This window comes from Streptomyces sp. SudanB52_2052, assembly GCF_964272415.1.
Taxonomy (GTDB): domain Bacteria; phylum Actinomycetota; class Actinomycetes; order Streptomycetales; family Streptomycetaceae; genus Streptomyces; species Streptomyces olindensis.
In genome coordinates, this window is the sequence record NZ_OZ186796.1 from 1466949 (window position 1) to 1915649 (window position 448701).

Annotated in this window: 397 protein-coding genes and 14 pseudogenes (2 of these 411 running past the window's edge); 182 read left to right on the forward strand and 229 right to left on the reverse strand. The window is 72.3% G+C overall.

Annotated elements, in window-relative coordinates; genetic code table 11:
* Positions 1-856: the 3' portion of an aldo/keto reductase gene (locus ACSUPV_RS06440; RefSeq protein WP_051649412.1), read on the forward strand. It extends 20 nt beyond the left edge of the window; 856 of the gene's 876 nt are visible here — the last part of the coding sequence; its start codon lies beyond the left edge, outside the window; the stop codon is at positions 854-856.
* Between the two features lie 72 nt (positions 857-928).
* On the opposite strand, the gene ACSUPV_RS06445 is transcribed toward ACSUPV_RS06440, so the two are convergent.
* From ACSUPV_RS06445 to ACSUPV_RS06455, 3 genes are all read right to left on the reverse strand, one after another.
* Positions 929-1630, reverse strand: coding sequence for an SDR family oxidoreductase (locus ACSUPV_RS06445; RefSeq protein WP_031120189.1), 702 nt, complete (start codon positions 1628-1630; stop codon positions 929-931).
* An 82-nt stretch (positions 1631-1712) separates the two neighbouring features.
* A complete protein-coding gene (locus ACSUPV_RS06450; protein ID WP_031120190.1) occupies positions 1713-2654 on the reverse strand; it encodes a class I SAM-dependent methyltransferase in 942 nt (313 codons plus the stop codon).
* Positions 2655-2799: 145 nt separating this feature from the next.
* Entirely contained in the window at positions 2800-4518 is a 1719-nt protein-coding gene (locus ACSUPV_RS06455) for a glycoside hydrolase family 6 protein (protein ID WP_031120191.1), read from the reverse strand.
* Between the two features lie 401 nt (positions 4519-4919).
* Here ACSUPV_RS06455 and ACSUPV_RS06460 point away from each other — a divergent pair, with 401 nt between their 5' ends.
* Both ACSUPV_RS06460 and ACSUPV_RS06465 read left to right on the forward strand, forming a co-directional pair.
* On the forward strand, positions 4920-7838 hold the full coding sequence (locus ACSUPV_RS06460; protein ID WP_436947097.1) for a glycoside hydrolase family 48 protein: 2919 nt from the start codon (positions 4920-4922) through the stop codon (positions 7836-7838).
* Positions 7839-8077: 239 nt separating this feature from the next.
* Positions 8078-10720 carry a cellulose binding domain-containing protein gene (locus ACSUPV_RS06465; RefSeq protein ID WP_359792331.1) on the forward strand — a complete coding sequence of 881 codons (2643 nt, stop codon included), beginning with the start codon at positions 8078-8080 and terminating at the stop codon, positions 10718-10720.
* A 45-nt stretch (positions 10721-10765) separates the two neighbouring features.
* On the opposite strand, the gene ACSUPV_RS06470 is transcribed toward ACSUPV_RS06465, so the two are convergent.
* Positions 10766-12640 carry a rhamnogalacturonan lyase gene (locus ACSUPV_RS06470; RefSeq protein WP_436947098.1) on the reverse strand — a complete coding sequence of 625 codons (1875 nt, stop codon included), beginning with the start codon at positions 12638-12640 and terminating at the stop codon, positions 10766-10768.
* A 32-nt stretch (positions 12641-12672) separates the two neighbouring features.
* The gene (locus tag ACSUPV_RS06475) at positions 12673-13635 is read right to left on the reverse strand and encodes a helix-turn-helix transcriptional regulator (RefSeq protein WP_436947099.1); all 963 of its coding nucleotides are present in this window, start codon (positions 13633-13635) and stop codon (positions 12673-12675) included.
* A gap of 39 nt (positions 13636-13674) precedes the next feature.
* Between ACSUPV_RS06475 and ACSUPV_RS06480 the strand changes: the two genes are divergently transcribed.
* Complete coding sequence (locus tag ACSUPV_RS06480) at positions 13675-14154, forward strand: hypothetical protein (RefSeq protein WP_359792338.1); 480 nt, start codon at positions 13675-13677, stop codon at positions 14152-14154.
* 133 nt (positions 14155-14287) lie between these two features.
* Here the strand turns inward: ACSUPV_RS06480 and ACSUPV_RS06485 are convergent, their stop codons facing one another.
* Both ACSUPV_RS06485 and ACSUPV_RS06490 read right to left on the reverse strand, forming a co-directional pair.
* Positions 14288-15031: a class I SAM-dependent methyltransferase gene (locus ACSUPV_RS06485; protein ID WP_037769582.1), complete on the reverse strand. Its 744-nt coding sequence runs from the start codon at positions 15029-15031 to the stop codon at positions 14288-14290.
* A 4-nt stretch (positions 15032-15035) separates the two neighbouring features.
* Positions 15036-15341: a 4a-hydroxytetrahydrobiopterin dehydratase gene (locus tag ACSUPV_RS06490; RefSeq protein ID WP_037769584.1), complete on the reverse strand. Its 306-nt coding sequence runs from the start codon at positions 15339-15341 to the stop codon at positions 15036-15038.
* A 127-nt stretch (positions 15342-15468) separates the two neighbouring features.
* Between ACSUPV_RS06490 and ACSUPV_RS06495 the strand changes: the two genes are divergently transcribed.
* Positions 15469-16275, forward strand: a complete 807-nt coding sequence (locus tag ACSUPV_RS06495) for a helix-turn-helix domain-containing protein (RefSeq protein WP_037769587.1) — start codon at positions 15469-15471, stop codon at positions 16273-16275.
* On the opposite strand, the gene ACSUPV_RS06500 is transcribed toward ACSUPV_RS06495, so the two are convergent.
* Positions 16257-16682 (reverse strand): hypothetical protein, encoded by a 426-nt coding sequence (locus ACSUPV_RS06500; RefSeq protein ID WP_037769589.1) that lies wholly within the window; start codon positions 16680-16682, stop codon positions 16257-16259. The genes ACSUPV_RS06495 and ACSUPV_RS06500 overlap by 19 nt on opposite strands.
* Before the next feature lie 281 nt (positions 16683-16963).
* On the opposite strand from ACSUPV_RS06500, the gene ACSUPV_RS06505 reads away from it, so the two are divergent.
* A complete protein-coding gene (locus ACSUPV_RS06505; protein ID WP_037769592.1) occupies positions 16964-17827 on the forward strand; it encodes a helix-turn-helix domain-containing protein in 864 nt (287 codons plus the stop codon).
* Between the two features lie 130 nt (positions 17828-17957).
* Positions 17958-18424 (forward strand): annotated as a pseudogene (locus ACSUPV_RS06510) (nitrate reductase molybdenum cofactor assembly chaperone).
* Here ACSUPV_RS06510 and dnaK read toward each other — a convergent pair.
* From dnaK to ACSUPV_RS06550, 8 genes are all read right to left on the reverse strand, one after another.
* On the reverse strand, positions 18421-20286 hold the full coding sequence (gene dnaK / locus ACSUPV_RS06515) for a molecular chaperone DnaK (protein ID WP_359792347.1): 1866 nt from the start codon (positions 20284-20286) through the stop codon (positions 18421-18423). The pseudogene ACSUPV_RS06510 and the gene dnaK sit on opposite strands and share 4 nt — an antisense overlap.
* A 63-nt stretch (positions 20287-20349) precedes the next feature.
* On the reverse strand, positions 20350-21090 hold the full coding sequence (locus tag ACSUPV_RS06520; protein WP_031118180.1) for a glycerophosphodiester phosphodiesterase family protein: 741 nt from the start codon (positions 21088-21090) through the stop codon (positions 20350-20352).
* Positions 21087-22472, reverse strand: a complete 1386-nt coding sequence (locus ACSUPV_RS06525; RefSeq protein WP_436947100.1) for a hypothetical protein — start codon at positions 22470-22472, stop codon at positions 21087-21089. The genes ACSUPV_RS06520 and ACSUPV_RS06525 overlap by 4 nt, the downstream gene beginning before the upstream one ends.
* 123 nt (positions 22473-22595) lie before the next feature.
* Entirely contained in the window at positions 22596-23024 is a 429-nt protein-coding gene (locus tag ACSUPV_RS06530; RefSeq protein ID WP_031118182.1) for an OsmC family peroxiredoxin, read from the reverse strand.
* A gap of 94 nt (positions 23025-23118) precedes the next feature.
* Positions 23119-24849, reverse strand: a complete 1731-nt coding sequence (locus ACSUPV_RS06535) for a vWA domain-containing protein (protein ID WP_382618599.1) — start codon at positions 24847-24849, stop codon at positions 23119-23121.
* 68 nt (positions 24850-24917) lie between these two features.
* The gene (locus ACSUPV_RS06540; RefSeq protein ID WP_359795160.1) at positions 24918-25979 is read right to left on the reverse strand and encodes an ATP-binding protein; all 1062 of its coding nucleotides are present in this window, start codon (positions 25977-25979) and stop codon (positions 24918-24920) included.
* 118 nt (positions 25980-26097) lie between these two features.
* Positions 26098-28116, reverse strand: a complete 2019-nt coding sequence (locus ACSUPV_RS06545; protein WP_382618587.1) for a phage holin family protein — start codon at positions 28114-28116, stop codon at positions 26098-26100.
* A gap of 162 nt (positions 28117-28278) precedes the next feature.
* Entirely contained in the window at positions 28279-28680 is a 402-nt protein-coding gene (locus tag ACSUPV_RS06550) for a hypothetical protein (RefSeq protein WP_031118186.1), read from the reverse strand.
* Between the two features lie 82 nt (positions 28681-28762).
* Between ACSUPV_RS06550 and ACSUPV_RS06555 the strand changes: the two genes are divergently transcribed.
* Both ACSUPV_RS06555 and ACSUPV_RS06560 read left to right on the forward strand, forming a co-directional pair.
* Positions 28763-29536, forward strand: a complete 774-nt coding sequence (locus ACSUPV_RS06555; protein ID WP_031118187.1) for an MBL fold metallo-hydrolase — start codon at positions 28763-28765, stop codon at positions 29534-29536.
* A gap of 29 nt (positions 29537-29565) precedes the next feature.
* Entirely contained in the window at positions 29566-30201 is a 636-nt protein-coding gene (locus ACSUPV_RS06560) for a DedA family protein (RefSeq protein ID WP_382618601.1), read from the forward strand.
* On the opposite strand, the gene ACSUPV_RS06565 is transcribed toward ACSUPV_RS06560, so the two are convergent.
* The 4 genes from ACSUPV_RS06565 to ACSUPV_RS06580 all read right to left on the reverse strand — a co-directional run bounded on the left by ACSUPV_RS06565 (position 30198) and on the right by ACSUPV_RS06580 (position 34443).
* Positions 30198-31259, reverse strand: coding sequence for an MBL fold metallo-hydrolase (locus tag ACSUPV_RS06565; RefSeq protein WP_031118189.1), 1062 nt, complete (start codon positions 31257-31259; stop codon positions 30198-30200). The genes ACSUPV_RS06560 and ACSUPV_RS06565 overlap by 4 nt on opposite strands.
* Positions 31256-32503: an aminotransferase class I/II-fold pyridoxal phosphate-dependent enzyme gene (locus ACSUPV_RS06570; protein ID WP_382618592.1), complete on the reverse strand. Its 1248-nt coding sequence runs from the start codon at positions 32501-32503 to the stop codon at positions 31256-31258. Before ACSUPV_RS06570 ends, ACSUPV_RS06565 begins: the two co-directional genes overlap by 4 nt.
* Positions 32504-32721: 218 nt before the next feature.
* Positions 32722-33453: a hypothetical protein gene (locus tag ACSUPV_RS06575; RefSeq protein WP_037759665.1), complete on the reverse strand. Its 732-nt coding sequence runs from the start codon at positions 33451-33453 to the stop codon at positions 32722-32724.
* 195 nt (positions 33454-33648) lie between these two features.
* Positions 33649-34443 carry an RNA polymerase sigma factor SigF gene (locus ACSUPV_RS06580; protein WP_031118193.1) on the reverse strand — a complete coding sequence of 265 codons (795 nt, stop codon included), beginning with the start codon at positions 34441-34443 and terminating at the stop codon, positions 33649-33651.
* 241 nt (positions 34444-34684) lie between these two features.
* Between ACSUPV_RS06580 and ACSUPV_RS06585 the strand changes: the two genes are divergently transcribed.
* On the forward strand, positions 34685-36478 hold the full coding sequence (locus ACSUPV_RS06585; protein WP_031118194.1) for a thiamine pyrophosphate-requiring protein: 1794 nt from the start codon (positions 34685-34687) through the stop codon (positions 36476-36478).
* On the opposite strand, the gene ACSUPV_RS06590 is transcribed toward ACSUPV_RS06585, so the two are convergent.
* Positions 36432-36608 carry a hypothetical protein gene (locus tag ACSUPV_RS06590; RefSeq protein ID WP_382618596.1) on the reverse strand — a complete coding sequence of 59 codons (177 nt, stop codon included), beginning with the start codon at positions 36606-36608 and terminating at the stop codon, positions 36432-36434. The two genes, ACSUPV_RS06585 and ACSUPV_RS06590, sit on opposite strands and share 47 nt — an antisense overlap.
* A 159-nt stretch (positions 36609-36767) precedes the next feature.
* On the opposite strand from ACSUPV_RS06590, the gene ACSUPV_RS06595 reads away from it, so the two are divergent.
* From ACSUPV_RS06595 to ACSUPV_RS06610, 4 genes are all read left to right on the forward strand, one after another.
* Positions 36768-37169, forward strand: a complete 402-nt coding sequence (locus ACSUPV_RS06595; RefSeq protein WP_031118196.1) for a DUF2795 domain-containing protein — start codon at positions 36768-36770, stop codon at positions 37167-37169.
* A gap of 83 nt (positions 37170-37252) precedes the next feature.
* Positions 37253-37681 carry a CBS domain-containing protein gene (locus ACSUPV_RS06600; protein ID WP_031118197.1) on the forward strand — a complete coding sequence of 143 codons (429 nt, stop codon included), beginning with the start codon at positions 37253-37255 and terminating at the stop codon, positions 37679-37681.
* A gap of 139 nt (positions 37682-37820) precedes the next feature.
* Entirely contained in the window at positions 37821-38363 is a 543-nt protein-coding gene (locus ACSUPV_RS06605) for a type 1 glutamine amidotransferase domain-containing protein (RefSeq protein WP_031118198.1), read from the forward strand.
* Positions 38363-40465: a catalase gene (locus tag ACSUPV_RS06610; RefSeq protein WP_436947101.1), complete on the forward strand. Its 2103-nt coding sequence runs from the start codon at positions 38363-38365 to the stop codon at positions 40463-40465. Before ACSUPV_RS06605 ends, ACSUPV_RS06610 begins: the two co-directional genes overlap by 1 nt.
* Positions 40466-40577: 112 nt before the next feature.
* Here ACSUPV_RS06610 and ACSUPV_RS06615 read toward each other — a convergent pair whose 3' ends face one another.
* On the reverse strand, positions 40578-40865 hold the full coding sequence (locus ACSUPV_RS06615; protein WP_031118201.1) for a DUF6158 family protein: 288 nt from the start codon (positions 40863-40865) through the stop codon (positions 40578-40580).
* 65 nt (positions 40866-40930) lie between these two features.
* On the opposite strand from ACSUPV_RS06615, the gene ACSUPV_RS06620 reads away from it, so the two are divergent.
* Positions 40931-42031 (forward strand): Vms1/Ankzf1 family peptidyl-tRNA hydrolase, encoded by a 1101-nt coding sequence (locus ACSUPV_RS06620; protein WP_436947102.1) that lies wholly within the window; start codon positions 40931-40933, stop codon positions 42029-42031.
* 69 nt (positions 42032-42100) lie between these two features.
* Here the strand turns inward: ACSUPV_RS06620 and ACSUPV_RS06625 are convergent, their stop codons facing one another.
* Positions 42101-43720 carry an ABC-F family ATP-binding cassette domain-containing protein gene (locus tag ACSUPV_RS06625; RefSeq protein ID WP_436947103.1) on the reverse strand — a complete coding sequence of 540 codons (1620 nt, stop codon included), beginning with the start codon at positions 43718-43720 and terminating at the stop codon, positions 42101-42103.
* Between the two features lie 100 nt (positions 43721-43820).
* Entirely contained in the window at positions 43821-44699 is an 879-nt protein-coding gene (locus tag ACSUPV_RS06630) for an alpha/beta fold hydrolase (protein ID WP_382615034.1), read from the reverse strand.
* A gap of 167 nt (positions 44700-44866) precedes the next feature.
* Between ACSUPV_RS06630 and ACSUPV_RS06635 the strand changes: the two genes are divergently transcribed.
* Positions 44867-45997, forward strand: coding sequence for a 4Fe-4S binding protein (locus ACSUPV_RS06635; protein WP_436947104.1), 1131 nt, complete (start codon positions 44867-44869; stop codon positions 45995-45997).
* 70 nt (positions 45998-46067) lie between these two features.
* Entirely contained in the window at positions 46068-46637 is a 570-nt protein-coding gene (locus ACSUPV_RS06640; protein ID WP_359794875.1) for a TetR/AcrR family transcriptional regulator, read from the forward strand.
* A gap of 50 nt (positions 46638-46687) precedes the next feature.
* Here the strand turns inward: ACSUPV_RS06640 and ACSUPV_RS06645 are convergent, their stop codons facing one another.
* Positions 46688-47230 (reverse strand): MOSC domain-containing protein, encoded by a 543-nt coding sequence (locus ACSUPV_RS06645; protein WP_382615037.1) that lies wholly within the window; start codon positions 47228-47230, stop codon positions 46688-46690.
* Between the two features lie 94 nt (positions 47231-47324).
* On the opposite strand from ACSUPV_RS06645, the gene ACSUPV_RS06650 reads away from it, so the two are divergent.
* From ACSUPV_RS06650 to ACSUPV_RS06660, 3 genes are all read left to right on the forward strand, one after another.
* The gene (locus ACSUPV_RS06650) at positions 47325-48821 is read left to right on the forward strand and encodes a bifunctional phosphatase PAP2/diacylglycerol kinase family protein (RefSeq protein WP_436947105.1); all 1497 of its coding nucleotides are present in this window, start codon (positions 47325-47327) and stop codon (positions 48819-48821) included.
* 117 nt (positions 48822-48938) lie between these two features.
* A complete protein-coding gene (locus tag ACSUPV_RS06655; RefSeq protein ID WP_031118209.1) occupies positions 48939-49760 on the forward strand; it encodes a class I SAM-dependent methyltransferase in 822 nt (273 codons plus the stop codon).
* A gap of 42 nt (positions 49761-49802) precedes the next feature.
* On the forward strand, positions 49803-49973 hold the full coding sequence (locus tag ACSUPV_RS06660) for a hypothetical protein (RefSeq protein ID WP_020270859.1): 171 nt from the start codon (positions 49803-49805) through the stop codon (positions 49971-49973).
* A gap of 51 nt (positions 49974-50024) precedes the next feature.
* On the opposite strand, the gene ACSUPV_RS06665 is transcribed toward ACSUPV_RS06660, so the two are convergent.
* The 13 genes from ACSUPV_RS06665 to ACSUPV_RS06725 all read right to left on the reverse strand — a co-directional run bounded on the left by ACSUPV_RS06665 (position 50025) and on the right by ACSUPV_RS06725 (position 60037).
* The gene (locus tag ACSUPV_RS06665; protein WP_051648480.1) at positions 50025-50339 is read right to left on the reverse strand and encodes a gas vesicle protein K; all 315 of its coding nucleotides are present in this window, start codon (positions 50337-50339) and stop codon (positions 50025-50027) included.
* Positions 50336-50524: a gas vesicle protein gene (locus ACSUPV_RS06670; RefSeq protein ID WP_003994122.1), complete on the reverse strand. Its 189-nt coding sequence runs from the start codon at positions 50522-50524 to the stop codon at positions 50336-50338. The genes ACSUPV_RS06665 and ACSUPV_RS06670 overlap by 4 nt, the downstream gene beginning before the upstream one ends.
* Positions 50525-50540: 16 nt before the next feature.
* The gene (locus ACSUPV_RS06675; protein WP_031118211.1) at positions 50541-51296 is read right to left on the reverse strand and encodes a GvpL/GvpF family gas vesicle protein; all 756 of its coding nucleotides are present in this window, start codon (positions 51294-51296) and stop codon (positions 50541-50543) included.
* Positions 51293-51631, reverse strand: coding sequence for a gas vesicle protein (locus ACSUPV_RS06680; protein ID WP_031118212.1), 339 nt, complete (start codon positions 51629-51631; stop codon positions 51293-51295). The genes ACSUPV_RS06675 and ACSUPV_RS06680 overlap by 4 nt, the downstream gene beginning before the upstream one ends.
* Positions 51628-52785 (reverse strand): SRPBCC family protein, encoded by a 1158-nt coding sequence (locus ACSUPV_RS06685; protein ID WP_436947106.1) that lies wholly within the window; start codon positions 52783-52785, stop codon positions 51628-51630. The genes ACSUPV_RS06680 and ACSUPV_RS06685 overlap by 4 nt, the downstream gene beginning before the upstream one ends.
* The gene (locus ACSUPV_RS06690; protein ID WP_436947107.1) at positions 52782-53387 is read right to left on the reverse strand and encodes a DNA primase; all 606 of its coding nucleotides are present in this window, start codon (positions 53385-53387) and stop codon (positions 52782-52784) included. The genes ACSUPV_RS06685 and ACSUPV_RS06690 overlap by 4 nt, the downstream gene beginning before the upstream one ends.
* Complete coding sequence (locus tag ACSUPV_RS06695) at positions 53384-53647, reverse strand: gas vesicle protein GvpG (RefSeq protein WP_037759897.1); 264 nt, start codon at positions 53645-53647, stop codon at positions 53384-53386. The genes ACSUPV_RS06690 and ACSUPV_RS06695 overlap by 4 nt, the downstream gene beginning before the upstream one ends.
* 4 nt (positions 53648-53651) lie before the next feature.
* Positions 53652-54425, reverse strand: a complete 774-nt coding sequence (locus ACSUPV_RS06700; protein ID WP_037759685.1) for a GvpL/GvpF family gas vesicle protein — start codon at positions 54423-54425, stop codon at positions 53652-53654.
* Positions 54422-54856 (reverse strand): gas vesicle structural protein GvpA, encoded by a 435-nt coding sequence (locus ACSUPV_RS06705; RefSeq protein WP_031118216.1) that lies wholly within the window; start codon positions 54854-54856, stop codon positions 54422-54424. Before ACSUPV_RS06705 ends, ACSUPV_RS06700 begins: the two co-directional genes overlap by 4 nt.
* Before the next feature lie 46 nt (positions 54857-54902).
* On the reverse strand, positions 54903-55283 hold the full coding sequence (locus tag ACSUPV_RS06710; protein ID WP_436947108.1) for a gas vesicle protein: 381 nt from the start codon (positions 55281-55283) through the stop codon (positions 54903-54905).
* A gap of 93 nt (positions 55284-55376) precedes the next feature.
* The gene (gene ligD, locus ACSUPV_RS06715) at positions 55377-56303 is read right to left on the reverse strand and encodes a non-homologous end-joining DNA ligase (RefSeq protein WP_436947109.1); all 927 of its coding nucleotides are present in this window, start codon (positions 56301-56303) and stop codon (positions 55377-55379) included.
* A complete protein-coding gene (locus tag ACSUPV_RS06720) occupies positions 56300-58147 on the reverse strand; it encodes a transketolase (protein WP_037759691.1) in 1848 nt (615 codons plus the stop codon). Before ACSUPV_RS06720 ends, ligD begins: the two co-directional genes overlap by 4 nt.
* A gap of 21 nt (positions 58148-58168) precedes the next feature.
* Positions 58169-60037 carry an FAD-dependent oxidoreductase gene (locus ACSUPV_RS06725; RefSeq protein ID WP_436947110.1) on the reverse strand — a complete coding sequence of 623 codons (1869 nt, stop codon included), beginning with the start codon at positions 60035-60037 and terminating at the stop codon, positions 58169-58171.
* Between the two features lie 163 nt (positions 60038-60200).
* Here ACSUPV_RS06725 and ACSUPV_RS06730 point away from each other — a divergent pair, with 163 nt between their 5' ends.
* The 3 genes from ACSUPV_RS06730 (at position 60201) to ACSUPV_RS06740 (ending at position 62669) form a co-directional block, all read left to right on the forward strand.
* Positions 60201-61163 (forward strand): LLM class F420-dependent oxidoreductase, encoded by a 963-nt coding sequence (locus ACSUPV_RS06730; RefSeq protein WP_359794869.1) that lies wholly within the window; start codon positions 60201-60203, stop codon positions 61161-61163.
* 16 nt (positions 61164-61179) lie between these two features.
* Entirely contained in the window at positions 61180-62271 is a 1092-nt protein-coding gene (locus tag ACSUPV_RS06735) for an enolase C-terminal domain-like protein (protein ID WP_037759696.1), read from the forward strand.
* A gap of 71 nt (positions 62272-62342) precedes the next feature.
* Positions 62343-62669: a hypothetical protein gene (locus ACSUPV_RS06740; RefSeq protein ID WP_359794880.1), complete on the forward strand. Its 327-nt coding sequence runs from the start codon at positions 62343-62345 to the stop codon at positions 62667-62669.
* Between the two features lie 36 nt (positions 62670-62705).
* Here the strand turns inward: ACSUPV_RS06740 and ACSUPV_RS06745 are convergent, their stop codons facing one another.
* Entirely contained in the window at positions 62706-63731 is a 1026-nt protein-coding gene (locus ACSUPV_RS06745; RefSeq protein WP_436947111.1) for an SDR family oxidoreductase, read from the reverse strand.
* A gap of 6 nt (positions 63732-63737) precedes the next feature.
* Positions 63738-64208, reverse strand: a complete 471-nt coding sequence (locus ACSUPV_RS06750) for a phage holin family protein (protein WP_359789174.1) — start codon at positions 64206-64208, stop codon at positions 63738-63740.
* A gap of 115 nt (positions 64209-64323) precedes the next feature.
* Here ACSUPV_RS06750 and ACSUPV_RS06755 point away from each other — a divergent pair, with 115 nt between their 5' ends.
* Complete coding sequence (locus ACSUPV_RS06755; RefSeq protein WP_031118227.1) at positions 64324-64671, forward strand: VOC family protein; 348 nt, start codon at positions 64324-64326, stop codon at positions 64669-64671.
* 18 nt (positions 64672-64689) lie between these two features.
* Here the strand turns inward: ACSUPV_RS06755 and ACSUPV_RS06760 are convergent, their stop codons facing one another.
* The 11 genes and pseudogenes from ACSUPV_RS06760 to ACSUPV_RS06810 all read right to left on the reverse strand — a co-directional run bounded on the left by ACSUPV_RS06760 (position 64690) and on the right by ACSUPV_RS06810 (position 75873).
* Complete coding sequence (locus tag ACSUPV_RS06760; protein ID WP_031118228.1) at positions 64690-65250, reverse strand: GNAT family N-acetyltransferase; 561 nt, start codon at positions 65248-65250, stop codon at positions 64690-64692.
* A gap of 40 nt (positions 65251-65290) precedes the next feature.
* Positions 65291-65707: pseudogene (locus ACSUPV_RS06765) on the reverse strand (CocE/NonD family hydrolase C-terminal non-catalytic domain-containing protein); the annotation flags it as partial.
* A gap of 65 nt (positions 65708-65772) precedes the next feature.
* Complete coding sequence (locus ACSUPV_RS06770; protein ID WP_436947112.1) at positions 65773-66705, reverse strand: S66 peptidase family protein; 933 nt, start codon at positions 66703-66705, stop codon at positions 65773-65775.
* A gap of 34 nt (positions 66706-66739) precedes the next feature.
* The gene (locus ACSUPV_RS06775; RefSeq protein WP_359789181.1) at positions 66740-68704 is read right to left on the reverse strand and encodes a prolyl oligopeptidase family serine peptidase; all 1965 of its coding nucleotides are present in this window, start codon (positions 68702-68704) and stop codon (positions 66740-66742) included.
* A 4-nt stretch (positions 68705-68708) separates the two neighbouring features.
* Positions 68709-70022, reverse strand: a complete 1314-nt coding sequence (locus ACSUPV_RS06780) for a M20/M25/M40 family metallo-hydrolase (protein WP_037759706.1) — start codon at positions 70020-70022, stop codon at positions 68709-68711.
* The gene (locus tag ACSUPV_RS06785; protein WP_037759708.1) at positions 70015-70848 is read right to left on the reverse strand and encodes a M55 family metallopeptidase; all 834 of its coding nucleotides are present in this window, start codon (positions 70846-70848) and stop codon (positions 70015-70017) included. The genes ACSUPV_RS06780 and ACSUPV_RS06785 overlap by 8 nt, the downstream gene beginning before the upstream one ends.
* 74 nt (positions 70849-70922) lie before the next feature.
* Positions 70923-72017 (reverse strand): SGNH/GDSL hydrolase family protein, encoded by a 1095-nt coding sequence (locus ACSUPV_RS06790; RefSeq protein WP_037759710.1) that lies wholly within the window; start codon positions 72015-72017, stop codon positions 70923-70925.
* Between the two features lie 85 nt (positions 72018-72102).
* Positions 72103-73386 (reverse strand): NAD(P)/FAD-dependent oxidoreductase, encoded by a 1284-nt coding sequence (locus ACSUPV_RS06795; RefSeq protein ID WP_359789187.1) that lies wholly within the window; start codon positions 73384-73386, stop codon positions 72103-72105.
* Entirely contained in the window at positions 73383-74177 is a 795-nt protein-coding gene (locus tag ACSUPV_RS06800; RefSeq protein ID WP_359789190.1) for an amino acid ABC transporter ATP-binding protein, read from the reverse strand. The genes ACSUPV_RS06795 and ACSUPV_RS06800 overlap by 4 nt, the downstream gene beginning before the upstream one ends.
* Positions 74174-74929: an amino acid ABC transporter permease gene (locus ACSUPV_RS06805; protein ID WP_359789193.1), complete on the reverse strand. Its 756-nt coding sequence runs from the start codon at positions 74927-74929 to the stop codon at positions 74174-74176. Before ACSUPV_RS06805 ends, ACSUPV_RS06800 begins: the two co-directional genes overlap by 4 nt.
* Before the next feature lie 11 nt (positions 74930-74940).
* A complete protein-coding gene (locus ACSUPV_RS06810) occupies positions 74941-75873 on the reverse strand; it encodes a substrate-binding periplasmic protein (protein ID WP_436947113.1) in 933 nt (310 codons plus the stop codon).
* A gap of 204 nt (positions 75874-76077) precedes the next feature.
* Between ACSUPV_RS06810 and ACSUPV_RS06815 the strand changes: the two genes are divergently transcribed.
* Positions 76078-77262: a CdaR family transcriptional regulator gene (locus tag ACSUPV_RS06815; protein ID WP_382615047.1), complete on the forward strand. Its 1185-nt coding sequence runs from the start codon at positions 76078-76080 to the stop codon at positions 77260-77262.
* Positions 77263-77271: 9 nt separating this feature from the next.
* Here the strand turns inward: ACSUPV_RS06815 and ACSUPV_RS06820 are convergent, their stop codons facing one another.
* The 4 genes from ACSUPV_RS06820 to ACSUPV_RS06835 all read right to left on the reverse strand — a co-directional run bounded on the left by ACSUPV_RS06820 (position 77272) and on the right by ACSUPV_RS06835 (position 83698).
* Complete coding sequence (locus ACSUPV_RS06820; RefSeq protein WP_031118243.1) at positions 77272-77997, reverse strand: class I SAM-dependent methyltransferase; 726 nt, start codon at positions 77995-77997, stop codon at positions 77272-77274.
* Between the two features lie 124 nt (positions 77998-78121).
* Positions 78122-80563: an ATP-binding SpoIIE family protein phosphatase gene (locus ACSUPV_RS06825; protein ID WP_359789201.1), complete on the reverse strand. Its 2442-nt coding sequence runs from the start codon at positions 80561-80563 to the stop codon at positions 78122-78124.
* Positions 80564-80707: 144 nt separating this feature from the next.
* Positions 80708-83098 carry an MFS transporter gene (locus ACSUPV_RS06830; RefSeq protein WP_436947114.1) on the reverse strand — a complete coding sequence of 797 codons (2391 nt, stop codon included), beginning with the start codon at positions 83096-83098 and terminating at the stop codon, positions 80708-80710.
* 156 nt (positions 83099-83254) lie between these two features.
* On the reverse strand, positions 83255-83698 hold the full coding sequence (locus tag ACSUPV_RS06835; RefSeq protein WP_031118247.1) for an SRPBCC family protein: 444 nt from the start codon (positions 83696-83698) through the stop codon (positions 83255-83257).
* Positions 83699-83868: 170 nt separating this feature from the next.
* On the opposite strand from ACSUPV_RS06835, the gene ACSUPV_RS06840 reads away from it, so the two are divergent.
* From ACSUPV_RS06840 to ACSUPV_RS06850, 3 genes are all read left to right on the forward strand, one after another.
* Positions 83869-84909, forward strand: coding sequence for an Rv2578c family radical SAM protein (locus ACSUPV_RS06840; RefSeq protein ID WP_037759726.1), 1041 nt, complete (start codon positions 83869-83871; stop codon positions 84907-84909).
* Positions 84910-85046: 137 nt separating this feature from the next.
* The gene (locus ACSUPV_RS06845) at positions 85047-86642 is read left to right on the forward strand and encodes an alpha/beta hydrolase (protein ID WP_436947115.1); all 1596 of its coding nucleotides are present in this window, start codon (positions 85047-85049) and stop codon (positions 86640-86642) included.
* Positions 86643-86865: 223 nt separating this feature from the next.
* Positions 86866-87366 (forward strand): GNAT family N-acetyltransferase, encoded by a 501-nt coding sequence (locus ACSUPV_RS06850; RefSeq protein WP_051851446.1) that lies wholly within the window; start codon positions 86866-86868, stop codon positions 87364-87366.
* A gap of 2 nt (positions 87367-87368) precedes the next feature.
* On the opposite strand, the gene ACSUPV_RS06855 is transcribed toward ACSUPV_RS06850, so the two are convergent.
* Positions 87369-87944 carry an adenylosuccinate lyase gene (locus ACSUPV_RS06855; RefSeq protein WP_031118251.1) on the reverse strand — a complete coding sequence of 192 codons (576 nt, stop codon included), beginning with the start codon at positions 87942-87944 and terminating at the stop codon, positions 87369-87371.
* Between the two features lie 398 nt (positions 87945-88342).
* Between ACSUPV_RS06855 and ACSUPV_RS06860 the strand changes: the two genes are divergently transcribed.
* From ACSUPV_RS06860 to pssA, 9 genes are all read left to right on the forward strand, one after another.
* Positions 88343-90148 carry a 3-hydroxyacyl-CoA dehydrogenase family protein gene (locus ACSUPV_RS06860; RefSeq protein ID WP_031118252.1) on the forward strand — a complete coding sequence of 602 codons (1806 nt, stop codon included), beginning with the start codon at positions 88343-88345 and terminating at the stop codon, positions 90146-90148.
* 136 nt (positions 90149-90284) lie between these two features.
* Positions 90285-91094: a TetR family transcriptional regulator gene (locus tag ACSUPV_RS06865; RefSeq protein ID WP_031118253.1), complete on the forward strand. Its 810-nt coding sequence runs from the start codon at positions 90285-90287 to the stop codon at positions 91092-91094.
* Positions 91095-91491: 397 nt separating this feature from the next.
* Positions 91492-92829, forward strand: a complete 1338-nt coding sequence (ccrA, locus tag ACSUPV_RS06870; RefSeq protein WP_031118254.1) for a crotonyl-CoA carboxylase/reductase — start codon at positions 91492-91494, stop codon at positions 92827-92829.
* A gap of 10 nt (positions 92830-92839) precedes the next feature.
* Positions 92840-94888: a protein meaA gene (locus ACSUPV_RS06875; RefSeq protein ID WP_031118255.1), complete on the forward strand. Its 2049-nt coding sequence runs from the start codon at positions 92840-92842 to the stop codon at positions 94886-94888.
* On the forward strand, positions 94885-95847 hold the full coding sequence (locus ACSUPV_RS06880; protein WP_031118256.1) for an HpcH/HpaI aldolase/citrate lyase family protein: 963 nt from the start codon (positions 94885-94887) through the stop codon (positions 95845-95847). Before ACSUPV_RS06875 ends, ACSUPV_RS06880 begins: the two co-directional genes overlap by 4 nt.
* A 5-nt stretch (positions 95848-95852) precedes the next feature.
* Positions 95853-96365 carry a MaoC family dehydratase gene (locus ACSUPV_RS06885; protein WP_033309326.1) on the forward strand — a complete coding sequence of 171 codons (513 nt, stop codon included), beginning with the start codon at positions 95853-95855 and terminating at the stop codon, positions 96363-96365.
* A 2-nt stretch (positions 96366-96367) separates the two neighbouring features.
* Positions 96368-97573, forward strand: coding sequence for an acyl-CoA dehydrogenase family protein (locus tag ACSUPV_RS06890; RefSeq protein ID WP_031118258.1), 1206 nt, complete (start codon positions 96368-96370; stop codon positions 97571-97573).
* Between the two features lie 170 nt (positions 97574-97743).
* Positions 97744-98400, forward strand: a complete 657-nt coding sequence (locus tag ACSUPV_RS06895; RefSeq protein WP_359789216.1) for a phosphatidylserine decarboxylase — start codon at positions 97744-97746, stop codon at positions 98398-98400.
* Between the two features lie 58 nt (positions 98401-98458).
* Positions 98459-99241, forward strand: a complete 783-nt coding sequence (gene pssA / locus ACSUPV_RS06900; RefSeq protein WP_050810223.1) for a CDP-diacylglycerol--serine O-phosphatidyltransferase — start codon at positions 98459-98461, stop codon at positions 99239-99241.
* An 80-nt stretch (positions 99242-99321) separates the two neighbouring features.
* Here pssA and ACSUPV_RS06905 read toward each other — a convergent pair whose 3' ends face one another.
* A complete protein-coding gene (locus tag ACSUPV_RS06905) occupies positions 99322-100440 on the reverse strand; it encodes a glycerate kinase (RefSeq protein WP_436949877.1) in 1119 nt (372 codons plus the stop codon).
* A gap of 274 nt (positions 100441-100714) precedes the next feature.
* Between ACSUPV_RS06905 and ACSUPV_RS06910 the strand changes: the two genes are divergently transcribed.
* From ACSUPV_RS06910 to ACSUPV_RS06925, 4 genes are all read left to right on the forward strand, one after another.
* Positions 100715-101785, forward strand: a complete 1071-nt coding sequence (locus ACSUPV_RS06910; protein WP_031118262.1) for an ADP-ribosylglycohydrolase family protein — start codon at positions 100715-100717, stop codon at positions 101783-101785.
* A 282-nt stretch (positions 101786-102067) separates the two neighbouring features.
* Positions 102068-102523: a hypothetical protein gene (locus ACSUPV_RS06915; RefSeq protein ID WP_037759743.1), complete on the forward strand. Its 456-nt coding sequence runs from the start codon at positions 102068-102070 to the stop codon at positions 102521-102523.
* Positions 102524-102551: 28 nt separating this feature from the next.
* A complete protein-coding gene (locus tag ACSUPV_RS06920; RefSeq protein WP_031118264.1) occupies positions 102552-103046 on the forward strand; it encodes an NUDIX domain-containing protein in 495 nt (164 codons plus the stop codon).
* A 73-nt stretch (positions 103047-103119) separates the two neighbouring features.
* Positions 103120-103845, forward strand: coding sequence for an SIR2 family NAD-dependent protein deacylase (locus ACSUPV_RS06925; protein ID WP_031118265.1), 726 nt, complete (start codon positions 103120-103122; stop codon positions 103843-103845).
* Positions 103846-103875: 30 nt separating this feature from the next.
* Here the strand turns inward: ACSUPV_RS06925 and ACSUPV_RS06930 are convergent, their stop codons facing one another.
* Entirely contained in the window at positions 103876-104361 is a 486-nt protein-coding gene (locus tag ACSUPV_RS06930) for a methylated-DNA--[protein]-cysteine S-methyltransferase (RefSeq protein WP_031118266.1), read from the reverse strand.
* A gap of 9 nt (positions 104362-104370) precedes the next feature.
* Entirely contained in the window at positions 104371-105840 is a 1470-nt protein-coding gene (locus tag ACSUPV_RS06935) for an AlkA N-terminal domain-containing protein (protein WP_436949878.1), read from the reverse strand.
* Positions 105841-105982: 142 nt separating this feature from the next.
* On the opposite strand from ACSUPV_RS06935, the gene ACSUPV_RS06940 reads away from it, so the two are divergent.
* Entirely contained in the window at positions 105983-106345 is a 363-nt protein-coding gene (locus ACSUPV_RS06940; RefSeq protein WP_031118268.1) for an ArsR/SmtB family transcription factor, read from the forward strand.
* 99 nt (positions 106346-106444) lie between these two features.
* Here ACSUPV_RS06940 and ACSUPV_RS06945 read toward each other — a convergent pair whose 3' ends face one another.
* Positions 106445-110335, reverse strand: a complete 3891-nt coding sequence (locus tag ACSUPV_RS06945; protein WP_436947116.1) for a glycoside hydrolase family 2 TIM barrel-domain containing protein — start codon at positions 110333-110335, stop codon at positions 106445-106447.
* 204 nt (positions 110336-110539) lie between these two features.
* Positions 110540-111370 (reverse strand): annotated as a pseudogene (locus ACSUPV_RS06950) (alpha/beta fold hydrolase).
* A 176-nt stretch (positions 111371-111546) separates the two neighbouring features.
* Here ACSUPV_RS06950 and ACSUPV_RS06955 point away from each other — a divergent pair.
* Positions 111547-113591, forward strand: a pseudogene (locus tag ACSUPV_RS06955) (SpoIIE family protein phosphatase).
* A 165-nt stretch (positions 113592-113756) separates the two neighbouring features.
* On the opposite strand, the pseudogene ACSUPV_RS06960 reads toward ACSUPV_RS06955, so the two are convergent.
* Positions 113757-113914 (reverse strand): annotated as a pseudogene (locus ACSUPV_RS06960) (SHOCT domain-containing protein); the annotation flags it as partial.
* 78 nt (positions 113915-113992) lie between these two features.
* Entirely contained in the window at positions 113993-114310 is a 318-nt protein-coding gene (locus ACSUPV_RS06965; protein WP_436947117.1) for a hypothetical protein, read from the reverse strand.
* Positions 114311-114480: 170 nt separating this feature from the next.
* Between ACSUPV_RS06965 and ACSUPV_RS06970 the strand changes: the two genes are divergently transcribed.
* Both ACSUPV_RS06970 and ACSUPV_RS06975 read left to right on the forward strand, forming a co-directional pair.
* Complete coding sequence (locus ACSUPV_RS06970; RefSeq protein ID WP_078650707.1) at positions 114481-115083, forward strand: potassium channel family protein; 603 nt, start codon at positions 114481-114483, stop codon at positions 115081-115083.
* Entirely contained in the window at positions 115080-116489 is a 1410-nt protein-coding gene (locus ACSUPV_RS06975; protein WP_031118283.1) for a DUF2252 domain-containing protein, read from the forward strand. Before ACSUPV_RS06970 ends, ACSUPV_RS06975 begins: the two co-directional genes overlap by 4 nt.
* A gap of 23 nt (positions 116490-116512) precedes the next feature.
* Here ACSUPV_RS06975 and ACSUPV_RS06980 read toward each other — a convergent pair whose 3' ends face one another.
* The 5 genes and pseudogenes from ACSUPV_RS06980 to ACSUPV_RS07000 form a co-directional block, all read right to left on the reverse strand.
* A complete protein-coding gene (locus tag ACSUPV_RS06980) occupies positions 116513-116710 on the reverse strand; it encodes a hypothetical protein (RefSeq protein ID WP_031118284.1) in 198 nt (65 codons plus the stop codon).
* Between the two features lie 137 nt (positions 116711-116847).
* Positions 116848-117366, reverse strand: coding sequence for a hypothetical protein (locus tag ACSUPV_RS06985; RefSeq protein WP_051648482.1), 519 nt, complete (start codon positions 117364-117366; stop codon positions 116848-116850).
* 4 nt (positions 117367-117370) lie between these two features.
* The gene (locus ACSUPV_RS06990) at positions 117371-117556 is read right to left on the reverse strand and encodes a hypothetical protein (RefSeq protein WP_037759748.1); all 186 of its coding nucleotides are present in this window, start codon (positions 117554-117556) and stop codon (positions 117371-117373) included.
* A 16-nt stretch (positions 117557-117572) separates the two neighbouring features.
* Positions 117573-117791 (reverse strand): annotated as a pseudogene (locus tag ACSUPV_RS06995) (MFS transporter); the annotation flags it as partial.
* Between the two features lie 56 nt (positions 117792-117847).
* Positions 117848-120517: a LuxR C-terminal-related transcriptional regulator gene (locus ACSUPV_RS07000; RefSeq protein ID WP_436949879.1), complete on the reverse strand. Its 2670-nt coding sequence runs from the start codon at positions 120515-120517 to the stop codon at positions 117848-117850.
* Between the two features lie 274 nt (positions 120518-120791).
* On the opposite strand from ACSUPV_RS07000, the gene ACSUPV_RS07005 reads away from it, so the two are divergent.
* The gene (locus tag ACSUPV_RS07005) at positions 120792-121625 is read left to right on the forward strand and encodes a class II glutamine amidotransferase (protein WP_382615057.1); all 834 of its coding nucleotides are present in this window, start codon (positions 120792-120794) and stop codon (positions 121623-121625) included.
* Between the two features lie 91 nt (positions 121626-121716).
* Here the strand turns inward: ACSUPV_RS07005 and ACSUPV_RS07010 are convergent, their stop codons facing one another.
* Both ACSUPV_RS07010 and ACSUPV_RS07015 read right to left on the reverse strand, forming a co-directional pair.
* Complete coding sequence (locus ACSUPV_RS07010; RefSeq protein WP_382615058.1) at positions 121717-122505, reverse strand: SDR family oxidoreductase; 789 nt, start codon at positions 122503-122505, stop codon at positions 121717-121719.
* Positions 122506-122701: 196 nt separating this feature from the next.
* The gene (locus ACSUPV_RS07015; protein WP_051648484.1) at positions 122702-123286 is read right to left on the reverse strand and encodes a TetR/AcrR family transcriptional regulator; all 585 of its coding nucleotides are present in this window, start codon (positions 123284-123286) and stop codon (positions 122702-122704) included.
* A 129-nt stretch (positions 123287-123415) separates the two neighbouring features.
* On the opposite strand from ACSUPV_RS07015, the gene ACSUPV_RS07020 reads away from it, so the two are divergent.
* The gene (locus tag ACSUPV_RS07020) at positions 123416-124873 is read left to right on the forward strand and encodes an MFS transporter (RefSeq protein ID WP_382615059.1); all 1458 of its coding nucleotides are present in this window, start codon (positions 123416-123418) and stop codon (positions 124871-124873) included.
* A gap of 47 nt (positions 124874-124920) precedes the next feature.
* Here ACSUPV_RS07020 and ACSUPV_RS07025 read toward each other — a convergent pair whose 3' ends face one another.
* Positions 124921-125430, reverse strand: a complete 510-nt coding sequence (locus ACSUPV_RS07025; protein ID WP_436947118.1) for a nuclear transport factor 2 family protein — start codon at positions 125428-125430, stop codon at positions 124921-124923.
* 56 nt (positions 125431-125486) lie between these two features.
* Between ACSUPV_RS07025 and ACSUPV_RS07030 the strand changes: the two genes are divergently transcribed.
* The gene (locus tag ACSUPV_RS07030; RefSeq protein WP_382615060.1) at positions 125487-126311 is read left to right on the forward strand and encodes an SDR family NAD(P)-dependent oxidoreductase; all 825 of its coding nucleotides are present in this window, start codon (positions 125487-125489) and stop codon (positions 126309-126311) included.
* An 8-nt stretch (positions 126312-126319) separates the two neighbouring features.
* Here ACSUPV_RS07030 and ACSUPV_RS07035 read toward each other — a convergent pair whose 3' ends face one another.
* From ACSUPV_RS07035 to ACSUPV_RS07095, 13 genes are all read right to left on the reverse strand, one after another.
* Positions 126320-127522, reverse strand: a complete 1203-nt coding sequence (locus tag ACSUPV_RS07035; protein ID WP_436947119.1) for an MFS transporter — start codon at positions 127520-127522, stop codon at positions 126320-126322.
* Complete coding sequence (locus ACSUPV_RS07040) at positions 127515-128498, reverse strand: LLM class flavin-dependent oxidoreductase (protein ID WP_436947120.1); 984 nt, start codon at positions 128496-128498, stop codon at positions 127515-127517. The genes ACSUPV_RS07035 and ACSUPV_RS07040 overlap by 8 nt, the downstream gene beginning before the upstream one ends.
* 169 nt (positions 128499-128667) lie before the next feature.
* Positions 128668-130704: an SDR family oxidoreductase gene (locus ACSUPV_RS07045; protein ID WP_436947121.1), complete on the reverse strand. Its 2037-nt coding sequence runs from the start codon at positions 130702-130704 to the stop codon at positions 128668-128670.
* 3 nt (positions 130705-130707) lie between these two features.
* Positions 130708-131646 carry an aromatase/cyclase gene (locus tag ACSUPV_RS07050; RefSeq protein WP_436947122.1) on the reverse strand — a complete coding sequence of 313 codons (939 nt, stop codon included), beginning with the start codon at positions 131644-131646 and terminating at the stop codon, positions 130708-130710.
* A gap of 16 nt (positions 131647-131662) precedes the next feature.
* A complete protein-coding gene (gene fabG / locus ACSUPV_RS07055; RefSeq protein ID WP_436947123.1) occupies positions 131663-132448 on the reverse strand; it encodes a 3-oxoacyl-ACP reductase FabG in 786 nt (261 codons plus the stop codon).
* A gap of 12 nt (positions 132449-132460) precedes the next feature.
* A complete protein-coding gene (locus ACSUPV_RS07060; RefSeq protein WP_436947124.1) occupies positions 132461-132730 on the reverse strand; it encodes an acyl carrier protein in 270 nt (89 codons plus the stop codon).
* Between the two features lie 21 nt (positions 132731-132751).
* Entirely contained in the window at positions 132752-133981 is a 1230-nt protein-coding gene (locus tag ACSUPV_RS07065; protein ID WP_436947125.1) for a ketosynthase chain-length factor, read from the reverse strand.
* A complete protein-coding gene (locus ACSUPV_RS07070) occupies positions 133978-135261 on the reverse strand; it encodes a beta-ketoacyl-[acyl-carrier-protein] synthase family protein (RefSeq protein ID WP_436947126.1) in 1284 nt (427 codons plus the stop codon). Before ACSUPV_RS07070 ends, ACSUPV_RS07065 begins: the two co-directional genes overlap by 4 nt.
* A complete protein-coding gene (locus ACSUPV_RS07075; RefSeq protein ID WP_436947127.1) occupies positions 135258-135584 on the reverse strand; it encodes a TcmI family type II polyketide cyclase in 327 nt (108 codons plus the stop codon). Before ACSUPV_RS07075 ends, ACSUPV_RS07070 begins: the two co-directional genes overlap by 4 nt.
* A 17-nt stretch (positions 135585-135601) precedes the next feature.
* Entirely contained in the window at positions 135602-137071 is a 1470-nt protein-coding gene (locus tag ACSUPV_RS07080) for an FAD-dependent monooxygenase (protein WP_436947128.1), read from the reverse strand.
* A gap of 48 nt (positions 137072-137119) precedes the next feature.
* Positions 137120-137545, reverse strand: a complete 426-nt coding sequence (locus tag ACSUPV_RS07085) for a MarR family winged helix-turn-helix transcriptional regulator (RefSeq protein WP_436947129.1) — start codon at positions 137543-137545, stop codon at positions 137120-137122.
* Positions 137546-137845: 300 nt separating this feature from the next.
* Complete coding sequence (locus ACSUPV_RS07090) at positions 137846-139138, reverse strand: LuxR C-terminal-related transcriptional regulator (RefSeq protein ID WP_436947130.1); 1293 nt, start codon at positions 139136-139138, stop codon at positions 137846-137848.
* A gap of 646 nt (positions 139139-139784) precedes the next feature.
* Positions 139785-140828 (reverse strand): ParB N-terminal domain-containing protein, encoded by a 1044-nt coding sequence (locus tag ACSUPV_RS07095; protein WP_436947131.1) that lies wholly within the window; start codon positions 140826-140828, stop codon positions 139785-139787.
* Between the two features lie 327 nt (positions 140829-141155).
* Between ACSUPV_RS07095 and ACSUPV_RS07100 the strand changes: the two genes are divergently transcribed.
* Genes ACSUPV_RS07100 through ACSUPV_RS07110 form a run of 3 tightly spaced genes read left to right on the forward strand, consistent with a single transcriptional unit; the run spans position 141156 to position 143273 of the window.
* Entirely contained in the window at positions 141156-141599 is a 444-nt protein-coding gene (locus ACSUPV_RS07100; protein ID WP_436947132.1) for a hypothetical protein, read from the forward strand.
* Entirely contained in the window at positions 141580-142107 is a 528-nt protein-coding gene (locus ACSUPV_RS07105; protein WP_436947133.1) for a hypothetical protein, read from the forward strand. Before ACSUPV_RS07100 ends, ACSUPV_RS07105 begins: the two co-directional genes overlap by 20 nt.
* Positions 142092-143273 carry an MAB_1171c family putative transporter gene (locus tag ACSUPV_RS07110; RefSeq protein WP_436947134.1) on the forward strand — a complete coding sequence of 394 codons (1182 nt, stop codon included), beginning with the start codon at positions 142092-142094 and terminating at the stop codon, positions 143271-143273. The genes ACSUPV_RS07105 and ACSUPV_RS07110 overlap by 16 nt, the downstream gene beginning before the upstream one ends.
* A 51-nt stretch (positions 143274-143324) precedes the next feature.
* Here ACSUPV_RS07110 and ACSUPV_RS07115 read toward each other — a convergent pair whose 3' ends face one another.
* From ACSUPV_RS07115 to ACSUPV_RS07130, 4 genes are all read right to left on the reverse strand, one after another.
* Positions 143325-143882, reverse strand: a complete 558-nt coding sequence (locus tag ACSUPV_RS07115) for an O-acetyl-ADP-ribose deacetylase (RefSeq protein WP_051648485.1) — start codon at positions 143880-143882, stop codon at positions 143325-143327.
* Positions 143879-145288, reverse strand: coding sequence for a phytoene desaturase family protein (locus ACSUPV_RS07120; RefSeq protein WP_436947135.1), 1410 nt, complete (start codon positions 145286-145288; stop codon positions 143879-143881). The genes ACSUPV_RS07115 and ACSUPV_RS07120 overlap by 4 nt, the downstream gene beginning before the upstream one ends.
* A 169-nt stretch (positions 145289-145457) precedes the next feature.
* Complete coding sequence (locus ACSUPV_RS07125; protein ID WP_037759755.1) at positions 145458-146303, reverse strand: inositol monophosphatase family protein; 846 nt, start codon at positions 146301-146303, stop codon at positions 145458-145460.
* Between the two features lie 88 nt (positions 146304-146391).
* Positions 146392-148218 (reverse strand): gamma-glutamyltransferase family protein, encoded by a 1827-nt coding sequence (locus tag ACSUPV_RS07130; RefSeq protein WP_436947136.1) that lies wholly within the window; start codon positions 148216-148218, stop codon positions 146392-146394.
* A 227-nt stretch (positions 148219-148445) separates the two neighbouring features.
* Here ACSUPV_RS07130 and ACSUPV_RS07135 point away from each other — a divergent pair, with 227 nt between their 5' ends.
* Positions 148446-149114: a hypothetical protein gene (locus ACSUPV_RS07135; RefSeq protein WP_037759911.1), complete on the forward strand. Its 669-nt coding sequence runs from the start codon at positions 148446-148448 to the stop codon at positions 149112-149114.
* Positions 149115-149137: 23 nt separating this feature from the next.
* On the opposite strand, the gene ACSUPV_RS07140 is transcribed toward ACSUPV_RS07135, so the two are convergent.
* From ACSUPV_RS07140 to ACSUPV_RS07175, 8 genes are all read right to left on the reverse strand, one after another.
* Positions 149138-150658: an NCS1 family nucleobase:cation symporter-1 gene (locus ACSUPV_RS07140; RefSeq protein WP_359789266.1), complete on the reverse strand. Its 1521-nt coding sequence runs from the start codon at positions 150656-150658 to the stop codon at positions 149138-149140.
* 137 nt (positions 150659-150795) lie between these two features.
* Complete coding sequence (locus ACSUPV_RS07145) at positions 150796-151818, reverse strand: TIGR03842 family LLM class F420-dependent oxidoreductase (RefSeq protein ID WP_031118300.1); 1023 nt, start codon at positions 151816-151818, stop codon at positions 150796-150798.
* Between the two features lie 12 nt (positions 151819-151830).
* Positions 151831-153231, reverse strand: a complete 1401-nt coding sequence (gene hydA / locus ACSUPV_RS07150; RefSeq protein ID WP_031118301.1) for a dihydropyrimidinase — start codon at positions 153229-153231, stop codon at positions 151831-151833.
* 91 nt (positions 153232-153322) lie between these two features.
* Positions 153323-154165, reverse strand: a complete 843-nt coding sequence (locus ACSUPV_RS07155) for a nitrilase-related carbon-nitrogen hydrolase (protein WP_031118302.1) — start codon at positions 154163-154165, stop codon at positions 153323-153325.
* 155 nt (positions 154166-154320) lie between these two features.
* A complete protein-coding gene (locus ACSUPV_RS07160; protein ID WP_436947137.1) occupies positions 154321-155883 on the reverse strand; it encodes a PucR family transcriptional regulator in 1563 nt (520 codons plus the stop codon).
* A 27-nt stretch (positions 155884-155910) separates the two neighbouring features.
* Positions 155911-157197, reverse strand: a complete 1287-nt coding sequence (locus ACSUPV_RS07165) for an aspartate aminotransferase family protein (protein WP_037759763.1) — start codon at positions 157195-157197, stop codon at positions 155911-155913.
* Positions 157194-158036, reverse strand: a complete 843-nt coding sequence (locus ACSUPV_RS07170; RefSeq protein WP_037759765.1) for a nitrilase-related carbon-nitrogen hydrolase — start codon at positions 158034-158036, stop codon at positions 157194-157196. Before ACSUPV_RS07170 ends, ACSUPV_RS07165 begins: the two co-directional genes overlap by 4 nt.
* A 170-nt stretch (positions 158037-158206) precedes the next feature.
* Complete coding sequence (locus ACSUPV_RS07175; protein ID WP_436947138.1) at positions 158207-158920, reverse strand: hypothetical protein; 714 nt, start codon at positions 158918-158920, stop codon at positions 158207-158209.
* 921 nt (positions 158921-159841) lie between these two features.
* Between ACSUPV_RS07175 and ACSUPV_RS07180 the strand changes: the two genes are divergently transcribed.
* Entirely contained in the window at positions 159842-160327 is a 486-nt protein-coding gene (locus ACSUPV_RS07180) for a hypothetical protein (protein WP_436947139.1), read from the forward strand.
* 71 nt (positions 160328-160398) lie between these two features.
* On the opposite strand, the gene ACSUPV_RS07185 is transcribed toward ACSUPV_RS07180, so the two are convergent.
* Complete coding sequence (locus tag ACSUPV_RS07185) at positions 160399-160650, reverse strand: helix-turn-helix domain-containing protein (RefSeq protein ID WP_031118308.1); 252 nt, start codon at positions 160648-160650, stop codon at positions 160399-160401.
* A 32-nt stretch (positions 160651-160682) separates the two neighbouring features.
* Here ACSUPV_RS07185 and map point away from each other — a divergent pair, with 32 nt between their 5' ends.
* Positions 160683-161450 (forward strand): type I methionyl aminopeptidase, encoded by a 768-nt coding sequence (gene map, locus ACSUPV_RS07190; protein ID WP_037759767.1) that lies wholly within the window; start codon positions 160683-160685, stop codon positions 161448-161450.
* Between the two features lie 185 nt (positions 161451-161635).
* Positions 161636-164167 carry an ATP-dependent Clp protease ATP-binding subunit gene (locus ACSUPV_RS07195; RefSeq protein ID WP_436947140.1) on the forward strand — a complete coding sequence of 844 codons (2532 nt, stop codon included), beginning with the start codon at positions 161636-161638 and terminating at the stop codon, positions 164165-164167.
* 79 nt (positions 164168-164246) lie between these two features.
* Here the strand turns inward: ACSUPV_RS07195 and ggt are convergent, their stop codons facing one another.
* A complete protein-coding gene (ggt, locus tag ACSUPV_RS07200) occupies positions 164247-166046 on the reverse strand; it encodes a gamma-glutamyltransferase (protein WP_382615067.1) in 1800 nt (599 codons plus the stop codon).
* 104 nt (positions 166047-166150) lie between these two features.
* Here ggt and ACSUPV_RS07205 point away from each other — a divergent pair, with 104 nt between their 5' ends.
* Together ACSUPV_RS07205 and ACSUPV_RS07210 are read left to right on the forward strand one after the other, a co-directional pair.
* Positions 166151-166906: a hypothetical protein gene (locus ACSUPV_RS07205; protein WP_031118313.1), complete on the forward strand. Its 756-nt coding sequence runs from the start codon at positions 166151-166153 to the stop codon at positions 166904-166906.
* Positions 166907-167021: 115 nt separating this feature from the next.
* Positions 167022-168590, forward strand: coding sequence for a CocE/NonD family hydrolase (locus ACSUPV_RS07210; protein WP_436947141.1), 1569 nt, complete (start codon positions 167022-167024; stop codon positions 168588-168590).
* Between the two features lie 224 nt (positions 168591-168814).
* On the opposite strand, the gene ACSUPV_RS07215 is transcribed toward ACSUPV_RS07210, so the two are convergent.
* Both ACSUPV_RS07215 and ACSUPV_RS07220 read right to left on the reverse strand, forming a co-directional pair.
* On the reverse strand, positions 168815-169558 hold the full coding sequence (locus ACSUPV_RS07215; protein ID WP_031118315.1) for an amino acid ABC transporter ATP-binding protein: 744 nt from the start codon (positions 169556-169558) through the stop codon (positions 168815-168817).
* A 140-nt stretch (positions 169559-169698) separates the two neighbouring features.
* Positions 169699-170106 carry a DUF6278 family protein gene (locus ACSUPV_RS07220; RefSeq protein ID WP_359789290.1) on the reverse strand — a complete coding sequence of 136 codons (408 nt, stop codon included), beginning with the start codon at positions 170104-170106 and terminating at the stop codon, positions 169699-169701.
* A gap of 219 nt (positions 170107-170325) precedes the next feature.
* On the opposite strand from ACSUPV_RS07220, the gene ACSUPV_RS07225 reads away from it, so the two are divergent.
* Positions 170326-172092 carry an SGNH/GDSL hydrolase family protein gene (locus ACSUPV_RS07225; RefSeq protein WP_436947142.1) on the forward strand — a complete coding sequence of 589 codons (1767 nt, stop codon included), beginning with the start codon at positions 170326-170328 and terminating at the stop codon, positions 172090-172092.
* Here the strand turns inward: ACSUPV_RS07225 and ACSUPV_RS07230 are convergent.
* Genes ACSUPV_RS07230 through ACSUPV_RS07245 form a run of 4 tightly spaced genes read right to left on the reverse strand, consistent with a single transcriptional unit; the run spans position 172089 to position 175335 of the window.
* Positions 172089-172868 (reverse strand): exodeoxyribonuclease III, encoded by a 780-nt coding sequence (locus tag ACSUPV_RS07230; RefSeq protein WP_037759777.1) that lies wholly within the window; start codon positions 172866-172868, stop codon positions 172089-172091. The two genes, ACSUPV_RS07225 and ACSUPV_RS07230, sit on opposite strands and share 4 nt — an antisense overlap.
* A 43-nt stretch (positions 172869-172911) precedes the next feature.
* On the reverse strand, positions 172912-173547 hold the full coding sequence (locus ACSUPV_RS07235) for an MBL fold metallo-hydrolase (protein ID WP_031118321.1): 636 nt from the start codon (positions 173545-173547) through the stop codon (positions 172912-172914).
* Positions 173548-173580: 33 nt separating this feature from the next.
* Positions 173581-174885, reverse strand: a complete 1305-nt coding sequence (gene pcaDC / locus ACSUPV_RS07240) for a bifunctional 3-oxoadipate enol-lactonase/4-carboxymuconolactone decarboxylase PcaDC (protein WP_436947143.1) — start codon at positions 174883-174885, stop codon at positions 173581-173583.
* A gap of 30 nt (positions 174886-174915) precedes the next feature.
* Positions 174916-175335: an HNH endonuclease signature motif containing protein gene (locus ACSUPV_RS07245; RefSeq protein ID WP_436947144.1), complete on the reverse strand. Its 420-nt coding sequence runs from the start codon at positions 175333-175335 to the stop codon at positions 174916-174918.
* Positions 175336-176454: 1119 nt separating this feature from the next.
* Between ACSUPV_RS07245 and ACSUPV_RS07250 the strand changes: the two genes are divergently transcribed.
* Positions 176455-176679, forward strand: coding sequence for a hypothetical protein (locus ACSUPV_RS07250; protein ID WP_037759779.1), 225 nt, complete (start codon positions 176455-176457; stop codon positions 176677-176679).
* Between the two features lie 499 nt (positions 176680-177178).
* Positions 177179-177412 (forward strand): WhiB family transcriptional regulator, encoded by a 234-nt coding sequence (locus ACSUPV_RS07255; protein ID WP_037759780.1) that lies wholly within the window; start codon positions 177179-177181, stop codon positions 177410-177412.
* A gap of 29 nt (positions 177413-177441) precedes the next feature.
* Here ACSUPV_RS07255 and ACSUPV_RS07260 read toward each other — a convergent pair.
* Together ACSUPV_RS07260 and ACSUPV_RS07265 are read right to left on the reverse strand one after the other, a co-directional pair.
* Positions 177442-177746 (reverse strand): annotated as a pseudogene (locus ACSUPV_RS07260) (cbb3-type cytochrome c oxidase subunit I); the annotation flags it as partial.
* Positions 177747-178593: 847 nt separating this feature from the next.
* Positions 178594-179064: an SPW repeat protein gene (locus ACSUPV_RS07265; protein ID WP_180989512.1), complete on the reverse strand. Its 471-nt coding sequence runs from the start codon at positions 179062-179064 to the stop codon at positions 178594-178596.
* Positions 179065-179735: 671 nt separating this feature from the next.
* Here ACSUPV_RS07265 and ACSUPV_RS07270 point away from each other — a divergent pair.
* The 5 genes and pseudogenes from ACSUPV_RS07270 (at position 179736) to ACSUPV_RS07290 (ending at position 184333) form a co-directional block, all read left to right on the forward strand.
* Positions 179736-180935, forward strand: a complete 1200-nt coding sequence (locus ACSUPV_RS07270; RefSeq protein ID WP_436947145.1) for a hypothetical protein — start codon at positions 179736-179738, stop codon at positions 180933-180935.
* Positions 180936-180946: 11 nt separating this feature from the next.
* Positions 180947-181531: a hemerythrin domain-containing protein gene (locus ACSUPV_RS07275; protein ID WP_436947146.1), complete on the forward strand. Its 585-nt coding sequence runs from the start codon at positions 180947-180949 to the stop codon at positions 181529-181531.
* Between the two features lie 1271 nt (positions 181532-182802).
* Positions 182803-183051, forward strand: a complete 249-nt coding sequence (locus ACSUPV_RS07280) for a hypothetical protein (protein WP_436947147.1) — start codon at positions 182803-182805, stop codon at positions 183049-183051.
* A gap of 262 nt (positions 183052-183313) precedes the next feature.
* Positions 183314-184087 (forward strand): annotated as a pseudogene (locus tag ACSUPV_RS07285) (carboxylate-amine ligase); the annotation flags it as partial.
* 63 nt (positions 184088-184150) lie between these two features.
* The gene (locus ACSUPV_RS07290; RefSeq protein WP_436947148.1) at positions 184151-184333 is read left to right on the forward strand and encodes a hypothetical protein; all 183 of its coding nucleotides are present in this window, start codon (positions 184151-184153) and stop codon (positions 184331-184333) included.
* Positions 184334-184816: 483 nt separating this feature from the next.
* Here ACSUPV_RS07290 and ACSUPV_RS07295 read toward each other — a convergent pair whose 3' ends face one another.
* Complete coding sequence (locus ACSUPV_RS07295; protein WP_436947149.1) at positions 184817-184951, reverse strand: hypothetical protein; 135 nt, start codon at positions 184949-184951, stop codon at positions 184817-184819.
* Between the two features lie 132 nt (positions 184952-185083).
* Here ACSUPV_RS07295 and ACSUPV_RS07300 point away from each other — a divergent pair, with 132 nt between their 5' ends.
* Positions 185084-185329, forward strand: coding sequence for a hypothetical protein (locus tag ACSUPV_RS07300; RefSeq protein ID WP_381038226.1), 246 nt, complete (start codon positions 185084-185086; stop codon positions 185327-185329).
* Between the two features lie 739 nt (positions 185330-186068).
* On the opposite strand, the gene ACSUPV_RS07305 is transcribed toward ACSUPV_RS07300, so the two are convergent.
* The 4 genes from ACSUPV_RS07305 to ACSUPV_RS07320 all read right to left on the reverse strand — a co-directional run bounded on the left by ACSUPV_RS07305 (position 186069) and on the right by ACSUPV_RS07320 (position 188554).
* Positions 186069-186278: a hypothetical protein gene (locus ACSUPV_RS07305; RefSeq protein WP_436947150.1), complete on the reverse strand. Its 210-nt coding sequence runs from the start codon at positions 186276-186278 to the stop codon at positions 186069-186071.
* Positions 186275-187243, reverse strand: coding sequence for an alcohol dehydrogenase catalytic domain-containing protein (locus ACSUPV_RS07310; RefSeq protein ID WP_436947151.1), 969 nt, complete (start codon positions 187241-187243; stop codon positions 186275-186277). The genes ACSUPV_RS07305 and ACSUPV_RS07310 overlap by 4 nt, the downstream gene beginning before the upstream one ends.
* Entirely contained in the window at positions 187240-187707 is a 468-nt protein-coding gene (locus ACSUPV_RS07315) for a hypothetical protein (protein ID WP_037759794.1), read from the reverse strand. The genes ACSUPV_RS07310 and ACSUPV_RS07315 overlap by 4 nt, the downstream gene beginning before the upstream one ends.
* Before the next feature lie 271 nt (positions 187708-187978).
* Entirely contained in the window at positions 187979-188554 is a 576-nt protein-coding gene (locus ACSUPV_RS07320) for a hemerythrin domain-containing protein (protein WP_435850525.1), read from the reverse strand.
* Positions 188555-188807: 253 nt separating this feature from the next.
* Here ACSUPV_RS07320 and ACSUPV_RS07325 point away from each other — a divergent pair, with 253 nt between their 5' ends.
* From ACSUPV_RS07325 to ctaC, 5 genes are all read left to right on the forward strand, one after another.
* Positions 188808-190472, forward strand: coding sequence for a RecQ family ATP-dependent DNA helicase (locus ACSUPV_RS07325; protein ID WP_436947152.1), 1665 nt, complete (start codon positions 188808-188810; stop codon positions 190470-190472).
* Between the two features lie 204 nt (positions 190473-190676).
* Positions 190677-191351, forward strand: a complete 675-nt coding sequence (locus ACSUPV_RS07330; RefSeq protein WP_436947153.1) for a hemerythrin domain-containing protein — start codon at positions 190677-190679, stop codon at positions 191349-191351.
* Between the two features lie 83 nt (positions 191352-191434).
* Positions 191435-191698: a hypothetical protein gene (locus tag ACSUPV_RS07335; protein WP_359789315.1), complete on the forward strand. Its 264-nt coding sequence runs from the start codon at positions 191435-191437 to the stop codon at positions 191696-191698.
* 370 nt (positions 191699-192068) lie between these two features.
* A complete protein-coding gene (locus ACSUPV_RS07340; protein WP_436949880.1) occupies positions 192069-192911 on the forward strand; it encodes a DUF2243 domain-containing protein in 843 nt (280 codons plus the stop codon).
* Between the two features lie 939 nt (positions 192912-193850).
* Positions 193851-194852: an aa3-type cytochrome oxidase subunit II gene (gene ctaC, locus ACSUPV_RS07345; RefSeq protein ID WP_257234026.1), complete on the forward strand. Its 1002-nt coding sequence runs from the start codon at positions 193851-193853 to the stop codon at positions 194850-194852.
* A gap of 211 nt (positions 194853-195063) precedes the next feature.
* Here the strand turns inward: ctaC and ACSUPV_RS07350 are convergent, their stop codons facing one another.
* Positions 195064-195630, reverse strand: coding sequence for a hypothetical protein (locus ACSUPV_RS07350; RefSeq protein ID WP_436947154.1), 567 nt, complete (start codon positions 195628-195630; stop codon positions 195064-195066).
* Between the two features lie 362 nt (positions 195631-195992).
* On the opposite strand from ACSUPV_RS07350, the gene ACSUPV_RS07355 reads away from it, so the two are divergent.
* The gene (locus tag ACSUPV_RS07355) at positions 195993-196751 is read left to right on the forward strand and encodes a succinate dehydrogenase iron-sulfur subunit (RefSeq protein ID WP_436947155.1); all 759 of its coding nucleotides are present in this window, start codon (positions 195993-195995) and stop codon (positions 196749-196751) included.
* Positions 196752-196911: 160 nt separating this feature from the next.
* Here the strand turns inward: ACSUPV_RS07355 and ACSUPV_RS07360 are convergent, their stop codons facing one another.
* On the reverse strand, positions 196912-197958 hold the full coding sequence (locus ACSUPV_RS07360) for a cytochrome d ubiquinol oxidase subunit II (protein WP_359789320.1): 1047 nt from the start codon (positions 197956-197958) through the stop codon (positions 196912-196914).
* A 390-nt stretch (positions 197959-198348) separates the two neighbouring features.
* Here ACSUPV_RS07360 and ACSUPV_RS07365 point away from each other — a divergent pair, with 390 nt between their 5' ends.
* Complete coding sequence (locus tag ACSUPV_RS07365; protein ID WP_359789322.1) at positions 198349-199062, forward strand: GAF and ANTAR domain-containing protein; 714 nt, start codon at positions 198349-198351, stop codon at positions 199060-199062.
* A gap of 201 nt (positions 199063-199263) precedes the next feature.
* Here the strand turns inward: ACSUPV_RS07365 and ACSUPV_RS07370 are convergent, their stop codons facing one another.
* On the reverse strand, positions 199264-199920 hold the full coding sequence (locus ACSUPV_RS07370) for a Rho termination factor N-terminal domain-containing protein (protein WP_102910208.1): 657 nt from the start codon (positions 199918-199920) through the stop codon (positions 199264-199266).
* Positions 199921-200172: 252 nt separating this feature from the next.
* Between ACSUPV_RS07370 and ACSUPV_RS07375 the strand changes: the two genes are divergently transcribed.
* Positions 200173-200706, forward strand: a complete 534-nt coding sequence (locus ACSUPV_RS07375; protein ID WP_037759801.1) for a hypothetical protein — start codon at positions 200173-200175, stop codon at positions 200704-200706.
* A gap of 69 nt (positions 200707-200775) precedes the next feature.
* On the opposite strand, the gene ACSUPV_RS07380 is transcribed toward ACSUPV_RS07375, so the two are convergent.
* From ACSUPV_RS07380 to ACSUPV_RS07395, 4 genes are all read right to left on the reverse strand, one after another.
* A complete protein-coding gene (locus ACSUPV_RS07380) occupies positions 200776-201180 on the reverse strand; it encodes a hypothetical protein (RefSeq protein WP_051648496.1) in 405 nt (134 codons plus the stop codon).
* Positions 201181-201228: 48 nt separating this feature from the next.
* Positions 201229-201801, reverse strand: a complete 573-nt coding sequence (locus ACSUPV_RS07385) for a hypothetical protein (RefSeq protein ID WP_436947156.1) — start codon at positions 201799-201801, stop codon at positions 201229-201231.
* Positions 201802-201871: 70 nt separating this feature from the next.
* Positions 201872-202606 carry a YqjF family protein gene (locus ACSUPV_RS07390; RefSeq protein ID WP_436947157.1) on the reverse strand — a complete coding sequence of 245 codons (735 nt, stop codon included), beginning with the start codon at positions 202604-202606 and terminating at the stop codon, positions 201872-201874.
* Positions 202607-202741: 135 nt separating this feature from the next.
* Positions 202742-202999 carry a hypothetical protein gene (locus ACSUPV_RS07395; RefSeq protein ID WP_037759804.1) on the reverse strand — a complete coding sequence of 86 codons (258 nt, stop codon included), beginning with the start codon at positions 202997-202999 and terminating at the stop codon, positions 202742-202744.
* Positions 203000-203381: 382 nt separating this feature from the next.
* On the opposite strand from ACSUPV_RS07395, the gene ACSUPV_RS07400 reads away from it, so the two are divergent.
* Both ACSUPV_RS07400 and ACSUPV_RS07405 read left to right on the forward strand, forming a co-directional pair.
* A complete protein-coding gene (locus ACSUPV_RS07400; RefSeq protein WP_436947158.1) occupies positions 203382-204362 on the forward strand; it encodes a Rieske 2Fe-2S domain-containing protein in 981 nt (326 codons plus the stop codon).
* On the forward strand, positions 204337-204936 hold the full coding sequence (locus ACSUPV_RS07405) for a DUF1360 domain-containing protein (protein WP_436947159.1): 600 nt from the start codon (positions 204337-204339) through the stop codon (positions 204934-204936). The genes ACSUPV_RS07400 and ACSUPV_RS07405 overlap by 26 nt, the downstream gene beginning before the upstream one ends.
* A 923-nt stretch (positions 204937-205859) precedes the next feature.
* On the opposite strand, the gene ACSUPV_RS07410 is transcribed toward ACSUPV_RS07405, so the two are convergent.
* Positions 205860-207227 (reverse strand): cytochrome P450, encoded by a 1368-nt coding sequence (locus tag ACSUPV_RS07410; RefSeq protein WP_037759805.1) that lies wholly within the window; start codon positions 207225-207227, stop codon positions 205860-205862.
* A 222-nt stretch (positions 207228-207449) separates the two neighbouring features.
* On the opposite strand from ACSUPV_RS07410, the gene ACSUPV_RS07415 reads away from it, so the two are divergent.
* The 7 genes from ACSUPV_RS07415 (at position 207450) to ACSUPV_RS07445 (ending at position 215147) form a co-directional block, all read left to right on the forward strand.
* The gene (locus ACSUPV_RS07415) at positions 207450-208100 is read left to right on the forward strand and encodes a (2Fe-2S)-binding protein (protein ID WP_359793143.1); all 651 of its coding nucleotides are present in this window, start codon (positions 207450-207452) and stop codon (positions 208098-208100) included.
* Between the two features lie 11 nt (positions 208101-208111).
* The gene (locus tag ACSUPV_RS07420) at positions 208112-209092 is read left to right on the forward strand and encodes an FAD binding domain-containing protein (RefSeq protein WP_382614961.1); all 981 of its coding nucleotides are present in this window, start codon (positions 208112-208114) and stop codon (positions 209090-209092) included.
* Positions 209089-211275 carry a xanthine dehydrogenase family protein molybdopterin-binding subunit gene (locus ACSUPV_RS07425; RefSeq protein ID WP_436947160.1) on the forward strand — a complete coding sequence of 729 codons (2187 nt, stop codon included), beginning with the start codon at positions 209089-209091 and terminating at the stop codon, positions 211273-211275. The genes ACSUPV_RS07420 and ACSUPV_RS07425 overlap by 4 nt, the downstream gene beginning before the upstream one ends.
* 80 nt (positions 211276-211355) lie before the next feature.
* Positions 211356-212561 (forward strand): XdhC family protein, encoded by a 1206-nt coding sequence (locus ACSUPV_RS07430; RefSeq protein ID WP_359793138.1) that lies wholly within the window; start codon positions 211356-211358, stop codon positions 212559-212561.
* Complete coding sequence (locus ACSUPV_RS07435; protein WP_037759810.1) at positions 212558-213406, forward strand: helix-turn-helix transcriptional regulator; 849 nt, start codon at positions 212558-212560, stop codon at positions 213404-213406. The genes ACSUPV_RS07430 and ACSUPV_RS07435 overlap by 4 nt, the downstream gene beginning before the upstream one ends.
* 41 nt (positions 213407-213447) lie before the next feature.
* Positions 213448-214473, forward strand: a complete 1026-nt coding sequence (locus ACSUPV_RS07440; RefSeq protein ID WP_382614964.1) for a ScbA/BarX family gamma-butyrolactone biosynthesis protein — start codon at positions 213448-213450, stop codon at positions 214471-214473.
* Between the two features lie 17 nt (positions 214474-214490).
* Positions 214491-215147: an HAD family hydrolase gene (locus tag ACSUPV_RS07445; protein WP_051648505.1), complete on the forward strand. Its 657-nt coding sequence runs from the start codon at positions 214491-214493 to the stop codon at positions 215145-215147.
* A 36-nt stretch (positions 215148-215183) separates the two neighbouring features.
* On the opposite strand, the gene ACSUPV_RS07450 is transcribed toward ACSUPV_RS07445, so the two are convergent.
* From ACSUPV_RS07450 to ACSUPV_RS07475, 6 genes are all read right to left on the reverse strand, one after another.
* A complete protein-coding gene (locus ACSUPV_RS07450) occupies positions 215184-215720 on the reverse strand; it encodes a hypothetical protein (protein ID WP_359793134.1) in 537 nt (178 codons plus the stop codon).
* Positions 215717-217168 (reverse strand): sensor histidine kinase, encoded by a 1452-nt coding sequence (locus ACSUPV_RS07455; RefSeq protein WP_436947161.1) that lies wholly within the window; start codon positions 217166-217168, stop codon positions 215717-215719. The genes ACSUPV_RS07450 and ACSUPV_RS07455 overlap by 4 nt, the downstream gene beginning before the upstream one ends.
* Positions 217165-217863, reverse strand: coding sequence for a response regulator transcription factor (locus ACSUPV_RS07460; protein WP_037759815.1), 699 nt, complete (start codon positions 217861-217863; stop codon positions 217165-217167). The genes ACSUPV_RS07455 and ACSUPV_RS07460 overlap by 4 nt, the downstream gene beginning before the upstream one ends.
* Before the next feature lie 98 nt (positions 217864-217961).
* Positions 217962-219119: an acyltransferase family protein gene (locus tag ACSUPV_RS07465; protein WP_436947162.1), complete on the reverse strand. Its 1158-nt coding sequence runs from the start codon at positions 219117-219119 to the stop codon at positions 217962-217964.
* Between the two features lie 112 nt (positions 219120-219231).
* Positions 219232-220044 (reverse strand): SGNH/GDSL hydrolase family protein, encoded by an 813-nt coding sequence (locus tag ACSUPV_RS07470; RefSeq protein WP_436947163.1) that lies wholly within the window; start codon positions 220042-220044, stop codon positions 219232-219234.
* Between the two features lie 74 nt (positions 220045-220118).
* The gene (locus ACSUPV_RS07475; protein ID WP_031118333.1) at positions 220119-220799 is read right to left on the reverse strand and encodes a helix-turn-helix domain-containing protein; all 681 of its coding nucleotides are present in this window, start codon (positions 220797-220799) and stop codon (positions 220119-220121) included.
* A 136-nt stretch (positions 220800-220935) separates the two neighbouring features.
* Here ACSUPV_RS07475 and ACSUPV_RS07480 point away from each other — a divergent pair, with 136 nt between their 5' ends.
* Positions 220936-221724, forward strand: a complete 789-nt coding sequence (locus tag ACSUPV_RS07480; protein ID WP_037759820.1) for an SDR family NAD(P)-dependent oxidoreductase — start codon at positions 220936-220938, stop codon at positions 221722-221724.
* A 52-nt stretch (positions 221725-221776) separates the two neighbouring features.
* On the opposite strand, the gene ACSUPV_RS07485 is transcribed toward ACSUPV_RS07480, so the two are convergent.
* Positions 221777-222325 (reverse strand): acyl-CoA thioesterase, encoded by a 549-nt coding sequence (locus tag ACSUPV_RS07485; protein ID WP_382614969.1) that lies wholly within the window; start codon positions 222323-222325, stop codon positions 221777-221779.
* A 214-nt stretch (positions 222326-222539) separates the two neighbouring features.
* Here ACSUPV_RS07485 and ACSUPV_RS07490 point away from each other — a divergent pair.
* A pseudogene (locus tag ACSUPV_RS07490) lies at positions 222540-223085 on the forward strand (glycoside hydrolase family 3 N-terminal domain-containing protein); the annotation flags it as partial.
* A gap of 320 nt (positions 223086-223405) precedes the next feature.
* Here ACSUPV_RS07490 and ACSUPV_RS07495 read toward each other — a convergent pair.
* The 8 genes from ACSUPV_RS07495 to ACSUPV_RS07530 form a co-directional block, all read right to left on the reverse strand.
* Positions 223406-224854, reverse strand: coding sequence for an alpha/beta hydrolase family protein (locus ACSUPV_RS07495; RefSeq protein WP_436947164.1), 1449 nt, complete (start codon positions 224852-224854; stop codon positions 223406-223408).
* A gap of 37 nt (positions 224855-224891) precedes the next feature.
* Entirely contained in the window at positions 224892-225245 is a 354-nt protein-coding gene (locus ACSUPV_RS07500) for a DUF4387 domain-containing protein (RefSeq protein WP_382614971.1), read from the reverse strand.
* Positions 225238-226623, reverse strand: a complete 1386-nt coding sequence (locus ACSUPV_RS07505; RefSeq protein WP_037759828.1) for an acyclic terpene utilization AtuA family protein — start codon at positions 226621-226623, stop codon at positions 225238-225240. The genes ACSUPV_RS07500 and ACSUPV_RS07505 overlap by 8 nt, the downstream gene beginning before the upstream one ends.
* Before the next feature lie 42 nt (positions 226624-226665).
* On the reverse strand, positions 226666-227652 hold the full coding sequence (locus tag ACSUPV_RS07510; RefSeq protein WP_436947165.1) for a phosphoglycerate dehydrogenase: 987 nt from the start codon (positions 227650-227652) through the stop codon (positions 226666-226668).
* 63 nt (positions 227653-227715) lie between these two features.
* Entirely contained in the window at positions 227716-228990 is a 1275-nt protein-coding gene (locus tag ACSUPV_RS07515) for an MFS transporter (protein WP_359793108.1), read from the reverse strand.
* Positions 228987-231056, reverse strand: a complete 2070-nt coding sequence (locus ACSUPV_RS07520; RefSeq protein ID WP_436947166.1) for a hydantoinase/oxoprolinase family protein — start codon at positions 231054-231056, stop codon at positions 228987-228989. Before ACSUPV_RS07520 ends, ACSUPV_RS07515 begins: the two co-directional genes overlap by 4 nt.
* Positions 231053-232732, reverse strand: coding sequence for a hydantoinase B/oxoprolinase family protein (locus ACSUPV_RS07525; protein ID WP_436947167.1), 1680 nt, complete (start codon positions 232730-232732; stop codon positions 231053-231055). The genes ACSUPV_RS07520 and ACSUPV_RS07525 overlap by 4 nt, the downstream gene beginning before the upstream one ends.
* A complete protein-coding gene (locus tag ACSUPV_RS07530) occupies positions 232729-233874 on the reverse strand; it encodes a tartrate dehydrogenase (RefSeq protein WP_436947168.1) in 1146 nt (381 codons plus the stop codon). The genes ACSUPV_RS07525 and ACSUPV_RS07530 overlap by 4 nt, the downstream gene beginning before the upstream one ends.
* 210 nt (positions 233875-234084) lie before the next feature.
* On the opposite strand from ACSUPV_RS07530, the gene ACSUPV_RS07535 reads away from it, so the two are divergent.
* The 12 genes and pseudogenes from ACSUPV_RS07535 (at position 234085) to ACSUPV_RS07590 (ending at position 244951) form a co-directional block, all read left to right on the forward strand.
* A complete protein-coding gene (locus ACSUPV_RS07535; RefSeq protein ID WP_436947169.1) occupies positions 234085-235014 on the forward strand; it encodes a LysR family transcriptional regulator in 930 nt (309 codons plus the stop codon).
* 131 nt (positions 235015-235145) lie between these two features.
* Complete coding sequence (locus ACSUPV_RS07540) at positions 235146-237398, forward strand: MMPL family transporter (protein WP_436947170.1); 2253 nt, start codon at positions 235146-235148, stop codon at positions 237396-237398.
* 44 nt (positions 237399-237442) lie between these two features.
* Positions 237443-238162, forward strand: a complete 720-nt coding sequence (locus tag ACSUPV_RS07545) for a response regulator transcription factor (protein WP_436947171.1) — start codon at positions 237443-237445, stop codon at positions 238160-238162.
* The gene (locus tag ACSUPV_RS07550) at positions 238159-239574 is read left to right on the forward strand and encodes an ATP-binding protein (protein WP_436947172.1); all 1416 of its coding nucleotides are present in this window, start codon (positions 238159-238161) and stop codon (positions 239572-239574) included. Before ACSUPV_RS07545 ends, ACSUPV_RS07550 begins: the two co-directional genes overlap by 4 nt.
* A gap of 98 nt (positions 239575-239672) precedes the next feature.
* A complete protein-coding gene (locus ACSUPV_RS07555; RefSeq protein WP_037759841.1) occupies positions 239673-240392 on the forward strand; it encodes a GntR family transcriptional regulator in 720 nt (239 codons plus the stop codon).
* A gap of 291 nt (positions 240393-240683) precedes the next feature.
* Positions 240684-241172: pseudogene (locus tag ACSUPV_RS07560) on the forward strand (acyclic terpene utilization AtuA family protein); the annotation flags it as partial.
* A gap of 166 nt (positions 241173-241338) precedes the next feature.
* Positions 241339-242046, forward strand: coding sequence for a hypothetical protein (locus ACSUPV_RS07565; protein WP_436947173.1), 708 nt, complete (start codon positions 241339-241341; stop codon positions 242044-242046).
* Positions 242047-242049: 3 nt separating this feature from the next.
* The gene (locus ACSUPV_RS07570; RefSeq protein WP_436947174.1) at positions 242050-242247 is read left to right on the forward strand and encodes a DUF4387 family protein; all 198 of its coding nucleotides are present in this window, start codon (positions 242050-242052) and stop codon (positions 242245-242247) included.
* Entirely contained in the window at positions 242244-242444 is a 201-nt protein-coding gene (locus ACSUPV_RS07575; RefSeq protein WP_436949999.1) for a hypothetical protein, read from the forward strand. The genes ACSUPV_RS07570 and ACSUPV_RS07575 overlap by 4 nt, the downstream gene beginning before the upstream one ends.
* A 62-nt stretch (positions 242445-242506) precedes the next feature.
* Positions 242507-243832, forward strand: coding sequence for an MFS transporter (locus ACSUPV_RS07580; RefSeq protein ID WP_436949881.1), 1326 nt, complete (start codon positions 242507-242509; stop codon positions 243830-243832).
* 41 nt (positions 243833-243873) lie between these two features.
* Positions 243874-244278, forward strand: coding sequence for a PaaI family thioesterase (locus ACSUPV_RS07585; RefSeq protein WP_031118335.1), 405 nt, complete (start codon positions 243874-243876; stop codon positions 244276-244278).
* 28 nt (positions 244279-244306) lie between these two features.
* Positions 244307-244951, forward strand: a complete 645-nt coding sequence (locus ACSUPV_RS07590; RefSeq protein WP_031118336.1) for a TetR/AcrR family transcriptional regulator — start codon at positions 244307-244309, stop codon at positions 244949-244951.
* Between the two features lie 12 nt (positions 244952-244963).
* Here the strand turns inward: ACSUPV_RS07590 and ACSUPV_RS07595 are convergent, their stop codons facing one another.
* From ACSUPV_RS07595 to ACSUPV_RS07625, 7 genes are all read right to left on the reverse strand, one after another.
* Positions 244964-245128, reverse strand: coding sequence for a substrate-binding domain-containing protein (locus ACSUPV_RS07595; RefSeq protein WP_436947175.1), 165 nt, complete (start codon positions 245126-245128; stop codon positions 244964-244966).
* Entirely contained in the window at positions 245116-245313 is a 198-nt protein-coding gene (locus tag ACSUPV_RS07600; RefSeq protein ID WP_436947176.1) for a substrate-binding domain-containing protein, read from the reverse strand. The genes ACSUPV_RS07595 and ACSUPV_RS07600 overlap by 13 nt, the downstream gene beginning before the upstream one ends.
* 72 nt (positions 245314-245385) lie before the next feature.
* The gene (locus ACSUPV_RS07605) at positions 245386-247758 is read right to left on the reverse strand and encodes an SWIM zinc finger family protein (protein ID WP_436947177.1); all 2373 of its coding nucleotides are present in this window, start codon (positions 247756-247758) and stop codon (positions 245386-245388) included.
* Positions 247755-250583 carry an SNF2-related protein gene (locus ACSUPV_RS07610; protein WP_436947178.1) on the reverse strand — a complete coding sequence of 943 codons (2829 nt, stop codon included), beginning with the start codon at positions 250581-250583 and terminating at the stop codon, positions 247755-247757. Before ACSUPV_RS07610 ends, ACSUPV_RS07605 begins: the two co-directional genes overlap by 4 nt.
* An 85-nt stretch (positions 250584-250668) precedes the next feature.
* Positions 250669-251250 carry a hypothetical protein gene (locus ACSUPV_RS07615; RefSeq protein ID WP_031120302.1) on the reverse strand — a complete coding sequence of 194 codons (582 nt, stop codon included), beginning with the start codon at positions 251248-251250 and terminating at the stop codon, positions 250669-250671.
* Positions 251247-252395 carry an ROK family glucokinase gene (locus ACSUPV_RS07620; protein ID WP_037759848.1) on the reverse strand — a complete coding sequence of 383 codons (1149 nt, stop codon included), beginning with the start codon at positions 252393-252395 and terminating at the stop codon, positions 251247-251249. Before ACSUPV_RS07620 ends, ACSUPV_RS07615 begins: the two co-directional genes overlap by 4 nt.
* A 64-nt stretch (positions 252396-252459) precedes the next feature.
* The gene (locus ACSUPV_RS07625; protein WP_359795218.1) at positions 252460-253197 is read right to left on the reverse strand and encodes a GntR family transcriptional regulator; all 738 of its coding nucleotides are present in this window, start codon (positions 253195-253197) and stop codon (positions 252460-252462) included.
* Between the two features lie 128 nt (positions 253198-253325).
* Here ACSUPV_RS07625 and ACSUPV_RS07630 point away from each other — a divergent pair, with 128 nt between their 5' ends.
* A complete protein-coding gene (locus tag ACSUPV_RS07630; protein ID WP_037759850.1) occupies positions 253326-254348 on the forward strand; it encodes a Gfo/Idh/MocA family protein in 1023 nt (340 codons plus the stop codon).
* A 10-nt stretch (positions 254349-254358) separates the two neighbouring features.
* Here the strand turns inward: ACSUPV_RS07630 and ACSUPV_RS07635 are convergent, their stop codons facing one another.
* Both ACSUPV_RS07635 and ACSUPV_RS07640 read right to left on the reverse strand, forming a co-directional pair.
* Positions 254359-255033, reverse strand: coding sequence for a response regulator transcription factor (locus ACSUPV_RS07635; protein ID WP_031120297.1), 675 nt, complete (start codon positions 255031-255033; stop codon positions 254359-254361).
* Positions 255034-255131: 98 nt separating this feature from the next.
* Positions 255132-256238: a hypothetical protein gene (locus ACSUPV_RS07640; protein ID WP_359795216.1), complete on the reverse strand. Its 1107-nt coding sequence runs from the start codon at positions 256236-256238 to the stop codon at positions 255132-255134.
* Between the two features lie 171 nt (positions 256239-256409).
* Between ACSUPV_RS07640 and ACSUPV_RS07645 the strand changes: the two genes are divergently transcribed.
* Entirely contained in the window at positions 256410-258281 is a 1872-nt protein-coding gene (locus ACSUPV_RS07645; RefSeq protein WP_436947179.1) for a caspase family protein, read from the forward strand.
* Between the two features lie 32 nt (positions 258282-258313).
* Here ACSUPV_RS07645 and ACSUPV_RS07650 read toward each other — a convergent pair whose 3' ends face one another.
* The 5 genes from ACSUPV_RS07650 to ACSUPV_RS07670 all read right to left on the reverse strand — a co-directional run bounded on the left by ACSUPV_RS07650 (position 258314) and on the right by ACSUPV_RS07670 (position 264954).
* Positions 258314-261169, reverse strand: coding sequence for a CHAT domain-containing protein (locus ACSUPV_RS07650; protein ID WP_037759855.1), 2856 nt, complete (start codon positions 261167-261169; stop codon positions 258314-258316).
* Between the two features lies 1 nt (position 261170).
* The gene (locus ACSUPV_RS07655; protein ID WP_382614989.1) at positions 261171-261845 is read right to left on the reverse strand and encodes an RES family NAD+ phosphorylase; all 675 of its coding nucleotides are present in this window, start codon (positions 261843-261845) and stop codon (positions 261171-261173) included.
* A gap of 3 nt (positions 261846-261848) precedes the next feature.
* Positions 261849-262490 (reverse strand): hypothetical protein, encoded by a 642-nt coding sequence (locus tag ACSUPV_RS07660; protein ID WP_037759959.1) that lies wholly within the window; start codon positions 262488-262490, stop codon positions 261849-261851.
* On the reverse strand, positions 262487-263617 hold the full coding sequence (locus ACSUPV_RS07665; RefSeq protein ID WP_031120289.1) for a hypothetical protein: 1131 nt from the start codon (positions 263615-263617) through the stop codon (positions 262487-262489). The genes ACSUPV_RS07660 and ACSUPV_RS07665 overlap by 4 nt, the downstream gene beginning before the upstream one ends.
* A gap of 119 nt (positions 263618-263736) precedes the next feature.
* The gene (locus ACSUPV_RS07670) at positions 263737-264954 is read right to left on the reverse strand and encodes a sensor histidine kinase (RefSeq protein WP_436949882.1); all 1218 of its coding nucleotides are present in this window, start codon (positions 264952-264954) and stop codon (positions 263737-263739) included.
* Between the two features lie 236 nt (positions 264955-265190).
* Between ACSUPV_RS07670 and ACSUPV_RS07675 the strand changes: the two genes are divergently transcribed.
* On the forward strand, positions 265191-265391 hold the full coding sequence (locus ACSUPV_RS07675) for a hypothetical protein (protein WP_031120287.1): 201 nt from the start codon (positions 265191-265193) through the stop codon (positions 265389-265391).
* A 34-nt stretch (positions 265392-265425) separates the two neighbouring features.
* On the opposite strand, the gene ACSUPV_RS07680 is transcribed toward ACSUPV_RS07675, so the two are convergent.
* The gene (locus tag ACSUPV_RS07680; protein ID WP_031120286.1) at positions 265426-265821 is read right to left on the reverse strand and encodes a ribonuclease domain-containing protein; all 396 of its coding nucleotides are present in this window, start codon (positions 265819-265821) and stop codon (positions 265426-265428) included.
* Between the two features lie 149 nt (positions 265822-265970).
* Positions 265971-266597: a dihydrofolate reductase family protein gene (locus ACSUPV_RS07685; protein ID WP_031120285.1), complete on the reverse strand. Its 627-nt coding sequence runs from the start codon at positions 266595-266597 to the stop codon at positions 265971-265973.
* A 164-nt stretch (positions 266598-266761) separates the two neighbouring features.
* Between ACSUPV_RS07685 and ACSUPV_RS07690 the strand changes: the two genes are divergently transcribed.
* On the forward strand, positions 266762-267517 hold the full coding sequence (locus tag ACSUPV_RS07690; protein ID WP_436947180.1) for an SDR family oxidoreductase: 756 nt from the start codon (positions 266762-266764) through the stop codon (positions 267515-267517).
* Positions 267518-267571: 54 nt separating this feature from the next.
* Here the strand turns inward: ACSUPV_RS07690 and alc are convergent, their stop codons facing one another.
* Both alc and allB read right to left on the reverse strand, forming a co-directional pair.
* Entirely contained in the window at positions 267572-268687 is a 1116-nt protein-coding gene (gene alc, locus ACSUPV_RS07695) for an allantoicase (RefSeq protein WP_436947181.1), read from the reverse strand.
* Between the two features lie 37 nt (positions 268688-268724).
* On the reverse strand, positions 268725-270065 hold the full coding sequence (allB, locus tag ACSUPV_RS07700; RefSeq protein ID WP_436947182.1) for an allantoinase AllB: 1341 nt from the start codon (positions 270063-270065) through the stop codon (positions 268725-268727).
* 164 nt (positions 270066-270229) lie between these two features.
* Between allB and ACSUPV_RS07705 the strand changes: the two genes are divergently transcribed.
* Complete coding sequence (locus ACSUPV_RS07705; protein ID WP_436947183.1) at positions 270230-271027, forward strand: IclR family transcriptional regulator; 798 nt, start codon at positions 270230-270232, stop codon at positions 271025-271027.
* The gene (locus tag ACSUPV_RS07710; protein WP_436947184.1) at positions 271024-271710 is read left to right on the forward strand and encodes a DUF6304 family protein; all 687 of its coding nucleotides are present in this window, start codon (positions 271024-271026) and stop codon (positions 271708-271710) included. The genes ACSUPV_RS07705 and ACSUPV_RS07710 overlap by 4 nt, the downstream gene beginning before the upstream one ends.
* A gap of 17 nt (positions 271711-271727) precedes the next feature.
* Here ACSUPV_RS07710 and ACSUPV_RS07715 read toward each other — a convergent pair whose 3' ends face one another.
* Entirely contained in the window at positions 271728-272057 is a 330-nt protein-coding gene (locus tag ACSUPV_RS07715; RefSeq protein ID WP_436947185.1) for a DUF5955 family protein, read from the reverse strand.
* Between the two features lie 223 nt (positions 272058-272280).
* Between ACSUPV_RS07715 and ACSUPV_RS07720 the strand changes: the two genes are divergently transcribed.
* A complete protein-coding gene (locus ACSUPV_RS07720) occupies positions 272281-272895 on the forward strand; it encodes a nucleotidyltransferase family protein (RefSeq protein WP_037759867.1) in 615 nt (204 codons plus the stop codon).
* A gap of 205 nt (positions 272896-273100) precedes the next feature.
* Positions 273101-274726, forward strand: a complete 1626-nt coding sequence (gene aceB / locus ACSUPV_RS07725) for a malate synthase A (RefSeq protein ID WP_031120275.1) — start codon at positions 273101-273103, stop codon at positions 274724-274726.
* Positions 274727-274733: 7 nt separating this feature from the next.
* Here the strand turns inward: aceB and ACSUPV_RS07730 are convergent, their stop codons facing one another.
* Complete coding sequence (locus ACSUPV_RS07730) at positions 274734-275003, reverse strand: SelT/SelW/SelH family protein (RefSeq protein ID WP_436947186.1); 270 nt, start codon at positions 275001-275003, stop codon at positions 274734-274736.
* Positions 275000-275905 carry a HipA family kinase gene (locus ACSUPV_RS07735; RefSeq protein WP_037759873.1) on the reverse strand — a complete coding sequence of 302 codons (906 nt, stop codon included), beginning with the start codon at positions 275903-275905 and terminating at the stop codon, positions 275000-275002. Before ACSUPV_RS07735 ends, ACSUPV_RS07730 begins: the two co-directional genes overlap by 4 nt.
* Positions 275906-276404: 499 nt before the next feature.
* On the opposite strand from ACSUPV_RS07735, the pseudogene ACSUPV_RS07740 reads away from it, so the two are divergent.
* Positions 276405-277412: pseudogene (locus ACSUPV_RS07740) on the forward strand (phosphatase PAP2 family protein); the annotation flags it as partial.
* 64 nt (positions 277413-277476) lie between these two features.
* On the opposite strand, the gene ACSUPV_RS07745 reads toward ACSUPV_RS07740, so the two are convergent.
* Entirely contained in the window at positions 277477-278316 is an 840-nt protein-coding gene (locus ACSUPV_RS07745; RefSeq protein WP_436947187.1) for a class I SAM-dependent methyltransferase, read from the reverse strand.
* Between the two features lie 620 nt (positions 278317-278936).
* Between ACSUPV_RS07745 and ACSUPV_RS07750 the strand changes: the two are divergent.
* Positions 278937-280140: pseudogene (locus ACSUPV_RS07750) on the forward strand (iron chelate uptake ABC transporter family permease subunit); the annotation flags it as partial.
* Here the strand turns inward: ACSUPV_RS07750 and ACSUPV_RS07755 are convergent.
* Positions 280135-280545 (reverse strand): (2Fe-2S) ferredoxin domain-containing protein, encoded by a 411-nt coding sequence (locus tag ACSUPV_RS07755; RefSeq protein WP_436947188.1) that lies wholly within the window; start codon positions 280543-280545, stop codon positions 280135-280137. The pseudogene ACSUPV_RS07750 and the gene ACSUPV_RS07755 sit on opposite strands and share 6 nt — an antisense overlap.
* Positions 280546-280684: 139 nt before the next feature.
* On the opposite strand from ACSUPV_RS07755, the gene ACSUPV_RS07760 reads away from it, so the two are divergent.
* Positions 280685-281590, forward strand: coding sequence for a GHMP family kinase ATP-binding protein (locus tag ACSUPV_RS07760; protein WP_436947189.1), 906 nt, complete (start codon positions 280685-280687; stop codon positions 281588-281590).
* Here the strand turns inward: ACSUPV_RS07760 and ACSUPV_RS07765 are convergent.
* Positions 281581-283122: an IucA/IucC family protein gene (locus ACSUPV_RS07765; RefSeq protein WP_436947190.1), complete on the reverse strand. Its 1542-nt coding sequence runs from the start codon at positions 283120-283122 to the stop codon at positions 281581-281583. The genes ACSUPV_RS07760 and ACSUPV_RS07765 overlap by 10 nt on opposite strands.
* A 100-nt stretch (positions 283123-283222) precedes the next feature.
* Between ACSUPV_RS07765 and ACSUPV_RS07770 the strand changes: the two genes are divergently transcribed.
* Positions 283223-284716 carry an IucA/IucC family protein gene (locus ACSUPV_RS07770; protein ID WP_037759881.1) on the forward strand — a complete coding sequence of 498 codons (1494 nt, stop codon included), beginning with the start codon at positions 283223-283225 and terminating at the stop codon, positions 284714-284716.
* A gap of 60 nt (positions 284717-284776) precedes the next feature.
* Here the strand turns inward: ACSUPV_RS07770 and ACSUPV_RS07775 are convergent, their stop codons facing one another.
* Positions 284777-285409, reverse strand: a complete 633-nt coding sequence (locus ACSUPV_RS07775; protein ID WP_037759883.1) for a winged helix-turn-helix transcriptional regulator — start codon at positions 285407-285409, stop codon at positions 284777-284779.
* Positions 285410-285497: 88 nt separating this feature from the next.
* Here ACSUPV_RS07775 and ACSUPV_RS07780 point away from each other — a divergent pair, with 88 nt between their 5' ends.
* From ACSUPV_RS07780 to ACSUPV_RS07790, 3 genes are all read left to right on the forward strand, one after another.
* A complete protein-coding gene (locus ACSUPV_RS07780; protein WP_382615001.1) occupies positions 285498-286706 on the forward strand; it encodes a pyridoxal phosphate-dependent aminotransferase in 1209 nt (402 codons plus the stop codon).
* 98 nt (positions 286707-286804) lie between these two features.
* Positions 286805-287434, forward strand: coding sequence for a hypothetical protein (locus tag ACSUPV_RS07785; protein WP_436947191.1), 630 nt, complete (start codon positions 286805-286807; stop codon positions 287432-287434).
* A gap of 65 nt (positions 287435-287499) precedes the next feature.
* Entirely contained in the window at positions 287500-287922 is a 423-nt protein-coding gene (locus tag ACSUPV_RS07790; protein WP_382615003.1) for an acyl-CoA thioesterase, read from the forward strand.
* A 25-nt stretch (positions 287923-287947) separates the two neighbouring features.
* On the opposite strand, the gene ACSUPV_RS07795 is transcribed toward ACSUPV_RS07790, so the two are convergent.
* From ACSUPV_RS07795 to ACSUPV_RS07830, 8 genes are all read right to left on the reverse strand, one after another.
* Positions 287948-289579: a serine/threonine-protein kinase gene (locus ACSUPV_RS07795; protein WP_436947192.1), complete on the reverse strand. Its 1632-nt coding sequence runs from the start codon at positions 289577-289579 to the stop codon at positions 287948-287950.
* 99 nt (positions 289580-289678) lie between these two features.
* Positions 289679-291067 (reverse strand): nucleobase:cation symporter-2 family protein, encoded by a 1389-nt coding sequence (locus tag ACSUPV_RS07800; RefSeq protein ID WP_436949883.1) that lies wholly within the window; start codon positions 291065-291067, stop codon positions 289679-289681.
* 259 nt (positions 291068-291326) lie between these two features.
* The gene (locus tag ACSUPV_RS07805; protein WP_436947193.1) at positions 291327-292706 is read right to left on the reverse strand and encodes an 8-oxoguanine deaminase; all 1380 of its coding nucleotides are present in this window, start codon (positions 292704-292706) and stop codon (positions 291327-291329) included.
* A 107-nt stretch (positions 292707-292813) separates the two neighbouring features.
* A complete protein-coding gene (gene pucL, locus ACSUPV_RS07810; RefSeq protein WP_436947194.1) occupies positions 292814-293761 on the reverse strand; it encodes a factor-independent urate hydroxylase in 948 nt (315 codons plus the stop codon).
* 4 nt (positions 293762-293765) lie between these two features.
* Complete coding sequence (gene uraH, locus ACSUPV_RS07815; protein WP_037759894.1) at positions 293766-294161, reverse strand: hydroxyisourate hydrolase; 396 nt, start codon at positions 294159-294161, stop codon at positions 293766-293768.
* A gap of 2 nt (positions 294162-294163) precedes the next feature.
* Positions 294164-294676 carry a 2-oxo-4-hydroxy-4-carboxy-5-ureidoimidazoline decarboxylase gene (gene uraD / locus ACSUPV_RS07820; RefSeq protein WP_359793592.1) on the reverse strand — a complete coding sequence of 171 codons (513 nt, stop codon included), beginning with the start codon at positions 294674-294676 and terminating at the stop codon, positions 294164-294166.
* 143 nt (positions 294677-294819) lie between these two features.
* Positions 294820-295188, reverse strand: a complete 369-nt coding sequence (locus ACSUPV_RS07825; RefSeq protein WP_037759896.1) for a helix-turn-helix domain-containing protein — start codon at positions 295186-295188, stop codon at positions 294820-294822.
* On the reverse strand, positions 295185-295436 hold the full coding sequence (locus ACSUPV_RS07830; RefSeq protein ID WP_031120251.1) for a hypothetical protein: 252 nt from the start codon (positions 295434-295436) through the stop codon (positions 295185-295187). The genes ACSUPV_RS07825 and ACSUPV_RS07830 overlap by 4 nt, the downstream gene beginning before the upstream one ends.
* A 228-nt stretch (positions 295437-295664) precedes the next feature.
* Between ACSUPV_RS07830 and ACSUPV_RS07835 the strand changes: the two genes are divergently transcribed.
* The 18 genes from ACSUPV_RS07835 (at position 295665) to ACSUPV_RS07920 (ending at position 313922) form a co-directional block, all read left to right on the forward strand.
* Entirely contained in the window at positions 295665-296684 is a 1020-nt protein-coding gene (locus ACSUPV_RS07835; protein ID WP_436949884.1) for a lytic murein transglycosylase, read from the forward strand.
* A 56-nt stretch (positions 296685-296740) separates the two neighbouring features.
* Complete coding sequence (locus tag ACSUPV_RS07840; protein WP_436947195.1) at positions 296741-297820, forward strand: sigma-70 family RNA polymerase sigma factor; 1080 nt, start codon at positions 296741-296743, stop codon at positions 297818-297820.
* A 152-nt stretch (positions 297821-297972) separates the two neighbouring features.
* Positions 297973-298902: an ABC transporter ATP-binding protein gene (locus ACSUPV_RS07845; protein WP_031120249.1), complete on the forward strand. Its 930-nt coding sequence runs from the start codon at positions 297973-297975 to the stop codon at positions 298900-298902.
* On the forward strand, positions 298899-299669 hold the full coding sequence (locus ACSUPV_RS07850) for an MlaE family ABC transporter permease (RefSeq protein ID WP_359762587.1): 771 nt from the start codon (positions 298899-298901) through the stop codon (positions 299667-299669). The genes ACSUPV_RS07845 and ACSUPV_RS07850 overlap by 4 nt, the downstream gene beginning before the upstream one ends.
* 3 nt (positions 299670-299672) lie before the next feature.
* Positions 299673-300476: an MlaE family ABC transporter permease gene (locus ACSUPV_RS07855; RefSeq protein WP_031120248.1), complete on the forward strand. Its 804-nt coding sequence runs from the start codon at positions 299673-299675 to the stop codon at positions 300474-300476.
* A 5-nt stretch (positions 300477-300481) separates the two neighbouring features.
* On the forward strand, positions 300482-301735 hold the full coding sequence (locus tag ACSUPV_RS07860; RefSeq protein ID WP_382615009.1) for an MCE family protein: 1254 nt from the start codon (positions 300482-300484) through the stop codon (positions 301733-301735).
* Complete coding sequence (locus ACSUPV_RS07865) at positions 301732-302769, forward strand: MCE family protein (RefSeq protein ID WP_031120246.1); 1038 nt, start codon at positions 301732-301734, stop codon at positions 302767-302769. Before ACSUPV_RS07860 ends, ACSUPV_RS07865 begins: the two co-directional genes overlap by 4 nt.
* Entirely contained in the window at positions 302766-303860 is a 1095-nt protein-coding gene (locus ACSUPV_RS07870; protein WP_382615010.1) for an MCE family protein, read from the forward strand. Before ACSUPV_RS07865 ends, ACSUPV_RS07870 begins: the two co-directional genes overlap by 4 nt.
* The gene (locus ACSUPV_RS07875; protein WP_037767697.1) at positions 303857-304987 is read left to right on the forward strand and encodes an MCE family protein; all 1131 of its coding nucleotides are present in this window, start codon (positions 303857-303859) and stop codon (positions 304985-304987) included. Before ACSUPV_RS07870 ends, ACSUPV_RS07875 begins: the two co-directional genes overlap by 4 nt.
* Positions 304984-306315: an MCE family protein gene (locus tag ACSUPV_RS07880; RefSeq protein WP_078651049.1), complete on the forward strand. Its 1332-nt coding sequence runs from the start codon at positions 304984-304986 to the stop codon at positions 306313-306315. The genes ACSUPV_RS07875 and ACSUPV_RS07880 overlap by 4 nt, the downstream gene beginning before the upstream one ends.
* Positions 306312-307586, forward strand: a complete 1275-nt coding sequence (locus ACSUPV_RS07885) for an MCE family protein (protein ID WP_436947196.1) — start codon at positions 306312-306314, stop codon at positions 307584-307586. Before ACSUPV_RS07880 ends, ACSUPV_RS07885 begins: the two co-directional genes overlap by 4 nt.
* A complete protein-coding gene (locus ACSUPV_RS07890) occupies positions 307583-308197 on the forward strand; it encodes a hypothetical protein (RefSeq protein WP_436947197.1) in 615 nt (204 codons plus the stop codon). Before ACSUPV_RS07885 ends, ACSUPV_RS07890 begins: the two co-directional genes overlap by 4 nt.
* 37 nt (positions 308198-308234) lie before the next feature.
* Positions 308235-309098: a hypothetical protein gene (locus tag ACSUPV_RS07895; protein WP_436947198.1), complete on the forward strand. Its 864-nt coding sequence runs from the start codon at positions 308235-308237 to the stop codon at positions 309096-309098.
* 173 nt (positions 309099-309271) lie between these two features.
* Positions 309272-310093: a TIM barrel protein gene (locus ACSUPV_RS07900; RefSeq protein ID WP_382615014.1), complete on the forward strand. Its 822-nt coding sequence runs from the start codon at positions 309272-309274 to the stop codon at positions 310091-310093.
* A 29-nt stretch (positions 310094-310122) separates the two neighbouring features.
* Positions 310123-311013 (forward strand): 2-hydroxy-3-oxopropionate reductase, encoded by an 891-nt coding sequence (locus ACSUPV_RS07905; protein ID WP_436947199.1) that lies wholly within the window; start codon positions 310123-310125, stop codon positions 311011-311013.
* Between the two features lie 198 nt (positions 311014-311211).
* Positions 311212-312576 (forward strand): catalase, encoded by a 1365-nt coding sequence (locus ACSUPV_RS07910; protein ID WP_436947200.1) that lies wholly within the window; start codon positions 311212-311214, stop codon positions 312574-312576.
* Positions 312577-312917: 341 nt separating this feature from the next.
* Complete coding sequence (locus ACSUPV_RS07915; protein ID WP_031120236.1) at positions 312918-313154, forward strand: hypothetical protein; 237 nt, start codon at positions 312918-312920, stop codon at positions 313152-313154.
* Between the two features lie 156 nt (positions 313155-313310).
* Positions 313311-313922 carry a TIGR04222 domain-containing membrane protein gene (locus ACSUPV_RS07920; protein WP_382615017.1) on the forward strand — a complete coding sequence of 204 codons (612 nt, stop codon included), beginning with the start codon at positions 313311-313313 and terminating at the stop codon, positions 313920-313922.
* 93 nt (positions 313923-314015) lie between these two features.
* Here ACSUPV_RS07920 and gcl read toward each other — a convergent pair whose 3' ends face one another.
* The gene (gcl, locus tag ACSUPV_RS07925; protein ID WP_031120234.1) at positions 314016-315800 is read right to left on the reverse strand and encodes a glyoxylate carboligase; all 1785 of its coding nucleotides are present in this window, start codon (positions 315798-315800) and stop codon (positions 314016-314018) included.
* Positions 315801-315984: 184 nt separating this feature from the next.
* On the opposite strand from gcl, the gene ACSUPV_RS07930 reads away from it, so the two are divergent.
* Positions 315985-316662 carry a hypothetical protein gene (locus ACSUPV_RS07930; RefSeq protein ID WP_037767173.1) on the forward strand — a complete coding sequence of 226 codons (678 nt, stop codon included), beginning with the start codon at positions 315985-315987 and terminating at the stop codon, positions 316660-316662.
* Between the two features lie 61 nt (positions 316663-316723).
* Here the strand turns inward: ACSUPV_RS07930 and ACSUPV_RS07935 are convergent, their stop codons facing one another.
* The 7 genes from ACSUPV_RS07935 to ACSUPV_RS07965 all read right to left on the reverse strand — a co-directional run bounded on the left by ACSUPV_RS07935 (position 316724) and on the right by ACSUPV_RS07965 (position 328604).
* Complete coding sequence (locus tag ACSUPV_RS07935; RefSeq protein ID WP_436947201.1) at positions 316724-317812, reverse strand: lytic polysaccharide monooxygenase auxiliary activity family 9 protein; 1089 nt, start codon at positions 317810-317812, stop codon at positions 316724-316726.
* 56 nt (positions 317813-317868) lie between these two features.
* On the reverse strand, positions 317869-320085 hold the full coding sequence (locus ACSUPV_RS07940; RefSeq protein ID WP_037767170.1) for a glycoside hydrolase family 6 protein: 2217 nt from the start codon (positions 320083-320085) through the stop codon (positions 317869-317871).
* 101 nt (positions 320086-320186) lie between these two features.
* Entirely contained in the window at positions 320187-322421 is a 2235-nt protein-coding gene (locus tag ACSUPV_RS07945) for a glycoside hydrolase family 3 N-terminal domain-containing protein (RefSeq protein WP_436947202.1), read from the reverse strand.
* 434 nt (positions 322422-322855) lie between these two features.
* Positions 322856-323986, reverse strand: a complete 1131-nt coding sequence (locus ACSUPV_RS07950; protein ID WP_031120227.1) for a GH12 family glycosyl hydrolase domain-containing protein — start codon at positions 323984-323986, stop codon at positions 322856-322858.
* Positions 323987-324250: 264 nt separating this feature from the next.
* Positions 324251-325276, reverse strand: a complete 1026-nt coding sequence (locus ACSUPV_RS07955) for a LacI family DNA-binding transcriptional regulator (RefSeq protein WP_037767168.1) — start codon at positions 325274-325276, stop codon at positions 324251-324253.
* A gap of 68 nt (positions 325277-325344) precedes the next feature.
* Positions 325345-326928, reverse strand: a complete 1584-nt coding sequence (locus tag ACSUPV_RS07960) for an AMP-binding protein (protein WP_436947203.1) — start codon at positions 326926-326928, stop codon at positions 325345-325347.
* Positions 326925-328604, reverse strand: a complete 1680-nt coding sequence (locus ACSUPV_RS07965; protein WP_359795168.1) for an AMP-binding protein — start codon at positions 328602-328604, stop codon at positions 326925-326927. Before ACSUPV_RS07965 ends, ACSUPV_RS07960 begins: the two co-directional genes overlap by 4 nt.
* A 125-nt stretch (positions 328605-328729) precedes the next feature.
* Here ACSUPV_RS07965 and ACSUPV_RS07970 point away from each other — a divergent pair, with 125 nt between their 5' ends.
* The 4 genes from ACSUPV_RS07970 (at position 328730) to ACSUPV_RS07985 (ending at position 334416) form a co-directional block, all read left to right on the forward strand.
* Entirely contained in the window at positions 328730-329548 is an 819-nt protein-coding gene (locus tag ACSUPV_RS07970) for a helix-turn-helix transcriptional regulator (RefSeq protein ID WP_037767162.1), read from the forward strand.
* A gap of 204 nt (positions 329549-329752) precedes the next feature.
* The gene (locus ACSUPV_RS07975) at positions 329753-332629 is read left to right on the forward strand and encodes a helix-turn-helix transcriptional regulator (protein ID WP_037767159.1); all 2877 of its coding nucleotides are present in this window, start codon (positions 329753-329755) and stop codon (positions 332627-332629) included.
* 206 nt (positions 332630-332835) lie between these two features.
* On the forward strand, positions 332836-333627 hold the full coding sequence (locus ACSUPV_RS07980) for a S1 family peptidase (protein WP_031120218.1): 792 nt from the start codon (positions 332836-332838) through the stop codon (positions 333625-333627).
* A 141-nt stretch (positions 333628-333768) separates the two neighbouring features.
* Entirely contained in the window at positions 333769-334416 is a 648-nt protein-coding gene (locus ACSUPV_RS07985) for a LysE family translocator (protein WP_031120217.1), read from the forward strand.
* A gap of 13 nt (positions 334417-334429) precedes the next feature.
* On the opposite strand, the gene ACSUPV_RS07990 is transcribed toward ACSUPV_RS07985, so the two are convergent.
* A complete protein-coding gene (locus ACSUPV_RS07990) occupies positions 334430-335545 on the reverse strand; it encodes a winged helix DNA-binding domain-containing protein (protein WP_382615023.1) in 1116 nt (371 codons plus the stop codon).
* A gap of 132 nt (positions 335546-335677) precedes the next feature.
* Here ACSUPV_RS07990 and ACSUPV_RS07995 point away from each other — a divergent pair, with 132 nt between their 5' ends.
* The 3 genes from ACSUPV_RS07995 (at position 335678) to ACSUPV_RS08005 (ending at position 338548) form a co-directional block, all read left to right on the forward strand.
* Positions 335678-336874 carry a magnesium and cobalt transport protein CorA gene (locus ACSUPV_RS07995; RefSeq protein ID WP_436947204.1) on the forward strand — a complete coding sequence of 399 codons (1197 nt, stop codon included), beginning with the start codon at positions 335678-335680 and terminating at the stop codon, positions 336872-336874.
* Positions 336875-336984: 110 nt separating this feature from the next.
* Positions 336985-337659, forward strand: coding sequence for a hypothetical protein (locus ACSUPV_RS08000; RefSeq protein ID WP_436947205.1), 675 nt, complete (start codon positions 336985-336987; stop codon positions 337657-337659).
* A 220-nt stretch (positions 337660-337879) separates the two neighbouring features.
* Entirely contained in the window at positions 337880-338548 is a 669-nt protein-coding gene (locus ACSUPV_RS08005; RefSeq protein WP_031120211.1) for a thioredoxin domain-containing protein, read from the forward strand.
* A gap of 43 nt (positions 338549-338591) precedes the next feature.
* On the opposite strand, the gene ACSUPV_RS08010 is transcribed toward ACSUPV_RS08005, so the two are convergent.
* Positions 338592-338969: a VOC family protein gene (locus ACSUPV_RS08010; protein WP_037767138.1), complete on the reverse strand. Its 378-nt coding sequence runs from the start codon at positions 338967-338969 to the stop codon at positions 338592-338594.
* Between the two features lie 90 nt (positions 338970-339059).
* Between ACSUPV_RS08010 and ACSUPV_RS08015 the strand changes: the two genes are divergently transcribed.
* Positions 339060-339518, forward strand: a complete 459-nt coding sequence (locus ACSUPV_RS08015) for a PPOX class F420-dependent oxidoreductase (RefSeq protein WP_031120209.1) — start codon at positions 339060-339062, stop codon at positions 339516-339518.
* Between the two features lie 4 nt (positions 339519-339522).
* Here ACSUPV_RS08015 and ACSUPV_RS08020 read toward each other — a convergent pair whose 3' ends face one another.
* The 4 genes from ACSUPV_RS08020 to ACSUPV_RS08035 form a co-directional block, all read right to left on the reverse strand.
* Positions 339523-340089 carry a DM13 domain-containing protein gene (locus ACSUPV_RS08020; protein ID WP_037767134.1) on the reverse strand — a complete coding sequence of 189 codons (567 nt, stop codon included), beginning with the start codon at positions 340087-340089 and terminating at the stop codon, positions 339523-339525.
* A gap of 149 nt (positions 340090-340238) precedes the next feature.
* Positions 340239-341351: a sensor histidine kinase gene (locus ACSUPV_RS08025; RefSeq protein ID WP_037767131.1), complete on the reverse strand. Its 1113-nt coding sequence runs from the start codon at positions 341349-341351 to the stop codon at positions 340239-340241.
* A gap of 2 nt (positions 341352-341353) precedes the next feature.
* Positions 341354-342085, reverse strand: a complete 732-nt coding sequence (locus ACSUPV_RS08030; protein WP_037767129.1) for a response regulator transcription factor — start codon at positions 342083-342085, stop codon at positions 341354-341356.
* Positions 342086-342216: 131 nt separating this feature from the next.
* A complete protein-coding gene (locus tag ACSUPV_RS08035; RefSeq protein WP_031120204.1) occupies positions 342217-342972 on the reverse strand; it encodes a GbsR/MarR family transcriptional regulator in 756 nt (251 codons plus the stop codon).
* 227 nt (positions 342973-343199) lie between these two features.
* Between ACSUPV_RS08035 and ACSUPV_RS08040 the strand changes: the two genes are divergently transcribed.
* The 7 genes from ACSUPV_RS08040 (at position 343200) to argG (ending at position 352298) form a co-directional block, all read left to right on the forward strand.
* Complete coding sequence (locus ACSUPV_RS08040; RefSeq protein WP_037767127.1) at positions 343200-343865, forward strand: DUF4097 family beta strand repeat-containing protein; 666 nt, start codon at positions 343200-343202, stop codon at positions 343863-343865.
* A gap of 12 nt (positions 343866-343877) precedes the next feature.
* Positions 343878-344804: an ATP-binding cassette domain-containing protein gene (locus ACSUPV_RS08045; protein ID WP_436947206.1), complete on the forward strand. Its 927-nt coding sequence runs from the start codon at positions 343878-343880 to the stop codon at positions 344802-344804.
* Positions 344801-345613 (forward strand): ABC transporter permease, encoded by an 813-nt coding sequence (locus ACSUPV_RS08050; protein ID WP_436947207.1) that lies wholly within the window; start codon positions 344801-344803, stop codon positions 345611-345613. The genes ACSUPV_RS08045 and ACSUPV_RS08050 overlap by 4 nt, the downstream gene beginning before the upstream one ends.
* Before the next feature lie 167 nt (positions 345614-345780).
* On the forward strand, positions 345781-347592 hold the full coding sequence (locus ACSUPV_RS08055) for a methylmalonyl-CoA mutase family protein (protein ID WP_436947208.1): 1812 nt from the start codon (positions 345781-345783) through the stop codon (positions 347590-347592).
* A complete protein-coding gene (scpA, locus tag ACSUPV_RS08060; RefSeq protein ID WP_382615526.1) occupies positions 347589-349781 on the forward strand; it encodes a methylmalonyl-CoA mutase in 2193 nt (730 codons plus the stop codon). The genes ACSUPV_RS08055 and scpA overlap by 4 nt, the downstream gene beginning before the upstream one ends.
* On the forward strand, positions 349778-350770 hold the full coding sequence (gene meaB, locus ACSUPV_RS08065; RefSeq protein ID WP_359794554.1) for a methylmalonyl Co-A mutase-associated GTPase MeaB: 993 nt from the start codon (positions 349778-349780) through the stop codon (positions 350768-350770). Before scpA ends, meaB begins: the two co-directional genes overlap by 4 nt.
* Before the next feature lie 73 nt (positions 350771-350843).
* Positions 350844-352298 (forward strand): argininosuccinate synthase, encoded by a 1455-nt coding sequence (gene argG / locus ACSUPV_RS08070; RefSeq protein WP_037767110.1) that lies wholly within the window; start codon positions 350844-350846, stop codon positions 352296-352298.
* Between the two features lie 71 nt (positions 352299-352369).
* Here argG and pntB read toward each other — a convergent pair whose 3' ends face one another.
* From pntB to ACSUPV_RS08090, 4 genes are all read right to left on the reverse strand, one after another.
* On the reverse strand, positions 352370-353803 hold the full coding sequence (pntB, locus tag ACSUPV_RS08075) for a Re/Si-specific NAD(P)(+) transhydrogenase subunit beta (protein ID WP_037767107.1): 1434 nt from the start codon (positions 353801-353803) through the stop codon (positions 352370-352372).
* Between the two features lie 6 nt (positions 353804-353809).
* Positions 353810-355366, reverse strand: a complete 1557-nt coding sequence (locus tag ACSUPV_RS08080; protein WP_037767104.1) for a Re/Si-specific NAD(P)(+) transhydrogenase subunit alpha — start codon at positions 355364-355366, stop codon at positions 353810-353812.
* A gap of 172 nt (positions 355367-355538) precedes the next feature.
* Positions 355539-355994: a VOC family protein gene (locus ACSUPV_RS08085; protein WP_031121599.1), complete on the reverse strand. Its 456-nt coding sequence runs from the start codon at positions 355992-355994 to the stop codon at positions 355539-355541.
* Between the two features lie 64 nt (positions 355995-356058).
* The gene (locus ACSUPV_RS08090; protein ID WP_436947209.1) at positions 356059-356943 is read right to left on the reverse strand and encodes a helix-turn-helix domain-containing protein; all 885 of its coding nucleotides are present in this window, start codon (positions 356941-356943) and stop codon (positions 356059-356061) included.
* 92 nt (positions 356944-357035) lie between these two features.
* Between ACSUPV_RS08090 and ACSUPV_RS08095 the strand changes: the two genes are divergently transcribed.
* Positions 357036-358025 (forward strand): Lrp/AsnC family transcriptional regulator, encoded by a 990-nt coding sequence (locus tag ACSUPV_RS08095; RefSeq protein ID WP_436947210.1) that lies wholly within the window; start codon positions 357036-357038, stop codon positions 358023-358025.
* Here the strand turns inward: ACSUPV_RS08095 and ACSUPV_RS08100 are convergent.
* The 4 genes from ACSUPV_RS08100 to ACSUPV_RS08115 are packed head-to-tail and all read right to left on the reverse strand — an operon-like array spanning position 358022 to position 362923.
* Positions 358022-359698 (reverse strand): glycoside hydrolase family 13 protein, encoded by a 1677-nt coding sequence (locus ACSUPV_RS08100; protein WP_436947211.1) that lies wholly within the window; start codon positions 359696-359698, stop codon positions 358022-358024. The two genes, ACSUPV_RS08095 and ACSUPV_RS08100, sit on opposite strands and share 4 nt — an antisense overlap.
* Positions 359699-359728: 30 nt before the next feature.
* Positions 359729-360562, reverse strand: a complete 834-nt coding sequence (locus tag ACSUPV_RS08105) for a carbohydrate ABC transporter permease (protein ID WP_037767096.1) — start codon at positions 360560-360562, stop codon at positions 359729-359731.
* The gene (locus ACSUPV_RS08110; protein ID WP_436947212.1) at positions 360559-361614 is read right to left on the reverse strand and encodes a carbohydrate ABC transporter permease; all 1056 of its coding nucleotides are present in this window, start codon (positions 361612-361614) and stop codon (positions 360559-360561) included. Before ACSUPV_RS08110 ends, ACSUPV_RS08105 begins: the two co-directional genes overlap by 4 nt.
* Positions 361615-361624: 10 nt before the next feature.
* On the reverse strand, positions 361625-362923 hold the full coding sequence (locus ACSUPV_RS08115; RefSeq protein WP_436947213.1) for an ABC transporter substrate-binding protein: 1299 nt from the start codon (positions 362921-362923) through the stop codon (positions 361625-361627).
* A gap of 285 nt (positions 362924-363208) precedes the next feature.
* On the opposite strand from ACSUPV_RS08115, the gene ACSUPV_RS08120 reads away from it, so the two are divergent.
* Positions 363209-364270 (forward strand): LacI family DNA-binding transcriptional regulator, encoded by a 1062-nt coding sequence (locus ACSUPV_RS08120; protein WP_382615514.1) that lies wholly within the window; start codon positions 363209-363211, stop codon positions 364268-364270.
* Positions 364271-364442: 172 nt separating this feature from the next.
* On the opposite strand, the gene ACSUPV_RS08125 is transcribed toward ACSUPV_RS08120, so the two are convergent.
* On the reverse strand, positions 364443-364985 hold the full coding sequence (locus ACSUPV_RS08125) for a Fur family transcriptional regulator (protein WP_436947214.1): 543 nt from the start codon (positions 364983-364985) through the stop codon (positions 364443-364445).
* 276 nt (positions 364986-365261) lie between these two features.
* Between ACSUPV_RS08125 and ACSUPV_RS08130 the strand changes: the two genes are divergently transcribed.
* The 3 genes from ACSUPV_RS08130 (at position 365262) to ACSUPV_RS08140 (ending at position 368069) form a co-directional block, all read left to right on the forward strand.
* Entirely contained in the window at positions 365262-366677 is a 1416-nt protein-coding gene (locus ACSUPV_RS08130) for a family 43 glycosylhydrolase (RefSeq protein WP_359794567.1), read from the forward strand.
* A 61-nt stretch (positions 366678-366738) separates the two neighbouring features.
* Positions 366739-367665 carry a polysaccharide pyruvyl transferase family protein gene (locus ACSUPV_RS08135; protein ID WP_031121587.1) on the forward strand — a complete coding sequence of 309 codons (927 nt, stop codon included), beginning with the start codon at positions 366739-366741 and terminating at the stop codon, positions 367663-367665.
* Positions 367666-367748: 83 nt separating this feature from the next.
* Positions 367749-368069, forward strand: a complete 321-nt coding sequence (locus tag ACSUPV_RS08140) for a DUF3040 domain-containing protein (RefSeq protein ID WP_031121586.1) — start codon at positions 367749-367751, stop codon at positions 368067-368069.
* A gap of 3 nt (positions 368070-368072) precedes the next feature.
* Here the strand turns inward: ACSUPV_RS08140 and ACSUPV_RS08145 are convergent, their stop codons facing one another.
* The 12 genes from ACSUPV_RS08145 to ACSUPV_RS08200 form a co-directional block, all read right to left on the reverse strand.
* Positions 368073-368969: a glycosyltransferase family 2 protein gene (locus ACSUPV_RS08145; protein WP_382615511.1), complete on the reverse strand. Its 897-nt coding sequence runs from the start codon at positions 368967-368969 to the stop codon at positions 368073-368075.
* A complete protein-coding gene (locus tag ACSUPV_RS08150) occupies positions 368966-369847 on the reverse strand; it encodes a glycosyltransferase family 2 protein (protein ID WP_382615510.1) in 882 nt (293 codons plus the stop codon). Before ACSUPV_RS08150 ends, ACSUPV_RS08145 begins: the two co-directional genes overlap by 4 nt.
* 16 nt (positions 369848-369863) lie before the next feature.
* Positions 369864-370859: a glycosyltransferase family 9 protein gene (locus ACSUPV_RS08155; RefSeq protein ID WP_382615539.1), complete on the reverse strand. Its 996-nt coding sequence runs from the start codon at positions 370857-370859 to the stop codon at positions 369864-369866.
* Positions 370860-370945: 86 nt separating this feature from the next.
* On the reverse strand, positions 370946-372310 hold the full coding sequence (rfaE2, locus tag ACSUPV_RS08160; protein WP_382615508.1) for a D-glycero-beta-D-manno-heptose 1-phosphate adenylyltransferase: 1365 nt from the start codon (positions 372308-372310) through the stop codon (positions 370946-370948).
* Position 372311: 1 nt separating this feature from the next.
* Entirely contained in the window at positions 372312-372914 is a 603-nt protein-coding gene (locus ACSUPV_RS08165) for a D-sedoheptulose-7-phosphate isomerase (protein ID WP_037767077.1), read from the reverse strand.
* Positions 372914-374131, reverse strand: coding sequence for a glycosyltransferase (locus tag ACSUPV_RS08170; protein WP_382615506.1), 1218 nt, complete (start codon positions 374129-374131; stop codon positions 372914-372916). Before ACSUPV_RS08170 ends, ACSUPV_RS08165 begins: the two co-directional genes overlap by 1 nt.
* Complete coding sequence (locus tag ACSUPV_RS08175; RefSeq protein WP_382615504.1) at positions 374128-375078, reverse strand: glycosyltransferase; 951 nt, start codon at positions 375076-375078, stop codon at positions 374128-374130. Before ACSUPV_RS08175 ends, ACSUPV_RS08170 begins: the two co-directional genes overlap by 4 nt.
* The gene (locus ACSUPV_RS08180) at positions 375075-376064 is read right to left on the reverse strand and encodes a glycosyltransferase family 9 protein (protein ID WP_436947215.1); all 990 of its coding nucleotides are present in this window, start codon (positions 376062-376064) and stop codon (positions 375075-375077) included. Before ACSUPV_RS08180 ends, ACSUPV_RS08175 begins: the two co-directional genes overlap by 4 nt.
* Positions 376061-376660 (reverse strand): D-glycero-alpha-D-manno-heptose-1,7-bisphosphate 7-phosphatase, encoded by a 600-nt coding sequence (locus ACSUPV_RS08185; protein WP_436947216.1) that lies wholly within the window; start codon positions 376658-376660, stop codon positions 376061-376063. Before ACSUPV_RS08185 ends, ACSUPV_RS08180 begins: the two co-directional genes overlap by 4 nt.
* On the reverse strand, positions 376657-377655 hold the full coding sequence (locus tag ACSUPV_RS08190) for a glycosyltransferase (RefSeq protein WP_436947217.1): 999 nt from the start codon (positions 377653-377655) through the stop codon (positions 376657-376659). The genes ACSUPV_RS08185 and ACSUPV_RS08190 overlap by 4 nt, the downstream gene beginning before the upstream one ends.
* Entirely contained in the window at positions 377652-379307 is a 1656-nt protein-coding gene (locus ACSUPV_RS08195) for a carbamoyltransferase family protein (protein ID WP_436947218.1), read from the reverse strand. Before ACSUPV_RS08195 ends, ACSUPV_RS08190 begins: the two co-directional genes overlap by 4 nt.
* 150 nt (positions 379308-379457) lie before the next feature.
* Entirely contained in the window at positions 379458-380420 is a 963-nt protein-coding gene (locus ACSUPV_RS08200) for an NAD-dependent epimerase/dehydratase family protein (protein WP_078651020.1), read from the reverse strand.
* Between the two features lie 175 nt (positions 380421-380595).
* Between ACSUPV_RS08200 and ACSUPV_RS08205 the strand changes: the two genes are divergently transcribed.
* The 4 genes from ACSUPV_RS08205 (at position 380596) to ACSUPV_RS08220 (ending at position 383955) form a co-directional block, all read left to right on the forward strand.
* Positions 380596-381483, forward strand: coding sequence for a virginiamycin B lyase family protein (locus ACSUPV_RS08205; protein ID WP_031121159.1), 888 nt, complete (start codon positions 380596-380598; stop codon positions 381481-381483).
* A 38-nt stretch (positions 381484-381521) separates the two neighbouring features.
* A complete protein-coding gene (locus ACSUPV_RS08210) occupies positions 381522-381962 on the forward strand; it encodes an SRPBCC family protein (RefSeq protein ID WP_037767059.1) in 441 nt (146 codons plus the stop codon).
* Between the two features lie 69 nt (positions 381963-382031).
* Complete coding sequence (locus tag ACSUPV_RS08215; RefSeq protein WP_359794175.1) at positions 382032-382838, forward strand: helix-turn-helix domain-containing protein; 807 nt, start codon at positions 382032-382034, stop codon at positions 382836-382838.
* Between the two features lie 97 nt (positions 382839-382935).
* On the forward strand, positions 382936-383955 hold the full coding sequence (locus ACSUPV_RS08220; protein WP_436949885.1) for a methyltransferase: 1020 nt from the start codon (positions 382936-382938) through the stop codon (positions 383953-383955).
* A 27-nt stretch (positions 383956-383982) separates the two neighbouring features.
* Here the strand turns inward: ACSUPV_RS08220 and ACSUPV_RS08225 are convergent, their stop codons facing one another.
* From ACSUPV_RS08225 to ACSUPV_RS08245, 5 genes are all read right to left on the reverse strand, one after another.
* Positions 383983-385134 (reverse strand): XdhC family protein, encoded by a 1152-nt coding sequence (locus tag ACSUPV_RS08225; protein ID WP_436947219.1) that lies wholly within the window; start codon positions 385132-385134, stop codon positions 383983-383985.
* A gap of 37 nt (positions 385135-385171) precedes the next feature.
* Positions 385172-386629 carry an NCS2 family permease gene (locus ACSUPV_RS08230; RefSeq protein WP_436947220.1) on the reverse strand — a complete coding sequence of 486 codons (1458 nt, stop codon included), beginning with the start codon at positions 386627-386629 and terminating at the stop codon, positions 385172-385174.
* A 109-nt stretch (positions 386630-386738) separates the two neighbouring features.
* Positions 386739-389138, reverse strand: coding sequence for a xanthine dehydrogenase family protein molybdopterin-binding subunit (locus ACSUPV_RS08235; RefSeq protein ID WP_436947221.1), 2400 nt, complete (start codon positions 389136-389138; stop codon positions 386739-386741).
* 2 nt (positions 389139-389140) lie between these two features.
* Complete coding sequence (locus ACSUPV_RS08240; protein ID WP_031121168.1) at positions 389141-389722, reverse strand: (2Fe-2S)-binding protein; 582 nt, start codon at positions 389720-389722, stop codon at positions 389141-389143.
* Positions 389722-390612, reverse strand: a complete 891-nt coding sequence (locus tag ACSUPV_RS08245) for an FAD binding domain-containing protein (RefSeq protein ID WP_031121169.1) — start codon at positions 390610-390612, stop codon at positions 389722-389724. The genes ACSUPV_RS08240 and ACSUPV_RS08245 overlap by 1 nt, the downstream gene beginning before the upstream one ends.
* A 377-nt stretch (positions 390613-390989) precedes the next feature.
* Here ACSUPV_RS08245 and ACSUPV_RS08250 point away from each other — a divergent pair, with 377 nt between their 5' ends.
* Positions 390990-392663, forward strand: a complete 1674-nt coding sequence (locus tag ACSUPV_RS08250) for a PucR family transcriptional regulator (RefSeq protein WP_031121170.1) — start codon at positions 390990-390992, stop codon at positions 392661-392663.
* A gap of 164 nt (positions 392664-392827) precedes the next feature.
* Complete coding sequence (locus ACSUPV_RS08255; protein WP_359794186.1) at positions 392828-393601, forward strand: hypothetical protein; 774 nt, start codon at positions 392828-392830, stop codon at positions 393599-393601.
* Positions 393602-393988: 387 nt separating this feature from the next.
* On the opposite strand, the gene ACSUPV_RS08260 is transcribed toward ACSUPV_RS08255, so the two are convergent.
* Complete coding sequence (locus tag ACSUPV_RS08260; protein WP_436947222.1) at positions 393989-394879, reverse strand: GntR family transcriptional regulator; 891 nt, start codon at positions 394877-394879, stop codon at positions 393989-393991.
* A gap of 129 nt (positions 394880-395008) precedes the next feature.
* Here ACSUPV_RS08260 and ACSUPV_RS08265 point away from each other — a divergent pair, with 129 nt between their 5' ends.
* The gene (locus ACSUPV_RS08265) at positions 395009-395860 is read left to right on the forward strand and encodes a (2Fe-2S)-binding protein (protein ID WP_359794191.1); all 852 of its coding nucleotides are present in this window, start codon (positions 395009-395011) and stop codon (positions 395858-395860) included.
* Between the two features lie 304 nt (positions 395861-396164).
* On the forward strand, positions 396165-397205 hold the full coding sequence (locus ACSUPV_RS08270; protein ID WP_031121174.1) for a DUF2637 domain-containing protein: 1041 nt from the start codon (positions 396165-396167) through the stop codon (positions 397203-397205).
* A gap of 57 nt (positions 397206-397262) precedes the next feature.
* On the opposite strand, the gene ACSUPV_RS08275 is transcribed toward ACSUPV_RS08270, so the two are convergent.
* Both ACSUPV_RS08275 and ACSUPV_RS08280 read right to left on the reverse strand, forming a co-directional pair.
* Entirely contained in the window at positions 397263-397754 is a 492-nt protein-coding gene (locus tag ACSUPV_RS08275) for an ATP-binding protein (protein WP_382615490.1), read from the reverse strand.
* A 428-nt stretch (positions 397755-398182) separates the two neighbouring features.
* Complete coding sequence (locus ACSUPV_RS08280) at positions 398183-398809, reverse strand: hypothetical protein (protein WP_037767040.1); 627 nt, start codon at positions 398807-398809, stop codon at positions 398183-398185.
* A 234-nt stretch (positions 398810-399043) separates the two neighbouring features.
* Between ACSUPV_RS08280 and ACSUPV_RS08285 the strand changes: the two genes are divergently transcribed.
* Positions 399044-400405, forward strand: a complete 1362-nt coding sequence (locus ACSUPV_RS08285) for a helix-turn-helix domain-containing protein (protein ID WP_031121177.1) — start codon at positions 399044-399046, stop codon at positions 400403-400405.
* 139 nt (positions 400406-400544) lie between these two features.
* Here the strand turns inward: ACSUPV_RS08285 and ACSUPV_RS08290 are convergent, their stop codons facing one another.
* Both ACSUPV_RS08290 and ACSUPV_RS08295 read right to left on the reverse strand, forming a co-directional pair.
* A complete protein-coding gene (locus ACSUPV_RS08290) occupies positions 400545-402287 on the reverse strand; it encodes a pyruvate dehydrogenase (RefSeq protein WP_382615487.1) in 1743 nt (580 codons plus the stop codon).
* A gap of 66 nt (positions 402288-402353) precedes the next feature.
* Positions 402354-404285: a protein phosphatase 2C domain-containing protein gene (locus ACSUPV_RS08295; protein ID WP_436947223.1), complete on the reverse strand. Its 1932-nt coding sequence runs from the start codon at positions 404283-404285 to the stop codon at positions 402354-402356.
* 211 nt (positions 404286-404496) lie between these two features.
* On the opposite strand from ACSUPV_RS08295, the gene ACSUPV_RS08300 reads away from it, so the two are divergent.
* The gene (locus tag ACSUPV_RS08300) at positions 404497-404979 is read left to right on the forward strand and encodes a DUF456 domain-containing protein (RefSeq protein WP_037759202.1); all 483 of its coding nucleotides are present in this window, start codon (positions 404497-404499) and stop codon (positions 404977-404979) included.
* A 4-nt stretch (positions 404980-404983) separates the two neighbouring features.
* Here ACSUPV_RS08300 and ACSUPV_RS08305 read toward each other — a convergent pair whose 3' ends face one another.
* The 6 genes from ACSUPV_RS08305 to ACSUPV_RS08330 all read right to left on the reverse strand — a co-directional run bounded on the left by ACSUPV_RS08305 (position 404984) and on the right by ACSUPV_RS08330 (position 412786).
* On the reverse strand, positions 404984-405478 hold the full coding sequence (locus ACSUPV_RS08305) for a methylated-DNA--[protein]-cysteine S-methyltransferase (protein ID WP_037759200.1): 495 nt from the start codon (positions 405476-405478) through the stop codon (positions 404984-404986).
* Positions 405475-406890 (reverse strand): DNA-3-methyladenine glycosylase 2 family protein, encoded by a 1416-nt coding sequence (locus tag ACSUPV_RS08310; RefSeq protein ID WP_031119360.1) that lies wholly within the window; start codon positions 406888-406890, stop codon positions 405475-405477. The genes ACSUPV_RS08305 and ACSUPV_RS08310 overlap by 4 nt, the downstream gene beginning before the upstream one ends.
* 72 nt (positions 406891-406962) lie before the next feature.
* Positions 406963-408069 (reverse strand): ribosome small subunit-dependent GTPase A, encoded by a 1107-nt coding sequence (gene rsgA / locus ACSUPV_RS08315; RefSeq protein ID WP_031119361.1) that lies wholly within the window; start codon positions 408067-408069, stop codon positions 406963-406965.
* A 186-nt stretch (positions 408070-408255) separates the two neighbouring features.
* Positions 408256-409749, reverse strand: coding sequence for a cellulose-binding domain-containing protein (locus ACSUPV_RS08320; RefSeq protein WP_037759197.1), 1494 nt, complete (start codon positions 409747-409749; stop codon positions 408256-408258).
* Between the two features lie 231 nt (positions 409750-409980).
* Complete coding sequence (locus ACSUPV_RS08325; RefSeq protein ID WP_037759195.1) at positions 409981-411309, reverse strand: radical SAM protein; 1329 nt, start codon at positions 411307-411309, stop codon at positions 409981-409983.
* A gap of 469 nt (positions 411310-411778) precedes the next feature.
* Positions 411779-412786, reverse strand: coding sequence for a hydroxyacid dehydrogenase (locus ACSUPV_RS08330; RefSeq protein WP_037759193.1), 1008 nt, complete (start codon positions 412784-412786; stop codon positions 411779-411781).
* A 158-nt stretch (positions 412787-412944) separates the two neighbouring features.
* On the opposite strand from ACSUPV_RS08330, the gene ACSUPV_RS08335 reads away from it, so the two are divergent.
* Positions 412945-414201: a D-arabinono-1,4-lactone oxidase gene (locus tag ACSUPV_RS08335; protein ID WP_382615482.1), complete on the forward strand. Its 1257-nt coding sequence runs from the start codon at positions 412945-412947 to the stop codon at positions 414199-414201.
* Between the two features lie 45 nt (positions 414202-414246).
* Here the strand turns inward: ACSUPV_RS08335 and ACSUPV_RS08340 are convergent, their stop codons facing one another.
* Positions 414247-414588 (reverse strand): helix-turn-helix transcriptional regulator, encoded by a 342-nt coding sequence (locus ACSUPV_RS08340; protein ID WP_037759189.1) that lies wholly within the window; start codon positions 414586-414588, stop codon positions 414247-414249.
* A 132-nt stretch (positions 414589-414720) separates the two neighbouring features.
* Here ACSUPV_RS08340 and ACSUPV_RS08345 point away from each other — a divergent pair, with 132 nt between their 5' ends.
* The 9 genes from ACSUPV_RS08345 (at position 414721) to ACSUPV_RS08385 (ending at position 425906) form a co-directional block, all read left to right on the forward strand.
* Positions 414721-415467 (forward strand): ANTAR domain-containing protein, encoded by a 747-nt coding sequence (locus ACSUPV_RS08345; RefSeq protein ID WP_436947224.1) that lies wholly within the window; start codon positions 414721-414723, stop codon positions 415465-415467.
* Between the two features lie 181 nt (positions 415468-415648).
* Positions 415649-416908, forward strand: a complete 1260-nt coding sequence (locus ACSUPV_RS08350) for an ROK family transcriptional regulator (RefSeq protein ID WP_382615478.1) — start codon at positions 415649-415651, stop codon at positions 416906-416908.
* Positions 416909-417129: 221 nt separating this feature from the next.
* Positions 417130-418392, forward strand: coding sequence for an ABC transporter substrate-binding protein (locus ACSUPV_RS08355; protein ID WP_031119372.1), 1263 nt, complete (start codon positions 417130-417132; stop codon positions 418390-418392).
* Positions 418393-418412: 20 nt separating this feature from the next.
* Positions 418413-419381, forward strand: a complete 969-nt coding sequence (locus tag ACSUPV_RS08360; RefSeq protein WP_031119373.1) for a carbohydrate ABC transporter permease — start codon at positions 418413-418415, stop codon at positions 419379-419381.
* Positions 419378-420259, forward strand: a complete 882-nt coding sequence (locus ACSUPV_RS08365; protein WP_031119374.1) for a carbohydrate ABC transporter permease — start codon at positions 419378-419380, stop codon at positions 420257-420259. The genes ACSUPV_RS08360 and ACSUPV_RS08365 overlap by 4 nt, the downstream gene beginning before the upstream one ends.
* 12 nt (positions 420260-420271) lie before the next feature.
* Positions 420272-423145 (forward strand): glycoside hydrolase family 2 TIM barrel-domain containing protein, encoded by a 2874-nt coding sequence (locus ACSUPV_RS08370; protein WP_436947225.1) that lies wholly within the window; start codon positions 420272-420274, stop codon positions 423143-423145.
* A 152-nt stretch (positions 423146-423297) separates the two neighbouring features.
* Positions 423298-424293, forward strand: a complete 996-nt coding sequence (locus ACSUPV_RS08375; RefSeq protein ID WP_031119376.1) for an ABC transporter ATP-binding protein — start codon at positions 423298-423300, stop codon at positions 424291-424293.
* A 1-nt stretch (position 424294) separates the two neighbouring features.
* Positions 424295-425098 (forward strand): ABC-2 family transporter protein, encoded by an 804-nt coding sequence (locus ACSUPV_RS08380; protein WP_031119377.1) that lies wholly within the window; start codon positions 424295-424297, stop codon positions 425096-425098.
* Between the two features lies 1 nt (position 425099).
* Complete coding sequence (locus ACSUPV_RS08385; protein ID WP_031119378.1) at positions 425100-425906, forward strand: ABC transporter permease; 807 nt, start codon at positions 425100-425102, stop codon at positions 425904-425906.
* Here ACSUPV_RS08385 and ACSUPV_RS08390 read toward each other — a convergent pair.
* Complete coding sequence (locus ACSUPV_RS08390) at positions 425896-427188, reverse strand: MFS transporter (protein ID WP_436947226.1); 1293 nt, start codon at positions 427186-427188, stop codon at positions 425896-425898. The two genes, ACSUPV_RS08385 and ACSUPV_RS08390, sit on opposite strands and share 11 nt — an antisense overlap.
* Positions 427189-427374: 186 nt before the next feature.
* Between ACSUPV_RS08390 and ACSUPV_RS08395 the strand changes: the two genes are divergently transcribed.
* Positions 427375-428142, forward strand: coding sequence for a hypothetical protein (locus ACSUPV_RS08395; RefSeq protein WP_436947227.1), 768 nt, complete (start codon positions 427375-427377; stop codon positions 428140-428142).
* Between the two features lie 28 nt (positions 428143-428170).
* Here ACSUPV_RS08395 and ACSUPV_RS08400 read toward each other — a convergent pair whose 3' ends face one another.
* Together ACSUPV_RS08400 and ACSUPV_RS08405 are read right to left on the reverse strand one after the other, a co-directional pair.
* Positions 428171-428698 (reverse strand): hypothetical protein, encoded by a 528-nt coding sequence (locus ACSUPV_RS08400; RefSeq protein WP_359789128.1) that lies wholly within the window; start codon positions 428696-428698, stop codon positions 428171-428173.
* Complete coding sequence (locus ACSUPV_RS08405; RefSeq protein ID WP_436947228.1) at positions 428680-430380, reverse strand: PHP domain-containing protein; 1701 nt, start codon at positions 430378-430380, stop codon at positions 428680-428682. The genes ACSUPV_RS08400 and ACSUPV_RS08405 overlap by 19 nt, the downstream gene beginning before the upstream one ends.
* Before the next feature lie 248 nt (positions 430381-430628).
* On the opposite strand from ACSUPV_RS08405, the pseudogene ACSUPV_RS08410 reads away from it, so the two are divergent.
* Both ACSUPV_RS08410 and ACSUPV_RS08415 read left to right on the forward strand, forming a co-directional pair.
* Positions 430629-431258, forward strand: a pseudogene (locus ACSUPV_RS08410) (jacalin-like lectin); the annotation flags it as partial.
* A gap of 141 nt (positions 431259-431399) precedes the next feature.
* The gene (locus tag ACSUPV_RS08415) at positions 431400-431948 is read left to right on the forward strand and encodes a jacalin-like lectin (protein WP_436949886.1); all 549 of its coding nucleotides are present in this window, start codon (positions 431400-431402) and stop codon (positions 431946-431948) included.
* A gap of 67 nt (positions 431949-432015) precedes the next feature.
* On the opposite strand, the gene ACSUPV_RS08420 is transcribed toward ACSUPV_RS08415, so the two are convergent.
* The gene (locus ACSUPV_RS08420) at positions 432016-432717 is read right to left on the reverse strand and encodes a CPBP family intramembrane glutamic endopeptidase (protein WP_031119385.1); all 702 of its coding nucleotides are present in this window, start codon (positions 432715-432717) and stop codon (positions 432016-432018) included.
* 101 nt (positions 432718-432818) lie between these two features.
* Here ACSUPV_RS08420 and ACSUPV_RS08425 point away from each other — a divergent pair, with 101 nt between their 5' ends.
* From ACSUPV_RS08425 to ACSUPV_RS08435, 3 genes and pseudogenes are all read left to right on the forward strand, one after another.
* A complete protein-coding gene (locus ACSUPV_RS08425) occupies positions 432819-433406 on the forward strand; it encodes a TetR-like C-terminal domain-containing protein (protein ID WP_031119386.1) in 588 nt (195 codons plus the stop codon).
* Positions 433399-434385: a phosphotransferase enzyme family protein gene (locus tag ACSUPV_RS08430; RefSeq protein WP_436947229.1), complete on the forward strand. Its 987-nt coding sequence runs from the start codon at positions 433399-433401 to the stop codon at positions 434383-434385. The genes ACSUPV_RS08425 and ACSUPV_RS08430 overlap by 8 nt, the downstream gene beginning before the upstream one ends.
* Positions 434386-434444: 59 nt before the next feature.
* Positions 434445-434792, forward strand: a pseudogene (locus ACSUPV_RS08435) (undecaprenyl diphosphate synthase family protein); the annotation flags it as partial.
* Between the two features lie 9 nt (positions 434793-434801).
* Here ACSUPV_RS08435 and ACSUPV_RS08440 read toward each other — a convergent pair.
* Positions 434802-436502, reverse strand: a complete 1701-nt coding sequence (locus ACSUPV_RS08440) for a DUF2264 domain-containing protein (RefSeq protein WP_436947230.1) — start codon at positions 436500-436502, stop codon at positions 434802-434804.
* Positions 436503-436571: 69 nt separating this feature from the next.
* The gene (locus ACSUPV_RS08445; protein WP_031119399.1) at positions 436572-437615 is read right to left on the reverse strand and encodes a rhamnogalacturonan acetylesterase; all 1044 of its coding nucleotides are present in this window, start codon (positions 437613-437615) and stop codon (positions 436572-436574) included.
* A gap of 191 nt (positions 437616-437806) precedes the next feature.
* Here ACSUPV_RS08445 and ACSUPV_RS08450 point away from each other — a divergent pair, with 191 nt between their 5' ends.
* Positions 437807-439468: a rhamnogalacturonan lyase B N-terminal domain-containing protein gene (locus ACSUPV_RS08450; RefSeq protein WP_436947231.1), complete on the forward strand. Its 1662-nt coding sequence runs from the start codon at positions 437807-437809 to the stop codon at positions 439466-439468.
* A gap of 5 nt (positions 439469-439473) precedes the next feature.
* Here the strand turns inward: ACSUPV_RS08450 and ACSUPV_RS08455 are convergent, their stop codons facing one another.
* The gene (locus ACSUPV_RS08455) at positions 439474-440886 is read right to left on the reverse strand and encodes an RICIN domain-containing protein (RefSeq protein WP_037759168.1); all 1413 of its coding nucleotides are present in this window, start codon (positions 440884-440886) and stop codon (positions 439474-439476) included.
* A gap of 1 nt (position 440887) precedes the next feature.
* The gene (locus ACSUPV_RS08460) at positions 440888-441985 is read right to left on the reverse strand and encodes a glycoside hydrolase family 43 protein (protein ID WP_436947232.1); all 1098 of its coding nucleotides are present in this window, start codon (positions 441983-441985) and stop codon (positions 440888-440890) included.
* 162 nt (positions 441986-442147) lie between these two features.
* Here ACSUPV_RS08460 and ACSUPV_RS08465 point away from each other — a divergent pair, with 162 nt between their 5' ends.
* On the forward strand, positions 442148-442333 hold the full coding sequence (locus ACSUPV_RS08465; RefSeq protein WP_031119403.1) for a DUF1737 domain-containing protein: 186 nt from the start codon (positions 442148-442150) through the stop codon (positions 442331-442333).
* Between the two features lie 45 nt (positions 442334-442378).
* Positions 442379-444493, forward strand: coding sequence for an autotransporter-associated beta strand repeat-containing protein (locus ACSUPV_RS08470; RefSeq protein ID WP_436947233.1), 2115 nt, complete (start codon positions 442379-442381; stop codon positions 444491-444493).
* A gap of 19 nt (positions 444494-444512) precedes the next feature.
* Here ACSUPV_RS08470 and ACSUPV_RS08475 read toward each other — a convergent pair whose 3' ends face one another.
* Both ACSUPV_RS08475 and ACSUPV_RS08480 read right to left on the reverse strand, forming a co-directional pair.
* Entirely contained in the window at positions 444513-445631 is a 1119-nt protein-coding gene (locus ACSUPV_RS08475) for an aminoglycoside phosphotransferase (protein ID WP_359789105.1), read from the reverse strand.
* 9 nt (positions 445632-445640) lie between these two features.
* Entirely contained in the window at positions 445641-447029 is a 1389-nt protein-coding gene (locus tag ACSUPV_RS08480; RefSeq protein WP_436947234.1) for an amino acid permease, read from the reverse strand.
* A 136-nt stretch (positions 447030-447165) separates the two neighbouring features.
* On the opposite strand from ACSUPV_RS08480, the gene mmuM reads away from it, so the two are divergent.
* Positions 447166-448077 (forward strand): homocysteine S-methyltransferase, encoded by a 912-nt coding sequence (mmuM, locus tag ACSUPV_RS08485; protein ID WP_359789100.1) that lies wholly within the window; start codon positions 447166-447168, stop codon positions 448075-448077.
* A 154-nt stretch (positions 448078-448231) separates the two neighbouring features.
* Positions 448232-448701: the 5' portion of a LacI family DNA-binding transcriptional regulator gene (locus tag ACSUPV_RS08490; protein WP_382615456.1), read on the forward strand. It continues 598 nt past the right edge of the window; 470 of the gene's 1068 nt are visible here — the first part of the coding sequence; the start codon lies at positions 448232-448234; the stop codon falls past the right edge of the window.

Sequence of the window (448701 nt, forward strand, 5' to 3'; positions counted from 1 at the left end):
CAAACCGAAGGATCGAGAGCTCGTGAGCAAGGTCCCCCCGATCATCCTGAACAACGGCGTCGAGATGCCCCAGCTGGGCTTCGGTGTCTGGCAGGTGCCGGACGACGAGGCGGAGTCGGCGGTCGCGACGGCGCTGGAGGCCGGGTACCGCAGCATCGACACCGCGGCGATCTACGGCAACGAGGAGGGCACCGGAAAGGCCATCGCCGCCTCCGGCCTCCCGCGCGAGGAGCTCTTCGTCACCACGAAGCTGTGGAACGCCGACCAGGGGTACGACTCCACGCTGCGCGCCTTCGACACATCGCTGGAGAAGCTCGGCCTGGACTTCGTCGACCTGTACCTGATCCACTGGCCGATGCCCGACAAGGGCACCTACGTGGACACGTACAAGGCGTTCGAGAAGCTGCACGCCGACGGCCGGATCCGGGCCATCGGTGTCTCCAACTTCCTGCCCGAGCACCTGGAGAAGCTGATCGGCGAGACGTCGGTCATCCCGGCGGTGAACCAGATCGAGCTGCACCCCCACCTCCAGCAGCACGCCGCCCGCGAGTACCACGCGGAGCAGGGCATCGCCACGGAGGCCTGGTCGCCGCTCGGCCAGGGCAAGGGCCTGCTGGAGGTCCCGGCGATCGTGGCCATCGCCCAGAAGCACAACCGCACGCCCGCGCAGGTCGTGCTGCGCTGGCACATCCAGCTGGGCAACGTGGTGATCCCGAAGTCCGTGACGCCGGCGCGGATCAAGGAGAACATCGAGGTCTTCGACTTCAGCCTGGACACCGAGGACCTGGCGGCGATCAGCGCCCTGAACGAGGACCGGCGCCTGGGCCCGGACCCGGCGACGTTCAACGGCTCCTGAGCCGCACCGGCAGCGCCCCGGTTCCGACGCCCCCTGAGCGGCCGGAACCGGGGCGCTGTCGTGTCCGCCCTCTCAGACCGGCTGTCCCACCGGCCGTACGACCACCGTGTTGACGTCGACCCCGGCCGGCCGGCGCATCGCCCAGACGACCGAGTCGGCGATCTGACCGGGCGTGAGGAGATGGCCGGGCGGGAGGCTGCCGTAGGAGTCCCAGAAGGGGGTCTCCGTGCGGCCGGGCGCGACCAGGGTGACGCCCACGCCCCACTCGGTGACCTGCCGCCGGGTGTTCTCGGCGAGTCCGGTCACCGCCCACTTCGTGGCTCCGTAGAGGTTGCCGGGCCCGTGCACGAACCCGGCGACGCTCCCGACGAGCACGATCCGGCCGCGTGTCTCCTTCAGGGCGTCGATCGACGCCCTGATGAGCAGGGCCGGGCCGAGGACGTTGGTCAGCACCATGTCGGTCCAGCCGGCCGGGTCGCCCTCCGCGACCGTGTCGTGGGTGGCGGAACCGGCGTTGGCGACGACCGTGTCCAGCCGGCCGAAGGCCTTGAGGGTGGCGTCGACCGCCGACCGGACGTCCTCGTACACGGCGGTGTCGCCGGTGATCGTCAACAGCCCGTCGGGCCGCCCCAGTTCCTCGGCGAAGGCGCGCAGCCGCTCCTCCCCCCGCCCCGTGACGGCGACCCGGTACCCGGCCTCCAGCAACCGCCGTGCGACGGCGGCACCGATGCCGCTGCCGCCGCCGGTGATGAGCGCGACCTGGGACTCGGACATGGCTTCCCCCTATGTGTGCGGTCGGAACTGCGATGCCGGGGAGTCCATCAGTTGAAGCGCTCTCGAAGTCAAGGCCCCGGGGTCAGACCGGCCGGACCGCCGTGTGCACGGTGTGGGCCTCCAGGACGAACACGTCCGGACGGCGGTGCAGGCTCGCCGCGTCGTCGGGGTCGAGGAGTCGGTCCAGGGTCGCCAGATCCTCGGCGTCGAGGCCGTCCGTGATCCTCTCCCGCAGGTGCGACAGGGAGGCGATCACATAGGCGCGCGCCCGCTCCGAGGCGGGTGCGGGCAGGTCCAGGAGGAACGTGTGCGTCCTGGTGTGCTTCAGGCCCGCGGCGGCCAGCAGGGCCGGCCAGTCCTCCGTCACGGCGACATGGCCCGGCAGGCCGGTGCGCATCTGCGTGAACCACTCCGCCTCCACCGCGTCGATGCGCGCCTGGAGGCCGGGCCGGCCGATGCCGATGTCACGCGGCAGGAACCGCGGGGGCAGTCCGCCCTCCATCAGGGCCAGGGTGCCGCCGGGCGCGAGCCGTGCCGCGAAGGCGGCGAGCGCGGCCCGCTGGTCGCCGAGGTGGTGCAGGCTGCGGCTGGCCCAGAGCAGGTCTGCGGGGTAGTCCAATTCGTCGAGTACGTCCGGGAGTTCACCGGTGATCGTGCTGAAGCGGTCGGCCACCCCCTGCCGCTCGGCGCGCGCTCTGGCCCGTTCCAGCAGCGGCTCGGACCCGTCCACCGCCACGATCCGCGCACCGGGGAACGTCTCGGCGAACAGGCACGACACGACGCCCGGTCCGCTGCCCGCGTCGACGATCAGTCCCGGCTCGGTCACCTCCTGCGCCAGCCAGCCCAGGGCCCGCTCGTACAGGGACGAGAACAGTTCCGCCGAGGATTCCAGCATCGGGCCCATCTCGGCCCAGTCGATGTCCGTGTGGTCGTGGTGGTGGCCCTGCCCCTGCCTCTGACCGTGTCCGTGGTCGTGCCCGTGGGCTTCGTGGTCGTGGTTCTGCTCGTGGTGGTCGTGCGCCATGGTGGTCAGCCTCTCGCTCGGATGCCGTCAGCCTGCGCCGACGCACCGCGAGAAGGCCACCGCTGTTGCCGCTCCCGCAAAAAGAGCGCACCGATCCGCCGGGGCCGAGGCCCCGGCGGACCCGTGGGGACGGGACGTCAGCCGGTCACGACAGCGGCGGGTACGCGTTCTGCATCAGCTGTCGGAACTGGGCGGAGAACCATTGCCCGGAGATCGGCGCGTCCGGCAGCGCACCGGACATGTTGTAGTTGTTGCGCGGGTTGCCCGTGTAGGTGGGGTCGCACATGCGGTCGAAGCCCTTGCCCTCGTTGTTCGGGATCTCCTTGCTCGCCCCGTCGGACTCGCCCGGCGGCTTCATCCACACGTAGGCGTCGATCCCGGGCGCCGGGTTGGCCCGCGGGCGCTCGCCGAGGCCGGCTCCGGCCTGGTTGCACCAGTTGCCGGGGTGGATGCGGCGGTCGTAACGGCCGCCGTCGACGTAGGTGTCGACGGAGGTCTGCGCGCCGGGCCCGGTGGGCCGGGCGGCGCCGCCCCAGCCGTTGCGGGAGGTGTCGATCAGCATGCCGATGCCGGACGGGAAGCCGATCGACACGAGCTGGTTGCGCATGGCCTGGGCGAAGGACAGTTCGTCGACGTAGCGGTTCCAGTCGACCCACTTCGACTCGCGGACGGACTTGCCGGCCACGTTGTCGGTGATGGAGAAGTTGTTCTCCTTCAGGGCGCTGTAGTTCGCCGTGTTGGTGATGAAGCCGTGGACGTCGTTGACGGTCGCGCCCTCGGCGGTGGCCGCCTCCTTGAACACGGTCGCGGAGGCACCGAAGTTGTCGTCCCAGCCGATCCAGCCGTGGTGGCCGGCGTCGACGTAGTTGTAGACGTTCGGCACGTCGCCGAGCTTGTTCAGCGCGTAGCCGACGCCCTTGACGTAGTTGCCGTTGGCCTTCATCACGTCGCACTGCGGGACGGCCGTCGGGCGGCTTCCGGTGTTGGTGACGAGGTTCGGCAGGGAGTCGATCTCGACCGTGGTGACAATCCGCAGCGAGGCGTACTTCGGGTCGGCGAGGATGGCCTTGATCGGGTCGATGTACTCGGTCTTGTAGCGGCCGATCTCGTCGGCCTTCAGCTCGCCGTTGGAGGCGAGGGCGGAGCAGTCCCGGCCGGGCAGGTTGTAGATGACGAGCTGGACGACGAGTTCGCCGGAGCCCTTCTGGCGCAGCGCCTCGTCGAGGTGGGCGCGCAGGCCCATCTTGCCGCCGGCCCCGTTGATCGCCGCCGTGCGGTCCAGCCAGACACCGGTCGGCTGGTTGGCGACGCGGCTGCCGCCGGGCTCGGCGGCGGCGTTCGCGGACCACTCCGGGTTCACGTAGACCTTGGCGCCGCTGTAGGGGTTGTCGACCCGGTTGGCGGGGCCGCCGGGGCCCGGCGGATCCGTCGGGCCGGTGCTGCCGTCGTCGACGTTGCAGGTCACGCCGTCGAGGGTGAAGGTGGCCGGGATCGCGTTGCTGCCGCTGTAGCTGCCCTGGAAGCCGAAGCTGACCGAAGCGCCGGTGGCGAGCTGGGCGTTGTAGTTCTCGTTGGCCGCGGTGACGTCGGTGCCGCTCTGGCTGATCCTGGCGTTCCAGCCGCTGGTGACCTTCTGGTTGCCGGCGTAGGACCACTTCAGCGACCAGGAGGACTTGGCGGCGCTGTTGTTGGTGAGGGTCACGGCGGCGGTGAAGCCGGTGCTCCACTGGTTCTGGATCTTGTAGTCGACGGTGCAGGGGACGGCGGCCGTGCCCGCGCCGCCCGGGTCGGCGGCGAACGCCGTGCCGGTGGCGCCGGCGACCAGGGCCATGGCGGCCAGTAACGCTGTTCTCGTACGGCTCATGAGTGCGGGTTTCCCTTTCGGTGGTGGGGGTGTCAGCCGTTCAGGGCGCGCTCCGACAAGGACATGAGGAACCCGGCACCGGCACTCGCGCAGCCGGGGACGACCGCGAGGGCGGCGGCTCAAAGTACTGAACGCGAGGGGTGTCGCATGAGCGACTCCTGGCAGGCCGGGCCCGTCGTGACGGACGCGCCGACTGATGGAATCGCTCCCACTGGTGTCAAGGAAGGTAGCGCCAAGTGTCGGCAAAGAACAGGGGAGTCACTGACTTTCGCTCACCACACGGCGTCGAATCTTTTCGACTCTTCAAGGACCTTGACCGATACCACACCCGTCCTCACTATGGGAGCGCTCCCACTGGTTCAAGCCTTGACTTCTCCGAGCCGCAAGGAGGAACCAGCACCATGCATCCCCCACCCCGGAGACGCGGAGCCGTGCGGCGCCTGTGGACCGCCGCGCTCGCAGCTCTCGCGCTTCCGTTGACGATGCTCTCCTCAGGGACCACTCCCGCGCAGGCGGCGGCACTCCAGTGCAGTGTCGACTACAAGACGAACGACTGGGGTTCAGGTTTCACGGTGGACCTGACCCTCACCAACCGCGGCACGGACGTCATCGACGGCTGGACGCTGACCTACGCCTACTCCGGCAACCAGAGGCTGGGCAACGGCTGGAACGGCACCTGGTCGCAGTCCGGCCAGAACATCACCGTGAAGAACGCCGCGCACAACGCCCGGGTCGCCGCGGGCGCCGCCGTCTCCACCGGCGCCCAGTTCTCCTACAGCGGCAGCAACGCCGCGCCGACGTCCTTCGCGGTCAACGGCACTCCCTGCACCGGCGCGCACCAGCCGCCGATCGCCGTGCTGACCAGCCCGGCCGCCGGCGCCGTCTACACCCAGGGCGAGGCGGTCCCGCTGGCGGCCACCGCGGCCGCCGCGGACAACGCCACGATCAGCAAGGTCGAGTTCTACGACGACACCACGCTGCTCGGCACGGACACCAGCGCGCCCTACGCGCTCTCGGTCTCCAACTTGACCGTGGGCAGCCATTCCCTGGTGGCGAAGGCGTACGACAGCATGGGCGCCTCCGCGAACTCCACCCCGGTCGGCATCACGGTCTCCTCCGGCCCCACCGTCGTGGCCTCGCCGCTTCAACTGGGCGTACAGTCGGGCAAGTCGGGCACCTACGAGGTGAAGCTGTCGAAGCAGCCCGCGTCCAACGTGACGGTGACGTCGGCCCGCGCGAGCGGCAACGCCAACCTGTCGGTCACGGCGGGCGCCTCGCTCACCTTCACCCCGCAGAACTGGAACACCGCGCAGAAGGTGACCGTCACCGCCGCCTCCACCGGCACCGGTTCGGCCGTCTTCGAGTCGACGGCCGCGGGTCACTCCAAGGCCGCGGTCACCGTGACGCAGCTGGCGGCGGCCAAGGCGTACGACGCCCGCTTCCTGGAGCTCTACGGGAAGATCACCAACCCGGCGAACGGCTACTTCTCCCCCGAGGGCATCCCGTACCACTCGGTCGAGACGCTGATCGTCGAGGCGCCGGACCACGGCCACGAGACCACGTCGGAGGCGTACAGCTACCTCCTGTGGCTCCAGGCCATGTACGGCAAGGTGACGGGCGACTGGTCGAAGTTCAACGGCGCGTGGGAACTCATGGAGAAGTACATGATCCCCACCAAGGCCGACCAGCCGACCAACTCCTTCTACAACCCGTCCAAGCCGGCGACCTACGCGCCCGAGCTGGACACGCCGAACGAGTACCCGGCCAAGCTCGACTCCGGAGTCTCGGTCGGCCAGGACCCGATCGCGGCCGAGCTGAAGAGCGCGTACGGCACGGACGACGTCTACGGCATGCACTGGCTCCAGGACGTCGACAACGTGTACGGCTACGGCAACGCGCCCGGCAAGTGCGAGGCGGGCCCGACCGACACCGGCCCGTCGTACATCAACACCTTCCAGCGCGGCGCGCAGGAGTCGGTGTGGGAGACGGTGCCGCAGCCGACCTGTGACGCCTTCAAGTACGGCGGCAAGAACGGCTACCTGGACCTGTTCACCGGTGACGCCTCCTACGCCAAGCAGTGGAAGTTCACCAACGCGCCGGACGCCGACGCGCGGGCGGTGCAGGCGGCCTACTGGGCGGACCTGTGGGCGAAGGAGCAGGGCAAGGGCGGGCAGGTCTCCGCGACGGTCGCCAAGGCGGCCAAGATGGGCGACTACCTGCGCTACTCGATGTTCGACAAGTACTTCAAGAAGGTCGGCAACTGCGTCGGTCCCTCGACCTGCCCGGCGGGCACCGGCAAGGACGCCTCGTTCTACCTGATGTCCTGGTACTACGCCTGGGGCGGCGCCACCGACACCAACGCCGGCTGGGCCTGGCGCATCGGCTCCAGCCACGCCCACGGCGGCTACCAGAACCCGCTGGCCGCGTACGCGCTGGCCAACTACGCCCCGCTGAAGCCGAAGTCGGCGACGGGCGCGGCGGACTGGGCCAAGTCGATGGACCGGCAGCTGGAGTTCTACCGCTGGCTGCAGTCGAACGAGGGTGCCATCGCGGGCGGCGCGACCAACAGCTGGGCGGGCCGGTACGCGACCCCGCCTTCGGGCAAGTCGACGTTCTACGGTATGTACTACGACGAGAAGCCCGTGTACCACGACCCGCCGTCCAACCAGTGGTTCGGCTTCCAGGCGTGGTCCATGGAGCGGGTCGCCGAGCTGTACCAGCAGACAGGGAACGCGCAGGCCAAGGCGGTCCTGGACAAGTGGGTCGACTGGGCGCTGTCCAAGACCACGTTCAACCCGGACGGCACGTTCCGCATCCCGTCGACGCTGCAGTGGTCGGGCCAGCCCGACACCTGGAACGCGTCGAACCCCGGCTCCAACAGCGGGCTGCACGTCACCGTCGCCGACTACACCAACGATGTCGGTGTGGCGGCCGCGTACGCCAAGACACTGACGTACTACGCGGACCGCTCCGGTGACACGGAGGCCGCGGCGGCGGCGAAGAAGCTGCTGGACGGGATGTGGGCGAACCACCAGACCGATCTCGGCATCGCCGTTCCGGAGAACCGGGCCGACTACAACCGGTTCGACGACCCGGTGTACATCCCGAATGGGTGGACGGGCACGATGCCGAACGGCGACGCGATCAACTCGTTGTCGACGTTCGACTCGATCCGGTCCTTCTACGAGGACGATCCCGCGTGGTCGAAGATCGAGAGTTATCTCGCGGGTGGGGCCGTCCCGTCGTTCACGTACCACCGGTTCTGGGCCCAGGCGGACATCGCACTGGCCATGGGCTCGTACGCGGAGCTTCTCGAATAGCCCCCGCCGGGCGCTCCACGGGGGGCGCGGGATTTCGGCTGCGGGTCCGTTGTGGCTGGTCGCGCACACGCGGCGGAGCCGCACATCGATGCAGCCCCGCGCCCCTGAAAGCAAGAGGTGCGTCCGAAGCTCGGCGTACATGGCCCCGCACCTGACGCGGGGCCACGGCCGGGCGGCTCCACCCGCACTGGGGCCGCCCGGCTCTCGCACGTTCCCCCTCCCACGGAAGGAACCCCACCGTGCGAAGAACCCGTGTCCTCACGGCCGTGCTCGCGCTCGCGGCCGGGCTGCTGTCGGGCGCCCCCGGCGCCCTGGCCGCCGACCCGCCGGCGCCGAAGCTCGCCGCCGACACCTACACCTGGAAGAACGCCCGGATCGACGGGGGCGGCTTCGTCCCCGGGATCGTCTTCAACCGCTCCGAGAAGAACCTGGCCTACGCCCGCACCGACATCGGCGGCGCCTACCGCTGGCAGGAGGCGTCGAAGACCTGGACGCCGCTGCTGGACTCGGTCGGCTGGGACGACTGGGGGCACACGGGCGTCGTCAGCATCGCGTCCGACTCCGTCGATCCGAACCGGGTGTACGCGGCGGTCGGGACGTACACCAACAGCTGGGATCCGAAGAACGGTGCGATCATGCGCTCCTCGAACCGGGGCGCGAGCTGGCAGAAGACGAACCTGCCGTTCAAGCTGGGCGGCAACATGCCGGGGCGGGGCATGGGCGAGCGGCTGGCCGTCGACCCGCACCGCAACAGCGTGCTGTACCTGGGCGCGCCCAGCGGCAAGGGGCTGTGGCGGTCGACGGACTCGGGGGTCACCTGGTCGCAGGTGGCGAACTTCCCGAACGTGGGCAACTACGTGCAGGACCCGAGCGACACGTCCGGCTACGCCTCCGACAACCAGGGCATCGTCTGGGTCACCTTCGACGAGTCCACGGGCACGGCCGGGAACGCCACGAAGACGATCTACGTCGGGGTCGCCGACAAGGACAACGCGGTGTACCGGTCGACGGACGCGGGCGCGACCTGGCAGCGGCTGGCCGGACAGCCGACCGGACACCTCGCCCACAAGGGCGTCCTTGACGCGAAGAACGGCTACCTGTACCTGGCGTACAGCGACAAGGGCGGCCCGTACGACGGCGGCAAGGGCCAGCTGTGGCGGTACGCGACCGGCACGGGCACGTGGACGAACATCAGCCCCGTGGCGGAGGCGGACACGTTCTACGGCTTCAGCGGGCTGACCGTGGACCGGCAGAAGCCGGGCACGATCATGGCGACCGCGTACAGCGCCTGGTGGCCGGACACGCAGATCTTCCGCTCCACGGACAGCGGCGCCACCTGGACCAAGGCGTGGGACTACACGTCGTACCCCGACCGCGAGAACCGCTACACGATGGACGTCTCGTCGTCGCCGTGGCTGACCTGGGGCGCGAACCCGCAACCGCCCGAGCAGACGCCGAAGCTCGGGTGGATGACCGAGGCGCTGGAGATCGACCCGTTCAACTCCGACCGCATGATGTACGGGACGGGCGCGACGATCTACGGCACGGAGAACCTCGGGAACTGGGACAGCGGCGGCAAGTTCACCGTCAAGCCGATGGTCCAGGGCCTGGAGGAGACGGCGGTCAACGACCTCGCCTCTCCCCCGTCGGGCGCTCCGCTGCTGAGCGCGCTGGGGGACGTCGGCGGCTTCCGGCACACGGATCTGACGAAGGTCCCGTCGATGATGTTCACGCAGCCGAACTTCACGACGACCACGAGCCTGGACTTCGCCGAGTCGAACCCGAACACGGTCGTCCGGGTGGGCAACCTGGACTCGGGTCCGCACATCGCGTTCTCCACGGACAACGGCGCCAACTGGTTCGCGGGCACCGACCCCTCGGGCGTCAGCGGCGGCGGCACGGTCGCGGCGGCCGCGGACGGCAGCCGGTTCGTGTGGAGCCCCGAGGGCGCCGGCGTGCACCACACGGCGGGCTTCGGCACCTCGTGGCAGGCGTCCGCGGGGATCCCCGCCGGAGCGGTCGTCGAGTCGGACCGCGTCGATCCGAAGACGTTCTACGGCTTCAAGTCCGGGAAGTTCTACGTCAGCACGGACGGCGGGGCCACGTTCAAGGAGTCCCCGGCCACCGGCCTGCCGGGCGGCGACAGCGTCCGCTTCAAGGCCCTGCCCGGCGGGAAGGGCGACATCTGGCTCGCGGGCGGTGCCCCGGACGGCGCGTACGGCCTGTGGCACTCCACGGACGGCGGCACGAGCTTCACGAAGCTCTCGAACGTCGAGCAGGCCGACACCGTCGGCTTCGGCAAGGCGGCGCCCGGCTCCTCCTACCAGACGCTCTACACCAGCGCCAAGATCGGCGGCGTGCGCGGCATCTTCCGCTCCACGGACAAGGGCGCGAGCTGGACCCGCGTCAACGACGACGCCCACCAGTGGGGCTGGACGGGCGCCGCGATCACCGGTGACCCGCGGGTCTACGGCCGTGTCTACGTCTCGACGAACGGCCGTGGCGTGATCTACGGCGACAGCTCCGACGGCGGCACCACGGGCCCCGGGCCCGGCCCCGACCCGGTCGGCGCCTGCAAGGTGACGTACAAGGTCACCGGCCAGTGGTCGGGCGGCTTCCAGGCGGACGTCCAGCTCACCAACACGGGTACCGGCCCCTGGAACGGCTGGTCCCTGAACTGGGCCTTCGCCGACGGCCAGAAGCTCACCCAGGCGTGGAACGCCGAGGCGACGCAGTCGGGAGCGACGGTGACGGCGAAGAACGTCGGATGGAACGGCACGGTGGCGGCGGGTGCGTCGGTGAGCTTCGGCTTCACGGCGAACGCGTCGGGGACGAACACGAAACCGACCGCGTTCAAGCTGGGTGACCGGACCTGTGGCTGACGCGGGGTGGGTGCGCCGTCCTGGAAGGCGGCGCACCCACCGGTGTCACGGGGTGTAGACGGTCGGCCGCGGAGCGGCGGCCATGCCGTTGCCGAGGAAGAAGCTCGGGTGCGGGGGCTGGTTGTAGGCGGTGTTCTGCCAGGCCAGGGCCGTGCGGTACTGGGTGTCGTGGAGCAGCGTGGTGATCTTCGAGGTCGTCTCGTGCGGGGTGGAGTAGATCCGCAGGGCCGTGTTGTTGCTGGTGCGCCAGACGACCTCCTCGCGCCAGTCTCCGAGGATGTCGCCGGAGAGGACCGGGGTGGCTTTGGTGCCGTTGTTGGAGGAGACGCCGGAGCCGGTCAGCAGGCGGGTGTCGCCGGAGGTGCCGTACTTGTCGACGCGGGTGCCGTCGAGGAGTTCGCGGACCGGGTCGCCGTCCCACCAGGACAGGAAGTTGATGCTGGACGGCTCGCGGCCCAGGGAGGCGCCGGTGGCCGAGCGGAGGGTGGTGTCGGCGGCGGACCAGGCCTCGGCGCCGGGGCTGCCGGCGTGGATGTCGGCGGCGACGCCACGGCCGTTGTCGGAGCCCGACGCCGTCTGCCAGAGGATCTGGCCGGTGCGGGCGTCGGCCATCCACGAGCCGGGCTTGCTTGAGTCCTCGGAGACCTTGAAGTACTCCAGGCCCGCGTGGGAGGGGTTGAGGTCGCCGACGTGGCCGGCGTCGCCGTGGCCGAGCCGGGTGGTCCACAGGCCGCTGCCGTTGTCGTCGACGGTCATGGCGCCGTAGACGATCTCGTCCTTGCCGTCGTTGTCGACGTCGGCGACGGACAGGCTGTGGTTGCCCTGGCCGTCGTAGCCCTTGCCGCTGTTGGTGGAGGAGGTGGTGTCGAAGGTCCAGCGGCGGGTGAAGGAGCCGTTCCGCCAGTCCCAGGCGGCGATCACGGTGCGGGTGTAGTAGCCGCGCGCCATGATCAGGGAGGGGCGGGCGCCGTCGAGGTAGGCGGTTCCCGCGAGGAAGCGGTCGACGCGGTTGCCGTAGGAGTCGCCCCAGGAGGAGACGGTGCCGCGGCCGGGGACGTAGTCGACGCTCTGCATCGCCTTGCCCGTCTGGCCGTTGAACATCGTCAGGAACTCGGGCCCGGAGAGCACATAGCCGCCGGAGTTGCGGTGGTCGGCGCTGGAGCTGCCGATGACCGCGCCGGTGCCGTCCCTGGTGCCGTCGGCGGTCTTCATGGCGACCTCGGCCTTGCCGTCGCCGTCGTAGTCGTACACCTGGAACTGCGTGTAGTGCGCGCCCGAGCGGATGTTGCGGCCCAGGTCGATGCGCCACAGCCGGGTGCCGTCGAGCTTGATGCCGTCGACGATCGTGTTGCCGGTGTAGCCGGACTGGGAGTTGTCCTTGGCGTTGGTGGGCTGCCACTTCAGCACCAGGTCCAGGGCGCCGTCGCCGTCGAGGTCGCCGACGGAGGCGTCGTTGGCCTCGTAGGTGTACGCGACCCCGTCGGGGGTCGTGCCGCCGGCCGGGGGCGAGATCGGGACGTCCTTGTAGCCGGTGCGGAACTGGACCGCGTGCCCCGAGTCGCCCTGTTCCGTGCCGTTCACGACCGCGCGGACCGTGTAGTCGGCGTGGGAGGGGGCGCCGGAGTGGAAGTAGTTCGTGGAGCCCGTGATCGGCGTGGAGTTGACCTTCGTGCCGGCCCGGTACACGTTGAACGACACGTCGTTCGGGTCGGTGCCCAGCCAGCGCCAGCTGACCAGGTTGCCGCTGCCGGTGTGGACGCTGACCACGCCCCGGTCGAGCTTCTCGACCTGCCGTGCGGTGGCCGCCCGCGCGGCGTCCTGCGTGGCGAACGTGGTGAGGCCGGCGCCGGTCAGGGCCGCCGCGGTGACGGCCACGGGGAGGATGAGGCGGCGTCTGCGGTGCCTGTGGGGGTGCTTCACTGACGGACCTCCTGGGGAGATGGGGGGTTCCGTCAGAGGTTGCCGCCGGTGACGCTGGGGTTGCCGTACCTCCGCGCCAGTTCGGCCGCGGTCCGGGCCATCCTCTCGCGCAGTGCGGGTGGTTCGAGCACCTCGATGCCGGAGCCCAGGCGCAGGAACTCGGCGTGGGCGTGGTCGAGGGACTCGATGGCCACGGTGACGGTGGTCCAGCCGTCCTCCCCGGGGCGCCCCTCGGTCGCAGCGGCCGTGCCCGTGAGCGCCACGCCCGGCGCCAGCCGGACCACGGCCCGGCCCGGCCGGAGCCGGTGGTGGAAGTCCCGCTGGTACGCGGCCCAGTACCCGGGCAGGTCGAAGTCGTCCGGGCGGGTGAACTCCTCGCCCGCGTCGTCCAGTCGGAGGATCTGGTCGACGCGGTAGGTGCGCGGGCCGGGGCCCGCGACGACGTACCAGCGGCCCGCCTTGAGGACCAGCCCGTACGGCTCCAGACGGCGCTCCACGTCGGTCGGCTCACGCCAGCGCCGGTACAGGACGTGCAGGGCCCGGCTGTTCCAGACGGCGTCGGCGACGGCCGGGAGGTACGGCGTCTCGTCGGCGTCGGCGTACCAGCCGGGGGCGTCGAGGTGGAAGCGGCCGCTGATCCGGTCGGCGTGGGCGCGTAGCTCCGGCGGCAGGGCGGCCCGGACCTTGAGCTGGGCGGCGGCCAGGACGGAGCCGAGCCCGAGCTGGGCGGCGGCGCCGGGCGCGCCGGCGAGGAAGAGTGCCTCGGCCTCGTCCGCGGTGAGGCCGGTGAGCCGGGTGCGGTAGCCGTCGAGGAGGCGGTAGCCCCCGGCGTGCCCCGCGTCGCCGTACAGCGGGACACCGGCCGCGCCGAGCGCCTCGACGTCCCGGTAGACCGTGCGCACCGACACCTCGAGCTCCTCGGCGAGCTGGGCGGCGGTCATCCGGCCGCGGGTCTGGAGCAGCAGGAGGAGGGAGACGAGCCGGCTGGACTTCACTGACACAGGATGTCAGGGAACGCCCTCTAGCGTCCCGGCATGCCCTTCCGCGAGAAACTGCTGACCGTGCCCCCACCGATCGAGGTGGCCGGACGCCGCGTCAAGCGCTACCACGTCACCGCCGACCCCGCGGGCATCGAGCCCGAGGTCGAGAAGGCGGCCTACGCGATCCTGCCCGAGCTGCTGCCCGAACCGGACGGCACGCCCCCGGCGACCTTCGTCGTCCTGCACCGGGGCGGCGACGACGGCGCCTACCTCAACGCGTACAGCTGGGTGTGGGACAACGTCCTGCACTTCCGGGGCGCGGCGGCGGGCCAGCCGGTACTGGGCTGCCCGGACCGCGACCCGACCCGTTTCATCACTCCCGACCTGCCGTGGATCGGCTGCGTCTGGGAGCTGCCGCCGGTCCTGCACGAGCGGGACGCCTGGGTGCGGCACCTGCTCGCCCCCGAAGTGCCGGATCTGGACGCCTACCTGGCCGATTCCCTGCCCGAAGGAACCACAGGAGACCGCCCTTGAGCAGCGCGCACGACTTCGACTTCTTCCACGGCGACTGGGAGGCCCTCCACCGCCGGCGCACCGACTGAACTGGGCGTCCAGCGTCACCGGCACCCTGTTCCCGCCGGTCTTCGGCCGGTTCGCGGCATGGAGTTCACCCGGCCTTCCGGAACGCCCGCAGGCTGAACACCGGGTCGGGGCGCGGCCGGTCCTGGTCGGGGAGGCGGGCGAGCTCCAGGGCGAAGCCCTCCGCGCGCGCGTCGCCGGGCGGGAGGGTGACGAACCAGCCGCGGCGCAGGTCGGCGACGGTGCGGCGCGGACTGCGGCCCTGGCCGTGCCCGGTGAAGCGGGCCTGACCGGCCGGGGCCAGTCCGTGGGCGGCGGCGTGGCGCTCGACGTCCGCCGCCGCGTCCCGGACCGGGCTGGGCGGACGGGAGGACAGGACGACATCGATGTCACTGCCCACGTTGTGGGAGGCGGCCTTGTCGACCGTGGTGACGTAGACGCCGCCGGGCCGCAGCACCCGGGCGCACTCGCCGACGATGGCCCGCACCTCGGCGGGCCCGGCGGCCAGGTGCAGCAGCCACACGCTGCACACGGCGTCGAACTCGCCGTCCCGGAACGGCAGCCTGCGGCTGTCGGCCCGCACGACGGCGCCGGGCAGCCGGGCGGCGGCCTGCCGGACCATCGCGGGGGCGAGATCGACGCCGGTGACGCGCATGCCGTCGCGCGCCGCCGCGAGCCTGCGGGTCACGATGCCGGTGCCGCAGGCGACGTCGAGCAGGCTGCGCGCGTCCGGCGGTACGAGGCCCAGCACCGCTGCCGCGGCGGCGGCCGCCCGGGGCTCGCCGCCGCGCGAGGCGTCGTACCGCTCCGCTTCCTTGTCGTAGTCGAGCACGCGGTCAGTGTGCCCCGTGCCCGGGGGCGAGGTCCTCCACCCTGCGGGCGAGCTCGAAGTCCTTCTCCGTGACGGCGCCGCCCGCGCTGTGCGTGTGCACGGACAGCGCGACGGTGTTGTAGCCGAGCGTGAGGTCGGAGTGGTGGTTCAGTTCCTCCTGGACCTGGGCGATGTGCACGACCATCGCCGTCGCCGCGAAGTGCGAGCCGAGCCGGTAGGAGCGGGCGAGGCGGTCCCCGTCGAGCGACCAGCCCGGCAGCTCGGCCAGCCGGTCCTCGATCTCCTTCTGCGACAGCGGTTCGACGGGCATGGGCTGCGCTCCTTCCCTGGCTCCGGTCTCCTCGGTGTTCTCTCAGCCTGCCACAGCGGGACGCCCGAGACCCTGGTCAGAGGGGTGTGCCTGTCCGGCGCGGCCGGTTCTCGACTACGGTCCTGGCATGACCACTCACCCGTCCACCGTCGACCAGGGCGTGGGCCCGCTGCTGCGGGCCTGGCGGGAGCAGCGGCGGGTCAGCCAGCTGGAGCTGGCCCTGCGCGCCGACTCCTCGGCCCGGCACATCAGCTTCATCGAGACGGGCCGCTCCCGGCCCAGCGAGGAGATGGTGCTGCGGCTGGCCGAGCACCTGGACGTCCCCGTACGGGAGCGCAACGCGCTGCTGCTGGCGGCTGGTTACGCCCCGCGCTACCCGGAGACCCCGCTCGACGACCCGGCGCTGGGCGCCCTGCGCGAGGGCATCGAGCGGCTGATCGGCGGCTACGAGCCGTATCCGGCGCTGGTGGTGGACGCGCTGTACAACGTGGTGGCGGCCAACCGGGGGATCATGACGCTGGTCGACGGTGTCTCCGACGCTCTGCTGGAGCCGCCGCTGAACGCGATGCGGCTGGCCCTGCACCCGCAGGGCCTGGCGCCCCGGATCCGCAACCTGCGCGCCTGGCGCGGTCACCTGCTGGAGCAGATGGAGCGGCAGATCGCCCTGCACCGCTCCGAGCCGCTGCGGGCGCTGTACGAGGAGGTGGCGGCGTACCCGGTGCCCGAGGCGGATCCGGCGGAGGAGCCCGCGGAGCCGGTGCCGTACTTCGCGCTGCCGCTGCGGATCGAGCACGAGGGGCGGACGCTGTCGTTCATCTCGTCGATCTCCACGTTCAACACGCCGATGGACGTGACCGTCGCCGAACTGGCCATCGAGACGCTGCTCCCGGCCGACCCGGCGACGGTCAAGTACCTTCAGTCGCTGCTGTCCTGACGCACCCTCAGGGCCGTGTACTGGAGGGCGGCGAACCCGGCCACGGTCAGCGCCTGGAGCACCGTCCACACCGCGCCCGCGGTGCTCGGCGAGAGCCACAGCGCCAGGGCCGCGAGGCTCAGCACGCTCCAGGCGAGGTTGGCCTCGACGACGGCCCGCACGCCGAGCGCGGGCGGCCGGCGGCGGGTGGCGAGCAGGCCCACGCCGGTCGCGTAGAGCGCGAGGAACGCGCCCAGGGCGAGCAGCAGGGCCGGGTCGACGCCGAGGAAACGCCCGAGCGGTCCGGAGAACGCCAGGTAGGCGAGCGCGTTGCCGCCGGTCACCGCGGCGTCCAGGGCCAGGAAGCGGCGCAGCATCGACTGCGGCTCGGGGGTCCGGGCGAGCGCGGCGAGCTGGATCGCGGACATGGGGCATCACTCTCCGTCGGGTCGTGGTGGCGGCCGGGCCTCAGCGCGGGCCCGCCCGCCGGGTGTGTGCGGCGGTCGGGGCCGGGTCCCGGGCCGGAGTGCGCCGGCCCGGGACCCGGTACGTTCACGATCCCGTTCCGGCCGCGCCCGGTCGATTACCCGCGGGGTAAGGCCAACGGCGCCGCGCCGTTTCCCGTGATCTCCTCACCGTGGGGCCTGTGATACCGGCGACCCGGCGTGACAGACTGATCGCAGGCTTGGGCACGTTGGGGAGGCGTGGCGTGAGTGAACGGCGGGCCGCACCCACCGTGGGCCAGGTGGTGCTGGGCAAGCGGCTGCAGGAGCTGCGCGAGGCGGCCGGGCTCAGCCGGGACGAGGCGGCGCGGGTGCTGCGCGTCGCCCCCGCGACGGTCCGGCGGATGGAGACCGCCGACGTCGCGCTGAAGATCCCGTACGTGCAGATCCTGCTGACCGCGTACGGCGTGCCCGAGCACGAGGTGACCGCGTTCGTCGAACTCGCCGAGGAGGCCAACCGGCCGGGCTGGTGGCAGCGGTTCCACGACGTGCTGCCGGAGTGGTTCAGCCTGTACGTGAGCCTGGAGGGCGCCGCGCGGATCATCCGGTCGTACGAGCCGCACTTCGTGCCGGGGCTGCTGCAGACCGAGGGGTACGCGCGTGCGGTGCTGGAGGCGGGCACGATCGGGAACTCCGGCCCGGAGGCCGTGGAGCGGCACGTCTCGCTGCGCATGGAGCGGCAGCGGCTCCTGGAGGGCCCGAAACCGCCGCATCTGTGGGTCATCATGGACGAGACGGTGCTGCGCCGCCCGGTGAGCGTCGACGGCCGGGTGATGCGCGACCAGCTGGACAAGCTGCTGGAGTACGCCGCGCGTGACCGGGTCACGCTGCAGGTCGCCGAGTTCAAGGACGGACCGCACCCGGGGACCTACGCGCCGTTCTCGCTGTTCCGCTTCGCCGAGCCCGAACTGCCCGACATGGTGTTCACGGAGTACCTGACGGGCGCGCTGTACCTGGACTCCCGCAGGGAGGTCTCCGCGCACCTCGAGGTCCTGGACCACATGACGGCCCGGGCGGGCTCCACACAGCGCACGGAGGAGCTGCTGCGGGAGTACCGGGACCACTACTGAGCCTTCGGGACACCCACCCGGTGGACGGGTACTGACCCGTACGGGCCCCGCCGACAGGTGTGCTCCCCGGCCCGCCCCTAGCGTCGGCATCACGGTGCAGGCCGGCGAGCGCACGCGAAGGAGGTCCGAGATGCCCGGATTCGAAGTGCTGTACCAGGCGGCCGCGCTGTGCCTGATGTACCCCGACGACGACTTCCGCGCCCGGCTGCCGCTGCTGCGCGAAGCCGCCCCGCAGCTACGGGAGTTCGCCGACCACGCGGCCGTCACCCCGCCCGCGAGCTGGCCGCGCACTACGTCGAGGTCTTCGAGTCCGGGCAGGACCACAGCCTGTACCTGAGCGTCTGGCGGGAGGCGGCACCGGCGCCGTCGGAGGAGCTCTACCGGGCCCACGGCCTGGAGACCACCGGCGAGGAACCGCCCGACTTCCTGCCCGCGGTCCTGGAGTTCGCCGCCCGCACCGGCAGCGACGACCTGCTGACCGAGCACCGCGACGGCCTGGACCGCCTCCGCTGCCGCCTCACCGACTTCGGCACGCCGTACGCCACCGTCCTGGACGCGGTGTGCGCGACACTGCCGCCCGGCGGCCCGGGGCGTTAGGCGGCGCCGCCCTTCTCGTCCCGCTGGTCCTTCTCGTCGTCCACGATCTCCGCGTCGACCACGCCCTCCTCGTCCCGCGGGGTGCCGGAGGGTTCCTCGGCCGGGGCCTGCTGGGCCTGGGCGTACATCGCCTGGCCCATCTTCTGGCTGACCGAGGCGAGCTTCTCGACGCCGGTGCGCAGGGCGGCGGTGTCGGCCTGCCGGTCGAGTTGCGCCTTGAGGTCGGCGACGGCCGACTCGACCTCCGACCTGGTGTCGGCCGGGACCTTGTCGGCGTTGTCGCGGAGGAACTTCTCGGTCTGGTAGACGAGTTGCTCGGCCTGGTTGCGGGTCTCGGCGGCCTCGCGGCGTTTGCGGTCCTCCTCGGCGTACTGCTCGGCCTCGCGCATCATGCGGTCGATGTCGTCCTTGGGCAGGGCCGAGCCGCCGGTGACGGTCATCTTCTGCTCGCGGCCGGTCGCCATGTCCTTGGCGGAGACGTGCATGATGCCGTTGGCGTCGATGTCGAAGGCGACCTCGATCTGCGGGACGCCGCGCGGCGCCGGCGGGAGGCCGGTGAGGTCGAAGACGCCGAGCTTCTTGTTGTAGGCGGCGATCTCGCGTTCGCCCTGGTAGACCTGGATGCCGACCGAGGGCTGGTTGTCGGCGGCCGTCGTGAAGATCTCCGAACGCCGCGTCGGGATCGTGGTGTTGCGTTCGATGAGCTTCGTCATGATGCCGCCCTTGGTCTCGATGCCGAGGGACAGCGGGGTGACGTCGAGCAGCAGCACGTCCTTGACGTCGCCGCGGATGACGCCCGCCTGGAGCGCGGCGCCGACGGCCACGACCTCGTCGGGGTTGACGCCCTTGTGCGGGTCCTTGCCGGTGAGTTCCTTCACGAGGTCGGTCACCGCGGGCATCCGGGTCGAGCCGCCGACCAGGATCACGTGGTCGATCGCGGACAGCTTCACCCCGGCGTCCTCGACCGCCTGGTGGAAGGGCGTCTTGCAGCGGTCGAGCAGGTCGGCGGTGAGCTCCTGGAACTGGGCCCGGGTGAGCTTCTCGTCGAGGTGCAGCGGACCTTCCGCGGAGGCCGTGATGTAGGGCAGGTTGATCGTCGTCTCGGTGGAGCTGGACAGCTCGATCTTGGCCTTCTCGGCGCCCTCGCGCAGCCGCTGCACGGCCATCTTGTCCTTGCCCAGGTCGACGCCGTACTGGCCCTTGAAGCGCTTGATCAGGTACTCGACGATCCGCTGGTCCCAGTCGTCGCCGCCGAGGTGCGTGTCGCCGTTGGTGGCCTTGACCTCGATGACGCCCTCGCCCATCTCCAGCAGCGAGACGTCGAAGGTGCCGCCGCCGAGGTCGAAGACGAGGACCGTCTGGTCGTTCTCCTTGTCCAGGCCGTACGCCAGCGCCGCGGCCGTCGGCTCGTTGATGATCCGCAGGACCTTCAGGCCCGCGATCTCCCCGGCCTCCTTGGTCGCCTGCCGCTGGGCGTCGTCGAAGTACGCGGGGACGGTGATCACCGCGTCGGTGACGTCCTCGCCGAGGTAGGACTCGGCGTCCCGCTTCAGCTTCTGCAGCACCCGCGCGGACAGCTCCTGCGCGCGGTAGCGGGTGCCGTCGATGTCGCCGTGCTCGGGGAAGCGCCAGTGCGCGTCACCCATGTACCGCTTGACCGAGCGGGCGGTGCGCTCCACGTTCGTCACGGCCTGCCGCTTGGCGACCTCGCCCACCAGCACCTCGCCGTTCTTGGCGAACGCCACGACCGAGGGCGTGGTCCTGGCGCCCTCCGCGTTGGCGATGACGGTGGGCTCGCCGCCCTCCAGCACCGCGACCACCGAGTTCGTGGTTCCGAGGTCGATCCCGACCGCACGTCCCATCGCCGTCCCCTTCCGTCAGGGCGCTCTCCACACTCTCCAGCACAAAACTTGAGTGCGCTGTTGTCAATGCCGCGAGGGGGTGATCGGTCCGCGGAGCGCCACGGCGCGCCGGGGCCGGTCCGTGACGAGCACGTCGACGCGCGGGTGGGCGAGGAAGGCACGCATGAGGATGTCGTCGTTGACGGTCCACACCATGGTGAACAGGCCGTGCCGGGTCGCCTCGCGCAGCACGTTCGTCCTGGCCAGGCGCTGGTGCACGGCGACGCCGTGGGCCCCGCAGGCGCGGATGCGGCGGGCCGGGAAGAGCTCGCTCAGCCGTGTCCCGGGCAGCCGGGCCAGGGCCAGTTCCCGGCGGTCGCGCCCCAGGGACAGGGCGGTGCGCACCCCGGGGTGGGTTCGGGTGACGGCGGCGACGGAACGGTCCTCCAGCGTCGTCACGACGAGCCCGTCCTCGCCGAGCAGCGCGACCGCCCGGTCGATCACCTCCTGCTCGTAGCCCACCTCCTTCAGGTCCAGGTGGGCCACGAGCTTCCCGGCGATCAGCGCCATGACCTCGTCCACCACCGGCACCGCGTACCCGGCCCGCTCGCACAGCTCGGGGTGCGTGAGCGCCGACAGCGGCGGACCGGCGGGGCCGACCCGGGGGTCGTGGTAGACGACGAAAACACCGTCCTTCGTGCGGCGGATGTCGAACTCGACGTACTCCGCGCCGGACTCCAGCGCGTCCTCGTACGCCTCCCAGGTGGCGGGCCCGGCGCGCTCGGAGCCACCCCGGTGGGCGGAGACGGCGGGGTGTGGCGTCATCGTCGTCGGCTCCCGGAGGGCGAGCGCGGGGGCGGGACGGGCACGAAGTCGTCGTCGGGCGCGGGCAGCAGCGGGCCGGAGCCGGCGCGGACCCGTCTGAGCAGGACCCAGCCGATCAGGACGAGGACGACGAAGGGCAGCCAGGCCAGCGCGTACGCCGTTCCGTAGGCGCGCAGGTCGAGGATGGAGCGGTGCTCGTCGACGTTCGTGCCGTTCACGCCGAAGAAGGCCAGCAGCAGCGTCGGCGGCAGGGCGATCAGGGTGGCGGCGGCGACGAGGCCGGAGACGGTGCGGTCGCGGCGGTCGTCCCGCTCGGCGAGTTCGGCGTCCAGGGCGGCGGAGCGGGCGCTGATCACCGAGGTGAGGCGTTCGACCATGCGCGCCGAGTTCTCCAGGCTGTCGCGGATGCCGAGGGCGTCGCCCAGGGAGGACTGGAAGGCCTCGGTGATCATCTCGGGGATCAGCAGGCTGTCGACGTAGGCCTCGACGCCGAAGGCCAGGTCGAGCTGGAGTTCGTTGACGCCCGCGGAGAGGCGGGAGATCAGGGAGCGGATCTCGGTGGGCGAGTCGGCGTGGGCCTGCTCGTTGGCCTTCATCATGGCGAAGGCCGCGAGGCGGGTGCGCTGGAGCACGGCCAGGGCGGAGACCATGCCGACGGCGACGAGCACCAGGCCGTTCTCGACGTGCGGGGCCCAGCCGGCCTGGACGGAGACGCCGCGGCCGAGGGCGGACACGGTTGCGCCGTGGTTGCGCAGGTGCGGCGCGAGGTTCGGGTCGTGGGGCGTGGCCGGGTTCCAGGGCATCCTGCCGCGGTAGACGATCTCGTTCAGCAGGACGGCCTTGCGGGCCTCGTCGGCGGTGAGCAGCTCCCGTTGCAACCGGCCGCCGGGGAAGACGAGTTGGTGCACGTTCTGGCCCAGGGCGAAGGGCCGGCCGCCGAGCTGTGCGGACAGTGCCGTCAGCAGCGGGCGGTCGTCGAGTTCGATGCGCTCCCGGTCGAAGCAGGTCGTGGCCAGCCAGACGGCGAGGTCGCCGGCCGTGGTCTCGTCGGCGAAGGCGCAGTCCACGACCAGGGTGGCGTCGCCGCGCGGGGTGGTGACGACGAGGATCCGCAGGGACGCGAGACCGAGGCCGTGGTCGCCGTGCGGCAGTCGCAGCCGGCGGGGCGCCACCTGCTCGTCGAGCACCGGGACGGGCAGCACGTCCTGGCTGGTCATCAGGTGGGAGGCGAAGCGGCCGTAGTCGTAGCGGTCGACGAGGGCACCCAGGGCGGTGTCCCGGGGGCGCAGCCGGCCGGAGAGGCTGAACAGCAGCAGGACGCGGGTGCGGTCACGGGTGGCGGAGTCGAGCACCGTCGCGTTCGGGGACGTTCCCGGCAGCATCGCCTTCCTTTCCGCCCATCGGTTCGAAAGCGTCTGGTTCATACCCCGGCCACGGGGCGTGAACCGACGACGTCGCGCGGGCCGCGCCCGGTGGGCGGGCCCGCGCGACGTGGGTGGCGCCGGTCAGGCGAGCTTGGCCGTCAGCGTGATGGGCGTGGCCTTGAGGGCCTGGCTGACCGGGCAGCCGACCTTGGCCTCCTCGGCGGCGGCGAGGAAGGCCTCCTCGTCCATGCCGGGGACGGTGCCCTCGACGGTGAGGTGGATGCCGGTGATGCCCTCACCGGGCTGGAAGGTGACGTCGGCGGAGGTCACCAGCTTGGTCGGCGGGGTGCCGGCCTTGTCGAGGATGTTGGAGAAGGCCATCGAGAAGCAGCTGGAGTGGGCTGCGGCGATCAGCTCCTCCGGGCTGGTCTTCCCACCGGGCTCCTCGGTGCGGGCCGCCCAGCTGACCGGCTGCTCGCTGAGGATGCCGGAGGAGTCGAAGGTGACGACACCGTTGCCCTTGAAGAGGTTGCCTTCCCAGACGGTGTGTGCGGAGCGCGTGGCTGCCATGACGCATCCTTTCGAAAATGTCCGGCTGTATGTGTCTTCAGTGGTCCAAGGGGCCCGTTGCCGGGTCCTTGCCCCCATCCGATCACACTACGGCTCAACTCACGCGGAAGACCGGGCCCCTGGCGGTGAACGGCAGCCGTGCCCCGCGTGGGATCAGGTACGCGTGCTCGCGCCGCACGCGCAGGGTGTCGCACCAGCCGTCGGTGATGACCAGGACGGGCGCGCCGGGCGGGAAGTCCTCGGCGCGGTGCAGCAGGTCGATGCCGGGTTGCAGGACGGTGCCGCCGCGGCCGCGCACCCGTACCCGGCCCGCGATCTCGGTGACGGGCAGGTAGCCGGCGTCGTGCGGGGCCGCGTCGCAGAACACGACCCGGGCGGCGGGCACGTCCCGGGCCTCGGCGTAGGAGGCGATCGCGCCCAGGGCCTTGCCGAGCAGGACGCGGTCCATGGAGCCCGAGGTGTCGAGCACGACGCCGAAGGTGCAGCGGGCGGTCTCCTCGGGCGGGAAGTACCGTCCGGCGCGCGGGATGTCGGGCGTGGCCGCCTGGCGCCGCGCGGGGCGGGCGTAGGAGCGGACGGGTTCGGGGCGGGGCACGAACTCGTCGAACCAGCGGGCCAGGCGTGCGTCCCAGGGCAGCGGCGGGTGGCTCAGCGCCCGGATCTCCTCGACCAGGGCGCCGGGCAGGAAGCCGCGCTCCTGCCGCTGGTGCAGGTCCAGGCCCTGGGCGAGGCCGCGGCGGTAGAACGCGTCGAGGTCGACGTAGTCGCGGGGTGAGCCGAGCGGGCCGCCGAGGATGTCGCCCACGCCCTTGCCGCGCAGGGTGGCCAGACGGCGCTTGCGGCGCAGGTCGCCGGCGATGCGGTCGTAGACCTCCTCGGCGGAGAGTCCGGCGAGCTGCGGGTCGTACAGCAGCCCCTCGGGCATGGTGCCGACCTCCATCTCGGTCAGCCAGCCGTTGATCACGTAGTCGCAGGCGACGTTGAAGAGGTAGGGGTCGCGGGTGCCGCAGCGGTCGCCGTGGCGCAGGGCGGCGTGCAGCATCTCGTGGGCGAGGACGAACCGCCACTCCTCGTCCTCGAAGGAGCGCAGGGGGTTGATGTAGATCTCGGCCGCCTCGGCGTCGACGGCGGCGACGGCGATGCCGTGGGCGCGGGCGAGTTCGGCGTCGGCGACGAGCGTGATGCCGGCCGCGATGCCGCCGAGCAGCGGGTAGGAGGAGATGAACCAGCTCAGCGCGCGCTGCCAGGGGCGCGGCCGGGGTGCCTCGCCGTCCAGGCTGTCGCGGCGGCCGCCGGCCATGTCCATCGCGGCGGACACGGTCCGGGTCAGGGCGGTGGCGAAGGCCAGCTGCCAGTCGGGCGGCCGGGACCAGCCGATCCACGGCACCAGCACCTGGTCGGGTTCGTCGCCCGCCGTGCCGCAGCGCTCGTACACCGGGGGCAGTCCGTCGCGCCGCCAGCGGGCGGCGAGCTGCTCCTCGTCGCCGTCCGGGTAGGAGGCGGGCAGGTGCTCGGGGGTCTCGCCGACGGTGAAGCCGAGCAGGAAGCGGTTGACGACGACGCAGCGGGCGGCGAGGTCGAAGCGGTCGGGCTGGACGCGGTCGCCCTTGACCGCGGGGACGTGCCCGAAGCCGAGGTGGAGGACGGCGTGGGCGAGCGCCCAGGCCCAGGCGGCGGGCTCGGCGAGCCGGTCCGGGTGGGCGTGCAAAGTGCCGTCGGAGTCGACGGCCACCAGCCCGTCGCGGGGGGCGAGGGGGCACTCCTCCTGGCGGCAGACGTCGAACTCCACGGCCGCGAGGGCCGGGTTGGTCTTCATCAGCCGCATGCCCTCGGCGAACGCCTCGCCCGCGAGGTCCCGCTTCTTCCTGCGCCGGTCCTTGCCGGGGCCACGGCTCACCGCCGCGCCTCCACCAGCCGGGGCATGTCCCGGGCCGCCTCGACGAGGAACCAGGAGGGCAGCACGGGGTTGCCGTCGGCGTCGGAGGCGATGACGGTCTGGGCGACCTCGACGGAGATTTCGGCGAGCTGCACCAGCAGCGACTTGGCGCGGTAGGCGGTCTGCCGGCCGTTGGCCGACATGTGCTCCTTGCTGACGGGCAGTTCCTTGACCAGACGGCCGCGGAAGGAGTCGGCGAGGTAGTAGAGCAGATCGCGGTCCTCCGGGCGGTTCGGCCAGCGGGCGTCGCCCTTGATGATCGCCTCGATGCCGTACCGGCTGCGCACGACCTTGACGTAGCCGCAGAACGCCTGGGCGTGCGCGGGCGTCAGCGTGCCGTGCGCGAGCACCCGCAGCGTCTCCTCGTCGAGGTCGCGGCCGAAGGAGTGCAGGGCGTCGGAGAGCATGTGCCAGGAGCGGGGCGTGGAGAACGGCTCCTCCGTCTTGGGCGGCGTGGACCACAGGTGGTCGGGCCGGTCGGTGAGGTGGTCCGTGATCCACGGGTGGATGCCGTTGTTCCCGGCCCAGGTCAGCCAGTCCTTGGGGGAGGCCTCCAGATGCACGTGGGTGAGCCGGTTGACCAGCGCGGAGGCGATGGGCCGGGCGAGGGCGTTGTCGGTGGCGCGGTTGCCTGCGCCGACGACGATGGACCCCTTGGGCAGCTCGTAGGTCCCGATGCGGCGGTCCAGGATCAGCGAGTAGAACGCCTTCTGCACGTCCGGTGTGGCCGCGTTGAGCTCGTCCAGGAACAGGCAGTAGGGCTCGTCCCGGGCGATCGCCTCGGGCGGGCAGAACACCGAGCGGCCGTCGCGGATCTGCGGCACGCCGATGAGGTCCTCGGGGGCGAGCTGGGTGCCCAGCAGGCTCACGCACTCCAGGCCCAGCGACTCGGCGAAGTTCCGCACCAGGGAGGACTTCCCGATGCCGGGGGCGCCCCAGACGAAGACGGGCCGCACGGTGGCGAGGCCGAGCAGCAGGTCGGGGAGGCGGGCGGGCGTGACGGTGACGGCTGCCTGCAAGGCAGGGGCTCCTCGGGAGGTAGGGAGAGGACGAGCCCCACCAGTGTGGGAGGACGGCTGCGCGAACGCAGCCGAATTTCAGGGCGGCGCGCTCCTCGCTCGGGAACGCAGCCGCATGTCAGGCGGCGCGCTCCTCGCTCGGCTCCAGCGGCACCTGCGGTCCGTTCGACTCGCGCAGCCAGCGGTCCAGGACGCGGTGGACGTGCTCGGCGCCGACGAGTTGCTCCCCGTCCGCCACCGGCGCGGACAGGGCGAGCGGCGACAGCAGGAACGGCTTGCCCTGGGCGCCACCGAGCCCGCCGTGGGAGCCGATCTGCTCCTCGAAGGCGAGGACTTCGCCGTCGGCCGGGTCGTGGAAGGAGTTCACCATGATGTCGGCGGTGTGCGGGAAGGTGTGCGTGCGGCGGACCGCTTCGACGGCGCCCGGGCCGAACGGGGCGAGCGGGCCGGGGTCCTCGTCGAGGTCGGCCAGCGGGATCTGCGCCCCGTACGCGCCGAGGACGACACCGCCGTGCCGGTCGCTGCGGACCAGCAGGAAGCCGATGCCGGGGTGGTTGGCGAGGGTCGGCAGCAGGGCGGGGTGGCGGGCGTCGATCTCCTCCTTGCTCATGCGGTGCGTGACGTCCGGGAAGGAGACCAGGCCGAGGTTGCCGGAGGCCAGCACGATCGGCTCCGAGCGGCGCGCGGGGCGGTGCCGCTCGTCGCCCTCCTCGACCGGGATGCGCAGGGCGGCCCGCACGGCCGTGCGGGCCTCCGCGCCACTGCGGGTGCGCTCCGCACGGCGCGGCACGGGCAGGCCGCAGCCGGCCCGCACCAGGTCGCCGAGGGTGAGGCCGTACCGGGAGCGGAAGGTCTCGCCGGGGCTCTGGCCGTGGTCGGACAGCACGACGATCCGGTAGGGGCGCGGGGCGTGCTCGGCGACGTTCTCGATCAGCGCGAGGGAGCGGTCGAGGCGTTCGAGGACCTTCTGCGCGTCGCGGCTCGCCGGGCCGGAGTGGTGGGCGACCTCGTCGTAGGCCACCAGGTCGGCGTAGACGGCGGTGCGGCCGGCGAGCATGTCGCCCATCACGGCGGCGACGACGACGTCCCGCTCGACGACCGTCGCGAAGGCGCGGATGAACGGGTAGAGGCCGCCGCGGGAGACCCGCGGACGCTGCTTGCACAGTCTCGCCCGGGTGGACTGACCGATCTCCCGGCCCACCTCGGCGACGAAGGACAGCGCCGTGCGCACGGCGTTGGCCGGATCGGAGAAGTAGGCGAAGTAGCCCGCCCGGGAGCGGTTCTCACGGCTGCGGCGGCGGGTGGCGATCGACAGCACCAGGGCCTGCTGCTCGGCGCCGCCGCTGAACAGGTTGCCGCGGGAGGCGCCGTCGACGCTGAGGAGACCGTCGTGTCCCGCGTATCCGACGGCGCGCCGCTGGAGTTCGGCGGCGCTGGTCGGGCGGTTGCAGACGACGACCTCGCGGGTGTCCTTCTCGTACCAGCGGAACGCGGGGACGTCGTGGTTGCTGCCGTGCAGGATGCCGAGCTGGCTGGCGCCGGTCTGGCTGGACCAGTCGGTGCGCCAGGGGGTGAGGCGGTGGGTGGGGCGGCCGCCGTCGGCGGTGCCGAGCCAGCGTGCGACGGTGGGCATCAGGCCCTCGCCGACCGCGTCCAGCAGGGTGTCGTGGCCGACGCCGTCGAGTTGCAGGAAGACCGTGCCGGGGCCGGCCGGGCAGGGTGGTCCGGACCGGCGGCGGCGGTCGGAGAGGCGGTACAGCCGGCGGCGGTAGGCGTCGTCGTCGCGCACGGCCAGGGCGGCGCCGGTCGCCGACGCGACGGCCGACATCACGGCGGCGACCACGACGGCGGTCTCCGGGGCGGCGGCACCGCGCTCGGCGGGGTTCAGACGCAGGGCTAGCGTGAGGAGCGCGCCGTTGAGGAAGAACACCAGCAGCCCGAGCACGAGCGCCGGCACGAGGAGCAGGAGCCGGACCAGCAGCGGCCACACCAGGGCCGAGAGCAGTCCGAAGGCGCCGGCGCCGAAGGCCGCCGTGACGGCGATGTCGGTCGCGCTGTCGCCGTCGGCCGACCGGAGCCGGAAGTCCGGGAGGATCCCGGCGAGCACGAGCATGGTGACGGTGGAGACCGCCCACACGGCGACGCTCCGCCCCACCTGACTGGCAACCCGCCGCCACCGCACGCCCCGCCACCTCACGTCCCGGCCCGCCTCGGCCGCGGACCCTCACCCACAGTGTCTCAGCGCCCCGGAGTGGCCCTGCCGCGCCCAGAGTGTCCTTCGCGCCGGGGCCGCCGTCGCTCAGCGGCCGTCGTAGCCCGCCGTCGGCATCGAGAGGCGGCGGTGCACGCACGCCTTCATCGCCGCGTCGTACGCCGGCTCCGCGTGCCCCACCGTCTCGACCCGTACCCCGCGTCGCGCGCACTCCGCGGTGAACTGCTCGACGGACGCGAGGGCGCTCTCCAGCACCCGCCGGCTGGGGGCCACGAACAGGTCGAGGCCGGGGCGGACGCCGTCCCACAGCGCGCCGTGGTCGGGGCGCAGCCCCCGCACCAGCAGCTCCCGGCTGACCACGTAGCCCCGCTCGGCGGCCCAGCGGGCGCACATCGCGTGCTGGCTGCGGGAGTCGACCAGGAACGGATCGTCGTCCAGTTCCTCCAGCGGCGTCAGACTCGCGATCGCCGTGACCCGGACCGGCACCATGGCGTCCCCCTCACCTCCGGTTTCGCCGCCGACCCTACTCCTGCACGTAGGCTTCGGGGAGTCGCGCGAAGGAGGCAAAGAAGTGCCGGTGGAGATCACCTGGTGGGGTCACGCCACTTGCACGGTCGAGGACTCGAACGTACGCGTACTCACCGACCCCTTGTTCGCGCGCCGGCTCGCGCACCTGCGCCGCCGACGCGGAGACCTGCCGCCGCCCGGCGCCCGGCAGGCGGACGTGGTGCTGGTCTCTCATCTGCACGCCGACCACCTGCACGTGCCCTCGCTGATGGGGCTCGCGCCGGGCACGCGCCTGCTCGTGCCCCGGGGCGCGCGCCGGGCGGTGCCCGGTCTGCGCCGGCTCGCGCACCTGCGGGTGAGCGAGGTGGCGCCCGGGGACGAGACACCGGTCGGCGACGTCGTCGTACGGGCGGTGCCCGCGCGGCACGACGGGCGGCGGCTGCCGGTCGGGCCGCACCGCTCCCCCGCTCTCGGCTACGTCATCGACGGTGAGGCGCGGACGTACTTCGCTGGGGATACGGGGCTGTTCGACGAGATGGCCAAGGAGGTCGGGCCGGTCGAGGTGGCGCTGCTGCCGGTGGGCGGCTGGGGGCCGTACCTGGGCGAGGGGCACCTGGACGCGGGCCGGGCGGCGGAAGCGCTGGCGCGGCTGGCGCCGAGCAGTGCGGTGCCGGTGCACTACGGCACGTACTGGCCGATCGGGATGGACGCCGTGCGCCCCCATGAGTTCCATGCGCCGGGGGATGAGTTCGTACGGCTGGCGGCCCGGCGCGCGCCGGGCGTGGCGGTGCACCGGCTGGGGCACGGGGAGAGTGTGCGCCTGGAGGTCGCGCGGTGACCTGGTCCGCGCCCCTGGCGCAGGCCGGCCTGCCCCTGCTGGCGGCGCCGGCCGTCACCCCGGCGTCCGTCGTGCCGGAGACCACGCAGCAGGCGATCGGGTATCCGACGCTCTTTCTGCTCGTGCTCCTCGGGGCGTTGGTGCCGGTCATCCCGACGGGGGCGCTGGTGAGTTCGGCGGCGGTGGTCGCGTTCCACCAGACGGCGCCGTTCTCGCTGGCGATGGTGTTCGTGACGGCGTCGCTGGCGGCGTTCCTGGGCGATGCGGCGCTGTACTGGCTGGGGCGGCGCGGCATGAAGTCGAGGAACGGGTCGCGGTGGCTGGAGGCGATCCGGGCGCGGGCGCCGGAGGACCGGCTGGCGCAGGCGCAGGGGAAACTGGCCGCGCACGGGGTCGCGGTGCTGGTGCTGTCCCGGCTGGTGCCGGCGGGGCGCATTCCGGTGATGCTGGCCTGTCTGCTGGCGAAGTGGCCCATGCGGCGGTTCGCCCGGGGGAACTTCCCGGCCTGTCTGGCCTGGGCCGTGACGTACCAGCTGATCGGGATCCTCGGGGGGTCGCTGTTCGACGAGCCGTGGGAGGGCGTGGTGGCGGCGGTCGTGCTGACCCTGCTGATCAGTGCGGTGCCGGGGCTGGTGCGGCGAGTGCGCAGTTCCCCACGCTCCTAGCCGGCCTCCAGCACCCTCGACGCGCCCACCGGCATGTCCCAGAGGTTCTCCCGGGGCAGGCCCGTCTTCTCCCAGGCCGCGCGGACTCGTGTGAGGGGTTCGAGGACCGGCTCGGCCGAGAGGACGAACGTGGCCCAGTGCATGGGGGCCATGCGGGTCGCTCCCAGGTCCTGGGCCGCTCGGACCGCTTCCTCCGGGTCGCAGTGGACGTCGCTGAGCCACCAGCGGGGGTCGTAGGCGCCGATGGGGAGGAGGGCGAGGTCGATGCCGGGGTAGCGGCGGCCGATGCGGGAGAACCAGTGGCCGTAGCCCGTGTCGCCCGCGAAGTAGACGCGTCGGCCGTCCCGGTCGGTGAGGACCCAGCCGCCCCAGAGGCTGTGGCAGGTGTCGGTGAGGGTGCGCTTGGACCAGTGGTGGGACGGGACGAAGTCGAAGCGGACGCCGTCCAGTTCGGCCGCCTCCCACCAGTCGAGCTCCGTCACGCGCGTGAAGCGGCGGCGGTGGAACCAGCGGGCGAGGCCGGCCGGCGCGAACACCGGGGTGTCGCGCGGGAGGCGGCGCAGGGTGGGGGCGTCCAGGTGGTCGTAGTGGTTGTGGCTGATGACGACGGCGTCGACGCGGGGCAGGTCCTCCCAGGGGACGCCGACGGGCGTGATGCGGGCCGGGGTGCCGAGGATGCGGCGGGACCAGACCGGGTCGGTGAGGACGGTCAGTCCGCCGATCCGCAGCACCCAACTGGCGTGTCCCGCCCAGGTGACGGCGACCGTGCGGGCGTCGACGCGGGGCAGGGGGGCCGGGGCGTAGGGCAGCAGGGGGATGTCGGCGAGGCCTTCCGGGCCGGGTCTGACGGCGCCCTCGCGGGCGAAGCGGGCCATGGCCTTGAGGCCGGGGAGCGGGGCGGTCAGCCGGTCGTGGAAGGTGCGCGGCCACACTCTCCGCTCGGCCAGCGGCCTGGGTTCGGCCAGGGGCGGGTACGGGGGCGCGAGGGGGGACGGGAGGGCGGGACCGTCGGCTTCCCGGGTGGTCGTGCTCGTGGTCGACTCGGACTGCTGCGTCATCGAGGAGGCTCCCATCGCTGAGCGTCGTCGCGGAGATCGTCGAAGACCGACTTCAGGTGGATCAACGCGCGGTGCACGTGCGGCAGTTCCAACGGCGTGGGTGACGTGAGGCATTCCGCGCGTTCCGTGTCGGAGCCGGCCACCAGTGCGCCGGTGGAGAGCCGCACGCGCGGGGTTTCGAGTTCGTCGCCGAAGCGGTGGCCGCCCGGCGCGGGCATGCCGAGCCGGGCGGAGAGGAAGTCCTCCAGTTCCTGTGCGTCGCCGACGCCGTGCGCGCTCAGCGCGGGGCGCAGCGGGGAGAGGTCGACGTACAGATGGCGGCCGGCCCGGGGCGGCCGGGCGAGGGCGCCCGCGCCGACCACGGCGGCGTGCGCCTCGGCCGCCACGCGCGCGTGCAGGCGCACGGCGGCGGCCACGCGTGCGGTCACCGGTTCCGGTTCCGCCAGGGCGTAACCCGCCGCCGCGGCGACGGGGGCGGCGACCCGGGCGTCGAGAGCGGTGAGGACGTCGAGCACGCGTGCGTGGAGGCCGTCGGCGTCCGCGCCGGCCGGGAAGCGGGCCGCGGCGGCGGGCCAGCCGGGCGGGAGCAGGGCACCGGCCAGGTCGGTGACGACGGTGACCCGGTCGGGCAGCATCTCGGCGGGGCTGAGCAGCACGGTGTCGTGCGGGTCGTGCAGGGTGTCGCGCCAGGTCTCGTCGCTGACCAGGTGCAGGCCCTCCCCCTGGGCGGCCTCGACGGTCTCGTGCAGCAGCTCGGGCGGGGCGACGGTCGCGGTGGGGTCGTCGGCGACGGACAGCACGAGCAGGCGCGGGTCGCCGCCCTCGGCGCGGACCCGGCGCACCGTCTCCAGCAGGGCGTACGGGTCCGGGACGCCGCCGCTCTCCGGCGGGGTCGGCACGTGGAAGGAAGGGCGTCCCAGCAGGCGCGCGTACGGCGCCCACCAGGCGGCGCAGGGCCGTGGGACGAGGACGTCGCCGCCGAGGGCGGCGGTCAGCGCGAGCAGCAGGGCGGGCGCGCCGGGGCCGGCGGCCACGCGGTCGGGGTCGCAGTGCAGTCCGCGCCGGTCCCAGTAGCCGCAGGCGGCCTCCCGCAGGGCCAGGCCGCCGCCGACCGGTTCGTGGTCGCCGCGGGAGGCCGCGGCGGCGAGCACCGCGGACAGCTCCGGCAGGACCGGCAGCCCGTCCTCGGGGAGCGGCGGCCCGAAGCGGACGGGGCCGTGACCTACCGGGTCCGTCCGCCGCATCCGTACCTCCGCTGTGCCTGGTGCCGCCGTGTCCTGTCGCCTACGGCGCGTGCGCCGTCCGCTGTCCGGTGCTCCGTACGGTGCAACTCGTGCCCTCGGCCACTGAGTACCCAGGGTGCCGCCGCCCCATGGGCACCCGGCCGGGTCGTGACGGTCACAGCATGAGTGGGCCGGGCCGGGGAAACGGGGGGCGTGCGGGGCGCCGGTGCGCGCCGGGGTCAGCGGTACATGTCGGTCTCCCGGTTGCGCAGCCGGTGCACGGCGGCGCCGAACGCGCCCGCGATCAGCACCCCGCCGGCGACCAGGGCCGGCACGGAGTCGGTGAAGGCACCGCCGTCACCGGCCCGCACCCCGCGCTGGACGACCGCCGCGCCGCAGTCGGTGTGGTGCGGTTCGGGGTGCTGCGGGTCGGAGTGGTGCGGGTCGCTGTGGTGGGGGTCGCTGTGGTGCGGGGGCTCGGGGCAGGGCTTGTCCGGCTTGTGCGGGGGCTTGTGGGTGGGCCCGTGGGACGGCTTGTGGGGGCCGGAACCGTGGGCCACGGTGAACGTCGCGCTCCACTCCTTGCCCTCCCCGCCGGGCGCGGCCGGGCAGGTCCCGTCCACGGTCCACGCGGAGTCCTCGCCCCCGGCGTCGGGATCGCCCTCGAAGTTCTCGGCGGAGGCGATCCTGGCCGTGCCGCGGTAGGCCGGACCGGACACCTCGTCGTCGTTGCCGGTGACCCGGCGCAGCGGGACGGTCCCCTCGTCGAAGGCCTGGGAGGTGGCGTCCATGGTGTCGGGGGGCGGTCCGCCGGTCGGATCACAGCTGACGGAGACGGTGAGCGTGCCGCCGGGCTCGACGGTGGCGGGAGCGACCTCGGCGGCGGGTTCGGCGAGGACGGCCGGTGCGAAGCCCACCAGGGCGGACCCGGTGAGGACGGCCACGGACAGGGCGTGGAGGGTACGGCGCATGGAGGGGACTCCTTCGGTCGTCATGCCCCTCTGCCATGACAGCCCGCCCGCGACGGGCCCGCGCGAGACCGGGCCCCATTAGCGGGACAGCACCCGCCAACCGGGTGAACGCGGGGAAACCCAGGGGCGCGGGGAACTGCGCGACCGGCCACGAACGACCCGCACCCGCGCAACCGCCGGAACCCCCTTACGGCCCTACGCCACGTCCCGCATCACCTGCTCCCGCACCCGCCCGCAGCACCGGCTGATCAGCCGGGACACGTGCATCTGCGAGATCCCCAGTTCCTCGGCGATCCGGCTCTGGGTCATGTCGGAGAAGAACCGCATGTACAGGATCGCCCGCTCGCGCTCCGGCAGCGCCGCCAGCCGCGACTTCACGGCCTCCCGGTCCACCACCGTGTCCAGCGCCGGGTCGGGGGACCCCAGCGCGTCACTGAGCGAGTACCCGTCCTCGCTGCCGGGCAGCTCCGCGTCCAGGGACAGCGCCGTGAAGCTCTCCAGCGCCTCCAGGCCCACCTGGACGTCCTCCTCGCTCATCTTCGCGTGCGCGGCGATCTCGGCCACCGTCGGCCTGCGGCCGGAGATGGTCTGGGACAGGTCCTGGGAGGCGAAGCGCACGCGGTTGCGCAGGTCCTGGACGCGACGGGGTACGTGCAGGGTCCACATGTGGTCGCGGAAGTGCCGCTTGATCTCGCCGGTGATGGTCGGCACGGCGTAGCTCTCGAACGCGTTGCCGCGCGCGGGATCGTACCGGTCGACGGCCTTGACCAGGCCGAGGGCCGCGACCTGCCGCAGGTCCTCGAAGCTCTCGCCGCGGCTGCGGAAGCGTCCGGCGAGGCGGTCCGCCATGGGCAGCCAGGCCTCGACGATCTCGTCGCGGAGCGCGTCGCGCTCCGGGCCGGCGGGCATCGAGGTGAGCCTGCGGAAGGCCTCGGCGGTGTCGGGGGCGTCGTCGTGCGGGTGCTGCTTCGCGCTGGTTCGGGTCGGCATGATGCGTCGCAATTCCCTTGAGGGTGCTCTGGGTTGGACAGTCACCGTGGGAGCGCGTCGACGTGCGGACCAGGGGCGCCGGTGACGGCGCGCTGCGCCGCTCCCACGGGCGTGCCTCCTGTCCGAAGCACTGAGGTGCGCCTGCCCCCGGCCCCCGCCCGCAAACCCGGCCAGGTTTTCCGCCGTCGCGCAGGGTGACTCGTACTGCTGGCTCTGTCCCCATACGTCCGGGAGGTCGTACATGAGCACCAAGGTCGCCGACCACGTCCTGCAGAGGCTGCGCGAGTGGGGGGTGGAGCAGGTCTTCGGCTATCCGGGCGACGGGATCAACGGACTGCTCGCCGCATGGGGCCGGGCCGAGAACGAGCCACGTTTCGTGCAGTCGCGGCACGAGGAGATGTCCGCGTTCCAGGCGGTCGGTTACGCCAAGTTCAGCGGCCGTCTCGGAGTGTGCGCCGCGACGTCGGGGCCGGGCGCGATCCACCTGCTGAACGGCCTGTACGACGCCAAGCTGGACCACGTCCCGGTGCTGGCCATCGTCGGCCAGACCCACCGCACCGCGATGGGCGGCTCCTACCAGCAGGAAGTGGACCTGCACACGCTGTACAAGGACGTCGCCTCCGATTTCGTGGAGACGGTGACGGTGCCGGAGCAGCTGCCGAACGTGCTGGACCGGGCGATCCGCACCGCGTACGCCCGCCGCTGCCCGACCGCGGTCATCATCCCGGGCGACGTGCAGGAGCTGGACTACTCGCCGCCGACGCACGAGTTCAAGATGGTCCCCTCCAGCCTGGACCGCAGTTCGTGGACGGCGGTTCCGTCCGACGACGCGGTGCGGCGGGCCGCGGAGATCCTCAACACCGGTGACAAGGTGGCGATCCTGGTCGGTCAGGGCGCGGCCGGGGCGCGGGCCGAGGTGGAGCGGATCGCCGAGCTGCTCGGCGCGGGCGTCGCCAAGGCGCTGCTCGGCAAGGACGTCCTCAGCGACGAACTGCCGTACGTCACCGGCTCGATCGGCCTGCTGGGCACCCGCCCGTCGTACGAGCTGATGCGGGACTGCGACACGCTGCTCACCATCGGGTCGTCGTTCCCGTACACCCAGTTCCTGCCGGAGTTCGGCAAGGCGCGGGGCGTGCAGATCGACATCGATCCGCACATGGTCGGGATGCGCTACCCGTACGAGGTGAACCTGGTCGGCGACGCGAAGGCCACCCTGGAGCGGCTGATCCCGCTGATCGAGGGGGGCCGCGGGCGCGAGTGGTACGACACGGTGTGCGACAACGTGACGCGCTGGCACCAGGTCATGGAGCGCCGGGCGGGCCTCGACGCCCATCCGATCAACCCGGAGTACGTGGCCCGCGCCCTGGACCCGCTGCTGCCGGACAACGCGATCGTGACGTCCGACTCGGGTTCGACGGCCAACTGGTACGCGCGGCACCTGACCATGCGGCCGGGCATGCGCGGTTCGCTCTCCGGCACGCTGGCGACGATGGGCTGCGGGGTGCCGTACGTGATCGGCGCGAAGTTCGCGCACCCGGACCGGCCGGCGATCGCGCTCGTCGGGGACGGGGCGATGCAGATGAACGGGATGGCGGAGCTGATCACGGCGGCGAAGTACCGCCATCAGTGGGAGGACCCGCGGCTGGTGATCGCCGTGTGGAACAACCACGACCTGAACCAGGTGACGTGGGAGATGCGGGCCATGGAGGGCGCGCCGTCGTTCCTGCCCTCGCAGGAGCTTCCGGACGTGCAGTACGCCGCGTTCGCGCGTTCGCTGGGGCTGACCGGCATCCGGGTGGAGAAGCCGGAGGACGTCGAGCCGGCCTGGCGTGCCGCGCTGGAGGCGGACGGTCCCGCGGTGGTCGAGTTCCTGACCGATCCGGCTGTCCCACCGATCCCGCCGCACGCCACCTGGGACCAGATGGAGGCGGCCGCCGCGTCGATCCTGAAGGGCGACGCGGACCGGGGATCGATGGTCAAGCAGGGCTTCAAGGCGAAGGTGCAGGAGTTCCTGCCGGGGCGTGAGAAGAAGTAGCGGCGGCGGGCGCGCCGGCCGGTTCGGGCCGGTCGGCGTCGTCCTGTGGCAGCAGCAGCTCCTCGTACCGGCCCAGCACCAGCACCACTCCGAGCATGAGCAGCGGGATGAGCACAGCGAGCATCGCCATGGCGTGTCCTTCCCCAGAGATGAGTGGGGGGTGTGATCCGGGTCTCCCGCAGGCCGTGGCGCAAACCAGGGCGTACGACGGTGATCCAGTGGGCCGAACCCGTGTCGGCTTCCGGTGTTCGGGTACGCGGTGCGGACCCCCGAAGGTCTGGAGGGAGACATGCAGCGAGGCAGCGACCGGCTGAGCGTCCACCGGGACGACGAGATGAAGCACGAACTGCAGGGTCTGCTCAGGTCCGGGCACCCCACACGCAGTGAGGAGTGGCACGACCCGGAGCCGGCCGCCGAGGACGACCCCGAGGTCGCGTACGGGCCGGTGACGCCGAGCCGGCGGCCGACGTCCCTGGAGTCGGTGCGGCTGGAGCTGGCCCGGATGCTGGGCCGCAGGGCGTTCCCCGCGACCCCGCGTGAGCTGGCCCGTGAGCTGCGCGGCCACCAGGCGCCCGACGCACTCGTCGAGGCCCTGGAGCGGCTGCCGCGCCAGGAGCGCTACGGCAACGTGCAGGAGCTGGCCCAGGCCCTGGTCCGGGCCCGGGAGACCGGGCCGGAGGAGTACGCGTAGGGACCGCGTCGGGGGCACCGCGGGGCGTCCGCCGGCGCGCCGCGGTGCTCCCACCGGCGTGGCGGCCGAGGAAGGGCCCCGTGATGGCCGAGTTGGTGAAGGACGTGATGACTCCGGGTGTGGTCGCCGTGCGCCCGGACGCCTCGCTCGTGGAGGCGGCGCAGCTGATGCGCACCCAGAACATCGGCGACGTGGTGGTGGCCGACGGGCAGGACGTGATCGGTGTGCTCACCGACCGTGACATCACGGTGCGGGCCGTCGCCGACGGTGCCGACCCGATGGCGGTGAGCGTACGGGCCGTGTGCACGCCGGATCCGGTGACGGTGACGCCGGACGACCCGCTGGCGACCGCGGTCACGCTGATGCGCGAGCACGCGGTGCGCCGGCTGCCGGTGGTGGAGAACGGGCTGCCGGTCGGGATCGTGAGCCTCGGCGACGTGGCCGAGGCCGAGGACCCGGCGTCGGCGCTCGCCGACATCAGCCGTGCCGAGCCGGACACCCGGGGCGGCTGATGCCGCGGCGGCGGCCGCTCTCGGGCGGCCACCTCGCGGGCATCGACAGGAACAGCAAGCGCAGGAAGAACGACAAGCACGTGAGGGGCGACGCGGCGCGCTGGAGCGCCGCCCGCTCCGGGGAAGGACGTTGAGCATCATGCGGATCGCATTTCTGGTGGCACCCGAGGGCGTCGAGCAGGTCGAGCTGACCGATCCGTGGCAGGCGGCGAAGGACGCCGGCCACGAGCCCGTGCTGGTGTCGACGAAGGAGGGTGAGATCCAGGCGTTCCACCACCTCGACAAGGCGGACACCTTCCCCGTGGACGAGGTCGTGGGCGGTACCGAGCCCGGTTCGTTCGGCGGGCTGGTGCTGCCGGGCGGCGTGGCCAACCCGGACTTCCTCCGCATGGACGCCAAGGCCGTGGCGTTCGTCCGGGACTTCTTCGAGCAGGGCCGCCCCGTCGCGGCGATCTGCCACGCGCCGTGGACGCTGGTCGAGGCCGACGTCGTGCGCGGCCGGGTGCTGACCTCGTGGCCGAGCCTCAGGACGGACATCCGCAACGCGGGCGGCACCTGGGTCGACGAGCAGGTGAAGGTGTGCGACCACGGGGCCAACAAGCTGGTCACCAGCCGCAAGCCGGACGATCTGAAGGCGTTCTGCGAGACGTTCCTCGACGTCTTCGCCGAGGAGGCCGCCTGATGGCCTCTCCGGCCGACCGCAAGCAGGCGCAGCGCGAGGCGTTCCGGGCGGACGACCCGGCCGCCGGGCCGCTCACCACCGACCAGGGAGTCGCGGTCGACCACACCGACGACTCCCTGGCGGCGGGGGAACGCGGTCCGACGCTGATGGAGGACTTCCACTTCCGGGAGAAGCTCACCCGCTTCGACCACGAGCGGATCCCGGAGCGGGTGGTGCACGCGCGGGGCGCGGGCGCGTACGGGTATTTCGAACCGTACGAGTCCTGCGCGGAGTTCACCCGCGCGGCCTTCCTCCAGGACCCGTCGGTGCGGACGCCGGTGTTCGTGCGGTTCTCGACCGTGCAGGGCCCGAAGGGCTCGGCGGACACCGTGCGGGACGTGCGCGGCTTCGCGACCAAGTTCTACACGTCGGAGGGGAACTACGACTTAGTCGGGAACAACTTCCCGGTCTTCTTCATCCAGGACGGCATCAAGTTCCCGGACTTCGTGCACGCGGTGAAGCCCGAGCCGCACAACGACATCCCGACCGGCGCGTCCGCGCACGACACCCTGTGGGACTTCGTGTCGCTCCAGCCCGAGACGCTGCACACGATCATGTGGCTGATGTCGGACCGCGCGATCCCGCGCAGCTACCGCATGATGCAGGGCTTCGGCGTGCACACCTTCCGGTTCGTGAACGCCGAGGGGCGCGGCACGTTCGTGAAGTTCCACTGGAAGCCGCGGCTCGGTGTGCACTCGCTGGTGTGGGACGAGGCGCAGGAGTGCCAGGGCCGCGACCCGGACTTCAACCGGCGTGACCTGTGGGACGCGATCGACGCGGGCGAGTACCCCGAGTGGGAGCTGGGCGTGCAACTCGTGCCGGAGGAGGACGAGTTCGCGTTCGACTTCGACCTGCTCGACCCGACGAAGATCATCCCGGAGGAGCAGGTGCCGGTGCGGCCGATCGGCCGGATGGTGCTGGACCGCAACCCGGAGAACTTCTTCGCGGAGACCGAGCAGGTCGCCTTCCACACGGCGAACGTCGTCCCCGGCATCGACTTCACCAACGACCCGCTGCTCCAGGCCCGGAACTTCTCCTACCTGGACACGCAGCTGATCCGGCTCGGCGGGCCCAACTTCTCGCAGCTGCCGGTGAACCGGCCGGTGGCGCCGGTGCGCAACAACCAGCGCGACGGCTACCACCAGAGCGCGATCCACTCCGGCACGAACTACTTCCCGAACTCGCTGGGCGGGGGCTGCCCGGCCCACGCGGGTGCCGGGGCAGGCGCCTACACCCATTACGCCGAACGGGTGGACGGTCACAAGATCCGGCGCCGCAGTCCCAGCTTCCAGGACCACTACAGCCAGCCGGCGATGTTCTGGAACAGCATGGCGGACTGGGAGAAGCAGCACATCGTCGAGGCGTTCCGGTTCGAGCTCGGCAAGGTCGGGGCGATGACCGTGCGGGCCCGTACGGTCGAGCACCTGGCCAGGGTCGACGGGGAACTGGCCGCGCAGGTGGCGCGGGGCGTCGGGGTGCCGCCGCCGGCCGGGGCGGAGACCCCGGGCAAGCAGGTCTCCCCCGCCCTCAGTCTCGAGTCGCTGCGCGGGGACGGTTCGATCCGGACCCGGCAGATCGCGGTGCTCGTCACCGACGGGGTGGACGCCGAGCAGATCACCTCCGTGCGGGAGCGGCTGGCCGCCGAGGGCGCGATCGTCGAGGCGCTGGCCCCGGCGGACGGCACGATCACCGGATCCGACGGCGAGACGTACGCCGTCGACCGGGCGCTGCCGACGGTGGCATCCGTGCTGTACGACGCCGTGCTGCTGCCCGGCGGGCCGGTCGGCACCCCGCCGACGGCGGCCGACCCGGACGCGGTGCGGTTCGTGCGGGACGCCTTCCGGCACGGCAAGCCGGTGGGCGCGCTCGGCTCGGGCGTGGGGGTCCTGTCGGCGCTGGAGCCCGAGGGGCTCCACCTGTCGACGGAGTTCCAGCGGGTCGTCACCGACCAGGGGGTCGTGACCGACACGTCGCCGGGGCCGGCGAGCGCGGAGTTCCTGGACGCGTTCGTGGCCGCGATCGCGGCGCACCGCCACTGGGGACGTCCGCCGGTTCGGCGCTGAGCAGCGGGGCCGGGCCGGGTCTCTCCGGTCCGGTCCGGTCCGCGGGTGCGCCGGGCTGCCCTGACCGCCCTTCGAAGAACTTTCGAGGGGTTCGCGAGGGGTTTCGAGGGGCTCAGGTGCCGGGGGTCGTGGGAGTCGCCGACTCCCCGCTCCCGCGCTCCCGGGCCCCTTCGCGTGTGCGGCCCGCGGCGACCGGGCGGCGCGGGTTGCGGCGCAGGTATTCGCCCTCGAGCTGCGCCATGCGCTCGTTGTGGGCCCGCAGCGCGTCGTTCGAACCGTAGAGCAGCGTGTCGTGGCGCGTGCGGTGGATGGTCTCCAGCTCCTTCATGAGCTGCTGGTCGTCCAGCCGGTCAGGGTCCACTCCGGTCATGGTGTCGCCCCGCTCGTCGTGTTCGTTCATGTGGTCCGGGTACCCGCCCGGGGAGCAACTGAGCACTACCCCCGAGCGGCATCCGGGAGGGAGCCATGGATCTCGCTTTTCTGCACCCACTGTACGAACACCAGGGGCCCTGGGCCTCTGTGTACGTCGACACCTCCCGGCATACGGAGGACACCCCCCACGAGCGGCACCTGACGGCCCAGGCGATGGCCAGGGAGCTGGCCGCGCAGGGCGCGGACGAGGCGACCTGCCGGGCCGTGCAGAACGCGATCGAGGATCTGCGGCACTCGTCCGAACCGCATGGCCGGGCCCTGTTCGCCCGGGCGGGCCAGGTCGTCCTGGACCCGCCGCTGGTCCGTCCCCCGCAGGGCGGTGACTGGGCCGAGTGGGCGCCGCTGCCGCGGGTCACGCCGCTGCTGGAGCTGGCCGGTGAGAACCCGGTGTGCGTGGTGGCGTACGTCGACCGCAAGGGCGCGGACTTCGAGCTGCGCAGCGCTCTGGGCCGGGAGGACGCCGGGGGCGTCACCGGGCGCCAGTGGCCGGTGCACCGGACGAGTTCGGTGGACTGGTCCGAGCGGCATTTCCAGCTGCGGGTGGAGAACACCTGGGAGCACAACGCCGCGGAGATCGCCGACGCGCTCGCCGTGTGCCAGGAGGAGACCCGGGCCGACCTGCTGATTCTCGTCGGTGACGACCGTGAGCGGCGGTCCGTGTACGAGCGGCTGCCCAAGCGGCTGCACGACCTGGTCGTCGAGGCGCCGCACGGCACGGGCAGCCGGCTCCTCGACGAGGACGTCGAGCGGGCCCGCGCCGAGCACATGGCGCGGCAGGCCGAGGCGGAGCTGGAGCGGTTCCGGGCCGCCCGTAACCCGGACGACGAGGGCCGGGCCGGGGCCGTGGAGGGCGTGCCCGCGCTGGTCGAGGCGGCGCGGGAGCATCGCATCGACGAGCTGCTGATCAGGCTGGACGGCCCGGACGCGCACCGCGAGGTGTGGATCGGCGAGGACCCGGACCAGCTGGCGGTGCGGCGCACGGACCTGAAGGTCCTGGGCGAGCAGAACTCCTGGCCGGCCCGGGCGGACGACGCGCTGATCCGGTCGGCGGTGGCGACGGACGCGGCCGCGCTGTCCGTCTCCGAGCACGAGGTGCCGGTGGGCGGCCTCGGGGCGCTGCTGCGCTGGAAGTGAGCGGACGGGCTCCGCCCCCCCGGAGCTCCAGCCCCGGAGGTCCAGCCCCGGAGCTCCAGCCCCGGAGCTCTAGCGCGCTCGTTCCACCCGGCGTTCGTCCCAGACCGGGTCCGGGGTCTCCCGGACCCGTCCGTCGCTGCCGAAGACCAGATAGCGGTCGAAGGAGCGGGCGAACCAGCGGTCGTGGGTGACCGCGAGGACCGTGCCGTCGAAGGCCTCCAGGCCCTCCTGGAGGGCCTCGGCGGACTCCAGGTCCAGGTTGTCGGTGGGCTCGTCGAGCAGCAGGGCCGTCACGCCCTGGAGCTCCAGCAGGAGGATCTGGAAGCGGGCCTGCTGGCCGCCGGACAGGCGTTCGAACGTCTGCTCGGCCTGGTTCGTCAGCTCGTAGCGGCGCAGCCGGGACATGGCGGCGCCGCGGTCCTGGGAGTGCTCGGTCCAGAGGATGTCCAGGAGCGTGCGGCCCTCCAGTTCCGGATGGGCGTGCGTCTGGGCGAAGTGGCCGGGCACGACCCGGGCGCCGAGCTTCCACTCCCCCGTGTGCGCCACGGCGTCCCCGGCGAGCAGCCGCAGGAAGTGCGACTTGCCGGAGCCGTTGGAGCCGAGGACGGCGACGCGTTCGCCGTAGAAGACCTCCAGGTCGAAGGGTTTCATCAGGCCCGTGAGTTCGAGTCCCTGACAGGTGATGGCCCGCACGCCCGTGCGGCCGCCCTTGAGCCGCATCCTGATGTCCTGCTCGCGGGGCGGCTCCGGGGGCGGTCCGGCCTCCTCGAACTTGCGCAGGCGGGTCTGGGCGGCCTGGTAGCGGGAGGACATCTCGTGGCTGATGGTGGCGGCCTGACGCAGGTTCAGCACCAGCTTCTTCAGCTGGGCGTGCTTCTCGTCCCAGCGCCTGCGCAACTCCTCGAAGCGGGCGAAGCGTTCACGGCGGGCCTCGTGGTACGTGGCGAAGCCGCCGCCGTGCACCCAGGCGTCGGCGCCGGTGGGGCTGGGTTCCAAGGAGATGATCCGCTGGGCGGCGCGGGCGAGGAGTTCGCGGTCGTGGGAGACGAACAGGACGGTCTTGCGGGTCTCGGCGAGCCGTTCCTCCAGCCAGCGCTTGCCGGGGACGTCCAGGTAGTTGTCGGGCTCGTCGAGGAGGAGGACCTCGTCGGTGCCGCGCAGGAGGGCCTCCAGGACGAGGCGTTTCTGCTCACCACCGGAGAGGGTGCGGACCTGGCGCCACTGCGCCTTCTCGTAGGGGACGCCCAGCGCGGCCGTGGTGCACATGTCCCACAGCGTCTCGGCCTCGTAGCCGCGGGCCTCGGCCCAGTCGGCCAGCGCCTGGGCGTACTTCAGCTGGGCGGCCTCGTCGTCGACGGTCATGATGGCGTGCTCGGCGGCGTCCACGGCACGGGCCGCGTCGCGGATACGGGGGGTCGCGACGGACACGAGGAGGTCCCGGACGGTCGTCTCGTCGCGTACGGATCCGATGAACTGCCGCATCACGCCCAGGCCGCCGCCGACGGTGACGGATCCGCCGTGCGGCCGGATCTCACCGGCGAGCATGCGGAGCAGGGTGGTCTTCCCGGCGCCGTTGGGCCCCACGAGGGCGACCACGGCGCCCTCCCCCACCCGGAAGGACACATCACCCAGCAACGCCCGTCCGTCGGGCAGGTAGTACTCCAGGTGCGCGGCTTCGAGGTGACCCATGCCCGCGATTCTCCGGGGCGCCTCACACACCGGGCAAACATATTTCCATGGTCGCGCCGGACATCCGCCCGAGGCGTGTGCCCCTGCGGGCCCCGGAGGGTCAGGCCGCCGCGTTCAGCAGGTCGGCCAGTACGTCGGGCCGTTCCAGTGCGATGAAGTGGCCGGCCTGGGGCACCTGCGTGAAGTCGGCGGTCGGCAACAACTCCTTGTTGGCTCGTCTGTCCGAGGGGCGGGACCAGTCCCGCTCGCCGTAGACGAGGTGGATGGGTGCCTTGACCTCGGGGTAGCGCGAGCGGGCGGCGATGAGGCTGGGCAGGGCCTGGTACACCGCCCGGGCGACGGTGGAGTAGCCGGGGCGGCCGCCCACCTGGAGGAGTTCGTCCACGTAGTCCTCGCGCAGCGCGCTCCTGTCGCCGAGGCCGCCCTGAAGGATCTTGCGCAGGGCGGGCTTGGGCTCCACCCCCGCGATCACCGGCCCCACCCCCGGGGTGAGGACACCGCCGACCACCACGCGGGCGAGGAGGGAGGACCGGGCGATCCCGCCGCGGAAGTCGTAGGCGTTGACCGCGACGACGCGCCGGACCCGCTCCGGGAGATCGGCGGCGGTGGTCAGGGCGAGCACCGCCCCCATGGACTCCCCGACCAGCGTCACGTCGTGGAGGTCGAGTTCGGTCAGGAGCCGCTCGACGCCCGCGCGCATGGCCGGCTCGTCGTACGACGCCCCGGGCACGATCTCGGAGTAGCCCATCCCCGGCAGGTCGAGGGCGTGGACGGTGTAGCGGTCCGCGATCAGCGGGACGAGGTGGCGGAAGTGCTCGGCCTGCGTGCGCACGGTGTGCAGCAGGACCAAGGGGGCGCCGGTGCCCGCCCTGAGGTAGCGCAGCGTCCCCTCACGGCCGTCGAGTCCCGCCCGCGGGGCGAGGGTGTGGCTGGTGGTCCCCGGAACGTGGATCGTGGGGCGTGACTCGCGGTCGGACATCTCGCCGACTCCTTGCCTGTGAAGGGGTTTCGGCCACGGTAAACCGATCGGTTTCCGGGCGCAAGCGACACGGCTTGCGGGAGTGAAACCGATCGGTTTACAGTGATGAAACTGATCGGTTTCTCGCTATGGGGCGAGCCGTGACCCCCGAATCCCCAGGAGTACGGATGACTGCCGCGCGCGACGCCGAGGAGCAACCGACGGCCCCGGCCCCCAGGCTTCCGGCGAAGCTGGCCGCCCACCCGTCCGTACAGGCCGTCCTCGCCCGGCGCACGGCGGGCGACGTCGCGAGCCCACCGCCCGTGATCGACGCGGCCTGGCTGCGCGAGCTGTGCCTGGCGACCGGGGCGGACGACGCCGCCGCGGTCAGCCTGGACCACCCGGACCTGGCCGGCGAGCGGGAGCACGCGCGGTCCGCGCTGCCCGGCACCCGCACCCTGATCGCGATGGCGGTCCGGATGAACCGCGACAACTGCCGCTCCCCCGCCCGCAGCGTGGCCAACCAGGAGTTCCACCAGGCCGACGAGCAGGCCAACCACGCCGCGCGCACCGTCACCCGGGCCCTTCAGGACGCCGGCTACCGCGCGCTTCACCCGTCGGTCGGCTTTCCGCAGGAGATGGACCGCTTCCCCAGCGAGCGGATCTGGGTGGTGGCGCACAAGACGGTCGCGGTGGCCGCCGGGCTCGGCGTGATGGGCCTGCACCGCAACGTCATCCACCCGACGTTCGGCAGTTTCGTCCTGCTCGTGACCGTCCTGGTGGACGCGGAGGTGAGCGAGTACGGGCAGCCGCTGGACCACAACCCCTGTATCGACTGCAAGTTGTGCGTCGCGGCCTGCCCGGTCGGCGCCATCGCCAAGGACGGCGCCTTCGACGCCCTGGCCTGCACCACGCACAACTACCGCGAGTTCATGAGCGGCTTCACCGACTGGGCGCAGACCGTGGCCGACAGCGAGGACGCCGCCGACTACCGCTCCCGCGTCAGCGATTCCGAGAGCGCCTCCATGTGGCAGAGCCTGAGCTCGCCGCCCGGCTACAAGTCCGGATACTGCCTGGCCGTCTGCCCCGCCGGCGAGGACGTCCTCGGCCCGTACCTGGACGACCGCAAGACATTCATGGACACCGTGCTGCGACCGCTCCAGGACAAGAAGGAAACCCTGTACGTACTGCCGGGCTCGCACGCGCGGGAGTACGCCCGGCGGCGCTTCCCGCACAAGCCCGTCAAGGAGGTCACCGGTGGCTGGCACCCTCCGGCGAGGCGTTCCGCGCCCTCCGAGCGAGAGAGCCGCACGTCATGAGCGGCAGGCGCGCCGCTCCTCTGGAAACCGATCGGTCTGCATCGTGTCCGCTTCGGGTTAACCTCGCGGCATGACCACCGAAGGGAAACCGAGCCCCAGGGAGCGCCTGCTGGAGGCGGCGGCCACGCTCACCTACCGCGACGGCGTCAACATCGGCGTCGAGGCGCTGTGCAAGGCGGCGGGGGTGTCGAAGCGCTCCATGTACCAGCTGTTCGACAGCAAGGACGAACTCCTGGCGGCGAGCCTGAGGGAGCGCGCCGCCGCCTACGTGGCGACTCTCCTGCCCGCGGCGGACGACGGCCGGTCACCCCGCGAGCGGATCCTGCACGTCTTCGCACAGGTGGAAGCACAGGCCGGCGCCCCCGAGTTCCACGGCTGCCGGTACCTGGCCGTGCAGATCGAGCTCAAGGACCAGAGCCACCCCGCGAGCCGGGTCGCCCATCAGATCAAGGCGAACCTGACCGCCTTCTTCCGCGCCGAGGCCGAACGGGGCGGGGCGGGCGATCCGGATCTGCTGGCCCGGCAGCTCAGCCTGGTCTTCGACGGCGCCAGCGCCCGCGCGGGAATCCAGGCCGACAACCTCACCGGGCTCGTCGCGCCCACGGTGACCACCCTGCTCGACGCGGCAGGCGTGCGCTGACGCATCTCCCGTCCGGAAGCCCCCTGACTTCCCGGCGGTACGGAGAACCGTCAGACCCGCTCCAACGCCCGGTGGGGTCCGGCAGGCAGCTCCGCCTCGATCCGGTCGCCGGGGCGGACCACGCCCCCTTCCCGCACCACGCTCATGATCCCGGCCTTGCGCACGACGTTCCCCGCCTCGTCCCGGCCGACGACCCGCTTCAGCAGTCCGTCCTGGAAGGTGTCGATCTGAAGGCAGGGGTTGCGCAGGCCGGTGACCTCCAGGACCGCGGACTCCCCGATGCGCAGCAGCGTGCCGGCCGGCAGGCCGAGCAGGTCGATGCCCGCCGTGGTGATGTTCTCGCCGAGCTCACCGGGCGCCACCTCGAACCCGTCCGCGGCGACCTCCGCGAAGAGCTCCTCGTGCATGAGGTGGACCTGGCGCAGGTTCAGCTGCGTGGGGTCCTGCGCGACGCGCGAGCGGTGCTTGACCGTCACCCCGGCGTGCACGTCCCCCTCCACCCCGAGGCCGGCGAGCAGGGTGATGCTGTCCCGGTTCGGCTTGGTGAACGAGTACTCCCCGTTGCTGCTGACCGCCGTCACGCGCCCGCTCATGTCGTCGTCTCCCCCGATTCGGTCACCATGATCAACTCAGAGCTTGCCCCGTGGGCGGACGGTGTGTCCACCCCCCACCGGGTACCCGCATCCCATGACGACCCCCGACCTGGACCTCACCACCAGGAAGCCCGGGCACCATCCCCTGCGCGACCGCGCCCTCGCCTGGGACCGCCGTCTCCTCGGGGCCGCCACGTCCGGGCACTGGCCGGGGGCCGACTCCGTGCTGCCGCGTCTGAGCCGCGGCGCGGACCACGGCGTGCTGTGGTGCGCGGCCGCCGCCGCCCTCGCGGCGAGCCGTACCCCCCGCGCCCGCCGTGCGGCGAGCCGCGGACTGGCCTCGCTGGGCCTCGCCTCCCTCGCCGTCCGCACCCTCGGCAAGCGCTCGGTCCGCCGCCCCGGCCCGGCGCTCGCCCCGGTCCCGCTGCTCCGGAGGGTGCCGCGGCGGCCGATCACCACGTCGTTCCCCTCCGGGCACGCCGCGTCGGCCGCCGCCTTCGCCGTCGGCGTCACCCTGGAGTCCCCGGCCTGGGGCGCGGTCGTCACCCCGGTGGCCGCCTCGGTCGCCCTCTCCCGCGTCTCCACCGGCGAGCACTTCCCCAGCGACGTCCTGGCGGGCGCCGCCCTGGGCGTGGGCGCCGCGTTCGCCGTCCGGGGCCTGGTGCCGACGCGGGGGCAGGCCACCCCGCCGGCCCGCCCCCGCGCCGAGGTCCCGGCGCTGCTGGAGGGTGAGGGGCTCGTCCTCGTCGCGAACACCGCCTCGGGATCCGCCGAGCGGGCCCGTGCCCTGCGGGACGCCCTGCCGCGCGCCGAGATCGTCGAATGCCCACCGGAGGACGTCCCGGCCGAGCTGGAGAAGGCGGCCTCCCGGGCCCGGGTCCTCGGGGTGTGCGGCGGCGACGGCACCGTGAACACCGCCGCCCGGGTCGCGCTGCGCTCCGGCCTGCCCCTGGCGGTGCTGCCCGGCGGCACCCTCAACCACTTCGCCTACGACCTGGGCGTGGAGGACGTACGCGATCTCGCCCGCGCCCTGCGCCAGGGCGACGCCGTGCGCGTGGACGTGGGGCGCTACTCCTGCGGCGGCGAGCAGGGCCTCTTCCTCAACACGTGCAGCGTCGGCGTCTATCCGGAGCTGGTGCGCGAGCGGGAGCGCTGGTCGCACCGGATCGGCGGCTGGCCGGCCGGCGTGCTCGCGGCGCTGCGCGTGCTGCGGGCCGACCGGCACCCGCTGGAGTCGGAGTTCCAGGGCCGTACCCGGCCCCTGTGGCTGCTGTTCGCGGGGAACGGCACCTATCACCGCATGGGACTCGCGTCCGGACGGCGGCTGGACCTCGCGGACGGGCAGCTCGACGTGCGGGTCGTGCACGGCGGCCGCCGGCCGGCGGCGCGGCTGCTCGCCGCCGCCCTCGCGGGGCCCCTGACCCGCTCCCCCGCGCACGCGGCCGTCCAGGTGGGCCGGCTGCGCCTGGACCACGTGGCGCCCGGCACGCTCCTCGCCTACGACGGCGAAGTGACCGAGGTGGAGGGCCGCGTGGAGCTGGAGAAGCTGCCCGAGGCGCTGACCGTGTACCGGCCCATCACCGGCTACTGACACACCACCACACACCACCGCCCCATCGGTCCACATACTGGTACGCGGGTCTCATCATTCGGCCGGGCTGCGTACGGTGATCTCATGCCGACCGGAACGGAAGGGGTGGGATCCGCCATGCCGGAACCACGGGAGACCGCCGTCTACACCCACGGGCACCACGAGTCCGTACTGCGCTCGCACACCTGGCGGACCGCCGCCAACTCGGCCGCGTACCTGCTGCCTTCGCTCAAGCCCCACATGAAGGTCCTGGACATCGGCTGCGGGCCGGGCACCATCACCGCCGACCTGGCGGAGCTCGTACCGGACGGGCACGTCACCGGTGTCGACCGGGCGCCGGAGATCCTGGAGCGGGCCCGGGCCACGGCGGCCGGACGGGGTCTGGCCAACGTCGACTTCGCGGTCGCCGACGTGCACGCCCTGGACTACCCGGACGACACGTTCTGCGTCGTCCACGCCCACCAGGTGCTCCAGCACGTGGGGGACCCCGTGCGGGCGCTGCGCGAGATGCGGCGGGTCGTCCGGCCCGGCGGTATCGTCGCCGTACGGGACGCCGACTACGAGGCCATGACCTGGTATCCGGCGTCCGAGGGGCTCGACCGCTGGCTTGACCTGTACCGCCGGGTCGCCCGCGCCAACGGCGGTGAGCCGGACGCCGGGCGCCGGCTGAAGGCGTGGGCGCTGCGGGCCGGTCTCACCGACATCACGGCGACCTCCGCCACCTGGACCTTCGCCGCGCCCGAGGAGCGGGCGTGGTGGAGCGGACTGTGGGCCGACCGCACACTGGCGTCGGCGTACGCGGACCGGGCCCGGCAGGGCGGGCACGCCACGACACGGGAGTTGCGGGACGTGGCCGATGCCTGGCGGGAATGGGGCGCGCGGGAGGACGGCTGGTTCAGCGTGCTGCACGGAGAAATTCTCTGCCGAAAGGAAGCCTGAAACCCGGTTTCCGGGACACTCTGAAAGCAGGAGGTTCGAATTATGGTTCCCATCCTGCTGGTGCTGCTTCTGGCCTTGGTTCTGTTCGGCGCCGGATTTGCAGTAAAGGTACTCTGGTGGATCGCGCTGGCGGTTCTCGTCCTGTGGCTGCTGGGATTCTTCGTCCGTGGCACGTCGGCAGCCGGCGGACGGGGGCGTTGGTACAGGTGGTGAATGGGCCACCGTGAAGGTGGCGAAGTAACCCCCCGCTTCCCCGGGACCGACTCAGTCCCGGGGAAGCAGTGGTCCGAGCGGCCCGAGGTCCAGGTTGAGGTCCTCGGGCCGCAGTCCGTAGCGGTCGCGCAGTTCCGCCATCCGCTCCTCCAGCAGCATCAGGGTGAGCCCGATGCGCTCCTCCTGCTCCTCGCTCAGGTCCCCCACGTCGAACCGGCGCAGCGCCTGGCGCTCCATGAGCTGACGCAGCAGCTCCACCACGGTCAGCACGAGTTTGACCAGGTCGCGCTCGACGGTGTCGGGCTCCAGGTCCAGCCGGTTGCGGTGCGGCCGGGGCTCGGGCCGGCGGTTCTCCGGGGACGTCACAGCAACTCCTCGAACGGGGAGGGCACCTGGGCGTTCACCGAGCTGATGAGCGCGTTGAGGTCGATACGGACGAGGTCGACGTCGGCGATGCGCAGCGTGATGTCCCCCGTGATCACGACACCGCCGGCGAGCAGCCGGTCGAGCAGGTCCACGAGGGCGACCTCACGGCGTTCCACTACGGTCACGGCTTCTCCCCGTCGGTCATGCGTCCTCCCCGGCGAACGAATAGGCGGCCCAGGGCCCGGTGAGTTCCACCCGCATTCCGGGCACCTCACCCTTCGTGCGGTCCACCATTTCCACGAATTCCTCGGAATGCGCGCGCGGCACGAGATAGGCGGCATTCAATACGTTCCGCCCGGTCGCCTTGGACAGCGCGGGATTCTGCGGGGGATGCAGCCGGGAATCCTCTGCGAATGCGGAAAGCTCCTCATGCAGCCGGGTCGCGAAATGCTCGGCCTTCTGCCACATCTCCTCGTGCGACCTGGTCTGCATGCGCCGCTGCCGCAGGTAGTCCCGGCCCGAGGTGGCCTTCTGCGCGGGCCGGGGGCTCTGCTGCGGTTCGGACTCGGCGTACACCTTGACGCCCCACTCGACGCGGCCCTCCAGCCGGTCGAGGGTGCGCCGGAAGTCGTCCTCGCGGGCCTCGATCATCATCCGTACGCCGCTGTCGTCCCGGAACACGGTGCCGAGCCGCAGCGGCAGCGGGGTCGTGACAGTGGTGAGCGCGTCGATCACGCCCTGGTGGGCCCGGGCCGTCTCGGTGAGCCAGTCCAGGTCCTCCAGATGGGCGCGGAGCGGTTCCTCCGCGAAGTCCCGCTCCGGCACGTGGCTGACCACGGCGACGAGGCCGTGGTGGTTGAGCGCTCTGGGCGGATCGCCCGCCACCCCCGTCAGCTGGGACTGGAGCGGTGTGCCGAAGGGGCGGCAGACGGCGTAGACGTACCGCAGTCCGGTCACGGTGCCTCCTTCTTCTCCGCGCGGCCGGGCTCCAGTTCCTCCAGCCGGGCCAGCCTCTCGCGCAACTCGGCGTTCTCACGGGTCAGTTCGTCGCGGCGGGCCCGCGAGGACAGGGCCGGGTCGGTCTCCCACCAGTCGATGCCCATCTCCTTCGCCTTGTCCACCGAGGCGACGATCAGCCGCAGCTTGATGGTGAGCAGTTCGATGTCGAGCAGGTTGATGCGGATGTCGCCCGCGATGACGATGCCCTTGTCGAGCACCCGTTCCAGGATGTCGGCGAGGTTGGCGCCGCTTCCATGGCCGTAGGGCTCGGGCATCCTGCTGGGCGTCGTCATCGCCGGCTCCCGCCTTCGGCGTACTCGTCGTCGTACTCGTCGGCCTCGTCCTCCTCGTACGCGCCCTCAGGCTCCTCCTCGGCCTCCTCTTCGGGCTCCTCTTCGGGCTCCTCCTCGTCGTACTCCGACTCGGCCTCGTCCTCGTACTCGCCCTCGGGTTCCGCCTCGCCTTCCTCGCCCTCGTCCTCTTCCTCGTCCTCTTCCTCGTCCTCGGCGTACTCGTCCTCGGGTTCCTCGCCCTCGGCTTCCTCGCCCTCGGGGCGTTCCTCCTCGGACTCCTCCTCGGCGACCGCGTCCTCGTGGCTGGTGACGACCTCGCCGTCGCGGATCTCGCCGCGCCAGCCGTCCTCCGCCTCGCCCTTGAGGGTGATGAAGCGGGCGAAGTTCTTCAGGTCGAGCCGGGCCCGGCGGCCCTGGGCGCGCCAGATGTTGCCGGTCTTCTCGAAGAAACCGGAGGGGTAGTACTCGATGACCAGCAGGACGCGGGTGAGGTTGTCGGCGAGCCGGTGGAAGGAGACGACGCCCTTCGTGGAGCCCTTGGCGCCCTCGGAGGTCCAGACGATGCGGTCGTCGGGGACCTGCTCGGTCGTCGTCGCCTTCCAGCTGCGGTTGGACCACCAGATCTTGGCCTGCCAGTCGGAGTGGGTGTCGTCGGCGCGGTTCGCGCTCTTGACGCCCTTCGCGAAGGTGCTGAAGTCCTGGTACTGGGTCCACTGGTCGTACGCCGTGCGCAGCGGCACGCCGACGTCGATGTGCTCGATGATGACGGTGGGCTTGTTGCCCGAGCGGCCCTTGCGCTTGCCCTTGCCGCCGCCCAGGTTCTTGAAGGCGCCCGTGACCTTGTCCTTGATGCTCGACCCGCCGGTCTCCAGGGCGGCGCGCAGCGGGCCCTTGCCCTCGGCGAGCTTGCGGCCGCCGTCGAGGGCGAGCTTGGCGAAGCCGGGGCTGTTGCCCTCGGCGATGTCGTTCAGTCTGTTGGTGGTCTCGCCGAGCTTGCGGCCCACGCCGGTCAGCATGCGGGTGGCCTGAGCGGCGAGGTACTCCTGCAGCTCGGCCTTCAGCCGGTCGGCGGCCTCGCTGTGGGCCACGTCGGTGAGCGGGTTCTTGGTCGCTCCGTTTGCGGCGGAGCGCGCGGATCCGAGCGTGTCGGTCATCCCTCACCGCCTCCCTTCGGCAGCCGGTTCCGGGAGCTGCCGCCCCTTTTTCCGGCGGACGTCGCCTTCTTCGCGGCCGTGGTCTTCTTCGCCGCCGTCTTCTTGGCGGGGCCCTTTCCGGCGGGGGCCTTCTTCGCCGCCTTCTTCGCGGGTGCCTTCTTGGCGGGGGCCTTCTTCGCCGCCTCCTTCGGGGCCCGCTCAGGCTCCTCGTCCTCCTCCGGCCCGGAGTCCTCGGGCTCCTCGTCGCCGGACTTCTCGGCGTCGGTGTCACCCGTGCCCGGCACCGCGCCCGCCAGTTGGTCGCGGACCTGGGCGGTACGGCCGTGCAGCCGGTCGGCGAACGCGTCGAGCTGCCGCTCGACCATGGCGCCGGAGGCCGCCTTGCCGACACCGCGCAGGTCCTCGCGCAGCTGGTCCCCGATCTCCTTGAACTGCGGGTTGTTCCGCAGCTGCTGCTGGAGCAGGTCGGCGACCATGCGCGGGCTCAGGTTCAGCTTCTTCCCGGCGACCAGGCCGCCGACGGCCATCGCCATCTTGAGTTTCCTGGTGCGCCCCAGGAGATATCCGGCCCCCAGCGCGAGGCCCAGTCCCGTTCGGTTCATGGTGTCGTCCCGTTGCCCGTTCCCGCGCTCCCGCGCGAAGCGATCTCCAACCGGTCGAGGAGTTCGTCCTCGAGGCGGTCGAACTCCTCCTCCGTGATCTCTCCGGCCTCCAACCGCTCCTCCAGACGGGCCAGTTCCGCCCGGACCGTGGCGGGGTCGTAGTAGATCCGCTCGGCCTCCTGGAGTACCTGTCTGATGGCCCAGGCGCTGCCGCGCACCGGTGCGAACGGCAGCAGCAGCACCTCGGAGATCAGGCCCACGTCGTCACCCCGCTCCGGTGTCCGTGCCACTCGCCGCGGTGCCCGCGGGCTCGGCCGGGCCGGGCTCGACGAAGCTGTAGGGGGGCAGCGGGCCGTTGACCCGCACCTCCAGGTGCGGCAGGTCCTTGCGGGCCTGCTCCACCGCGGCCAGGAAGTTCTCGGCCGAGTCCCGGTCCACCAGGAACGACACGTTGGCCAGCCAGCCGGTGGACTCGGGGCCCACGCTCACCGCCTCGGCCGCGGGCTCCAGGACGCTCCGGAGCGCGGCCGCGTCGTCGGCCTCCTTGGCCTTGACGGCGGCCGCGACCATCTCGCCGAGCCGGATCTTGTCGTCGTAACTGCCGCCGCCGGCCTGCCGGTTGGCCTCCGCGAGGCCGCGGATCTCCGGGCTCTCGGCCATCACCTGGTGCAGGACGGCCTCTTCGACGTGGTTGGCCTTGACGTTGTACTCGACCCGGCCGTCCAGGGCCCGCAGGCGCTCCTTGTAGTGCTCGGCGCGCTCGGCGAGCACCCCGGTGATCGACTTGTCGTCCGGTGCGACGCTGCCGAACCGCATGGGCAGCACGCAGCCGGCCGCGCCCGCCTCGCTGAGCACGTTCTGGTGGGCGAGCAGGTCCTTGCGCTTGGGCCGCAGCCCCTCGGGCGCCTCACTGACGACGGCCGCCAGGTCGCCCTCGCGCAGGATGCGCACCGGGCGGGGCGGGTCGCCGACGCCGCCCATGCCCTCGGGGAGCCCGGGGTGCGAGCTCGCCGCGATGCCGTAGACGTAGGTGCTCACTCCTGCTCCTCCTTCCGGCGGGCCGACGTGCTCTTGCGGGCGCGCGGACGCGACTCGGTCTCACGCTCGGAGCCTTCGCTCCGCGCCTGCTTGAAGGCGTCGGAGATGGTCTCGGCGGCGCCGGACAGCGCCCCCTTGGACTTGCCGCGGGCGCCGGACTCGGTGATCTCCCCGACCAGGTCGGGCAGGCCCGGGTCCTTGCGCGGCCCGGCCTCCAGGTCGAGCCGGTTGCACGCCTCGGCGAAGCGCAGATAGGTGTCGACGCTGGCGACGACGACGCGGACGTCGATCTTGAGGATCTCGATACCGACCAGGGACACTCGAACGAACGCGTCGATCACGAGCCCCCTGTCCAGAACAAGTTCAAGCACGTCGTAGAGACCGCTGCTGCCGCCTCCGCCGCCGGTCTGCTGTGCCGGTACGACAGTCATGCCGGCTGTTCCTCCTCGTGTGTGGGTGTGTTTCCGGTCGGGCGGCCTAGCGGCCGCCGGGCCTGCGCGCGTCGGCCCGCCCGCGCTCGTAGCGCCGGACGCGCCGGTATCCGGTGAGCTGCCCCTGGGGGTCGAGCTCCACCTCGTAGCTCGCCATCAGGCTCATCGTGTCGGGCACGCGCTCGAGTTCGAGGACCTCGACCTCCAGCGACCAGCCCTGCTCCGTCTGCGCGAAGGACGACACGGATTCGGCTTCCATGCCGGTGAGTTCCGCGAGCTGCCCGCGCGCCCGGCGCAGCACCTCCATCGGACTCGGCCGGCGGTCGGCCGTCGGGTCGTCGTTCGACGTGTGCGTCTTCTGGGGATTTTGGGAATCCTGGGGTTTCTGTGAACCCTGTGACTCTTGCGTGTTTTTTGTGTTCGACATGGCCACCTCCCCCTCCGTGTGGCCGCAAGAGTGTTCGCCAAACCTCTACGGGCGCATGCATCTGCCACCCGTCACGACCGGCCCGCGGGTGGTTCAGCCGCGCAGGGCGTTCAGCCGCCGCCGGGCCGGCCCCAGTGCCCGGCCCCGGTTCAGCAGGCCTGACCAGGGGTTGGTGCGGGCCTGCTCGACGGCGTCGGCGATGGTCCAGCGGCGGGCGTTCAGCTCCGGGTCGTCCAGCTGCTCCCGGGTGATGGGGGTGGCCACGGGCGCGCCCGGCCGGGGCCGGACGGTGAAGGGCGCGACGGCGGTCTGGGCGTAGGCGTTGCGCTGGATGTCGAGGTAGAGCCGGTCGCCGCGGTCCTTCTTGCGGGCGGCGGTGGTGAGCCGGTCGGGGTGGGCGTCGGCGAGGGTGTCGGCGACGTCCCGGGCGAAGGCGCGGACCTCGTCGAAGTCGTGCCGGCCGTTCAGCGGGACGATCGCGTGCAGGCCGCGCGATCCGGTGGTCATCAGCGCGGCGGGCAGCACCAGCTCGTCGAGCAGCTCCCCGAGCAGCCGGGCGGCCTCCCGCACGGCCTCGAAGTCGTCACCGGCCGGGTCGAGGTCGAAGACCATCCGGTCGGGGTGATCGGGGCTGTCGGCGCGGGACAGCCAGCGGTGCAGGGTGATGCTCGCCTGGTCGGCCAGGTAGAGGAGGGTGGCGGTGTCGTCGCAGACGGTGTGGCGGACGGTGCCGCCCTCCTTGGCCAGGTCGACGCGCCGGATCCACTCCGGGTAGTGGTCCGGGGTGTTCTTCTGCATGAACCGGGGCCCGTCGACGCCGTCCGGGTGCCGTTCCAGCATCAGGGGCCGGCCACGCAGGTGCGGCAGCATGAAGGGCGCGACGGCCCGGTGGTAGTTCACCAGGTCGCCCTTGGTGTACTCCTTGGCGTCGCCGCCGGGGAAGAGCACCTTGTCCGGCCGGTGCACCTCCACCGTGCGGCGGCCCGCCCGCACCCTGCGCGTGCCGTCGCCGCCGCTCACCGCACGACCGCCTCCTCCACCAGCAGCCGTCCGGCCGCGGCGATGGACTCCGTGTCGATGCCAGCGGCGTGCAGCTGCTCGTCCGGGGACGCCGAGCCGGGCATGGTCCGTACGGCGAGCCGCACCAGGCGCGGCACGGGCCGGCCGTCGGTGAACGCGTCGAGGACCGCGTCGCCGATGCCGCCCTCCGGGTGGTGGTCCTCCACGGTCACCAGGCAGCCGGTCTCCTCGGCGGCCCGGCGCAGGGTGGCGCGGTCGACGGGCTTGACCGAGTACAGGTCGATCACCCGCGCCCGGATGCCCTGCTCCTCCAGCGCGTCGGCGGCGGCCAGCGCCTCGTGCACGGTGACGCCCGCCGCGACGAGGGTCAGCCGGTCCTCACCGGAGGAGCGCAGCACCTTGCTGCCGCCGACCGGGAACTCCTCGTCGGGGCCGTAGATCACCGGGCTCTCGCCGCGCGAGGTGCGCAGGTAGCGGATGCCCTCCAGGCCGGCCATCGTGCCGACGAGCCGCGCGGTCTGGTTGGCGTCGCAGGGGTACAGCACGGTCGAGCCGTGCACCGCCCGCATCATCGCCAGGTCCTCCAGGCCCATCTGGCTGGGCCCGTCCTGCCCGATGGCGACGCCGGCGTGCGAGCCGACGAGGTTGATGCCGGAGCCGCTGATGGACGCCATCCGGATGAAGTCGTGGGCGCGGGTCAGGAAGGCCGCGAAGGTGGCGGCGTACGGCACCCAGCCGCGGGCCGCGAGGCCGACCGCCGAGGCGACCAGCTGCTGCTCGGCGATGTAGCACTCGAAGTAGCGGTCGGGGTGTTCCTTGGCGAAGAACTCGGCGCGGGTGGAGTCGCCGACCTCGCCGTCCAGGGCGACGATGTCACCGCGGCCGGTGCCGAGCGCGGCCAGGGCCTCGCCGAAGGCGTTGCGGGTGGCGACCTCCTCGCCCTTCTCCCAGGTCGGGAGCTCGAAGTCCCCGGTCTGGACGGAGTGCAGCATGCGGGCGGCGGCCGGCTCCCGCACCTGGACGCGGAGGTCGCGGGAGCCGCCGAGTTCGGCGACCGCGTCCTCGGCCTCCGGCAGCGGCTTGCCGTGCAGGCCCTCGCGGTCCTGGACGCCCTCGACGCCCTTGCCCTTGAGGGTGCGGGCGAGGATGGCGGTGGGCTGGCCCTTGGTGGAGGCGGCCTCGCCGTAGGCCCGGTCGACGGCGTCCACGTCGTGGCCGTCGACCTCGATGGTGTGCCAGTCGAAGGCCTGGAAGCGGCGGGCGTAGGCGTCCAGGTCGTGGCCGTGCCGGGTCGGGCCGCGCTGGCCGAGGCGGTTGACGTCGACGATCACGGTGAGGTTGTCCAGGTGCTCGTACCCGGCGTGCTCGGCGGCCTCCCACACGGATCCCTCGGCCAGCTCGCTGTCGCCGCACAGCACCCAGACGCGGTAGCCGGTGCGGTCCAGGCGCTTGCCGGCCAGCGCGATGCCGACGCCGACCGGCAGGCCCTGCCCGAGCGAGCCGGTGGCCGTCTCGACCCATGGCAGGCGCTGCGGGGTGGGGTGCCCTTCGAGGCGGCTGCCCAGCTCGCGGAAGGTGAGCAGTTCCTCGTCGTCGATGGCGCCGGCCGCCTTGTACGCGGCGTACAGCAGTGGCGAGGCGTGCCCCTTGGACAGGACGAAGCGGTCGTTGCCGGGGTGGGCCGGGCGGTCGAAGTCGTAGCGGAAGTGGTGGGCGAGCAGCACCGCCACCAGGTCGGCGGCGGACATCGAGGACGTCGGGTGCCCGGAGCCCGCGGCGGCGGCAGCGCGGACGCTGTCCACGCGCAGCTGCTGTCCGAGGTCGGTGAGTTCACCGGTGTTCATGAGTCTCCCTTCGCGGAGTCGTCACGCGGAGTCGTCCGGGACGTCGGTTCGCTTGACGGGGCCGGGGGCGGCGCCGCTGTCCGGGGGCGGCGGGGTGGGCCCGGGCTGGTTCTTCGCGGGCTCACCACCGGGCTGACTCTTCGCGGGCTCACCACCCGGCTGATTCTTGGCCGGCTCACCACCCGGCTGCCCCTTCGCGGGTTCGCCACCCGGCTGCCGCTCCCCACGCTCGTCACCGGGCCGGTTCCCGGTCGCCCCGTCCTCCGGGCGACCCTTCGCCGTCTCCGACTCGGTGCGGCGCAGGACCGCGGAGCCGGGGCCGGAGCCCGAGCCGGAGCCGGGGCGGTTGCCGGTGGGCCCGTCCTCCGGGCGGCCCTTCGCCGTCTCTGACTCGAAGCGGCGCAGCTGAGCGGGCCCGGATCCGTGCTGCGGACCGGCCGGGCCGGATCCGGGCTGCCCCTTCGCGGGCTCGTCACCGGCCCGGCCTCGCTCGGGACCCGTGCCGGTCCCCCCGCCCTGCGTGTCGGCCTCGATGGCCGCCCCCGGCCCCGACCGGGCGCTCGCCTCCTGCCGCTGCCCGGGCCCGCCCGGCACCCGGGCCAGCTCCGGCGACGACGTGTCCAGCGGCACGGACCAGGACCGCACGAGCCCCAACTGCACGGCCTGGCGCGGCAGTACGGCGTCCAGCAACCAGTCCGCGGCGACCCGGACGCGGTTGCCGGGCATCGCGGCGAGGTGGTAGCCGCGCGTCACCGCACCGGCGGGCACCCCGGACAGGGGCACGCCGAGCGGGTTGGCGGCGGCCTTCGCACCACCCAGGTCCACGACGAAGCCCAGGTCGCGGTGGCGGTAGGGCTTCCGCGTCCCGCCGAGGCCCAGCGAGGCGGCGACGTTCTCGGCCGCGACCTTGCCGTGCCGCCAGGCGTGCTGCGCCGTCATCGGCGTGTAGCTGCCCGGCTTCTCCAGGTCCGGCACCGCGGCCACGTCACCGCAGGCGAACAGCTCGGGCCGCCCCGGCACCTGGAGGTGCGGGTCGACGAGCAGCCGCCCCTTCTCCATCGGCAGCCCGAGGGACTCGACCAGCGGGTCGGGCCGTACGCCCACGCACCACACCAGCGTCCGGGTCTCGACGAACTCGCCGTCGGTCAGCACCACCCCGTCGTGCGTGGCCTCCTTCACGGACGTCCCCATCCGCACGTCCACGCCCCGCTCGCGCAGCACCCGGTCGGCGGTGGCGGACAGTTTCTCGTCCATCTCGGGCAGCACCCGCGGCGCCACGTCCAGCAGCATCCAGCGCGGCCGCATGCCCCGCCTCAGCGGGTGCTTGCGGACCTGCGCGTCGGTGAACATCTGCCCGTGCGCGGCGACCTCGGTGCCGGTGTAGCCGGCGCCGACCACGACGAAGGTGCAGCGCGCGGCGCACGCCTTGGGATCGTCCGCGGCGGCCGCGAGCTCCACCTGCCGGGTCACGTGGTCGCGCAGGTACAGCGCCTCGGGCAGCCCGCGGAAGCCGTGCGCGTGCTCGGCGACGCCCGGGATGGGCAGCAGTTTGTTGACGCTGCCCGCGGCGAGCACCAGCCGGTCGTAGGCGAGCGTGCCGCCCTCGCCCTCGGGACCCGTGTAGTGCAGGGTGCGTTCGTCGAGGTCGATCCGGTCGGCCTCGCCCAGCACCAGCCGTACGTCCGGCAGCGTGTCCGAGAGGGAGACCGTGACCCGGCGCGGCTCCAGCACACCGGCGGCGACCTGGGGCAGCAGGGGCAGATACAGGAAGTAGTCGGTCGGGTTCAGCAGGGTGATGTGGGCCCGGCCCCGGGTCATCCGGGACAGGGCGCGGGCCGTGCGGTATCCGGCGAAACCGGCACCGACGATCACGATGCGGGGTCGACTCACGGTTGACTCGCCTCCGGCGCTGTTCGCGTACCTCGGGAGCCTTCCGCGTCCCCCTGGCCAGGGCACCCAAACGTCCGCCCGCCCCGGCGCCACCGGTTTCCCGCCGCCCGCCCGGGTACCCGGTGCGGGATACGGACCGCCGACGTCGCGGAGGCACTCCCCCATGCCCGAGTACGGATACTTCCTCTCGTGCGAGCAGTACGGACCCGCCGAGCTGATCGAGCAGGCGCGGATGGCCGAACAGGCCGGTTTCCAGGCGCTGTGGATCTCGGACCACTACCACCCGTGGAACGACGCGCAGGGCCAGAGCCCGTTCGTGTGGTCGGTGATCGGCGCGCTGTCCGAGGCGGTGTCCCTGCCGGTCGAGACGGCGGTGACGTGCCCGACGGTGCGGATGCACCCGGCGGTGGTGGCGCAGGCCGCGGCGACCAGCGCGGTGATGACGGAGAACCGCTTCCGGCTCGGCGTCGGCTCAGGCGAGGCGCTCAACGAGCACATCCTGGGTGACCACTGGCCACCGGCCCACGTCCGTCTGGACATGCTGGAGGAGGCCATCCAGGTGATGCGCCGGCTGTTCACCGGCGAGGAGGTCAACCACCACGGCCCGCACTACACGGTGGAGAACGCCCGCCTGTACACGGTCCCGGACGAGCCGATCCCGATCGACATCTCCGGCTTCGGTCCGGCGGCCACGCAGCTCGCGTCCCGCGTCGGCGACGGCTACATCACCATCCAGCCGGACGAGACGATGGTCGAGCAGTACCGCAAGGGCGGGGGCGGCGGAAAGCTCGTCAGCGGCGGCACCAAGGTCTGCTACGGCACCGACAAGGACGAGGCCGTGAAGACCGTCCACCGGCTCTGGGCGAACGAGCAGCTGCCGGGCGAGCTGGGCCAGGTGCTGCCCTCGCCGAAGCACTTCGAGCAGGCGCAGCAGCTGGTCACCGAGGACATGGTGCGTGAGAACCGGGTGTGCGGCGACGACGTGGACGAGCACGTGGCGGAGCTGAAGCAGTTCGCCGACGCGGGCTTCGACCGGGTCTACGTCAACCAGATCGGCCCGGACCTGCGCGGCTTCTTCGACTTCTACCGCACGAAGGTGCTGCCCCAGCTCCAGCAGGCCGTCTGACGGAACGGGAGGCGCCATGCGACTCCACCGGCCGGTCGTCTCCGTGTACACGGTGCCGACCGACGCTCCCGAGGCGGACGGCACGCTGCACTGGGACTCCACGACCGTGGTGGTCTGCGAGGTGGCGGCGGGCGCCGCGACGGGCACGGGCTGGACGTACGGCCCGGCGGCCGTCGGTGACTTCCTCACCGGGCGGCTCGCCCCGCTCGTGGAGGGCATGAGCGCCCTGGACATCCCGGCCGTGCACGAGGCGATGTGCCACTCGGTGCGCAACGCGGGCCGCCCGGGCATCGCCGCCTGCGCGATCTCGGCGCTGGACATCGGCCTGTGGGACCTCAAGGCCCGGCTGCTGGAACTCCCCCTGTCCCGGCTGCTGGGCGTGTGCCAGGAACAGGTGCCGGTGTACGGCAGCGGGGGCTTCACCACGTACCACGACACGCATCTGGCCGCACAGCTCAACGGCTGGGTGCACGGGCAGCACATCCCGCGCGTGAAAATCAAGATCGGCCAGGGGTGGGGCCGCGAGGTGGCCCGGGATCTGCACCGGGTCCGGGCCGCGCGCCATGTCATCGGCGACGACGCCGAGTTGTACGTCGACGCCAACGGCGCCTACACCCGCAAGCAGGCGGTGCGGGTCGGCCGGGTCCTCGCCGAGCACGGCGTGGGCTGGTTCGAGGAGCCGGTCTCCTCCGACGACCTGACGGGCCTCAGGCTGGTCCGGGACGCGGTGGTGTGCGACGTGACGGCCGGGGAGTACGGCTTCGACCTGCCGTACTTCGCCCGGATGATCGCGGCCGGGGCGGTCGACTGCCTCCAGGTCGACGCCACCCGCTGCGGCGGTCTCACCGAGTTCCTGCGCGCGGCCGCCCTGGCCCAGGCTCACGGCCTGGAGGTGTCCGCGCACTGCGCCCCGCACGCCCACGCGGCGGCGTGCGCCGCCATCCCCAACCTCCGCCACGTCGAGTGGTTCCACGACCACGTCCGCATCGAGGACATGTTCTTCGACGGCGCCCTGGACCCCACCGGCGGCACGGTCCGTCCCACCCGGGGGGTGGGCCACGGACTCACCCTGCGCACGCAGGAGGTGGAGGAATATCGCGTCGCCTAGCCGCACCGGTGTCGCCTAGAGTCACCGGCATGTCTCTGCGTCTGCGTCTGCGTGCCGCCCTGCCGGAAGCCATACGGGCCCGGGACAAGGCGGCGGTGAGCGCCCTGCGCGGGACGCTGTCCGCGCTGGACAACGCCGAGGCGGTACCCCTGGACGAGACCGCGCCCCGTGCGGCGGCCCTGGAGGACTCGCCGGTGGGGGCCGGCGCCACCGAGGCGGCGCGGCGCGAACTCGGCGAGCGTGACGTGGTGGACATCGTGCGCGCCGAGGCCGCCGAACGGCTGGAAGCGGCGGCGCGCCTGACCGCGCCCGCCCATGCCGCCCGTTCCGAACGCCTCCGCGCGGAGGCGGCCGTACTGCTCCGGTTCCTCGACGACGCCGAGGCGGACGCCCTCTAGGACGCCCCGCCGCCGAGGCGGACACCCCCCGGGCCCCTAGCGGCGGACCAGTTTGCGTGCCGCGAGGGCCGCTCCGGCTCCCACCGTGAGGGCCGCGCCCATCCAGCCCCGGTTGCGTGACGCCCACTGCTGCGGGCTGTCGTCCGTGGCCTCGTCGTCGAAGCGCCCGTGCGCCCCGAAGTCCTGCCCATGGGGTCCGTCCGCCGGGGCCCACAGGTTGGCGGGGCCGTCGGGCCGGCCCTCGTCCTGCTGCGCGTCGAAGTTCGTCCGCGCCAAGTAGCGGTCCAGCAGCCCGGGGGCGATCGCGTTGGCGAGGAGCGTGGCGGCCGTGGAGCCGCCGACCCAGTACTCCCGGCGCCGCGCGTGCGTGGACGCGTGCACGATCGCCCGGGCCGCGACCTCCGGCTGGTACACGGGGGCGACGGGCCGGGCCCGCCCCGGCATCCGGTTCAGCACCCAGTCGAACTGCGGGGTGTTGAGGCCGGGCAGCTGCACCATCGTCGTCCGCACGCCGCTGCGGGCGTGCAGCAGCTCGCAGCGCAGCGACTCGTTGAACCCCTGGATGGCGTGCTTGGCGCCGCAGTACGCCGACTGCAGCGGAATGCCCCGGTAGGCGAGCGCGGAGCCGACCTGCACGATCGTGCCGCGGTCGTGCGGCAGCATGTGGCGCAGCGCGGCCCGGGTGCCGAACACATAGCCGAGGTACGTCACCTCGGTCACGCGGCGGAACTCGTCCGGGGCGACCGCCGTGAACGGCGCGAACACCCCCGTGAAGGCGTTGTTGACCCAGACGTCGATGCGGCCGTACGCGTCGACGACCTGCTGGGCGGCGTCCTCGACGGCCTCGGCGTCGGAGACGTCGACGGCGATGACGTGCGCCTCGCCACCGGAGCGGCGCACGTCGTCCGCCGCGGCGGCGAGTCCCTCACGCCCGCGGGCGAGCAGGGCGACCGTGTCGCCCCGGGCGGCGAAGGCCCGGGCCGTGGCCCGCCCGACGCCGCCGCTGGCCCCGGTCACCACGACCACCCGGCCGTGCCCGTGCGCAGTCCTGGTCGTGCCCACCCGGCATCACGCCCTGTGGTGGGGTACGTCCGGGTCGTCCGTGGGCCGCGGGGGCACGGTGCCCGGCGCGGTCCCCGCCGGCGGGGCCGGCGGCACGGGCGGGTACGGCATGCCGCCGGCAGCCGCCTGGTCCGCTCCCCCACGGCCCGGGAGCCGCGTACCCGCCGCGTGCTCGCCGCCCGGGCGGGACGGCCGGGCCATGCCGCGCAGCACGAACGCCGCCACGGCCAGGATCACGGCGGTGATCAGCGCCGCGGCCCAGTCGGGCAGGCCGAGGGCGAGGGCCAGGCCCACGGCGAGCGCGAGGGCCGCGCCCGCGTACAGGGCGAGGGCACCGGACGCGGCATACAGCGCGGCCTTGCGGCGCTGCCTGCGGGTCTGCTCGCGCAGTTCGTCCCGTACGGTCTCGCGCGCCACCTGTGCCAGCTCGTCGACCAGGTGCTTGTCCAGATGCTCCAGGTGATCCAACGGCTTCATACCCGGCCGGGTACCCTCGCCCCCCGCCGGGTAACGCCGGTGCGGTGTGCCCGGCGCGGGGGGAGATCGTGTGGAGTGATCTCCCGGCCCGGCCGACGCAACTAGGCTCGTCCGCATGGAGATTCTGGGTGCCACACTGCGCGTCTGCGTCGACGACCTCGAGACCGCGATCCCCTTCTACGAGCGGCTGGCGGGCGGCCCGGCCCAGCGCTTCGAACGGGGCGGTGTCCAGGTGGCGGCGATCGGCTGCTTCCTGCTGATGAGCGGTCCCCCGACCGAGCTGGAGTTGCTGCGCAAGGTCGCCGCGACGATCGCGGTGACGGACGTCGAGGAGACCCACAAGGTCCTCACCGAGCTGGGCGCCCACATCATCGCGGGCCCCATCGCGTCACCGGCGGGCCGCAACCTGATCGCGCTGCACCCGGACGGGTCGGTCTACGAGTACGTGGACCGCCGCCCGTGAGCCCGGCCGGGGCCGGCCTCAGCGCCGCCCCGGCACCCTGACCGACTCGGCGGTGATCGCCCAGCGCTCGTGGTCGCGCCAGGCCCCGTCGACGAAGAGCATCTTCGGCGAGAAGCCCTCCAGGCGGAACCCGCAGCCGCGGGCGAGGGCGATCGACGCGGCGTTCAGGGGCTGGACGTTGATCTCCAGCCGGTGCAGCCGCATGGGGCCGAACGCGTACCGCACGACGAGGTCCAGCCCTTCGCGCATCAGCCCGCGCCCGGCGGCGTGCGCGAAGGCGCCGTAGCCCAGGGCCCCGGACTGGAAGCCGCCCTCGACGATGTTGTTGATGTTGATGAACCCGGCGATGGCCCCGTCGGCCTTCTCGCAGACGAGGAAGCCGGCCTTGGAGGGGTCCTCGATCAGCCGGCCCGCGTAGGCGGTGTAGGCCTGTGCGGTGTGGGGCGGGAAGAGCCACGGGTGGTGCAGGTCCTTGCTCTCCCGGGCGCGGGCGGTGAACTCGGCACCGTCCTCGTAGGTGAAGTGGCGTATGCCCACCCGGGGGCCTTCGGCGAGGTAGCGGGATGCGTTGTGCGGCACCCCGCCACAGTAACCGCGCCGACGGTGTGTCCTCAGGACCCACGAAGCGCAGCCGGTGCCCCTCCGCGTACCGGTGCACGATGCCGGGCAGGGTGACGGTGAAGCTCTTGGTCACGTCGGGGACGCGGACCGGCGCGACCAGGCGGCGCACCAGCGTGCGGGTGCCGTCGGGGGCGACGTCGTAGAGCTTGGCGAAGAGGACGAGCTTGTCGGCGGCGTCGCCGGGGTTCTGGGTGCGTTCGGCCTTCGGGGAGACGACCTTGAGGGTGGCCCGGGGTGCGCCCACGACGTCGAGGGGCCGTTCCAGCGGTGCGCTGGTCCAGTCGAGGTAGGTGCCCTTGGTGTCGCGCGGCGGCGAGTCCGGCATACCGAGGAGGCCGGCCAGCGAGTTCTCCGAGTGGCTCGTGGGGATCGGCCAGTTGGCGTAGCCGCGGCTGCCGCGGGCCACCTTGTCGCGGTGCTCGGCTGCGCGTCAATCACCGAAACGAGGGTTTCTTGACAGGCTTTCAGCAGCGGCCACGGTCAGGCCAGGGCCGGTTCGTCGAGCGTCAACGTGCCTGTTCCCGCGTCCAGTTCGGCCCCGACTCCGAGGGGCATCGTCAGCGCGCCCTCGCCGTGCCCGAACCCGAACTCCTCCACGACCGGGACACCGAGTCCGCCGAGCCGGTCGACGAGGACCGCGCGCACCTCCTCGTACGGTCCGCATCCCGCCCACGACCCGAGCGCGATGCCGGCGACCCCGTCCAGCCAGCCGCCGCGCAGGAGTTGGGTCAGGCAGCGGTCCAGCCGGTACGGGCTCTCGCCGACGTCCTCCATCAGCAGCAGCCCGCCGCGGGCACCGGCGTGGGCGTGCGGGGTGCCGAGGTCGCTCGCGAGCAGGCTCAGGCAGCCGCCCAGGGTGACGCCCCGGGCCCGGCCGGGCACCAGTGCCGCGCCGCCGGGGGGTGCCGGGGCGATGGTCCGCACGGACTCCGGCTCGAAGAGGGTGGCCCGCAGGTGCTCCTGGGCGCGGGCGTTCTTGAGGAAGTCGACACCGGCGGCCGCGGGCCCGTACAGGGTGACCAGGCCGAGGCGGGTGGCGAACGCCTGGTGCAGGACGGTGATGTCGCTGAACCCGGCGAACACCTTCGGGCCCGCCGCCCGCATCGCCGCCCAGTCGAGCAGGTCGACCGTGCGCTGCGCCCCGTACCCGCCCCGGGCGCACAGCACCGCGGCGACGGACGGATCGCACCAGGCGTCCTGCAGATCGGCGGCCCGCTGCGCGTCCGTGCCGGCCAGATAGTCCAACCTGCCGTGCCGGCCGAGCACATGGGGTGCCGGCACGGGGTCGAGGTCCCAGCCGCGCAGGATGTCGAGCCCGGCCTGCAGCCGCTCCTCGGGCACGGGCCCGCTGGGGGCGACGACGGCCACACGGGCGCCGGGGGCGAGCCGGGGCGGCCGGACGAGCGGGTTCATCCGGTGTGCTCCGAGGTGGGCGTTCCGAGCGGGTTCACTTGGTGAGCTCCAGGGTCGGGATGCCGAGCGGGTTCAGGCGGAACACCTGGGCGTACAGGGAGAGTTCGGCCTCCAGGGCGCGCACCATGGTCTCCGCCCTGCGGAAGCCGTGGCCCTCCCCCTCGAAGGCGAGGTAGGCGTGCGGCACCGCGCGGCCTTCGAGACGGGCCAGGAACCGCTCGCACTGGACAGGCGGGCAGATCACGTCGTCCAAGCCCTGGAGCAGCAGGAACGGCACGCGGAGGCGGTCGGCGTGGGTGGCGGGCGAGCGCTCCGCGTACCGCGCGGGCACCTCGGCGAGCGGCCCGATCAGGCTCTCCAGGTACTGGGACTCGAAGTCGTGGGTCTCCCCCGTGCCCCAGCCGGTGAGGTCGAGGATGGGGTACTTGATGGTGCCGCAGGCGTAGACGTCGGTCGTGGTGAGCGAGGCCGCCGCGGTCCAGCCGCCCGCGCTGCCGCCGCGCACGGCGAGCCGGTGGGGGTCGGCGGTGCCCTCGTCGGCGAGGGCCTGGGCGACGGCGGCGCAGTCCTCGACGTCGACCACGCCCCACTGCTCGCGCAGCCGGTCGCGGTACGCGCGGCCGTATCCGGTGGAGCCGCCGTAGTCCACCTTGGCGACGCCGATGCCGCGCGAGGTGAAGTAGGCGATCTCCAGGTCCAGCACGAGCCCCGCGCGGCCGGTGGGCCCGCCGTGCGCCCAGATGACGTACGGCGGCAGCTCGTCGCCGGGGGCGACGCAGGCGGGGTGGTGCGGCGGGTAGATGTGGGCGTGGATGTCGCGGCCGTCCGGGCCGGTGAAGGTGCGGATCTGCGGCTCGGGGTAGTACGCGGGGTCCACGGCGTCGTCGTGCTCGGCGCCGATGACGCGGGCGTGGCCGGTGCGCGTGTCCAGCTCCACGACCTCGTGGGCGCTGCGCGGGCTGGCCCCGACGGCGACGACCCGTTCGCCGTGGGCCGCGAGGGTGGGGGCGAACTCGGTCCAGGGCCCGGCCGCGTCGACGACCTCGCTCGTCTCGGGGTCCAGGACGCCGAGGGCGGTGGCGCCCCGGCCGTGCACGACCGCGATCAGCCCGCTCTCCAGCGGCGCGAACCAGCGCGAACCGAGCTTCCACAGCGCGTCGGCGAACTCCTCCTCGCGGAGGCACAGCGGCTCCCCGTCGAGATAGAGGTTCCACCAGCCGGTGCGGTCGCTCGCGTGCAGCAGGCGGCCGTCGTGGGTCCAGTCGGCCTGCGGGATGGACTCCCCGGGGCCGCCGGCGACGGTCCGGGGGTCGTGCAGGGTGCCGTCGGAGCCGACGTCGGCGAGGACCAGTTCGGTGCCGTCCCACGGCATGCGGGGATGGTCCCAGGCGAGCCAGGCCGCCTTCCGCCCGTCGGGCGAGAGCCTCGGCCCGGTCACGAACCGGTGCCGGTCGTCGGTGAGTTCGCGTACGGCGCCCCGGTCCTGGGCGGCGGAGCCGTCCAGCGGTACGGCGGCCAGGACACGGCGCACGTCGGCGGGCCCGTCACCGGTGAACTCCTCCAGCACACACCACACCTCGCCCCGCTCCGGCCGGAGCAGCGGCTCCGCCCAGCGCAGGCCGGCGCCCACCGGGGACACGGGCGTGAGCGGACGCGGCTCGCCGCCCGGGTCGCAGCGGTAGAGGCGCTGGTCAGCGAAGTTCACGAAGACCAGCAGCGGCCCGTCCTCGCCGGCCAGGGCGGCCCACGGGTGTCCGCCGTACTCGATGACGCGGCTGCGCACGTTCCACGGCGCGGGCAGCACCGCCTCCTCCCGGCCGTCGGCGTGCCGCCGCACCAGGGTGCGCCGGCCGCCCTCGCCGGGGCGCGGCTCGGTCCACCACACCTCGTCGCCGACGAAGCCCACGTACTCCGGGTGCCCGTCGTGCGCGGCGGCCAGGGCCGCGTCGATCGGCGAGGGCCAGGCCCCGTACGCCAGCGTCCGCACCGTCTCCCCCACTCGTTCAGGCGGTCCGCAGGAACCGGTCGAGCACCTGGACCCCGAAGTGCAGCGCCTCGACGGGGACCCGCTCGTCGACCCCGTGGTACAGGGCGCCGTAGTCGTAGCCCTCCGGCAGCCTCAGCGGTGTGAAGCCGTAGCCGGTGATGCCGAGGCGGGAGAACTGCTTGGCGTCCGTGCCGCCGGACATGCAGTACGGCACGACCTGGCCCTCCGGCGCGAACTCCTCGACGGCGGCCCGCATCCGGGCGAACGTCGGCGAGTCCACCGGCGCCTGGAGGGCGACCTCGCGGTGGTGGAACTCCCACTCCACGTCCGGCCCGGTGAGCCGGTCGAGGGTGCCGCGGAACTCGTCCTCGGCGCCGGGCAGATACCGGCCGTCGACGTACGCCACGGCCTCCCCGGGAATGACGTTGATCTTGTAACCGGCGTCCAGCATGGTCGGGTTGGCGCTGTTGCGGAGGGTCGCCTCGACGAGGTGCGCGGCCGGGCCGAGCTTGTCCAGCAGTGCGTCCACGTCGGTCAGGTCGGTCTCGATGCCGTACACGGCCGCGAGTTCGGTGAGGGCGGCGCGTACGGTCGGGGTCAGTCGCAGCGGCCACTCGTGCGCCCCGATCCGCGCGATCGCCCCCGCGAGGCGCGTCACCGCGTTGTCCCGGTTCACCTTGGAACCGTGCCCGGCGCGTCCCCGCGCGGTGAGCTTCAGCCAGGCGGTGCCGCGTTCGCCGGCCGCGATCGGGTAGATCTGCCGCCCGGCCCCGTCGTGGAACGTGAAGCCGCCCGACTCGCTGACGCCCTCGGTGCAGCCCTCGAACAGCGCGGCATGCTCGTCGGCGAGGAATCCGGAACCGTCCTCGGCGCTGGCCTCCTCGTCCGCGGTGAACGCGACGACCACGTCCCGCCGGGGCCGCACGCCCCGGCGGGCCCAGGAGCGCACCACGGCCAGGATCATCGCGTCCATGTCCTTCATGTCGACGGCGCCGCGCCCCCAGACGGTCCCGTCGCGGACCTCCCCGGAGAACGGGTGCACGCTCCAGTCGGCGGCCTCGGCGGGCACGACGTCGAGGTGGCCGTGGAGCAGCAGCGCCCCGGCTCCGGGGTCGGTGCCCTCGACGCGGGCGACGACGTTGGTGCGGCCCCGGGTGCGTTCCAGGAGCGTCGGCTCGATCCCGGCCTCGGCGAGCCGCGCGGCGGCGTACTCGGCGGCCGGCCGCTCCCGGCAGTCGCCGCCGCCCCGGTTGGTGGTGTCGATCCGGATGAGGTCGGACGTGAACGTCACGACCTCGTCCAGCGCCCGCTCGTCCACCCGCTCAGCCATACTGCTCCTCCACCGCGGCCGAGACGATCGTCGTGACCGCCTTGAAGGCGCGGATGCCGTCGTACATGGTCCCGCTCGTGCAAGCCACCTTCCGCTCCGCGATCCGGTCCACACCCGGCACGAGGGTGGCGGCCATCGCGAGGTGCTCCGCGTCGAACTCGACGGCGACGGTGAACGGCCCGCCGACGACCGGTTCGTGACGCACCGCCAGGGCCGCGGCCTCCTTGGCGGCCGCCCGGATGTCGGCGGCGGTGCGCGCGGGCGTGCGGCACACGGCCGCGTACCGGGACACGTGGTCCTTGACGGCGACCTTCAGCGCCTCGGGCGCGTACCCGAGCGCGTCCTCGCAGGCCACGTCGTCCCCGGTGACCAGGACGACCGGCACCCCGAACTCGGCGGCGACGTGCGCGTTGAGCAGGCCCTCGCTGGCCCGGACGTCGTTCAGCCACACCCCGGTGATGGAGTTGGCCAGGTAGGTGTGCGCGAGGACGCCCTCCATGCCGGCGCCCGCGTGGTAGCCGACGAACGCGACGCCGTCGACGTCGCCGTACTGCACGCCCTCCACCATGGACAGCGCCTTGTGCCGCCCGGTGAGCATCTGGGCCCGTTCGTCCAACTGCTCCAGCAGCAGATTGCGCATGGTCGCGTGCGCCTCATTGATGAGCACCTCGTCGGCGCCGCCGTCCAGGAAGCCGAGCACGGCGGCGTTGACGTCGGAGGTGAACAGCGCGCGGCAGCGCTCCCACTGGGACGCGCCGGGCATCACGTCGTCCGGCCAGGTGACGCCGGTGGCGCCCTCCATGTCGGCGCTGATGAGGATTCTCATGACGAGCCGTCCCGGGTGCAGATCTTCATGGTTCGTCACGTTACGCGCTGCGGGCGGAACCGGCTACGAGGTGGTCACCACCGTATCGGCAGGTCGGTGATGAACGCGGTGAGCCGGTCGGCGAGGAGCCGGTGGTCGCGGGCCGAGTAGTGCCAGTGGCAGCCGGTGTGGTCCAGGCCGGTGGCGTCGAGGGACCAGTGGCGGACCCGGTGGTCGCCGGCGGCGGTACGGTCCCGGACGACCTGCTCGACGTGTCCGGCGAACGGGCCGGTGCCGACGGCCAGGAGGGTGGTGCGGGGGCCGTAGCGTGTCCGCAGCTTCTCCAGGAAGCCGCTGTAGGCGCCGCGGTAGGCGGCGGCGAGGGACTCGTCCGTCCACGGCTCGCCCGGACCGACCGGCGTCGAGAAGTCGTTCGTGCCGAGATACACCACGACGAGCTGCGGTCGCCAGGTGCCCGGGTTCTGCCAGACGTCGCCCGGCACGTTCAGCAGCGCGCGGTCGTAGAAGGTGCGGTAGTTCACCTCCGGGGAGCCTCCGCCGTAGTTGCGCACCATGCCCAGGCCGGAGTAGGCGTTGAGCTGGTAGTCGGCCTTCAGCCGCCGGGCGGTGAGGGCGCCGTAGCTCACGTCCGCGTTGGTCGTGCGCCTGAGCTGCTCGCCGTCGCAGTCGCGGGAGTCCGAGAGGTTGCCGTAGCCCGCGGTGAGGGAGTCGCCGACGAACTCGATCTGGCGGGCGCGCGCGGCCGGCCTGCTCAGCACGGCGCCGCCCGGCGCGGCGACGAACCCGCCGAACGCGCTGGTGGACCAGGGCGTGTCGTTGCGCTTGACGAGCCGGACGGTGTGCACGCCGTCGCGCAGTCCCGTGACCCAGTGGGTGGTCCTGCCCGGCGTGACGAGGGTCGCGACGGTGGTTCCGTCGACCTGGACGTCGTAGTCGGCGGCCGGGTCGTCGAGCACGATTCCGACGCCGGTCCCCCGGACCCGGCCCTCGAAGTACACGCCGGGCCAGCTGTACTTCAGGACGTCCCCGGCGTCCTGCACCCGTCCGGCGGTGTGGACGCTCGTCCGCACTCCGTCCCGGTCCGGCGCGGCGGTGGCGACGGCCGGTGTGCCGAGCAGCAGCAGCGACGCCGCCGACGCGACCAGCGTCCGGACCCAGGGCAACGGCATGACGGTCCTCCGGACGGTGCGGCGGGTGCACGGACAGGACGGGGCATCAGTGACCGTACACCGACAAAAACCATGGTCACCAGGGTCAGTTCCGGAGCCGGTCGAAGCGGAAGGGCAGCAGCGCCGCGGGCCGCCGCCCGGTGCGGACGTACTCGGCGAGCCGGTGCCCGGTGACCGGGCCCAGGGTGACGCCGAGCATGCCGTGGCCGGTGGCCGCGAAGGCGTTGTCGTGCCCCGGGACGCGGTCGATCACCGGGAGTCCGTCGGGCAGGAACGGCCGTCCGCCCACCCAAGGGTCGCGGATCAGGCCGACCAGGTCGTCCGGGTCGTCGAACCAGCGGCCCAGGTAGTGCCGGCTGGCGAGGGCGACCGCGACGATGCGACGCCAGTCGAGACGGTTGTTGTTGCCGCTGAGTTCCATCGTGCCGCCGATCCGCGTCGTGCCGCCGATCGGTGAGGCGACGGCCCGGCGCTCGCCGAAGTACAGGGTGTGCCGGGGCGCCGGGTCCAGGTCCACGGAGAAGCTGTACCCCTTGCCCGCCTGGAGCGGCAGACGGTGCCCCAGGAGGTGGAGCAGGGCCGGGGAGCGCATGCCGGCGGCGACGACGACCGCCGCACAGGGCAGTTCGCTGTCGGCGGTGCGCAGGGCGGTGACCCGGCCGCCGGTGGTGCGGAACCCGGTGGTCTCGGCGTTCTCGTGGATCTTCACCCCGGCGGCGGTCAGTGCCTCGCCGAGGGCCCGTGCGAACGCCTCCGGGTCGACCACGCCCTCCCCCTCCACGAGGTAGGCCGCGCGGACGGCCGGTGACAACGCCGCGTCCAGCCGGTGGGCCTCGGCGCCCGTGACGATGTCGTCGGGCACCGGGTAGTGCCCGTCCGCCATCTCCCGCTGGACGGCGAGGTGGTGGCGCGCCTCGGCCGGTGACAGGAAGGCGTGCACCATGCCGGGGCGGGTCAGGGTGGTGTCCACGCCCGCCTCGCGCAACCCGTCGAACAGGGCGAAGGTGTCCCGGTTCAGCGCGGCGATCGCCGCGTAGCCGCGCCGGAAGGCGGCCGGTGTGCTGCTGCGCCAGAACCGCCACAGCCACCGGACGAACGCCGGGTCCGGCAGTGGCCGCAGATACAGCGGGGAATCGGGGCGGCCCAGCGAGCGCAGCGCGTAGCGCACCACGCCCGGGGCGGGCACCGGCGTCGAATGGCTGAGGCAGACCCAGCCGGCGTTGCCCCGGGACACCCCCGAGCCCAGCCGGCCCCGCTCGACCACCTCCACCGGCAGCCCGGCGGCGGCCAGGTAGTACGCCGTGCACAGCCCGACGACACCGCCGCCCACGACGACGACCGGGCCCGTCGCCCGGGAGGGGGCGCTCATGACGCGGTCCCGTAGGACGCGAGGAACTCCCTCGTCCGGGCCTCGGCCGGCGTGTCCAGGACGTCCGCGGGACGGCCCTCCTCGACGATCCGGCCGCCGTCGACGAAGACGACGTGGTCGGACACCTCGCGGGCGAACGGCAGTTCGTGCGTGACCAGCAGCATCGTCATCCCGTCGGCGGCCAGTTCACGCATCACGCTCAGCACCTCCCGCGTGGCCTCCGGATCCAGGGAGGAGGTGGGCTCGTCGAAGAGCAGCACCTCGGGCGTCAGGGCGAGGGCGCGGGCGATGGCGACGCGCTGCTGCTCACCGCCGGAGAGCTGCTCGGGCTGGGCCAGGGCGCGGTGGGCCACGCCGACCCGGCGCAGCAGCGCCACGGCCCGTTCCAGCGCCCGCTCCTCCGGCACGCCCGCCTTGCGCTGGGCGAGCACGACGTTCTCCACGGCGGTGAGGTGGGGGAAGAGATGGAACCGCTGGAAGACCATGCCGACCGTGCGGCGCAGCCGGGGCAGGTCGCGGCAGACCGTGCGCCCGCCCTGGTGCACGACCTCCCCGGCGACCTCGACGGTGCCCCGGTCGGGGCGCTCCAGCAGGTTGACGCAGCGCATCAGCGTGGTCTTCCCGCCGCCGCTCTGCCCGATGACGCTGACGATGCTGCCCCGGGGGACCTCCAGGTTCACCCGGTCGAGCACGAGCCGGCCGTCGAAGGACTTGCACAGCCCCTCGATCCGTACGACGGCCTCGCGGGAGGCGGGGGCGGCGGGCGGTGTCGCGGCCACTGACTCGGTCATGCGGAGGCCTCCTTCCCGGGGACGCGGGCGGCCGGTTCGGCGGCCAGCAGGGCACGGGCCGCCCGCAGCCGCCGCCGGCGCCGGGGCGACAGCGGCACTCCCGACCGGACCTTGCGCTCCAGGAGCAGCAGCAGCTGGGACAGCGGGTAGCAGAGGGCGAAGTAGATCGCCGCGATGACGAGGTAGACCTCCAGGGCCCGGAAGGTGGCGGAGGTGATGAGCCGCCCCTCCGACATCAGCTCGGCGGCGGAGACGGTGACCAGCAGCGAGGTCGACTTGAGCAGGTCGACGAGCATGGTGTTGGTGCCGGGCAGCGCGAGCCGGAGGGCCTGCGGCAGCACGACGTGGCCGAAGATGCCGGCCCTGCCGATCCCCAGCGCCTCACCGGCCTCGGTCTGCCCGGCGTGCACCCCGCTGATCGCGGAGCGGAAGATCTCGGACAGGTAGGCGGCGTAGAAGACGACCAGGCTGAGGCAGCCGGCGGTGAACACGTCGAGCCGGATCCCCGCCGAGGCGAGGCCGAAGTAGGTCAGGAAGATGATGGCGAGCAGCGGGACGTTCTTGAACACCTCGGTGTAGACGGCGGCGAGGGCGCGCGCCGGCCAGGCTCTGCTGAGCCTGAGCAGCGCCACCGCCAGGCCGAGGAGGACCGCGCCGGCGAAGCTGACGACCGTGTAGGAGACGGTGCGGCCGAGCGCGTCGATGAGATCGGGCCGGTAGTCGGACCAGGGAACCTCGAAGAGACCGGACATGGCGGCTGCTTTCACTGGGCGAGGGACGGGGGCGTCCAGTCCTGGGGCCGGTCCACGCCCCGGCGGGCGGGGGCGACGTCGGCGGCGGGCACGAGGAACTGTTCCGGGTCGCCGCCGTACTTCCGGACGAGCTTCTCCAGCTCGCCGTTGTCGTACATGGCGTCGATCTGCTCGGAGATCGCCCGTTCCAGCTTCGTGGCCTTCTTGGGCAGGTAGAAGCCGGTCTGGTACGGCTGGAAGTAGGCGTAGGCGGGCTTGGCCTCGACCTGTGCGGCGGTCGGCGGCGTCAGGTACTGGGTGGCGATCTTCAGGTCCGGGCGCTCCTGCTGCGCCGCGATGATGATCAGCGGGTCGAGGAAGCCGACGTCGACCCGGCCCGCGCCCAGGTCGTCGAAGACGCCGTTGGCGTCGGGGTAGGCGTGCAGCTTCGCACCGGGCACGGCCTGGATGGACTTGACCCAGACATAGCCCTCGACGGTCCCGAGGTTCCGCCCCTCCAGGTCGCCGACGGTCTTGTACGTCCTGCCGCCGCGGACGGCCATCGCCGGTGGCGAGTAGTAGGGCGGATCGGTGAAGAGGCCCTGCTTCTGGCGTTCCGCGGTCCAGGCGACGCCGCCGATGGTGATGTCGACCCGCCGGGACTGCACCCCGGCGAGCATGCCGGCGAAGTCGGTGACCTCGGGCTCGATCTTCAGGCCCAGCTTCCCGGCGGCGTGGGCGAGGATGTCGCCGTCGAGTCCGACGATTCTGCCGCCCTGGACGCTGGTGTAGGGCGCGTAGGGCTGGACGGCCACCTTGAGGACGCCGGGGGTGAGTGTGCCGAGCGCGGCGGTCCGCGCCGACACGTTCTTCGGGGCGTCGTCCCCGCCCGAGCCGCAGGCGGCGACGGTGGACATCAGGAACATCGCGGACAGGGCGAGAGCGAGCGAGCGCACACGGATCATCGGCTCGGGCCTTCCGTCTCGGTGCTGGAGGAACCCGCCGATTCACCGGGACACCGTGCCCCCGGCGGGGAAGTGATGGGCCCATACGCTAGGCAGGCGCCAGTTCCCCGTCACCGTTCACTCCGTACGAACTTGTGGCTGGAAACGGCCCCTGCCCTGTACGGTGCGTCCAACCCGGACCGCCTGTTCGACGGGAGGAGCGCCGTGCTGAGCCCGTCACTCGCGCAGGAGATCGCCGGGGACACCTCCGCGGTCATCGGCTTCAACGTGCTGATCACCGACGCGGAGGGCATGGTCATCGGCAGCGGCGACAGCAGCCGCGTCGGCACCTTCCACGAGGCGTCCGTCGAGGTCGTCCGCACCAAGGAGCCCGCCACGCACAACGCCTCCCAGGCCCAGTTGCTGCGCGGGGTGCGGCCCGGTATCACCCTGCCCCTGGTGACGGACGGGCAGGCGGTCGGGACCGTCGGGATCACCGGCACCCCCGCCCAGGTGGGCCGCTTCGGCCTGCTGGTGAAGCGGCAGACGGAGATCCTGATCCGGGAGTCCGTGATGCTGCGCTCCCGGCTGCTCGCCGAGCGCGCGGCCGAGAAGCTGCTCACCGACATCGCCGCCTACGACCCGCTGGTCGTGGAGGGCGACTTCCTGCTCTTCCGGGCCGCCGAACTCGGCTTCGACCTGCGGCTGCGCCGGGTCGCGGTGGTGTTCGAGGTGACCGTGCCCGACCCGGGGGCCCGCCGCGGCGCCCGGGCCCGGGACATGGCGCTGGTCCGCTCCGAGCTGCTGCGGACGGTCCGGGACGTGTTCGCCGACCCGCAGGACATCGTCGCCGGTACGGCACCGGGCTGGATCGGCGTCCTGCACCGGCTCCCGGCCCGCAGCCCCGCGGACTCCCCGGCCGCCCGCTGCCGCCGGGTCGCGGACGTCATCGCCGCCCAGGACGGCCTCGCCGCCCGCGCCGGGATCGGCGAGCCGGCCACCTCCGTCGGGGGTCTGCACGACTCCTACCAGGACGCCTGCGACGCGCTGCGCCTGGGCGCCCGGGTCGGCGGCGGCTCCACCGTGCACTCCATCGGCGACCTGAGGGTCCACCAACTCCTCGCGGCGGTCGGCCAGTCCGCCCGTACGCGGCTGCTCGACCTGACGGCCGCCCCGCTGCGCGACCAGCCGGACTGGCCGGCGCTCCGCGACACGATCACCGCCTGGTGCGAGAGCGGCTTCAACCTCGTCAAGGCGTCCGCGGCCCTGCACATCCACCGCAACACCGTCGTCTACCGCATGAACAAGATCGAGCGGCTCACCGGCCGTCCGCTGCGCGAGCACCGGACGGCCATGGCCCTGTACCTGGCCTGTCTGGCCGACCGGCTGGGCGGCGGCCCGGACCGCTGACCGGCCGCGTCAGCCCGTGCGCCCCGCCACCAGCCACCGGGAGGGCAGCTCGACGCGGGTGCCGTCGGGGCGGTACTCCGTGGTGCTCAGGGGGAGTTCGCCGCTCGCGAGGACGGTCAGCCCCGCCGCGCGCAGGTACTCGGGGACGGCGTCGTCCGGCACCTCGCCCGGCGCGATGCCGTGCCGGAACACGGGCGCGAGCTTGGGCGGCGGACCGGACGGGCCGCTCGCCAGGCCCATCAGCACCGGCTTGGCGGCCCCCGAGAGCTCCACGAGGAAGGCGCGGCCGCGGTCGCCGACCAGGGTGGCGATGCCGTCCACGAGCGCCTGCCGGTCGTCCGGCTCGCACTGGTGCAGGACGCCCCGCAGATAGACGTTGGTGTCGCCGAGTTCCGCGTGCAGGGCCTGGGTCTCGCTCTTCTCGGCGGCGTCCAGCTGCCGGTACGTCGCCTGCCCCGCCGGGTCGGCCCGCCGGGCGTGGTCGAGGGCCGCGGCGGACAGGTCGGCGCCCAGCACCCGCGGGAAGCGGTCGGCGAGGTAACGGGTCTGGGTGCCGTTGCCGCAGCCGAGGTCCACCAGCGGCAGCGCGGGATCGGCCAGGTGCGGCTCGAACAGGGCGAGGTGCGGTCCGACGGTCAGGGCCGGCTCCGCGTCCCAGAACACCGCCCCCGGTTCGCCGGACGCCTCACGCCAGAACCCCTCCCAGGACTCCCGGTACCGACTCGTCACGCTCATGTCCGACTCCCCAGGGTGCGAACGATTCCCGCCATGAGTGACGGGCGAGTACGGTGTACCGCGCCCCGGTGGCGTCCACAAGGACGCGGCGCGTTCCTTCACCTCGCGTTCGACGCGGTGGTGCTCAGCGGCGCGGCAGGGTCAGTTCGAACCACACCGTCTTGCCGGCCTTGGTCCGGCTGGTCCCCCACTCGCGGGACAGGGTGCTGACCACGCGCAGGCCGCGTCCGGCGTCGTCGAGCGGGCCCGCGTCGAGCAGCGTCGGCAGTTCGTGGTCGTCGTCGTCCACCTCGCACAGCAGGGTGTCGCCGCGGACCAGACGCAGTGCGACGGGGCGGGCGTGGGAGTGCCGCACGGCGTTGGTGACGAGTTCGCCGACCATCAGCTCGGCGGAGGGGGCCAGCTTCGCCAGGCCCCAGTCGTGCAGTTGCTCGCGGACCGCGGCGCGGGCCCGGCCCACCTCGGCCGGGTCGAGGGCCAGCCGCCACTCGGCCACGTCGTCCGGCTCGATGCCGTTGAGGCGGGCCATCAGCAGGGCGACGTCGTCCTTGCGGCCGCCGCGCGTGTTGAGGGAGCGGATGATCGTGTCGCAGGCGTCGTCCATGGAGGCGGCCGGGTGGGCGGCGGACTCGCAGAGCGTCGCCAGGCCGACACCGATGTCCTCACCCCGCACCTCGACCAGTCCGTCGGTGCACATCACCAGCCGGTCGCCGGGCTCGACGCGCACCCGGACCGCCTCGAAGGGCACGCCGCCGACGCCGATGGGCGCGCCCGTGGGCAGGTCGAGCAGTTCGCTGCGGCCGTCGTCGGCGCGGACCAGGACGGGCGGGATGTGCCCGGCGTTGGCGAGGTGGAGTTCGCTCGCGATCGGGTCGTAGACGGCGTAGAGGCAGGTCGCGAGGTAGGTGTCGCCGAGGCGCTGGGCGAGGTCGTCGAGGTTGCGCAGCAGTTGGGCGGGCGGCAGGTCGAGCCCGGCCATGGTCTGCACGGCCGTGCGCAGCTGACCCATCATGGCGGCCGAGTTCAGGCCGTGGCCCATGACGTCGCCGACGACGAGCGCCGTGCGCCCGCCGTGCAGCTTCACCGCGTCGAACCAGTCGCCGCCGACCCGCCCGAGCAGCGTGCCCGGCAGGTAGCGGGTGGCGATGTCGCAGCCCGCCATGCGGGGCGGGATGTGCGGCAGCATGCTGTCCTGGAGCGTCTCGGCGACGTTCTCCTGGAACGTGTACATGCGCGCGTTGTCGAGCACGAGTCCCGCGCGGGCGGCGAGTTCGGCGCCGGTGACGCGGTCCATGTCGTTGAAGACGGGCCGCTCCGGGTGCCGCAGCAGGATCATGAACCCGAGGACGACGTTGCGGGCCTTCAGCGGTACGACCAGCATGGAGCGGCCCGTGATGAGCGGCCGGATGTCCCGCTTCTCGAACTGCGCGGCGATGGCGTGCCCCATCTCCTCGCTGATGCGGGGCACGAGGACGGGCTCGCCGCTGGTCATGCACTGGAAGAACGGCGTGTGCGCCGGGAACGGCATGGCCTCGCCGACGGGGACGACATCGTCCCAGCGGCCGGGTTCGTCGGTGTGCTCGACGGCGACCCGGTGCCACATGGTCGTCGTGTCGGGCACGCCCTCGGGGAAGCCCTCGCCCGCGACGACCTGCTCGCGCAGGTAGGTGCCGGCGACATCGGTGAAGCGGGGCACGACGGCCCTGCTGACCTCGATGATCGTGCGGGACAGGTCGAGGGAGGTGCCGATGCGTCCGCTGACCTCGTTGAGGAACTCCAGGCGCTCGCGGACGGCGGCGTACTCCAGGTCCTCGCCCTCGTCGTGCGGTTCCTCGGGGACGGGCTCCCCGGCGGCCAGGGCCCGTGCGGCCCGCTCGCGGCGCGCCCTGCGCTCGGCGCGGCGGGCCACGCCCCAGTCGGGGGTGACGGGCACCCGGTCGTTCTGGCTGAACTCCAGGATCGGGTAGCCGAGTTCGAGGACCTGGGCGACGATGCGGGCGCTCTCGCCGACGCTCATGCTGGGGAGGATCTCGGGGAGCCGGCGGGCGAGGTCCTCCGCGCCGGGGAAGTCGGTGTGCAGGGCGAAGCCGGGTGCGATCCGCTCGAACTCCCCGTCCCCCGCGCGCAGTCCGGCCGCGTCGGCGGCGAGCACGAGCAGCCGCTCGGGCCCGGGCCCGACCAGGGGGTAGGCCCACCACAGGACGTCGACCCGCTCGGGTCCGGGTGCGGTGAGCCGGGCGCGGCCCGCGGCCGGGTAGGAGAGCCCCTGGTCGAGGGAGGCTTCGAGGTCGGGTCCGGGGCCGTCGCCGGCGGTGTGGGGGGCGGTGTCGTGCTCTTCGGGCAGGGCGCCGGAGACGGGGAGCAGGTCGAGGGCCGCGCGGCCGATCGCCTCTTCCTTGGTGACGCCGAACAGGCGGCGTGCGCCCCGGCTCCAGTGGGACACGAGTCCCTCGCGGTCGACGACGACCACGGCCAGGGGGACCCGGCCGGGCTCGGTGCGTTCCGCCCCCGTGCCGTGCCCAGCCCCCGGGCTGGGGGTGGTGTCCGTCTCGGTGCCACGGTCCATGGCCCAGGCCCTCTCTCCCCACGGATCCGCAAGATCTGTGCCGGCGTCACCACCGTACGGCTCCCGCCGGTCGTGAGGTGAGTCAATGCGGGAATTGCCCGCGCGGGGTGCGCACCGGCGTGCGACCCCGCGCGCCGGCCCGGTTCAGTCCTCGTGCCCCAGTTGGAGGTCCCGCTCGGTGCGTCCGCCTCCGGCCACCTGGAGGACGGTGGCGACGGGCGGGTAGCCGGCGGCGATGACGGTGTACTCGCCGGTGGACAGGTCGACGAAGCGGAACGTGCCGTCGGGGCCGGTGGTAAGGGTGTCGACGACGTTGCCCGCCACGTCGAGCAGGGTCACGCGGGCGTCCTCCACGGGCCGGCCGCCGCCCGCCCGGACGGCGCCGCGCAGCATGGCGCCGCCGGCCAGCTCGATGTCCCGGCGGGTCTCGCGGGCTGCCTGGACGGTGACGGGGAGCGCGGCCGGGCGGAAGGCGGGCGCGCCGGCGGCGAGGGTGTACTCGCCGGCGACCAACTCGGTGATGACGTAGCCGCCCTCGCGGTCGCTGCGGGTGGTGGCCACGACTTCGCCGTGGGCGTTGGTGAGGGTGACCGTGGCGTCCCGCACGGGTGTGCCGTCGGCGGTGACCACCCTGCCGACGAGGTTCCCGGCGCCGCCGAGGACGATGTCGAGTTCGACGGGGCGTTCGCCGACGGTGACGGAGACCGCCTGCGGCTGGTGGCCGCCCGCCGCGGCGATCAGCACGTACGAGCCCGGGCCCGGGGTGGCCAGCGCGTAGCGTCCGTCCTCGCCGCTCGCACCGCGCCCGGTCTGCCGGCCGGTGACGTCGATGAGCGTGAGCGCCGCGCGGGGCACGACGGTCCCGTCGTGGTGCTGCACCGAGCCGCAGACGGGCACTCCGGCGGCGTACGCGCCGCGCGCCTGCGGGATCGGGGCGTTCCCCGGCGCCGTGTCCGGGTCGGTGACGAAGGCGTTGTGGGACACCAGGGGTTTCTCCTTGAGGAAGAAGGCGATGACCAGTCCGAGGACGAGCACCGGCACCAGGTAGAGGAAGATCCGCGGCATGGTGTCGGCGTAGGCCCGGATGTAGCCGTCGCGCAGGGCCGGGGGCAGGGAGTGCACCAGCTGCGGGGTGAGGGACTCCGGGTCGGGCAGCCGGGTCCCCGCGCGCGCGGGCAGGCGGTCGGCCAGGGCGTCGGTGAGCCGTTCGGCGAGGAGGGCGCCGAAGACGGCGGCTCCGACGCTGCCGCCGATCTGCCGGAAGTAGTTGTTGGCGCTGGTGGCCGTACCGAGGTCGGCGGGGCGCACGGAGTTCTGCACGGCGAGGATCAGCACGGGCATCACCATGCCGATGCCGGTGCCGAGGACGGCCATCCAGATGCTGTAGTGCAGCCGGGGCGTGCCGACCTCCAGGCGGGACAGCAGCCACATGCCGACCACGGAGAGGGCGCCGCCGAGGATCGGGTAGGCCTTGTAGCGGCCGGTGTGGCTGATGAGCTGTCCGGCGATGATCGAGGCGCCGACGATGCCGGCCATCATCGGCAGCATGAGCAGGCCCGACTCGGTGGCGGAGGCCCCGTCGACCATCTGCAGGTAGGTCGGCAGGTAGCCGGCGGCGCCGAACAGTCCGACGCCGATCACCAGGCCGACGAGGCCGGTGACGTTGAAGACGGAGTCCCGGAACAGCCGCAGCGGCATGAGGGGTTCGGCGGCGAAGCGCTCGACGACGAGGAAGAGGACGGTCGCCGCGGCCGCTCCGGCGCCGAGGCCGAGGATCATGCGCGAGTCCCAGGCGTACTCCGTGCCGCCCCAGCTGGTCAGCAGGAGCAGGCAGGTGGAGGCGGCGGTCAGCAGCAGCGCGCCGAGGATGTCCAGCCGGGCCCTGACGGCCGGTTTCGGGAGTTTCAGCGCGACGGCGACGACGGCGAGAGTGACCAGGCCGAAGGGCACGTTGACGTAGAAGCACCAGCGCCAGGAGAGGTGGTCCGTGAAGTAGCCGCCGAGCAGGGGCCCGGCCACGGAGGCGAGGCCGAAGGCGGCGCCGATCAGGCCCATGTACCGGCCGCGCTGCCGGGGTGGCACGATGTCGGCGATGATCGCCTGCACGCCGATCATGAGGCCGCCCGCACCGACGCCCTGCAGGGCGCGGAACGCGATGAGCTGGTCCATGGTCTGTGCCCGGCCCGCGAGCGCGGAGCCGGCGACGAAGACGACGATGGCGAACTGGAAGACGCCCTTGCGGCCGAGGAGGTCGCCGAGCTTGCCGTAGACGGGCAGTCCGACCGTGGCCGTCAGAAGGTAGGCGGTGATCGCCCAGGACATCCGGTCCAGGCCGTGCAGCTCACCGACGATCTCCGGGAGCGCGGTGGCGACGATCATCTGCTCCAGGGCGGCCAGGAGCAGGGCGAGCAGGAGCGCGAGCAAGACCAACCGCACCCGCCGCGGGCTCAGTCGGGCAGCGGCGGTCGGTGGTGGTGTGGGGCTGTCGGGAGGTGCTACCGCCGGTTCGTCCTGCGCCAGAGTGATACCGCCCACCTACCGCTCCCCTCGTCGCGCTGCCGCACAATTCCCGCGTAAAAGCGACAACTACGAGCAAGCGCGACGAGTTACGGCACAAGAGCGAGCCGTGGGGAGATCACCCGAACCGGTGAGGGCCGCAACGGCCCCCGGGGAGCGGGGCCTTGGGAGCGGCTACTTCTCGACCTCGGCGGCGAGCCTGGCGAGCACCGCGTCGTAGATCCGACCGAGGCCCTTGGGCGCGAACGTCTTCTCGAAGAAGCCGCCGATGCCGCCGGCGCCGGTCCAGGTGGTGGTCACGACGACGCGGGACTTGCCCTCCCCGGCCGGGGTGACCCGCCAGGTGGTGACCATGGAGGAGTTGCGGTCCTTCTCCACCAGCTCGCCGTCGGTGGGCTCGCTGACCTCGAGGAGGCAGTCGCGCACGCGCTTGCTGGTGGCCTGGAGGCGCCAGTGGACGAGGGTGCCCTCGCCGTCGCCGCCCTCCCGGACCTCGTACTCGCTGAACTGCTCGGGCAGCAGCTTCGCGCGCGTGCCGCTGTAGTCGGCGAGGGCATCGAACACCGTCTCCGCGTCCGCCGCGACGATCCGCTCCGTAGTGGCTTCGACCTGCGCCATCGCTTTCCTCCAGGACATGGTTGCTCGGGGGTCGGGGCAAGCCAACCACCCCGCCGCCCGGCCGCCCAAATCGGGGTCGCCCAACCCGGTCGAACACGTTCGGAAAACACCCTCGCACGATCAAGGGAACATGTGTTCTATTCTGTGGGCAGTGCTACCGAGGAGGCGTCATGCGCTGGGAGAACCTCACAGTGGACTCCGAACACAGCCGGGCCGATGCCGCGCTGTTCGGCGCGGACGCGGTGACGACCCGTACCTTCGACACCCCGGAGTTCGCCGGGATCACGTTCCACGAGATCCGGGCCCGTTCAATCATCAACCGGGTGCCGGCGGTCTCCCGGATGTCGTTCCAGTGGACGGTCAACCCCTACCGGGGCTGCTCGCACGCGTGCGTGTACTGCTTCGCGCGCAAGACGCACAGCTACCTCGACCTCGACACGGGCCTCGGCTTCGACAGCCAGATCGTCGTCAAGATCAACGCGCCCGAGCTGCTGCGCCGGCAGCTCGGCTCGCGCCGCTGGCAGGGCGAGCACATCGCGATGGGCACGAACGTCGACTGCTACCAGCGCGCCGAGGGCCGCTACCGCCTCATGCCGGGCATCATCTCGGCCCTGCGCGACCACGCGAACCCCTTCTCGATCCTGACCAAGGGCACGCTCATCCTGCGCGACCTGGACCTGATCCGGCAGGCCGCGGAGGTGACCGACGTGGGCATCTCCGTCTCGGTCGGCTTCACCGACCAGGAGCTGTGGCGCACCGTCGAGCCGGGCACGCCCGCGCCGGAGCGGCGCCTGGACGTCGTGCGGACCTTCGGCGAACACGGCATCGGCTGCGGTGTGCTGATGGCGCCGGTGATCCCGTTCCTGAGCGACCGGCCGGACCAGCTGCGGGCCACCGTACGGGCGATCGCGGCCTCCGGCGCCACGTCCGTCACGCCCCTGGTGCTGCACCTGCGGCCCGGCGCCCGCGAGTGGTTCATGGCCTGGCTGGGGCAGCACCACCCGTATCTGGTGCCCCGCTACGAGCGGCTGTACGCGGAGGGCTCCTACGCCCCGAAGTGGTACCAGCGCCGGATCACCCGTCAGGTGCACGAGCTGGCCGAGGAGTACGGCATCGGGCCGACGCGCGCGGGGACGCCGCGGCGGATCCGGCCCCCCGAGCCGGCGGAGGAGCCCCCGGTGTCCGGGCCGACGCAACTTTCTCTCCTTTAGGAGCATACGAGCGCATCCGAAGATCCAATTGGGTCATGGGTGTGACGGAATGAGTTCTGCCGGGACCGCTTTCCGGGACGATGCGGCGAGGACGGTGACCCTCGCGGCCCGACATCCCGCCGTCCTGGGAGGACTCCATGAGAAAACGCGCAGCCGCGCTGTGCGGCGCCGCCCTCGTCATGGCCGGGACCTTCACGGCCGTTCCCGCCGGGGCGAACGCACCGAGCACCGCGCACTCCGTGCACACCGCGGAGCTCGCCTGGAAGAACTGCGCCACCGAGAAGTACCCGACGCTCCAGTGCGCGTCCCTGGAGGTGCCGCTCGACCACCGCAGACCGGGTGGACGGCACATCACCCTCGCCCTGTCCCGCGTCCCGCACACCGCCGAGACCTACCAGGGTCCGCTCCTGGTCAACCCGGGCGGTCCCGGCGGCAGCGGTCTGCGGCTCGCCGGGTTCGTCGCGTCCGCGCTGCCGAAGGAGGTCGCGGCCCAGTACGACGTCATCGGCTTCGACCCGCGCGGCGTGGGACAGAGCGAGCCCGCCCTGGACTGCAAGCCGGGCCACTTCGGCCCGGTGCGCCCCGACACCCTGCCGTCCACGCCCGCGCTCGAGAAGGCCAACCTCGACCGCGCCAGGTCCTTCGCCGCCGCCTGCGGGGAGAAGTACGGGCATCTGCTGCCGTACGTCAACACCCCGAGCGCCGTGCGCGACTTGGACGCGATCCGGCAGGCCCTGGGCGCGGAGAAGATCAACTACTTCGGTTACTCCTACGGCACCTACCTGGGCGCGGTCTACGCCAGGTTCTTCCCGGAGCGGGTGCGGCGCCTGGCCCTCGACTCGGTGGTCGACCCCACGGACGTGTGGTATGAGGCCAACCTCAACCAGGACGTGGCCTTCGACGACCGGCACCGCGCCTTCCTGGCCTGGGTCGCCGAGCACGACGCCACGTACCGGCTCGGCACCGACCCGGAGCGGGTCGAGGCCGAGTGGTACGCCATGCGGTCCTCCCTGGCGAAGAAGCCGGCGGGCGGCACGGTGGGCGCCTCGGAACTGGAGGACACCTTCATCCCGGGCGGCTACTACAACGGCTACTGGCCGGACCTGGCGGAGGCCTTCGCGGCGTACGTCAACGACAAGGACCCCGAGCCGCTGGTCGACGTGTACGAGGACGTCGGCGCGGCGGACGCCTCCGGCGACAACACCTACAGCATCTACACCTCCGTGCAGTGCCAGGACGCCGACTGGCCGCGCGACTGGCGGCAGTGGCGCCAGGACAACTGGGCGGTGCACGAGAAGGCGCCGTTCATGGCCTGGAACAACGCCTGGTACAACGCGCCGTGCGCGTTCTGGCCGGCGGACTCGTCGCGCCCGGTGAACATCGCCAACGGCGAGCTGCCGCCCGTGCTGCTGTTCCAGTCGACCGGCGACGCGGCCACTCCGTACCAGGGCGCTGTCACCGTGCACCACCTGCTGGCCCGCTCCAGCCTGGTGGTCGAGGAGGGCGGCGGCAACCACGGCATCACGCTGAGCGGCAACACCTGCCTCGACGAGCACCTGACGGCGTATCTGACCGACGGCACCGTGCCGCGCGGGTACGGCGAGGCGGACGCGGTGTGCGAGGCGCTGCCGGACCCGAAGCCGACGGCGTCGGGCGAAGGGCACTCGGCGAGGCAGGGGTCGGCTGCCGCGAAGGGCTCGACGCTGCACGGACTGCTCGGCTTCCGCGGCTGAGTGCTGAGCGACAGAGGGGCTGAGCAGCTGAGTGCCGAGTGGCTGACGGACCGTCCGGTGGGGCGGGCGTTGTCCGTCCCATGGTCCACCATGGACCCATGAGCGAGCTGACGAGGATCACCTGCTCCGTCACGCACATGGCCCACATACCCGACGACCGGTTCCTGACGGAGGTCGAGGCGTTCGCGGTGGTGGCGCGGTGAACGGGCTCCGGATACGGGAGATGGCGCTCGCCGACTGCGACCGGGTCGCGGAGATCCGGGTCCGCGGCTGGCAGCACGCGTACCGGGGCATGGTCCCGCAGTCGTACCTCGACGGGCTCAGCGTCGCCGAGGACGCCGAGCGGCGGCGCCGTATGCATCTCGCGCGGGCCGAGGGCGGTGTGGTGAACCTGGTCGCCGAGGATCCGGGCGGCGAGATCGTCGGCTGGGCCTGCCACGGGCCGTACCGGGAGGGCGAAGTCCTCACCGAGGAGGCCGAGTTGTACGCCCTCTACGTCCACCCGGACCGTGTCGGCCAGGGCGCGGGGCAGGCCCTGCTCGTGGAGTCGCTCACGCGCTGCGCCGCCGCGGGCCGCGGCCGTCTCCTGCTGTGGGTGCTCAAGGAGAACGCCCGGGCCCGCCGCTTCTACGAGCGGTCCGGCTTCCGGCCGGACGGCGCGGAGGAACCCTTCGAGGTGGAAGGCGTCGTGGTGCCCGAGGTGCGCTACGGCAGGACGCTCTGACCTCACCTCTGCCGGGGAATCCGCCCCAGCGCCCGCACCGCCGCCTCGGCCAGCGCCGGATGCGCCAGGGCCTCGTTCAGCACGGGCCTGGCCCGGCCGTCCCCCAGCGTACCCAGCCCGTCCACGCAGGCGAGGGCCACCCGGCGGTACGGGTCGTGCGGGCGCAGCCGCCGCCGGAGCGTGGTGATCAGCGCGGGCACGGCCTCCGGGGCCCGCAGCTCGACCAGGAGGCGGACCGGGTGCAGGGCGTAGGCGACGCGCAGCTCGTTGGTGGCGAGGGCGGCGGCCGCGCGGGCGGTGCGCGGGTCGCCGAGGCGGGCGAGGGCGTGGGCCGCGGAGGCGCAGCGCGGTGGATCACGGTGGTTGAGCAGCAGCACCAGGGCCTCGAAGGCCCGCCGGTCCCCCGCGAGTCCCAGCCGGAAGGCGGCCAGCTCCCGCGCCCAGAGCGGTTGCCCGGGTTCGGTCAGCACCGCCGCCAGGGCGTCGAGGTCGTCGGTCGCCACGAGCCGCTCGAACGCGGGCGACGCTCCCGACTCCTGCCGTAAGCGCTCCGTGAGTGATCGCAACTCTTCGTCCATGACACCGAGGTTAGGACCCCGGCCCGCCGCTCGGGACGTACATCACAAACACGGGGACTGGCGCGCTCGTTACCCGCCAGTTAAGCTCAGACGAGCGAGTTACCCACTCGCATCCCCTCGCGGCGGTCTGGTGACGCGGCCACCGCGGGAGCAGTCGGTTCGGTGCCTCAGGTACCGCAGTACGGCTCGGCCCCGGGACAGGGCCGGTCGGAACGGCCGTTCCCCTCCGGGCGTGTGCACGCCCCGTGGAGACGGCACCGGGCGTGTGCGCTCAGCAGCCCGGCCCAACACCCGCACTTCTCACGCACCCGGTGCGCCCGGGGTCCGGCTCCCGCCGGGCCGCCTTCGGCGCACCCGGGCGGCGTTCCCCGTCGTCACCCTCATCCTGGAGTCCCGCGATGGCCACTCCCCTTTCCGACCCGTCCCCGTCCCCGCTGCGGACCGTCGCCGTCGTCGGCCTCGGCACGATGGGCACCGGCATCGCCGAGGTCCTCGCCAAGGCCGGCCGCGAGGTCGTCGGCATCGACATCAGCGAGGCCCAGGCCGCGAAGTGCGTCGCCGCTCTGGAGGCCTCCACCGCCCGTGGCGTGGAGCGCGGGCGGCTGACCGAGCAGGACCGCGCCGAGATCCTCGCCCGCGTCCGCACCTCCGCCGACCTGCGGGCCGCGGCCGACGCCGACCTCGTCATCGAGGTCGCGCCGGAGTCGTACGAGGTCAAGCAGCAGATCTTCCGGGAGCTCGACGGGATCGTGCGCCCCGGGACCATCCTGGCGACCGGCACCAACGCCCTGTCCGTCACGCGGCTGGCCGCCGACTCGGCGCGCCCCGAGCGGGTGCTGGGCCTGCACTTCTTCAACCCGGCCCCGGCCATGAAGCTGGTCGAGGTCGTCTCCTCGGTGCTGACCGCGCCCGCGGCCGTCACGGCGGTCACGAACCTCGCGCTCGACCTGGGCAAGGAGCCCGTCGCGGTGGGCGACCGGCCAGGCTTCGTCGCCGACGGGCTGCTGTTCGGCTACCTCAACCAGGCCGCCGCGATGTACGAGGCGAAGTACGCCTCCCGCGAGGACATCGACGCCGCGATGCGGCTCGGCTGCGGTCTGCCCATGGGCCCGCTGGCGCTGCTCGACCTGATCGGCGTCGACACCGCCCGCACGGTCCTGGAGGCCATGTACGCCGCCTCCCGCGACCGGCTGCACGCCCCCGCGCCCATCCTCAAGCAGCTCAGCGAGGCGGGCCTGACGGGCCGCAAGGCCGGGCGGGGCTTCTACACGTACGAGGCGCCGGGCAGCGGCACGGTCGTGCGCGACGCGCTCACCCCGCTGGAGGGCGGCGACCCGGTCGCCGGCCGCACGGTCCGCTCGGTCGGTGTCGCGGGCTCCGGCACCATGGCCTCCGGGATCGCCGAGGTCTTCGCCAAGGCCGGGTACGAGGTCGTGCTGGCCGCCCGCAGCGAGGAGAAGGCGCAGGCCGCGAAGGCCCGGATCGGCAAGTCCCTGGCCCGCTCGGTCGACAAGGGTCGGCTGACCGCCGAGGCCGCCGCCGAGACGCTGGACCGCATCACGGCCACGGGCACGTACGACGACTTCGCCGACGTCGACCTGGCCGTCGAGGCGGTCGCCGAGGACCTGGAGGTCAAGAGGCAGCTGTTCGCCGCGCTGGACAAGGTCTGCAAGCCCGGCGCGGTCCTGGCCACCACCACCTCGTCCCTGCCGGTCGTCGCCTGCGCCCGGGCCACCTCGCGCCCGCAGGACGTCATCGGCATGCACTTCTTCAACCCGGCGCCGGCCATGAAGCTGGTCGAGGTCGTCCGGACGGTGCTGACCGCCGACGACGTCCACGCGACGGTCCGCGAGGTCTGCGGCAGGATCAGGAAGCACGCCGTGGACTGCGGGGACCGCGCCGGTTTCATCGTGAACGCGCTGCTGTTCCCGTACCTCAACAACGCGATCAAGATGGTCCAGGAGCACTACGCCTCGCTCGACGACATCGACGCGGCGATGAAGCTGGGCGGCGGCTACCCGATGGGCCCCTTCGAGCTGCTGGACGTCGTCGGGCTGGACGTCTCGCTCGCCATCGAGAAGGTCCTGCACCGCGAGTTCCGCGACCCGGGCCTCGCCCCGGCGCCGCTGCTGGAGCACCTGGTGGCCGCGGGCTGCCTCGGCCGCAAGACCGGCCGTGGCTTCCGCGAATATGCCAAGCGCTGAGCGTCCCGGCGACTGGTTCCGGTCCGGCTCCGAGTGGGGCGGCCTGCTCGGCCCGGACCGGTCCCCGCCCCCCTCCGGCGCGGGCCAAGAACCAGCTCATGCGCACCGAGCTGCGCACATGCAGTACGTTCAGGGCATGTCCCAGCCCGCCAAGTCCTCACGTACACCAGCTACGACCGACGCGCCGGAAAGTGCCGCAGGCTCCCGTGCCGCCGCCCAGCGGCTCAAGATGCGCCGGGAACTGGCGGCCGCCGCGATGGAGCTGTTCGCGACCAAGGGGTACGAGGCGACCACCGTCGACGAGATCGCGGCCCAGGCCGGGGTCGCCCGCCGCACCTTCTTCCGCCACTTCCGCTCCAAGGAAGAGGCGATCTTCCCCGACCACGACGACACCCTGATCCGCGCCGAGGCGGTGCTCAACGCCGCGCCCGCGCACGAGCATCCGCTCGACACGGTGTGCCGCGGCATCAAGGAAGTCATGAAGATGTACGCGGCCCGGCCGGAGATCTCGGTCGCCCGCTACAAGCTGACGCGCGAGGTGCCCACCCTGCGCGAGGCGGAGATCGCGTCGGTGGCCCGCTACGAGCGCCTGTTCACGCGCTATCTCCTCGGCCACTTCGACGAGCGCGCGCACGCCGACGACGCCAACGACGACCCGCTGCTCGCCGAGGTCGCCGCGTCCGCCGTGGTCACCGCCCACAACCACGTCCTGCGGCGCTGGCTCCGGGCCGGTGGGCAGGGGGACGTCGAGGCGCAGCTCGACCACGCCTTCGCGATCGTGCGCAAGACCTTCGGCACCGGCATCGGCGCCGGACGCTCGGCGGAGCCGAAGCCGGCCGCGGCCACGGCCTCGACGCAGGGCGAGGTGCTGGTCACGGTCGCCCGCACCGACGCCCCGCTCGACGAGGTCATGCGGACCATCGAACAGGCGCTCAAGGAGCGCTGAGCGGCTCCCGCAGGCTCCACGCCGCTGTGATGACGGCCACCCCACGGGGTGGCCGTTTTGGCATGTCAGGGGCCGTTTTGCAGCGCCTTTGCGAGCCCATTCGATCGATCATCGCTCATTTGTTACGTAAAGATTTCATCTGAGAGCAAGTTCTGGCACTCAGTGCCTTGCGGGGTGACACGCGGTGTCATACGTTGAAGGGGTCCGGGCGACGTCCCAGCGGGCTCCGCGCCCGTCCGCCCCGGACGCCTGCGTCACAGGCAACCTCCCGCGCCACCAGCGCTGCCGAACAGCACCACCGCCGAACCGACGGCACACCCTCGACCCTCAGCAGCACCGACGTACCCATCGGCGCCCCTCCCTCAGGGCGCTCACCGCCGGAGGCAACACCGTGACCGTGAAGGACATCCTGGCCGCGATCCAGTCGCCCGACTCCACGTCGGAGGACTTCGCCGCCCTCCCGCTCCCCGAGTCGTACCGCGCGATCACCGTGCACAAGGACGAGACGGAGATGTTCGCCGGGCTCGCCACGCGCGACAAGGACCCCCGCAAGTCGATCCACCTGGACGAGGTGCCGCTGCCCGAGCTCGGCCCGGGCGAGGCCCTGGTGGCCGTCATGGCCTCCTCGGTCAACTACAACTCGGTGTGGACCTCGATCTTCGAGCCGCTGTCGACGTTCGGCTTCCTGGAGCGCTACGGCCGCACCAGCGAACTGGCCAAGCGCCACGACCTGCCGTACCACATCATCGGCTCCGACCTCGCGGGCGTCGTCCTGCGCACCGGCCCGGGCGTCAACGCCTGGCGGCCCGGTGACGAGGTCGTCGCGCACTGCCTCTCCGTCGAGCTGGAGTCCAGCGACGGCCACAACGACACGATGCTCGACCCGGAGCAGCGCATCTGGGGCTTCGAGACCAACTTCGGCGGCCTCGCCGAGATCGCGCTCGTGAAGTCCAACCAGCTCATGCCCAAGCCCGACCACCTCAGCTGGGAGGAGGCCGCCGCTCCCGGCCTGGTCAACTCCACCGCCTACCGGCAGCTGGTCTCCCGCAACGGCGCCGCCATGAAGCAGGGCGACAACGTGCTCATCTGGGGCGCGAGCGGCGGACTCGGCAGCTACGCCACCCAGTTCGCGCTGGCCGGCGGCGCCAACCCGATCTGTGTCGTCTCCTCGCCGCAGAAGGCGGAGATCTGCCGGTCGATGGGCGCCGAGGCGATCATCGACCGCAACGCCGAGGGCTACAGGTTCTGGAAGGACGAGAACACCCAGGACCCCAAGGAGTGGAAGCGCTTCGGCAAGCGCATCCGCGAGCTCACCGGCGGCGAGGACATCGACATCGTCTTCGAGCACCCCGGCCGCGAGACCTTCGGCGCGTCCGTCTTCGTCACCCGCAAGGGCGGCACCATCACCACCTGCGCCTCCACCTCGGGCTACATGCACGAGTACGACAACCGCTACCTGTGGATGTCGCTGAAGCGGATCATCGGCTCGCACTTCGCCAACTACCGCGAGGCCTGGGAGGCCAACCGGCTCATCGCGAAGGGCAAGATCCACCCGACCCTGTCGAAGGTGTACTCCCTGGAGGACACCGGCCAGGCCGCCTACGACGTGCACCGCAACCTGCACCAGGGCAAGGTCGGCGTGCTGTGCATGGCCCCCGAGGAGGGCCTGGGCGTGCGCGACGAGGCCAAGCGCGCCCAGCACATCGACGCCATCAACCGCTTCCGGAACATCTGAGGAGCGCTGCATGACTGAGCGTCAGCCCGCCGAGGGCAAGAGGGAGAAGGACCGGCCGTGGCTCATGCGCACCTACGCCGGTCACTCCACGGCCGAGGCGTCCAACGAGCTGTACCGGCGCAACCTCGCCAAGGGCCAGACGGGTCTGTCGGTGGCGTTCGACCTGCCGACGCAGACCGGCTACGACTCCGACCACATCCTCGCCCGCGGCGAGGTGGGCCGGGTCGGCGTGCCGATCGCGCACGTCGGTGACATGCGCCGGCTGTTCCAGGACATCCCCCTGGAGCAGATGAACACCTCGATGACCATCAACGCCACGGCCATGTGGCTGCTGGCGCTCTACCAGGTCGTCGCCGAGGAGCAGGGTGCCGACATCACCAAGCTCCAGGGCACGACCCAGAACGACATCGTCAAGGAGTACCTGTCCCGGGGGACGCACGTCTTTCCCCCGGGGCCGTCCCTCCGCCTGACGACGGACATGATCGCGTACACGGTCTCCCACATCCCGAAGTGGAACCCGATCAACATCTGCAGCTACCACCTGCAGGAGGCGGGCGCCACGCCGGTCCAGGAGATCGCGTACGCGATGTCCACCGCGATCGCCGTGCTCGACGCCGTGCGCGACTCCGGCCAGGTGCCGCAGGAGCGCATGGGCGATGTCGTCGGCCGGATCTCGTTCTTCGTGAACGCGGGCGTCCGCTTCATCGAGGAGATGTGCAAGATGCGCGCCTTCGGCCGCATCTGGGACAAGGTCACCCGCGAGCGGTACGGCATCGAGAACCCCAAGCACCGCCGCTTCCGCTACGGAGTCCAGGTCAACTCCCTGGGCCTGACGGAGGCGCAGCCGGAGAACAACGTCCAGCGCATCGTGCTGGAGATGCTGGCCGTCACCCTCTCCAAGGACGCCCGCGCGCGTGCCGTGCAGCTGCCCGCCTGGAACGAGGCCCTCGGCCTGCCCCGCCCCTGGGACCAGCAGTGGTCGCTGCGCATCCAGCAGGTGCTGGCGTACGAGAGCGACCTGCTGGAGTACGAGGACATCTTCGAGGGCTCGAAGGTGATCGAGGAGAAGGTCTCGGGTCTGGTCGAGGCGGCGCTCGCCGAGATGGACCGCATCGAGGAGATGGGCGGCGCGATGGCGGCCGTCGAGTCCGGCTACCTCAAGTCGCAGCTGGTGGCCTCGCACGCCGAGCGCCGGGGCCGGATCGAGTCCGGCCAGGAGAAGATCGTCGGCGTCAACATCTTCGAGGGCACCGAACCGAACCCGCTCACCGCAGACCTCGACACCGCGATCCAGACGGTGGACCCGGAGGTCGAGGCCCGGGTCATCGAGGCGCTCCAGCGGTGGCGCGACAGCCGCTACCAGCCGCCCTTCAACCACCCACGGCCCTGCAAGGCCCTGGAGCGGCTGAAGGAGGCGGCCCGCGGCACGGAGAACCTCATGGAGGCCACCCTGGAGTGCGCCCGCGCCGGCGCGACGACCGGCGAGTGGGCCGGGGCCCTGCGCGAGGTGTTCGGTGAGTTCCGGGCGCCCACGGGCGTCTCCTCGGCGCCGGTGGCCGTGCCGGTCGAGGAGGGGAGCACGCTGGCCCTGGTGCGCCGCAAGGTGGACCTGACGGCCAAGGACCTGGGCGTGGGCAAGCTGCGCTTCCTGGTCGGCAAGCCGGGGCTCGACGGGCACTCCAACGGCGCCGAGCAGATCGCGGTGCGCGCCCGGGACGCCGGGTTCGAGGTGGTCTACCAGGGCATCCGGCTGACGCCCGAGCAGATCGTGGACGCCGCCCTCGCGGAGGACGTGCACGCGGTCGGCCTGTCCATCCTGTCCGGCTCACACGCCCAGCTGGTGCCGGACGTCCTCGAACGGCTCCGTGTGGCCGGTGCCACAGATATACCGGTGATCGCCGGTGGCATCATCCCGAACGGTGATGCCGAGCAGCTCAGGGCAGCCGGAGTGGCCGCGGTCTTCACCCCGAAGGACTTCGACATCACCGGAATCATCGGCCGCATCGTCGACGAGATCCGGAAAGCGAACCAGCTCGACCCCCTGGAGGTCCCCGCATGACCACGGTCAACCGCCTTCGCCCCCGGCGTTCCTGCCTGGCGGTACCGGGCTCGAACCCGCGCTTCCTGGAGAAGGCCCAGGGCCTCCCGGCGGACCAGGTCTTCCTCGACCTGGAGGACGCCTGCGCCCCGCTGGCCAAGCCCGAGGCGCGACACACCATCGTCAAGTTCCTCAATGAGGGCGACTGGACGGGCAAGACGCGCGTGGTCCGGGTCAACGACTGGACGACCGAGTGGACGTACCGCGACGTCGTCACGGTCGTCGAGGGCGCCGGCCAGAACCTCGACTGCATCATGCTGCCGAAGGTGCAGGACGCCCAGCAGATCGTCGCCCTCGACCTGCTGCTGACGCAGATCGAGAAGACCATGGGCTTCGAGGTCGGCAAGATCGGCATCGAGGCGCAGATCGAGAACGCGCAGGGCCTGAACAACGTCAACGAGATCGCGCAGGCCTCCCAGCGCGTGGAGACCATCATCTTCGGCCCGGCCGACTTCATGGCCTCCATCAACATGAAGTCGCTGGTCGTGGGCGAGCAGCCGCCCGGCTACCCGGCGGACGCCTACCACTACATCCTGATGAAGATCCTGATGGCCGCCCGCGCCAACAACCTCCAGGCGATCGACGGCCCCTACCTGCAGATCCGCAACGTGGAGGGCTACCGCGAGGTCGCGCAGCGCGCCGCCGCCCTCGGCTTCGACGGCAAGTGGGTGCTGCACCCGGGCCAGGTCGAGGCGTCCAACGAGATCTTCTCGCCGTCGCAGGAGGACTACGACCACGCCGAGCTGATCCTGGACGCGTACGAGTACTACACGTCCGAGGCGGGCGGCAAGAAGGGCTCGGCGATGCTCGGCGACGAGATGATCGACGAGGCCAGCCGCAAGATGGCCCTGGTCATCGCGGGCAAGGGACGCGCCGCCGGCATGCGGCGCACCAGCACGTTCGAGATCCCGGAGGCGTGACGGCCATGCAGTTCGGACGCACCTACGAGGAGTTCGAGGTCGGGGCGACGTACAAGCACTGGCCGGGCAAGACGGTCACGGAGTACGACGACCACCTGTTCTGTCTCCTCACCATGAACCACCACCCGCTCCACATGGACACGAACTATGCGGAGAAGACGACCGACTTCGGCAAGAACGTCGTCGTGGGCAACTACATCTACTCCCTCCTGCTCGGCATGTCCGTGCCGGACATCTCCGGCAAGGCGATCGCCAACCTGGAGATCGAGTCGCTGAAGCACGTGGCGCCGACCTTCCACGGCGACACGATCTACGGCCAGACGACCGTGCTCGACAAGTGGCCCTCGAAGTCGAAGAACGACCGCGGCATCGTGCACGTCGAGACCAAGGGCTACAAGCAGGACGGCACGCTGGTCTGCGTGTTCCGCCGCAAGGTGATGGTGCCGACCGAGACGTACATCAAGGAGCGCGGCGGCGAGCAGCCCGGCCGCCCGGAGCTGCGAGAGCAGGAGAAGTAGTCATGGCGCGACTCGCCCAGACCGCCGGTCTGACGGACGTCCAGCAGGAGATCCTGTCCACCGTCCGGGACTTCGTGGACAAGGAGATCATTCCGGTCGCCACGGAGCTGGAGCACCGCGACGAGTACCCGCAAGCGATCGTCGACGGGCTGAAGGAGTTGGGCCTGTTCGGCCTGATGATCCCCGAGGAGTACGGGGGTCTGGGCGAGTCGCTCCTGACCTACGCCCTGTGCGTCGAGGAGATCGCGCGCGGGTGGATGTCGGTGTCCGGCATCATCAACACCCACTTCATCGTGGCGTACATGCTCAAGCAGCACGGCACGCAGGAGCAGAAGGACCACTTCCTGCCGAGGATGGCGGCCGGTGACATCCGGGGCGCCTTCTCGATGTCGGAGCCGGGCCTCGGCTCGGACGTCTCGGCGATCACGTCGAAGGCGGTGAAGGACGGCGACGAGTACGTCCTGAACGGCCAGAAGATGTGGCTCACGAACGGCGGAACGTCCTCTCTGGTGGCCGTTCTGGTCCGAAGTGACGAAGGTCACCCCGAGGGCACCGCGCCCCACAAGTCGATGACGACCTTCCTCGTCGAGAAAGAGCCCGGCTTCGGTGAGGTCCGGCCCGGCCTCACCATCCCCGGCAAGATCGACAAGATGGGGTACAAGGGGGTCGACACCACCGAACTCATCATGGATGACCTGCGGATTCCTGCGGATCGCGTGCTCGGCGGGGTCACCGGCCGTGGTTTCTACCAGATGATGGACGGTGTCGAGGTGGGCCGCGTGAACGTGGCGGCGCGTGGCTGCGGCGTCGCTCAGCGTGCGTTCGAACTGGGTGTCCAGTACGCGCAGCAGCGTCACACCTTCGGGAAGCCGATCGCCCAGCACCAGGCGATCCAGTTCAAGCTGGCCGAGATGGCTACCAAGGTCGAGGCCGCCCATGCGATGATGGTGAACGCAGCTCGCAAAAAGGACTCCGGGGAGCGAAACGACCTCGAGGCTGGGATGGCGAAGTACCTCGCCTCCGAGTACTGCAAGGAGGTCGTCGAGGACGCCTTCCGGATCCACGGCGGCTACGGCTTCTCCAAGGAGTACGAGATCGAACGCCTCTACCGTGAGGCGCCGATGCTGCTCATCGGTGAAGGTACCGCCGAGATCCAGAAAATGATCATCGGCAGGCGGCTGCTCGAAGAGTATCGGTTCCAGGGCTAGATGTCCGGATACGGGGTGTTTTCTTGGAGAAGAAGATCACACCCCGTCAGCACTCTTCGGCCGCCGACTCGGCTGCCTGGCTTACCCAGTTAGGGCCCCGAGCCGCTACGATCGCCGGAAAGCCGCCGTCCCCCGTCAGAGTGCGGCATCATCCGCTACGAAGGTCATCCATGCCCCACAGCCAAACCTCTGCACCTCGCGACAGCCGGGCCGGCGTACGCCTCGCGCGCGGAGCATCGCCGTGGCTCCTTCCGACCGTCGCCACCGCAGCCCTCAGCCTGGCCCGGGCCCGCCGCTCCGGCGCCGCCAAGGCCGTCGCCGTTCCCGCCACCGCGCTCGCGGCGGGAATGCTGTGGTTCTTCCGCGACCCCGAGCGCGAGATCGCCCCGGGCCGGGTCATCTCGCCCGCCGACGGTGTGGTGCAGAGCATCATGCCGTGGAAGGACGGCCGCACCCGCGTCGCGATCTTCATGAGCCCGCTCAACGTCCACGTCAACCGCGCCCCGCTGGCCGGCACGGTGACGTCGGTCGAGCACGTCCCCGGTGGCTTCGTTCCCGCCTTCAACAAGGAGAGCGAGAACAACGAGCGCGTCGTCTGGCACTTCGACACCGAGCTCGGCGACATCGAGATGATCCAGATCGCCGGCGCGGTCGCCCGCCGCATCGTTCCCTACCTGCCCCAGGGCACCAAGGTCGAGCAGGGCGAGCGGATCGGCCTGATCCGCTTCGGCTCGCGGGTCGACCTCTACCTGCCCGAGGGCGTGGAGGTCGCGGTCGAGGTGGGACAGAAGACCGTGGCTGGGGTGACTCGCATTGACCGTGATTGATCCTGACACCAAGGCCGGCTGGGTCCCGGACGCCGACGAGGTCGACGAAGAGGAGGAGATGCCCCTCTCTCTGCGCCTGTCGATAGCGGACACCCTGACGCTCGGCAACGCCACGTGCGGCTTCATGGCGGTGTACTTCACCACCACCGGCATCCTGATCCCGCACCTCACGGGCAGCCAGGAGACCGGCATGGCCCGCCACAGCGCGGCCACGGCGGTCATCCTGATGCTCTGCGCGGCGGTCTTCGACCTGTTCGACGGCCTGGTGGCGCGCAAGCTGCGCTCCTCCCCCATGGGCGCCGAGCTGGACAACCTCTCCGACCTGATCAGCTTCGGCCTGGCGCCGGCGTACTTCGTGCTCGTGTACGGCATGGTCGCGGACGACGCCCACCAGCGGGTGGCGGCGGTCGGGGCGATCGTCGTCCTGCTGGCGGTGGTGCTCCGGCTTGCGCGGTTCTCCTGCGTCACGGTCAAGGACGGCACCTTCCAGGGCATGCCGTCGCCGTTCGGCGCGCTGACGGTGGTGTCCATCGTGCTGCTGGAGCTGCCCTTCGTGGCGACGCTGCTGGCGATCCTGGGGACGGCATGGCTCATGGTGTCCCGTGTGGAATACCCCAAACCCCGCGGTCGACTCGCTGTGGCGATGCTCTCGTGGATCGTGCTCAGCATGGGGCTGCTCGCGGCGTGGGCGTTCGACGCGCCGAGCGGACAGCTGCTGCTCCAGACGGGCTGCGCGCTGCAGCTGGTCATGGGGGCGGTGATCCCGCTGTTCGCGACGGCCCGGCGGGTGAACAACTTCCGTGACAACCGGCGGGAGGCGCGGGCGGCGCAGCTTCCGTAACGTGTTCGCGTACGACGACGAAGGCCCCGAGCCATTGGCTCGGGGCCTTCGTCGTGTCGGCGGCCGCGGGACCGCCCGGCTCAGGTCAGGAAGTCCTGGGCGATGCGCTCCGCCACGCGTTCCAGGATCGGGCCCGCCTCCGCGATGCACTTCGCGACGTCCGGCTCCGCGTCCGTCAGGGGGTAGGCCCGGCGGATCCCCGCCCGGCCCAGGGCCCCCGGGGGCAGGGCGAGGCGGCCGCAGACCGCGACGACGTCCTTGCCGGCGGCACGGGCCGCGGCGGCGACCCCGGCCGGGGCCTTGCCATGGAGGGTCTGCTCGTCGAGGGAGCCCTCCCCGGTGATCACCAGGTCGGCACGGTCCAGGGCGGGAGCGAAGCCCAGGACGTCGAGCATGACCTCGATGCCCGGGCGGAAATCCGCGCCCAGGAGCAGGGCGCCGTAGCCGATGCCGCCGGCGGCGCCCGCGCCCGGGGCGGCCGCGTACTCGGCGGCCCTAGGGCCGGCCGGGCCCTGAAGCACCTCCGCGAAGTGCGCCAGGGCGGCGTCCAGGGCCGTCACGTCGTCCGGGGAGGCGCCCTTCTGCGGGCCGTAGACCGCGGGTGCGCCCTTCGGGCCGGTCAGGGGGTTGTCCACGTCGCTCGCGAGGATGAATTGGATCTCGGTGAGACGTGGGTCGAGTCCCGACAGGTCCGCGGTCGCCAGCTCGGCGAGACCGCCGCCGCCCGGGGGCACCGGCTCACCGTCCGCGTCCAGGAACCGGGCGCCCAGCGCCGACAGCATCCCGGCGCCGCCGTCCGTGGTGGCGCTGCCGCCGACCCCGAAGACGATCGTGCGGGCACCCGCGTCCAGGGCGGCCCGCAGCAGCTCGCCGCTGCCGTACGTGGACGCCGTGAGCGGTGCGAAGACCCCGGCGGGCAGCCGCTGGAGTCCGCTCGCCTCGGCCATCTCCACGACCGCGGTGCCGTCGCGCAGCGCGAACGCCGCCGTCACCTCGTCGCCGAGGGGGCCGGCGACCCGCGCCTCCCGGCGCTCGAACCCGGCCGCGACCGCCGCGGCCACCGTCCCGTCGCCGCCGTCGGCCACGGGCAGCGCCTCGACCTCCAGGTCGGGCACGACCCGGCGCAGCCCGGCCGTCACCCGCTCGGCGACCTCCACGGCCGTCAGCGACCCCTTGAACTTGTCCGCGGCGACGAGCACCCGCTGCGTCCTCCGGGCATCGCTCACTGCAGCGTCCGCCACTTGCACTCCCCTTGCTCTCCGGGCCCTCACGCACGTCAAGGCCAGTCGCGCCGCAGCGACCTTAACCGGAGGAGACCCCGGCCGTCAGCCCGTGCCCATCCCATGGACCTGAGGGTCCTCGCCCTCAGGGGCGCGGGGAACCCCGCGAGAAACCACCGCGCACCTGCACCCGCGCAACGACCCGCGGCCCCACCGCCTCGGGCACCCTGCGGGAAACGGGTAGACGGCATGCATGACCCTCGTCGACAACGAGACGGCGCCGGCCAACCGCATCCTCGGCGGCTGGACGGGCCGCATCGCGGGAAACATGCTGGGCAAACCGGTCGAGCAGGGCGAGCTCTGGACGCGCGAGCGCATCGACCGCTTCCTCAGGCAGGCCGCCGCCCTCCCCCTGACCGACTACCTGCCCGAGCCCACCGGCGACCTCGAAATCGCCCTGCGCCCCGAATGGCGCGAGTGCGTCCGCGGTCGCATCCACGGCAGCTGCCGTGACGACGACATCGACTACGCGATCCTCGGCCTGGACCTGCTGGAGACGTACGGCTTCGGCTTCAGCACCGAGCAGGTCGGCGACCTGTGGCTGCTGCGGCTGCCCTACCTCCAGACGTTCACCGCCGAGCGCGCCGCGTACCGCAACCTCGCCAACGGGCTCAGGCCGCCGCTGACGGCGACCTACGACAACCCGTACCAGGAATGGATCGGGGCGCTGATCAGGGCCGACATCTACGGCTGGACCTGCCCCGGCGTGCCGCGCCGGGCCGCCTCGCTGGCCCGGCGGGACGCGGTGCTGTCGCACACCGGCAACGGGGTCTACGGGGCGATGTGGGCGGCGGCGCTGATCGCGGCGGCGTTCACGGCGCCCACCGTGCGGCACGCCGTCGACGAGGCCCTCGCCGTGATCCCGGCGAGCAGCCGCCTGGCCCGCACGGTACGGCGGGTGGCCTCCCTGCACGACACCGGGATGTCCTGGGAGGACACGCTCACCACGGTCGCCGAGGAGACCGTCGGGATGAGCTGGATCCACACCGTCCCGAACGCGGCCGTGCTCACCGCCGGCCTGCTCTACGGCGACGGCGACTTCACCCGGACCATCACCCTGACCGTCCGCGGCGGCCTGGACACCGACTCCAACGGCGCGACGGCGGGTTCCGTCGCGGGGGTGTTCGGCGGAGTGGCGGGCATCCCCGACCAGTGGAAGGCGCCGCTGGAGGACACGGTCCGCAGCGCGGTGTTCGGCTTCGACGGGGTGCGGATCAGCGAGTTGGCGGAGCGGACGGTGCGGCTGGCGGAGTCCGCGGCCTGACCGGCGCGAACCGGCCATTCACGGGACGCTCGGGGCGGTCCGTCCGGTCTTCCGGTTGAACCCCGCCTGCCGTCCGTCGGCTGAGGACCGGCCCGTCGCCGTCGAGCCCGCAGGTCATTCCGCTTGGAAGCGCTTTCATCCGGGTTGATTCCGGCCACTTCCACGCGAGCCGGCCAACGAGATCAAACCCAAACCTAAAGTGATCAGGCCGTCGGGCCAGCCGATCATTTCCGGTCACCGACTCGCTTCCTCTCTGCCCCCCAACAGAAAGCGCGTGCTCGTATGTCTCGTCTCAGAACCGCCCTGCGTGCCGCCGCCTCCGCGACCGTCCTGGCCGGCGCCGTCCTCACCGCGCCGCAGGCCGTCGCCGCCGAGCAGCCCACGGTCACGGCGGCCGCGGCCAACGTGTGCGGCAGCGGCTACACGCTGCGCAAGGCGATCCCGCTGCCCCTCGGCACCGAGCCCAGCGAGCGTCTGGCCACGCTGTTCTCCTACGAGAACGGCGGCAAGGGCTGCGTCATCCTCGACAACAACGTCGGCCGGGCGCAGTACATGTACGTGCAGGTCTGCAAGGTGGGCGGCACGGCCTGCGACCCCGACTCGGGCAACTTCAGCGAGTACGCGGGTCCGGTGTACGTCTCCAGCTTCGCCTGCGCCCCGGTGACCGCGAAGATGGGCTCGTCCTCCAGCAGCCTCTACATCAACTACAAGTCCAGCTACGTCTTCCCGTGCGGCTGAGGCGGGAGCCGGTGGCTACCCTGCTGCGATGACCACCTCTCCTGACTACGCCGCCTACATCGCCTCCCTGCCCCGCGTCCTGGCCGGTGCCGCCGCGCTGTTCCGGGACGGCGAGGGCCGTGTCCTGCTCGTCGAACCCAACTACCGGGAGGGCTGGGCGCTGCCGGGCGGCACCGTCGAGTCCGACGACGGCGAGACACCGCGGCAGGGCGCGCGGCGCGAGACGGCCGAGGAGATCGGCCTGGACCGTGAGCTCGGCCGGCTGCTGGCGGTCGACTGGGTGCACGGCACCGGCCGTCCGCCGCTCGTGGCGTACCTGTACGACGGCGGGGTGCTCGGCGAGGACGACCTCAAGGCGATCCGGCTCCAGGAGGAGGAGTTGCTGTCGTGGCGGCTGGTCCCGCGCGAGGACCTGGCCGAGTACCTCCCGGGCGCCCTCGGCCGCCGGGTGCTGACCGGGCTGGACGTGCTGGCGGACGGCTCGGGCCCGGCGGAGCTGGAGAACGGCCACCGGGTGGCCTGACCGGCCCCGCCCGGGCCGCCGCCGTTCGATATCCGCTCGCCGCCCCGGTGCGGCCCGGCCTACGCTCGGTGGCATGACCAGGCCACTCGTCGCGCTTCTCACCGGTGCCGGTATCAGCACGGACTCCGGGATCCCGGACTATCGCGGGCCGAACGGGCTCTGGCGGCGGGATCCCGAGGCCGAGAAGCTCGTCACGTACGAGTACTACATGGGCGACCCGGACATCCGCCGCCGCTCCTGGCGGATGCGGCGCCAGAACCGGACCCTCCAGGCGGAGCCCAACGCCGCGCACCGGGCGGTGGCCGAGCTGGAGCGGTCCGGGGTGCCCGTGCGGGTGATCACGCAGAACGTGGACGGGCTGCACCAGCTCGCCGGGATGCCCGAGCGCAAGGTGCTCGAACTGCACGGCACGGCGCGGAGTGTCGTGTGCACCGGCTGCCACGCGCGCGGCTCCATGGAGGACGCGCTGGCGCGGGTCGAGGCCGGTGAGGACGACCCGCCGTGCCTGGAGTGCGGCGGGATCCTGAAGTCGGCGACGGTGATGTTCGGCGAGCGGCTCGACCCCGTCGTCCTCGGCGAGGCGGCCGCCATCAGCAAGGCCTGCGAGGTGTTCGTCGCCGTCGGCACGAGCCTCCAGGTACAGCCCGCCGCCGGCCTCGCCGGTGTCGCCGCCGACCACGGCGCCCGCCTGATCATCGTCAACGCCGAGCCGACGCCGTACGACGACCGTGCCGACGAGATCGTCCGCGAGCCGATCGGCACGGCCCTGCCGGAGCTGCTGCGCGGCCTCGCCGCCTAGGGGCCGGCCCCGGCTGTGCCGGGACGTCGGTCACGCGAAGAGTGCGGCGCCCCGTTCGAAGTCCAGCAGGCGCCGCTTGCGGTCCAGGCCGCCGCCGTAGCCGGTCAGGCTGCCGTTCGCGCCGATGACGCGGTGGCAGGGGACGATGATGCCGACGGGGTTGCGGCCGTTGGCGAGGCCGACCGCGCGGGAGGCGGTGGGGGTGCCGAGGGCCTCGGCGAGTTCGCCGTAGGTGCGGGTCTCGCCGTACGGGATGCGGCGCAGTTCGTCCCAGACGGTGCGCTGGAACGGGGTGCCGGTCAGGCGCAGTTCGAGGGTGAACTCCTTGAGCTCGCCGGCGAAGTAGGCCCGCAGCTGTTCCTCCGCCTCCGCGAAGAGGGTGTCGTCGCGCGGGCCGAAGGTCTCCTCCGGCGGGCGGTGGCGCTGCTCGGTCATGTAGAGGCCGCACAGGACGCCGTCGTCGGCGACGAGGGTCAGCGGGCCGTACGGACTGTCGGTGACGGTGTGCTGCTTCATGGAACGTCCCTATGCCGGAAGGAAGTTGATGGGGTGGCCGTCGGTCGCCCAGAGGTACTGGACGGCGTACGCCCGCCAGGGGCGCCAGGCCGCCGCGCGGGCGGTGAGCGCGGCCGGGGTCGACGGCAGGCCCAGGTCCCGGGCGGCGCGGCGGATGCCGAGGTCGGTGGGGAGGAAGGCGTCGGGGTCACCGAGGGCGCGCATGGCGATCACGTCGGCCGTCCAGGGGCCGAAGCCGGGGAGGGCGAGGAGCTGGGCGCGGGCTTCCGGCCAGTCGCTCTCCACTCCCAAACGGAGGGAGCCGTCGGCGAGCCGGCCGACCAGGGTGGTGAGGGTGGCGCGGCGGGTGCGGGGCATGGCCAGCGCCTCCGGGTCCACCTCGGCGAGTGCCTCGGGGGAGGGGAACAGGTGGGTGAGGCCGCCCTCGGGGTCGTCGACCGGGTCACCGTGCGCGGTGACCAGGCGGGCCGCGTGGGTGCGGGCGGCGGCGGTGGAGACCTGCTGGCCGAGCACGGCCCGGACGGCGAACTCCGCCTCGTCGACCGTGCGCGGCACGCGTCGCCCCGGTGCCTTGTCGACCAGGGGGGCGAGGACCGGGTCGGTGCGCAGCTGGTCGTCGATGGCGACCGGGTCCGCGTCCAGGTCGAGCATGCGGCGGCAGCGGCTGATGGCGACGGTCAGGTCGCGCGGGTCGCTGAGGGTGAGGCGGCAGGCGATGTGGTCGGGGTTCGGGGTGAGGGCCGCGATGCCGTGGCCGTAGGGCAGCCGGAGGGTGCGCCGGTAGGCGCCGTCGCGCCACTCCTCCACGCCGGGTACGGCGGTCGCGGCGAGGTGGCCGAAGAGGTTGTCCGGGTTGAGGGGCGTGCGGAAGGGCAGGCGCAGCGTCAGCGCGCCCGCGGTGGCGCCGGTGCGCTCCTTCGGCGCCCGGGCCCGCAGCTCGCTCGGGGACAGGGCGAAGACCTCGCGGACCGTGTCGTTGAAGGTGCGGATCGAGGCGAAGCCGGCGGCGAAGGCGATCCGCGCCATCGGCAGGGCCGTGGTCTCGATGAGCAGGCGGGCCGTCTGGGCGCGCTGCGCACGGGCGAGCGCGAGGGGGCCCGCGCCCAGCTCGGCGAGGAGCTGGCGTTCGATCTGCCGGGTGCTGTATCCGAGCCGGCCGGCGAGGCCGGGTACGCCCTCGCGGTCCACGACGCCGTCGGCGATCAGCCGCATGGCGCGGGCCACGAGGTCGGCGCGCTGGTTCCACTCCGGGGAGCCGGGGCTGGTGTCGGGGCGGCAGCGCTTGCACGCCCGGAACCCGGCCTGCTGGCAGGCCGCCGCGCTCGGGTGGAAGACCATGTTCTCCGGCTTGGGCGGCACCACCGGGCAACTGGGCCGGCAGTAGATGCGGGTGGTCAGGACGGCCGTGAAGAACCATCCGTCGAACCGCGCGTCCTTGGACTGGACCGCGCGCACGCAGCGCTCGGTGTCGGTGTGCATCCCCATCTGCATGCGTCCAGCATCGGGCACCGGCGGGCCGGGGTCTGGCGAGAATCCGACATCGACCTGAGCGCGCAGCACCTCCCGCAGGCACAGATGACGATTCATTCATGTGTTCGTGCGGGGCCGGTACGATGGCGTCATGGGTCATGGAGCCGTCATCCCCGCACCGGACGCCGCCGAGCGCGTACGCCTGGACGCGGACAACGTCGCGAAGGTCGCCACCACGCTCCAGGCCCTGTCCACCCCCTCCCGGCTGCTGATCCTGGCGCGGCTGCGGGAAGGCCCGCTGCCGGCCACGGAGCTGGCCGCCGAGGTGGGCATGGAGCAGTCGGCCTGCTCGCACCAGCTGCGGCTGCTGCGGAACCTGGGCCTGGTGGTGGGCGAGCGGCGCGGCCGGTCGGTCGTGTACGCGCTGCACGACCACCATGTGGCCGAGCTGCTCGACCAGGCGGTGTACCACGTGGAGCACCTGCGCCTGGGCATCAGTGACACCGCGGAGTGAGACGGCCCCGGCTTCCGCCCTGCGGGCCGCCCGCGCGGCACACGGCGCACGGCCGGGGAGCAGTACCCGCTCCCCGGCCGTTTTCCTGGTCCGCTCCGCCTACTCCGTCGCTGTCGGGCGGCGTGAGAGCGCCATCGCGTCGGCCACGTCCGTCAGGGGGCGCAGCCGGTAGGTGTACGCGTAGTCGCGGTTCGCGAACAGCTTGAACTCGTCGTGCGGGTGCGCGCCCCAGCTGTCGTCGCCGCCGACGCCCGTCTGCCGGTGGTTGACCCGCAGGACCACCGCGTCCCGGGGGGTGAGCTGGTAGTCGTGGCGGGCGCCGACCGACAGGTCCTCGGGGGTGAAGTGCGAGGCGTTGACCTCCAGCAGCGGCTCACCGGAGACGAGCAGTCCGCGTCCGGCGGAGTCCGTCAGCGCGGCCCAGCGGACGTCGGTCTTGTTGCCGTTCTCCTGGGGCCTCAGGTAGGGGGTCCACTGGTCGGAGACGCTGCCGGAGTACAGGCCCACGTCGGTGGCGTTGTTGCGGTCCCACATGTTCTCCTCGGGGCCGCGGCCGTAGTAGTGCAGCCGGTCCAGGCGGCGCGGCAGGAACAGCAGGGTGCCGACCTCGGGGATGTACGGCAGGTTCGCCGCGCCCGGGTGCAGGGTGTTGTCGACCCTGATCTCGCCGTTGCCGAAGACCGTGTAGGTCGTGCCGAACGTGGACTCGGTGCCGGTGGGCAGCGTGCCCGTGATGGTGATCTCGACGGCCCGGTCGCTCAGCGGGCGCACCCGTACGTCCGCGACCTTCCGCTTCGCCCCGGCGTCGCGCCAGATCTGGTTGCGGATGTGGTGACCGTTGCCCCGGTCGTTGTCGGTGGGCGCCCGCCAGAAGTTGGGGACGGGCCCGGAGCTGATGAGGCGCGTGCCGGCCGCCTCGTACGAGGTGATGGTGCCGCTGCTCTTGTCGACGGTGACGGAGAAGCCCTTGCCCTTGACCGTGACGGTCCTGGCGTCGTCGGTGTGGCGCAGGGCGGGCACGCTGCCGAGCGGTGACGGCTTCACGGCCGGGGCGCCCGCGTCCAGGGCGAGCTGCTGCTTGGCCACCTCGAATCCCGCCCGGGCCCACGGGGTGGATTCCCTGGTGGTGAAGGAGAGCTGCAGGAAGAACTCCGTGCCGGGCGCGGGCTTCGCCGGCAGCCGGACCGGGATGTCGATGTCCTTGCTGGTCAGCGGTGCGACGTTCAACTGCTCGCGGGTCAGCCGGCCGCGCTGGACGACCTTGCCGTCGGCTACGAGAGACCACCGGCCGTCGAACTCACGGAGGTCGGTGAAGAGGTACTCGTTGGTGAGCCGGACGGCGCCGGGACCTCCGGAGGCCGGGGCGGCGTTGATCGCCTGGTAGATCTGCTTGACCTCGGCGGACTTGCCGGTGAGCCTGCGGTCGGGCAGGACGATGCCGTCCCCGGCGAAGGCGCCGTCGTTGGGGTTGTCGCCCCAGTCGCCGCCGTAGGCGTGGAACGTCCTGTCGCGAGGGCGCTTCTCGGAGAAGCCGACCGTGGCGGCGTCGAACCAGAACCGCACGCCCTCGTCGTCCGGGCCGCGGCTGTCGGAGGCCAGTTCCGCCGCGCTGAGCGCGCGGGCGTAGACGCGGGCCCGGCGGATGGTGCCGCTGAACTCCCGGGTGGGGTTGTCGACGTCGGTGGCGAGCGCCAGGGAGGCGGTGTTGTCGGCGGGGCGCCGGGTGGTGGTACGGGTGCCGCGCACCTGGCCGTCGACGTACAGGGTGAGGGTGCCCGCGTCCGCGTCGAATACGCCGGCGACGTGGTGCTCCTTGCCGGTCCAGTCGTCGGGCAGCGCCCAGCTCGCGGTGACCCACTGGCCGCCGCCGTGGATGAAGAACTCCAGGTTCCGGTTGGTCTGCTTGAGGGCGTACTGGGTGTCGCCCTTGGCGAGGATGGGCTGGTGGTAACCGGTCACGCGCGGGGTGACCCAGGCCTCCAGGGTGAGGGAGCCGGTGAGGTCGAGGCGGGGGTCGCGGGGGAAGACGGTGCCGCCGGAGACGCCCTTGGCGCGGTCGAAGGTGCCGGCGGGCGCGATGATCTCGCCGCGCAGGGAGCCCGGGCCGGACTCGGTCAGCAGCTTGCGCGTGGGGGTGGGCCAGCTCAGGGACTGGTCGACGAAGTCCCAGATCCAGCCGCCCTGGAGGACGTCGTAGCGGCGGACGATGTCCCAGTACTTCTTGAAGTTGCCGTTGGAGTTCCCCATCCCGTGCGAGTACTCGATCATCACGTACGGGCGGGTGTCGCTCGTGTCCTTGGCGCGCTGCTCGACCCGCTGCGGGCTGTCGTACATCTCGGAGCGGATGTCGCTGATGCCCGGCCGGTCGTCGCCCTCGTACTGGATGACGCGGGTGGGGTCGTAGGAGCGGATCCAGTCGTACATGGCGTTGAACGTGGTGCCGCCGCCGGCCTCGTTGCCGAGGGACCAGATGACCACCGAGGCGTGGTTCTTGTCGCGGTGGACCATGTTCTGGGCGCGCACCACGCACGCCTCGGTCCACTCCGGGTGGCCGCTGCCGGGGTACTTGTCGCGGATGCCGTGCGTTTCGAGGTTGGTCTCGTCGACGAGGTACAGGCCGTACTCGTCGGCGAGTTCGAGCCACAGCGGGCTGTTGGGGTAGTGCGAGGTGCGGACGCTGTTGATGTTGAGGCGCTTGATGATCCGGATGTCCTCGACCATCTGCGCGCGGGTGAGCGCCGAGCCGGTGACGGGGTGCATCTCGTGCCGGTTGGTGCCGCGGAAGGACACCGGCTTGCCGTTGATGCGCATCAGGCCGTCCTTGAGCGCGAACTCGCGGAAGCCGACCCGGTGCGAGAGAGTCTCGATGACCTTGCCGGCCGGGTCGCGCAGCCGCAGCACGGCCGTGTAGAGGTTCGGGTGCTCGGCGGACCAGAGCCGCGGCGACGGGACGGCCCTGGACGCCTGGGCCGTGGCCTCGTCGCCGTCGGGGACGTCGACGGGCCGGCTCAGGGGCCGCGACCAGACGGCGTGGCCGCGCGCGTCGTACAACTGGGTCTCGACGGTGTAGCGGCCCGCGCCCCCGCCGCCGTAGTCGCGGACGTGCGCGGTGACCTTGAGCTCGGCGGAGGTGTAGCCGTCGCCGAGCGGGGTGTCGAGCTTGAAGTCGCGCAGGTGCACGTTCGGCGTGGAGTACAGGTGGACCGAGCGGAAGATGCCGCTCAGCCGGATCATGTCCTGGTCCTCCAGCCACTCCGCGTCGGAGTAGCGGTACACCTCGACGGCGATCTGGTTGGTGCCCGGCTTGAGGTGGCGGGTGATGTCGTACTCGGCGGACGTGTAGGAGTCCTCGTGGTAGCCCACCAGTTCGCCGTTGATCCACACGTAGTGGGCGGACTTCACGCCCTCGAAGTGCAGGAAGGTGCGCCGGCCCGTCCAGTCGCGGGGCACGGTGAAGGTACGGCGGTACTGGCCGACGGGGTTGTAGCGGGTGGGGGCGGCCGGCGGCTGCGCGTCCTCGCCGCCGCCGTTGGGGCCCCACCAGGGGTAGGTGATGTTGACGTAGATCGGGAAGTCGTAGCCCTGCAACTGCCAGGCGGAGGGCACGGGGATGGTGTCCCAGCCGGAGTCGTCGAGGTCGGTGCGGTGGAAGTCGGGGTCCCGGTCGTCGGGCCGGTCCGCGTAGGCGAACCTCCACGTGCCGTCGAGGCTCATCCGGAACGGCGAGCGGGTGCGGTCGCCCTTGAGGGCCTGCCCGAGGTCGGCGTACGGCATGAGCGTCGTGTGCGGCGGCTCGGTGCCCACCCGGTACACGGACAGGCCGTCGTTCCACTCCGGGGGGCCGTCCGCCGCCGGGCGCCGGCCGGCCGCGTGCGCCGCGGCGGGCGACGCGGACAGGGCGAGCGCGCCGAGCACGGCGGCGCCGCCCTCGAGCAGACGACGACGGCTGACGACGGGCCGGTCGGCGGGAGTGGGGTGCGGGTGCGGCATGACCGTGGCCTTCCTCGGTTCGACAGGGTGCTGCACGGACTGAGGGCACGTCAGGTGCGCTCCCCAACTCCACACGCCTGGTGGGTGTTTCTGTTGGGAATCGTGTCAACTGACGGTGACGGAGCAACTGCTGAGCAGGCACACCCTAGGACTCGAACACAACCGAAGCAATGATCCCGTCGGACTTTGTGCGGTCCTGATGGTTCAGCCGCGGAGGAAGGCGAGGATCTCGCTCGTCAGCCGGGCCGGCGCGTCCAGCGGCACGAGATGGCCGGCCTCCGGGACCGGCACCAGCCGCGCCCCCGGGATCAGGGCGGCCAGTTCCTATCCCTTGGCGAAGGGGATCCAGGTGTCCTCGGTGGCCCAGCAGACCGTGACCGGCAGGTCGATCGTGGGGTACATCGGCTGGATGTCGTCGGTGTAGCGCTGGTCGGCCTGCGCGATCTGGCGGTAGAAGGCCGCCTGGCCCCGCTCCCCCGTCCAGGGCCGGACGAGCGCGTCGAGCGTGGCGGGGCGCAGACCGGTGTGGCTGGCGGACGCGACGTACTCGCGCACCAGGGCCTGGTGCAGCGCGGCCGGCAGCTGCTCGAAGACGTGGCTGTGCTCGCCGACCAGCCGGAAGAAGGGGGAGCCCCACGGCTCCAGGGCCACCGGGTCGACCAGTGCCAGCCGCCGGTAGCGCGCCCCGTGCAGCAGGTGGGCCCGCAGCGCCACGCACCCGCCGAAGTCGTGCGCGACGACGGACGGCTCCCGCAGCCCCCAGTGCGCGAGCAGCTCGGTGAAGACGCGCCCCTGGGCGCCCAGCGAGACGTCCTGGTCCCGGTGCATCTCCGAGGCGCCGTAGCCCGGCATGTCCCACACGTGCACGTGGTGTCCCGAGGCGGCGAGGGCGGGGGCGATCCCGTGCCACACGTACGACGAGAACGGCGTCCCGTGCAGCAGTACGACCGGCTCGCCGCCCGGGTCCCCGAGCCGGTCCCAGCGCACGGTCCCCGATGCGGTGGCCAGGCTCTCCCGCAGAATCCAGTCGCTCAAGACGCCGCTCCCTCTCTGTGTGTACGGACCCTCGATCGTGCCGTGTACGGACCCGCGATTTTTTGTCATTTCGGCGCGACAGTGTCGCGCCTGCGACCGTAATGTGACCTCATCGGACAGCCCGAGCAACGGATCTTGGCGGTACCTTTTGCCGCGCCGGAAGGGGAGCGGCTCGCATGAACGGGTATGCGACGTCGGAGCGCGACGCCGTCACGGCCGCACCCGGCGGGCTGCTGGACCTGCTGAAGGTCGCCGCCGTGGTCCTGGACGGGACCGGGCACATCGCCCTGTGGAGCCCCGAGATCGAGCAGCTGCTCGGCTACACCGCCGAGGAGGCCCTGCGGCAGCGCGCCGACACGCTCCTCGTCTCACCCGAGAACCGCCCTCGTGGCAGGGAGCTGTTCGCCCAGGTCAGCTCCGGGGCCCGGTGGGCCGGTGTCTTCCCGCTGCGGCACCGCGACGGCACGGAACGCGCCGTGGAGTTCCGCACGATGCGCCTCCTCGACAACGAGGGACAGCCCCATCTGCTGGGACTCGCCACGGACGCCACGACCGTACGGAACGTGGAGCGGGACCTCGCCCTCTCGCACAGCCTGGTCAACCAGACCCCGCTCGGCATCGCCGTCTTCGACAACGACCTGCGCTGGTCGGGGTGAACCCCGCGCTGGAGCGCATGAACGGCGTCCCCGAGGAGGCCGTGCTGGGCCGCCGGGTCGGCGAGGTGCTGCCGGACCTGGACGTGGCGGCCATCGAGGCGCGGATGCGGCACGTCCTGGAGACCGGCAGGCCCTTGCTCGACCAGCAGACCATCGGCCGTACGGCGGCGGACGCCCAGGACCGCGCCTACTCCGAGTCGTACCACCGCATCGAGGACACCGACGGGCGGGTGCTGGGCCTGGCGATGGCCGTGCTGGACGTCACCGAGCGCCAGCAGGCCTCGGCCGAGGTCGCGCAGGCCCGCCAGCACCTGTCGGTGATCGCGGACGCCGGGGTGCGGATCGGCACCACCCTCGACCTCCGGCAGACCGCCCGGGAACTGGCCGAGGTGGTCGTGCCGCAGCTGGCCGACCTGGCGGCGGTGGACGTCCTGGAGTCGGTCGTGGCCCACGGTACCATCGCGCCCGTGTCGGGCGGCGCCCCCGCCGAGTTCCGGGCGCTGGCCGTCGCGGCGGGCTATGCCACCGACGCCATCCACGCCGCCGATCCGGTCGGCGAGCTGGCCACGTACGGGGCGTCGCGGGTCATCACGCAGTGCGTCCGCCGGGCCCGCCCGGTGCTCGTCGAGCGCGTGGATTCGAAGATGCTGCGGCGCCTCGCCCGGGACGCGCGGGCCGCCCAGGCCCTGCACGAGGCCGGGGCGCACTCCTACCTGGCGCTGCCGCTGATGGCCCGGGGCAAGGTGCTCGGCACGCTCTCGCTGTACCGCACGGTCAACGAGCGCCCCTTCGACGACCGGGACCAGTTGCTCGCCTCGGAACTCGCCGCCCGCGCCGCGATCTGCATAGACAACGCCCGCCTCTACGGCCGGGAGCGCGGCACCGCCCTGACCCTCCAGCGCAGCCTGCTCCCGAGCACCCCCGCCCAACGGGAGGGCCTCGACATCGCCGCCCGCTACCGCCCGGCCCTCAGCGAGGTCGGCGGCGACTGGTACGACGTGCTGCCGCTGGGGCCGGGGCGCACCGGGCTCGTCGTCGGGGACGTGATGGGCAAGGGCGTCCAGGCCGCCGCGATCATGGGGCAGTTGAGCACGGCGACGCGGGCGCTGGCCCGGCTGGACCTGCCGCCCGCCGAACTGCTGCGGCACCTCGACGACATCGCGGGCTCGCTCGGCGACGCCATCGCCACGTGCGTGTACGCCGTGTGCGACCTGGAGCGCGGCACCTGTGCCCTGTCCAGCGCGGGCCATCTGCCGCCCGTGCTCGCCGGGGCGGACGGCGGCGCGGAACTCGTCGACGTGCCGGGCGGCGTGCCGCTCGGGGTCGGGGGTGTCGCGTTCGGCACGGTGGAAGTGGAGTTCACGCCGGGCTCGCTGCTCGCCCTGTACACCGACGGGCTGGTCGAGACCCGCGGGGAGCCGATCGACACCGGGCTGGGCACGCTGACCCGCCTTCTGACGACGGCGGGCCCCAGTCTGCAGCGCACCAGCGACAGTCTCCTCGGCGCGCTGAGCCCGGAGCCCGACGACGATGTGGCCCTGCTGTTGGTGCGTGCGCGGGCCTAGGGGGGTCCGCAAAGTCCCGCCTGCCCCGCGACGCCCGGCACGCCCTAGGTGTATTGACCCGCAGGGTTGTTGACGCGGGTGATCGGTGGCTGGCCGCCGAGGGCGGTGTGGCAGCGGTGGTGGTTGTAGGTGTGCAGGAAGTCTGCCAGGGCTGCGCTGCGTTCAGCCGGCCTTCCCCCAGCCGCTCATCGAGTCGTCCCGGAAGATGTCGAGGACGATCCGGAAGAGCAGGACGAACCACATGATCCACAGGAAGAGGACCAGCATCGTCCAGAAGGCGCTCAGCAGCGGAAGTCGTACGCCAGATGGGTCTGCGCACTCATGTCACTCCTCCGTCCCGGGCGTGGGCCCGGCAGCCGCTCCGTGCTGTTACAGCGTGCTCGCGGCCGACGGGGGCCGCCTCACCCGGGGCGGGTGAGCGTGGCGGTGGCGGCGAGCATCTCCAGGATGATCAGGACGGCCAGGGCCACGCACACGACGAGCGCCACCGCGCCGACCGTGGGGTGGTTCCAGAGGACCAGGTTCAGGGCTGCCGCGCCGATGACGAGGCCCGTGGTCCAGGAGCGGTGTTCCGCGAGGGCCCGGCCGGCCGCCCCGGTGCGCAGTCCGGCGGCCGAGAGTCCCCGTCCGGCGGCGCCGGTGCCCCGCCCGGCGAGGTGGTCATCGCTTCTCCTCCTGTCCGATGTCCTGCCCGACGGCCTGTCCGACGGCCTGCGCAACGTCCTGCCCGATGTCCTGTACGACGGGAAACCCCGTGGCCGGCGTGGCGCGCGCCGCCGGTCACCGGGTCACCCTCGGCGGGTGATCCGTCCGCGCCGCCGGGGCGGTGAGGTGGTAGACGCACCGCACCGGTTGCCCGGGTGCCGGGCACAGAGGCGAGAGACACGAGATGAAGGATTCGGCGTTCGTCGGGACGGGCCCCGCCGGGTCCCGGCAGGGACAGGGGCCGCACCGGCGGCGTGCGTCGGTCGCGGCGCTCGTGCGGGCGCTCCTCATCGCGGCCGGGCTCGTCACCGTCTACTACGTGCTGCCCCTGGACGGACGCCTGGCGGGCGGTGCCGCGGCCGTGCTCGTCTGCGGACTGCTGCTGGTCGTGGTCGTCTTCTGGTGGGAGGTGCGGGCCATCGTGGACTCGCCCTATCCGCGGCTGAAGGCCGTCGAGGCCCTGGCCGCGACGCTGGCGCTGTTCCTGCTGCTCTTCGCGGGCGCCTACTTCCTGCTGGAGCACTCCACGCCGGGCTCGTTCAGCGAGCCGCTGACCAAGACGGACTCCCTGTACTTCACGCTCACCACGTTCACGACCGTCGGCTACGGGGACATCGCGGCCCGTTCCCAGACCGGACGAGTGCTGACGATGTTTCAGATGGCGGGCGGTCTGCTGCTGGTGGGCATCGCCGCGAAGATCCTCGCGGGCGCGGTGCAGGCGGGGCTGCGCCGGCAGGGCCGGGAGTCGGCGGACGACTTCCCGCGCGGCCGGAGGGCCGGACGATGACCGTACCGGGCCCCACGACCGGCTTCCTTTCACCCGCCGAGCGGGCCGCCGAGGGCCGCGCCGCGCGGCGCCGCTCACCGCGTTCGTCGCACGACCGGTTCGAGGCGGCGCCCGGACGGCTCGACCCGGTGGAGGTGGTGGAGCGCCAGTCGGCCACGCGCCTGCCGGAGTTGGTGCCGGTCCGCTACGGCCGCATGCTCGAATCCCCGTTCCGGTTCTACCGGGGCGCCGCGGCCATCATGGCCGCGGACCTCGGTGCCGTCGCCGACACCGGGCTGCGGGTGCAGCTCTGCGGGGACGCCCATCTGCTGAACTTCCGGCTGCTGGCCTCGCCGGAGCGCCATCTGGTGTTCGACATCAACGACTTCGACGAGACCCTCGGCGGGCCCTTCGAGTGGGACGTCAAACGGCTCGCGGCCAGTTTCGCCATCGCGGGCCGTGCGAACGGCTTCGGGGCACCGGAGCAGGACAGCGCGGTGCGGACGTGCGTGGAGTCCTACCGGCGGCGGATGCGGGAGTTCGCGGGCATGCGCACCCTGGACATCTGGTACGCGCAGGACGACGCCGACCGCCTGCGGGAACTGATGGCCGCGTCGATGACCAAGCGGGCCAGGCGCCGCACCGCCGAGGCGACGGCGAAGGCCCGCACCCGCACCCACCTCCAGGCCTTCGCGAGTCTCACCGCGGTCACCGCCGAGGGCCGGCGGATCGCGGCGGACCCGCCGCTGGTCACCCCGCTGCGGGACCTGGTGGCCGGTTCCTCGACGCAGGAACAGGAGAGGGAACTGCGCTCCGTCCTGGAGGGATACGCCCGCACCCTGTCCTCCGAGCGCCGGCACCTGTTGCGCCGCTTCCGGCTGGTGGACGTCGCCCGCAAGGTCGTGGGCGTCGGCAGTGTCGGCACCCGCTGCTGGATCGCGCTCCTGCTCGGCCGGGACGACGACGACCCGCTGCTGCTCCAGGCCAAGGAGGCGCAGGAGTCGGTCCTCTCCGCCCACACCGAGGGCATCCGCTACGACAACGAGGGCCGCCGCGTGGTGGCGGGACAGCGCCTCATGCAGACCACCAGCGACATCCTGCTGGGCTGGACCCACGCCGTGGGCCTCGACGGGCGCGAGCGGGACTTCTACGTACGGCAGCTGCGCGACTGGAAGGGCATCGCCCGGCCGGACACCATGGACCCCGCCCTGCTGCGGCTGTTCGCGCGGCTGTGCGGGGCGAGTCTGGCCCGGGCCCACGCCCGCTCGGGCGACCCGATCGCCATCGCCGCCTACCTGGGCGGCGGCGACCGCTTCGACCGCGCGCTCACCTCGTTCGCGCAGTCCTACGCCGACCGCAACGAGCGGGACTTCGAGGCGCTCGGTGCCGCCGCCCGCTCCGGCCGGATCCGTACGGCGTCCCTGTGAGCCCCCACCGCTCGGTGCTCAGGTCACTCGGGCAACTGGCGCATCTCCACGACCCGCAGCCCCAGCGCCCGGAAGCGGCTCAGCAACCCGAACAGGTGGGCCTCGTCGATGACGCGGCCGAACAGCACGGTCTGCCCGGCCATCAGGACGTGGTCCAGCTCCGGGAAGACCTTGGCCAGCGTCTCCGACATCTGTCCGTCGACGCGGATCTCGTAGCGCATGTGCTGCTCCCCCCGGCGGTGTGGGGTGTGCGGTGCGCGCCCTTCTCCTGCCAGGGTCCGCCCCGGTGGGCCGGGCCGTCCTCACCCGGGGCAGGTGAGCCGCTGCCTGCGGCACGGGCGGCGGCACGGGCGGCGGTTCACTCCTTCAGGACGATCTTGAGCAGGATGATCAGCAGCCCGAGCAGCAGGTTGACGGCGGCGGAGAGCGCCATCTGCCGCCGGGAGGCGCCGGCTCGCACGGCCGCGGCCAGTGACCAGCCCACCTGCCCGGCCACGGCGACGGCGAGCGCGAGCCACAGCGTGCCCGGCACACCCAGGCCCAGCAGCGGGCTCACGGCCACCGCGACGGCGGGCGGGACGGCGGCCTTGAGGATGGGCCACTCGTCGCGGCAGACGTGCAGCACCGTCCGGCGGTCGACGCTCTGCTGCGCCAGGCGCGCCCCGAACAGCTGGGCGTGCACGTGCGCCATCCAGAACACGACGCCGGTCAGCAGGAGCAGCAGCACCAGCTCCAGGCGGGGCAGCTCCCCCAGGTGATCGGCTCCGACCACGACGGAGGCGGCGAGCATGGAGCCGTAGACGCCGCCGGTGTTGTCGGCGTGGGCCCGGCGTTCCGCGCCGCGGGGACGGCGCGCGGTGCGGCGTGCGATGGTCATGACGTCACTTCCCCGGCTCCGGGGCCCCGGTCGGGACCTCGGCGTTCGGCTGCCGTGTACGGGGCGTCCGGCCGCCCGGCAGGTGCGGGGTGGCCAGGAAGCCGACGAGGGTGATCCCGCCGGTGGCGAGGACGGCCGCCTTCAGTCCGTCGAGCTGGGCCGCGGCGTAGGAGTCCGTGACGGCTTCCACCTCGGCCGGGGGCAGCCCGGCCGCCCAGGATGTCCCCGTACCGGCCGCCGATCATCATGAAGGCCGCCATGACCAGCGCGTACAGGGTGATGACGGCCTGGATGGCGGTGACCTCGGTGTCGAAGTCGTCGACCAGCCGGCTGATGGACACGTTCATCACGGAGGTGTCCAGCACCATCAGGAACTGGGCGGTACCGAGGACGAGCAGGGCGCGCCAGTGGCTCACGCAGTCCATGACAGCGGTGGTGTCCGGGACGTGCCTCACCCCTCGCGGGGGAACCCCTCCCGGGCTCACAGGAGGCGTGCCTCGCGGGCGCGGCGGACGGCCTCGGCCCGTCGGCTCACGCCGAGCTTGCGGTAGATGCTCTTGAGGTGGGTCTTCACGGTGTTCGCGGAGACGTGCAGATCGGCGGCGATCTCCTCCGTGGACAGCATGTCGGCCAGGCGGTGCAGCACGTCCCGTTCCCGCGCGCTCAGTTCCTCGACGGCGAATCCCGGGTGCCCGGCGGGGGCCGTGGTCACGGGCCGGCCGGGGAGGAGCCAGCCGCCGGCCAGTTCCCGTAGCCGGCCGGTGCTCAGCAGCGGCCGGATCCAGGGGCCGGCTTCCAGGAACGGCCGGCGCAGGTGCTCGCGCCGGCCGTCCAGGAGGGCGCGGGCGACGAGGCGGTGTGCGGTGCCGCGGTCGCCCGTCTCGTAGGCGGCCTGGGCCCGCACCAGCGTGGCGCGCACCGCCACGGCCGGGCCGGGCCTGTCACCATCCGGCAGGCCGTCGATGAGGGCGAGCGCTTCCTCGGCCCGGCCGGCCGCGAGCCGGACCCGGGCCGCCTCGACCGCGCACGCGGTCCGGTGGGGGGCCATGCGGTCGACGGCCTGCCGTGCCAGGTCCGGATGTCCCTGGGCCAAGTGGGCGGCCGAGGCGAGCAGCGCGCTCTGCTCCCGCGCCCAGGGTGAGCCGACGTCCGCCGGGACGGGCTCGTCGGCCGCTGCCAGCGCGGCGCGGGCGTCCCCTCGGGCCAGGAGCAGCCGGCCCCGGACGACGGTCCGGCCCGCCCGCGCCACCGGGTCCTCGACGGCCGGGCGGGAGACGGCCTCGTCGTCGAGGAGCGCCTGGGCCTCGTCGAGTTCGTCGCGGTCCACATGGACGGCGGCCAGGACCAGCGGGCCGAGGCCCGACCCGGACCGCCGGGGCAGGCTGTGGTGCTCCGCCTCGCCGACCGCGGCCAGGGCCTTGTGCTCGGCGCGGCCGGGCCAGCCGTTGAGGTAGTCGATGAGCGCCAGATGGCCGAGGGCCTCCCAGCGGGGCAGCGCCATCACCGCTCCGCCCGGATGGCCGGCGACCGCCGACAGGGCGGTCCTGGCGTCCTCGAAGCGCCCGGCCCACAGGCGCGCGGAGCCCAGGTGGGTGAGGAGGAGGGCGGTGAGTTCGGGGTGCTCGTCGAGGCGCTGCTCGGGAACGTGCCGCCACAGCCCGCGGGCCTGCTCGGCCGCGCGCTCGGCCCGCCCCGGAGAGCCGGTCAGCCGGGCCGCCAGGGCTTCCAGCAGGGCGCAGCTGAGGCGGACCGGGGCCGGTTCGGGGCCGTCACCCGCGGCTCCCGCCACTTCCTGCGAGGCTCGCCGCAGATGGGTCAGGCCGTGCTCCAGATCGCGTCGGCCCAGGTCGCGGGCGGCGCGGACCAGGTCGGGCACCGGCCCCGTCACCTCCGGGCTCATCCGCGAGAAGAGGGCGGACAGGTCCTCGGAGCGCAGGCCCGTGAAGAGCCGGCCGATCGCGAGGTCGTCGACGACGGCACGGGCGGTGAACTCCCAGTCGTCCGCCGCGGCGCCCTGGACGAGCGCTTCGCGCAGGGCTCCGGAACGCCGCAGCCAGCGCGCGGCCCGGCGGCGCAGTTCCGGTTCCAGTCCGGGTGAGCGTTCGCGCAGGTGGGCCCGGAGGATCTCGGCGAAGAGCGGGTGCAGGCTGTACCACGACTGGCCGAGGTAGTGGACGAAGGCGTTCTCGCGGTGCAGCGCGGCGAGGACGGTCTCCGCGTCGGTGCGCAGCGTCAGCGCGTTCACCAGGTCGGGGCAGAAGCGCTCGAGGACGCTGATGCGCAGCAGCAGGTCCTGGGTGCCGGGCGGCTGCCGGTCGAGCACCTCGGCGAGCAGGAAGTCGGCCACCGCGCTGTGGCCGGCCTCGAACTGCTTGACGTACGTGCCGGGGTCCGGGCCCCGCCGGGCGGCCAGTGCGCAGAGCCGGAGACCGGCGGCCCATCCCCGGGTGCGCTCCACCAGGGCCTCGACGGCGCTCACGGGCAAGTGCAGGCCGTGGCGGGAGAGCAGTTCGCCGGCCTCGTCGGTGGTGAAGGCCAACTCGGCGTCCCGGAGCTCCGTGATCTCGCCCGACGCCCGGTAGCGGTGCAGCGGCAGCAGGGGTTCCGTGCGGGTGACGAGGACCAGGTGCAGGCCGCGTCCGGCGTGGTGCAGGACGAACTGCAGCTGCCGCGCGATCTCGGGGGAGGTCACGCGGTCGAACTCGTCGAGGACGACGACGGTGGTGTGGTCGCGGCGCTCCAGGTCGGCGGCGAGGCGGGTCAGCGTCCGCTGGTCCACGCGGCTCGCCTCCGCCGGGCAGCCGACCTCGGCCGCCACCGGGACACCGGCGGCCCGCAGCGCCCCCAGCAGATACGCCCAGAAGACCCCGGGGGCCTGGTCGGCGGTGTCGGAGGTGAGCCAGGCGACGGGCTCCCGCAGACCGGTGGCCCAGTCCGCGACCAGGAGGGTCTTGCCCGCGCCGGCGGACCCGTCGACCAAGGTCAGGGGCGTCCGGAGGGCCTCGTCGAGGTGCCGTGCCAGACGGGGGCGGCGCAGGAACGTGGCGGGCCGCTTCGGCAGGGCGAACCGAGTCCGCAGCAACGGGTCGCCCTCGGGGTCGACGCCTGTCGGCGCCGGCTCCTCGTCGGTTTCCTCGGTCACATCCGTCATGTCGGTCACGTCTGTCACGTCGGTCACGGCCAGGGGACTCCTCCCCGCTGCCTGCCGTCCGCCGGATCCTGAGCGGCACTCGTTCCGCTCAGGATCCCAGTGATCACGCCCCCGCGCACGCCCGGGGCCGGGGCCGGGGCCGGGCGTGCGCGTCCCGGCTCAACCACCCGTGGCGGGCGATGCGCCGCCGCGGCGGCCGGCGTTCGCTGGGGGTCCGCACACCACCCAGGGAGCCGCGGGGCAGGCCCGGCGGCTCGGGATCGGGGGTACGACCATGTGCCGCTGGCTCGCCTACTCCGGCACTCCCGTGCTGCTCGACGACGTCCTCTACCGCCCGCAGCACTCGCTGATCGACCAGAGCCTGCACGCGCGGATGGGGGTCGACACCACCAACGGCGACGGTTTCGGCGTCGGCTGGTACGCGTGGCATCTGCGCAGCCCCGCCGTCATCCGCGACACGGGCCCGGCCTGGAGCGACCGCAACCTCCGGGAGATCGCCGACCACGTCCGCTCACCGCTGTTCTTCGCGCATGTGCGCGCCTCGACCGGTACGGCCGTGCAGCAGACCAACTGCCACCCCTTCCGCCACGAACACTGGATGTGGATGCACAACGGGGCGATCGCCGGGTTCGCCGAGATCCGCCGGGAGCTGATGCTGGCCGTGGACCCGGCGCTGTTCCCGTCGATCGAGGGCACGACGGACTCCGAGGTGATGTTCCACGTGGCCCTCACCTTCGGCCTCGACGGGGATCCGCCGGGCGCGGTGGCCCGGATGGCCGGGCTCGTCGAGCGCCTGGGGCACGAGCACGGCGTGGCGGAACCCCTCCAGATGACGATCGCGGTCACCGACGGGGAGCGGCTGTGGTTCTTCCGCTACTCCAGCGGCGGGGACTCCCGGTCGCTGTACTTCAGCAGCCGAGTGGAGGACATCCGCGCCCTCCACCCCGACCTCGCGTTCCTGAAGCACATCTCCGACGAGACCCGCCTGATCGTCTCGGAGCCGCTGGGTGATCTGCCCGGTGTGTGGAACGCGGTACCGGAGAGCAGCTACGGCGTCGTCCAGCCGGGCCGGGACCTGCTGCGGCATTTCGAGCCGGAGCCCGTCTGAGCCCAGCGGCGACCGCCTCAGCGGAGCTGTCCGGAGAACGCCTCGTACGCCTGCTGGTGGCGGGAGCGTACGCGTGCTGGTGGCAGGCGCGTCAGGAGAAGTGCTCGGCCATCGGGTGCAGCTGCTGGTCGAGGATGCCGAACCCGCCGTCGACCCGGATCAGCTGGCCCGCCACGGCACCGAACTCCTCGTCGGCGACCGCCGCCACGGCCCGCGCCGCGTCCTCGGGCTCGACCAGGCGGGACAGCACGGACCGGTCCGTGAGGAACTTCCGCAGGCCCTCGCTGAAGCCCGCCCCGGACGACTCGGTGCGCACCGCGCCGAACGAGACCGTGTTCACCCGGACCCCGAACTGCGCGCCGACTCCGGCGACATGACGGCTGAAGGTGTTCAACGCGGCCTTGGCGGTGGAGTGCGCCACGGCCATGCCGATGAAGTCGGTGGCGGTGCTGGAGATGAAGACGATCCGGCCCGAGCGCTGCTCCCGCATCAGGGCGAGCGCGTGCCGGCTGAGGTGGAAGACCCCGGACAGCTCGCCGTCGAGCTTCTCGGCGAAGGCGTCCCAGGACAGCTCGGTCAGCGGCACGAACGACGGGTTGACGGTGTTGGCGTTGAGGATGAGCACGTCGATCCTGCCGTGTTCCGAGCGCACCCGCTCGACCAGGCCGGCGACCTGCCCGGCGTCGCAGACGTCGGCCTGGGCGGACTGCGCGGAGCCGCCCTCCTCGGCGATCGCCGCCACGACGGCGTCGGCGGCCTCCGCGCTGCTCCGGTAGTTGACGATCACGTGGTATCCGCGCCGTCCCATCTCCCGCGCGGTGGCCGCGCCGATGCCCCGGCTGGCTCCGCTGATCAGCGCGACGGGCTTGGGCTGGGTCACGATGTCTCCCTTGGAAACTCAGTGAGCCGTCGGCCGGCTCCAACGAGTTTCCAGGCAACACTGCGGAGATCCGCCCTGTCACTGCGGGATGACCACAGGTTCTCCGTTCGTGCGCCGCATATCCGTCATTTCCCGGGGGCCTTCGAACGATATGAGTCGGCGACGGCCGACGTCATGAATCGGCGACGGCCGACGGTCATGAATCGGCGACGGCCAGAGACGTTTCGGCCCGGATGACATCGCGGGCCAACGCGACGGCTTCCGCGGCGGCGCCCGTGGCGCCGAGTGTGGCTCCACTGGCGTACACACCGTCGATGATCAGCATGATCCGGTCGCCCAGCCGGTCGGGATCGGCCGCGGAAGTCCGCCGCGCCAATGCGCGCAGCTGTTCCCGGACGGCCTTGAAATGCTCCACGGACACCCGGTGCGCGGGGTGTTCCGGATCCGGGAATTCGGCGTGCGTATTGCGGAGGGAGCAGCCTCGGGTGCCGGGCACCATGGACTGCACGGCGCGGACGACTTCGACAAGCTGTTCCTCAGGGGTGTCCGCCGCCGCGAGGGCGCGTGCGAAGGTGTGGTCCCAGTCCTGGGTGCAGCGTTCCAGGTAAGCCACGACCAGCTTGTCCTTGCTGGCGAATTCGCGGTACAGGAGCTGTTTTCCGCATCCCAGCTCATCGATGACCTGCTGCATCCCGACGGCGTGCACACCATAGCGGTCGAACAGGGCGGCCGCTGCATCGAGGATGCGGTCGTGAGCGTCGGGCGTGGGCTTTCGCGGCATGTTCCCGAACGCTATCAGACCGATCGGTCCCCGCCCAGGGCGGGGCGCATTGACATCCCGTCAGCGGTGCGGCCATGCTGTGCCCTGCCTGATTACAGACCGATCGGTCCGGATCTTCTGGAGGTTCCCATGCCCGCCCCTCCCCCCACGAACGCGATCTTCACGGCCATGACCCCCAGGGCCTACGGCATGCTTGCCGTCCTCTGCGGCGCGTTATTCCTCGACGCCCTCGACGTCTCGATGAAGGGCGTCGCCCTGCCGGCGATCGGCACCTCGCTCGACATCTCGACCAGCACCCTCCAGTGGGTGATCACCGGTTACGTGGTCGGCTTCGGCGGCTTCCTGCTCCTCGGCGGACGCGCCGCCGACCTGCTGGGCCGGCGCACGGTGCTGCTCGTCTCGCTCATGGTCTTCGTCATCGGTTCCGCGGTCGGCGGCGCGGCACCCAACGGCGAGGTGCTCATCGCGGCCCGCTTCGTCACCGGGGTCGGCGCCGCGTTCAGCGCCCCCGCCGGATTCTCGATCATCACCACGAGCTTCGCCGAGGGCCACATCCGCAACAAGGCCCTGGCCATCTTCACCGCGACCGGCGCCACCGGCATGGCCTGCGGCATGGTGATCGGCGGTCTGCTCACCGATCTGGACTGGCGCTGGGTGTTCCTGGCCCCGGCCGCCGTCGGACTCGCCGCGTTCCTCGCGGGCCTCGCGCTGATCCCGCGGTCGCCCCGGCCGGAGGGCGGCGCCAAGGACTTCGACATCGCGGGCGCCGTGACCATCACCGCGACCATGGTGCTGGTGGTGTTCACCCTGGTGCAGGCGCCGGAGGTCGGCTGGGCCTCGGCCCGCACCCTGGGCTCGCTGGTGGTCGCCGCGCTGCTCCTCGCCGGGTTCACCGCGATCGAGCGCAGGGTCGACAAGCCCCTGGTCCGACTGTCCATGCTGCGCTCCCCCGCCCTGGTGCGCGCCAACATCGCCGCCATGTCTCTGATCGGGGCCTGGATCGGCGTGCTGTTCACCATGACGCTGTACTTGCAGGAGTATCGGGGCTGGTCGGCGATGGAGACCGGGTTCGCGGTGAGCCCGGTGGGTCTGGTCGCCGCCGTGCTGTCGACCCGCATCGCCGCCCCGCTGGTGGGCCGCTTCGGTGTGGAGCGGGTGGTCCTGGCGGGCCTCACCTCGGCCGTCCTGGCCTACGCCCTGCTGCAATTCCTGACCGCCGACTCCAGCTACGCGGCGCTGATGCTGCCCGCGTTCCTACTGATCGGCCTGGGCTTCTCACTGGCGTACGGTCCGCTCACCATGGCGGCGGCCGACAGCGTCCCCGTGCAGGACCAGGGGCTGGCCGGCGGACTGGTCAACACCTCGTTCCAGATCGGCCCGGCGCTGGGGCTGAGCGTGGCCACCGCCGTCAACGCGGCGAACACCGGCCCCGCGCCCTCCGAGGTGCTGCACGGGCTGCGGCTCGCGCTGGTGGTCCCGCTGATCTTCGCGGTGCTCGGCGTGCTCGCCATGCTCCCCGCCCTGCGCCGGCGCGTCGCCCCGCCCGTCGCCGCCACGCTGCCCCAGGAAGAGGCCGCGCGCGGGTGATGGCGTACGGCTCGGCCCCCGGGCACGGGTCCCGGGGGCCGGTCGGATCACCAGGGCCAGCGCCAGCCCTCGTTGTCCGGCACCACCCAGTAGTGGTCCAGTTCCACCTTGCCGAAGTACCAGCGTCCGTTCCGGTGGACGTACGTGTCGGTGAACTGGCCGATGCTGTTGTGGATCTCGCTCTCCCGGTCGAACCGTATCTTCTCCTCGAAGAAGGAGACACCGGTGGCGGTTTCCCGGCTCAGCACCTCGACCTGATGCCCGTGGATGAAGTTCTTGAAGGAGATCGTCCGGGCTCCGGCCTTGAACTCGAGGATCTTCCCGGGTAACGCGCTGTAGAAGTCGCGGATTCCGGCGCTGCCGTGCGCCTGCCCGAAGTCGCCGTAGTCGAGATGCGCGTCATCGGTGAACAGACCGGCCAGCCCGTCCCACTCCGCGTTGTTCAGGCAGCGATGGAACTCCGTTCGCAGCCGCTGGAGTTCACGAATCGCCTCCAGTTCATGAACCCGTTCGGCGAGCTGCTTCACCGTCTCGGCCAGCTCTGTCTCGTAACTCATCAAACGACCTTTCTTTTCTCGCTTGTTTTCTCGTTCCGGCCTTCGAGGAGAACATCATGAAGACCCTGGTTGTCTCGGGCGGCACCTCCGGTATCGGAGAAGCGCTCGCCCACAAATATCTGAAGCGCGGAGACCAGGTGGTGGTCATCGGCCCCAATCCGGAGAAGGGGCGGAAATTCCTCGCCACGGCGGAAGGCCTGGGCGCCGGGGAGCGGGCCTTCTTCCTGCCCGCGGACCTCAGCCTGGTCAGCGAGAACGAGCGGATCATCGGGGACATCAGGGAGAACTTCCCCGCAGTGGACGCGCTGGTACTGTGCGCCCGGTTCTTCCGTTCCCATCGACGCGTCACCTCCGAAGGCTTCGAGCACAATTTCGCGCTGTACTACCTGAGCCGCTTCCTGCTCGGCTACGGCCTGCTCGACCTGCTGGAGAAGGCCCCCGAGCCGGTCATCGTGAACGTGGCCGGACCGGGCGTCGAAGCCGGCCAGATCCACTGGGACGACCTGGGCCTGAAGGCGGGCTACGACGGCTGGGGCGCCATGTTCCAGGGCGGCAAGCTGAACAACCTGCTCGGCGTTGCCTTCTCCCTCCAGGGCCGCGATCACCGGACCCGGTATGTGCTGGACTTCCCGGGCGGTACGGCGACCGGCTTCGCCGGTGAGTTCGACCCGGCCACCGCCGCCCACGTCAAGGAGATGCTGCGGTTCGCCAAGCCGGTGGAAGCGGGCATCGTCCCGATCGTCGCGGCCATCGACAGCCCGCCCGCCGAACCACTGAGCGCCTTCTTCGAGGGTCGGCGCCTGGATCTGCGGCACCACTCCTTCGACCCGGAGGACGCCCGGCGGCTCGACGCCCTCACCCGAAAGCTGCTGGCCGGCTGAGGCGGACGTCATGTGCGCTCCCGCAGCCCGCCGACGGCTGCCACCACCCCCACCGCCGCGACCAGCGAGGTCGCCAGCAGTGGTGCCCGGTAGCCGTCGGTGAGGTCGGCGAGACCGGCGACCAGCGGCAGCATGACGACGCTGCCGAGCTGCACACCGGTCTGGTAGACCGGCACGGCCGCGCCGCGCAGAGCCGGCGCCACGCTCTGCGCGGCCTGCATGTTCAGCGCCGCGAAGGACAGCACGAAAGCGGCCGACACCAGCACCAGCGCGGGCAGCAGCCCGGTCGCGTACGACAGCGGGCCCGGCCGCAGCAGGGCGTACAGCTGACCGGCGAACGCGCACAGCGCCCCGGCGGTGATCAACCGGCCGGTGCCGAACCGCTGGACCAGCCGGCCGGCGAACGGCACCGAGACCGCGAGCGGCACACAGGCGGGCAGCAGGCCGAGCGCGACCTGCCAGGGCCGCCAGCCGAAGACGTCGCTCGCCCGGAACGTGGCCAGCAACAGCAGGCCGATGTAAGCCCCGTTGAGGGTGGCCGCACCCACCGTCGCCCGCATCAGCGGGCCGTTGCGCAGGATCGCCCCGCCGAGCGGGGGCGGCTGCTGCCGTACCCCGCCGGGGATCACCCTGATCCCCCACACCAGCAGCACCAGGGCCACCGGGGCGGGGAACAAAAACGTCCAGTGCCAGTGGCCGGGGGCGAGGGCTCCGGAGAGCAGCAGTCCCGCGGTGAACCCGGCCGCGCCGAACAGGGAGTACACCGCCACCGCACGGCGCTGCGGCGGGCCGCTGGGGAACGTGGTGCCGATCAGGGCCAGTCCGACGGGCGCGGTCAGCGCCGCACAGGCCCCCTTGACCAGCCGGGAGGCGACCAACAGCGCCATGTCGTCGCTCAGTCCGCCGACGACGGAGGAGAGCGCGAAGAACAGCATCGCGGTGAGGTAGACGCGGCGCAGCCCGAAGCAGCCGGAGAGCACCGGTCCCATGGTCAGCATGGCGGCGAAGCCGAAGGCGAATCCGGTCATCAGCCACTGCACCGACCACATGGTCAGCCCCAGGTCCGCACCGATCGACGGCAGTGCCGCCAGCACCACCGACACCTCGACGGCGTCCAGAAGCATGTTCCCGGAGAGGACGACCAGCAGGGCCCGGTGGCCCCGCAGCCCGCGCGGCGCGGGCGGCGCCGGGGTGACGACCGGCTCACCCACCGGCCGCCTGCCTCTCCAGCAGCTTCGGCAGCTCGGCGACCAGTTCGATGTGCCGGGCGACGAGATCGTCCGGCATTCCCGCGATGCTCGCCCAGAAGATGAGGTGCCGCACCGGCAGCCCCCTGATCCGCTCGTGGATGCGGACCGCGGCCTCCTCGGGAGTGAGCACCTCCAAGGTGGCCCAGGAGCCCTCCTCGGGCCGCTTCTGGGGGAAGTCCTCGACCTTGAGCAGCGGCGGGGCGGGATGGTCGGTGCCCTCGACGGACCCGAGCCGGTAGGTGTTCATCTGGTGGACCAGGTGAGGGGCGATCCGGGGCCAGGCGGCCTCGGGGTCGTCCGCGAGGATCACCGGCAGCAGGTCGGAGACCCGGGCGGTCCGCGGATCGTGGCCGCCCTCGACGAGTCCGGCCTCGTAGTGCTCGTGCATCGCCCGGTTGATGTGCAGCAGTCCGATGCCGAGGCGGCCGGCGATCCGGGCGCCGCGCGGCCCGTAGAAGCCGCCCCACACGGGCACCGGGTGCTGGATCGGGCCGGGCGTGATGCCGCCCTCCTCCCACAGCCTGCGCACCTCGCGGATGTTCTTCTCCACTCGCCCGATCCGGCGGTCGAACTCGGCCCCGAACAGTTCGTACTCGGGGACCCGGTAGCCGGCCCCGACGCCGAGTTCGAGCCGGCCGCCGCTGATCAGGTCGACGATCGCGGCGTCCTCGGCGAGCTGGGCGGGCCGGCGCAGGTTGGGCAGGATCACCGCGGTGCCGATCCGGCAGTGGCGGGTCCGGGCGGCGGCCGCAGCGGCGAACACCAGCGGCTGCGGGAGATAGCCGTCCTCGAACAGGTGGTGCTCGGTGAACCACACTCCTCCGATACCGCGCCGGTCGACCTCCTCACACCACTCCAGGGAGCGCGCGTAGTGGTCGGCCCACGGCCGGTGCCAGGCGTCCGGGTTGCGCAGGTCGAAGAGGATTCCGACTTCCATGTCCTGACTTCCGTTCGTCGTTGGCGTACTCGAAGGGCGGTTCACGAGGTCGTGTCCTGCCAGGTCCTGGAGACGACACCGTCGCTCTGCGGTCGCCTGCCGTCCAGGCCGAACCCCGTGGCACGGTGCCGCCGCAACGGCTCGCCCTCGGTGAGACTCCCGGTGTCGTTCAGCCGAGCAGGGTGCCGCCGCTGGCGTCGATGAAGGCGCCGGTGATCCAACGGGCCTCGTGGGTGGCCAGGAACGTCACCACGTCTGCGACGTCGACCGCCTCGCCCACCCGCTTGAAGGCCGACAGCTGGGCCATCTGCGCCACCGCCTCGGGGATGTCGAAGACCGGGCCGCCGTTGTTGGTGATGCCGGGCGCCACACTGTTGACCGTGATGCCGCGCGGGGCGAGATGGCGGGCGAAGTGCAGGGTGATCTGCTCGATCGCGCCCTTGGTCATCGAGTAGGCGACCTGGTCGGGGTTGGCGACCCGGGTCAGCCCGGACGAGATGTTGATGATCCGGCCGCCCTCGGGAAGCAGCGGCAGGGCGCGCTGCACGAGGAAGAAGGGCGCCTTGGCGTTCACCGCGAAGAGCCGGTCGAACTCCTCGGGAGTGACGTCTTCCGGCTGCACCCCGGTCGGTGTGGTCACCGCCGCGTTGTTGACGATGATGTCGAGGGTGGTGGTGCCGGTGCGTTCCTTCAGCCCGCGCTCCAGGCCGAGGAAGAGCTCGTGGACGTCGCCGGCGACACCGAGTTCGGCCCGTACGCCGAAGGCCCGGCCGCCGTCCTTCTCGATCAGCTCGATGGTCTCCCGCGCGGCACTCTCGTTGCTCGCGTAGTGCACGGCGACGAGCGCGCCCTCGGCGGCCAGCCGCTGTGCGGTGGCCCGGCCTATGCCTCGGCTGGAGCCGGTCACCAGCGCGGTCTTGTCGGCAAGCTTGCCCATGGTGGAAGTCCTGTCCTTCTCAGTCGTCGGGGAGTGAGGGGGCTGCGCCGGTGCGGTGGCGGGTGGCGGCGCGACCGTGGTGCGGGGCAGTCCGAGGCCGGTGATCATGCGGGCCAGCCGCCGCCTCACGGCCTCGAAGCGCATCAGCTCGGCGAAGACCTCTCGCAGCGGCTCGATCTCGGGCCCGCCGAGCAGCAGGGCCGACTGGGCCTGGATGTTGGTGAGGGTGCGCGCGCCGACGGGGTGTCGCTCCCTGTGGTAGTCGTCCAGGACCTCGTCGCCCGCCCGGCCGGCCAGGCGTTCGGCCAGCCGCCCGCCGAGGGCCGCCGCGTCCTGCAGTCCGAGATTGAGGGCCTGCCCGCCGACCGGCATCTGCGCGTGGGCGGCGTCGCCGGCCAGCAGTATCCGGCCCCTGCGGTAGCGGGTCACCTGGCGCCGGGTGTCGTCGAAGGCGTTCAGCCACAGCGGTGTCCCGTGGCCGATGTCCTCGCCCGTCACCCGCGCCCAGGCTTGTACGACCTCGTCGAACTCCAGTGCCCCGGCCCGGGTGCGGGGCTCGGCGCCGTACACGTGCACCATGACCCGGGTGGTGCCGTCCGGCCAGTGGTGCGCGGTGGCCAGTCCGTGTTCCAGCCGCTCGAACCGCCGGGCGGGGATGTCGATCCCGGCGACGTCGGCCCGCAGCATCTCCCGGGCCGGGCCCTGCCCGGCGAACTCGAATCCGGCGGCCGTCCGCACCGTGGACTGCCAGCCGTCGCAGCCGACGACGTAGGCGCCGGTCATCCGTTCCCGGGTGCCGCCCTCCGTGCCGTCCGCCGTCCGGCCCGCTGCGACGGTCTCGACCAGCACGCGGTCGCCCCGGTCGGCCAGATCCACCAGCCGCCGTCCGCGCCGGATCCGCGCCCCCAGCTCCAGGGCACGCTCCTGGAGCACGGCTTCGAGCCGGGTCTGCGGGCACTTCCACTGACCCGCGTGGCGATGGCCGGGGTCGGCCTCCGCCAGGTCGAGCCGGATACCGCCGAAGTGCCCCGGGCCACCGTCCGGGAGCGGGCCGAGCCGGTCGAGGACGCCGCGCTCGGCCAGCACCTCCATGGAGCGCGAGTGCAGGGTGGAGGCACGTGACTCGGTCATCGGCCGGGCCAGCTGCTCCACCACCAGGACCCGCACCCCGTGCGCGGCGAGGTCCCCGGCGAGCAGCAGTCCGACCGGACCGGCACCGACCACCACGGCATCGGCGTCCGGAGGACCGGAGGTCGCGGGAGCGGGCATCGGTCAGCGCCGCGCTTCCGCATAGACCTTGGCGTGACCCAGGGTGGCCCGGCTGTTGTTGCCGAGCGCGCCCCGGATGAACGTGCGGGCCTCGGCCACGCCCGCCTCGGGGCCGAGAACGGCGGCGATGTTCTCGGCGTTGATCACCACCGTGTGCTGGGAGCTGGCGGTGGTGACGCCGTCGGCGCCCTCCTCGAACGTCCAGTAGCCGGTGTGCAGTTTCATCAGCGCCGGCAACGTGGTCTGCTTGTAGGCGATCTTGTGGTGCGGGAAGCAGACCCGGACCGACTCGGTGGTGTGCGCGGAGCCGTCCTTGGTGAGCGTCTCCATCCGCAGCACCTGGAGGCCGGGGGTGTCCTCGGTCAGCTTGACCTGATTGACGTGCGGCAGCCGCTCGCTCCACAGGTGAGCGTCGTTGACGAAGTCGTAGAGGTCCTTGGCGGAGCCGTTGACGGTGACGCTGTCCACGAAGGACAGGGTCAGCTCCGCGGTCCGGGTGGCTTCCTCCAGTCCGGCCTTGACGCCGGGCAGTTCCTCCCGGCTGTTGCGGTCGACAGCCTCGTCGATCCACTTCAGGCCCTCGGGGTCGTCGTCGATCGCGCGGTACTCGTGCAGCAGCCGCAGCCGGGTCTCCGCCTCCCCTCGGGGCTCGACGACCCAGGTGCCGCTCATCGACGCGACCGGCGGCGCGGAGACCTCCTGCCGGAAGGTGATGCGCAGGCCCTCCGGGTCGAGCTGGCGGATCGAGGTCCAGTTCTTGGCCTCGCCGTTGGCGGTGGCCCAGATGCGGATGCGCTCCAGGTCCGCCTCGCGCTCCAGGACTTCGACGTACACCGACGGCGGGAAGAGCCTCGGCCAGTTCTCCACCTCGGCGAGCAGCCGGTAGACGTCCTGGGCGGGTGCCTGGACGGTGATCTCGTGTTCGACCTGACGAGTCGTCATCGTGTCCCTCCGAGTGTCAGAAGTTGCCCAGACCGCCGCAGACGTTGAGCGCCTGCGCGGTGATCGAGGCGGCGAGATCGGAGGCCAGATAGCCGACCAGGCCGGCGACCTCCTCAGGGGTGGAGTAACGGCCGAGCGGGATCTTGGCCTGGAACTTCTCGAGGATGGCCTCCTCGGAGGTGTCGTACGCCGCCGCGTAGCCCTGTCGCACCCGCTGGGCCATCGGGGTCTCGACATAGCCCGGGCACACCGCGTTGACGGTGATCCCGGTCGGCGCCAGCTCGTTGCCCAGCGCCTTGGTGAAGCCGACCACGCCATGCTTGGACGCGGAGTAGGGGGCGCCGAGCACCACGCCCTGCTTGCCCGCGGTGGACGCGATGTTGATGATCCGGCCGCGCTTCTTCTCGCGCATGCCACCGGCGTTGAGGACCTCGCGGGTCACCTGGAAGACGCTGGTGAGGTTGGTGGCGATGACGTCGTCCCACAGCTCGTCGGCGATGTCTGCGGTCACCCCTCCCCCACTGCGGCCGGCGTTGTTGACGAGCACGTCGATCGGTCCGAAGCGGGCCACCGCTGCCCGCACCACGGCCTCGATGTCCTCCTTGGACCGCACGTCGGCGGTGCTGCCGTCCACGTCCAGGTTCTCGTTCTGCAGTGTCTTCACCGTTGCGGCGACCGCGTTCTCGTCGCGGGCGCAGATGTAGACGCGATGCCCCTGCTGGGCGAGGATCCGGGCGGCGGCGAGGCCGATCCCGCTGGTGGCGCCGGTGACCAGGGCGACCCTGGCGGTGTGTTCGGTCATCGTGGGCTCCGGTCAGGCGGTCTTGAGGGCGGACAGGTGGTCGTTGACCAGCCGGACCAGCGCCCGTGGCGTGGCGGCCTCACCGACCGCCTCCTCGTCCAGGCTGATGCCGTACTCGCGCTCGATACGGCTGACGGTCTCCAGCATCGCCAGCGACTCGTAGCCGAGGTCCTCGAAGGACGTGTCGAGGATGTCGCCGTTCAGGTCGACGCTCTCGTCGGTACCGGCGCCCTCCAACAGCGTGGCCTTCAGCTCATCGAGGGTGAACTCCTTGGCAGACATGCGGGGTTCCTTTCGTACGGGTCACACGTGGGCGGGGTCGGCGGCGCGGACGACCATCGCGGAGTTGAAGCCGCCCTGGCCGCGGGCGATCACCAGCGCGCTGCGCAGGCCGGCGGGGCGCGGCGCGCCGGTCACCAGATCGATCTCGTAGGCCGGGGAGAGCGTGCTGCCGGTGGTCGGCGGGATCACCTGGTCGCGGAGGGACAGGAACGCGGCGGCCAGGTCGAGGGGGGCGGCACCGGAGTACAGCCGTCCGGTGGTGGTCTTGGGCGCGGTCACCGGCACGCCGCGCGGCCCGAAGACCTTGGTGATCGCCTCCGCCTCGGCCCGGTCCAGGTCCAGCACCGCGGCGGCGTCGGCGAACACCACGTCGATGTCGTCGGGGGTCGTTCCCGCGTCCGCGAGGGCGAGTTCGACGGCGCGCTGCAGGGTGGGGGCGCGGTCGCTGCCGGGTCGGGGGTCGATCGTGGCGGCGTGGCCCGCGATCTCGCCGTACACCCGGGGGGCGCCGCGCCGGCGGGCGTGCCCGCCCTCCTCCAGGACCAGAAGGGCGCCGCCCTCGCCGGGGACGTGTCCGGCGGCCCGGTCGTCGAACGGCAGATACGCCCGTGCGGGGTCGTCGGAGGTGCTCAGCCGGCCGCTGGTCATCTGGGCGACCCAGCCCCAGGGGCAGATCGAGGCGTCGACCGCACCGGCGATCACCATGCTGGTGCCCTTGCGGAGCTGCCGGCGGGCCTGCGCCAGCGCGTCCAGCCCGCCGGCCTGGTCACTGACCACGACACTGCTGGGTCCGCGCAGGCCGTTGCGGATGGAGATCTGGCCGCTGTTGACGGCGTAGAACCAGGCGAAGGACTGGTAGGCGCTGACGTACTGGCCACCCTTGCTCCAGAGCGCCCGCAGCTCGTTCTGGCCGAACTCGAAGCCGCCGGAGTGGCTTGCGGTGATCACTCCCACGTCGTAGGTGGGCAGGTCGGACGGCACCACACCGGCATCGGCGAACGCCCAGTCGGCGCCGACCAGGGCGAGCCTGGTCATCCGGTCGGTCTGCGGCAGCAGCCGACTTGGCAGATGGTCCTCGGCGGCGAAGGAGCCGATCTCGCCGGCCAGCCGGGACGGGTAGGGAGTGGGGTCGAAGTGGGTGATCCGCCGGATCGCGCTGCGGCCGGCGAGGGTGGCCGCCCAGTAGTCCTCGATGCCGAGGCCCGTCGGGGCGACGACGCCGAGTCCGGTGACCAGGACCGTGGCGTTCATCGTCGGCCTCCCTCGGGGGCGGCGAGCACCATCGCGCTCTGGAAGCCGCCGAAGCCGCTGCCGACGGACAGGACGGCGTCGGTCTTCCAGTCCCGGGCGGTCAGCGGCACGTAGTCCAGGTCGCACTCGGGGTCGGGGTGGTGCAGGTTCGCCGTCGGCGGCACCACGTCGTGGGTGATGGCCAGGACGGACGCGGCGATCTCGATCGAGCCGATCGCGCCGAGCGAGTGCCCGACCATCGACTTGATGGAGCTGACCGGGGTCCGGTAGGCATGCTCGCCCAGGCTGCGCTTGAACGCGGCGGTCTCGTGCCGGTCGTTCTGCTTGGTGCCCGAGCCGTGGGCGTTGATGTAGTCGATGTCCTCGGGGGCGAGCCGGGCCTCGCCGAGGGCGACCCGGATGGCCTCGGCCATCTCGGCGCCGTCGGGCCGCAGTCCAGTCATGTGGAACGCGTTCGAGCGCGTCGCGAACCCGGCGACCTCGGCATAGATCCGCGCGCCGCGGGCGCGGGCGCTCTCGAGCTCCTCCAGGACGAACACCGCGGCGCCCTCCCCGATGACGAAGCCGTTGCGGCTGGCGTCGAAGGGCCGGGAGGCATGCTCGGGGTCGTCGTTGCGGGGCGTGGTCGCCTTGATCGCGTCGAAGCAGGCCACGGTGATCGGGGAGATCGGCGCGTCGGTGGCGCCGGCGACCATCACGTCCGCCGTGCCCTCCCGGATCACGTCCGCCGCGTATCCCACCGCGTCGAGTCCGGAGGTGCACCCCGTGGACACGACGGTGGTGGGGCCCTCGGCGCCCACCGCCCAGGCCACCTCGGTGGCGAAGGAACTGGGCACCATGTAGCCGTACAGATGCGGCACGGCGTAGGCGTGGTCGACGAGTTCCAGCCGGCCGCCGTCGCTGACCGTGCGGTACTCCTGGTCGAGTCCGGTGGTGGCTCCGACGGCGCTGCCGATCGTCACCCCGGTCCGGTCGGGGGCCAGCGCGCCGAACTCCAGCCCGCTGTCGCCGACCGCTTCCCGCGCGGCGACCACCGCGAACTGTGCGGCCCGGTCCATCCGCCGGGCCTCCTGGGGGGTCAGCCCGGAGAGCTCGGCGTCGAAGTCGACCTCGGCGGCCACCTGGGAGCGGAACGGCGAGGGATCGAAGAGGGAGATACGGCGGGTGGCGGTGCGCCCGTCGGTGAGCAGCTTCCAGAACTCCTTGGCTCCCTTCCCGCCCGGGGCGATCACCCCGACTCCGGTGATCACCACCCGCCGACGGTCGTGGGCGGCGCTCATGAGGCACTCCACTCGTAGAAGCGGCGGGCCATGGCGTCCTTCGGCGACCGCCAGGTCGCCGGGTCGTACGCCTCGATGTACGGCTTGAGGTCCTGGCTGATCTGTACGAAGCGGGGGTCGGACTTGGCCTCCTCGATCCGCTCCTCGCCGTGGTCCTCGTCGAAGTCCTGGAGGTGGAAGTACAGGCCCCGGAACTCGAAGAGCTGGCGGCGGCGGGTGCCCATCCGTCCGGGCACGTCCGTGCGGTCGAAGGCGCCGAACAGGTCGGCGACCTCGCGGGCCGAGCCGGCGGCCATCCTGGCGACGATCAACGTGCTGTGCATCGCTTCCCTTCTGGTGCTCATCGGGCCGGCCCGAACCAGCGGGCCAGTGACATCGGTAGGTCGCAGTGGGCGCCGGGCGCGGCCCAGGCGACATGGCCGTCGGGACGCAGCAGGACGGCCGCGGTCCGTGCCGGCGGTTCGTCGCCGGGGAGGTCCCCCTGCCGGGAGGCCGTCACGATGTCGACCCGGTCGGTCCACCCTTGTGCCCTGCCGCGCAGGGTGGCGTTGTCCTCCAGGTCGAGGAGCACACCCCGGCCGGCGCGGAGGAGTTCGCTGCTGCTGGTGGGGCGGCCGTTGTGGAGCAGGGACAGCCGGGGCATACGGGCGCCCAGCAGGGGGTGCGAGCCGCCGCCCGTCTCGTAGCGGATGTCGAGGCCGCTGACCTTGGCGGCCAGCCGACGCGCCGCCTCGGGGTGGCCGTCCAGCAGTTCGGCCAGGGTGTCCCGCAGCGGGCCCACCTCGTCGCCGCCGAGGATCAGGGTGCTCTGGGCGCGGGTGTTGGCCAGCAGCCGACGGCCCACCTCGTGCCGCTCCTCGTGATAGGTGTCCAGCAGGGTCTCGGGGGCCGTGCCGCGCACCACGGCGGCCAGCTTCCAGCCCAGGTTCACCGAGTCCTGGATGCTGGTGTTCATGCCCTGTCCGCCGGCGGGCAGATGGACGTGCGCGGCGTCCCCGGCCAGCAGTACCCGGCCGCGCCGGTATTCGGTGACCTGGCGGGCCGCGTCGCTGAACGCGCTGACCCACACCGGCTCGGCGTCCGAGATGTCGGTTCCCGTCAGACGCTTCCACACATCGGCCACCTCGCTGAACTCCGGTGGGGCGGTGCGTCGTTCGGGGGGCGGTGTGCCGCGCTCGCCGACGATGATCCGGTGGATGCCGCCGGGCAGCCGCGCCGTCATCACCATGCCGCCGGCCGTGCGCTCACCGATCGTGCGGGGTTCCAGCTCCACCCCTCGCAGGTCGGCGAGGAAGAGTTCGGTGGTGGCGGGGGTTCCGGGGAAGTCGAAGCCGGCGAGTTTGCGCACGGTGCTGCGTCCACCGTCGCAGCCGACCAGGTACCGGGCCCGCAGGTTGGGCCCGCCGCCGACCATGACGGTCACGCCCTCGGCGTCCTCGACGAAGCCGGTGACCGGTTGCCCGCGGCGGATGTCGGCCCCGAGGTCCCGCGCCCAGCTCTCCAGCACCGCCTCGGTGGTGGACTGCGGCACGGTCCGGGCGGCGCCGTGGGCGGCGCCCAGCAGGCCGAGATCGAGGGGCAGCCCGCCGAAGTGCCCGGCCTCGCTGGTCTCTATCTCACCGAACCTGTGGAGCAGTCCCCGCTGGTCGAACACCTCCATGGTGCGGATGGTGAACCCGATGCCGCGGGACTCCCCGGTCCGTTCGGGCAGCCGGTCCAGCACGATGACATCGACGCCCGCAAGGCGCAGTTCCCCGGCCAGCATGAGCCCGGCGGGCCCGGCACCGACCACAACGACTGAAGCGTCCATACTCTTCTCCCGGATTGACTGCGCCGACTCGGCGGGGGCCGGCGGCCGCTATTCGTGCTCAAGGTTGTGTGCGATCCGGGCGAGCACATCGTTGGCCGCCAGGAATTCCTCCTCTGAAATACCGGCGAGCGAACGGGCCGCATGAGAATTCACCAGCGCCTCGGCCCGGTCGTGTGCCGCGTCGCCGTCCGCCGTCAGCTCGACGACGCCGGCCCGCACCGTGACCCAGCCCCGCGCCTCGAACTCCTTCACGATCGGCGCGTAGGAGTCGACACGGTCGACGGCCAGGAAAGGAGAAAAGGCCGTGTCGATATCGGAGACGGAGTTCACTTTGATGCTGATGGCGTGCAGCACCTGCCACTGCCGTCGATTCAGGCCCTCACTCGACAGCGCCCGCTCGGTGGCCTCATCGAAAAGCTGATGCAGATGGAGAAGCCAATAGCCGATTCGCTTGGTCGTGTTCTGCTGGAGCATAGGAGTGCCCGCCTCGAAACGAATGGGGTAACGGAAACGGGATCTCGAGGAGGTCCCGCTGAATTAATCCGACCCTGACACTCGTGGCTCCCCGGCACAAGGCGGTCCGGGGGAACCTACGGCGTACCCGCAGGGTTCGCTACGGCGCACCCACAGGATTCATTGCGGGCCGCCCGCAGGGTTTTTCGCGCGGTTGCACCACGGCATTTCCGGCATGTCGAGCACACCTGGTCGTCCGGGCACACGACGGCGCCGCACGCCTCCGGCGGAGGCGTGCGGCGCCGTGGACGGAACGCCCCGCTAGGCGGCCACGGACCCCAGAGCGGTGGCCAGTTCCCTCCTGCCCGAGATGGCGAGCTTGCGGTAGACGCTGGAGAGGTGGAACTCGACCGTGCGCACGGCGAGGAACAGCGTCTCCGCGATCCGCTGGTTGCTGTACCCGGCACGGGCCAGCTGGGCGATCTTGATCTCCTGGCGGGTGAGCGCACGGCCGTTGTCGGGGCCGCTCAACCGGGTCAGCGCCTGCCGGACGCGTTCCGCCCAGTAGGCGTTGCCGCACTCGCGGGCCACCGCGCCCGCCGCCTCCAGCCGGCTGCGCCCGCCGGTCACGTCCTTCCGCTCCACCTGCAGCGTGCCGAGGTCGTAGAGCGCCTGTGTCAGCTCCGTGCGGGCCTGCCCCAGGTCGAGCAGCTGCACGGCCTCCTCCAGCAGGGGCACCGACGAGTCGTCCCGCCGCGCTATGGCCACGGCGTGCAGGGCCGTGCCGACACTGCGCGCCGAACCCCACTTGCGTGCCGCGATCAGCTCGTCCTCGGCCAGGGCCAGGGCCAGGTCGTACCGCTGCACGGCCAGGGCGCCGAACGCCGCCCTCGAACGCCATGGCAGGACGGCCGAGTTGACGACGTTGAGGGCGGCCAGGGTCCGGCCGCAGGCGGTGTAGTCGTCGACGGCGTACTGGAACTGGCCCATCGCCATGTGCAGCGCGCCCCGGGCGGCCAGCACGTGCGGCCGGTCCGGCAGATGGGTGCTGAGCCGGCCGACCAGCCCGTGCTCCAGCAGCACCTCGTGCGCCTGGTCCAGCTCGCCGAGGTGCACGAGCGCCTCGATCAGCCAGGCGATGGCGAGGCAGGCCGGGAAGGCCGACGCCTCGTCGGCGAGCGCCGCCTTCAGCAGGTCCACGGCCCGGGTGGCGTCGCCGGAGATCAGGGAGCCGCGGGCGCGCAGCAGCTTGAGCAGGTTCTGGTGCCGCGCCGATGCCGACCACGAGGGGTGCCGGGCCAGCCGCTCGCACTGTGCGTCCGCCGACACCAGGTCACCGGTGTAGTACAGGGCCAGTACGGCGAGCCAGGGCCCGTACGCGTCCGCGTGCGCCGGGTCCGACTGCAGCACCCGTTCCGCCTGCTCGGTGACGACGGCGCGGTTCACCCCGAGGTTCGCCAGCTCGATGCACTGGACAGCCGTCCGCAGCCCGGAGGGCAGCCGCCGGACGTCGTCGGTGAGGAGTAATCCCGGGGTGTAGGTGACCGGCTCCCGCCGGGGCGTGGCGGGCCGCCACACGTCACGGACGGCCTTTTCCCGGCTTCGGTCACTCATCGCGCCGTTCGCTTCGGCATGCCTGACAGAATTCCGCCAGCCTGGCGAAATCGGGGTCGGGCGCCGGACGGCGACCGTCTCCTGTATGCCCTTGTTTCTACGCTCGGCCGTGTTCACTGTTCCCCCATTTGGTTAGTGATCGGTCTCAAGGCATCACAAAACTGCACAGTGCGGGTGTGCCGCGTGCGCAGGCTCGGCTGCGCACGGCGAACCGCCCGGCCATTCGCGGCCGGGCGAAGACGTTCGGCACCGAAAGCGCTCTTCCCGGCACGCGTCATTGCGGACCGGTCGCGCGTAGATCGGCCGGGGTCAGCGTGGGCCGCCCCCAAGCCGGAGGCATGTCAGGGAAGGGAACATCGGAAAAGACGGATGACGGATGGCGGCCACGATGCCGCCCGCCGGTTATGACGACGCATTCTCACCGGTCGCCGGTGCCCACCGGACGCCGCTCCGTCTGGACCGCGCTGCTACGCATCGAAGAATCCCCTTCGAAGTGTCATTTCGCCGGTACTCGGATCCGTCGTCGGCCTACCTAATTAATCAGCGAGGCCGACGTTCACTTCACCGTACACGAGCCTCTCAGGCATGCATGAAGCCAATCGGACCGTAAAGTCCGTTTCATCAGTGAACATGCGGAATAAGCGGCTCAGCTCGCCTGGTCACGGCTCGGCGCGGCGCGCTCCTCCAGGTCCCTGGCGAAGCGCAGCCATTGCTCGGCGCAGCGGCGGGCGGCCCAGGCGGCGTCGGAGAGCCGGTGCGCGGGCACGCTGTCGGCCAGCCACTGCCACTGCCCGGTGTCCATCGCGTGCGCGCTCCACAGGCGCAGCAGCGTCCGTCCGGCCTCGGAGAATCGCAGCGACGGATCCTTGCGCAGACTGCGCGCGGCCTGGTGGCCGGCCGGATGCGACGGCGGCAGGGCCACAACGGACTTCCCGCCTCCCACCAGGGGCGCACCGGCGCCGGCCGCGGGCACCTCGCCCTCGCCGGACTCCCGCAGTTCGGCCGCCCGCAGCCGAGGCGGTACCGGGTCCTCCCCGACCCGCAGCCGCCGCAGTACGTCCCTGGCGGTGGCGACGGCGACACCGGCCTCCGCCGCGATCTCCCGCAGCGACGCGTCGGGCCGGCACCGGATGACACGGACCACTCGGCGGCGCCCCTCGGCAGCGCCGGCGCCGAGCGGCCGGACCCGGCCGTCGCGTCCCGCCCGGGCGTTCAACTGACCACTCCGGCCGGTTGAACGCTCACGCAGTCCGGCGACCGTGGTGGGCGAGATTCCGACGACCTCCGCGATCCGGCGGTTCGACCACTCCGGGCGACTCTCGACGAGGCGGGTGGCCGCGGCGGCGCGGTCGGCCCGCGAGAGTGGCATTCCGTGCCGCGTGTTCAGACGGACGGCGAGCACGAACGCGTCCTCGACGGTGCCGTCGACGAACTCGGCCTCGATGCGTTCCTCGCCGCGCAGGAGGGCCGCGCGCACCCGGTGCACCCCGTCCACCACACGCATGGTGGACCGGTGCACGATGATCGGGGGCCAGGCCAGGTCCGACTCGGCGAGCACTCTGATGTGCTGGGCGTTCTCCCCTGCGATGCGCGGTGAATCGGAGATCACCAGTGACCCGATGGGCAGGGACCGCGTCCGCCGCCCGTCCTGGTCCGTTCGCGTCGCAGGGCCGGGTAACGCCTCAGACATGGACTCTCCTCTTCGCACACTCATCGGTTCGTCGCGTCGAGGCGCCTACGCCGCCGGCGGTAGACCACCGTGATCGGACCACCGTGATCAGCCTCAAATCCCCCGCAGGACGGGGGACTTGGTCGGCGTGCATCGGTACCGTTAGCGAAGCGTCCAACATATTGGCACTCCGTGCTCCGCCGGGGCAAGCAACGTTGGCTACTGTCCGGCAGAGCACATGTCTCTTCACAGATTCGGGATCACCGGGGTATCCGACCGGGAGGGTGGGCATTGTCTTCACGTGATGACAAGGGATGTCGGCAGTCGCTGGCCGAACGGTTGAACACGTTGTTCGCAACGGTGCGCTGGCGCGACGACCACGGACGGCAGCGGGAGTACTCGACGGCGGAGGTGGCCAAGGCGGTCACCTCGGACTCGTCCCACCGGGCCACGCTGTCGCGCAGCTACCTGGCGATGCTGCGGAACGGATCGCACACGAACCCGACGCTGAGCGTGCTGGAGGGTCTGGCGAAGTTCTTCGACGACCACCGGGACCCGGGAGCGCCGCCCATCACCGTCCAGTCCCTGGTCGCGCCGGAGAGCCCGGAGGACCAGCTGCTGCGGGAGCGGCTGGCCAGCCACCAGGTCCGGACGATCGCGATGCGGGCAGGAGCGATGACACCACCGTTGCGGGAGCAGCTGCTGAAGATGATCGACACCTTCGACCAGGACGGAACCGACGACCCCGACGTCCCCAACCGAGGAAGCACTCGTGGCGATACGCGAGCGTGAGCTGCGCCGTTACTGCAAACGACTCTTACGCCAGCTCGACATCCGACCCCCGTTGCGCGTCGAGGAGTTGTGCCGGCGGCTCGGCGAACACCGCGGCAAGCCCATCCGGCTGATCCCCTGGGACCTGCCCGTCCCCGGCCCGTTCGGCGTATGGATCTCCCGCCCCGACGAGGAGGACATCTTCTACCAGCGGGAGACGACCCGGGTCCACCAGGACCACATCATCCTGCACGAGATCGGCCACATCCTCGCCGATCACCAGGACGGCGTGAGTCCGGACGAGGATCACCTCGGCCTCGGCCGGCCGCGAGGACCGGCCATCAGACGGTTCCACCGCACGTACTACACCGAGGACTACGAGCGCGAGGCGGAACTCGTCGCGACCATCATCCAGGAGTGGGCCGTCGTCATCGACTACGCCACTCCCCGCACCACCGAGGACATCCCCGAGGACTCCGCCCTCGCCCCCCTGCGCTCCGCACTGAGCGCCCGATGGGGATGGACGTGATCCTCCACCTCACGGTGACCGCGATGCTGGTCGCGGGAACGGCATGGAAGGCTGTCGACCTGGCCCGCGCCCCGCACGACCGGGTGCTGCGGCGGCTGGTCCTCGGCCTGTTCCTGCTCACCGCGGGTGACGTCCTCGGCTTCCCCGAGGTCCGTGAGCGGCTGATGGCGTTCACGCCGGCCGGCGTCGGCAAGGTCGCCTTCAACGCGCTCTACATGTCCGGCCTGACCATGCTCATCCTGTTCTTCGTCGCCTCCACCCGCGGCTCCCCGACCGCGTTCCGGCGTCGGCGGCGACGGCATACCGCGCTGCTCGCCGGCGTCCTGGCCATCATGGTCATGAGCATGGTCGCGACCCCACCGGCGCTGCGCGGCCACTCCCTTTCCACCCCGCACATGGCAGAACCGGGGATCGCCTGCTTCTACCTCGTCGGCAACGTCTTCTTCGTCTACGCCTACGTCGTCTCGGGTCAGTGGGCCCTGCGCTACGCCCGCCGGGCGTCCTGGCATCTCGCGCGCAGTCTGCGAACCATGACCGCCGGGCTGTTCGGGCTGGCCCTCACAGCGGCCGGCCGGGTCGTCCTGGTGCTGCTGCGCGTCGACGTCCCCGGATCGCACCCGGAGCTGGAAACGCTGAATCTGGTGATCACCGACCTGGCCCTGGGCTGTGTGCTGATCGGCGTCGTGCTGTTCGCCGGGGTACAGCTGGCGACCCATCTGCGGTCCGTCCTCAGCCACCGCCGCATGTACGACCAGCTGGCGCCCCTCTGGCAGGCCCTGGTCAGCGCTTACCCGGAACTCGTCCTGAACCGCGAACCGTCCCGCCCCCATTGGAGCCGCCCCCGGCTGCGGCGCACCCACGCCCGCTTCTACCGCCGCCTCATCGAGTGCCGCGACGGGCTGGTCCGTCTGAGCCCCTACCTCGCGCTGGCCGCCCCCGACACGGACCTGGCCCGCTGCGGCCCGGACCAGCTCGCCCGCCACATCGTCCAGGCCCTCGCCCTCAAACCGGAGACCGAGGATCCCGACACCGCCCTCCCCGCCGCACGCGTCGCCCTCCCCACCGGAAACGACGTCGGCGCCGACGCCGACATCCTCATCACCCTCTCCACAGCCCTGTCAAGAATGGCCCGCGAACAACCCGATCGGCGCCGATGCCACGCCTGACAGGGGGAACGCACGAGGGGCCGGACGATGCGTACGCCCCCTATGGCGCAGTCACGGGGACTCGGGTGAGAAAGGGCCTCCACCCCCCGGTCGCCCCGGCTTGTCGACCTGCTCGGCGAACGCCGTGAACGCCCGCTCGTCGAACAGGACGAACCTGACTTCTTCGACGGCGGTCTCCGTGTCCCGCACCGTTTGCACAGCGATGCGAGCGGCGTCCTCGATCGGCCACCCGTAGACACCGGCCGAGACGGCCGGGAACGCCACCGTCCGGGCGCCCAGCTCGTCGGCCACCCGGAGCGACTCGCGGTAGCAGGAGGCGAGGAGGCCGGAGCGGTCCTCGGTCGTGCTGTACACAGGGCCGACGGTGTGGATGACCCAGCGGGCGTCCAGGTTCCCGGCGGTCGTGGCGACGGCCCGGCCCGTGGCCAGGCCCTTGCCGTAGTGGGAGGCGCGCAGCTTGCGGCAGTCCTCCAGGATGGCCGGGCCGCCGCGCCGGTGGATCGCTCCGTCGACCCCTCCCCCGCCCAGCAGCGAGGAGTTGGCCGCGTTGACGATGGCGTCGACGCGCTCCCGGGTGATGTCGCCCTGGACCGCTTCGATCGTGGTCATGTCCGCCTCAGTCGCTTCCAGACGGCCTTCGCGGCGTTGTGCCCGGACATGCCGTGCACCCCCGGGCCCGGCGGGGTCGCCGAGGAGCAGATGAAGACGGCCGGATGGGGGGTGTGGTACGGGAACAGGGTGAGCTTGGGGCGCAGTAGGAGCTGGAGGCCGGAGACCGCGCCGGAGGCGATGTCGCCGCCGACGTAGTTGGCGTTGCGGGCGGCGAGTTCGGGCGGTCCGGCCGTGGCGCGGGCCAGGACGCGGTCGCGGAACCCGGGGGCGAAGCGCTCCAGTTGGCGTTCGATGGCGTCGGTGAGGTCGCCGGTCCAGCCGTGCGGGACGTGGCCGTACGCCCAGAAGACGTGCTTGCCCGCGGGGGCCCGGGTCGGGTCGACGACGCTCGGCTGGACCGTGATCATGAACGGCTTGTCGGGGGCCCGGCCCTCCCGGGACGCCGCGCGCAGGGCCGTGCCGATCTCCGCGCGGTTGGCGCCGACCTGCACCGTGCCGGCGACGCGGGCCTCCTTCGCGGTCCACGGCACGGGGCCGTCCAGCGCGTAGTCGATCTTGAAGGCGCCCGGTCCGTAGCGGTAGCCGGCGTAGTGGTCGCCGAAGCCGGCGATGCGGGCCAGGGCGGTGGGCGAGGTGTCGAAGACGTACGCCCTGGCCGGCGGCAGGTCGTCCAGACGCTTGACCTCGTAGTCGGTGTGGACGCTGCCGCCGAGGTCGCGCAGGTGGGCGGCGAGGGCGTCGGAGATCGCCTGGGAGCCGCCGCGGGGGACCGGCCAGCCCCGGGCGTGCGCCGAGAGGGCGAAGACCAGGCCGATGGCGCCGGTGGCGAAGCCGCCCAGCGGCGCCATGACATGGGCGACGAGCCCGGCGAACAGCGCCTTGGCCGGTTCGTCGCGGAAGCGGCGCATCAGCAGGGTCGACGGGGGCAGTCCGACGAGGCCGAAGCGGGCGAGGGTGACCGGGTCGCGGGGCAGCGCCGTGAGCGGCAGGGACATGAAGTCCCGGACGAGCGTGTCCCACTTGGGCAGGAAGGGCTCGACGAGCCTGCGGTACGTCCCGGCGTCGCGCGGCCCGAGGGAGGCGGCCGTCTCGCCCACCGACCGGGACAGCACGGCCGCCGTGCCGTCCGGGAAGGGGTGCGCCATGGGCAGCTCGGCGTGCAGCCACTCCAGGCCGTACCGCTCCAGCGGGAGGGCGCGGAAGGCGGGCGAGTTGATGGCGAGCGGGTGGGCCGCGGCGCACGGGTCGTGCCGGAAGCCCGGCAGGGTGAGCTCCTCGGTGCGGGAGCCGCCGCCCACGGTGCCCCGGGCCTCGAAGACGGCGACGGAGAAGCCGCGGCGGGCCAGCTCCACGGCCGCGGTCAGTCCGTTCGGCCCCGCACCCACTACGACGGCATCGAGCATCGACGGCACCTTCGGACCCCTTCGTCAGCCGACGGCCACTGGAGATCAGGATATGCCCGGGGACGGACAGTCACCGGCCGCGGGGGATGTCCGGTGCCGCGGAGGACTCCGGCGATCAGCGCTACCCGACGCTCACGGTCGGTGACTGACCGTCGTGCTTCCGCCGGGCTCACGCGCCGCCCGACAGCAGCGCCGCCACCCGCCGGGCCGTGGCCGCGTCGCGGGCCGCGGTGAACGGCAGGGCGTTGCCGCCCGTGATGCGGAACGGATCACCGGCGCGGGTCAGGTGGGCGCCGCCCGCCTCCTCGACCAGGAGCAGTCCGGCCGCGTGGTCCCAGGCGGCTTCCCAGGAGAAGGCCGTGGCGTCCAACTCGCCCCGGGCGATGGCGAGGTACTCCAGGCCGGCCGAGCCGCACGCGCGCGGTGCCACGCCCTCGGTGCGCAGGCAGAGCAGGGCGTGCTTCTGCTCGTCCGTCGTGTAGTCCGGGTGGGAGGTGGCCACGCGGAGGTCGCGGCCGGGCTCCGGCACGCCGGCGAACAGCCGCTCGCCGTCGAGGTAGGCGCCCTTGCCCCGCTCGGCGGTGGCGAGCCGGTCGCGGGCGGGCGCGTAGGTCCAGGACGCGAGCAGGGTGCCGCCCTGGGCCAGCGCGACCAGGGTGCAGAACCCGGCCTCGCCGCGGACGAACGGCCGGGTGCCGTCGACCGGGTCGATGATCCAGACCGGGGCGTCGCCCCGTATCGCCTCGTAGGACGCCGGGTTGGCGTGGACCGCCTCCTCGCCGACGACGACCGAGCCGGGCAGCAGGGCGGGCAGTGTTTCGGTGAGGTACAGCTCGGCCTTGCGGTCGGCGTCGGTCACCAGGTCGTGCGGGCCGCTCTTCTGGTCCACCTCGTGTGCGGCGAGCTGGCGCCAGCGCGGCAGGATCTCGGTGGTGGCCGCCTTGCGGATCGCCTCTTCGACGTCGGAGGCGTGCTGTGCGAGAAACTCTTCGATGGTTTCGTTGCTGTCGATCACCCTTCCATGACAACACGTGCCACTGACAATCCCCACCCGCCGGGGGTTCCCGGGGTGGAATCGCGGTGAACACCGGCCGGGGGGCGGTTCACCGGCCGACCGCGTACCCCTGCATGCCGCGCGGGTTCGCCGCCGCCGACAGGACGCCGGTCTCCGGGTCGCGGGCGACCGCGCAGAGCCGGCCCTCCGACCAGGGGGCGCCGACGGTCACCTCGTGGCCGCGGCGCCGCAGCTCCGCGACGACGGCGGGGTCGGTGCGGGCCTCGACGGTCACGCTCCCGGGGCGCATGCCGCGCGGGTAGAAGGAGCCCGGGAAGCTGTCGTTGTGCCAGTTCGGGGCGTCGATGGCGCCTTGGAGGTCGGGGCCGCCGCGCACCTGGGGGCGCAGCGCGACCGCCAGGAGGAAATGCAGCTGCCACTGGTCCTGCTGGTCCCCGCCGGGCGTGCCGAACGCCAGGACGGGCACGCCGTCACGCAGTGCGATCGACGGGGACAGGGTGCTGCGGGGGCGGCGGCCGGGGGTGAGGGTGCTGGGCAGGCCCTCCTCCAGCCAGGTCATCTGGAGCCGGGTGCCGAGCGGGAAGCCGAGTTCGGGGACGACGGGGTTGGACTGGAGCCAGCCGCCGCTGGGCGTGGCCGAGACCATGGTGCCCCAGCGGTCGACGATGTCGAGGTGGCAGGTGTCGCCCCGGGTGCTCCCGTCGGCGGTGACGACCGGTTCGCCGGGCACGGGGGAGGTCGGGAGCTTCGCGACGGTCGGCTCGCCGACGCCCAGGGCGTCGAAGCCCTCCTGGGCGGCGGCCGCCACGCGCGCGTGCGCGCCCAGCCGCGGGGGGCGTCCGCCGGGGCTGCCGGGCCGCAGGTCGTGCTCGGCCCGCTCGCCGACCAGGGCGCGGCGGGCCGTGTTGTACTCGGCGGACAACAGGTCGTCGAGGGGCACCTCGGCGGCGTCCCCGTACCAGGCCTCCCGGTCGGCCATGGCGAGTTTGCAGCCCTCGACCAGGAGGTGGACGTAGTCGGCCGAGCCGTAGGCGGGCAGTTCCGGCGGGAGCAGGGCGAGTTGCTGGAGCAGGACCGGGCCCTGGCTCCAGGGACCCGGCTTGCACACGGTCCAGCCGTTCCAGTCGTACGTCACCGGCGTCTCGTAGGTCGCGGACCAGGCGGCGAGGTCGGCGGAGGTCAGGGTGCCGGTGTGGTGCTCGCCGGTGGTGTCCAGGGTGGGGCGCGCGGCCTGCCGGACGAGGGCCTCGGCGATGAAGCCGGTGCGCCACACCCGCCGCGCGGCCTCGATCTGCGCCTCCCGGTCGCCCGCCCCGGCGGTCTCGGCGAGCAGGCGCTGCCAGGTGGCGGCGAGCGCGGGGTTGCGGAAGAGCTCGCCGGGGCGGGGTGCCTTGCCGCCGGGCAGGTAGACCTCCGCCGACGAGGTCCACTCGGTCTCGAAGAGTTCGCGCACCGTCTCGACGGTCTCCGTGACGCGCTCCACGGGCGCGTGGCCGTGCTCGGCGTACCCGATGGCGTACTTGAGGACGTCGGCGAGGGATTTGGTGCCGTGGTCGCGCAGCAGCAGCATCCAGGCGTCGAACGCGCCGGGCACGGCGGCGGCCAGCGGTCCGGTGCCGGGGACGAGGTCCAGGCCGAGATCGCGGTAGTGCGCGACGGTCGCCCCGGCTGGGGCGACGCCCTGTCCGCACAGCACCCGCACCTCGCCGCCGGGCGGGGCGAGCAGGATCGGCACCTCGCCGGCCGGGCCGTTGAGGTGGGGTTCGACGACGTGCAGCACGAAGGCGCCGGCCACGGCCGCGTCGCAGGCGTTGCCGCCGTCCTCCAGGACGGCCATCGCCGACTGCGCGGCGAGCCAGTGGGTGGAGGACACCATGCCGAACGTGCCCTGAAGGGTCGGGCGGGATGTGAACATACGACCTCTCACCTCTCGTACGCGCGCCACCCGTCCCCCTCCCCCGGTCGCGGCTCCGGCGAAACCCCCCGGCCAGGGCTGCGCGTGCGACGGCGCCGGTGCGAACCGTGTTTCCGCAGCCTGTGTGCCGGACCGCACTTCCGCACCACAGGGACTCATGTGACACTGTCGTCCCGTCCGCCGTGCGGACCCGTTCCGCACCGTCCGTCCCCCACGAGAAGGGCGCCGTGCGTTCCCTACCCCTGCCCCTGGCCCTGACCGCACGCCTGTCCCCGGTGGCTGTGCTCGCCGCGGCGGGCTGGGCGCTGTCGTCCGGTCCGCTCGCCGCGCCGCAGGCCGCCGAGCACAAGCCGGCCGGCGAGAAGACCGAGACCCAGTCCGCGTCCGCCCCGTCCACGTCGACCGTGTCGAAGGCGTACTCGGCCGCGCCCGCGCCCTGCGAGAGCGTCGCCAAGAAGACGATCGAGTCGCTGGTGCCGGGCGCGAAGACGGCCGGGAAGGAGATCCCGTCCACGGACGCGGAGCTGCGCCGCACCTGCTCCTGGAACGCGCTCAAGGGCTACGACTACCGCTGGCTGGACGTGTCGTACGAGGTGCTGGAGTCGGACGAGGCGGCGCAGAAGGCGTACAAGGAGAGCACGGAGAAGCGGAGCGGCGGCGGGGACGTCCCCGGTCTGGGTGACAGCGCGTACTCCGTAGTGAACCTCACCACCGAGGACAAGCAGGAGACGCGTGAGGGCGTCGTGGTAGCCCGCGCGTCCAACGCGCTGGTGACCGTCACGTACAACGGCAGTGACTTCGAGTCGAAGAAGGCGCCGGACACGGACACCATCAACAAGGGCGCGATCAAGGCCGCGAAGGAGGCGGTGGCCGCGCTGGAGAGCGAGAAGGGCTGAGCGCCCTCCAGCGCGGCGCCCCCTCAGAGGGCTCTGCGGCCGCGCACCGCCATCAGCAGCAGGTACAGCGCCATCGACGTGCCCAGGCCCACGGCCCAGCCGTAGTCGGCGAGGTCGGCCAGTGCCGGGATGGGGCGGCCGTCGATGAGCGGTTTGAAGCTGGCGCCGCCGACGGCGAGGACTCCGCCGACCGCGAAGGCGACGACGGCCCGCCAGTTCCAGCCGCCCTCGTACCAGTAGCGTCCGCCCGTGCGGTACAGGTCGGCGAGGTCGAGCCGGGAGCGGCGCAGGATCCAGTAGTCGGCGATGAGGATGCCCGCGACGGTGCCGAGCAGGCCGCCGACCAGGCCGAGCCAGGTGAAGATGTAGCCCTGCGGGTCGGAGTACAGCTTCCACGGGAAGATCAGCACGCCGAGGACGCAGGTGGCGAGGGCGCCGGCGCGGAAGCTGATGCGGCGGGGCGCGATGTTGGAGAAGTCGAACGCCGGTGACACCAGGTTGGCGGCGACGTTGACGGACAGCGTGGCCACCAGGACGGTGACCAGGGCGAAGAGCAGACCGACGGTGTTGTCGGTCTTGGCCGCGAGCTGGACCGGGTCCCAGATGGCCTCGCCGTAGACGGCCTGCGAGCCCGAGGTGACCATCACGGACAGGAACGCGAACAGCGTCATCGTCGTCGGCAGGCCGAGGGCCTGGCCCCACGTCTGCGCCTTCTGGCTCCTGCCGTAGCGGGTGAAGTCGGGGATGTTCAGCGACAGCGTGGACCAGAAGCCGATCATGCCCATGAGGGCGGGCGCGAACAGCGTCCAGAAGTCGGCGCCCCAGCCGAGCTTGGAGGGCTGGTCGAGCAGCGGGCCGAAGCCGCCCGCCTTGTCGCTCATCCACCACAGCATCACGAACGCGCCGACGAGCACGAAGGGCGCCGCCCAGTTCTCGAAACGGCGGATCGTCTCCATGCCCCGGTAGATGATGACGACCTGCAGCGCCCAGAAGATCGCGAAGGACAGCCACATGGTCCAGGCGTAGCCGCCGACCTTCGCGGCGTCCGTCCAGCCGCTGCCGATCAGCTTCCCGGCCAGGAAGTAGATGGCCTCGCCGCCGATCCAGGTCTGGATGCCGAACCAGCCGCAGGCCACCAGCGCCCGTACGACGGCGGGCAGGTTGGCCCCGCGGATGCCGAAGGAGGCCCGCGCGAAGACGGGGAAGGGTATGCCGTACTTCGGCCCGGCGTGCCCGGTGAGCAGCATGGGTATCAGCACGATCACATTGGCCAGGGCGATGGTGAACACCGCCTGCTTCCAGTCCATGCCGACGGCGATGAGCCCGGAGGCCAGGGTCCAGGAGGCCGTGTTGTGGGCCATGCCGACCCACAGCGCGGAGAAGTTGTACGTGGTCCAGGTGCGCTTGGCGACGGGGACCGGCAGCAGGTCCTCGTTGGCGTAGGGACCGCTCGGCGCCGGGGCGCCCGGGGCGATCTCCACCCGGCCGTCGGCGAGGGTGACTTGGGTGGTGGGTGGTGTGGCCGTGGGAGCGGTATCGGTCATGGGCCGGGCCAATCAGGGAGGTGGGACGGGAAAGGCCGTGCGGGTGATGCCGATGGGGGGTGCGCTCGGGAGCGTCCTGCGCCCCCTTCCCGGGCCGGGGGAAGGGGGAGTTCATGAGGGGGTGCGGTGCGGGAGGGTCAGCCGTTGACCGCCGGGATCACCCGCGATCCGTAGGCGTCGATCACGGCCTCCTGCGCGTCGTGCATGTCGTACACGGCGAACTGGTCCACGCCGAGTTCGCGCAACGCGTTCAGCTTCTCGACGTGCCGCTCGACCGGGCCGATCAGGCAGAACCGGTCGACGATCTCGTCGGGGACGAACTGGGTGTCGGGGTTTCCGGCGCGGCCGTGGTGGGAGTAGTCGTAGCCCTCGCGGGCCTTGATGTAGTCGGTGAGTTCGTCGGGGACGGCGGCCGAGTGCTCGCCGTACTTGGAGACCAGGTCGGCGACGTGGTTGCCGACCATGCCGCCGAACCAGCGGCACTGCTCACGCGCGTGGGCGAGCGCCTCGGGCGAGTCGTCCTCGGTGACGTAGGCGGGGGCGGCCACGCAGACGGTCACCTCCGACGGGTCACGGCCGGCGGCGACCGCCGCGTCCTTGACGGCCTTGACCATGTACTCGGTCAGGTAGAGGTCGGCCAGCTGGAGGATGAACCCGTCCGCCTCCTCGCCGGTCATCCTCAGGGCCTTGGGACCGTACGCGGCCATCCACACGGGCAGTTCCGCGCCCGGCTTGATCCACGGGAATCTGACGACGCTGCCGCCGCCGAGGTCGGCCTCCCGGCCGCTGCCGAGGGCCCGGATGACCTTCATGGCCTCGCTGATCCGGGCCAGGGTGTTGGGTTTGCGGCCGGCCACGCGCATCGCGGAGTCGCCCCGGCCGATGCCGCAGACGGTGCGGTTGCCGAACATGTCGTTGAGGGTGGCGAAGGTGGAGGCGGTGACCTCCCAGGTGCGGGTGCCCGGGTTGGTCACCATGGGCCCGACCTTCAGTTTCGTGGTGTTGGCCAGGATCTGGCTGTAGATCACGAACGGTTCCTGCCACAGCACGGCGGAGTCGAAGGTCCAGCCGTACGAGAAACCGTTCCGTTCCGCGCGTTTCATCAGGCTGATCACCCGCGAGGCCGGCGGGTCGGTCTGCAGGACGAGTCCGAAGTCCATCTGCGCCACTCCCTAGTTCAGGTACTGACAGGTGGAGCGCGGGGCGAAGACGCCGTGACCCGGGCGTCCGGTGTACTCCCGCTCGGTGATGACCGGCACGCCGCGCGAGAGCACGGTCTCGACGCGGCCGGTGACGCGTTTGCCCTCGTACGCCGAGTAGTCGACGTTCATGTGGTGGGTCTCGGCCGACATGACCTGCTCGGCGTGCGGGTCGTAGATCACCACGTCGGCGTCCGCGCCCGGCGCGATGGTCCCCTTCTTCGGGTACAGGCCGAACATCCGGGCCGGGGTGGCGCAGGCGATCTCGATCCAGCGGCGGCGGGAGATGTGCCCGTCCAGGACGGCCTGGTGGAGCAGGTCCATGCGGTTCTCCACGCCCGGCAGGCCGTTGGGGATCTTCGAGAAGTCGCCGCGGCCGAGCTCCTTCTGGCCGACGAAGCAGAACGGGCAGTGGTCCGTGGAGACCACCTGGAGGTCGTTCGTGCGGAGCCCCTGCCACAGTTTGGCCTGGTGCTCGCGCGGCCTCAGCGGCGTGCTGCACACGTACTTGGCGCCCTCGAAGTCGGGTTCGGCGAGGTTGTCGGTGGACAGGAAGAGGTACTGCGGGCAGGTCTCGCCGAAGACGTTCAGCCCGTCGTCGCGGGCGCGGGCCAGTTCGGCGACCGCCTCCATCGCCGAGACGTGCACGACGTAGAGGGGCGCGCCGGCGACCTGCGCGAGCCGGATGGCGCGGTGGGTGGCCTCGGCCTCCAGCAGGGCCTTGCGGACCTCGCCGTGGTAGCGCGGGTCGGTCTCGCCCCGGGCCAGGGCCTGTTCGACCAGGACGTCGATGGCGATGCCGTTCTCGGCGTGCATCATGATCAGGCCGCCGTTGTCGGCGGAGCGCTGCATGGCGCGCAGGATCTGGCCGTCGTCGCTGTAGAAGACGCCCGGGTAGGCCATGAACTGTTTGAAGGAGGTGACGCCCTCCTCGACCAGCAGGTCCATCTCCTTGAGCGTCTCCTCGTTGACATCGGAGACGATCATGTGGAAGCCGTAGTCGATGGCGCAGTTGCCCTCGGCCTTGGCGTGCCAGGCGTCGAGGCCCTCGCGGAGGGCGTGGCCGACGCTCTGCACGGCGAAGTCGATGATCGTGGTGGTGCCGCCCCAGGCGGCGGCGCGGGTGCCGGTCTCGAAGGTGTCGGAGGCGAAGGTGCCGCCGAAGGGCAGCTCCATGTGGGTGTGGGCGTCGACGCCGCCGGGGATGACGTACTTTCCGGTGGCGTCGATCGTCCGGTCCGCTGTGAAGGTCTCCGCCGCGGGGGTGCCGGTGGCGGCGAGGGCGGCGATGCGGCCGTCCTCGATCAGGACGTCGGCGTGGATCTCGTCGGATGCGGTGATCACCAGGCCGCTGCGGATGACTGTACGGCTCATCGGTCGCTCCTCACGGTGTGCACGTGACGGTTGTTCGTGGCTGGTCGCGCCCGCGCGGCGGTAGCCGCATGTCGAATACAGCGCCGCGCCCCTACAGGTCCGTCAGCGGGCCGTACGTCGCAGGCGCCCGGTCCCGGTAGAACTGCCAGCGGTCGCGGACCTCGCGGAGCTTCGCCATGTCCAGGTCGCGGACCACCAGCTCGGGCTCCTTGTCGCTCGCCACCTCGCCGACGAACTGGGCCTCCGGGTCCACGAAGTACGAGGTGCCGTAGAAGTCGTTGTCGCCGTACTCCTCGATGCCGACCCGGTTGATCGCGCCGATGAAGTACTCGTTGGCCACGGCCGCCGCCGGCTGTTCCAGCTGCCAGAGGTAGCCGGACAGGCCCCGGGACGTCGCCGAGGGGTTGAAGACGATCTCGGCGCCCGCGAGGCCCAGTGCCCGCCAGCCCTCCGGGAAATGGCGGTCGTAGCAGATGTAGACGCCGACCTTGCCCACGGCCGTGTCGAAGACGGGCCAGCCGCTGTTGCCCGGGCGGAAGTAGAACTTCTCCCAGAAACCGCGCACCTGCGGGATGTGGGTCTTGCGGTACTTGCCGAGGTAGGAGCCGTCCGCGTCGATCACGGCGGCGGTGTTGTAGAGGACGCCGGGCTGCTCCTCCTCGTACATCGGCAGCACCAGGACGAGGCCCAGTTCCTTCGCGAGGGCTTGGAAGCGGCGGACGATGGGGCCCTCGGGGATCTGCTCGGCGTACTCGTAGAACGCCGGGTCCTGCACCTGGCAGAAGTACGGGCCGTAGAACAGCTCCTGGAAGCAGAGGACTTGGGCGCCCTGCGCGGCGGCGTCGCGGGCCGCCTGTTCGTGGACCTGGATCATCGATTCCTTGTCGCCGGTCCAGGCGGTCTGGAAGACGGCGGCACGGATCACTCGGCTCATCGGGACCTCCGGTCGCTCGGTGTGCCGTGAGCCTAGGAAGCCGGGACGTCCTCTTTGAGGTGCACCGTGTCACGTCCCGGGACGTGCGGCGTGCCACTGTGTCACTCTGCCGTGGGCCCATGTTTCACCGCCGTTTTCCCAGGTGGTCGCGTGTTTCACTGCTGTTGCGCGTCGTGCGCGAGGAGTGCGATGTGCACCGAGGCGGCCTGCTCGAAGTCGTCGAGGTCCACCCCGAGGCGGACCTGTATCGCCTCCAGGCGGCGGTAGAGGGCGGGCCGGGAGACGTGGTGGAGCTGGGCGGTGCGGGACTTGTTGCGGCCGGTCGCGAGGTAAGTGCGCAGGACGGACAGCAGGTCCTCGTCGGTCCCGCGCAGCAGTCCGTTCAGCTCCCGCTCCGCGAAGGACTGCACGTGCGGGTCGTCGCGCAGCAGGCGGATCAGGCCGCGCAGGTGGACGTCCTTCAGGCGGACGACCGGCGGGAGGTCGAGGGCGGTGGAGGAGTCGGCGACGGCGTCCGCCACGTGCTGGGCCTCGCGCAGGCCGGTGGGTACGTCGTCCCAGGCGACCCGGGGGTCGGCCGCGGCGACGACCGTGCGGTCCGTGCCGGACTCGGTGCGCAGCCGGGTCGCGAAGTGGACGGCGAGGGCGTCCGCGTCCTGGTCGCGGGGCAGGCTGAGCAGCACGGCGGTGGCCCCGTCGGCCAGTTCGGCGACCAGTCCGGGCAGGCCCAACAGCCGCAGCAGCCGCTCCAGTTGCCCGGTGTCGCCGTCGCGGACGACCAGCGGCACGAACGTCCTCCGGTTGACGGGCAGTCCGGCCGCGCGCGCCCGGGGCAACAGTTGCCGCGCGGGGACGACGCCGCTGACCAGGTCGGTCAGCAGGCTCTGCGCGGACTGCTCCTCCCAGGAGCACGCGGCGCCGCCGAGCATGCGGTGCAGGACGAGGGCCTCGGCGGCGCGGTCGGCCAGCAGCCGTCCGGTGGCGGTGTCGCCCCGGTAGCCGCACAGCACGATCCGGCCCCAGCGCTCCCCGCGCCCGCCGAGCTCGGCACGGATCCAGCCGTCGCCCTCGGTGCCGCCGGCCTGCCGGGCGATGCGCTCCCAGTCGCGCAGCACGTCGTCGACCGCGGGCCGCTCCCCCGCCGTGCCGAGGACGCGGTGGGCGAGGTTGGTGACGACGACCGGGCAGGCGCTGTGCCGGGCGACCTCGTCGAGCAGGCGCTGCAGCGGGGCGCCCGCGGTGATGAGGGCGGTGAGCTCGGTGCGGACGGCCTCGGAGAGGCTGACGGCGGCGAACTTGCGCCGCACCAGCCGGGACTGGACCTCCTCGGTGAGTTCGGCGAAGGGGAAGGGCCGGTGCAGCACGACCATGGGCAGCCCGCACCGCTCGGCGGCCCGGCGCATCACGTCCGGCGGGGAGGGGAAGGCCCGGCCCAGTCCCAGGACGACCGCCGCCGCCTCGGCGCGGTGCAGCGACCGGACGTACTCGGCCTGCTTGTCCTCGTCCCCGGCGAGCAGCACACCGGTGGTGAGGACCATCTCGCCGCCGCTGAGCATCACGCCGACGTCGGCGGCCTCGGCGACGTGCACCCACCGGACGGGCCGGTCGAGGTGGCTCGCGCCGGCCACCACCTCGGGCTCCCCGGCGAGCACCCGCTCCAGGGTGAGGACCTGCCGCACCGACAGGGCCGGTTCCAGGGAATCCCAGGTAGTGGTCATGTGACGGTTCCCTTGCTCAGTCCACTGCTACTGGATGCTCCTCAGAGCGTTCTCGAGGATCGCGGCGCCCTCCTCGGCCTCCGCGACGTTGAGGGACAACGGCGGCGCGACGCGCAGCGAGCTGGTGTTGTGGCCGCCGCCCTTGCCGATCAGCAGGCCGCTCTCGCGGGCCGCCTCCAGGACGGCGGCCGCCGCCTGCGGATCGGCCTCGTCGGTGCCGGGCCTGGTGATCTCGATGCCGATCATCAGGCCGCGCCCGCGTACCTCCCGGACGGCCGGGACCGGCGCGGCGGCGGCCCGCAGCCGCTCGATGAGCAGTCCGCCGACACGCCGGGCGTTGCCCTGGAGGTCGTGCTCCAGCAGGTAGTTGAGGTTGGCGAGGCCCGCCGCCATGGTGATCTGGGTGCCGCCGAAGGTCGAGATGCTGTTGGAGTCCAGGCAGTTCATGATCTCGGAGCGGGCGACGACCCCGCCGATGGACATGCCGTTGCCGATGCCCTTGGCGAAGGTCATGATGTCCGGCGGCCCGTTCTGCCCGTGGGCCTGCCAGCCCCAGAAGTGCTCGCCGGTGCGGCCCCAGCCGGTCTGCACCTCGTCGGCGATCCACAGGATGCCGCGCTCGTGCAGCACCTCGCGGAAGGCGGCGTACAGCCCGTCCGGCGGGGAGGTGAAGCCGCCGACGCCCTGGATGGGCTCGGCGATCAGCGCGGCCGGGGGGCGGGTGTGGCCGAGCAGGTCGACCAGGTCGTCGACGCAGGCGGCGATGAAGGCGTCGTCGCTCAGCGAGGCGTACGGGCCGCGGGTGCGAACGCCGCCGTGGACGTACAGCGTCTGCAGCGGGGACAGCGAGGTCGGGGACCAGCCCCGGTTGCCGGTGATGCCGACGGAGCTGAAGGAGCGGCCGTGGTAGCTGTTGCGCATGGCCAGGATCGTGTTGCTGCGCCGGTACGCCGTGGCCAGCAGCAGGGCGGTGTCGTTGGCCTCGGTGCCGGAGGTGGTGAAGAAGACCCGGGCGTCCGGGATGCCGCTCAACTGGGCGACCCGCTCGGCGAGTTCCACCATCGGCCGGTTGAGGTAGAGGGTCGAGGAGTGGATGATCCGCCCGGCCTGCTCGCTCACCGCCTTGGTCACCTCGGGCAGCGCGTGCGCGGTCATGGTGGTGAGGATGCCGCCGAAGAAGTCGAGGTACCGGTTGCCTTCGGCGTCCCAGACGTGGCGGCCCTCGCCGTGGGTGATCTCGATCGGCTCCTCGTAGTAGAGGGCGAGCCAGTCGGGGAGCACCGCCCGGTGGCGGCCCAGGAGGTCGTCGGTCACGGCTGCACCAGCCCTTCGTAGGCGTCGGGGCGGCGGTCGCGGTAGAAGGCCCACGTCTGCCGCACTTCTTCGATGAGGTCGAGGTCCAGATCCCGGACCACGAGTTCCTCCTTGCTGTCGCTGGCGACGTCCCCCACGAACCGCCCACGGGGGTCGACGAAGTAGCTCGTCCCGTAGAAGTCGTTGTCGCCGTACTCCTCCTGCCCGACGCGGTTGATCGCGGCGATGTAGTACGCGTTGGCGACAGCGGCCGCGGGCTGCTCCAGCCGCCACAGGTGGGACGACAGGCTCCGGTGCGTGGCGGAGGGGTTGTAGACCAGCTGGGCCCCGGCCAGGCCCAGCTCCCGCCAGCCCTCCGGGAAGTGGCGGTCGTAGCAGATGTAGACGCCGACCTTGCCGGCCGCGGTGTCGAAGACGGGCCAGCCGAGGTTGCCCGGCTTGAAGTAGAACTTCTCGCGGAAGCCCTTGAGCTGCGGGATGTGGTGCTTGCGGTACTTGCCGAGATAGGTGCCGTCGGCGTCGATCACGGCCGCGGTGTTGTAGTAGAAGCCGGGCTGTTCGACCTCGAACACCGGCGCGACGATCACCATGCCGGTCTCGCGCGCCAGGGCCCGCATGCGCCGCACGGTGGGTCCGTCGGGCACGGGCTCGGCCCAGCGGTAGTGCTCCGGCTCCTCGACCTGGCAGAAGTAGGGGCTGTTGAAGACCTCCTGGAACCCGATGATCTTCGCGCCCCGGCGGGCCGCCTCGCGGGCGTGCTCCTCGTGTTTCGCCACCATGGACTCGGTGTCGCCGGTCCAGGCGGCCTGGACCAGAGCGGCACGTACGACGTTGGCCATGAGCTGCTCCTTCGACGCGGCGTCTGCGCCTCTACGCCCGTAGAAGCGGGCCGTAGAGCCACGAACGTAAGCCTCCGGCACGGGCTTGCCAAGACCATCGTCGCCAACCCGCGGGGCCGGGCGCGATTCGTACTCCTGTGGGTGAGTCGCCGGCGGCACGTCGGCGCCGGTCAGACGGCGAATCCGGCGACCCGGAGCGCGTGCAGCAGATCCCAGCGGCGCTCGTCCGACACGCCCTGGGCGGCCTCCAGCAGCAGCGGCACCAGGCGCTGCGGATCGGGCTGCGCGCTGCGGGCGGCCTCCTCGGGGGTGCGGGCCCGCACGTACGCGTCGAGCAGCGCGCGCACCTCGCGCCGGCGGCCCTCGGCGACCAGGTCGAGGACGGCCTCCCCGACCTCGCCCGCGGGCCGGGCGACCCCCTGGCGCAGCATCTGCTGTCCGTCCTCCGCGCGCCCGGCCGCGACCAGGGCGTCCGCGGCGGCGACCAGCCGTCCGGCGGGCAGCGAGGCGGCCTCCCAGAGCAGGGTCTGCCAGTCCGCTCCCAGTCCGGCCCGTTCGAGTGCGTGGGCGAGCAGCGGGAGCCGGTCGGGGGCCCAGTAGGCGGCCTCGACCAGCAGGGCGTGCGCCTCCCCGCTGCGTCCCTCCCCCCGGAGCCGCGCCAGTGTCTCGACGGCCCGCGCGACCTCCGTCCGCTCCGCGGCGCCGACCGTGCCGGTCGCGCCGGTCGCGCCGGTCTTCGGCGCCGCGGGCTCCGCTACGGCCTCCTCGGCGGCCCCGGCGAAGCGCGCGCCGCGCGGGGTGCGGCCGGTGGCGGGCGCGGGGACGGGGATGGCCGGCACCGCGGCGGGCGGTACGACGACGGGGGCGGCTTCCTCCTCCACCATCCCCGCGAAGCGGGCACTGCCGCGACGGCGTTTCCGCTGCTTGGAGGGGGCGGAGGGCTGGGGGGCCGGGGGTTCGGGGGTGGCAGGGGGCTGCGGAGCGGCCGGGGCGGGCTCCGGAAAGGCAGGGGCTTGATCCGGAGTGGGTGCGGCTTGACCTGGAGGGGCCGGGGTCGGGCCTTGGGAGGTCGGGTACGGGCTCTGGGTCCCCGGGGCCAGGCCTTGGGCTGTCGAGCCTTGAGGGCTGAGGTGCGAACGCGGGGCGGCCTGGACCCGGCCCGGGGCGGCTGGGGTCCAGCCCGAGGGAGTCGAGCCCGGATTCCGGCCCGCCCGACCCGGGCCTGACACGACCGAGCCCGGGCCTGGTCCGTGGTCCTGACCCGGGCCGTGGTCCTGACCCGGGCCGTGAACCTGACCCGGACCGTGAACCTGACCCGGGCCGTGAACCTGACCGGAACCTTGAACCTGACCCGCGCTCGGGCCCGGCCCGGGACCCGCCGGAGTAGAACCCTGGTCCACCACACCCCGGCCCGGTGCCGACGACGGCCTGGCGGACGTCTCCTGGCCGGGGCCCGAATCCGTGAAGTCATGGGGCCAGCCGTGGGCGACGGCTTCCCGGGCATCCCCGGCCCTCGGGGAACCGTGCTCGCCCGCGGTCGCGCCATCCGTCTCCCGCGCCACCTGGGCCTCCGGCGCCACCGGCGCCACCGGCCTCGGGCCGTACCCGCGCGCACTCCCTGCCGCCGGTTCACCACCCCGCGCCCGCGCCGCGGCCTCCGGTCCGTTCCCGTCGGCCCGCCGCCAGTGGTCCCCTGGCCGGTGGTCCCCGCGCGGGGTGGTCGGCAGAGGACTCGGCCCCTGCCGCTGCCGGTCCAGGTAAGCGATCCGCGCCCTGAGTTCCGCACAGCGGACGGTCGCGCGTTCGTGGTCGTCCCGGGCCCAGGCGAGGTCCAGCCGGAGGGCGTCGGCCTGCTCGCGGGTGGTGGCCGAGGCCAGCTGCCGGGCCAGGCCGGCCTGGCGTTCGGCGGCGAACCGCTGCTCGCGGAGCATGACGTCCAGCAGGTCCCCGAGCGCGTCACGGCCCCCGGGCCGGCTGTCGAACGCGGCCAGCGCGGCGGCATGCAGGGAGCGGGCGCGTTCCGTCTCCGGGCCCGCGCCCCCCGGGCCGTACTGCCCGGCGAGGTCCCGCAGCAGCGCCTCCACCACGTCCCAGGGCGGCATCTCACGCCCGTCGAGACAGGCTTGCATGCCTTCGGGGTCGCGCTGCCAGAACACCGCGCACCAGCCGCCGGACGGATCGAGGCGTGCCAGCAGACCATCCAGGTAGTTCGTGAACTCCCGCACCTCGGCCGGGAGTTGATCCGCCGCCATCACTCAACTCCCGCCAGACCGGAGCACTCCGCCCAGTAGGCAACACCAGTCGTGTTACAGCAGTGCTACGGGGAGTTTTCACACGCGGCGCAGCAGCCTCAGCACCGGCCTCAGACCGGCACCAGGACGCACTGTCCCGCCAACTCGTCCATGGACAGCCCGAGCACACCGGCCAGCGCGGCCACCGTGAAGAAGGCCGGGGTCGGGGCCCGCCCGGTCTCGATCTTCCGGAGGGTCTCCGCGGAGATGCCCGCGCTCGCCGCGACCTCCGTCATGCTCCGGTCGCCTCGCGCCGCACGCAGCAGCCTGCCGAGCCGCTCGCCGCGTTCGCGCTCTTCGGGGGTGAGAGGGGTGCGCACCATGACACCATTCTAATACCGGTATAGTAATTGGCATGGTGGAGCTGAAGACCGACACATCAATCGATGCCATGTTCGAAGCGGGCCAGGTCGTCGCCCGTGCCCTGACGGCCGCACAGAAGGCCGCCGACGTGGGCGTCTCCCTGCTGGAGCTGGACGAGGTGGCGCACGACGTGCTGCGTGAGGCGGGCGCGACCTCGCCGTTCCTGGGGTACCGGCCGTCCTTCGCGCCGACCCCGTTCCCCGCCGTCCTCTGCGTCTCGGTGAACGACGCGATCGTGCACGGCATCCCGACCCGTTACCGGCTGCGCGACGGCGACCTGGTCTCCATCGACTTCGGCGCCGAACTGGGCGGCTGGGTCGGCGACTCGGCACTGAGCTTCGTCGTGGGCACCCCGCGCCGCGCCGACCTGCGCCTGATCGAGACCGCCGAGCGGGCCCTGGCGGCCGGCATCGAGGCCGCCGTCGTCGGCAACCGGATCGGCGACATCGCCCACGCGATCGGCACGGTCTGCCGCGGGGCGGGCTACGGCATCCCCGACGGCTTCGGCGGCCACGGCATCGGCCGCCGGATGCACGAGGACCCCGGTGTGCCGAACGAGGGCCGGCCGGGGCGCGGCATGCGCCTGCGACACGGCATGGTGCTGGCGATCGAGCCCATGGTCATCGCGGGCGGCACCGACGACTACCACGCGGCGCCCGACGGCTGGACGCTGAAGACGAACGACGGCTCCCGCGCGGCCCACGCGGAGCACACGGTGGCGATCACGGACGCGGGCCCGAGGATCCTGACGGCACGCTGAACCCGCCACCCGACGGGATTGTCGGTAGATGTCCCGAAGGTGCCCCTCGTCGGCGATCGTGCGAAGGTGTTCTACGAGCGCGCCCCAGGTGTAACGGGCTGCCACCCGGGTTACCCGACCCCGGCACGTCGACCAGCGAGGGCGTCCCCCGCCCGCGCGCCGGGGACGCCGGGAACGGAAGGCCCATGAGCAGCGGCTTCAGCAGCCCGGAGGGCTACGGCTCGGATCCCTTCGGAGAATTCCTCGCACGCTTCTTCGGCGGACCGCGTCCGGGTCCCCGGCAGATCGATCTCGGCCGGCTGCTCAGCCAGCCGGCCCGGGAGCTCGTCCGGGGCGCCGCCCAGTACGCCGCCGAGCACGGCAGCCGCGACCTCGACACGGAGCACCTGCTGCGGGCGGCGCTCGCCACCGAACCCACCCGGACCCTGCTCAGCAAGGCCGGCGCAAACCCCGACTCGCTGGCCTCGCAGATCGACGAACGGTCGGGCCCGGCGCAGCACAGCCCGAACGACGCGCCGCCGCCGACCACGCTCTCCCTCACCCCGGCGGCCAAGCGGGCCCTGCTGGACGCGCACGACATGGCCCGGGCCCGCGGCTACGGCTACATCGGCCCGGAGCACGTGCTCAGCGCCCTGGCCTCGAACCCCGACTCGGCGGCCGGGCACATCCTGAACGCGGCCCGCTTCGCCCCCTCCGAGCCGCCCGAGGCACCGGAGGCACCCCAGGCCGAGCGCCCGCGCCCGACGAACACCCCCACCCTCGACAAGTACGGCCGCGACCTCACCGAGCTGGCCCGGCACGGCCGGATCGACCCGGTGATCGGCCGGGACCAGGAGATCGAGCAGACCGTCGAGGTCCTCTCCCGCCGCGGCAAGAACAACCCGGTGCTGATCGGTGACGCGGGCGTCGGCAAGACCGCCATCGTGGAGGGGCTGGCGCAGCGCATCTCCGAGGCGGACGTGCCCGACGTGCTGATCGGGCGCCGCGTGGTCGCCCTGGACCTGACCGGTGTGGTCGCGGGCACCCGCTACCGGGGTGACTTCGAGGAGCGGATGAACAACATCGTCAGCGAGATCCGCGCCCACTCCGACCAGCTCATCATCTTCATCGACGAGCTGCACACGGTCGTGGGCGCCGGTGCCGGTGGCGGCGAGGGCGGGTCGATGGACGCCGGCAACATCCTCAAGCCGGCCCTCGCCCGGGGCGAGCTGCACATCGTGGGCGCCACCACGCTGGAGGAGTTCCGCCGGATCGAGAAGGACGCGGCGCTGGCCCGCCGCTTCCAGCCGATCATGGTTCCGGAGCCGACCGCCGCCGACGCGATCGAGATCCTGCGCGGCCTCCAGGACCGCTACGAGGCCCACCACCAGGTCCGCTACACCGACGAGGCGCTGGTCGCCGCCGTGGAGCTGTCGGACCGCTACCTCACCGACCGCCGGCTGCCCGACAAGGCGATCGACCTGATCGACCAGGCCGGTGCCCGGGTGCGGCTGCGGGCCCGGACCAAGGGCACCGACGTGCGGGCCCTGGAGCGGGAGCTGGAGCAGCTGACCCGGGACAAGGACCAGGCCGTCGCGGACGAGCAGTACGAGCAGGCCACCCAGTTGCGCGACCGGATCCTGGACGTCAAGCAGCGGATCACCGAGGCCGGCGGTGACGGCGAGGTCGACGAGGGCCAGGACCTGGTCGTCGGCGCCGAGGCGATCGCCGAGGTGGTGTCGCGGCAGACGGGCATCCCGGTCAGCAGCCTCACCCAGGAGGAGAAGGACCGCCTGCTGGGCCTGGAGGAGCATCTGCACCAGCGGGTGGTCGGCCAGGACGAGGCCGTCCGGGTCGTCTCCGACGCGGTGCTGCGCTCCCGCGCTGGGCTGGCGAGCCCCGACCGGCCCATCGGCAGCTTCCTGTTCCTCGGCCCGACGGGCGTCGGCAAGACCGAGCTGGCCCGGGCGCTCGCCGAGGCGCTGTTCGGCAGCGAGGACCGCATGGTCCGCCTCGACATGAGCGAGTACCAGGAGCGGCACACCGTCAGCCGCCTGGTCGGCGCCCCGCCCGGCTACGTCGGCCACGAGGAGGCGGGCCAGCTCACCGAGGTCGTCCGCCGCCACCCGTACTCGCTGCTCCTGCTGGACGAGGTCGAGAAGGCCCACCCGGACGTCTTCAACATCCTGCTCCAGGTCCTCGACGACGGCCGGCTGACCGACTCGCAGGGCCGGACGGTGGACTTCGCCAACACGGTCATCGTCATGACCAGCAACCTCGGCTCCGAGGCGATCACCCGCCGGGGCGCCACGCTGGGCTTCGCGTCGGGTGGCGCCGACGCGGACGAGGAGGCCCGCCGGGAGCAGATCCTGCGCCCGCTCCGCGAGCACTTCCGGCCCGAGTTCCTCAACCGCATCGACGAGATCGTCGTGTTCCGCCAGCTCAGCACGGAACAGCTGCGCCAGATCACCGACCTCCTCCTGGACCGCACCCGCTCCCTCGTCCAGGGCAAGGGCATCACGGTGACCTTCACCGACCGGGCGGTGGACTGGCTGGCCGAGCGCGGCTACCAGCCGGAGTACGGCGCCCGCCCGCTGCGCCGCACGATCCAGCGCGAGGTGGACAACGAACTGTCACGGCTGCTGCTGGACGGCCGAGTGTCCGAAGGAGGCCGGGTGACGGTGGACGTGGAAGACGGCCACTTGGCGTTTCAGACGCAGAGTTCGGCAACGCCCTGAACGGGGCGCGGGGCTGTGCCGATGTGCGGCTCCGCCGCGCGGGGACGACCAGCCCCCACGCGCCCGCGGACGAAAACTGTCAACGCACCGCCCGCACCACCATCGCCGATCCCCCACCACGCCGTACCGTCTCAGCGGCTGCCAGCCACTTCCCACCCGGCAACCGCTGCACCCCCGTAGCCGCCCCGATCTCCGGGTTCGCCTTGAACGAGTGCCCGATCGCCTCCAACTGCCGCCTCACGTCGGCATCGAGCCCCGGTTCCAGCTCCGTCTGCGCGGCATTGCGCTGACTGGCCCGGGGCGCCGCGATCGCGTCGACGAGCGGCAGCCCCCGGTCGAGGAACGCGGTGAGCGTCTGCAGCACGGTCGTGATGATCGTCGCCCCGCCCGGCGACCCCAGCGCCACCACGGGCCTGTCGTGCCGGTCGAGAACGATCGTCGGCGACATCGAGGACCGCGGCCGCTTCCCCGGCCCCGGCAGGTTCGGGTCGTGCACGGCCGGGTTCGCCGGGGTGAAGGAGAAGTCCGTCAGCTCGTTGTTGAGGATGAACCCCCGTCCGGGCACGGTGATCCCGCTGCCACCGGTCTGCTCGATGGTGAGGGTGTAGGAGACGACGTTCCCCCACTTGTCGGCCACGGTCAGATGCGTGGTGCTGTCGCCCTCGTAGGTCGTGGGGGCGGCCGTACCGCCGGAGTCGCACGCCTTCGGGTCGCGCGGATCACCCGGCGCCACGGGACTCGTGAGCACCGCGTCGTCCTTGATGAGGCACTCCCGCGAGTCGGCGAACCGCTGCGAGAGCAGTTCCTTCGTCGGCACGTCCTCGAAGGCCGGGTCTCCGACCCACCGCCCCCGGTCCGCGAACGCGATCCGGCTCGCCTCGATGTACCGGTGCAGGTACTCCGCCTCGCTCGCCTTCGACAGGTCGGTCCGCTCCAGGATGTTGAGCGCCTCGCCGACCGTCGTGCCTCCGGAGGAGGAGGGCGCCATGGAGTAGACGCCGAGGCCCCGGTAGGAGGTCCGGGTCGGCGCCTGGAGCTTGGTGCGGTACGCCGCCAGGTCCCGCGGGGACAGGTCGCCCGGGCGGGCGTTCCAGCCCGAACCCGGGTCCACCGGCGGCTTGTTGACCGTATCGACGACGTCCCGCCCGAGCGGGCCGTGGTAGAGCGTCCCGACGCCCTTGCGGCCCAACTCGGCGTAGGTGCGGGCGAGATCGGGGTTCTTGAAGGTGGAGCCCACGACCGGCAGCCGCCCGCCCGGCAGGAACAGTTCCGCGGTGTCCGGGAAGTAGCGGAAGCGGGTCTCGTTGGACGCGGTCTGCGCCCGGAACGTCTCGTCGACCGTGAAGCCGTCGCGGGCGAGCCGCTCGGCCGGCTTCAGGACACTGGAGAGGCGCTTGCTGCCCCAGCGGTCGAGCGCCGTCTGCCAGGTGGCGGGCGTGCCGGGCGTGCCGACGCTCAGGCCGCTGCTGACGGCTTCGGCGAAGGGGACGGGCTTGCCGTTCTCCACGAACAGGTTCGCGTCGGCGCTCAGCGGGGCGGTCTCGCGGCCGTCGATGGTGCGCACCGTGCGGGACTTGGCGTCGTAGTAGACGAAGTAGCCGCCTCCGCCGATGCCGGCGGAGTAGGGCTCGGTGACGCCGAGAGCGGCGGCCGTGGCGACGGCCGCGTCGACGGCGTTGCCGCCCTTCCTCAGGACCTCGATCCCGGCGGCGGAGGCGTCCGGGTCGACGCTGGAGACGGCACCGCCGTAGCCGACGGCCAGGGGGGTCTTCTCACCGCCCGGGCTCTGCGCGGCGGGTGGCGCCGCCGCCCCCACCGAAGCCACCACGGCGGCCGAAACCGCCAGGACCGTCAGATTCCGTGCGACAGGGCGACGCATCCGCACCTCCAGTCAAAGGCCGTCCGCGCAGCTTAATTCATGGCCATGCCCTCGTCAGGAACGCGCCGAACGCGTGTCCGCTCGGCCCGCTACCATGCGCGCCCATGAATGACGACGTGCGCAACATCGTCCTGGGCGTGATAGCGGCGGGCATCAGTGCCGCGCTCGGCTGGGTGGCCCGCACCTACCTGTGGCGGCGCAGGCTCCGCCGCAAGCAGGCGTTCTTCGGGCTGCCCGACAACTCCGAGTCGCTGCTGGTGGTGAACCGGGGCGCCGGCGGTCCCGAGTTCGCGGTGATGCGCTACGACGTGTTCGCACTGCTCGAACTCGCGGCGCTGATCAAGGACTGCAACGCGCACGCCCAGATCCTGCCGCACGACACGGCCCGTCAGGGCTTCGGCGAACGCACCGAGTTCTGTGTGGGCGGCCCGGCCTCGAACCGCCGGATGGCGGCCCATCTGTCCTCCCTGCTGCCGGGCGTGCGCGTGAACGTCGACGCCGAACCGGGCCCGGACCGGGGATCGTTCCTGGTGGGTTCCGAGCGGTACCGCGTGGAGAACGGCAAGGAGGAGTACGCGCTGCTCGCCCGGCTCACCGCGGAGCGCAGTCAGAACACCCGTCCGGTGTTCCTCTTCTGCGGGCAGACGTCGATCACCAACCAGGCCACCACCCGCTACCTCGCCCGCCACCACGAACGGCTGGCCCGCAAGTACGGCAACACCTCCTTCGTCCTACTGCTCAAGGTGATCAACTCGCAGGCCTACGGTCCGGACGTCGTCGAGCTGGTGGAGGACGTGACGCGCGCGGCGCAGACGGCGCCGTCCGCCGCCTCTCCACGCACTACGCACCGTGCCTCCTGAGTTCCTCCACTTCTCAACAATCGTTACCGCCACGTAACTTACCGGTGGGTTACCCCTGGTAAGGGGGCGAGGTTACCGTTCGGTCACTTTGCACTGACACGAGTGAGGAGTGACCGTGGGACCCCACCGCAAGGCCCTGCGCACCACCGCCGTAGGCGCCGTCTCGGCGACCCTGGTCGCCGGCACCGCCCTCGGAATCGCCCCCACCGCCCAGGCGGCACCGCACCCCGTCCGCTTCGTCGACATCACCGGCGACGGCGGCACCGTCCTCAAGGCCAACGTCGTCACCCCGTCCGGCTCCGACGGCACGCGCCGCTACCCGCTGCTCGTCCTGCCCACGAGCTGGGGCCTGCCCCAGATCGAATACCTGGCCCAGGCCCAGCAGCTCGCCGACTCCGGGTACGTCGTGGTCACGTACAACGTGCGCGGATTCTGGCAGTCGGGCGGCGAGATAGAAGTGGCGGGCCCACCCGACGTCGCCGACGCCTCGAAGGTCATCGACTGGGCGCTCGCCCACACCCCCTCCGACGCCCGGCGCGTCGGCATGGCGGGCGTCTCCTACGGCGCCGGCATCAGCCTGCTCACCGCCGCGCACGACAAGCGGGTCAGGGCCGTCGCCTCCCTCAGCGGCTGGGCCGACCTGATCGGCTCGATCTACGCCGGCCGCACCCAGCACGTCCAGGCGGCCGCCCTGCTGGACGGCGCGAGCATCGTCACCGGCCGGCAGAGCGCCGAACTCCGGCAGGTCTTCGACGACTTCTACGGCTCCAACCTCGCGAAGGAGCCGGAGCTCGTCGCCTGGGGGAAGAAACGTTCCGCTGTGACGTACGTCGACCAGATCAACCGGAACGGCGCGGCGATCATGCTCGCCAACGCCTGGGGCGACTCGGTCTTCCCTCCCAACCAGTACGCCGACTTCTACGAGAAGCTGACCGGCCCGAAGCGGCTGGAGATGCGCCCCGGAGACCACGCCACCGCCGAGCTGACCGGCCTGTTCGGGCTGCCCAACGACGTGTGGAAGGACACCGAGCGCTGGTTCGACCACCATCTGCGGGGCGAGGACAACGGCATCGACCGCGAGCAGCCGGTCCAGCTCAAGTCCCGCGCCTCAGGCGGCTACGAGGGCTACCCGGACTGGAAGTCGGTCGGCGCGGACGCCCGGAAGATCGCCCTCGCGGGCTCGAAGACCATCCGCGCGAACGTGAACTCGGGTGCGGACGGCGGCGTCGTCTTCCTGTCCAGCATCCTCGACCAGGTGGCCCAGCTGCCGCCGATGGCCTCGATCCCGCTGCTCCCCCGGCGCTGGGCCGCCGTGTGGCAGTCGGAGAAGTACGCCACCGCCCAACAGGTGCGCGGCACGGCCAGGTTGCACACGACCCTCACCCCGACCAAGGAGAGCGGCACCCTCGTCGCCTACCTGTACGACGTGGGGCCGCTCGGCCTCGGCAAGCTGGTCTCCCACGCGCCGTACACCTTCCACGGGCGCACCCCCGGGAAGCCGTTCGGCGTCGACCTGGAGCTGTACTCCACGGCCTACGACGTCCCGGCCGGGCATCGCCTCGCCCTGGTCGTCGACACGGTCGACCCGCTCTACATCGAGCACAACCCGTCCGGCGCGCAGCTGACCTTCTCCTCGCCGGTGAACGACCCGTCGTACGTGTCGGTTCCGCTGCGCGAGCAGTGATCTCCGGCTGCCGCCGGACGGGCCTGGCCGATGTGAACCGCCGCCCCCGTGGCCGTGGCGGGCCATGGGGGCCGCACCCGGTGGGAACGCCCCGCGGACCGGGCGGGCGGTCAGCTCGTCCCGGGCGGGATCGGCGGATTCTGGCGAAGTCCCCCTCTCCGACAGGGATGAAGGGCACATCGTAGTCGAGGTCCGATGCGATGAGCCGTCCGGTGCCCGCCCGTTCAGTGCTTGAGGATCTTGGAGAGGAAGTCCTTGGCGCGGTCGCTGCTGGGGTTGGTGAAGAACTCGTCGGGGGTGCGGTCCTCGACGATCCGGCCGTCGGCCATGAAGACGACGCGGTTGGCGGCCGAGCGGGCGAAGCCCATCTCGTGCGTGACGACGATCATGGTCATGCCCTCGCGGGCGAGCTGTTTCATGACCTCCAGCACCTCGTTGATCATCTCCGGGTCGAGGGCCGAGGTCGGCTCGTCGAAGAGCATCGCCTTGGGCTCCATGGCCAGGGCGCGGGCGATGGCCACACGCTGCTGCTGACCGCCGGAGAGCTGCGCCGGGTACTTGTCCGCCTGGTCGGCGACACCGACCCGGTCGAGGAGTTCCCGGGAGCGTTTGTCGGCGTCCTCCTTCCGGCGCCCGCGGACCTTCACCTGCCCCAGGGAGACGTTCTGCAGGACGGTCTTGTGGGCGAAGAGGTTGAACGACTGGAAGACCATGCCGACGTCGGCGCGCAGCCGGGCCAGGGCCTTGCCCTCCTCCGGGAGGGGCTGCCCGTCGAGGACGATCTGTCCGGACTCGATGGTCTCCAGCCGGTTGATCGCCCGGCAGAGGGTGGACTTCCCCGACCCCGACGGACCGATGACCACGACCACCTCCCCCCGGCCGACGGTGAGGTCGATGTCCCGCAGGACATGCAGCTCCCCGAAGTGTTTGTTGACGTCACGCAGCTCGATCAGCGGATCGACGGCCATGCTCAGCCCTACTCACTCTCAGCTGTGTGGTGGTTGCCGCAACGTATCCAGGCAAGATCGAAGTTGGTCGGCGACACGCACTTTTCGATCATTAGCCGTATTTACATCGGACTTTGGGCCAAAGGTTCTGGCCATGGGGGTCACGCCTCCGCGACTTCGGCGTACAGCTGCGACAGTTCCGGCACCCCGTTCGCGGCCCATTCGTGCCCGGAGTCCACGACGTCGAACTCCCGGCCGGAGGCCAGCCGCACGACGGGCTGCCCGTCGGACCGGATCTCCCAGGCGGCTCCCGGGACGGTGCGCACGATGACGGTGCCCAGGTAGAGCCCGGCGTCGTTGCCGAGCCAGGGCAGGATCTCGTCGTCGTCCCGCCAGCGCGGCACGAGCTGGTCCAGCGCCTCCAGCGAGGCCGCCGAGTCGTCCAGGCGGACCCCCGCCCGGGACGCCTGGGAGCGGAGCAGTTCACACTCGGCGAGGAGGTCCGCGATGCCCGCCGGATCGGGGAACCCCACCTTCTGGCGCCGGTTGCCCAGGAAAGGGATGTTCATACGTCCAGCGTGTCATTCGTACCGCCGTACGCACCACAGGGCGCGCGGACCGGGGCGACGGTCGAGTTCACGCCGTGTTCGCCCGCGGCTCGTTGACGAGTCCCCGCCGTCTCCCTAACTTCACCGTGCGCCTTGCGTACCGGCGGTCGTTGAGCTCTCTGTTCCGTCCCTGCGTTGTGTGGTGTCGCGTCGTGTCTCGATGAGCGGGAGGAGTCGGCCGTGCGCCGATCTGTCCGGGGGATCCTGATCGTCCTGGCCCTGTGCGGGTCGCTGGTGCCCGCGGTCTCGGCGCGGGCCGCCGAGGAGGGGCGGGCCGCGCCGGTGCCGCTGGAGCGGCTGTTCGACAACAGCGCCGTCAGCGACGACGGCCGGCCGGCGGAGGCGGACTTCGACGGCGCCGGTGCCTCCCTGTCGGCGCGTGACCTCGCGGCCGCCGGCTGGACGCCGGGCCGGACCCTCACCGTCCAGGGGGCCCGGCTGACCTGGCCGAAGCGGCGGGCCGGCGAGCCGGACAACGTCCGCGCCGCCGGGCAGGACGTCCGCGTCACGGGGCGCGGTGACGCCCTCGCCTTCCTGGTGGCGGGCACCGCCGGCACGGAGGTGGGCGGCACGGGCACGATCGGGTACGCCGACGGCACCCGCTCCGGCTACCGGCTGACCGCGCCGGACTGGCGCACCGGGCCGCTCGCCACCAAGGCGGTGGCCCTGCCGCACATCAATACGCCCGGCGGGCAACGCGCCGAGCGGGCCCGCCTGTACGTCGTGACGGTGCCGCTCGTCGCAGGGCGCGCGGTCGCCTCCGTCCGGCTGCCGAGGGCGACCGGACTGCACGTCTTCGCGTTGTCGGTGCGGACCGCCACGCAGGGCTGGACGGGCAGCTGGACGACGGCGACGGGCGGATACGGCGCGGTGGGGCCCTGGACGGACCGGACGCTGCGGCTGGTGGTGCACACCTCGGCCGGCGGGCCCCGGGTGCGGGTGCGGTTCGACAACACGTTCGCGGCGGCGCCGGTACGGATCGGGAGCGCGACGGTGGCGGTGCAGGCGTCGGGCGCGGCCTCGCGGGGCGCTCCGGTGCCGTTGTCCTTCGGCGGGGCAGCGGGCGTGGAGATCCCGGCGGGGGCGCAGGCGTACAGCGATCCGCTCGGCTTCGCGGTGCCCGCGGACACCAACCTGCTGGTGAGCTTCCACCTGCCCGGCCCGGTGCCGGCGGCGCCCCTGCACCGGCTCGCGCAGCAGCGGTCGTACGTCAGCGAGCCCGGCGACCACGCGGCGGACGGCTCGGCGGGGGCGTACACCTCGGTGATCAGCAGCTGGCCGCTGCTCGCGGGGGTGGACGTGGGCGGCGGGCCCGGGTCCGTGGTGCTGCTCGGGGACTCGATCACCGACGGCGACAAGTCCACGGTGGACGCGAACCGGCGCTGGCCGAACGTCCTGGCCGGCCGGCTGCTGCGGCAGGACACCGTCCCGCGCTACGGCGTGCTGAACCAGGGCATCTCGGGCAACCGCGTGGTCAGCGACCGCTACCCCGGCGACGGGGTGTCCACGGACACCGCCGGGGTCAGCGCCCTGCACCGGTTCGACCGGGACGTCCTGGCCCAGCCGTCGGCGCGTACGGCGGTCGTCTTCGAGGGCATCAACGATCTGCGGTGGGACACCTCCGCGGAGCAGGTGATCGCCGGGTTGCGGGAGATCGCGGCGCGCGGGCACGCCCGGGGCCTGAAGATGCTGGCGGCGACGATCCTGCCCTGTGAGGGCGAGGCGCGCTGCACGGCCACCGTCGACGCCGAGCGGGTCGCGGTGAACGAGTGGATCCGGGGCGGCGACGTCTTCGACGGCGTGCTCGACTTCGACGCGGTGGTGCGGGATCCGCAGCGGCCGTCCCGGATGCTGCCCGCGTACGACAGCGGGGACCATCTGCATCCGGGCGACGCGGGCCTCGCGGCCCTGGCGGACTCGGTGGACCTGCGGCTGCTGAGGCCCTAGACGTCCAGGTCCACCACGACCGGGGCGTGGTCCGAGGCGCCCTTGCCCTTGCGCTCCTCGCGGTCGACGTAGGCGTCCTTGACGGCCTTCGCGAACGGCTGGTTGCCGTAGACCAGGTCGATGCGCATGCCGCGGTTCTTCGGGAAGCAGAGCTGGCGGTAGTCCCAGTACGTGAACGGGTGCTCGTACTTGAGGGGCCTCGGGACCACGTCCGACAGACCGGCCTCGCGCAGGGAGGCCAGGGCGGCACGCTCGGCGGGGGTGACGTGCGTGGAGCCCTCGAAGGCGGCGGGGTCGAAGACGTCGTCGTCCGTCGGCGCCACGTTGTAGTCGCCCATCACCGCGAAGGGGCGGCTGCCCGCCGCGTCACCGGCGACGGCCGCCTTGAGGGCCTCGAACCACTGGAGCTTGTAGGCGTAGTGCGGGTGATCCACCTCACGGCCGTTCGGCACGTAGACCGACCAGACGCGGAGCGGGCCGCAGGTCGCCGAGATGGCGCGGGGCTCCACCGAGCCGTCGAAGCCGGGGTCGCCGGGCAGGCCCTTGACCACGTCCTCGATGCCGACGCGGGAGAGCACCGCCACGCCGTTCCACCGGCCCGTCGCGTGGACCGCCGACTCGTAGCCCAGCTCGCGCAGTTGCTCCGCCGGGAACTGGTCCTCGGCGACCTTGGCCTCCTGGAGGCACAGCACGTCCGTGCCGCTGCTCTCCAGCCAGGCCAGGAGCCGCGGCAGGCGGGCGGTGATCGAGTTCACGTTCCAGGTCGCGATGCGCATGCCCCACAACCTACCCGGAGGGTCTGACAGCGCCGTCCCGACCTCAGAGGTCCGCCGACGTCCCCGGGGCGAGCCGCAGGTGCTCCGACCCGCCCAGCTGCCCGATCTGGCGGTCGTAGATGGGGCGGGCCAGGTCGGTGAGGAGGGCGTCGTGGATGTCGTAGGCGCGCTGCGGGCGCACCTCGCGGACGTAGTCGATGACCTCGGAGATCTTGCTCCAGGGGGCCATGACGGGGAGCATCAGCGTCTCCACCGGGTGGTCCGGGACGGTGAGGGCGTCGCCGGGGTGGAAGACCTTGCCGCCGTCGACCAGGTAGCCGACGTTGGTGATGCGCGGGATGTCCGGGTGGATCACCGCGTGGAGTTCGCCGTGGACCTGCACGTCGAAGCCGGCGGCGGTGAAGGTGTCGCCGTGGCCGACGGTGTGGACGCGGCCCGGGAAGGCGGACGAGATCTTCTCCGCGACCGACTTCAGGGTCCAGATCTCGGCGGCCGGATTGTTCTCCATCGCGGCGCGCAGCCGGAACTCGTCGAAGTGGTCGGGGTGCTCGTGGGTGACGAGGATCGCGTCCGCGCCGAGCGCGGCGTCCTCCTCGCTGAATCCTCCGGGGTCGAGGACGAGGGTCCGGCCGTCCTTCTCCAGGCGGACGCAGGCGTGCGACTTCTTCGTGAGCTTCATGATTCCATCCTGCCCCCGCGCTCCCCCGCGGGCTCATTCCTGGGGTGTGGTCTCCTCGCGGATGACCTGCTGGGCCACCTTGAACGCGCTGTTCGCCGCGGGCACGCCGCAGTAGACGGCCGCCTGGAGCAGCACTTCCTTGATCTCGCCGGGGGTGAGGCCGTTGCGCAGGGCGGCCCTGGTGTGGAAGGCCAGCTCGTCGAGGTGGCCGCCGGCGACCAGCGCGGTGAGGGTGACGCAGCTGCGGGTGCGCCGGTCGAGGCCGGGCCGGTCCCAGATCTCGCCCCAGGCGTAGCGGGTGATGAACTCCTGGAAGTCCCCGGAGAACTCGTCGGCCTGGGCCAGCGCCTGGTCGACGTGGGCGTCGCCGAGCACCTCGCGGCGGACCTTGATGCCGGTGTCGTACGGGTCGGGCCGCCCCTGGGCCTGCGGCACGGCGACGGGGGCGATCTCGGCGACGGGCCCGGTCTGGACGGGCTGCGCGGGGGCGGCGGACAGGACCGGCTTGAGGGCGGCGGCCGGCAGGGCGGTCTGGCCGGTGGAGGTCTCGAAGGCGGGCTGCCAGGCGGTGGAGAAGTGCCGTACCAGGAGGTCGGTGACGGCGGCGGGCTGCTCGACCGGCACCAGGTGGGAGGCGCCGGGGACGACGGCGAGGCGGGCGTCCGGGATGCCGGCGACCAGGGTGCGGGCCTCGGCCGGGCCGGTGACCTGGTCGTCGGAGCCGACGAGGACCAGGGTCGGGACGCCGACGCGCCCGAGCTCGGCCCGGACGTCGAACGAGGCGAGCGCCTCGCAGGCGGCGATGTAGCAGCCGGGGTCGGTGGTGCGGACCATCTGCACGGCCCACTCGGTGATCGCGGGCTGCGCGGCGGCGAACCCGCCGGTGAACCAGCGCTCGGGGGCGGTGCGGGCGATGGGGTCGAGGCCGTTCGTCCGGACGATCACGCCTCTCTGGCGGAACTCGTCGGCCGTGCCGAAGCGGGGCGAGGCGGCGATCAGCGCGAGGGAGGCGAGCCGCTCGGGGTGGCGCAGGGCCAGCTCGATGCCGAGGGCACCGCCGAGCGCGCAGCCGGCGTAGCCGAAGCGCTGCACGCCGAGCCCTTCGAGGGTGGTCAGCAGCCGTGTGGTGAGCTCGGTGACCGAGCCCGCCGGGTACGCGGGAGCGCCGCCGTGGCCCGGCAGGTCGAACCGGAAGACGCGCCACTGCTTGATCAGCTCGGGGACCTGGCGGTCCCACATGTGCCAGGTGGTACCCAGGGAGGGACCCAGGATCAGGACGGGAGCCTCTTCTGGCCCGTCAAAGCGGTATTGCAGGGTGTTCGACGGTGTCTCACTCACGCCTCAGACCCTCTCACGTATCACGAAATCTCACACAGCCCGGGGAACCCGGTGGCTCCTGACCCTCTCGGCGCGGCACGTCCGGCACTGCCGGAACCCTCGGGGATCCAGATACGAGTTCTCCGGCGTGTACGCGTGGCCGTGGGGACAGTGCGTCCTCCTGGCTCGCGCGCTCTCCCAGTCCCTGCGCCGCAGAGCTTCCTTCTTCGGCACTGCTTCCAGGTGGTCCGGTTTGCAGCAAAGCGTAAAGTGCCGTCCCCAAGGATCCGCATGACGCACCTGGAAGCCCTCAGGAATCTCACCGACCAGCAACCTGAACACCACACGGTGGACAAGCTGTGTCTTTCCCTCGTAGGAGACCTGGCCGTAGCCTGACTGCCCCTCCCCGTTGCAGCTACCGGTCCACAGCCAGCGGCCGGTCTCCGGGTCCACCTCGATCTTGCTGGCCATACGCCTGGGCAAGTCACACTCGTGTGTCCGGCCCACCGCGCAAGGATGTGATCCGGCACGCCGTTGTTGGCCAGGAACGTAAGGCACGACGAACGAGCGTCGTAGAGACGCACGCGGCGGAGACCGAGGATTGCCATGAGCCGGTACGCGCGTCGACGAAGCTGCTTGATCGTGAAGGCTGCCCCGGTCTCGTGCACCAAGACGTAGCCGGACTCTGCGTATGCCTCACCAAGGGCCAGTTTCTCCTTGGCCTGGAGGGCCTTGGACGACTTGAGAGCAGCCAGTACGGGAGCCGGCAACGGAAGTTCCCGTTCACCGGCCAGGGACTTCGTGTCCTTCTCCACCACGTACAGTCCGCAGACTTCAGCCGGACGTAGACCCATGAGGGACAGCAGGAGCGGCGCGGCTGCCGCCCGCCACCGCCGAGAAAGGCGCGCCGCGGACTGTGTGCAAGTCGGCCCGCGCGCTCAGCATGATCCCGCCCAGGGCACCGGCGACAAGCTCGGCCCACACGGTGGATCGTCGAAGAAGGCCGGGATCTCCACGCCGCGGATCTTGTCGATGGAGCCTTCGAACAGCTGCAAGCAGTAGGTGCGCAGGTGAGGACGGCCCCCTGGCATCCAGCACCAAGACGGATGGCTCATGGGCCAGGACTTCAGCCACGGAAGGGAACTCGTCAGACACGGTGTATCACTCGAGCAGGGTGGACGGCGTCCCCACGCCCCGGAATTGCTCAGCTGGTCGACTGATTCACAGCCAGACTGAGCGGCGGTCCCGGGTATGCCCCGCTCGGCAGACCTCCTCCGGTACAAGATCTCGCTGTGCCGACCTGCGCTCTCCCGGCGGGAACAATGCTCCTCTTCAACCTTCTCCAACCTTTGGTCACCCAGTACCGCACTGAACGCGCGATAGCCCGCGCGCGGCCAGCGCCCCTGTCGAGGGAGGTCAGCCAAGGACAGCGCTCCCACATGATCTTGCCCCGACGCCTCCGGCAAGCCGCTCCGCGCGTGGAGCGCGCTGACCCGGTACGAACAAGCCCGGGTCGCCAGGGGTCCGGCGACAGCCACTGACCGCCGCAGCGGCTCGCCGACCGGGCCCGCCAGGGGCACGCTGGGAAGCATGAGCAGCGCGCCGATCGTCGTACATCCGCCCTCCCGCACTGGCGGCCGGAGAGTCACCGTGCACGCCGGGGCCCGGGACGAGATCCTCGGCACCGCCTACAGCGATCACGATCTGGTGGTGTTCCTCGAAGGAGCGGGCGTCCAGGACGCCGACAGCATCCTGGACGACGACCGGTGGGTTGAATGGCGCGGCGGCCGCGCGCACCAGTGGACCACCGCCTGACTATCCGTGCTGAGCTGCGGTCGGCGCTCAGGGGCTGCGGCCCCGTTCAGTCACTGGACCGATCCGTTCTGGCTGATCCGTCGCCACGGGACGAGGTGCGTTCTCATGCGAAGGGACCTTTGAGCGCCTGTTCGGACGCACGAGGGGGCAGCCAAGCGGGCAGCTGTCCCCGTCGGTGCCCAAGCCCACTGGTGCAGGTACCGGCGAAACTGGCCCTGAACGTTCGATTCGCACCTCGTCGCTGCCCGCTTCCCGAAACGGTGAGCAAGTGCTGGCCGTTCCCTAGTCACAAACAGGTATAAATCTGTACCAGACAGGCAAGTGGGATTATATTTCTGCCTATCTCTGCCGGGATGATGCGGTGCGTGCAGCACCGTCCCGACGAGCTGCCGGAAAGCGGGTACCTGCCGTGGCACGCGGAGGTTGTGCTGATGTCTTCTCTTTCCGAATCGCTTTCTTCTCGCATTCCTGTGACGTCGTCTGGACGGGGAGACCGCGCGTGAACTGGCGGGACTTGGCAGCGTGCCGCTTTGAAGACCCCGAACTTTTCTTCCCGATCGGCGAGGACGGCCTGTCGCTGCAGCAGATCGAACAGGCCCGTGCTGTCTGTAACCGGTGCCCTGTTGTCACAGCATGCGGTAGCTGGGCTCTGCGCACCGGCGAGTACGAGGGCGTGTGGGGCGCGATGACGGCGAGAGAGCGCCGGGCGTTGCGGCTTTCCCGCAAGACCTGAGCCGACGCTGAGCCCGATCAGGCCGCGAGGAGGAACAGCCAGTACAGCAACATGTTCAGCCGTGGGAAGGCGACATCCGGCGCGCCGATCTCCAGCGGCATGACCGCGTTGGGCAAACGTCGGCGTCACCAAGAGCAGCAGCATGATCGTGCCGCGCATCGTGAATGGCTGGCTGTACTGCTTGTCGGACAGACGCTGCAGTCCCAGCCGGCCAGTTCCGCCCGGACCGCCATCGCCAGCAGCCCACCGCCAGGCAGAACCCGAAAGACGTGATCAGGTAGAGGTGCCCGATCTCCTTGTGGTCGGTCGTGCCAGCTCTCATGGAACTGCGCACGGCACCTGCGACGGCGCTGACGGACGCCGCTGGCGCCGCCACTCACCTCCCTGATCGCACCCTGACTTCGTGGTCATCATTGCCTCCGATCGAGTTGTCCTCCACGGGCGGCAATCCCGATCACCGTGCCCTTCCACCGACGGGTGCTCGGCAGCCCTCCACGGCTGCATGCGATGCTTCCACGGGCCGCAGTCGGGCGCTTCCTCCCGCCGAGCGGCTGGAGGTGTTCCGTACGCTCGCCGCCACCTGTCACCGCAGACTGAGCCGACGCTCGACTCGCCCGCTGCGGGCGGGGGCAGCAGCCGCTGCATCAGAGTTGGGGGGGCGCCGCTTGGTGTGCAGGAGATGGTGATAAGGCCGTGATGCGTTTGCCGACCGGCTCCTGCTCGATTGACAAGCACTGTGAAGGCCATGACGATCTCGAGGCCGTACTGACCGATCCTGCCGAGGTCGGACGCCCCGGCCGGTGGGGACCGTGAGGTCGCTGTCCCACACAGGGACGCCGACACTGTCGGTGGTGATGCGCAGTTCCATCAGGCCGGCGCCGGGGCGTACGCGCGGGCGTTGGAAACTCACACCAACGCAGGGCCGTAAGTTCGGTGGCCCGCGAGGGCCGGAGGTGGCTTCAAAGTAGCTTGCCGACCGCGGCTCGGCCGGAGTGGCCGTCCGATCCTCCGGGGCGCCCTGGACGCTGATTGATTACGCGGAACGCGTCGCTGTTTACGGAGCTGACGACCGCGTAAGCCCGCCTCCGCCAGGAGCAGCCTGACGGGGGCAGAGCACCGGCAACAGGCGGCTCCCGGTAGCGCGGTAGCGGTAGGTGCCACGACCTTCGGATCCAGCTCGATCACCTGGGCGGGGATGAGTGATCGCCGGACGGCCGATCCACCGGGCGGGCGGCTGCGGCGGCCATAAGGGCCAGAAGGAGCGCGATCACGCCGACGATGATGTTGTTGACTATGGTCCTGGTGGTACTGACGTCTCCTGCTACAACCCAGGGCGCAAAGATCGTCCACACGCTGAGTGCGCAAGCGGCCCACGCCATGCTGTGCGAGCGCTCGTATGCCCGGCCAAAGCCACCGCTCATGATCACGGCGTATGCGATACCGACGATCAAGTTGTTGATGGCCAGGGTGGAAAAGCCGTTGAAACCCGCGATCCACGGTGAGGCCGCCAGGTAGAGGCCCGTGATCAGGGCCATCGCCTCGACGGCCTGCGCCCTCGGAGTACTCGCGACACGCTCGGCCATCTCGTGTCGACTGCGCATGGCGAGGATGTCGGGGTGCGTTTCCATGTCCGACCGGGGATGCGTTGCCATTCCGACCTCCGATTTGCCCGTTATGTGCGTTACGTGAAGGCGGGTACCCCTCAGGGGCGGGGTAACCATCGCAGACCTGCCTGCGTCCTCAGGACCCCACTGCAGGAGGTGGCCTTCAGAGCGCCTCGCCAGTCCTGAGGGTCTCGCTGCGGCGTCGGATCCGATGACGCGGCCTCCGTCGGGCGCTCAGACTGCGAGGCGCCCGGGACGCCGTCCCGGGCGCGGACCGGAAGTGGCGTGCGCGGGGAGCTCCCATCCGGCCGGCCGGACCGAGCCCCGACCCCGCAGCAACGATGGCCTACTCCTGAGTCCCTACTGAGAGCGGTCCATCTTCAGGCCACAGCGAGCGCGCCTTGCTGATGCGATCGTGGGCAGGCGTAACGGAGACCTCGCCCCCTATGGAGACCAGTCATGACGGCAGGCGGGCGGCCTCGCATCCGGCAACCGGTCGGCGCGGACGATCCCCCCGGTGCGCATGGATCCGGTCATGCCATAGTGCCCGACACTGTCATCTCGGCTGATGCGGTAGGAGGAATCGCACGCCCTCTGGGCGCGAGCGGTGGCTGAAAGCCGGCCGTGACGGCGAGACTCGCAGGTGGACCTGTTGTCGTCGTCCGGGGCGGGGTACCCGCCGGGCGCCCGAGTCCCCCTGTCCCAGGAGGCACCCCCACATGACCTTCAATCCACTGGAGCAGCGGGGCATCCCGCTGGATCGGCAGCTGCGCAGCTGGCGGGAGCTGAACGTGCAGCCGATCGACCCCGACCGCTGCGACCCCTATACGCGGTGCCGGATCATCACGATGAACGGCATCGAGGTGGAGGCGATCCTCTTCAGCCACCAGCTCGCCCGGAACACGGCCGACCCGGAGGTCAAACGGCAGCTTGCACAGACCCGCTACATCGAGGCGCAGCAGCAGAAGGTCGTGAACTGGCTGTTGCCGGGCGTCTCCTCGGTGCTGGAGATGACGATCGCCTACGAGCAGGTCGCGGTGGACCTGACGGCGTGGGTGGCGCGGATGGAGCCGGACCCCTATCTGAAGCAGGCGTACCAGTTCGGTGTCCTGGAGGACTTCGACCACCTGTACCGGTACGCCAACCTCTACGAGATGATCGAGCACCGCAAGGCGGAGTCGATCGTCGACAACCTCACCGAGGTCATGCCGGGCAGGCCCACCCGGTACCACCACCGCGATCCGGTCGACAACGTCCGCGACCCCTACGACAAGGACGCCACGAACCCCCTGTCGAAGCTGCACGCGCTGACGATCTTGTCGGCGGAGCAGCAGACGATGAACTTCTACATGAACACCGGCCCCACCTACATGGAGCCGATCGCCCGTCAGCTCTACCAGGAGATCGGCCTCATCGAGGAGGAGCACGTCACCCACTACGAGTCCCTCGTGGACCCGGGCGAGACGTGGTGGGAGCAGCTCGTCAACCACGAGTACAACGAGTGCTACCTCTACTACTCCTTCATGGAGCAGGAGAGCGACCCGAAGGTGAAGGCGATCTGGGAGCTGCACCTGAACATGGAGCTCGAACACCTCCACCTCGCATGCGACCTGATGCGCCGCCACGACGGACGCGAGCCGCAGGAGGTCCTGGCGCCGGAGCTGCCCAACGTGCTCACTTTCGAGCCGAACAAGCAGTACCTGCGCGAACTGTTGGACACCCAGATGGACCTCACGACCCTCGGCGCGGGCTACGTCCGCGAAGCGCACGAACGGTTCGAGAAGATGCAGGAGCAGATCCACGGCGGCGAGGCCCCGCCGAGCGACCGGGTGATCACCGAGCACGACGAGATGTTCGGCCGCGAGTACCGCGTCCAGACCGAGGGCGAGCACCCCGACCCCGCCCAGCGCGAGAAGTGAGGACGCCGCACATGTCCGAACTGCAAACACCTCAGGCCGGCGACGCACCCGACATCGACGTGGTGGCTCTGCTGATGCGTCAGCACGGCGACATCCGCAACCTCTTCGACGAGGTCGAGCTGAGCCAGGGTGAGGAACGCCGGGACGCTTTCCGCCGCCTCGTTCGCCTGCTGGCCGTGCACGAGACCGCCGAAGAAGAGGTCGTCCACCCCTTCGTCCGCAGGGCGGTCGAAGGTGGCGAGCAAGTCGTCAGGGATCGCCTGGCGGAGGAGAAGTCGGCGAAGGAGACGCTGGCGGCCCTGGACGACATGGACACCGACGACCCCAAGTTCATGCCCCGGCTGATGCAGCTGCGCACCGAGGTGCAGGAGCACGCGCGGGCGGAGGAACGCTACGAGTTCGCCCACATCCGCCGCAGCACCGACGTCACCAACCTCGCCGCCATGGCCAAAGCCGTCAAAGCCGCCGAGGCCATGGCGCCCACCCGGCCGCACCCCGGTGTCGAGTCGGCCACCGCCAACGTGGCCCTCGGTCCGGTGGCCGCACTCGTGGACCGCACGAAGGACGCCGTCCGCAAGGCCATGGGAAAGAGCTGACGTACCAGGGAGTCTCAAGTCGGCAGTGCGGGGCTCGGGCACCGCGGGTGGCCCTTCGCCACGGCCACCCCGTGGCCGTCACCGGCCAGGCCCGCTACGGGCCAGGCGTCCCGGCTGGTGGCGGAGCAGCTCTGCAACGGCGTGCACGTCCACGTCGGCGTCCCCAGCCGGAGACCAGCGTGCAGATCCTGAAGGAGATCGGGGTGTGGGGGGCGGGACCAGCCTCTACTGCATGGCCGGTGCTCCTGCCGCGGTACGCGTCTGGGAGGGCCTTCACCCACTTGCGGACCGCGTCGATCACCGCGTCGGCTCTGGCTCACGCTCAAGGCGGGCCAGCAGCAGGAGCCGGCTCTGCCGCATCCGGGGGCGGGGGCGTGGCGTAGTACTCATGGTCGGCCGGAACCCCGCTCGTACACTCCCCGACGTCCGATGCTCACGTCATGCCGATCCGCCGACCGTCGTCCGTGCTGAGCTGCTCAGGCGCGGGCCGGTGTGGGCCACTCTGTTCCGACCTGATCAGCTGTCCTTGCCCATCGCCTTGCGGACACGCCGGAAGACCAGCGATCTGCTGAAGCTGCTGGAAGAGGCGGGAGCGGTGACCGCCGAGGTCAGGCGCCGCGCAGTCCGGGCTCTGCCCGGCCATACGGCGGACGAGGCCACAGAGGAGGCTGCACGGGTGTTCGACACCGACGTAGGGAAGACACCACCCGGCCTCGGTGATCCCCCAATCAGGCGTCCCAGCCGGACGACTGGCCGTCCGTGCCGAATCCGCCCATCTTCTCGCTGGCCTGGGCGTCGGGGGGAGCTGTGCCGCGAGGACGTTCACCGGGCACATGATCCAGCACCTCGTCGTGAGCATGGCCGCCCGCTGCTGCTCGTGGGCGGCCTCTGGCTGCTGTATCGGACGGAGCTGTTCGCGACCATGCGGCACCAGCCGTTGCTGCACGGCGTGGTGCACGCGCACATGCTGGCGGCAGGTCGCGTTCACCTTCGCCGTGTGCCGGCTCGATCCGGTGCGCCGTCGCTGGAGTGTCGCCGTACGCGGTGCCACCTTGCTGGCCGCCGGCTCCGCGCACGCGGTGCTCCCCAACCAGCTCCCAACAGAGATTGACCGGTGCAGCCGGGGCACTCGGTCACCGTCGGCGGCTTCGAGACCCCGAGGGACATGATGAGCGGGACAGCACCAGGGACCGACGACCGTCGAATGCGGCATCCCCCGCCCCCTCGCGGGGAGCGACAGCGGTGACCGCCACCGGGAAGGAGACACCCTCATGATCCGCCCTGAGCACATCGAGGCGTTGCTCGGATCCGACGCCAATGACGCCACACTGATCGTCACCGCCGGCACCGTCGTGGTCGTTCCGGCGTCGGCGCTGGACAGCGAACGGTACCGAGGGGCCCTGGAGATCATCTCCCGGCACGATCTCGTCACCCGGCTCGGCACCAGCGCACCGTCCCGGCGTGACCTCGAGGAGACCGCCGCTGGTCTGGACACCGCTGTCACACGGCTCGGCGCCTGAGAGGGCCGTCAGCGGGGTAGCCGGCGCCAGCCTTTCCGGACTTCGGGAAGCAGGCCCTGGCAGCACATATGGACGTTGATCACGCGACTGACGGTTACTGCCGACGGTGCTGATGGCTCGGCCAGCAGGAACCGCCGTGGTTCGTCGTCGTGAACCGTTCCATGGGCCGTGGGCTATCCATGCTGGTAGTGCTGATGAGGAACTCTTCGCTGGCACCCCCCGCCGCCCTGCCCGGTCACCGGCGGCCCGCTGACGATGCCCTCTGTCCCTCTGTCGTGCTCATCTGTGGGACCGGCCGGAGAGCGGACTGCTCGTGCCGCGCGCCGACGCGATCCTGCGACGGCTTCCCCGACGGACCTTCACGACGGAACTGCACCAGTGCACCGTGGAGACCAACAGCGCGGTGCACGCATCCTTGCACAATTTGTACGCCGACCTCACCCGGCTGAGACGGCAGCTGGACGCGGCCGCATCCTCGCAGGGGCTGGCCGTGGTGGCCGCGGGGACGGCCCCGCTGGCGCCCGCGGCAGCAGCGAACCCCACCGCCGACGCCCGCTACCGCCAGATGGCCGAGGAGTACCGCAAGGTCGCCGACGAGCAGCTCATCTGCGGCGCCCAGGTCCATGTGGACGTGCCCGACCGCGACACCGCCGTACGCGTCATGTGCGAGGTCTCGCCCTGGCTGCCCGTGCTGCTGGCCGTCTCGGCGAGTTCGCCCTTCTGGCAGGGGGCCGACACGGGGTACGCGAGCTGGCGTTCCATGGTGTGGCAGCGCTGGCCCACCGCGGGTCCGGCCGGCTGTTTCGCCGACGCGGCCGAGTACGACGCGGCGGTGGACGAATTCATGCGGGCCGGGGTCATCAGCGACCCGGGCATGATCTATTACGACGTCCGCCCCTCCGCCCATCTGCAAACACTGGAACTGCGCATATGTGACGCCTGCCCGCGTGCCGAGACCGTCGTGCTCATCGCCGGACTCTTCCGCGCCCTGGTCACCGAGGCCCGCGAACGGCTGGGCAGGGGCGGCCCCGAATGTTCCGCGGTGCCCAGGCCGATACGGCGGGCATGAGGACGTCCTTGGGCGGCGCGGGACAGACCCTTGTACGCAGCCCTCGCCCGCGGCACCACTGCCACCGCCCGCACCACGACCCTGATCGCGTTCGGCGCTCTGACCACCGCGGCCTCCCGCAGCCGCCGCGAGTTGCGCGAGTCCGGCGGTTGTAAGGAGCAGCTCCCCAGACGGCCGGGCGGCCGCTCGATGGTCCCGGGACTGACGAACTAAAGGACCGAACTCCTTTCGGGCAACCGGATGATCGACGAAGGCTTGCTTCGCGGACAGCGAGCGGACGACGGGCTGCTGCACCGGGTGCCCGACCATTCCGAGCAGCGCCTCGCCCTCAAGCGACACAGGGCACCCGCAGGGCACGGCCGCCGCACACACCGACCACCGGCAGGAGGGCCGACCGTGAGCAACGCGCCGAAACTCCCCGCCCTCCGGACATGTCATCCGGGACGACCTCTTCGCGGACGGGACGAGAACGCAGAAGACGAGGACAGGGAGAGCGGCCGCAAGCTGCCGGGATCATGGCCGGGCGCCACTGTTGAAGCCGGTTTCCGTCGCCTGGCCGCGCTGCGTGCGGCTCCTGCCCTGCATCCACGCGGGCTGACGTGCACGGCCGATCTGGAGGTCGTCAACGACGGGGGCGCGCCCTGGGATGTGCCGTGGCTGGACGTGCCCGGACGGTACACCGCCATGGTCCGCCTCTCACGAGCGGCGGGCCTGCCCCGGCGGCTGCCCGACGGGCTCGGGCTCGCCGTGCGAGTGCAGCACGCAGACGGTGCCGACCGCCCTCTGGACCTGCTCCTCACCAGCAGCGGGCGAGGCAGGTTCACCAGGCATCTGCCAATGCCGCGCGCCGACGCACTGGGTGGTCCGTACTCCAGCCTGCTTCCCTACCGGGTGAGCGGCCGCCATTGCATTCTGACCGCTTTTCCACGGCGTTCCGGGCAGGCACCGGTGCACGGCGACCCGGTGAGTCTGACGCGGGCCCTGGCCGCTGGACCGCTCATGTTCGACCTGTGCGCCGAAACCTCCGACCGGTCCTGGCGTGCGTTCGCCGTACTTACGGTCCGCACCCCCTTGCCTCTGCGGCAGCACGAGAGCCTGGACTTCGACATCTACACGTACAGCGCGCCCGGATTCACCCCCGGCGGTGCCCTGGCCTCGACCCGCCGCGCCGCCTACCGGGGCTCCCGCTCCGGCCGCAAGGACGGCTGATCTGAAGGGCCCGCCGCCCGCCTTCGGCCTGTACCACCCGAGCAGGAGAACTCGACCAGCGTCACTGACCGGCAGGCGCGATGTCCTGGGCAACCGGGAGAAACGCCCGGCCGATGAGGCAAAGGGCTGTCTTGTCGCCCATGCCATCCACCGTGCACCGGACCTGTCGGCAAGCGCACAACGGACTGCGGTGCACGCGCTGCGGACGACCGGCTGCGACGGCGTGCTAGTCGGCCGACTCCAGATCGCCTAGGGGGTACGAGACCAGTCTCCAGGGGGTCCCAGCCGGTAATGCGCCGAACGCGACAGCAGCCGCGTCACGAGACAGGGCTGCAACGGGCCGGCGTCAGAAGTGAGTCTCTGGGCCCCCACCGAGCGATCGAAGCATGGGGCGTCCGGGCGCAACATTGCTCGGCGTCGGAGGTGGCGGAGGCCAGACCGACGCGGACCAGCAGGACCGCCTCACGGGAGGAGCCGGGTACAGGTCCAGTACCGCCGTCGACTACCAGCTGCCGATCGGCACCTGCACCATCAGCAGATGCGCCGGATTCCCCAGCACCCGCATCCCTTGCGGGCCTCGTCGATCACCGCGCCGGCCCTGGGCTCACGCTCCAGGTGGTCCATCCAGCAGTTGGAGCCCCCGGCCGCCGAACCGGGGGCGGCGGCGTGGCGTCGTGCTCATAGTGGCCGGATCCCCACCTGCGAGGACGGGACAGGGGCCGCCTGCGGTGGGCCGCGGTCAGCCGCCCGGCCGGATCACCGCGCGGACGCAGCCGTCGTTCTTTTCCTTGAACATGTCGTAGGCCCGCGGGGCCTCGTCCAGGGGCACGGTATGGGTCGCCAGGTGGGCCGTGCTCAGCTCTCCGGCCGCCAGCCGGTCCAGCAGCATCGGGATGTAGCGCTGGCCGTGCTGCTGGGCGCCCCGCACGGTCAGGCCCTTGTTGATCACCGCGCCCAGGGGGAACTTGTCGACCGCCCCGGCGAAGACGCCGAGGACGAAGACCGTCCCGCCCTTGCGGCAGGCGTGGATGGCCTGCCGCACGGCGGTGGGCCGGTCCGTCTGGAGCCGCAGCTGCTGCTTGCCTGGTCGTAGAGGTGGACGGGGCTGTCGCTGTGGGCTTCCATGCCGACCGCCTCGATGCACACGTCGGGGCCCCGGCCGCCGGTGCGCTCGCGCAGTTCCGCGCCGACGTCGGTGGTCGTGTAGTCGATGACCTCGCTGCCGATGTGCCGCTCGGTCATCTCCAGGCGTTCGGGGATCCGGTCGATGGAGATCACGCGTTCCGCGCCCAACAGGATGGCAGCACGCGCCGCCATCTGGCCGACCGCCCCGCAGCCCCATACGGCGACGACGTCGCCCGGTTTCACCCCTGCCAGGTCGGCGCCCATCCATCCGGTGGGCACCGAGTCGGACACGAACAGGGCGCTGGTGTCGTCGACGCCCTCCGGCACAGGGAAGGCGCCGTAGTCGGCGAAGGGCACGCGTACGTACTCGGCGTGACTGCCGCGCAGTCCGCCCATGGCGTGCGAGTAGCCGAAGATGCCGCCGGTGTCGGCGCCGAAGAGAGCCTGTCCGATGCCGGGGTTGGTGTTGGTGTTGTCGCACAGCGACCACAGGTCGTGGGTGCAGTACCAGCAGCGCCCGCAGCCGACGAACGAGCAGACCACCACCCTGTCCCCGACCTTGTGCCGGCGTACCCCGGCGCCGACCTCTACGACCTCCCCCAGGAACTCGTGACCGATGACGTCCCCGGACCGCATGAAGGGGATGTATCCGCCGATGAGATGGAGGTCCGAGCCGCAGGTGGTGCCCGCGATGAGCCGTACGATCACGTCCTGGTCGTTGCGCAGGACGGGATCCGGCACCTGTTCCACGGCGAGCTTGTTGACGCCTTCCCAGCACAGCGCCTTCACAGCACTCCCTCCCCGCCCGCGCGGCGGCTCAGCAGCCCCACGAGCTTCCCGCCGGGTTTGTCGTGGGTGGTGGGCGGTGTGTCCGGCAGCAGGACCTCGCCCGCTTCGAGCAGCGCCTTCGCTTCACGCAGGGAACGGCGCAGATCCTGACGAGGATCCTGGCCCGTGAGCCGTGCGGGCACGGACGAGGCATCCGACGGCACGTCCTTCAGGCGCACCGCCACCTCGGTGCCCCGGTCACCGGGTGCGGGGCGGATCCGCGTCTGGATCCGGTCGCCGTACTCCTGCAGTGGCGTCGGCAGCTTGTCGGCCTGGATGTCGGCAGGTGAACGGTTGATCGTCACCGTGAGCCAGCGGTCCGCGGCGGCCGGGTCCGCCGGACGTGCCGTCGAGCGCCGTAGGGCGACGACGGCGCCCGCGGTGAGTACCGCGGCGGCTGCCCACAGTGATTTCCGGAGCGTCATGGACGGTCACATCCTCGGATGATCAGGTACGACGGGTGGGCAGCGCCCCGGGCGATCGGGCCCATGCGCGTGCGCGTGGTCATGGGGGCCTTCTCCCTCGTAGCGCGTCGCGGTGCGCGGTGCGCGGCGAGTACCCCGGCTCAGGCGTGCAATCTCCCCGACATCCGATGCTCACGTCATGCCGATCCGCTGGCCGTCGTCCGCGTCCGGGACGAGCGCGCGCTGAGCAGCTCAGGCGCGGACCGGTGTGGGCCACTCTGTCCCGAGCTGATCAGCTGTCCTTGCCCATCGCCTTGCGAACGGCGTCACGAGTCCGGTCGATCACGGCTGCCACGGGTCCCACCGCGACGTTCTCCGCCGCCGTCTCCACTCCCGGATGCGGGCGGGTGGGCGCCATGGCCTCGGCAGCACGGACAGCCGTGGCCATCATGGCAAGCTGCTGCGCTCCGGCCTTCTCGCGCAGCCCGGGGAACTCGTACTGTTCCTCCGAAGCCGCGTGCTGAAGCACGTCCGCGCGCAGTTCCCGCAACGCGGGCATGAACCCGGGGTCGTCGGGGTTCATATCATCGAGCCGGCTCAGCTTCTCCTTCGCGGCCCGCTCCTCCTCGAGACGGCCGTCGACCACCTGCTCACCGTCCTGCAGCAGACGGCGGGCTGCCGGGTGGACCACTTCCTCCTCGGCGGTCTCGTGGACGGCCAGCAGGCGGACGAGTCTGCGGAATGCCTCCGCCCGGTCGTCGGCGGTGGCGTTCTCGACCTCGGCGAAGAGATCACGGATGTGGTTGTGCTGCTGCTTCAGCAGTGCCACGACATCGTCGTTCTCGCCGGCGTCGTCGAGGTGAGGCATGGCGTCGGTCAAGGCAGTCTCCTTGGGGTGCGATTTTCCAAAGCGGCGTCGGCCCGCAGACAGCGGTCACCTAGGCTTCGTCCAGGTTCTCCCTGGTGACGGGCGGCCGCGACCGCGCGGGGCCGAACGGCGCCGGTGAGAGCCCAGGGCGAGCAGCCGCCCTCGACCTCGCACGGCTGCCCGGCGTCGCGGCCGGTCACGGGGGTACCCGGGGCGGGTCGCAGGAGTGCCGGGCCGTGAAGGGGGTGTCGCGATGAGCGTGCGAGACCGGATCACCGAGCTGCGCCGCGTCGCCCGGGAACGGTTCGGGTGGAGCGACCTGGCCGCCGAGCAGACGCAGGCGATGGAGGCACTGCTCGAGGGCCGCGACGTGCTGGTCGTGATGCCGACCGGTTCCGGCAAATCGGCGATCTACCAGGTGCCGACCGTCATGCTCGGTGGTCCCGCGGTCGTGGTGTCGCCGCTGATCGCCCTGCAGCGCGACCAGGTCGCCGGCCTGCGGAAGAGCGCGGCACCGGACGCCGTGGCCGTGAACTCCGCACAGCCGGCGTCGGCCACCGAGAAGGGCTGGCGGGCGATCCGGAACGGTGAGGCCGAATACCTGTTCCTGTCCCCCGAGCAGCTGACCAAAGACAGTGTCGTGGAACAACTGCGGGAACTGGGCCCCTCGCTGTTCGTCGTGGACGAGGCCCACTGCGTCTCCGCCTGGGGACACGACTTCCGCCCCGACTACCTGAACCTGGGCGAGGCCGCCGAACGGCTGGGCCGCCCGCCGGTACTCGCTCTGACGGCGACAGCCGCGGCCCCGGTCAGGGCGGACATCGTCGAGCACCTGCACATGCGCGAGGCCCACGTCGTGACGACCGGGACCGACCGGCCCACCATCCACCTGACGGTGCGCACCTTCACCGACGACCCCACCAAACGCGAGACCGTCGCACGCTGGACTGCCCAGGCGTGCGCCCCGGGCATCCTCTACACCGCCACCCGCAAGGACGCCGAGACGTACGCGGGGCGACTGCGGCAAGACGGCGTGGACGCCGAGGCGTACCACGCGGGGATGAAGGCAGCGGAGCGGCGCCGGATCCACGACGGCTTCATGGCCGGCGCTCCCGCCGTGGTGGTGGCCACCTCCGCGTTCGGGATGGGCATCGACAAGCCCGACGTACGGTTCGTCGCCCACGCGTCCGTCCCGGAGTCACTGGACTCCTACTACCAGGAGATCGGACGCGCCGGCCGGGACGGGGAGCCGGCAGAGGCGGTGCTGTTCTACCGCCCCGAGGACCTGGGACTGCAGAAGTTCCTCACCGCCAGGTCCCTGGACGCCGACGCACTGCGCCGGATCATGACCACGCTGCTCGGCCAGGACGCCCCGCAGAGCCGTAGCCGGACAGCGCAGTTCTGCGGCCTGTCGCGCCGGAAGACCAGCGATCTGCTGAACCTGCTGGAAGAGGCGGGAGCGGTGACCGTCGACGGCAGGCGCCGCGCAGTCCGGGCTCTGCCCGGCCGCACGGCGGACGAGGCCGCGGAAGGAGCGGCACGGGTGTTCGAGCGGCGGCGCCGCGTCGACCGCTCCCGCATCGAGATGATGCGCGGCTACGCCGAGACGCCCACCTGCCGCCGCCAGTACCTTCTGGGCTACTTCGGCGAGCAGCTCGACGCACCGTGCGGACGGTGCGACGTGTGCGACCGCGAGGACGAGCACCCCGCCACCGGAGCCGGGCACCGGGACGCCCCTCCCCCGCCCTGGCATGGCGGGCCCTATGAGACGAACGACCGGGTGCGCCACGCGGAGTGGGGTGCGGGCACCGTTATGGGCACGGAGGAGGACCGCCTCGTCGTGCTGTTCGAGCAGGTCGGCTACAAGACGCTGTCCCTGGCAGCAGTACAGGAAGGCGACTTGCTGACCGGCGCCTGACGGAGGCCGGCGAAGCCGCCGACGCCGCCCGCACTGCGGCCAACGCGCCCGGCGACCGGGCCGGGCCGTGACCGGGCCGAGCAACACGTGAAACACCAAAAACGGTGGGCCGTGCCGCGGCGGGGTACCCGCCTTTGGGACGCTGTCGGCAGCCGCTCGGGCGGACGGGCGTCGCGGCCGGTCTGCGGAGCAGAGGAGAGATCCATGCCCGAGACGATCAAAGAGCAGACGGTTGAGCAACTGGGCGGTCCGAGCAGCGTGCTGGCCAGGCAGCGCCGTGATCATGCCGAGATGGACAGGTTGATGGACCGCTATTCGACCCTGGCGGACGGCGAGGACCGTGAACGGGTCCTGCAGGAGACCGTCCAGCTGGTCTTCAGTCATGCCTTCGCCGAGGAGACCGTGCTGTGGCCCGCCGTCCGGCGCACGGTCGAGGACGGGCACGAGTTGACCTCGCGGGTCGAGGAGGAACACCAGCAGATCAACGATCTTGTCGCCGACATCGAACGCCTGAGTCCGGGCTCTCCCGAGCGTGAGGAGAAGGTACGACGGGTCTTCGCGCTGATACGGCAGGACATCCGCGACGAGGAGGACCTCGTGCTGCCCCGGCTACAGGAAGCGCTGCCAGCCACGCAGCTGCGCCGGCTCGGCACGGCATGGGACACGGTGCGACGCAGCGCGCCCACCCACCCCCACCCCGTCATCCCCCGGCGCCCGCCCGGCAACGCGGTCCTGGGTGTGCCGCTCGGTCTCTACGACCGGCTGCGCGACGCCTTCGGACTGAGCACGTCCATGGCCACTGCCAAGAAGGTGTTCACCGGGCTCGCCGGGGTCCTGGTGCTGGCCGCGGCCGTCGCGATGCGCCGCAGACGACGTTGAACCAACCGGGTGCGGCGCTGAGTGCCGAGGGCAGCACGGGCACGCCGTCGACGCCGGCACGCATCTCCTGATCGGGAGGCATCATGTCCGTGTGGTCATGGGTCCGCGAACACCTGGGGGGTCGCACGAACGAGCCCTCCGCAGAGGTCCGTTCGGGTCGGCCCGAGGACACCGGCGGTAAGCCGGACACCGAGGCGGCGGACCGGCACAGCACGACGGGGACGACGCCCAACGACGTCTTCGTGGGCCGGGTCGCGGGCGACGACCCCGGCTACCTGGAGACGGGCGCCGACAAGCGCGCCGAACCGGACACCGGAGAGGGCGACGAGACCACGACATCGACGTAGGGAAGACACCGCCCGGCCTCGTTGATCGCCCAGCAGGCGTCCCGGCCGGACGAACTGGCCGTCCGCGTGCCGAATCCACCCATGTCCTCGCTGTGCCGCCGGCCGAGTGACCGCCGCGAGGCCGGTTGGCGCGGGAAACCGGCTTCCAACTCCTGCGACGTCGAGCATGGGCGGCGTTCCCCCTCCCTGTCCTGAAGCGTGTCTCCTCTCCCTGAGGGCCGTGCACTTGTGCTTGGCCCTGTCCTGTGTGGCGGGTACCCGGCGCCGGGCATCCCCAGCCGACGTCGCCGTACGGCAGGAAAGAGGGGCCATGAGCGACTCCGTCCGGTCCGACACCGCACCGGGCACCCGCTCCGCGTCCCGCAGGTCCATGGCCGTCTGCGCGCTGATCGGTGCGGCGGTCATGGCCTCGGTCGACGAGATCGTCTTCCATCAGCTCCTGGGGTGGCACCACTTCTACGATCGTTCCACCTCCGGCGTGGGTCTGCTGTCCGACGGACTGCTGCACACCGCCGAACTGCTGGCTCTGGTCGCGGGGTTCTTCCTCTACGCCGATCTGCGCCACCGCAGGGCCCTGGCGCCGGCCCACGCGTGGTCGGGCTTCTTCCTGGGGCTGGCCGCCCCGCTGCTGTTCGTCGTGGCCCGGCCCCTCACCCTCGCCCTGCGAGCCCTCAGGCCCGGCCGGGCACGACGACGCCTGCTGGTTCTCGCGCGATCCCGTCCCGTCGGCTGGCTCGTCCTCCCACCGCTGGCGGCCTTGTTGGACGTGGGCGGCCTGTGGCTGCTGTATCGGACGGAGCTGTTCGCGACCATGCGGCACCAGCCGTTGCTGCACGGCGTGGTGCACGCGCACATGCTGGCGGCAGGCTTCGTGTTCACCTTCGCCGTGTGCCAGCTCGATCCGGTGCGCCGTCGCTGGAGTGTCGCCGTACGCGGTGCCACCTTGCTGGCCGCCGGCACCGCGCACGCGGTGCTCGCCAAGACCCTGTACGCATCGCCGCCGCCCGGCACCGACTTCACTCCTGCCGACCTGCACAGAGGCGCCCAATGGATGTACTACGGCGGCGATGTGGTGGACGCGGCCATGGCGGTGGTGCTGGGGGTGGGCTGGTACGCGGCCGGCGGACGTGCCCGTGCCCGTCGAACCCGACGTGGAGCTGCCCCGACCGGCTCCAAAACAGAGGTTGACCAGTGCAGCCGGGGCACTTGGTGACCGTCGGCAGGGCGCCAGTACGGCGACATCCGCAATCTGGTCGACGAGGTGGAGAAGACCACGGGGGACGAGCGGCGGGCCGCCTTTCGCCGCCTCGTCCGCCTGCTCGCCGTGCACGAGACGGCCGAAAGGAGATGATCCATCCCTTCACCCGCCGGGCAGGGCCGGGCGGGAAGGTGGTTGAGGAACGGCTGCGTGAGGGACGCGAGGCCAGGGAGCTGTTGTCCTGCCTGGACGGGATGGATACCGACGGCCCGAAGTTCCTGCCCGAGCCGCAGGTGCGCCTCGATGTGATGCGGCACGCCCGGGCCGAGGAGCGGCACCGAGTCCCGGTGGGACTGCTCTACCGTGCGGGGGCACGGGATTCGCCGTGTTCCAGCCGACGAGGACCTCTGCCGAGACGTTGGGCTGAGGGGGCCGCAGACTCCCCCGACGGGCCGGAGTCGGCGTCGCAACGGCGGCTGGGCCGCCTTTGGGAGAGACGGCGAAACAGAAGCAGGGCGCCGCCGGGCGCTGGGCGCCCACTCTGACGGGCCTACAGCCGGTGTCGTGGTCGATGACCATCGCAGCCCAGGTGCTCGTCGACGAAGAACTCGCGTAAAACAACGGTCGTCGGTGCAGTACCGCAGCAGCTCCCTCAACAGCTCCGCTGCATCGGCGACGGCTTTGACGACCTCCTGGAGGGCAAGCCGTTCGGGTAGCCGTTCGGGTGGAATGATCGCCGGCCGCTCATCACCCCAGGCCTTGGACGAGAAGATGCAGGCTCGAGAGCGATGCGGCATCACGTGGGTGGGCGGCGCGTTGAGTGCCCCGGGGCCGAAGGGGATCAGTAGGTTTTGTCCGCATACACATCCAAGACCGATGCCCGACGCAGGGCGGCGAGCGACCGGTGAGGCAGCCGCAGCGGCCGGGCGGACAAGATTCTCGGGAAGGCGCTACGTGAGTCCCAACGGATCTGACCTCCCGCACGCCCTGGGGGGCGAGGGCGGTACCCCCACGCCGCGGCGGCCGACGCGGCGGAAGCCCGTGCAGGCACTGGCTGCGGGCCTGGTCCTGGCGACCGCCACCAGTTGTACGTACAAGGACTTCCCCCGCCTGGGGATGCCCACCCCGGTAACGGAGGAGGCTCCGCGGATCCTTTCCCTGTGGCAGGGTTCCTGGGCGGCTGCGCTGGCCGTGGGAGTGGTGGTCTGGGGGCTGATCCTGTGGGCGGCGATCTTTCACCGGCGCAGCAGGACGAAGGTCGAAGTTCCCCCGCAGACCCGGTACAACATGCCGATCGAGGCGCTGTACACCACGGTTCCGCTGATCATCGTCTCGGTCCTCTTCTACTTCACCGCCCGCGACGAGTCCGAGCTCCTCGCACTCTCCGAACGGCCGGCCCACACGATCGGCGTGGTCGGCTTCCAGTGGAGCTGGGGCTTCAACTACATCGAGAACGTGGACGGCAAGGCAGATACGGGCAACGCGAACGCCGATCCCGACCTGAGGATCGTTCCGGACAGGTACAGCAAGGATTTCCCCAAAGGCGCCGAAGGTGTCTACGACGTGGGCGTCCCCAGCACCCGCAACCCGCAGACCGGCAATCCCGGCCCGACGCTGTGGCTACCGATGGGCGAGAAGGTCCGGTTCGTCCTGTCCTCGCGTGACGTCATCCATTCTTTCTGGGTGTTGCCGTTCCTGATGAAGCAGGACGTTTTCCCGGGCCACAATGTCAATGCCTTCGAGGTGACCCCCAACCGCGAAGGCACCTTCCGGGGGAAGTGCGCCGAACTTTGCGGCGTCGACCACGCCCGGATGCTGTTCAACGTCAAAGTCGTCACCCCTGACCGCTATCAGCAGCACCTCGAGGAACTGGCCGCCAAGGGGCAGCGCGGCTTCATTCCGGCGGGCATCGACATCACTGACCCGGCCAGAAACGCTGAGCCACGCAAACTGTAAGGACCCCGGGGATGAGCAAAGTCACGGCCGTTCCGGGCGGTTGCTGAAGCAGGCAGAGCAGGGTGTGCTCGCTCCAGCTCGCAGTGCAGGTCGCTGAGGCGGGGAGTCTCGGCCGGCTTCGCCGCTCGTGGAGCTCTGCGGCGACGGCCCCGCGCAGGCCGTCAACGAGCCAGCGCCTCATCAGCCAGGCATCGGCGCCACACGGCGTCGATCAGCCGTGGTGTCGAGCGAAATGTCCGGCTTCAACAAGACGGCGGTTCCACCATCCGGGGCGGGCTGCCGCGATCGCCTTCAGCCGGCGGTGTTCCGCACGCTGGGCGGCGACGAGGAGGGGAACCAGCGCAGGAGTCAGCAGCGGCAGGTGTCGCGGAGCGGATTCGTTCTCCAGGAGCAGGGCTGCCACGGCCGCGGTACCGGAGACGTAGAGGATCGGGTTGTAGTACGGCATGAGCCGCGGGCCAAGCCCTTCGCAGTCCGTGAGCCACGGAAGACCCAGCCGCGTCCGCCTGCGCGGCCAGCCCGTCAGGTGGGCGATCACCGCAGCCAGGCTCACGCTGTTGAGCACGGCGAAGGCCGGATCGTCCCGCGAGGGCCGGGTGCCCCCCGCCCGCCAGGCCGTTGCCGCACCGACAGCCCACGCGCTCGCAGCGGTGAATGGTCCCAGAAGCGACGCCAAGGGCATCCCGACGCCTGCGGCCAGTTCGAAGAAGGCGTGTGTGGCCGTCGCGGCTGCGGTGACCCTGGTCAGAGGCCGACGTCGGCGCGCCGTCCGGTTCATCGCCGTCACCTCCTCCGCCTCCGGGCGTTCCGCCTGCTGTCCTGCTCATGGCCGCCCTGGTGCGGGCGGCATCGGCTCCGACGGTGTGGGTCGCACCGGCTCGCTGCCCTGGTGTCGTTGCCGTCGCGGATACCCAGAGTCGCGCGTCGCCACCCACTGGCCCTCGCGTGTATACCCGGCGGCTGATGATCGCGGATCTACCGCATGCGTTGGCGCGCGGCGCCGGGTCAGCACCGGGCGTACGGTGGACCGGCGGAGCGTCGAAGCGTTCTGCGGGGAGGGGGGGTTCACCGCGCGCCTGCCTCGGCCGTCGACCGGTTCGGCAGGCAGCCACCACAGCGAGCGCTGGAGGGCCGGTTCCGATGGCCACGCCGGTTATGGACAAGGCGGAGCAGATTTCCGCTACATTCCCGTACATCACGGTCACCTTCCGGATCCGCCGGTTCAACCCGGAGGTCTCCGCGGAGGCGACCTGGCAGGACTTCCTGGTCGAGATCGATCCGAAGGAGCGCGTCCTCGACGGTCTGCACAGGATCAAGTGGGAGCAGGACGGCTCGCTGACCTTCCGCCGTTCCTGCGGGCACGGCATCTGCGGGTCGGATGCCATGCGGATCAACGGCCGCAACCGGCTGGCATGCAAGACACTGATCAAGGACATCAACCCGGGCAAGCCCATCAGAGTCGAGCCCATCAAGGGCCTGACCGTGCTGAAGGACCTGATCGTGGACATGGAGCCGTTCTTCCAGGGCTACCGGGACGTGATGCCGTTCCTCATCACGACTGGCAACGAGCCCACCCGGGAGCGCATCCAGTCCGCGAAGGACAGGGAGCGCTTCGACGACACGACCAAGTGCATCCTGTGCGCCGCGTGCACATCGTCGTGCCCGATCTTCTGGACCGACGGGCAGTACTTCGGTCCGGCGGCGATCGTCAACGCGCACCGCTTCATCTTCGACAGCCGGGACGACGGCGGTGAGCAGCGGCTGGAGATCCTCAACGGAAATGACGGAGTGTGGCGCTGCCGCACAATCTTCAACTGCACCGACGTGTGTCCGCGTGGCATCGCCGTCACCAAGGCGATCCAGGAAGTGAAGCGGGCACTGATCACACGCCGCATCTGACCGGCAGCGCACCGACGCCGCCTGCTAGGGCTGGGCGAGGACCCGTTCGGCTGCGCTGGTACCTGCGCTGGGGGCTTTCCAGCCGACTCGGTGTCGGTACGTGCGGCCGGTGACGGGCGCTTTCACGTGCTGCCGTTGATGCAGCCGGCGATGAGCGCCGTCACGTGCCACTGTCTCCGTGGGTCGGTCCGTCAGCCTGTTCGGCCGGCTGGGGATGGTCGCGTTGGAAGGTGGCGTACAGCCACCACAGGGACGGCAACAGGAGGACTGCTCCGACGGCCAGGCAGATCAGGCTGGCCGACAGGACGGTGTCGGTGGCGGCGGCGTCGTGGAGTGTGACGCCGGGCAGCAGCCGGGGGTACTGGGCGATTCCCCAGCCCCACAGCAGGCCGGCGACGGCCAGGGCGGCTGTCAGCCGCACGGCCAAAAGGTGCCGGCCCCACATCAGCAGGGCCAGGGAGACCAGCCCCGATGCCACGGAGAGGATCAGCAGGGGCAAGGCACTGCCGGAGGTGAGTTGGGAGTAGAGCGCGGGTGCGTCGGCGTGCAGGACGACGAGCCCTGCCGCGGACAGGGCACCGACGACGAGGCCGGCAAGGAGTGCGCGGCGGCGGAACGCTTCGGTCAGCGGCGCATCACCGGCTCGCTGGGCGTCTCGGGTGAGATAGACCGCGGCGAGGTAGGCGGCGGTTCCCACCGCGAGAGCCCCGCTGATCAGCGAGGTGGGGTTGAGCCAGCTGGATACGGTGTCGCCTTGGGTGATGCCTGCGGGGACCCGGCCGGAGGCCACCGCGCCCGCCACGGTGCCCAGGAAGAAGGGCGTGGCCAGGGAGGAGAAGGCGAAGGTGGCGCCGAAGAGGCGTTGCTGCCAGATCTCGACGCTGACCTTGCGGAAGGCGAAGGCCGCACCGCGGGCGATGATCCCCAGGGCGGCCAGGGTCAGCGGAATGTAGAGAGTGGAGGCGATGGCGGCGAAGACGGGCGGGATGCCGGTCCACAGCAGCACGATGACGAAGATCAGCCAGACGTGGTTGGCCTCCCAGACGGGACCGATGGAGTGCTCCACCAGGTCGCGCTGGGGCCTGCCGCGTCGGGTGGTTCCGGCGAGCAGGTCCCATACCCCGCCGCCGAAGTCGGCGCCGCCGAACAACACGTAGGCGGTCAGACCGATCCACAGCACCGCCAGCATGGCCTCGGGCAGCGACATGACCGGTGTCCTTCCTTCCGCTCGGCGTCTCAGACGACCTTGAAGGTCCGGTCGTGCCGGGGTGTCAGGGGCAGGTGAGCAGGCGAGTCGTTTAACTGCCTCTTTTCGGCCCCACCAGCTGGCAAGCTCGTTTGTCTCCCCCGCATCTGCTGCGGCTGCGGCAGCGGTGGGAGCGGCGGCCCCGCCGCTTGCCCTCCCCCGAGTCGACCGGGTCTCATGTGCCGTTCGTAGCTTGCACGCGGCGACACAGGGCACCCGACATGCGCGGATCGGCGTCCGCCGTGGGCACAGGGGCGGTGAGTCGGCGGCGGTGGCCGTCCGCTCGGATGACACAGGGAGACACGTGACGGTGGGCATCGGGGCACATGCGTCAGGGCTGCGGAGGGCCGGATGACGGCCGAGGCGACGAAGGCGGTGCGGCTGGTCGCGGAAGCCGCGGCGGGCACCCCCGGCGAGGAGGTTCCCCGGCGGGTGTGCGCGGCGGTGTGCGAGGGACTCGGCGTGGACGGTGCCACCTTGTCGTTGCTCACCGACACACCCTCCCGCCAGCTGCTCGCCGCGTCGGACGATGCCGCCCTGCTGCTGGAGGAGATCCAGTTCACGGTGCTGGAGGGGCCCTGCATCAGTGCCGCGCAGACCGGCGAGCCCGTGGCCGTGGACGACCTGGGGCAGGAACTGACGCCCTGGCCGCTGTTCGGGGCGATGGCGCGCGAGAAGCTCCCGGAAGTGGGCTCGGTGTACGCGCTCCCCCTGTTCTTCGGCGACTACGTCCTCGGGTCGGTAGACCTGCTGGCGACGCGGCCCCGCGCTCTCGATGAGGACGCCCTGGAGCGGGCGTCCCATGTGGCCGACGCGGTGACGGCGGCGCTCATGCCCACCCGCGAGATGCTGCTCACGGGGAACGACGCCCCGGCGTGGGAGCCGGAGCAGGTGGTCCGTGCCCACTGGTTCGACACCTGGCGTGCCGTCGGAGCCCTGGCGGCCCGACGGGGGATCAGCGCTGAGGACGCCCTCGCCCTCATGCGCGCCGAGGCCCTCCGCACCGGCAGGGCATTGCCGGACATCACCACGGACATCCTGCGCGACCCGCCCGGTACGTCGTAGGCGCGCGGGTCCAGAGCAACTGCTCAGGCGCCCGTCAGCAGGTCGTGCTCCCGGACAGCTGCCAGGGACAGCGTCCTGGAGCCGACCTGCTCGAGGCGGCGGCGGCGGACACGACGACCAAGGTCGGCGTTGGACTCCAGCAGGGCCTTGACCTGTTAAGGCGTGATCATGCCGGTCCGTCCTGGCCACCGATTCGCCGCGCTAGGACCCGCGCTTCCCGCTGATCGCGTCGATGAGCTCTTCCTTGCGCATGTCGTGAACACCGCTGAGGCCCTTGTCGCGGGCCATGTCGCGCAGTTCGTCCATGTTCATCTCGCGGAGTTGCTCCTCGGAGACCTCCTGGGACGCCTCGGACGTTCCAGACGTCTCTGCCCCGCCGCCCATGGAGGCTCCGGCAGGCGTCGTCGCGCTGGGCGGAGACGTGGGGTACCCCTCGCCGGCGTCGCTCGAGCCCATCTGCTCGGCCAGCCGACCCAGCAGCTGTTCCGTCTCGCGGCACTCCTTCGCGGACAGCTCGAAGTACGGAGTGCCCTTGAACTCCTCGGCAGCGTCCGCGCTCGCGCGCAGGACGGTGCGGGTCGCCTCGATGATCGCCATCGTCGTCGGCGCGTCGTATCCCGTCTGGCGGGCCAGGATCCGGGCCGCGACCGTACACAGGTCGGCGCAGTCGTTGTCCAGGCGCACGCACTTGATGGACATCACGATCTTTTCCGGGTCCTGCTCGGCGGCGGCAGCGTCGGCGCAGGTCAGGCAGACGCCTGCGCACTCGTACAGCTTGTCGACCGCCTCGCCCAGCATTTTGGGCGGCATCCCGGTCTCGGCGGGGTAGGCGTCGAGCAGCTTCTCGACCAAGGACATGGCATCCTCCGACATCAGGAGTGGGGTCAGAAATGTCCGTTTCGCGTGATTCGCACCACGGGTACCCGCACCTGCGCTCGCCACCCACTCCGGCGGTGTGTAGCGGGCCGCGGATCTCGCCGGTACTTTGCGCGGTCCGTGTGCCGGCCCGGGCGATATGGAAGAGATTGGCGGCACAGTGGGGTCCTCCCTCCCACCGGGACGCCGCGCGACAGGTGGATGAAGGCGGTCGTACCGGGTACTCGCCAGGGCATGATCAAGCGCGCACTGTGGCAGGGACTGCTCGCCGGTACCGCCGGAGGCGTCGTGATGACCCTCGGCGAGAAGATCGAGCAGGCCGTCACCGGCCGGCCCGACTCCCATGTGCCCGCGCGGGTCCTGCAGCGGCTGACCGGCCTGCCCGAACGACCCGGCCCCCAGCCGCTGCCGGTCAACTGGGCCATGCACTACGGTCAGGCCGCCCTCCTCGGGGTGCTCAGGTCGGTCATGGCCCAGGCCGGACTGCGCGGACCGGTCGCCTCCGCCAAGTTCGCCGTCGTCCGCCTCACCAACGACCAGATCCTGGAGAACGCGACCGGCGTCGGCGCCCCACCGCAGACCTGGCCCCGCAAGGAACTCGTCGTGGACCTGCTGCACAAGGCCGTTTACGCCTTCGCCACGGGTGCCGTCGCTGACGCCTTGGCCGCCCGCGGCGGCCCGGGCCCCGGACAGCGCCACGCCGCCGCCCGCCCCGGGAGCCACGCCCACGTCGGACCGCTGCCCCGCAGGCATGCCTACGGGGCATGAATCCGGCCGTCGTCACCGAACGGCGCGTCGGGAGCAGCCGTCCGGGCGGTGATAACGGGAGCCGCTCGTTCACCGTCGGCCGCTCCTGACGTCCCCCGTACTCCGCGCGGGGGACGACCGCAGCCAGGCGGCGATCCATCCGGTCTGCATCGCGGCGTCGAGGAGGTACGTCGGCCGAATCCGCCCCTTGGGTACGTAGACCAGGTCGACGGCCAGCAGGGTCAGGGAGGTGCCCAGCCCGATGTGGCGGGCGTGGGCCGGGCCCTGCGCGTCCCGGGCCGCCGCGAGCTGGGCGGCGCCGGCGGAGGCGAGCAGTCCGCCCGTCGTCATCTGCAGCCACACGTCGGTCTTCGGGCCGAAGACCGACTCGAAGCTGCGCAGGTGCAGCAAGGGCCACAGTCCGCCCACGATGTTGAAGGCACCGTGCGCGACCGCGAGCGTGTGGGCGGGCTCCCGCACTCCGGTTCTGCTCAAGGGACATCCCTTCGTAGGTTCGGGCCGGGTACCCCTGCCCAGACGCCGTCACGCCGGGCCGAGTTCGACCGTCGTCGTGACCCGGGTGACGGAGGGGTTCCTCGGTGCCGAACCGAACCCGAAGCGTACGGGCGGCTCGACGGGTGCCATCGCCCCGAGGTCCGCGCCTCCGTAGGCGGCCGAGACGGCACGGATCGGCAGCAGGTCCCGGGCGCCGTACCACTCCCGGCGGCCCTGTCCGGCGCTGCCGCGGGTGCGCACGCCGGGCAGCAGCAGGGGGGCGGGCCGGTCTGTCAGCGCGCTCCATGCCGGACGGCGGGCGAGTGCGCCGGGCACGGTCCGCAGCGCGAAGCCCAGAAGCCCTCGCCGGCCGGTGGTGAAACGCAGGTCGAGTGGCCCGGCGGTGATGGTCCAGGCGTCGTCCGTGACGCTCACCTCGACCGGGACGACATGGACCGTGTCGAAGACGTAGGTGCCGCTGATGAAGTCCGCTGTCTCGCGTGTGGGGGCCAGCAGCAGCCTGTGCCCGTCGGCCCGCTCCAGCATCACGTCGCTGAACGCTCCGAAGGGTGACCGTTGCCAGTGTCCGAGCACGATCCGTGTGCCGGAGGAGGTGCCCATGCCCGCGATCCAGCCGTCGAAGCGCACGCGCGGGCGTCGCGTGACGGGGCCGGAATGCCGTCGAGGGGAGTCAGGAAGGCTGGGAGAGGCGCTCCGGGACGCACGGCCTGGAGGGCCCGAGCCGTACATGCCTGACTCCTTCCGAGAAGTGCACCAGGGGCTCACCGAGGGGGGCTTCCCGCAGGCCGGCCGCGGCGGTCAGTGTCTCCTCCAGTACATCGACGCCGGCGGTGGCCAGCGGCCACGGCTCGTGCTCGACGGGCGTCTCCCAGAGCATGCCGAGCCTGCGGGTGTACGCCCGCCAGCGCGAGGTCAGCCACACGTCCCGCTCCGTCGGCTCGATCGGGTCGCCAGGCCGGACGACCAGGCGGTAGGAGGCGTCACCGATCCATCGGGAACCGGAGTACGAGACGGTGTCCCCGTCCGTGGACACGCGGAGGGTGCCCGGGTTGTACGGGGCGCCGATGGCGCGGGCCGCCACCATCGGGGGGAAGGCGACCTCGATGGACAGGAACCAGAGCCCGTCCCGGCCGTCACGGTGCCGTACGTACGTGCGCAGGTTGGTCTCCGCGAACGTCGGCAGGCCGGGCAGCGCGGCGGGGACGCCGGGTGGTCGCACGTCCGCCATGACGAAGGGGGTGAGCCCCACCCAGGCGGCCCCCTCGTACTCGTCCACGACCAGTCCCCCGGGCAGGAGCGCCTGGACCGCGTCAGGCCGGAACGGCCAGTGGGCGAACGTCTGCGTCAGCCAGCCCGCCCGCAGCGCCGGCAGGCGCACCCGCTGCTCTGCTCCGTATGCCACCACGGGCGTCGGGTCCCCCGCGCACGATCGAAGGAAACCCACGGGGCCCGGCACGGCGGGCGGAACGGCGCCGGCCAGATCATGAAGTGGGCCAGGACTCCGGGCGTCCGGGCGTCCGGGCGAAATCCTTCGCCCGGCTCAGGGAAGGTAGTAGGTCTGCCGCAGGAACGCGGCCGTGTCCCGCAGGGCCTGGGTGTAGCCCGCCTTGTAGCGCGCGTCCGTGTCGGTGCGTCGGCTTTCGGCCTCCGCCCACTGGTCGAGGTGCAGGGCGATGTCGAGGTGGTTGCGGTAGAGCGTGCCGTGTTCGCCGTCGAGGGCCGCTCGTGTGCGCTCCTCGTCCCAGTCCTCCAGCTCGCCGGTATCGAAATCCAGCAGTTCCTCATCAGGCCGCTGCACGGTTTCCTCCTTCGTTCCCCTCAGGCCGAGGACGAGCAGCCCGGCCGTCCTTCCCAGGTACCCGTCATCGGATCCCAGTCGCGTCTGATGACCGGCTTCTGGACGACGGACTTCTGGTCGACAGACAGGAAGTAACGTCGCTTCTCCTCGCGGTCTGCCACCGCACCTGGCTGAGGCCGAGTGCGCACGCTTCAGCCGGCACAGCCTCCGTCAGTACCGGACCCACTCCGCGACCCGGGTGGCCATCCCTGAGGAACAGGCAGTCCATGCCGCCTTGCCGCGGCGGGTCCTCGCCCACCTGCTCTTGACGTGGGGCCGCTGCCGGCGTTCATCCGGCCTGGTCGGCCGTTTGCGATATGTGCAGGTGGGGACCCGGCTGCTCATGACCACGACGCCACGCCGTCGGATGCGGCAGAACCGGGTCCTGTGGCTGCTGGACCGCCTGGAACGAGGGCCCCGGGCCGATGCGGTGATCGACGCGATCGGCCGGGGTGTGCGTGCCCTGCCGCTCGGTCGCGGCCGGGACGCGCTGCACGGAAGGTGGCTGGGCCACCCCGTGCATCCGCTGATGGTGCAGGTGCCGATCGGCAGCTGGCTGTCCGCGGCCCTGCTCGATCTGCGGCCCGGCCGCTCCCGTGAAGCGGAAGTGCTTATCGGCGTCGGTCTGACCGCCGCCGCCCCCGCGGCCCTGGCGGGCTGGACCGACTGGGCGGAACTGCACCGCCAGCAGCAACGCGTCGGCCTGGTGCACGCCCTGAGCAACGTGACAGCCGCCGCGCTGTACGCCACCTCACTCACCTGCCGCCTCAGGGGACGCCACGCGGCCGGCCGAGCCTACGGCCTGCTGGGACTGACGGCGGTCGGAGTCGGCGGCATGCTGGGCGGCCACCTCGCCTACCGTCAGGCATCCGGCGCGAACCACGCCGAAGAGGTGCCGCACGTGGTCACGGAGGGCTGGCACCGGATCGGCACCGTGGACGAGTTCCCGGCCGGCCGGCCCGTGCGGCGCAGTGTGGACGACGTACCGGTCCTGGTCGTGCGCGAAACCGGCGGCACCGTCCACGCGCTGGCCGACCGGTGCAGCCACCTCGCCGGCCCGCTGTCCGAGGGCACGATCGCCGACGGATGCGTCCAATGCCCGTGGCACGGAAGCGTCTTCCGCCTCTCCGACGGCTGGAACGTACGCGGCCCCGCCACCGCTCCCCAGCCCGCCTTCGACACTCGGATCACCGACGGCCACGTCGAGATACGCCTGCGCCAGGACGACCGGGCGGAGCACACGGACAGCAGCCGGGAGACAGAGCGGGAACCGGGCTCCGCGGAGGAGGGTGTGACCCATGGATCCCCTGGCCACCACGCCTGACAACAAGGCTGAGACCACAGGTGACGCCGTAGCTGACAAGACGGACAACCGCCTCGCACCACGCCTGCGCGATCTTGCCCGGCGCACCGGACGACGGTACTCCGCAGGGCACGACCGGCCGCTGGGCGGCTATCTCGCGTCCATGACGGGGTTCGGGGCGTACACGGCGGCCTGGGCCACGGCGGTACGGCTGCGCGGGTGCCCCCTGCCCGACCGGCCCCACCCCTGGGACGTGGTCCTGACCTCGGTCGCCACCTTCCGGCTCAGCAGGCTCCTGAGCAAGGCGTCCGTCACCAGCCCGCTGCGCGCGCCCTTCACGCGGTACGTCGGCCCGCAGGGCCCCGCCGAGCTGCACGAGGAGGCGGAGCCGGAGGACGGCAGGGACACCGTCGGCGAGCTGGTGACCTGCCCCTTCTGCACGAGCGTCTGGGTGGTGTCCACCCTGACCGCCGGCCAGTTGCTGTGGCCGCGGGCAACCCGGACCGCCATGGGCGCGCTCGCGGCACTGGCCGGCGCGGACGCGCTGCAACTGGCGTACGGCGCACTGGTGAGCCGGACCACCGGGAACGACTGACCTGGCCCGCGGAGAGCCGGAGTACAACGGTGCCCACGCCGGCCGCTGCACTCCGTCACAACCTCTGTGCACAGAAGCCCCGCCGAGCCCCGGCGGGGCTTCGTCGTGGCACGGAGCCCGTATGGAGGGGGCCTACAGGAAAGTGGACCGCAATGCGCCAAAGGCGTTGGACTTTGCAGAGGTGAAGGCTACGACTTGGTTGGTCGCGAAGAGTTCCCGGGTCGGATCTGTGCGTCGGCCGTAAGACGCGTGTCGTCACCGCGTCCATGCTTCGGGCGCTCGGGAGAGGAGACCCCGAGTGCGGCGGTGCTCACGGCGGACAAGAAACCCCACGTACTCAGTAGCCCCGCCGGGCCGCACCCGCGGGGCTTCTCGTCGCACGCCGCTGTCACACGTCTATCACCAACTGCGTCGACTCCCCCGGACCAGAATGCCCTGACCTGGCATTACGCGCTCATCTTGGACTGGCCTGGACGCCCACAGACGGTCTCTACAACCTGTGCCAGGTGGTACCCAGGGAGGGACCCAGGATCAGGACGGGAGCCTCTTCTGGCCCGTCAAAGCGGTATTGCAGGGTGTTCGACGGTGTCTCACTCACGCCTCAGACCCTCTCACGTATCACGAAATCTCACACCGCTGGGGGAACCCGACGGCTCTTGACCCTCTGGGCGCGGCATGTCCGATACGCGTTCTCCGGCCTGTACGCGTGGCCGTGGGGACAGAGCGTCCTTCTTCGGCACGGCTTCCAGGTGGTCCGGGTTGCAGCACAGCGTAAGGCGCCGCCCCGAGGATCGGCATGACGCACCGGGAAGCCCTCCGGAACCTCACCGACCAGCAACCGGAACACCACACGGTGGACAAGCTGTGGCTTTTCCGCGCAGGCGCGGCGCGCGCTCGTCGTCGGCCCCCAGCGAAGAGACACGCTAGAGGCCGGCCCCGGCTCGGGACGGTTCTCGGGGGCGGACGGTCATCCGCAGCGCGCGCGGCCGTACGGTGAGCCGGGCGACCTGGCGGATGACCTGGCCCTCGGCGAGTTCCAGCCGTACCGAACGCAGCATCGTCGCGAGCGCCGTGACCATCTCGGTGAGGGCGAAACGGTCCCCCATGCACTTGTGCTTGCCCTCCCCGAAGGGCAGGAACGCGCCCGGCGGGAGTTCTTGCGCGGCGTCGTTCCACCGGTCCGGGTCGAAGGTGAGCGGGTCGGGGAAGCGCTCGGGGTCGCGGTGCAGGGCGTGCTGGCAGTAGGCCAGTTCGGTGCCGGCGGGCAGCGTCCACGCGCCGAGCCGGGTCTCCTCGATGGTGCGGCGGGTGACCAGCCAGCCGGGGTGGTGCAGCCGCAGGGTCTCGGTGATCACCCGGTTCAGGTACGGCAGCCGGGGCACGTCGTCGAAGGCGACCGGCCGTTCGCCGAGGACCGCGTCCAGCTCGGCCAGGACCCTGGCCTCGATGCCGGGGTGGCGGGCGAGTTCGTACAGGGTCCAGGACAGCACCGACGCGGTGGTCTCGGTGCCCGCCACGGCCAGGGTGAAGATCTCGGAGGAGATCTGATGTCCGGTCAGCGGCTGGCCGGTCTCCTCGTCGATGGCACGCAGCAGCATGGAGAGCATGTCCCCGGTGTCGTGCCCGGAGGCCTGCAGTTCGTCGACGGCGGTGTTGATGGTGGCCCGTACGCCGGCCCGGGCCCGGTCGAAGCGGCGGTTGAAGGGCAGCGGCAGGCGCTCGACCCAGTCGGGCAGCATCATGCGCACACCGACGTCGTTCATCACCACCGACAGGTCGCTGCGCAGCTGGCGGAAGACGGCGTCGTCGAGACTGCCGGCGAACACCGTCTTGGCCAGCATGTCGAGGCTGAGCCCGACCATCGCCTCGCGTACGTCGAGGGTCCGCCCGGGCTCCCAGCCGGCGACCGTGGCCGTCACCTCGGCGCGCATGATGTCGACGTACCGGCTGATCTCGGTGTGGGCGAACGCCGGTTGCAGCTGGCGGCGTTTGCGTACGTGGTTCCGGCCGGTGGCGGTGACGACACTGTCGCCCAGCAGCTCGCCCAGCTTGTCGTAGAGCCGGCCCTTGTCGAGGCTGGGCCCCAGGGCCTTGAGCATCTGGTGGATCAGGGCCGGGTCCTGGACCACGACGGTGCGCGTCCCGGGTTGCAGGACGATTTCGACGAGTGGTTCCCGTGTATCGCGCAGCGAGTCGATGAAGCCGAGGTTGTCGCGCATTTTCAGAGCGTGGCCGATAAACGGGAACGATCCTGCGGCCCTAGGAATGGGGGGAGGCGCAGTGGACGTCACGGGTCATCCCTTCACGTCAATCTTGGGCACCCCTATGACTTCCCTGACCTTTCCCCAGCGCAATCCTGTCATGAACGTGTCCTGCGCCACCGGGGACGAGCGGGACCGAATGAACATGCTTGGTACAACAGCCGCTGGATGACGGTGAGTCGAGTGCTGAAGGCTGGGTGGACGCCCGGAACCCTTCACGATCACCCGTACCCACACCGAGGGAGCGTGGACATGTCCACCGAACGTCCCGAACCAGCTTTAACTCCTCCCGCTGACCCCCCTGCGTCCTCCTCGGCGCCCTCGCGACGTGCCTTCATCGCCACGAGCACGGCCATCGGCGGAACGGTCGTGGCCGGCGGCCTGGTCGCCGGGCCGCCTCCGCTCGGCGCCGAGGCGGCGGTGGCCGCCGAGGCGGCTCCCGGGAGCCGCGTCTCCCTGACGGTCAACGGCGTCCGGCACACCGTCACGATCGACAACCGCACCTCGCTCCTCGACCTGCTGCGTGAGCGCCTGGGCCTGACCGGTGCGAAGAAGGGCTGCAACGCCGGGGCCTGCGGCGCCTGCACGGTGCTGGTCGACGGACGCCGGGTCAACTCTTGCCTGACGCTGGCGGTGCGGCTGGAGGGCGCCGAGGTCACCACGGTCGAGGGCCTGGAGAAGGGCGACCGGTTGCACCCCCTGCAACAGGCGTTCATCGACCAGGACGCCTTCCAGTGCGGCTTCTGCACGCCGGGACAGATCGTGTCGGGCGTCGCGTGCATCCAGGAGGGGCACACCGGCTCGCCGGAGGAGATCCGGGAGTGGATGAGCGGCAACCTGTGCCGCTGCGGTTGCTACGTGAAGATCGAGCGCGCGATCGAGCAGGCCGCGGGCAGGAAGTGAGGACCGATTCCGTGTACCCCTTCACCTACACCAAGGCCGCGGACACGCGCGAAGCCCTCAGTGCCGGTCGGCACGGCGGGCGTTACATCGCCGGCGGCACCACCCTCGTCGACCTGATGCGGGAGACCGTCGAACACCCGGGCTCGCTGGTCGACATCAGCCCGCTGCCCCTGGGCGAGATCGTCGTCACCAAGAGCGGGGGGCTGCGCATCGGCGCACTGGTGAGAATGTCCGAGGCCGCCGCCCACCGGGGCGTACGCGCCCTGTACCCCGTCATCTCGCAGGCGCTGGAACTGAGCGCCTCGGCCCAGTTGCGGAACATGGCCACCATCGGCGGCAACATCATGCAGCGCACCCGGTGCACCTACTTCCGTGACGTGACCGCCGACTGCAACAAGCGCGAGCCCGGCGCCGGATGCGCCGCGCTGCACGGCTACAACCGCGGCCACGCGATCCTGGGCGCTTCCGACAGGTGCGTGGCCACCCACCCCTCCGACGTCGCCGTCGCCTTCGCGGCGCTGGAGGCGACCGTGCACCTGCTGGGCCCGGACGGCGCACGCAGCCTGCCCTTCGCCGACTTCCTGCTCCGGCCGGGCAGCACCCCGCACCGCGAACAGGCCCTCCGCCCAGGCGAATTGATCACGGCCGTGGAGGTCCCGGCCCACCCGCGTCCCCTGAAATCCGGCTATCTAAAAGTGCGCGACCGGCAGTCCTACGAGTTCGCCCTCACCTCGGCGGCCGTCGCCCTGCATGTCGGCGGCGGAGTGATCCGCGAGGCGAAGGTGGCCGCCGGGGGCGTGGGCACCGTGCCCTGGAGACTGTCCGCCGTCGAGCGCCACCTCATCGGCGAACGCCCCTCCGACGGGCTGTGGGCCGAGGCCGCGGAGCAGGCGACCGACGGGGCGCGTCCCCTCCGGCACAACGGCTTCAAGGTGGAGTTGCTCAAACGCACCGTCGAACGTCAGCTGCGCACCGTAGGAGGCACCCAGTGAGCCAGCCACAGGCAGCGGTCGGGGCGGCGGTCCCGCGGGTCGACGCCCGGCTGAGGGTCACCGGGCAGGCGAAGTACGCCGCGGACAACAGCCCCGACGGGGTCGTGCACGCGGTCATCGTCGACAGCAGCGTCGGCCGCGGCCGGGTCACCGGCATCGACGCCCGTGCCGCCGAAGCCCACGCCGGCGTCGTCAAAGTGATCAGCCACCTCAACGCCCCCAAGCTGCCGCACCGTGAACCGGGGTTCCCACCCGGTGAGGCGCTGCGCCCCTTCCAGGACGACCGCGTCCGGTTCTTCGGGCAGCCCGTCGCGGTCGTGGTGGCGACCACGCTGGAGACGGCACAGCACGCGGCGAGCCTGGTGAAGGTCTCCTACGACGCCCGGCCTCCCTCGACCGACCTGGGCGCCGCCGATCCCGCGGACGATCCCGAGACCTACGCGCGCGGTGACGCGGACCGGGCCCTGGAGTCCGCCGACGTCACGCTGGACCTGGCGTACCGGATGGCCCGCAACCACCACAACCCGATGGAGCCGGCCGGCACCGTCGCCCGCTGGGACGGCGACCGGCTCACGCTCTGGGAGAAGACCCAGCACGTGCAGGGCACCGTGGAGACCATGGCCGCCGAGTTCGGCATGCCGCCGGACAAGATCCGCGTCATCTCGCCGGCCGTCGGCGGCGCCTTCGGCAGCGGCGGCCGGACCTGGGTGCACACCTCCATCGCGGCCCTGGCCGCCCGCGAGGTGAAACGCCCCGTGAAACTCGTCCTCACCCGCAGGCAGACGTACTTCGGCGTGGGGTACCGGCCCGCGTACGAGTACGACCTGCGGCTGGGCAGCGACCGGCGGGGCCGTCTGACCGCGTCGGTACACGACGTCCGCACCGAGTCCTCCCGCTACGAAAGGCACAGCGAAGACGTTCTCGCCGCCGGTCGGATGCTCTACAGCACACCCCACGTCCGCCAGGTGTACGGCCATGTACCGCTGGACGTGAACACGCCCACGTGGATGCGTGGCCCCGGCTACTCCAGCGGCGCGTTCTGCGTCGAGACGGCGATGGACGAACTCGCCCACGAACTGGGCCTGGACCCGATCGAACTGCGGCTGCGCAACGAACCCTCCGACGACGAGTCCAGTGGGCTGCCGTTCTCCACCCGACGCCTGCGCGACTGCTACCGCGCGGGGGCCCGCGAGTTCGGCTGGCACCGCCGCAATCCCAAGCCCCGCTCGACGCGTGACGGCGACTGGCTCATCGGCATGGGGATGGCCGCCGGTGTGTACGACACCGCGCGCAGCGAGGCCCAGGCCTCGGTCAGGCTCGACGCCGACGGCACCGCCCTGGTGCAGTCCGCCACCAGCGACATGGGCCCCGGCACGGCCACGTCGATGACCCAGGTCGCCGCCGACGCCCTCGGCCTGACCATGCGCCAGATCACCTTCCGGCTCGGCGACTCCGACCTGCCCCTGGCTCCCGGCCACCACGGCTCGAGGACCATGGCCAGTGTCGGATCCGCCGTCCAGGACGGCTGCGACAAGCTGCGCCGGCAGGCGATCACGCTCGCGGTCCAGGACGAGGACTCACCGCTGCACGGCGTCGACCCCGCCGACGTCGCGGTACGCGGCGGCCGGCTGTTCGTGAAGGACGATCCCACCCGCGGGGAGACGTACCGGCGGCTCCTGGCCCGCAACGACCGCAGCCACCTCGAAGCGCTCGGCTCGTACGCCGGGGCGCCGGAATCGGAGAGGTTCTCCTTCTACGCCTACGCCGCGACCTTCGCCGAGGTGGCCGTCGACGCCCGCCTCGGCCTGGTACGGGTCCGGCGCATGGTCGGCGTGTACGACGCCGCCCGGATCATCAACCCGAGACTCGCCGACAGCCAGGCCATCGGAGCCATGACCGGCGGTATCGGCCAGGCCCTCCTCGAACACACGGTCACCGACCACCGCGACGGGCGGATCGTCAACGCCAACCTCGCCGACTACCTCGTGCCGACCCACGCCGACATGCCCGAGATGAAGGCGATCTACATCGAGGGGGAGGACTTCGAGGCCGACCCGATCGGGGTCAAGGGTCTGGGCGAGATCGTCATCGTCGGAGTGGCGCCCGCCATCGCGAACGCCGTGTTCAACGCCACCGGCCGCCGCATCCGCCACCTGCCCATCACCGCCGAAGCACTGCTCTGAGCCCTCGGGCGGCCGGTGCACTCACCGGACCACCCCGGGATCCCGAGCGGTGAAGGCGCACCTACCCACGGAGGCCGGCGATGCTGAACATCGCGTACACCTTGCACCAGTGGTACGGCAGGGCTCGTCCCTTCGCCCTCGCCACCGTCACCGACGTCAGCGGCAGCGCACCCCTGCCCGTCGGCAGCGCCCTCGCCGTCGACACGGAGGGCACCGCGGTCGGGAGCGTCTCCGGCGGCTGTGTCGAAGCGGCGGTCTACGACCTGTGCCGGCACGTCCTGGCACACGGCGGGCCACCGGTTCGCACCCGCTTCGGCTACTCCGACGACGACGCCTTCGCCGTCGGCCTGACCTGCGGTGGCGAGATCGAGGTCCTGGTCCAGCGCGTGGACCCCGCCGCCGAGGCGCACCTCGCCGCCGCCCTGGAGGCCGTGCTCGCGGGCCGCCCCTGCGCCGTGGCCCACGTCATCGACGGCCCCCGGGAATTCCTCGGCCGCACCCTCCGCGTATCCGACGGCGGTCCCCACGACGGCATCCTCGACGGCACGCACGACGGCTCCCTCGGCGGTGCGAACGAGGACAAGGTGGTCGCGGCGCACGCCCGTGCGCTGCTCCGCGCGGGACGCACCGCACGCGTCGAGGTCGGCGGCGAAGCCGACACGTGCCCCACGCGGTTGACCGTCCTCGTCCACACCCACGCACACCGCCCCCGCATGCTGATCTTCGGCGCCGTCGACTTCGCCGCCGCCCTCAGTCAGGCCGGCCGCTTCCTCGGCTACCACGTCACCGTGTGCGACGCCCGCCCCGTCTTCACCACGCGGGCCCGCTTCCCGCACGCCGACGAGATCGTCACCGACTGGCCCCACCGCTACCTCGCGGCCACCGAGACCGACGCCCGCACCGCCGTCTGCGTCCTGACCCACGACGCCAAGTTCGACATCCCCCTGCTGCGGTCGGCGCTCGCCCTCCCCGTCGGCTACGTCGGCGCCATGGGCTCCCGACGGACCCACGACCGCCGCGTCGACCTGCTCCGGGAAGCCGGCGTGCCCGAGGAGCAGCTGGCCCGTCTGCACTCACCGATCGGCCTGGACCTCGGTGCCCGGACTCCCGAGGAGACCGCCCTCTCCATCACCGCGGAGATCATCGCCCACGCCAACCGCGGCACGGGCCTGCCCCTGTCGCACGGCACGGGTCGGATCCACCCTCCCGCACAACCGCTGCCCGGCCTGGCGGGGGTCGGCAACCCCTGGAACGCCGGGTCCGTTCAGGTCAGGGTGGTGGTGTGAATCTTTCGGAACTGGGTGGCTTTCTGAGGTCACGCCGTGATCGCATTCGACCCGCGGATGTCGGCCTACCGACCGGGCCACGCCGCCGTGTACCGGGTCTTCGCCGTGAAGAGGTCGCTCAACTGGCCGGTGTCTCGGTCGACTACTACATCGAGCTGGAGCGCGGGGCGGGCGTCCAACCCTCGGAGCAGATGCTCGCCGCGCTCACCCGGGCACTCCGACTGAGCCGGGACGAGCGCGACTACCTCTTCGCCCTGGCGGGCCGTCCGGTGCCCCCGTCCGGCAGTCCGGCCGACCATGTCCACCCGGGGATGCTGGACTTGATGCACCGACTGGGGGGCACACCGGCCCAGGTGGTCACCGACCTGCGCGTCATGCTCGTACAGAACCCGGCGGCCCGTGCGCTGCTCGGTCCGCCGCCGGCCACGACCGGATGGTCCGCGAGCTTCCTGTACCGGTGGTTCACCGACCCGCGAGCGCGGGCGCTCTACCCGCCCGAGGACCATGCCGAGCACACCCGCTCCTTCGTGGCCGACCTGCGGGCGGCCTCGGCCCGGCGCGGCGCTGACCCCGATGTCCGCGCGATGATCACGGCACTGAGCACGCGGAGTCCCGAATTCTCCGAGCATTGGGCGCAGCACGACGTCTCGTTCCGGCGCCACGACAGAAAACGCCTGATACACCCGGAGCTCGGACTCCTCGAGGTCAACTGTCTGAACCTGTTCAGCGAGGACGGACGGCAGCGACTGCTCTGGTTCACCCCCGCTGTCGGGACCGACTCGGTCGCCAAACTGGAACTACTCGCCGTGCTCGGCACACAGAGCTTCGAGGAGCAGGAGTCCTGAGAGGCGCTTTTCACCCTTCCTGGTTCGAGGGAGTGCAAGACATGTCCGTTTCGGAAAACAATGCCCTGTCCTACGCGGCAACCGTCTCCCGGCAGCTCGTACATCGCGCCGCCATCTGCGAGGTGTTTCTGACCGATACTCGGCGCCGTTCCGACAATGAGTTCCTCGTCGCGGCGCAATTGCCGCGCGTCCACAGTTACTACAGCGACCACCTGGTGAATCCGGCCGCCTACGACCCGCTTCTGTTACTCGAAGTGTTCCGACAGACCTCCATCCTGGTCGCCCACGAACACTGCGCCGTCCCGCTGGGCAGCAAATTCAGCTTCAATTCCGGCGAGTTCACCGTCCTCGACACCACTGCGCTGGAGATCGGGCGGCTGCCCGGGCGGGGGCTGCTGACCGTCACCGTCACGGGCGAGAAGCACCGCGGCGCCGAGCTCGTCGGCGTCACCCTGGAGATGCGGCTGGCCGTCGACGGCCACGACGCCGCATCCATGACCATGACCATCCAGTGGATGCCCGGCGAGGCGTGGGACAAGCTGCGTGCACGCGGCCGTGCCGCCCTCGACCTGGAGACTCCGCGCCCGCACCCCCATGGCCGCCGGCTCAGCCCTGCCGCGGTCGGGCGGCGCTCGCCCGACAACGTCGTCCTGGCGAATGCGGCGGCCGTCGGACGCCAGGTCGTGGCTCAAATCATCGTCGACCAGGCGCATCCGGCTCTGTTCGACCACCCGCTCGACCACATCCCCGGTGCGCTGTTCTTCGAGGCATACCGGCAGACCGCCCTGCACGCGGCCCACGAACTGCTGGGCCTGTCGCCCCGGCGGCTGACGCTGACGCACTGCGCGGCCGCCTTCACACGGTTCGGTGAGTTCGAACTGCCCACCGTGTGCCAAGCCGAATTGGTCGAGGACCGGGCGACGCCGGGCGCGGCCGTCTTCCGTATGGAGATGCTCCAGGAGAAGGCCGTGATCTCCACGGCCGAGGTCGCCCTGCGGTGCACCAGCCCCATCGGCCGGTTCCTCATCCCTGCCTCGGCCCAGGCCCCGGCGCACCATGCCTGCTGAACAGGAGGGCCCTCCGTATGCCCCTGCCCATGGTCTGGTTCGACTTCGGCGGCGTACTCTCGCCGCCCCTGGACGAGTTGTACGACGCCTACCACCGCAAGACCGGCATCGCGCCCGCGCAACTGCAGGCCGCCATGAAGGAGGTCGCGGACGAGCTGGGCATGCCGACCCTGGCGCCCGTCGAGCTCGCCGCTCTCACGGAGGCCGAGTGGGGGCGCCGTCTCCGCCGTGTCCTGACCGACCGTCACCCGGAGCTCGATCTGAGCCGTGCCCGCCTGGAGGGCTTCGGCGAGCAGTGGTTCGACGGTGTCACGGCCAACCCGGTGATGGTGGGCGCCCTGCGGAGCGCCCGTGACAACGGGTTCCGCGTGGGCATCCTGTCGAACAACGTCGTCGAGTGGGAGCCGTACTGGCGGGCGATCGTCGCCCCGGCCGGCGACGTCGACTGTCTCATCGACTCGTGCAAGGTCGGCGTCCGCAAACCCGACCCGAGGATCTTCGACCTGGCGGCCGGGACGGCCGGTGTCGCCCCCGAGGACTGCGTGCTCGTCGACGACCTCGCGGGCAACTGTGCCGCGGCCCGACGGCGGGGCTGGCACGCCGTCCACTTCCGGGACAACCGTCAGGTCCTCGCCGCGTTGCGGGATCTGACAGGTCTGCCGAGCCTCTCCTGACGCTCGCCCGGCTGCCGTCGTCGCACCCGCGAGGGGCTACGGGGCGGGCACCGGAACGACGTCGCCCGCCGCGTCGCAGCGGACGGTCCAGGGTGTCTCGTAGCCCTCCTCGTAGACCCGTACGTCCACCTCGGGGGATCGTCCGCTGTCGGACGCCTGGGCGCCGGCCGCGGTGCAGATGACCTGGCTGAGCCCGAGACCGCCACCACGGGTCATGTTCGCCACGGTCACGGGGAGGCGCACGTCCACGGCGCCGTCGGCGCCCTGCGCGACCAGCCCCCCGTCGAGTGGAGGTACCTCGGTGCTCAGGCCGCGAGCGCGTTCGGCGGCGTCGGGGCCCCTGAGGAGCAGGTCGAGTGCCTTTTGCGGGGTCGGAGGGGCGTCGACCTCGCGGGTGACGGCCTGAATGCCGTACGGGCCGACGAAGTAGAGCCGGGCATAGTGGTGCGAGGACCCCGGTTCGCGGAGGCCGGACGCCGGGGCGCCGGCTCGGACCGGGCCGGTGGAGCCGATCCCGCAGCCCGCCGACAGCACGCCCACCACGGCTACGAGACAGGTGAGTCGGCGCTTCATGGCTGGTCCTCCTGCCGGGGGGTGAGGGGGAGCGTGATGGTGAACACCGCGCCGCCGCCGGGGAGGTTGGCGGCGGTGAGGGTGCCGTGGTGCAGCCGTACGTTCTCCCTCGCGATGGCGAGTCCCAGGCCGCTTCCCTCGGACCGGCCCCGGGCGGCGTCCCCCTTGTAGAAACGGTCGAAGACGTGCGACAGGACCTCGTCGGGGATGCCGGGGCCCGCGTCGGCGACGTCGATCACCAGGGACTCCCGCGTGGCGGTCGCCCGGACCGTGACGGGAGCGGCGCCGTGGCGCAGCGCGTTGCCGATCAGATTGGCGAGGACGACGTCGATGCGCCGCGCGTCGACCCGGATGCGCGGGTCGTCCTCGGGTAGCTCGGTGATCACCTCGTCCGGCTCGCGCCAGCCGCGCAGGTGAAGCGTCTTGTGGACGACGGTGCGCAGGCTCACGTCGTCCAGGTGCAACACCGCCGCACCCGCGTCGAAGCGGGAGATCTCCATGAGGTCCTCGACCATGCCGGTCAGCTTGCGGGTCTCGTCGCTGATGAGGAGGACCGCGTCGGCGGTGTCCGGAGGCAGGATGCCGGAGCGGGCGTCCTCGTCGAGGGCGTCGGTGACGGCGGCCATGGCGGCGAGCGGCGTCCGCAGCTCGTGCGAGACGTCCGCGGCGAACCGGCGGGCATGGGCCTCCATCCGCCGCAGTTCCGCGCCGTCCCGCTCCAGTGCGGCCGCCATGGTGTTGAACGTGCCGGTCAGCGCGGCGAGTTCGTCCTTGCCGACGATGTCCAGGCGGGTGTCCAGGGCGCCCGAGGTGATCTTCTCGGCGGCCGTACGCAGCTGCCGTACGGGACGCAGCACCCGGTGGGCCGCGAACAGGGCGGGCACGACGGCGAAGGCGAGCGTGGGGACGGCGCCCGCCCAGGCCGCGGTGATCAGGGCGGAGACGTCGGCCTGTTCGCCGTCCAGTGACAGGACGGCGTAGGCGACCAGCCCCGAGGGTTTCCGCGCTCCCTCGCGCCCACCGGTGTAGCTGATCGGCATGCCGATGAGCAGCCGGGGCCCGTCGGCGTGCTCGACCCGCTCGTAGAAGGTGGCGTCGCCGTTCTCCGCCGCGTCGCGCAGGGCGCCGCTGACGCCGCTCGCGGTGCCGATGAGCGGCCCGCCGTCGCGGGCGACGGCCGTGTGCCGGCCGTGCGCGTCCGAGGCGCTGTCCAGCCGGCGCGCGAAGATGCGCAGATCCACGTCGGTGGGATCGGCCGGGAGGTTGGGGGCGAGCGAGGCGATCTGGAGGCGCAGTTCGCGGACGGCGCTGTTCTGGGTGCGGTCCAGGATCGAGCTGCGGGCCTGCCGGAAGGTGAGCAGGGCGGTGATCGACGCGCTGAGCGCGGCGACGAGGACGAACGCGACGACCAGGCGTGGCCGCAGCCCGCGGGGCAGGATGGGTTTCATGCGGGCAGCGGGCCGAAGCGGTAGCCGAAGCCACGTACGGTCTGGACGTACACCGGGCGGCGGGGATCCGCTTCGATCTTGGCGCGCAGCCGCATCACACAGGCGTCGACCAGGCGGGCGTCCGCGTAGTAGCTGTGCTCCCAGATGTCCTCCAGCAGCTGCTGGCGGCTGAAGGTCCGCTCCGGGGCGGCGCTGAGAAAGAGCAGCAGCTTCAACTCCGAGGGGGCCAGAGGGAGTTCCTCGCCGTACTTGCGGACGATCAGCGCGTCGCGGTCGATCTCGAGATCGCCCACCGAGGTCGGACCGGCACCGGTGTCGCCGCCGCCCGGGGAGGGGGCGACGCGGCGCAGCACCGCGCGCATCCGGGCCTCGATGACGGCGGCGCCGGCGGGCTTGACGACGTAGTCGTCGGCGCCCGTCTCCAGGCCGATCACCACGTCGATGTCGTCGCCGCGCGCGGAGAGGATCACGATGGGGACCTGGCTGGTCTCGCGGATGCGGCGGCATACTTCCAGGCCGCTCATGCCGGGCAGCATCAGGTCGAGGAGCACCAGATCCGGCTTGATGGCGACCAGGGCGTCGAGACCGTCCTCGCCGGTGCCGACCGCCTCGGTCTCGTGCCCGTTGCGGGCCAGGCCCAGGACGACACCGCGGCGCACGGCCGGATCGTCCTCGATCAACAGGACACGGCTCATGTACGGATTCCCTTCACGGATTCCCTTCCACGGTGAGCGTGTTGTTCCGACCATTGTGTGAGCCGTCAGGAGGCCCGGGGGGGGCCGGGGGCCGGGGGTCACTCCAACCGGCCGATGTCGACCGTGCCCGCCCCCGGCACCGGCTCCGGCACCGCCGCCCACAGGACGACTCCGGCCAGGGCCGCCGCGGCCGTCGCGATCACTCCGCACCTGCCGCGCGCCCACCCCGCCCGGAACCGCACCGGATCCTCGACGAACCGCTTCGTCACCGCCGCGGCCACCAGCGACACCCCGATCGCGACGACGGTCGCGCCCCGGTCCCCGAGCCCCGACAATCGGGGCAACAGCAGCAGGTACACCGGCCAGTGCCACAGATACAGGCTGTACGACAGCTCCCCCAGGCGTTGCGGCAGGCGGCCGCCCGCGATCCGTGCCGCCCGGGTGCCCGGCACCCGGGCCATCAGGACGATCATCACGGCCGCGGCGAGAGAGTGCAGGAAGAGCCCGCCCCGGAAGAGCAGGGGCGCGGTCTCGCCCTCGGTCACGGTCCACGCCGCCAGCAGCCCGCACCCCAGGACCAGGCAGACGAGGTCGGCGGCGCGGCGCGGCACGCGGCGCGCGAGGTCGCACACCGGCGCGGTGGCCGCGAGCGCCCCGAGCAGCAGGGCGGCGCCACGGGTGTCGGTGCCCTCGTAGGCGCGGGTGGTGTCCACCGCCGCCCCCAGCGAGACGGTCAGGGCGAGGGAGACCAGGGCGCCCACGCCGGCGAGCGAAGCCACGAGCGGCTCACCGCACCGTCCTCGGGCGGCCACCGCCACCACCAGCGGCCAGACCAGGTAGAACTGCCACTCCACGCCGATGCTCCACAGGTGGGCGAAGACGCGGGTGTCGGAGGCGTTCCAGTAGCCCACCTGCTCGGCGATGTAGTGCCAGTTGACCGCCTGGGCCCCGACCCAGGGCATGTCGTCGAGTGCGAAGCGCAGCTGCGCCGTGCTCCCCCACGCCCATGTGGCCGCTCCGGTCACGACCACCACGCAGACGAGAGCGGGCAGCAGGCGACGGGCCCGGCGGGACCAGAACACGGCCAGGGCGATCCGGCCGCGCCCCGTCGCCTCGCCGAGGAGCAGCCCGGTGATCAGGTAGCCGGAGAGCACGAAGAACAGGTCGACGCCGAGAAACCCGCCGCGCAGATGCCCGGCGTGGAAGAGCAGCACGGCCGCGACCGCGAACCCGCGCAGCCCGTCGAGGGCTGCCATGTGCGCACGGCCCACCCCGCTGCGGCGTGTCACACGGCGCCGGGCGGGCACCGTGCGGCCGGGCGCGGGTGCGGGTGACGGAAGACGCGAGAGCATGAAGTCGACCGTTCCGTCAGGCGGCGCAGCCGAGCTTGTCGTATCGCTCGTCGCCGGTCCAGGATTCCCGGGCCCAGGAGTCCACCGACGCCGGCGTGAAGTTCTCCTGCTCGCCGAGCTTGTCGGTGAACCACTTGGCGAAGGCGGCCGCTCCCTGTTGGCAGTTGTGGATCCCGTCCGCGGCGCGCTGTGCCTTGGCCGCCGAGGCGTCGGTGCCCCACACCTGCGAGGCGTCGAAGAAGGCCGCCGTGCCACCGCTCTTCCCGGCGACTTCCGCGGCTGCCTTGGGGGCGGTGCGCATCTGCGCCTCGTGCGGCCCGTAGAACGCGTCGATCTTGATGGGCGGCGGCGAGACGAACACCAGCTTGGCCCCGGCGTCCTCGGCCGTGTCCACGGCCTTCTCGTAGGCGGCCCGCTGCTGGTCCGGGCTTCCCCAGTCGTACGTCGTGACCTGGTAGGCGATCACGGTGGGACGGAACGACTCGATGTCCTTGCGCAGTTGCTTCCAGGTCTCGGCCGAGATCATCCGCGTGATCTTCTCGCCGCTGTCGACGATCGTGCCCCCGCCATCCGAGGAGGAGTTCTCGAACTCCACCCCACTGGCCTTCAGGGCCGCGCCCAGGGCGGGAGCCTCGGCGCCCGCGATGGAGTCGCCCAGCCACAGCACCTTCGCGCCGGTGCTCGTCGTCGGGTTGCCGTTCCCCTCGTCCCGGGTGCCGGTGCCCTGCTCGCCGCACCCGGCCGTGGTGAGGCCGAGCACGGCGACCGCGGTGACCGTGCTCAGGGCGTGGCGGGGGGAACGGGGACGGGACTTGTGCCTGCTGTTCATGCCCCCAGCACAACAGCCTTCGAGCGTCCGGCCGCCCGCCGTCATCGTTTGCTCATAGTCCGGTCAAGGAGCGCTCATGAAGGCCGGCGGATCTCGCGCAGTTCCATCGCCGCGGGAGGTGGGAGGGAGCCGGGGCGCGGTGCCTGGAAGGCCTGGAAGAGGTAGGCGAGCAGGCGCCGGGAGGCGGCGAGGGCGGTTTCTCTCGGTTGTCCGGCGAGGCCGCTGTTGGCCAGGAGCAGGAGGGTGATGTCGGCGGGGTCGAAGTCGTCGCGCAGCTGTCCCGTCTCGCGGGCACGCTGAACCAGCCGCGCCAGAGCGTCCTCGGCGCGGTCGCGTTCATGATCGTGGTCAAGGGTGTCGGGGAACTGATCGAGGAACACGGTGGCGAAGCCGCGGTCGGTCACCTGTGTGGTGCACACCTTCTCCAGGAGGGCGTACAGGCCGTGAGCGGGGTCAGGGTCGGCGAGAGCCTCGTCGAAAGCTGCCGCGCAGAGGGCGAGTTGCTCGGCGAAGGCGGCGGTGGCGAGCGCGGTGCGGGTGGGGAAGCGGCGGTAGAGGGTGGCCACGCCGACGCCGGCGCGGCGGGCGACGGCGCTCATGGGGGCGTCGACGCCCTGGTCCGCGAAGACCTCGCGCGCGGCTTCGAGGAGGCGTTCCCGGTTGCGCCGGGCATCGGCGCGCAGGGCCGCCGGGTCTGTGTCGCCGGGCACCTCGCCGACGTGCCCGGACGGCTTGTGAGATGGCTGAGCGGGCAATGTCTCTCACTTCGAGCTGAACGGACGATGTCGTCCACTTACGGGTCTAGCGTGAGCGTACAGCGGGCGCACACAGCGCCTCCGCAGCTCCGGAACGCGACCGCGAGACGGGGGCGACCTTGAACGGAGAGCAGTCATGGATCTCGATCTCGACGGCAAGCGTGTCCTCGTCACCGGGGCGAGCAAGGGCATCGGCCTCGCGATCGTCCGGGCCTTCCGCGCCGAAGGCGCCGAAGTCGTCGCCGTGTCTCGGGAAACCACGTCCGAACTCCAGGCCACCGGCGCCAGGTTCGTGTCCGCCGACCTCGCCGAACCGGCTGCCGCGCAACGGATGGTCGAGAGCGTGCTCGACCTGGACCCGCGCCTCGACGTCCTCGTCAACAACGTCGGCGGCGGGAGCACGTCCAGGGAGGCACTTGCCGATCCCTTCGGTGGCGGGGTCGACGCCTGGGCGAGCGTCTTCGCCCTGAACCTCGGTGCCGCCGTGGAGACGACCCGGGCCGCGCTCCCCGCGTTGACCAGGTCCCGGGGCGCGGTCGTGAGCATCAGCTCTCAGAACGCCCGCGATCCGCGCGGAGTGCCGCTGTCCTACTCGGCGGCCAAGGCCGCGCTCAACGCCTTCTCCCGGGGCCTGGCCGAACAGGTCGCGGAATCGGGGGTCCGGGTCAACGTCGTCACCCCGTCCGGCACGCGGACCCCGCTGCTGACGGGCGGTGACGGCTTCGGTGCAGAACTGGCGGGGCACCTGGAACTCGACCAGGACACGCTGTTGGCGATGCTGCCCCAGCAAGCCGGAATGGTGACCGGCGCATTGATCGAGCCGGCCGAGATCGCTCGGGCCGTGCTGCTGCTGGCTTCTCCGACGATGCCAAGCGCGATCGGCTCCAACTGGGTGGTGGACGGCGGCGCCCTCAAGACTCCCTGACGGCCCGACACGTGGGGGTCCGACGCCGCGCGGGCGGCGTTTCCCGGCCGCCTCACTGAACGGGTGAGCCCTCTCCCGCCGGCGAGGCGGACCGCGGCTCCCTCGCCTGCAGCGTCGCCAGGAGTTCGTCCGACATCAGCGGTCGGCTGAATTCCAAGAGGTCCCAGGTCAGCGGAGCCGGTCGCAGCGTGTTGGCGTCGAGGTTCACCATGGCTCGCGTTCCGCGGGCGTGGACAGTCTCGCGATCAGCGGACAGGATCACGAACTCATAGGTGAAACTCGAACGCCCCACATGTCCGAGCCAGAACCGCACCTGGACCTCCCCCAGCCGAGTGATGGGGACGTCATAGGTCAGCTGCATCGACCGGACCACCTGAACCATCTCCGGAGATCCCGAACCACGGCCGAAGGGAAACCCCTTTCGGATCAAGTAGCTGTTGAATGCCCGCTCGAAGAGGAAGGGGAATTTGTTGTGATGGACCATGCCGTACGCATCAAGGTCTTCGAAGTGCACGGAAACCGTTTCGTAAACGCCCACGGGTTCCTTGCTCCTGGCCGAGGTCATGATGAATCCGTTTCTGACGAATGGTTCGGTCGCCACGCCTCCCACGCCCCCGCTTGACGTCCCGAGCGGCGTGGTTATTCGTATCACCAAAGGGGGGAAGGTCATGGACCAGCCTGTCCGCGACGCGTACGCGGTGCTCCTGCCGGTTGTGGAGGAGTTGTCCGTGAGCCCGTGGCTCCGCACGCTCCTGGAGCGGGGGACAGTCGCCGTACTGCCCGGGGAGACCCGCGACGAGTACGTGGCTCGGAGCATGAGCCCCGAGCGTCGTGCCACGGAAACCGCCGCCGACTTCACCCGGTTCGTCAGCGAGGTCGAAGGTCTGGCGGGGACGTCTGTCCTCGTAGCGGTCGACCAGGAGCCGTGGGGCATCCAGCGGCTGCACGGACTCGTCCCCGCCTACCCCGGGACCGGCCTGCTGCCGCAGCTCTCCGACGACGAGATCCGTTCATCCGCGAAGGCGGTGGCGGCAGCGGCGGCGGATCTCGGTGTGAACATGTTCCTCGCGCCCGTACTCGACGTCCTGCGCGGAGCCAATCCATGGCTGGAGGGCCGCACCCTCGCGCTGGACCCCGACGAGGTGGGCAGGATCGCCGCCGCTGTCGTCACCGGTCTGCGGGACGGTGGCGTGGTGGCCGTCGGCAAGCATTTCCCGGGCTTCCCGCGACTCGATCTCGACCCCGCCCTCCAGGACACGGTGCTGGCGGCCGAGGAGACCGACGAAGCCGACCTCATCCCCTTCCGCCGCGTCGTCGAAGCCGGGGTCGGAGCAGTCATGCTCGGCCCCGCGGTCGTCGAGGCTCTGGATCCCCGCGAGCCGGCGGCCACCTCGAGGACGACGGTGGAACTCCTGCGGGCCGCTCGCCTTCGATGGACTGGTCATCAGCGACGACCTCGACGCACCGAGCACCACGCGTGGCCGCAGCCTCGTCGACACGGTCTTCGCGAGCATCGAGGCGGGGGCGGGCTGTCGCGCGGGCCGCGGAGCACGTACGCGCGGTTGCCGAGACGGCCAAGGGCGTGTGAGTCGGGGAGGGGGTGGCAGGCGCCGAGTCCGCATCCCGGGCTGTCGACGAGACGCTGCTTGGCCGTGTGCAGAGGAAGGGCTGTGGGGCGGCTTCAGGGTGCGATGCCCACGCCCTCGATACGGCTCCACTCCTGTTCCTGCGCGGCGGACATGGCGGGCCAGTGGAGACCACCGGGCCGGGGACGGACCTGGGTGGCGAACGGGGCGGGGCGGAACGCCGGATCGTGGAAGCAGCCGCCACCGTGGGTGGTGTCGAACGCGTGGCACGAACGCGCGATCGACGTGGGGGTGGGCTTCCGGCCGGTGCGTGCCCATGTGTCCAGAGCCGCCAGGGAGTTGGCGTACTCGGCGATGCTGAGCGCGCTGTGGTCGCTCTCCCTCGTGAAGGTCTGGACGAGGTTCTCGCTCCGGCCGGCGGCCTGGACCGTGGCGCGGTAGGCCGCCTCGTGCTCGACGAAGACCTGTGGGTCGTCGATCGCGTGCAGGGTGAGGACCGGGAGTGGGATCCGTCCGGTGAGGTCGCTGTCGTAGGAGAGGTCGCGGCGCGCGGTGGGGTCGGCCGAGAAGCGGGCCACGCCGGCGTTGAGCGCCTTGTCGTCGTGCGAACCGTCGTAGCGGACCCCACGGTTGCCGAACGGGTTACGGCCGTCGAGCCGGTGGGACACGATGTCCCGGACGAGGAAGGCCGCGTACTGCATGTGCGTGGCCAGGGAGTGCTCCGGGACGCGGGTGACGGCCAGGATGTCGTCGAGGTTGCGCTGCTGCCGCGCGGTGCGGTCGGCCGGGTCGGAGTCGATGCCGGTGCACTCCTGGAGCCGGCCGTGGACCTCGTCGGGTGTCATCGGGGAGTCCGCGGGCAGTCCTTGCCACAGCGGGTACTGCGGTTCGGTGGGGCGGGGCAGGTTGCGGCAGTAGTACTGGTAGACCGTCCGCAGGTCCACGCGCGTGTCGTAGCCGCGCGAGCCGCCGGCCAGGAAGCCGTTGGTCAGCAGGACCCCGTCGTAGGCGCCGCGCTTCCCGCCGTAGGTCTCGGCGGCCTTGGCGGCGACGTTGCCGCCCCAGGACTGGCCGTGCAGGTAGGTGCGGTCGGGGTGGCCGAAGCGGCTGACGAACAGGCGGCGTACGTTCTCCGTGTCGGCGGCGGCCATCCTGACCCCGTAACCGCCGCGCCGGTACGAGGAGCCCACCCAGGCGTAGCCCTCGTCGACCATCACCGCCCAGCGTTCCAGGTCCTCGGTGGTCGTGGACTCGTCGTAGGAGAAGTCGGGGCCGCCGTGGGCGTGGACGACGAGGGAGCCGTTCCAGTCCTCGGGGACGGCCATCGTGTAATACGCGCCGTTGGCGTCCCGGCCTGTGTAGCAGTCGGCCTTCTCCTCCAGGTGCCCCGGGCAGGGGGCCGCGGTGGGGCGTGAGGGGTCGGCCGGGGTGGCGGGCGCGGTGCCGAGCGTGCCCGCGACCGCGACCGCGACCAGGGCCGTCAGCAGGGCCGAGCGGCGTCCGCGGGTGTGGGGACCGGGTCCGGGCACGGCAGGTGTGTTCAAGGACGTGCTCCTTCAGGCATGTGTGCGGGGCGAGTTGTCAGACACCGCGTCCGGCGGGCGGTGTCAGGTGGCGCACGGGCAGCACCGCCAGCGGCACGTGGTGCTGCCCGGAGTGGACGTCGCGGTCACGCAGCGACGCCTGGCCGACGGGGCGCGGGAACGAGATCTTGACGACGTTCAGCGAGGGGATGCGGAAGATCTGCACGTCGGCCTCGTCGACTCCGTAGAGCCGGGCGACCGTGCCCTCGTCGAGGAACGCCTCGTCGGCGGCGATGCGATAGCCGTCCGCGTCCCGCAGGAACAGCTCCATGGTGACCCAGAACGGCCCGGCGTTCTTGGACCGGACCTCGTACGCCAGGTCGCCCAGGGTGGTGGGGACGGTCTCAGCCATGGTGGGAGGCCTCCTCGAACTCGGTGCGGAACATGTCGGTGGGGGTGAGGGTGTCGACGACGTGGTTCAGCACGAACTCGTACGCCGGACCCCGCTCGACCTCGGCCGGTGAGGTGGCGAACGCCAGGCTCGGCAGGTAGTCCATGTCGGGCGTCGGCAGGTGCAGCATCAAGGGGTTGGCGATCTTCGCGACGGCGGTGGCGGTGCTCTGGTCCGGTGCGCTGACGAGGAGCATGACTCCCACCTCGCGGGGCGGACCCACTGCCGGATCCAGATGCCCGAGGATGGCGTTGTGCCCGTAGAGGCGCAGGTCGAAGGCGTACTCGTCGTCGCCGAGGCCGATCGTCTGCGCCACCCGCTGCCTGATCATCGTGCGCATCAGGGCGGCCCAGTCGTCGATGTCGGCGAGGATGCGCGGGTCCCGGATCGCGCTGAACGACATTGTCTCGTAGCCGGTGATCCGGGCGCCCTCGAGCTTGATGGTGTGCTGGTCGGCGACGTGGAACCGCGAACCCTCGACCCGCACGGTGCGGTCGTCCAGGGCGGTGTAGACGGCCTCTCGGACGTCCAGGGTGCCGTCGGGCTCGCGCATCTCGAACGGGTTCACCGTCTCGTAGAGCATGTGGGCGGCGACCAGGGTCGGTGTGCAGGCGACCGTCGGATCGAGCGGCTCGATGGTGAAGCCGTCGGCGTCGATGGTGGCCAGCACCCCACCGGAGCGCGGGTCGCTGGTGCACTGTCCGCCGCACTCGATGATCTTGGCGGCGTGCCAGGTCGGCCCGGCCGGCATCCCCTTCATCAGCGGATGGGCGGCGGCGATGGCGGTGTCCGTGGCACGGCCCGCGAGGACGACCTGCGCACCGGCCTGGAGCGCGGCGACGATCGGCTCGTGCCCCATGGCGCCCACGATGTGCGTACAGCTCTGCAGCGTCTCCGCCTCCAACGGGCCCAGCGGAGGCAGGGGATGGATGCGGCCCTCGTCCAGGCGCTCCAGGAGGGCGCCGGTGTCCTGCTCGCTGTAGATGCGCGCCACCCGCAGCCGGAGTCCCTCGGCCGCCAGGATGTCGGCGACGATGCCGGCGACCCAGTCGACACCGGAGTCGGTTCCGCTGGTGCCGCACGAGCCCACGATCAGTGGGATACCGGCGCCCGCCGCCGCCTTGAGCAGGACCCGCAGGTCACGGGCGACCGCGGCACGGGTGGTCTTGGGCTGTGACGCGCCGAGATAGTGGGGACCGGAGTCGGTGCTGCCCCCGTCGACGGAGATGACGTCGGCGCCGAGCGCAAGCCCTCGCTCGATCGTGGCCTCGGGAAAGCCGGCTCCGAGCATGCCGGTCGGTGCCAGGACCTTGACCTGGTCGACCCGTTCGTTGTCCATGGTCCTCTTTCCTGTCGGTACCGGGCACGTGGCGGGCGGGTGTCACCCGTCACCCCGGGCGGTGGGAGCGTGGGGCAGCAGGTGGGTGTTCACCGCGAACCGGGGGCGGCCGTCGAGGGCGGCCACCACCTCGGCCGCACCCTCCAGGCCGGCGGCGGCCCGTGCTTCGGCGGTCTGGCCCGCGAGGTGGGAGAAGACGACGATTCCCTCGACGTCCCGCAGCGGGCTGTCGGCCGGGAGCGGCTCCTCGCTCACCACGTCGAGCGCCGCCGCGGCGATCTCGCCGGTGCGCACGGCGTCGGCAAGGGCCTGTTCGTCGACGACGGCACCCCGCGCGGTGTTGACCAGCACCGCCGTCGGCTTCATCCGCCGGAAGGCGGCGGCGTCCAGGAGACCGCGTGTGCGGTCCGTCAGCGCGGTGTGCACCGATACGTAGTCGGATGCCGCGAGCAGCTCGGGGAGCGCGACGAACCGCACCGACGGGTCCGACCGCTCGTCCTCCGGCACACCGGTCGTGCAGAGCACCTCCATGCCGAAGGCCCGCGCCAGCGGCACCACGGCGCGCGCCGCCGCCCCGTATCCGATCAGGCCGAGCGTCGTTCCGCGCACCTCATGACCGTCCTCCCTCGGCCACCGGCCGGCGGCGACGCCCGCCGCGCTCTGCACCAGTCGCCGCGCGGCCGTCAGCAGCAGACCGAGGGTGTACTCGGCGACGGAGTTGGCGTTGATTCCCGGCAGGTTGCTCACCGTGATGCCGAGCCTGCCCGCGGCGACGACGTCGATCGAGTCGTAGCCGACGCCGGTGCGCACGATGGCGCGCAGGCGGGGTGCTTCGCTGAGGACCTGGGCGGTCAGGGGGTCATGGCCGACCAGCGCCGCGTCGATCCCGTCGAGGGCGGCGACGAGTTGCTCGGGACCGCGTCGGCCGGCCAGCGGGGCGTGGACCGTCGTGTGGCCGTGCGCCCGGAGAAGGTGATCGACCTCGTCGCCGGGCCGTAGGTAGTCGGTGGTGATCAGGATGCGGGGCACGGTTCCTCGTCTCTGGCTGCGTACGGCGCGTCGGCCTCGCGCCGCGCCTCGGGCGTGGGCTGGTCACTTGGCGAGGGTCAGGGCGGTGCGCCGTTGCAGCACACCGATCCTGGCCACGACGATGATCGACAGCGCGGCGACCAGGGCGATGTCGATGAGCATCAGGGGCCATCCGGTGATGTCGACCATCCCGCCGACCACCGCCGGGCCCAGGAAGCCGCCGCCGGCCCAACCGACGGTGTACAGACCGGCGTAGGTCCCGAAGACCCGGGCCGAGGGCGCGAGGTTCCACAGGACGACCACCGCGTTGACCAGGAAGCAGGTCGCGCCGGCCGCCGCGAGGCACAGGGCCACGGTGGCCCCCGTCGGGGTCCGGATCAGCGTCCCCAGCACCATGGCGCCGGCGAAGACCGTCATGCCCACGGCCATGACCCGGAGCCGTCCGTAACGCTCGGCGAGCACGGCCGCCGGGTAGGCCGCCAGGATGAAGGCGACACCGCTGGGCAGGGTGAGACCACCGGCGGATCCCCGTGACATGTCCAGGGCTTCCATCCCGTACGGCGTGATCAGGGACCGGGAGGCGGCCCACGCGCTGCCGAAGAGGAGAATCGCGAGGAGCAGCAGGAGGCGGCTGCGGTCGGTGTCCTTGAGGATCTCGACGAAGGTGTCCCGGACCCGTGGTTCGGTGCGCTCTGCGCCGTGCTCCTCTTCGCTCTCGGCCACCGCTGCCTGGTAGGCCGGGGACCGGTTGTCGCGCACGGTGGCCGCGAGCACCCCGATCGAGATCAGCATGATGATCGCGGGGATCGCGAACGCCAGGCTCAGATGGTGGTCGACCAGGAAGATGCTGATGAGCGCGGCGACGATGGCGGTGACGCTTGAGGCGATCTTGACCACGGCGTTGGCCCGGCTCCGCCGCTCGGGTGCGATGAAGTCCGGCACGAGCGCCTCGGCGATCGGCTTGAACGTGTTGGCGACGAGCGCGTACGAGAACAGCACCACGATCAGCAGCGGCAGGGACGCCGCGCTGTGCGGGATGAGGACGAACAGCGCGGCGGCGATCGGCATCCCGACCACCAGGTAGGGCATGCGCCGTCCCCAGGAGGTCCTGGTCCGGTCGGACCGGTTGCCGATCCACGGCTGGATGAAGATGCCGAGCAGGTTGTCCATGCCCATCAGCAGGCCCACGACGGCCGCGCTGGTGAGGTGCTCCCGCAGGAGCGGCGGTACCTGGGATTCGTAGAAGTTCCAGGTCGACTCCTGGGCGAAGACCGCGAGAGCGACCAGGAACGTGATGCGCCGGGTACGGGTGCGCTGCCCTGCTGACACCGTCGTCATGACTCGACCTCGACCACGAGGGTCAGGTCGTCGGTGACCCGGATCCGGCAGTCCGGCCCGAAGGAGCAGGACGATTCGCGTTCCTCGAAGAGGGCCGGACCTGTCAGTTCGGTGCCGGGCGTGAGTTCGTAGCGGTTCCAGACGGTGGCTTCGAGCAGCCCGTGTCCCGGGAAGTGCACCGGCCGGACCCCGCGGCCTGCCGCGCCTCCTCGCGCATGGCCGCCGTCCGTCGACAGCTCATGACCGGGCAGTTGCACGGCGAGCCGCCAGTTCACGACTTCCACGGCCCCGTCGAGGGAACGGCCGAACACGGCGCGGTACGCCGACTCGAAGGCGGCCCGGATGCTGGAGCAGCCGGCGGGGCCGAAGTCCTGCTCGGGCACGGCGACCTCGATCTCGAAGCCCTGGCCGAGGTAGCGCATGTCGAGCGAGCGGCGGACCCGCACCAGCTGCGGGTCCTTCGGCTGGAGCGTGTCGGTGGCGCGGGCCGTCATCTCGTCGTACAGCGCGGCCACGTGGGTCCAGTCGACGTCGGCGAGGGGCGACGGCAGGCTGCGGACCTCGTCGACCGTGGGAGCGGCGGCGAGGAGTCCGCAGGCGGACAGCACCCCGGCTCGCATCGGCACGATGACGCGCGGGATTTTCAGCGACTTCGCCAGCCCGTAGGCATGGGCGGGTCCGGCTCCGCCGAAGGCCAGCAGCGCGAAGTCGGCGGGGTCCTCGCCCTGCTCGGACAGGTGCATGCGGGCGGCGGCGGCCATGCTTTCGGTGACCACCTCGACGATCCCGGCGGCGGCGTCAGTGGTGTCGAGTCCCAGGGGACCCGCCACTTCACGGGTCAGCGCCTTGTGGGCCTCGCGCGTGCGCAGCCTCATCTCGCCGCCGAGGAAGTTCTCCGCGTCGAGGTGGCCGAGCAGCAGGTCGGCGTCCGTGACGGTGGGTCGCTCGCCGCCACGCCCGTAGGCGACGGGGCCGGGCACCGAACCGGCGCTGCGCGGTCCCACCTTGAGCAGCCCGAGTGCGTCGGGTGCCGCGATCGAGCCGCCTCCCGAACCGATCTCGATCATGTCGACGACGGTCAGGCGCACCGGCAGCCCCGAACCGGGCTTGAACTTGTCGACCCGCCCCGCCTCGAAGTCGTGCTTGAGCCTGGGCCTGCCCCCTCGGACGACAGCGATCTTCGCCGTCGTACCGCCCATGTCGAAGGAGACGACGTCCCGCTCCCCCAGCGTCCGGGCGACCGCGGCGGCGGCGATGACACCGGCCGCGGGGCCCGACTCCAGCAGCCGTACGGGGAACCGCCTGGCGTCCTCGAGGGTCGTGACACCACCGCCGGAGAGCATGATGCGAAGGGGCGCGTCGATGCCCCTGGCGGTCAGGTCGGCACGCAGGTCGTCGAGGTAGCGCGACATCAGGGGGTGCACATACGCGTTCAGGCAGGCGGTGCCGGCCCGCTCGTACTCGCCGATGACCGGGGCCACGGCGCTGGAGAGCGTGACGGGCAGGTCGGGGTGGGCCCGGGCGACCAGGTCCCGCACCCGGTGCTCGTGCCCGGCGTCGCGGTAGGAGTGCAGCAGGGCCACGGCCAGTGCCTCGACGCCCCGGTCCGCCAGATCCCGCACCGCCGCGAGGACGGCACGCTCGTCGAGCGGTTCGAGTTCGCGGCCGTCCGCGGCGATCCGCCCGGGCACCCCGCGGCGCAGGTGGCGCGGCACCAGTGGCTGAGCCGGCCGGGCGAGCAGGTCGGTGGTGTCGAACCTCGTCTCCCGTCCCATTTCGAGGGAGTCGCTGAACCCGCTGGTGGTCAGCAGGCCGACGACCGCTCCGGTGCGTTCCAGCAGGGTGTTCGTCACGAGTGTGGTGCCGTGCACGATGCCCGCGACGTCCGAGGGGGCCGTGGACGTCTCCTCCAGCAGGCGGGCGATCCCCGCGGTGATGGCCTCGTTGGGGGCGTGGGGTGTGGTGGGCAGCTTCCCGGGCCTGACCAGTCCCCGGCGCGGGTCGTGCAGCAGCAGATCGGTGAACGTTCCGCCGACGTCGACGCCGATCCGGACCGTGCGGCTCATCGGCCCGCCTCCTCACGTGCGTTCGAGCCCGCCGTCCGGGCCGTGCTCGGATCTCGCCGACCGGTGGGGAGGGTGTAGCCGGCGATCTCGTCGGCGATCAGGAGCTCGGGCTCGCGTTCCTCGGGGCGGCCGAACCCGCCGCCGCCCGCGAAGGAGATGACCACCGACGCTCCGGGGGCCAGCCGCGAGACCGACTTCAGGGGCACGCGCTCGCCGGAGTCCAGGACGACCTGTGCGGTGGCGCCGGGTTCACCGCCGGCCAGTCCGAGCGCCGGATGCCGCTCCCGGTCGCCGAGCAGCACCATCTGCACCGGACGGCTCGTCGGGTTGCGGACCTCGATGGTCTGGCCCAGCCCTCCCCGGCGTCGGCCCCGTCCGCCCGATCCGGCACGCAGCTCCTTGCGGAGGAAGTGCAGCGGGGACGCGGCCTCCAGGGCCTCGATGCCGCCGCCGCCCGAGTTGGTCGGGAAGGCGGTGGTGGACAGACCGTCCGACTCCTGGGACGCGCCCATGCCCGCGTTGGCGAAGAGCATGAGGCTGAAAGGCCGGCCGGAGTCGTCGACCCCTGCGAAGCGGACCCGGAGGGCGGGGGCGCCGCCGCAGTCGGCGATGACACGGTCGGGCAGCACCGGGGCCAGCGCCTGGTGGATCGCGCAGGACAGGAGGTGGCCGGTGAGGTGCCGTGCCACGACGGGCGCGGGGAATCTCGGGTTGACGATCGTGCCCTCCGGCGCGGTGACCCGGATGGAGCGGTAGGAGCCCCAGTTGGTCCGCGTGGACGGATCCAGCAGGATCTTCAGCGGATACATGGAGTAGGCGCGGGTGTAGTTCAACGTCGAGTTCGTCGCGAAGGGCACCTGGGGGGAGCTGCCCGTGTAGTCGATCTCCACCTCCTCGCCGCGCACGGTCACCGCGCACTCGATGTGCGTGGGGTGGCCCTCGACGCCGTCCGCGTCCAGGGCGGCGCGGTGGACGCCGTCGGGCAGGTCGCGGACGCCCGCCCGCATCGCGGCGTCGGTCACCGCGTGCACCTGGTCCGCGAACGCCTCGAAGTCCGGCTCACGGAAGTCGGTGAGGAACTCCTGGGCGCGTCGGCGGCACACGGCGTGCGCAGCGGCCTGCGCCTCCAGGTCGCCCCACACCTGGTCCGCCAGACGTACGTTCGCCAGCAGCAGGTCCTTGACCCCCTGCTCGACCCGCCCGGCCCGGAACAGGCGCAGCGGAGGGATCAGGATGCCCTCGGCGAGCAGTTCGGTGGGGGCCATCGAGGGTGTGCCGCCGATGTCCGGGGAGTGCGCCACCGTGCCGGTGAACGCGACGAGCCCGCCTCGGTGGAAGACCGGGGAGACCATGGCGATGTCGGGCAGGTGCCCGGTGGCGATCCACGGGTCGTTGGTGATGACGCTGTCGCCGTCCTGCCACTCGTCCGCCGGGAACCGTTCGAGGACCAGCGCGGTCAGCGAACTCATCAGGGCGGCGAAGACGGGGATGCCGGCCCGTGACTCGGCCATCGTGCGGCCCGCGCGGTCCATCAGGACGACGGTGTAGTCGTTCGACTCCCGGATGATCGTGGAGAAGGCCGTGCGCAGCATGGTGGAGGCGGCCTCGTCGGTGGCGGCGGCCAGCCGGTCCCAGCGCACTTCGAGGCCGACCGGGTCGGAGACAGGTCTGATCATGACGCCGGGATCCCCTCTGTGACCGCGCGGCCGGCCGCCGCTCCCCCGCCGTGGCCGGCGGGCGGCCCCCCGGTGATCCGCGCCGCGATGGCCTTGCCCAGGCCCACCGTGGTCCCCGTGCCCCCGAGGTCGGGGGTGACCACGTCGGGCTGCTCGTCCAGAACGCTCTCGATCGCGGCCACGACGTGCCCGGCCGCCTCGTGCTCGCCGAGGTGGGTGAGCATCATGGCGCCGCTCCAGATCTGGCCGACGGGGTTGGCGACACCGAGGCCGGCGATGTCCGGCGCCGACCCGTGCACCGGTTCGAAGAGGCTGGGGAAGGAGCGGTCGGGGTTGATGTTGGCGCTGGGGGCGATGCCGATCGTTCCGGTGCAGGCCGGGCCGAGGTCCGAGAGGATGTCACCGAACAGGTTGCTGGCGACGACCACGTCGTACCGGTCGGGCTGGAGGACGAACTTCGCCGTCAGGATGTCGATGTGGTCCTTGTCCGCGGTCACGTCGGGGTACCGGGCGGCCATCTCGGTCGCGCGCTCGTCCCAGTAGGGCATGGAGATCGAGATCCCGTTGCTCTTCGTCGCCCAGGTGAGGTGCTTGCGCGGGCGGGAGGAGGCGAGTTCGAAGGCATAGCGCAGGACACGGTCGACCCCGGTCCGTGTCATGACCGTCTCCTGGACCACCGTCTCGCGGTCGGTGCCGTCGAAGATCCGGCCGCCGATGCTGGAGTACTCGCCCTCGGTGTTCTCCCGCACGACGTAGAAGTCGATGTCGCCCGGCCGGTGGTCGCGCAGCGGACTGCGCACGCCGCGCAGCAGCCGGACGGGGCGCAGATTGACGTACTGGTCGAAGCCCCGCCGCATCTGGAGCAGGCTGCCCCACAGCGAGACGTGGTCCGGGACCACCTCCGGCCATCCCACCGCGCCGAAGAAGATGGCGTCGAACTCGCCGAGCACGTCCCGCCAGTCGCCGGGCAGCATCGTGCCGTGGTTCAGCCAGTAGTCGGCGCAGGCGAAGCCGAACTCGGTGACGTCGAGTGCGAACCCGTGCACCTCGGCGGCGGCCCGCAGGCACCGCAAGCCCTCCGGGACGACCTCGCGGCCGATCCCGTCGCCGGGAATCGCTGCGATGCGATAGCTGTGCGGCACGAATTGACTCCCAGTCGATGTGTTCGATGCGCAGGTTCGATGGCGGGCACTCACGGACACTCCGTCCGGAGGCGTTCCGCTCACGGCGCGACCGGGTCCTACCTTGGCCAGCGGCGACAGTCGTTACAAGGCCGTAACCGGCAAGGTACGTTTTCCCCCATGGAAAGCCCCCGGCGTTCTGGTCGCTCGTGGTCCAAGAGCCGTTCAGTCGTGGACGACCTGCACTTCTTCCACGTGGTCGCGTCGAGCGAGACGCTGACGGCCGCGTCGCGAGAACTCGGCTGCTCCCTGCCCGTCGTCAGCAAACGCCTCAGCGCGCTGGAGCGCCGCCTGGACGTCCGGCTCGTGCAGCGCGGCGCCCGCCGGCTCGTGCTGACGTCGGAGGGCGAGCTGTACGCGGCGCGCGTCGAGGCGATCCTCGACCAGGTGCGCGAGCTGGAGGACACGATCACCGACACGGCCGGGGGGTTGCGCGGGTCCCTGGTCGTCGAATGCACGCTCGGTCTCGGCCGCGCGCATATCGCGCCGCTGCTCGGCGAGTTCGCCGCGGCCCACCCGGACCTGCACGTCCGGATGCAGACGTCCGCGCTGCCGCTGCGGCCTCACCGGCGTGAGTTCGACGTGGCCGTCCACGTGGGCATGCCGCCCGACTCCTCGCTGCGCATGCGGCGGCTGGCGAAGAACCGGCGCGTGCCCTGCGCGGCGCCGTCCTACCTCGCCGAGCACGGCACGCCGGCCGGCATCGAGGATCTGGCCCACCACAACTGCATCGTGCTGCGGGAGAACGAGGGCGATTTCGCGCTCTGGCGCTTCGGGGACGCGGACCGTCCCCGGCATGTGCGGGTCCACGGCAGCCTGTCCAGCAACGACGGTGACGTGGTGACCGGCTGGGCGCTGGAGGGCCGTGGGGTGATCATGCGCTCGGAGTGGCACGTCAGGCCGCATCTGGAGCGCGGCGAACTCGTCCGGGTGCTGCCGCACGTGTCGACACCGGCCGCCGACATCTACGCCCTCCTGGAAGAGGACGGGCATGTCCCGCGCCGGGTCAGCGCACTCATCGACTTCCTCGCCGCGCGGCTCCCGCCACGGCTGGAACAGCATGCCGAGGGGCGGTCCGCGGCCACGCGGAGCGCCGGCTAGCCCGGCAGCCGCGCGTACCTGACGGTGCCGGAGCCGAACCGTCAGAAAACCCTCAAGTTCCTCGTCAGGCGGCCGTCAAGTCCCCTGCGAAGGATGGGGCGAGTCGTCTTCCACGAGTGAGGGAATCATTGATGGCTACGCTCTTGTACCGGCTGGGCGCGTGGGGTGCTCGCCGGTGGCAGCTGATGGTGACCGGGTGGCTCCTCGCCCTCGGTGCGGTGGTCGGTCTGGGGGTCTCCTTCGCCGGATCCTTCACGGACAGCGGCTCGATCCCCGGCTCACCGGCCCAGACGGCGCTGACGAAGATGGAACGGCACTTCCCCGAGCCGGACGTGCAGTCGGCGCGGATCGTGTTCCAGGCGCCGGCCGGCCGCAAGGTGACCGCGGCGGATCTGCGCGCGTCCCTGGAGGCGACGCTGGAGGCCACGGGCTGGGTATCCGGGGTGAGCGAGGTGGGTGACCCGTCCGAGAGCGGCACCGTCTCCGCGGACGGACGCACCGCGGTGGCTGAGGTCACCTTCACCACCAAGGAGGAGGACGACGTGCCGGAAGGCACGTTGGACGCGGTGCGGGCCGCGGGCGCCGAAGCCCGGCAGGCGGGGCTGAGGACCCTCTACGGCGGTGAGCCGTACGAGTCCTCGCATCCGCCCGTGGGACCCGGTGAGCTGGTCGGACTGGGCGTGGCCCTGGTCATCCTGGTCATCACCTTCGGGTCGCTGCTCGCGGCGGGGCTGCCGCTGATCACCGCGGTGCTCGGGATCGTCGGCACGATGGCCGCGATGACCGGTCTGGCCACGGCGTTCGACGTCTCCGACAACGCGCCCACCCTGGCGATCATGCTGGGGCTCGCCGTCGGTATCGACTACGCCCTGTTCATCGTCTCCCGGCACCGTGCCCAGCTCGGTACCGGTATGCCGGTGCGGGAGTCCATCGCCACGGCCACCGCCACCGCGGGCAGCGCCGTGATCTTCGCCGGCGCCACCGTCCTCATCGCGCTGTCCGGTCTGTCGATGGCCGGTGTGCCGATGCTGACCTCCATGGGGCTGGCCTCGGCCGGAGCGGTCGCGGTCGCCGTCATCACGGCGGTGACGTTGCTGCCCGCGCTGATGGGGATGGCCGGCCACCGGCTCACACCCAAGGCGCCCCGGCCCGCGGCCCGGCGCCGCCGGTTCCTGCCCATGGGCCGCAGGCACACCATGCGACGGGCGGCGTGCGGCGGCCGGACGGTAACGATGGGTGTGCGCTGGACCCAGGGCGTCCTGCGCCACCCCGTACGCACCCTGATCCTGGGCACGGTCGCGCTGATCGCCGTGGCCGTTCCCGCCCTGGAGCTGAAGCTGGCGCTCACCGACGAGGGTTCCAGTGCCCCGAGCAACTCCAGTCGTCAGGCCTACGACGTGATCGGTGACGCCTTCGGTCCCGGCGCCAACGGCCCCCTCGTCGTGCTCGTCGAGAACGACGACCCGGCCACCGTCAGCTCCACGGCCGCCGCCGTCGAGGACGAGCTGCGCGGGGTCCGGGGCGTCGCGGACGTCAGTGGTGTCGACACGGCCGAGGACGGGACGGCGGCGCGGATCCAGATCATCCCCGCCACCGGACCGCGGTCGGAGGAGACCAGCGACCTCGTCTCCCGGCTGCGTACCCAGACGCAACCGTGGGCAGGGTCCAGCGGCTCCTATGTGGCCGTCACCGGTATGACCGCGGTCAGCATCGACGTCTCCGACAAGCTCAGCGGCGCACTCGTGCCCTTCGTGATCGTCGTTGTCGGCCTCTCGCTGCTCCTGCTGATGATCGCGTTCCGGTCGATCGCCATCCCGGTCAAGGCGACCATCGGGTTCCTGCTGTCCGTGGGTGCCGCCTTCGGAGCCACCGTCGCGGTCTTCCAGTGGGGATGGCTGGCCGGCCCGTTGGGCGTGCCCAGCGAGGGCCCGGTGGCCAGCTTCGTGCCCATCATCGTGATGTCCGTGCTCTTCGGGCTGGCCATGGACTACGAGGTGTTCCTCGTCTCCGCCATGCGCGAGGACTACCACCGCCACCGCGACGCCCGCACGGCCATCCTCAACGGCGCCCGCGACGCCGCCCGTGTGGTAACTTCTGCCGCGCTCATCATGATCTCGGTGTTCGTCAGTTTCCTGTTCTCCCGCGACGCCGACATCATGCCGATCGCCTTCGCCCTGGCCTTCGGAGTCATGGTCGACGCCTTCCTGGTCCGTATGACCCTCGTGCCGGCGATCCTCGCGCTCCTCGGGGACCGGGCCTGGTGGCTGCCGCGACGCCTTGACCGCGTGCTGCCCCATCTCGACGTCGAGGGCGGGAACTTCCACGCTCCCGAACGGTCGGCCCCGCACGCCCCCGTCAAGGAATCCACCCCAGCGAGCCTGTGACGCATCCATGATCAGCAGAGCCGCTGCCGCCACCTGGAGCACCCATGAACGCCACCACCACAGCGGGCACCGCCGACCGCGTCCTCGTCATCGACGATGATCCCGGTATCCGGCGCCTGCTGATCTCGGCACTGCAGTTCGCCGGATTCGACGTCGACACGGCCGGCGACCTGAGCGAAGCTCTCGACCAGGTCGCCCGCCGTCCCCCGGACGTCATCGTCCTCGACGTGATGCTCCCCGGCGCCGACGGCTTCGAGATCCTCCAACTGCTGCGCGCCCGCGCCATCGACGTACCCGTGCTCTTCCTCACCGCCCGCGACGCCGTCGAAGACCGGGTACGGGGGCTGCGCCTGGGCGGCGACGACTACGTCACCAAGCCCTTCAGCGTCGTCGAGGTCGGCGCCCGCCTCCAGGCGCTGCTGCGCCGCGCCCGCGGTGGAACCCCCACCGCCGAGGAAACACTCCTGCGGTGTGACGACCTCACGCTCGACGACCTCCGTCACGAAGTCCGCCGAGCCGGCCGGATCGTCGAGCTCTCTCCCACCGAATACCGTCTGCTGCACTACCTGTTGAGTCACCGGGGGCAGGTCCTCTCCCGCGCCCAGATCCTCGAGGCCGTGTGGCAGTACGACTTCGGCGGGGACTCCGTGGTCGTCGAGCGTTTCGTCTCCAACCTCCGCCGCAAGATCGACCACGGCCGTACGCCGCTGCTGCGCACCGTCCGCGGCGTCGGCTACACCCTCCGAGAGCAGGACGACAGGTGAGACTCCGCGGCCGTCTTCCCTGGGCCTCCTCCAGCGTCCGCCTGCGCCTGCTCGCCGGGCTGGCCGTCCTCCTGGTCGCCGGCCTGGTCGCCGGCGCCGTCATCAGCGCCCTTCTCCTGGAAGACTTCCTGGACAAGCGCAACCAGGACACCCTCGAAGCCAACGCCGAGCGGGTGGCCCGGGTCATCGGCCAGGGACCGCAGACCGCCGATGCCGACCAGCTCGGTGCCCTTCTCGGTTCGCCCTTGGGCACGGTGGCCGTCGACGAGGACAACCGCGTCCTGCTGAGCACCGGCTCGGCGTCCCGGGCCGCCGCCGAGGTGGCCGCGCGCAGCGCGACGGCACCGACGGGTCGTGTGGTCACCCTGGAGGGCGGCGACCTCAGTGCCGTACGCATCCCCAGCCCTGGCCTGATCATCGACCGCGGGCCCGCCGAAGGCACCGTGGCACCGGCGACCGTCATCCTGACCATCGACACCTCGGTCGACGACGCCACCACCGACGCGCTCATCAGACGGCAACTGGCCCTGATCAGCGGCACGTTGCTGGGGCTGCTGGGGCTGTCCGTCATCGTTCTGCGCCTCGGGATGCGCCCGCTCGCCCGCATGGCCCGCAGCGCCGACGCCATCGCCGCGGGCTCCCTGAGCGACCGGCTGCCCACCCACCGCAACGGCAGCGAAGCCGACCTGCTGGCCAAGGCGGTCAACCGGGCGTTCGACGCCCAGGCCCGCGCGGAGGCGACGGTTCGCTCGCTGGCCGCCGACACCTCCCACGAACTGCGCACTCCCCTGTCCACCATCTCCGGCTGGCTGGACCTGCATCGCCAGGGCGGCCTTTCCGGTCCGGGCCTGGAGAGCGCACTCGAGCACATCGAGAACGAAGTGGGGCGGATGCGCCTGCTCGTGGAGGATCTCGCGCTGCTCGCCCGCCTGGACGCCGGCCGGCCCGTCGAGCAGGACGACGTGGACCTCACCGTCCTGGCCGCCGGCGTCATCGAGGACGCCCAGATCATCTACCCGCAACGCGACATCGCGATGGCACCAGCACCGCCCGCACCCGTCATCGGCGATGCCGCCCGTCTGCAACAGGTCCTGCGCAATCTCGTCGGCAACGCCGTCCAGCACACTCCGGCCCAGACCTCCGTGCGCGTCGAGGTGGCGCTCAGCCGGCAGACCGTACAGCTGAGTGTCATCGACAACGGCCCTGGGATCTCCCCGGAAGACCTGCCCCGTGTCTTCGAGCGGTTCTGGCGCGCCGAGGCCAGCCGGAGCCGCGCGTACGGCGGTTCAGGTCTCGGCCTGGCCATCGTGGAGGCCATCGTCCACGCCCACCACGGACAGGTGGACGTGTCCTCGGACGTGGGCGTCGGAACCACCGTCACCATCCGCCTCCCGCGCGGCCGTCGCCCCTGACGACCGACGCACCGCACCGCACCGGCACGGTCGGCAAGCCGCCGCCCGGGCACCGAGGTCCTGTTGACAGTTCTGCTGTAGCACATACGCTACGGCGCATGGCACAGCTTCCGCAGCTCGCGCTCTCCGCCACCCTGGGCGACCAGGCGTACGCGGCGATCCGTGAGGCGATCGTCTCGGGCGTCCTCGAACGAGGTCAGAAGGTGACCGAGCGGGGGCTCGCCGAGTCTCTCGACATCAGCGCGACACCGGTACGTGAGGCGTTGCGCCGTCTGGAGCAGGACCGACTGGTGGAGCGGACCGGCCCGCGTTCGGTGCGCATCGCGCAGTACGCGGAGGAGGAGCTGCGGGAGTTCTCGATGATCGGGGACTCGCTTCGCGCGCTGGCGGCGCGTCTGGCCGCGGAGAAGTCGACCGCGGAACAGAGGCGGCAGATGCGGGCCGTCCTCGACAAGGCCGACCGCCTGCGGGGCCAGGCGGTCGGACTCACTCCCGGCGGCGACGAAGAGCGGAAGCTGATCGAGGAGATCCTGCACTGCATGCGGCAGTTCCACAGCCTGGTGGAGCAGGCCGGCGGGAACGCGACGTTGCTGCAGATGCTGCAGATGGTCGACGCCTTCGGCGCGGACGAACGACGCGACAGCGTCCTGTCCGAGGTCAGCGGCGAACGACGCGGCGCCGTGGACGCGCGCTACCACCAGCATCGCGCCATCTACGACGCCATCGCCGCCGGAGACGGCAGGCGTGCGGAAGAGCTGATGAACGCGCACAGTCGGGCGTCGAGCTCCTCCCTGCTCACGGCGCGCTTCTCGCACTGAGCGGCGCCCGAAGCGGTCGCTCTCTCCCCAGGAAGCTATAGCAAATAGCGACTGAGCGGAGAGGCACACCACATACGTGCTATGGCATATGGCGAAGGAGCCGCCGTGCCCGACCTCGCACCTCAGCCCGAGCCGCTCGAGGAAACCACCGTGGCCAGGCCGGCCGAAGGGCGGTCCACCGCCCCGGGGCGGATGAGCGCCGGGGACGGTCCTGTGGGTGACCCTGGCCGTCTTCGCCCAGGAGTCGACCGTTCCCCCTCATCCCATCCGTCAGGAAGGACAGAGATCCTCATGGAGTTGCGCATCCTCGCTCCCACCGGAGCACTCGGCGCCGGCTTCGACGCCGCCGCCTTCCGACGCGGTGTCGCGGCCCGCCCGCACGTCATCGCGTGTGACGCCGGATCGACCGACTCCGGGCCGGCCGCACTCGGCTCGGGCAGCCCCAAACTCTCCGACCAGGCCGTCGCCCGCGACCTGCGCCTGCTGCTCACCGCACGCGACGAGCTGGGCGTGCCGCTGATCATCGGTTCCTGCGGCACCAGTGGCCGTGACACGGGAGTCGATCGCGTGGCCGCCCTCGTACGCGACATCGCCGCGGCGGAGGACCTGCGCTTCAAACTGGCTCTGATCTATTCCGACCAGCCGACCGACCGTCTCCAGCGCCTCTACGACACCGGCCGTCTGCGGCCGCTGCCGCACGCCCCGGAGATCGACCGGGAGCTGTTCACCCGCAGTCACACGGTCGCCATGATGGGGGTCGAGCCCATCCAGGAGGCGCTGGGCGCCGGCTGCGAGGTCGTCCTGGCCGGACGCGCCAGCGACACCGCGCTGTTCGCCGCACTCCCCCGCATGCTCGGCGCCGACCCCGGCCTGACCTGGCACATGGCCAAGACCATCGAATGCGGCGCCGCCTGCGCCATACCCCCCCTCCGCCAACGGCCTGCTGGTGCACCTGCGGGACGACCACTTCGATGTCACCACGCTCGCCGAAGGCAGCCGTCTCACCCCCCGGTCGGTCGCCGCCCACACGCTGTACGAGAACGCCGACCCGTATCGCGTCGCGGAGCCGTCGGGCACCCTCGACACCAGCGACGCCACCTACGAGGCGATCGACGAGCGCACCGTCCGGGCGCGCGGAGCGCGCTTCGTCCCCGCGGACGGCTACAGCAACAAACTCGAAGGAGCCGAACTCGTCGGCTACCAGACCGTCATCGTCGGAGGAGTGCGCGACCAGGTGGTCATCCGGCGCCTGCCCGACCTGATCCCCTTCGCCAAGAAGTACTTCGCGGACAAGATCCTCGACGTGTTCGACGGTGCCGTGAACCCCGGCGACGTCGACATCGACTTCCGCCTCTACGGAGACGGGGCCGTACTGGCCACCGCGGAACCGGAGCCGCTGCACCCGCGCGAACTCGGCGTCCTCATCACGGTGACGGCACCCGACCAGGCGACCGCCCACGCGGTCGCCACCTTCGTCGCGCACGCCGGCAGCCACCTGCCCATACCGGAATACGACGGGCTGGTCTCCACCCTCGCCTACCCGTACTCCCCGCCCGAGACGGACCGCGGCCCCCTCTACCGGTTCACCCTCCACCACGTCGTCACCGGCGTCGGTCCCACGGAACTGTTCCGCACCACCACCGAGGAGCTGTAACCCATGACCACTCTGCTCGACTACTGCTCCCTGGTGCGCTCCAAGAACGCCGGCCCCTTCACTCTCACCTTCGACTTCATGTGCCACGACCAGGCGGCCTACGACGCCCTCGTCGCCAGCGGCTTCCTCAACACCTGGTCATCGGCGAGAACTACACCGACGCGGCCGGACTCGCACCGGACGACGAGCGCCGGCCCGTGACCGCGGGGAGCAACCGCCTCGAACGTATCCACGCGCTGCACGCCAACTGGCGCGAACACGGCATCGACGCGCGCCTCGACATCGTGCCCGGCACCGGCCACCACCACTTCGCGGTCCTCCCCGCGGTCCGGCGGTTCCTCGCACCTCAGGTGTCCGCGTCCCCGCGCCCCCGTCCGCCGAAGGTCCCAGAGCCGTGACAGCCGCGCGCAGACGGCGTCGGGCGGAGAAGGGCTGCTTCGACCGTCGCCTGATCGCACCGATGATCCTGGGCTCGATCCTCAACCCCATCAACTCCTCGATGCTCGCGGTCGCGTTGGTCCCCATCGGCCGGGCCTTCGGCGTGCCGCCCTCGCAGACGGCATGGCTCGTCTCCGGCCTCTACCTCGCGACGGCCGTAGGCCAGCCGGTGATCGGCCGACTTGTCGACACGTTCGGTCCGCGCCGGCTCTATCTGCTGGGCACCGCGCTGGCCGGCCTGGCCGGACTGCTCGGCACCCTCGCCCCGAACCTGTGGGTCCTGGTCGCCTCCCGCGTCCTCCTCGGATTCGGAACCTCGGCGGCCTTCCCGGCGTCGATGTCGCTGCTGCGTGCCGAGTCCGACCGCACCGGCCGGAGGAACCCGAGTGGCGTCCTCGCCGCGCTGTCGGTCTCCAACCAGGTCGTCGCGGTCGTCGGCCCCGCCCTCGGTGGCCTGCTGATCGGCGCGGGCGGCTGGCAGTCGATCTTCGGCGTCAACGTGCCGCTGTCCCTCATGTGCCTCGTCCTGGGCGCACTGTGGCTGCCACGCGCCACGCCCTCGGGCGGGACGACACGTATCGATGTGCCGGGCATGCTGTGGTTCGCGGGATCACTGACCGCGTTCATGTTCTTCCTGATGAACCCGGCGGTCGCCCACTGGTATCTGCCGGTGCTCGGGCTGGCCACGGGCGCGGTGTTCGTCCGCCGCGAACTCGGCGTCGCCCAGCCGTTCATAGATCTACGCGTCCTCGGCGGCAACGTGCCGCTGCTCGCCACGTTCACCCGGCAGTGCCTCGCCTACACCACGTCGTACGCCTTCTTCTACGGCTACAGCCAGTGGCTCCAAGAGGGCCGAGGACTCAGCGCGTCGCAGGCCGGGCTGCTTCTGCTGCCGCTGTCGGCGACGGCCGTCGGTGTCACCGCGCTCACGGGGCGCCGTAGCCGGGTGCGGGGCAGACTCGTCGTCGGCGCGCTCTTCCAATGCCTCGGCTGCGCGGCGTTGTTGCTCCTGCGGGCCGACAGTCCGGTGTGGCTGCTCGTCGTCCTCAGCGCGGTCGTCGGCATCCCTCACGGGCTGATCGGGCCGGCCCACCAGAACGCCCTGTACGCACAGGCCGACCCGGCCCGCATGGGCTCGACCGCGGGACTCCTGCGCACGTTCATGTACATCGGCGCACTGTGCGCGGCGGCGGCGAGCGCCGTGTTCTTCAGCGGCGGCGCCACCAGTTCCGGACTGCACGCCATGGCCTGGTGGCTCATCGGTGTGGCCGCCGTGTTCCTGGTCCTGTGCACAGCCGACCGGTCACTGGGCCGCGTCGGCATCTCCCGTATTGACGGCCTGAGTTAGCGCCGATAACTTATCGTTCTTCACTCAGATGGGAGCAGCCCGTGCCCGCACTCGCAGCCGAAGACGTCTACGCGCTCGCGCCGTACGCCAAGACTCTCGGAGTCGTGTTCGACGAGATGACGGCCGCCGGCGTTCGAGCCACGCTGGCGCACGATCGCTCGCTCTCCACCGTGGGCGGTGGCCTCCATGGCGGCGCGTTGATGGGACTCGCCGATGTGAGCGGTGCCGTGTGCGCCGCCCTCAACGGTCCGGCCGGCGCCGCACCGGCCACCGTGGAGTCGACCACGCACTTCCTCCGGCCGGCACACACGGACGTCGTCGCGACAGCCAGACCCCTGCGGGTGGGTCGCAACACCGTCGTCGAGGTCGACGTGCGCGATGCCGAAGGGGAACTGTGCGCCCGGGTGACCCAGGTCGTCACCGCGGTCATGCCGAAGACAGCCTGATGTCCCTCTCTCTCGGAGGTGCCCCGCTGTGACCGGCTCCCGCGTCCGTGCCGCCAAGGGCCAGGGCGGCCTGCTCCGCGAGCAACTTCTCGACGTCGCCGACCGGTTGCTCGAGGAGGGCGGCGCCGACGCCCTTACGATCCGCGCGGTGGCGACAAGCGCGGGAGTCACCCCGCCGGCCGTCTACCTCCACTTCGCCTCGAAGAGGGAACTCGTCCACGCCACATGCCTGCGGGTGTGGAGTTCACTGTTCGCCGAGCTGGAAGCCGTGTCCCGGGGAGTCCCGGACCCGGTGACGGCCCTCTACGAAACCTGCGTCGCCTACATCGCCTTCGGGCTTCGCCACCCCTCCCCGTACCGACTGGTGATGGATGGCGAGGCCACCGAGGCCAGTCGCCAGAACGAGGACGCGTGTTTCCGCTACTTCCGGGACAAGGTCGCGGCCTGTGTCGATGCCGGAGTACCGGTGGAGAGCGCCACCGAGACCGCCAGGCTGCTGTGTGCCGGCGTGCACGGCGCGGTCTGTCTCCTGATCCACCAGGAGCGTGACGCCTGGCCTCCGGACACCGCGAGCTATGCCACCCGGGCGGCGTCCTCAGCCGTGCACGGCGCTCTTCTCACCGCGGCTCACGCATCCCGGCCCTCGATGGCCGCCGTGCTGCGGCCGGGCTGAACCAGGTCCGCCTCACCGGCGTGGCGGGGCCGTGGAACCCCGCTGCACCAGCCTGGTGCGCAGCAGAGTCCGCTTGCGGCCGCCCCCGGCGATGCGGTCCCACAGCATGCCGGCGGCCTGCCGGCCCTTCTCCACGATCGGCTGGTGGATCGTGGAGAGGTCGATCAGGGCGGCCACCGGCGCGTCGTCCTCCCGATCACCGCGACATCGTCCGGCACCGCCATCCCGCGGTCCCGCGCCACGCGCACGGCGGCCGCCGCGTGCACATCGGACAACGCGACGACCGCCGTCACCTCGGCGTCCTCCCACAGGGTCCGGGCCGCCCGGGCGCCCACCGCTTCGTCGATCCCCGCCGCGTCCACCCTGATTTCCCCTCCGCAGCAGGTGTGGTCCCGCTTCCTGTCCCTGTGCTCGACCCTCCGGCAGGCGGCCCCTCAGGGTTCGCCGGGAATGCCGAGGCCCGTCAGCGCGCCGACCGGATCCAGATCGGGGGTGCCGCGTGGCCACCAGTCGTCCTGGCCGGGCTCGGACTCGTAGGCGTACCAGAGTCCGTCGCGGCCGAGGCGGAGCTGAACGTGGCCCCGGGGGTGGGTGAGGTGGTTGCGCCAGGGCCGGAAGGCGGGCAGGTCGGCGGCGAGGAGGAGCGGCCGGGCCCGGTCGAACCGCCCGGCCGGCGGGTCCCACGGCTCCTCCAGCACGGCCAGGCCTTCCAGCCCGCCCTGACGCCAGGCCGCTACCGCGCGGGCCAGGTCGGACGGGGTACGGCCCGCCGCGGCGGCCAGGGAGGAGTACAGCGCCCGAGTGCCGGCGGTGAGCCCCGAGCCGGGGCGGGCCGCGGCCAGGCGGACCGCGTCCTGCCAGAGGGTGAGCTGCCCGACCGGGTCGCGGCCGGTGGTGAGCAGGGCGTGGGCCCGGGCGGCGGCGTCCGTGGCCAGCTGGTCCAAGGCGAAGGGGTCCGGGCCGCCGGGGGCGGCCGGGTAGGCCGGGGGCTGCTCGGGGTGCGGGGGCGCGGGCAGCGGCGCCGGGAGGGGTGGGAGGGCGCGCGGCGCGACGACGTCACCGGCCCGCACTCCGGGTGTGGGGGCCGGTTCCCGGTCCTGCGCGGCGCGCGCCGCGCGGGTGGCGCTCAGCCGGGACAGCGCGTCGAGCAGTTCGCGTTCGCCGCGGCCGCGCAGCAGGAGCAGCACGAAGGGGTCGGCGTCGAGCAGCCGGGCGGTCTGGTAGCACAGGGCGGCGGCGTGCTTGCAGGGGTGGCCGCGGTCGGGGCAGCTGCACCGCGGCTCCAGGTCGCCGGGGCCGGGCAGCAGCGGCACACCGCAGTCGGCCAGGGAGTGCGGCATCTCCTTGTCGAGGAGCGCGGCGATGTGCCCGGGCCGGTCGGCTGCGGCGTCCAGGAACCGGTCCCAGTCGGAGTCGCCGAGGGTGCGCAGTCGCACCTGGACGCGGTACGGGCGCGGACGGCTGCCCCGCACGTACGCCAGGACGAGACCGGGCGTCACCGTGATGGCGTCGACATGCCCCTGCTCGGCATACCCCCGCCCGCGCTCCAGCCGCTTGGCGTCCAGCGCGCCCTGCTCCAGCGCGCCCACCCAGGCGTTCCCCCACCAGCTCTCGGCGAAGGTCGTGCCCTCCCGGGCCGGGAAGGGCGGAAAGGTACGGCGGTGGTCGCTGTCCCGGTGGGGGGCGGCCATGGAGCGGGGGGTGGAGTGGGTGGGGGTGGGGTTGGGGGCGGGGGTGGCGTCGGTGGTCGCGTCCGTCGAGGACCCCGACGGCGTTCCTGGGCCCCCCGCGCTGTCCGGCCCCTCCGGGGCGCGAACGGTCGACCCGTGCGGCAGGTCGGCCAGGGGGGAGGACGGGCTCCGGTGCCCGGCCGTCTCCTCCCTGGGGTCGGGCGCCGCGTCGGGCCGGTCATCGGGCGTCGTGTCCGGCAGGCTCGGCAGTCGGAAAGCACCGGACAGCAACTCCTGTACGTCACGCACCGCCCCACCCGCGCCGTGGTCGCGCGCCCGCCGCGCCGCTGCGGCTCTGTCGTCCACGGCGCTCTGCCGGGCCCGGCGCCTTCGCCGGGCGCCTTCCCGCTCGGTCTCCTCCCGGGCCCGCCGCGCATCGTCCCGGGCGGCACGCAGCGCCTCGCGTGCGATATCCGCCGCGCGGGGCCCGGGCCGGTCGGTGTTGCTGTCGGGCTGGTCGGTGTTACTGCCGGGCCGGTCGGCGTTGCTGCCGGGCTGGTCGGTGGCGCGGTCAGGCCGACCAGTGTCGCGGCCGGACCGCTCGGTGGCGCGGTCGGACCGGTCCGTGGCGCGGCCGGACCAATCAGTGTCGCGGTCAGCCCAGTCGGTCTCGCCGTCAGGCCGACCAGTGGCGCGGTCGGACCAGTCACTGTCGCGGTCGGACCAGTCACTGTCGCGGTCGGCCGTCGAACCCTGCCCGGCTTCCTTCCCGGGGCGCGCGTCGGCCGGGGCGGGTCCCGTCGGGCCCTCCTGCGGATCGGCGGGTGCCTCCGGCTCCGGGGGTGTTCCCACCGCCCGGGTGTCGTCGGGCGCACCGGTGCCCTCCGCCACACCCTCCCTGGTCGCCGCGCCCTCCCTGCTCGCCCGGTCCTCCCCGCTCGCCCGGTCCTCGCCACCCCGGCCGCTCCCCCGGTGCTCGGACACCGCCCTTCGCAGCGCCTCGCGCGCCACGTCACCCGGTCGGGGGGTCTCCTGGCCGGCGGGTGCCGGAGGGGCCGTCGGGTCCGGGCCCTGGGCCGCTCGCTCCCGGGCCGCCCGCAGGGCCCGGCGGGCCTCGTCGGCGGGGCGGGCCGTCATGCCGTCCTCCGCAGGGACACCAGGTCGGACAGCTCACGGTCCGTCAGTTCCGTGAGGGCCGACTCGCCGGAGCCGAGGATCGCGTCGGCCAGGGCCCGCTTGGCCTGGAGCATCTCCGCGATGCGGTCCTCGACCGTGCCCTCGGTGATGAGGCGGTGGACCTGGACGGGCTGGGTCTGGCCGATGCGGTAGGCGCGGTCGGTGGCCTGTTCCTCGACGGCCGGGTTCCACCAGCGGTCGAAGTGCACGACGTGGCCCGCGCGGGTGAGGTTCAGGCCGGTGCCCGCCGCCTTCAGGGACAGCACCAGGACCGGGGTCGAGCCGGCCTGGAAGCGGTCCACCATGCGCTCCCGCTCGGGGACCGGGGTGCCGCCGTGCAGGAGGTCGACCGGGACCGCGCGGCCCGCCAGGTGGGAGGTGATCAGGCGGGCCATCCCCACGTACTGGGTGAAGACCAGGGCGGAGCCGTCCTCGGCGAGGAGCGTGTCGAGCAGTTCGTCCAGCAGGGCGAGCTTGCCGGAGCGGGCGGCGAGCCGGTCTCCGGCCGGGGCGTGCTCCTCCTTCAGGTACAGCGCCGGATGGTCGCAGATCTGCTTCAGCGACGTCAGCAGCTTCAGGACCAGGCCCCGCCGGGCCATGCCCTCGGCGGTCTCGATGGCGAGCATCGACTCGCGGACCACCGCCTCGTACAGCGCGGCCTGCTCGCGCGTGAGCGGGACCGGGTGGTCGGTCTCCGTCTTGGGCGGCAGCTCGGGCACGATGCCCGGGTCGGACTTCTTCCGGCGCAGCAGGAAGGGCCGGACCAGGCGGGCCAGGCGCTCCACCGCCTCCTCGTCCTCGCCGGTCTCGACGGCCCGGGCGTGCCGCGCGCGGAAGGACTTCAGCGGCCCGAGGAGGCCCGGGGTCGTCCAGTCGAGCAGGGCCCACAGCTCCGAGAGGTTGTTCTCGACGGGCGTGCCGGTGAGGGCCACGCGCGCGGGGGCCGGGATCGTGCGCAGCGCCTTGGCCGTGGCGGAGTACGGGTTCTTGACGTGCTGTGCCTCGTCGGCGACGACCATGCCCCAGGCCTGCTCGGCCAGGGCGGGGGCCGCCGAGCGCATCGTGCCGTACGTGGTGAGGACGAAGCCGCCGTCCAGGCCGGCGAGGCTGCGGTCGGGGCCGTGGAAGCGGCGGACGGGGACGCCGGGGGCGAAGCGGTTGATCTCCCGCTGCCAGTTGCCGAGCAGCGAGGCCGGGCAGACCACGAGGGTCGGCTCGCGGCGGGCCCGCTTCAGGTGCAGGGCGATGAGGGTGATGGTCTTGCCGAGGCCCATGTCGTCGGCGAGGCAGCCGCCGAGGCCGAGGGAGGTCATGAGGTCGAGCCAGGCGAGGCCGCGCAGCTGGTAGTCGCGGAGGGTGGCGTGCAGGCCCGGGGGCGGCTCGGCCGGGCGGACCCCCGCGGTCAGGCGGTCGCGCAGGGTGGCCAGCGCGCCGACCGGGACGGCCTCGACCGTCTCGCCGTCCACCTCGGCCGTGCCGGTGAGGGCGACGGACAGGGCGTCGACCGGGTCGAGCAGCCCGAGGTCGCGCTTGCGGGCCTTGCGGACGAGGGCCGGGTCGACCAGGACCCACTGGTCGCGCAGCCGGACGACCGGCCGGTGGGCCTCGGCGAGCGTGTCCATCTCGGCGTCGGTGAGCGGGTCGCCGCCGAGCGCGAGCTGCCAGCGGAACCGGAGCAGGTCCTCGCTCTCGAAGAAGCCGGTGCCGTCGGTCGCCGAGCCGGGCGCGGGGCGGACCACCGCCGTGGCGGACAGGTCCTGCGCCAGGTCCCTGGGCCAGTGCACGGCGACGCCGGCCGCGGCGAGCCGGGTGGCCGCGACCCCGAGCAGGTCGCTCAGCTCCTCCTCGGTCAGGGCCAGCACGTCGGGCACGTCCTGCTCGGAGAGCCGGTCCAGGGGCGGCCACACCCGGGCCGCGCGGCGGACGGCGAGGGCGGCGTCGACCCGCGCGCGGGGGCCGAAGGCGGCGTCGGCCTCGCCCGCCCACAGGGCCGCCGCGTCGGCCACCAGGGTGGGGTCGGCGAGGCTGTGCACCTGGACGACGGCCGCGCCGACGCTGCGCGCCCCGCCGTCCGGGGCGTCGTCGAACAGGTCGTACGCCGACAGGTCCAGGCGGAGCGAGACGCGCACCCCGGCGTCCATGCCGGCGGCGACCTCGGCGGCCCAGTCCTGGGCACCGGGCAGACGCGTGGCCTCGCGGGCGGCGAAGGGCCGGCCGGTGGTGTGGGGCGCGGCCGGGGTGCGGGGCAGGGTGTCGGCGACCGCGTCCAGGAAGGCGCGCACCAGCGCTTCCGGTTCGGGCAGGCGGATCGGGCCCGGGCCGGGCAGGGGGACGGCGTGCCCTTCGTACGGCAGGGCGGCGGCGATCGCGCGCAGGTGCGCGATGTCGTCCGGGTCGAGGGGGCCGGCCCGCCAGGCGTCGTGGCCGGTGGCGGTCAGGCCGGGGAGGAGCCGGCCGCGCGCGGTGAGCCGCAGGGCGTGCAGGGCGGCGGCGCCCCAGCAGGCGGTGGCGGGGTGGGCCGCCGGGTCGTGCCGCGCCCGCACCAGGAGCGGCAGGGCCGCCTCCAGCGGGAGGGTCAGCGCCGGGGCGGTCCGCCGCCGGACTCCCGAGCCGTGGCGTCGTACGACGGTCAGCTCGGTGTCCTCGGCGGGCAGGGGCTCGCCCTCGGGGTCCCAGAAGGCGATCCGTCCCTGGCGCGGGAGGGGCGCGGGCAGGAAGACGGCCGGGAGCCGGACCGGTGCCGTGGGCTCCCCCGCCCGCTCGGCCACCGCAGCCGTGTCGCCCATACGTCCTGTCACCTCCCGCCCCGTCCGTCGGATCAGTTGTCTCCGACTCTACGGGCGGGGTCTGACAATCGGCCCCGGCGGCGGGTCAGGGCACGGTCCGGGACACGACGTACACCCAGGGGTACGCCGGGTTGGAGAGGTCCACGACGACGTCGTGCGTGGGGGCCGGGTTCTTCTGCCGGTGGACGAAGCCGTACCACCCGTCGCCCCCGGGGAACTTCCAGCCGGTCACCTTCCGGTCGCGGGCGCCGATGGTGATGTGGCCCTTCTTCAGGTCCTCGCGGGTCATGCCGAGGCCCGTCAGATAGGCGTCCAGGCCGGCCGCGTTGGTCTCGAACTGGGCGTAGAGGCGGCTGGTCTTCCAGTTGTTGGTCTCGTAGTACGCCACGTGCCAGGCGGGGTGCGGGACGGGCACCTGGTAGATGCGGCGCTGGAGCTTGGAGGGCCAGCCCTCGGTGAGGCCGGTCGCCGAGTACTTGGCCTCCTTGTCCTTGCCGCTGTCGCGGCTCTGGTTCGCGGAGATCACCAGGTAGCCGGCCGGGATGCCGATGAGCAGCACGATGATCAGCAGGGTGAGGGCCCTGCGGCGGATCATGTGGCGGCGGTCCTCGACGGGGCGGTCCGGCTCCTCGGGCCACGGGCCCTGGTGGGGCAGGGAGGCGGTCACAGCGTCTCCTGGGAACTGCGGAGCGACTGCGTGTACCGCTCGTAGCGCTCGTACCGCTCGACCCGGCGGCGCTTGGCGCGGCGGAAGCGGCGGGCGACCAGCCGGGCGAGGTCGGCGGCGCCGACCATGCCGGCCTCGGGGCCGAGCTGGGCGCGCACGATGCGGGCCTCGGGGCGGTAGCCGCGGCCGGTCAGGTGCCGCTTGAAGGCGTCGCGGGCCGGGCCGATCAGCAGGTCGTCGGCGGCCGAGACGCCGCCGCCGATGACGAAGCAGGACGGGTCGAGGGCGGCGGCGAGGTTGGCGATGCCGACGCCGAGCCACTGGCCGATGTCCTGGAGGAGTTCGATGCACATGGCGTCGCCGTCGCGGGCCAGCTCTGTGATCATCGGGCCGGTGATGTCGCCGATGCTGCCCTTGACGTGCTCGATGATCCCGTACGCGACCGGCGAGTCGGCGGCGGCCAGCTCGCGCGCCTCGCGGACCAGGGCGTTGCCGGAGCTGTACTGCTCCCAGCAGCCGCGGTTGCCGCACGGGCAGCGGTGGCCGCCGGGCACGACCTGCATGTGGCCGAACTCGCCGGCCACGCCGTACTTGCCGCGCTTGACCTGGCCGTCCTCCAGGATCGCGCCGCCGATGCCGGTGCCCAGCGTGATCATGACGAGGTGGTCCTCGCCGCGGCCGGCGCCGAAGCGCCACTCGGCCCAGGCGGCGGTGTTGGCGTCGTTGTCGACCAGCACGGGGACCGACAGGCGGCTGGCGAGGCGGTCCCGCAGGGGTTCGTTGCGCCAGGACAGGTGGGGCGCGAACAGCACGCGGTTGCGGTCGGCGTCGACCCAGCCGGCCGCGCCGATGCCGACGGCGTGCACGTCGTGCCGGTCGGAGAGGTCCAGGACCAGTTCGGCGATGGTGTCCTCGACGACCTTGGGGCTCTTGGACTTGTCCGGGGTCTCCGTGCGGAGCTTCTCCAGGATGTTGCCGTCGGCGTCGACGACGCCCGCCATCACCTTCGTACCGCCGATGTCGATGCCGACCGTGGGCACGCGGGGTGCCGTCAGGTGTGAGCGGCGCTCCCGAGTGCCGACCGTGCGGAGCACGGTGGCACGGCGGGAGCCGATGGGGGCGGTGAAGTCGCGGTAGGTGCTCATCGCGCCCGATTCTGCCTCACAGGACGGCACGGTGCGGTGCGCAGGGGTGGTGCGGACCGTCCTCTCACGTCCTCACAAGCAGCTGGAACTCGAAGGAATAGCGCGTCGGACGGTACGTGTGCGTGCCGTACTCGACCGCCCGGCCCGTGTCGTCGAACGTGACGCGTTGCATGGTCAGCAGCGGCGCGCCCGTCTCCTCGGCCAGGCGGTCCGCCTCCTCCGTCGTCGCCGCCCGGGCGCCGATGGACTGACGGGCGCTGTGGAGCGTGATGCCCGCCGCCCGCATCAGGCGGTAGAGGCCGGTGGTCTCCAGCTGGCCGGTGTCGAGGTCGATCAGGCCGGGGGGCAGGAAGTTGCAGAGGTAGGCCATGGGCTCGCCGTGGGCGAGGCGCAGGCGTTCCACGCGGTGGACGTCGCTGTCCTCGGCGACGCCGAGCGCGGCGGCGACCTCGGCGGAGGCGGGCACGACCGTGTTGACCAGCACCTTGGTGGCGGGGCGCTGGCCCGCCGCCTCCAGGTCGTCGTAGAGGCTGCTGAGCTCCAGCGGACGCTTGACCTGGCTGTGCACGACCTGGGTGCCCACACCGCGGCGGCGCACGAGGAGGCCCTTGTCGACGAGCGACTGGATGGCCTGGCGGACGGTCGGCCGGGACAGGCCGAGCCGCGCGGCGAGCTCGATCTCGTTGCCCAGCAGGCTGCCGGGGGTCAGCGTCCCGTGCTCGATCGCGGCCTCCAGCTGCTGGGACAGCTGGAAGTACAACGGCACGGGAGAGCTGCGGTCCACGCTGAGCTCGAGCTGCACGGTCGGGTCCACTTCTGGTTTCGGCACGCGCTGAGCGTAGCTCCGTGCGTTGTTGACGGGAAGTTGTGTAGTCAGATTGTCCGGACATGCAGATTGACAGGGGCGGGTCGGACACGCACTTTGTTTTCATGCGCATCGGCGTCATCGGTACGGGCCGCATCGGCACGATCCACGCGAACACGCTCAGCCGGCACCGCGACGTGGGCTCCCTGATCCTCACGGACGCGGATGCCGCGCGGGCCCAGGAACTGGCGTACCGGCTGGGTGAGACGGCGGCGCCGGGCGTGGAGGAGATCTTCCGCTGGGGCGTCGACGCGGTGGTGATCACGACGGCGACGTCGGCCCACGCCGAACTGATCGGTCGGGCAGCACGCTCGGGCCTGCCGGTGTTCTGCGAGAAGCCCATCGCGCTGGACCTGCCGGGGACGCTGAACGCGATCGCCGAGGTCGAGACGGCCGGGACGGTGCTCCAGATGGGCTTCCAGCGCCGCTTCGACACCGGCTACACGGGTGCCCGCGAGGCCGTGCGGTCCGGCAGACTGGGGCGGCTGCACACCGTGCGGGCGCTGACCAGCGACCGGACGCCGCCCCCGGCGGCCTGGCTGCCGCTGTCCGGGGGGCTGTACCGGGACACGCTGATCCACGACTTCGACGTGCTGCGCTGGGTGACGGGCCGGGAGGTGGCGGACGTGTACGCGACCGGGTCGGACGCCGGACCCGCGATGTTCCGCGAGGCCGGCGACGTCGACACCGGCGCCGCGCTGCTCACCCTCGACGACGGCACGCTCGCGACGGTCACGGGTGCCCGGCTGAACGGGGCGGGCTACGACGTGCGCATGGAGCTCGCCGGGGAGCTCGACCAGATCGTGGTGGGCCTGGACGACCGTACGCCGATCGCGTCCACCGAGCCGACCGGTCCGCCGGCCGCCGACAAGCCCTGGACGGGCTTCCTGGAGCGTTTCGGCCCGGCCTACGAGGCGGAACTGAACGCGTTCGTCGAGGTCGTCCGGGGCGAGCGGGCCAACCCCTGCGACGGGCGCGAGGCCCTGCAGGCGCTGCGCGTGGCGGAGGCGTGCGAGGTGTCGCGCCGGGAGCGCAGGCCGGTGCGCCTCGCGGAGATCCCCGGCGGGGCCGCCCACGCCCACCCGTGACGGCGGGCGGTCAGCTGCCTTCCTCCTCGTCGAGCAGTCCCGCGTCGTAGGCGAGCAGGGCGACCTGCACCCGGTTGTTCAGGTCGAGCTTGGCCAGGATGCGGGAGACGTGCGTCTTGACGGTGGCGACGCTCATGTAGAGCCCGGTGGCGATCTCGGCGTTGGACAGGCCCCGGCCGACGGCGACGGCGACCTCACGCTCGCGGTCGTTGAGGACGGCCATGCGGGCGCGGGCGCGCGTGCGGCGGGTGTCGGCGGCGGTGCCGGCCGCGTGCCGCATCAACTGGCGGGTGACGGTGGGCGACAGGACCGGGTCGCCGGCCGCGACCCGGCGCACCGCCGCGAGGATCTCGGCCGGCGGGGTGTCCTTGAGGACGAAGCCGGCGGCGCCCGCCCGCAGCGCCCGCAGCACCTGCTCGTCGGCGTGGAAGGTGGTGAGGACCACCACCTGCGGGGCGTCCTCGCGGGCCCGCAGCCGCTCCGTGGCCGTGAGACCGTCCACCGCCGGCATCCGGATGTCCATGAGCACGACGTCGGGGCGGGTGCGGTCGACGAGCGCCTCCGCCTCGCCGCCGTCGGCGGCCTCGCCGACGATCTCGATGTCGTCGGCCCCGCCCATCATGAACGACAGCCCGGCCCGCACCAGCGGATCGTCGTCGACGAGCAGCAGTCTGATCGCAGTCATGGGCTTACGTAATCACGGTCGGGCGCGGGCCGGGGCGCGGATGGGCGAGGGCTGGGCGCGGACGCCCCGGCGGCTGCGCGGAGTTGACGGTCCGTCGGTCAGGCGCGCAGCGTCACCCCGTGCCGGGCGCGCAGGCGGCGGATCTCCCACCAGGCCACCGCCGTCACCGAGGCGGGGCCGCCGAGGACGGCGAGGACCTGGACCACCGGCGGTCCGGGCGGCAGACCGCCCGCGAGCAGGCTGATGACCGTGAACTCCCACACCAGCGTGCCGGTCAGCAGGGCGGGGAGCGCCGCGTGCACGGCCGCGGTGTTGAAGCCGGTGCGGATGGCCGGGCCGGTGGCGAACCCGACGAAGAACAGCAGCCAGACCAGGGGAAGGGCCGCCGCGAGGATCAGCCAGGGCGCGGCGCCCGGCGACCCGGAGGAGGCCTCCTGCTTCCGGCCGAGCAGGACGATCGCCCCGCCGAGCAGCGGCAGGGCCGTCACGGCACCGATGTACCAGCCGGCCGACCGCAGCGCGGCCCGCACCCGTACCCGCATCGCCGACCGCGTCTGCGCCGACGCCCACCGGAACAGCACCGCGATCACCACGGGCGCGCTCAGCAGCAGCAGGGGCGGTGTGACCGCCAGCCGCATGATGTACAGCTCGCGGGCCTCGACGGCGTCCTCCGGGGTGCCGTAGACGGCGAGCAGCAGCAGGGACATGACGGCCGCGACCCAGGCCCGCGTCTTCTGCACGCGCACCACCTGCCGGTCGTCGCCGACCCGGTGCCCGTGCGGCGGGAACAGCCGGTGGGCGCGGACGCGGGCCGAGCGCGCGAACGAGTAGCACGCCACGAGCGGGACGATCGTGAACCAGGTGCACGGGGCGAGCAGCACCAGCCACATGCAGCCGGACATCCTCCCCTGCCCCTGCCGCAACAGCTCGCGCACCGAAGGCCATTGGGCGCCGCGCAGGCCGCCCCACCCCGGTCCCCAGGGGCCCGGCCGCCCCTGAGGCACGTTCGGGTACGGCTGGGGCGGATACGGCTGGGGCTGGGGCGGGTACGGCTGGGGCGGGTACGGCTGGGGCTGCGGGTGGCCGTACGGTGCGGGACCCGGCTGGGGCGGCACGTGGGGGCCGGTGGCCGGAGGCGGCGGGTAGGGTCCGCCGTTCGGCGGCCAGGGCGGCTGGTACGGGTTGGTGGGTCCCCCGAAACTCACGTGCGTGTTCCCTCCGTTACGCGTGGTGCTGAAGGCGGCACAAACATCAGCCATGGCCGCGTTCAAGTCAACCGGCCGCGGAGCGAAGGGTCATGGGGTTGCGCGCGGGCGCCCGGTATGCGCCCCGGAAACGCCCTGCCCGCGCCCCGGCACGCCTGAAAGGATCAGCGCATGCGCACCGTGTACGCCCTGCTCGTGGGCATCGACGACTATCCGGGACGGCCGCTGAGCGGCTGCGTCAACGACGTGCGGGCCGCGGAGAGCTGGCTGCGGAGCAGGAGCGGCCCGCCGGCCCGCATCCGGACGCTGCACGACGACCGGGCGACCCGGGCGGCCGTGCTCGCGGGCCTGGAGGAGCACCTCGGGCGCGGCGGCCCGGGCGACACCGCGCTGCTGTGGTTCAGCGGGCACGGCAGCCAGAGCCCGACCGCCGATCCGGGCGAGGCCACCGGCCGGTCCCAGGCGCTGGTGTGCCACGACAGCATCGCCCCGGGCGGACAGCCGGTGCTGCGGGACACCGAACTCGGGGCGCTGCTGGACCGCATCGCCGCGCGCGGCACGCATGTCGTCGCGGTGCTGGACTGCTGCCACTCGGGCGGTGCGACACGGGAGGACGGCGAGGTGCCGTCGGGTGCCGCGGTGCGGGGTGTGCCCTGGCAGTCGTGGTGGCGCGGGGCGTCCCGCGAGGGCGGAGGGCCGGGAACCGAGCCGGGCCGGCACGTGCTGCTGGCCGCGTGCCGGCCGCAGGAGCGCGCGTACGAGCACTTCCTCGACGGCCGGATCCGGGGGTGCTTCAGCCATGCGCTGCTGAGCGCGCTGGACCGGCTCGGCCCCACGGCCACGTACGGCGAGGTGCACGCGCTCGCGGAGGGCGGGGTGCGCGCGCTGAGCCTGGTCCAGCATCCGGAGCTGCGCGGGCCGGAGGACGGCGGTTTCCTGTCCGGCGAGCCGGTGCCGGCCTCGCCGTTCCTGCTGCGGCACACGCCGTGGGGGTGGGAGGTCAACTGCGGTGCGGCGCACGGGCTGCGGTCGGCGGGCGCCGAGTTCGCCCTGCTCGGGGACGCCGGGGCGCGCACGGTCGTGGTGCGGGAGGTGCGCCCCGAGTCGGCCCGGGTGGATCCGGTCGGCTGGCATCCGACGGCGCAGGACGAGCGGACGGCGCACGCCGTGACCCCGTCGGCGCTGGCGTTCCCGCCGGCCGTCGTGGCGCTGTCCGGTGAGGCGGCCGCCGTGCGCCTGGTCGCCGAGGCCGTCGCGGCGGTGCCCGCGCTGGCCCTCGCGCCGGACGGGCCTCCGTCGGACTCCGCGGAAGCGGGCCTCCTGCGGCTGCGGGTGGCGGCCGGGGGTGGCCGGGCGCGGGTGTCGGGCGGGGCCGGTCATCCCGTGTCGGACCTGCCGCTGCGGTCCCCCGCGGACGCGGCCCGCGTCGCCGACTGCCTGGCGCACATCGCGCGCTGGCACCACATCCGGGATCTCGCCAACCCGGATCCGCTGCTGTCGTCGCTGGTGCGGATCACCGTCGAGGAGACGCCGGTGGGCAGCCTGCGGCACGCGGCGGACGGCGAGATCGTCTGCGGGTACGCGCCCGGCGGCCGGGAACCGCAGGTGCGGGTCGGGATCCACAACTCCTCCGGGCGTGACCTGTGGGCGGTCCTGCTCGACCTGACGGACAGCTACGGCTCGTCCCCGCACCTGTTCGAGGGCGAGTTCATCGGGGACGGCAGGACAGGGTGGGCGCGGCGCGGCCGGCCGGTGTGGCTGCGGCTGCCGCAGGGGCGCGCGCCGGTGCCGGGCGCCTTCACCCGGGACTGGCTGAAGGTGATCGTCGCGGAGGACGAGCTGAACCTCGCCCCGTTCCGGCTGCCCGCTTGGTCCCCCGCGGACCCCTCCGGCGCACGCCTGAGCCCGGCTCCGGCCGGTGGGGACGGCGGTCTGCTGCGGCTGGTCGGCGCGGGCACCGAGGGCGGCCGGGACGCGGGCGGTCCGGCGTACGGGGCGGGCCGGTGGGGGACGGCACAGGTCGTCGTCCGCACGGAGGTGTGAGGAACCGTCACCAACCGAGGTGGGTGAAGCCGTCACCAGCCGAGGTGGGTGAAGCCCGCCCAGGCGGTGAGGTCGTCGCCGCGGATGTCGCCGACCCGGGCGCGCAGCCGGTCCGGCATGCCGGGCGGCGCCGCGCGGCGGTCGTTCAGCATCCACGACTGGGCGCTGCGCAGCGCCTGGCCCGGCGGCAGGCCCTCCCGGCTCATGAAGTGGTGGGTCATGTACATCAGCAGGGACGTCGCCTCGTCGGGAACCGGCCACAGGGAGCCGATGACCGAGCGGGCACCCGCGACGAGGAAGGCGGTGGACAGGCTGTACGCCTCGTCGTAGCCGTGCCCGGAGACGTTCGTACGGCAGGCGGCCAGCACCACCAGGTCCAGGCCGCGGTAGCGGGTCGCGCCCTCGGTCAGCTCCTCCGCCGCCAACCGCCCGCCGGACAGGGCGAGATACGCGCTGTGCCGCTCGCCCTGGCGCACCACGCCGTGGCAGGCCAGATGCAGCAGTCCGCCCCGCTGCCGGCGCAGCCAGTCGGTGACGGCCGCGGGCGTGGCCGTGCCGGGGCCGAGGAGGTCGCCGTCCGGGTGGAAGACGCGGTGGACGGCCTCGGCCTCCTCGCCGGCGTGGTGCAGGTCGCGGGTCGGGTTGCCGACGACGAGGGCCTGCCGGGTGCCGGCGGCGGGCCGGGCGGCCACCTCGCACAGCAGCCGGGCGGAGGGCGTGTAGGAGATGTTCGCCTCCTCGCACGCGTAGCCGTGCGAGCGGCGCCGGCCCGGCACGCGGGCGGCGTGCCAGGGCACCACGCCCAGGTCGCCCATGGGGACGAGCACCAGCGAGGGCGCCCGGCCGAAGCCGCGCGGCAGATGGTCCAGCAGGGGTCGCATCGCCGCCGTACCGGCCCAGGCGCAGAGCTGCTCCAGCGCCTGCCGGCTCGCGCCCGGGCCCGGAGCGGGCCCGGGCGGCGGCTCGGCGACGGGCGGGCCACCGGCGTCGCGGCCCGGGGTGCCGGCGGCGCGGTAGGTGGTGAGCGGGGGTGCGTCCAGGGTGAGGTGGGGCAGGTCGAGGGAGCGGGTGGTGCCGTCGGCGGCGACGACGACGGCCGCGCCGGAGCCGGGCCGCTGCGCGAGGAGCCCGGGCACGGCCCCGTCGCCGGGCACGAGGTAGACCAGCGCCGTGGCGCCGAGCGCGCGCAGCGCGGTGCCGATGTCCGCGGGTGCGGGCACGTCCAGCAGTGCCTGGTGCCGTGGGGAGCCGGCCAGCGCCTCCAGGACCCGCCGGCGCAGCCTGCTGGAGGGCCCGGCGACCGCGGTCTGGGCGGCGAACAGCATCTCCTCGCCCAGGTCGGGCACGCTGCCCGCGCCCTGCCACTCCCGCGCGAGCTCCGGCAGGCCGAGCTCCCTCAGCATGTCGGGCACGGTGGTGGCCACGGTCGCCGCGTGCAGGACGAGACCGCGCCCCGCGTCGAGGGCCCGTACGGCGTCGGTGTGGGCGCCGTCGGCCAGGCACCAGCGGGCCACGTCGAGGGCCTGGCCGCCCGCCATCCGGGCGGTCTGCGCGGCATGGGCCGTACCGGACTGGAGCAGGGCGCTCCAGGCGGCCGCGCGCAGGCACTCGAGGCCGACGCGGCGGGAGGCGTCGTAGTTCAGGCGTCTGACGCGCGGGTCGTGCGCGTGCGCGTCACCCCGCAGGCGGTAGGCCCTGGCCAGGTGGAAGCCCGTGCCGCCCCACAGCGGGTGGTGGGGTCCGCCGGTGAGTTTCAGGGTGTGCCGCAGCCAGGCGATGCCCTGGTCGAGGTGGAGGGCGCGGTCGGCGGGTGGTGCGAGCTCCAGGTCGGCCATGACGCAGTGGCTGACGCCGAGCCCGCCCGTGACGCGGATCCACCGGTCGTCGTCGGGTTCGAGCAGGTCCAGCGCGGCCTCCCGCAGGGCCACGGACTCCAGCATCCCCTGGTGGTCCAGGGCGAGCAGGGCCCGCTGCCCCACCGCGAAGGCCGCTTCGCCCAGCTTGTCGGCCTGGGCGTTGACCGGCAGGCCGGCGATCCGGCGCCGGATCTCCTGGGTGGGCGTCGCGGCGTCGGCCCCTTCGGCGGCGGGTTCGAACCGGCCGGTGCGCCGGGCCCGCAGGTAGGTCAGGGAGCCGCGGGCGGCTTCCAGGTGCGATTCGAACGCGAAGCGGTCCATGTGGTCGGCCGGCAGCCGGGAGAGGGCGCGTTCGAGAACCTGGATCTGCTCGGCCAGGGCCGGCTCGTCCTCGCGGCGGAAGGCCTGGTGGATGCGGAACAGGGCGATCTGCGCGCCCATGACCAGACGCTGGTCCGGGGTGAGGTCCGGGGACTCGGCGAGCCGGGCCATGTCGTCGACGGCCGTGTCGAAGTCGTCCTCGCCGCCGCCCAGTTGGCCCAGGTGGGTCCGCAGTCCGGCATGGACCATGTCCAGGTTCTCGCGCGTCCGGGTGCCGGGCGGATGCGCGGCCCGGGCCCGCTCGACCCGGGCCAGCGCCGCCTCCAGCTCCGCGGGGTCGGTGAGGTGCCGCAGGCCCCACGCGCTGTGTTTGACGACGACGTTCGCCTTCCACGTCTCGTCCGCGGGCCCGTGCTCCCACATCGCCTGCCAGAGTTCCTCCTCCTGCCGCGCGTCGGCGAGCGGCCCGTCGAGCCGCAGCAACGGGAGCAGGCTGAGGACCTGACCGGCCCGCAGCCCGGACGCGACACCGCCCCGGGGCAGTCCGGCCCAGTCCGCGTACAGGCGGTCGTAGGCCTCGCGGGCCGTCGTACAGCCCAGCCGCTCCAGCACCAGTCCGGACAGCCCGGCGAGATCCTCACCGCTGACGATGCCCCGCGTCCGCTGCTCGATCTCCCACAGCAGCGCCTGCGGGTCGTACGGTGTCGTCACGTCACGTCCCTCGTTCCTGCGGCCGCGGCGCGGTCCGCGTGCGGTACGGCGCCAGCACGCCGTTGAGCCACCGCTCCCCCTCCTCGGTCCCGAAGTCGACGGCCGGCGCGCCGGTCGGCTCCAGCACGGGCGCCCCGCCCCGGTCGTCGAAGAGGATCGCGACCCGGTCGGCCGGTTCGCGTTTCGACGGCCACACGAACCCCTGGGCCCAGGGCGCGGTCCGCCGGCGGATCCAGTGGCCCCAGTCGCGAGTCTGGGGGTAGTCCGCGCCCTCGGTGTGCACGAGCCACGTGTCCTGCGCCACGGCGGCGAGGTCCGCGCCGGACATCAGCGAGACGACCTCGACGTCGGCGGTCAGCCGCAGGAAGGACAGGCTGCGGCGTTCGAACGCCACGCGCGGCAGCAGCCGGTGGCCGGTGTCGGAGTCGAACGGCAGCGAGCGCAGCAGCACTTCGCAGACGGCGGCACCGACGCCGAAGCCGACGTAGAGGTAGCCGTAGCGGTCGTAGGGGGTGCTGTCGAAGCGGCCGCCGTAGTAGAAGGCGTGCGCGGGGCGGTCGTTGTACGCGGCGGGTGCGCGGTGGGTGGAGTGGACGCGGTACACCGGTGTGCCGGCGCGCAGCACCGCCCGGGTCGGTTCGCCCGGCAGGGACTCGGGCGGCGGGTACTTGCCCATGGGTCAGTCCTCCCCTTCCCGGGCGGCCAGTTCCCGTGCGGCGCCGAGGAGTTCGGCGTCGCGGCCGCGGCCCAGCAGGGCCGCCGGGGTGCCGTCCCACCAGGTGGTGCGGGACAGCCACCAGTCGGCGGCGCCCCACGGGTCGGTGTCGGCGCGCAGGACGGCGTTGACCTCCAGGACGATCCGCCACGGCATGGTCCCGGCCTCGAACTGGAAGAGGGGCATCCGCCGGTGGCCGTCCGTGCCGGTCAGGGCGATCAGCCGGGGGTCGGCGCCCTCGGTCCAGGGCGTGGAGGGTTCCCGGAGCAGACGGTCGCGGACGGGCCCGAGGACGGGTCCGACCATGGGGTTGCCGTCGAGGACGAGCAGGCACAGGTCCGCCGCCGCGTATCCCGCGTACTGCGGGTCCCCGGGCGCGCCGGTGAACCGCCCGGTGTCGCCGTGCCGGCGCAGCCGGGCGGACTCGTCGGCGGGGAGGGCGTCGAGGAGGGCCCGGGCGGCGAGGGTGGCGGTGTCGCGGTCGCCCGTCCCGGTGCGCAGGCGGGACAGGTGCGCGGTCAGCGGCGGCCGTCGGTCCGGTTGGAGCAGCGCCGCCAGTCTGTCCCAGTCGGCCGCGGCGGCGGCCAGCACCATGTAGGGGTTCACCCGCACCCGTGCCCTTTCTCGTCGGCTGCGGCCGACGCGGGTGCGGCGGGGGGCCGTTCACGCGCGCCGAGCGTCTCGGCCAGCAGGTCGGCGGCCAGGGGGCGGCGGACGACGAGGTGGAGGTCCGGGCCGGCGTCGGTGCCGGTGTCCAGTGCCGCCCACAGGGCGCTGACGCTGGTCTGCGGGGGCAGTCCGCCGCGGCCGGCGCCGAGCAGGGGGAAGCAGATCGACCGCAACGGCGGCGTGAAGGCGGCGCGTTCCTCGGACAGCAGGGCGAGCGCCCGGGCGGCGGCCGTGGCGACGTCCTGGGCGGCGACGTCGTAGTCGTTGGTGCCGGGCCTGGGGACGGCGACGGCCGCGTGGTAGATGCGGCGGACGCCCCGGGCGGCGAGGGCGCCCGGCTCGGTGGGGACGACCGTGCCGGGCAGGGCGGGGCGGCCCAGCAGCCCGTGCGCCGCACGCCAACCGAGGAGGGCGTCGTGCACCGGGTCGGCGGCGACGTCCCCGGTCGCGTCGCGCACGGCGCCGGCGCGGCGCAGGGACGCGGAGACGGAGGCCTTGTACAGCGCGGGCAGCGCGAGGTGCGTGTTGGTCGGGGAGACGATCACATCGACGTTCCGGAGGAGTTCGACGGGGTGCACGTGCAGCAGGACGTCCCGGGATCCTACGCGCAGGGAGCGGTGCTGCAAGTGCGGTGCGAGCAGGGGAGGTTGTGTGGTACGGGGCCGCTGTGGGGCGGTACCGGCCAGCCAGCACACCTGTTCGGCGATCTGGGCGAGGACCATCTCCTCCTGGCTCTTGCGGAAACGCTCGACGCTGACGCTGTACACCTGGGCGGCGAGTCTGCGCCGGTCCGCCGCGGGGCGGTCGCGCAGGCCTGGCGCCAGGCCGAGGGAGTAGCCGGCCGCCGCCTCCAGGTCGCCCCCGCCGAGCCGGGCCACGGCCGTGCGCAGCAGGTTCTCCACCTCGACGGGCCACGCGTCGCTGACGGCGGCGGAGTGCGCGGCGGCCGCCCGGCGGAGCAGCGGGACGTCGAGTTCCCGGATCCGGACCAGGCCCTCGGCCCGGACCGCCTTCACCTCCCTCAGCACGGACGCGACCTCGAACTGCGGTGCACCTGGCGACATATGACCATGATCCGCCGGTCACCTCACCGGCCACAAGTGCCTCGGTCCGGGCCTGCGGGAGGCCGGCTCCGGCGGCCGACCGCACGGGCCGGCAGCCCCTTGGGCCCCGCCGGCCCGGCTCACCCCCACGGCAGCCAGGCCCGCACCTCGAACCCGCCCTCCGCGGTGCGGCCGTGCTCCAGGCGGCCGCCCGCGAGGGTCGCCCGCTCCGTCAGGCCGATCAGGCCCTGGCCGGAACCCGGGACGGGCGGCACCTCGCCCTCGGGCGGCGGGTTGCGGACGGTGACGACGAGCCCCTCGCCCGGTGCGCCGCCGACGGACACGGTGACCTCCGTGCCGGGCGCGTGCTTGCGGGCGTTGGTCAGGCCCTCCTGCGCGATCCGGTAGGCGGTGCGGCCGACGGAGGACGGAACGGCGTCGGGGTCGTCGACACACTGGTCGAGGGAGACCTTCATGCCGGCCTCCCGGGACTCGGCGACCAGCGTGTCCAGCGCCGCGAGGGTCGGCTGCGGCCGGCCCGTGTCGTCGGGCTCGCCCGCCCGCAGGACGCCGATGATCTCCCGCAGGTCCTGCAGGGCCTCGTGCGCGCTCTCCCGGATCACGCCCGCCGCCCGCGCCGTCTCCGCCGGGGGCGCGTCGGGCCGGAACTCCAGGGCGCCCGCGTGCACGCTCAGCAGCGTCAGCCGGTGGGCGAGCACGTCGTGCATCTCCCGCGCGATGGCCTCGCGGGCGAGCCGCTGCGCCTGCTCGGCCCGCAGCCGCGCCTCCGTCTCGGCCCGCCGGGCCAGGTCCCTGAGACTCAGCAGCAACTGCCGCTTGGCCCGCACGAACATGCCCCAGCCGACGATCGCCACGGTGAACAGCACGGCGAACGGCACGCTCACCAGGTACGGGATGTCCGCGTCGGGACGCAGCCAGTAGTACAGCGGGGCCAGCGCCGCGTTGACGCCGCCCACCCAGGCCACATACCGGAAGGGGCGGTGCACGGCGAGCGTGAACAGGGCGATCATGCCCGCGCCGCCCGCGGTGTCCGAGACGAAGGTGACCGGCGTCATCGCCACGGCCAGCCCCAGCGGCCAGCGGCGGCGCAGCCAGACCGCCGCGCAGGCCAGCGCGCCGACCACCTGGTCGATGGCGGCCAGTCCCGGCGGTACGTGGGGGTTCTCGGTGAGCGCCTCGACGGCGATCACGCCCACCACGACGGCCAGCAGGAAGCAGGAGAAGTCGACGACCCAGTCCCGGGCGGTGCGCCGGGGCCGCCGCCCGGCCCGCCGGGCGTCGGGGTCGAGTTCGTGGAGCAGCGCCGACGGGATGAACCATCTCCGCCCGGTGAACAGCGCGGGCGTCTCTCCCGACGGCACCAGGGAGGCCTGTCCCACGTCGTCACGCTTCACGGTCGACAAATCTACGCAGCCGCGGCCGGTTCCACCCCTCCATGGGAGAGATCGTCGACCAAAGTCGTGCCACCGCAGACTTTCGGCGCGACGGACGGAGCCGGAGAGGCGACTTCCGTTCCTGGGTGCTCGCCCCGCGGCCGATGTGCGTGGGGGGTCCGCGGGGCGAGGCTCGGGGGATGAAGCAGGTGCTGGAGATTCTCGGCTTCCTCGCCCTCGTGCAGGGCGTGGCGGGCCTGGTGCACGAGTTCACCGACTGGAACTGGGGCCTCGTGCAACGACTGGGGTTCCTCGACGGCTTCGAGGTCTACGCGAGCGTCGCGCTGCTGGTGCTCGGCGTCGCCCTGTTCGCGGCGGCCGGGAGCCGGAAGTCCGTCTGAGCCGCGGGCGGACTCCCGGCGGTGGCCGGTGGGGTCAGCAGCCGTGGTCGACCAGGTCGAACGACGCGTAGTGGTCGGCCGTGTAGTAGTCCTCCTGGTGCTCCTCACCGGTGACGATGCGCCGGGCGCCGCGTGTGGAGGAGCCGGGGGTGATGACCGTGTACTCGTGGTAGTAGCCGGAGGGCTGGCTGGGCAGGATCCGCTCCCGGTTCTGGAAGACGGTGCCGTCCTGGTCGAACGGGTACGGGCCGCCCTGCTCGATCAGGTCGAGCGTGTCGTGGGCCTGGGACGGCAGGTCGCTGTAGCAGATGCTGCCGACGGCGGTGGGGGCCGCGTCGGCCGTGGTGGCGGAGACGGTGCCGCCGACGAGGAGGGCGGACAGGAGGGCGGCTGCTGCGCCGAGCCGCGAGGCGCGTGGGGGGAGATTCATGCGCTCATGATGACGCGCGTAGACAGTGGCATGTCAATGACAAGCTCGGAGATTTTCCCGTCAAGTCCGATGAGTTAGCGGGAAGTTAACCTGCCCTCCGGCGCCCGCACGCCCTGTTCACCAGCTACGGCGGGCGCCGGGCGGGGCGGCTACGCGTCCTCCGGCAGGGTGTATTCGCCGTACTGCGGGCGGCCCGCCAGGTCGTACGTCTGGATCGAGACGCCCGCGCCGGTGACGCTCCCCCCGGCGTGTGCGAACGCGGTCGGCACGGAACCCTCCGGGAACAGCCGGAACCCGGTGCCGAGCACGACCGGGAAGGTCAGCAGATGGAGGGTGTCGACGAGGTCGAGCGCCAGCAGCGACCGGAGCAGGGCGCCGCTGCCGTGCACCTGGACCTCGCCGTCGGTGCGCTCCTTCAGCGCGGTGACCTCCTTGGCGAGGTCGCCGGAGAGCACGGTGGTGCCCGCCCACGAGGGATCCGTCAGGGTCGAGGAGACGACGTACTTCGGCAGGGAGTTGAGCCCGGAGGCGACCGGGTCGGCGGGGTCGGTCACCTTCGGCCAGAACGTGGCGAAGATGTCGTAGGTCCGGCGTCCCAGCAGGAAGGCGCCCGGGCGGGTGAAGACCTCGCTGATGAACCGGCCGAAGTCCTCGTCGGCGTACGGGAAGCTCCAGCCGCCGTGGGTGAAGCCCCCGCGGGTGTCCTCGTGCGGCCCGCCGGGGGCCTGGTAGACGCCGTCGAGGGTGACGAAGAGGGTGGAGACGAGCTTGCCCATGGCGGGTGCCTTCCTTGCGGGGGTGTCTGCTTGCATCGGTTCAGACTCCGCCGACGCCCGCAACTCATCGCTGGGCCGTACGGCTCCCGGGCGGTCCGCGTGCTCACGGTCTCGATGTCCGTTGGCCGCCAGCGTCACCGGCGGTCGGCCGCTGGGATGGATCCATGACTTCTCAGGGAACTCTCGAAGCAACTCTCGACGGCAAGGTGGCTCTCGTGACGGGCGGGAGCCGTGGCATCGGTGCGGCGACGGCCCTGCGGCTGGCCAGGGAGGGCGCGGACGTGGCCGTCGGTTACGTGCACGGCAAGGAAGCGGCCGAGGACGTCGTACGGGCCGTGGAGGCGCTGGGGCGCCGGGCGGTGGCGCTGCGCGCGGACGCGGCACAGGCCGCCGACGCGGCCGGTGTCGTGGACGCGGCGGCCGACGCGCTCGGCGGGCTCGACGTCCTGGTGAACAACGCGGGCTTGGGCGTGCTCGGGCCGTTGGAGAGCCTGTCCCTCGCGGACGTGGAGCGGGTCCTCGCCGTCAACGTGCGGGGTGTCTTCCTGGCGTCCCGGGCGGCCGCCGCGCGGATGGGCGAGGGCGGGCGGATCATCACGATCGGCAGTTGCATGGCCCAGCGGGTGCCGGGTCCCGGCGGCACGCTCTACGCCATGAGCAAGGCCGCGCTGACCGGCTTGACCAAGGCCCTGGCGAGGGAGCTGGGCGGGCGCGGGATCACCGTGAACCTGGTCCATCCCGGTCCGATCGACACGGACATGAACCCTGCGGACGGCCCGTACGCGTCCGGGCAGGCGGCGATGACGGCGCTGGGCCGGTTCGGGACGGCGGACGAGGTGGCGTCGACGGTCGCCCACCTGGCCGGGGCGGCATACGTGACCGGGGCGGAGTTCGCGGTCGACGGCGGCCACGCGGCATGAGGCAGGGGGGCGCACCGGCGCTGTCCGGCCCGTGCGCCCCACGGGGCGGCCGGGTCAGCCGCCCAGCTCCTGGTGGCGGGCCGCCAGTCGGCTCGCGCCCTCCTGGGTGAGGGAGCCGAAGAGGCGCAGGCGGGAGATGCCGCCGTCCGGGAAGATGTCGACGCGCGCGTGCGTGCCGACGGCCGGGTCCGGGAGGACGAAGCGGTGGTTGGTGTCGGGCTGCAGGCGGGTGCGGGGCAGGATCTCCCGCCAGTCGCCGTCCTCGCCGTCCTTGACGGACACGGACGCCCAGCCGGCGCTGTTGCCCTTGAGGTAGGCGGTGTCGATCTCCAGGGCGCGGATCTGCGCCTGGGCGGCGAGCCGGTAGCGGATCCAGTCGTGGCCCTGGTCGCGGCGGCGGCGGGTCTCCCAGCCGTCGTCCATCTTGCGGGAGCGGCCCGGCTGGATGGTGTTGGTGGCGGGCGAGTAGAAGAGGTTGGAGGCGTCCTCGACCTGGCCGCCGTTCTCCAGGGCGACGACGTCGAAGGTGCCGAGCACCTGAAGCCACTCGGGGTCGGGGACGACCTCGCCGTACACGCGCAGGCGGGCGATGCCGCCGTCGGGGTGCTGGTTGACCCGCAGGTGGGTGAAGCGCTGCTCGACGGCGACGGCGAAACCGTTCGCCGCGTGGCCGCCGACCGCGGTGCGCGGCACCAGGGTCGTCCACTTCACGTCGTCGCCGAGGAGCTCCTCCGACGACGGTGAGCCCGCGACACAAGTGCCCTCGACGGACACGGCCTGCGGGTAGTTGCCGCGGAAGTGGGCGGTGTCGACGACGATCCCGCGGATGACACCCGGGGCGCCGAGGCGGACCAGCGCCCAGTCGTGGTCGTCGGAGGTCGGCCACGGGTGCTCGGCCGAGGCGCCGCGGCGACGGCGCGTCTCCCAGCCGTCCATGATCTTGCCCTTGTGCCCGAAGTGCTCCGGGTCGAACGCGGCGCGCTCGGGCACCAGCAGGTTCTCGCGCTGGGCGAAGAACTCGTCGTTGGCGGCGATGACTCCGGCTCCGAGGTGCCGGTCGGCGAGGTTGGCGTACTGGGTGAAGGGGAAGTCGGCGGTGCGGTAGTCCGCGTAGGGGTCGCCGCCTCCGTAGGGGTTCGCGTCGCCGGTGAAGCGGGGAATCGCCGTCACGATGATCAGGTCTTCCTTTCGGGTGTCCGGGGTGGATTCAGTTGGTCCGGGTGAGGAGCCGCCCCTTCGGTTCGGTGAACTCGCCGTCCGCGACGATCCGCTGTCCGCGCAGCCAGGTGGACTTCACGACGCCGTACAGGGTCCTGCCCGCGTAGGCCGTGACGCGGTTGCGGTGCTGCAGGGAGGCCGGGTCGACGGTGAAGGTCTCGTCGGGGGCGAGGACGGCGAAGTCGGCGTCGCGGCCGGGCGCGATGGCGCCCTTGCGGTCGTCGAGCCCGACGAGTGCGGAGGTCCGCGCCGACATCCAGCGGACCACGTCCTCCAGGCCGTGTCCGCGCCCGCGGGCCTCCGTCCACACCGCGGCGAGGCTCAGCTGGAGGCCGGAGATGCCGCCCCAGGCCGTCGCGAAGTCGTCGGTCTTGAGGTCGGCGATGGACGGGGAGTGGTCGGTGACGACGCAGTCGATGGTGCCGTCGGCCAGCGCCTGCCAGAGCAGGTCCTGGTTGGCGGCCTCGCGGATCGGCGGGCAGCACTTGAACTCGCTGGCGCCGTCGGGGACTTCCTCGGCGGTGAGGGTCAGGTAGTGGGGGCAGGTCTCCACAGTGATGCGGACGCCCTCCGCGCGCGCCTCGGCGATCATCGGCAGGGCGTCGCTGGACGACAGGTGCAGCACGTGCACGCGCGCGTTCAGCGCCTTGGCCTCGCGGATGAGCTGGGCGATGGCGCTGTCCTCGGCGTCCCGGGGGCGGGAGGCGAGGAAGTCGGCGTATTTGGGGCCGGGTCGCTGCGGGGCGGAGGCGAGGAGGTGGGGGTCCTCGGCGTGCACGATGAGCAGGCCGTCGAAGGCGGCGATCTCGGCCATGGTGCGGGCGAGCGGGTCGCGCTCCAGGTGCGGGAACTCGTCCACGCCGGACGGCGACAGGAACGCCTTGAAGCCGAAGACGCCGGCCTCGTGCAGTGGGCGCAGGTCCTTGAGGTTGTCCGGCAGGGCGCCGCCCCAGAAGCCGACGTCGATGTGCGCCTTGTCGGCGGCGACCTGCTGCTTGGTGCGCAGGTGGGCGACGGTCGTGGTCGGCGGGAGGGAGTTCAGGGGCATGTCGACGAGGGTCGTGATGCCGCCGGCCGCCGCGGCGCGGGTGGCGGTCCAGAAGCCCTCCCACTCGGTGCGGCCCGGGTCGTTGACGTGCACGTGGGTGTCGACCAGGCCGGGGAGCAGCACGTGATCGCCCAGGTCCTCCAGGCGGGCCCCCTCCGGTACGGGGGCGTCGTGGGGGAGGACGGCCGTGATCGTGCCGCCGGAGACCGCGACGGATGCGGCGCGCGTCCCCTCGGGCGTGATGACACGCGTCGAGCGGAGCACCAGTTCAGCGTCGGACACCCGAACCCCTTTCTTCAACGTTCTGTTGAAGGAGTCTTCACTCCCGTTCCGGCCCCGTCAAGGGCACACTGCTACAGGGCACACCAGCACCCCACCCCCTGGACTTTTCCACGAAGCGGAATTAACATCCCGGGAAGCGAAATGCTACCCGAAAGGAACGCCCCGTGCCGAGGTCCAGCGCCAGCACCACCGACCCCACCCGGTCCTCCGCCAACGGCGGGGTCCAGTCCCTGGAGCGCGCCTTCGACCTCCTCGAACGGATGGCGGACGCGGGCGGCGAGGTCGGCCTGAGCGAGCTGTCCGCGAGCAGCGGACTGCCCCTGCCGACCATCCACCGCCTGATGCGCACGCTGGTGGTCTGCGGATACGTACGCCAGCAGCCCAACCGGCGGTACGCGCTCGGCCCGCGTATGATCCGCCTCGGCGAGTCAGCGTCCCGGCTGCTGGGCACCTGGGCGCGGCCGTACCTGGCCCGGCTGGTCGAGGAGACCGGCGAGACGGCGAACATGGCGCTGCTGGACGGGGACGAGATCGTCTACGTGGCGCAGGTGCCGTCGAAGCACTCGATGCGGATGTTCACGGAGGTCGGCCGCCGCGTGCTGCCGCACTCCACGGGCGTGGGCAAGGCCCTGCTCGCCGGTTTCCCGCCGGAGGAGGTACGCGCCCTGCTCGCCCGCACGGGCATGCCCGCCGCCACGGACAAGACGATCACGACGCCCGACGGGTTCCTCGCGGCGCTGGAGGACGTGCGCCGCCAGGGGTACGCGATCGACGACAACGAGCAGGAGATCGGGGTGCGCTGCCTCGCCGTCTCGGTGCCCGACTCCCCCACCGCCGCCGCCATCTCCATCTCCGGCCCGGCCGGCCGGGTCACGGAGTCGGCGACGGAGAAGATCGTGCCGGTGCTCCAGCAGGTCGCCGGCGAACTGTCGGAGGCCCTGGCCAGCCAGAGCCCCGCGTGACGGCCTTACAGCGCTGGCCCGGGAGGTACACCGACCGGCACGGCTCGCAGGACGTCGTCTTCGAGACCGACGGCCGGCAGCTGATCCGTACGACGGTCCGGGGCGTCCTCTTCGAGGGCGACAGCATGGACGACCTGGGCGCCCTGGCCGGTGAGCCGCCCGAGGCGATGTTCCGCTTCCTCGACGGCGCCCTCTGCTCCTGCCTGCTGGAGTGGCGGCTGCCCCTGCCCGTCGCGCACACGGGGCAGGGCGTCCGGGACGGGATGCTGCACTGCGCCCTGCGACTGCCGGACCCGGCCCCGGGCTCCGCGCCCGGCCCGGACCGGGAGAGCCTGGCCCTCACGCTGCGCCTCGACGGGCGGGAGTACGGCGGCGCCGACGACTGCGGCGACTTCGAGAACGGCCTGTACGCGATCCAGCGCGAGCTGCCCCCGGGCTTCCGGATCAGGGCGTGCATCGCCTGCGCCTGGTCCGACTACAGCCCGGTCGGCCACGGCCTGATGGCCGGTCTGGCCTGCTTCCGGGACGTCAAGGCCCGCTACCGGCGCGTCGACGGCAAGCAAGGACCCCGGGGCGTCTTCGCGATCTGGCCGGACCACACCGAACTGGTCCAGGAGACCTGGCTCTGCGACGACTTCGAGCCCCGGGCCGCGCACGCGGGCTACCGCGGCACCTTTCCGTAGCGCCGACCGGACACCCCCTAGCCCTGCCCGCGCACCGGCCCGCCGAACCGGTCCACCGCCCGGCGGACCTCCGCCAGCCCGGGGGACAGCGCGCTCACCGAGCCGATCGCGCCGGCGATCAGCAGCAGGGAGCGGCGCAGCCGCGGGATCTCGGGGACGCCGTCGGCGGCCATGGCGTCCAGGGCGGCGAGTTCCTCCTCGGCGATGCTCCGGTCGGCGAACTCGCCCGGGTGGGCGGCGAGTCGGCGGCGCAGCCGGGCCACGGCGGAGCGCAGCTCCGTCACGCGCGGGTCCACCTCGTCGCCGGCCACGGGCCCCTGCCGCTTCTGCTCCACGCTCCGCAACACAGTCCTCCCCCTCGCACCTCGTCGTGCGCGTGCCCTTCCGACGCGAAGTCCCCCACACCGGGCACTGGTCCGACGCCCGGCCGGTCGGTGCGGGCGACAGTAAACGACGCGGGCCATCAGGCGCCAGTCCATTGCGTCATCGACTTGTTTCGCTGCGTGACTTTCCGGCCCGGGGGCGCGAGAGACCCGGGGCGCGGCAGCCCTGCTGCGGTATGCAGGTTCCATGACGACAAGGGAGACGACGGACGGGGCGGGTGCGGTTGCGGGGCTGCTGCTGGCCGCGGGGGGCGGACGGCGCCTGGGCGGTCGCCCCAAGGCACTGCTCCCCCACCGCGGGCGGCCGCTCGTGGAGCACGCGGTGCGGGTACTGCGGGAGGGCGGCTGCACCCGTGTCCACGTGGTTCTGGGCGCCCAGGCGGACGAGGTACGCGCGCGGGCCGCCCTGCCGGGCTGTGTCCTCGTCGACAACCCGGACTGGGAGCAGGGCATGGGGACGTCCCTGCGGGCCGGGCTGGCCTCCCTCGCCGGTACCGGCGCCCGCGCCGCCCTGGTCGCGCTCGTCGACCAGCCCGGCATCGGGCCGGAGGCGGTGGCCCGCGTCCTGGGGGCCTCCACGGGCGAGGAGTCGCTCGTCTCGGCGGCGTACGAGGGAGTGCGCGGCCACCCGGTCCTGTTCGGCGCCGCGCACTGGGCGGGGATCGCGGCGACTGCGACCGGGGACCGGGGGGCACGCGCGTATCTGAAGGAGCACGAGCCGGTCGTCTCGCTCGTCGAGTGCGGGGACGTGGCCCGGCCCTTCGACATCGACACCGAGGCCGATCTGGCCCACCTGGAGTGAGCGGGGTGGCACGGAGCGCCACCTTGCCTCGACTCAGAGAATCTCGACATCAACAGACGATTGAACTTCCACCATAAGGAAACTACTATCCACTGTTCAGAAGCGCCCGCTGGCTCCCCGGGCGCCGAACGCCGTATCCGGGAAGACTGGCACCGGGTGCCACCGCCGGCTCGTCTTCACAGTTCGCTGAAGGAAGTGACCGTTCATGTCCGCTCCAGCGCCGTCCCCGCTGGCCATCGTCGACGCCGAGCCCCTGCCCCGGCAGGAGGAGGTCCTCACCGAAGCGGCGCTGGCCTTCGTGGCCGAGCTGCACCGGCGGTTCACGCCCCGGCGTGACGAGCTCCTCGCCCGCCGCGCCGAGCGCCGCGCCGAGATCGCCCGCACCTCCACCCTCGACTTCCTCCCGGAGACCGCCGCGATCCGCGCCGACGACTCCTGGCGGGTCGCCCCGGCCCCGGACGCCCTGAACGACCGGCGGGTCGAGATCACCGGACCCACCGACCGCAAGATGACCATCAACGCGCTCAACTCCGGCGCGAAGGTGTGGCTCGCGGACTTCGAGGACGCCTCCGCGCCCACCTGGGAGAACGTGGTCCTCGGCCAGCTCAACCTGATCGACGCCTACACCCGGAACATCGACTTCACCGACCCGAAGTCGGGCAAGTCGTACGCCCTGAAGGCGAACGAGGAACTCGCCACGGTCGTCATGCGCCCGCGCGGCTGGCACCTGAACGAGCGTCACCTCGTCGACGCGGACGGCACCCCGGTGCCCGGCGCGCTCGTCGACTTCGGCCTGTACTTCTTCCACAACGCCAAGCGCCTGCTGGGCCTGGGCAAGGGCCCCTACTTCTACCTGCCCAAGACCGAGTCGCACCTGGAGGCCCGCCTCTGGAACGAGGTCTTCGTCTTCGCGCAGGACTACGTCGGCGTCCCGCAGGGCACCGTGCGCGCGACCGTGCTGATCGAGACGATCACGGCCGCGTACGAGATGGAGGAGATCCTCTACGAGCTGCGCGACCACGCCTCCGGGCTGAACGCGGGCCGCTGGGACTACCTGTTCTCCATCGTCAAGAACTTCCGTGACGGCGGCGCCAAGTTCGTCCTGCCGGACCGCAACGCGGTGACGATGACGGCCCCGTTCATGCGCGCCTACACCGAACTCCTCGTCCGCACCTGCCACAAGCGCGGCGCGCACGCGATCGGCGGCATGGCGGCGTTCATCCCGTCGCGCCGGGACGCCGAGGTCAACAAGGTGGCCTTCGAGAAGGTCCGCGCCGACAAGGACCGCGAGGCGAACGACGGTTTCGACGGCTCCTGGGTCGCCCACCCCGACCTGGTGCCCATCGCCATGGAGTCCTTCGACAAGGTCCTCGGCGACAAGCCGAACCAGAAGGACCGGCTGCGCGAGGACGTCGACGTCAAGGCGGCCGACCTGATCGCCATCGACTCGCTGGACGCCAAGCCCACGTACGCGGGTCTGGTCAACGCCGTGCAGGTCGGCATCCGTTACATCGAGGCGTGGCTGCGGGGCCTCGGCGCGGTGGCCATCTTCAACCTCATGGAGGACGCGGCCACCGCCGAGATCTCCCGCTCGCAGATCTGGCAGTGGATCAACGCCGGTGTCGTCCTCGACAACGGCGAGCAGGTCACCGCCGACCTGGCCCGCAAGGTCGCCGCCGAGGAACTCGCGAACATCCGCGCGGAGATCGGTGACGAGGCCTTCGCGGCGGGCAACTGGCAGCAGGCCCACGACCTGCTGCTGCAGGTCTCCCTCGACGAGGACTACGCCGACTTCCTGACGCTGCCGGCGTACGAGCAGCTCAAGGGCTGAGCAGCCGCTACCGCTCCGAGTGGCCCAGGGACTTCCCCGGGGCCACTCGGTCGCGTACGGCCTTCTTCACGGCCGTCGGCTCCGGGAAGCCCTGCTCGCGGCGGTCCCAGACGACCTCGTCGCCGACGCGGACCACGAACACCCCGCCCGTGCCGGGTTTGAGGGCCAGTTCGGTCAGTTCGGCCTCGAAGGTGGTCAGCAGCTCCTGCGCCAGCCAAGCCGCGCGGGGCAGCCAGCGGCACTGCGTGCAGTACTCGATCTCGACACGGCCACTCATCCGAGGTGCACCGCCCCATCCTGTTCGGCCGCGGGCTTGCCGTGCAGATCGGGGACCTGCCTGAGCCACGCGGGACGTCCTTGCTGGTTCCTCGCCGTCCGCAGGGCCTCCTCGGCGGCGAGCTCCTCCCGGCTGGGGAAGTCGGTGGGCAGCCACTGCCGCGAGGCGCGCACGCGCGCGTGGAGGTACGCCACGTACGCCTCGCGCGCCTCACCGGGAGAGGCGAAGTCGGTCAGCCAGGGATCCGGCACCTCCGCCACGATCTCCCGCAGCAGTCCCTCGGTCACCCTGGGTGCCAGCTCCGCGTCGGCCGCCCGCACGTCCGGGGCGTAGAGACCGAGGGCGTGGTGCCGGAAGTCGTACGCCTTGGCGGGGTCGGTGCCGTCCCAGCGGTGGTGGAAGACCAGGGCCGCCCCGTGGTCGATCAGCCACAGGCGCGGGGGCGCGACGCCCAGGGTGGGCCAGATCATCAGGTTGGAGCTGTGGACCGTACGGTCGACGTTGGCGGTCAGGGCGTCCAGCCAGACGATCCGGCCCGCCTCCAGCGGGTCGACGCGGAAGGTCTTCGCCATCTCGGGGGTGAAGTCCCGGGCGCCCGGCAGGTAGTCCATGCCGAGGTTGACGCCCGCGCTGGCCGTGTGCAGGCCCCGCACCTCATGGTGCGGCTCGTCGGCCGCGATCGCCGGGTCGAAGTGCACGAGGACCAGCTCGGGGAACCGCAGTCCGAGCGCGCGGGCCAGTTCACCGACGATCACCTCGGCGACGAGCGCCTTGCGGCCCTGCGCGGAGCCGGTGAACTTCACGACGTAGGTGCCCAGGTCGTCGGCCTCGACGACTCCGGGGACGGAGCCGCCGGACCGCAGGGGTTCGATGTAGCGGGTGGCAGTGACCTCTCTCAACATCTTCAAAGGCCCCACAGCTTGATTGCCTTACATTTCACGGCCAGCTCCAACGCAATCCGGGAAGATCTCCCCGCTCAATGGCGGTGCGCCCCTCGCTTCCCGGCCTCCGGCATGAAGTGAGCATAGTAACCGAGGGTGACCGCTGGCGCGCGGCGGGATGATGCCGGCCTTGGCCGACGCGGTTGCTGCGGAGTCGCGCTTACTGGGTTCAGGGCGGTGTTGGAGCGGGAGTCAGCCTGTTGCTGTCACAGATCCAGGCGTCGAGGGTTTCCCGCCTGCACATGATCCCTGCCGCTTCGAGGTGATCCCAGGGGATCTCGGCGCGCGTCGACCTCCGAAGACAGTGCGCGAAGCGCTCATCACCCGTCTTCCCGTCCCGCCCCTTGCGCCGGCGGGCGGCGGCGGTGGCGTCCACGCTGAACAGCACCTGGCCGTCGATGCCGCCGACGAGGTCAGCACGGAAAGGTAGTACCCGTTCACAGCCTGTAACGTCACTCGGGTGGGTACCGAACGAACGCTCACTGCTCTGGACCTGCTGCTGGCCCAGTTGGACCGTGAGCCGGAGCGGCCGGCGCATACTGATGTGCCGACGATGAGCCAGCACCGCATTCTGTTGCTTACGGCGACGCTGGGACTCTACTTCGCGATCGTCTGGGCCGTGCTGACCACGTCCTGGCTTGTCCGGCTCGACTGGCAGCTGATGTTCTTTCGGCCGTACCAGCAATGGCCGCAGATGCACGCCTTCGCCGACCATTACGTGGTGCTCGGCCAACGCGGGCCCACCGCGGTGTTGGTCGCCGCCTGGCTGGGCTGGCGCTCGTGGCGGCAGCACATACTGCGCCCCCTGCTGGCGCTTGGCGCCTCCCTGCTGCTTCTGAACATCACCGTCGGCGCAGCAAAGATCGGCATGGGCCGCCTCGGCCCGCATTACGCGACCATGATCGGCTCCAATGAGATGGGTCTGGGCGGCGATATTTTTCCTAGCGGCCACACCGCCAACGCCGTGGTGACCTGGGGCATCCTCGCGTATCTGGCCTCGGCCCCGACAGCGCGGCGGCGGCTGTCCGCGCTGTCGGCGGGCATGGCGCTCGGTGTCGGCCTCACCACCGTCTACCTCGGTACGCACTGGCTCAGCGACGTCCTGCTCGGCTGGGCCGCGGGGCTGCTGGTTCTGCTGGCGCTGCCGTGGTTCGAGCCGCTGATCGAACGCGCCGAGGTGTGGATCCACGACCGACGCGACCAACTGCGAGCCTTGTGGCGTGCACATGGCGGCAACTGGGCGCTCGCGCCGGCCGGATCGCCGGTGGCGCTGGGACGCCCCCCGGCCGAGGAGGAGGCCCTGGCATGCGACACGATTTCGTCGGCGACACGCTCGTCCCGCATGCCGACCCACCCTGCCCCGTGCCTGCACACGTCCCGCTCAGAACGCCCTGTTACCCCTGCCGGCAACCGCCGGCCATCAGGCGGCGACCTCACGCCGTGCGGGACCGTCTCGGCGGCCGGAGAGCCTGCCTCATCGGACGGCGTGGTGTCTCAGCCGTTGCAGCATCTGGTCACTGCCGCAACGAGAGTCATTGACGGACGTACTCCTGATACGCGCCGTGCTGGTCGGGGTCCGGCAGCGGAGAGCGGCTCACCCGGATCTTCGACTGGCCGTGGGGCCGCTGCTCCCAGTCGTCCATGAAGCGCGCGCTCAGGCCGTGCTTTCGGGCCAGGCCCAGGAGAGTCTCGGTGCGGTAGTAGAAGTCCTCCCGCAGCACCTGGTGCTCGGTACCTTCGGTGCGGTCGAAGGTGAAGTCGAAGAACCCCTGGTCGGTCAGGACGCGGCCGACGTGGGCCAGACACTCCTCGATCAGCTCCAGCGGCGAGTGGGAGAAGACACTGTGCGCGTGCACGACGTCGAAGTGATCATCGGGGAGGAAATCCAGGGTGAGGTCGCCGGTGATGGTCAGGTGCGGCAGCTTGTCCTGGAGCCCCTTCTCGACCAGCGTCTTCTTGGCGGCGATCAGGATGTCCGGCGAGATGTCGATGCCGTAGTAGTTCCCCGGATCGAGGTAGTCGATGATGCGCCAGCCGCCCCGCAGGTTGCCGCAGCCGATGTCGAGCATCCGGTGCCCGGGGCGCAGCCCGTGCTCGATGAGGTAGTCGAACTGCATCTGCCCCAGAGCCAGCCAGCGCTCATGGGTCTGGCTGCCGACCGCTGCCTCCGGGTTGCGGCGGGAGTCGGAGGCCATCACCGCACGGTAGTAGCCGACGTGGTCGGGGTGCTTCCAGCGCAGCCAGGTGTCCCGCGCGGCGCGGCGCAGGTATGGGGCGACACGGCGGGGGTGCGTCAGGGCGTAGCCGACCTTGTGGGTGAGGGTGGAGCGGTTGCGCCGCAGCTTCTTCGGGGACTTCGCATCCTGGGTCATGGCAGCGACCTCCGAACGAGGGGTGCCCCCGATGCGGGGAGCAGCCCCTGACAGGGGATGAAATCGTGGGGGTGACCGACTGAGTCTTACGGCGCACCGGCCGGAACCGGGTGGGCCGAGGGCCAATGTAATGGGCGGCCGCACACGCAATACGCCGCCGTGCGGGCACCACGGCCGTCGGTTCCGGGGCCTTTCTTCCGGACCACTCGTGACTGCGGGCCGGCAAGCATTTGCGCAGCCTTGCCGACGGTCGCCGACCCCACGTCCGAACATATTTGCCCCAGGGTGGCCCGTTTTCTTCTATTTGACAGGCATCACCCAGAAGGCACCCAAAGTCAGCATTCGGGCCAAGCCCGATCGCGTCGGAAGCGCACCCCTGAGCCGACCCGGGGCACCGTCGGTCGAGGTCAGCATCGAAAGGCACCGAGGCGATGGACTGGGCGATCCGGTCTGGGACCTCAGCACCGGGAGCACTCGCGCCTCCGAAGGCACCGACCCGGCCTGATCTTCCGTCTTCCCGTTCCCGCGGGGCGGGCAGGCGGCGGGGGGGGGAACGCCTGCCCGCCCCGGGGCAACGACCCGCAGATACGGGGGACGCGGGCCTTGCCGAACCGCAGTTGGTGGTGCTCGCGGCGCTGCTGTCCGCGGCGGCCGTCACACTCGCCGGGCCCATCGGGTTCGTCGGGCTGTGCGCGCCCGCCCTGGTCCGTTCGCTGGCCCGCCGGTTCCGGGGGTTCGTCCGCGCCCGGGCGGCGCTGCCCGCGGCCGGACTGGCCGGTGCCGGTCTGGTGCTCGGCTCGGACGTGCTGCTGCGCGCGCTGATCCCCGCCGAGACGGCGGTGGCCGTCCCCACCGGCATCGTCACCAGCCTGGTCGGCGCCGTGTTCCTGGTGGTGACGCCCTGCGACTGCGGGACACGGCCGGAGCCGACGCGCCGGACCGGCTCCGCGTCCCCGGCCGGACGGCGTTCCTCGTCACGGTGGCCGCCCTGGTCGCCGTGGTCGTCGCCGTCACGCTGGCCGGTGTCCTGCTGGGCGACAGTAAGCTCCTGCTCGGCGATGTCGCCAACTGGGTGCAGGGGCGGGCCGGTCGGACCGTGTCCTTCGTGCTGGACACCCGGGTGCCGCGCGTGCTCGCGGCGCTCTGCGCGGGCGCCTCGCTCGCCCTGACCGGCACGCTCGTGCAGGCCGTGACCCGCAACCCGCTCGCGGAGCCCGGCGTGCTGGGCGTCTCCGGCGGGGCCGCGCTGGGGGCCGTGCTGCTGGTGACCACCGTGCCCGCCGCCGGTTCCTGGGGCATCGCGGGCGCCGCGTTCACGGGCGCGGCGCTGGCCTCCGGCGTCGTCTTCGGGCGCTGACCTGGCTGTCCGGTTCGACGTACGGGCGGACCACGGCGGACGTGCTGCCCGTGGCGCTCGTGCTGGCGCTGGGGCTGGCCGTCGCGGTCGTCCGGCGCACCGAACTGGACCTGGTCGCGCTGGACGAGGACACCCCGCGGCTGCTCGGTCTCGGGCTGCCCCGGGCGAGGCTCGGCTTCCTGGTGGTGGGGGTGCTGCTCGCCGCGACCGCCGTGGCCGCGGCCGGCACCATCGGCTTCGTGGGGCTCGTGGCGCCGCACGCGGCACGGGCCCTCGTGGGCCGGCGGCACGTGCGGGTGGTGCCGGTCGCCGTCCTGCTGGGGGCCGCGCTCGTCTGCACGGCCGACCTGCTCGGCCGGACGGTCATCGCTCCGGCCCAGCTGGGCGCCGGCCTGATGACGGCGATGATCGGCACGCCGTACTTCCTGCGTCTGCTGGTGCGCGGCCGGGGCGCGGCGAGGTCATGAGCCGTCGGTGCGCCGCCGCGTGAGAGGGCTGAAGACGTACAGGTCGAGGATGTCGGGCGGCGGGGCGACGCCGGGACCGCCCGCCCGGACCCACGCGACGACGTCCTCGGTCGCCGCCGGGTCGTTGACCAGCCCGAGCCAGACCGGGCGGGCACCGGCGGCGCGGCCGGCGGAGGACGGCTGGACGACGATGACGTTGGCCTGGTCGCACACGTCCAGGCAGTCGGAGACCCGTACCGGCGCCGCGGCGCGCAGGCGCTCGGTCTGGGCCGCGTGATCGATCCCGGTCACCTTGGGGCTGCCGCAGCAGCAGTCCCGGCACACGACGACGCGGCACGGCACGGGGCCGGGAGCCGTCAACTCGGGGAGATCGTCGTTCGCCGCGTCGGACGGCGTCGCGGACATGCCGCACCTGCCCTCTCTCCGGGGAGGACCGCCCCGGTGGTTCGTGGAGGAGCCCACCCCGTGGGTCTCCCGGCATCCGGGGGGCGATCATTCCATGAGGTGGTCTCCCGAAGATCACCGCGGGGAGGGAGGTGAGGCCGTGCGTGACCGGACGGGTCCCGGCGTGGCCGCCCCCGATGTGCCCCGCGTCGTGTCCGGCGTCTGCCACGGCACGCTCGGCGAGCTGTACCAGGGGCCGTTGCGGGCAGGCCCCGATCCGGACATCGCGGTGGTGTCGTTCCCCGTCGCCCGGCACTCCCGGGTGTCGTTCACCCCGGGGACGGTGCCCGGCCCGGCCTCACCGCCGCCGCTCGGGGAGAAGTCGGCGACCGCGGCCCGGCTCTTCCTGGAGCACTACGGCCTCCGGCTGCCGCCCGGTCGGTGGAGCGCGCGCTCCGAACTGCGGGTGGGTGTGGGCATGGCCAGTTCGACCGCCGACATCGTGGCGACCCTGCGCTGCCTGTTCCGGCTCTTCGCGCTGCCGTACGACACCGAGGTGGTCGTGGGCGTCCTGGCGGCGATCGAGCGCGCCGACAGCGTCTTCCTCGACGAGTTCGCCCTGTATCTGAGCGGCCGGCACCGGCTGGTCCGGCGTCTGGGCACGGACATCGGCTTCCACACCGCCTTCGTGACCGAGCCCGGCACGGTGGACACCGCCGCCGTCACGCCCCTGCTGCTGGAGCACTACCGGCGCCGCGGGGACGCCTACGAGCGGTGCCTGACCGACCTGTTGAGGGGCTTCGCCCGCGGGGACGCGGCGGCGGTGGCACGGGCCGCGACCACCAGCGCCGCGCTGTCCCAGGAGGTGCTGCCGAAAGCGACGTTCGAGAGCGTGCTCGCCCACCGCGAGCGGTTCGGCGCCGACGGCGTCTTCGTCGCCCACACGGGCTGCCTGACCGGCTATCTCTTCGTCCGCCGGCCCGACTCCCGCGCCAGGTCCGAACTGTCCGCGTTCTTCCGCTCGCTCGGCCACCGCTGCTCGTTCGCCCGGGGCGGCTACGGCTGATGCCGGAGCGGGTTGGGCAGCGGCAGGTAGCGGGCGTCGGCGCCGTCCGCGCCCGTCCAGCGCAGCAGCAGGTTCGTCTTGGCGGGCAGGGTGGGCGAGGCGAGCAGGGCGGGGATCTCCGGGACGTCGTGCCGGGCCAGTTCGCGGCGGACGGCGGGCCAGGGGTCGAAGCCGGGTCGGCGTGCGGCGAGGGCGCCGGCGATCTCGGTGAGGTGGTTGACGAGCAGGCAGTACACGAGCCGCTCCCAGCCCGCCTCGCGCGACACCTCCGGCAGCAGTTTCACGCCCTCGGCGTCCCGGTACAGCGCCTGCACGGGCGTGCCGTCGGCGTCCACCGCGATCAGGGTGTTCTGCAGGTGGGCCTCCAGGACGACGCCGTGCCGGGCGAAGGCCGTGAGGGCCGGGGGCACCACCTGCGCGAGGTACGCCGTCCACCAGGCGTCGGGGTCGGCGGCGCGGTCGAGCGGGCTGCCGTCGAAGCCCTCGACGAGTCCGGCGGCCAGCAGCGGGGTCGCACCGGGCAGCAGACGGCCGCGGAAGCCGTCGCGGACGAGGACGGCCAGGGCCTCGAAGGCGAAGTCGGCGGTGCGGTACCCGCGGTCGCTCAGCCAGGCCGGGGGGCCGTCGAACGCCGCGAAGGCGGAGCACACCGCCGCGTCGGTGCGGCGCAGGGCGAGCAGGTCGTGGCGCCACAGCCGGCGGATGTCGTTGGTGATGCGCACGTCGAGGCTGAACTTGAGGAAGAGGTCCTGCTCGGGCGCGTAGAGCGTGCGGATCGCGGCCGTCGGCCACGTGTCGAAGGCGGTCTCGCCGAGCCGGACGAGCCGGCCGTCCGCGAAGGCGGCGGCGAGTTCCCGCGCGGCCAGGTCGAGCTGCCAGGGGTGGGCGGGCAGCAGCCGGTAGCCGGGCGGGGCCGTGCCGAGGGCGTCCAGGGCCGAGGTGTCGCCCTCCTCGACGACGGTGTCCGCGCGCAGACCGAGCAGGGTCAGCGGGAAGCGGGCGTAGGCCTCGGGCGCGTACGGCAGCCACCCGGCGGCGGGGCCGCCGCCGCGGGCCTTGGGGGCCGGGTGGTGGGTGTGGCCGGTGAGGAGACACTGCTCGGAGCGCGCATAGGGGTCGCCGGGCGGGGTGGCGCCGGTGCGGGCGGCCAGCAGCGCGGCCACGGCGTCCCGGCTGTCGAGCATCTCGGCGGGCAGTTCGTGGTTGGACAGCCCGGTGTGCCCGCGCAGTTCCTCGGCGACGAGTTTGACCAGTTCCGTGTGGCCGACGCGGTGCCAGCCGCCCGCCACCCGCACCTCGGGCTCGGCGGGCCGCCGCGTGCCGCGCACCCGCAGCAGGCGGTCCCCGCCGGGCAGCCGGTAGACGCGGTGGTCGCCCTCCTGCCGCACCGGCCGGGCCACCTCCCGCAGCAGGCAGTTCAGCAGCGGCACGGCGGCGTACGCGTCGGCACGCCCGGCGAGGTCGGCGGCACTGTCGTCGCCGTGGGCCGAGTCGTCGTCGCCGGGCCGGGGCATGAGGTCCACGCGTTCCACTCGTTCCCTACGGTCCTTCCCGCGTTCCGGGCGGAGATGATCAGTATGCGGTCGTCGCCGTCCCGCTGTGACGCCCTATTCGTACCCGAGGAGCCCGCCCGTGCATCGTCCCCCCACCGCAGAGGCCGAGGTCGCCGAGGAACTGGCCGTCGTACGGCCCGGCCTCCTGCCGCGGTACGAGGCCGAACTGCCCGGCGCCCGGGCGGCCGTCCTGTCGCGCCTGTGGCGCGGTCTCGCCCATGATCCGCTGCCCTGGGTCGCCCGCGGGGAGCGGGGTCGGGACGGGCTGACCCTGCATCTGTCGGACGGTCGCCGGCTGCACGGCCCGCGGCCGGATCCGTACGCGACCGGCGCGTACGTCACCGTCGTACGGCTCGACGAGCGGGCGTACGACGATCCGGCGCGGCTGATGACGGACCTCGCCGTACCGCACTCCGCGTCCTTCGCCACCGAACTCGGGCACAGCGTGGCGTCGTTGGCGCTGTCGAGAGCGGGCCAGGACGGCGAGCGGGAGGCGTGGCCCGAGAACGACTGGGCGTGGGAACAGCGGATCGTCGACGGGCATCCGTTCCACCCGACCTGCCGGTCCCGGCCCGGTTTCTCGGTGGCCGAGCAGCTCGCGTACGGGCCGGAGCACCGGCCGGTGGTGGACCTCGGGCTGGTGCCGGTGCGGGCGGAGGAGTGCCTGGTGACGGGGGTGTGGCCGGGGGATCTGCGGGACGGGGAGCATGTGGTGCTGCCGGTGCACCCGTGGCAGGCGGCGCACGTGCTGAAGCGGACGTGCGACGAGCGGCTTCCGGGGCGTCCGCTGATGTCCCTGCGCACGCTCGCCCTGCCCGGCGGGACGCACGTCAAGACGTCGCTCAGCGCCCGGCTGACGTCCTCGGTGCGGGACATCTCGCTGCCGTCGGTCGCCGCGTCGGCGGCGCTGTCGGAGTTCGCCGGGGTTCCGGCGGCGCGCACGGACGGCCTGCTGCACGTCACCCGCACCCTGGGCGCGGCGGCGGCCGGCTCCCCGGACTTCGCGGCCGTCCTGCGGGAGTCGCCGCGCGCGTACGCAGGCGGCGGCGAACGGATCCTGCCGGTGGCGGCGCTCGCCACCACCGAGCTGCCCCGCTCCCCCGGCTGGCTGGCCGGTTTCGCGCGCCTCGCCCTCACGGTGGGCCTGCGGCTGCTGGAGCTGGGCGTGGCCCTGGAGGCGCACGGCCAGAACCTGCTGGTGGTCCTCTCGCCGGCGGGCGATCCGCTGCGGCTGGTCTACCGCGACCTGGGCGACATCCGCGTCAGTCCGGCCCGTCTCGCGCGCCACCGCATCCCGGTGCCCGAGCTGCCGGCCCGCATGGTCACGGACGACGAACGCACGCTCCGCCGCAAGCTGTTCGGCTCGCTCGTGGCGGGAGCGCTGGCCGGGACCGCCGGGTCGGGCGAGGCGCTCGCGACGGCGCTGAAGACGGCCGTACGGGACCTGCCGCACACTCCGGACCTCGCCGCGCTGCGCGCCGGCCCCCTGCCGACGAAGGCGCTGACGCTGATGCGGCTCTCGCCGCAGACGCCCGGTGACCAGTGGGCGGAACTGCCCAATCCCCTTCACTGATCCTGATGCACCTGATGCGCCTGATGCGTCTTCGGAAGGCCCGCCCGTGCGGGCCTTCCCTCATGTCTCGCGCAGGGTCTTGGCGAGGGGGCCCTCGCCGGTCACCTCGACCCGGCCCGCGCGTACGGCCCGGGTCAGGCTCAGCTCCCCCCGGCTGAGCGCCGTGCACGTGGCGGTGTCCAGGACGAGCAGGGCGTCGGGCTCGCGGGGGGCGGGTCCGTCGCCGTAGACGGGCCCCTCCTCGGCACCCGCGTGCAGATGGAACCGCCCTTCCTCCAGGCGGACTTCGACGAGTCCCTCGCCCACGCCCTCCAGTCCGCGCAGCAGGGGGAGCGCGAACCAGTGCGCCCGCACGGCGTCCGTCGGGCGGCGCTCCCCGAGTTCGCCCTGCCCCCACTCCCCCAGGGCCTGCAACACGGGCAGCAACTCACGGCCGCGGCCGGTGAGTTCGTAGACGTAGGCCGCGCCGGGCGGCGGGAGCCTGCGCCGGGTCGCGAGGCCGTCGCGCTCCATGTCCCTCAGCCGCGAGGCGAGTACGTCCGTGCTGACGCCGGGCAGGTCCGCGTGCAGGTCGGTGTAGCGGCGGGGACCGGCGAGCAGTTCCCGGACGATCAGCAGGGTCCAGCGGTCGCCGACGACGTCGAGCGCGCGGGCGGCGGAGCAGTACTGGTCGTAGCTTCGGCGAGGTGGCATGCGACGCAGTCTAGACAAGTTGTTGGACTTTCCAAGCTGCTACTTGGTAAAACCAAGCAACACCAGTTTCCGGAGGGGAAGCGCGCGCATGGAGTTCCGGCAGTCGAGCAAACTCAGCGAGGTCTGTTACGAGATCCGCGGCCCGGTCATAGAGCACGCCAACGCGCTGGAGGAGGCGGGCCACAGCGTGCTGCGCCTGAACACCGGCAACCCCGCGCTCTTCGGGTTCGAGGCGCCGGAGGAGATCCTCCAGGACATGATCCGGATGCTGCCGCAGGCCCACGGATACACCGACTCGCGCGGCATCCTCTCCGCCCGCCGCGCCGTCGCCCAGCGCTACCAGACGCTCGGGCTGGAGGTCGGCGTCGACGACGTCTTCCTCGGCAACGGCGTGTCGGAGCTGGTCTCCATGGCCGTACAGGCGCTGGTCGAGGACGGCGACGAGATCCTGATCCCCGCCCCGGACTTCCCCCTCTGGACGGCGGTGACCACCCTCGCGGGCGGCAAGGCGGTCCACTACCTGTGCGACGAGCAGGCCGACTGGTACCCGGACCTGGACGACATGGCGTCCAAGATCACGGACCGCACCAAGGCGGTCGTGATCATCAACCCGAACAACCCCACCGGCGCCGTCTACCCGAAGGAGATCGTCGAGGGCATCCTCGACCTCGCCCGCCGCCACGGCCTGATGGTGTTCGCCGACGAGATCTACGACCAGATCCTCTACGACGACGCCGTGCACCACTCGGCCGCCGCGCTCGCCCCCGACCTGGTGGTCCTCACGTTCTGCGGCCTTTCCAAGACCTACCGCGTGGCCGGCTTCCGCTCCGGCTGGCTGGTGGTCACGGGCCCCAGGCAGCACGCGAAGGACTACCTGGAGGGCCTCACCATGCTGGCGTCCATGCGGCTGTGCGCCAACGCGCCCGCCCAGTACGCCATCCAGGCCGCGCTCGGCGGCCGACAGTCCATCGGCGAGCTGACCAGGCCCGGCGGGCGGCTGCTGGAGCAGCGGGACGTGGCCTGGCACAAGCTCACCGAGATCCCCGGCGTGACCTGCGTCAAGCCCAAGGGAGCGCTGTACGCCTTCCCGCGCCTGGACCCCAAGGTGCACAAGATCCACGACGACGAGAAGTTCGTCCTGGACCTGCTGCTGCGGGAGAAGATCCAGGTGGTCCAGGGCACGGGCTTCAACTGGCCGACCCCGGACCACTTCCGCATCCTGACCCTGCCGCACGCGGACGACCTGGAGGCGGCGATCGGGCGGATCGGGCGGTTCCTCGGCGGGTACCGGCAGTAGGCCTCCGTTGTCAGTGGCGGGTCGTAGCCTTCCAGCAGGTGGGGCGAGTGCCCCAGGGCCTGTCCCCGGGCCTGCCCCGGGCCGGAGAGGAGCGCGCCGTGACCCGACCGCCGAGCGCCGCGCAGCGGCGTGTCATCGACGCCGCCGACCCGGTCACCGGCCGGCTGCGGGGTACGGAGGCGCAGCTCGCGGCGCTGGTGAAGCGCGGGCTCGCCTTCCGGCACCCCCGGCCGCCGCACGACCACTTCCTGACCCCGGAGGGGCATCGCGTCCGGCAGGGCATCACCCGGGCGCCCGAGCCCGCCGGGGAGGCTCCCGCCGCCACCGGTGTGTTCGCGGCACGGGCCGGTGGTGAAGCCGACCCTCCGCGGTCCGGGCCCGCCCGGCGCCGTGAGGTGCACAACGCCTGGCAGGGGCTGCTGGAGCTGCGCCGAATGACCAACCGGGACGGGGCGGTGGACCGGCCGTGCGGCTGGGAGCGCACGCATCTCGTGCAGGCCGCCGCGCTCGCCCTGGAGGCGGCCGGACACCAGCCGGCCGGCCCGGACGACGGGGGCTACCGGGTGCGGGAGACCCCGCAGCCGGAGGCCGTCGCCGTCCACGAGCCGGACGGCGAGGCGCTGCGCGCCTGCGCGGCCACCCTGGAGGGGGCAGGCTGGCAGGTGAGCGAGCACCGCGAGCCGCGCACCGGGAGCCGGTATCTCCTGGCTTCCCCGCGCCGGGCGTGATGAGCATGCCAAGATCAGGGGATCGTTGCGCATGACACGAGAATCCGGTGCGAGAAGGGAAAGCCGTGACCGAGCCGTTTTCCGTCCCTGTGACCGTCCGTGGCTACGAGACGGATGTGCAGGGACACCTCAACCAGGCGGTCTATCTGAACTACGCGGAGCACGCCCGCTGGTCGCTGCTCCAGGCGGCCGGGATCAGTCAGTCCGCCCTCATCGGCAGCGGCGTCGGCCCGGTCGCGCTGGAGACCACCATCCGCTACCTGCGGGAGCTGCTCGCGGGCGACGAGGTCCGGGTGACGTGCGCCTTCGCGTGGGGCGACGGCAAGACGTTCCGGATCGAGCAGTCCGTCGTGAAGGCCGACGGCACGGTGGCCGCGGAGATCACGGCGGTCGGCGGGATCCTCGACCTCGAAAAGCGCAGGCTGGTCACCGACCCCGCCGATGTCTTCCGGAAACTGGCGGCCGATCCGGGCCTGTTCGGGCTCTAGACGGCGTTCCCGGCCCGTTCGGGCGCTAGGCGGCGTCGCGCCAGATCGTCATGTCCATCGTGACGGAGGCGAGTTCCGGCAGCCCGGTCGACTTCGTCTGGACCGTGAGCAGTGCGATGTCCCCGGACGCGTGCTTGACGCAGATCTGGCCTCCCACCGGCACCGAGGCCAGCGTCCAGCGACGCTGATCGGCGGGGGCCAGCATGAGCCGGCACTCGTCGAGGGAGACGCCCTCGTGGGTGAACATCTGGATGAACACACTGGTGTCGCTCTCCAGCGCACACCCGGCGTCCTCGCAGTCGAAGCGGATGTCCCCCTCGCGGTCGTCGCGCTGGTACGGCTTCTGGAAGCTCAGCGAGTTCTTCGCGTCCAGCCTCTGGAGCACCAGCCCGATGGGGCGCGGCGTCCCGGAAGCGGCCGGGGAGGGTTCCGAGGCCTGCGGTGTCCGGCCGTCGGCGTCCGCGTCGGGCCCGGAGGCCGACGGCTGCGACGGCGACGGCGACGGGTCGGACGACCGTCCGGACCTGTCCGGCCCGGGTGTCGACGGCGCGCCCGCCACCCACTCGCGGAACCTGTTCCCCGCGTCGGCGACCGTCCACGCCAGGCCGGTCAGTACGAGCGCCCCGGTCGCCACCGCCGCGGTCGTGATCAGCGCGGTGCGCCGTCTTCGCGCCCGCCGCTCCTGCGGCCCGGGCGGCAGCGGCTGGGGCTGGGTGACGACCAGCGGCCGCGGCAGGACCCGGGTGGGAGTGGCGGCGGGGGGCGGGACCGTCGGCTCCGGGCCCGTGACGTCCCGCCAGACGGCCGGGCCCGCGCCCGCGTCGGCGTCCGTGCCCAGCCGCCGCCGGCACCACGCGACGATCTCCGCCAGACCGGCCCGGTCCTCCGGATCGGCGGCCAGGCAGCGCGCGAGGAGCGGCCGGAGCGGCTCGGGCAGCAGGGACAGGTCGGGTTCGTCGTGCACGATCCGGTACAGCACGCCGACCGCGGAACCGTCCCCGTACAGCGGCCGGCCCAGCGCCGCGAACGCCGCGGTCTGGCCGAGCGCGAAGACGTCGGTCGCGGCCGTGACCTCTCCCGCGGCGGCCTGCTCGGGCGCCATGAAGTGGGGCGTGCCGACCGCGGCGCCGGTGGCGGTGTGCGAGGTGAAGTCGGCGGCCAGGGAGATGCCGAAGTCGATCACACGCGGCCCGTCGGCGGCCAGCAGCACGTTGGACGGCTTGAGGTCCCGGTGCACGATGCCCGCGGCGTGGATGGCCTGCAGTGCCTCGGCCACTCCGGCCACCAGCCACAGCACCGCGGGGACGGGCAGAGGTCCGCGCCGGGCTACGGCCTCCGTCAGGGAGGGGCCGGGCACGTACAGCGTGGCCGACCAGGGGGGCGTGCCGTCGGCGTCGGCGTCGATCAGCTCGGCGGTGTAGGCGCCGCGGACGCGCCGGGCCGCCTCCACCTCCCGGCGGAACCGCCGCCGGAAGGCCGGGTCGTCGGCCAGCTCCGGTCGGACCACCTTGACCGCCACCGGCCGGCCGCCCTGCGTGTGGGACAGGTAGACCCGGCCCATGCCGCCGGCGCCGAGCCGGGCGGCGAGGCGGTATCCGGCCACCACGGGCGGGTCGTCCGCCCGCAACGGCTGGAACACCTCGGTGGCATGGTTCATCGGCCCGTCTCCCCCTCGTCCCCTGTCCCCTGACCCCCGGTCGACGATCGGCCGACCGGGTCAGAAGCCTAAAGGGTCCTCAGGCGGATCCCGACGTGCTCATGACGCGGCCGGTGCCTTCGGCGTGCCCGAGAGTTCCTCCCCCGCCTCCATCGGGTGCGTCACGTCGTGGGCGTCCCGGCCGCTCCGGCCCAGGTGGTTGAAGACCAGGTTGAGCAGTACGGCCGCCACACAGCCCGTCGAGATGCCCGAGTCCAGGACGATCCGGGCCGTCTCGGGGAAGGCGTGGTAGAACTCCGGCGCCGTGATGGGGATGATGCCGACGGCCAGGGAGACGGCCACGATCAGGACGTTGTTGTCCTTGTCCAGGCCGGCCCGGACCAGGGTCTGGATGCCGCTGGCGGCGACCGAGCCGAAGAGGACCACGCCCGCCCCGCCGAGCACCGGGCGCGGTACGACGGCGATCAGTGAGGCGGCCATCGGGCACAGGCCCATGAGGACCAGGAATCCGCCGCCGGCCGCGACGACGTACCGGCTGCGGATCTTCGTCATCGCGACCAGGCCGATGTTCTGCGCGAAGGCGCTGCACATGAAGCCGTTGAACACGGGGCTGATCGCCGAGCCGAGGGTGTCGGCGCGCAGGCCCGCCGCGATGGTCTTCTCGTCGGCCGGGCGGTCGACGATCTCGCCGAGGGCGAGCATGTCGGCGGTGGACTCGGTCATCGACACCACCATCACCACGCACATCGAGATGATCGCGGCGAGCTGGAACTGCGGGGCGCCGAAGTGGAACGGGGTCGGGAAGCCGATGACGTCCGCGTCCGCGACCGGGCCGAAGTCCGTGACGCCGAACGGGATCGCGATGACCGTGCCGGCGACGAGGCCCAGCAGGACGGCGATCTGCTTGACGAAGCCCCGGGTGAAGCGGCGCAGCAGCAGCACGATCAGCAGGGTCACGGCCGCGAGGCCCAGGTTCGTCGCCGAGCCGTAGTCGTGCGCGGCCGGGTTCGGTCCCTGGGCCCAGCCGAAGGCGACCGGGAGCAGGGAGATGCCGATCAGTGTGATGACGGTGCCGGTCACCACCGGCGGGAAGAAGCGGACCGCCTTGCAGAAGACGGGGGACGCTATGAAGCCCAGCAGTCCGGCGACGATGACCGCGCCGAAGATGATCGGCAGGGCGTCGGACTTGTCCTCGGTGGAGGCGACGATCGCGGTCATGGGGGCGACACCGGCGAAGGTGACGCCGTTGACGAACGGCAGCCGGGCGCCGATCTTCCAGATGCCGAGGGTCTGCAGGAAGGTGGCGAGGCCCGCGGTGAACAGGCAGGCGCCGGTGAGGAAGGTCAGGTCGGTGGCGCTGAGGCCGATGGCCGCGCCGACGATCAGGGGTGGGGCGACGACTCCGGCGTACATGGCGGCCACGTGCTGCAGGCCGGTCGTCGCCATCTTGAGCGCGGGGAGTTTTTCGTCAACGGGGTGGTCGGCCACGGCGGCGTCCCTCCGGTCGGTTACACGGCTGCGCCCTGTGGCGCCCGTGGGTGTCAAGGAGGTGGTGCGGGTGGTCATGGGGGTACCTCCCTGCTCGAGCGGAGCCGAGAGCTTGGGGGAGGGACCGGACATGCGGTGGACGGGGGGCCGTTCCGGGGCGCGCCTGTCGACGCGCCCCGGAGACGGCCGCCGTGGGCCCCGCTCGGGTCCACGGCCACCGGCCGGGAGCCGTCCCTCCCGGCCGGAGTCATCGGGGGGTTCAGCCCTGTGCGGCGATCCTCGCCAGGCGCCGGGCCTCGTCCCGCGTGGCGCGGGCGATGGCGTCCTCGTCGGCCGTGAGGAGGCGTCCGTCCTCGACGATCTGGCGGCCGTTCACGAAGGAGGCGGTGACGGGCGCGGCCGCGCCGAAGACCAGGGCGGTCACCGGGTCGGCGATGGAGGCGTGGGCCAGGGTGTCCATCCGCCACAGGACCAGGTCGGCGAGCTTGCCGGGCTCCAGGGAGCCGATCTCGGCCGCCCGGCCGAGGACCTGGGCGCCGCCGTGGGTGCCCAGGCGCAGCGCCTGGCGGGCGTTGAGCGCGGCCTCCTTGTGGCCGCCGAGGCGGTTGATGAGGAGGGCGTTGCGCAGCTCGGTGTGGAGTTCGCCGGACTCGTTCGAGGCGGTGCCGTCGACGCCGAGGCCGACCGGGACGCCGGCGGCGAGCATGTCAGGGACGCGGGCGATGCCGGCCGCGAGGCGGGCGTTGGAGGAGGGGCAGTGCGCGACGCCGGTCCGGGTGCGGGCGAAGGCGGCGATGTCGGAGTCGTTCATGTGGACGCAGTGCGCCATCCACACGTCCTCGCCGAGCCAGCCGGTGGACTCGAAGTAGTCGGTCGGGCCCATGCCGAACAGCTCGTGGCAGAACTTCTCCTCCTCCACGGTCTCCGAGCCGTGGGTGTGCAGCCGGACCCCGAGGCGGCGGGCCAGCTGGGCGCCGTCGCGCAGCAGTTCGGTGGAGACGGAGAAGGGCGAGCAGGGCGCGACGGCGACCTGGGTCATGGCGTCGAAGGAGGAGTCGTGGTGCTGCCGGACGGTCTCCTCGGTGGCGGCGAGCGCGCCGTCGAGCGTCTCGACGGCGAAGTCCGGGGGCAGGCCGCCGTCCTTCTCGCTGCGGTCCATGGAGCCGCGGGCGAGGGTGAAGCGGACGCCCATGTCGCGGGCGGCGCCGATGATCGCGCCGGAGAGGTCGCCGGAGCCGCGCGGGAAGACGTAGTGGTGGTCCATGGCGGTGGTGACGCCGCCGCGGGCCATCATCGCCAGCGAACCCTGTGCCGCGGCCCGGACCATCGGCTCGTCGATGCGCGCCCAGGTGGGGTAGAGCGCGACCAGCCAGTTGAAGAGGTTGTGGTCCGTGGCCAGGCCTCGGGTGATCCACTGGTAGAAGTGGTGGTGGGTGTTGATCAGTCCGGGGGTCACGAGGTGGCCGGAGGCGTCGATGCGGCGGGCCACGTTCTCCAGGCTCTCGGGGGCGGGGCCCGCGCCGAGGGATTCGATGCGGTTGCCGGCGATGACGACGTGCCCGGAGGCGTACTCGGTGTCGTGTCCGTCGACGGTCGCGATCGCACAGTTCTCGATGACGATGCGCCGGTCTGCTGCCATGGTTCGTCCTTTGCGCTGATGTGGAGAGGGCACGGCAGGACCCTGGGAGTTTGAGTGCCGTGGCCGGAGAGAGGGTTCCCCGGCCACGGGTGCCGAAAGTGCGTACGTCAGAGGTTGGTGAGGTCCACGGGGATCCTCGCCTCGCAGCCGTCCCTGAGGATCGTCGCCTCGATCAGGCCGTAGGGGCGGTCGGCGGCGTAGTAGACCTCGTTGTCGTTCTTCAGCCCGAACGGCTCCAGGTCGACCAGGAAGTGGTGCTTGTTCGGGAGGGAGAAGCGGACCTCGTCGATCTCGCTGCGGTGGTTGATGATCCGCGCGCCCATCTGGTACAGCGTCTGCTGCAGCGAGAGGGAGTACGTCTCGGCGAAGGCCTGGAGCATGTGCTTCTTCACCTGCTCGTAGGACCTCTCCCAGTTCGGCATGCGCTCGTCGTCGTCGGTCCAGTTGAACCGCCAGCGGCCGGAGACCTCGGTGGCCAGGATGCGGTCGTAGGCCTCCTTCAGGGTCGTGTACTTGTCCTTGACGTAGCCCCAGAACTCGGAGTTGGTCGAGTTCATCACGACCAGGTCCTTCAGGCCCGAGATCACCTCCCACTTCTCGCCGTCGTAGGTGATCTGGGTCAGCCGGACCTCCTGGCCCCTGCGGACGAAGGAGTGCCTGACGTCGTCGGCGCCGATGAACCGCGAGTTGGCGTCGGAGGCCTCGATCCGCTCCCAGGCGTACTCCTCGATGCGGATGCGGGCCCGGTGGATCGGCTCCTGGCTGGTGACGAAGTGCCGGGCGAGGTGGATGCCGAACTGCTCGGCGGACTCGATGCCATGCTCCTTGGCGAACGCGTACACCGTGTTCTTGGTGGTGTCGGTCGGCAGGACGTTGGCGTTCGAGCCGGAGTAGTGGACCTCCTCCATGTCGCCGCTCAGCGCCACGGACACGTTCAGGTCCTTGATGTGGTGGGTGGCGCCGTCCCGCGTGATCTTGACGACTCGGTTCTCGGCCTTGCCGTACTGGTTCTGTCCCAGCAGGACAGGGCGGCCCGGGCGGGAATTGACGGTCATGTAGCTAGCTCCCTCGGTATACGGAGTAGCCGAACGGGTTGAGCAGCAGCGGTACGTGGTAGTGCTCGCCCGGCGCGACGGCGAACGTGATCGCCACCTCCGGGAAGAACACACCGGCGCCGCTGTCCCGATTCGCGGGGGCGTCCTGCTGCGCATCGGCTTGCTTCTTCTCGAAGTACGGTTCGACCGCGAAGTCGAGCCGCACGTGGGTGGTCCCCTCCGGCAGCGCCGGGAGGTCCTTGCACCGGCCGTCCGCGTCGGTGGCGGAACCGCCGAGCGCCCGCCAGTCCGCGTCCCGGCCCGAGCGGGCGGAGAGCCGGACGGCGACGCCCTCGGCGGGGCGGCCGACGCTGGTGTCCAGGATGTGCGTGGACACGGACGCGGTGGTGCTGGTGCTCATGATCAGGCTTCCTCTTCCACGAGTCGGGCCAGGCGGATGCGGTTGATCTTGCCCAGCTCGGTGCGGACGATCTCGCGCTCCTGCTCCGGCGCGTTGCCGATCCGCTCCTTGACCGCGTCGCGCATCTGCTCGCCGGTGCGGCCGGTGGCGCAGATCAGGAAGACGTGGCCGAACTTCTCCTGGTAGGCCAGGTTCAGTTCCAGCATCTCCGCCCTGAGCTCCTCGGAGGCGCCGGCCATGCCGCGCTGTTCCCGGGCCGAGGCGGGGTCACCGGGCTTCGGGCGGCCGATCGGCGGGTGCCCGGCCATCGCCTCCGCGAGGTCCTCGGCGGTCAGCTCGGCCATGGCGGCGTCGCTCGCGGCGTACAGGTCCTCGACGGTGGCGCAGGGGCGGGCGGCGAGCAGGCGCCGGGCCCACGCCGAGGAGGCGCACACCTCGTGCAGCGCGGCGAGGGCCGCGTGCTCGTCGAGCGTGTTGAAGCGGGCCAGACCCGGCGGCGTGGAAGTGGACGTCACGGGAGCCTCCGTGGCCGCGAGCGGCCGTCGTGCTGAACGGGCGTGCCGATAGCTAACGCCCTCCCCCGACAACACGTCAACAGTTTGTTGAAAATTCCGTGTGACGAAACCCGGCGAGGCGGCGAAACCGGGCAGGGGCCCCGTCACGCCCCCTTTTCGCGGTTGAGGTAGTTGTAGACGGTGAAGCGGCTGACGCCGAGGGCGCTCGCCACGGTCTCCACGCCGTGCCGTACGGAGAAGGCGCCGCGCGCCTCGAGTATCCGCACGACCTCCTGCTTGGCCTTGCGGTCCAGGTCGGCCAGCGGTATGCCCTTGCGGCGCTCCATGGCGGCGAGGATGTGGTCCAGGGAGTCGGCGAGCTGCGGCAGCCGCACGGCGACGGCGTCGCGGCCCTCCCAGGACAGGACGACGTCGTCGGGGCCGGCCTCGTCCGGCGGGATCATCTCGCCGCCCATGGCGTCGACCAGCGGCTTGACGGCCGCGATGAACGGCTCGTCCCCCGGGCCGCTCATGCCTCGCCCTCCTCGATCACGTTGACCTGGAGCGTGATCCGGGTGGCGCCCGCCTCCAGGGTTTTGCGGAGCAGGGCGTCCACAGCCGTGAGCACCGCGTCGGCACCGCCCTCCGCGGTGTTGCCGAAGGGACCCACGTCCACGGCGTCCAGTTCGGCGGCCTCGACGACCTCGCGGGCCACCACGGCGTGCGCGGGCGCCTCGTCCAGGTCGAAGGGCTCGGTCGTGAACTCCACTCTCAGTCGCACGCGCTCAACCTAACGCGCGGCACGGAGATTCGTGCAGCCCCTTCGACGACCCCACCGACCGGGCTGCGGGACACGGCTGAGGAACCGGTCACCGCGTGCGACGGACCCGTGCCCCTGCCGCGTAGAGCAGAGGACGGATCCGGACAGGGAGGGGACAGGGAGATGGCAGGGCGTGTGTTCAGGGGCGGGCTCAAAGGGGCCAGGGGTACGGCTGTGGCGGTGGCCGCCCTGACCGTGCTGACGGCCTCGCAGGCGCCGGGGGCCGCACCGGCCCGGGCTTCGGCACCCGCGCAGCAGGCGTCCGGCGGGCACGGGCCGAGCGTGTCCGGCGACAGTCCGTACCGTACGGAACTGCCGCCGCTGCGGGCCCGGAAGGGCGAGGCCCGCCGGGCGCGGGTGTCCGGCGGCGCGCTGCCGGAGACGGTGTTCGCCGCCTACCGGAACGCCGAGGCGGAGCTCGCCCGCACCACTCCGGGGTGCCGGCTGCGGTGGCAGCTGGCGGCGGCCATCGGCCAGGTGGAGTCCGGGCACGCGCGGGGCGGCCGGGTGACCGCGGACGGTACGACCGTGACCCCCATCCTGGGCCCGCGGCTGGACGGCGCCGGCTTCGCGCTCATCCGGGACAGCGACGGCGGCGCGTACGACCAGGACACCGTGTACGACCGGGCGGTCGGCCCCATGCAGTTCATCCCGTCGACCTGGGCCCGCTGGGGCGCGGACGGCAACGGCGACGGCCGGGCCGACCCGGACAACGTCTTCGACGCCGCGCTCGCCGCCGGCCGCTACCTGTGCGCCGGCGGCCGGGACCTGTCCGACCCGGCCGACCTGGACCGGGCGATCCTGGGCTACAACCACTCGCGGGCCTATCTGCGCACGGTCCTCGCCTGGTACGCGTACTTCCTGTCGGGGCACCGGGTGGTGCCGGACCGTCCCGCGACACCCTCGGGGCGGCCCGAGCCGTCGCGGCCCGCCGCCACGCCCGAGCCCGCGCCGCGCCCCTCGCCGACGCCGTCCGCCCGCCCCAGCGCGCCCCGGCCCCGGACACCGACCGCGCCCGCCTCGCCCGCCCCGACCCGGTCCCGTCCGGCGGGCGGCCCGGCGGCGCCGGAGGAGCCCGGGCTCCCCGTCCCCGGCACCGGCACGGACCTCCCCGGCACCGGTCTGCTGCCCGGTGACGCCCCGCTGACCAGCAACGGTGCGGACTCGATGGGCTCCACCCCCTCCACAACCGCCGCTACCGGGCGGTAATGTCGCCACCCGCCGGGCGGCACGGGCCCGGCGGGCGAGCACGAAGGGGCCCCTCAATGGCGACGGACATGCCTGCGGAGACGCATGCGAACACGCCTGCCGGGAGACAGGCGGCGCAGGACCGCTGGGAGCGCATGTGGAGCCACCGCGAGCAGTTGCTCAAGGTGGCCCGGCGCAGGTCGATGAGCCAGGAGGACGCCGAGGACGCCGTGCACGAGGCGATGCTGCGCGCCGCGGAGCGCCCGGACCTGGACGACGAGCGGCTGGGCGCCTGGCTGACGACGGTCACCATGCGGCTGTGCGTCGATCGGTACCGGCAGGTCAACCGCGAGGCCGAGGTGCGCACCAGCCCCACGCTCGTCGCGCCCGGCCCGGTGCCGGTCGAGGAGGTGGTGTGCGACCGGGCGGAGGCCCGCTGGCTGGCCGTGCGCAGCGGGGAGCTGCCCGCCCGCCAGGCGGAGGCGCTGCGGCTGAAGTCCGAGGACCTGGACGTCGGCCAGGTCGCCGTGCGGATGGGGCTGAGCTACCGGACCGTGGAGTCGCTGCTGGCCCGGGCGCGCCGCACGCTGCGCGCGTCGCTGGCCGGCACTCTCGGCGCCGTGCTGTTCCTGCTCGGGCGCGGGCGGCCGCACGGCGGCGGGAAGACCCAGGCGGTGGCGGTGGCCTCGACGGCGGCGACGCTGGTGGTGGCGGGGGTGCTGGTGCTGCCGTACGCGCTCGACGGCGGCGGGGACGGTCCGGCTCCGCGGCCGGCCGGGGCCTCTCCGGGCGCGGCGACGGTACTCCGGCCCGACGGCACCGACCGGATCTCCGTGCCGCGGCCCGCCCGGTCCTCGGCCCTGCCGTCCCGGCCGGAGCCTCAGGCGTCTCCCGCCGACGGCTCCCTGCTGCCGCTCTCCGTGCCGGACCTGCCGGAGGTCTCCCCGCTGCCGGAGCTGTCGGCTCCCGAGGTGCCGGACGTGCCCGAGCTGCCGGCTCTCCCCGACGTGCCGGTCGAGCCCGCCGTCCCCGCGGTCCCGTCCGTCACCGCGGTCCCGTCCGTCCAGGAGGTGCCGTCCGTTCCACCGCTCCCCTCGGAGACCCCCGCCCTGCCGGGCTCTCCGTCGGCCGTCCCCACCCCGAGCCCGCTCCCGTAAGGGCGCCCGCACCCCGAGCGCGCTCCCGTGAGGGCGTCCGCCGAGCCGCCCGGAAACCCGTCCGAAAAAAATCGGCCTCCGCCGCGACGGACGCCCCGCCCCTCCCCGTAGAGCAGATGTCGGAGCTGCTCCACGGCTGAAGGGTGAACCGGATGGGTGTCGAGATCTGTGTGGAAGGGCTGACCAAGTCCTTCGGTCACCAGGTCATCTGGCAGGACGTCTCGCTGACGCTGCCCGCCGGGGAGGTCTCGGTCCTGCTCGGCCCCTCCGGCACGGGCAAGTCGGTGTTCCTCAAGACGCTCGTCGGACTGCTGAAGCCGGAGCGCGGCTCGATCACGATCCAGGGCCGCGACCTCACCCGGCTCCGCGAGCACGAGCTCTACGAGGTGCGGAAGCTGTTCGGCGTGCTGTTCCAGGACGGCGCGCTGTTCGGCTCGATGAACCTGTACGACAACATCGCCTTCCCGCTGCGCGAGCACACCCGCAAGCCCGAGAGCGAGATCCGGCGCATCGTGCTCGAGAAGATGGACATGGTCGGGCTGATCGGCGCCGAGGGGAAGCTGCCCGGCGAGATCTCCGGCGGGATGCGGAAGAGGGCCGGGCTCGCCCGGGCGCTCGTCCTCGACCCGGAGATCATCCTCTTCGACGAGCCCGACTCGGGCCTCGACCCGGTGCGCGTGGCCTACCTCAACCAGCTCATCGTCGACCTGAACGCGCAGATCGACGCGACCTTCCTGATCGTCACGCACGACATCGCCTCGGCCCGCCAGGTCCCGGACAACATCGGGCTGCTGTTCCGCCGCGAGCTGGTGATGTTCGGGCCCCGCGAGCGGCTGCTCGCCAGTGAGGAGCCGGTCGTACGGCAGTTCCTGAACGGCCGGATGCAGGGGCCGATCGGCATGGCGGAGGAGAAGGACGCGGCGCAGGTCGAGCAGGAGCTGGCGCAGCTCACCGAGGGGCCCGTGGTGCGGGAGCCGACGCCCCGCCTGCTGCCGGGCCCCGGCATCGTCCGCCCGCCCCGCTGGCAGGCGATCGCGAGACGCGAGGCCGAGCTGCACCGCAGAGAGGGGGCGGACGCGTGAGCCTGTCACCGACCGGGGCGCTGCGGCACTCGGGGCACCTGTTCGCGATGGCGCTGGACGTCGTCCGGACCCTGCCCCGGCGCCCCTTCCAGACACGGGAGTTCATCCAGCAGGCGTGGTTCGTCGCGAGCGTCACGATCCTGCCGACGGCCCTCGTCTCGATCCCCTTCGGCGCGGTCATCGCGCTGCAGATCGGCAGCCTGACCCGGCAGCTCGGCGCCCAGTCCTTCGCCGGTGCCGCCTCGGTGCTCGCGGTGCTGCGGGAGGCCTCGCCGATCGTCACCGCGCTGCTGATCGCGGGCGCGGGCGGCACGGCGATCTGCGCGGACCTCGGGGCGCGCAAGATCCGCGACGAGATCGACGCCATGCAGGTCCTCGGCATCGACCCCATCCACCGGCTCGTCGTGCCCCGGGTGCTGGCCTCGATGCTGGTGGCCGTGCTGCTCAACGGCCTGGTGTCGGTGGTCGGCGTCGCGGGCGGCTACTTCTTCAACGTGGTCCTGCAGAACGGCACCCCGGGCGCCTACCTCGCCTCCTTCACCACGCTCGCGCAGCTCTCCGACCTGTGGGCGGCCGAGATCAAGGCGCTGGTGTTCGGGGCGATCTCGGCGATCGTCGCCTCGTACAAGGGGCTCACGGCGAAGGGCGGGCCCAAGGGCGTGGGCGACGCCGTCAACCAGTCGGTGGTGATCACGTTCATGTTGCTGTTCGTGACGAACTTCGTGATGACCGCCGTGTACTTCCAAGTCGTTCCGCAGAGGGGCTGAGGCATGGCGCTGTTGCACCGGCTGGAGGAGCTGGGCACCCAACTGTCCTTCTACGGGCGCTCCCTGGCCTGGACCGGCCGCACCCTGCGCCGGTACAAGAAGGAGATCCTGCGGCTGCTCGCCGAGGTCAGCTTCGGGCGGGGCGCGCTCGCCGTCGTCGGCGGCACGGTCGGCGTGATCGCCTTCCTGTCGTTCTTCACCGGCACCGAGGTCGGCCTCCAGGGCTACGCGGCCCTCAACCAGCTCGGCACCTCCAACTTCGTGGCGTTCCTGTCGGCGTACTTCAACACCCGGGAGATCGCCCCGCTGGTGGCCGGGCTCGCGCTGTCCGCGACGGTCGGCGCCGGGTTCACCGCGCAGCTCGGCGCGATGCGGATCAGCGAGGAGACCGACGCGCTGGAGGTGATGGGCGTGCCCTCGCTGCCGTTCCTCGTCACCACGCGGATGATCGCCGGGTTCGTCGCCGTCATCCCGCTGTACGTGATCGGGCTGCTGTCCTCGTACCTGGCCGCCCGGACCATCACCACCGTCTACTACGGGCAGTCGACGGGCACCTACGACCACTACTTCCACCAGTACCTGCCGCCGGTCGACGTGCTCTGGTCCTTCGGCAAGGTGATCGTCTTCGCCGTGCTGATCATCCTGGTGCACTGCTACTACGGCTACTACGCGAGCGGCGGACCGGCCGGTGTCGGTGTCGCGGTGGGCCGCGCGGTACGGACGTCGATCGTCGCCATCAACGTCCTGGACTTCTTCCTGAGCCTCGCGATCTGGGGCGCGAGCACGACCGTACGGATCGCGGGGTGAGGCCGATGAGAACCGTCCGACTGCGCCTGTACGGCCTGACCTTCCTCGCCGTGCTCGCCCTGCTGCTGTCGCTCTCGGTGGCCGTCTACCGGCAGGCGTTCACGCCCGTGGTGCGCATCACGCTCGAGGCCGACACCCTGGGCAACCAGCTGGAGCCGCGCGCCGACGTCAAGCTGCGCGGGCTGCTGGTCGGCGAGGTGCGCGAGGTGCGCGCCGACGGCACGAAGGCGACGCTCGGCATCGCGCTCAAGCCGGAGTACGTCACGCACATCCCGGCGGACGTGCACGCCCGGCTGCTGCCCAAGACGCTGTTCGGCGAGAAGTACGTCGACCTCGTGGCGCCCGCCCGCTCCGGGTCCTCCCCGACTCGGCCGATCCGCGCCGGGGACGTCATCACGCAGGACCGCACCAAGGTGGGCATGGAGGTGCAGCGGCTGCTGAACGACCTGCTGCCGCTGCTGCGCACGGTCGAACCCGGGAAACTCAACGCCACGCTCTCGGCGTTCGCCACCGCGCTGGAGGGCCGGGGCGACCGGATCGGCGACAACCTGACCCGGGTCGAGGGCTATCTGCGCCGGCTCAACCCGCATCTGCCGTCCCTGAAGGAGGACATCGCGCGCTTCGCCGACGTCGCCGAGGTGTACGGCGACGCCGCCCCCGACCTGATGAGGATCCTGCGCAACACCGTCACCACCAGCCGGACCCTCGTGGAGGAGCGGGACCGGCTGGCCGCCGCGCTGCGGACGACCACGACGGCCGCGGGCACCGCGCGGGGCGTCCTGGACGACAACGGCGACCGGCTCATCACCCTCGGCCGGGTCTCCCGGCCCACGCTGGAGCTGTTCGCCCGCTACTCGCCCGAGTACCCGTGCCTGCTGGACGGCCTGGTGCGGCAGGAGAAGGCGTCCGAGGACGCGTTCCGGGGCGGCGTCATGCGGATCACCCTGGAGGTCGTCCGGCCGCAGGGCGCGTACCGGCCCGGTGAGGAGCCGCGCTACGCCGACCGGTCGGGGCCCGACTGCCGGGGCCTGCCGCACCCGCCGGTGCCGGGACCGAAGCCCAAGCTCGACGACGGCACGTCGGCGGGGAGTCCGAGCGGCGGCGCGCCGCCCGGCCAGGTGTCCTCGACCGGCGCCGAGCAGCGGGCCGTCGGTTCGCTCGTGGCGCCCGTCCTGGGCGTACCCGCCGACGAGGTGCCGCCCGTGGCGACCCTGCTGTTCGGACCGCTGGCCCGCGGAACGGCGGTGAGCGTCGCATGAGCACGTCGACGGCACGCCGGACGGCCGCCCCGCTGGTCAAGTTCGGCCTCTTCGCCCTGGTGACGATCACGGCGACGGCCCTGCTCGCCGCCACCATCGTCAACCTCTCCTTCACCCCGGAGCACACCTACCGGGCGGTGTTCAGCGACGTCACCGGCCTGGAGGAGGGCGACGACATCCGGGTGGCCGGCGTGCGGGTCGGCGAGGTCGAGGGCATCCGGATCAAGGACCGCACGCTGGCCGAGGTCAGCTTCACGGTGCGCGAGGACCGTCCGCTGCTCACCGGCACCCGTGCGGTCGTCCGCTACCGCAACCTGGTCGGACAGCGGTACATCGCGCTGACCGAGGGCGCGGGCGACGGCACCCGGCTGCGGCCCGGCGGCACCATCCCGCTGTCGCGGACGCAGCCGGCGCTGGACCTCGACGCGCTGCTGAACGGCTTCAAACCGCTGTTCGCCGCGCTCAGCCCGAAGGACGTCAACCAGCTCGCCACCGAGATCATCAGGACCCTCCAGGGCGAGGGCGGCACGGTGAACAGCCTGCTCGCGCACACGGCGTCGCTCACGACGACCCTGGCGGACCGCGACCGGCTGATCGGCTCCGTGATCGACAACCTCAACACCGTGCTGGCCACGCTCGACAAGCGCGGCGCCCGCTTCTCCGGGCTGCTCAAGCAGCTGCGGCGGGTCATCTCGGGGCTGTCCGCCGACCGCAAGCCCATCGGGGAGTCGCTGGTGAGCATCGGCGACCTGACCGAGGCCACCTCGGGGCTGCTCCGGGACGCCCGCCCGCCGCTGAAGGACGACATCGCGGAGCTGACCGATCTGACCGGAACGCTGAACAGGAACGAGAAGACCGTGGAGGGCGTGCTGAAGCGGCTGCCGAACAAGCTCGACGAGCTGACGGGGACGGCGTCCTACGGCTCGTGGTTCAACTTCTACCTCTGCGACTTCGACGGCCGGATCGTGCTGCCGAAGACGAAGCAGGTGCTCACCCCGGAGCTGCATGTGGCGAGGGCGAGGTGCGGCGCATGAGCCCGCGTGTCCTCCGGCGGCGGGCCCGCCGCCCCGAGCCCTTGATGAAGGTGCGGATCGAGCCGCCGAAGCTGCCGAGGCTGCCGTGGCCCCGGCTGCGCCGGCCGCGGGCGAAGGCGTTCCGCGACCGCAACCCCGTGGTGATCGGCGCCGCCGGCCTCACCGTCCTGGCGCTGCTGACCCTGGCCGCGTTCAACGCCGACAGCCTGCCCCTGATCGGCGGCGGCGCGAGGTACAGCGCCGCCTTCTCGGAGGCCGGCGGGCTCAAGCCGGGCGACGAGGTGCGGATCGCCGGGGTCAAGGTCGGCAAGGTCGAGGAGGTCGACCTGGACGGCGACCACGTCCGGGTCACCTTCAAGGTCAAGAACGACCCCGGCCTCGGCACCGACACCGGCGCCTCCATCCGGGTCAAGACGATCCTCGGCGCGAAGTACCTCGCCCTGCACCCCGAGGGCCCGGGCCGGCTGGAGCCGGGCAGCGAGATCCCGCTGCGCCGGACCGTGTCGGCGTACGACGTCGTGCAGGCGTTCAGCGACCTGACGACCACCACCGAGGAGGTCGACACGCAGCGGCTCGCGAAGGCGCTGGACACCGTCTCCACCACCTTCCAGGACTCGCCCGCCGAGGTGCGGGCCGCCATCCGGGGACTGTCGCGGATCTCCCGGACGGTGGCCTCGCGCGACAAGGAGCTGCGCGAACTCCTCGACCACGCCAACGGGGTCACCGGGGTGCTGGCCGACCGCTCCGAGGACTTCTCCGCGCTGGTCGAGGACGGCGACAAGCTGTTCAAGGAGATCGGCAAGCGGCGCGCCGCGATCCACCGGCTCCTCAAGAGCTCCGCCGCGCTCGGCATCCAGCTCTCCGGCCTGGTCGAGGACAACCGCGCGGAGATCGGGCCCGCCCTGAAGGGCCTCAACACGTTCGTCGCGATGCTCGAACGCAACCAGCGAAGCCTGGACCGCAGCGTGCGGCTGCTCGCCCCGTACGTGCGGGTCTTCAGCAACACCCTCGGCAACGGCCGCTGGTTCGACTCCTACGTCCAGAACCTGGTGGCCGCCCCGGTGGTGCCGCGCACGGGAGGCACCCGATGACCGGACGTCGCAAGGCCGTCGCCCTGATCACCGTGCTCGCCCTCGCCGCCGCGCTCACCGTCGTGCTGTGGCCGCAGTCCGACCCGGTCCGGGTCACGGCGTACTTCCCGCGCACCGTCGGCATCTACCCCGGCTCGGACGTGCGCGTCCTCGGCGTCCGCATCGGCGAGGTCAGGAGCATCACGCCCGAGGGCGGCCGGGTGCGCGTCGAGCTGGAGTACGACGAGAACCGCAGGGTCCCGGCCGACGCACGGGCGGCGATCATCAACTCCTCGGTGGTCAGCGACCGTTACGTGCAACTGCTGCCGGTGTACCGGAAGGGCCCGGTGCTGCGGGACGGCGCCGTCATCCCCGAGTCGCGCACCGCCGTCCCGGTCGAACTGGACCGGATCTTCGACAGCCTCCACACCACGTCCGAGGCGCTCGGCCCCAAGGGCGCCAACGAGGACGGGGCCCTGGCCCGGCTGCTGGGCGTGAGCGCGGACAACCTCGAAGGGCAGGGCAGGAACCTGAACCAAACGGTGGAGGACCTCTCCCAGGCGGTCACCACGCTGTCCGACGGCCGCGGCGACCTGTTCGGCACCGTGCGCAACCTCCAGGTCTTCACGGCCGCGCTGGCCGCCGACGACCAGGACGTGCGGTCGTTCAACAAGAGTCTCGCCGAGGTGGCCGGGCAGCTGGCCGGGGAGCGCAAGGACCTCGCGGCGGCGCTGAAGTACCTGGCGAAGGCGCTCGGTGACGTGGCCGACTTCGTGAGGAAGAACAAGAAGACGCTGGCCGCCGACGTCAAGGGCCTGAGCAAGGTCACCAAGGTGCTCGTCACCCAGCGGGCGGCCCTGGAGGAGCTGCTGGAGGTGGCGCCCACCGGGCTGTCGAACCTGCAGAACGCCTACAACCCGGCCGCCGGCACCCTCGACACCCGCAACAACGCACAGCATCCGCAGGACCCGGCCGCCCTGCTGTGCTCCCTGCTCAGGACCACCGGCGACGAGGGCGGCAAGAACCCCGACTGCGCCGAGCTGAGGAAGCTCTTCGACTCCCTGCCCGAGGTGCCGAAGGCCCCGGCGGTGCCGGGCACCGGGACGGTCGACCGCAGCCTCGGCGGAATCCTGGAGGGCCGCGCATGAACACCCCGCGCAAGAACACCCCGCGCAGGAGCACGGCGCGCAGGACGCCGCGCACGGTCCGGCCGGTCGTCTGGACGGCGGCGGGTTCGCTGCTGCTGACCGGCTGCGGGTTCAACGGCTGGTACGACGTGCCGCTGCCCGGCGGCGCCGCCGCGGACGGCCGTGCCTACCACGTCACGGTCGAGTTCCGAGACGTCCTGGACCTGGTGCCGCAGTCCGCGGTCAAGGTCGACGAGGTCACGGTGGGCGCCGTCGAGAAGGTCGAGCTGGACGGCTGGCACGCCCGGGTCCGGCTGCGCGTCGCCGACCACGTGAAGCTGCCCGGCAACGCGGTCGCCGAGCTGCGCCAGACCAGCATGCTCGGCGAGAAGTACGTGGCGCTGTCCGCCCCGCCGGGCACCGCCCCCGCGGGCCGGCTCGGCGACGGCGACCTGATCCCGCTGTCCCGCAGCGGCCGCAACGCGGAGGTCGAGGAGGTGCTGTCCGCCCTGGCCGCGCTCCTCAACGGCGGCGGGGTCGCCCAGCTCAAGACGATCACCGTGGAACTGAACAAGGCCCTGGAGGGCCGCGAGGACCGGGTCAGGTCGCTGCTGAGGGAGCTGGACACGTTCCTCGGCGGGCTGGACGGCCGGCGCAAGGACATCGTCCGGGCCCTCAAGGGCATCGACCGGCTGGCGGAGCGCCTCGCCAAGGAGAAGAAGACCATCGCCACGGCCGTCGACACCATGCCGCCCGCGCTGAAGGTCCTCGCCGACCAGCGGCGCGATCTGACGAAGATGCTCACCGCCCTGTCGAAGCTCGGGAAGACGGGCACGAAGGTGGTCAACGCCTCGCGGGACGACACGGTCGCGAACCTCAAGCGGCTCCGCCCGATCCTTCAGCAGCTGAACAAGGCCGGCGACGACCTGCCCAACTCACTGGAGCTGCTGACGACCTATCCGTTCCCGCGCAACGCCGTGGACGCCGTCAAGGGCGACTACGTGAACCTCAGGGTGACCGCCGACCTGGACCTGGCGGGCATCTACGGCAACCTCACCGAGAAGCCCGGTGAGCGCGGCGGCGACTCCGGCGGGCCGAAGCCCCCGGACCTGCCCGAGGCGCCGGACCTGCCCGAGCTCCCGGACGTGCCCCCGGTCCCGGCACCGACCGTGCCGGACGCCCCGGACCTGCCGGACACGCCCGTCCGGCCCTCGGCCCCGTCGGACGGCGACCCGCTGTGCCCGCCGGTGTGCACCGCGGCCTACGGCCCTCCGGCCGGCTCCCACCGCCTCCCGCCGGGGATCGACCTCGACCTGGCGGAGCTCCTGCTGAAGGGGATACAGCCGTGATCACACGTACGGTCAAGGCCCAGCTGCTCGCCTTCGCCACCGTCACCGCCGTCGGCGTGTCGTACGTCGGCGCCGAGTACACCGGCCTGGTGGACGGCCTGCTCGACCGGGGCTACACCGTGCGGGCCGACTTCGCCGACTCCGGCGGCATCTTCTCCGGCGCCGAGGTCACCTACCGCGGCGTGCCGGTGGGCCGCGTGGGCGAGCTGCGGCTGTCCGGCTCGGGTGTGTCGGTGGCCCTGGACATCGAGGACGGCGCGCCGCGCATCCCCTCGGACACGCTGGCGGTGGTGGCGAACCGCTCGGCGGTGGGCGAGCAGTACGTCGACCTGCAACCGCGCCGCACCGACGGCCCGTACCTGCTGGACGGCAGCACGATCCCGCGCGACCGCACCCGGGTGCCGCTGCCCGTCACGGACATGGTCGTCAGTCTGGACCGGCTGGTGAACTCCGTCGGCAAGGACGATCTGCGGATCACCGTGGACGAGCTGGGCGAGGCCTTCGCGGGGACGGGGCCGCGGCTGAGCCGGCTGGTGGACTCGGGCAACGCGCTCGTCGAGTCGGCGTCCGACTCGCTGCCGGAGACGATCTCGCTCATCGAGGACTCGCGGAAGGTCCTCAGGACGCAGGCCGACCAGGGCTCGTCCATCAAGTCGTTCTCCCGCGACCTGGCCACCCTCACCGCTCAGCTGAAGTCGAGCGACGGGGACCTGCGCCGGCTGATCGGCAACGCGCCGCCCGCCGGGGTGGAGGTCAACTCGCTGCTGAAGTCACTCCGGCCGGACCTGCCGGTCCTGCTGGCCAACCTCATCAGCGGCGGCCAGGTCACCCTGGCCCGGCTGCCCGGCGTGGAGCAGGCCCTGGTCACCTTCCCGGTGGCGGTCGCGGGCAGCCACACCGTCATCCCCGGCGACGGGACCACCCACTTCGGCCTGGTCCTCAACGCCGACGACCCGCCGGCCTGCACCCAGGGGTACGACACGCGGCGGCGCGACCCCTCGGACACGAGCAGGCGCCCGGCCAACACCGACGCGCGCTGCACCGCCCCGCGCGGCGGCGACACCTCGGTGCGCGGCGCCCAGAACGCCCCCGGCGCCTCCGGCCGTTCCGGCGGCGCCGACCGGGCGGCGTACGTCGCCCCGTACGACCCGGAGACCGGTACCGCCACCGGCCCGGACGGAACGCCCGTCGAGATCGGCTCGACGGGCGGCGAACAGACCGTGTTCGGAAAGGACTCGTGGCAATGGCTGCTCGTCGGACCGATGGCATGAGCGGGGGCCTGCGCCCGCTGACCGGCGGCCCGCTCCCGCGGGCCGTGCGACCGCTGCGGCGGCTGCTCGCCGGGCGGGCGGACACCCGTCGCCGCACGGCGCCCGGAGTCGGGGAATACGCCATGCCGGCCGGGCGCCGGCGGGCGCTGTCGGCGGGACTCGCCGCGGCGACGGTCGTGACCACGGCGTCGGCGCTCTGGCTGGGCTTGCAGGTGCAGGAGCAGCGGGCGGCCGAGCAGCGCCGCCAGGACATCCTGGCGGCGGCCCGGCAGTCCGCGCTGAACTTCACGTCGCTCGACTACCGGCGCTACGACCGCGACAGCGGCAACGTGCTGAAGGGCGCCACGGGCGACTTCAAGAAGCAGTTCGCCGCGCAGACCAAGGAGCTGACCGAGCTCGTCGCCCGGAACAAGTCGGTGTCCGAGGGCCAGGTCCTCGAAGCGGGCCTCGTGCGCTCCGGCGCGCGGACGGCCCGGGTCCTGGTGGTCGCCGACAGCAAGGTGACCAACACCGCCGTGCCCAAGGGGGAGGCACGCACGTACCGCCTGCAGCTCGACCTCGTCCTGGAGGGCGGCCGATGGCTGACCTCCGACGTCGAGTTCGTCGGCTGACCACCCGTCCCGCATCGAGGCCCCGAGGAGACAGACCGTGGCGAACCCGACCACCCGAGGCCGTGGCGCCGGCTCCCCCGCCCGCCGCACCATGACCGCGGCCGCCCGCGCGGCGGCCAAGCGCACGCGGCGTGGGGAGCACACGGACCGCACCGAGCGCGTGGTGCCGGAGCGGCAGCGGTCCGGACGGACCGTGCTCGTCGAGGCGCCGGACAACGGCTGGGACGACCCGCCCGAGCCGTCACCGGAGTTCGCCGAGGCCGTGGCGGCGGCCGAACCGGCCGAGCCCACCGGGCCGTCCGAGCCCACGGAACCGGCAGAACCCACCGACGCGGCCGAGCGCACTGCCGTTGCCGAGCGCACTGCCGTGGCCGACCGGGGTGCGGGAGTGTCGCGCCTGTGGCGGAGGCCGCTCGCTCTCGTGCTCGCCGTCCTGCTCCTGGCGGGCCTGGTCGCGGGTGCCGTGCTCGGTCGGCAGTACCTGGACGGACGGCAGGCCGGGCAGGCCCGGCAGCAGGCCCTCGCGGCGGCCCGGACGGCGGCACCGATCGTCCTGTCGTACGACTACCGGCACCTGGAGCGCGACTTCGCCCGGGCGCGCACCCATCTGACCGGGAAGTTCGCCGAGGAGTACCGCAGGACCACGAAGGCGGTGGTCGGGCCGACCGCGCGGAAGTACCACGGGGTGGTGAGGGCGACGGTCGCGGAACCGGCGGGCGGCGGCGACCCGGCGGCCTCCGTCGTGTCGGCCTCGGCGGACCGGGCCGTCGTCCTGCTCTTCGTCAACCAGGTCACCCGAAGCACCCAGGTCACGGGGTCCCGGGTGGACCTGAACCGGGTGCGCATGACCCTGACCCGCACCTCCGAGGGCTGGAAGGTGAGCGCCGTCGACGCGCTGTGAACCGCCCCCGCCGATGCGCCCCCGCGCCCCCGCGCGGGGGCGCTTTTTCGCGTGGGCTCTTGACAGCCCTTCCCGGCCACAGGCAATCTTCCATTAAGCAGAAACACGATTCCGCGATACGGAATTATCGAACCGCCAGGAACTGAACCACCAGGAAGGGAGCGCCGCCCCCGATGGGATTCGCAGACCAGCGCTTCAACGTCAACCTGTCGATCCTCTTCACGGAACTCCCGCTCCTGGAGCGCCCGGCGGCCGCCGCCGCGGCCGGCTTCACCGCGGTCGAGCTGTGGTGGCCCTGGGTGGACTCGCCCACGCCCGAGCGGTCCGAGCTCGACTCCCTGAAGCGGGCGATCGAGGACGCGGGCGTCCGGCTCACCGGCCTGAACTTCTACGCCGGGCAGCTCCCGGGCCCGGACCGCGGCGCCCTGTCGGTCCCGGGCGCGGAGTCGGAGCGGTTCCGCGCCAACATCGACGTGGCCGCCGACTTCGCCGCCTCCCTGGGCTGCACGGCGCTCAACGCCCTGTACGGCAACCGCGTCGAGGGCGTGGACCCGGCCGAGCAGGACGCGCTCGCCCTGGAGAACCTGGCCCTGGCGGCGCGGGCGGCCGACCGGATCGGCGCGGTCCTGCTGATCGAGGCGCTGAACAAGCCCGAGTCGCCGCTGTACCCGCTGGTGTCGGCCCCGGCGGCCGTGGGCGTCGTCGACCAGGTCAACGAGGCGACGGGGCTGGGCAACGCCCGCTTCCTCATGGACCTCTACCACCTGTCCATGAACGGCGAGGACCTGCCGGCGGTGATCGAGCGGTACGCCGCGAAGACCGGCCACGTCCAGATCGCCGACAACCCGGGCCGCGGCGCGCCGGGGACGGGCTCGCTGCCCCTCGAAGACCTCCTCGACCAGCTGGCCAAGGCGGGTTACGACGGCCGGGTCGGACTCGAGTACAAGCCGGGCGACCGCCCGAGCGCCGAGGCCTTCGACTGGCTGCCCCGCTGACCCTCATCCACCTGAAAGGCACCCCCGTCATGAGCAACCTCCCCAAGATCGCCTGGATCGGCCTCGGCATCATGGGCTCCCCCATGTCCGAGAACCTGATCAAGGCGGGCTACCAGGTCACCGGCTACACGCTGGAGCAGGACAAGCTGGACCGCCTGGCCGCCGCCGGCGGCACGGCCGCCGGTTCGATCGCCGAGGCCGTCCGGGACGCCGACGTCGTCATCACGATGGTGCCGGCCTCCCCGCAGGTCGAGGCCATCGCCTACGGCCCCGACGGCATCCTGGAGAACGCGCGGTCCGGCGCCCTGCTGATCGACATGTCCTCGATCACCCCGCAGACGTCGGTCGACCTCGCCAAGGCCGCGGCGGACAAGGGCATCCGCGTACTGGACGCCCCCGTCTCCGGCGGTGAGGCCGGAGCGATCGAGGCCGTGCTGTCCATCATGGTCGGCGGCGAGCAGGCCGACTTCGACGAGGCCGAGCCGATCTTCGAGGCGCTCGGCAGAACCATCGTGCTGTGCGGCCCGCACGGCTCCGGCCAGACCGTGAAGGCCGCCAACCAGCTGATCGTCGCCGTGAACATCCAGGCGTGCGCCGAGGCCGTGGTCTTCCTGGAGAAGTCCGGCGTGGACCTGAAGGCGGCCCTGGACGTCCTCAACGGCGGGCTCGCGGGCTCCACCGTGCTGACGCGGAAGAAGGACAACTTCCTGAACCGCGACTTCAAGCCGGGCTTCCGCATCGACCTGCACCACAAGGACATGGGCATCGTCACGGACGCCGCCCGCACCGTCGGCGCGGCCCTGCCCGTCGGCGCCGTGGTCGCCCAGCTGGTCGCGTCCCTGCGCGCCCAGGGTGACGGCGGCCTGGACCACTCGGCGCTGCTGCGGGCCGTGGAGCGGCTGTCCGGCGCCCAGGTCTGACTCTCGTAGATCCCGAGGGTCCCCCCTACCCCGGGCGGCGTCGCCGCTGACACCTGTCCTGTCGCGCCCAGAGGGGCGGCGCCGCCCGGCTCAGCCATGCCCACTACTTCAACAAAGTGTTGACGCTCCGATCGCCCCGACCTTAGGCTCCGCAAAGCGGAAACACTTTTCCACTGCCCTCTCGTACGGAAGGTCACGATGTCGCAGCGCGTGCTCACCACCGAGTCCGGCGCCCCCGTCGCCGACAACCAGAACTCCGCCACCGCCGGCGTCGGCGGCCCGCTCCTGCTCCAGGACCAGCACCTGCTGGAGAAGCTCGCGCGCTTCAACCGCGAGCGCATCCCGGTGGGGGCACCTCCCACGCCCTTAAGGCAGTGGGGGAGTGTGGTGCACGCCCGCGGCTCGGGCGCGTACGGCCACTTCGAAGTCACCGACGACGTCACGGACTTCACGCACGCCGACTTCCTGAGCTCGGTCGGCAGGCGCACCGAGGTGTTCGTCCGCTTCTCCACCGTGGCCGACTCGCTGGGCGGCGCGGACGCGGTCCGCGACCCGCGCGGTTTCGCGATGAAGTTCTACACCGAGGAGGGCAACTACGACCTCGTCGGGAACAACACCCCGGTCTTCTTCATCAAGGACCCCATCAAGTTCCCGGACTTCATCCACTCGCAGAAGCGGGACCCTCCCCCACTGCCCGAAAGGCGTGGGCAGGTGCCCCCATCGGGCCGTCAGGAGCCCGACAACGTCTGGGACTTCTGGGCCCACTCCCCCGAGGCCACGCACCAGGTGACCTGGCTGATGGGCGACCGCGGCATCCCGGCCTCGTACCGGCACATGAACGGCTACGGCCCGCACACCTACCAGTGGACGATCAGCGCGGGCGAGGCCTTCTTCGTCAAGTACCACTTCAAGACGAACCAGGGCATCCGCTGCCTGAGCAGCGAGCAGGCCGCCGAGCTCGCGGGCAAGGACCCGAACTCGCACCAGACGGACCTGCTCCAGGCCCCGGACAACGTCTTCGCCGAGGTCGAGCAGGCCGCCTTCTCCCCGAACAACTTCGTGCCGGGCATCGGCCCCTCGCCCGACAAGATGCTCCAGGGCCGTCTGTTCGCCTACGCGGACGCCCACCGCTACCGCCTGGGCGTCAACCACACGCAGCTGGCCGTCAACGCGCCCCGGGCCACGACCGCCGAGAACTACGGCCGGGGCGGCTTCATGGCGTCCAACCCGCAGGGCCGGTACGCGAAGAACTACGAGCCGAACTCCTACCACGGCCCGGTCGAGACCGGCCGCCCGCTGTCGGCCCCGCTCGCGGTGCACGGCCACACGGGCACCCACGCGGCGCCCCCGCACACCAAGGACGACGACTTCTTCCAGGCGGGCGAGCTGTACCGGCTGATGTCCGCCGAGGAGAAGTCCCGCCTGGTCGCGAACATCGCCGGCGGCCTGTCCCAGGTCTCCCGCGACGACGTGATCGAAAAGAACCTCGCGCACTTCCACGCCGCCGACCCCGAGTACGGGCGCCGCGTGGAGAAGGCGGTCCGCGCGCTGCGCGAGGACTGAACTCCCTGACCGCGTCCGACCGCCCGGGGCGACCCGGATGAGGGGTGGTCGCCCCGGGCACGGACGCGGGCAGGGCGCGGACCGCGGTGGGGGTCCCCCCTGTTCGAGCGAAGTCGAGAACTCGGGGGCGTGTGAGCCAGTGCGGTGGTGAAGGTGCCGGGACCGGCTTCTCGACCCGAGGGAAGTCCGCTCCGGGCTCCGTCACACCCGCCGCGGTCCCAGTACCTGCCTCCCAGACCCCGTCCGGCGGCGCGAATGTCCTGTCGCGCCCAGCCTCGCGCCGCCGGACGGCCAGCCCGTTCCAGGGTGCGGAACCGCCCGCGCGGCAGCAGCCTGAAGGCATGGCACATCCAACCGAGCACCCGCACGTCGTGGTCCACGCTCCCGCCCTGGACGGATCGCGGCGGGTCACGCTGGGCGACGAGCCCCTGGGCATCGCCACGCACGTCGACGACGTGGCGGAGATCCTGCGGCTGGCCGACCTCTACGTGACGGACGTCGAGGAGAACGACCTCGTCGAGTGGCAGGGCGGCGGCCCGGACGACTGGCCGGGGCTCTCGGAGCACCACGGCACCTGAGCGCGTACGGCACGGGTCGTACTCCCCGTACGGCACCCTCAAATCAACCTCTGAACCCGGCCCCGGGGGCTTCAACAGCCCCCGGGGCCGGGCACATTCTCGACACACGGGGCCCGCCGGCACGGGGGCGGCGGGCCCCGGCACGGGGGTGAAGCCATGGGCGACGGTACGGCGGTCCGGCTGGAGCCGCACGAGATCGCACTGCTGGGGGACGGCCCGCGGGCCGCCGTCACCGTCGCCGTGGTGGACCTGCATCTGCGGGGCCTGCTGGAGGCCGACCTGCCCGGGACGATGCGCAGGGGTATCGGGGACGCCGTGCCCGGGGAGCGGCCGCCGTCTCCCCTGGCGACGGCGGTGCACACGTGCCTGCGTGAGCCCGCCGGGCTGAAGACCCTGGTGAAGGACCCCGACATCCGGCTGGCGGTCGCGCTGATGCGCATCCCGCTCGCGGACGCCGGGCTGCTGCGCTACCCGCTGCTCGGCCCGACCCGCGCAGCCCGCCGGCACGTCCGGGAGCTGCGGCACGCCCACCCCCTGCCGGAGGGCAGGCGCGGCCTGAGCCACCACGACCGGCTGCTGGCCGTCGCCCTGCACGGCGAGTCCGCGCTACGGCTCCTGGTGCCCCGCTTCGCCCTGCGGGCGGGCCTGGTCCGCCGGGCCGAGGTGGGCGGCACGCCCCTCCTCAAGCACTCGCCCCGCGGCACGGGCGGCGGCTACGGGGGCCATGCCTACTGCGGCGGGGGCGGCGGGGGAGGCGGCGGGGAGTGATCCTCGCGACCGCCCATGCGTAGCGATCTCGCGACCGCGCATGCGTGAGGGGCGGCCCGTCCTCACGGACGGACCGCCTCTCTCCGGCGTCTCTCAGACCTTCAGCGTCCTGATCGAGGTCGGGGCGTGCCCCGGCTCGGTGGCGATCTCCTCGAACTCCACGACGTTGCCGATGTCGTTGGTCGTCGACATGGAGATGTTGGTGACGCGCTCCAGGATCGCCTCGACGACGACCGGGACCCGGTACTCCGCGGCGAGCTTCTTGGCGTGCTCGAACGCGGCGCCCAGCTCGGCCGGGTCGGTCACCCGGAGCGCCTTGCAGCCGAGGCCCTCGGCGACCTTGACGTGGTCGACGCCGTAGACGCCGAGCTCGGGCGCGTTGATGTTCTCGAACTCCAGCTTGACCTGGAAGTCGATGTCGAAGGCCCGCTGCGCCTGGCGGATCAGGCCCAGGTAGGCGTTGTTCACGAGGACGTGGACGTACGGGATCCGGTGCTGCGCGCCGACGGCCAGCTCCTCGATCATGAACTGGAAGTCGTAGTCGCCGGAGAGCGCGACGACGGAGGCCTCCGGGTCGGCCTTGGCGACGCCGAGCGCGGCCGGGACGGTCCAGCCGAGCGGGCCGGCCTGGCCGCAGTTGATCCAGTGCCGGGGCCGGTAGACGTGCAGCATCTGGGCGCCGGCGATCTGCGAGAGGCCGATCGTGGAGACGTACCGGGTCTCCGGGCCGAAGGCCTTGTTCATCTCCTCGTAGACGCGCTGCGGCTTGATGGGGATGTCGTCGAAGTGCGTACGGCGCTGGAGGGTGGCCTTCTTCTCCTGCGCGGCGGCGGCCCAGGCGGAGCGGTCGGGCAGCCGGCCGGCCGCCTTCAGCTCGCGCGCCACCTCGACGAACAGCTCCAGGGCGGCCTTGGCGTCGGAGGCGATGCCGTAGTCGGGGGCGAAGATCCGGCCGATCTGGGTGGGCTCGATGTCGACGTGGACGAAGGTCCGCCCGGCCGTGTAGACGTCCAGTTTGCCGGTGTGGCGGTTGGCCCAGCGGTTGCCGATGCCGAGGACGAAGTCGGACTCCAGGAAGGTCGCGTTGCCGTAGCGGTGCGAGGTCTGCAGGCCGACCATGCCGGCGTTCAGCTCGTGGTCGTCGGGGAGGACGCCCCAGCCCATCAGGGTGGGGACGACGGGCGTGCCGGTCAGCTCGGCGAACTCGACGAGCAGCGCGGAGGCGTCGGCGTTGATGATGCCGCCGCCGGCGACGATCAGCGGCCGTTCGGAGGCGTTCAGCATCCCGATCGCCTTCTCGATCTGGGCGCGGGTCGCGGCGGGCTTGTAGACCGGGAGCGGCTCGTACGTCTCCGGGTCGAACTCGATCTCCGTGAGCTGGACGTCGATCGGCAGGTCGATGAGGACCGGGCCGGGGCGGCCGGAGCGCATCAGGTGGAACGCCTGCTGGAAGACGCCCGGGACCTGCGCGGCCTCCAGCACGGTCACGGCCATCTTGGTGACCGGCTTGGCGATGGCGGCGATGTCGACGGCCTGGAAGTCCTCCTTGTGGATCACGGCGGTCGGGGCCTGGCCCGTGATGCACAGGATCGGGATGGAGTCGCCGGTCGCGGAGTACAGCCCCGTGATCATGTCGGTGCCGGCCGGGCCGGAGGTGCCGATGCAGACGCCGATGTTGCCCGGGTGGGTGCGGGTGTAGCCCTCGGCCATGTGCGAGGCGCCCTCGACGTGCCGGGCGAGGGTGTGGGCGATGCCGCCGGAGGCCTTGAGCGCCGCGTAGAAGGGGTTGATCGCCGCGCCCGGGACACCGAATGCGTCGGTGACGCCCTCGCGCTTGAGGATCTCGACTGCCGCGCGGGCAGCGGTCATACGAGCCATGGGACTACTCCTGGTTCGGCTGTCGGATACGCACTCCCGTCGCGCCCCGCCGTGAGCACCTTCCGCAATGCGGAAACTTAATTCTGCTATCTGGAAGCAATGTAGGGGGGTGCGGGAAAGCCGTCAAGAGATGCCCGGAGCCGGCGGGCCGAGCAACGGACAGGCGAGGGCCCGCGGGTGGACGATGGGGGGCATGTCCGAGAGCGTGTCGGTGCGCTGTCCGGCCTGTGGGCGCGCCCATCAGTTCGCCGTGCCGTCCTATCCGTGCGCCTGCGGAGCGCCCGTCGCGCCGCCGCTCGATCCGCGCGCGCTGCCGGCCGCCGTCACCCACCGGTCCTGGGACGAGGAGTGGGTGACCCTGCACTGCGGCGCCTGCGACCGTCCGTCCTCGTGGCCGCACCCGGAGCTGGGCTGCCCCTGCGGGACGGTGCTGCGACTCCCGGTGGCGGGCACGCGCGGCGCCCCGCCGGACATCCCGCCGCCGCCCGCGCGCCCCGCCTTCCGGCCGGTGCCCCTGCGCACCGCGCGCGACGCGGTCACCGCCGTCGTCCTCTATCTGCGCTGGCTCGGCCACGGGGAGGTGCGGCGCGCCGACCAGCGCCCGCCCTCCGGCATCGGGCTCGCCGCCCCCGGCGTGCTGGCCCAGGTGGATCCGACCGTGCGCCCGGCGGACGCGCGGGACGTGGAGTGCCTGTGGCTGACCGCGATGACGGAGTCGGCGGCCTGCGTCTACTTCTCCCTCGCCGGGTACGGCGAGGAGGCCCGCGCCCGCGCCGACGCCCTGGGCGTGCCGCTGTTCGTGCTCGACCCGACGGGCACCCCGCGGCCGGTGAACGAGCCGGCCGAGGCGTTCGCCGCCTGACCCGCCGGCACGGCGAGGCGCCGGCCCCCGGGTGCGGGAGCCGGCGCCGCCGTGCGCGGTATTACGGGTTGACGCAGGTGATCGAGCCGACCGGCAGGTTGTTCCCGGTCGACGTGGCGGTGAAGCCGAACGTCACCGTGCCGTCCGGCGGGATCGTGCGGTTGTGGTCCACGTGCCTGACCGTCACCATGCCGTCGGTGCCCGTGCTCAGGCTGCCGTTCCAGACCTGGCTGATCCGGGTTCCGGCACCCGGCTGCCAGCGCACGGCCCAGCCGTCACGCGCGGTGGTGTTGTGGTTCATCACCTCGACGGACCCCTGGAAGCCGCCGCTCCAGGAGTTCGTCACCTTGTAGAGCGCCATGCACCCGGTGTGCGGGTCGGTGGGCGTGGGGGTGGGGGTCGGCGTGGGCGTCGGGTTCGGGGTGCCGCCCGAGCCGCGGATGCCGGTCACCTCGCCGTTGCCGCCGTCGAAGACGATGTCGGAGCAGGAGAAGAAGTTCTCCTGGCTGTCCGAACGCACCCACTGGATGAACATCATCGCGTCACCCGAGCGGCCCGAGGGCAGCTTCAGGTCCCAGTAGTAGTGACCGGACTCGCTGCCCACCGAGCCGGACTGCGGCGGGTTGGTGACGGTCTGGATCAGCTCCAGGTCGCCCCAGCCCAGCGGCTTGGTGGGCGAGTAGCCGGGCTTGGAGACGTACACCCGGAAGTCGCCCGGGTGGTGCGCCCAGTTGCTGTGCTTGATCCGGATCGTCGCCCCGGAGGTCAGGTGCGTCCGGGGCCAGTCCGCGCGGGCGGCGTTGTAGCCGGTGAAGTTGTACGGGGAGCGGTCGCCGGCGCTGCACAGCTTGCCGTCCGGGACGTAACCCGGGCCGCGTCCGCCGGCGTTGGAGTCGAGCACGGCGAACCAGTTGTACAGCGCGTTCGCGCCGCTCTCGGCGAGCGCGGCCTTGCACGCGGGGTTCGTGGGGTCGAGCGCGCCCGTGTTCGTCTTGGCGTCCAGGTAGCAGAGGTAGGTCCGCGATCCCGGCATCATCGTCACGCCGTGCGCCTGCGCGCTGTTCTGGCCGATCAGGGCCAGACCGAGCCCGCCGAGCAGGGTGACCAGGACCGCGAGTAAGGACAGGGGGCGTCTGGTGCTTCGGGCCATTCGTCTCTCCTGTGGGGGTGGTGGGGTTGGGTGTCTCCCCGGAGATTCCGGGCGGATCAGGCCGGCGGGGTGCCCCATGCCAGGGCGCCGCCGCGGTAGGCGGGGATCCTCGGGGCCTCCGCGTAGGACGTGGCGGCCGTACGGCTGTAGTCGCCGGTCTCGTCGAAGGCGGACCAGTCCGACTTGGCCAGGCGCAGCTGGAGTTCGCCGGTGTCCTGGCCGGCGGCCAGGGTGCCGCTCCTGAACGCGACCTCCAGGTAGGCGTCGGCGCCCGCGACCGGGGTGGTCAGCGGCACCACCCGCAGGGTGACGTTGCCGCAGCCGACCGCCGCGTGGTCGCAGAACGCGTTCACGGTCGACGAACCGCCGTCCCGGCTGAAGTAGTAGCGGGCGGTGACCTCGGTCAGGTCCACGGAGGTACTGCCGGTGTTGGCGATCCGCAGGCCGGGGCGGATGGCGTTGTCGGTGGCCGAGGTGTCGTTGTTCCGGTAGGTGACCTTCAGGCCGCCGGCCGGGTCGGGTCCGCCGCCACCCGCCTCCGTGGTGACGCTCAGCGCGGCGGAGGCGGCGGAGACGTTCCCGGCGGCGTCACGGGCGCGGACCGTGTAGCCGTACGCCGTCGAGGCGCTCAGCCCGGTGTCGGTGAACGTGGTCCCGGTGACCGGCGCCGCGCCGACCTTCGTGCCGTCGCGGTACACGTCGTAGCCGGTGACGCCCACGTCGTCGGTGGCCGCCGTCCACGCCAGGGAGACGCTGGTCGCGGTCTTCGCGGTGGCCCTCAGGCCGGTCGGCACGGTCGGGGCCGTGGTGTCCGCCGGGCCGGGATCGCCCGCCTGCACCGCCGGGTACGCGTTGCGCACCAGCATCGAGAACTGCTCGTGGAACCAGTGCCCGGCGAGCGGGGCGTCCGGCATCGCGCCGGTCGGGTTGCCGCCCGCGTTGGGCGCCGTGTAGGTGGGGTTGCACATCGGGTCCGGGCGCTTGCCCTCGTCGTTCGGGATGTCCTTGCTCGCGCCGTCCGACTCCCCCGGCGGCTTGACCCACAGGAAGGCGTCGAGGTGCGAGTCCGGGTGCCCGGCGGGTGAGGCCTGCGGCGGCTGCCCGAGGCCCGCGCCGTTGACGTTGCACCACAGGCCGCGGTGGGTCCGCCGGTCCACCTTGGACTGACTGATGTAGGTGTCGAGGACGGTGCTCGTGGACTCGGCGGTCGGGCGGGCGCTGCCGCCCCAGCCGTTGCGGGAGGTGTCGACGACCATGCCGGTGGAGGCGGGCCAGCCCTGGGCGACGAGCGCGGCGTGCACGGCCCGGGTGAAGTCCGACTCGTCGAAGTTGGGATTCCACTCGTAGTACTTGCCCGACTTGATCATGTTGCCGCCGACCGTCCTGTTCGGGTCGGTGAGGAACGGCTCGGTCAACGGCGTGTAGTTGGCGACGTTGGTGACCAGGCCGTCGACGCTGCCGAGGCCGGCCGTGGTGCCCTTGACGACGTCCGTGTACAGCCGGGTCGTCTGGGCGAGGTTGTTGTCCCAGCCGAGCCAGCCGGAGTGGGCGAAGTCCAGGTAGGTGTAGACGTTCGGGACGGCGTGCAGCTTGTTCAGGGCGTAGCGGATGGCGTCGACCTGGATGCCGCTGCTCTTGGCCTGGGCGCACTCGGGGTCGGAGAGGTTGGTGACCAGGTTGGGCAGGCCGTCCGGCTCGATCACGGTGGTGATGCGGATGTCCTGGTACTTGGGGTCGGCGAAGACCTCGGCGATCTCGTCGATGTACTCGCTCTTGTAACGCGCCAGTCCGGCGGCGGTGAGGGGGAGTTCGCCGTTGGAGGCCAGGGCGGAGCAGTCGCGGCCCGGCAGGTCGTACACCACGAAGGTCGCCACGATCGGGCGGCCGGGCTGCTTCTGCGCGAGCGCCAGGTCCAGGTGGTCGGCGAGGCTCTTGCGGCCCGCGTTGACCTCGCCGCCGTGGATGGCGGCGATGCGGTCCAGCCAGACGGCCGTCGGATAGCTCTTGACCTTCTCCATCCTGGCCTTGAGGGACGCGTCGGTGGTGCGGGCGACGGAGCCGTCGACCAGGCGGGCGTAGTCCGGGTTGACGTAGAACGAGGCGCCGGCGAACGGGTTGTCGACATGGGCCTCCGCGGCGGACGCCTCGGGGGCGGACAGCTGGGCCGCCGCTCCCAGCAGCACGGTGGTCAGTGCGGTGGCCAGCGCCGCCGCGCGCCTGCGGTGCGGTCGGCGCGGTCGGGCGTCCGCGACGCGTCTGGTCCGGTGTGTCATGCGCTCTCCTCGGTACGGGGGTGCGGGTGAGGGTGGTGGGGTCGTCCGCGGGATGAACCGGTGGGGAGAACCAGGGGCCGGATCGGAGGGATCCGGGTGGGCTAGGCGGGGGTGCAGCGCGGGGCGGGGGTGCCCGGACCGCCGTTCGCGGTGTAGCCGAACGTGGTGGTGGCGCCGGCGGCGAGGGTGCCGTTCGTGGAGGTGTTGCGGACCGTGATCCGGCCGTTCGCCACGGAGTGGGTGCCGTTCCACAGGCTCGTGACGGCGGCGCCGCCCAGGTCCCAGTCGATCGTCCAGCCGGTGAGCGGGCCGGTACCGGTGTTCTTGACGGTGACCTCGGCCTGGTGGCCGCCGGGCCAGGAGGTGACCGTCCTGTGGGTGGCGGTGCAGGCCTTCGCGGGGCTCGGCTCGGGGTCCGGATCCGGGCCGGGGTCCGTGCCGTAGGTCAGGCCGTGACCGTAGGGGAAGAGCGGGCTCTTGCCGTCGCCGTCGTTGACGGGCTGCTGGGAGGCGCCGCGCATCCAGGTCATGGGCAGCTTGCCGGTCGGCGCGTGGTCGCCGAAGAGCACGTCCGCGACGCCGCCGCCCTCGGTGCCGGGCAGCCAGGCAGCCAGCAGGGCCTTCCAGTCGGGCAGCCGGTCGGCGATGTCCAGCGGGCGGCCGGAGACCAGCACCACCACGACCGGCACGCCGCTCGCCTCGAGTCGGGCCAGGGTCTGGAGATCCTCCTGGTCGAGACCCATGTCCCCCGGCCGGTCGCCGCGCATCTCGGCGTACGGGGTCTCGCCGACGACGGCCACGGCCGCCGTGTAACCGCCGTCGATGCCGTTGCCGTAGCGGTCGTAGGTGACTCTGGACGGGTCGGCGACGGCGGCGCGGATGCCCTGGAGGACGGTGGTGCCCTCGGTGACGGGTCCGCTGCGGCCCTGCCAGCCGACGGTCCAGCCGCCGCTCTGGTTGCCGATGTCGTCGGCGGACTTCCCGGCGACGAACAGCCGCCCCGTCTTCGGCAGCGGCAGCACGCCGCCCTCGTTCTTCAGCAGCACCTGCGAGGCGCGCACCGCCTGCCGGGCGAGGGTGCGGTGGGCCGCCGAGCCGACCGTGGAGGTGTAGGAACGGTCGGTCAACGGCCGCTCGAACAACCCGAGTCGGAACTTCTTCGTCAGGATGCGCCGGTTGGCGTCGTCGACGCGGGCCAGGGGGATCCGGCCCGCGCCCACCTCGCCGCGCAGCAGGCTCAGGAACTTCCTGTAGTCGTGCGGGACCATCACCATGTCGACGCCCGCGTTGACGGCGGTGGCGATCTCGGCGCCGGTGAAGCCGGTCTGCCCGTCGAGCTGGTCGACCGCCGCCCAGTCGGACACGACGAACCCGGTGAAGCCCAGCTCCCCCTTGAGGACGTCGGTGACGAGGTACTTGTGGGCGTGCGACCGTACGCCGTTCCAGCTGCTGTAGGAGAGCATCACCGAGCCCACGCCGCGCTCGAGGGCCTCCCTGAACGGCGGCAGGTGGATCGCGCGCAACTCCGCCTCGGAGAGCCGGGTGTCGCCCTGGTCGACGCCGCCGGTGGTGCCGCCGTCGCCGAGGTAGTGCTTGGCGGTGGCGAGCACGGACGCCGGGTCGCCGCCGAGGGCGTCGCCCTGCAGGCCGGTGATGAACGAGGTCATGGAGGTGGGCAGTTCGGGCGTCTCACCGAAGGACTCGTACGTACGCCCCCAACGGTCGTTGCGGGCCACGCACAGGCAGGGCGCGAAGGACCAGTCGATGCCGGTACCGGCGACCTCCTCGGCGACCGCGCGCCCGATACGCCGCACCAGGACGGGGTCCCGGGTGGCGCCCAGGCCGATGTTGTGCGGGAAGAGCGTGGCGCCGCGCACCGCGTTGTGGCCGTGCACCGCGTCGATGCCGTAGATCATCGGGATGCCCAGCGGGGTGGACAGGGCCGTGCGCTGGAGGGAGTCGTAGGTGTCGGCCCAGGTCTGCGCGTTGTTGGGGCTGACCGTGGAGTCGCCGCCGGAGAGCACCGAGCCGATGCGGTAGGTGGCGAGGTCGGAGCGCGGGACCAGGGCGTCCTTCTCGATCTGGGTCATCTGGCCGAGCTTGTCGTCGAGCGTCATCCGGCCCAGCAGGTCCTCGACGCGCTGGGGCACCGGCAGGGCAGGGTCCTGGTACGGCAGCGCGGCGGCGGCCCGCGCGACCTCCCGCTCGGGCGGGGCGGCGGCGGTGAGCCCGGTGACGGCGAGCGCGGCGGCACACAGGGCGGCGAGGAGCGCGGGCCGGCGGGTACACCGCCGGCCGAAGCGGCGGGCGGGGACTTCCGGGAGCAGCGGGATCATGGCGGAGCCTTTCCGGATGCGGGCCGGAGGGGCGGAGGTGGTACGGGCCGCCGGTGGGGAGGCGGGTGCTGCGCAGGTCACCGGCGGCCGATGGCCGGTGGCCGGTGATACGGCCTCGGGGACGGTACGGGGTGCGGGGTGCGGAACTAAGCAGGGTGCTGGGTAAGCGAGTTGCGGTGGCCGGTGGTGCGGGACCGTGCAGGTGCGGTGCGGGACGTGCCGGTGGCCGTGTCGTGCAGGCCGTGCCCCCGGCGGCCCGTCGTGCAGCCCCCGAGGACGGCCGGTGGTGCAGCCCCCGGGCCGGCGCGCGGTGCGTGCGCGTCGCCCGGGACGCCGCGCACTGCCGTGCCCCGGGAGGGGACGGCGGGTGGAACGCTCCGGGGTCCGCCCTCTCGGCGCAGGGCGGAGCCCGGAGCGGGTCGGTGCGCCGCGGGTCAGGCGACGGAGCAGGGCGTGCCGTTCAGGGTGAAGCCGGCCGGCTCGGCGAAGGCACCGCTGTAGGTGCCCTGGAAGCCGAAGGTCTGGGTGCCGCCCGCCGCGATCCGCGCGTTGTGCGCGACGGGACTCGCGGTGACGGCGCCCGAGGTGCCGGACAGAGTCGCGTTCCAGGCGCTTGTGACCCGCTGCCCGGACGGCAGCGTGAAGCCGAGCCGCCACCCGTCGACCGCGGCGGATCCGGTGTTCTTCACGGTCACGTCGGCGGTGAAGCCGCCCTGCCAGACATTCGCCCCGTACGTCACCTGGCAGGCGGCCGCCGGGCCACCGGGGCCGCCCGGGTCGCCGCCGCCGGTGTTGACGGCGGAGGAGAAGGAGTTCACCGCGAGCCCGGCGCCGTTCTGCCACGGCTCGAAGCCGGCCTGGACGCTGGTCAGGTACCAGTCGCTCCGCGCCAGACCCCGGGCCACGGCCTGGTCGACGAAGTCCATGACGTCGAAGCTCCAACTGGAGATCGCCGACGGGGCGACGAAGGAGATCACGTCGTTGGACCCGTTGCTGCCGGTCCACACCTCCCAGCCGCGCCCGCCGACCGAGGCGGTGCCGACCTGGGAGCCGATCGGCTGGATCGGGCCGACCCGGTTGAACCAGATCATGATCTCCGTACGGTTGACGCCGTCGGTGCGCGGCGTCGGGTCCAGCCAGATGTCGTACGAGGCGTTGTAGACGGCGCCCGAGACGTAGCCGTACGAGATGCTGCTGGGCGCGCTGGAGATGGCACTGAGCCGCGCCGGCAGGTTGGTCCCCGGCGAACAGTTCGTGTAGTGGCAGCCGTTGAAGACCGAGGGGTACGACTTCGGCGCGCCGTTCGTGGGCACCGAACCGTCGGCCTGGGTGACCCGGAAGCCGGTGTCGGTCGCCGTGACGCACTGGGGGGAGCTGGAGCCCCAGCGGTTGTTCTGGACCACGTAGCGGCCCTGGATCACGGTCGATCCATAGGGCTCGCAGACGAGCGTGTCGGCCCGGGCGGGCGTGGTGGCGGCGAGGAGTGCCGCCACGGTGGCGAGCGCGGTGAGCAGCGCGCCGCACAGGACGCGGACGGTGCGGAGGCGGTGCGGTGACGATCGCATGCGGGGGCCTCTCTCCGTGGGAACCGGATTCGAACGGAGGGTGCTGCGGCTCGGGGTTCGGGAGCGCTCCCACCTCCCCATGGATGGGAGCGCTCCCACCTCACCGGTTTCGGTGGTGACTGTAGGAGCCTCCCATGTCCCTGACAACCCGTTAGGAGGGAATCCGTCGAATGTATTTCGAAGTCCCAGGTCAGCCTGAGCGCCTCGACCGGTCCTCGCAACGCGCGGGCGGTACCCAGCGGTTGGGAGCGCTCCCGGGCGGCTTCACGCCGACTCCCGCACCACCAGCTGCGTCCGCAGGATCACGTGCCGCCACGCCACTTCCGGCTGGTCCATCTCCTCCAGCAGCAGCCGCACCATCGTCCGGCCGATCTGCTCCAGCGGCTGGCGGACGGTGGTCAGCGGTGGGTCGGTGTGCCGGGCGAGTTCGAAGTCGTCGAAGCCGACCACCGCCACGTCGTCGGGTACCCGGCGCCCCGCCGCGCGCAGCACGGCGAGGGCCCCGGTGGCCATGGTGTCGGAGGCGGCGAGGACCGCGTCCACGTCCGGGTGACGATCGAGGAGTTCGGCCATCGCCCGGCGCCCGCTCGCCTCGGTGAAGTCGCCCTCGACGGTCCAGGAGGCGGGAGCGGGCAGCCCCGCCCGCTCCATGGCCTGCTGGTAGCCGCGCAGGCGGCACTGGGCGACATACATGTCGAGCGGCCCGGTGATCGCCGCGATCGCGCGCCGGCCGCCGCGCAGCAGGTGGGACACCGCCTCCCGGGCGCCGCCGACGTTGTCCGCGTCGACGTAGGTGATCTGCTCGTCGCCGGAGCGGCGGCCCAGCAGGACGGTGGGCAGGCCCGCGTCGGCGAGCATGTCCGGCAGCCGGTCCTCGGCGCGCACCGACATCAGCAGGACGCCGTCGACCCGGCCGCCGCGCGCGTACTCGACGAACCGCTGCCGCTCGGCGTCGGTGCGGACCAGCGTGAGCAGCAGTTGCACCGATGTCTCGGCGAGTGCGTCGCCGACGGCCGTGACCGTCTCCGAGAAGAACGGCTCGCCGAACAGCCGCCAGTCCCGTTCCGTGATGACCAGCGCCACGGCGTCGGCCCGCCGCCCGGCCAGCGAGCGCGCCGCCAGGTTGGGCACGTAGCCGAGTTCGGCGATGGCCCGCTGCACCGCACGGCGGGTGGACTCCCGGACGCCCGCCTCGTTGTTGATGACGCGGGAGACCGTGCCCCGTCCGACGCCGGCGAGCGCGGCCACCTGCTCCAGCGTGGGCGTCGTACCCGGACGCCGCTTGACCATGTGTCACCCCCAAGGGCGTCGATCTTACGGGTCGTGGCCCCCGTACGACCGAACGCCCCTGCGGTCGTTCAGACGGTGTAGCGCTCGCGCAGTTCCACCTTCCGCACCTTCCCGGACACCGTCATCGGGAACGAGTCGAGGATCTCGAGCCGGCTCGGGATCTTGTAGTGCGCCAACCGCCCGTCGCAGAAGGCGCGCAGTTCCTCGAGGGTGGGCGGGGCGCCCGGGTCGCGGGCGATGACGCAGGCCAGGACCTCCTCGCCGTAGTGCTCGTGCGGGACGCCCACGACCTGGACGTCCTGGATCCCGGGGTGGGCGTGGAGGAACTCCTCGATCTCGCGGGGGTAGATGTTCTCCCCGCCCCGGATGATCATGTCCTTGATGCGGCCGACGATCTCGACGTAGCCGTCCTCGCGCATCACGGCGAGGTCGCCGGTGTGCATCCAGCGGCCCGCGTCGATGGCCTCGGCCGTCTTCTCCGGCTCGTTCCAGTAGCCGAGCATCACGCTGTACCCGCGGGTGCACAACTCGCCCGGCATGTCCCGGGGTTGCGTCACCCCCGTCACCGGGTCGACGACCTTGACCTCGATGTGCGGCAGGACCCGTCCGACCGTGCCCGTGTGGTGCTCCAGGTCGTCGTCCCGGCGGGTCTGGAGGGAGACCGGGGACGTCTCGGTCATGCCGTAGCAGATGGAGACCTCCGCCATGTGCATCTCGGCGACGACCCGCTTCATCACCTCCACCGGGCAGGGCGAGCCCGCCATGATGCCCGTGCGCAGGGAGGACAGGTCGTAGGAAGCGAAGTCCGGCAGGTTCAGCTCCGCGATGAACATGGTCGGGACGCCGTAGAGCGAGGTGCAGCGCTCCTGCTGGACCGCGTCCAGGGTCGCCTTCGGGTCGAAGGACGGGGCCGGGACGACCACGCAGGCGCCGTGCGAGGTGGCGGCGAGGTTGCCCATGACCATGCCGAAGCAGTGGTAGAAGGGCACCGGGACGCAGATCCGGTCCTGTTCGGTGTAGGCGATCAACTCCCCCACGAAGTAGCCGTTGTTGAGGATGTTGTGGTGCGAGAGGGTCGCGCCCTTGGGGAAGCCCGTCGTGCCCGACGTGTACTGGATGTTGATGGGGTCGTCGCAGGAGAGTTCCTCGTACGTCGCGCCGGGCGTCGCCCGCCCGAGCAGCGTCTCCCAGCTCGGGTCGCCGAAGTACACGACCTCGCGCAGGCCGGGGCAGCGGCCCCGCACCTGCTCCACCATCGCCCGGTAGTCGCTCGTCTTGTGGCTCAGGGACGCGAACAGCAGGGACACGCCGGCCTGGTTGAGGACGTACTCGACCTCGTGGGTGCGGTACGCCGGGTTGATGTTCACCATGATCGCGCCGAGGCGGGCGGTGGCGTACTGGACGAGCACCCACTCGGGGCAGTTGACGGCCCAGATGCCCACCCGGTCGCCCTTGGCGACACCGGACGCCAGCAGGGCGGAGGCCAGTTCGTCCACCGCCGCGCCGAACTGCGCGTACGTCCAGCGCCGGCCGGACGGCACGTCCACCAGCGCCTCGCGGTCCGGCCAGGTGGCCACCGCCCGGTCCAGGTTGGCCCCGATGGTGTCGCCGAGCAGCGCCGTGCCGCCGGTTCCGTGGGTGTAGGAGTTCACCGGAAGTCCTCCTCGCGGTACTCGGCGTCCGAGCCGGCCGCCGTGGCCTCGCGCAGTTCGATCCGGCGGATCTTGCCGGAGACGGTCTTGGGCAGCTCGCCGAACTCCAGGCGGCGGACGCGCTTGTAGGGGGCGAGGGTCTCCCGCGAGTGCTCGAACAGCACCTTGGCCGTGTCGGGGCCGGGCTCCCAGCCGTCGGCCAGCACGACGTACGCCTTCGGGACGGCGAGCCGCAGTTCGTCCGGGGCGGGAACGACCGCCGCCTCGGCGACCGCCTCGTGCTCCAGCAGCGCGCTCTCCAGCTCGAAGGGGCTGATCTTGTAGTCGGAGGCCTTGAAGACGTCGTCGCTGCGCCCGATGTAGGTCAGGTATCCGTCCTCGTCCCGGGAGGCGACGTCCCCGGTGCGGTAGTAGCCGCCCGCCATCGCCTCCGCCGTCCGGTCCGCGTCGCCGTGGTAGCCGGTCATCAGGCCGACGGGGCGCTCCGACAGGTCGAGGGCGATCTCGCCCTCCGCGGCGCCCGGCGCGCCCGAGACGGGGTCGAGGAGTGCGACGCGGTAGCCGGGGCTCGGGCGGCCCATCGAGCCGGTCTTGAGGGGCTGGCCGGGGCTGTTGGCGACCTGCACGGCCGTCTCGGTCTGGCCGAAACCGTCCCGGATGGTGACGGCCCAGGCCCGGCGGACCTGCTCGATGACCTCCGGGTTGAGCGGCTCGCCGGCGGCGACGACCTCGCGGGGCGGGGTGCGCAGCTGGGTGAGGTCGGCCTGGATGAGCATGCGCCACACGGTCGGCGGGGCGCAGAAGGTGGTCACGCCCGCCCGGTCCATCTCGGCCATGAGACGGGCGGCGTCGAAACGCGTGTAGTTGTGCAGGAAGACCGTCGCCTCGGCGTTCCAGGGGGCGAAGAGGTTGGACCAGGCGTGCTTGGCCCAGCCCGGAGAGGAGATGTTCAGGTGCACGTCGCCCGGCTTCAGGCCGATCCAGTACATCGTCGACAGGTGGCCGATCGGGTACGAGGTGTGGGTGTGCTCGACGAGTTTGGGCCGGGCGGTGGTGCCCGAGGTGAAGTAGAGCATCAGCGGGTCGTCGGCCCGGGTCGGGCCGTCGGGCGTGAAGTCGGCGGAGGCGCCGTAGGCGTCGTCCAGCGGCAGCCAGCCGTCCGGCGCGTCCTCGGCGGCGCAGGCGGCGACGCGCGTGTACTCACCGGGGACCTCGGCGAACTTGCCGGTGTCGGCGGGGCGCGCGACGACGTGCCGGACCCGGCCGCGGTCGACGCGGTCGCGCAGGTCGGCGGGGCCGAGCAGCGGGGTGGCCGGGATGACCACCGCGCGCAACTTCATCGCCGCGAGCGCGATGATCCACAGTTCGGCCTGGTTGCCGAGCATGACGAGGATCCGGTCCTCGGCGCGCACGCCCCGGGCGCGCAGCCAGGAGGCGAACTGGGCCGACCGCACCGACAGCTCCCCGAAGGACAGCCGCGTCTCGCGGCCGTCCTCCTCGACGATGTGCAGGGCCGTGCGGGCGTTGCCGTCGGCGATCTCGTCGAACCAGTCGAGCGCCCAGTTGAAGTACTCGGGACGGGGCCAGCGGAAGCCCCCGTAGGCGGTGGCGTAGTCCTCGCGGTGTGCCAGCAGGAAGTCCCGCGCGCTGCGGAACAACTCCGTCGCCGATGTCATCTGTCCTCCTGGGTGCCGGACCATTGCCGGGCGGCTCCGAGCCATCGTGTAATCCGTGATGCAGGTCTCACTACCCCCGAACGGGGGGTGCGCCCGCGCGGCAGCCGTAGTGAAGGGGCGAACAGGTGACAGCAGACGCGTCCGACGCGGTCGAGATACGGAACGCGCTGCTGCGCCTGCGGCGCGCCACCGGCCTTCCGGTCGCCTTCGGCGGCCTGCTGGAGGCCGGGCAGCGGATGCGCATCAGCGAACTGGACGGCACGGCGACGCACGCGCTGCGGTCGCTGGTCGTGACGTCCGGGACCGGGCTGGGCGGCAAGACGGTGGCGCTCGCCCGGCCGTGCGTGGTGACGGACTACTCGGCGTCGCGGCAGATCAGCCATGAGTACGACGCCGCGGTGGCCGTGGAGGGGCTGCGCTCGGTGCTGGCCGTGCCGGTGGTCGTACGGCACCGGGTGCGCGGGGTGCTGTACGGGGCGCTGCGCACCGCCCGGCCTTTGGGCGGGCGCATGCTGGACGCGGCCGTGGAGGCGGCGCGGGACGTGGAGCGGGCGCTGGCCGTGCGTGACGAGGCCCGGGCGCTGGCCGCCGGGGCCGGGGCGGGCGCGGGCTGGGAGCAGGTGCGGGAGGCGCACGCGGCGCTGCGGGCGCTGGCGCCACGGATCGCGGACCCGGGGCTGCGGGCCGAGCTGCTCGCCGCGTGCGCGCTGCTCGCGGCCGAATCCGGCGGGTCGGAACCCTCGCCCCGGGTCCGGCTCGCGCCACGCGAGGTCGACGTGCTGGCGTGCGTCGCCGCGGGCGCCACGAACGCGGTCGCCGCGGAGCGGCTGGGGGTGACGCCCGAGACCGTCAAGGGGTATCTGCGCTCGGCCATGCGGAAGCTGCGGGCCGGGACCCGGGGCGAGGCCGTGGTGGCCGCGCGCCGGGCGGGATGGTTGCCGTAGGTTTGTGATGCTTTCTGATATGTCGGTCCGTTCGACGGGCCGAAGCGTTCCCGACCGGGCGCCGACGTCGTGTTCCGCCGCTTTCGACAGGCCGATGAATTCGCCCGTCGAGGCGCGCTGTTATTTCCCTCACCACAGCGTCCGTCCGAAATTCAATGAGCTGTTGCCTAATATTGGCCAGGACACGACACACGGAGGGAAGCGGTGACCGTGCGACGGGACTTCCAGGAGCCTGCCAGGAGCCGCCCCGACCTGGTCATCGGCCGGGAGGACCTGTTCACGTCGGCGCGTGAGCAGCTCGGCCGGGGCGGCAGCGTGCTGCTCCACGGCCCCGCCGGAATAGGAAAGTCGACGGTCCTGCGCGCGCTGGCCGCGGATTACGGCGGTGCGGCCCGGACCGTGTTGCGCTGCTCGGCCACCGAGTCCGAATCCCACCTGCCCTTCCTGGCCCTGGCCGACCTCTTCGGCCTGGTCCTGGACAAGGTCTCCGGCCGGCTGCCCGCCGCCCAGCGCACGGCCCTGGAGTCGGCGCTCACCGGCCGCGGCGAGTCCACGCTCCAGCGGGACGGGCTCGCGCTGCGCCTCGCCGTGCTGTCGGCGCTGCGGGCCCTGGCCGCCGAGGGGCCGGTGCTCGTCGTCGCCGACGACCTCCAGTGGCTGGATGCCGCCAGTGCCGAACTGCTCGGCTTCGCCGCCCGCCGGCTGGGCGACACGCCCGTGCAGATGCTGTGCGCGGTGCGGACCGAGGGCCAGGAGTACGACCGCCATCTACGCGCGTCTCCGCCCGACACGCTCGCCGTCCGGCTGGGCCCCCTGACCCGTACGCAGGTCTCGGCGCTGCTCGACCACCGCGGCTACACCCCCCTGTCCCGCTCCACGATCCGCGACATCCACCGCACCAGCGGGGGGAACCCGCTGTTCGCCCTGGAGCTGGGCCGCGCCCTGGCGGAGAGCCCGGCCCGACCCCGGCCCGGAGAGCCCCTGCCGGTGCCCACCTCGCTGCGGGCCCTGGTACTGAGCCGGCTGGAGATGCTGTCGGACGAGGCGCGCCGCACCCTGCTGGTGGCCAGCGCCGGTGCGCGTCCCACACTGGCGCTGCTGCACGCGGCCGGGCGGGAGAACGCCGAGGCCGAGACCGCCCAGGCGGCGGCGCTGGGCCTGCTGGCGACCGAGGCGGAGGGCCCCGCCGTGCGGTTCGCGCATCCGCTGATCTCGGCCGCGCTGTACGCGGAGGCGCCGGCGGCGGAGCGGCGGGCCGTGCACACCGCGCTGTCCACGGCGGCGTCCGACCCGATCGAGCGGGCCCGGCACCTGGCCCTGGCGACCACCGGGACGGACCCGGAGGTGGCGGCCCGGCTCGCCGAGGCCGCTGCGCTAGCCCGGGACCGCGGGGCGCCGTCCGTGGCCGCCTCGCTCGGGCTGCTCGCCGCCCGGCACACCCCGGCGGACAGTGCACCGGGTCCGGACGAGCGGCGGCTGCCGGGTCCGGACGAGCGGCGGCTGCAGGCCGCGGAGGACGCGATCACCGCCGGCGAGGCCGACCTCGCCCGGGACATCGCCCGCGACGTCCTGACGCGTGCCACCGTGCCCGCGGAGCGCGTGCGGGCCTGGATGGTGGTCATCGAGGCGGCCGGGCAGGCGCTCGGCGACGTCGACGCCGTCTTCCCGCAGGCCCTGGCCGACGCGGGCGACGACCCGCGGCTGCTCGCCCTGGTCCACTACCAGCTGGCCTGGCGCGGTCTGGTGGTGGAGGGCGACTTCGCCGAGGCCCGGCAGGAGGCCGCGCACGCGGCGGAGCTGGCCGCCCGTGGCGGGGACCGGCGCACGGAGCTGATGGCGCTGTCCTTCCAGGCCTCCACCGAGACCCTGATGGGCCACCCGGACGCCCCCGCGACCGTCAAACGGGCGCTCAGGGAACCTCAGGACCCGTACGTGGCCTGCCACCACAACGGCGCCGGCTCGGCCCGGTTCCGCTGGCTGATCATGAGCGATCAGCTGCCCCAGGCACGGGCGACCATCACCGCGCTGCTGCGCGAGGTGCGGCGGCGCGGCATGGTCGAGAGCGAGGTGCACTTCCTGCGTTTCCTCGCCGAGACCGAACTGCGCTCCGGGCACTGCGGCCGGGCTCTGGACCTGGCCCGCGAGAGCCTGCGGCTCGCCCGGGACTCGGGGATCGGCGAGGGCGCCTCCGCCATGCTCACCTCCCTCGCGGAGGCCTCCGCCGGGGACGTCGACCGGGCCCTGGCCCTCGCCCGGGAGGCGGCGGACCACGCCGAGGTCGACGGCGACCAGATGTACCTGTCGCGGGCGCTGGCGGCGCTGGGCTACGCCCAGTTGGTGGCCGGGGACCCGGCGGCCACGGTCCGTTCGCTGCGCCGGGTGCGGGAGCTCGAGCAGAGCCTCGGCATCACCGACCCGGCGCGCGGCCGCTGGCACGGCGACCTGGCCGAGGCCCTGGTCCGCATCGGCGAACCGGTCGAGGCCCAGGACGTGATCGACACGGCACGGGTGCACGCGCTGCGGCTGGGCCGGGAGAGCGTGCTCGCCGTGCTGGACCGGGCCGAGGCCCTGGTACGGGCGGCGCGCGGCGAACACGAGGCGGCCGCCGTCCGGCTGGCGTCCGTGCGGGACCGGCTCGGCGGGCTCGGCTACGGCCTGGAGGAGGCGCGGGCCGCCTTCGCGCTGGCCCGCCTGCGCGCCCAGGCCGCCGCGTTCCCGCGCGCCGGCGGCGCTCCCCTGCCAGGACCGGCGTCGTACGACGAGGCCGCCCGGCTGTTCCGGCGCTGCCGGGCGCTGCCCTGGCTGCGGCAGGTCGACGCGGCCGCCACGGCCGGTGCCGCGGTGGTGGAGCCGGCCCCGGTCGCGGCGCCGGTGGTGCGCGACGCGCTGGAGGGGCTCGCCTCGATGGAGCGTCAGGTCGCCTCGCTCGTGATGGAGGGCGCGACCAACCGGGAGATCGCGGCACGCCTGTTCATCAGCGTCAAGACCGTCGAGGCGACCCTCACCCGGGTCTACCGGAAGCTGGGAATCCGCTCGCGGGTGGACATCGTCCGGCTGGCCGCGGGCCGCCGCACGACCTGACCCCACCTCGTCTCACGGGGCCGACCGAGGGTTTTCCCTGCCCCAACTCCCTTAGGGGGTTCCCTCATTGGGAGCCCTCACGGCCGGGCTCTAGCTTTGGGGCGTGCCGCTCGCCGGGCACACGGAGATCCGAACAACGGCGTCAGGGTCCCCGGTGCACCACACACCCGCGCGACCCCCCACCGGCAACTCCCCAGAGGAGACCCATGTTCGGGCTCAACCGTGCCAAGAAGGCCGCTGCTCTGGCCACCGCGACCGCTGCCGCCGCCGCGACCGCGCTGCTCGCCGCTCCCGCCGCCGTCGCCGCGCCCCAGCCGATCGTCGGCGGGACCACGACCACGACGACCGCGTACCCGTTCGTCATGCAGATCACGGACGCCTCGCAGAACCAGTTCTGCGGCGGCACGCTCGTCTCGCCCACCAAGGTCGTCACCGCCGCGCACTGCATGGTCGGCGAGACCACCAGCAGCGTCCGCGTGGTCGGTGGCCGCACCTACCGCAACGGCACCAACGGCACCGTCAGCAGAGTCAGCAGGATATGGATCCACCCGAGCTACACCGACGCCACCAACGGCGACGACGTGGCCGTGCTGACGCTGTCGACGTCGATGCCCTACACCCCCGCGAAGTACGTCTCCTCCTCCCAGACCTCGGTGTACGCGGCCGGCACCACGGCCCGCATCCTCGGCTGGGGCACCACCGCCTCGAACGGCAGCAGCTCCAACCAGCTGCGCACCGCGACCGTACCGACCGTGTCCGACTCCAGTTGCGGCAGCTCCTACGGCTCCGACTTCGTGCAGAGCGACATGGTGTGCGCCGGATACACCGCCGGCGGCGTGGACACCTGCCAGGGCGACAGCGGCGGCCCCCTGCTCATCGGGGGCGTCCTGGCAGGCATCACTTCCTGGGGCGAGGGCTGCGCCCAGGCCGGTTACCCGGGTGTCTACACCCGGCTGACCACCTTCTCGAACCTGGTGACGACGCAGGTCAACTCGTGACCTGCCACTAGCTCCTGAGTACCCCTCAGGTGACATGCCAGGGGGCGTTGCGGGCCTCCACGAGCGGCCCGCAACGCCCCCTCTCCATGTCCGGCCCCGGTCGCGGACTGCTTCAATGGGCGGCGGATGGGAGTGATGCCCGTGGTCTCCGCCGACCGTCTCCTCGCCTTCGCCGTGATGTCACTGTTGGTCATCGTGATCCCCGGCCCCAGCGTGCTGTTCGTCATCGGCCGAGCCCTCGCGCACGGCCGACGCAGCGCCGTGGCGACGGCCCTCGGCAATGTCGTCGGCTCCTACCTCCTCGTCGTGGCGGTGGCCGTCGGCGTCGGATCGCTGGTCGAGCGGTCGGTGACGGTGTACCTGGCGGTGAAGCTGGCGGGTGCTACATATCTTGTGTTCCTGGGCGTGCAGGCCTTCCGGCACCGGGCCGATCTGAAGGCGTCGCAGCTCGGCGCGCGCCCCACGGGACCGGCCCGAGGCGATCTCCGCACTGTTCTGGACGGGATCCTCGTCGGGGTCACCAACCCGAAGGGGGTGGTGTTCTTCGCCGCCGTCCTACCGCAGTTCGTGGACCACGCGGCGGGCCATGTGCCCTTGCAGATGCTCCTGTTGGGCCTGGTACCGATCTCGATCGGCCTGGTCACGGACACGCTGTGGGGCCTGACCGCGTCGGCGGCCCGCTCCTGGTTCGCCCGCTCCGACCGCCGTCTGTCCCTGATCGGCGGAGCGGGCGGCTGCACGATGATCGGCCTGGGCGTGACGGTGGCGGTGACGGGCCGGGCGGACTGAGCCGCCGCTCGGGTCACGTGCGTACGGCGCCGAACCGGATGTCGTACGACGCCTCCGGGTGCATCACCCGCAGCATCCGCTCCCCCTCCGCGGTGACGTCCTCGCGCTGGGCCCGGGTGAGGCGGCCGAAGGGCTCGATCACGAGCGCGCCCTCCGCCAGCCGCCACAGTCCCGCGAGGAACCCGTCGACGAGGAGGGTGCGGTGGGCGATGTTCCCCTGCCAGGAGCGGCCCCGGTACTCGGGCGGGACGACGCGGGTGCGGTCGGCGTGGGACAGCAGCAGATTGTCGAACTCGGGCAGGAAGCGGGGCGGGGCGGGGGTGTCCGGGGCGGGGCGGGGGGCGTCCGGGAGGTCGAAGAGCTCGGTGCCGCTGTCGTCCCGGAAGGTCACGAGCCGTGGTCGGAGGCGCTCGAAGGCGTCGCGCAACCGGGTCAGGCCGGCCCAGGTCTGCATGTCCCGCACGGAGGCCGGGCCGAAGGCGGCGAGGTAGCGCAGGACGACCGCGTCGGGCGCGGGGGCCGGTTCGGCGGGCCGACCGAGCCAGTGCTCGGCGGTCGTGAGACAGACCTGGCCGCTGCGGCCCCACAGTCCGCGCGGGGTCACCTGCACGAGCGGGAGGCGGCAGCGGGCGGCGACGGCCAGGGCCTGCGGATCGGCGTCGGGCCACTCGCGGAGCAGGGCCTCGCGCAGCTGCTTCATGGTGCGGGGCTCGGCCTCGACGAGGTCGCGGGCGAGGACGGCGAGCCGGTCCAGGTCGACACCGGCCAGCCCCTTGCGGAAGTTCACCAGCTCCCGGTCCCGGGCGGGCTGCACCAGCGGACGCAGGGTGAGGCAGTCGTCCGCGGTGTGGGTGTGGATGGTGGACCGCATCGTGACGATACGGACCACGTCCCGGTCGGCCATCGGCCGCGACAGCGCCTCGGGGGCGAATCCGTCGAGGCGGGCGGCGAGCGCGTAGTACGGCGGCTTGACGTTCTGCGCCTGGAGGCCGACCAGGTGCTCGACGGCCGCCGCGACGGACATCCGGGCGGGGCGCAGGAGCAGCTGCCGGTCGAGGGTGGCGCGGTTGAGGGCCCGGGTGCCGAGCCGGGGGGCCGAATGTGTGACGCTCCGCTTGGTGTTCGTCATGAGGGGACGGTAGCGGGACTTGCGGACAGCTTCTGGCCGCGACGGGCGAGGGGCGTCGTCGTCCGGCGCGTATGCTGCTCGTGTCCCGCTGCGTGATCATCCGTACGTACGCTCGACCGAGAGGCATCCGCGATGCCCCAGCGACGCGCCCGCCCCGTCGACAAGGACCAGCCGGCCCGGCCGCCACGGCCGGCGAACCACACGCCCCGCAGGTCGGTCTGGCGCCGGGCCCTGCCCCCGGTGCAGCCGCCCGGGCCGCAGCCCCCCGGCGCCGACGCCCCACCGGACCGGCAGGAAACGGCCGAGGTGGCCAGTGTCGTCGAGGCGGCCCTCTACCGCGACGGCGTCCGCGTCTCCTCCCCCGCCACCCTGGCCGACACCTACCGCGAGCTGCGCGAGCAGCCCGCCGGCATGGCGTGGATCGGCCTGGCCCGCCCCACGGACGGCGAACTCCACTCCCTGGCCGCGGAGTTCGACCTGCACCCGCTCGCCGTCGAGGACGCGATGGAGGCCCACCAGCGCCCGAAACTGGAGCGCTACGGCGACACGCTGTTCGTCGTCCTGCGGGCCGCGCGCTACCTCGACGCGCCCGAGGAGGTCGAGTTCGGGGAACTGCACGTGTTCGTCGGCCCCGACTTCGTGATCACCGTCCGGCACGGCGCGGCGCCGGACCTGTCGGCCGTGCGCCGCCGCATGGAGGAGTCGCCGGAGCTGCTGAAGCTCGGCCCGGAGGCGGTGCTGTACGCGATACTCGACGCGGTCGTCGACGGCTACGCGCCGGTGGTCGCCGGGGTGCAGAACGACATCGACGAGATCGAGACCGAGGTGTTCCGCGGCGACCCCGAGGTCTCCCGCCGCATCTACGAACTCTCCCGCGAGATGGTCGAGTTCCAGCGCGCCACCCGCCCCCTGGTCGGCATGCTGCACGGGCTGATGGCGGGTTTCGCCAAGTACGGCACCGACGAGGAACTGCAGCGGTACCTGCGGGACGTGGCCGACCACGTCACCCACACCAGCGAGCGCGTCGACACCTTCCGCCAGGCCCTGACGGAGATCCTCACGGTGAACGCCACGCTGGTCACACAGCAGCAGAACACGGAGATGCGGGCCCTGGCGGAGGCGGGCTTCGAGCAGAACGAGGAGATCAAGAAGATCTCGTCGTGGGCGGCGATCCTGTTCGCGCCGACGCTGGTGGGGACGATCTACGGGATGAACTTCGTGCACATGCCGGAGCTGGACTGGAGCTTCGGATACCCCTTCGCCATCGGCCTGATGGGGGTGGTCTGCGTCAGTTTGTACGTGATCTTCAAGCGGCGGGACTGGCTCTGACCGGCTCTGGGGCGGGGCGGCGTTCGTCCGGGTGGGCGGGTACGCTGCCCTGGCCCCCTGCGGCGCGGTCGCCGGACGACCGCGCCCGCCCCTCGGAGAAAGCCCGACCGATGTCCTCCCTTCGCCCCACGGACTCCGCCTCCCCGGCGGCCGGGGTGTTGCGCGGGCTGCGGGCGGGTGTGCTGGCGGTCCTGGGGGTGCTGCTGCCGGTGGCCGGGCACGTGCTGTCCCGGAGCCACTGTCCGGGCTGGGTCGTGGTGGCGGCGACGGCCGCGGTGGCCGTGCCGGGAGCGGTCCTCCTGACGCGGCGTCGGCTCTCCGACGCCCAGGTGCTCGGCGTCCTCGCCGCGGCGCAGCTGGCCCACCACGCCGCCTACTCGCTGCCCGGCGCCTGCGCGGCCGTCACGGCCCGGGGTGCCGAGGCCTGCGGCGTGCTGTCCTGGCCGGTCGGGCACGACACGGCCGCCGGGGCGCCGACCGGGGTGCTCCTGGCCGGGCACCTGGTGAGCGTGCTGCTCGCCGCGCGGCTGCTGGGTGTCACGGAGCGGCTGCTGTGGCAGGGCCGACCGCTGCTGGCGGCCGTACGGCGGGTGCTGCTGTTCGTCCGGCCGCTGTTCGGCCGGGTGCATGGAACGGGCCCGCGGGTCACTGTCCGGGAGAGGGCCGCACCGCTCAGGTCGGCGGTGCTGGTGCGGTTGATCGAGGGCCGGGGGCCGCCGCGGGGCGGGGTCCGTCCGCTCGCCCTGTTCCGGCCCCTGCCGATCGGTGGTCCCTGCCTGCCCTGACGGGCACGGTACGAGGACCGGTTGCGACGGGCCGCTCCCCGATGAGCTGCGCGTCCTGGTCGGCGACGGCTGGTGGGCTGGCCTCGGAGGCATCCCTTCTTCTCGTCACCACGATCAATTTGGCGCTCCGGTGGGCGAGTTTCGCCCCCACACACGAGCCTGCCCCCTCCCGCGACCGACGCCCCGCCGACCCCGCCGGAGCCTTGCCCACCGAGGATTCATGAGCAAGTTCAAGAAGCATCTGTATGTCGCAGCCGTGCTCGTCGCCGGCTTCGCCGCCGCCCTGACCTCCTTCCTGCTGCTCAGGCCGGACGACCGCGGCAGCGACGGCGCGGAGGCACGACCCGCCGTGCGGGCGATGCCCGTGCGTGCCGACAGCCACCGCCTCACCGCACCGGAGAAGAGCGAGCTGACGGTCGTCGAGTTCCTGGACTTCGAGTGCGAGGCGTGCGGCGCGTACTACCCGGCCGTGGAGAAGCTCCGCGAGGAGTACGGCGACCGGGTCACCTTCGTCGCCCGCTACTTCCCCATGCCGGGCCACCGCAACGGCGAACTCGCCGCCCGTACCGCCGAGGCCGCGGCTCGGCAGGGCAAGTTCGAGGAGATGTACAGCAAACTCTTCACCACCCAGAAGGAGTGGGGTGAGTCGCAGGAGTGGAAGCAGGACGTCTTCCGCGGTTACGCCGAGGACCTCGGCCTGGACATGGGCGAGTTCGACGCGGCCCTCGCCGACCCGGAGGTCGCCGGGCGGGTCCAGGCCGACCAGCGCGACGGCCTCGGCCTCGGCGTCCAGGGCACCCCGACCTTCTTCCTCGACGGGGAGAAGATCCCCAATCCGGGCTCCTACGAGGAGTTCAAGGCCCTCATCGACGACCGGCTCCGGGGTTGATCCCGGCGCGGAGTGGGCTCAGGGGCGGCCGGAGAAACTCGTGTCAGGACGGGGACTGATTGCGGCACAGGCAGAAGGGATGCCCGGCCGGGTCGGTGTAGACCTGCCAGCCGTAGCCTTTCTCGCCGACGAAGCTCTTCTGGAAGGTGGCGCCCAGCTCGGTCACCCGGCGCCGCTCGGGCTCGAACTCGTCCACTTCGAAGTCGAGGTGGAACTGCTGCGGATGCTCCTGGCCCGGCCAGCTGGGCGGCTGGTAGTCCGCCACCCGCTGGAACGACAGCTCGACGCCGTCGTTGCGCAGGTTGACCCAGTCCTCCGTGCTGATGTCGGTGTTGATCTCCCAGCCCAGCAACGCGGCGTAGAACTCGGCCAGCTTCCAGGGGTCGGGGCAGTCGAGGATGACATCGGTGAACTTCAGCATTCGATCACTTTATGCGGGACGCCGGGCAAGCGAGGGCATGAGTCCCGGCGTTCGTGAAATTCCCTGGCAGTCACGGACGTTGATCAGGACATGACTCAAAGACCAGCGCCGCTCCCCCTGTCCGACGACGCCCTCTCCGAGCTGCTCGGCAAGCAGCGGTTCGGCACGCTCGCCACCGTGAAGCGCAGTGGCCACCCCCACCTGACCACCATGCTGTACAGCTGGGATCCCGAGGCCCGCACGCTGCGGTTCTCGACGACGGCCGACCGCGTCAAGGTGTCGCACCTGCGGCGCGAGCCGCGCGCTGCGCTGCATGTGCAGGGCGGTGACGTGTGGTCGTTCGCCGTCGCCGAAGGCGAGGCCGAGGTCTCCGAGATCACGACGGTTCCCGGCGACGCGGTCGGCCGGGAACTGCTCGCGTTGATCCCGCAGGACGCGAAGCCGGAGGACGAAGACACGTTCCTGGAGCAGCTGGTGGCCGAGCGCCGGCTGGTCATCCGGTTGAAGGTGGACCGGTTGTACGGAACGGCGCTCGACATCAACGGCTAGCTCCTCAGGCGCGGGCCAGTTTCGCGGCGCCGAAGGAGACGTCGAAGCGGTCGCACCAGATGCTGACGCTGCTGTACCGGGTCACGTCGACGTCGTCGGGCACGGTGTAGTTCTGGCTGCCCTTGTTGCCCTTGAGCCTGCCGAGGCTGGTGTAGGCCCCGTCGTCGAACACGTGCCAGCCGGCGCGTCCCTCCCTCACCGGCGCGTCGGTGAGCCAGACGCGCAGGTCGGGGCCGTTGCTGGTGTCGAGCCCCTCCAGGCGCACCACATGGCTGCCGTCGGCCAGCCGTACGAGTTTCACGGTGCCGGACGTCGCGTGCTCGTGGCTGATCAGCTCGCCGGTCGCCACGGTCACCGGCACGGCCGGGGACGGGGCGGGGGACGCGTCCGGCGGTGTCCCGGCAGGGGCCGTCGGGGAGACCGCGGTCCCGGGCAGCGCCTCCCGCACCGTCTCGTCCTGCCACAGCTTCCACGGCTGGAACCAGTACAGCCCGAAACCCGCTCCGGCGATCACCACCACGAGCACGCCCACCAGCCACGGTCGGATCCGCACCGCTCGTCCCCGTCCCATACCGCCCACCTCCTGGGAGTTCTTGTCTCACTCCCATTCAACGGGCGTATCCGGTGTCATGGGCCGCCCGGCCGATGACGAAACCCTTACGTCCGCCCCCGTTCGCGCGGGCGGGGGTACGCGCGGCACGAGCGGTGGTGCTGCCCGGCTCAGGGCGCGGCGGCGGGCAGCAGCACCTCGAAGCGGCAACCGCCGGGGATGTTGTGCACGGTGGCCCGGCCCTGGTGTGCCTCCACGATCCCCCGGACGATGGCGAGGCCCAGGCCCGCGCCGGCCGGGGGCGTCCGGGCGTGCGTGCCGCGCCAGCCGGTGTCGAAGACGCGCGGCAGGTCCTCCTCGGGGATGCCGCCGCAGCCGTCCGTCACCGACAGCACGACGCCCTCGGCGGACCGCTCGGCGGCGATCGCGACGGTGCCGTCGGCCGGGGTCCGGCGGATCGCGTTGACCAGCAGGTTGCCCAGGACGCGGCTCATCTCCCTGCCGTCCACCTCCACCGGCACCGGCTCGATCCGGTCCCCCACCAGCCGCACGCCGTGCTCCCGGGCGAGCGGGTCGACTCCCGCCAGCGCGTCGCCGACCAGGTCGTACAGGGACATCCGGGTGGGCGCCAGGGACAGCGTGCCGGCGTGGATGCGGGAGAGTTCGAAGAGGTCCCCGACCATGTCGTTGAGGCGTTCGACCTCGGTGCGGATCTGTTGCAGATAGCGGCCGGGGTCGGCGGCGACGCCGTCCTCCAGGGCCTCCGACATGGCGCGCAGACCGGCCAGCGGAGTGCGCAGGTCGTGCGAGATCCAGGCGACGAGTTCGCGCCGGGAGGTCTCCAGCGCGCGTTCCCGTTCCCGCGATTCGGCGAGCCGGGCGCTGGTGGCGGCCAACTCGCGGCTCAGCGACTCCAGTTCGGCAGTCGTCGGGCCGTCGGGGGCGGCGAAGTCCCCGCCGTCGCCGAAGGAGCGCGCGGCCAGGGTGAGGGCGCGGCTGCGGGCGACGACCCAGCGGCCCAGCAGCAGCGCGGTGGCCAGGGAGACGACGGCCGCCATGGCGACGACCGTCGTGACGACGGTCAGGTCGTGCGGGGAGAGGAACATCGCCCAGGCGACGGCGAGCGTGCCCGCGAGCATCGCGACGATCCCGACCGCCGCGACGACGGTGAGCGAGGCGGTCAGCGAGCGGCGCCGGATCAGGCGCAGGACGCCCGCTCCGGCCAGGCCCGTGACGGCGGCACCGGCGAAGGCGTACAGGGCGATGAGGAGGGTGTCGCGCATGGTCAGTCCTCCCCTCCCGTCGGGTCGAAGCGGTAGCCCACGCCCCACACGGTCTGGATCAGGCGGGGCCGGGCCGGGTCGTCCTCGACCTTGCCCCGCAGACGGCGGACGTGGACCGTGACGGTCGACAGGTCGCCGAAGTCCCAGCCCCACACCTCGCGCATCAGGTCCTCGCGGCTGAACGCCCGCCCCGGGTGCCGCAGGAAGAAGGACAGCAGGTCGAACTCGCGGAGGGTGAGGGCGAGTTCGGTGTCGTTCTTCGTGGCCCGGCGGGCCTCCGGGTCGACGGTGAGACCGGCCGCGCCCAGCCGGTGCCGTCCGGTGTCGGCGGCGGGCCTGCTGCGGCGCAGGACCGACTCGACGCGCAGGACCAGCTCGCGGGGGCTGAAGGGCTTGGTGACGTAGTCGTCGGCGCCGACCTCCAGGCCCAGGATGCGGTCCTCCTCGTCGCCGCGGGCGGTGAGCATGATGACCGGCACGGGGCCCTGGCCGCGGATCCGGCGGCACACCTCCAGGCCGTCCATGCCGGGCAGCATCAGGTCGAGCACGACCAGGTCCGGCCGGTGCGCCTCGGCGCGGGTGAGGGCGGTGGGGCCGTCGTCGGCGCGGTCGACGGCGTAACCGGCGCGGTCCAGATACCCGGCGACGATCTCGGCGACGGTCGGATCGTCGTCGACGACCAGGACCCGCGGGGACGTGTCCGGCGACCTGAGGGGCTCGTACGGCTGCTGCATGCCTCCAGCCTGGCACCACCGGGCCGCGGTGCGGTTCCCGAGGGCGTCGCCGACCTCCGACGTCCGGGATTCGTAAGAAAAAGGGGGCCTCGGGAGCGGGGCAGGGAGCTGGGTCGCTGCCCCGCGGCGGTTCAGCCGCTCGCCGGGGGCTGCTCGGCGGCGGCGCCCGTGGTCGTCGCGGGCTTCGCGTGGAGGATGTCGCGCGCCTGGTCCGCGGCGCGTGCGGTGCTTTCGGAGACGAAGTCGAGGAAGCGGGCGATGTTCTCCATGCGCGCGCCGGCCGGGGTGCCCGCGCCGAGGATGCCGACACCTTGCTGTGCGGTCTCGACGATCTGGGCGATGGCCCGGGCGCTGGCCATCATCGACTGGTACCAGACGTCGTCGTCGACGATGTAGCGCTCGCGGCGGCGTTCGTCGCGTTCCCGGCGGACGAGGCCCTGACCGTCGAGGTACGCGACCGCCTTGGAGATGGACGCCGGGCTGACCTGGAGGCGCTGGACGAGCTCGGACGCGGTGAGGCTGCCGGTGTCGCTGATGCAGAGGCAGGCCATCACCCTGGCCATCATCTTGGGCGTGCCCGACTGCATGAAGACGGTGGTCAGCGTCTCCTCGTACTCGCGCACGGCCTCGGCGTCCCGTCCGTGGGGCTGCGGGGGCGCCTCCGCCGCGCGGGGAGCGGCCTGCCTGCGCCGGTGGGCGCGGCGTTCCGTGGCGCGGTGGGCCAGGTCGGCGCGGTAGGCCGTGGGGCCGCCGTTCCGCATCACCTCACGGGTGATCGTCGACGTCGGACGGTCGAGGCGCCTGGCGATCTCCGCGTAGGCCAGGCCGTCGGCCAGTCCCGTCGCGATCTGCTGGCGTTCCTGCTGAGTGAGCCTGCCTCCCGGCACCGCGTTCTCCCTTCACGCTTCCCTGACGGGTCGAGAGTAGCGTTCAACGTCATTCCATTGCAACGATCAAGGGTATCCTGTTGCATTACTCGGCAGACCCATTGCAATGATTATGCCGTCTCTACCTGGTGTAACGCCGTCGCAGCGCAACGGGAGAGTTGTCCATCCCTCGAACGCAACGTAGCGTTTCCGATGTCAGAAACAAACGGCCGAACCAGGAGAGCATCATGCAGACGTTCCACACCCCCGCCCCGATCTCCGCCGTCCTGGACATCCCCGCCGGGCGCGTCCGGTTCATCGCCGCGGACCGGGCCGACACCACGGTCGAGGTCCTGCCGGCCGACGCCTCGAAGAGCCGTGACGTGAAGGCGGCGGAGCAGACCGCGGTCGCGTACGGCGACGGCGCCCTGCGGATCGAGGCCCCGGCGAAGAACCAGTACCTCGGCCCCTCCGGTGCCATCGAGGTGACGGTCCAGCTGCCCGCCGGCTCGCGGGTCGAGGTGAAGGCGGCCAGCGCCGAGCTTCGGGGCGTCGGGCGGCTCGGCGACGTCTCCGTCGAGAGCGCGCACGGCGAGATCAAGCTCGACGAGACCGCGAGCGCCCGCCTCACCACCGTCGCCGGCGACGTCTCGGTCGGCCGCCTGGGCGGCCCCGGGGAGATCAACACCGGAAAGGGCGACATCCGGGTCGCCGAGGCCGTGAGCGGCACGGTCGTGCTGACCACCCAGGCCGGCGACGTGTCGGTCGGCGCGGCCGCCGGGGTCTCCGCCGCCCTGGACGCCGGCACCACCTACGGCCGGATCCACAACGCCCTCCGGAACGCCGAAGGCGCCGCCGCCCTGACCATCCGCGCGACCACCGCCTACGGCGACATCACCGCCCGCAGCCTCTGAGGAGCATCCGTCATGACGAACCTGGGCATCGCGGCGAACGGGCTGCGCAAGTCCTACGGCGACAAGACCGTCCTGGACGGCATCGACCTGGCCGTCCCCGAAGGCACGATCTTCGCGCTGCTGGGTCCGAACGGGGCCGGCAAGACCACCGCCGTGAAGATCCTCTCCACCCTCATCACCGCCGACGCCGGACAGGCCCGGGTCGCCGGCCACGACCTGACCACCCAGGCCCAGGCCGTACGCGCCGCGATCGGGGTCACCGGACAGTTCTCCGCCGTCGACGGACTGATCACCGGCGAGGAGAACATGCTCCTCATGGCCGACCTGCACCACCTGCCCACACACGAAGGACGGCGCATCGCGGCCGAGTTGCTGGACCGCTTCGACCTCACCGAGGCCGCGAAGAAGCCCGCCTCCACCTACTCCGGCGGCATGAAACGCCGCCTGGACATCGCCATGACCCTGGTCGGCGGCCCGCGCGTCATCTTCCTCGACGAACCCACCACCGGCCTGGACCCCCGCTCCCGCCACACCATGTGGCAGATCATCCGCGAACTGGTCACCGGCGGCGTGACCGTCTTCCTCACCACCCAGTACCTGGAGGAGGCCGACCAGCTCGCCGACCGCATCGCCGTCCTGCACGACGGCAGGATCGCCGCCGAGGGCACCGCCGAGGAACTCAAGCGGCTCGTCCCCGGCGGACACGTCCGGCTCCGCTTCACCGACCCCGCCGCCTACCGCACCGCCGCCACCGCCCTGCGCGAGGCCACCGGCGACGACGACGCCCTCGCCCTGCACCTGCCCAGCGACGGCAGCCAGCGCCAACTGCGCTCCCTGCTCGACTGGCTCGACGCCGCCGGCATCGAGGCCGACGAACTCACCCTGCACACCCCCGACCTCGACGACGTCTTCTTCGCCCTCACGGAGGCCGCCCGATGAGCACACCCCCGGCACCCGCCCGCCCGGCCCGGTTCTCCCTCGCGGTGCGCGACTCGTCCACGATGCTGCGCCGCAACCTGCTGCACGCCCGCCGCTACCCGTCCATGACGCTGCAACTGCTGCTCACGCCGGTCATGTTGTTGCTGCTGTTCGTCTACATCTTCGGCGACACCATGAGCGCGGGCATCGGCGGCGGGGACCGCTCCGACTACATCGCCTACATCGTCCCCGGCCTGCTCCTGATGACCATCGGCAGCACCACGATCGGCACCGCGGTCTCCGTCTCCAACGACATGACCGAGGGCATCATCGCCCGCTTCCGCACGATGGCGATCCACCGCCCCTCGGTCCTCGTCGGGCACGTCGTCGGCAGCGTGCTCCAGTCGGTCATGAGCGTCGTCCTCGTCGGCGCCGTCGGCGTGGCCATCGGCTTCCGCTCCACGGACGCCACCGTCCTGGAGTGGCTGGCCGCGTTCGGGCTGCTCGTGCTCTTCGCGCTGGCGCTCACCTGGATCGCGGTCGGCATGGGCCTGGTCAGCCCGAACGCCGAAGCCGCCAGCAACAACGCGATGCCGCTGATCCTGCTGCCGCTGCTGTCCAGCGCCTTCGTCCCGGTCGACACGATGCCCGGCTGGTTCCGGCCCATCGCCGAGTACCAGCCGTTCACCCCGGCCATCGAGACGCTGCGGGGCCTGCTGCTCGGCACCGGGATCGGCCACAACGGATGGCTGGCCGTGGCCTGGTGCGTGGGGCTGGCCGTGCTCGGCTACCTCTGGTCGACCTCGAAGTTCAACAGCGACCCGAAGTGACCGTCATGGCAGCACCGACCGCTCCCCGCCCGAGGGCGGCGCACCCCGACACCACGTCGGCGTGCGCCGCCCCGCCGGTGTTGTCGGCGAGGTCACAGTCAGGGCGAGGGAAACGTCACAGCCGTGCCCTCTGCTGCTCCTTCGTGCTCGTGTCCTAGCATCCGAGCATGACGGTCCTGCCTGACGACGGGCTTGAGCTGGCCGGCGAGTTCCCTGATGTGCCCCATGAGCAGTGGCAGCGCCTTGTGGCGGGTGTACTGCGCAAATCGGGCAAGGACGTCGAGGGGACCGAGGCCGAGGAAGCCCTGTCCACCGCGTTGGAGGACGGGTTGCGCACCCGGCCCCTCTACACCTCGCACGACACCGCGCCCGAGCCGGGGCTCCCCGGGTTCGCGCCCTTTGTGCGGGGCGGCCGGGCCGAGGGGAACACGGTCGGCGGCTGGGACGTACGGCAGCGGCACACGACGGCCGACCGCGACACGGTGCTCGCGGACCTGGAGAACGGTGTCACGTCCGTCTGGCTGACGGTCGGGGACGGCGGCATCCCGGTCGCGGAGCTCGGCCGGGTCCTCGACGGTGTCTACCTCGACCTGGCCCCCGTCGTCCTCGACGCAGGACGCGAAACCGAGCCCGCCGCACGGGAGTTGCTGCGGCTGTACGAGGAGCGGGGGGTCGCCCGGGACGCGGCGCGCGGGAACCTGGGCGCGGATCCCCTGGGGTACGAGGCCCGGACCGGGCAGCGGGGTGACGTCGCGTCGGCCACGGAGCTCGCACGGCTGTGCGCCGCGGAGTACCCGGGGCTGCGGGCCCTGACCGTGGACGCACTGCCCTACCACGAGGCCGGTGGCTCGGCCGCCCAGGAGCTGGGTGCCTCGCTGGCCACGGCGGTGGCGTATCTGCGGGAGCTGACCGAGGCGGGCCTGAGCGTCGAACAGGCCTGTGGACAGCTGGAGTTCCGCTACGCGGCGACCGCCGACCAGTTCCTCACCATCGCCAAGCTGCGGGCGGCGCGCCGGCTGTGGGCGCGGGTGGCCGAGGTCTGCGGCGCCCCGCGCGCCGGGGCGCAGCGGCAGCACGTCGTCACCTCGCCCGTGATGATGACGCGGCGCGACCCGTGGGTGAACATGCTGCGCACGACCATCGCCACGCTCGCCGCCGGGGCGGGCGGGGCCGACGCGGTGACCGTGCTGCCCTTCGACCACGCCCTCGGCCTGCCGGACGCGTTCGCGCGCCGCATCGCCCGCAACACCTCCACGATCCTCATCGAGGAGTCGCACCTGGCCCGGGTGATCGACCCTGCGGGCGGCTCCTGGTACGTGGAGCGGCTCACGGACGAACTCGCCCACGCGGGCTGGGAGTTCTTCCAGCGGATCGAGAGGCTCGGCGGCATGGCGGCCGCCCTGCGCTCCGGGGACGTCGAGCGGGACCTCGCCGAGACGTGGCGGGCGCGGACCGCCAGGCTGGCCAAGCGGCGCGAACCCATCACCGGCGTCAGCGAGTTCCCGTTCCTGGCGGAGAAGCCGGTCGTGCGCGAGAGCGCACCCGAGCAGCCGTCCGGCGGGCTGCCGCGGGTGCGCCGCGACGAGGCCTTCGAGGCGCTGCGGGCCCGCTCGGACGCGCATCTCGCCGCGACCGGCTCCCGGCCCCGCGTCTTCCTCGCGGCGCTCGGCCCGGCCGCCGCGCACACCGCGCGCCTCACGTTCGCCTCGAACCTGTTCCAGGCGGGCGGCATCGAGCCCGTCACCCAGGGCACGTTCGCGGAGAGCGGCGCGACGGAGGCCGTGCTGTGCTCCAGCGACGCCCTGTACGAGGAGCAGGCGGCCGAGCAGGCAGCGGAGTTGCGCGCGGACGGTGCCTCGCACGTGTTTCTGGCCGGGCGGCCCGGGGAGTACCCGGGTGTCGACGCGTACGTCTTCGCGGGCTGCGACGCCGTGGCCGTGCTCTCCGCGACCCTCGACCGCATGGGAGTGTCCCGATGACCGCCCCTTCCGGCCCGTCCGTCCCCGACTTCTCCGGGATCGACCTGGGCGTCCCGGCCGCCGACGGCAGCCCCGACGAGTGGCGTTCGGCCGTCAAGAACGCCTCCGGCGGGGACGACCTGCTGTGGGAGACCCCGGAGGGCATCGCGGTCAAGCCGCTGTACACCGGCCGCGACCTGGAGGGCCTGGACTTCCTGGAGACGTACCCGGGCGCGGCGCCGTACCTGCGCGGCCCGTACCCGACGATGTACGTCAACCAGCCCTGGACGATCCGCCAGTACGCCGGTTTCTCCACGGCCGAGGAGTCCAACGCGTTCTACCGCCGCAACCTCGCGGCCGGGCAGAAGGGCCTGTCGGTCGCCTTCGACCTGCCCACGCACCGCGGCTACGACAGCGACCACCCGCGCGTGACCGGTGACGTCGGCATGGCGGGCGTGGCCATCGACTCGATCTACGACATGCGGCAGCTGTTCGACGGGATCCCGCTGGACAGGATGACCGTGTCGATGACGATGAACGGTGCCGTGCTGCCCGTGCTGGCGCTGTACATCGTCGCCGCCGAAGAGCAGGGCGTGCCGCCGGAGAAGCTGGCGGGGACCATTCAGAACGACATCCTCAAGGAGTTCATGGTCCGCAACACCTACATCTATCCGCCGAAGCCGTCGATGCGGATCATCTCCGACATCTTCGCCTACACCTCGCAGCGGATGCCGCGCTACAACTCCATCTCCATCTCCGGCTACCACATCCAGGAGGCCGGTGCGACGGCCGACCTGGAGCTGGCGTACACGCTCGCGGACGGCGTGGAGTACATCCGCGCGGGCCGGGAAGCGGGCCTGGACGTGGACGCGTTCGCGCCCCGGCTGTCGTTCTTCTGGGCGATCGGCATGAACTTCTTCATGGAGGTCGCCAAGCTGCGCGCGGCGCGGCTGCTGTGGGCGAAGCTGGTGAAGCAGTTCGACCCGCAGAACGCCAAGTCGCTGTCGCTGCGCACGCATTCGCAGACCTCGGGCTGGTCGCTCACCGCGCAGGACGTGTTCAACAACGTCACGCGCACGTGTGTCGAGGCGATGGCGGCCACGCAGGGCCACACCCAGTCGCTGCACACCAACGCCCTGGACGAGGCACTCGCCCTGCCGACCGACTTCTCGGCGCGCATCGCCCGCAACACCCAGCTCCTGCTGCAGCAGGAGTCCGGCACGACCCGGGTCATCGACCCGTGGGGCGGCAGCGCGTACGTGGAGAAGCTGACGTACGACCTGGCGCGCCGGGCGTGGCAGCACATCCAGGAGGTCGAGGCCGCGGGCGGCATGGCCAAGGCCATCGACGCGGGCATCCCGAAGCTGCGCATCGAGGAGGCCGCGGCCCGCACGCAGGCCCGGATCGACTCGGGCCGCCAGCCGGTCATCGGCGTCAACAAGTACCGCGTGGAGTCCGACGAGCAGATCGACGTGCTCAAGGTCGACAACTCCTCCGTGCGCGCCCAGCAGATCGAGAAGCTGCGGCGGCTGCGCGCCGAGCGCGACGAGACGGCCTGCCGGGACGCGCTGGACGCGCTGACCCGGGCCGCCGCGGGCGAGGGCAACCTGCTGGAGCTGGCCGTGCACGCGGCCCGCGCCAAGGCCACGGTCGGGGAGATCTCGGACGCCCTGGAGAAGGTGTACGGCCGGCACGCGAGCCAGATCCGTACGATCACCGGTGTGTACCGCAACGAGACCGGAGACTCCCCGAGCGTGGACCGCACCCGCACCCTGGTGTCCGACTTCGAGGAGGCCGAGGGCCGCCGCCCGCGCATCCTGGTCGCCAAGATGGGCCAGGACGGCCACGACCGCGGCCAGAAGGTGATCGCCACCGCCTTCGCCGACCTCGGCTTCGACGTGGACGTCGGCCCGCTGTTCCAGACGCCCGCCGAGGTGGCCCGGCAGGCCGTGGAGGCGGACGTGCACATCGTCGGCGTCTCGTCGCTGGCGGCCGGTCACCTCACCCTCGTCCCGGCGCTGCGCGAGGCGCTGGCCGAGGAGGGCCGCGAGGACATCATGATCGTGGTCGGCGGCGTGATCCCGCCGCAGGACGTGCCGACGCTGCTTCAGATGGGCGCGGCGGCCGTCTTCCCGCCCGGGACGGTGATCCCGGACGCGGCGTACGACCTGGTCAAGCGGCTGTCGGGCGAGCTCGGGCACGACCTGTGATCGATGTCGACGCGTATGTGAAGGGCGTGCTCGACGGGAAGCGGGCGATCGTCGCCCGGGCCATCACGCTCGTCGAGTCGACCCGGCCGCAGCACCGCGCGCTGGCCCAGGAGGTGCTGACCGCGCTGCTGCCGCACAGCGGCCGGGCCCGGCGGATCGGGATCAGCGGGGTACCCGGGGTGGGCAAGTCGACGTTCATCGACGCCTTCGGCACGCTGCTGACGTCGCTCGGGCACCGGGTGGCGGTCCTGGCCGTCGACCCGTCCTCCAGCCGCACCGGCGGCTCCATCCTGGGCGACAAGACCCGGATGGAGCGTCTGGCCGTGGATCCGGCGGCGTTCGTGCGCCCCTCCCCCACCGCGGGCACGCTCGGCGGAGTCGCCAAGGCCACCCGCGAGTCGATCGTGGTGATGGAGGCGGCCGGTTACGACGTGGTCCTCGTCGAGACGGTCGGCGTCGGGCAGTCCGAGACCGCCGTCGCGAACATGGTCGACACCTTCCTGCTGCTCACCCTCGCCCGCACCGGCGACCAGCTCCAGGGCATCAAGAAGGGCGTGCTGGAGCTGGCCGACGTGATCGCCGTCAACAAGGCGGACGGGCCGCACGAGCGCGACGCCCGGGCCGCCGCGCGGGAACTGGCGGGCGCGCTGCGGCTGATGCACGGCAAGGACGCCTTCTGGACACCGCCGGTGCTGCACTGCAGCGCCCGCGAGTCGACCGGCCTGGACACGGTGTGGGAGCGCCTGGAGCAGCACCGCGCGCTGCTGGACTCCACCGGCCGGCTCACCGCCAAGCGCCGTGACCAGCAGGTCGACTGGACCTGGTCCATGGTCCGCGACGAACTCCTCGGCCGGCTGCAGGCCGACCCGGCGGTACGGGCCCTGGCGCCGGTGCTGGAGCAGCAGGTCCGGGAGGGCGAGCTGACCCCGACCCTGGCGGCCGAGCGGATCCTGGGCGCGCTCGGCGGTTCCGGAACGGCGCATTCCTGAGCCCCGACCAGCGGGGACGGCGATTTCGCACAGCTCGCTTGCATGACTATGCAAAGTGAGACATACTCTTTCTATGTCCAAGGTCCTCACCTCCCTGCCCGCCGGCGAACGCGTCGGCATCGCCTTCTCGGGCGGTCTCGACACCTCCGTCGCGGTCGCGTGGATGCGCGACAAGGGCGCCGTCCCGTGCACCTACACCGCCGACATCGGCCAGTACGACGAGCCCGACATCGCCTCGGTGCCCGGCCGTGCCAAGACCTACGGCGCGGAGATCGCGCGCCTGGTCGACTGCCGCGCGGCGCTGGTCGAGGAGGGCCTGGCCGCGCTGACCTGCGGCGCGTTCCACATCCGCTCGGGCGGGCGGGCGTACTTCAACACCACTCCCCTGGGCCGCGCCGTCACCGGCACGCTCCTGGTGCGGGCGATGCTGGAGGACGACGTCCAGATCTGGGGCGACGGCTCGACCTTCAAGGGCAACGACATCGAGCGGTTCTACCGCTACGGCCTGCTCGCCAACCCGCACCTCAGGATCTACAAGCCCTGGCTGGACGCGGCCTTCGTGACGGAGCTGGGCGGCCGCAAGGAGATGTCGGAGTGGCTGCTCGCCCACGGCCTCCCCTACCGCGACAGCACGGAGAAGGCGTACTCCACCGACGCCAACATCTGGGGCGCCACCCACGAGGCCAAGACCCTGGAGCACCTGGACACCGGCATCGAGACGGTCGAGCCCATCATGGGTGTGAAGTTCTGGGACCCCGAGGTCGAGATCGCCACCGAGGACGTGACGATCGGCTTCGACCAGGGCCGCCCCGTGACGATCAACGGCAAGGAGTTCGCCTCCGCCGTCGACCTGGTCATGGAGGCCAACGCCATCGGCGGCCGGCACGGCCTCGGCATGTCCGACCAGATCGAGAACCGCATCATCGAGGCGAAGTCCCGCGGCATCTACGAGGCCCCGGGCATGGCCCTGCTGCACGCCGCCTACGAGCGGCTGGTCAACGCCATCCACAACGAGGACACCCTCGCCCAGTACCACACCGAGGGCCGGCGCCTCGGGCGGCTGATGTACGAGGGCCGCTGGCTGGACCCGCAGGCGCTGATGATCCGCGAGTCGCTGCAGCGCTGGGTCGGCGCCGCCGTCACCGGCGAGGTGACGCTGCGGCTGCGGCGCGGCGAGGACTACTCGATCCTCGACACCACCGGCCCGGCGTTCAGCTACCACCCGGACAAGCTCTCCATGGAGCGCACCGAGGACTCCGCGTTCGGCCCGGTGGACCGGATCGGCCAGCTCACCATGCGCAACCTGGACATCGCCGACTCGCGCGCCAAGCTGGAGCAGTACGCCGGCATCGGCCTGATCGGCACCGGCAGCCCCACCATCGGCGCCTCCCAGGCCGCCGCGACCGGGCTCATCGGCACGATGCCGGAGCTGCCCCAGGGCGGCGCCGAGGCCATCGCCTCCCGCGGCGAGGTCTCCGACCAGGACGCCTGGCTGGACCGCGCGGCGATGGAGTCGGGCACCGACTGACCGCACGACGGGACAGGGAAGGCCGGCTCGACACCGTCGAGCCGGCCTTCCCGCTGTCGCCGCCCGGTCGCTCAGCGGGACGAGCCCGCCATCTCCGGCACCGGCGCGTCCAGGGCGTCCAGGCCGCGCAGGATGTCCTCCACCCGCTGCTTGGCGTCGCCGAAGAGCATCTGGGTGTTCTCGCGGAAGAACAGCGGGTTCTGCACGCCCGCGTACCCGGCGGCCATCGACCGCTTGAAGACGACCACGTTCGCCGCCTCCCACACGTGCAGCACCGGCATCCCGGCGATGGGGCTGGACGGATTGTCCGTGGCGGCCGGGTTGACCGTGTCGTTGGCGCCGATGACCAGGACGACCGAGGTCGCGGCGAAGTCGTCGTTGATCTCGTCCATCTCCAGGACGATGTCGTACGGCACGTTCGCCTCGGCGAGCAGCACGTTCATGTGCCCGGGCAGCCGGCCGGCGACCGGGTGGATGCCGAAGCGGACCTCGACGCCCCGCTCGCGCAGCTTCCGGGCCAGTTCGGCGACCGGGTACTGGGCCTGGGCGACGGCCATGCCGTAGCCCGGGGTGATGATCACCGAGGAGGCGTCGCGCAGGAGTTCCGCGGTCTCCTCGGCGCTGATCTCGCGGTGCTCGCCCTGTTCGCCGTCGTCGGCCGCGGCGGCGGGAGTGCCGAAGCCGCCCGCGATCACCGAGATGAAGGACCGGTTCATCGCCTTGCACATGATGTACGACAGGTAGGCACCGGAGGAGCCGACGAGCGCGCCGGTGACGATGAGCAGGTTGTTGGCGAGCAGGAAGCCCGAGGCGGCCGCCGCCCAGCCCGAGTAGCTGTTCAGCATGGAGACGACCACCGGCATGTCGCCACCGCCGATGGAGGCGACCAGGTGGGCGCCGAGGGCGAGGGCGATGACGGTGACGGCGATGAGCAGGCCCATGTTCGGGCTCGCCACGAACGCGATGGTCAGCCCCACGAAGGCGACCAGAGCGCCGATGTTCAGCACGTGCTTGCCGGGCAGCGTCAGCGGGCGGGAGGCGATGCGCGCCGAGAGCTTCAGGTAGGCGACGACCGAGCCGGTGAAGGTGACGGCGCCGATGAACACGCCGATGAACACCTCGGCGTGGTGGATGCCGAGCAGCGAGCCGGACAGCTCGGCGTCGACGTCCAGATAGCCGTTCCAGCCGACGAAGGCGGCGGCGAGGCCGACGAGGCTGTGCATGATGGCGATCAGCTCGGGCATGCCCGTCATCTCGACCACCTTGGCCCGCCAGAGCCCGATGCCCGCGCCGACGGCGGTGGCGACGACGATCAGCACCAGTCCGGTGGCGGAGATGCTGCGGGACGCGAGCCCGACCGTGGCGGCCAGGGCGACGACCATCCCGGCGATGCCCCAGACGACCCCGGAGCGGGAGGTGCGGTGCTGCGAGAGGCCGGCGAGGCTGAGGATGAACAGCAGCGCGGCGACGACGTAGGCGGCCTGGGCGGCCGTGTCTGTGGTCATCCCTGATCAGCCCTTCGAGAACATGCCGAGCATGCGGCGGGTGACGGCGAATCCGCCGAAGATGTTGATGCTCGCCAGCAGGATCGCGGCGAACGACAGCACGGTGACGGCGGTGTTCCCGTGCCCGATCTGCAGCAGCGCGCCGACCACGACGATGCCGGAGATGGCGTTGGTGACCGACATCAGCGGGGTGTGCAGGGCGTGGTGCACGTTGCCGATGACGTAGAAGCCGATGACGATCGCCAGCACGAACACCGTGAAGTGGCCGAGGAGTTCGCTCGGGGAGAAGGCCGTCACCAGGAACAGCGCGAGCGCCCCGGCGGCGACCAGGGCGTAGGAGGCCCACGCGGGGCGGGCGGGCTTCGCCGGTGGTTCGGCGGAGGGCGCGGCGGGCTCCTTGCCGGCGGTGGGCGCGGGTGCGGCGGACACCTGGACCGGGGGCGGCGGCCAGGTCTTCTCGCCCTCGCGGACCACGGTGATCGAGCGCTGCACCACGTCGTCGAAGTCGAGGACGAGCCGGCCGTCCTTGCCGGGGGTGAGCAGCTTCATCAGGTTGACGATGTTGGTGCCGTACAGCTGCGAGGCCTGGGCGGGGAGCCGGCCGGGCAGGTCGGTGTAGCCGATGATCGTCACGTCGTTGTCGGTGACGACGGCCTTCCCGGCGACCGTGCCCTCGACGTTGCCGCCCTGGGCGGCGGCCATGTCGACGATGACGCTGCCGGGCTTCATGCGCGCCACGTGCTCGGCGGTGATCAGCCGCGGCGCGGGGCGGCCCGGGATGAGCGCGGTGGTGATGATGATGTCGACGTCGGCGGCCTGCTCGGCGTAGAGCCGCGCGGCGAGCCGGTTGTAGTCGTCGGAGGTGGCCTTGGCGTAGCCGTCGGTGCTCACCTCCTGCTCGGCGGAGACCGTGAGGAACTCGCCGCCCAGGGAGCGGACCTGCTCGGCGACCTCGGGCCGGGGGTCGGTGGCGCGGACCACGGCGCCGAGGCTGCGGGCCGCGCCGATGGCCGCGAGCCCGGCCACGCCCGCGCCGGCCACCAGGACCTTGGCGGGCGGCACCTTGCCGGCGGCGGTGACCTGCCCGGTGAAGAAGCGGCCGAAGGCGTGCGCGGCCTCCACCACGGCCCGGTAGCCGGCGATGTTCGCCATCGAGCTGAGCACGTCCAGGGACTGGGCGCGGGAGATGCGCGGCACGGCGTCCATGGCGAGCACGGTGATCGGCCGCCGGGCCAGCTCCTCGACCAGTTCCGGGTTGAGCGCGGGGCTGATCAGCGCGATCAGTGTCGCCCCGTCGCGCAGCCGCCCGATCTCCTCGCTGGAGGGCCCGTTGACCTTGAGCACGATCTCCGCCTGCCACGGGTCGCCGAGCCGGGCTCCCGCCTCCTCGTAGGCCGTGTCGGAGAAGCGGGACGAGGCCCCCGCTCCCGGTTCGACCACCACGTCGTACCCGAGTGCGGCAAGTCTCCCCACGGTGGCCGGCGTGGCCGCCACCCTGGTCTCGCCCGCAGTGGACTCGGCCGGTATGCCGATCCGCTGGGGTTCCGGTTCCGCTGGGACCATCGTCTGCCTCTCCCGTCGTTCGAGTGCCTGTCCTCCATCGGTGCCCGCATCCTGCACGCTCGACGCGGTATTGGTGGCGGGCCGTGGTCACATGGCCGAGGAGGTCGTCCTCACACCGCCGAGGGGTTGCCGGAGGAGGCACTCGCGGGTATGGCAGCCGGTGCCGTGCGTCTCAGCGCGTGAACAAGTCGGTCGTCCGCTGCTGGATCTCGCCCGGGGTCAGCTCCTCGATCGTCTGCGAGATCATCCAGAGATGGCCGAAGGGATCGGCGAGACGGCCGCCGCGCTGCCCGTAGTGCTGGTCGGCGACGGGATACACCACCGTCGCCCCGCCGCGCAGCATGGCCTCGGCCACGGCGTCGGCGTCCGACACGTCCAGGGCCATGATCACGGGGCTGCCGCCGAGGGTGGGCGGCGCCGGATCGCCGTCGTCGGCGTCCTTGACCGCGATGACCGTGCCGCCGAGCCGCAGCATCGCGTGCACGATCCTCCCGTCGGGGTCGGTGTACCGCTCGATCTCCTCCGCGCCGAGCGCGGCGCGGTAGAACGCGATGGCGCGGGGCCCGTCCGAGACCACGAGGCGGGCGTAGAGGCGGGTGATGGCTGGTTCGTCACTGGTGTTCGTCATGCCCCCACGGTCGCGCGTCCGGGAGGCCGGGGATTGTAGAAATCGGTCGGCCGGGCGAGGAACGTCACCCGGCGAGCGGCACGTGGTTGCGTTCGAGCGGCGAGCGCGGCGCGTAGGCGCTCGGGGTGATCCCGGCCAGCGCGCGGAACTCGTGGATCAGATGCGCCTGGTCGTGGTAGCCGCAGTCCGCGGCGAGGGCCGCCCAGTCCGGCGCCCCGCGCCCGGTGTTCACGCGCCGCAGCAGCCGCTGGAAGCGGCGGACGCGGGCGTACCGCTTGGGCGTGAGCCCGAGCTGCTCGGCGCAGTCGCGGGACAGCCGCCGGGGGGTCCGGCCGAGCCGGTCGGCGACCTCGCCCACGGGGGTGCCGCGGTCGAGCAACGCCGCGGCGAGGCGGACCGCCGGGTCGGGTTCCAGGGGGCGTCCGGCCTGCCGCAGCAGGGTCCGCTCCAGCTCGCGCAGGCAGGCGCGCGGGCCGTCGGCGGCCCTGGCCGTGAGCAGCCGCTCGCGCAGCACCGCGCCGTCCGTGCCCCACAGTTCGTCGAGTCCGACGAGCTGGTCGCGGACGGCGGAGACCGGGGCGGGGAGGAAGGGGTACGCGCCCGCCGGGCGGAACGCCACCCACACGACGGCGCGCTGCTGCGCCGGGTCGATCAGGGCGGGCTCGCTGTACGGTCCCTGGACGGCCGCTCCCCCGGTACGCCGGTCCGCGCCCCTGAGCGGGGACGAGGACAGGGCGTCCCCGTCCAGGTTCACCAGCAGCTGCGCCCCGCCCGTCGGCAGGGCCAGCTCGGCGGAGTGCGGGAACCGCCCCTCGACATAGCCCAGGGCGCCGATCAGCGGGCCGAGCGCGGGGGCCGCCGGCCGGACCGTGAGGGCGACGGGCCGCTCCCCGGCGAGGGCGCCCGGCGCCGCCGTACCACCGGTCGCGGGACCGCCCGTGCGTGCCATGCGTCCAGCCTACGGCCGGGGTACGACACGGCACCCGCCGACGTGGTCTCCTTGCAGTCCGTGCATGATCACGAGCCGAGGAGGAGACAGCGATGGAACCGGGCGCCGCCCTCGATCCGCTCGATCTGAAGCTGCTGCAGGCGCTCCAGCTGGACGGGCGGGCGCCGTTCAGCCGGATCGCCCAGGTGCTCGGCGTCTCCGACCAGACCGTCGCCCGGCGGTACCGGCGGCTGCGCACCCGGGCCCGGCTGAAGGTGCTCGGCGTGACCGACGAGAACCGCCTCGGCCGCAGCAGCTGGATCGTCCGGCTGCGCTGCACCCCGGACGTGGCCGAGAAGCTGGCGGGCGCGCTCGCCCGGCGCCGGGACACCTCGTACGTCAGCCTCAACTCCGGTGGCACGGAGGTGATGTGCACGATGAAGCCGCGCAGCCGGGAGGCCCGCGACGAACTCCTCCTCGACCGGCTGCAGCGCACCCCGCGCGTCACGTCGGTCAGCGCCCACTGCGTCCTGCACCCCTTCTACGGCGGCGCGCTCGGCTGGCTGAACAAGGCCGACGCCCTCTCCCCCGACGAGCAGGCGGCGTTGCGTCCGCCGCCCGTCGCGGCGCCCGCGGACCCGGTCGTCCTGGACGCGGACGACGAGTCGCTGATCGACGTCCTGCGGCACGACGGCCGCGCCACGCTCACCGAACTGCAGTCGGCCACCGGCCAGTCGGAGTCCGTGGTCAAGCGCCGCCTGGAGTGGCTGCGGTCGACCGGCGTGCTCTACTTCGACGTCCAGCACGACGCCGGTGTGCTCGGCCACGAGGTGGAGGCCGTGCTGTGGCTCACGGTGGCCCCGGCCTCCCTCGCCTCCGTCGGCCGCGTCCTCGCCGGACATCCGCAGGTCCCCTTCGCCGCGGCCGTCACCGGGCAGGCCAACATCTGCGCCGCGAGCCTGCACCGCAGCGCCGGGGACCTGTACACGTACCTGAGCGAGAAGATCGGCGCCCTCGATGGCGTCCAGTCCGTCGAGACGGCGCTGACGCTGCGCCGCATCAAGCAGCTCTCCTACGAACCGAGACGCACGGGCTCCTCCTAGGGGGTGTCGGGGGTGTCGTCCACCGCCAGCCACACCGCCTGGTCCGGCTCCAGCACGCCGTTCGCCAGGGGGCCGCTGGAGAGGAGGACGGCGGAGTGGCCGGGCAGTGCGTACGGCTCGGCCGAGAGGTTGACCACGCACGCGAAGCCCGGGTACCGGCTGAAGGACAGGATGCCCTCCGGGGCGTCCCGCCAGGTCATGGTGCCGTCGCCGAGGGCGGCGTGGTCGCGGCGGATGCGCAGGGCCGTGCGGTACAGCTCCAGCATGGAGGCCGGGTCGCCGGTCTGGGCCTCGACGCTCAGCCCGGCCCAGTCGGCCGGCTGGGGCAGCCAGGGGGTGGCGTCGGCGGGGCCGAAGCCGTACGGGGGTGCCTGGCCGGACCAGGGGATCGGGACGCGGCAGCCGTCGCGGCCGCGGTCGGTGTGGCCGGAGCGTTCCCAGATCGGGTCCTGGAGGGCGGACTCGGGCAGGTCCTCGACCTCGGGCAGGCCGAGCTCCTCGCCCTGGTAGACGTAGGCGCCGCCGGGCAGGGCGAGCATCAGCAGGGCGGCGGCGCGGGCGCGCCGGGTGCCGAGCGCGAGGTCGAGCGGGCCCTCGGGTTCGTACCGCGCGTTGGCGAGCCAGCTCCGCGCGGCGCTGCGGCCGTAGCGGCTGGGGTGGCGCATCACGTCGTGGTTGGACAGGACCCAGGTGGCGGGTGCGCCCACCGCGCCGAGCATGGCGAGGGAGTCGTCGATGACGGCGCGCAGGTCCTTGGCGTCCCAGCCGCACATGAGGAAGTCGAAGTTGAAGGCGGTGTGCAGGCCGTCCCGGCGGACGTAGGCGGCGAGGCGTTCGGGGGTGTCCGCCCAGGCCTCGGCCACGAAGGAGCGGTCGCCGGGGAACTCGTCGGCGACCTTGCGCCAGGCGCGGTAGATCTCGTGCACCTCGTCCCGGTCCCAGTGCGGATGGTCCAGGTGCCGGCGTACCTCGTCGCGGCGGGTGAGCGGTCCCGCCACCGCCGGTTCCGCGCGGGGCGGGAGGTCGGGCAGCTCCGGGTGCTTGATCAGGCCGTGGGCGACGTCGATGCGGAAGCCGTCGACGCCCCGGCCGAACCAGAACCGCAGGATCGACTCGAACTCGGCCCGGACCTCGGGGTGCCGCCAGTTGAGGTCGGGCTGCTGGGGTGCGAAGAGGTGGAGGTACCAGTCGCCGTCGGGCAGCCGGGTCCAGGCCGGGCCGCCGAAGCAGGAGACCCAGTCGTTGGGGGGCTGTGCCCCGTCGGGGCCGCGCCCGGGGCGGAAGACGTAGCGCTCGCGTTCGGGGCTGCCGGGTCCGGCCGCCAGCGCCGCCCGGAACCAGGCGTGCTGGTCGGAGGTGTGGTTGGGCACGATGTCGGGGATGACGCGGATCCCGTGCGCGTGCGCTTCCTCGATGAGCCGCTCGGCGTCGGCGAGGGTGCCGAACAGCGGGTCGATGTCCCGGAAGTCGGCGACGTCGTAGCCGTGGTCGGCCATGGGCGACCGGTACCAGGGGTTGATCCATATGGCGTCCACGCCCAGCGCCTTCAGATGGGGCAGGCGGGCGCGGAGGCCGGCGATGTCGCCGACGCCGTCGCCGTCGCCGTCGGCGAAGCTGCGGATGTACACCTGGTAGATGACGGCACTGCGCCACCAGGGTGCGGAACGGGGCATGTCACTCCTCGAAGAGGACGGGGGCGGTGGCTACTTGGCGGCGCCGGCGGTGAGGCCGGCGACGATCCGGCGCTGGAAGAGCAGCACCATCACCACCAGCGGGATGGTCACGACGACGCCCGCGGCCATCTGGCTGCCGAACGGCGTCTGGTAGGTGGTGGCGCCGGAGAACTTGGAGATGGCGACGGTCGCGGTCTGCATGCCGGGCTTGTTGGTCATCGACAGGGCGATGAGGAACTCGTTCCAGGCGGCGATGAACGTGATGATCGCGGTGGTGAAGATGCCCGGCGCGGCGAGCGGCACGATGACCTTGCGGAACGCCTGGCCGCGGGTGCAGCCGTCGACCATGGCGGCCTGCTCCAGCTCGTCCGGCATCTGCCGGAAGAACGTGGTCAGGTTCCACACCGCCAGCGGCAGCGTGAAGGACATGCTGGGCACGATCATCGCCTGGTAGGTGTTGATCCAGCCGATGTCCGTGAACAGCTTCAGCAGCGGCACGACGATCGACACCACCGGGAACATCGAGGTGGCGATGATCAGGGTGAGGACCAGCCGCTTGAACCGGAACTCCAGCCGGGCCATCGCGTACGCGGTGAAGGTCGCCAGCAGCAGGGACAGCGCGGTGGTGACGCCCGCGACGATCAGGCTGTTGAACAGCGCCCTGGTGAAGCCCTGGGCCGGGCTGAAGACCGAGCGGTAGTTCTCGAAGGACAGCGGGGAGGGCAGCAGCGACGTGCTGAAGATGTCGCTGGTGCGGCGGAGGCTGGAGACCAGCATCCAGTAGAACGGGGCGAGGCAGTAGGCCACCACCGCGGCGATGCCCAGATACGGCAGCCACTGCCGCCACTTGGCGGTGAGGATCACGCCGTCACCTCCTGTGCCCGGCGGCGTGCCGCCCCGGCCCGGCGCGGCCTGCTCTTCCCGGTGCCGCCGACGTCTCCGACGAGGTCGGCGCCGAGCAGTCGGACGAAGGCGAGCGCGATGAGGAAGACGTAGAGGAAGAGGAGGACGGCGTAGGCGGAGGCCGGTCCGAAGCGGACGTTGGACGCCTCGTTCTGGGCGAGCATGGACAGGGTCTCCACGGAGCCCTTCTGCGCGCCGATGAGGATGTAGGGCAGGTCGAACATCCGCAGCGCGTCGAGGCAGCGGAACAGCACCGCCACCAGCAGCGCGGGTTTCACCAGCGGCAGGGTGATCCGCCAGAACTGCTGGCGGGCGCTCGCCCCGTCGAGCCGGGCCGCCTCGTAGACCTCCTTCGGGACGACCTGGAGGCCGGCCAGGACGAGCAGTCCGATGAAGGGGGCGGTCTTCCACACGTCGGCGATGACGACCGCGATCTTCGCGGAGAAGCCGTCGGCGGTCCACAGCACCTGGTGTCCGAGGAGGACGTTGGCGATGCCGTCGGCGTTGAAGATCCACTTCCAGAGCAGTCCGGAGATGGCCGTGGGGATCGCCCAGGGGACGAGGATGCTCGCCCGCACCAGGCCGCGGCCGCGGAACGCCTTGTGCATGATGAGCGCCATGGCCACGCCGATCACGGTCTCCAGCGACACGGTGACGACGGTGAAGAACGTGGTGTTCCAGAAGGCGTTCCAGAAGCGGGTGCCGGCCTGGGTGAAGATGTCGGTGTAGTTCTTCAGGCCGACGAACGGCTCGGTGGTGCTGATGAATCCGGTTGTGGGGTCCAGTCCCTTGGGCCCGTACAGGGACTCGTCGAGTGCCATGAGCGTCGGGTAGAGGACGACGATCGTCAGGACGAGCAGGGTCGGGGAGACCAGCAGTGCGGCCAGCCGTCCGGAGCCGGCGGTGGCGCGGGAGCGCGGGCTCCCGGCCGCCGGGGACCGGCCGGGGCGGCGGGTGGCCGCCGTCCCGGGGCGGGCCGCGGTGTCGTTGCGCGGGATGGTGGTGTCGGCCATGGTCCGCGCCCTACTGGGCCGTCAGCTTCCGCAGGTCGGCCTGGAGGTCCTTGAGCGCCTGGGCGCTGCTCTTCTTGCCGGTGAGCGCGGCGTAGACCTCGTTCTGGATCGCGGCGGTGACGTCGCCGTACTCCACGACGCGGGGGCGCGGGACGGCCTTGGTGATGGACTGCTTGAGGTCGGGCAGGTACGGATACTGCTTGTCCAGTGCCGCGTTGTCGTACAGGTCGGCGTAGGGCGGGGCGAGGGAGGCGTTCTTCAGGAAGTAGGTGGCGCTCTCCTCGCTGGTGAAGAACTTCATGAAGTCCAGGGCGGTGGCCTTGTTCTTGGCGAAGGACGACAGCGCCAGGTCGGAGCCGCCCAGGCTGGAGGCGCCGGGGCCGTTGAGGCCGGGCAGGGGCGCGACGGCGAACTTGCCCTTGATGGCGCTCTTCTGGGCCAGGGAGTACACGTAGGGCCAGTTGTTGAGGAAGACGAGCTTGCCGGACTGGAAGGCCTGCCGGCCGTCCTCCTCCTGGTAGGTGATGGCCTCCTTGGGGATCGTGCCGTCCTTGAAGGACGTGACGAGGAAGTCGAGGCCCTTCTTCGCCTGCGGGGTGTCGACGTCGGGCTTGCCGTTGGCGTCGGTGATCCGGCCGCCCGCGGAGTTCACGGCCTCGGCGAAGTTCACCGTGAGGCCTTCGTACTTCTGGAACTGCCCGGCGTAGCAGGACATGTTCTTCGCCTCGGGGAGCTTGAGCACCTCGGCACAGTCGGCGGTCATCTGCGCCCAGGTGGTGGGGGGTTTCGTGATCCCCGCCTTCTTCAGCAGGTCGGTGCGGTAGAACAGCAGGCCGCCGTTGGAGCTGGCGGGGACGGCGTAGAGCCTGCCGCGGTACGTGCCGGTCTGCACGACCGGCTGGAGCATCCTGCCGAGCGGGAACTGCTGTGCGGGCAGCGGCTCGATCCACTGGTGGGCGGCGAACTCCGACGTCCACACGACGTCGGTGGCGAGGACCGTGTAGGCGTCGGACTTCGTCTCCGCGTTCTGGATCATCTGCTGTCGCTGCGAGTCGGCGTCCGTGGGCAGCTGGATGAAGGTGACCTTCTCCTTGGGGTGGGCCTTGTTCCAGCGGTCGATGATGGTCTGAACGGTGCCGGTGGTGTCCTTGCCCGCGACGTAGGTGATGGGGCCGCGGCCCTTGAAGGCCGTCGCCGGGGCGGCCTGCGTGGAGCCGCTGCCGCCGGAGGAGCCGCAGGCGGTGAGGAGGAGTCCGGCGGCGGCGAGCGCTGCGGAACACTGGATCGCTCTGGCGGTGCTGGTCTTCACTGTCTCTCCTGGTCGTGACGTACCGAAGTCGTGACTGTTCCCCCGGAATGGCTTTGGTCATGAGATTGCGTTGCCACGGCATTCCGCTGATAAAAACCGCAGGTCACAGCGGGTAAGAGGCGTCCCTCCGGGGCGACTTCGATCCTGTCGAGACAACGTTTGCACGCTAGGAGCGCCCTGTCGGGAAGTCAATGCGCCCCAACGCCTCAAGAAGGCAAGAATCAGGTGAGACAGCGCTGTCGGGGCGGCCGCTCGGCGCGGGGTTGCTGTGCTAGCGTCCGGCGCATGCCACCAGGTCAGCGGCACCCCACGATGGCCGACGTCGCCGAACGGGCCGGGGTCTCCGTCTCCACCGTCTCGCGCACCCTGCGCGGTCTGACCACCGTCTCGCCGGAGGTCCGTGCCCGGGTCGAACGGGCGGCGCGGGAGCTGGACTTCGCGGCCTCACGGCATGCGGCGAGCCTGGTGACGGGCCGGACGGGCAACGTCGCGGTGCTGGTGCCGACGCTCGCTTCGTGGTTCGTCGGCGCGGCCCTGTCGGGTCTGGGTCTCGTCCTGCGGGCGGCCGGCCTGGAACTGACGGTGTATGTGATCCCGGACATGGCGGAGCGCAGGGCGTTCTTCGAGCATCTCCCCGCCCGGCGCAACGCGGACGCGCTGCTGGTGTTCTCCTTCGACCTCACCGAGGAGGAGACCGGGCGGCTGGACAAGCTCGGCATGCCGGTGGTCTACGTCAGCCAGCACGTCGACGGACGCCCGAGCGTCTACGTCGACGACGTGGCCGGCGCGCTGCGCGGCACCCGGCACCTGCTCAACCTCGGCCACCGCCGGATCGCCTACGTGCAGACGGTGGGCACCGGCGGTTTCTCCTTCAGCTCGCAGGAGCGGCTGGTCGGTTACCGGCAGGCCCTCACCGAGGCGGGCATCCCGTTGGACGAGGACCTGGTGGTCGCCACCCCGGCGGGCGACAAGCGGGGTGCCGCCGAGGCGGTCGGCAGGCTGCTGGGGCTGCGGGAGCCGCCGACCGCGGTCTTCGCCGAGCAGGACGAGGTGGCGGTCGCCGTGATCTGGACCCTGCGGGCGACGCGGATCGAGGTGCCCGGGCAGGTGTCGGTCGTCGGCTTCGACGACCAGCCGGTGGCGCAGTGGTTCGATCTGACGACCGTGGCGCAGTCGCCCTCACGGATCGGCCGGGAGGCCGGCGAGCTCGCCCTGTCGCTCATCAACGACCCGGGCGCGGACCGCGAGCGCCACCTCGTGCTGCCGACCCAGGTGATCCCCCGCGCCACGACCGCGCCGCCTCCCGCCCCGCGGAGCGCGCCGGATCCCCGGCCGCCGTCGCCCTGACGGCGGCCGGGGATGCCGTCGCCCTGACGGCGATCGCCGTGCCTGGACGGACGTCCTGCCAGGACTCTCCGGACGCACCGGCCTGGACTCGGGCGAGAGCGAAGCCGCTGATCCCGGGGACGGTCCGGCTCCCGGCCGACGGCGGCGTCCGCGCGGGGTGTTCGCCGGGCTGTCACCGGTGGCCGTCGAGCGGGTGCGCGCCGAGTTCGGTGCCCGGCTCACGGCGGGCCGCTTCCGCTGTCGAGCGGGCCGGGCGGCGCGGCCGGCAGGCGGCCGAGGCCGGCTCCTGTCCGCAGGGGCCGCAGACGCCGGTGAGTTCGAGGGTGTGCTCCAGTTCCGTGAAGCCCGTGATCCCGGCGAGCCGGGCGGCCCACTCCTCGACGGCCTCCGCGTCCACGGGCCGGCTGCGCCCGCAGCGGCGGCAGATGAGGTGGTGGCGGTGCTCGCCGGCCGACCTTCCCAGGTACAGCCGCTCACCGCCCTCGTCGCGTACGACGTCGACGCGCCCGGCGCGGTCCAGTTCGCGCAGGGTGCGGTAGACGGTGGTGAGGCCGACGGTGCTGCCGGAGTCGGCCAGCAGGGCGTGCAGTTCCTGCGCGGAGACGAACTCCCGGCAGCGGCCCAGGGCGTCGAGCACGGCCCGGCGCTGCCGGGTGCTGCGCAGGCCCGGCGCGGGGACACGCCCCGCCGCCGGGCCCTCCTCCGCTTCGCCCATCAGGGGACTCCTCGCTCGGCCGGCGCGTGTGTCGGCCCACCATGCTAGATGAACATGGTTTTCACGTCGATGAGCGACCCGGCCCTCTCAAGTGCCCCGTCTGTCCGAACCGTTGACGAGGGTAAGAGCCCCACTTATCTTCTGACCGAATTCATGGCCGAATTCACGAACTGCGTTCGAAATCACGGACGCGCATTCACGGACAGAGGCGGCTCGCCCCCACCCCTCGACCCCCTCCGGAGACCTCCCTTGAGACGCAATGCCGTACGGCTGCTCATGGCCGTCCTCGTCGCCCTGGCGACCTGCCTCGCGGGCGCGCCCGCGCAGGCGGCCGTACCCGACTCCCCCGCCGTCACGTACACCAACCCGCTCGCGGAGAAGCGGGCCGACCCGCACATCTTCAAGCACACCGACGGCTACTACTACTTCACCGCGACCGTCCCCGAGTACGACCGCATCGTGCTGCGCCGGGCGACCACCATCCAGGGGCTGAGGACGGCCCCCGAGACCACCATCTGGACCAAGCACGCCAGCGGCGTGATGGGCGCGCACATCTGGGCGCCGGAGATCCACTTCATCGACGGCAAGTGGTACGTGTACTTCGCCGCCGGCGCCACGAACGACGTCTGGGCGATCCGGATGTACGTCCTGGAGGGCACCGGCGCCAACCCGCTCACCGCCGCCTGGACGGAGAAGGGGCAGATCAGGACCCAGTGGGAGAGCTTCTCCCTGGACGCCACCACCTTCGTGGTGAACGGCGTACGCTATCTGGCCTGGGCGCAGCGCGACCCGTCCGTGAACAACAACACGGACATCTACCTGGCGAGGATGGCCAACCCCTGGACGATCACCGGCACGCCGGTGATGCTGTCGCGGCCCACCTACTCCTGGGAGACCGTCGGCTACAAGGTCAACGAGGGACCGGCCGTCATCCAGCGCGGCGGCAAGGTGTTCATGACGTACTCGGCGAGCGCCACCGACAGCAACTACTGCCTGGGCATGCTCACCGCCTCCGCGAGCGCGAACCTGCTGAGCCAGGCGTCCTGGAGCAAGAGCGCCACCCCCGTGTTCGCGAGCAGCGCCGCGACCAGCCAGTACGGGCCGGGCCACAACTCCTTCACGGTCTCCGAGGACGGGAAGAGCGACATCCTCGTCTACCACGACCGCAGCTACAAGGACATCAGCGGCGACCCGCTCAACGATCCCAACCGCCGCACCCGCGTGCAGAAGGTCTACTGGAACGCCGACGGCACCCCGAACTTCGGCATCCCGGTCGCCGACGGGGTCACCCCGCAGCGCTTCTCCTCGTCCAACTTCCCGGACCGGTTCATACGCCACTGGGACTACCGGGCCCGGATCGAGGCCGACGTCACCAAGCTCGCCGACTCGCAGTTCCGCGTCGTGCCCGGCCTGGCCGGCAGCGGCACCGTCTCGCTGGAGTCCGCCAACTTCCCCGGTTACTACCTGCGGCACAAGAACTTCGAGGTGTGGCTGGAGCGCAACGACGGCAGCGCGCAGTTCGCCGCCGACGCCACCTTCCACCGGCGCGCCGGGCTGGCCGACTCGGCGGGGGTCTCGTACGAGTCGTACAACTACCCGGGGCGATACGTCCGCCACTGGGAGTACCTGCTGAACGTGCAGGCGGTGAGCACGGCCACGGACCGGGCGGACGCCACCTTCCACGCCCAGTGACCACCGAGTAAATGCACGTAATGCCCTGATTGTCTTCCCGGTGGGCGGGCACTCAGGGCATGTGCAGACACGAGAGGGCATACGACCGCGCAGGGTGCTGCTGACCGGGTGGTTCAGCTTCCGGGACGGGGAGGCGACCGCCGGGGACGTGCTGGCCCTGCGCCGGGTGGAGGACGTACTGCGGGGGACGGGCATCCCCTACGACATCGCCTGGAGCCCCGGCTTCCGTCCGGAGGCGCTGCATCTGGACCGACTGTGGCCCGAGGACTACTCCCACCTGGTGTTCGTGTGCGGCCCGCTGCACGGGCCGCAGGTCGAGGAGCTGCACCGGCGGTTCGCGCACTGTGTGCGGATCGCCGTCGGCACCTCGGTGATCGACCCCGGCAGCGCGGCCGTGACCGGCTTCCACCGGGTACTGCCCCGCGACGCGCCGGACAGCGAGCCGGTGGAGGACCTCGCGGCCCGCGCCCCGGAGGTCCCGGCCCGGCCGGTCGTCGGGGTGATCCTCACGCACGGGCAGGAGGAGTACGGGCAGCTGCGGCGGCACGGGCAGGTCGCCGAGGAGGTGACGCGCTGGCTCGCCGGGAAGGACTGCGCCCGGCTGGAGCTGGAGACACGGCTCGACACGCACGACTGGCATCTGAGCGCCACGCCCGCGCAGTTGCAGTCCGTGCTGGCCCGGCTGGACCTCGTCGTCACCGACCGGCTGCACGGGCTGGTGATCGCGCTGCGGGTCGGCACCCCGGTGCTGGCCGTCGACCCCGTCGAGGGCGGCGCGAAGATGACCGCGCAGGCCCGCGCCTGCGGCTGGCCCGCGCTGGTGCCCGCCGAGCGGCTGGACGTGCGGCAGTTGGACCGCTGGTGGGACTGGTGCCTGACCGGCGGCCGGGTGACCGCCCGGCAGATCCGCGACGGGTTCCGCGAGGGCACCGTGCCGGACAGCGCGGACCGGCTCGTGGAGGCGCTGGCGCGGCCGGTCCCCGGTTAGCACAGGGGCACCACGGGGCACCCGCTCTTACGTCCCCCTCCCCCCGGAAGGAGAGACGGTCCGGCCGTCCGGAAGGAGACAGCGTGTCCATCGGCCGACTTCCCGAGAACGAGCAGCGCATCCTCGACGAGATGGAACGCGCCCTGCGCCGCGACCGCCGCCTCGACCGCCGGCTGCGCACCCTGCGGCTGAGCCGCCGCCCCGATCCGGCCGGCGTCCTGGCCCGGTTGGGCTCCTACCGTCCCCGGGGCCGGACCGTCCTGGTCCTGCTCGCGGTTTCGGTCGCCCTGATGGTGGCCGGCATGGTCACCTCCGAGCCGGGCGTCATCTGGGCGTTCGCCGCCCTGTGGCCGCTGACCCTGTTCGCGGTGTTCCGGCTGATGTGCCGCTGGTGCGGCAGCTGAGCGTCAGCCCGTGTAGCGGCGGGCCTTCGAGGTCCGCTGGGCCGGTTCGAGCAGGCGCAGCCGGGACTCCACCTCGTGCGGCAGGACCCGGCGTTCGCGCAGCACCCAGGGGAGGGCGGCCGCCGCCTCGGCGAAGGCGCGCAGGGACGCGGTGTCGCGCGGGACCGTGCGGGCCAGGTTCACGGTCCGGCGCAGCGCGGGACCGGCCGGGCGGCGCAGCCAGGTGAACCACAGGGTGTTGCGGATGCCGTGGGTCCGGCGCAGGGTGGCGTCCCGGGCGACGGACGGGTGGTGGTGCACCGCCAGGTGGTCGGCGTACGTCAGCCACCAGCCGTCGGCCGCGAGGTCCGCGGCGAGCAGCTCCTCCTCGCCGCCCAGCCACAGCCGCGGATGGAAGCCGCCCGCGGCCCGGAAGGCGTCGGTGCGCAGCACGGTCGCCGCCGCCAGGAACGAGCCCAGAGCCGGTCCGGGCAGCCAATCCGGTCCGGGGACGGGCGAGTTGCGCAGCTCGTCGACGATCGGGTCGTCGCCGCCGTCGGGTTCGACGACGATCCGGGCCGTGACCGAGCCCAGGGCCGGATGCCGGTCCAGCAGGTCGGCGGCCCCGGTCAGCGATCCGGGTGCCCACCAGGAGTCGTCGTCGCAGAAGGCGATGTAGGGCGTGTCGACCTGCCGGATCGCCAGGTTGCGGCCGACGGCGCCGAGGTTGCGGCCGGGCCGCAGCAGCTTCACCCGCGGATGGTGCTGGGCGACGGCCTCGGCGGTGCCGTCCGTGGAGCCGTTGTCGGTGACGATCACCGGCGGGTCCTCCGGCAGTTCGGCGAGGCGGTCGAGGGTGCGCAGGAGTTCCCGGCACCGGTTGTGGGTGATGACGACGACGGTCGTGCGGCGGTCGGTCACGTGGACGCTCCCTCCAGCAGGCGCGCGGCCCGCTCCACGTGCGGGGGCAGGGGCCGGCGGGCGCGCAGGGCGGCGGGCAGGCGGGCCAGCGTCCCGCGCAGGGCGCGCCGGGCGTGGTCGTCGTGCCGGGCCTCGGCGGCCAGGGCGCGGGTGCGGGCCAGCGCGTAGGGCACGGGGCGGCGCAGCCAGGCGGTGAGCAGTTCGTTGCGGCGCTGGACGGCGTTGCGGCCGCTGCGCGGCGCGGGCGCCGGGTGGTGGTGGGCGATGACGTCCGGGCAGTGGGTGACGCCCCAGCCGCGGGCGGCCAGGTCGTAGGCGAGGAGGGTCTCCTCGCCGCCGAAGAACAGCAGCCGGTGGAAGCCGCCCGCGTCGAGGTAGGCGCTGCGGCGGACGACGGAGGCGCAGGCGAGGAAGCCCAGGACCTGGGTTCCGGGCAGGTCGCCGACCCGGCCGAGCGGCGAGTCGGCGAGCACCTCGTTGAGCGGGTCGGGGTCCGCGGTCGGGCCGACCAGGGTGCGGGCGGAGATGAGGCCGAGCCGCGGGTGTTCCTCGAACAGGCGGGCCGCCGTGCTCAGGGCGCCGGGTGCCCACCAGGAGTCGTCGTCGCTGAACGCCACGTACGGGGTGTCCAGGGCCCGGGCGCCGTAGGTGCGGGCGAGGGCGCCGTGGTTGAACGGCAGCGCCAGGACGCGGACCTGCGGGAAGTCGCGGGCGAGCATGGCGCGCGTGTCGTCGGTGGAGGCGTTGTCGGCGACGAGGATCTGGGGGCGTTCGGGCAGGTTGCGCAGGTGCCGCAGGGCTCCGGCGAGGGCGGCGGAGCGGTTGCGGGTGGCGATGACGATGCCGACGGGGCTCGGGTCCGGGTTCGGGACGGTCATCGGGCGGGTGCCTCCCTCACTGGTGTCGGATGCCGGGCAGTTCGTCGACGGCGCGCAGGACGTCGTCGGGGGTGATGCGCAGCAGGGCGGGGTCGGGGCGGCGGCCGTGCGGGTCGCCCTCCGGGCCGTACCACAGGGCGCGGTGGCGCGGGCCGGGCGGTGGGCCCCAGCGGCTCGGGGGGACCGGGCCGAAGAGGGTGACGGAGCGCGTGGCGTGGGCGACCGCCAGATGGGCGATGCCGGTGTCGCCGCTGATCACGACCTGGGCGTCGGCGACGAGCGCGGACAGCCGGCCGAAGGGGAGGCCGCCGCCGAACACGTCGGTGTCGGGCAGGGCGGCCTGCTTGGCGAGCAGGGCCACGAGGTCGCCCTCGTCGGCGCCGCCGGTCACCACGACCCGCAGGCCCCGGGCGCGCAGTCCGGCCGCGACGTCCGCGTAGCGCTCGACGGGCCAGCAGCGGGCCGGGGATCCCGCGCCGGGGTGGAGCACGGCGGCGCCGGGGGCCGGGGAGGCGGTGCGCGGGCGGGGCAGGAGCAGGTCGGCGGGGTCGGCGTCGATGCCGTACGCCTGGAGCAGGCGGCACCAGCGGTCGCGTTCGTGTTCCTCCGCGTACCAGGGCGGGCCGTCGACCTCCGGTGTGTCGGGGTGGGCGAAGGCGAGCAGCTTCAGCGGGCGCAGGTCCATGAGCAGCCGGTGGCTGGGCGGGCCGTTGCCGTGCAGGTCGACGGCGACGTCCGGCGGCGGGCCGGTCCAGTCGAGCGACCGCGGCACGGCCCGTCCGGGCGCGGCGGCGGGCAGCAGGCGGTCCACGGCCCCCGTCACCGCGGCGACCGGCTCCAGTTCGGCGGGCGCGGCCAGCACGAGTTCGTGCCCCGGGTAGGCCCGCCGCAGGGCCCGCAGGGCGGGGACCCCGGCGAGCAGGTCGCCGAGGCCCAGGGCGCGCAGGACGAGGAGGCGGGGTGCGGTGGCGTGGGGTGCCGTGGCGTCGGGCGCCGTGGCGTGGGATGCCATGGCGTGGGGTGCCGTGTCCGGTGTCATGGCAGCAGACTGCCGCCTGCCTTCGGTGTCCGCCCCCGCGACCGGGCTCATCGGGTGCGTCATCGTGCTCCTTCCGCAGCCCTTTCCATCAGGGCCGTCGAGGAACGGCCGTCGAGGTACGGGAGCAGGACCGCCTGGCCGCCCCACTCCTGGAGGAGGGCCGCTTCGGGGAGGTCGGCGGCCGCGTAGTCGCCGCCCTTGACCCAGACGTCGGGACGCAGGTCGGCGAGGAGCCGTTCGGGGGTGTCCTCGTCGAAGACGGCGACCGCGTCGACGCAGGCCAGGGCGCGCAGCACGCGGATCCGGTCGGCCAGCGGGTTCACCGGGCGGCCGCCGCCCTTGCGGCGCCGTACCGAGGCGTCGGAGTTGACGCAGACGACGAGGCAGTCCCCGAGCCGCCGGGCCGCCTGGAGGAGGCCGACGTGGCCGGCGTGCAGCAGGTCGAAGCAGCCGCCGGCGGCGACGACGGTGCCGTGCGCGGCGCGGACCCGGGCGGCCAGGGCGTGCGGGTCGTCCTCGTCGGGCGGACGTTCCGGCGGGGCGTCCGCGCTCGGCACCGCCGCCGCACCGCCCGCCGCGACGAAGCCGGTCGCGGCGGCCACGGCGCCCTCGACGGCCTCGGCGACCAGGACGCCGTCGGCGAGCAGCCCGGCCGCCGTGGCGGCGAACCGGTCGCCGGCCCCGCAGCTGTCACCGGGGTGCGCGGCGGGCGCGGGGACGAGCAGCGGGTGCTCGCCGTAGGACAGCAGGGCGCCGCGCGCGCCGAGCGTGACGGCGACGGCCGCGGCCCGCCAGTGCCGGACGAGGACGGCGGCGCTGTGGGCGGCGGCGCGCAGGTCCCGGCGGGGTGTGCCGTCCTGCGGGGCGAGGGCGTGGGCCTCCTTCTCCGCCGGGGTGACCAGCCGGGTGCCCGGCACGGGCGGGCCGCCGCGCGGGTGCGGGTCCCAGACCAGGGGCGGGCGGGCGGCGAGGTCGTCGCGGAGGGCGTCGGCGGCGCCGCGGCCGTAGTCGGAGACCAGGACGGCGGGCGCGGCGCGGACGGCCTCGCGGGCGGCGTCCGTGGCCGCGCGGGTGCGGCCGGCTCCCCGGTCCAGGCGGACCACCGGACGGTCGTGCGCGAGGACCCGGGTCTTCTCGGGCAGGGGTCCGGTCAGGGGCAGCGGGACGAGGGTGAGCCAGGGGTCCAGGAGGCGGCGCAGTTCACGGCTCGCGGGGTCGTCGCCCATGCCCGCCACGAGCGTGACGTCCCGGCCGTCGCGGGCCGCGAGGTAGGCGGTGAGGGCGGCGCCGCCGGGCCGGGTCCGCTCCCCGCAGTCGTCGACGACCGGCACGGGCGCGTCGGGCGCGAGGCGTTCGGCGCGGCCGGTCAGGTCCCGGTCCAGCAGGGCGTCACCGACGACGACCAGGGGTGCCTTGCCGTTCATGTCACCTCCCGCCGTCGCCGGTGCGCCAGGTGCCGCGTTCCACCGCCGCGTCGAACGCCGCGCACACCATGTGCACGGCGACCAGGTGGAGTTCCTGGACGGTGGCGGCCGTCGGCGCCTCGACGCACAGCGACTCGTCGCTGCCCGCGAGCAGCGGGTTCGGCGCGGGTCCGGTGAGCGCCCACACGCGGACCCCGGCCGCGCGGGCCGCGTCGGCCGCGGACAGCAGGTTGGCGCTGGCGCCGGAGGTGGACAGCAGCATCAGGACGTCGCCGCGGCGGCCGTGGGCGCGGACCTGGCGGGCGAACACCTCGTCCACGCCGTAGTCGTTGGCGATGGCGGTCGTGCTGGAGGTGTCGGCGTGCAGGGCCAGCGCGGAGAACGGCGGCCGGTCGTCGCGGTAGCGGCCGACGAGTTCGGCGGTCAGGTGCTGGGCCTGGGCGGCGCTGCCGCCGTTGCCCGCGGCGAGCAGCCGGCCGCCGCCGGTGAGGACCGCGGCCAGGCGCTCGCCCCACCGCTCGGTGATGTGCGCCGAGGCGCGGAACGCGGTCAGGGCGTCCTGGAGTTCGTCGCAGTGCCCGGTGACGGGCGGGTGCACGGTCATCACGCCACCTCCTTCTGCTGTGCGTGTCCGGCGAGGACCTGACGGTGGACCTGCTCGACGCCGTCGGCGACGCGCCGCCAGGTGTAGTGGGTCAGGACGCGTTCGCGGCCGGCGGTGCCGTAGCGGCGGCGCAGTGCGTCGTCGGTGAGGAGTTCGCGTACGGCGGCGGCGACCGACTCGGGGTCCTGCGGCGGGACGAGCCGGCCCGTGGTGCCGTCGGCGACGCTGTCGCGGTGGCCGCCGACGTCGGTGGCGACGACGGGCACGCCGCAGGCCATGGCCTCCAGCGGCACGATCCCGAACGGCTCGTAGACCGGGGTGCACAGCACCAGGTCGGCGCTGCCGATCAGGGCGGGCATGGCGGCCGGGTCGACCGCGCCGAGCAGCCGCACCCGGTCGGCGACGCCGGTGCGTTCCGCGAGGCGGCGCAGCCGCCGGGCCTCCGGGTCGTCGTCCAGCAGGCCGGCCGCGGGGCCGCCCGCGATCAGGAGTTCGGCGTCGGGGACGCGGGCGAGGGCCCGGACGGCCTGGTCGTAGCCCTTGCGCGGGACGAGGCGGCCGCAGGCGAGGAGCCGGTGCGGCCGTCGGCGGGCGGGGACGCCGTCGGGCGGGGCCCCGGGCCGGAACTGGTCCGCGTCCACCCCGCAGGGCACCACCGAGACCCGCGAGCGCGGCACGCCCAGCTCGGCCAGTTCGTGCACCTCGTCGCCGCAGGTGGCCAGGACGCGGGCGCAGCCGCGGCCGATCTGCCGCTCGATGCCGACCCGTTCGGGCGGACTGGTGTCGCGCCGGCCCTGGTGGCGGCGCTTGACGGTGCCCAGGGCGTGGAAGGTCTGCACGACGGGCACGCCGTGCGGGTGGGCGCCGATCCGGGAGGCCATGCCGGACATCCAGAAGTGGGCGTGCACGACGTCGGGACGCTCGCGGGCCCAGGCCCGGGCCAGCCAGGCGCCGAAGGCGGGCATGTGCGGGAAGAGGTCGTCCTTGGGTACGGGGGCGGCCGGCCCGGCGGGCACGTGCTCGACGACGGCGCCGCCGGGCAGCGGCACGCGGTCGGGCAGGTCGGGCGCGTCACGGCGGGTGTAGACCGTGACGTCGTGGCCGCGGCGGGCCAGTTCCTCGCTCAGGCGCGCCACGTACACGTTCTGGCCGCCGGCGTCGACGCCGCCGAGCGCGGCGAGCGGGCTCGCGTGCTCGGACACCATGGCGATCCTCATCGGGCCACCTCCTTCAGCAACCGCTCCCAGTCGTCCAGGAAGCGGGACAGCCCATAGCGGGCGAGCGCCGCCGCCCGCGCGCCCTCGCCGACCATCCGCGCGTGCAGCGGGTCGGCGAGGAAGTCCCGTACGGCGTCGGTCAGTTCCTCGATCCGGTTGGAGACCACTCCGGCGCCGGCGGGTACGGCCTCGGTGACCTCGGTGGTGGCGAGCGCGACCACGGGCATGCCCAGGTGCATCGCCTCCAGCAGGGACAGGCCGAGGGAGGTCCAGCGCACGGGGTGGACGTAGACGCGGCGGCGGGCCATCGCCGCGTGCAGCTCCGCCTGGACGAGTTCGTGGCTGCGGCAGCGCTCGGCGGGGATGCCGAGCCGGTCCGCGAGACCCTCGGTGTTCATGCCGAAGACGTCCAGCGGGGCGGCCTCGGCGAAGGCCGGCAGCAGGTCGGTGCCGGTGGTGCGGCCGCGCCGCAGGGGCTCGTTGACGGCGACGGCGGCGCGTTCCAGCTCCCCGGTCCACAGCGGGCCGGGGTCGACGATGCCGTGTTCGATGACGGTGCTGGGGGTGGCACCGGCGTCCCACATCAGTCGGTTGAAGTGCGTGACGTGGACGAGGGTGGCGCCGGGGATGTCCGCGGCGGGGTGCCGGGTGTCGGGCACGTCGCCGTGCGGGGCGTTGTGCTCCAGGTACACCAGCGGCGGGCGGCGGCCCAGCCACCGGTCGACCAGGGCGAGTTCGTGCGGGCGCTGCAGCACGACGGCGTCGATGTGCTCGTCGCGCAGCCGCTCGGGCGGCACCTCGACGACGGAGTCGGGCCAGTCCCAGGTGCGGGCGCGGCCGAGGCCGTCGGGTCCGCGGTCGGGGGTGACGGGGACGACGTACGTGTGCGGGCCCTGCACGAAGGCGGTGGTCCACGATCCGTGCACGTGCCAGAGCAGGATCCTCATGTCTCCCCCCGCAGCTTCTCGACGGCGGTCACCACGTCGTGCGCGGTCACGGTGTCCAGGCAGGGGTGGCCGGGCACGGGGCACTCCCTGGCCCTGCTGTCCGCGCACGGCGCGTCCTGGTCGCCGAGCAACACGTACGGCACGCCGTACGGCCGCCAGCGTTCGGCCGGCACGACCGGCGCGAACAGGGACACGACGGGGGTGCCGACGGCGGCGGCGAGGTGGGCGGGGCCGGTGTTGCCGGTGACGACGGCGTCGGCGCCCGCGAGGACGCCGGACAGTTCCGCCGCGCCGGTGCGGCCGCCGAGGTCGAGGGCGTGCTCCCCCGCGACGTACGCGGTCAGGTCCCTCTCCCCCGCGCTGCCGGTCACCACCACCCGGTGTCCGGCGGCGGCCAGTTCGCGCACCGCCTCGGCGCAGCGGTCCGGGCTCCAGGCGCGGGCGGGGACGCTGGCCCCGGGGTGCAGGACGACGTACGGTCCGGGGCCGGTGAGCCCGGCGGTGGCGGGCGGCGGCAGCACCCGGAGTCGGGTGTCGTCGGCGGGCGGGAATCCGGCGGCCCCGGCGAGGTCGAGGGCGGCCTCGGCCTCGTGGGCGTGCGGGGCGCGGTGGTGCCGTACGTCGAGGAGGGAGCCGGGGTAGTCCTCGCTGTCGGCGGCGATGCAGCCGACGCCGGCCAGGCGCAGCAGCAGGGCGGCGGGCAGCGGGGACTGGTGGAAGGAGGTGAGGATGAGCGCGGTGTCGGCGTCGATGGTGTCGATGAGCTGCTCGACCTCGCCGCGGCCGACGGGCGGGGGATCGAAGCCCACCCAGGGGGCGTCCCAGACGAGGATGTCGTCGACGCCGGGCAGCAGGCGGGCGGCGGGGGCGCCGCGCGGTCCGCACAACAGGGTGACGGTGTCGGCGCGGGCGGCGACCGCGCGGATCGCGGGTCCGGCGAGCAGCACGTCGCCGAAGCTGTCGAGGCGGGTCACGAGGGCTTTCACCGGCACCTCCCCTGGCCCGGGCCGGTGGTAAAGGCCTCCTGCATAGGGCGTTCGTCGGCGAGGACGCGGCCCCGGGGCGGTCCGTCGAGCACCGCGCGGACGGCGGTGAGCAGGTCGGGGGCGACGTGGTCGGCCGCCGCGGTCTCCTCGGGGCGGGTCTGCGCGGTGGGGACGAGGATGCCGTGGGCGCCGGCCCGGCGGGCGGCCTCCACGTCGGCGCCGATGTCGCCGATGACGACGAGGTCGGCGGGGGCGGTGCAGATCCGTCCGGCCGCCCACAGCACCATGCCGGGCTCGGGTTTGCGGCAGTGGCAGCCGTCGTCGGGGCCGTGTGGGCAGACGGCGAACACGTCGAAGGGGCCGAGGAGTTCGTCGACGCGGTGGTTGACGTTCCGCACGTCGGCGTCGGTGAGCAGGCCGCGGGCGACGCCGGACTGGTTGGTGACGACGCCGGTGCGGATGCCGCGCGCGCGCAGCAGGGCGAGGGCCTCGCGGGCGCCGTCGACGGGGCGGACGCGGTCGGGGTCGGCGTTGTAGGGGACGTCCTCGACGAGGGTGCCGTCGCGGTCGAACAGCACGGCCTTGACCGGGCTCATCGTGCCACCTCCTGCCAGGCGTGGGCGTGGCGGTGGCGCCATTCGCCGGTCAGCCGGTGCCAGGTCGCGGCGGGCGGGATGAGCACGCTGGTCGCCAGCATCGTCGTCACCTCGCGGCGGGTGCGCGGGCCGGGGGCGATGCGGGCCCGGGCGAACTCGGCGGTGCCCGCGGCCCAGCCGAGCGCGCAGGCCGTGGCGGCCCGGGCGTGCCCGGTGGCGGCGAGGGCGCACGCGGCGACGCCCGCGGTGGTGATCGCGGCGTGCTTGCGGATCCGGCCGCGCGGCGCGACCGCCTTGTCCCACCAGTCGCGTCCGTGCAGATGCCGCATGAGGGCGTCGTCGGCGTTGCCGCGCTGCTGCCGTACGGACACCCAGCGGTCGGCGGGGCGCACGGGGTGGCGGGTGGTGCGCCGGCCCTGGCGGATGCGCCAGCCCGCGTCGAGGACGCGCAGCGCGAGGTCGGCGTCCTCGCGGAAGGCGCGCCGGAAGCGTTCGTCGAAGCCGCCGACCTGTTTGAGGGCCTCGGTGCGGTAGGCCATGTCGGCGGTGATCCAGTGGGCCCGGGCGAGTCCGGCGGTGCCGCGTTCCCAGTCGGTGGGGCGGCGTTCGCCGGGCAGGGGCACGGCGATGACGCCCTGGACGCCCGCGATGTCGGGGGCCGCCTCGGCGAGGTCCTCGGCCAGCTGGTCGCACCAGTGGGGCCCGACCTGGACGTCGTCGTCGAGGAACACGGTCCACGGCGCGGTCACGGCCCGCAGCCCGGTGTTGCGGGCGGCGGCGGGCCCACGACCGCCGCCGCCCAGCACGGTGGTGCGCTCCCGCAGATCGCCGAGGACGCTCAACGGGTGCTCCAGCTTCCCGGGTTCGGGGTCGGGCCGGTCGTCGACGAGGACGATCTCCTCGGGGCGCGGCCCGGTCGCGGCGGCGAGGGCCGCGAGGCAGTCGGCGAGGGTGTCCCGCACGAGGGTGGGGATCACCACGGCGTAAGGGGTCATGCGGCGGTCCTCCCTCCGTACGCGCGAGAGCGGCGGACCGCGTACGGCCCGATGGCCAGCAGGTCGACGGGCGCGGACCCGAAGCACTCCAGGGCGTCGCGCGGGTCGTCGACCATGGGCCGGCCGGCGGTGTTGAGGCTGGTGTTGACGACCACGGGCAGCCCGGTGCGTCGTTCGAAGGCGCGCAGCATCCGCGCCACGAGCGGTTCGCGGCGTTCCTCGACGGTCTGGATGCGGGCGGTGCCGTCCACGTGCACCACGGCCGGGATGCGCTCGCGCCACCGCTCGGCGACGTCGTGCACGAACAGCATGTACGGGCTGGGCAGCGGGCCGCCGGAGAACAGTTCGGCGGCGCGGTCGGCCAGCACCATGGGGGCGACGGGCCGGAACTCCTCGCGTCCCTTGACGTGGTTGAGGCGTTCCAGGTTCTCGGCGCGGCCGGGGTGGGCGAGCAGGGAGCGGTGTCCGAGGGCGCGCGGGCCGTACTCGCTGCGGCCCTGGAACCAGGCGACGACACCGTCCTGGGCGAGCACTTCGGCGACGGTCTCGGCGATGTCGTCGGGCTCCTCGTAGGGGACGGCGGCGGTGTCGAGGCGGGCGCGCAGTTCGTCGTCGCTCCAGCCGCGGCCGAGGTCGGCGCCGGGCATGGGGGCGGGCCGTCCGGTGTGCGCCGCGGCGTGGTGCAGGGCGCCGCCGAGGGCGGTGCCGGCGTCACCGGCGGCGGGCTGCACCCAGACGTCCCGGTAGGGCCCCTTGGCGGCGATCTTGGAGTTGGCGACGCAGTTGAGGGCGACTCCCCCGGCCATCGCCAGTGCCTCGCCGCCCGCCTCGCGGTGCAGCCAGTCGACGAGCTCCAGCAGGACCTCCTCCAGGACGGCCTGGGTGCTGGCGGCGAGGTCGGCGTGGCCTTGCGTCCATGCCTCGCCCGGGGCGCGGGGCGGGGCGAAGGACGCCCAGTCGACGCCGTGGGCGCGGAAGCCGCCGTGGCCGGTGGGGTGGACGTACTGGCGCAGTCCGGGCAGGAAGCGCGGGGTGCCGTAGGAGGCGAGGGCCATCACCTTGTACTCGTCGCTGCTGCGCAGGAAGCCGAGGTGCTCCGTCAGCTCCTCGTAGACCAGTCCCAGCGAGTCGGGCAGCGCCTGGGTGGCGAGGGTGTCCAGCGTGCCGTCGTGGTAGCGGCCGGCCAGGTGGGAGGCGGCCTCGCCGCGGCCGTCGAGGACGAGGACGGCGCTGTCGGGGTGGGGGGAGGCGGGCCCGGCGGAGGCGGCGTGGGCGACGTGGTGGGGCACGAAGACGACCCGCTCGGGGTCCAGGCCGGGCAGGGCCTCGGCGAGGAACTCGGGGGCGCGGCGGGCGTACTCCAGGCGCAGCGGGTCCCAGGGGTCGTCGAGGCCCATGTCGCGGGCGGGGCGGGCGAGCGCCGGGTCGAAGGAGTAGGTGACGGCGTCCAGGTCCTCGGGTCGCAGTCCCGCGTGCTCCAGGCACCAGCGGGCGGACAGCTCGGGCAGCTCCCACGCGGAGAACGGCAGCGGGCGCTTGCCGTGCTTGCGGCGGCTGAAGCGCTCCTCCTCGGCGGCCGCCACCGTGTGGCCGTCGACGACGAGAGCGGCGGCCGGGTCGTGGAACAGGGCGTTGATACCAAGGATGCGCATGGGGGGTGTGCTCCGTCCCGAGCGGCGTGTGACGACTACGGTGCTGGCGAGTGCCGCGGTGCAGCTGTCTCAAACACTTGGAGCCAACTGTCGACACAAAGCCGGATTTTTTACTTTCTGTCGGTCGGCGATGACCGCTCTGTGACCGGCTCAGGCCGCGACGGACCGCGAGAACCAGCCAATGGTGCGCTCCAGCCCTTCGCTCCAGCCGACACGGGGGTGCCAGCCGAGCCGTTCCCGGGCCAGCCGGGTGTCGGGGCGGCGCCGACCGGGGTCGTCGACCGGGCGGTCCACGAACCGGATGCGGGAGGCGGAGCCGGTGAGCTCGACGATCCTGCGGGCCAGCTCCAGCATGGTGATCTCGTCGCCGCCCCCGATGTTCACGGGCCCGGTCTCGTCGGCGGCGGCCAGCGCGAGCACGCCCTCCACGGTGTCGTCGACGTAGCACAGGGAGCGGGTCTGCGCGCCGTCGCCGGCGACGGTCAGGGGCATGCCGTCGAGGGCCTGCGCGATGAAGGTGGGCACGGCGCGGCCGTCGCCGGTGCGCATGCGGGGCCCGTAGGTGTTGAAGATGCGGACGATGGCGGCGTCGGTGCCGTGGACGCCGCGGTGGGCGGTGACCAGGGCCTCCGCGAAGCGCTTGGACTCGTCGTAGACGCTGCGCGGCCCGACCGGGTTGACGTTGCCCCAGTAGCCCTCGTGCTGCGGGTGCTCCAGCGGGTCGCCGTAGACCTCGGAGGTGGAGGCGAGGACGAGGCGGGCGCCGTCGGCGCGGGCCCGGTCCAGCGCCAGGCGGGTGCCCGTGCTGCCGACGTCGAGGGTCTCCAGCGGCAGCCGCAGGTAGTCGGCGGGCGAGGCGGGGCAGGCGAAGTGCAGCACGAGGTCGTACCGGCCGGGCAGGGCCCGCCAGACCGCCGGGTCGGTGGCGTCGCCGGGCACGAAACGGAAGCCGGGCCGCTGCTCCAGTTCGGCCACGTTGGCGCGGGAGCCGGTGGCCAGGTTGTCCAGGCACACGACGTCCGTGCCGGTGTCGAGCAACCGCGCGCACAGATGGGACCCCACGAATCCGGCGCCACCGGTCACCAGCGCCCGGCGCCACGCTTGTCCGCCCATGGGGCTCTCCCTCCACTCGCTTTCACTTGCGTGACGGCGCGAGTAACCAGAGGGGGCGCCGAGACACTATGAACAGCGTGTATAAACCGCACGACGACCGACGCTTCGGCGCCGAAAAGGAGTTGCGTCCGCCGTCGCGCGCGGGGAGGGTGCGAGGGCGTCGAAGGGAGACCCCGTGTCCGACATCCCCGCCGTCCAGGAGTTCGCCGTCGCGGACCGGGACGCCGGCCCGTACGGCATCACGACCGGGCCCGACGGGGCCCTGTGGCTGACCTTCGTGCACGGCGGCCGGATCGGACGCCTCACCCCGGACGGCGAGCTCACGGAGTACCCGCTGGACTCGCCGTCCTGCCGCCCCGCGGTCATCACGCCCGGCCCGGACGGGGCCCTGTGGTTCACCCGCCTCGGGGACCACCGGATCGGGCGCGTCACGGTCGACGGCGAAACCGAGTCGTTCCGGCCGCCGACACCCGACTGCGGCCCGTACGGCATCACGGCGGGCCCGGACGGCGCGCTGTGGTTCACGCAGATGAACACGGACCGCATCGGGCGGGTGACGCCGGAGGGCGCGTTCACCGAGTTCGCCCTCCCGGTGACGGGCGCCTCCCCCTCGGCCCTCACCACCGGCCCGGACGGCGCGCTGTGGTTCACCCTCAACCAGGCCGACGCCATCGGCCGCATCACCGTCGAGGGCACCGTCGTCCTGCACCCCCTGCCCACCCCGGGCGCCGCACCGGTCGGCATCACGAGCGACGGCACGGACCTGTGGTTCGTGGAGATCGCCGCGGGCCGGCTGGGCCGCATCTCACCGGCCGGCCGGGTCGAGGAGTTCCCCCTCCCCGACCCCGCGTCCCGCCCCCACGCCCTCACCACCACCGGCCCCGGGGACTGCTGGTTCACCCTGTGGGCCGCCGACCGCGTCGCCCACCGCGCCCCGGACGGCACCCTCACCGAACACGCCCTGCCGTCCCCGGCCTCCGAACCCCACGGCATCACGGTGGGCCCCGACGGCGCGCTCTGGGTGGCCCTGGAGGCGGGAGCGGTGGCCCGGGTGGCTCGCTAGGCACACCGGCCGTTCAACCGGTTCCCTACGATCGTGGCGTGGTGGACATCCTGCTTGAACGTACGGTCCCGCTGCCCCTCGACGAGGCATGGCGGCGGGTCACGCAGTGGCGGCGGCACGGGGACGTGGTGCCGCTGACGGCGGTCAGGGTGGAGCCGCCCGCGCCGACCCGGAGGGGCACGCTCGTCGTGGCCCGTTCGGGTGTCGGGCCGCTGGCCTTCGACGATCCGATGGAGGTCACGGTCTGGCAGCCGCCGCAGGACGGGGCCGCGGGGCGGTGCCGGCTGGAGAAGCGGGGGCGGGTCGTACTGGGCTGGGCGGAGCTGGAGGTGCGCCCGGGGCCGGGGGGCCGGGCCCGCGTGGTGTGGCGGGAGGAGATCCGGGTCCGTCCGCTGCCCTCCCTCTTCGACGGCCTGCTGCGGCGATCCGCCCGGTATGTGTTCGGGCGGGCACTGAACCGGCTGCTCAGACAGGCGTGACGCCCCGGCGGCCGCTCGGGCGGAACTTTCTTCCAAGACAGGGCCGCCGAAGTCGGCGACCGTAGTGGCATGCGCGGTGACGAAACGGAGGCCCGGCTCGGCTGGGAAGTCGCCCTCCCCCTGGACGGCACGTCGCTCGGCGGCGTCCGGATGGCCGGGTTCCGGGACCGGGCCGCCGTCGGACTGGACCTGCACGTGCTCCCGCAGCCGGCGGTGATCGTCGTCCTCGGGTTCGGGGAGGAGCCGCTCTCCGTCGAGGGCGGCACCGGCCGGCGGCCCCTGCGGAGCCTCGTCGCCGGGCTGTCACCGGGGGCGGCCCGGATCCGGGGCGAGGGCGTCGAGTGCGTCGAGATGCGTCTGTCGCCCCGGGCCGCCTACGCCCTGCTGGGCGTGGGCCCGCGCGAGCTGGACGGGTCCGTCACCGACTTGGAGGAGCTCTGGGGCCGGGACGAGCGGCGGCTGCGCGAGCGGCTGGCCGACGCCCCGACCTGGCAGGAACGCCTCACGCTGGTGGACGGCTTCCTCGCCGAACGGGCCGCCCGCGCACCGGTGATGGCGCCCGAGGTCGCCGCCGCCTGGAACACCATCGTGGCCCGGCGCGGCCGGGTACGGGTCGCAGATCTCGCCGCCTCCTGCGGCTGGAGCCGCAAGCGGCTGTGGGCACGGTTCAGCGACCAGATCGGCCTCACCCCGAAGCGCGCCGCCATGCTGGTCCGCTTCGACCACGCCGCCCGTGCGCTCAGCGCGGGCGCCCACCCCGCCGACGTGGCCCTGGCGTGCGGCTACGTCGACCAGCCCCATCTCCACCGTGACGTCCTGGCGTTCGCCGGATGCACGCCCACCGCCCTGGCCGGCCGCCCCACCACGGCCGGCTGACCGGACCGCCGCCCTGGCCGGCCCACCACCGCCGGCTGATCGGATCCCACACCACAGGAGGAGCCCCGTGGCGAACACCCCTGCCCCGGCACCGGACATGACCGACCGCGACCTGCTGGTACGCCTCGTCTTCGGCAGCATGGCCGCGCAGACCGTACGCGCGGCCGTCCGGCTGAGGATCGTCGAACTGATCGGCGACACGCCCCGCCCGGCCGCCGACGTCGCCAACGACGCCGGAGCCGAACCCCAGCCCATGACCCGCCTGTTGCGCGCCCTGGCCGGCCTCGGCCTGCTGAGGGAACACAGCTTCGGCACCTTCGCGGTGGCCCCGGCGGGCGCCCTCCTCGACCCGGCCCGTCCCGGCTCCCTCACGTCGTTCGTGCGGATGTTCACCGAGCCGGAGATCACCCGGGCCTGGGAGCACCTGGACGACAGCGTCCGCACCGGCGACGTCGCGTTCGACGCCGTCTTCGGCACGGACTTCTTCACTCACCTCGCCCGGCGGCCCGAGCTGTCCGCCGAGTTCAACGCGGCGATGAGCCAGGCCACCGAGGAGGCCGCGGCCGTCCTGCCGCGCGCCTTCGACTTCGGCCGGTTCGGCACGGTCACGGACGTCGGCGGCGGAGACGGCACCCTCCTGGCCGCCGTACTCGCCGCGTTCCCGGGTCTCAAGGGGGTCGTCCTCGACACGGCCGACGGCCTCGCCCAGGCGCCCGGGACCCTGCGCCGGCACGGACTCGCCGACCGCTGCTCCCTGGTCGCCGGGGACTTCTTCCACTCGGTGCCCAAGGGCTCGGACCTCTACCTCGTGAAGAGCATCATGCACGACTGGCCGGACGACCGGGCGGTCACGATCCTGCGCCACTGCCGCGCGGCACTGCCGTCCGGCGGACGGGTCCTGATCCTGGAACCCGTGCTGCCCGAGGCGGTCGGGGCCGACGGTGACGCGAGCACGTATCTCAGCGACCTCAACATGCTGGTGAACGTGGGCGGCAGGGAACGCACCCGCCGGGACTTCGAGGACCTGTGCCGGGCCGCCGGCCTCGCGCTGCTCTCGGTCACCCCGCTCCCGGAGGCCGAGCCGTTCTCGCTCCTGGAGGCCGCCGCGGCGGACTGATCCGCTGTCAGGCCGTGACAGGCCAGGTCAGGCCACCGACCCGATCCGCCCGACCGCCCGGGACTCCTGGTCGTGGTGGATCGGCGTGTGGGCCCCGGTCAGTGACACGCCGCTGCCGCCGCGCCGGCCCGCGACGATCTCCGCCGCGATCGACAGGGCCGTCTCCTCGGGCGTACGGGCCCCGAGGTCGAGGCCGATCGGCGAGTGCAGCCGGCTCAACTCCCTCTCCGTGACGCCCACATCACGCAGGCGGGCGTTGCGGTCCAGGTGGGTGCGCCGGGAGCCCATGGCGCCGACGTACGCCACCGGCAGCCGCAGCGCGAGCCGCAGCAGGGGGACGTCGAACTTGGCGTCGTGGGTCAGCACGCACAGCACCGTGCGGGCGTCGACGTCGGTGCGCTCCAGGTAGCGGTGCGGCCACTCGACGACGATCTCGTCGGCCTCGGGGAAGCGCGCCCGGGTCGCGAAGACGGGCCGCGCGTCGCACACCGTCACGTGGTAGCCGAGGAACTTGCCGACGCGGACCAGGGCGGAGGCGAAGTCGATCGCGCCGAACACGATCATGCGGGGCGCGGGCACCGAGGACTCGACCAGGACCGTGAGCGGTGCTCCGCAGCGCGAGCCCTGCTCCCCGAGCTCCAGGGTGCCGGTGCGGCCGGCGTCCAGGAAGGCGCCCGCCTCGGCCGCGACCGTGCGGTCCAGTTCCGGGTGGCCGCCGAAACCGCCCTCCCAGGAGCCGTCGGGGCGGACCAGGAGGGCGCGGCCCGTCAGTTCGGCCGGGCCCGACACGATCCGCGCCACCGCCGCCGCCTCCCCTCGCGCGGCGGCGGTGAGCGCTGCCCGGACCACCGGGCGGACCGGATCGCCGGCCCGCACCGGGGTGACCAGGATGTCGATGACGCCGCCGCAGGTCAGGCCCACGGCGAAGGCGTCGTCGTCGCTGTAGCCGAAGCGCTCCAGGACGGTCTCGCCGTCCCGCAGCGCCTGCTCGCACAGCTCGTAGACCGCGCCTTCCACGCAGCCGCCGGAGACCGAGCCGATGGCGGTGCCGTCGGCGTCCACCGCGAGCGCGGCGCCGGGTTGCCGGGGCGCGCTGCCGCCGACGGCCACCACGGTGGCCACGGCGAAGTCACGGCCCTGCCCGACCCACCGGTTCAGCTCCTCGGCGATGTCCAGCATCTGTCTCGGTCTCCTCGGGGTTGTGGGAGGGACGGCGTCAGTGGACGCCCAGCCAGCTCTCGATCGGGTTGAGGGCGAAGTACACGAGGAACACCGCCGTGAGGACCCACATGAAGGCGCCGATCTCGCGCCACTTGCCCTGGGCGGTCTTGATGGCGACGTAGGAGATGACACCCGCGGCGACACCGGTGGTGATGGTGTACGTGAACGGCATCAGCACGACCGTCAGGAACACCGGGATGGCGGTGGCGCGGTCGGCCCAGTCCACGTGCCGGGCGTTCATCAGCATCATGGCGCCGATGACGACGAGGGCGGCGGAGGCGACCTCCTGCGGCACGATCGCGGTGAGCGGGGTGAAGAACAGGCAGGCCGCGAAGAACAGTCCGGTGACGACCGAGGCGAGGCCCGTGCGCGCGCCCTCGCCGACCCCCGTCGCCGACTCGATGAACACCGTCTGGCCGGAGCCGCCCGACACACCGCCGATGGCGCCGCCGGCCCCGTCGACGAACAGCGCCTTGGACAGGCCCGGCATCCGGCCCTTGTCGTCGGCGAGCTTCGCTTCCGTGCCGACGCCGATGATGGTGGCCATCGCGTCGAAGAACCCGGCGAGCACCAGCGTGAAGACGATCATGCCGACGGTCATCGCGCCGACCTCGCCCCAGCCGCCGAACTCGACGTCGCCGAAGAGCGAGAAGTCGGGCATGGACACCGCGCTGCCGTGCAGCTCGGGTGCGCCGGCCGCCCACTGCTTGGGGTCGACGACCCCGGCGGCGTTCAGGACCGCGGCCACGACCGTGCCGCCGACGATGCCGATGAGGATGGCGCCTGGGGTGTTCCGGGCCTGCAGCATGAAGATCAGCAGCAGGGTTCCGGCGAAGAGCAGGACCGGCCAGCCGGCCAGTTCGCCCGCCGGGCCGAGGGTGACGGGGGTGGCCTCGCCCTGGTGCACGAAGCCGGACTTGTAGAACCCGATGAGGGCGATGAACAGGCCGATGCCCATGGTGATGGCGTGCTTGAGCGCGAGCGGGATCGCGTTCATGATCATCTCGCGCAGGCCGGTGACGACCAGCAGCATGATGACGACGCCGTACATCACGCACATGCCCATCGCCTGCGGCCAGGTCATCTCGGGCGCGACCTGGGAGGCGAGGACCCCGGAGACGGAGAGTCCCGCGGCGAGGGCGAGCGGCACCTTGCCGACGAAGCCCATCAACAGGGTGGTGAGGGCCGCCGCGAACGCGGTCGCGGTGATCAGCGCCTGCTGGCCGAGCGTGGCCCCGGCCACGTCCTTGCCGGACAGGATCAGGGGGTTGAGCAGGAGGATGTACGCCATCGCCATGAAGGTCGTGACGCCGCCGCGCACTTCGCGGGCGACCGTGGACCCTCTGTGGGATATGTGGAAGTACCGGTCGAGCCAGGACCGCCCGGCCGGGACGCGGGTGCCTTCGCCCGCGTCGTCGGCTGTGGTCCTCGGCTCTACTGACTGCTGGGTCATGTGGGCCTGCTCCCAAGTTTCAAAGGGGGTTGGGACGTTCACGACCCGGGGGACGGCCCGAGACGAACTGGGGCCCGGGGGACGACGTCCCCCAGGCCTACTCGACTGCTCAGCCCTCGGAGAGCTGCGTACCCGTCAGGTGCTCGGGCCGTACCGGGGTCCGGTTCAGCTCGAGTCCGGTCGCGTCGCGGATCGCCGCGAGCACGGCCGGCGTCGACGACAGGGTGGGTGCCTCGCCGATGCCGCGCAGCCCGTACGGGGCGTGCTCGTCGGCGAGTTCGAGCACGTCGACGGGGATGGTCGGCGTGTCGAGGATGGTGGGGATCAGGTAGTCGGTGAAGGACGGGTTCTTCACCTTCGCCGTCTTGGGATCGACGACGATCTCCTCCATGACCGCCACGCCCAGGCCCTGCGTGGTGCCGCCCTGGATCTGGCCGATGACGGAGAGCGGGTTGAGCGCCTTGCCGACGTCCTGGGCGCAGGCCAGCTCGATCACCTTGACCAGGCCGAGCTCGGTGTCGACCTCGACGACGGCCCGGTGCGCGGCGAAGGAGTACTGCACGTGCCCGTTGCCCTGGCCGGTGCGCAGGTCGAAGGGCTCGGTCGGCCGGTGCCGCCACTCCTCCTCGACCTCCACGACCTCGTCCTCGAGGACGTCGGCCAGGTCGCCGAGGACCTCACCGCCGTCGGTGACGACCTTGCCGCCCTCCAGGAGGAGTTCCGCCGTGGCCCAGGCCGGGTGGTAGGAGCCGAACTTGCGGCGGCCGATCTCCAGGACCTTCTCGCGCACGAGCTCGCAGGCGTTCTTCACCGCGCCGCCGGTGACGTACGTCTGCCGCGAGGCCGACGTCGAACCGGCGCTGCCCACCTGGGTGTCGGCCGGGTGGATGGTCACCTGCGTGACGCCCAGCTCGGTACGGGCGATCTGCGCGTGGACGGTGACACCGCCCTGCCCGACCTCCGCCATCGCCGTGTGGACGGTGGCGACGGGCTCGCCGCCCACCACCTCCATGCGGACCTTGGCGGTGGAGTAGTCGTCGAAGCCCTCGGAGAAGCCGACGTTCTTGATGCCGACCGCGTAGCCGACCCCGCGGACGACGCCCTCGCCGTGCGTGGTGTTGGACAGGCCGCCCGGCAGCTGCCGTACGTCGGCGCCCTCGCTGGACTCCCACTGGCGCTCCGGCGGCATCGGCATCGCCTTGACGCGGCGCAGCAGTTCGGCGACGGGGGCCGGGGAGTCGACCGGCTGCCCGGTGGGCATGATGGTGCCCTGCTCCATGGCGTTCAGCTGCCGGAACTCGACCGGGTCCATGCCGAGTTTCTTCGCCAGCTTGTCCATCTGCGCCTCGTAGGCGAAGCACGCCTGGACCGCGCCGAAGCCGCGCATGGCGCCGCACGGCGGGTTGTTGGTGTAGAGGGCGATGGCCTCGATGTCCACGTCGTCGATCACGTACGGGCCGACGGACAGGGAGGAGGCGTTGCCGACGACCGCCGGGGAGGCGGAGGCGTAGGCGCCGCCGTCCAGGACGATCCGGCACTTCATGTGCGTGAGCTTGCCGTCCTTGGTGGCGCCGTGCTCGTAGTGGAGCTTCGCGGGGTGGCGGTGGACGTGCCCGAAGAAGGACTCGAAGCGGTTGTAGACGATCTTGACGGGCTTGCCGGTGCGCAGCGCCAGCAGGCAGGCGTGGATCTGCATCGACAGGTCCTCGCGGCCGCCGAACGCGCCGCCGACGCCGGACAGCGTCATCCGCACCTTGTCCTCGGGCAGGCCGAGCACGGGCGCGATCTGGCGCAGGTCGCTGTGCAGCCACTGGGTGGCGATGTAGAGGTGGACGCCGCCGTCCTCCTCCGGGACGGCGAGGCCGGACTCGGGGCCGAGGAAGGCCTGGTCCTGCATGCCGAAGGTGTACTCGCCCTCGACGATCACGTCGGCGCGCTCCCGGGCGGCCGCCACGTCACCGCGGACGATCGGCTGCCGGTGCACGATGTTGGGGTGCGGGACGTGCCCGGCGTGGTGGTCGTCGCGGTTCTCGTGGACGAGGATCGCGTCCGGGGCGGTGGCGGAGGCCTCGTCGGTGATGACGGGCAGCTCGCGGTAGTCGACCTTGATCTTGGCGGCGGCGCGGCGCGCGGTCTCCGGGTGGTCGGCGGCGACGATCGCGACCGGCTCGCCGTGGTGGCGGACCTTGCCGTGGGCGAGGACCGGGGTGTCCTGGATCTCCAGGCCGTAGTTCTTCACCTCGGTCGGCAGGTCGTCGTACGTCAGCACGGCGTACACGCCTGGCAGGGCGAGCGCCTCGCTCGTGTCGATGGACAGGATCTCGGCGTGCGCGACGGTCGACCGGAGGATCTGCCCCCACAGCATGTCCTCGTGCCACATGTCGGAGGAGTACGCGAACTCGCCGGTGACCTTGAGGGTGCCGTCCGGGCGGAGCGTGGACTCGCCGATGCCGCCCTTGGTCTGCGAGCCCTGGGTGATCTTGGTGGGGGTTCCGTTGGGGGAAGACATGCTCAGACCGCCTCTCCCTGCCGGGCGGCCGCCAGACGGACCGCGTCCATGATCTTCTCGTAGCCGGTGCAGCGGCACAGGTTGCCCGACAGCGCCTCGCGGATGTCCGCGTCGGTCGGGTTGGGGTTGCGCTCCAGCATCTCGTCGGCGGCGACCAGCAGGCCGGGCGTGCAGAAGCCGCACTGGACGGCGCCGGCGTCGATGAACGCCTGCTGGATCGGGGAGAGTTCGGTGCCCTCGCCGGTCTGCGAGTCGGTCCCCTTCGCCTCCCACTGCTGCGCGTTCTGCAGGGACGTACCGCAGGCGCCGGTGGCGCAGCCGCCCTCGGCGCGCTGCCTGGCGTACTCCGCGAGCCCCTCGACGGTGACGACCTCGCGGCCCTCCACCTGCCCGGCGGCGACCAGGCACGAGCACACCGGGACACCGTCCAGCCGGACCGTGCACGAGCCGCACTCGCCCTGCTCGCAGGCGTTCTTCGACCCCGGCAGCCCGAGCCGCTCCCTCAGCACGTACAGCAGGGACTCGCCCTCCCACACGTCGTCGGCTTCCTGCGGACGGCCGTTGACCGTGAAGTTCACGCGCATTACGCAGCTCCCTCGGTGACGCGGCGGGCGCCGCGGTAGGACTCCCAGGTCCAGGTCAGCGTCCGGCGGGCCATGACGCCGACCGCGTGGCGGCGGTAGCTCGCGGTGCCCCGGACGTCGTCGATCGGGTTGCAGGCGGCGGAGCACAGGTCCGCGAACTGCTTGGCGACCGACGGGGTGATGATCTTCCCGTTCTCCCAGAAGCCGCCCTCCTCCAGCGCGGCGTTCAGGAACTCCTCGGCCGCCTTGGCCCGGATGGGCGTCGGGGCCGCGGAACCGATGCCCGTCCGCACGGTCCGCGTCCGCGGGTGCAAGGCCAGCCCGAAGGCGCACACGGCGATCACCATCGCGTTCCGGGTGCCCACCTTGGAGAACTGCTGCGGCCCGTCGGCCTTCTTCACGTGCACGGCCCGGATCAGCTCGTCGGGCTCCAGCGCGTTGCGCTTCACACCCGTGTAGAAGTCGTCGATCGGGATGCGGCGCGAGCCGCGCACCGACGCGACCTCCACCTCGGCGCCCGCGGCGAGCAGGGCGGGGTGGGCGTCGCCGGCCGGGGAGGCGGTACCGAGGTTGCCGCCGACGCCGCCGCGGTTGCGGATCTGCGGGGAGGCGACCGTGTGCGAGGCGAGGGCGAGCCCCGGCAGTTCGGCTCGGAGGTTCTCCATGATCCGCGTGTACGGCACGGAGGCACCCAGCCGCACGCTCTCCTCGCCGACCTCCCACTCGGAGAGGTCGCCGATGCGGTTCAGGTCCATGAGGTACTCGGGCCGGCGGTGGTCGAAGTTGATCTCGACCATCACGTCGGTGCCACCCGCAATCGGCACAGCGGTGGGGTGCTCGGCTTTCGCGGCGAGCGCCTCCTCCCAGCTGGCGGGGCGAAGGAAGTCCATGACCGGCTCTCTTCTTCGTCTTCTCGTGGGGCGTTCAGATTGAGCCAATCCGTGTGCGGCGGTCCCGGCTCGTTCATGTGCTGTTAACGCGTAATGGACTCAGTACACAGCGCGGTGCTCCGACGGGGTCAGTCACGGAAACCATGAAGGAGTTGGCTGGCCAGGAGAGGCATCTTGTAGATTCGTATGAACGGAGGCCATCGGAAACCTCCTCGTTTTCCTGTGGAAACGCGCGACACAACCGCGTGACCTGGGACACAGCCGGGACGCCGTTCCGGGACGGCGAGCCTGGCTCACCAGCGCTCCGAACAGGCGTTCATCCCGCACCCCACCAAGACCCACCATTGATTTCGAGACAAAGAACGGCGGCGACGAGAATGCGGCTGCGCGCACTGCTGGACACGGACGCGCTGGGCCTCAAGCTGCTCGGCGGCGAGGACGAGCTGGACCGCGCCGTGCGGGGTGTGATGACCACCGACCTGCGCGACCCCAGCCGCTACCTCTCGGGCGGCGAACTGGTGCTCACGGGCCTGGCCTGGCGCCGGGACGCCGCGGACTCGGAGCCGTTCGTCCGCATCCTGGTGCAGGCGGGGGTGGCGGCCCTCGCGGCGGGCGAGGCGGAGCTCGGCGACGTGCCGGAGGACCTGGTCGCGGCCTGCGCCCGCCACCGCCTCCCGCTCTTCGCGGTGCACGAGTCGGTGGCCTTCGCGACGATCACCGAGCACGTCGTGCGGCAGGTCTCCGGCGAGCGGGCCGGTGATCTCGCGGCGGTGGTCGACCGGCACCGCCGGATGATGACCTCGGGCCCGGCGGGCGGCGGCCCCGACGTGGTGCTCGATCTCCTCGGCTCGGACCTGGACCTGCGCGCCTGGGTCCTCTCCCCGACCGGCCGCCTGATCGCGGGCCCGAAGACGTCGGGCCCGGCCCTGCCGCCCGAGGCCTGCGGCCGGCTCGCGGCGGAACACCTGACCGCGACCCGCACGGGCCGCCGCGGCCCCCACCGCGTCATCCTGGGCGCCACCACCTACTCCCTCTTCCCGGTCCGCTCGACGGGCCGCTCCCCGCAGACCGCCCGGGACGCCCGCGAGACCGTCCTGTCCGACTGGCTGCTGGCCGTCGAGGCGGACGCCGGCGACTGGGCCGAGGAGCGCCTCGACCTGCTGCACGGCGTCACCCAGCTGATCGCCGTCGAGCGGGACCGCCGCGACGCGGCCCGCACGGTCCGCCGCCGCCTCGCCCAGGAGGTCCTGGAACTGGTCCAGACGGGCGCGGCCCCCGCCGAGATCGCCGCGCGCCTGCGCGTGGCCGCCCCGGTCCTGCTGCCCGGCCTCGGCGCGGCGCCGCACTGGCAGGTGGTCGTGGCCCGTGTCGACTGGGACGGCGGCGAGATCGAGGGCGGTCCGGTCGCCCAGGCCCTGCTGGAGGAGGTCCTGGTCGACCCCCGCTCCGCCGGGCCGGAACACTCCGACCGCATCGCGGTCTCCCACACCGGCGACGAGGCCATCGCCCTGGTCCCCCTCCCCGCCGTCTCCGCGGAGCACGACGGCTCGGAGACCGGCGTCCTCGCGGACGCCCTCCTGGAGTCCGTACGGGACCCCCTCACGGCCGGCCTCGACGGCGACGGCCGCCTCACCCTCGGCGTCAGCGCGGCGGTCCACTCCGCGGAGGGCCTGCGCGGCGCCCTGGAGGAGGCCCGGCACGCCCGCCGCGTCGCCGCGGCCCGCCCGGGCCGGGTCTGCGCCGCGGGCCACCAGGAACTGGCCTCCCACGTCCTGCTGCTCCCCTTCGTCCCCGACGACGTCCGCCGCGCCTTCACCGCGAGGCTCCTCGACCCCCTGCGGGACTACGACCGCCGCCACCGCGCCGAACTCATCCCCACCCTGGAAGCGTTCCTCGACTGCGACGGCTCCTGGACCCGCTGCGCCACCCGCCTCCACCTGCATGTCAACACGCTGCGCTACCGGGTGGGCCGGATCGAGCAGTTGACGAGCCGTGACCTGTCACGGCTGGAGGACAAGCTGGACTTCTTCCTGGCCCTGCGGATGAGCTGAGACAAGGGGCGTCCCGGCCCGAACACCGGGCGCCCCGGAGTCCCACGACTTTGTGAAATCCTTCACCCACCCTCTTGGCCCGGCCCGCCGATTCATGCTGAGATGCCGCCACCACTCAACAGCTCGATGGCGTGCTCGGGGAGGGCAACGTGGCGCATACCGCCATGTCTGGTAACGGAACGACCGCCGGTGACGATCCCCTCCAGACCGCGGTATGGCGGCTGCGCTCCCGCGGGTGCTGGGCCGACGCGGCCGCCCTGCTGCTGCCGGACACCCCCGCGGCGGCGCTGCAACGCGCTTCCCTGCTGGTGGAGCGGTGTCTCTACACCGAGCAGGGCTGGGAGGAGGCCGAGGACGCGCTGCGCACGGCCGAGGCGCTGGCGCACAGCGACGACGAGCGGGGCGCGGCCGCTTGTGAACGCGGGTACTTGGCCTACGCGGCGACCCTGCTGGCGGTCCGGGACCGGGCCGACGAGGCGCGGGCCGCGCTGGGCCGGGCCGCGGCGCTCATCCCTCCGGGGGCTCCCGCGCGGGCCCTGCTGGACTTCCGGCGCGGGCTCCTGGCGGAGAACCTGACCCGCTCGCCCCAGGCCGCGCGCGCCGCCTACCGCCGCGCCCACGCAGGGGCGACGGCCCACTCCGACCCGCTGCTGCTCTCCTTCACGTGGCGGCACCTGGCGGGACTCGCCCTCCGGGACGGGGAGTTGGCGGAGGCACGGCACGGTTTCACCGAGTCCCTGCGGATCCGTGAGGAGCTGGGCTACCTGGTGGGTACGGCCCCCGCGCTGGTGTCCCTGGCCGACACGGAGACGGAACCGGAGGCGTCCCGGCTGCGGGAGGAGGCACGGCGGTTGTTCCGGTTGCTCGGGGGTGTGCCGACGTGGCTGGCACGGCAGCTGTCACCGATGCCGCCGACGGCGGGGGCGGCGACGGCGTGAGGGCTTGAGCGGGCTCCAAGGTGCTCGGCGTTGCCGCTGAGGCGGGGTGGGTGCGCAGCTCGGCGCGACGAGGTGCCTCCCCCAAGCTCTCGACTTCGCTCGAGCAGGGGGACCCCCACCGCCCACCCGTGCCGCCCCAGCGGCACGACTGCCCGCAGCTAGGGCGGCAGCCACGACGCACCCGCAGCCGCCGGATCACGCAAGGGGACGTGTCGGGGGGTGTCCGCCCGCAGCGGTTGGCGCGTCAACGCCGGCGAGTCGGTGTCTCACCCCATCGCGCCGTTCCGAGGACGGACACCCCCCGGCGCGGCCCCGACCCACCACCCGGCGGCAGGCGCTACGCGCACCCCCACCGAACAGCCACAGGCCGCCGCAGGCACCCCCCGCTCAGCCCCCCGCCGCACCCGCGAAATGCTCGCCCACCAGCACCCGCACCACTTCCAGATCCCGGGCGATCAACGCATCCAGCAACGCCGTGTGCTCATGCGCGTCCGCCACCAGGTCCGCCCGCCCCCGCACCCCCGGCCCACCCCCGGCCAGCGGCCACTGCGCCCTGCGGTGCAGATTCTCCGCGATCTGGACCAGCTGCTCGTTCCCGGAGAGGGACAGCACGGCCCGGTGGAACCCCCGGTCGGACTCCGCGTACGTCGCCCGGCAGCCGGTGGACGCCGCCCGGACCGTCGCCTCGGCGAGGGGGCGCAGCTCGGCCCAGCGCTCGGCGGGCACCGTGCGGGCCAGCCGCAGCATCACCGGGACCTCGATCAGCGCCCGCACCTCGGCCAGTTCCGCCAGCTCCCGCGCCCCCCGCTCGACCACCCGGAACCCACGGTTCGGCACGACCTCGACGGCCCCCTCCAGGGCCAACTGCTGCATCGCCTCCCGCACGGGCGTCGCGGAGACCCCGAACCGCTCGCCCAGCACCGGCGCCGAATACACCTCCCCGGGCCTCAGGTCCCCCGCCACCAGCGCGGCCCGCAGCGCGTCCACGATCTGCCCGCGCACGGAAGCCCGCTGGACGACGGCCCGAACCCGCGGAGCGCACGGCGCGGAGGGCTCACTGTGCGTGTGCTCCCCCCGCACGGCCCCCGCCTGCTCCGGCACCCGGGCCTGCCCGCCCGGCACCGCGGCACCCACACCGGCCCCAGCCCCGGCCCCGGCACCAGCCCCCGTAGCGGCCCCCTCCGAGGCCCCAGCCCCCCACGAAACCTCCGTCCCGGCGGAGCCCTGCGCGCCCTGCTTCAAGGGTCCTCCTCCGGACGTATCAGTACTTGGGGTCATTACGGCGGCTTGTTACTCGCCCGTCAAGCACCATAAGCGCACCGACCGTCAGTTCAAATCCCGGCGATCTTGGGTAAGGTAAGGCTTACCTTCAAATGCCCTGCACATCAGACGTGGATCGGTGATCGCATGCCCGTGCCCCGTTCGGCCGTCTCCGGCGCCTACGCCCGCCTGGCCGAGATCCTCCCGGGGCTCGCCATCACCGAACTGACCCCCGAAGAGGAGACCCCGCGCGGCGGCGGCTGGGTCACGGCCGCCGACCTCGCGGCCGCCGGCCCCGCCCTGGACACGTTCCTGGCCTGGGACGACGCCCAGATCGAACGCGACTACGACCAGCGGGCCCGCCCCGACGTCGTCGCCAGCTTCGGCCTGCACCGCTACGCGTGGCCAGCCTGCCTCCTGATCACCGCGCCCTGGTTCCTGCACCGCAGGGTCCCCCGCTACCCCGTGACGCACGTCTCGTACGACCGCACCGACCCCGGCCACGCCCTCGGCCACATGGCGGTCCGGCCGGCCGGTTTCGCCTGCCTGCCCGACGACGAGGCCGCCGCACTGCCCGGCGCCCGGGTCGTCCCGGACGAGGAGGCGCTGCGGGCCGAGGTGCGGTCGGCGGTCGCCGAGCACCTGGAGCCGGTCCTGACCGGCTTCGGCCCCCGGATGCGGCGCCGCGGCCGGGCCCTGTGGGGCATGGCGACCGACGAGATCGTCGAGGGCCTGTGGTACGTCGCCCAGTTGCTGGGCGGGATCGAGGAGCGGCGTGCGACGCGCGAGCTGGAGCTGCTCCTGCCGGGCGCGACGAAGCCGTACGTGGGCACGGCCGCGTTCCGGGAGCTGACCGGCCCGGGCGGCGAGCCCTTGCGCACCCGGGACCGTGCGAGCTGCTGCATGTTCTACACCCTGCGCCCGGAGGACACCTGCGCCACCTGCCCGCGCACCTGCGACGCGGACCGGGTCAGCAAGCTGCTGGCCACGGCCAGTTGACGCACTGTCGGACAACGCGCCTCCCCCCGTCCCGTAGGATCATCACGGAACCGGACACCCACACGCCCACAGGCGATTCACAACTTTCTCACCTGTCACGGGAACTTTCCGGAGAACCACCCGTACGGGTACTCTTGCTCGAACTCAACTCCCGCCCCTCAAGCGGCAGTTCGAGCAGAACGCCGCCCTGGGCATTCCCTTGCACTTCCTTGGCGGCCTCTTGCCCCGAAACCCCCTGAGGGCCGGTGGGATTGGGCCACTATGGCGGGCGTTACGCCCTATCCCCATGCAAGGGACCACCCACATGAGACTGACCGACATATCGCTGAACTGGCTGCTTCCGGGCGCCGTGCTTCTCCTGGGCATGCTGGCGGCGGTGGCGGTGCTCGCGCGCGGCAAGCGCTCCTCGGTCAAGGACACGAGCGCGGACGATTCCTGGGAGCGCAGCGAGGAACGCCGCAGACGCAAGGAGGCCGTCTACGGCACCGTCTCCTACGTCCTTCTGTTCTGCTGCGCGGCCGTCGCCGCCGCCCTCTCCTTCCACGGCCTGGTCGGCTTCGGCGAGCAGAACCTCGGCCTGTCCGGCGGCTGGCAGTACCTCGTCCCGTTCGGCTTGGACGGCGCGGCGATGTTCTGCTCCGTGCTCGCGGTGCGCGAGGCCAGCCATGGTGACGCCGCGCTCGGCTCCCGGATACTGGTCTGGACGTTCGCGCTCGCCGCGGCCTGGTTCAACTGGGTGCACGCGCCCAGGGGCGTCGGCCACGACGGCGCCCCCCACTTCTTCGCCGGCATGTCCCTCTCCGCGGCGGTCCTGTTCGACCGCGCGCTGAAGCAGACCCGCCGGGCCGCCCTGCGCGAGCAGGGCCTGGTGCCCCGCCCGCTGCCGCAGATCCGTATCGTGCGCTGGCTGCGGGCCCCCCGGGAGACGTACAAGGCCTGGTCGCTGATGCTGCTGGAGGGTGTGCGCAGCCTCGACGAGGCGGTCGACGAGGTCCGCGAGGACAAGCGCAAGAAGGACGCGGACCGGCAGCGGCGCCGCGACCAGCAGCGCGTGGAGCGCGCCCAGTTGAAGGCGATCAGCCGCGGTCACCGCGGCTACCTCGGCCGCGGCGGCGGCCGGCAGCTGGAGGTGCAGGTGGAGCGCGGCTCCTCGCAGGTCTCCGCGGAGCCTGCCATATCCGCGCCGGAACAACTGCCCGTCCGCTCGCGTCCCTCCCTGCAGCCCGTTCGCCACGGGGCTGACCCGGTGACCGTCGACCTCACCGCGGAGGACGACACCATGGCGCTGCCGCGTCTCGACTCCCTGGAGCGCAAGCTCAAGGACCTGGAGCAGCAGTTCGGCTGAGCGAGCCGCAGCACAGGACGAGGGGGCGTGGCCTGCGGGCCGCGCCCCCTTCGGCGTTCACGCCGCCTCGGCCGCCAGCTCGAACCAGACGGCCTTGCCCACCCCGTGGGCCCTGACCCCCCAGGCGTCCGCGAGGGACTGCACGAGGAACAGGCCCCTGCCGTTCGTGCCGTCGTCGGTGACCGGCAGGCGCAGCCGGGGTCTGCGGGCCACGAAGTCCCGTACCTCCACGTGCAGTCCGCGGGGGCCCACGGTGGCCGTCAGGACCGCGTCGTGGTCGGTGTGGACGATCGCGTTGGTGACGAGTTCGCTGGTGAGCAGTTCCGCTATGTCGGGAAGATCGGACCGCCCCGGCCTGCCGCACTGCCGGAGCAACTCCCGCAGGGCCTTCCGGGCTTCCGGTACGGCCCTGAGGTCCGCCCGCCCGAGTCTGCGCCGCAGCTGTGGCGCCGGCACCCGCTCCGTGACGTCGTCGGCCTTGTCCTCCACCGTCTTCGCCGAGAAGGCCCCTATTGCTACGGGACCGCCCCCTCGTGCCTGCCTCTCCATGACCCCCGCCCGCGCGCCGACGTCGGTTCCCCTCCTGCTCGAACACGTTCACGGGGATCCATGCCCCGTCGGACACGCGACAGTCATGTCGAATTGTCAACGACCAGGTGTTCGGCCACCGGAACGGGGCGGGCGGCCCGGGCGGCGGGCCGCTGAACGGCACGGCAGAGACGGAGAGAGGGACAAGAGGGTAGCCGGTCCGGGTCCCCGGGCGGATCCTGACCGCCCGAGATCGGACGATGGGCCGACGGCCGGCTGCCGATCCCTGCGTACGCGGTGAAGGGCTGGGGCGACGGGGCGGAGTGCACGGCGCCGCGGTGAAGTTGGCCGAAGTACGACGGTCCGCACGGCCGCCACGAGCAGGACGGGGCCGCCCTCCCCCACCCCCGTGGCGGGAGGACGGCCCCGGTCTTCCGGCGGACGCGCGGTCAGTACAGCTTGTTGACAGCGGTGGTCGTCGTCTTCTTGAAGGCCTCCACGGGAGCGCTGTCGAAGAAGCCCATCTGGCCCCACGACACGACGGTGACGGTCCTGCCGTCCCGTCCGACGGACAGCAGAGAGATGTCCGTGGCGCCCCAGGACGTCTCGGTGTACACGCCGCGGACGCGCGCCCCTTCCTCGACGGGCAGCGAACCGTAGTCCCGGCCCTCGGCCTCGACGACGTCCGGGTCGTTCTTCTCGATGCGGTCGGCGCAGGTGCGGATCAGGTCGTCGTAGTGCTTCGCCAGGGCCTTGGCCAGGGCGGGCGTGTCCGCCACGACGGTCAGCTGCACGGCGCTCGCGTCCACGTCGGTCCGGAACTCCCGGTACCGGTAGTCGTAGGAGGTCACGCCCTCCGTGTCCACGCAGGAGCCGAGTCCCTGCGGGAATCCCTCGGTGACCGGGCCGGCCGTCCAGGTCGAGGTCGGGTGCGGCGGCAGCTGGGACGCCGAGAGGAACTTGGGCGCGGCGGCCTTCGGTGCGGCGCCGGCGGCCGGTGCCGTGAGGACCGTGCCCGCCGCGAGGGCGGCGGCGGTGAGTGCGGTGAGAGCGCTTGCTCGCATGCGCATGGGCATGGGTGTTTCCCCCGTGGAAGAGTGCGTGGATGTGGATGCCGCGGCCGGTCCGGCTGGTCGGCCCGGGCCTGGTCGGTGCGGCACCAAGAGCATCAGCCGTCCCACGGCCCGGATGCAACCGCCCGCATCCGATCCGGCACGGTGGAACCATCCCAGCCCCTCTGACGTGCAGGTACATGGGTGCCTGGGATGCCGTCCCGGGCGGGGGGCGGACCACACGAGGGCGGGGGAACGGTGCCGGCACACGAAGAGGTCGACGACGTCGAGGAGTTCGCGGCGCGGTTGCGGGAGCTGAAGGACCGCACGGACCGCAGTTACGGCTCGCTGGCCCGCCGTCTGGCCATGAACACCTCGACCCTGCACCGCTACTGCGCGGGCGAGGCGGTCCCGCTCGACTACGCCCCGGTGGAACGTTTCGCGGCCCTCTGCGGGGCCTCCCCCGAGGAACGCCTGGAACTCCACCGCCGCTGGCTCCTGGCGGTGGAGGCCCGCCGACGGCCACGCACGGCGAGCACCACGAGCACCGCCGGCACGGCGGAGGGCGCGGTATCCGACGCGGGGGAGGAAGAGCCACCAGCCACGACGGACACGACGGACACGGCAGGCGCGGCCAACACCGCAGGTACGACCGACACTGCCGGCACAGCGAACACCACAAGTCGCTGGTACCGCCGCAGACGCGTCGCGGTCGGGCTGGCGGCCGCCTGCGCACTGCTCGCGACCCTCGGCAGCCTCTCCGCGCTGCCGGACAGCCGTCGGACGCCCGCCGACGACCGTGCCCGTGCCGCCGGCCCGTCCGCGAACGGCACGCCGGAGGCCGAGGCACCGGACCGCCGCACCGCCTCGCCCACCCCGGAGAACTCGCCCACCGGCAAACGGCCTTCACCGTCCGCCACCCCCAAGGAGAAGGAGAAAAAGAAGGAGCCCTCCCCGGGGCCCTCCTCCCGCACCACCCCGCCCACCGGCGGAACGCCCTCCGGCACTCCCCTCACCTGGTCCGTCGACTCCCAGGCCTGGAATCTCGGCTGCGGTCACGACTACGTCATCGCCAGGCCGCCGAGCCGGGTCGCCCCGCCCCCGCCCCCGCAGGACGCCGGCACCTGGGCGGCGGCCCACGGCGCGGTGCACGGCGGCGAGACGATCGTCGAACTGTCGGTGCAGGGGCGGTCCGACACGGCCGTGGTGCTGCACGCGCTGCGCGTGCGCGTGGTGGGGCGCGCGGCACCCGTCCAGGGCAACGCCTACGCCATGAACCAGGGCTGCGGCGGCGCCGTCACCCCGCGCCACTTCGCCGTGAACCTGGACAAGGACCGCCCCCTCGCCCATGCGGTCCCCGGGAACGACACCGGCACGCCGATCCCGGCCGTGCGCATGCCGTACCGCGTCTCGGCACAGGACCCCGAGGTGCTACTGGTCACCGCCCGGACGGAGGGCTGCGACTGCCGCTGGTACCTGGAGCTGGACTGGTCCTCCCAGGGCCGCCGAGGCACGATCCGCATCGACGACGACGGCCACCCGTTCCGCACCAGCGGCATCCGGGGCCTGCCCCGCTACCTGTACGACACGTCCGCCCGGCAGTGGGCGCCGTACAGCTGACCGCCTCGCTGTACGACATCACCCGCATCGAGGACAGACTCGACGCGGAGAGCCCCGGGCGGCGCGCCCTGGCCGCCCTGGCGAGACTAGGACTGGGGTCGCAGGCTCGCCCACCGTATGCGGCGCCATGACCGGGCCCCTACGGTCGCGGCACGTTGCGCAGGTTGGAGCGGGCCATCTGGAGCATGCGGCCCACGCCGCCGTCCAGGACGATCTTGGAGGCGGAAAGAGCGAAGCCGGTCACCATCTCGGCCTTGATCTTCGGTGGGATGGACAGGGCGTTGGGGTCGGTGACGACGTCGACGAGGGCAGGGCCCTTGTGCTTGAACGCGTCCTTCAGCGCCCCGGCGAGGTCCTTGGGCTTCTCGACGCGCACGCCGTAGGCGCCGCAGGCGCGGGCGACGGCGGCGAAGTCGGGGTTCTTGTTGGCGGTGCCGTAGGACGGCAGCCCGGCGACCAGCATCTCCAACTCGACCATGCCGAGGGAGGAGTTGTTGAAGAGGACGACCTTGACCGGGAGGTCGTACTGCACCAGCGTCAGGAAGTCGCCCATCAGCATGGAGAAGCCGCCGTCGCCGGACATCGACACGACCTGCCGCCCCCGGTCGGTGAACTGCGCGCCGATCGCCATGGGCAGGGCGTTCGCCATCGAGCCGTGGGAGAAGGAACCGATGACGCGGCGGCGGCCGTTGGGCGAGATGTAGCGGGCGGCCCAGACGTTGCACATGCCGGTGTCGACGGTGAACACGGCGTCGTCGGAGGCGACTTCGTCGAGCACGGACGCCACGTACTCGGGGTGGATCGGCGTGTGCTTCTCCACCTTGCGGGTGTAGGCCTTCACCACGCCTTCCAGCGCGTCGGCGTGCTTCTTCAGCATCCGGTCGAGGAAGCGGCGGTTCTTCTTCTCCTGGACGCGCGGGATGAGGCAGCGCAGCGTCTCCCGTACGTCGCCCCACACGGCGAGGTCCAGTTTCGAGCGGCGGCCGAGGTGTTCGGGCCGGACGTCGATCTGGGCGATCTTGACGTCGTCGGGGAGGAACGCGTTGTAGGGGAAGTCCGTGCCGAGCAGGATCAGCAGGTCGCACTCGTGGGTGGCCTCGTAGGCGGCGCCGTAACCGAGCAGTCCGCTCATGCCGACGTCGAAGGGGTTGTCGTACTGGATCCACTCCTTGCCGCGCAGGGCGTGCCCCACCGGGGACTTGATCTTCCCGGCGAACTCCATGACCTCGGCGTGCGCCCCGGCCGTGCCGCTGCCGCAGAAGAGGGTGACCTTGCCGGCCTCGTCGATCATCTCGACGAGCCGGTCGATCTCGGCGTCGCCGGGGCGGACCGTGGGCCGGGAGGTGACGAGGGCGGATTCCGCGGCCTTCTCCGGGGCGGGCCGGTCGGCGATGTCCCCGGGCAGGGTGACGACGCTGACGCCGCTGCGGCCGACGGCGTTCTGGATGGCGGTCTGCAGCAGCCGCGGCATCTGCTGCGGGCTGGAGATCATCTCGCTGTAGTGGCTGCACTCGGCGAACAGCCGGTCGGGGTGGGTCTCCTGGAAGTAGCCGAGGCCGATCTCGCTGGAGGGGATGTGCGAGGCGAGCGCGAGGACGGGGGCCATGGACCGGTGGGCGTCGTAGAGGCCGTTGATGAGGTGGAGGTTGCCGGGTCCGCAGGAGCCGGCGCAGGCGGCGAGGGAGCCGGTGATCTGGGCCTCGGCACTGGCGGCGAAGGCGGCGGTCTCCTCGTGCCGGACGTGGATCCAGTCGATGGCGGAGTTGCGGCGGACGGCGTCGACGACGGGGTTGAGGCTGTCGCCGACGACGCCGTAGAGGCGTTTGACGCCGGCGCGGGTCAGGAGGTCGACGAACTGTTCCGCGACGTTCTGTTTGGCCATGGTTCTCGTCTGCCCCTTCGGTCTCCTGGGATCCCTCCGGGTTCCATCAAGTCACACCGGGCGCGGTCACGCCTCCCAAACGGCCGCGGCCGTACGGTCGTCGGCATATCCCTTGACCCGTACCTGGGCGTCGGCGAGGAAGGCCGCGAGCCCGGGCGGTTCGGGGCGGGACCACCGGTCGGCGAGGTACTCGCACAGTTCGGGTTCGCCGCGCAGCGGGTCGGCGAGGCCGCTGCTGCACATCAGGAGCGTGTCCCCCGGGCGGGCGACGGAGGTGCGGAAGCGGAAGGGTTCGCGGGGTGGTTCCGGGGCCGGTTCGTAGGGGCTCGGCGGGGTCGGGATGCCCAGGTCCATGGTGAGCCGGTCGCCCTCGGGGGTCTCGGCGGGCGGCGAGCCGAAGCCCAGGACCGGTTCGCCCTTGATGTCGGTGACCTGCGGTTCGATGTCCTGCCACTCGCCTTCGCGCAGCCGGAACAGTCCGCCGGGTCCGACGCCGAAGAAGACGCGCGTACGGCACTCGGGGTCGGCCGGCAGCAGCAGGCAGCGCAGGCCGGCCGCGTACTCCTCCGGGTCGACGCCCTGTTCGGCGGCGCTGGCGCGGAGTTTGCCGAGGCTGCGGTCGGTGAGGCGGTGCAGGCCGGACTTGAGGTCGCCGCGCCGGCCGGCCCTTATGTCCTCGACGAGCCGGGGGTGACTGCGTCCGACGGCCCGCCCGATCCAGTGGCAGGCCTCGGCGGCCGCCCGGTGCGCGCCCGGCGTGGCGCGGGCCCCGGTCGCCATCGCCACCAGCAGCAACGCCTGCTCGCCCGTGCCGAAGCGGGCGGTGAGCAGCGAGTCCCGGCGGGGCTCCCCCCGGTAGCGGGCGGAGTCGCCTCGCAGCGACACGGCGCGCAGGGTGCAGGCCCCGTACCGGGCTCCGTCGAGCACGGTGTCCGCGACGAGGTCGTCGAGATCGTCGGGGTCCGCGGGGGGCAGGGCGGTGGGTTCGGCGTCGTAGGTGGGGGGCCGGGAGCCGACGTACCCGCGGGGCCGGGGGCCGGTCGCGGGCGGCTCGATCCGGGGGCCGGGGCGGTCGGACGGGGGCTCGGTGGGGGGCGGGGTGGAGGGCAGGGGTGAGGGGGGCGGTGTCGCGGGCGGTGGGCCGGCGGCCGCCGGGAACGCGCCCGTGCCGTGCCTGGCGGCATCCGACGGCGGCGCGGCCCTCTCGGACGGTTCCGCCACCGCGCCCGAGCGGTCCTCCCGGCGCGGCCAGGAGGGCGGGAGGTCGGGAGGCGGGGGCGTCCGCGGCGCGGGGGGCATCGTCGCGGCGGCCTGCCTCGGGCTCTCCGCGGGCTTGGGGGGCTCCGGCGGCGGGGCGGGAGCCGTCGCCCCGGGCGCCCGCCCCGGTGCGTCCGGGGGCTCGGCCCCCGCGGGCGCCTCCTCCGCACTCCCGGCAAGCCCGGAAGCCCGGGAGGAGGAGGCGGAAGCCGCCCCCGCCGACGTCTCCGACGGACTCCCCCACGGCCCGGGCGGTGCGGCCGCGCCGCTGGTGGGTGGGGGCTCGGGGGGCCGCTCGGCGCGTTCCGGTGGCTTCGCGGGGGTCGGGAAGGTCACGGGGCCCGTGGGACGGGTCGGCGGTGGCTCCCACGGCGCGCGCCACGGGGCCCGGCCGGGGGCTCGGTCGGAGGCCCTGTCGGGGGCTCGGTCAGGGGTCCGGTCGGTGGGACGCGAGCCGGCCGGCACGTCCCTCGCGTCGTCGGCCCCGGTCCTCGGCATCGGTACGACCGGATCCGCGTCCCTCCGGTACGGCCGGTCCGTCACCAGGTCCGTGCCGGGAGCGGGCCGCTCGTCGCTCGCCGCGGAAACGCCCTGGTCGCCCACCGCCCCCGCCGCCGAGGCGAAACGGTCGTCCAGGGAATCGGGGGCCGGTGCGGGGCCCGTGTCGCCGGTGGAGTCGTCGTACAACTGCCCCCACCAGTCGTCCTCGTGACCGGTGGGCCTTCCCCCCTGCTGGCTCATGCCCCTAATTGTCCACCGCACGAGCCGGATGAAAACGGTGCTTGGGGAAATACCGGCCCGCCACCCCGCGACGAACGGCACGTCGAGTGAGCCGTAGAACGGCCATGCGATACCGGGGCGCCTCGGGTGCCGCACCCGGCTGACCTGCGGGTCTGGGCCGCTTCCAGGGTCCTGACCTGCGTCTTCTCCCGGCTTCCGGCAGTCTGGTCAGATGGGAGTGTGGGACCTCCTGCTGGTCGGGCTGGTCATCCTGCTCGGTCTGTGCGGAGTGCTGCTGCCCGCGGTGCCCGGGTCGCTGCTGGTGTGGGCCGCGGTGATGTGGTGGGCGCTGCAGGACCCGCAGCCCGTCGCCTGGTGGGTGCTGGTGGGTGCCACGGTCCTGATGTTCGTCTCCCAGGCCGTGCGCTGGGCGCTGCCGCCCCGGCGGCTGCGGGCGAGCGGCGCCAACCGCCGCATGCTGGCGTACGCCGGAGCGGGCTCCACCCTCGGTTTCGTCCTGCTGCCCGTGCTCGGTGCGATCCCCGGCTTCCTGGCCGGCATCTACCTTTACGAGCGGTTCCGCCTCGGCCGTCACACCGACGCGGTCGCCGCCCTGCGGACGGTGATGCGCGCGGGCGGCTCCGGGATCCTGGCCGAGCTGTTCACCTGCCAGCTGATCGCGGCGGCCTGGGTGGGCGCCGTCTTCTGGGGGTGAGCCCTCAGGGGCGCAGCACGCCCTCGTGCGTCAGCAGCCGCACCTTGCGGTCCAGGCCCCCCGCGTAGCCGGTCAGCGCGCCGTCCGCCCCGATCACCCGGTGGCACGGCCGCACCACCAGCAGCGGATTGGCCCCGATCGCACCGCCGACGGCCCGCACGGCCGCCCGGGGTGCTCCGATCCGCGCGGCGATCTCGCCGTAGGTGGCGGTCGCCCCGTAGGGGATGTCGTCGAGGGCGGCCCACACCTTCTCCCGGAAGGCGGTGCCCTCCGTGCGCCAGGTCAGCCGGAACTCCTTCAGCTCCCCGGCGAAGTAGGCGGCGAGCTGCTCCTCGGCCTCGCGGAAGGGCCCGGGGTCGCGCCGCCAGTCGTCCCGCACCTCGCGGCCGCCCTTCTGCCCGGGCACGGACAGCGAGGTCAGCTCGCCGGTCGGGGCGGCGGTGAGGAGCAGCGGCCCGAGGGGGCTGGGCACGCTCGTCCAGTAGGTCGGTCGGGTCATCGAAGCTCCCACTCCCCTGCTGCGCGCAGGTGGTTCAGTGCGTACGAGCGCCAGGGGCGCCAGCTGTCGGGGACGTCCGGGCCGGGCGGGGCCACGTCCGGGTCGCCGAGGGCGCGGGTGCGGATCTCGGCGACCGTCCGGGCGTCCAGGCCGGGCACGGCTCGCAGGGCGTCCTGCGCGTCGTCCCGGTCGGCGCCCGGGTCGAGGCGGACGGCGTGGTCGGCGAGGGCGGCGGTGAGCGCGCCGAGGGTGCCGTCGGGCTCGGCCCCGGCGAGGAGGGCCGGCTCGGGGAAGAGGTGGGTGAGGCCGCCGCACGGGGCGTCGAGGGTCTTGCCGTAGCGCCGGACGAGCCGTTCCGCCGCGGTCCGGCCGACCAGGGCGCGCACGGCGAGTTCCTCCGGGTCGGCGGTGCCCGGCGAGCGCAGCCCGGGCCGGGCGGCGACCAGGGGCGCGAGGCGCGGGTCGGCGGCGAGGCGCTCGTCGACGGCGTAGGGGTCGGCGTCCAGGTCGAACAGGCGCCGCAGCCGCTGGACGGCGGTGGTCAGGTCGCGGGGGTCGGTGAGGTGCAGCCGGGCGTCGAGCCAGCCGCCGGGGTGGGCGCCGGGGCCGGTCCGCGCGGTGCCGGGGCGTTCGTCGACGGCGACGATGCCGGTGCCGAACGGGAGGCGGAGCGTGCGCCGGTAGGTGCGCGCTCCTGGGTGGCCTGCGACCTCCTCGATGCCGGGCACGGCCTCGCGTTCCAGCAGGTCGAAGACGGGGCCGGCCTGGTAGGGGCCGCGGTGGGCGAGCCGGAGCGGGATGCCGGCGCTCGGGGTGGCCGTGCGGCGGCCCCGGCCGTTCCTCGGCGCGGCGGCGCGCAGCTCGCTCGGGGTCGACGCGTACACGGCGCGGATCGTGTCGTTGAACTGCCGCACGCTGGCGAAGCCCGACGCGAACGCGATCTCGGTGACCGGCAGCGCGGTGGTCTGCAGCAGGACGCGCGCGGTGTGCGCCCGCTGGGCCCGGGCGAGGGCGACCGGCCCGGCGCCGAGTTCGGCGGTGAGCTGCCGCTGCACCTGCCGGGCGCTGTAGCCGAGCCGTGCGGCGAGTCCGGCGACGCCCTCGCGGTCGACGACGCCGTCGGCGATCAGCCGCATGGCTCGGCCCACCACGTCCGCGCGGACGTTCCACTCGGCGGAGCCGGGCACGGCGTCCGGGCGGCACCGCCGGCAGGCGCGGAAGCCCGAGCCCTGCGCGGCGGCGGCCGTGGTGAAGAACCGTACGTTGGCCCGTTTCGGGGTGACCGCGGGGCAACTCGGCCGGCAGTAGATGCCGGTCGTCTCGACGGCGAAGAAGAAGGCGCCGTCGAAGCGGGCGTCACGGCTGCGTACGGCCTCGTACCTGGGGTCTTCCCTCGTGTCCTCGTCCTTCACGGTGTCCAGTCTCCGCCGTCGGCAGGCATGCCGCTGGCGGAAATCGGACACGACGCTTCGGACGCCGGACGGTTACGCACGCCAGTGGTGTCCGCGCTTCGCCTCCATGGCGGCCCTGCCGATCGCCCCCTTCCGCTTCCAGTCCTTGCGGATCTCGGCCCGGAGCCGGGCGTCGGTCTTGGCGACGATGCGCTGGTTCTCCCGCAGCAGCTTGCGGTAGCTGGCCAGTCGCCGGTCCGGCAGTTCGCCGGAGTCGACGGCGGCCAGGACGGCGCAGCCCGGCTCGGCCTCGTGGGCGCAGTCGTGGAAGCGGCAGCGCTCGGCGAGTTCCTCGATCTCGGAGAACACCTGCCCGACGCCGCTCTCGGCGTCCCACAGGCCCACGCCCCGCAGTCCCGGCGTGTCGATCAGGACGCCCCCGCCGGGCAGCGCGAGGAGGTTGCGGGTGGTCGTGGTGTGGCGGCCCTTGCCGTCGACGTCACGGGTGGCCCGCACGGTCATGACGTCCTCGCCGAGCAACGCGTTGGCGAGGGTGGACTTGCCCGCGCCGGACTGCCCGAGCAGGACGGACGTACCGCCGCCGACGATCGCCGCGACCACTTCCAGCCCCTCCCCGTCGATGGCGCTGACGGACACCACCGGCACGCCGGGCGCGCTGGTCTCCACGTCCTGGACGAGGTGTGAGCGGGTGACGGCGTCCGGCACGAGGTCGGCCTTGGTGAGGACGACGACGGGCTGGGCCCCGGACTCCCAGGCGAGCGCGAGGAACCGCTCGATGCGGCCGAGGTCGAGCTCGACGGCGAGGGAGACGGCGACGACGGCGTGGTCGACGTTGGCCGCGAGGATCTGCCCCTCGGACCGCTGGGAGGAGGTGGAGCGGACGAAGGCGGTGCGGCGCGGCAGGTACGCGCGGACGTAGCGGGGGTTCCCGCCGGGCTCGACGGCGACCCAGTCGCCGGTGCAGACGACCCGCATCGGGTCGTGCGGCGTGACGAACGCGGTGTCGGCGCGCAGCACCCCGCCGGCGGTGACGACGTCGCACTGCCCGCGGTCGACCCGGATCACGCGTCCGGGCAGCAGTCCTTCGGTGGCGTACGGGGCGAACTGGTCCGCCCAGGCGTCGTCCCAGCCGTAGGGAGCGAGCGCGGAGAAAACGGATGCAGCGGAGCTGGAAGTCAAGGGTGACCCTTTCCAAGGTCGGCCCCGGCCCGACAGTCGGTCGGATCAGCCGGCGGCCATGGAGGTGGACGTGATGATCTGGATGCGGGCAGCGCTCATCGCAATGACAGCCATCGGTCGACACCTCCTCGATCCCTCGACTCTTCGTGAACCGCCGTCACGGTATCCCGTCACGGCGGAGCCCCGTCAACCGGTTTTCGCGCAGTCGTCCCCGTTCAGCGCGAAGTCGTACGGCGGGGAGTTCTTGCCGCGCCAGGAGGCCAGGAACCCGAAGGCCAGGTCGCCACCGGCGGGGACCGACTTGTTGTAGTCGGCGGCGGTGGCGGTGACGCGGGAGCCGTCCTGGGAGACGGAGGCGTCCCACATCTGGCCGACGTGCTGGCCGTCCCGGAAGGACCAGGACACCCGCCAGGAGTCGAGGGCCTTGGCGCTGGTGACAGTGACGGTGGCCTGGAAGCCGTCGGGCCACTGGTTGACCAGGTCGTACTCGACCCGGCAGACGGGGTCGGCGCTCTCGTCGGAGCCGGACCGGTCGGTGGGCGAGGAGGTGCCCTGCGGTTCGGTCTGGCGGTTGCTGCCCTCCGGCTTGCCGGGCTGGTCCGGCTGCTCCTTCTTCCCTGTGACCTCGTCGGCCGGCTTCGAGGTCGCGGGCGGCAGGGAGGGTGCCGACGGCAGGGACGGGCCGGGGTCGGCCACCGGTTGGCGGCCGGCGTCGTCCCGTGCCCCGAGATCGCCGCCGGAGCCGCCGAAGGGCATCATCGAGACGCCGAGCGCCAGGACGGAGACCAGGACGGCGGCGACGAGCAGGCCGTTGCGGGCGACGCGCGCCTTCTGCGCCTTGTCCTCCTCCTCCGCGGCGGCCTGGTCGGCCTGGCCGGGGCGGCCGGCGCCGAGTCGCACCTCGGCGGCGCGGCGGCGGCGTTCCAGGTAGGCGAGGCCGCCCCAGCCGATCACCCCGCCGGCCAGCGCGCCGGGCAGTCCGCCGCCGTGCAGGCGCAGGCAGGCGGCGGCCTCGGCGCACTGCACGCAGGTGGCGAGGTGCCGGGAGAGGTCGCCGGGGGTGTCGGCGGCGGAGGAGCGGGTGACGGCGTCCAGCAGCCGGGCGTAGCTGCGGCAGCGGGCGTCCATCGGGGTGTCGAGGTGGTTGCGGTGGCAGCGGTCCCGGAACAGGGTGCGCACCTGCTGGAGTTCCTCGGCGGCGGTGGCCGGATCGAGGGCCAGGCGGCGGGCGATCAGGGACAGCGGCAGCGCCTCCACCTCGGCGAGCCACAGCAGTTCGGCGTCCGCCTGCTGGAGGTCACGCAGGCCGCGCAGCGCGAGCGGGCGCTGCAGCGGCGGGCCGGTGTAGCGGGCGGCCTTGTCCGAGTTGAGCCACAGGCGCAGGTCGGGGTCGAGTTTGTGGCCCTGCCCCTCCTCCTCCCAGGCCGCGGCCGTGGTGCGCACGGCGGTCAGCAGCAGGGGTATGCGGGGCAGCCGGGTGGGACGGCGGCCGGCGGCACGGGCCGGTCCGGTCTCGGCGGCGCGGGCCTCGCGTATGCCGTGTGCGAACGCCTCGCGGCCGAGCTGTGCGGCGGCGGTGGAACCGGACGTGCACAGGTCGGCGTACGCGAGGACCGCGTCCCAGCACTCGGAGAACAGCGCGGCCTCGGTGGCGTCCTGAGGGGTCGGCAGGTCGGGCATGGGTCTCCTGCATCCACACAAGCGAGGTCAACTCACCGTATCGGCAGTGGAGTTGGGGGAACCTCGGGGCAGGGCAAGAGCTTTTCACGCCTCCCACACAACTGACAAGCGCCCTGTTCAGATATCACGACAGGGCGGTGTACACCGTGGTTCCGGCCTCCTGTGCCATACGGGTACGGCCGCCCTGCGACTCAACGCCGTACCGCGATGATGGACGACGTCATCGAAGCGTTATACAAGCGGGCTGGGTGCGTCCGCCGGGAGGCTGTCCATGAAGGAGCTGACCGAGAAGACCGCGTGGCCGGCGCCGGGCGGGCCGTAGCCGGGGGGCGAGGAGAGGCCGAAGTCCTCCATCGTCTGCCGGTACGCCTGGAGCAGGCGGATGTGGTACTCCAGGGGCGCGCCCTGCGGGTTGGCCTTGCCGAGCGGGGTCGTGGGCTCCGGGCACCAGGTGGTGAAGCGGGGCGTGATGCCGTGCGACATGAAGAAGCGCAGGCCCTCGGTGGTGGAGGCGATGGCCTCGTCGACCGTCTTGAAGCCGAAGGGCTCGGCCATCTCCACCCCGGCGACGAAGTTCGGGATGACGTTGCGCGCGCCGAAGACCTCCGCGGAGTCCAGGATGCGCTTGTGCCACTCGTCGCGGCCGACGTACCGCTCCTTGCCGGGGCAGTACATCTTGAACAGGTACTCGTCCCACACCTCGTAGTTGGGGTGGTAGATCTGCACGCCGTAGTCCTTGAACCGCTGGACGTCGTCGCGCGGCAGGGCCTGGGCGACGACCTTGCCGATCCAGCGGCCGGGGAAGCGCTCCTCGATGGCCTTGGCGTAGTGGCCGTAGAAGTCGGCCTCGTCGCGGCCGGAGACCGTCTTGGTGATGGCGCCGCCGGTGAGGGTGTAGGCGGTGGAGGCCTTCGCGGTGTCGTAGCGGTCGATGATCTCCAGGGCTTCGAGGACCTCCTCCACGTCCTTCACACCCGTGTACGGCCGCCCGGCGGCCTTGTGCTGGCGCCAGTTGTGGTTGATGTCGCAGTACTGGCACTCCTCCTTGGCGCCGAAGTACTGGCAGACCCGGAAGACGGTGAGGTAGATCAGGTAGCCCCACTGGATGGTCGGGGCGACCTCCATGACCGACTTCCCGCTCGCGAGGGTGTGCCGGTAGTACTCGGGCATCGGCGGCACGCCGACGTCGGAGATCCGCCTGCCGTCGAGGTAGAGGCCGAGCACGCCGTCCTCGTTCGCGGCGACGCGGTAGGGCGAGGCCGGGTTTACGCGGACCGAGACGACCGTGCGGCGCAGGTCGTAGGGGCCGCCGGTGAGGATGATCTCCTCGGGCGGGCGGCGCAGCGCCGCCTCGCCGAGCTCCGGCAGGGTGCCGTGGTCGAAGGAGAAGATGAAGTACGACTTCGGCTTGACCTCGCCGCCCTCGTTGTCGCTGAGCGCGGACGGGTCGAAGGCCACGCCGCCCCGGAGCAGGTCCTCCTTGAAGACGGCCTCCCGCGGGACGTGCGGGAACCGCTCCATCAGATCCTCGACCAGCGCGGTACGGCTGCCGCTGCCCATCCCGTCCCTCCTTCTGGATCGTATGTACGACTCCTCACGGTATCCGTTGCTGGGGAAGTGCCTGACAGCGCCCCTCAACAATCCCGGCATCTCTACCGAAAAGGTTTCTTTCTGTCGCTGGTGCGGCAGGGTTGCACCACCTGCCCGCCCGCCTCGGCCGATGTTCCGGTCGAGGCGTTGGCGGCGGGTCTTACGGTCGACTCCACGAGGCTTCGACACGCGGGGCGTGTCCTGGTCTCCGGCCACTCCGGTACGCAACGGCAGCTTGGTTTTCACCGCGCCGCATGCCGAGCAGATCTTGGAAGACGGGGACCAGCGGTCCGCCACGACGGTGTGGCATCCGTTCCTTGAAGATCCCCTCGCCACCCACAACGAGCACTCGGCGTGAAGGTCACGCATTCGATCTACGACCACCCGTTCCCGTCCAAGCGTCATCCGTTCCCCACCGAGCAGGCTTCCTTGCCGAGGCTCAGGCCACGCGCTCCAGCGCCGCCAGGTCGACCCCGTACGCCAGTTCCCCTCCGGCCAGCAGCCGTTCGGCCTCCTCCGCGACGGCCAGGCCGAGCCGCGCCAGCTCGTTGCCCTGGGAGCCCGCGAGGTGCGGGGTGACGAAGGCCCCGGGCAGGTCGTAGAGGGGCGAGTCGGCGGGGAGCGGCTCGGGGTCGGTGACGTCGAGGACCGCGGTCAGGCGTCCCGCGCGCAGTTCCGCCACGAGCGCGTCGTGGTCGACCAGCGCGCCGCGGGCCGTGTTGATCAGCACTGCCCCGTCGGGCATCAGGGCGAGTTCGCGGCGGCCGATCATGCGGTGGGTCTCGGGTGTCTCGGGGGCGTGCACGGTGACGATGTCGGACGTGCGCAGCAGCTCGTCCAGCGGCAGCAGGGGCACGCCGAGCGCGGCGGCCTCCTTCTCGTCGACGTACGGGTCGGTGAGCACCGGCCGCAGGTCGAAGGGGCGTAGCAGTTCGAGGACGCGGCGGCCGATGCGGGAGGCGCCGATGACGCCGACGCGGCGGCCGTGGTTGCCGATGCCGGGGATGACGCCCCAGCCGGTGGAGGCGCGGGTGGCGCGCATCCGCTCGCGGGCGGCGAAGACGTCCTTCCCGGCGAGCAGGATCGCGGCGAGGGTGTACTCGGCCACCGGGACCGCGTTGGCGGCGGCGGCCGAGGAGACGGCGATGCCGCGCCGCCAGATCCCGGGGGTGGCGAAGGACTTGACCGAGCCGGCCGAGTGCAGCACGGCGCGCAGCCGGGGCGCCGCGTCGAGGACCGCCTCGTCGAGTCGCGGGCAGCCCCAGCCGGTCACCAGGATCTCGGTCCGGGCGAGCGCGTCGAGCACGCGCGGGTCGGTGAAGTCCCCGGCCACGAGGGCCGGGTCGATGTCCACGGACTCCCGCAACCGCGCCAGCACCTCGGGCGGGAAGACCTGCGGCACATGCTCGGCGGCCATGGCGAACAGTGCCTGGGGGCGCTGGCTCAAGGAGGTGACCCTTCCGGCTCGGCAAGATATGTAGAAAACGCTCTCTACGGGGCCTCCACGGTAGGCGGCCGGGGCGGCGACGGCAATGGACGACGGGCCGGGGTAGGTTCCGGCGGGGGGCTCAGCCGGTCCCCGCTGCCTCGGGGAAGGACCACGCGATGAACGGCACCGTGACCAACTGGGCGGGCAACATCACCTACGCGGCGAAGGAGGTGCACCGGCCGGATTCGCTCGCCGCGTTGCGCGCGCTCGTCGCGGACGGCGGCCGGGTGCGGGTGCTGGGCAGCGGGCACTCGTTCAACGAGATCGCCGAGCCAGGTGCCGAGGGCGTCCTGCTGTCGCTGGCCGGCCTGCCGCCGGAGCTGGAGGTCGACACGGCGGCCCGCACGGTCCGGGTCGGCGGCGGCGTGCGCTACGCGGAACTGGCCCGCCGGGTGCACGCGCACGGTCTCGCGCTGCCCAACATGGCGTCCCTGCCGCACATCTCGGTCGCGGGGTCGGTGGCGACCGGCACGCACGGCTCGGGGGTGCTCAACGGCCCGCTCTCGACGCCCGTGCGCGAGGTGGAGCTGATCACGGCGGACGGCTCGACGGTGGTCCTGGGCCGGGGCGAGGAGCGGTTCGGCGGGGCCGTCACCTCCCTGGGCGCACTCGGTGTCGTCACCGCGCTCACCCTCGACCTGGAGCCCACCTACGAGGTCGAGCAGCACGTCTTCACCGAACTGCCGTTCCACGGGCTGGACTCCGGCACGTTCGAGACGGTGATGGCGACGGCGTACAGCGTCAGCCTCTTCACCGACTGGCGTGCGCCGGGCTTCCGGCAGGTGTGGCTCAAGCGGCGCACCGACCAGCCGCTGCCCGCGTTCCCCTGGGCGGCTCCGGCCACCGAGAAGATGCATCCGGTGCCGGGCATGCCCGCGGTCAACTGCACGGAGCAGTTCGGGGTGCCGGGGCCGTGGCACGAGCGGCTGCCGCACTTCCGCGCCGAGTTCGTACCGAGCAGCGGGGCGGAGCTGCAGTCGGAGTACCTGCTGCCGCGCGAGCACGCCGTGGGGATGCTGCACGCGCTCGACGCGATCCGCGACAGGATCGCCCCGGTCCTGCAGACCTGCGAGGTGCGCACGGTCGCCGGCGACGACCAGTGGTTGAGTCCGTCGCACGGCCGGGACACCGTGGCCGCGCACTTCACCTGGGTCGAGGACACGCGGGCGGTGCTGCCGGTGGTGCGGGAGGTGGAGGCGGCCCTCGCGCCGTTCGGGGCGCGCCCGCACTGGGGGAAGGTGTTCACCGTGCCGGCGCCGGTGCTGCGGGAGCTCTATCCGCGGCTGGACGACTTCCGGGCGCTGGCACGGGAGTTGGACCCGGACGGGACCTTCGCCAACGCGTTCGTGCGGGACGTGCTGGCCCGGGCGTGAACGCGAGGCCGGCCGGAGCGGACGGTCGGCCGGAGGGCCGGGTGGTCAGGTCGTGGCGTGCGGCCGGCCGGGGACCGTGGCGCGGTCGACTTCGTCCTGGACGAGCAGGGAGAGCAGCGCCGCCACCGTCAGTCCGGCCTCGGCGGGGTGGCGCAGCACCTTTGCGGGGTCGATCCGGTACGTGTTCGTACGCCCCTCCTTGGTGTGGGAGAGGTATCCGTCCTGTTCCAGGTCCGCGATGATCTTCTGAACGGCGCGTTCGGTGAGTCTGCAGTGGGCGGCTATGTCCCGGATACGGGCGCTGCGATTGTCGGCGATGGCCGCCAGCACCCGGGCATGGTTGGTGAGAAACGTCCATCCGGTGTGTGGCTCGGGCACTCCATCCATGCCCCCACTCTAGCGACCTGGCATTCACGCAATCAAAAACACGTACTGCGTTTCATGTATTGGTTGACGCATGTGGGGTAGAGAGGCAAGGCTTGAACCGGAGGCGGGCCGACAGACAGGGAGATCAGAGCCATGCCGGAGCCTGCGTACTCTGCGCGGTCTCAGACGCAGGAGGGCGCCGCGCCCACGCCGGAGGACGGCGCGACACCGGCGATCCCGCCCTGCACGGCAACCCTGGACGTCCTGCCGGACGGTGACCGGATGCTCGTGACCCTGTGGGGCGAACTCGACCTGGGCGGCCGACGGCTCCTGCCCGACCTGTACGACGTCCTGACCCTGTCGGGCAGCGGCGTCGACCTCTACCTGGACTCGGTCGGCTTCTGCGACTGCTCGGGCGTCAACGTCCTGCTCGACCTGCGCACGCGCGCCCTCGACCAGGGCAAGACGGTCGTGATCCGCTCCGGCGGCCGCGCGGTCGAGCGCGTCCTCGACCTGACGGGCACGCGGGAGCTGTTCACGGACGCCGATCGGGCGGACGGCGACGGCCCCCGGGCACACGCCGACCAGGACCGTCTGCTCACCGAAGTCGCCCAGCTGCGACGTGCGATGCAGACGCGGCCGACCATCGACCTGGCCCGCGGCATCCTGATGGCCTCCTTCAGTCTGAGCCCCGAGGCGGCCTGGAGCGTGCTGGTCAGGACCTCCCAGAACACCAACACCAAGCTGCATCACCTGGCCCGGGACCTGGTGGGCACCGTGCACGGCAACACGCTGCCGGAGCAGGTGCGGCGACAGCTCGCCGCCGCGGTCGCCGGCACGGGCGCGCGGGGCGGGACGGAGATGTGCCACGCGAGCGGCACGGCGGGGGCCGAGGGCTGACGCGCCCCGCTCACCCTTTCCGAGGCATCATGGTCCGGCCACGGCCTGACACCACCGGCCCTCACCAGCGGCGCACTTTATAAAGCCCCTTTCCTAACCCCTTGTCGAAAGCCCCGGCAGCCCATAGCCTTGCGCCGCGCCGGTGCCGACGTCGACCCGGCCCTGGCCGGCCTGGGAAAGGATGGGCACTCCGGTGAAGCGCACATCACGTGACATCCGCACGGCGAACCGCTACGAGGTGCTGCGCCAGATCATCGCCGCGTCGCCCACGTCCCGGCAGGAGCTGGCCGCCGCCACCGGCCTCAGCCTCGCCACGGTCGCCACCCTCGTGGGCGAGCTGCTCGACCTCCGCATGATCACGGAGGTCGGCTTCGAGGACTCGGCCGGCGGCCGGCCCCGGGGCCTGGTCGCGGTCAACGCCTCGGGCGGCGCGCTGATCGGCGTCGACATCGCCGAGACGTACGTCCACGTCGAGCTGTTCGACCTGGGGCTGAACGTCCTGGCCCGCGCCGAGGAGGACGTCCGGGCCAGCGAGAGCCTGCCCGAGCAGGTGGTCGCCCATGTCGCCACCGCCGTCGGCTCGGTGGTCGCCCAGGCCGGGATCGAGGGCGCCCGGGTGCTCGGGGTCGGGGTGAGCGTGCCGGGGCAGGTCGACCGGGCCACCGGCATCTCCGAGTACGCACCCAACTGGGACTGGCACGAGGTACCGCTGCTGGACCTGCTCACCGAGCACATCGCCTATCCGCTGTACCTGGACAACCCGTTGCGCGCCAGCGCGGTGGCCGAGCTGTGGTTCGGGGCCGCGCGCGGGCGCGGGAACGCCGTGGTGGTCAACCTCGGGACCGGGGTGGGCGCCGGGCTCGTCCTCGGCGGCGGGCTGCACCGCGGGGTGAGCAACAGCGCCGGGGAGTGGGGCCACACGACGATGGTGCTGGACGGGCGGCTGTGCCGCTGCGGCAACCACGGCTGCGTGGAGGCCTACGTCGGCGCGCGCGGCATCATGATGAACCTGCGCGAGGTCAGCCCGGACAGCGCCCTGCTGCACCCCGAAGACCAGACGGCGACCATCGGCGCCCTGGCGCGCGGGATCGCGGCGGGCGACCCGGTGGCGCGCCGCGCCGTCCACGAGACCGCCCGCTACCTGGGCGCGGGCGTGGCCGACCTGGTCAACCTGTTCAACCCCGAGATCGTCGTGCTGAGCAGCTGGGTCGCCCTCGCCCTGGGCGAACCGCTGCTGCACGAGGTGCGCGAGGCCGTGACCCGGCACGCGCTGCCGCGGCCGCTGGCCGCCACCGAGATCGTCCTCTCCCCGATCCCCACCGATCCGGTGTGCCTGGGCGCGGCGACGTTCGCGCTGGAGGGCGCGCTCCAGACCGTCGGGCAGAAGAACGGCAAACGCACCACCCCCGTGAGGAGCCGCTCCGCCGCACCACCCTCGTGACGGACGGAAGCAACTCCTCCGCGAGACCCGCGTGTTCGAAATAGCGAACCGGACACAACGCTTCGAACAGACTTCGTCCAACCCCTTGCCGAAGCCTTAGTCGAAGCTCTAGCGTCCCGCACCGCACCTCTCTTTGAGCCATCCGGCGCGAGCCACCGGGCCACGCGCCCTCCGGCAGTGAGCCGAAGAGCCGCAGCCGCACTCGAGACAAGGACGTCAGCATGTCGGCATCGAGCAACATGAACTGGGACCGCCGAACCGTACTGCGGGCCGCGATGGGCTTGGCCGCCGCCGGTGGGCTGGCCGCGTGCGGCAGCAACACCGGGCGGAGCAGCGGAGGGTCGGGCGACGGCCTCGTCCAGTACTTCCACGCGTACGGCGAGGCCGGCGTGGAGCAGGCCGTGAAGCGCTACGCGAAGGCGTACAAGAAGGCGAATGTCTCCACGCAGTGGATCACCGGCAACAACTTCGAGCAGAAGCTCTTCTCCGCACTGCTCACCAAGAACGCGCCGGACGTCTTCGAGTTCCACCCGCAGATCCAGATGGTGAAGAGCGGTCAGGTGGCGGACCTGACCGACATCATCGAGCCGGTCAAGGACGACTTCAACCCGGCCGACATCAAGTCGCACACGGTCGACGGCAAGATATACGGCGTCCGGATGATCGACGACCCGCAGTTCCTCTTCTACCGGCCCTCGCTGTTCGAGAAGGCGAAGATCGAGGTGCCCACGACGCTGGAGGAGCTGATCGAGGCCGCCGACAAGCTGACCACCAGCAAGGTCAAGGGCATCTTCCTCGGCAACGACCTGACCTCGATCGACCGCCCTCTGATCTGGTCGGCCGGCGCCGACACGCTCACCGCGGACAACAAGCCCGCCTTCAACACCGACGCCGTCGCCGAGGGCCTCAAGCAGCTGCGCGGTCTCTTCACCAGCGGCAACCTGCTCCTCGACGCCCCCGCCGACTCGTGGGACCCGTCGGCCTTCATCCAGGGCCTGACCGCGATCCAGTGGTGCGGCATGTGGGCCATGCCGGCCATGCAGAAGGCGCTCGGTGACGACATCGGCATCTTCCCCTTCCCGAAGGTCGGCTCGGCCGGCAAGCAGTCGGTCTACAACGGCGGCTGGTCGATGTTCGTCAACGCCAAGAGCAAGAACGTCGAGGCGGCCAAGGAATACGTCAAGTGGCTGTGGATCGACCAGAAGCAGTACCAGGAGGACTTCGCCACCTCCTACGGCTTCCACATCCCGCCGCGCACCTCCCTCGCCCAGTCCGCCGACAAGCTGAAGTCGGGCCTGCCTGCCGAGGGCGTGAAGCTCTTTAACGAGTTCGGCCACTTCGACAACATCGGCTGGACGCAGGCCATGATCGCCGCGTTCTGGGACGTGATCGCCAACACCGTCCGCAAGAACGGCGACCCGAAGGCCGCGCTCGACGCGTGTGAGAAGAAGGTCGACGCCGAGCTCAAGAAGCTCTTCGGATAGGCCGCCGGACGGATCTCGACATGTCGACCACCACCACACCCGGGGTCGCCGAGAGCCCCGCCCCGGCCAAGGTCTCCCAGGACCGGCCGCGGCGGGGCCTCAGGGCGAACAGCACCTTCAACTTCTGGCTCTTCACCGGGCCGTTCCTGATCGGCCTGGTGATCTTCGTCTTCGTGCCCATCGGCTGGAGCATCTGGCTCAGCTTCTTCGAGGCACGCTTCACCGTCACACCCAGCGAGTTCGTCGGCTTGGAGAACTACAAGTCGATCCTGACGAACGAGGACTTCCTGAACTCGCTGGTCACGTTCACCGTGTTCGCCGCGTTCATCGTGCCCGCCACCTGGGCGATGTCGCTGGGGCTCGCCCTGCTGGTGAACCGGCTGCGGTTCATGCGGGCGTTCTTCCGGTCGGTGTTCTTCCTGCCGACCGCGGTCAGCTATGTCGCCGCCGCGCTCATCTGGAAGATGTCCATCTTCAACGGCGTCCGCTTCGGCATGGCCAACACCTTCCTCGGTTGGTTCGGCATCGACAACATCGCCTGGCTGGCCAACCCCGACCCACCCTGGTACTGGCTGGTCATCGTGACCGTCCGGCTCTGGCTCCAGTCGGGCTTCTACATGATCCTCTTCCTCGCGGCGCTGCAGAACATCCCGCGGGAGCTGTACGAGGCCGCCGCGATCGACGGCGCCAAGCCGGGCTGGCAGACCTTCCGGCATATCACGCTGCCCCAGCTGCGAGCCACGTCCACAGCGGTGATCCTGCTCCTGCTCATCGCCGCCTACCAGGCCTTCGACGAGTTCTGGAACCTGCTGCCCAAGGCCACCTGGGGGCAGCCGCCGCTGGTCGAGCTGTACAAGATGGCCCTCGGTGAGAACCAGAACTACGGCGTGGGCAGCGCGGGCGCGGTCGTCCTCACCCTGCTCATCTGCGTCGTCACGCTGTTCCAGGGCAAGATCATGGGCTTCGGAAGGGGTGAGGAGTCCAAGTGACCACCACAGCACCCGATCTCGGGAAGGTCACGGAGCCGGCCAAGGCCAAGCGCGGCGGCGTCATGAGCAGCACCGGCCTGTACATCGCGACCGGCATCGCGGCCGTCCTCTTTCTGATCCCCTTCTACCTCATCGTCCGCAACGCGCTGATGACGGACCCGGAGATCACCGGGGAGAACTGGAAGTGGTTCCCCACCACCATCCAGTGGAGCAATTTCAGCGAGCCCTTCAATGACGTCACCGTCGACTTCGCACGTTCCCTGTGGAACTCCGTGGTCGTCGCCGTCCTGCACACCGCCGGTATCCTGCTGATCTGCTCGATGGCGGGGTACGGTCTGGCCCGCATCCCTTACAAGCACGCCAACAAGGTCTTCTACGCCGTCCTGGCCACCCTGATGGTTCCCACGGCGGTCACCTTCGTGCCGAGCTTCGTGCTGGTCTCGTCCCTCGGCTGGGTCGACAGTTACCGGGGTCTCATCATCCCGGGCCTCTTCAGTGGTTTCACGTGCTTCCTGTTCCGGCAGTACTTCCTCGGGTTCCCGAAGGAGCTGGAGGAGGCGGCGCGCGTGGACGGGCTCGGCTACTGGGGCGCGTACTGGCGCATCGTCGTACCCAACTCGCTGAACTTCTTCGCGGCGATGGCCACGATCACCTTCATCAACGGCTGGAACTCCTTCCTGTGGCCCCTGGTCATCGGCCAGGATCCCAGTGCCTGGACCGTCCAGGTGGCGCTGTCGTCGTACATGACGAACCAGACCGTCAACTACCACCTGATCTTCATGGCCACCGCCATCTCGATCCTGCCCCTGGTGTTCGTCTTCCTCTTCCTCCAGCGCTGGCTGGTCCAGGGGATCGCGCAGACCGGCATCAAGGGCTGAGCAAGGAGACCGATGTCTTTCCGCACCTCCCCATCCGCCGACTACGTCGAGGACGTCTCGCCGGGCCGCGGGACCCTCCCGCCGCGCGCCCGGTACGCGGCCTCGGACGCGCAGTCCCTGTCGCTGAACGGCAACTGGCGCTTCCGGCTGTCGGCGACGGCCGACGCCGAGGACGACTCGTTCGCCGAGGAGGGCTACGACGCCGGGGACTGGGCCGAGGTCGCGGTCCCCGGCCACTGGGTCCTCCAGGGCGACGGGGCGTTCGGCTCCCCCATCTACACCAACCACCTCTACCCCTTCCCGGTGGATCCGCCGCACGTCCCGACGGAGAACCCGACCGGTGACCACCTGCGCGTCTTCGACCTGCCGTCCGACTGGCCGTCGGACGGCGGGGCGGTGCTGCGCTTCGACGGGGTCGAGTCCTGCGCCCGGGTGTGGCTCAACGGCACGGAGCTCGGCGAGTTCAAGGGCTCCCGGCTGCCACACGAGTTCGCGGTCGGGCACCTGCTGAAGCCGGGCGGCAACACCCTCGCGGTCCGGGTCCACCAGTGGTCGGCCGGGTCGTACCTGGAGGACCAGGACCAGTGGTGGCTGCCGGGCATCTTCCGTGACGTCACCCTGCTGCACCGCCCGGCGGGCGGCGTGGGCGACTTCTTCGTGCACGCCTCCTACGACCACACCACCGGCCAGGGCACCCTGCGCGTCGACTCCGACGTCGACGGGCGGGTGACCGTCCCGGCCCTGGACATCGATGTCGCCACCGGCGAGTCGGTGACGGTCGCGGTCGAGCCCTGGACCGCCGAGACGCCGACGCTCTACGACGGCGTGCTGGCCACCGAGGGCGAGCGGGTGCCGCTGCGGATCGGGTTCCGCACGGTCGTCCTGGAGGACGGCCTCATCAAGGTCAACGGCAGGGCCGTCCTCTTCAAGGGCGTCAACCGGCACGAGTGGCACCACGAGAAGGGCCGCGCCCTCGACCTGGAGACCATGCGTGAGGACGTGCTGCTGATGAAGCGGCACAACCTCAACGCCGTGCGCACCTCGCACTACCCGCCGCACCCGGCCTTCCTGGACCTGTGCGACGAGTACGGCCTGTGGGTCATCGACGAGTGCGACCTGGAGACCCACGGCTTCACCGAGCAGGACTGGCGGGACAACCCGGTCGACGACGACCGCTGGACCCCGGCCCTGCTGGACCGCGCCGCCCGCATGGTCGAGCGGGACAAGAACCACCCGTCGATCGTGTTCTGGTCGCTGGGCAACGAGGCCGGCACCGGCCGCGGGCTCACCGCCATGGCCGAGTGGATCCACGAGCGGGACCCCGAGCGTCTGGTGCACTACGAGGGCGACTGGAACTGCCGCGACACCGACGTGTACTCGCGGATGTACGCCTTCCACGACGAGGTCGAGAAGATCGGGCAGCGGCTCGACGGCGGGACGCACAAGCGCCGCGAGCTGCCGTTCATCCAGTGCGAGTACGGCCACGCCATGGGCAACGGCCCGGGCGGGCTCGCCGACTACCAGGAGCTGTTCGAGAAGTACGAGCGACTCCAGGGCGGCTTCATCTGGGAGTGGATCGACCACGGCGTGAAGCACCCCGAGCTGGGCTACGCCTACGGCGGCGACTTCGGCGAGGAGCTGCACGACGGCAACTTCGTCTGCGACGGCCTGGTCTTCCCGGACCGCACGCCGTCGCCGGGCCTGATCGAGTACAAGAAGGTCATCGAGCCGGTCCACATCGAGGGCGACGGTGCGAACGGCACCGTGCACGTCACCAACAAGCAGGACTTCGCGGACTTGTCCGCGCTGGCCTTCGAGTGGTCCTGCCAGGTGGACGGCGAGACCGTCGAGTCCGGCTCGCTCGCGGTGCCGGCGCTCGCGCCGGGCGAGAGCGCCGAGGTGAAGCTGCCCGAGCCGCCCGCGGACGGCCGGGGCGGCGAACGGCAGTGGACGGTGCGGGCGCTGCTCGCGGACGACACGTCCTGGGCGCCGAAGGGCCACGTCGTGGCCTGGGGGCAGTTCGCCGCGGGGGCACGGCCGCTGCCGTCCTTCCCCGCGACCGACCGTCCCGTGCGCGAGGCCGACCGGATCACGCTCGGCCCGGCCGCGTTCGACGCCCGGACCGGGGCGCTGCTCTCGATCGGCGGGGTGCCGGTCGGCGCGACGCCGCGGCTGGACGTGTGGCGGGCACCGACCGACAACGACGAGGGTGCCGAGTGGCAGACCGACACCCGCTACGGGACGCTGTGGCGCACGCTCGGCCTGCATCGCATGCGGCACCGCCTGGTCTCGGTCGAGGCCGGTGACGACGCGCTGACGGTCCGCACCCGGGTGGCTCCCGCCGCCCGTGAGGTGGGCCTGGACACGGTGTACCGCTGGACGTCCGACGGGGAGCGGCTGCGGCTGTCCGTGTCGGTGACGCCCCAGGGCGACTGGACGGTGCCGCTGCCCCGGCTCGGCGTCCGCTTCGGGCTGCCCGAGGCCGACGCGGTCGAGTGGTTCGGCGGCGGTCCCGGCGAGGCCTACCCGGACACCAGGGCGGCCTCCATGGTCGGCCGCTGGCGGTCGACGGTGGACGCGCTGCAGACGCCGTACCTCCGCCCGCAGGAGAACGGCGCCCGTGCCGACGTCCGCTGGGTGGAGCTCGGCGGACTCCGGATCGAGGGCGACCCGGAGTTCTGGTTCACCGCGCGGCGCTGGACGACCGAGCAGCTGGACGCGGCCCGGCACCGCACCGACCTCGCGCCCGGCGACATGGTGTGGGTCAACCTCGACCACGGGCAGCACGGCATCGGCTCGCAGTCCTGCGGTCCGGGCCCGCTGCCGCGGTACTTCCTGAAGGCCGAGCCGGCGGAGTTCGCGTTCGTGTTCTCGACCACCAGGTAAGGACGCCAAGCAGGAATTCGAGGTAAGAACTCGATTAATCGATTGACCAATTGATCGACATTCCGACAGTGTCGGGACGTCATCCGCGGCCGGTCGGCCCCTCACAGCCGACCGGCCGCACCGCGTTCACCACGAGAAAGCTGGTGAGTCGGTTGAGTGTCGCCATCGAGGTCCGCGGGCTGTCCCGCACCTTCCACACCACCGTCCGCCGCCCCGGGTTCCTGGGCGCCGTCCGCTCCCTGGTCAACCCCGAGCGCGTCGCCAAGCACGCCGTCACCGACATCACCTTCGACGTGGCCCCGGGCGAACTCCTCGCCCTGCTCGGCCCGAACGGCGCCGGCAAGTCCACCACCATCAAGATGCTCACCGGCATCCTCACGCCCACCTCCGGCGAGGCCCGGGTCGCGGGCGTGGTGCCGTACCGGGAGCGGGAGCGCAACGCGCGCAACGTCGGCGCGGTGTTCGGGCAGCGCACCCAGCTGTGGTGGGACCTGCCGGTGCGCGAGTCGTTCGCGATCCTGCGGGACATCTACGAGGTGCCGAAGGCCGAACACGCCGCCCGCCTCAAGGAGTTCGACGACATCCTGGACCTGTCGTCCTTCTGGGACACCCGGGTCCGCCACCTCTCCCTGGGCCAGCGCGTGCGCAGCGATCTGGCCGCCGCCCTGCTGCACGACCCGCCGGTCGTGTTCCTCGACGAGCCGACGATCGGCATGGACGTGGTGGTGAAGGAGCAGGTGCGGGAGTTCCTGCGGCACCAGGTGGAGCAGCGCGGCCGTACGGTGCTGCTGACCACGCACGACATGACGGAGGTCGAGCGGCTGGCGGAGCGGGTGGTGCTGGTCAACCACGGGCGTCTGGTGCTGGACGGCACCCTGGACGAGATCCGCCGGAAGTTCGGCTCGACCTGGCAGGTGCGGGCCACGCTCGCCGACCCGCACGCCGAGGTCGTGCCGCCGCCCGGCACCACGCTGCTGCGGCACACCGGCGCGCAGGTCGTCTTCGGCCCCGACGGGGCGGACGCCCCCACCGTCCACCAGGCGCTGAAGGCGGTGATCGAGCGGTTCGAGGTGACCGACATCGCCTTGGAGGAGGCGGACCTGGAGGACGTGATGCGGGCCGCGTACGTGCATTCCGGGGAGGTCTGACGTGGCCGCCCTGCATGCCTGGCGCGCCGCGCGCGTCACCCCGCTGGGCGAGCTGAACGCCCCGCCCCGCATGACCGCCGTGGCGCTCCGGCTGACCGTGCAGGTGGTGCTGGTCTGGTCGCTGTGGCGCGGGCTGTACGCCCACACCGGCACGACCGCCGGGCTGAGCCGCGACCAGGCCGTCACGTACGCCGTGCTGGCCGTACTCGCCTCCCGCCTGCGGGAGCTGGACCAGTACGCGGGCCGGGACACGGTCCTGCAGCACATGCACTTCGGCACCATCGTCTACTGGTACCTGCGCCCGCTGCCGCCGCAGCGCTACTACGCCCTGCGGGCGGCCGGCGAGCAGCTGTACGGGCTCGCGTGGGCGCTGACCGGGTACGTGGTCTGCCTGGCCGCGGGGGTCGTCGAGCCGCCCCGTTCGGCCGCGGTGGCCGGGGTGTTCGCGCTCAGCATGCTGCTGGGTCAGTGGGTGCTGTACTACGTGATGCTGGTGCTCGACCAGTTGTGCTTCTGGACGATCCGCAACACCGCCGCGATGCTGATCCTGCTGTTCGCGCAGAACCTGCTGTCCGGGGTGTACGCGCCGCTGTGGTTCTTCCCGGACTGGTTCGTGACGATGAGCGCCTTCCTGCCGTTCCAGGCGACGCTGAGCGTGCCGCTGTCGCTGTACGTGGGGCGGATCCCGCTGTCCGACGCGGCGTTCCAGCTGTCCGTGCAGGCCGGGTGGGTCGTGCTGCTGGCGCTGTTCACCCGGCTGCTGTGGCGGCGGGCCGCCCGGCGCGTGATCTCGCAGGGAGGCTGAGATGTCGCTGAAGGCACTGCGGATCGTGTGGCGCGTGACGGCGCTCAACTTCCGCGCGCAGATGGAGTACCGCACCGAGTTCCTGCTGATGATCGCGATCGGGGCGATCTGGCAGGTGTCGGTGATCGTGTTCGCGACGGTGCTGCTGTCCCGGTTCGCCGGGATGGGCGGCTGGGACAGCTCGGACGTGCTGCTGATCCCGGCGACGCGGATGCTGGCGCACGGGCTGTTCGTGCTGTTCCTGGGGCGGATGCACTGGGCCGGCCGGCAGATCCAGGAGGGCCGGGTCGACATCTACCTGATGCGTCCGATGCCGGTCCATCGCCAGATCCAGCTGGCGTTCTTCCCCACCAACGCGATCGGGGACCTGACGGTCGCGGCCGGCCTGATGGTGGGCGCGCTGTCCCGCAGCGACCTGGACTGGACGGCGGGCCGGATCTCGTACCTGGTGGCGGCGGTCGTCGGCGGCATGCTGCTGGAGGCGGCCCTGTTCACGCTGGTGGCCTCAGCGGGGCTGCGGTTCCCCGCCGCCGACTACTGGGGCCGCTGGCTGGAGGAACTCCTCGGCACGTTCGGCAGCTACCCGCTGAACGTCCTGCCGCGGGCCGTGGGCGGCTTCCTGACGTACGGCCTCCCCCTCGCGTTCGTCGCCTACTTCCCGGCGGCAGTCCTGACCGGCCACGGCCACACCACCGGCGTGCCGTACTGGCTGGCGGCGTCCGCGCCGCTGCTGGGGCTGCTGGCGTACCTGGGGGCGCGGCTGGTGTGGCGGTGGAGTCTGCGGCACTACACCGGGATCAACGGCTGACCGGGCGGCCCGAGGCGCGGATCGGGGTGAACAGGGCGGCCACGGCGAGCAGGACGCAGGCCGCCCCGGCGGCCAGGGCGACCGGCGCCGTGCCCCGCTCCTCGGCGGCCCAGGTGAGCAGGGCCGCGCCGACCGGTGCCGCCGCGTACTGAAGGGTCCAGAAGGCGGAGGTGACCCGGCCGAGGAGGGGTTCGGGGGTGACCTCCTGGCGCAGGGACATCGAGCAGGTGCCGGCCATGCCGGCGCAGGCGAGGAAGGCGGCGCTCAGGGCCGCGACGACCGGGACGTCGCGGGCCCAGCCGAGCCCGGCGAAGGCGAGGCCGCACACCGCGACCGAGCCGGTCCACGTCGGTCCGAAGCCGAGACGGCGGCGGACCCGGGCCACCAGCAGGGCGCCGGTGATGGTGCCGAGCGCGCCGACCGCCATGACGGTGCCGACCGTGCCGTCGTCGTGGCCGAGGTCGTGCTTGAGATGGTAGATGACCAGGTCGTTCAGGCCGAGGGTGAGGAAGCTGAACCCGAACAGCAGGACGGTGAGGGAGCGCAGCACGGGGTGGCCGAGGAGGAAGGCGACGCCGGTGCGCAGGTCCTGCCACAGTCCGGCGCGCCGGCCCGTCCGCTCGTCGCCCGGGCCTGCCCGGAACCGGACGAGGAACAGGCACGCGGCCGACACCCCGAAGCTGGCCGCGTCCACGCCGACCGCGGCGGCCGGCCCGGACCAGGCGGCGACCAGCCCCGCGCACAGCGGCCCGAGGACGCCCGCCGCCGCGGCGGTGGCGTTGAGGCGCCCGTTGGCCTCGGTGAGCCGCTCGGTCCCGACCAGGCCGCGTACGACGGTGACGTAGCCGACCGCGAAGAGCATGCCGAGGGCCTCGCACAGCGGCAGTACCGCGTACAGCAGCCAGATCTGCGGGCCGAACAGCCACACCATCGGGATCACCCCGTAGAGCACCATGCGTGCCAGGTCGCAGGCGATGAGCAGCCGGCGCCGGTCCACCCGGTCCACCACCGCCCCGGCGAACACGGCCGCCACGACCGCGGCCGCCCCGCCCACGGCCGTGAGCAGGCCCATGCGGGCGACCGAGCCCGTGGATTGGAGGACCAGCAGGGGCAGGGCGATCAGCGCGAAGGAGTCGCCGAGCACGGAGAGGGTCTGCGCGACCCAGAAGACGCCGAAGTCGCGCTGCCGCCACAGCGGCCGGGCACCGGGTAACTCCCCGTCGGCTGCCGCGGCGGCACTGCCGCCCGGCTCGTCCTCGCGCCGCGCCGCCTCGTGGGTCATGCCGCCTCCCCCGCGTCCCGAGTCCCGCGTCCCCGGCAACCCTATGGCTCCCGGCGAAAACCGGTACCGGTGGGCGGTGTTGGCGGAGTAGCGTCCCCGCCGTGAGGTGATCCCCCCCCGCGGTGTCCGCACACCGCAGACGCGAACCCGACCCGTACCCCTGCCGTCGCGCACGGAGAGATCACCATGCACATCACCCTGGGCAGCACCCCTGACGAGACCCTCGCCGCCTTCACCGCACGGGCGGCCGCCGATCCCGGCGTCGTCGGACTGGTCCTCAGCGGCTCCCGCGTCCACGCGGGCATGCCGACCGTCCACTCCGACTACGACCTGCACGTGATCCTGGAGGACCGGCACGCCTCGCCGATCGCCGAGTTGGACTGGTTCCGTTCCGCCCACCTGGACCTCGTGGTCATCCCGCTGGCGGAGTTCCGCACGCGCGGCATGCCGGGCCGCCCGGACAGCTTCGCGCGGTACGCGTACGTCCACGCCGAGGTGCTGCTCGACCGGCTGGACGGGACGATCGCCCGGATCCTCGACGAGAAGCGGACGCTGGGCGCCGAGGAGGCCCGGGCCGCCGTCGACGGCTGGCTCGACGCCTACGTGAACCAGACATACCGCTCGTTGAAGAGCTACCGCGACGGCCGCCCCGGCATGGGCCACCTGGACGCCGCCGAGTCCGTCCCGTACGCCCTGGAGGTGCTCTTCGCCCTGCACCGCCGGGTGCGGCCCTACAACAAGTACCTCCGGTGGGAGCTGGAACGGCAGCCGCTCGGTGCCGCCCGGTGGGACGCGGACCGGCTCCTGCCGGTCCTGCGCCGCGTTCTGGCCGACGGCGACCCGGCGACCCAGCGCGCCCTGTTCACCGACGTCGAGGAGGCGGCACGCCGGGCCGGCCACGACCGGGTCCTCGACTCCTGGGGCACCGACCTGGAGTTGCTGCGCCGGCCCTGAACGGCACCGGGCGGTCCGCCGGATGGTGTCAGTGGTCCGCGCAGCACGGTGTCGGGTCCGGGACCTCGAAGGGGACGAGGGTGCCGCCCGCGGCCGGCATCGCCGTCAGGACGAGCGCGCCGTCCTGCCACTGCGGGCGTACGTGGTCGCGTGTCGTCAGCGGCGTGTCCGGGGCGGGTGGCTCCGGCGCGCCGAGGACGGTCACGCGGTCGATCGCGGACCGGGACAGCACGTCCCCGACCGTCAGCGTGCCGGTGAGGGACGCGACGCCCGGGTAGAGCACGGCGCGCCCCACCGGGTCGGGCACGCCGCGCGTCACCGCGTGTCCCCCGGCCGTGAGCCGCTCCAGGGCGGTGCTCAGGAGCGGCTCCGACGGCAGGGTGAGGGACAGCACGACCCGGGGGCGGGCGCCGCGCACCAGGTGCGTGCAGGCGAAAGCGTCCTCGGGCAGGGCGAGTTCGGCGGCCAGGGAGCGCAGCAGGTGGTCCGCCGCGCGCAGCTCCCTGGTCCCCGCGTCCACGGTGAGGGCGTACGGCGTCACGAGGGCAGGACCCACACGGGGTTGGTGTAGAACCACAGGTCACGCCACGGGTCGGCGTCGCCGGCTCGGTCGAGGGCGGGGCCCGCCGGGTCGACGGACGCGCCCAGCGCGCCGACGGCGGAGCGGTTGCCGTCGGTGCCGCGCAGCCGGACGTACACGGGCTTCTCCACCCTACCGAGGTCGAAGGTGAGGCGGGTGACGTCCGTGGCCCCGCTGACGTCGTAGGCCTTGACGACCTTGGCGGTCGGCGCCGTGAACGTGTCCCGGTCCGCGACCGGGCCCGTCACATCGCCCTGGATGACGTCGACGCGGGCCAGTTCGGGTACGAACCCGGCCCAGTTGGGGCCGCCGGCCGGAACCACGTCCACGGTCAGGGTGACCTTGGTGCCCTTCTTCACGTGCAGGGCGCCGCCGAGCGTGGCCCAGCGTCCGCCGCCGGTGACGCGGATGTCCAGGGCGCTGACGAGCTGCCCGTGGTCGACCCAGAGGCGACCGGCGCGGATGCCGTCCATGACGGCGGCGTACGAGAAGCCGTCCGCGCCCACGTGGGTGCGGCTGTACTGGCCGGGCCAGTAGTCGCCCTGGGTGAGGTCGATCTTCCCGCCGTAGACCGGGTCGGTGTGCCTGCCGTTGGCCGCGTAGTCGCTGTCGGGGCCGCCGCGCACGGCGGTGTCGGCGTAGACCTGGTGGGAGTCGGAGTTGGCGGTGATCCACCAGGGCTTGCCCTCGGCGAGGAGGCTGTCCCACAGGCCGCCGACGGTGGCGGTCATCCAGTCGAATCCGCCCCAGGTGCGGTAGCTCTCCGGCGGGTAGCCGGGGAAGGAGTTGGGGCCGGGGTTGTTGTCGTAGAGGCCGCGGGAGCGGGCCATGCCGAGCGGGGCGGGGAGGCCGGCGGCCTGGTGGCCGGGGGCGCCCTCGAAGCCGACGGCGATCCGGTGCCGGGTGCCGGTGGCGTCGCGCCAGGCGCGGATCTCGTGCGGGGAGTCGACGCCGCGCCGTGCCGGGTGGTTGGCGAGCATCAGGGCGTCCTTGACCTTGCGCCGCCGGACCTGGTCGGCGAGGAAGTTCAGGCCCGCGACGGCCAGCGCCTCGTTGGCGGGCGTGGAGTCGGAGGCGCCTTTCACGCTGCCGTCGTAGTCGGTCTCGAACTGCTTGAGGACGGCGACCTCGTTCCTGCCGGGGTGCACGAAGACCGTGCCGTGCTCGGCGGCCGGGATGTTCCACTCCAGGCCCTGGAAGACGAGGGTGTCCTCGTGGGCGGCCCGGGCCTCCTTGATGTCCGGGTTGACCTTCTCGACGCCGATCCTCGCGTGGGTGGCGTTGCCGTGGTCGGTGATGACCAGCCAGTCCATGCCGTGCCGGGCGCCCTGGCGGACCTGGTCGACGACGCGGTACTTGCCGTCGTTGCTGTACTGGGTATGGATGTGGTGGTCGCCGGCCAGCCAGAGGAAGCCGCTGCGACGGCGGCCGGCGGAGGCGGCGGCGGGCGTCGCCCCACCGAGGACGCTGCCGGCCGCCAGGCCCGCGCCGAGCAGTCCGGCGCGGCGCAGCAGCGAGCGGCGCGAGCGCTGTTCGGGGCTGAGGGCCTCGTCCGGGACGGCGGGGTCGAAGGCGGCGGGCAGGGCCGGCGCGGCCTCGTGCGCGTGGTCGTGGTCGTGCCCGTGGTGGTGATGCCCGTGTGCGTGCCCGTGTCCCATGAAGCGCCTCCTGTGTGCCGCTGCCGTCCGCGGCTGCCTTCCGCGGCGCGTGACCGCGCCGCGTGTGGAGGATCGGGGCGAAACATGAACGTTGAACGACCAGGGGGTGATCGGCGGACGACCCGGGCGCGGCGGCTCGCCTCATCTCTCACTGTTTCCTCAACTGGCCTTGTCCGTCACACTCGTTGACAACGAATCTGAGCACCGTTCACGTTCCTCTCTGCCTCCTCCGACCGGAGACACCCCCCATGAGACGACTCCTCGGCACCCTCACCGCCGCCGCCCTGACCCTCACCGGACTGACCGCCGCCTCCTCGGCGCCCGCGGCGGCCACGGACTCCGGCTCCTTCGACGTCCTCACCTACAACATCGCGGGCCTGCCCCTCGGCCTCGGCGACAGCGACCCCGAGACCAACACCCCGCTGATCGGGCAGCGGCTCGGTCCCTACGACATCGTCAACGTGCAGGAGGACTTCAACTACCACGCCTCGCTGTACGCCAACGACAAGCACCCGTACCGCACGGCGACCAGCGGCGGCGCGGCCTTCGGCGACGGCCTCAACACCCTCTCGAACCACTCCTTCGAGGACTTCCAGCGCGTCAGGTGGAACCAGTGCACCGGCACCAACTGCCTGACGCCGAAGGGCTTCTCGCTGGCCCGTGTGCGGCTGGCCGAGGGGGTCTTCGTCGACCTCTACAACGTCCACACCAACGCCGACTCGGACGACGCGGCCCTCGCCGCACGCCGCGCCAACATCGAGCAGCTGTCCGACTTCATCCAGGCCAACTCCGCGGGCAACGCGGTGATCGTCATGGGCGACACCAACACCCGGTACACGCGCGCCGGCGACAACATCCGCACCCTGCTGTCGGAGAACGGCCTGAAGGACCCGTGGGTGGACCTGGTCAAGGGCGGCACACCCCCGGCCCAGGGCGGTGACGCGCTGGTCTGCGACGCGGCCGCGCCGACGAACGACTGCGAGGTGGTGGACAAGGTCCTCTACCGGGGCAGCAGGCTGGTGAACCTCACCGCCACCCGCTACAACAACGACTGGGCGTCCTTCCTCCGCTCCGACGGGAAGCACCTCTCCGACCACTTCCCGCACCGGGTCGACTTCTCCTACAGGCTCGACCCCGCCCTGCGCGCCAGCGACTTCTTCGGCGGCCCGCACGGCACGGCGTTCAACGACGCGGACGACCTGCCGGCGACGCCCTCGCCCCGCACGCTCACGCTGCGCGGCAGCGCCCGCCTGGACGGGGTGTCCCTCACCCACGACGGTGGCCCGACCCTGACCCACGGCGGCACGGGCGGCACGGCGACGTCCCTCACGCTGGCCCCCGGCGAGCACCTGACCTCGGTGAAGCTGACGCAGGGCCAGAAGGACGGCCGGACCCGGATCTTCTCGGCGTCCTTCACCACGGACAAGGGCCGCACCCTGTCCGCCGGCACGGCCACGTCCGACACGAAGACCTTCACGGCCCCCGCCGGCCGCCACATCGTGGGCTTCACGGGCCGCGCGGGCGACGAGATCGACAAGCTGGGGGTGGTGTACGCGCCGATCCGCTGAAAGGGCTTCCAGCAAGGGCCTCCAGAAGGACTTTCAGGCGGAGCCGACGTGGCGATCCCGCGTCCGTTCAGCCATGGAGCCACCATCGGGCCGCCGCCCAGGTGAAGGCGTAGCTGAAGCCGTTGACCGCCCAGTGCAGCGCCGCGGGCGCCAGCAGGCCGCCGGAACGGCGTCGCAGCTCGCACAGGACCGCCCCGGCGGCGATCATCGCCACGATCGCCGCCGTGACGGCCGGTACGACACCCGCCGAGCCGCCGCCGAAGATCTCGCCCACAGCGGTGTTGGAGCGGTTGAGACCACGCGAGGGCATGATGTGCCACAGGCCGAACAGCAGCGACGACACGGCGGTGGCCCAGGCCGTTCCGCGCCGCCGCCGGATCATCGCCCAGAGCACACCGCGGAAGGCGGTCTCCTCCAGCAGCACGGTGCCGAAGGGCACCCGTACCAACGCCCGCCACAGCACCTGCCCCAGGGACAGGTCGACCGCTCTGGCGTCCCGGAACACGTCCTGGCCGGCCGGGACGACGAGGAGCAGCACGAGGACGAGCAGGACGGCACCGGTCAGGAGGGGCACCCACCGCAGTCCCCGGCGTGCCCCCGCCCTGTCCAGGCCCAGATCGGACAGGGCGAGACCGTCCCAGCGGGCGAGCAGCAGCAGGACGCCCGTGGCGGTCACACAGACGACGACGTACGCGACGGGCCCGCGAAGCAGCCAGTTGTTGAGCAGGTTCACGGCGGCCAGGACGGCGATGACGCAGACGATGGGCATGGTCGTTCCAGGATCCCTCTCGCGGCAGCCGGGGATGCACGGGACACGTACTAGGATTCCGCCTAGAAGTCCTAGGTCCGGCCGTGACGGAGGCGGTTGCCATGCCGAGAGCCGGTCTCACGGCCGAGCGGGTCGTCGCGGCCGCCGCGGACCTCGCCGACGAGATCGGTTTCGAGAAGGTCACCGTCTCCGCGCTGGCACGGCACTTCGGGGTCAAGGACGCGAGCCTGTACTCGCACGTCCGCAGCCTCCAGGACCTGCGCACCCGCGTCGCCCTGCTGGCCGGGGGCGAGATGATCGACCGCATCGCGGCGGCCGTCGCCGGCCGGTCCGGCAAGGACTCGCTGGCCGCCTTCGCCGCCGCCTACCGTGGATACGCCCTTGAGCACCCGGGCCGGTACGCGGCGACCCAGATCCAGGTCGACCAGGCCCTCGTGGCCGACTCCCCCGTCCTGCGCCGCACCGCCGAGATCACCTACGGCATGCTCCGCGCCTACGGCCTGGAGGAACCGGACCTGACCGACGCCGTCCGCCTGCTGCGCAGCAGCTTCCACGGCTACTGCGCCCTGGAGTCCACCGGCGCCTTCGGTGCGCCCCGTGACGTGCAGGCGTCCTGGGACCGGGCGATCGACGCCCTGCACGTCCTGCTGCAGAACTGGCCCCGCGAAACGAGGACCTCCGATGCCTGAACCCGCACGTCCCGACGACACGGCCCGCGCCATAGCGGAGGCCTACGCGCTCGGTGCCGGCCCCTGGACCATGGCGCCCGTCACCCGGGGCGCACTGGGCCAGATCTGGAAGCTCTCCGGGAACGGCTCCTCCTGGGCCGTGAAGGAACTCCTCTTCGGCTGCGACGAGGCCCAGGTCGGCCGTGAGGCCGTGTTACGGGACTCCGCGGCCGCCCTGGGCATCGCCTCCCCCCGCCTCTTCCGCGACCGGCACGGCGCACCCGTGTGCCGTCCCCTCCCCGGCGGCACCTGGGTGAAGCTGTACGACTGGGTCGACGGCACCCGTGCGGACGCCTCCGATCCGAAGATCCTGGACTGGTTCGGCCGGACCATGGCGCTGCTGCACCGGGCCGGCGAGGGGGCGGCCGGGACGCCGGGCGACTGGTACGAGCGGTGCCCCGACGAGGCCGACTGGGAGGACGTGCTCAAGCAGGTGCGGGACGCCGGCCTGCCGTGGGCCGGCGAACTGGGCCGGTTCGTCGCCACGGCCGCGCCGCGGCTCGCGCACTGGGTGTCCCCGTCCCCGCCGGGCGACCTGGTGACCTCGCACCTCGACCTCCAGCCCCAGAACGTCCTGGTCGGCCCGGACGGCCCGGTCCTGCTCGACTGGGACAACGCCGGGCCGGTCGCGGCGGACCGGGAGTTCGCGCGTGCCGTGTACGTGTGGTCCGGCGGCAACGAGGTGAACGTCGATGCGGCCCGGCACCTGGCACGGGCCTACCGCGACGCGGGAGGCCCGGCCGTCGTCACGGGCCCCGAGTCGTTCTCGATGCTCTTCGCCACGGCCCTCAACTACATCCACGTGCAGGCCAAGACGGCGGTCGATCCCACCGTGACCGCCGCGCAACGCGCGTTCGCGGGCGACGAGACCGTCAGGTTCCTGCGCACCGCGCCGGACCTGACCGCCGTCGCCCTGCTGGTGGCGGCGCTCGACACCTAGTGATCTGGTCTTGAGTTCACGTCTCGCCACATGAGTCGCGGTTCGACGGCGGACGTGCCGAGATCACGGCAGCCGCGGCGAAACTCGCCGAGGAAGCGGTCGCCGGGAAGGTCTCCCCCGGCTCCCTCTCCGAGCACGCCTTCGCCCGCTACCTGCACGTCCCGGAACTGCCCGACGTCGACCTGCTGGTGCGCACCGGTGGCGACCTGCGTACGTCCAACTTCCTGCCCTGGCAGGCCACCTACGCCGAGCTGCTGTTCCTCGAGACCCCCTGGCCCGCCGTGGACCGCCGCACCCTGTGGGACGCGATCGAGCAGTACGCCCGCCGCACCCGCCGCTACGGCTCGGTCCCCCGCATCCCCGCCCAGGCCACCCCCGTGAGCGGACGGGGAGCGCCGACGACGTGAGCCGCGTGGTCAGCCTGTGCCGGGAACCACCGTGACCTCCACCCCCGGACCGTCCACCCGGACCCGCGCTCCACCCCCGTCGCTCCAGCGGACCACCAGCTCTCCGGTCTCCTCCACCCGGACGGACACCAGGTCCCCGAGCGGGGCGGGGTTCGGTTCCGCCGTCAGGCGGGCCAGGGCGGCGAACAGGGTCGGGCCCGTGGTGGTGACGCCGGTGAGGTCGTCCACGAGACCGACGGCGGGCAGCAGTTCCGCGCGGACCCCGTCCGCCTCGCTCCACCCGGTCACCCGCACCGGCGTCCCGGGCTGTGCCCCGGACACCAGGTGCGCGCGCACCTCCACCGCGCCGCGCGCCAGCACGACACTCGTCACCCGCGCTCCCCCGCCCGCCGCGTGCCGGGAGGCCACCCAGCCCTCCCCCGCGCCCAGCGGTTCGATGCCGGTGCGGCTCGGATCGCCGTCCACGATCACGCTGTTGTCGTGGGACGGGGCGGGCGCCGTGACCGTGGAGTAGGCGAGGCGCGTGTAGTACGGGTCGTAGCGGACGTCCTCGCTGCCGTGGTTGTGGAGGCGGACCACGCCGTCGGAACGGGTGGACTGCAGCAGCCAGTTGGGCGGGCCGAGGGGCGTGACAGCGTCGGCGCGCTCGGCCGGCCCGGGTTCCTCCGGCGCCGTCCACACCTCGTGGTCCGGCGGCAGGAGCAGGCCGAGGAAGCCCTTGCTCGCCCAATACGGGGAGGCGGGGCCCGAGTAGCCCTGGAGGACGGACTCGTCGGGGCCGTGCCAGCCCAGGGACAGCAGGTCCCGCTCGTCGACCGCGCCCCGGTCGAGGAAGTACCGCAGGGCCCCGGAGGCCAGGCGCCGCGTCTCCCCGGGCGACAGCGGCGTACGGCCGGTCAGCGCGCCGAGCCACAGGGGGGCCGTCGTCGCGAAGCGGTACGTCAGGGAACGGCCCTGGTGCATCGGTGCCCCGTCGCCGCCGAAGAGGCGGGCGTAGTCGGCGAGATGCCGGTCGAGGCGGCCCCCGTACAGCTCCAGCAGCCGTTCGTCCCGCTCCAGCCAGGCGTGCAGCACCGGGTAGAGGTGCATCGCCCAGCCGTTGTAGTAGTCGTACTTTCGGCCGTCGCCGTCGGTGTACCAGCCGTCGCCGACGTACCACTGCTCGATGCGTTGCAGGCCGCGGTCGATCGCCGCGCGGGAGGCGTCCGGCTCGTGGCCGATCTCGGCGAGGAAGCCGCCCACGGTGACCGGGAACAGCTCCCAGTTGCAGGGCCAGGGTTCGGCCGTGAGCGCGTCGGCCAGCCAGGCCGCCGCGCGCTGCCGTACGGCGTCGTCCAGGCGGTCCCACAGCAGGTCCCGTGTCAGCCGCAGGGCCAGGGCGATGGACGCCGCCTCCACCAGGGGCTGGCCGCGGTCCTCGATGCGGGGCCAGACGCCCGAGACACCGGCGGCGAGGCCGGCCGCGTACCGGTCCAGGGCCTTCTCGTCACGGCGGAAGGCGGCCAGCAGCAGGGTGCGGGCGTACCCCTCCAGGCCGTCGGAGAGGCGGCCCGACCAGCTGGTCCGGTCGCCGGGCAGGTGGTAGAGCGCGCGGTCCTCGGTCGCGTACGGCTCGACCGCGCCGAGCAGGGCGTCGGCCGCCGCCTCCCAGTGGGCGCGGGTGTAGCCGGTGAAGGGGCTGGTCGTGCGGTCGGCGGGCGGCAGCTGCATCGGGTCTCTTTCGTGCTCGGACGGTTCGGACCTGAGGCGCCCCGGTTCCGGTCGGGGCGCCCCAGGGGCTCATCCCACCCGCACCTTGCCCTTCGGCACCAGATGCCGGGTGACGAGTTCGTCGCGGACCAGGCCCGCGTAGAGCGTCGCACCGCGCACGGACGTGTGCGTGTTGTCGCGCGCCTCGTTGGTGAGGTACAGCGCCTTGGAGCCTTCCACGCCGAGGGACTCCACGAGCGCCTTGGTCTTCGCCGTGAGGTCGATCAGCGGGACGTCCCGCGCGGCGGCGACGGAGCGGACGACCGCCGGGTGGTCGACGCCCAGGCCGTTGACCAGGAGCGCGGTTCCGTTGTTCAGCGTGCCGTCGGGGCTGAACCAGCGCCGCACGATCGGAGTGACAAGGACCGGCTGTCCGCCCCGTTCCCGGACGCCCGCGACGAGGGTCTCCAGGTTGGCCCGGTAGGTGGCCTCGTCCGTGGTCTTGTCGTTGTGGGCGAGCTGGACGAGGACCAGGTCGCCGGGGCGGATCAGGGGCCGTACGGTGGCCCACAGCCGCGGGTTCCCCAGATACGAGACCGTACTCTCGCCGGAGTCGGCGTAGTTGGCGACGGACAGGCCCTTGCCGAGGTACTGGGGCAGCTGCTGGCCCCAGCCGGAGTAGGGGTCGCCGGGCTGGTCGCAGACGGTGGAGTCGCCGACCAGGAAGATCTGGCGGGCGTGCCGCGCCGGGGTGACCCTGATGTCGGCGAGGGCGGGAGCGGAGCCGCCGATGCGCAGGTCGAGGCCGGGGCTTCCGTCGGGTCCGGTGGGCTCGCCCTCAGGGGTGCGCACACTCACCGTGAAGCTGCGCGTGACGCGCTCGCCCGCCGGTGCGGCCGTCTCGGGGAGAAGGGACCGGCGGCTCTCGCCGCTGACGCTTGTGCTGGACGCGGCCGGTCCGCCGAGTGTGACGCGGACGTCGTAGGTGCCGGGCGGCACGTCGAAGTGGCAGGTGCCGGCGGTGCAGTTGGCGAGGCCGAGGGCCGGGCGGCCCTGCTGTGCCTGGGCCGGTACGGACGACAACGCGGTACCCAGGGCCACCGCCGTCACGACGGCGATGCTGAAACGTCTCACTCCGGGCTCCTCCCAGCGGACGACAAGACCTGGACGGGGACCGTACCGCTCCGGACAAGCGCTTTCTAGTCCTCCAGCAGCATTCACCAGATCTCCCACCGCACATCGGTGAAAGCCCTTTCGCGAAATCGATTCAACTGTCACTCTCGCTCCCACCCCGTTCCCCCCACCCTCGGCAGGAGGCCACCCCCATGCCCGGACCCACCACCAGACCCGTCGGCCGCCGCGCGGTCGTCCTCGGCGCCACCGCCGCCGTCGGCACGGCCCTCACCGGCACGGCGCGCGCCGCCGGCTTCGGCTGGACCGACGACGGGTCGAACTACGTCATCGACACCGGCGCCCAACTGGTGTTCAAGGTGAGCAAGTCCACCGGCGACCTGACGTCCCTGGTCCACCGGGGCACGGAGTACCAGGGCTACGGCGGCATGAACTCGCACATCGAGTCCGGCCTCGGCGCCTCCACGGTGACCATCAGGCAGTCCGGCTCGACGATCCTCGTCTCGGTCACGCACGGCACGCTGCAGCACTACTACGCGGCCCGCAGCGGCGAGAACAACGTCTACATGTGGACGAACAAGGCCGACACGTCCGTCTCCGCGACCCGGTACATCGTGCGCGTGAGGAAGGGCGCCTTCCTCAACGACGAGCCGGACTCCTACACGTACGCGCCCACCGCCATCGAGGCCTCGGACGTGTTCCGGAAGTCCGACGGCCAGACCCGCTCGAAGCACTTCTCCAAGCGGCGCGTCATGGACTACGACTACGTCGGCTGGTCCGCGGGCGGCGTCGGCCTGTGGATGGTGCGCAGCAACCACGAGAAGGCCTCCGGCGGTCCCTTCTACCGCTCCCTGCTGCGCCACCAGAGCGCGGACGGCGGCGGCCTGTACGAGATCCTCTACTACGGCCAGAACCAGACCGAGGCCCAGCGCTTCGGCCTCCAGGGCCCGTACGTCATCGCCTTCACGGACGGCGGGGCGCCCTCCTCGGCACTGTTCCCGGGCACGCTGACCACGCCGTGGGCCGACTCGCTCGGCATCGCCGGGTACGTGCCGGCGAGCGGCCGGGGCAAGGTGGCGGGCGTCGGGATCTCCGGGCGGAACACGGCGTATCCCTACACGGTCGGGCTCGCCAACACGGCCGCCCAGTACTGGGGTGCGGCGCGTGCCTCGGACGGCTGGTTCTCCCTCGCCGGCGTGCTGCCGGGGACGTACGCGCTGACCGTCTACAAGGGCGAACTGGCCGTGTACACCACCTCGGTGAGCGTGTCGGCGGGTGCGACCACCACCCTGAACACGATCGCGATCCCGACCTCCAACGACCCGTCGAACGCGAGCGCGATCTGGCGGATCGGCGACTGGAACGGCACACCGGCCGGGTTCAAGAACGCGGACCTGATGACGTACGCGCATCCGTCCGACGTGCGGGCCGCGTCCTGGACGGGGAACGTCGTCATCGGCGACGGCGAGACGGCGGCCTTCCCCTGCTACCTGTGGAAGGACGTCAACAGCGGCATCCTCGTGTACTTCAGGCTGACCGCCGCGCAGGCCGCCGCCGCGCACACCCTGCGCATCGGCGTGACCACGGCGTACGCGAACGGCCGGCCGCAGGTGACCGTCAACGACACCTGGACCTCGGCCGTCCCCTCCCCGCCGACCCAGCCGAACACCCGGTCGCTGACCAACGGTTCCTACCGCGGCAACAACCACACGTTCACGTACAGCGTCCCCGCGTCCGCCTGGAGGACGGACACGGGGCAGTACAACGTGCTCAGGATCGACGTGGTGAGCGGGTCGGGGACGACCGGGTTCCTCAGTGCGGGAACCGCGGTCGACGCGATCGACCTGCTGGTGTAGGCCGGTCAGGTCCCGCGGGTCCACTGCTGGTTGGTTCCGCCGTTGCACGTGTACGTGATGATCGCGGCGCCGTTGGCGGTGGACGCGCCGTTCACGTCCAGGCACTCGCCGCTCGCGCGCGACTTGACGTTCACGTACGAGCCGGTGGTGGTCAGCGACCACTGCTGGCTCGTGGCGGAGGCGTTGCAGTTCTCCTGCGTGACCGTGCTCGCGTTCTCCTGCACGCACAGCGAGCTGTTCCTGACCATCAGCTGGTAGTAACCGCTTCCGACGGACTTGAACCAGTACTTCTGGTTGTTGCCGCCGTTGCAGTCGTACTGCTTGATCTGGGCGCCCTGCCAGAGCGACTGGCTGGTCACGTCCGCGCACCGGGCGGAGTGGCGGGCGATCAGGGTGTTGTAGGTGGCGCTGGTGCCGGAGACGGTCCCGGTGGCCGTGTCGACGGTGACCTCGGGCGACCAGGACATGGACATCGTGGTCGCGTTGGAGAAGGTCAGCGGCAGCCACACGTACCGGGAGTCGTTGACGGTGCCGCCGAAGGAGTTGCCCCAGCGGTCGCCCATGTACAGGTACGAGGTGCCCGAACTGCCCTGCACGGGAAGCACGTAGGCGGTCTGCGAGCCGTACGTCGTCGCGTCGCCGATGTTCTTCATGGCCGACCAGGGCCCGGCGATGTTGGTAGCGGTGGCGTACTGCTGCTGGTTGGGGTTCCAGCCCGTGGCGCCCGAGGTCAGCATGAAGTACACGCCGTTCCGCTTGAACAGCGCGGGGGCCTCGCGATGGCCGCCGGGCCAGGGGTTGGCGACCAGGCTCGCGATGCCGGTGTAGTCGGCGGTGAGGCGGTAGATCTGCAGGTCGTAGTTCTCGCGGGCGGCGGAGATCATGTAGCCGGCGCCGTCGGTGTCGGTGAAGACCGTGATGTCACGGGACATGTGCTGGCCGAGCGGACGGAAGCTGCCCTTCCAGGTGTAGTTCCCGTCGACGGTGTCGGAGACGGCGACGGCGGCGCGGGCCTCGCTGTAGTCGGTGCCGTTCTCCTTGTGCATCCACATCACGAACTTGCCGGTGGACGCGTTGTACATGACCTTCGGCCGCTCGATGTTGGCGGTCGCCAGTTCCGGGTCGCTGGCCTCGGTCAGGACGTGGTTGCGGAACTCCCAGTTCTTCAGGTCGGTCGAGCGGTAGGCGTCGACGTACCGGAAGGTGTTGTCGGCGTTGCGGTGCTCGCCGAACCAGTAGTAGTAGGAGCCCACCTTGATGACCCCGCCGCCGTGCGCGTGGACGGGGTTGCCCGAGGTGTCCGTGAACTGGGTGCCGTTGGTGATGGTCTGGGGCGCGGCCTGGGCGGGGCCGGCGGTGGCGAGGGCGCCGAACAGCCCGAGGCACAGGGCGAGGAGGGTGGCGTACGCGCGTCTCATGTCAGTCACCTGCCGTGGCCGTGTCGGCGACCGGTATGCCGAAGTCGGGGGTGCCGTCCGGCTTCCAGCCGAGCTTCTGGACGCGGGTGTGGCGGTTGGGGTCGTTCAGCGGGTCGCCGTTGATCTCCTTGTACTGGCGGGCGTGGTAGACGAGGACGTCGGTGCGGCCGTCCTCCGCGACCGTGAAGCAGTTGTGGCCGGGGCCGTACTGCTTGGTGGTGTCGTTGCTGGTGAAGACCGGGACCGGCGACTTGGTCCAGCTCATGGGGTCCAGCAGGTGGCTGTCGGCGTCGGCGGTCAGCAGGCCCATGCAGTAGTTGGAGTCGGTGGCGCTGGCCGAGTAGGTCATGAACAGGCGGCCGTTGCGCTTGAGGACGTACGGGCCCTCGTTGACCTTGAAGCCGATGCACTCCCAGTCGTACTCCGGGGTGGAGAGCCGCACCTGCGGGCCCTTCAGGGTCCACGGGTTCGCCATCTCCGACAGGAAGATGCCGGTGTTGTTGTCCATGCCGGGCTCGTGCTGCGCCCAGGCGAGGTAACGGGTGCCGCGGTGGGTGAAGGTGGTGGCGTCCAGGGAGAACGTCTCCCAGGCCGTCTTCACCTGGCCCCGCTCCACCCAGGTGCCCTTGAAGGGGTTGGGGTGGGCGTTCTCCAGCACCCAGATGCGGATGGCCCAGACGTCCTCGGCGGGCGCGGAGGCGAAGTAGATGTACCACTTGCCGCCGATGCGGTGCAGTTCGGGCGCCCAGATGTGGGCGCCCATCGGGCCCGTGGGGTGGGCGCGCCAGATGACCGACTCGGCCGCCGTGCCCAGGCCGTTCAGGGTGCGGGAGCGGCGCAGGATGATGCGGTCGTACTCGGGGGCGGTCGCGGTGAAGTAGTAGAAGCCGTCCTTGTGCCGGTGGATGTGCGGGTCGGCGCGGTTGCGGACGAGCGGGTTCACGAAGGGGGCCGGCTTCGGGGGTCCGGCCGGGGTGGCCGCCTGGGCCACGCCCGGGGCGACGGGGACGGCGGCGAGGGCACCGGCGGCTGCGGCGCCCTTCAGCAGCAGTCTGCGGCTGGGGGGTTCGGGCAGAGCGTGGTCGCGGTCGCGGCTCATGCGGAGGGGCCTGCCTCTCACTGGGGGACACACGGCGTTGTCTGATGCGTTGTCTGACATTTCGAACACCATCTGTCATTACGAACGCCGAAAAGGTAAGGGGGTGACACGAGGAGGTCAACGGGTCTGACGGGACCAACGGACTCTGCGATCCTGCTTCTTATGAGCACACCACCCGACGACCTGCCCCGCTACCGGGTTCTGACCGGACCGGACGACGCCGCGTTCTGCCGCAGGGTGAGCGAGGCGCTCGACCTCGGCTACGAGCTGCACGGCGGCCCCGCCGTCACCTTCGACGGTGAGCGGGTCATCGTCGCGCAGGCGCTGCTGCGGCCGGGGCGGCCGTAGGCGGTTTTCTGTTATCGGCGGACGTCGTGATCCGTCTCCGGTCACGTGCGCAGCCTCACCCACACCACAGCAGCGGCCGCGGGCGTCCTCGCGGCGGTCGCGTCCCTGCTCACCGCTCCCCCGGCGCTGGCCGCCGGGCCCCGGGACGTCACGGCCGACGTGCTCGCCGACCGGGACGTGACCCTCGCCGGGGACACGGTCGTCACCGTGCCGCCCGGGACGACGACGTACGACGGCGTGTTCCGGGGCGAGGGCACGCTCACCGTGCGCGGCACCGGGACCCTGGTCCTCACCAGGGACAGCGACTTCACGCTCCCCCGGTCCCGGCAGCGGCAGCAGGTGCGGACACGGGGCGGCAACCACCCGTACGTCACCGTCACCCGCCCCGACCCGCCCGCGGTCACCGTCGCGCACGGGGCGACGCTCCAGTACGGCGACGGCGGCACGACCGGCCTGATCGGCCACTTCCCCTACGACACCCCGGCGTTCCGCCTCAACCAGGACAACATCCGGGTCGACGGCACCCTCCGGCTGTCCCTCAGGAGCGCCTACAACCTCGGCACCATCAGCGGCTCGGGGCTGATCACGCAGCCGAGGTTCCTGTGGGGCACCTGGGACCTGTCGGGCACCCACCCCTTCTCCGGCGTCATCGACAACGGCACCCAGCTGAACGCCGGCCGCCCGGAGTACGCCACCTCCCTGCCCCGCGTCCGCAAGGTCCTCAACCAGGGGACCTGGACCGTCGACACCCCGCTGGGGCAGACCGTCACCCTGGGCATGGACTTCTACCAGCGCGAGTACGGCAGCGACATCAACGTCCAGTCCCGGCCGGGCGGGAAGGTGGTCCTCACCGGGCAGTACAGCTGGTCGGACCGGGGCGGCGACACCGACCCGTCGCTCAGCGACCCCGCCCTCAACTGGACGCCCGCCCGGAAGAACGTCAACAAGCGCGGCACCAACATCAAGGGCGCGAACGTCCGGTGGGGCGACGGCACCACCGACCGGATCTTCATGCCGGGCACCGCCGAGACCGTCTACATCAACCTGCTGGCGGCCCGCTCCCGTTCCCGCCTCACCTTCGACTACAACGGCCCGGTGACCCTCGGCGCCCCCATCGGCGGCGGCAGGTTCCACGACACCCTGTCGGCCCCCGGCGCCGGCGACGTCGTCATCGCCGGCACCCCCGGGAACGACGTGACCTTCGCGGCCGTCCAGCACTACGACGGCTCGACGACGGTCGAGAAGGGCGCGGTGCTGCGACTCGGCAGCGGGAAGCGGGGCGGCGACGGCGGGCTGTACGCCGCAGGTGCCCACTCCGAGGTCGTCAACCACGGCTCCCTCGTGCTGCGCAACACCAGCCGGCCCCTCACCCTGTCCCGCGTCGGCGGCAGCGGCTCGCTCACCCAGGCGGGAGCCGCCACGACGACACTGACGGGCCGCGCGGTGACCTACACCGGGACGACCACCGTCACCCGGGGCACGTTGGCCCTGCGCCGGGGCGCCACGCTCGACCGCAGCCGGGCGATCCGGCTCACCTCGGCCGCGGCCCGGCTGGACACGGGCCGGGCGGGCCTGCACGTGGCGACGTCCCTCACCGGCAAGGGCACGGTGCGCGGCCCGGTCACCAGCGACGGCACGGTCACGACCGGCCTCACGGTGGACGGCGCCTACACGCAGAGCGCGCGGGGCTCGCTGGTGCTGCGGGACGGGCCGTTGAAGGTGACGGGGGCGGTACGGCTGGCCGGAGACCTCGACCTGTCCGCCGCCGGGGACTCCGGGCGGAAGCGTCCCGCCCGTGAGATCACCGTGATCGACCACACGGGCCGCGGCGCACCGGCGGGCACCTTCACCGGTCTGCGGGAGGGCGCCCGCCTGAAACTGGCCGACACCACCTACCGCATCAGCTACCGCGCCGGCGACGGCGACGACGTCGCCCTGACGGCGGTCACCGCCCCGGCCCCCTCTCCCACCGCACCCGCGGCGTCCGGGGCCGGTGGCTCGACGCCCCGCACCGCCGGCGCGTCGGAGGGCGTCGGCTTCGGCTGGTGGCCGTACGCCCTCGGACTGGCCCTCGCCGTCAGCCTCGCCGTACCGATGGCGACGCGGCGGAGCCGGGGCGGGCGACGGGGCGGGCGCCACGCGGTCCGGGCCCGGCGGTGAGCCGCCGGCGATGCAGCCCTCAGCGGCCGCTCGGCGCCTCGGGAAAGCCGAGCTGCGGGGCCAGCAGCCGTGCCTCGGCCGCCCACTCGGCGAGGAAGGCGAGGGTGAGGCCCCGTTCGCGGTAGCGGACGGCGGCGGCGACCGTGCCCGTGCCGCCGTACCCGACCGGCTCCTCGTCCGCCCTGGCCAGCATCAGTGCGGTGAGCCAGTCGTACTTCACCGCGGAGGCGCACACGGCGAGCCGTACGAGGCGTTCGTCGCCGTGCCAGCCGCTCTCGCGCAGACCGTGCACGTAGGCGTCGTAGGCCGACTTCGCCAGGCCGTGCAGCTCGGCGGCGGGGACGAAGTGGTCGAAGACGGTGTCGGGGAGATAGTTGCCGAGGTCCTCGCCGAGGGCGCCGTCGCCGGCGAAGGCCCAGTCGAGCAGGACGCCGGTGCCGTGGCCGTCGGAGCGGAGGTTCGCCGGCCACTGGTCGAGGTGGCAGAAGGCGCGGGGCAGGGACTCCATCACCGTGAGGAACCACTCGCGGTCGTGGTGGAGTCGGACCATGTCCTCGCGCAGGCCGGGCGGGAAGTGGGACCGGACCAGGGGGTGCCGCCAGGCCTCGTCGTCGTCGAGCAGGGCCGCGCCCGTCGTCTTCCCCGCCGTGTAGTCGCGCAGGAAGTGCCGGGACAGCCACGGCCGGTCCTCCCCCGCGCCGGTCTCGCCCTGTGCCGCGCCGAGGCGCCGGGCGTGCTCGACGTGCCGGGCCAGGGGCCAGCTCGTCGCCGGTTCGCCCGGCACGTCCTCCAGCCACAGCGCCACGTCGCCGCCGGGGCGTTCGGCGCACTCCAGCAGCCGGGGCGCGCGGATGCCGTGCCGCTCCCAGACCCGGGCGAGCCCGGACCCGTAGACGTACGCCTCGCGGCGCCAGAAGTTCCAGTGGCGCGGGTCGTTGGACGCCGCCCAGGAGACACCGGTCTCCTTCGTCCGCGTCAGCACCTTCAGCACGGCCGAGCGTCCGCCGCCGGTGACGCGCCACACCCCGGCCGTGACGCCGTTCAGCGGGTTGTGCGGGAGCGGATCAAACACCGCCTCGTCCGCCGGGACTCCCAGGACTTCACGTACTTCGGCTTGCGGGGCAGCGACCTCGGGCATCCCCCGATGCTATGCCGACGCCTCGGTCCTGTCCCCGCGTCCCCGCAGCCACACGTACACCGGGATCCCCGCGAACAGGAACAGCACGCCCTGGTAGACGGCCGCGTACCCGGCGCCCGCGATCAGCCAGAACGAGAAGCCGAACGACAGGACGGCGACGGTGAGATCGCGGGCGAGTCCGGCGGGACGGACCCGGTCGCGGGTGCCGCGGGCCAGCCAGTACAGCTGGGCCGCCGCCGACAGCAGGTACGGCACGCAGCCGGTGAACGTGGTGATCAGGACGAGGACGCGGAAGGTGGTGTCCGGGCCGGCCGTGTAGTTGAGGGCGATGAGCAGCGTGCCGAGGACCGCGCACGCCCAGACGCCGAAGCCGGGGACGCCGCCCTTGCCGACGCGGGCGAAGGGTGCCGGGAAGAGGCCGTCGCGGGCGGCGGCGTACGGCATCTGCGCCGCCATGAGGATCCAGCCGTTGAGGCAGCCGGTGATGGAGGCGACCGCGACCAGGGCGATGGCGGTGCCGCCCCAGCCGCCGCCGGTGATGGCGTTGACGGCGTCGGCGAACGGGGCGCCGGAGTCGACGAGTTCGCGGTGCGGGACGAGGCCGAAGACGGCGACCGTGCCGAGGACGTAGACCAGGGCCGAGGCGAGGGTGCCGAGGACGCTCGCCCGGCCGACCGTGCGCTCCGGGTCGCGGACCTCGCCCGCGCTGACCGCCGCCGACTCCACCCCGAGGAAGCTGTAGAGCAGCAGCGCGGCGGAGGCGGCCAGCGCGCCGGAGACGCTCTGCCCGGAGGCGTTGAACGGGCCGAAGTTGTCGGCGTCGACGAAGAACAGGCCGACCGTGGCGAGCAGCAGCAGCGGCACGAACTTCAGCACCGTCGAGACCACCTGCACCGCGCCGACCCAGCGCGTCCCCGCGAAGTTCGCGGCGGCCGGCAGCCACAGGGCGGCCAGGGCGACGGCGGCCTGGAGGGCGTGGTCGCCGTGCAGGGGTATGAGGACGTCGACGTAGCCGACGACCGCGACGGCCAGGGCGGCGATGCTGACCCAGCACATCGTCCAGTACGACCAGGCCGACAGGAACCCGGCGAACTCGCCGAAGGCGTCCCGCGGGTAGACGTACAGCCCGCCGGTGACCGGGCTGCGCCGGGCCAGCCGGCCGAAGAGCAGCGCGAGCAGCACGGCGCCGACGGAGAGCACGAGGAAGGCGAGCAGGCTGACCGTGCCGTAGGGGGCGACGGTGGCGGGCAGGGCGAAGATGCCGCCGCCGATGATGTTGCCCATGACGAGGGCCGTGGCGGCGGCGAGGCCGAAGGTGCGGCGGGGAACGGGCGCGGCGGACGGGGTGGCGGCCGGCCCGGCAGGTTCGGCGGCCTCGGCGGGGCGAGGGACGGTCATGAGTGTTCCTGTACGGGCGGGAGGGGAGGGGGAGGGGCGTGATCGTAACCCGCCGTCCCACATGTTGGGCGACCTGTTCATGTACTGGACACAATCGACTGGGGTCCGCCACCGGATCTCGACTACCGTCACCCGTATGACGAGCACCCTCACCCTCGCCGAAGCCCTCGCCGCCGGGACGGTCGTCCTGGACGGCGGCATGTCCAACCAGCTCGAGTCGGCCGGGCACGACCTGAGCGACGAGCTGTGGTCGGCGCGGCTGCTCGCCGAACGGCCGGAGGCGGTCACCGAGGCGCACCTCGCCTACTTCCGGGCGGGCGCCGACGTGGCGATCACCTCCAGCTACCAGGCCACGTTCGAGGGCTTCGCGAAGCGCGGGATCGACCACGACCGGGCGGCCGAACTGATGGCGCTGAGCGTGGAGCTGGCCCGGGAGGCGGCCCGCCGCGCCCGCGCCTCCCGGCCCCTGTGGGTGGCGGCGTCGGCCGGCCCGTACGGGGCGATGCTCGCGGACGGCTCGGAGTACCGGGGCCGCTACGGGCTGACGGTGGACGAGCTGGAGCGTTTCCACCGGCCCCGCCTGGAGGTGCTGGCCTCGGCCCGCCCCGACGTGCTGGCCCTGGAGACGGTCCCGGACGCCGACGAGGCCGCGGCCCTGCTGCGGGCGGTGCGCGGGCTCGGGGTGCCGGCCTGGCTGACGTACTCCGTGGCGGGCGGCCGCACGCGGGCCGGGCAGCCGCTGGAGGAGGCCTTCGCCCTGGCGGCCGACGCGGACGAGGTGATCGCGGTGGGCGTGAACTGCTGCGCGCCCGAGGACGTGGACGCCGCCGCGGCGACCGCGGCGCGGGTCACCGGCAAGCCGGTCGTCGTCTACCCCAACAGCGGCGAGACCTGGGACGCCGGGGCGCGCACCTGGACCGGCCGCTCCTCCTTCGCCCCCGGCCAGGTGCACGGGTGGCAGCGGGCGGGGGCCCGGCTGATCGGCGGCTGCTGCCGGGTGGGCCCGGAGGCGATCACCGGGATCGCCGGGGCGGTGCGGGCGGCGTAGGGGGCGCGCCGACGCCCCGGCACCAGTCTGCGCACACCCCTCCTCCCCTCCCCTTTCCGCTGCTAGCCTCCGTGATGGGAACCGGTTGCTACGGCGTTGCCGCAGTTCCCGAGGGGGTGGGCGCGGACCGGTGCCCGGGAGGGACGAGGCAGGCATGACGAGGAAGAGCGGCGACGCGAGCCGCAGCACCATCCGGGACGTGGCGGCCCGCGCGGGGGTCTCGGCGTCGACGGTGTCCCGGGTGCTCGGCGGCGTCTACCCGGTGAGCGCGGCGACGCGCGGCCGGGTGATGCGGGCGGTCCGGGACCTGGACTACGTGGCCGACGCGCGGGCGAAGGCGATCGCGGGCGTCGGCACGCCCACCCTCGCGTTCGTCCTGGAGGACATCACCGGCCCGTCGTTCGCGCACATGGCGCACGGCGTGGAGCGCGAGGCGACCCGGCTCGGCCACCTCTGCCTGGTGTGCAGCACGGAGGGCGACGTCCGGCACGAGCTGGAGTTCGTCGAGATGATGCGGGCCCAGCGGGCCGCCGCCGTGATCCTGGTCGGCGGCACGGCCGACACCCCCGAGTACCGCGAGCGCACCCACCGCATGGCCGACTCCCTCGCCTCGGCCGGTTCCCG

What these genes read in the sequence shown, in the direction of transcription:
- ACSUPV_RS06840 (WP_037759726.1), top strand. Translation starts at nt 83,869, where the DNA reads ATGCGCTGGGAGAACCTCACAGTGGACTCCGAACACAGCCGGGCCGAT.
- ACSUPV_RS06800 (WP_359789190.1), bottom strand. Translation starts at nt 74,177, where the DNA reads ATGACCGAGTCAGTGGCCGCGACACCGCCCGCCGCCCCCGCCTCCCGC.
- ACSUPV_RS06710 (WP_436947108.1), bottom strand. Translation starts at nt 55,283, where the DNA reads ATGTCGAACACAAAAAACACGCAAGAGTCACAGGGTTCACAGAAACCC.
- ACSUPV_RS06570 (WP_382618592.1), bottom strand. Translation starts at nt 32,503, where the DNA reads ATGCGGCGGACGGACCCGGTAGGTCACGGCCCCGTCCGCTTCGGGCCG.
- ACSUPV_RS06970 (WP_078650707.1), top strand. Translation starts at nt 114,481, where the DNA reads ATGAAGGATTCGGCGTTCGTCGGGACGGGCCCCGCCGGGTCCCGGCAG.
- ACSUPV_RS08005 (WP_031120211.1), top strand. Translation starts at nt 337,880, where the DNA reads ATGAGCAAGTTCAAGAAGCATCTGTATGTCGCAGCCGTGCTCGTCGCC.
- ACSUPV_RS08025 (WP_037767131.1), bottom strand. Translation starts at nt 341,351, where the DNA reads ATGCGCGACACCCTCCTCATCGCCCTGTACGCCTTCGCCGGTGCCGCC.
- ACSUPV_RS07860 (WP_382615009.1), top strand. Translation starts at nt 300,482, where the DNA reads ATGAGAACCGTCCGACTGCGCCTGTACGGCCTGACCTTCCTCGCCGTG.
- ACSUPV_RS06495 (WP_037769587.1), top strand. Translation starts at nt 15,469, where the DNA reads ATGACCACTCACCCGTCCACCGTCGACCAGGGCGTGGGCCCGCTGCTG.
- ACSUPV_RS07170 (WP_037759765.1), bottom strand. Translation starts at nt 158,036, where the DNA reads ATGGCCAACGTCGTACGTGCCGCTCTGGTCCAGGCCGCCTGGACCGGC.
- ACSUPV_RS07745 (WP_436947187.1), bottom strand. Translation starts at nt 278,316, where the DNA reads ATGACCCAGGATGCGAAGTCCCCGAAGAAGCTGCGGCGCAACCGCTCC.
- ACSUPV_RS06630 (WP_382615034.1), bottom strand. Translation starts at nt 44,699, where the DNA reads ATGTCCGACCGCGAGTCACGCCCCACGATCCACGTTCCGGGGACCACC.
- ACSUPV_RS07160 (WP_436947137.1), bottom strand. Translation starts at nt 155,883, where the DNA reads ATGACCACTACCTGGGATTCCCTGGAACCGGCCCTGTCGGTGCGGCAG.
- ACSUPV_RS07065 (WP_436947125.1), bottom strand. Translation starts at nt 133,981, where the DNA reads ATGAACGCCACGGTCCTGGTCACCGGACTCGGCGTCGTCGCCCCGACG.
- ACSUPV_RS06705 (WP_031118216.1), bottom strand. Translation starts at nt 54,856, where the DNA reads ATGACTGTCGTACCGGCACAGCAGACCGGCGGCGGAGGCGGCAGCAGC.
- ACSUPV_RS06780 (WP_037759706.1), bottom strand. Translation starts at nt 70,022, where the DNA reads ATGGCTGAGCGGGTGGACGAGCGGGCGCTGGACGAGGTCGTGACGTTC.
- ACSUPV_RS06855 (WP_031118251.1), bottom strand. Translation starts at nt 87,944, where the DNA reads ATGGACGAAGAGTTGCGATCACTCACGGAGCGCTTACGGCAGGAGTCG.
- ACSUPV_RS06930 (WP_031118266.1), bottom strand. Translation starts at nt 104,361, where the DNA reads ATGAAGCAGCACACCGTCACCGACAGTCCGTACGGCCCGCTGACCCTC.
- ACSUPV_RS07990 (WP_382615023.1), bottom strand. Translation starts at nt 335,545, where the DNA reads ATGACGAACACCAAGCGGAGCGTCACACATTCGGCCCCCCGGCTCGGC.
- ACSUPV_RS08295 (WP_436947223.1), bottom strand. Translation starts at nt 404,285, where the DNA reads ATGAGCCAGCAGGGGGGAAGGCCCACCGGTCACGAGGACGACTGGTGG.
- ACSUPV_RS07045 (WP_436947121.1), bottom strand. Translation starts at nt 130,704, where the DNA reads ATGCCCGCTCCCGCGACCTCCGGTCCTCCGGACGCCGATGCCGTGGTG.
- hydA (WP_031118301.1), bottom strand. Translation starts at nt 153,231, where the DNA reads ATGAGCCGTACAGTCATCCGCAGCGGCCTGGTGATCACCGCATCCGAC.
- ACSUPV_RS07825 (WP_037759896.1), bottom strand. Translation starts at nt 295,188, where the DNA reads ATGAGCGGCCCGGGGGACGAGCCGTTCATCGCGGCCGTCAAGCCGCTG.
- ACSUPV_RS06865 (WP_031118253.1), top strand. Translation starts at nt 90,285, where the DNA reads ATGTCCCAGCCCGCCAAGTCCTCACGTACACCAGCTACGACCGACGCG.
- ACSUPV_RS08170 (WP_382615506.1), bottom strand. Translation starts at nt 374,131, where the DNA reads ATGAGGATCGCCATGGTGTCCGAGCACGCGAGCCCGCTCGCCGCGCTC.
- pucL (WP_436947194.1), bottom strand. Translation starts at nt 293,761, where the DNA reads ATGACCGTCAATTCCCGCCCGGGCCGCCCTGTCCTGCTGGGACAGAAC.
- ACSUPV_RS06610 (WP_436947101.1), top strand. Translation starts at nt 38,363, where the DNA reads ATGGCCTCTCCGGCCGACCGCAAGCAGGCGCAGCGCGAGGCGTTCCGG.
- ACSUPV_RS07220 (WP_359789290.1), bottom strand. Translation starts at nt 170,106, where the DNA reads ATGAACATCCCTTTCCTGGGCAACCGGCGCCAGAAGGTGGGGTTCCCC.
- ACSUPV_RS07325 (WP_436947152.1), top strand. Translation starts at nt 188,808, where the DNA reads ATGAGCGTGCGAGACCGGATCACCGAGCTGCGCCGCGTCGCCCGGGAA.
- ACSUPV_RS07620 (WP_037759848.1), bottom strand. Translation starts at nt 252,395, where the DNA reads ATGAGCACCTACCGCGACTTCACCGCCCCCATCGGCTCCCGCCGTGCC.
- ACSUPV_RS07680 (WP_031120286.1), bottom strand. Translation starts at nt 265,821, where the DNA reads ATGAATCTCCCCCCACGCGCCTCGCGGCTCGGCGCAGCAGCCGCCCTC.
- ACSUPV_RS06490 (WP_037769584.1), bottom strand. Translation starts at nt 15,341, where the DNA reads ATGCCCGTCGAACCGCTGTCGCAGAAGGAGATCGAGGACCGGCTGGCC.
- ACSUPV_RS06615 (WP_031118201.1), bottom strand. Translation starts at nt 40,865, where the DNA reads ATGAACGAACACGACGAGCGGGGCGACACCATGACCGGAGTGGACCCT.
- ACSUPV_RS06680 (WP_031118212.1), bottom strand. Translation starts at nt 51,631, where the DNA reads ATGACGACGCCCAGCAGGATGCCCGAGCCCTACGGCCATGGAAGCGGC.
- ACSUPV_RS07730 (WP_436947186.1), bottom strand. Translation starts at nt 275,003, where the DNA reads ATGAGTGGCCGTGTCGAGATCGAGTACTGCACGCAGTGCCGCTGGCTG.
- ACSUPV_RS06880 (WP_031118256.1), top strand. Translation starts at nt 94,885, where the DNA reads ATGACCACGGTCAACCGCCTTCGCCCCCGGCGTTCCTGCCTGGCGGTA.
- ACSUPV_RS08010 (WP_037767138.1), bottom strand. Translation starts at nt 338,969, where the DNA reads ATGCTGAAGTTCACCGATGTCATCCTCGACTGCCCCGACCCCTGGAAG.
- ACSUPV_RS07295 (WP_436947149.1), bottom strand. Translation starts at nt 184,951, where the DNA reads ATGCCTGGTGAACCTGCCTCGCCCGCTGCTGGTGAGGAGCAGGTCCAG.
- ACSUPV_RS07350 (WP_436947154.1), bottom strand. Translation starts at nt 195,630, where the DNA reads ATGAACCGGACGGCGCGCCGACGTCGGCCTCTGACCAGGGTCACCGCA.
- ACSUPV_RS07915 (WP_031120236.1), top strand. Translation starts at nt 312,918, where the DNA reads ATGGCACATCCAACCGAGCACCCGCACGTCGTGGTCCACGCTCCCGCC.
- ACSUPV_RS08230 (WP_436947220.1), bottom strand. Translation starts at nt 386,629, where the DNA reads ATGACCCAGCAGTCAGTAGAGCCGAGGACCACAGCCGACGACGCGGGC.
- ACSUPV_RS06845 (WP_436947115.1), top strand. Translation starts at nt 85,047, where the DNA reads ATGAGAAAACGCGCAGCCGCGCTGTGCGGCGCCGCCCTCGTCATGGCC.
- ACSUPV_RS06635 (WP_436947104.1), top strand. Translation starts at nt 44,867, where the DNA reads ATGACTGCCGCGCGCGACGCCGAGGAGCAACCGACGGCCCCGGCCCCC.
- ACSUPV_RS07675 (WP_031120287.1), top strand. Translation starts at nt 265,191, where the DNA reads ATGAAGCAGGTGCTGGAGATTCTCGGCTTCCTCGCCCTCGTGCAGGGC.
- ACSUPV_RS07890 (WP_436947197.1), top strand. Translation starts at nt 307,583, where the DNA reads ATGAGCGGGGGCCTGCGCCCGCTGACCGGCGGCCCGCTCCCGCGGGCC.
- gcl (WP_031120234.1), bottom strand. Translation starts at nt 315,800, where the DNA reads ATGGCTCGTATGACCGCTGCCCGCGCGGCAGTCGAGATCCTCAAGCGC.
- ACSUPV_RS08350 (WP_382615478.1), top strand. Translation starts at nt 415,649, where the DNA reads ATGGGCACTCCGGTGAAGCGCACATCACGTGACATCCGCACGGCGAAC.
- ACSUPV_RS08125 (WP_436947214.1), bottom strand. Translation starts at nt 364,985, where the DNA reads ATGGGCGAAGCGGAGGAGGGCCCGGCGGCGGGGCGTGTCCCCGCGCCG.
- ACSUPV_RS07175 (WP_436947138.1), bottom strand. Translation starts at nt 158,920, where the DNA reads ATGGTGGAGGAGGAAGCCGCCCCCGTCGTCGTACCGCCCGCCGCGGTG.
- ACSUPV_RS07570 (WP_436947174.1), top strand. Translation starts at nt 242,050, where the DNA reads ATGACCACTCTGCTCGACTACTGCTCCCTGGTGCGCTCCAAGAACGCC.
- ACSUPV_RS06595 (WP_031118196.1), top strand. Translation starts at nt 36,768, where the DNA reads ATGCAGCGAGGCAGCGACCGGCTGAGCGTCCACCGGGACGACGAGATG.
- dnaK (WP_359792347.1), bottom strand. Translation starts at nt 20,286, where the DNA reads ATGGGACGTGCGGTCGGGATCGACCTCGGAACCACGAACTCGGTGGTC.
- ACSUPV_RS07930 (WP_037767173.1), top strand. Translation starts at nt 315,985, where the DNA reads ATGGGGGGCATGTCCGAGAGCGTGTCGGTGCGCTGTCCGGCCTGTGGG.
- ACSUPV_RS08270 (WP_031121174.1), top strand. Translation starts at nt 396,165, where the DNA reads ATGAGACTGACCGACATATCGCTGAACTGGCTGCTTCCGGGCGCCGTG.
- ACSUPV_RS07330 (WP_436947153.1), top strand. Translation starts at nt 190,677, where the DNA reads ATGCCCGAGACGATCAAAGAGCAGACGGTTGAGCAACTGGGCGGTCCG.
- ACSUPV_RS07005 (WP_382615057.1), top strand. Translation starts at nt 120,792, where the DNA reads ATGTGCCGCTGGCTCGCCTACTCCGGCACTCCCGTGCTGCTCGACGAC.
- ACSUPV_RS07245 (WP_436947144.1), bottom strand. Translation starts at nt 175,335, where the DNA reads ATGGCCAGCAAGATCGAGGTGGACCCGGAGACCGGCCGCTGGCTGTGG.
- ACSUPV_RS06835 (WP_031118247.1), bottom strand. Translation starts at nt 83,698, where the DNA reads ATGGCGCAGGTCGAAGCCACTACGGAGCGGATCGTCGCGGCGGACGCG.
- argG (WP_037767110.1), top strand. Translation starts at nt 350,844, where the DNA reads ATGTCCAAGGTCCTCACCTCCCTGCCCGCCGGCGAACGCGTCGGCATC.
- ACSUPV_RS07940 (WP_037767170.1), bottom strand. Translation starts at nt 320,085, where the DNA reads ATGACACACCGGACCAGACGCGTCGCGGACGCCCGACCGCGCCGACCG.
- ACSUPV_RS06890 (WP_031118258.1), top strand. Translation starts at nt 96,368, where the DNA reads ATGGCGCGACTCGCCCAGACCGCCGGTCTGACGGACGTCCAGCAGGAG.
- ACSUPV_RS07880 (WP_078651049.1), top strand. Translation starts at nt 304,984, where the DNA reads ATGAACACCCCGCGCAAGAACACCCCGCGCAGGAGCACGGCGCGCAGG.
- ACSUPV_RS08475 (WP_359789105.1), bottom strand. Translation starts at nt 445,631, where the DNA reads ATGCCCGAGGTCGCTGCCCCGCAAGCCGAAGTACGTGAAGTCCTGGGA.
- ACSUPV_RS07060 (WP_436947124.1), bottom strand. Translation starts at nt 132,730, where the DNA reads ATGTCTGCCAAGGAGTTCACCCTCGATGAGCTGAAGGCCACGCTGTTG.
- ACSUPV_RS06585 (WP_031118194.1), top strand. Translation starts at nt 34,685, where the DNA reads ATGAGCACCAAGGTCGCCGACCACGTCCTGCAGAGGCTGCGCGAGTGG.
- ACSUPV_RS06895 (WP_359789216.1), top strand. Translation starts at nt 97,744, where the DNA reads ATGCCCCACAGCCAAACCTCTGCACCTCGCGACAGCCGGGCCGGCGTA.
- ACSUPV_RS06660 (WP_020270859.1), top strand. Translation starts at nt 49,803, where the DNA reads ATGGTTCCCATCCTGCTGGTGCTGCTTCTGGCCTTGGTTCTGTTCGGC.
- ACSUPV_RS07080 (WP_436947128.1), bottom strand. Translation starts at nt 137,071, where the DNA reads ATGGACGCTTCAGTCGTTGTGGTCGGTGCCGGGCCCGCCGGGCTCATG.
- ACSUPV_RS06690 (WP_436947107.1), bottom strand. Translation starts at nt 53,387, where the DNA reads ATGAACCGAACGGGACTGGGCCTCGCGCTGGGGGCCGGATATCTCCTG.
- ACSUPV_RS07340 (WP_436949880.1), top strand. Translation starts at nt 192,069, where the DNA reads ATGGCCGTCTGCGCGCTGATCGGTGCGGCGGTCATGGCCTCGGTCGAC.
- ACSUPV_RS08460 (WP_436947232.1), bottom strand. Translation starts at nt 441,985, where the DNA reads ATGAGCCGCGACCGCGACCACGCTCTGCCCGAACCCCCCAGCCGCAGA.
- ACSUPV_RS06850 (WP_051851446.1), top strand. Translation starts at nt 86,866, where the DNA reads ATGGCGCTCGCCGACTGCGACCGGGTCGCGGAGATCCGGGTCCGCGGC.
- ACSUPV_RS08255 (WP_359794186.1), top strand. Translation starts at nt 392,828, where the DNA reads ATGTCTGGTAACGGAACGACCGCCGGTGACGATCCCCTCCAGACCGCG.
- ggt (WP_382615067.1), bottom strand. Translation starts at nt 166,046, where the DNA reads ATGCGTCGCCCTGTCGCACGGAATCTGACGGTCCTGGCGGTTTCGGCC.
- ACSUPV_RS07995 (WP_436947204.1), top strand. Translation starts at nt 335,678, where the DNA reads ATGCCCCAGCGACGCGCCCGCCCCGTCGACAAGGACCAGCCGGCCCGG.
- ACSUPV_RS07375 (WP_037759801.1), top strand. Translation starts at nt 200,173, where the DNA reads ATGATCAAGCGCGCACTGTGGCAGGGACTGCTCGCCGGTACCGCCGGA.
- ACSUPV_RS06655 (WP_031118209.1), top strand. Translation starts at nt 48,939, where the DNA reads ATGCCGGAACCACGGGAGACCGCCGTCTACACCCACGGGCACCACGAG.
- ACSUPV_RS06785 (WP_037759708.1), bottom strand. Translation starts at nt 70,848, where the DNA reads ATGAGAATCCTCATCAGCGCCGACATGGAGGGCGCCACCGGCGTCACC.
- ACSUPV_RS07335 (WP_359789315.1), top strand. Translation starts at nt 191,435, where the DNA reads ATGTCCGTGTGGTCATGGGTCCGCGAACACCTGGGGGGTCGCACGAAC.
- ACSUPV_RS07040 (WP_436947120.1), bottom strand. Translation starts at nt 128,498, where the DNA reads ATGGAAGTCGGAATCCTCTTCGACCTGCGCAACCCGGACGCCTGGCAC.
- ACSUPV_RS08085 (WP_031121599.1), bottom strand. Translation starts at nt 355,994, where the DNA reads ATGACGAACACCAGTGACGAACCAGCCATCACCCGCCTCTACGCCCGC.
- ACSUPV_RS07805 (WP_436947193.1), bottom strand. Translation starts at nt 292,706, where the DNA reads ATGGCAGCAGACCGGCGCATCGTCATCGAGAACTGTGCGATCGCGACC.
- ACSUPV_RS08120 (WP_382615514.1), top strand. Translation starts at nt 363,209, where the DNA reads ATGCCACCAGGTCAGCGGCACCCCACGATGGCCGACGTCGCCGAACGG.
- ACSUPV_RS07270 (WP_436947145.1), top strand. Translation starts at nt 179,736, where the DNA reads ATGACCTTCAATCCACTGGAGCAGCGGGGCATCCCGCTGGATCGGCAG.
- ACSUPV_RS08425 (WP_031119386.1), top strand. Translation starts at nt 432,819, where the DNA reads ATGCCGAGAGCCGGTCTCACGGCCGAGCGGGTCGTCGCGGCCGCCGCG.
- ACSUPV_RS08020 (WP_037767134.1), bottom strand. Translation starts at nt 340,089, where the DNA reads ATGGGACGGGGACGAGCGGTGCGGATCCGACCGTGGCTGGTGGGCGTG.
- ACSUPV_RS07580 (WP_436949881.1), top strand. Translation starts at nt 242,507, where the DNA reads ATGATCCTGGGCTCGATCCTCAACCCCATCAACTCCTCGATGCTCGCG.
- ACSUPV_RS07610 (WP_436947178.1), bottom strand. Translation starts at nt 250,583, where the DNA reads ATGGGCGACACGGCTGCGGTGGCCGAGCGGGCGGGGGAGCCCACGGCA.
- ACSUPV_RS07120 (WP_436947135.1), bottom strand. Translation starts at nt 145,288, where the DNA reads ATGCTCGATGCCGTCGTAGTGGGTGCGGGGCCGAACGGACTGACCGCG.
- ACSUPV_RS07480 (WP_037759820.1), top strand. Translation starts at nt 220,936, where the DNA reads ATGGATCTCGATCTCGACGGCAAGCGTGTCCTCGTCACCGGGGCGAGC.
- ACSUPV_RS07000 (WP_436949879.1), bottom strand. Translation starts at nt 120,517, where the DNA reads ATGACGGATGTGACCGAGGAAACCGACGAGGAGCCGGCGCCGACAGGC.
- ACSUPV_RS08030 (WP_037767129.1), bottom strand. Translation starts at nt 342,085, where the DNA reads ATGCAGCAGCCGTACGAGCCCCTCAGGTCGCCGGACACGTCCCCGCGG.
- ACSUPV_RS07450 (WP_359793134.1), bottom strand. Translation starts at nt 215,720, where the DNA reads ATGAAGCGCCGACTCACCTGTCTCGTAGCCGTGGTGGGCGTGCTGTCG.
- fabG (WP_436947123.1), bottom strand. Translation starts at nt 132,448, where the DNA reads ATGACCGAACACACCGCCAGGGTCGCCCTGGTCACCGGCGCCACCAGC.
- ACSUPV_RS08185 (WP_436947216.1), bottom strand. Translation starts at nt 376,660, where the DNA reads ATGAGCCCGGTCAAGGCCGTGCTGTTCGACCGCGACGGCACCCTCGTC.
- ACSUPV_RS07865 (WP_031120246.1), top strand. Translation starts at nt 301,732, where the DNA reads ATGAGCACGTCGACGGCACGCCGGACGGCCGCCCCGCTGGTCAAGTTC.
- ACSUPV_RS08280 (WP_037767040.1), bottom strand. Translation starts at nt 398,809, where the DNA reads ATGCCCATGCGCATGCGAGCAAGCGCTCTCACCGCACTCACCGCCGCC.
- ACSUPV_RS07470 (WP_436947163.1), bottom strand. Translation starts at nt 220,044, where the DNA reads ATGAACAGCAGGCACAAGTCCCGTCCCCGTTCCCCCCGCCACGCCCTG.
- ACSUPV_RS08175 (WP_382615504.1), bottom strand. Translation starts at nt 375,078, where the DNA reads ATGAGGATCCTGCTCTGGCACGTGCACGGATCGTGGACCACCGCCTTC.
- ACSUPV_RS07945 (WP_436947202.1), bottom strand. Translation starts at nt 322,421, where the DNA reads ATGATCCCGCTGCTCCCGGAAGTCCCCGCCCGCCGCTTCGGCCGGCGG.
- pntB (WP_037767107.1), bottom strand. Translation starts at nt 353,803, where the DNA reads ATGACCACAGACACGGCCGCCCAGGCCGCCTACGTCGTCGCCGCGCTG.
- ACSUPV_RS08090 (WP_436947209.1), bottom strand. Translation starts at nt 356,943, where the DNA reads ATGGCACGCACGGGCGGTCCCGCGACCGGTGGTACGGCGGCGCCGGGC.
- ACSUPV_RS08235 (WP_436947221.1), bottom strand. Translation starts at nt 389,138, where the DNA reads ATGTCTTCCCCCAACGGAACCCCCACCAAGATCACCCAGGGCTCGCAG.
- ACSUPV_RS07540 (WP_436947170.1), top strand. Translation starts at nt 235,146, where the DNA reads ATGGCTACGCTCTTGTACCGGCTGGGCGCGTGGGGTGCTCGCCGGTGG.
- ACSUPV_RS07910 (WP_436947200.1), top strand. Translation starts at nt 311,212, where the DNA reads ATGTCGCAGCGCGTGCTCACCACCGAGTCCGGCGCCCCCGTCGCCGAC.
- ACSUPV_RS06755 (WP_031118227.1), top strand. Translation starts at nt 64,324, where the DNA reads ATGGAGATTCTGGGTGCCACACTGCGCGTCTGCGTCGACGACCTCGAG.
- ACSUPV_RS06600 (WP_031118197.1), top strand. Translation starts at nt 37,253, where the DNA reads ATGGCCGAGTTGGTGAAGGACGTGATGACTCCGGGTGTGGTCGCCGTG.
- ACSUPV_RS06945 (WP_436947116.1), bottom strand. Translation starts at nt 110,335, where the DNA reads ATGCCGCACCCGCACCCCACTCCCGCCGACCGGCCCGTCGTCAGCCGT.
- ACSUPV_RS07085 (WP_436947129.1), bottom strand. Translation starts at nt 137,545, where the DNA reads ATGCTCCAGCAGAACACGACCAAGCGAATCGGCTATTGGCTTCTCCAT.
- ACSUPV_RS08355 (WP_031119372.1), top strand. Translation starts at nt 417,130, where the DNA reads ATGTCGGCATCGAGCAACATGAACTGGGACCGCCGAACCGTACTGCGG.
- ACSUPV_RS06445 (WP_031120189.1), bottom strand. Translation starts at nt 1,630, where the DNA reads ATGTCCGAGTCCCAGGTCGCGCTCATCACCGGCGGCGGCAGCGGCATC.
- ACSUPV_RS08345 (WP_436947224.1), top strand. Translation starts at nt 414,721, where the DNA reads ATGCCGGAGCCTGCGTACTCTGCGCGGTCTCAGACGCAGGAGGGCGCC.
- ACSUPV_RS08110 (WP_436947212.1), bottom strand. Translation starts at nt 361,614, where the DNA reads ATGGCCGACACCACCATCCCGCGCAACGACACCGCGGCCCGCCCCGGG.
- ACSUPV_RS07605 (WP_436947177.1), bottom strand. Translation starts at nt 247,758, where the DNA reads ATGACGGCCCGCCCCGCCGACGAGGCCCGCCGGGCCCTGCGGGCGGCC.
- ACSUPV_RS08225 (WP_436947219.1), bottom strand. Translation starts at nt 385,134, where the DNA reads ATGCTGGACATCGCCGAGGAGCTGAACCGGTGGGTCGGGCAGGGCCGT.
- ACSUPV_RS07870 (WP_382615010.1), top strand. Translation starts at nt 302,766, where the DNA reads ATGAGCCCGCGTGTCCTCCGGCGGCGGGCCCGCCGCCCCGAGCCCTTG.
- ACSUPV_RS06500 (WP_037769589.1), bottom strand. Translation starts at nt 16,682, where the DNA reads ATGTCCGCGATCCAGCTCGCCGCGCTCGCCCGGACCCCCGAGCCGCAG.
- ACSUPV_RS06620 (WP_436947102.1), top strand. Translation starts at nt 40,931, where the DNA reads ATGGATCTCGCTTTTCTGCACCCACTGTACGAACACCAGGGGCCCTGG.
- ACSUPV_RS07775 (WP_037759883.1), bottom strand. Translation starts at nt 285,409, where the DNA reads ATGCCACCTCGCCGAAGCTACGACCAGTACTGCTCCGCCGCCCGCGCG.
- ACSUPV_RS07465 (WP_436947162.1), bottom strand. Translation starts at nt 219,119, where the DNA reads ATGGCAGCCCTCGACGGGCTGCGCGGGTTCGCGGTCGCGGCCGTGCTG.
- ACSUPV_RS08195 (WP_436947218.1), bottom strand. Translation starts at nt 379,307, where the DNA reads ATGCGCATCCTTGGTATCAACGCCCTGTTCCACGACCCGGCCGCCGCT.
- ACSUPV_RS06605 (WP_031118198.1), top strand. Translation starts at nt 37,821, where the DNA reads ATGCGGATCGCATTTCTGGTGGCACCCGAGGGCGTCGAGCAGGTCGAG.
- ACSUPV_RS08390 (WP_436947226.1), bottom strand. Translation starts at nt 427,188, where the DNA reads ATGACCCACGAGGCGGCGCGGCGCGAGGACGAGCCGGGCGGCAGTGCC.
- ACSUPV_RS07205 (WP_031118313.1), top strand. Translation starts at nt 166,151, where the DNA reads ATGAATGACGACGTGCGCAACATCGTCCTGGGCGTGATAGCGGCGGGC.
- ACSUPV_RS07980 (WP_031120218.1), top strand. Translation starts at nt 332,836, where the DNA reads ATGTTCGGGCTCAACCGTGCCAAGAAGGCCGCTGCTCTGGCCACCGCG.
- ACSUPV_RS07015 (WP_051648484.1), bottom strand. Translation starts at nt 123,286, where the DNA reads ATGCCGCGAAAGCCCACGCCCGACGCTCACGACCGCATCCTCGATGCA.
- ACSUPV_RS07355 (WP_436947155.1), top strand. Translation starts at nt 195,993, where the DNA reads ATGGCCACGCCGGTTATGGACAAGGCGGAGCAGATTTCCGCTACATTC.
- ACSUPV_RS07855 (WP_031120248.1), top strand. Translation starts at nt 299,673, where the DNA reads ATGGCGCTGTTGCACCGGCTGGAGGAGCTGGGCACCCAACTGTCCTTC.
- ACSUPV_RS07385 (WP_436947156.1), bottom strand. Translation starts at nt 201,801, where the DNA reads ATGGGCACCTCCTCCGGCACACGGATCGTGCTCGGACACTGGCAACGG.
- ACSUPV_RS06860 (WP_031118252.1), top strand. Translation starts at nt 88,343, where the DNA reads ATGGCCACTCCCCTTTCCGACCCGTCCCCGTCCCCGCTGCGGACCGTC.
- ACSUPV_RS07840 (WP_436947195.1), top strand. Translation starts at nt 296,741, where the DNA reads ATGGCGACGGACATGCCTGCGGAGACGCATGCGAACACGCCTGCCGGG.
- ACSUPV_RS07965 (WP_359795168.1), bottom strand. Translation starts at nt 328,604, where the DNA reads ATGACATCGGCGACGGAGTTGTTCCGCAGCGCGCGGGACTTCCTGCTG.
- ACSUPV_RS06985 (WP_051648482.1), bottom strand. Translation starts at nt 117,366, where the DNA reads ATGACCATCGCACGCCGCACCGCGCGCCGTCCCCGCGGCGCGGAACGC.
- ACSUPV_RS08045 (WP_436947206.1), top strand. Translation starts at nt 343,878, where the DNA reads ATGACGAACCTGGGCATCGCGGCGAACGGGCTGCGCAAGTCCTACGGC.
- ACSUPV_RS06825 (WP_359789201.1), bottom strand. Translation starts at nt 80,563, where the DNA reads ATGGACCGTGGCACCGAGACGGACACCACCCCCAGCCCGGGGGCTGGG.
- map (WP_037759767.1), top strand. Translation starts at nt 160,683, where the DNA reads ATGGTGGAGCTGAAGACCGACACATCAATCGATGCCATGTTCGAAGCG.
- ACSUPV_RS08450 (WP_436947231.1), top strand. Translation starts at nt 437,807, where the DNA reads ATGCCCGGACCCACCACCAGACCCGTCGGCCGCCGCGCGGTCGTCCTC.
- ACSUPV_RS06450 (WP_031120190.1), bottom strand. Translation starts at nt 2,654, where the DNA reads ATGGCGCACGACCACCACGAGCAGAACCACGACCACGAAGCCCACGGG.
- ACSUPV_RS06790 (WP_037759710.1), bottom strand. Translation starts at nt 72,017, where the DNA reads ATGCCGTTGCCCTGGGTCCGGACGCTGGTCGCGTCGGCGGCGTCGCTG.
- ACSUPV_RS07720 (WP_037759867.1), top strand. Translation starts at nt 272,281, where the DNA reads ATGACGACAAGGGAGACGACGGACGGGGCGGGTGCGGTTGCGGGGCTG.
- ACSUPV_RS07090 (WP_436947130.1), bottom strand. Translation starts at nt 139,138, where the DNA reads ATGAGTGACCGAAGCCGGGAAAAGGCCGTCCGTGACGTGTGGCGGCCC.
- ACSUPV_RS08220 (WP_436949885.1), top strand. Translation starts at nt 382,936, where the DNA reads ATGACCGACCGCGACCTGCTGGTACGCCTCGTCTTCGGCAGCATGGCC.
- ACSUPV_RS07430 (WP_359793138.1), top strand. Translation starts at nt 211,356, where the DNA reads ATGCTGAACATCGCGTACACCTTGCACCAGTGGTACGGCAGGGCTCGT.
- scpA (WP_382615526.1), top strand. Translation starts at nt 347,589, where the DNA reads ATGACCGCCCCTTCCGGCCCGTCCGTCCCCGACTTCTCCGGGATCGAC.
- ACSUPV_RS06875 (WP_031118255.1), top strand. Translation starts at nt 92,840, where the DNA reads ATGACTGAGCGTCAGCCCGCCGAGGGCAAGAGGGAGAAGGACCGGCCG.
- ACSUPV_RS07845 (WP_031120249.1), top strand. Translation starts at nt 297,973, where the DNA reads ATGGGTGTCGAGATCTGTGTGGAAGGGCTGACCAAGTCCTTCGGTCAC.
- ACSUPV_RS08000 (WP_436947205.1), top strand. Translation starts at nt 336,985, where the DNA reads ATGTCCTCCCTTCGCCCCACGGACTCCGCCTCCCCGGCGGCCGGGGTG.
- ACSUPV_RS08190 (WP_436947217.1), bottom strand. Translation starts at nt 377,655, where the DNA reads ATGACCCCTTACGCCGTGGTGATCCCCACCCTCGTGCGGGACACCCTC.
- ACSUPV_RS06565 (WP_031118189.1), bottom strand. Translation starts at nt 31,259, where the DNA reads ATGACGCAGCAGTCCGAGTCGACCACGAGCACGACCACCCGGGAAGCC.
- ACSUPV_RS07230 (WP_037759777.1), bottom strand. Translation starts at nt 172,868, where the DNA reads ATGCGCATCGCGACCTGGAACGTGAACTCGATCACCGCCCGCCTGCCG.
- ACSUPV_RS08245 (WP_031121169.1), bottom strand. Translation starts at nt 390,612, where the DNA reads ATGGACTTCCTTCGCCCCGCCAGCTGGGAGGAGGCGCTCGCCGCGAAA.
- uraH (WP_037759894.1), bottom strand. Translation starts at nt 294,161, where the DNA reads ATGAGCACCAGCACCACCGCGTCCGTGTCCACGCACATCCTGGACACC.
- ACSUPV_RS07935 (WP_436947201.1), bottom strand. Translation starts at nt 317,812, where the DNA reads ATGGCCCGAAGCACCAGACGCCCCCTGTCCTTACTCGCGGTCCTGGTC.
- ACSUPV_RS07525 (WP_436947167.1), bottom strand. Translation starts at nt 232,732, where the DNA reads ATGATCAGACCTGTCTCCGACCCGGTCGGCCTCGAAGTGCGCTGGGAC.
- ACSUPV_RS07690 (WP_436947180.1), top strand. Translation starts at nt 266,762, where the DNA reads ATGACTTCTCAGGGAACTCTCGAAGCAACTCTCGACGGCAAGGTGGCT.
- ACSUPV_RS06650 (WP_436947105.1), top strand. Translation starts at nt 47,325, where the DNA reads ATGACGACCCCCGACCTGGACCTCACCACCAGGAAGCCCGGGCACCAT.
- ACSUPV_RS07920 (WP_382615017.1), top strand. Translation starts at nt 313,311, where the DNA reads ATGGGCGACGGTACGGCGGTCCGGCTGGAGCCGCACGAGATCGCACTG.
- ACSUPV_RS06885 (WP_033309326.1), top strand. Translation starts at nt 95,853, where the DNA reads ATGCAGTTCGGACGCACCTACGAGGAGTTCGAGGTCGGGGCGACGTAC.
- ACSUPV_RS07500 (WP_382614971.1), bottom strand. Translation starts at nt 225,245, where the DNA reads ATGGCTGAGACCGTCCCCACCACCCTGGGCGACCTGGCGTACGAGGTC.
- ACSUPV_RS07195 (WP_436947140.1), top strand. Translation starts at nt 161,636, where the DNA reads ATGAGCAGCGGCTTCAGCAGCCCGGAGGGCTACGGCTCGGATCCCTTC.
- ACSUPV_RS06810 (WP_436947113.1), bottom strand. Translation starts at nt 75,873, where the DNA reads ATGATCCGTGTGCGCTCGCTCGCTCTCGCCCTGTCCGCGATGTTCCTG.
- ACSUPV_RS08165 (WP_037767077.1), bottom strand. Translation starts at nt 372,914, where the DNA reads ATGACCGTGCACCCGCCCGTCACCGGGCACTGCGACGAACTCCAGGAC.
- ACSUPV_RS08265 (WP_359794191.1), top strand. Translation starts at nt 395,009, where the DNA reads ATGCCCGTGCCCCGTTCGGCCGTCTCCGGCGCCTACGCCCGCCTGGCC.
- ACSUPV_RS08325 (WP_037759195.1), bottom strand. Translation starts at nt 411,309, where the DNA reads ATGGGCAGCGGCAGCCGTACCGCGCTGGTCGAGGATCTGATGGAGCGG.
- ACSUPV_RS08260 (WP_436947222.1), bottom strand. Translation starts at nt 394,879, where the DNA reads ATGACCCCAAGTACTGATACGTCCGGAGGAGGACCCTTGAAGCAGGGC.
- ACSUPV_RS07275 (WP_436947146.1), top strand. Translation starts at nt 180,947, where the DNA reads ATGTCCGAACTGCAAACACCTCAGGCCGGCGACGCACCCGACATCGAC.
- pssA (WP_050810223.1), top strand. Translation starts at nt 98,459, where the DNA reads ATGCCCCTCTCTCTGCGCCTGTCGATAGCGGACACCCTGACGCTCGGC.
- ACSUPV_RS08385 (WP_031119378.1), top strand. Translation starts at nt 425,100, where the DNA reads ATGTCGCTGAAGGCACTGCGGATCGTGTGGCGCGTGACGGCGCTCAAC.
- ACSUPV_RS08455 (WP_037759168.1), bottom strand. Translation starts at nt 440,886, where the DNA reads ATGAGACGCGCGTACGCCACCCTCCTCGCCCTGTGCCTCGGGCTGTTC.
- ACSUPV_RS08080 (WP_037767104.1), bottom strand. Translation starts at nt 355,366, where the DNA reads ATGGTCCCAGCGGAACCGGAACCCCAGCGGATCGGCATACCGGCCGAG.
- ACSUPV_RS08420 (WP_031119385.1), bottom strand. Translation starts at nt 432,717, where the DNA reads ATGCCCATCGTCTGCGTCATCGCCGTCCTGGCCGCCGTGAACCTGCTC.
- ACSUPV_RS08395 (WP_436947227.1), top strand. Translation starts at nt 427,375, where the DNA reads ATGCACATCACCCTGGGCAGCACCCCTGACGAGACCCTCGCCGCCTTC.
- ACSUPV_RS07630 (WP_037759850.1), top strand. Translation starts at nt 253,326, where the DNA reads ATGCGCATCGGCGTCATCGGTACGGGCCGCATCGGCACGATCCACGCG.
- ACSUPV_RS07900 (WP_382615014.1), top strand. Translation starts at nt 309,272, where the DNA reads ATGGGATTCGCAGACCAGCGCTTCAACGTCAACCTGTCGATCCTCTTC.
- ACSUPV_RS07215 (WP_031118315.1), bottom strand. Translation starts at nt 169,558, where the DNA reads ATGGCCGTCGATCCGCTGATCGAGCTGCGTGACGTCAACAAACACTTC.
- ACSUPV_RS07140 (WP_359789266.1), bottom strand. Translation starts at nt 150,658, where the DNA reads ATGACCGATACCGCTCCCACGGCCACACCACCCACCACCCAAGTCACC.
- ACSUPV_RS06580 (WP_031118193.1), bottom strand. Translation starts at nt 34,443, where the DNA reads ATGCCGACCCGAACCAGCGCGAAGCAGCACCCGCACGACGACGCCCCC.
- aceB (WP_031120275.1), top strand. Translation starts at nt 273,101, where the DNA reads ATGTCCGCTCCAGCGCCGTCCCCGCTGGCCATCGTCGACGCCGAGCCC.
- ACSUPV_RS08370 (WP_436947225.1), top strand. Translation starts at nt 420,272, where the DNA reads ATGTCTTTCCGCACCTCCCCATCCGCCGACTACGTCGAGGACGTCTCG.
- ACSUPV_RS07070 (WP_436947126.1), bottom strand. Translation starts at nt 135,261, where the DNA reads ATGAGCGCCGCCCACGACCGTCGGCGGGTGGTGATCACCGGAGTCGGG.
- ACSUPV_RS08290 (WP_382615487.1), bottom strand. Translation starts at nt 402,287, where the DNA reads ATGGCCAAACAGAACGTCGCGGAACAGTTCGTCGACCTCCTGACCCGC.
- ACSUPV_RS06625 (WP_436947103.1), bottom strand. Translation starts at nt 43,720, where the DNA reads ATGGGTCACCTCGAAGCCGCGCACCTGGAGTACTACCTGCCCGACGGA.
- ACSUPV_RS07020 (WP_382615059.1), top strand. Translation starts at nt 123,416, where the DNA reads ATGCCCGCCCCTCCCCCCACGAACGCGATCTTCACGGCCATGACCCCC.
- ACSUPV_RS06940 (WP_031118268.1), top strand. Translation starts at nt 105,983, where the DNA reads ATGGGTCATGGAGCCGTCATCCCCGCACCGGACGCCGCCGAGCGCGTA.
- ACSUPV_RS06640 (WP_359794875.1), top strand. Translation starts at nt 46,068, where the DNA reads ATGACCACCGAAGGGAAACCGAGCCCCAGGGAGCGCCTGCTGGAGGCG.
- ACSUPV_RS07655 (WP_382614989.1), bottom strand. Translation starts at nt 261,845, where the DNA reads ATGGGCAAGTACCCGCCGCCCGAGTCCCTGCCGGGCGAACCGACCCGG.
- ACSUPV_RS07445 (WP_051648505.1), top strand. Translation starts at nt 214,491, where the DNA reads ATGCCCCTGCCCATGGTCTGGTTCGACTTCGGCGGCGTACTCTCGCCG.
- ACSUPV_RS06525 (WP_436947100.1), bottom strand. Translation starts at nt 22,472, where the DNA reads ATGCTGCCGGGAACGTCCCCGAACGCGACGGTGCTCGACTCCGCCACC.
- ACSUPV_RS06935 (WP_436949878.1), bottom strand. Translation starts at nt 105,840, where the DNA reads ATGCACACCGACACCGAGCGCTGCGTGCGCGCGGTCCAGTCCAAGGAC.
- ACSUPV_RS06460 (WP_436947097.1), top strand. Translation starts at nt 4,920, where the DNA reads ATGCATCCCCCACCCCGGAGACGCGGAGCCGTGCGGCGCCTGTGGACC.
- ACSUPV_RS08150 (WP_382615510.1), bottom strand. Translation starts at nt 369,847, where the DNA reads ATGACCGTCCCGAACCCGGACCCGAGCCCCGTCGGCATCGTCATCGCC.
- ACSUPV_RS07320 (WP_435850525.1), bottom strand. Translation starts at nt 188,554, where the DNA reads ATGCCTCACCTCGACGACGCCGGCGAGAACGACGATGTCGTGGCACTG.
- ACSUPV_RS06735 (WP_037759696.1), top strand. Translation starts at nt 61,180, where the DNA reads ATGCGACTCCACCGGCCGGTCGTCTCCGTGTACACGGTGCCGACCGAC.
- ACSUPV_RS07505 (WP_037759828.1), bottom strand. Translation starts at nt 226,623, where the DNA reads ATGGACAACGAACGGGTCGACCAGGTCAAGGTCCTGGCACCGACCGGC.
- ACSUPV_RS08335 (WP_382615482.1), top strand. Translation starts at nt 412,945, where the DNA reads ATGAACGGCACCGTGACCAACTGGGCGGGCAACATCACCTACGCGGCG.
- ACSUPV_RS07185 (WP_031118308.1), bottom strand. Translation starts at nt 160,650, where the DNA reads ATGGTGCGCACCCCTCTCACCCCCGAAGAGCGCGAACGCGGCGAGCGG.
- ACSUPV_RS07555 (WP_037759841.1), top strand. Translation starts at nt 239,673, where the DNA reads ATGGCACAGCTTCCGCAGCTCGCGCTCTCCGCCACCCTGGGCGACCAG.
- ACSUPV_RS06720 (WP_037759691.1), bottom strand. Translation starts at nt 58,147, where the DNA reads ATGAACACCGGTGAACTCACCGACCTCGGACAGCAGCTGCGCGTGGAC.
- ACSUPV_RS06795 (WP_359789187.1), bottom strand. Translation starts at nt 73,386, where the DNA reads ATGAGCGCCCCCTCCCGGGCGACGGGCCCGGTCGTCGTCGTGGGCGGC.
- ACSUPV_RS07515 (WP_359793108.1), bottom strand. Translation starts at nt 228,990, where the DNA reads ATGACGACGGTGTCAGCAGGGCAGCGCACCCGTACCCGGCGCATCACG.
- ACSUPV_RS07440 (WP_382614964.1), top strand. Translation starts at nt 213,448, where the DNA reads ATGTCCGTTTCGGAAAACAATGCCCTGTCCTACGCGGCAACCGTCTCC.
- ACSUPV_RS08250 (WP_031121170.1), top strand. Translation starts at nt 390,990, where the DNA reads ATGCGGCTGCGCGCACTGCTGGACACGGACGCGCTGGGCCTCAAGCTG.
- ACSUPV_RS07155 (WP_031118302.1), bottom strand. Translation starts at nt 154,165, where the DNA reads ATGAGCCGAGTGATCCGTGCCGCCGTCTTCCAGACCGCCTGGACCGGC.
- ACSUPV_RS07025 (WP_436947118.1), bottom strand. Translation starts at nt 125,430, where the DNA reads ATGAGTTACGAGACAGAGCTGGCCGAGACGGTGAAGCAGCTCGCCGAA.
- ACSUPV_RS07400 (WP_436947158.1), top strand. Translation starts at nt 203,382, where the DNA reads ATGACCACGACGCCACGCCGTCGGATGCGGCAGAACCGGGTCCTGTGG.
- ACSUPV_RS07370 (WP_102910208.1), bottom strand. Translation starts at nt 199,920, where the DNA reads ATGTCCTTGGTCGAGAAGCTGCTCGACGCCTACCCCGCCGAGACCGGG.
- ACSUPV_RS07360 (WP_359789320.1), bottom strand. Translation starts at nt 197,958, where the DNA reads ATGTCGCTGCCCGAGGCCATGCTGGCGGTGCTGTGGATCGGTCTGACC.
- ACSUPV_RS06750 (WP_359789174.1), bottom strand. Translation starts at nt 64,208, where the DNA reads ATGAAGCCGTTGGATCACCTGGAGCATCTGGACAAGCACCTGGTCGAC.
- ACSUPV_RS08015 (WP_031120209.1), top strand. Translation starts at nt 339,060, where the DNA reads ATGACTCAAAGACCAGCGCCGCTCCCCCTGTCCGACGACGCCCTCTCC.
- ACSUPV_RS08360 (WP_031119373.1), top strand. Translation starts at nt 418,413, where the DNA reads ATGTCGACCACCACCACACCCGGGGTCGCCGAGAGCCCCGCCCCGGCC.
- ACSUPV_RS07520 (WP_436947166.1), bottom strand. Translation starts at nt 231,056, where the DNA reads ATGAGCCGCACGGTCCGGATCGGCGTCGACGTCGGCGGAACGTTCACC.
- ACSUPV_RS07755 (WP_436947188.1), bottom strand. Translation starts at nt 280,545, where the DNA reads ATGTCCGCGACGCCGTCCGACGCGGCGAACGACGATCTCCCCGAGTTG.
- ACSUPV_RS07115 (WP_051648485.1), bottom strand. Translation starts at nt 143,882, where the DNA reads ATGACCACGATCGAAGCGGTCCAGGGCGACATCACCCGGGAGCGCGTC.
- ACSUPV_RS07130 (WP_436947136.1), bottom strand. Translation starts at nt 148,218, where the DNA reads ATGTTCACATCCCGCCCGACCCTTCAGGGCACGTTCGGCATGGTGTCC.
- ACSUPV_RS06770 (WP_436947112.1), bottom strand. Translation starts at nt 66,705, where the DNA reads ATGAACCCGCTCGTCCGGCCGCCCCGGCTCGCCCCCGGCGCCCGTGTG.
- ACSUPV_RS08200 (WP_078651020.1), bottom strand. Translation starts at nt 380,420, where the DNA reads ATGGGCGGACAAGCGTGGCGCCGGGCGCTGGTGACCGGTGGCGCCGGA.
- ACSUPV_RS06520 (WP_031118180.1), bottom strand. Translation starts at nt 21,090, where the DNA reads ATGACGCCACACCCCGCCGTCTCCGCCCACCGGGGTGGCTCCGAGCGC.
- ACSUPV_RS07545 (WP_436947171.1), top strand. Translation starts at nt 237,443, where the DNA reads ATGAACGCCACCACCACAGCGGGCACCGCCGACCGCGTCCTCGTCATC.
- ACSUPV_RS07735 (WP_037759873.1), bottom strand. Translation starts at nt 275,905, where the DNA reads ATGTTGAGAGAGGTCACTGCCACCCGCTACATCGAACCCCTGCGGTCC.
- ACSUPV_RS08100 (WP_436947211.1), bottom strand. Translation starts at nt 359,698, where the DNA reads ATGCCCCGTTCCGCACCCTGGTGGCGCAGTGCCGTCATCTACCAGGTG.
- ACSUPV_RS06535 (WP_382618599.1), bottom strand. Translation starts at nt 24,849, where the DNA reads ATGCGGCTGATGAAGACCAACCCGGCCCTCGCGGCCGTGGAGTTCGAC.
- ACSUPV_RS08430 (WP_436947229.1), top strand. Translation starts at nt 433,399, where the DNA reads ATGCCTGAACCCGCACGTCCCGACGACACGGCCCGCGCCATAGCGGAG.
- ACSUPV_RS07145 (WP_031118300.1), bottom strand. Translation starts at nt 151,818, where the DNA reads ATGGACTTCGGACTCGTCCTGCAGACCGACCCGCCGGCCTCGCGGGTG.
- ACSUPV_RS08305 (WP_037759200.1), bottom strand. Translation starts at nt 405,478, where the DNA reads ATGACCCGACCGACCTACTGGACGAGCGTGCCCAGCCCCCTCGGGCCG.
- ACSUPV_RS07095 (WP_436947131.1), bottom strand. Translation starts at nt 140,828, where the DNA reads ATGTCTGAGGCGTTACCCGGCCCTGCGACGCGAACGGACCAGGACGGG.
- ACSUPV_RS06980 (WP_031118284.1), bottom strand. Translation starts at nt 116,710, where the DNA reads ATGCGCTACGAGATCCGCGTCGACGGACAGATGTCGGAGACGCTGGCC.
- ACSUPV_RS07280 (WP_436947147.1), top strand. Translation starts at nt 182,803, where the DNA reads ATGATCCGCCCTGAGCACATCGAGGCGTTGCTCGGATCCGACGCCAAT.
- ACSUPV_RS07110 (WP_436947134.1), top strand. Translation starts at nt 142,092, where the DNA reads ATGGGGATGGACGTGATCCTCCACCTCACGGTGACCGCGATGCTGGTC.
- ACSUPV_RS07665 (WP_031120289.1), bottom strand. Translation starts at nt 263,617, where the DNA reads ATGTCGCCAGGTGCACCGCAGTTCGAGGTCGCGTCCGTGCTGAGGGAG.
- ACSUPV_RS08215 (WP_359794175.1), top strand. Translation starts at nt 382,032, where the DNA reads ATGCGCGGTGACGAAACGGAGGCCCGGCTCGGCTGGGAAGTCGCCCTC.
- ACSUPV_RS07875 (WP_037767697.1), top strand. Translation starts at nt 303,857, where the DNA reads ATGACCGGACGTCGCAAGGCCGTCGCCCTGATCACCGTGCTCGCCCTC.
- ACSUPV_RS08465 (WP_031119403.1), top strand. Translation starts at nt 442,148, where the DNA reads ATGAGCACACCACCCGACGACCTGCCCCGCTACCGGGTTCTGACCGGA.
- ACSUPV_RS07365 (WP_359789322.1), top strand. Translation starts at nt 198,349, where the DNA reads ATGACGGCCGAGGCGACGAAGGCGGTGCGGCTGGTCGCGGAAGCCGCG.
- ACSUPV_RS08095 (WP_436947210.1), top strand. Translation starts at nt 357,036, where the DNA reads ATGGAACCGGGCGCCGCCCTCGATCCGCTCGATCTGAAGCTGCTGCAG.
- ACSUPV_RS08480 (WP_436947234.1), bottom strand. Translation starts at nt 447,029, where the DNA reads ATGACCGTCCCTCGCCCCGCCGAGGCCGCCGAACCTGCCGGGCCGGCC.
- ACSUPV_RS07645 (WP_436947179.1), top strand. Translation starts at nt 256,410, where the DNA reads ATGCGCACCGTGTACGCCCTGCTCGTGGGCATCGACGACTATCCGGGA.
- ACSUPV_RS07780 (WP_382615001.1), top strand. Translation starts at nt 285,498, where the DNA reads ATGGAGTTCCGGCAGTCGAGCAAACTCAGCGAGGTCTGTTACGAGATC.
- ACSUPV_RS07250 (WP_037759779.1), top strand. Translation starts at nt 176,455, where the DNA reads ATGAGCAGCGCGCCGATCGTCGTACATCCGCCCTCCCGCACTGGCGGC.
- ACSUPV_RS06530 (WP_031118182.1), bottom strand. Translation starts at nt 23,024, where the DNA reads ATGGCAGCCACGCGCTCCGCACACACCGTCTGGGAAGGCAACCTCTTC.
- ACSUPV_RS07795 (WP_436947192.1), bottom strand. Translation starts at nt 289,579, where the DNA reads ATGAACCATGCCACCGAGGTGTTCCAGCCGTTGCGGGCGGACGACCCG.
- ACSUPV_RS08130 (WP_359794567.1), top strand. Translation starts at nt 365,262, where the DNA reads ATGGCCGTCCTCGTCGCCCTGGCGACCTGCCTCGCGGGCGCGCCCGCG.
- ACSUPV_RS06820 (WP_031118243.1), bottom strand. Translation starts at nt 77,997, where the DNA reads ATGAGCGTGACGAGTCGGTACCGGGAGTCCTGGGAGGGGTTCTGGCGT.
- ACSUPV_RS06805 (WP_359789193.1), bottom strand. Translation starts at nt 74,929, where the DNA reads ATGTCCGGTCTCTTCGAGGTTCCCTGGTCCGACTACCGGCCCGATCTC.
- ACSUPV_RS08155 (WP_382615539.1), bottom strand. Translation starts at nt 370,859, where the DNA reads ATGGCATCCCACGCCACGGCGCCCGACGCCACGGCACCCCACGCCACC.
- ACSUPV_RS07265 (WP_180989512.1), bottom strand. Translation starts at nt 179,064, where the DNA reads ATGGCAACGCATCCCCGGTCGGACATGGAAACGCACCCCGACATCCTC.
- ACSUPV_RS07315 (WP_037759794.1), bottom strand. Translation starts at nt 187,707, where the DNA reads ATGACGCTCCGGAAATCACTGTGGGCAGCCGCCGCGGTACTCACCGCG.
- ACSUPV_RS08405 (WP_436947228.1), bottom strand. Translation starts at nt 430,380, where the DNA reads ATGGGACACGGGCACGCACACGGGCATCACCACCACGGGCACGACCAC.
- ACSUPV_RS06455 (WP_031120191.1), bottom strand. Translation starts at nt 4,518, where the DNA reads ATGAGCCGTACGAGAACAGCGTTACTGGCCGCCATGGCCCTGGTCGCC.
- ACSUPV_RS07050 (WP_436947122.1), bottom strand. Translation starts at nt 131,646, where the DNA reads ATGACGACTCGTCAGGTCGAACACGAGATCACCGTCCAGGCACCCGCC.
- ACSUPV_RS08240 (WP_031121168.1), bottom strand. Translation starts at nt 389,722, where the DNA reads ATGCGCGTGAACTTCACGGTCAACGGCCGTCCGCAGGAAGCCGACGAC.
- ACSUPV_RS07950 (WP_031120227.1), bottom strand. Translation starts at nt 323,986, where the DNA reads ATGCGATCGTCACCGCACCGCCTCCGCACCGTCCGCGTCCTGTGCGGC.
- ACSUPV_RS06730 (WP_359794869.1), top strand. Translation starts at nt 60,201, where the DNA reads ATGCCCGAGTACGGATACTTCCTCTCGTGCGAGCAGTACGGACCCGCC.
- ACSUPV_RS08055 (WP_436947208.1), top strand. Translation starts at nt 345,781, where the DNA reads ATGACGGTCCTGCCTGACGACGGGCTTGAGCTGGCCGGCGAGTTCCCT.
- ACSUPV_RS08440 (WP_436947230.1), bottom strand. Translation starts at nt 436,502, where the DNA reads ATGCAGCTGCCGCCCGCCGACCGCACGACCAGCCCCTTCACCGGCTAC.
- ACSUPV_RS07235 (WP_031118321.1), bottom strand. Translation starts at nt 173,547, where the DNA reads ATGAAGCTCACGAAGAAGTCGCACGCCTGCGTCCGCCTGGAGAAGGAC.
- ACSUPV_RS07635 (WP_031120297.1), bottom strand. Translation starts at nt 255,033, where the DNA reads ATGACTGCGATCAGACTGCTGCTCGTCGACGACGATCCGCTGGTGCGG.
- ACSUPV_RS06575 (WP_037759665.1), bottom strand. Translation starts at nt 33,453, where the DNA reads ATGCGCCGTACCCTCCACGCCCTGTCCGTGGCCGTCCTCACCGGGTCC.
- mmuM (WP_359789100.1), top strand. Translation starts at nt 447,166, where the DNA reads ATGACGAGCACCCTCACCCTCGCCGAAGCCCTCGCCGCCGGGACGGTC.
- ACSUPV_RS08320 (WP_037759197.1), bottom strand. Translation starts at nt 409,749, where the DNA reads ATGCCCGACCTGCCGACCCCTCAGGACGCCACCGAGGCCGCGCTGTTC.
- ACSUPV_RS07455 (WP_436947161.1), bottom strand. Translation starts at nt 217,168, where the DNA reads ATGAAACCCATCCTGCCCCGCGGGCTGCGGCCACGCCTGGTCGTCGCG.
- ACSUPV_RS06685 (WP_436947106.1), bottom strand. Translation starts at nt 52,785, where the DNA reads ATGACCGACACGCTCGGATCCGCGCGCTCCGCCGCAAACGGAGCGACC.
- ACSUPV_RS06920 (WP_031118264.1), top strand. Translation starts at nt 102,552, where the DNA reads ATGACCACCTCTCCTGACTACGCCGCCTACATCGCCTCCCTGCCCCGC.
- ACSUPV_RS08275 (WP_382615490.1), bottom strand. Translation starts at nt 397,754, where the DNA reads ATGGAGAGGCAGGCACGAGGGGGCGGTCCCGTAGCAATAGGGGCCTTC.
- ACSUPV_RS07685 (WP_031120285.1), bottom strand. Translation starts at nt 266,597, where the DNA reads ATGGGCAAGCTCGTCTCCACCCTCTTCGTCACCCTCGACGGCGTCTAC.
- ACSUPV_RS06480 (WP_359792338.1), top strand. Translation starts at nt 13,675, where the DNA reads ATGCCCTTCCGCGAGAAACTGCTGACCGTGCCCCCACCGATCGAGGTG.
- ACSUPV_RS08340 (WP_037759189.1), bottom strand. Translation starts at nt 414,588, where the DNA reads ATGGATGGAGTGCCCGAGCCACACACCGGATGGACGTTTCTCACCAAC.
- ACSUPV_RS07405 (WP_436947159.1), top strand. Translation starts at nt 204,337, where the DNA reads ATGGATCCCCTGGCCACCACGCCTGACAACAAGGCTGAGACCACAGGT.
- ACSUPV_RS07030 (WP_382615060.1), top strand. Translation starts at nt 125,487, where the DNA reads ATGAAGACCCTGGTTGTCTCGGGCGGCACCTCCGGTATCGGAGAAGCG.
- rfaE2 (WP_382615508.1), bottom strand. Translation starts at nt 372,310, where the DNA reads ATGAACGGCAAGGCACCCCTGGTCGTCGTCGGTGACGCCCTGCTGGAC.
- ACSUPV_RS06925 (WP_031118265.1), top strand. Translation starts at nt 103,120, where the DNA reads ATGACCAGGCCACTCGTCGCGCTTCTCACCGGTGCCGGTATCAGCACG.
- ACSUPV_RS08300 (WP_037759202.1), top strand. Translation starts at nt 404,497, where the DNA reads ATGGGAGTGTGGGACCTCCTGCTGGTCGGGCTGGTCATCCTGCTCGGT.
- ACSUPV_RS07460 (WP_037759815.1), bottom strand. Translation starts at nt 217,863, where the DNA reads ATGAGCCGTGTCCTGTTGATCGAGGACGATCCGGCCGTGCGCCGCGGT.
- ACSUPV_RS07905 (WP_436947199.1), top strand. Translation starts at nt 310,123, where the DNA reads ATGAGCAACCTCCCCAAGATCGCCTGGATCGGCCTCGGCATCATGGGC.
- ACSUPV_RS07955 (WP_037767168.1), bottom strand. Translation starts at nt 325,276, where the DNA reads ATGGTCAAGCGGCGTCCGGGTACGACGCCCACGCTGGAGCAGGTGGCC.
- ACSUPV_RS07075 (WP_436947127.1), bottom strand. Translation starts at nt 135,584, where the DNA reads ATGCACAGCACGTTGATCGTCGCCAGGATGGCCGCCGGCTCGGCCCGC.
- ACSUPV_RS06550 (WP_031118186.1), bottom strand. Translation starts at nt 28,680, where the DNA reads ATGGTGCCGGTCCGGGTCACGGCGATCGCGAGTCTGACGCCGCTGGAG.
- ACSUPV_RS06975 (WP_031118283.1), top strand. Translation starts at nt 115,080, where the DNA reads ATGACCGTACCGGGCCCCACGACCGGCTTCCTTTCACCCGCCGAGCGG.
- ACSUPV_RS08050 (WP_436947207.1), top strand. Translation starts at nt 344,801, where the DNA reads ATGAGCACACCCCCGGCACCCGCCCGCCCGGCCCGGTTCTCCCTCGCG.
- ACSUPV_RS06915 (WP_037759743.1), top strand. Translation starts at nt 102,068, where the DNA reads ATGTCTCGTCTCAGAACCGCCCTGCGTGCCGCCGCCTCCGCGACCGTC.
- ACSUPV_RS06590 (WP_382618596.1), bottom strand. Translation starts at nt 36,608, where the DNA reads ATGGCGATGCTCGCTGTGCTCATCCCGCTGCTCATGCTCGGAGTGGTG.
- ACSUPV_RS07415 (WP_359793143.1), top strand. Translation starts at nt 207,450, where the DNA reads ATGTCCACCGAACGTCCCGAACCAGCTTTAACTCCTCCCGCTGACCCC.
- ACSUPV_RS08040 (WP_037767127.1), top strand. Translation starts at nt 343,200, where the DNA reads ATGCAGACGTTCCACACCCCCGCCCCGATCTCCGCCGTCCTGGACATC.
- ACSUPV_RS06910 (WP_031118262.1), top strand. Translation starts at nt 100,715, where the DNA reads ATGACCCTCGTCGACAACGAGACGGCGCCGGCCAACCGCATCCTCGGC.
- ACSUPV_RS06645 (WP_382615037.1), bottom strand. Translation starts at nt 47,230, where the DNA reads ATGAGCGGGCGCGTGACGGCGGTCAGCAGCAACGGGGAGTACTCGTTC.